The organism is Actinoplanes sp. NPDC026619 (assembly GCF_040638295.1).
GTDB lineage: Bacteria > Actinomycetota > Actinomycetes > Mycobacteriales > Micromonosporaceae > Actinoplanes.
This window is the reverse complement of sequence record NZ_JBEZYA010000005.1, coordinates 1-429,585: the sequence shown is the minus strand read 5'-3', so window position 1 is coordinate 429,585 and position 429,585 is coordinate 1. Positions and strand designations below refer to the sequence as shown.

Here is a 429,585-nt window from a genome sequence, read left to right as displayed (position 1 = left end):
GTAAGGCTCCCAGCCAGACGACTGGGTTGATAGGCCGGAGATGTAAGCCAGGTAACTGGTTCAGTCGACCGGTACTAATAGGCCGAGGGCTTAACCACCCTAAACATTGTGCTCGACGCGTCCACTGTGTGATTCACAGCAAACGAACAACCACCCCCAGAAATTATGGGGTTGCTGGTTAGTTCCGCTGATGGTTGTTTCGGTGGTCATAGCGGAGGGGAAACGCCCGGTCTCATTCCGAACCCGGAAGCTAAGCCCTCCAGCGCCGATGGTACTGCACTCGGGAGGGTGTGGGAGAGTAGGACGCCGCCGGACTCAACGTGACAGAAAGGCCCACCCGCGAGGGTGGGCCTTTCTGCATTTCCGAAGCATTCAGGCCGGCAGCAGAATGCGAATGGTGGTGCCGCCACCGGGGGTGTCGCCGATGCTGATCGCGCCGTTGTGCCGGTCGATGATGCGGTGACAGGTGGACAGCCCGATGCCGTGGCCCTTGCGGGAGGCCGGGTCGACCTGGGCGAACATCTCGAACACCCGCTCCCGCTGGTCGGGTGGGATGCCGATGCCGTTGTCGGCGACCAGGATCGTCCAGCCGAAGTCGTTGTTCTCGGCGGAGAGCGCGATCCGGCAGGCGCGGTCAGGCGAACGGTATTTCATCGCGTTGTCGATCAGGTTCTGCAGGAGCTGGCGGATGAGGGTGCGGTCGCCCTGCACGGTCGGCAGCTCGCCGTTCACCGTCACCTCGGCGCCGCTCGACTCGGCGATCGTGGTCAGGTCGGCCCGGACGGCGTCGAACACCTCGCCCAGTGCCACCGGTTCCGGTGAGAACGGGGCGTGACCAGCCCGGGCGTACGTCAGCAGCGCCTGAACCAGCTCCTGCATGCGCTCGACCGCACGGATCGCCCCGTCCAGCCACTTGGTGGCCCGCGGGTCGAGGTCCTCGGCGTACCCGCTGGTCATCATCTCGAGATAGCCGTGCGCCGCGGCCATCGGCCGCACCAGGTCGTGGCTGACCGCGCCGGCGAATTGTTCGAGTTCGTCGTTCGACCGGCTCAGTTCGGTGACCGCGGCCGCCAGTTGCTCGCCGCGGTCGATCAGCTCCCGGTGCGCGGCTTCGAGGGCGCGCCGCTGGGCCCGGTCGGCGGTGACGTTGTTCATGGCCACGACGGCGCCGAGTGGCGTGCCGTCGTCGTCGGCGAGCCGGCGGGCCGTGCAGATGAGATCGACGTCGGCGGCGTCCAGCCGTTTGATCATCATCTCGGCCTCGTGGACCTCGCCCTCGCGCAGTGCCCGGATCAGCGGAATCTCCTCGGGCACGAGCCGGTGGGTGCCGGTCGCGTCGAACAGGCCGTAGTAGTCGGAGAGGTCCTCCGGCGGCAGTCCCTCGCCGGCGTGAACCCCATGCCATTCGCGGGCGGCCCGGTTGAAGACGGTCAACTCGCCGGCCGGATCGCAGGCGGCGATGCCGACGTCGATGGTCTCCAGGACGGTCTCGATGAACCTCTTGGCCCGTTCCCGGTCCCGGGCGAGCGCCGCGTTGAGCCGGGACTGGCGGCGGCGTTCGAACAGGGCCACCACGATGTCGGCCAGGTCGAGCAGCCGGCTGATCTGTTCCGGGCGCAGCGTCTTGACCTGTTCGTCGAAGACGCAGAGCGTGCCCAGGGCGTACCCGTCGGGCGTGATGAGCGGGGCGGAGGCGTAGAACCGTACGTCAGCCAGTTGGCCGTTGACCCAGAGGTTGTCGGAGTAGAGCGGGTTCCGGGTGGCGTCGGGCACGTGCACGAACTGGCCGGCGCGGAACTCGATGTCGCACATCGACTCGCTGCGCGGGGTGTCGCCGCCCTCGAAGCCGACCGTGGTCAGCTGGCACTGGCGTTTGTCGTCGAGCAGGTTGAGCGTGGCCTTGGGCACCTCGGCGACCATGGCGGCGACCCGGACGACCGCCTCGAGCTCGTCGTCGGCGGGGGCATCGAGCAGCTCGTACTCGTGCAGGGCCGCGAGCCGGGCGCCCTCGTTCCGGTTACGCTGGAGAACACTGGTAGGCATGGTCAGCTCTCAGCCGAAGTTGGCCATCACGGTCAGGATCGCCGGCCCCAGCACCACCACGAAGATCACCGGGAACAGGCAGAAGAGCACGGGGAACAGCAGTTTGATGGCGACCTTCTGGGCACTCTCCTCGGCCCGCTGGCGGCGGCGCAGGCGCTGGTCGGCGGCGTGTTCGCGGAGGATGCCGGCCACCGAGATGCCCATCTCGCCGGCCTGCACCAGCGCCGTGATCATGCGTTTCAGATCGAGCGAAGTGGTGCGGGCGGAGAGCGCCCGCAGCGCGTCGGTGCGGGAGACGCCGAGCTGCATCTCCTGCAGCAGGCGACGCACCTCGTCCGGCATCGGCCCCTGTTGCATCTGCGCGACCTGGGCCAGCGCCGCGTCCAGGCCGAGGCCGGCCTCGACGCCGATGACCAGGGCGTCGAGCACGTCGGGCAGGGAACGGGCGAGCGCCTGCTGCCTCTTCTGGCCGAGGTTGCGCACCAGCAGCTCGGGCAGCACCAGGCCGATGACGATGCCGGCCAGGCCGGAGAGGGCGGCGTGCTTCGGGTAGATCACGTAGCCGACCACGGCGAAGAAGATCACTCCGAACATCCGGGCCTGGACCACCCGGTCCACCGGCCACGCGGGCGGGTTGCCGGCGTAGTCGAGCTGCCGGGCCAGCCGCAGCTTCATTGCGGGCGGGGTGATCAGGTCGCCGGTGTGCTGGAAGAACCAGAGCAGGCCCGGCCGGACCCGGTTGTACAGGGTGGGCTTGGGCGGGCGGGTGTCAGTGATCCGGTTCTCGCCGAACTCGGACAGGATCTTCAGCATGCGCTCGCGCTGGGTGGGCGGGATGCCCACCGCGGTGGCGGCGAGGGAGACGGCCAGGGCGGCGCAGACGGCGGCGATGGCCAGGAGCAGGGGCGCGGACATCGGGCTACACGTCGATCTTCACGGCGGCGCGCAGCCAGACGAAGCCGATCGTCATCAGCAGGGCGGCGCCGGCCAGCATCACCATGCCGAGCGGCTCGGTGTAGAGCGGGCGGATGTAGCCGGGCCGGGAGACGGTCAGCGCGATGCCGGTGAAGAACGGCAGGGCCATCAGCACGTACGCCGACATCCGCCCCTCGGCCGACAGGGTCTGCACCTGGCGGCGCAGGTAGGCGCGGTCGCGCATGGTGTCGGCGGTGGTCTGCATGACGTCGGCCAGGCTGCCGCCGACCTCCCGTTGCAGGCGCAGCGCCATCACCAGCCAGTTCATCTCGCCGGACTGGGTGCGCTCGCCGACCCGTTGCAGGGCGTCCTCGAACTCGCCGGAGATCCGGGACTCGGACAGCGCCCGGCTCAACTCCTCGGCGACCGGGCCCTCGTCGTCGCGGACGGCGGCCTCGACCGACTGCTGCAGGGTGAAGCCGGAGCGCAGCGAGCTGAGGACCAGTTGCAGCATGTTGGGCAGTTCGTCGGCGAACCGCTTGCGGCGCCGCCGGATCCGGGAACGCAGGACGATCGGCGGCAGGTGGAAGCCGAGGACGAAGCCGACCAGGACCGCGAACCAGGCCGGCAGCACCAGCACGAACAGCAGGAACGTGCCGATCGAGGAGAGGAACCGCAGCGACAGCCACTCGTGCGGTTTGGGCGCCCCGGTGAGCTGGTCGAGCAGGGGCTCGCTGCGGGCCGCGAACCGGGCCAGCGCGGGTGACTCCTCGACGAACAGGCCGAGGGCGGCCAGGATCTGGCGGCCGATCGGATCGGTGGAGTTGCGTTCGACGTGCGTGAAGACCTTGAGCGAGGCGATCCGCCGCTGTTCCGGGGTGCGCCCGAAGATCACGTCCAGGATGACGTAGACGATCAGGAAGGTGGCCGCGGCGCCGCTGACGGCCGCGGCCCAGCCCCAGCCGCTCATATCCGGCCGCCGAGGAACATGTTGGGCGGCAGGGTCACCCCGTACATGGCCAGGGTGTCGACGAAGCGCGGCCGGACGCCGGTGGGCTTCAGCGAGGCCATGTGCATCGGGGTGTCGGCGTTGACCTCGAACACGAACAGGTCCTGCATGGTGATGACGTCACCCTCCATGCCGACCACCTCGGTGATGTGGGTGACCTTGCGGCTGCCGTCCTTGAACCGCTGGACCTGGATGATCAGTTCGACGGCCGCGGCGATCTGGTCGCGGATGGCCCGGCTCGGCAGGTCCATGCCGGCCATCAGCACCATGGTCTCCAGGCGGGACAGCGCGTCGCGGGGCGTGTTGGCGTGCAGGGTGGTCAGCGACCCGTCGTGGCCGGTGTTCATGGCCTGCAGCATGTCGAGGGCGGCGGCGTCGCGGACCTCACCGACGACGATCCGGTCGGGGCGCATCCGCAGCGCGTTGCGCACCAGGTCCCGGCTGGTCACGGTGCCGCGTCCCTCCGAGTTGGACGGGCGCGATTCCAGCCGTACGACATGGTCCTGAACGAGTTGCAGTTCGGCGGCGTCCTCGATGGTGACGATGCGCTCGTCGTGCGGGACGAAGCTGGACAGCACGTTGAGGATGGTCGTCTTGCCGGAGCCGGTGCCGCCGCTGACCACGACGTTGCGCCGGCCGCGCACGCAGGCCTCGAGAAACTCGGCGGCCTGGCGGTTGAGGGTGGCGTAGGAGATGAGGTCGCCGACGGTCAGCGGGACGGCGGCGAACTTGCGGATCGTCAGCGACGCCCCGTCCAGGGCGATCGGCGGGACGATCGCGTTGACCCGGCTGCCGTCGGGCAGGCGGGCGTCGACCATCGGGCTCGCCTCGTCGACCCGGCGGCCCACCCGGGCGCAGATCCGGTCGATGATGCGGCGCAGGTGCCCCTCGTCGTCGAACTCGACCTCGGTGCGCTCGAGCCGCCCGTACCGCTCGGCGTAGATGCTCTTCGGGCCGTTGCACATCACCTCGGTGATGGACGGGTCGCGCAGCAGCGGCTCGATCGGGCCGTGGCCGAGGACCTCGTCGATCACCTCCTTGGTGATCCGGGCGCGGTCGGCGCCGGAAAGCGGCGTCTCCTCGCGGGCGAGCAGGTCGTTGAGCACCTCCCGGACCCGGGCGGTGAGGTCCTCCTCGTGGGCGCGGTTGGTGTAGAGGGTGGGGCCGAGCTCGTCGGCGAGGCGGCGCTGGATGCGCAGGCGCACCTCGTAGACCGGGTCGGCCGATTGCCGGCCGGCGGCGCGGTAGCGGTGGGCGGCGGCCGTTGCGGCGGGTTCCGCGTGCTCGGCCGCCGCCGGCTGCTGCTGCATCGGGTCGTAGCCGAGGCGGGCGGAGAGACTCATCGGGCGGCCTTCCCGGCCCGGGAGAACAGCCGCCGTTTCTGGGCGACCTCGGGGGTGATGCCCGAGCACAGCTCGGCGAGGCGGGCGATCGCCCGGCTGAACGGGTGCACCGGGTTGGTCATGTAGAGCGGTTCGGCCCGGTTGACCGAGATCGTCACCTCCCGGCTGGAGGGCACGTGCACGGCGAACGGCATGCCGATCGCCTCCGAGATGTCCTCCGGCGTCAGGCCCACCTCGGAGTTCGACCGGTTGAAGACCAGCAGGCGGCGGTCCTTGGCGTAGTCGAGCATGTCGAACATCTCCACGGTCAGCCGGACGCTCTTGAGGGTGGGCAGGTCGGGGGTGACGATCGGGATCAGCCAGTCGGAGATGTCCAGGGCGGCGAGCACCTGGTCGGTGACCAGCGCCGGGGTGTCCACCACGATGAAGTCGTAGTTGGGCCGGGCCAGGTCGAGGATCTCCACCACCAGTTCCCGGCGTACGTGCTCGCCCTGGGCCGGCGACGACGGCGCGAGCAGCACGTCGATGCCGTTCTTGTAGCCGGTGATGATCGAGCGCAGGCCCGGCTCGTCGAGTCGGCCGGCCATCGCGATCCCGCCGGCGATGTTGCGGTCCGGGGGCAGCTTCAACATGATCGCGATGTCGCCGAACTGCAGGTCGAGGTCGACCAGCAGGACCCGGCGGACGCCACCGGCGGAGAGCGCGGCGGCGAGGTTCACCGCGACCACCGAGCGGCCGCAGCCGCCCTTGCCGGCGAAGACGGTGATGACCCTGCCGTACGGGGCTTGTTCGCTGTTGGTGCGCAGGGTGGTGCTGAGCGCCTTGGAGAGATCGACCGAGCGGGAGCAGGCGTTGCGGATGCCGTCCCAGTCCGCTTCCTCGACGACCTCGCGCACGCCGGAGCGCAGGCAGCGCAGCACGTCGTTCGGTTCCACGGTCCGTCGCACGAGCACCACACCGATCAACGGCCGCTGCAACCGCTGGTACGCGGTGAACATGAGCACCTCGTCGAGCGGCACGGTGGCGCCGACGATCACCAGCAGCGTCTCCGGGTAGCGCGGGAGGTGCGCCTCCAGGTCGGCGATGCTGTGCACGATGGCGCAGCCGATCGACTGGAACTGGGGGCCGACCTGGGCGAGGCGGTCCCGGTCGGGCTCGAGATAGACGTAGAGGCTCACGACTCGTCACCCGGGGTGGGCGAGGTGGTGGGCGTGGCGAGCAGGCCGAGGTGCAGCTCGCCGACGTTGTAGCCGTTGACCAGTTTCTCGGCCTCGGCCTGGGTGACCGCGACGGTGACGACCCACCGGTCCAGCCCGGTGTCGGCGGTGGTGTTCGTGGTGGGCGACGCGCTCGCCGAGGCCGACCCGGTCGGCGTGGGCGCCGGGCTGGTGGGCTGGGCGCGTTCGCCGACGCCGATCACGGTGGTCTTCGGCACCACGACGGTGGTCTGCTGGTCGCGGGAGTCGGCGCTGACCGCCTGGGTGAGGAAGATCGTCACCTGCGAGCCGGTGTCGACGTTGCCGGCCACCTGCCGCGCGATGGTCAGGTCGACGCTGATCGCGATCTTGCCGGAGGGCAGCACGAAGGTCGGTGACGGGCTGGCGGTGGCGGGAGCCGGGTGCTCGAACTGCCCCTGCATCAGCATCTGGTCCGGCTGCAGCTCGGCATTCAGCGTGAGCTGGTCGAACGCGGCGTCGAGCTTGCCGATCGCGCCGGACGGGACGGACCGGGCCGGCATCTGGACCTGGCGGACCAGCTTGCGGCTGCGGATGTCCGCGCCGGTGGTGTCCGCGGGGATGTTGGCGGTCGCCAGCAGCACCCAGGTCCCCTGGGCGCCGTTGAGGGCGCGCTCGTCGGCGCCGTTGCCGTAGGCGATGACCGCTGTGGCACTGAAGCCGGCCAGGACGATGGCGACCAGTAGGAGCACGATCCGTCGGCGCATTCCGCTTCCCCCTTTCGCGTGGCTTACTACCGATTCTGGTAGCTAAGCGCGCCTACGGGGGCGAATCCGACGATGTGCTTAACCCAGGCATGCCATGACGCCCGTCGCGGAGAGGGTGATGGCGCTGGGTGCGGTGCTCGTGAACAGTTTGAGCACGGCGTAGAGAGGGGTGATCGGGTCGAACGCCCGCGACACCGTGACGGTCGCGTCGTTCGCGGTGGTGGCACTTGCAGGGCAGGGCGTGGTCGTGGGGTAGGTGAGGACTATCCCGCTACCGACCGTGCTGGAGACTTGAGTCTGCATGTCCGAGACGGTGCCGTTCAGCGCGCCCACCCGAGCGCCTTCCCGCACCGCCTCGGTCAGCTGGATCTGCTGCTGCATCACCCGGCCGAAGTCGACGAGGCCGAAGATCAGCAGAAGGAGAATCGGTAGCACCAGCGCCAGCTCCACCGCGGCCGCACCCTCGTCAGCCCGGCGCGGCGTTGAGCCGGGGCGAATGAGGTGTCGGCGCGAGCGCATCGGCGCGGCTACCGCCCTTCCGTCAGAACTTCTTGGTGAGGTTCGTGAAGACGTCGCTCAGGTGGGTGCCGAACGCGCTGACGCCAACGATGATCACGATGGCGATGAACGTCACGAGCAGGCCGTACTCAACGGCCGTCGCGCCTTCCTCGTTGTTGAGGCGGCTGCGGAGGTAAGCGGCGATCACGTTGATGTTCGGCATTCGGAGCTCCCCTGGTGTCTCGGTCACCGCTTTTCGGTGACCGCCTGCGACATTAGGTATCGGGCTCCTGAAGCCGGGCTTGAGGCTCATTCGCTTGAATATGGTTGCTAACGGACTGCTATCAGGGCGCTGGAGCGTTGCTGTGCCGGGCCAGCACGGAGCGCAGCGTTCCGGCGAGCACATCGGTGGTGAACGGTTTCGATATGAAGGGCGATCCTGCCTTGATCAGACCCTTCTTGATCGCGATGTCCTGCGGGATCCCGGAGATGTAGATGATCTCCATCGCCGGCCGGATCGCGGCCGCCGAGCGAGCCAGCTCGCCGCCGGAGACGCCCGGCAGGCCCAGGTCGGTCAGCAGCACGTCGATGGCGCCGTCGTAGACCCGGCAGGTGGTGATCGCGGTGACCGCGTCGTTGGCGACCAGGGCGGTGAACCCGCGCATCTCCAGCATCTGCGTGGTCATCTCGCGCAGGTCGTCATCATCCTCGACGAGCAGGACCACCGGCCCCGTTCGTGTCGTCGACGTGTTCCACATGGCCCCTCCTCGCCCGAGGTCCACGGCCGTGGGCGCGCCCCTCCTATGGGGCCACACGCTGGCGTGGTCTCGAGACCTCACGCTATCGAGCGGAGGGGAGCCCTCGTCGGCATTCGCCGAAACACCCCTAGTTGGCCTCGGCGCGGCCCAGCCGCCAGTAGCCCATGAAGGCGACCGAGCCGCGGTCGACGCCGCACTCGGCGACCAGGTGGCGGCGCAGCGTCTTGATCACGGCGGCCTCGCCGGCCAGCCACGCGTAGAACTTGCTCACGTCGGTGACCGGCTCCGGCACCTCCCAGAGCATGTCCTCGTCGACGTTGACGTCTTCAAGATCGGCCGGCGAGGCCGCCGCGGCAGCGACGTCGCCCAGCAGCCGGCGCACCGAGGCGCGCAGGGCCGGCACCAGCTTCTCGCCGTGCGCGGCGCCGTCGCGGGGCAGCCAGGTGACCCGCACCCCGGCCGGGGCCGCCAGGTCGGGGGTGTCCGCCGAGGTGGGCACCTCGAGCAGCGCCTCGCCGGTGGCGTCGGCCGGCAGGCAGGCCAGGATCGAGGAGATTGCCGGCACCGCGGTCTCGTCGCCGCCCAGCAGCAGGCACTCGGTGTGCGCGGGCGGGCGGAAGTCGATGCCGCCATGCACGCCGTCGTGCTCGGCGTTCGGGCCCATGATGCACATGACCGAGCCGGGGCCGGCCTCGTCGGCCCAGCGGGAGGCGGGACCGTGCACGCCGTGCAGCACCATGTCGACGTCGACCTCGCGCGCCTCGGGGCGCACGGCGCGGACCGTGTAGGTGCGGATCGGGTTGCGGTGCTCGTCCGGCAGGTCGCGCCACTGCGCGTACCAGTCCTCGCCGGTGGGCAGGTGGTCGTGGCCGTGGCCGGCCAGCGGTGGGATCAGTTTGATCCGCTGGTCGAAGCCGTTGTCGGCGAACTTGTCCAGGTCGTCACCGGTGAAGGTGACCCGGACGAAGTTGGGGCTGAGCCGCTGGACGGCCCGCACCTCGGTCGTGAAGAAGCGCCACGGCAGCACGAACGATACCTCCCCTTTAGGTATGGCTAACCTAACATGAGGCTCGCATCGGCTGATCAAGCGATGCCGCTGCCGCTGCCGGCCGTCCATTCTGGACGGGTGCGATGGCTGCGGTTCCTCCCTGTTCTGTTGCTCGTCGGATGCGCCGCAGCCGCCCCCGAGCCGCCACCGGGCCCGATCGATTCCATCTCCGTGGACAAGAACCATTTCGTCGACAAATCGGGCACCCTCATCCGGCTCAGGGGCTTTAACCTGGCCGGCGCCGAATACGCCTGCATCGAGGGCGCGGGCATCTTCGACACCCCCGACGGCCAGGCGCCGAGCGACCGGGTCATCGCGGCGATGCGCGAGTGGGGTCAGGCCGACGCGGTCCGGGTGCCGCTGAACGAGCAGTGCTGGCTCGGCCTGCCGGCGGCGCCGGCGGCCTTCGCCGGGGAGAAATACCGGGGCGCGGTGCGTGATTTTGTCCGGCGGCTCAACGCGTACGGCTTCGTGGCCGTTCTCGATCTTCATCGCAGCGCTCCCGGCGACGGCGTCCCGAAGGAACAGGAGCAGATGCCCGACCGCGACCACAGCCTTGATTTCTGGCGGTCGGTGGCCACCGGGATCCGCACCGGCGCGGTGATGTTCGACCTGTTCAACGAGCCTTTCCCGTACGCCGAGACCAACACCGGCCGGGCCTGGGACTGCTGGCGCAACGGGTGCACCCTCACCTCGGTCAACACCGGCAACCCCTACGCCGCGGCCGGCCTGAACGAGCTGGTCGCGGCCGTCCGCGGCACCGGCTCGACGACGGTGGTGCTGGCCGGCGGCATCCACTGGGCCGAATCGATGACCCAATGGCTCAAATACCGTCCCGACGACCCGGCCGGCCAGCTCGCCGCGTCCGCGCACGCCTACTCGTTCAACGAGTACTGCGGGACCACCGAGTGCTTCGACCGGGACTTCAAGCCGATCCTGGCGCAGGTGCCGCTGTTCGCCGGCGAGGTCGGCCCCACCCTGAAGGGGGTGTCGGCCGACTTCGACGACGACTGCCCGCCGGGCGTGGTGCGCCGCGGCGGCTGGGCCGGCGACACCCTCGACTGGCTCGACGACCACGACGTGAGCTGGACGGCGTGGAGCTGGAACCCCTGGGGCGACTGCTGGTCACTGGTCCAGGACTGGGGCGGCGAGCCGACGCCCGTGTGGGGTAAGGAGCTGAGACGTCGACTCGCCGCCGCTTAGGGCTTGCCTGGTGGATCGCGCGGCGCCGGCACGGTCGAGCCGTTCGCGCGCGCCTTCACCGGCCCGGCCGGCGGGGACGTCGCGGACTGATAGATGGTCGAGGCCGTGGCGGGTGAGATCGGGGCGGCCGAGCTGGGGGCGGGCGACGTCGGGGTCATCGACTTCGGCACCGCTGCCGAGCCGACCACCGGGATGCCGCTGCGGTCGGTCAGCGAGTCCAGCAGCGAGAGGCCGTGGGCCACGATCGGCCCGGACTCCGGCTCCACCTCCGGGGCCGGGGCCGGTGGCCGGGCGGCCACCGCGTCGCGCGGGCGCGGCACCAGGCCGCCCGCGCTCTTGACCGCGTTGACCAGCACCGCGCTGACGTTGCCGTCGACGACCTCGGCCAGCTCGGCCAGGGCGCGGGCCACGCCGGCCCGGGTGCTGCGCCGGAAGTCGCCGACCAGCAGCACGTGGTCGGCCACGGCCGCGAGCCCGATCGCGTCGGACACGCTGAGGATCGCTGGCGAGTCGATCACCACGACGTCGCAGAGCCGGCCCAGATCCTTGAGCACCTGCGCCAGGCGCGGGCCTTCGAGCAGGTCGATGGCCCGGTCGGCGCCCGGCCCGCTGGTGATCAGCTGCAGCCGCGGCACCGGACCCTGCTGGAGGGCGTCCTCGAGCCGGATGTCGCCGGCGAGCAGGTCGGTCAGGCCCCGCTCGTCCGGCAGGTCGAAGATCCGGTGCTGCTGTGGGCGCGGCAGGTCGGCGTCGACCAGGATCACCGACCGGCCGGCCAGGGCAAGAGCGGTGGCCAGGTTGGCGGCTGTGGTGCTGCGGCCCTCGCCGTCGTAGGCGCTGGCCACCAGCACCGACGTGGCGCCGTCGCGGGCCAGCAGCGGCTGCAGCCGGGAGCGCAGGTAGCGGTACGACTCGGCGGCCGGCGACTGGGGCGAGCGCAGCAGCACCGGCAGCGCCGCGCCCGGCCCGCGCGGGCGGGCGGTGCGCGGCACCGTGGCGAGAACGGTGCGGCCGCTGATCTTCTCGAAGTCGCGCAGGCTGCGGATCCGGTCGCTCATCCGGTCGCGGACCACCGCGGTGCCGACGCCGAGCAGCAGGCCCAGGATCAGGCCGATGCCGAGGTCGACGAGGATCGGGCGGGCCACCGGCTCGCCCGGCAGGTAGGCCGGGGTGACCAGGGTGGCGTGCGCGTTCGCGGTGGCGCTCTTGGCCTTCTCGCCCTCGTTGCGGAAGTCGACGTAGGCCTCGGCGAGTGCCTGCGCCCGCAGTTGCGCGGTCGCCGGGCTGTCCGCCTGGTAGATGAACGTGAGCACGTTCGCGTCCGGCGCCACCGTGATCGAGAACCCGTCCTGCAGGTTCCCCGGGTCGACGCCCAGCGACGCCGCGGCCGGCCGCACCACCAGGCCGGACTTGGCGAGTTCCTTCTCGGTGCCCATCTCCGGCGGGACCGGGGTGGTGTTGGCCCGCACCAGCGCCTCGACCACGACGATCGCCGCGGAGCGGTACGCGGTGGGCGCCAGCATGCTCACCCCGAACCCCGCGGCCATCACCACCACGGTCACCAGGGCGATCCACAGCCCGTACACGCGAATCAACCGCGCCGGGCCCCCGTTCGTGTTCATGCCGCCGTGCCTCCTGCCGCCGTCAACTTTTCCTGGGCGAGTCGCGCGATCACCCCGAGGTACGGGACCTGCTGCCGGTCCCAGGACAGTCGCTGACGGACCGCCCGTTCCCCGGCCGCGCCCAGCTCGGCCCGTCTATCGGGGTTACGCAGCAGAGAGTCGATCCGTTCAGCGAACGCGACCACGTCGCCGCGCGGAACCAGCTCGGCCGCGCCCGCGCCGATGATCCGGGTCTCGGCCACATCGAATGCGACGAATGGGAGCCCGAACGCCATGTACTCCATTGCCTTCACCGGGGTCACGAACTCCTCGAGGTTGGGTTCGAGCCCGACGTCGGCGGTGCTCAGCATGTCGTACACCTGATCGCGGGTGACCCAGCCGGGAAAGGTCACCCAATCACCGAGGCTGCGTTCCGCGACGAACGACTCGGCGATGGGCACATAGTCGCCGATGCCGGCAAACGTGAACGCGGTGTCGGTGCGCCCGATCTGGTGGACGAGGTGGTCGATCGCGGCCAGGGCCAGGTCGATGCCGTCCTGCGGGCCCATCATGCCGGTGAGCACGCACAGGTGCGGGAAGCCGCGGGTCAGCTCCGGGCGGGCCGCTCGAGCGCCCAGGTCGGCCAGCCACGGCCCGTTGCCGACCACGGTGACCCGGTCGGCGCCGAGCCCGCCGCGATCGAGGGCCACCGACCGCACCGACGCGTTGACCGCCACCACGTGGTCGGCGGTGCGCAGGCTGGCCCGTTCGAAGCGGCGCAGCAGCCGGTACATGATCCCGTCGGCGCGCCCGTAGCGGGCCTCATAGATCTCCGGGGACAGGTCCTTGAAGTCGAAGATCACCCGGCGCCGGAACAGCTTGAGCGGCGCGGCCAGGACGAAGTAGATGTCCGGGGTGCTGGACATCTGCACCACGTCCAGCCCGCCGGCCAGCATCGCGCGCAGGATCATCACGGCGGCGGCGGACAGCGACCAGGCGTACTCCCGGATGAAGCCGAGCTTGCTCACCCCGTCGCTGGCCGGATAGTCGAACACCCGGACCTGCGGGTTCTCCCGGTTGGCCGGGTCCTTGCGGCAGATGACGGTGACCTGCATCCCCGCCGCGACCAGCGCCGCCGCGTGCTTGCGCAGCCGGTGGTCGCGCCCGAGCGGCACGTTCTCCACTATCAGCAGGACTCGGATAGGTCTGCTCATGGTTTGTCCTTAACGCCGAGGTTGCGCAGGATGGCCAGCAGCACGAGCAGGCAGTCGGCCGCGCCGCGATAGGTCAGGTGCGGGTCGAAGAGCATCAGCAGCGCGTTGGCGGCCACGTAGGCGGCGACCGCGAGACCCACCGCGGCCACGATGCCGGTCGCCCGGCGTGCCGCGGCGATGCCTCGCCGCATGCAGATGACGACCCAGCAGAGGTACGCCGTGAGCAGCGGGATACCGCCACCCCAGAGCAGCCAGATGTAGCCGCTCTCGATCCACACCCAGCCGAACTCCTCGTGCGAGGCCGGCACCCGGGACGACGGGCGCACCCCGAGGATCCAGTTGTGGCCGGCGCTCAGGTCGGGCAGGAAGTAGGTGTTGAGGTTGCGCAGCCGCACGATCCAGCTGTCCGGAAGCCCGGAGGCGCTCTGGAAACCGAGCAGCCGCGTCTCGATCACCGGCCACATCACGACGCCGCCGAGCAGCAGCAGCGGCACCGCGTAGCCCACCAGTTTGTAAGCCCGGGAGACCAGCACCACCACGCCGACCGCGAGCAGCAGGCCGAGGACGGTGGAGAACTCGCCGGCGCCGAGCGCGCCGAACACGCAGATCGGCACGGCCGCGGCCAGCCACGCCCGGTGCCGGGTGGTGTGGAGCAGCAGGCCGATGGCCAGGGCGAGGTTGATGATGCACAGGTCGGCGACGGCGGCGGCGAGGGCGAGGGTGGAGCTGCCACGGCCGATCGACAGGACCCGCTCGGCGCCGAACGGCGCATAAAGAAGACCGAGCAGCTTCGGTACGCCGAACAGGCCGAGCGACTGCAGGACCCCGATGATCGCGACCAGGCAGGCGGACGCGATCGACAGGTACGCCGCGTGCAGCGCCTGTTTCCGGGTGGTGATGCTGAACCGGATGATGAAGTAGACGGCCAGGTACTTCCACAGCACGATCGCGTATTGCAGGTCGTCGGCGATGATCTCGCGGCCGCGGGCGGCCATCATGGCGAGCGGCACGATCGAGGTGAAGACGGCCAGCCCGATCAGCGACCAGTCGATGGCGTCGAGCTTGGGCAGCCGGAACGTGCCGACCCGCAGTGTGCCCAGCCAGCGGGCGGCCAGCGCGACGCCGACCAGGGCGGCGAGGCCCTCGTTCGGCCGCAGCACCGGGATCAGGGTGCCGCGGTCGATGCCGGCGGTCAGCGGCGTCAGGAAGACCAGCAGGAACGCGGCGGTGGCGGGCCACACGTACACACAGCCGCCGATGCCGATCGCGGCGAGCAGGGCGGCCGCGTAGACCGGATCGAAGCCGGCCAGCCCGCCGATCGCGGCCGCCGCGAACAGCAGCGCGAGGTTGGTGAGCAGGCCGGCATTGCGGCGCGGTGGGCGCCGCCGGACGGGCAGCTTCTTGCGGACGGAGGTCAGGATCCAGTCGAGTTCCGGTGCGCCGAGCCGGGCCTGCACACCGACGTACACTGCCACGCCCAGTGACGACGCCGCTACCACCGCGAGGACCCCTCCGCCGCCCCCGGGGACCACTGTGGATATCAGCCGTCCGGTCAGGTAGGCGGGGGCGGCCATCAGCGCGGCCACCCCGATGATGCGCAGCACCGGGCGGGCGAGCGGCTCGGTGCCGGGGCCGAGCCCGCGCAGCAGCGACCGCACCAGGACGGCCGCGCCGACCAGGGTGCCGGCCGACATCGACAGACCCAGCACCAGGAGTACGGCCGGGCCGGTCATCGCCGGGGCCACGCACGCCCCGGCCAGGCAGACGGCGAGCTGGGCCACCATGGCGTACATCGGCGTGCGGGTGTCCTCGCGGGCGTAACAGGCGTACGTCGCGACCAGGAACGCGGTCTCGCCGAGCACGCCGAGCGCGAGCGCGCCCAGGGCGGTGGCGATCAACGTCGTACCGGCATCGGTCCCGAATCCGCCGTAGGCGATGGATCTGGCGATCGGCTCCCGGAGCGCGAGGTAGCCGGCGGCCGCGGGCACCGCGACGAACAGCGCGAAGATCAGCCCGTTGACCAGGGTGTCGCGGAACGCCACCCGGTTGCCGGCCGCGTGCAGCCGGGAGAGGCGCGGCGCGAGCGACAGCGCGACCGGGGTGGCGCCGAGCGCGATCGGCAGGAAGTAGAAGTTCATGGCGAGCTGGAACGCGACCACGCCACCGGCGACGCGGTTCGCGAAGATCAGCAGGATCAGCAGTTGCAGGGCGGACAGGCCGGCCTGGGCGAGCGACGGAAGCGCTCTCTTGAGGACCACGCGGACCTCGGGGTCGCGCCACCCCTTGCGTGGCCGCAGCCGCACGCCGGCCCGGCGCGCGCCGTACCACTGGGCCGCCGCGTGCAGCGCGACCGACCCGGTCGTGCCCAGGCCGAGCAGCAACAACGCCCCGGTCGACGTCTTGTCGCCCGGATAGAGCAGAGCTATCGAGGCGAGGACCGCGACGGTGCCGACATTCTCCAGCGCGGGCGCGGCCGCGGCGAGCGCGAAGCGGCCGTGCGAGTTCATCGCGGCGCCGGCCGTGGCGACCAGGCCGTAGAGCGGGATCTGCGGCAACAGCATGATCACCAGCAGTGTCGCGGCCCGGCCCTGCTCGCCGCGCAGGGCGAACGGGGCCACCACGATGGCGACCGGGGTCAGGACGGCGGCGCCCAGGGCGACGATGCCGAGGAAACCGCCGGCCACCCGTTCCGCGCCCGCCCGGTCGGCGCCGTCGACGTGCCGGACCAGCGCGGGGATGAGCAGCGAGGACAGCATCGAGCCGCCCAGGAAGCCGTAGAAGACCAGGTTGGGCAGTGAGTTGGTGAACTGGTAGGTGTTCGCGAACAGGGTGGCGCCGAGGACCGCGGCGATCACCACCCCGCGGATCACGCCGGTGCCCCGGCTGATGGCGGTCCAGACGGCCACGGTCATGGAGTCGCCGACGGCATCCGCCGGCGACTCCGATTCCGCCGGCCGTTCGAGCGTTACGGTCATGCCGCGCCGCGACGCATCTGGGCCGGCAGCGTTCGGGCGAGAATGGACAGGTCGAGCCACAGGCTTTGCCGGCGGACGTACTCGACGTCGAGAGCCAGCGCCTGAGGCATGGTCAGCAGGTTCCGTCCGCTCACCTGCCACAGGCCGGTCAGCCCGGGGCGGGTGTCGAAGCGGGCCATCGCCTCCGGCTTGAACAGCTCCGCCTCCCAGTCGAGCACCGGGCGCGGGCCGACCAGCGACATCTCGCCCTTGACGATGTTGAACAGTTGCGGCAGCTCGTCGAGGCTGGTCTTGCGCAGCCAGGCCCCGAGCCGGGTGACCCGCGGATCACCGTCCAATTTATACAGTCCGTTGACCCGCTCGGTGTCGCTGCCGTCGGAGGTGAGCATCTTCGACACGTACGCCCGGTGGGCCTCGTCGCTGTTGCCGGTGGTCATCGAGCGGAACTTGTACATGGTGAAGGGCGTGCGGCGCAGCCCCAGCCGCTCCTGCTTGAAGACCGCCGGGCCGGGCGAGGTGAACCGCACGGCCAGCCAGATCGCGGCCAGGAACGGCGAGATGAGCAGCAGGGCCACGCCGGCGATGACGAGGTCGAGGGTGCGCTTCATGACTGGCCCCTCAGCGCGGCCACTCGTCCCTCGATGCCCGGGAGTTCGCTCACCTTGCGGTGGGGGACGGCCGGGTTGCCGTACGCAACAAAACCGGGAGGGACGTCCCGGGTGACCACCGACCCGGATCCGATGATCGCGCCCGCGCCGATCCGGACGAACGGCAGGATCGTGACGTTGACCCCGATCTGCGCGCCGGCCTCGATGTGCGGGCCGCTCATCAGCTTCGCCGAGCGCTCGTCGCCCGGGTAGAGATCGTTGGCGATGGTCACGCCGGGCGCCAGGAACACGTCGTCCTCGAGCACGGTGAACTGCGCGATGTAGCAATTCGCGTGGATCTTGACGCGGTCGCCGATCCGGCAGCCGTAGTCGACGACGGTGTTGCTCCAGACGCTGACGTCCGCGCCGATCTCGTTCTCCTCACGGATCACCACCCCGTGACCCGTCTGCAGACCCGGCCCGATCCGGCTGCCGTCGTAGAGGACGGTGCCGCTGCGCAGCCGCGCCCCTTCGCCGAGCACCAGCTCGTGGGACCCGGCGCGGCTCACCGGATAGCCGACGATCACCCCGTGGTCCGCGTTCACCGCGGAGTCACCCCGTCCAGGACCTCGCAGACCCGATCCACCTGGGCCCGGCTCATGTGCGGGAACAGCGGCAGCGAGAACTGCTCGGTGGCGGCCCGCTCGCAGACCGGCAGCGGCGCCGACGCGTACTTTCGCAGCGGGGGCTGAAGGTGGCAGGGCACCGGGTAGTGCACGCCGGTCTGAATCCCGGCCTTCTTCAGCGTGGCCTGCACACTCTCCCGGTCGGCGACCCGCACCACCATGAGGTGATAGACGTGCCGGGCCAGTGGATCGACCTCGGTGAGGCGGACGCCGGAGCCGGCCAGCTCCTTGCGGTAACGGTCGGCCAGACCGATGCGCGCCTCGGTCCAGTCCTCGTTGCGGGCCAGTTTGGCGTCGAGGACGATGGCCTGCAGCGCGTCGAGGCGGCTGTTGGTCCCGACGTACATGTGCTCGTAGTGGTTGGCGCCGCCGTCCCGGCCGTGATTGGCGAGGCTGCGCACCCGCTCGGCGAGGTTTTCATCCGAGGTGACCACCGCGCCGGCGTCGCCGAACGCGCCCAGATTCTTTCCGGGATAGAAGCTGAAGCAGCCGGCCGCGCCGAAGGATCCGGCCCGGCGGTCGCGCCACTCGGCCCCGTGCGCCTGGGCGGCGTCCTCGACCAGCGCGATGCCGGCCTTCGCCGCGACGGCGGCCAGGCCGTCCATGTCGGGCATGTTGCCGTAGAGGTGGACGGCGATGACCGCGCTGGTGCGCGGGGTGATCGCCGCGGCCAGGATCGCCGGGGTGATCAGCAGGGTGTCGGCGTCGACGTCGGTGAAGACCGGGGTCGCCCCGGCCCGCACCACCGCGGCGGCGGTGGCGATGAACGTGTTGCTCGGCACGATCACCTCGTCGCCCGGGCCGATGCCCAGGGCCTGGAGGGTCAGCTGCAGGGCGTCGGTCCCGTTGGCGACACCGACCGCATGAGTGGTGTCGCAGTAGCGGGCGAAGTTCTCCTCGAACCGGGCGACGGCGGGTCCGCCGACGTACCGGGCGGCGAGCAGCGCCTCGGTGTAGGTGGTTTCTATGTCGGGCCAGACCTCCCGCGCCATGGCGGACAGGTCGGTGAACGGCACTTCGATGGCAGGAAGCATCAACAATCCTCGCTTTGTGTCCACGCCGGACCTCGCTTTTTGATCGCGCCGGATCGAGCGCTTGGAGTCAGGCGCTCACGGGGGCGCGCTGCGCCGGGACCGGGATCAGGCCGGTGTGCGTCTCCGGCAGGCCGGAGACCTCGCTGAGCAGCACCTTGCGGTCCTGGGCCAGGGAGAGCTGAGCAGCCTCGATGACCTGGACGACGGCGAGACCGCTGGCCCCGTCGCTGCGCGGCACCGCGCCGGTGGTCATGCAGTCGACGAAGTGCCGGGCCTGCACGGCCAGCGGCTCGTCGAAGCGGATGACCGGCGAGCTGATCGCGCCGTGGTGGTACTGCACTCGTCCGTCGCTGCGGTAGACCGACTTGTCGTGGATGCGGATGCGTTCCTCGGTGTTGGTGTCGTCGTACACCGCCATCTTCTTCGAGCCGACCGCCGTGACCAGCCGGACCTTGCGCGGGTCGAGCCAGCTGACGTGGATGTGCGCCTGCACGCCGATGTGGTCGTAACCGAGTTCGAGGTGTGCGACGTCCTCGAAGACCGGGTCGACGTGCCTGCGCCCCCAGGCCCGCACCGAGGCGGGCGCCGCGCCGAGCACGTGGTTGGCGATGGAGATGTCGTGCGGCGCCAGGTCGGAGATGACGTTGACGTCGCTCTGGTAGAGGCCCATGTTGAGCCGGGAGCTGTCCAGGTAGTACAGATCGCCGAGCTCCTGGCTCTGCACGAGCTCGCGCAGCATCCAGACGGCGCCGTTGTACTCGAACGTATGCCCGACCATGAGCGTGACCCCGGCGTCCTTGGCCGCCTGGATCAGCTCCTGGGCCCCGGCGGCGCTCGTCGCCAGCGGCTTCTCGATGAGAACGTGTTTGCCTGCGCGAATGGCCGCCAGCCCGAGCGGCACGTGCGAGGCCGGCGGGGTCGCGATGACCACCGCGTCGATGTGTGGCAGAGCCGCTTCGAGCGAGGTGAACCCCTCGCCGGTGGCCAGCAGGTGCGCCATCCCGGAGAGCAGTGGCAGGCGTGCGTCGATGGCGACGACCCGGCCGACCCCCGGTGTGGCTCGCATGACCCGAAGCTGCTTGGAGCCCCAGTAGCCGACGCCCAGCACGCCGACGTTGATCTGTTGGACGGGCGGTACCCCACCACCGCCCCGACGATCGTCGCTGGTGTCCGAACTGGACGCTTCAGCTGATCCCATTATTTTTTCCGTCCCCTCGGAAAATCGGCGTCCACTGGCGGGTGGGCGCCCGGGCTGAGTATTTCGGCGTCCCGGACCGGGGGAGAAGGGTCCGTACGACGGAGTGACGTTGGCCCATTCGGCCGATCTCAAAATGGTCTGACCGAAGTGGACCATGGAAAGAGGCACGTCAATGACACTTCTTTCGTTTTGGCAATGTGCCGCTTCTCCGAAATGATCACGAAATCGACCTGAAACATTGATTCACGTACTGTCTGTCCACTTTCGACCCCCTGTCGGATATCTGCTATCCCGTTTTCCGGGACTGGTCGTGCACCCTGGCAGGGTCCGCAACGCAAGTCACAGCCGAGGAGCCGTGACCATGAAAAAAGCGGTAAAATACCTGTTCGCGACGGTGTTGGCGGGCGCCGCCATCCTGATCGTTCCCGGTGCGGCGCGGGCCTCGATCACCAATCCGCTCGCCGTGAGCTTCACCTTCGACGATGGCGTCGCCGATCAACTGACCGCGCAGAGTCTCTTGCAAGATCACGCAATGGTCGGCACCTTCTACATCAACTCCGCGCTGATCGGCATGCCGTCATACATGACCCGTTCACAATTGGACGACCTGGCCGCGAACGGTCACGAAATCGGCGGCCACACCGCAACTCATCAAGATCTGCTGACGCTCGTTCCGGACGAGCAGAACCGGCAGATCTGCACCGACCGCAACACGCTTTTGTCCTGGGGATTCGACGTGACGTCGTTCGCCTACCCGTTCGCCAACCTCGACCCCGGCATCGAGGCGACCGCCCAGCACTGCGGCTACAACAGCGCCCGGGCGGTCGGCGATCTCTACGACGCCACCGACTGCGACGACTGCCCACCGGCCGAGACGGTGCCGCCGGCCGACGCGTACGCCGTCCGCACCCCCGACGACGTCGAGGTGACCACCACCCTGGCCGAGCTGCAGGACCTGGTCACCCGGGCCGAGGTCACCGGCGGCTGGCTGCCGTTCAACCTGCACCACCTCTGCGACACCGGGTGCCCGGCCGAATCGATCTCATCGGCCACCTTGGACGCGTTCCTCGACTGGCTCGCGCCGCGCACCGCGGTCGGCACCACGGTCAAGCGGGTCGACCAGGTGGTCGGCGGCGCCGTCCACGCGGCGGTCCCGGCGACCGCTCCGCCGGCACCCGGCGATCCCGGCGTCAACACCGTGCGCAACCCGTCGCTCGAGGACGTCAGCGCGTTCGACCCGAACCTGCCCGACTGCTGGCAGTCCGCGGGCTACGGCGACAACACCGCCGTGCAGACCCGGGTGACCGACGCGCACACCGGCGGCTTCGCCTCGCAGATCCAGGTCACCGCGCTGACCGACGGCGACGCCAAGGTGATCCCGCGGTTCGACCTGGGCGCCTGCTCGTCGCAGGTGGCGCCGGGCCGCACCTACCAGGCGAGCGCCTGGTACAAGTCGGATGTCCCGGTGTTCTTCACGCTCTACCAGCGCAATGCGCTCGGCCAGTGGAGCTACTGGACCCAGAGCCCGCGCATCGCGCCGTCGGCCACCTGGCAGCACGCGGTGTGGAACACGCCGGCGCCCCCGGCCACCGCCGTGGCGGCCAGTTCCGGGCTCACCATCGACAGCGTCGGCACGCTCGTGGTCGACGACCTCGGGTTCGCCGACAATCCGCTGTCACCGGCGCCGGACGGGGTCAACGCCCTGGTCAACCCATCCCTGGAAACACCCGGCGCGGATGGTTACCCGGCATGCTGGACCGGTGCGGGCTACGGTTCGAACACACCGGTGTGGACCCGGGTGACCGACGCGGCGGACGGCGCCTACGCCCAGAAGCTCGAACTCACCGACCGGGACGACGGCGACGCCAAGCTGATTCCCGGGTGGGACAGCGGCAACTGCGCGCCGCTCGTCACGCCCGGCAAGACTCTCAGCCTGTCCGTTTCCTATCACGGCACGCAGCCGACGTACTTCACCCTCTACCGGCAGGACACCAGCGGTAACTGGTCGTGGTGGACACAGAGCCCACCGTTCGCGGCGGCCGCGTCCTACACGACGGCGTCTTGGGTCACGCCTGTGGTGCCTTCTGGCACCCGAGCGGTCAGCTTTGGCCTCACCCTCGACGCGGTGGGCGAGGTGACTACCGACAATTACAGCTTGGTCAGTCACTGAGCTGGGCGGTGTGCTCACGGGGTGCGGGGGTGGGGTGGGCGGTGTGCTCACGGGGTGCGAGGGTGGGGTGGGCGGTGTGCTCATGGGGTGCGGGGCTGGGGTGGGTGCACACGGCTGCTGAGCTGAATGGCTTCGCTGCGCTCAGCGGGCGATTGCCCCTGGGAGGTTGATGAGGAGGCAGCCGATTTTCTGGCACCGCACACCCCGCGGCGACAGAAAATCGACTGCCTCCTCATCAACGGGGCAATCGCAGGTAGTTCCGTGAGTCGGGGCCTCTGGAAAACGTAGACACCAGGGCGGCCCAAGATCTGGGGGCGGTTCCGTGCGTTGGGGCCTCTGGAAGACGTGGACGCCAGGGCGGCCCAAGATCTGGGGGGGTTCCGTGCGTTGGGGTGTGCCATCAGCGTTGCAGTATGTAGGGATGGCGATCTTCTACGGTGGTGACTACAACCCGGAGCAGTGGCCCGAAGAGGTGTGGCCGGAGGATGTCGAGCTGATGCGGCGGGCCGGTGTCAACCTGGCCACGGTGGGGGTCTTCTCCTGGGCCCGGATCCAGCCGGAAGAGGGAGTTTTCGACTTCGACTGGCTGGACCGGGTTCTCGACCTGCTGCACGCCGGGGGAGTGGCGGTCGATTTGGCCACTGCGACCGCGTCCACCCCGCCGTGGGCTACCTACAAATATCCGGACATCCTCACCACCACCCGGGAGGGCGCGATCCGGTGGCCGGGAAGCCGGCAGCACTACGCGCCGACCTCGCCGGACTATCGGCGGCTCGCCTCTGAGCTGGTCTCCGCGCTCGTCGACCGTTATAAGGACCACCCCGCGGTCGTGATGTGGCACATCAACAATGAGCTGGGCTGTCACACCACGTACGACTACTCGGACCAGGCGGCCGTCGCCTTCCGTTCCTGGCTCGTCCGTCGTTACGGCGACATCGGCTCGTTGAACGCCGCCTGGGGCACCACGTTCTGGTCGCAGCGCTACACCGGCTTCGAGCAGATCGTGCCGCCCCGGCTGACGCCGGCCGCGGTCAACCCGACCCAGCAGCTCGACTTCCGCCGGTTCAGCTCCGACATGCTCCTCGAACTGCTGCGCATGGAGAAGCGGATCATCCGGGATGCCGGCGCCACCCAGCCGATCACCACCAACATGATGGGCGCGTTCCCGAACGCCGACTACTGGTCCTGGGCCGACGAGCTCGACGTCATCTCCGACGACAGCTACCCCGACCCGCGCGACCCGCACTCCTTCCGCACGGCGGCGTTCGGCCGGGACCTGATGCGCTCACTCAAGCCCGGCACCCCGTGGATCCTCATGGAACAGGCCCCCAACCAGGTAAATTGGCGCCCCAACAACGCGGTCAAGGCGCCCGGGCAGATGGCCGCGATGAGCATGCAGGCGGTGGGCCGCGGCGCCGACGGCGTGCTGTTCTTCCAGTGGCGGCAGGCCGCCCGCGGTTCCGAGAAGTTCCACTCCGCGATGCTGCCGCACGCCGGCCCGTCCACCCGCACCTACCGCGAGGTCGCCGAACTGGGCGCCGCGCTGCGCACGCTGGGCGACCTGCCCGCACCCGGCCGCGACGCGTCGGTCGCCATCGTCCTCGACTGGAACTGCCACTGGGCCCTCGACCAGCCCAACCACCCGGCCCGCTTCAACTACCTGGCCCAGGTGCAGGGCTGGCACGCCGCCTTCCACGAGCTGAACATCCAGGTCGACATCGTCAGATCAACCGGACCATTCGACGGGTACGACGTGGTGGTAGCGCCCAGCCTCTACCTCATGAGCGACGCTTCCCCGCTGGTCCAGTTCGTAGCATCCGGCGGCTGCCTGTTCACCACCGCCTACACCGACGTGGCCGACGAGAACGACGGCTTCCTGCCGGGCGGCTTCACCCAGCGCCTGGGCGAGGCCCTGGGCCTGACCGTGACCGATTTTGCCGGCGTCCAGGGCACCGAGGCGTCATACGCGACCAACCTCCGCGGCGAGATCCTCCGCGAGGAGATCGTCCTCTCCGGCGCCGAAGTCCTGGAAACCTTCACCGACGGCACCCCCGCCCTGACCCGCCACCCGTTCGGCCAGGGCGAGGCCTGGCACCTGGCCACGATGGCCACCGAGGCCGACCGCGTGTCACTGGCCGCCCGCCTGGCCACCCACCGCGGCATCACCCCGGTGATGGCCGACCTCCCACCGAACGTCGAGGCCTGCGCACGCAGCGGCCTGATCACCCTGATCAACCACAACCCCACCCCGGTAAAGCTCGGCGACGACGAGCTGGGCCCGTACGAGTACCGACTGTCCCGAGCGAATGTCAGCCCGCCGCAGGCTTGACCAACGGAGGACACAAACGAGACGCCCACCATGCGCAGCCGCACCGCCGCCAGGCGTTGCGGCCGGGCGCCACGACCGTGGCTGCCCCCGCTGACTCTCTCGATCGCGTGCCGTAGGTCATTGTGCTCAGGGCGCGCGGCAGCCGTTGGGGACGAGATCCGGTACGCCGCGCTTCGAGTTCATCGCCGCCACCAACCCAACGGATCCGCGCCCTACGAAGCAGGCCCTAGGTTTGGACTGCGCCGATGCTGCAAAAAACGTCCGCGCGTTCTTAACGGTGTCCAGAGAACGGGTACGTAGTTGCGCCGGAGGTCTGCAAGAAGGTAATTTGTTCTCCGCGGCGCCGGCGGTGGTCGCGCATTTTGCCGATTGATATTCCGGCTGGCAGAATGGCACTTCCGGGCGACTTTCCTGTTTGATGTGGGGAGATTAGGCATAGCCAGTGGTGCGTTTCCGACTCGCACCGTGACGCGCCGACGGCAACGGACGACCGACCGTCGCGTATCGGGTTGCGCCGCAATCGCGGCTTCACGTGCGCGGCTTATGGCTGCTGATTTAGAGGAGGGCCGCGAGCGGTGGACGGCCGCGTGGCGGCCCCAGCCAGTCGCCGCCGTCCCGCTTCGCACTGCATATCCACGGCGGCCGCCCGACTCGAGCCGATGTGTTGACTCAGCATGGGCGGCCGCTCCCGCCAAGACCGCGGCTCGCTCCTGGCCCGCCGCCGACGCCCGGTCTCTCGCTTGCATTTGACCGGCCACGGGCGTTCGCTCGGCTGGGTGCGCCCGGTCGGTCGCTTTCGTCTGGTGGATCGCTTGCGTGTGGCTGGCTGCGAGTGTCCGCCCAGCTGGTTGTGTCTGGGCGGTTGCTTGAGTTTGACCGGCGGCGTGCGAGTGCTCGATCGCTCGAGCGGGGCGGGCTGCCGGCGCCTGACCGGTGACTTCTGACTGGCCGGTAAATCCGGCCTGGACTGACCGGTCGGGCCGGCGGGCAACCGCTGGCGCATCGGCGAGGCCCGCATGACCGGCCTGTTGCCCACTGCGCGGCGGCACATCCCGCAAGACTCGGGCCTCGACGCCCGGCGCGCGCTGCGGTGGTCGCCTTACGGTGGTCTCGTCGTCCCAGATCAGCGGCGGAATCTGTTCGCAGTACTCATGCAGGCCCACCGCCCCGCACTCGGCCGAGCAGCCCTGCGACCGGCACAGTTTCCGGGCATGGCGCCTTGCAAGGCCCCACCGCCGGTGACGCGCATGCTCGCGGCGAAATTCGTCCGCCTCCACCGAATAATTGCGAGCCTTCGTTAGGTCACGCATAGCGGCGAGTTCGGAGTTGTTGAATAACTGGAGCTGCCGCTGTCGCATGAATACATTCTTCCGCACCGCAGAGAGCCGCCGCCAATGATTGACCATGCCAATCCCGCAAAGGCTGCCATGAGAATTGCTTGACGAATCGAACAGCGATCGGCCCGGCCGCTCGCATAGGGCTTTCTGGCGGCGGGTGAGAGGATTCAAAATCAGTTATCGCGGGATAATTGACGCCATTTGCCGGGCGCTCTTGGCTGGCTCGGTGGTTCGGAAGGTGGTGCGGTAGGACTGTGGGGGACGCCTACGAAGCGGCGTGAAGCCGCTTGCTCGGGCGACGGTGTCGATCGGCAGGGTGGTCGTCGCGAGGATCTGCTGGGCGCGCAGTACTCGCTGGTGCAGGAGCCACTGCAGTGGGGAGCAGCCGGCGGTTGCGCGGTAGCGGCGGTCGAAGCCGCGGTGGCTGGCCAGTCCACGTCTAGGGAGGGATCGTCGAGGTGTTCCAGGGCCTGGCGCATGGCGGTGGTGATCGGGCCCGCGGTGTCGTCGCCCTATCTGGCGATCAGGTCGGCTATCCGTTCCGGGAGGCCGGGGGTGAAGAAGGTGTGGCCCATGCCGGGGATCAGCTCGAGGCGGGCGTGCGGGATCGCCTTGGTCAGGGCCTCAGCGTGGGGGAGCGGGAAGATCGGGTCCTGGTCGCCGTGCACGATGGTGGTCGGTGCGGTGATGGTGGACAGCGGGGCCGACAGGGTGGGGTCGTCCGCGTAGGCAGCCCGGCTGTGGTTGGCCGCGGCGGCCGGGTCGGCGGCTCGTGACCACGCCCGCTCGGACATGGCGCGGGCGGCCTGCTCGTCGAACGGGAGGCTCTCGCCGTTCATGACCCGGAACAGGGCGACGTCGGCTTCGGGGCCCGGTTCGTGCGGGCGGGCGACGTGATCGCGGAAGCGCTGGGTGACCGGGGCGATGTCAGCCGGGTCGGCGGCCAGCATCGGGGTGGTGGTCAGCAGGGTCAGGGTGCGCACCCGGGCCGGCGCGTGGACGGCCAGCCACTGGGCGATGACGCCGCCGAGGGAGGCGCCGGCGACGTGCGCGTCGGGCCGGTCGTAGGCGTCGAGGATCGCCAGGCAGTCCCGGGACATGTCGGCAATGACGTACGGATGCTGATCGAAGTTGACCGTGCTCGAGAGACCGGTGTCGCGGTGGTCGAAGCGGATGGTCTGGAAACCGCGCTCGACCAGGCGGTCGACCAGGGCGTCGGGGCAGTGGACGGCCTGCGCGGCCTGGCCCATGATCAGCAGGACGGCGGGGTGGGCCGGGTTGCCGCTCTGCTCGGTCCACAGGGTCAGCGGGCCGGACCGGACGAGCTTCTCCATCACGCGCGCTCCACCGTCGCCCCGGCCCGGATCGCCCGGGGGATCTCGGCCACCTCGTCGACCCGGTCGAGCAGCCTCGTCAGCTCTTCCGGCGGCGCCGGCGTGTCGACCGCCACGGCGTAGACGATGCCGGTCGACGACCACGTGGACTCGTCGAAGTCGCCGGAGGCACGCACCTCGACGCCGTCGACGCGGATGCCCAGGGCGTCCGCCTCGCGGTAGATGTCGTTGAGGACACAGCCGGCGGCGGCCAGGTGCAGCAGGTGGGCGCCGGTGAAGTCGGCCTCGACCGTGACGCCCTCCGGGGTCCACCGGTGCGGGAACGGGACCGCGTCGTCCTTCGCCGATCTGCGCGTGCCGGCCCCGACCACCACCGAGAACTTGTCCACGCCGCCATTCTGCGCTCGATCCAGCGGTGCGGGCCAAGGGTTTTCGCGTTCCGGAACCAGGGACCATTGACTGGCCTCGATCGAGCCGGGAGGATTTCCGGGCCGTTACTTCAAGCCCTGATAAATGCGTCGAGGTGACATGTTCCGTACCCGTCAAGCCGTCGTTCTCGCTCTGGTCCTTGCTGCCGCCGGCCTCAGCGTTCCTGCCTACGCCGCCCCTGCCGCCACCGTGCAGGTCTACCTCAGCTCCGAGTCGCGCACCGCCGGCTACGAGCCCAAGAACGGCAATTGGTACACCAACCCGGCCACCGGGCTGGCCGGCACGCCCTACCAGCTGAGCCGCCAGGCCGACCTGGCCACCGCGGCCGCCGGCGGCGCCGCGACCATCACCGTCGACACGACGCAGCAGTATCAGACCGTGCTCGGCGTCGGCTCCTCGCTCGAGGAGTCCACGATCTACAACCTGTCCCGGATGAGCGCGGCCGGGCGGGACGCCGCGCTGCGGGCGCTGGTCGACCCGGTCAGTGGGGCCGGCTTCAACGTCGTCCGGATCACCCTGGGCACCAGTGACTTCACCTCGCACGACTTCTACACCTACGACGACGGGGCGGCCGACCCGTCGTTGTCCCGCTTCTCCATCCAGCGCGACATCGATTACCACATCGTCTCGACGCTGCAGCAGGCTCTCGCGATCAACCCGAACCTGAAGATCTTCGCGAGCGCGTGGAGCGCCCCGCCGTGGATGAAGACCAGCAACAACATCATCGGCGGTTCGCTGCTCAGCCAGTACATCCCGCATCTGGCCTCTTACTACGGCAAGGCGGTCCGGGCGTACGCGGCGCTGGGTGTCCCGATTTTTGCCCTGACCCTGCAGAACGAGCCGTTGTTCTCGCCGGCCGACTACCCGGGCATGCTCGTCTCCGCCGATCAGGAACGCCAGCTGGCCAAGGCGGTCCGCGCCGAGCTGCCGGCGACGAAGATCTGGGCGTTCGACCACAACTTCTCCGAGGGCGCCTCGTACGCCGCCGGGGTGCTCACCGCCGACGCCCGCTCCTCGGTCGACGGGGTCGCGTTCCACGACTACGCCGGTGATCCCTCAGTGATGGCGACGGTCAAGGCGACCTACCCCGACAAGGACGTGCTGATGACCGAGCGGTCGGTGTGGGGGACCGCCGGCGCTGACCGGATCGTGCAGTACTTCCGCAACCAGGCCACGCTCTACGAGGGCTGGGTGTCGATGCTCGACCAGAACCGCTCGCCCGAGCGCTGGTCCGGTTCGCCCGATCCGACCATGCTGGTGCAGAGCGCGTCGAGCCCGGACACGTTCTGGAAGCTGCCGGACTACAACATGGTCGCCCAGTTCTCGAAGTTCGTGCAGGCCGGCGCGAAGCGGGTGAGCAGCGGTTACGGCTCGACCGGCACGGTCACGAACGTCGCCTTCGTCAACCCGGACAACTCCCTGGTGACGGTGGCGGTAAACCAAACTGCGGCAAGCCAGACCTTCACCGTACGGGCGGGAACACGCCAGTTCACCGCGACCCTGCCGGCCAAGACCACCGGCACGTACGTGTGGGCGGGCGCCGGCGACGCGGGCGCGGGTCCGTCGCGCACCGGCCAGGTCGTCGGTTACGGCGGCAAGTGCGTCGACGTCGCCGGCGCGAGCTCGGCCGACGGCGCCGCGGTCCAGCTCTACACCTGCAACGGCACCACCGCCCAGTCCTGGACGGTCGGCGCGGACGGCACCGTCCGCGCCCTCGGCAAGTGCCTCGACGTGACCTCGGCCTCGTCGGCCAACGGCACGAAGATTCAGTTGTACGACTGCAACGGCAGTGCCGCCCAGCAGTGGTCGGCCGGCTCCGACGGCACCCTGAGGTCGCTCGGCAAGTGCCTGGACGCCACCGGGCCGAGCTCGGCCGACGGCACCCGCCTGCAGATCTGGGACTGCACGGCCGCCGCCAACCAGAAGTGGACCCTCCCGGCCTGATCGCCTCACGTTCGGTACAGCGCGAAAGGGGCGTCCGGGTGCAAGCCGGGGCGCCCCTCGACAAGGCCCTCGCGCCGGATGCGGCCGGCCGGTCGCATGCCGAGCCGTTCCATGACCGCCCGCGACGCGTGGTTGTGCACCTCGGTGAACGCCACGATCGGCAGCTCCGGGTGGTGCGTGCCGGCCCAGGTGAGCGCGGCCCGGCCGAGCTCGGTCGCGTAGCCGCGGCCGGTGCGGGCGTCGCGCACCACCCAGCCGAGTTCCAGCACCGCCTCGCCGTCGAGGTCGATGCGGGTGAAGCCGCCGCGCCCGACGAGCGACCCGTCCGCCCGGTCGCGGGCCATCCACTTGCCGACTCCGTCGGACGCCCATCGGGCTGTCATGGCCGCGGTCCAGGCCGCCACCGTCCTGCCGGTCCAGGGGCCGGTCCAGTAGGCGACCTCCGGATCGGCGTACAGGAGCGTCAGGTCGTGGATGTCGTCGGCCCCGATCGGGGTCAGGACGAGTCGCGCGGTCCGGACCGGGTCGGTCGGTGCCGGCATCGGTCCTCCCCTTAAATGAGAGATCACTCTCTTTAATTAGTTGATGATGGCCATCAGCGCCGCGGTGAAGGGGGCTGGGTCGAGGTCGCCGCGGATCGCCAGCTGCTGGCTGTAGCTGGCGCTGAGGGCCACGAACGCCTCGGCGATCGGCGCGGCGTCCGGGCGCCGATGCTCGGGCACCAGCTCGGCGACCGCCGCGCGCATGGCCGCCAGCTGCTGGCGCACCACGGCCGCGAGCGGCGGTGACACAGCCGCCTCGGCGTAGATCTGGGCGACCAGGCGGGCGTGGTCGGTGTCCCGCGCCAGCCTGCGCACATGCTCGAGGAAGCCGGCGACGGCCTCCGCGGTGAGCGCCTTCGGCAGGGCCTCCGTCCCCTGCTCGCAGACGGCGATGACGATCTCGTCCTTGCTCGTGAAGTACCGGTAGATCGCGCCGTTGGAGAGCCCGGACTCGGCCACGATGTCGGCCATCGACGTGCGCGCGAAGCCGTGACTGGCGAACCGGGCGCGGGCGGCATCGACGATCTGCTGGCGGCGTGCATCGAGATGCGCCTGACTGACCCTCGGCATAAAGAGTGACCCCTCGGTTTATTTGCTACCGTGGCGAGCCTACCCCTTCAGGAGACGCCATGCGCTATCAGACCTTTGGCCGCCGGACCGGACTGCGCGTGTCGGAGTTCGCGCTCGGGACCGCGAACTTCAGCACCGCCGCCGGCGACGGGGCCGGCCCCGAGGCGTCGCGGGAGATCTTCTCGGCCTTCGTCGCCGCCGGCGGCACCACGTTCGACACGTCCAACCTCTACCGGGACGGGCAGGCCGAGACCATGCTCGGCGAGCTGCTCGGGCGGGAGCGCGACGACTTCGTGGTGATCACCAAGTACAGCGGGACGCGGCAGACCCACCCCCGGCCGGGCACGACCGGGAACAGCCGCAAGACGATGGTGCGCTCGCTGGAGGAGAGCCTGCGCCGGCTGAAAACCGACTACGTCGACGTCTTCATGCCGCACTTCCCGGACGGGATCACCCCGATCGAGGAGATCCTAGCCGGCCTCGACGACCTGGTCCGGTCGGGCAAGATCCGGCACGGCGGACTCTCCAACTTCCCGGCCTGGCGAATCGCCGGCGCCGCGATCCGGGCGGACCTGCGCGGGCTGGCCCCGCTGTCCGGTATCCAGACCGAGTACAGCCTGGCCGAACGCTCCGCCGAGCGGGAGCTGCTGCCGATGGCGGAGGCCCACGGCCTGGGCGTGGTGCTGTACTCACCGCTGGCGGGCGGGCTGCTCACCGGCAAGTACCGGCACGGCGAGCAAGGCCGGCTCAGCGCCCGCGGCGCCGGCATCGAGGGCACCACCCAGCGCTCCGCCGTCGTCGACGCCGTGCTGGCGACCGCCGGCGAACTCGGCGCCGGCCCGGTCCAGGTCGCCCTGGCCTGGCTGCGCCACCGGGCGGCCCTGGCCCCGACGGCTCTGATCCCGATCGTCGGCCCGCGCACCCCGGCCCAGCTGGCGGAATACCTGAAGGCCCTGGACCTGCAACTCGGCGACGAGCACTACCGGCGCCTGGCCGAGGTCAGCGCGGTCCGCCTGGGCACCCCGCACGAGGACGTCGCCGCCGCCCTGACCCACGGCGCCGACGGCGACCGCACCCTGCTCGAGGCCCCACCGGTGCCCGTCGTCTAGTGGACTGTCGTTCAAGGACGCGGAGTTCCCCGATCCCGCCCTCGCCGTCGTGGATCTGCACCCGGTTGTGTGCTGTGCCCTGTGCGCCGTCACCTGTGTTGCGTGCTGAGCATGCGATGTATGTCAGGGAATCGAACCCCGCGCCCTGGAAGCGTGCGCTGCCGGTGATGCGAGAACGGAGCTGTTCAGTGCGACGCGACGCATCCGCGCGCAGCGCGAGAGCCTCGGCAAGTTTTGATGGGAGCAGTATGCCCATCCAAGATCGACGCCGCCTGCGATTTTGCACCGGCGGACATCGATTCGACGATTGGCTATGGCGTGGCAAGGGTTCGCGGCTTCACGGCATCGGACATCATCAAGGCGTGGGCGACCTTCTGATCAATCTGCTGGCGAGCGTCATCGCCGGTACGGCCGTCTGGCTTGCGGGGTTCCTGCTGCGCCGGCGCAAGCTGAGCCGGGAACGTGCTTTCTTCGGCCTCAGCGCCGGGTCGAGCTGTTTGCTGGTGGTGTCGCGGCACGCGTCGTCGCCGCGGGAGTCCAGCGTGCACCGCCGCGACGTCGCCGCGCTGGTGGAGTTGGCGACCATCGCCCGGGAGTGTGGCGCGCACGCCGACCGGGTCGGCGAGGACCAGCCGACCGGCGAGATCGGCCGGCTGACCGAGTTCTGCGTCGGGGGCCCGGGCGGGGCCAGCCCACGCAGCGCTACGCATGTGCGCGCGATTCTGCGGGGCGTGAAGTACGAGGTCTTCGACGACCAGGAGCGCCGGATGTCATTCACGGTCGGCGGCACCGCGTACGTCCTCAGCCCGGAGACCAGCTACGTCCTGCTTGCCCGGTTCTGGGGGCCGGCCGGTGGCCGCCCGGTGTTCTTCATCGGTGGTCTGAGCGCGGGCACCAACCTTGCCGCCGCCCGCTACCTGGCCGCGCATCACCCCGAGCTCGGCCGCACCTTCGGCGCCGACCGGCCGTTCGCCGTTGTCTTGCGCGTCGTCGAGCCGGCCGCCTACGGCACCGATCTCACCGAGCTGGTCGCCGACGTGACCGACGTCGCGTTCCAGCCGACTCCGCAGCCGGCGGAGTGACGGTGATCGAGATCTTGGATGACCTCGGTGTGCTGGCCCGGGCCGACCTGGACCCGGCGACGTTGAGCCTCGCCGGTGTGCCGTTCGGGGCGGACGCCGCCGGCACTCTGCCGCGAGGCCGGATCATTGAGGCAGGCTCCTCGATCGTCCACCGTTCGATCGTCGGCACCGACCGGATTCCCGAGTACTTCGCGGCGGACGGCCGGAGGCTGACCCTCGACGACGTGATCGACAGCGCCTTCGTGGATGGCGGCATGCTGTATTTCGCCGGCCACTTCAGCTGCCAGATCGTGGGTTCGCTGGTCGCCGGATTCGCGCTCTACGGCGCGGAGCGCGGCCATCTGGCCCACTTCGGGTACCTGCGGTCCTACGAGGAGTTCCGCCGCACGTTCGGGCCGGCGGACCGGACCGAGGAGTCGCGGGTCTACGGCGATCTGCTCGGGTACCACGACTACTACTGGCGCTCGCGGAAACACGTCTACTGGAGTGCCGACGACGAGGACGGCACCGGTTGTCTGTCCTCGATCAGCATCGGCGACTATCCCGGCAACGCCGGCCCCGAATAGCCGCGCCCGAGTCAGGCCGCTGGTCGCAGGCCGGTGGTGTCGAAGGCGACCAGGGAATCGACGACCAAGCCGTTGCGCAGGCGCATGCGGTCGATGCCGTCCCAGGTGATCGGCGTTCCGGCGGCGGTTGCGGTGCCGTTCCAGCTCACGAAGCACAAATCATCCACCCTGGCGTACGCGGTGACGGCAAGCCGGACGTCCGGGAAGCGCCCGACGATGGTGGCTACCCGGTCTCGCCACCTCCAGTCCGCGCAGCGCCTCGGGCAACCCGGGATAGCGCGGGCCTGCTGCAGCAGGCATTCAAGCGGCTGCGGGAGGCGGGCGAGGTGACCGCGGGCGACGACGCCCTGCGCACCCGGCTGGTGATCGGCGCGCTTTGTGAGGCGGCCGCCACGATGGCCGATTCGTCGACGCCTGAGCAGGCCCTCACGATGGCCCGAACCGACGTCGGCCGCTTTTTGAAAGGCCTGCGCGCCCACTGATCCGGGGGATCGGCAGCCGCCGCGAGTCATGACCCGGAACGCGCGGCGGCTCGCCGGCCGGGAGTTCGCCCTACTCCTCTCCGGAGAATCGTTCCCACGCGGACTGCCGGGCGATTCCCAGGGCCGTGCCGATGCGCGCCCAGGTCACTCGCCGTTCCCGCAGGAGGGTGACCAGGCGCTGGAGGCTTGCCTCGGTCTGCGCCCCGGCCGCCGCGACGCGGGGAAGCTGATCGAGGATCTGCTCGTCGGTCATCCCGTCCTCCCAGGCTGACAGCCGTGCTTCCGAGCCGGCGGAGTCCTCCTGGTCGGGCCGGAGGATGTCGTTGCATAGATCGACGCACTCGTTGCAGATGTAGACACCGGGGCCGGCGATCACCTTCTCGACGGCCGAGCTCGGCTTGGCGCAGAAGGAGCAGGACAACTGGAGTGTTTCGCTGGTCATCGTTTCCTCCGGCGATAGCAGTCTGTCAGGCTGCCCCTGACAGCTGTCAGGTTACACCTGACAACGCCGCGCGGAGCTTGCGCCGGAAAGGTTGGCATGCGGCCTACCAGCCGGTGATCGTGCGGGCCAGGCGGAAGCCGACGTCGTCCAGGGTCAGGCTGGGGTGGCTGCGGCGGCGGACCGAGGCGCGGCAGCTCCAGTGCTCGTCGAACCAGCCGCCGCCGCGCAGGGAGCGGTAGGTGCCGTAGACCTCGGGGTCGTAGAGGTCCCAGCACCAGTCCCAGACATTGCCCAGCATGTCGTGCAGGCCCCACGCGTTCGGCTGCTTGCCGGCCACGTCGTGGAGGTGCTCGCCGGCATTGGCGCGGTACCACGCGATCTCGTCCAGCGGGCCGTAGCGCGGGCCGGACGTGCCGGCGCGGCAGGCATATTCCCACTCGGCCTCGGTCGGCAGGCGGTAGCCGGCGGCGGCCGGGTTCCACTCGATCGTGTCGCCGGCCAGGCGGTAGGTGGGTTCCAGGTCGTCCTGCTCGGACCGGGCGTTGCAGAAACGCACCGCGTCCCACCACGACACGCTCTCGACCGGCCGGTTCTCGCCCGCGGCGGCGCTCGGGCGCTCGCCGGTGACCTCGGCGTACTCGCGTTGGGTGACCGGGGCCCTGGCGAGCAGGTAGGGCTGCAGGTCGACGGTCCACACGCGCTGCGACCGGCGGTCCGACAATGTCACCCGGCCGGGCGGCAGGGCGATCAGATCGGTCATGACCGGCCGATCGTAGCGAGGATCTCGGGGAACGTGCCGACCGCGGCGGTGACGTGGCGCGGGTCGAACTCGTCTCGGCGACGGACGCCGCTCTGCAGGCAGGCGATGAACGCGATGCCCGCGCCGGCGGCCGCTGCCGCGTCGCCCGGGGAGTCGCCCACGTAGACGCACTGGCCGGGACCGAAGCCGGTCTCGGCCAGCAGCTCGTCGAAGACTCTCGGGTCCGGCTTGCGGAAGCGGGTGTTGCCCTGGTGGTAGGCGCCGGTGATGCGGGTGGCCAGGACGTGGTCGGGGGCGAGGAGGTGGCGGACCTCCGGCTCGGTGCGGGAGGTGAGCAGCAGGACGGTACGGCCGTCGGCCACCAGGTGGTCGAGGGTGCGCAAGTTCTCCGGTGGGATCACGTCCAGCCGGCCGTCCGCGAGGTACTGCTGGTGCAGGACCGGGAACAGGGCGGCGAACCGGGTCAGGTCCACGCCGGGGGAGCGCTGCGGCATCGCGTCCAGCAGCGGCTCGCCCCAGGTGGCCAGGTGGATCTCGCGGGGCATCGGCGGGCGGGCCATCGCCGCGAGCACGTCGTTCTCCAGGTCGAACGATGCCGCCTCGGTCAGGCACAGGGTGTCGTCGACGTCGACGATCACCGCTTTCCATCCGCTCACGCGATGGCCGCGTCGCGGCCGTGCGGCCGTCGCCGGTCGCGGGCGGCAGCCGCCGGAGGCGGGGTTGGCGGTGCTGCGGTGGTGGGCGGGATCAGGGCGTACTCCTGCTCAGGTCTTCGTCGGTTATGTCGCGGACCACGCGGCAAGGGACGCCGAGCGCGACCGTCATCGGCGGGATGTCGCGGCTGACCACGCTGCCGGCGCCGATGACCGAGCCGTAGCCGATCCGGACGCCGGGGAGCACGACGACGTTGCTGCCGATCCAGACCTTGTCCTCGATGACGATCGGCTTGGAGAAACGCCGGAAGTCCTCGCGCAGGCCGGGGTGGATCGGGTGTCCGGTGGTGGTCAGCGTGGTGCTCGGCGCGATCATGACGCCGTTGCCGATGTGGATCTCGACGTCGTCGACGAACGTGAGGTTGACGTTGCCGAAGAAATCGTCGCCGATGTGCACGTTGCTGCCGAAACCGGCGTGGAACGGGGGGAGCAGCACGGTGCGGGCGCCGACCGAGCCGAGGATCCGCTCCAGGAACTCGCGGCGCTTCGCCTCCTCGCCCGGTGGGGTCCGGTTGTACTCGAAGACCAGGTCGGCGCGGCGCTGCGGGTTCTGGAAGGACGCCTCGGACTCGGTGTAGAGGTGGCCCTGCCGGATCCGCTCCAGGACTTCGTCACGATCTCGCATGATCCCCATCTTTCCCGATCCGGAAGCCCCGGACCGATGCGCGGTACGGTTCGGGATACCGCGACGCTGAGGGGCAAAATTCATGACCGACCGCGTACGTGTCGAATTGCGCCGTTCCGGTGGTTTCGCCGGGCTGTCGGTGCATAAAGTGCTGGACTCCGCGCAGATGCCGCCGGCCGAGGCAGCGTCCCTGGTCCGGATCGTTGGCGCCCTTGACTTCGGAGCGCTCCGATCGACCGGCCCGGTCCACGGCGCCGACCTGATGCACTACGCCCTGACGATCGAGCGCGGCGAGGCCCGCTGGCAGGGCGCGGTCTCCGACCCGTCGATCCCGGCCGCGCTGCAGCCGCTGCTGGACTTCTTGAACGGCCATTCCTTCAGATAACCGGTGGCTCGGGGAGCTCCGCCAGCCAATGGGCGGCGGCCGTGCGGAAGTCCTCGTCCACCGGCATGGCGGTGTCGCGTAGCGCTCGCTGCCAGGCCAGGGAGCGGGACACCCGGGTGACCCGGCAGGCCAGTGACGCCGACTGCCGCAGGGTGGTGGCCGGGGCCAGGTCGGTCCACGGTTCGAGGTAGGCGTCGCGCAGGCGGAGCAGGGCCGGGTCGCCCGGACCCAGATCCAGGACGTGGCCGGCGAAGCCGAGCGCGACCAGCAGTGAGCCGAACGGGTGGGCCACGCTCGCGTCGCCCCAGTCGAAGAATCGGAAGCCGGCCGGGCCGGCCGGGAAGACGTTGGCGTCGGTCAGGTCGTCGTGCTGGATGGTGGCGGGCAGGCCGTCGGCGGCCAGTTCGGCGCACCAGTCGGCGAACGGGACCGCCACCTCGGCGCCGGCGCCCACCTCCGGGTCGTCGACCAGGGCCTTGAGGTGGCCGGGCAGCAGCGGGGGCCGCAGGTCGGGGACGCCGAGGGCGACCATCTCGTCGGCGTGGGTGGCGGTGGCGCGTTGCAGCACCGCGTACGCCTGGAGCATGTCTGACCAGGTCTCCAGCAGCGGCCACCGGGCCGGGTCGGCCGCGATCTTGTCGCGCAGCGTGGGGCCGGCGTCGGCGGACAGCAGCCAGCCGCGAGCGTCGACCGCCAGCGGCTGCAGGACGGCGTCCGGGAGCCAGCCGGCCAGGGCCGACGCGAGCGGCGATTCGTAGGCGCACGGCGGGGTGTTGGCCTTGAACCAGCGGTCGCCGGCCGCCGTGGGCACACGGTGGGTCACCGACCAGGGGCGGACCCGGATCTCCTCGATCCAGCCGGTCGGCTCGGCGTCCAGGTGGGCCTCGATCCAGTCGTGGGCGGTCGCCACCCACGCCGGGTCGTGCCAGTCGTTGGCCTTCATTGACCGTCCACCTTAGGCGCTCAGGCGACGGCGTTCACCCGAATTTCCTGCGGGGGCAGGTGGACGATCAAGCGCTGGCCGTCATCGGCGGGGAGATCCAATGTCTCGTACGCCATCCGCAGCTCACCCGCCGCCGGAAGCACCCAGCGCAGCACCCCGCTGGCCGCCGGCAGGCCGGGCACCCGATGGGTCCGTTCCTCGAAGGCCGCGCCCGCCAGCACGGTCAGCTCGTCGGCGAGAGCGGCCAGATGCTGATCGGCGCGCGCCCAGCACCGGCGCCGACGGATGACGGTCGCGGCCCTGTTCCAGGCGGGTCACGTACTCCACGCTCACGCCGGCCAGCACCGCCACCTCGGAACGGCGCAGCCCCGGGGTGCGGCGTCGCGGGCCCGCCTCGGCCGGGGTGATCATCTCGCGCCGGCTGCGCAGGAACATGCCGAGCTCGTTGTCCGCCACGCTCCCGACGGTAACAACCGGCCCCGGCCCGAAGCGTATCCCTCGCACTACCACCCTCGGCGCGGCCTCCCTGCGAGTCGTCCGAAAGGCGATCTTCAAACCGACAAGATTGCGGAGGTACGGCATGACGAAAGTGATCGTGGTCGGCGGCGGCTACGGCGGCATCACGGTGGCCAAGGCGCTGGACGACGCGGCCGAGGTGGTCCTGGTCGAGCCACGGGAGACGTTCGTGCACAACGTGGCGGCCCTGCGCGCGGCGGTCGACCCGGAGTGGGCTCGACGAGACCCGCCGGGGTCTGGCGAAGGCCGAGCACGTGCTGCTGGTGGGGGCGGGACCGGTCGGGCTCGAGTTCGCCGGCGAGATCAAGACGGCCTGGCCGGAGAAGCGGGTCACGCTGGTGGATCGCAACAACGACCTGATGCCGGGCTCCTACCCGGACGAGTTCCGCACCTTGCTGCGCAAGCAGCTGGACGAGCTGGGCATCGTGATCACCGACCGGCCGGTCGACGCCGACCTGCGGTTCGACTGTTTCGGCGCGACCCCGGTGACCGGCTTCGTCGATCTGCCGGCGCGACGGCCGGACGGCCGCATCGCGGTCAACCCCGACCTGGTCTCCTACCAGCCGGAACCGGACGCCATCGTGCTGCCGCCCGGCCCGCACGGCGGCGTCAGCTACGGCCCGGAGGCGGGTGTGCTCGGTCCCGGGCAGACCGCCGCGATCAAGGCCGGCTTCTACCTCGACCAGTACCGGGAGCTACTGGGCCAGTCGTGAGGCGAGGTCGCTCTCGAAGACCCGGACCTGGCCGTCGGTGGTGCCGGTGTTCGCGGAGACGGCAAGGCCGACCATCAGGTTGCTGACCCGGAACACGGTCAGGCCGCCGTTGGTGTAGCCCTCGTCACCGAGTCCGGATACCTCGCGGAACTCGCCGGCCGCCCGCGTGCGCAGCTGATTGCTGACCTTGCCGGGGGTGTCACCGACGTACCAGGTGATCGCCATCATCGTGGTCTGCGTGCCCGGCAGCAGCACGCTGCACGTCCCGCCGTCGCCGGCCTTGGTCGTGTAGCCGGTCCCGAGCAGGTGCAGGCTCGGGTCGGCCACCGAGCAGGCCGGCTTCGCGGCGAACTTGCCCTTCTCGTCGAACACCCCGGCGAAGTACGCGATCGCAGCCCCGGCGGCGAGCAGGACAAAAACGGCGAGTGCGATGATCGGAGCACGGCGGGACGGCATGCGGTGGATCTTAGTGCTGGGGTGCTTCCGGGTGAGGCCGCCGTGACGCGGCCGCGGCGACGGTTGCCAGGTCTGTGCTCGAGAAGCCGGCTCGGCTCAGCACCGCCAGGGATTTGTTCGTCGCGAGCGCGCACAGCGCCAGCTCGGCCGCCTCCGGCTCGCCGGCCCCCGCCGCCCGGAACGCCTGCTCCAGCATCGCCCGTAAGCCGTCGATCATGGCGCTTACCAGCGCCTGGCCTTCCGTGTCGAGGGCCGGGAACTGGGCCGCCGACATCGTGAGCAGGCAGCCGTCCGGGACCGCCGGGTCGGCGATGCGGTTCAGGGTGACCTGCAGGTAGGCGGCCGCCACGGCGCTCGGGTCCGGGTGCGGGCCGGACAGTGCCTGGTGGTACTGCGGGTGGTAGGTCTCCGCGTACCGCTGGAGGCTTTTCCGGAAGAGGGTGCTCTTGTCGCCGAAGGTGCCGTAGAGCGAGCCCCGGCCCAGGCCGGTGCCCTCGGTCAGCCGATCGATCGAGGCCTCCGAATAACCCCAGCGCCAGAAGACAAGCATCGCGCGCCTCAGCGCCTCGTCCACGTCGAATTGCTTGCGGCCCGCCATGGTCGTCAGCATACACATCTTGTAACGATCGTTCCAAGATGTGTATGGTCGCCGGCATGACAACTTTGAGTTCGCTGCGGCTGCCCGACGGTTTCACCGATGTCTTCACCAGCCGGCTCGTGGAGGTGAACGGGCTGCGGCTGCACGCCGTCACCGGCGGGGACGGCCCGCCGCTGCTGCTGGTCGGTGGGTGGCCGCAGACCTGGTATGCCTGGCGGGAAGTGATGCCCGCGCTCGCCCGCACGCACACCGTCGTCGCCGTCGACTCGCGTGGGGCCGGGCTCTCCGACAAGCCCGACGACGGTTACGACGCCGGCACGCTGGCCGCCGACCTGGTCGCGCTGATGGCCGCGCTCGGGCACGACCGGTTCGACGTGGTCGGCCACGACGTCGGCATGTGGACCGGTTACGCCCTCGCCGCCGATCACCCCGAGCGGGTGGGCCGGCTCGCCGTCGTCGACGCGATCATCCCCGGTCTCACGCCGTCGCCGCCGGTCTTCAGCCCGGCCGCGGCCAGCCAGCGGTTCTGGCACTTCGGCTTCAACCGGCTCCCCGACCTCAACGAGGAGCTGGTCCGGGGGCGGGAGCGGCTCTTCTTCGGTTATCAGTTCGCCAAGAAGGCCGCCACCCCGGAGGCGATCCCCGCTTACGCCGTCGACGTCTACGTCGATGCGATCGTCGCGGACCCGCGCGGGCTGCGGGCGAGCTTCGCCTACTACCGGGCGCTGGACGACACCATCGCGCAGAACGAGCGGCGCAGCAAGACCCGGCTGACGCTGCCGGTGCTGGCCATCGGCGGCGCGCTCTACAGCGGCGCGGCGGTCGCCGGGACGATGCGGCTGGCGGCCGACGACGTCACCGGGGTGGTCATCGACGACTGCGGCCATTACGCGGCCGAGGAGCAGCCGGCGCGGTTCACCGAGATCCTGGAGGACTTTCTCTCCAGATGATCGCGGTCGATGTTACCGGGTGATTTCCAGGAGACTGTGGACAGGTCTTAGGTGGACATCTATCGTGGGCGATACCACCGAATCGAAGCGCTTCGACGATCTGCCAATACAGCTACTGAGCTGGCGATTTGTCGTGTCTGAAATACTAGGAGAATCGCCCATGCGTCGGCGTTTCCTGCCGCTGCTGGCCGCCGCATTACTGGTCGTACCGACCATTCCCGGCGCTGCCCATGCGGACCCGTCCTACCCCTTCCGTGATCCACATCTGCCGCTCCAGGCGCGCGTCGACGACCTCGTCGGGCGGCTCACGCTGGACGAGAAGATCTCGCTCCTGCACCAGTACCAGCCGGCCATTCCGCGGCTGGGCATCAACCTTTTCAAGGCCGGCACCGAGGCCCTGCACGGTGTCGCCTGGTCCAACGACATCGACAACAACAGCGCGGTGGTCACCGCGGACGGCACCTCGTTCGCCCAGCCGGTCGGCCTGGCCAGCACCTGGGACACCGGCCTGATCAACCGGGTCGGCTCCGCGGTCGGCGACGAGGCCCGCGGGTTCAACGCCAAGAACCCGCGGGTGTTCGGCCTCAACCTGTGGGCGCCGGTGGTCAACCTGCTGCGCGACCCGCGCTGGGGCCGCAACGAGGAGGGCTACTCGGAGGACCCGCTGCTCACCGGGGCGATCTCCACCGCCTACGGCGACGGCCTGCAGGGCGGCGACCCCGATCACCTCAAGACGGCGCCGACGCTCAAGCACTACCTGGCCTACAACAACGAGGCCGGGCGCGACGTGACCTCGTCGAACGTGCCGCCGCGGGTGCTCAACGAGTACGACCGGGCCGCGTTCGAGCAGGCGCTGCGGGCCAACGCCGCCACCGGCGTGATGGCCTCCTACAACCTGGTCAACGGCCGCCCCGCCACCGTCGACCCGGACCTCGCGACGATCGAGCGCAGCTGGTCGGACTATCCGCTGTTCAACGTGACCGACGCGGTCGCGCCGAACAACCTGACCGGTTCGCAGAAGTACTTCGCCACCCAGGCCGAGGCGGACGCCGCGGTCATCAAGGCCGGCCTCAACAGCTTCACGGTGGACGACGCCAACGGCGCACCCACGGTCACCGCGATCAAGGCCGCCCTGGACCAGGGCCTGCTCTCCGTGCACGACATCGACGTGGCCGCCGGTCAGGCGCTCAGCATCCGGTTCCGGCTCGGCGAGTTCGACCCGGACGGCGGGCCCTACGCCAAGATCGGGCCGGAGGTCATCAACAGCGCCGCCAACCAGAAGCTGGCCCGGGAGACCGCGGACAAGGCGATGGTGCTGCTGAAGAACGAGAACAACGCGCTGCCGCTCAAACCGGGCGGGAAGGTCGCGGTGGTCGGCCCACTGGCTGACACCCTTTACAGCGACTGGTACGGCGGGAAGCTCCCGTACCAGGTGACGGCGGTCGACGGGATCAGGGAGCGGGCCGGCTCGGTGACCACGAGCACCGGTTCCGACCGGATCGCGCTGCGTTCCGTGGCGACCGGCAAATACCTGACCGCCACCGACGCGAATGCGGTGTCGGTCACCTCTCTCGATAAAGATGCGGCCGCTCAGTTCGACGCCGACGACTGGGGCCAGGACGTGCTGACCCTGAAGAACGTCGCGAACGGCAAATACCTCGGCTACAACTGGGGGCCGTTCGTCACCCGGGACGACCAGCCCAACGGCTGGTTCGTGCAGCAGCAGTTCAAGCTGGAGCCGCAGGCCGACGGCACCGTCGCGATCCGCTACGCCGGTTACGAGACGACCGAGAGCTGGTTCGGGCCGAACCGGTACCTGACGATCGACGCGAACGGACAGCTCGCGCTGGGCTCGCCGGACGTCGCGGGCGCCGCCCGGTTCAGCAAGGAGGTGCTGCGCAGCGGCATCGACGAGGCGGTGGCCGCGGCCAGGTCGGCCGACACCGCGGTGCTCGTCGTCGGCAGCCAGCCGTTCATCAACGGCCGGGAGGCGCACGACCGCACCACGACCGCGCTCGGCGCCGGGCAGGAAGCCCTGGTCAAGGCGGTGCGGGCGGCCAACCCCCGCACCGTCGTCGTGCTGCAGACCAGCTACCCGGACTCGATCACCTGGGAACAGCAGCACGTGCCGGGCATCGTCTGGACCACCCACGCGGGGGCCGAGACCGGGCACGCGATCGCCGACGTCCTCTACGGTTCCTACAACCCGGCCGGGCGGCTCACCCAGACCTGGTACGCCGGCGACTCGTCTCTGCGGCCGGACCTGAACGACTACGACATCATCAAGTCGCAGCAGACCTATCTCTACATCCGGCAGGCGCCGCTCTATCCGTTCGGCTACGGGCTGTCCTACACCAGCTTCACATACGGCAAGCCCAGCGTCGGCCACGGCAAGGTCACCCTCAGCGTGACCAACACCGGGCGGCGTGACGGCGACGAGGTCGTCCAGCTCTACACCCACCAGCGCACCTCGCGGGACGCGACCGCGGTCAAGCAGTTGCGCGCTTTCCAGCGCGTACACCTCAAAGCCGGCCAGACCAAGACCGTGAGCCTCGCGCTCAGCCCGGCCGACCTGAAGCGCTGGGATCAGACCCGGTCGAAGTGGATCGTCGAGTCCTCGGTCTACGACGTCCTGATCGGCTCGTCCTCGAGCGACATCCGGCAGCGCACCTCCCTGAAGGTGAGCGGCGAGACGATCCCGGCCCGCGACCTGACCAGGGCGACCCGGGCGGAGACGTTCGACGACTACTCGCCGGCGATGAAGCTGGTCGACGAGAGCAAGGCCCGCGGCACCTCAGTGGGCTCCTCGGCGACCGGTGACTGGATTGCTTTCAAGGATGCCGACCTGCGTCACGCCAGCACCTTTACCGCGCAGGTCGCGTCGGCCGGGCCCACGACGATCCAGGTACGCCTGGGGTCGCCGACCGGCAGGTTGATCGGCACCGTTCCGGTCGCCGCGACGGGCGATGTCTACAAGTACGCCACGGCCACCGCGAGTCTGGCCCGGGTGAACGGGCGCCAGGACGTCTACCTGGTGTTCGGCGGTGCGCTGCGCGTGTCCACATTCTCCATTCGGTGAGAGGGGAACCCGCCCGCCGGCCTGGTCAGCCGGCGGGCGGGTCACACCGATCTTTCAGGAAGGTCCGCATGAAGATCGTCCGTGTCCTGCTCGCGCTCGTCCTGGTGACTGTCGGCTTCGCCGGCCCGGCGCATGCCGCTGCGCCGAAACACACCGTCACCTACGACAAGTACTCGCTGATGGTCGACGGGCAGCGGGTGTTGCTGCAGGCGGCCGAGTTCCACTATTTCCGGTTGCCCAGCCCCGATCTGTGGCGGGACATCCTGGAGAAGGAGAAGGCGGCCGGATTCAACGCGGTCAGTGTCTATTTCTCCTGGGCGTTCCATTCCCCGGCGCCCGGGCAGTACGACTTCACCGGCGTCCGCGACGTCGACCGGCTGCTCCGGACGGCCGAAGAAGTGGGCCTCTACGTCATCGCGCGGCCCGGTCCGTACATCAATGCCGAGACCACCGGCGGCGGCCTTCCGGCCTGGCTCAAGACCGTGCCCGGCCGGGCACGCAGCAGCGAGGCCGGCTACACCGCCGCCTATCACGACTGGCTCGCGCACCTCAATCCGATCCTGGCGCGACACCAGGTCACCCGGGGCGGATCGGTGCTGCTCTACAACGTCGAGAACGAGTACGCGGTGAACACCGACGCCGTCTACATGCAGGATCTGCAGGACACCGCGCGAGCCGCCGGCATCGACGTGCCGATCACCACGAACAACTGCTGCGACGCCGGCTCCTGGTCGTCGACCTGGGGGAGCGGGCCGGGCGCGGTCCAGATCCCGGGGGTCGACGACTATCCGCAGTCCTTCGACTGCGGCAACGCCGCGACCGTGTGGGGTCCGTGGGGCGCGGGCGTGACCGAGAAGGTCCGCGAGGACGCGCCGGTCTTCGCCGCCGAATACCAGGCCGGCGCGATCGATCTGAACAACGCGGGCTACGACGCGTGCCGTGAGCTGACCGGCGTGCAGTACACCAAGTACTTCCAGAAAGGGAACATGATCCTTTCCGGAGCGACCGCGTTCAACTACTACATGGGCTTCGGCGGCACCAACTGGGGCTGGCTCGCGCAACCCAACGACGTCTATACGTCCTACGACTACGGCGCGGCGATCGACGAGTCCCGGCAGCTAACCGACAAATACTCCGAGTACAAGCGGCAGGGCTATTTCCTGCAGGCCGCCCCGCAGCTCACCAAGACCGATGCGGTGGCCGCGCCGGCCGCGGCCGGCCTGGAGACCGCGGCCCGCGCCAACCCGGACAGTGGCACCCGGTTCGTGCTCGTCCGTAACGCCGGGACCTCGGCGGTCACGTCGAGTATCGATCTCGGCGGCTACTCGCTGCCCCTGCAGCTGCCCGGCCATGACGCCAAGATTCTCCTGTCCGGCTTCGGCTTCGGCGGGCAGAGTCTCGTGGCGTCCAGCTCGGAGCTGCTCACCCAGGCGACGATCGCCGGGCGGGACGTCGGGATCTTCTACGGCTCCGGCGGCACCCCCGGCACGACGGTCCTGAGCTACTCGGCCAAGCCGTCGGTCCGGGTCCTGGCCGGCCAGGTCAGCTCCACCTTCGCGGACGGCCGGCTGCGGCTCGACTACGTCCACACCGGCCTGGCCCGGGTGCTGATCAGCGGGGGCGGACACCGGCCGCTGCTGCTCCTGCTCGGCACCGACGACACCGCCGCGTCGTTCTGGCGCTACGACACCGCGGCCGGCCCGGTCCTGGTGCGCGGCACGGAGCTGCTGCGGTCGGCCGCGCTGGCACACGGCACGGCGGCGCTGCGGGCGGACACCTCGGCGGCCGGGGACTTCGAGGTGTTCGCGGCCGCGCGTGAGGTGACGGTCGACGGCGTGCGCGTTTCCACCCGTACCTCATCAAGCGGCTCACTCGAAGGCAGGCTGCCCGGCCCCCGCGGGGTTGCCCTGCCGTCCCTGGACGGCTGGAAGCAACAGGCCGAAGCGCCCGAGGCGAAGCCGGGCTTCGACGACTCGCGGTGGACGGTCGCCGACAAGAGGAGCAGCCTCAGCCCGTTCCCGCCGATCACGCAGCCGGTGCTGTACAGCGACGAATACGGCTTCCACACCGGAAGCGTCTGGTACCGCGGGCATTTCACCGCGACCGGCGCCGAGACGACTGTCGACCTCAACGCGATCACCGGCAAGCGCGGCAACTACCTGGTCTGGCTGAACAGCCGCTACCTGGGCGCGGCCGACGGCGGCGTGGAAGCCGACTCCGAGGCGCCGGTCAACCCGTCGCCCGGCCATGGAGCGTTCCCGGTGCCGGCCGGGCTGCTTACGGCCGGCTCCAAAGCCGTGCTGTCCGTGCTCGTGCAGAACATGGGCCACAACGACGACTGGACCGCCGACGACAACCGCTTCCGTCAGCCACGTGGCCTGGTCGGCGCGCGGGTGACCGGAGTCGACCAGATCGACTGGAAGATCCAGGGCACCGGATGGATCGATCCGGCCCGGGGCGGTCTCAACAACGGCGGCCTCTACGGCGAGCGGGCCGGCTGGTCGCTGCCGGGCTACGCCGACGCCGCCTGGCCGCAGGCGTCCAGGCAGGTGGGCGCCGGGGTGACCTGGCTGCGCGACGACTTCCGGCTCGGCCTGCCCGCCGGGCAGGACACCTCGGTGGCGCTGCGATTCGCCGGCCCGATCCCCGCCGGCTATCGGGCGATTCTGTACCTGAACGGCTGGAACCTGGGCCAATACGGCGGGGCGATCGGCCCGCAGACCGACTTCGTGCTCCCGGCCGGCGTGCTGCACCAGAACGGGTCCAACACCCTGGCCGTGGCGGTCATCGCCGCCGGGCCGGCCACGGTCACGACGCCGCAGCTGGTCATCAAGGGCAGTCAACGGGGCGGGGTGCCGGTACGGGACGTTCCCGCACCGGCCCGGTTCCCTGCACACAGGTAGTTAGGATCTGGCGAGGCACATCATGGAACGCGAAACAGTCACGTGGGGAGGGCGGATGCCGACGATCAACGACGTCGCCCGGGCAGCCGGGGTGTCGCCGAGCACGGTGTCGTACGTGCTGAGCGGCCGTCGTCCGATCTCGGCGCAGACCCGCGCCCGGGTGCAGGCCGCCATCGCCGAGCTCGGCTTCCACCCGCACGCCGGCGCCCGCGCGCTGGCCAGCAGCAAGACCAACGTGCTGGCCCTCGTCGTGCCGCTGCGGGTGGACGTCAACGTCGCCGTCATCATGCAGTTCGCGACGGCGGTGGTCACCGCGGCCCGCACCCACAACCACGACGTGCTGCTGCTGACCAAGGACGAGGGCACCAGCGGGCTCGAACGCGTCGCGCACAGCACCATGGTCGACGCGCTCATCGTGATGGACGTGGAGAAGGACGACGTGCGCATCCCGGCGCTGCAACGGCTCAAGCAGCCGACCGTGCTGATCGGGCTGCCCGGCGACCCGGCCGGCATCGCCTGCGTCGACCTCGACTTCGCGGCCGCGGCGGCCGAGACCCTGCGGCACCTGGCCTGGCACGGACACCGCAAGGTCGCCCTGGTCGGGCCGTCCCCCGCGGTCTACCGCCGTGGCACCTCGTACGCCGAACGCTTCCTGGCCGGCTTCACCGCGGCGGCGGCCGAGCTCGGCCTGGAGTCGATGACCCACCCGTGCGAGCCGGGCCAGACCGGCGTGCAGGAGTGCCTCGCCGACATCGACGCCGCGCTGCCCGGCGTCACCGCGCTGGTGGTTCACAACGAGGAGGCCCTGCGCCCCCTGCTCGACCAGCTGCGCGCGACCGGCCGCCGGGTTCCCGAGGACATCTCGGTGGTGGCGGTCTGTCCGCGCGATGTCGCGCTGGGCATGCCGATCCCGCTGACCTCGGTCGACATCCCCTCCCACGACGTCGGCGGCCTGGCCGTCGAGACCGTGATGAAGCTGCTCGACGGCCGCCACACCGAGCCGGTCCGACTCCTGCCGCCGACGCTGGTGGAGCGCGACACCTGCACCGCGCCCCGCGCCTGAGTTCGTCCGGCGCGGCACGGCCCCGTCCGATTTGCCGGTGAGCGCCGTCACTGTCCGGACCGTCTGGGAGCGGTTCCAGACCTAGGGCCGATCGTTGCGAAATGTATTCGTCATGCCGTTGACATGTGAGCGCGACGAAGCCTAACGTCCCCTCAAAGTCCCGCGTCGAAGCGCTTCGACAATCTATCGTCGAAGCGCTTCGACGACCCCCACCCGGAGGACGGCATGTTCAAATCACGAGCCGGCGTCGCTGCCGGTGCGATGTTGCTAGCTACGTCGCTGGCTTTGACCGCATGCAGCGGTTCCGGCTCAGACGACAAGGAGGGGAGCGACGCCAAGACGCTCACCCTCTGGCACTACGAGGGTCCGACCAGCGCGATGGGCATCGCCTGGAACAAGGCGATCGAGCTGTTCAAGGCGTCCCACCCGGGCGTCGAGGTGAAGTTCGAGGAGAAGTCCTTCGAGCAGATCCAGCAGAACGCCCAGATGATCCTCAACTCCGACAGCGCACCCGACATTCTCGAATACAACAAGGGCAACGCCACCGCCGGTCTGCTCTCCAAGCAGGGCCTGCTGACCGACCTCTCGGACGAGGCGTCGAAGCGCGGCTGGGACAAGAAGCTCAGCTCCAGCCTGGCGACCACGGCGAAGTACGACGAAGACGGCATCATGGGTTCGGGCAAGACCTACGGCATCCCGAACTACGGCGAGTTCGTCGAGGTCTACTACAACCAGGACATGTTCGCGAAGTACGGCCTGCAGGTCCCGACCACGCTGGACGACTTCACCAAGGTGATGGACGCCTTCAAGGCCAAGGGCATCACCCCGCTCTCGGTCGGCGGCGCGGAATACCCCGCCCAGCAGATCTTCTACGAGTTGGCTCTCTCCAAGGCCGACCGCGCGTGGGTGGACGACTACCAGCTCTACAAGAACAAGGTGGACTTCCACGACCCGCAGCTGACCTACGGCGCGACCACGTTCGCCGACTGGGTGAGCAAGGGCTACATCGCCAAGAACTCGGCCGGCATCAAGGCCGAGGACATGGGCGTCGCCTGGGAGCAGGGCAAGTTCCCGATCATGATCTCCGGTAGCTGGTGGTACGGCCGGTTCGCCAGCGAGGTCAAGAACTTCAAGTGGGGCACCTTCCTGTTCCCCGGCAACAAGCTGCACCCCGGCTCGAGCGGCAACCTCTGGGTCGTGCCGGAGAAGAGCAAGGCCAAGAGCCTGGCGTACGACTTCATCGACATCACCATGCAGCCCGAGGTGCAGAACCTGCTCGGCAACAGTGGTGGTCTTCCGATCGCGGCCGACCCCGCGGCGATCACCGACGCCAAGAACAAGGAACTGATCCAGACGTTCAACCAGGTGTCGTCCTCCGACGGTCTCGCCTTCTACCCGGACTGGCCGGCGCCCGGCTACTACGACGTGATGGTTTCCGGTGTGCAGGGCCTGATCAACGGGTCGAAGACGCCCACCGCGTTCCTCGACGAAGTGGCCAAGCCGTACAACGAGAACCTGGCCGACATCGGTAAGTGACGTCCCTCCGCGGGTGGCGCCCGGTGCGCCGCCCGCGGAACTCCCCCCGCACGAAGGGACGTGACATGGCCGGCAAGAAAGGCTATGCGGTCTACCTCATTCCGGGCGTGATCCTGTCGGTGGCCATCATCGTGGTGCCGCTGATCATGACCGTCTACACCAGCTTCACGAAATGGAACGGCGTCGGCGACCAGAAGTGGATCGGGTTCGACAACTACACCCGGCTCTTCGAGGACTCGCTGTTCTGGTCGTCGTTCGGGCACATCATCCTGCTGATCGTGGCCATGGCAGTCGTCCCGACGCTGCTCGGCCTGGTGCTGGCGGCGGTGCTGTTCGACTACGTCGCCAAGCACTTCGGCAACCGCTGGGCCTCCCTGTTCCGCTCCGGGTTCTACCTCCCGCAGGTCATCCCGGTCGCGGTCACCGGCATCATCTGGGGCTGGATCCTGCACCCGGACTACGGCGCGCTTAACAAGATCCTCGACACGATCGGGCTGAGCGGTCTCGCCAACAACTGGCTGGGCGATCCGAAGTACGCGCTCTACAGCGTCATGGCCATCATGATCTGGTTCCAGCTCGGCTATCCGATCGTCATGTTCATGTCCGGCCTGCAGCGCGTCGACCCGTCGCTGTACGAAGCCGCCGACCTTGACGGCGCGACCTGGTGGCAGCGCTTCCGCAAGATCACGATCTACATGATCCGGCCGGAGTTCTACGTGGTCCTGGTGACCACCACGATCGCCGCGCTGAAGACCTTCGGGCAGATCTTCGTGCTGACCCGGGGCGGCCCGAGCAACTCGACGCTGGTGCCGTCGTACTTCGCGTACAAGAACTTCTTCGAGAAAGCCCAGGTCGGGTACGGCTCGGCGATCTCCACCGTGCTCACCGTGATCATCATCGTGCTGGCGATCGTGTTCCTGCGGCTGCAGAACCGAGCCGAGAAGGCCGGAGCCTGACATGACCGTGACTGCTTTTGACAAGAAGGCCGCGTCCTCGGATGAAACGCCGCCGAAGGCCGCGAAGCACCGCAACCCGCTGCGCTACGGCATCCTGATCGCCCTGCTCGTCCTGCTGCTGCTGGTGGTGGCGCCGCTGCTCGTGGTGGCGATCAACGCGGTCAAGAGCCCGGCCGACTACGCGAGCCACGGCCCGCTGTCGCTGCCCGGTCATCTCTACTGGGACGGCATCGTCAACTTCTGGAACCGGGTCAACTTCGGCCAGAAGCTCTGGAACAGCTTCATCACCAGCTTCGCCGTGGCCGTCCTGGGTGTGCTCGTGAGCATTCTCAACGCGTACGCGCTCGGCATCGGCAAGGTGAAGGGCCGGATCTGGTTCCTGGTGTTCTTCCTGGTCGCCAACCTGCTGCCGCAGGAGGTGCTGGTCTACCCGCTGTACTTCCTGTCCAAGCAGGTCGGCCTCTACGACAACCTGATCTCGGTCGTCATCATCTTCACGGTCATTCAAAGTGCCTTCGGCACCTACCTGCTGACCAGCGTGTACGCCGAGTTCCCGACCGAATTGCTGGACGCCGCCTCCGTCGATGGCGCCGGAAAGTGGCGAACCCTGTGGCGCATCGTGGTGCCGGTCAGCCGGCCCACCCTCGGCGTCCTGTTCACCTTCTTCTTCATCTGGACGTGGAACGAGTTCTTCCTTCCGCTGGTCTTCCTGATCTCGAACGACAACCAGACCGTGCCGGTCGCCCTCGGCGTCCTGCAGGGCGACCGCCTGATGGACGCCACCACGACCAGCGCCTCGGCTCTGATCGGCATCCTCCCGGCGATGTTGTTCTTCGTGATCTTCCAGCGCACTCTCACCCGCGGCATCACTGCCGGCGCCATCAAGTAAAGGACTCTCATGAAGTTCACGGACGGCTTCTGGCTCAAGCGCCCCGGCCTGACGGTGCTGCACCCGGCGCAGCTGCACGACACCTCGGCGGACGGTTCGACGCTGATCGCGTACGCCGCCGCCAAGAAGGTGAAGACCCGGAGCGACACCCTGGACGCCCCGATCATCACGATCAAGGTCGAGGCGCCGGCGCCGGACGTCATCCGGGTGTCCCTCGGGCACTTCCTCGGCGGTGTCCCCAAAGGGCCAAATTTCGCGCTAAATAGCGAAGAGCACGAGGTCACGGTCTCCTCGAATTCGCTGACCTCGGGAGCGCTTACCGCGTCTTTCCGGGCGGGCGAAGAATGGGGTCTCGACTTCCTCGCCGATGGCAAACGGCTCACCGGCAGTGGCTGGAAGGGCATGGGGATCGTCGACACCCCCGAGGGCGCTCATTTCGTGCACGAGCAATTGGATCTCGGGGTTGGCGAGGCTGTCTACGGTCTCGGGGAGCGGTTCGGGCCGTTCGTGAAGAACGGCCAGAGCATCGACATCTGGAACGAGGACGGGGGGACGAGTAGCGAACAGGCCTACAAGAACGTCCCGTTCTACTTCACCAACAAGGGGTACGGCGTCCTCGTCGACCACCCCGGCAAGGTCTCGTTCGAGGTCGCGAGCGAGATGGTGTCCCGCACCCAGTTCAGCGTTTCCGGTCAGACGCTGTCCTACATGGTGATCTACGGTCCGACGCCGGCCGACATCCTGCGCAAGTACACCGCGCTGACCGGCCGCGCCGCGCTGCCGCCCGCCTGGTCGTTCGGGCTGTGGCTGACCACGTCGTTCACCACGCCGTACGACGAGGAGACGGTCACCGAGTTCGTCGACGGGATGGCGTCGCGGGACCTGCCGCTGAGCGTGTTCCACTTCGACACGTTCTGGATGCGCGAGTTCCACTGGTGCGACTTCGAGTGGGACCCGCGGATCTTCCCGGACCCGCCGGGCATGCTGAAGCGCCTGCACGACCGCGGGCTGCGGACGTGTCTGTGGATCAACCCGTACATCGCGCAGCGGTCGGCGATGTTCGAGGAGGGCCGGGCGAACGGCTACCTGGTGACGTACGCGAACGGCGACGTCTGGCAGTGGGACCGCTGGCAGGCCGGCATGGGCCTGGTCGACTTCACCAACCCGGCCGCGCGGGAGTGGTACGCGGGGAAGCTGCGCGCGCTGGTGGACATGGGCGTCGACGCGTTCAAGTCGGACTTCGGCGAGCGCATCCCGGTCGACGTGGTGTGGCACGACGGATCCGACCCGGAGCGGATGCACAACTACTACACCCAGCTCTACAACCAGGTCGTCTTCGACGTGCTGAAGGAGGCCCGCGGCGAGGGCGAGGCGGTGCTGTTCGCCCGCTCGGCCACCGTCGGCGGTCAGCAGTTCCCGGTGCACTGGGGCGGCGACAACTCGGCCACCTACGAGTCGATGGCCGAATCGCTGCGCGGTGGGCTGTCGCTGATGTCGTCCGGGTTCGGTTTCTGGAGCCACGACATCGGCGGTTTCGAGGGCCGCCCCGACCCGGCCGTGTTCAAGCGGTGGATCGCGTTCGGCCTGCTCTCCTCGCACAGCCGGCTGCACGGCAACCACTCCTACCGGGTGCCGTGGCTGTTCGACGAGGAGGCGGTCGAGGTGCTGCGCAAGTTCACGCACCTCAAGTACCGCCTGATGCCTTATCTTCTGGGCGCCGCCCGCGAGGCGCACCTCGAGGGCCTGCCGGTGATGCGGCCGATGATCGTAGCGTTCCCCGACGACCCGTCCGCCACCTACTTGGACCGGCAATACCTGCTGGGTGGAAACCTCCTGGTCGCGCCGGTGCTGTCGGAGTCCGGCGAGGTCAGCTACTACCTCCCGGCCGGCCGCTGGACCCGCTTCGAGAACGGCGAGGTCCTCGAAGGCCCGAGGTGGGTGACCGAGACGCACGGCTTCGACACCGCGCCGCTGTTCGTGCGCCCCGGCGCCGTCCTGCCGATCGGCAACCGCACCGACCGCCCGGACTACGACCACGCCGACGGCGTCACGCTGCGCCTCTACGACCCGGCCGAGGGCACGACGACGGCGCACGTCGGCGCCAGCACGTTCACCGTCACCCGCGACGGCCCCGCCATCCGGGTCGAGCTGTCCGGCCCGCCACTGCCCTGGCGCGTCGAGGTGGTCGGCGGCCCGTCCGGCGATCTGGGCGCCGGCGAAACGGTCTGGGTGACCGACTAAGCCTGCTTCGGCGTCCGGCCGCGCAGGCCGGGCGCCGGACGGGCGCGAAAGCCTCTGGGGAGAGGGAGCGCGGCGACGCGGGACGGCCTGTCCGTCCCGCGTCCCGCCGCATCTACTGTGTACTCGTGATGCCGCCGGGATGGACGCCGCTGCGACCCGGCGAGCCGTTCGCGGCGCAACTGCTCGCGGCCTCCCGGGCCGGGCAGGGCCTGGACTGCGGGGGAGCGCCGGTGGCGGCCGGTGAGCTCCGCGCGGCCGGCCTGACCGGCGGCCGGGCGGCCGACCCGTTCGGCCTGCTGGTCGGCCGGGCGACCATCACCGGGTCGCTCGATCTGCAGGGCTGCGAGGTGCCCGCGCCGTTGCGCTTCACCGGCTGCTCCTTCACCGATCCGGTCGACGTGCGCGGCGCCCGCCTGGGCGAGCTGGTCTTCGACGGCGACGCGCGGGCGAGCCGGCCGTCCGTGCTGCCCGGGCTGCTCGCCGCCGGGTCCCGGATCGCCCGCGACCTGGTCCTGTCCGGGATGGTCGTCACCGGGGAACTCCCGGCGCCCCGGACCGAGAACCGCACCACCGCGAGCATCTGGCTCACCGAGGCCGACATCGGCGGCAGCCTCGTCATGGCCGGAACGCAGATCCTCCCGGCCTCCGGGCGCGCGCTCCGTGCCGACCGGATCCGGGTGGGCGGCAACATCCGGCTGCTCGACGGCTTCCGGGCGACCGGCGAGGTGCGCCTGCTGGCCATGCGGCTGACCGGCACCCTCGACATCGCCGGCGCGGAGTTCGCCCCGGCGGACGGACGGGCGATCGACATCTCCGAGTCGGCGATCGGCGGCAGCCTTTTTCTGCTCAGCTCGCCGAACACCGGCCGGCGCTGCCGGGTGCGCGGCCGGATCGAGATGGGCCACTCGACGATCCAGGGCGAGCTCTTCATCCGGGACGCGGACCTGACCGCGCCGGCCGCGGGCGACGGCGCGCATTTCTACAACGTCGCCCCGCGGGCCGCCCGCACCTTTCTGCTGGCGCCGCGGCTCACCGTGCACGGCGCGCTGCTGATCGAGGGCGACACGGTCGTTCGCGGCGGCCTCGTTCTCCCCGGGGCGCAGCTCGAAGGCGGCCTGAAGCTCGAGGGCGCCCTCTGGAATCCGGGGGACACCGCCCTCGACCTCGAGCAGGCCATCCTGGGCAGCGGCATCGAGGCGCCCCGGGTGTCGATCGAGGGCCGGGTCGACCTCAACAACGCCAAGATCGAAGGGCCGATCAATCTGGAGGGTACGGTCCTGGCCGCGCCCCCGGAACGACGATGCCTGACCGTCGTCAACGCGCGCGTCGCCGGTGACGTACGGCTGCGGGGGTTGACCGCTCTTGGTGGCAGCCTCAACTTCCGTGGGGCATCGATCGGTGGCGTCTTCAGCGCCGAGGACGCCTTCATCAGCAACCCCGGGGACAAGACGATCGGCCTGCACATGGCGCATGTCGCCGGCACCGTGCGGTTGTGCGGCCGGTTCCGGTCGGTCGGGGTGGTCGTGCTCAACCGGATGGTGGTCGACGGGCGCCTCCGGGCCGACGGCGCGACCCTGGCCTGGCGTCCGGCGCCCGCCCCGCTGCACCCGCCGGGCGAGACCAACGCGCGTGGCTGCGCCCTCGAGGCGATCTCCGCCGAGATCCGTGGTGGGATCGGGCTCGGCTGGCAGATCCTCGAGGGCACCGTCGACCTGACCGGCACGACCGCCCCCTTCCTCGCCGACCGGCCGGAAGACTGGCCGGCCGGCTCCTACATCGGTGGCCTGGCCTATGAGCGGTTCGAGCCGGTCGAGGCGCGCGGGGCCGCCGTCTGGGACGCGGGCGCCCGGATCGCCTGGCTGGACCGGATGGAGCCGTTCGACCCGCGGGCCTGGGAACGGCTGGCGGCGGTGCTGCGGGCGGCCGGCGACCGGGACGGCGCGGACACCGTGCTGGTTGCCCAGCGCCGGCGGGCCCGGCGTGCCCGGGCGCTTCCGGGCCGGATCTTCGACATACTCCAGGACGTCACGGTCCGCTACGGCTTCCGCCCACAGCGTGCGCTCTACCTTCTCCTGGCCCTGCTCGCGGCGGTGACGGTCGCGCTGAGCCTGCCGGCCGTGCAGGAGCAGATGCGCGCCACCGACCAGAACGCCCTGGTCTTCAGCCCTTCCGGAGTGCGGCCGGGGCAGGACGAGGGCGCGGACGGGCGGTGCGGCGACGGCAAGGTGCGCTGCCTCAACCCGTTCTTCTACGCCGTCGACACCGTGGTCCCGCTGATCGACCTGCACCAGCGCGCCACCTGGTACCCGGATTCCGAACGTCACGGCGCTCTGCTCGAGTGGCTGCTCAACCTGTGCACCATCCTCGGCTGGGTCGCCTCGACCGTGTTCGCGCTGTCGTTCACCCGTCTGGTCCGGTCTTCGTGATCGGACTCATGCCTGATCAGCCGATTCCGCGGTGCGGGTAGGAATTACGATCACGGGATGGACCTCTTCGTCCCGGGAGTCGTCTATCTCGACATCGTCTTCACCGGCCTGCGGGAAGTGCCCCGGCCGGGCACCGAGGTGTGGGCTACCGGCATGGGCTCCTGTCCCGGCGGGGTGGCCAACCTCGCGGTCGCCGCGGCCCGGCTCGGGCTGCGCACCGGGCTGGGCACGGCGCTGGCCACCGACACGTACGGGGATTTCTGCGCCTCGATCCTCTGCACCCAGGAGAACGTGGATCTCAGCTTCTCGCGCCGGGTCGAGGGGCATTCGCCGGTGACGGTGTCGCTCGCCTACGACCGGGACCGCAGCATGATCACGCACGATCATCCGCCGCCGCTCACCGCCGACGGGCTGGTCGGCGAGTTGCCGGCGGCCCGCGGCGCGTCGGTGAGCCTCACCAAGGACGACCTGCCCTGGGTGCGCAAGGCCCGCGAGGCCGGCACCCTCGTCTTCGCCGACGTGGGCTGGGACGCGAGCGCCGAGTGGCCGCCGGAGGCGCTGGGCATGCTCTCCGACTGCTACGCCTTCCTGCCGAACTCGGTCGAGGCGATGCGCTACACCCGGGCCTCGTCGCCGGAGGAGGCCGCCCGGCGGCTCGCCGGTCTCGTCCCGGTCGTGGTGGTGACCTGCGGCTCGGATGGGGCGATCGCGGTCGACTCGGCCACCGGCGAGCTGGTGCACGCGCCGGCGGTGCCGGTCGAGGCGCTCGACCCGACCGGTGCCGGGGACGTCTTCATGGCCGGCTTCATTCTCGGCACGCTCAACGAGTGGCCCCTGGTGCAGCGGCTGGCCTTCGCGAACCTGATCGCCTCGATGTCGGTGCAGCACTTCGGCGGCTCACTGTCCGCGCCCGGCTGGGGCGACATCGCCGACTGGTGGCGCACCGCCCGCCTCGACCCGGCGCTGGCCGCCCGCTTCGCCTTCCTGAACGACGTCATCCCCGGCGGCGAACAGCGCCGCGTGCGCCGCGCCGGGGCCACCATCGCGACACTTTCGGACGCCCATGCCCACGACTGACGGCCGCAAGCTCACCATCCTCGGCGGCGGCGGCTTCCGCGTGCCACTGGTCTACGGCGCCCTGCTCGGCGGCGATTCCCCGATCAGCACGGTCGTGCTGCACGACGTCGACCGCGGCCGGCTGGCCGCCATCCAGCGCGTCCTGGCCGCGCAGGCCGCCGCAGCCGAGGCCGCGCACGCCGCCGCGGCCAGGTCCGCGCGGGGTGCCGGGTCCGGGTCCGCGCGGGGTGCCGGGTCCGGGTCCGGACGGGGTGCCGGGTCCGGGTCCGGACGGGGTGCCGCGGCAGGGCCCGCGGGGGGTGCCACGGCTGATTTCGCGCAGGGCGGGTTGGCTGAGTCCGTGCAGGGCGGGTCGGCCGGGTCCGGGCCGGCCGGCTCGGCGTGGTCCGCGCCGGTCGTGGAGGCGACCACCGACCTGACCGCCGCGCTGACCGGGGCCGATTTCGTGTTCAGCGCCATCCGGGTGGAGGGTCTGGCCGGGCGGGTCATCGATGAGCGGGTCGCGCTCGGCGAGGGGGTGCTCGGCCAGGAGACGGTCGGCGCCGGCGGCATCGCCTTCGGCCTGCGCACCGTCCCGGTCGCCACCGCGATCGCCGAGCGGATCGCGCGGGTCGCGCCGTCGGCCTGGGTCATCAATTTCACCAACCCGGCCGGCCTGGTCACCGAGGCGCTCGCGGCCCATCTCGGCGACCGAGTCATCGGGATCTGCGACTCACCGTCAGCCCTGGCCCGGCGGGTGACGCGAGCCCTCGGCGTCGCGACGGGCCCCGGTCCGTCCGCGACGGGCCCCGGTCCGTCCGGGACGGGCCTTGGTCCGTCCGCGACCGGTTCTGGTCCGTCCGCGATCGGCCCCGGTTCGTCCCCGGCCGGGCGGGGGCCGCTCTCCGTCGCTGCCGGCCGGGCGACCGTGCGCGTCGAGTACGCCGGCTTGAATCACCTCGGGTGGCTCACCGGCGTACACCTTGGGTCGGAAAACCTGCTGCCGCGCCTGCTGGAGGATGACGACGGCCTGGCGTCCTTCGAAGAAGGGCGGCTCTTCGGGGCCTCGCGGCTGCGGAAGCTCGGTGCGGTGCCGAACGAGTATCTGCATTACTACTACGACACCGCGGAGATGGTGCGGGCGGAGCTGGGTGCTGCGGAGACCCGCGGGGAGTTCCTGCTGCGGCAGCAGGAGGAGTGTTATCGGGAGCTGGCGTCGGACGATCCGCTCGGTGCGTGGCAGAAGGCGTTGCGGCAGCGGGACGCCACCTACATGGCGCTCGAAGGGCTGGGGGAGCGCGACGACGCCGAGGGTGGCGGCTACGAGCGGATCGCGCTCGCGCTGATGATGGCCATCGCCCGCGACGAGCCGGCCGACCTGATTCTCAACGTGCGCAACCGGGGAACCATCGCGGCGCTCGACGACGACGCGGTGGTCGAGGTGCCGTGCCGGGTCGACGGTTCCGGCGCGCATCCCTATCCGGGTGCGGTCGTGCCGGCGCACGGCATCGAGCTGGTCCGGCGGATCAAGGCGACCGAGCGGGCGGTGCTGGCGGCGGCCTCGGAGCAGTCCCGCGCCGTCGCGGTCCGGGCAATGGCGTCGCACCCGCTGATCGACTCGGTGCCGATCGCCCGCCGCCTGGTCGACGGCTACATCTCCCGGCTGCCGTCGCTTTCCTACCTGCGCTGACGATCTTCCGCGGCCAAAATCACGCCGTTCTCCTTGGAACTGGCCCTCGGAGAGCCGTGCCCTCGTTTTCCCGCCACGCCGGCGCGGGCTCGGACCGCCCCGGTTTTCAGGAAGTTGGGGTCTCGGCGGTCGCTGAGACGCCGGCGTGAAGGATTTCGGGACGGGCTAGGTGGATTTGCCGCGGCGGCGGAAGGCGGCGGCTCGGGCTCGGTTCTGGCAGGTCAGGCAGCAGAAGCGGCGGCGGCCGGCGGGGGAGTTGTCGACGTAGACGTCGGCGCACTGGTCGTCGGCGCAGACGCCGATGCGGCCCGGGTGCTCGGCCAGGTGGTGGCGCAGGGCCAGGGCTGCAGCGGCGCGGCCGGCGTTTGCCGGGTCGTCGACCGTCCACTCCTGCGTGAGCGTGCCGTCGGGGGTGGTGGCCAGGGCCGGGCGCACCCTCGTGCGGTCGAGCAGGGCGGTGATCAAGCGGGCCCGCTCGGCGCCGTCGGCGGTGTCGAAGATCGGGTGGAACTCGTCGGCCAGGGCCGTGCGGGCCGGATCGGTGCCGGTTTTGGTCGGGTCGAGGGTGCGCGGGAGCGTGCCCCAGTCGTTCACGAGCTCGACCAGTTCCGGCATCGGCATGACCGTGATCGTTGTCGCCACCCGCCGATCGTAACGCATTGAGCCGCTCCTTCGCGTTGCGCGATGCGACCGGGATCCGTAACGTCATGGACGGATTCATTGCGTGACGTAGATCGGAGACTGAGATGACCGCGAACGCACGGAGGTGGGCCGGGCTCGCCGTCCTGGCGCTGCCCTGCCTGCTGGTGTCGCTCGACGCCGAGGTGCTCTACCTCGCGACGCCACAGCTCACCGCGGATCTGCGGCCCAGCAGTGTCCAACTTCTCTGGATCATGGACAGCTACGTCTTCGTCGTCGCGGGGGCGCTGATCGCGATGGGCGTGCTCGGCGACCGCATCGGCCGTCGCCGGCTGCTGCTGACCGGGGCCGCCGCGTTCGGGGCCGCGTCGCTTCTTGCCGCGTTCGCCACCACGCCGGGGCAGCTCATCACCGCCCGGGTGCTGATGGGCCTGGCCGGGGCCTCGCTGATGCCGTCCACCCTGGCGCTGATCCGGGTGATGTTCCCCGAGCCGCGCGAGCGCACCGTCGCGGTCGGCGTGTGGGGCGCCAGCTTCTCGCTCGGCGGGATCGTGGCGCCGCTGGTCGGCGGGGTGCTGCTCACGCACTTCTGGTGGGGCTCGGTCTTCGTGCTCGCCGTCCCGGCGGTGCTGCTGCTCCTCGCGCTCGGGCCGGCCCTGCTGCCCGAATCGCGCGACCGCGCGGCCACCGGCTTCGACGCTGCCGGCGCGCTGCAGAGCATGGCCGCGGTTCTGCTTTTCGTGTACGGGATAAAGCGGCTCGCCGCCGCCGGATGGCAACTCACCCCGGTCCTGACGATCGTCGCCGGAGGTGCTCTGGCCACGCTGTTCCTGCGCCGGCAACGACGGATCCGGCAGCCGCTGCTCGACCTCACGATCTTCCGCGATCGGCGTACGTCGGTGGCCCTGGCGAGCAATGCCCTGTCGTTCTTCGTGCACTACGGCACCCAGATCGCGGTCGCGCAGTATCTGCAGCTCGCCCTCGGCCTGTCGCCGCTGCAAGCGGGGCTGTGGACGCTGCCCTCGGTGCTCGCCTATCTCGCCGCGTCGTTCCTCGGCCCGGCCCTGACCCGGTGGTTCCCGGCCGGCTACCTGATCGCGGGCGGGCTGGCCGGGATCGCCGCCGGGCTCGCGATCATGGCCACCGGCGGGCTGGCTGCGGTGATCACCGGGGCGGTCGTGTTCTCGGTGGGGCTGGCCCCGGCGTACATCCTGACCACCGATCTGATCGTCTCGACCGCGCCGCCGGCTCGGGCCGGGATGGCGGCGGCCCTGGCCGAGACCGGGTGTGAGCTGGGCGGGGCGATGGGGATCGCGGTGCTCGGCTCGGTGCTGGTGGCCAGCTACCGGCACGCCGCCGGGCCGGCTCTCGCCGACTTCGGACTGTCGACGCAGGCCACGTTCGGCGAGGCGGTCGCCACCGCCGGCACCCTGCCGCCGCGCGCGGCCCAGGTGCTTCTGGAGCACGCTGTCCCGGCGTACACCAGCGCCTTTGCCTTGATGCTGTTGATCGCCGCCGTTCTGACCGCGGTGACCGCCACGGTGGCAGCGATCGTGCTCCGCCCGGCTCGGCCCGTGCCGGGTGGTGCCGACGTGGCTGGCGAGCCTCTGCAGCGCAACAGCGCCTGAACCGCGCGACGCCACGGTCGAGCGACTTGGTGAGGAGCCGCCGACCGTCGCGGGCCGGTCCCGGAGGTAGCTTGCGTCCCGCCTGTTGAGACAAGCGCAAAGGCGCGGCCTGCATCGTCCCGAACTGTGGGAACAGGAACGTCGACGGTCCGGTTCGGGCTGCCGACGGTGCGGTGAGACGTGCGTCTCTCCCGTTGGATTTGGTGACGAGTGGCACCATCGAGCACTGTGGAAGAGGTGATCAGTGTCGCTGGTGGAGTCGGTGCGCTATGCTCATCATTCCTATAGGTAAGGTAGGCGTTGCGAATGAGGAGGGCACGATGACGACAACCGTGCACCGGCATGTGCCGTCCGCCCGGAGGCCGGCCGACGCCGACGCGCTGCGCCGCCAGTTCGACCGCGACGCCATCTGGGACCGCATGGTCAAACCCGGTCAGCGGCTGCCCTCGCAGGTGCTGCTCGAGGCCGACCTGGGCGCCATCCACCTCGACCGGCTGCGGCTGACCGGCCCGATCGTGCTGGTCTTCTTCCGGTACGCGTCGTCCGAGCCCTGCAACGCCGCGCTCGCCGGCTACCAGCGTCAGCTCGTCCCGGCGCTGGCCGACACCGACTCCCACCTGGTCGCGGTGAGCCCGCAGGTCCCGCAGCGCCTCGCCGAGATCAAACGCCGCCACGACCTGACCTACTTCGTGGCCTCCGACGCCCGCAACACCCTGATCGACGCGTTCAACCTGGGCTTTCACGAGCCCGGCGCCGACGCGGTGCTCGGCACCCGCCGTTCGGTGCTGCCGTTCCCGGCCGTGGTGATCGCCGACCGGGCCGGCACGGTCCGCTTCGCCGACGTGCGAGCCGACGGCGCGCCCCACCCCGACCCGGCCACGATCCTGATGGCGGTCCGTTCCCTAAGCTGACCCGGATGCGGATCAGGGACGCGAACGATCAGGACGTCGACGCGATCGTGGCGGTCGGGCAGCAGACCTGGCCGGCCACCTACGCGTTCGCCGGCGACGACTACGTGCGCAACGGCCTCGCCACCTGGTGGTCGGCGGCGGCGATCGTGCGCAGCCTGCGCGACACGACGGTGCTGGTGGCGGAGGACGAGACCGGGGTGGCCGGGGTCGGCAACATCGACCTGCGCCCGGACGTGCCGATCATCTGGAAGCTGTACGTGTTGCCCGGCACCCAGGGCACCGGCGCCGGGTCGGCGCTGATGGCCGCCCTGCTGCAACGGGCGCCGGGGCAGGCGGTGCGCCTCGAGTACGTCGACGGCAACTCCCGCGCGGCCGGCTTCTACGCCGCGCGCGGCTTCACCGAGCTACGGCGCGAACCGGGCGAGCAGCCGGATTGGCCGGACACCGTGTGGCTGGAACGCCGGCCCTAACCGATCAGCCAGGCGCGCAGGACGGCGACGAAGTCGAGGGTGGCGTTGGCCTCCAGGGCCAGGCAGGCGATCACCGCGGCGGCCGGCAGGGCCAGCTGCCAGCGGGCCGTTGTCGGTGCCGGGCGGTGCAGGGCCTTGACCCGGCGGACGATCACGCCGCCGTGCACGCCCAGGGCCGGGGCCGGCTGCTTGGTGGCCAGCGCGGCCCGGGCGACCGCCCGCGCGACCAGGTCGCGGTTGCCGAGGCTGGTGGCGGCTTCCTCGTCGGCCCAGCGTTCGACCAGATAGGTCACGGCGTCGCGTGCGGGGCGCAGCAGCGGGTTCACCGCGGCCGCCCCGCCGGCCAGCAGCACGGCGACGTGGTGCCGGTGGGTGAGGTGGGCGCGCTCGTGGGCCAGCACGGCGCGGCGCTCGTCGGCGTCCAGGACCTTCAGCATGCCGGTGGTCAGCAGCACCTGGCCGGGGCGGCCGGGGACGGCCACGGCGAGGGGCTCGGCCCAGTCGGCGACGACCACGCCGTCGGCGTCCGGGCCCGCGTCGCGCAGCCGCCGGACGGTGCTGCGGCGCAGGTGGACGTCGCGTGCCAGGTTGATCAGGCAGGCGGCCAGGACCACCGACGCGGTGGTCGCCACCCAGTCCGGGACCGGCTCGGGCAGGTGCATGCCGGAGCGGCTGTTCAGCGCCTCCATCGCGGGCAGGTCGTCGAACAGGGTCAGGACGAGCAGGAGCAGAGACCAGACCGACGTGGCGGCGGTCAGGACCGAGGCGGTGACCAGGCCGAGCACCGCGGCGCGGGGGCGGGCCCGCTCGGCCAGCCGGCGGGCGGCCAGCGCGACCAGCGCCGGCAACAGCAGCGGCAGATAGACCGTCCAGGTCATGCGTCACGCTCCGCGAGCAGGGACCGCAACGTCTCCACGTCGTCGGCCTCGAGGCCGGCCGCGAACTGCTGCAGGACCGCCTGGCGGTCCGGGCGCTCGTCGAGCGCGGCACGCATGCGGGCGGCGGTCAGCGTGGCGGCGTCCTGGGCCGGCCAGTACGCGTGACCTCGGCTGCCCCGGCCGGCCGGTCCGCGCCGCACCAGGTCCTTTTCCAGCAGCCGGATCAGGATGGTCTGCACGGTGTTGTAGGCCAGGCCGGCGCTCAGCGCGGACTGCACCCCGGCCGGAGTCAGCGGCTCGCCGGCCGCCCACAGGGCCGCCATCACCTCGGACTCGAGTGCGCCCCGGGCGCGCCGCGGCCCGGCCTCCTCGTCGCTCATACGCCAGAGGTTACCGGCCCGTCCGTTACTATCGCGGGGTGCGCCGATCCTGCATCTCCCCGCCGAGCTCCTGAGCGGGACGGGACCTTCCGCGCCGGCGAGCCGACCAGGCCGCGGCGCGCGATGACGCACATCTGAGCCCGGCCCGCTTCTGCGACCCCATCGGATCTCGCTGAAGCAGGAGCACCGCACGTGACCACTCTGATCCTCGAAAAAAGCCGGAAAACCGGCACCGGAATCTGGTTCCTCGTCCTCGCCGGCAGCCTGTGGGGCGCCGGCGGACTCACCGGCAGCCTGCTCGCCCGGCACACCGGACTGACCTCGCCGGCCATCGCCGCGTACCGCCTCGCCGTCGGTGGCTTTCTCCTTGTCGCGTTTGTCCTATGCACCGGGCGGAGGCTCCCGCGCGGCCGGGCGCAGATCACCCGGGTCGTGACACTCGGGTTGCTCGCCGCCCAGTTCCAGGCCTGCTACTTCGCCGCGGTGTCGAGGGTGTCGGTCAGCCTCGCCACCCTGATCACGATCGGCGCGTCGCCGGTGCTGGTGCTGGCGGCGGAAAGCGCGCTGGGCCGCCGCCGGGCCGACCGTCGGGCGCTGGTGACGGTCGCCCTCGCGGTCGTCGGCCTGACGCTGCTCATCGGCGTACCGGCAAATGGGCTGGACCTGACAACCTTGCTGGCCGGCGCCGGGTTTGCGCTGCTCGCCGCAGGCGGATTCGCCGTGCTGACGGTGATCGCCAGCCGGCCGGTGCCGGGCCTCGACGAGATGGCGTCGACGGGATTCGCGTTCACCCTCGGCGCCGTCGTTCTCATTCCGGTCGCGGCCGGCGGAGGTGGGCTCGGGTTCGCCCCGGACCTGAGAGCGCTGGGCTTGCTGCTGCTGTTCGGGGCCGGCCCGACGGCGATCGCCTGGGCGGCGTACTTCCGGGGTCTGCGCACCGCCCAGGCCGGCACCGCCGCCCTGATGTCCCTGCTCGAACCGCTGGTCGGCACCGTGCTGTCGGTGCTGATCCTGGGTGACCGGCTCGGCCCGGCGGGTCTGGCCGGCGCCGGGCTGCTGCTGACCGCGCTGGTGCTGGAAGGCCTGCGAGGTTAGGCGGCGGTCTGGAACTGGTCGACGATCTCCTGCAGCTCGCGGGACATCGCCTCGAGGTTCTCGGCGGTCTGCTGGGCCTCGGCCACGCCCTCGGTGGTGATCTGCGCCGAGCTCGCCACCCCGGACACGCCTTCGGCGATCTCGCCGGCTCCGGTGGCGGCCTCGGTGATGTTGCGGCCCATCTCGGCGGTCGTCGCGGTCTGCTCCTCCACGGCCGCGGCGATCGTCGTCGAGTGCTCGTTGACCTGCCCGATGATGCCGGTGATCCGGTCGATGGCGCCGATCGCCGCGGTGGTGTCGTGCTGGATCGCCTCGACCCGGCGGGAGATGTCCTCGGTGGCCTTGGCCGTCTCCTGGGCCAGGTCCTTGACCTCGGAGGCGACCACGGCGAAGCCCTTGCCCTGCTCACCGGCGCGGGCCGCCTCGATGGTCGCGTTCAGGGCGAGCAGGTTGGTCTGCTCGGCGATCGAGGTGATCAGCTTGATCACCTCGCCGATCTCGGCGCTGGAGCGGCCCAGCTGGCTGATCGTCTCGCCGGCCTCGCGGGCGCTGTCGACGCCGGTCGCGGCGACCGAGGCGGCCAGGCCGGCGCTGTCGGCGATCTCCCGGATGGCGGCGTTCATCTCCTCGGTGCCGGCCGCGACGGTCTGCACACTGCGGGAGACCTCCTCGGCGGCCGAGGCGACCCGGTCGGACTGGCCGGAGGCGTGGCCGGCCGCCTCAGCGATCCGGCCGGACGCCATGGTCAGCTCGTGCGAGGCGCCGGCGAGCGTACGGCTGTGGTCGCCGATCCGGTTGAACGCGTCGAGCAGCACGTCGAGGGTGGTGTTGACGGCCCGGCCCATGGTGCCGAGCTCGTCGCGGCCCTCGGACGGCGCGTGGACGGTGAGGTCCTTGGCGGCGACCGCGCGCAGCGTGGCCACGGTCCGGCCGAGCGGCTGGGTGATGCTGCGGGTGACCAGGGCGGCGAGCAGCGCGGCCAGGCCGAGGCTCAGCGCCCCGGCGATCAGCATGAGCCGTCGCGAGGTGGCGGCCGACGAGTTCGCGTCGTTCATGGCGCCGGTGGCCGCGGCGGCGGTGAGGTCGCCGAGCTTGTCGATGTGGGTCGCGATGGTGGTCATGTAGTCGTTGGAGTTGCCGGTGACCAGGCCGCCCGCCTTGGCGAGCCCGGCCGCGGTGCCGGTGCGGAATGCGGCGATGATCTCGTCGTCGACGGCCATGTATTTGGTGAAGGTGCCGGACGCGTCGGTGAGGGCGGTCTGCTCGTCGGCGGTGAGGCTCTCGGTGGCGAGGGCCTTGAGCTCGTCGGAGAACGTGGCGGTCGAGGCCAGGAAGCTCTTGCGCGAGCCGGCGGTGTCCTCGGTGGCGTTTTCGAGGCCGCGTTGCACGTCGTAGGCGTACGCGTTCTGCCAGCCGTTGAAATCCGCGGCCTGGAACTTCGCGTCGAGCGCTGCCTTGCGCAGCGACGTGGCGGTGCCGAGCCGGGCGGTCGCGGCCTTGGACTCGTTCTGGCCCCAGTAGGCGACGCCGAGCGCGACGACCATGCAGACGCAGACGCCGGTGAACGCACCGGCCAGCCGCATCCCGATCTTGATGTTCCCGAACAGGCGCATCGACGGTCCCTCGACTCTAGACGCGGAAGCGGGCGACGACTCCGCGCAGTTCGTCGGCGACCTGGCTCAGCTCGCTCACCGACTGGTCGGCCTCGTGCAGCGCGCCGGTCTGCGCCTGCACGGCCTCGGCGACGACGTTGATGTTGCCGGCGATGTTGGAGCTGCCGTGGGCGGCGTCGCCGATGCTGCGGCTCATCTCGTTGGTGGTGGCGGTCTGCTCCTCGACCGCGGAGGCGATCGTGACCTGGTAGTCGTTGATCTCCGAGATGATCCGGGAGATCTCGGCGATGGCCGAGACGGCGCTGCTGGTGTCGGCCTGGATCGCCTCGACCCGCCGGGAGATGTCCTCGGTGGCCTTCGCGGTCTCCTGGGCCAGGTCCTTGACCTCGGTGGCGACGACGGCGAAGCCCTTGCCGGCCTCGCCCGCGCGGGCGGCCTCGATGGTGGCGTTGAGGGCGAGCAGGTTGGTCTGCTCGGCGATCTGGGTGATCACCTTGACCACGTTGCCGATCTCCTCGGACGAGGTGCCGAGCTTGGCGACGGTGTCGTTGGTGCTCTGCGCGACGCCGACCGCGCTCGACGCGACCTGGGCGGCGTTGTTGGCGTTCTCGGCGATCTCCCGGATCGACGCGCCCATCTGGTCGCTGCCGGCCGCGGCCGACTGCACGCTCGAGGAGACGTCACCGGCGCCGTTGGCGACCACCGCGGCCTGGTCGGCGGCCTCCCGGGCCTGCTCGGCGAGGCGGTTGGTGATGCCGGTCAGCCGCTGGGTGCCGGAGCCGAGGGTGTCGGCGCCGTGGGTCAGCGCGAGAACCGAGGTGCGCAAGCCCTCCCGGGCCCGGTTCACCGCGGCGGCCATGGCGCCGAGCTCGTCGCGGGAACGGACCTCGGCGGCGATGGTGAGGTCGCCGCCCGCCACCGCCTCCAGGGCGCTGGAGACGGTGGTCAGCTGGTTGCGGATCAGGCGGATGACCAGCACGCAGATGACGGCGGCGAGGAAGAAGCCGGCGAGCAGGGCGATCAGCGTGATCATCCGGGCCCGGTTGTAGGCGGCGGTGCCCTTGGCCAGCATCTCGTTCGACAGGGTGTCCTCGACCTGCTGCATCGTGGTCACGGCCTCGCCCATTGAGCCCTCGGCCTTGTTGAACTCGGGCAGGATCTGGGCGGCCGCCGGCATCGTGTACCCGGCCGCCAACGGTTCGCCGAACAGCACCGTGTCGCGCAGGGCCCGGTAGTACTTCATCGATTCGACGAACTTGGCCAGACTGTCCTGCCGCTCGGTGGAGCCCTCGGTGAGCTGGTCGTACCGGGTGAGCGCCGCGTCCAGGGCGGTGTCGGCGCCGGAGATGATGGCGCGACCCGACTTCTGGCCGGCGGCCTTCTCCGCCGCGGTGCCGCTGGCGACGTAGTAGATCAGCATGCCGCGGTACATGATGCCCAGCTCGCCGCGCACGTTGGCGACCTGCTGCAGGGTGTCGACGTGGTCGGTCTTCATGTCCCGCAGGTTGGCGTTGAGCGTCGACATCCGGTTGATCGACAGGATCGCCACCAGCAGCGCCACCACCGCGACGCAGGCCGCCGCGATAACGGTCTTGATCGTGAGGCTGCGGTCGCCGAGAAGGGACTCGAAGACGTTGCGCTGCACGGTGATGGGTGAATCACCCTGGTTGGGCATGGCGTCCCCCTGAGCTCCGAGCCGAACGCGATTCACTTTAGGTCCGGATCATCATCCAAAGGACAAATCGAAAAAATCATTACTTGGTACGGCGGGCATGAGTAGCATCCGGCGCGAGCGAGTGTCGAAGCGCTTCGACGGGGTATCACCGGCAGCGTGCACGAGCGGTGGAACCTGGCCCGGTACTCGGTGCTCGCCACCTCGGCGCGGCTGGCCGACGAGGGCGCCCGCGCCGGCCTGATCCTGCTCGCCATCGAGACGGCCGGCAGCCCTGGCTACGGTGGCCTGCTGGTGGCCGCGCTGATGATCCCGCACGTGGTCGCCGCGCCGGTGGTCGGCGCCCTCGCCGACACCGTCACCCACCGCAAGGCCTTCGGCAGCCTCATGTTGGTGCTGTACGCGGTAGCGCTGGCGCTGGCCGCGCTGACCGCGGGCCGCCTGCCCGCCGTGGTCGCGGTGCTGGCCGCCCTCACCGCGGGATGCGCCGGCCCGTTCCTCGCCGGCGGCCTGACCGGCATGCTCGCCGATCTGGCCCCGACCCGGCTGCGCAGCGCCTACGGGCTCGACTCCACTCTGTACGGCGTAGCCGGCATCCTCGGGCCGGCCCTCACCGCGGTCCTGACCGGCGTCTTCACCGCCCGGGTCGCGGTCCTCTGCCTTGCCGGGGCGGCGGCGTCGGCATCGCTGCTGGTCTGGTCGCTCCCGCTCGGACGCCGAGCCGCCGCCACCTCGAAGATCGCCCTGGGCGGCGTCGTGCAGGTCTTTGTGCGGAGCCCGGCGCTCGGCTCGGCCACCGTCGCCAGCAGCCTCGGGTTCCTCGGCATGAGCGCGCTCCCGATCGCTGCCGCACTGCTCGCCGGCGAGGCCATGACCGGCATCGTCCTGTCCGTCTCGGCGGCCGGTCTGCTCGCCGGCTCACTGCTCTACGTCCGGGTCCCGCTGCCCCGGTGGGCGCCGGAGAACGCCGTACTGCTGCTGGTGTCGTCCATCGCCGTACCGTTCGCCGTCGCCGCTCTCTTCCCGCACGTGCCGGCGGTGAATCTGCCGGCCTTCGCCCTCGCCGGGGTGTGCAACGGACTGCTGCTCTGCTCCCTGCTGGTAGTCCGCGACCGGGCGGCGCCGCCCGCGCTGCACACCCAGGTCTTCACCGTCGGCGCCGGCGTGAAGAGCGCCGCGGGCGCGGCCGGCGCGGCCCTCGCCGGAGCGTGCGCCGGCCTCGGCGCCCCGGCCGTCCTCGCCGGGATCGCTTTCTGCCATGTGCTGGCCGCGGCCTTGGGCGCGGTGGTGCTCAAGCCGTCAGTGGCGGAAGCCGCGGACTAGCGCATTGAGATCGCGGCCAGGTCGGACAGTTCGCCGGCCGCGGTCTGGGTGGTCCGGGCGGTCTGCCATCTGCTCGGCCCCGGCCGCGATCGACTGCACTCCGGTGCTGACCTCCTCGGAGGTGGTGGAGGCCGCGGCCGCCTGCTGGGCGACCTCGGTGGCCTCAGCTTCCATCTGCGCGCTGACCTGGGACAGCTGGCCGGCCCGATCGGCCGCGAAACCACCGGACCCGGCACGCAGGTCGATGGTCTCCTTCAGCTCCGCGAACTTCGACTCGATCAGCGGCGCCAGCTCGTCCAGCCGCGCCTGCTGGGCCGCGTTGTCCGCGGTCAGCGTGCGCAGCGTCTGCTGAGCGGTGGCCACGTTGGTCTGGGCCGCCGTGTACGGCGCCAGATAACTGTCCTCGCCCGTGATCAGAAAGCCGCGCTGCCCGGTTTCGGCATCCTTGAGCGCGACGCTGACGTCGGCGATCCGGCACAGCACCAGATAGGTGTGCTCCACGTGCCTATCCGTCGGCCCCCGCCGTCGACAATCCGGCTTATCGGCCTATTCGGCAGGCGCTCAGATCGGCTGAGCGGTCAGAGTTAACCTCGTCGCATGGTCTTCGACGTACGGCCCGGGGACGCCACCTCGCCGGTGATCCTGCACGTCCCGCACGCCTCCCGCGCGGTCACCCCCGAGGCCCGCGACGGCCTGCTGATCACCGACGACGAGCTGACCGACGAGCTGGACAACCTCACCGACGCCTACACCGACGTGCTCGCGTCGCGGGCCGCGCTGTCCGCTGCTCGCCGGCCGTGGATCTTCGAGAACCGCTGGTCACGCCTGGTGGTCGACCCGGAACGCTTCCTCGGCGACGCCGAGGAGATGCTTCAGGCCGGGATGGGCGCCGTCTATACGCACGGCTTCGCGGGCCGAAAGCTGCGTGACGACGATGGCGTACGCGCGGAAGCCGCACTCCAGGCGCACTACCATCCGTACGCGACCGCACTGTCCACCCTGGTCGCCGACCGCATCGACGCCACCGGCCGGGCGGTGATCGTCGATGTGCACTCCTATCCGACCGTGGCCCTCCCGTACGAGCTGCACGGCACCGACCCGCGCCCACCGGTCTGCCTGGGCACCGACGACTTCCACACCCCGCCGTCCCTGCTGGCCGCCGCCACCGCGGCCTTCGGCGAGGTCGCGGCCTTCGGCGAGGTCGCTCTGAACACGCCGTTCGCGGGTTGCTACGTCCCGGCCGACCGCTGGCACGCCGACCCGCGCGTCACATCCCTGATGGTGGAGATCCGCCGGGACGGCTACATGACCGAACCCGGCGGACCCTTCCACGACGGCCTCGACCGCCTGGCCGCCGCCCTGACCACCCTGATCGACGCCGACCCGGTCAGCTGACCTCGATCACCAGCCGGTCGGTCCCGGGAATCGTGTGCGTGCCCGGCGCGAACGCGTCGGGCAGGGCCGCGACGGCCTCGGCCGGCAGGCTGATCTCCAGCACGGCGCCGCCGTCCGGCCGGGCCGCGTAAGCCGCGCCGGGCCGCAGCACGACCCGCGTCCCGTCGCCGTCGAGGTGCCGATCGTGCCCAGCTCCGGGTCGTCGATCGCGTCCCAGCCGGGCGCGTCGGAGGTCATGCCGGAGATCCAAACACGCCCGCCGTGACCGGGCCGACCCGGAGGACGCCGTCGTCCAGCGGAGTGCAGCGGATGCCGCCCTTTCCGCGCAGGGCCTTCCAGGCGCCGGGGCCGACCGTCACGTCCATCCAGGCGCACGGATGCGCGCGCCGGTTCACCTGAAGCCGGATCGGGCCGTCGCCGGAGTCGAGGGTCAGAACCTCGCCGACCAGATCGTCGACCGGGATGCCGGACACCAGAATGTTGCGGCGGACCGCCACCAGACCGACTCCCGGCGGCAGGGATTCGCGGGCGATCACCGTCACGCTCGCGTCCCGGTGGGCCGGTTCGCCGAAGTATCGGTCGCCGACTATGCCCAGGCCGGCCCGTATCCGCACGGCGGAAACCAGCTCGCTCGCCGGCGCCGGCGCCGGGCCCTCCGATGGGCGTCCCTCGAAGCGGTGAATCGGCGACGCGAGCAGTTCGGCGATCTCCGGCACCGGGCGATCCTAGCGGCCAAAAATCGCGGCGCTATGACCGGTTCGGACGATAGGCGTCATTCGTCCGGGTGCTGGTGAACGACGCGCGGATCGCAGGTGAAGGGGGTCATACCGCGGGGTGGCGCGGGTCTGCGAAGATCGCAGGCCGGTCACCGATTCCGATCGACAGCGCGGACGGTGGGCGAGGGCACCACACGATGTCTGCGAATCACGCGGCCGTGACCGGGGGGAGACGCGGGATGAGCCTGCTGCAGGAGCGAGCGCCCGAGGTCGTCAAGCTGGCCAAAGCCGAGCGGCGGCGGGCCGAGGCCAAGCGGGCGGCGCGGGAGATCCTGCTGGTCCTGGTGCTGTTCATGGCGTACAAGGTGGGCCGGATCGCTGCCTCCGGTCATGTCGGTGAGGCGCTCGCCAACGCGAATCAGGTGTGGAGTCTCGAGCGGCTTCTGCATCTGCCCAGCGAGTACGGTTTCCAGCACGCTCTGCTCGGCCAGCAATGGCTGATCAAAACCATGAACTGCTATTACGCGTACGTCCATTTCCCGGCCACCGCAGCCTGCCTGATCTATCTCTACATCTGGCGCCGCGACCGCTACAAGCCCACCCGCCGGCTGCTCGCCTGGCTGACCGCCACCGCCCTGGTCGTGCACCTGCTGATGCCGCTCGCCCCGCCGCGCATGCTGTCCGCGATCGGTATGGTCGACACCGGCCGCCTGCTCGGCCCGGCCGTCTACGGCTCGCCGTCCACCGACAGCCTCACCAACCAGTACGCCGCGATGCCGTCCCTGCACTTCGGCTGGGCCCTGGCGATCGCGATCGCGATGATCGGCGCGACCCGGGGCCGCTGGCGCTGGCTCTGGCTGATCCACCCCACGATCACCCTGCTGGTGGTCGTCGTGACCGGCAACCACTACTGGCTGGACGCCGTCGTCGCCGCCGCCCTGCTCGGCCTGGTCGGCGCCCTGCTGAACTTCCGCACGACGGCCCCCGCCCCGGCCATCCCCCAACCCCGCGTCAGCGAAGGCTAGACGCAGACGCCCAGGCCTTCGAGCACCCCTTTGCGGTACGCGGCGATGCGGTCGAAGGCCGATGCGGCGCCGGCGCTGTCGCCCTGGCGGCCGAAGGCCAGCAGGGCCGTCACCGCCTCGTCCAGGTCGCCGGGGGAGAGGCGGACGCCCTTGTTGCTCGATTCCGAGTCGCGGGTCAGCATGTCGTTGGTCCAGGCGCCGGCCAGGCAGTCGACGGTCAGCTGGCCGGCCTTGTCGGCGGTCGAGGCGCCGCGGCGGTCCTGGGCGGCGCGGGCGAACAGGTCGCCGAGCAGCATGCCGACCGCGAAGTCGCCGATCTGGCGGTAGAGGCGCGGCCCGAGGTCGGTGTTGTCGAAGGCGGCGAAGTCGCCGGCCGGGCAGTAGAACGCGGCGCCACCGGCCTGCTTGTCGGGGTCGTCGCAGTCCGGCGGGGAGCCGTCCGCGAACGCCTGCACCGGCAGTTGCTGCCACGCGCCGCCGCCGGGCAGCTCGCGGAAGGTGCGGGTCCAGAAGTCCTGGGCGTCCTCGGCGAGCAGGTTGACCGCCTGGTCGTAGGGCAGGTCGCCGCCGGTGGCAGCCTCCTCCTCGGTGCTGAACGGCACCTCGGTGACCTGCAGATTGCCCTCGGAGTAGCCGGCGCACTTGGCCGGGCCTTGCTGCACGCCCTCCTGCAGCGCCCGCACCCGGTCGAACGCGTTGCCGTGCGCCCCCTCGGCCAGGGCCGGGGTGCCGGGCTGGTCGCGCAGCATCAGGATGCCGGCGACGGTGTTGTCGACCTGGGCGGCGTCCGGCTTCTTGAACGCCGTCGAGTGGCCGGCCTGCACGTCGGCGAGCCACGCCCCGGCGAAGCAGTCGGCCTGCTGTTCGAGCACCACGGTCGGCTGGTCGGTGTCGCCGATCCGGGTCTGGATGGCATGCCCGTACTCATGCGCCATCACCACCCCGACCAGCAACGGCCCGAAAGCCTCCTGCAGTTGCGGGATGAGCTGCTGGGCGTCCCAGGCGATGAAATCGCCGTCGGGGCAGTAGAACGCGTTGGGCTGATATTCGAACGGCTGCCCGCCGCAGTCGGGCGGCGCGACGGTCTCGGTGTACGGGTGGAAGCCGCCCTTGATCGCCTGGAACGCCTTCCCACCGGCGACCTGGGGGAACGCGTCCTTCCAGAACCGCTCGACGTCCGTGAGCGATGTGGTCACCACGTCGGACGCTCCACTTTGAGTGGGTTCGTCATTCTCTGGAGCACGGGACGGGGACAGCCCGCACCCGGCCGTCACCAACGCCGCCACGACCAGCCCGATCCGGAGAGCCCGCATGTCTCAGGAGTACCCAATCGGCGCAACCGGCACCACCCCTGTCAGTCCAACGGTTGCCGGGCGATCATCCCGGGCTCGCGGCCGGCCAGCAGCCAGCCGCCGGCGTAGGCGACGACTGGCAGCCCGGCCAGGATCGCGATCAGCTCGAACACCGGTGGGTGGGCCAGCCAGTGCGCCTCCCGCCAGAACCAGGCCAGCAGCGCCAGGTACGCGCAGGCGGTGCCGATGATCGCCCCGCCCAGGGCGAGGGCCCCGGCGGTGGCGGCGGTGAGCCCGCGGCGGGTGCGCCGCCGGGCCCCGGCCGCGGCCAGGGTGCGCAGGTCGCGGGCGGTCTCGCTGCGGATCAGGCCGACGGTCATCGCGAGCACGCCGAGGGCGACCGCGATGCCGGCCGCGGTCAGCTGGGCGGCGAGCCGGGCCTGGTCCGCCCCGGTCGGCCGGGATTCGACGGCGAACCCGGCGGCCGCCGCGGCCTGCTGCGCCCGGTCCACCTGCGCCTGGGTGAGGGCGCCCGGCGCCTGGACGAGCCAGCCGACCGGCATGGCAGTGAGTCCCAGGCGGGCCATGCCCTCCGTGCTGAGCAGCACGTTCGGCGCGGACGTGTAGTCCGGCAGCGATACGTGTTGCAGGGTGGGCTGCCAGGCGCCGCGGCGGCGGATCAGGTCATATCCGTCGATGCTCGCGCGTGGCGTGAGAAGGTCGGCGGTGGTGGCCGCGATGCCGTAGTGGGCGAGCAGTTCGGGCGTGGCGACGTACACCGGGATCGATTCGTCGTCACGGTAGGCGGTCATGCCCGGCCGGCCGGGTGCGGCGGTCGGCTTGCCCAGCGCGACCACCGGGCGGCCGCCGTGGTCGAGCGGCGTGTCGGCCGAGGCGGCGCCGGTCAGCGTCAGCACCGACGTGGCGTGCAGTTCGCCGGCGATAGCGCCGGCCCGGGCGCGCCGGTCGGCCAGCTGGTCCGCGGACAGGACCGGGATCGTCCCGTTCATCCGCTCAGCGTCCAGCCAGATGATGATCTGGTCGGCGGGCACGTTGCCGCCGCTGGGCGCGGTCACCTTGGCCACCGTGACGGCGGCGCTCAGGGACACCACGGCGGCGATGCCGATGGCCAGCCCGATGGCGGCCAGGGCCGCGCCCGATCGGGAGCGGTAGCGGGCCAGGTCGCGCAACGCCAGCCGGGCCGCCAGCGGCAGACGGGCCGCCACCCGGCCGAGGGCGGCGACGGCAACCGGGGCGAGCAGCATCAGCGCGGCCGCGGTGCCGAGGATGCCGCCCAGGATGAGGAACTTGTTCGTGTGCTCGGACAGGTAGAGGCAGGTCAGGCCGGCGATCAGGAGGACGGCGCCGAGCGCTGCGAACCGGTGGGCCGGGTGCGGTGGCGCCGGCCGCGCGGAAAGGGCGGCGACCACCGGGGTGCGGGCGGCGGCGCGGGCCGGCCACCAGGCGGCGGCGACGGCGGTCACGGTGGCCAGCACGACGGCGGTGACCAGGGCGGTCCAGGGCAATTGGTATCGGTCGACGCGATGGGCGAGCGATTCCTCGAGCCGGGGGCTGAACGCGATCCAGCCGGCCACGCCCACGGCCGCGCCGGCGGCCGCGCCGACACTGCCGACGATCAGGCCGTCGGCCAGCAGCACCAGGCGGACGTGCCGATGGCTCGCGCCGATCGCGCCCAGCATGCCGATCGCGCGCAGCCGGCGCCGGCCCAGCACGGTGAAGCCGGCCGCGGCCATCAGACCGGCGAACACCAGGCCGACCGTCGCGAACATCAGGACCAGCACGCTGGCGGTGTTGCCGTCGCCGAAGCGCTCCTGGACCGAGACGCCGGCCGGTCGGCCCGCCCCGAGGACCTCGTCGGCGGACGCCCGCACGAGCACGTCGGCATGGTCCGGGGCGGCGATCTGACCGGGCGCGACGAGGGCGAACTCGTCGTGCAGGTCGAGCGGGTTCTCGACCAGGGCGGTCACGGCGCGTCGCCGGCCGTCCAGGTCCCAGCCGCCGCCGACACCCAGACCGAGGGCGGCGGCCACCCGGTCGGTGACGGCGATCTCGTCCGGGCCCTGCGGCCATCGGCCCTGGTCCAGCCGCAGCATCGGCCGTCCGTACGGCCCGGCCGGGTCCTGGTCGCGCAGGTCGAAGCCGGTCGCCGAGCCGGGGAAGGGGATCTTGGGCCCGTGCCGGATCACGTCGGTGGTGCCGAACGAGCTGCGCAGCGCGTCGAGAGTGCCGCCGAGCCGGTCGCCGGTGGCGGCGCCCGTGGCAGGCCCGCCCGTAGGAGGACCGGCGGAAGAGACGGTGAGCACATAGTTGGCGGTGCCGAAGACGGAAGCGTCGGACGGGGCGTTGGCGCCGATGCCCAGACCGAGGGTGGTGGCGGCCACCGTGAGCAGCAGCAGGGCCAGCACGATCGACTGCTGGCGCCACTCGCGCCGGAACATCCGCCAGGCCCAGCGCAGCACGGCGCGCCGGGCCGGCATCCCGCCGTGGCCGCCGGCGCCGAGCACCGGCGGCCGTTCGTGGACCGTGACGCTCATCGGGTCGCCGGGCCGGGCAGCAGGGATTCCGGGCCGGGCCGCGGGGCGGTGTGGTCGATCAGGCGGCCGTCGCGGATGAACACGACCCGGTCGGCCCAGGACGCGAGCTGGGCGTCGTGGGTCACCACGACCGCGCCGACCCCGCTCTTGCAGGCGGCCAGGATCAGGCGCATCACCGCCTCGCCGCTCGCCGAGTCGAGGGCGCCGGTGGGCTCGTCGGCCAGCAGCAGCCGGCGGTCCCCGACGACGGCCCGGGCGATCGCCACCCGCTGCCGTTCGCCGCCGGAGAGCTGGTCGGGGAAGCGGGACGCGCGGTCGGTCAGGCCGAGCTCGGCCAGCGCGCGCAGACCGGCAGCGCGCGCCTTGCCGGCGGGCTGGCCGTCCAACTCGAGGGGCAGCGCCACGTTTTCCGCGGCGGTGAGCCCGGGCAGCAGGTTGAAGTCCTGGAAGACGTAGCCGATGGCGCGCCGCCGCAGCCGGGCCCGGTCGTCGCGGGACATCGCCGTGAGCGGCTGCCCGGCGACCCGCACCCCGCCCGTGGTCGGGGTCTCGAGGGCGCCGGCGATGGTGAGCAGGGTGCTCTTGCCCGAGCCGCTCGGGCCCATCACGGCCACCATCCGGCCCGGCTCGACGGTCAGGTCGACCTCGCGCAGCGCGTGCACCTCGTCGGCGCCGTCCAGATAGGTCTTGGACACGCCGGTCAACTCCAGCACGGGGGTCATCGGCGTGCTCCGGCCCGGCGGCGGATCTGCGGGGCGGCCTCGCGGGCGGGGGCCGGTGGCTCGGCCGCGGCCCGTTTGAGCCGGCCGTCGGCGGTGTCCAGCCAGCGCACGACCGAGTCCAGCCGGTAGAGCTCGGCGTCGACGACCAGGGCCAGGCCGAGGTCGAGGTCGCCCTCCTCGTCCTTGAGCCGGGTCCACTGCTGCATCAGCTCGACGAGGTGGCGCCGGTGGGTCTGGATGATCTCGTGGACGTCGGCGCCGGGAAGGCGTACGGCGACAAGGATCTTGATGATCAGTTCGTCGCGTGGTGGCGACGCCAGGTCGGGTGGCGTGTGCAGCCAGCCGGCCAGCTCCTCGGCGCCGCCGGCGGTGATCCGGAAGCTCTTCTGCGGGCCGGGGTCGGCCTCGTCGTCGGACTCGACCAGGTGGTCGCGCTCCAGCCGCTGGAGGGTGGTGTAGACCTGGCCGACGTTGAGCGGCCACACCTCGCCGGTGCGTGCCTCGAACTCCTCGCGCAGCTGAAGGCCGTATTTCGGGCCCTCGCTCAGCAGCGCCAGCATCGCGTGCCGGATGCTCATGCCGTCCCCCTACCCGTTGGAATGCTCGGTAGCATACCGGGTATACAGGCGGACGTCCATGACGGCCGGAGCGCCGCCCGACCGGCGGCGATCCGGCCGGCGTCACCCCTTGACGGCGCCCGACGTCATGCCGGCGACGATCTGCCGGTTGAAGAACAGGAACATGATCAGCGGCGGGATGGTGATCAGCAGGATGTTCATGAACAGCAGGTTGTTCTGGGTGGAGTACTGACTGGAGAAGTTGAACAGGGTCAGCTGCACGGTGGCGTTCTGGTCGCCGGGCAGGAAATAGAGCGGGTTGGTGAAGTCGTTGAAGACGGCCACCGACTGGACCACCACCGACGTCACGATGACCGGCTTGAGCAGGGGCAGGATGACCCGGAAGAACAACCGGGCCGGGCCGGCGCCGTCGATCACCGCGGCCTCGTCGAGTTCGCGCGGGATGGTGCCGATGAACGCCCGGAACAGCAGGATGACGAAGGCCAGGCCGAAGGCGATCTCGACCAGGATCAGGCCGGGCATGGTGCGGAACAGGCCGATCTTCTGCAGCACCCAGATGGTCGGCACGACCGCCGGCGGGATGATCAGGCCGGCCAGCACGAACGTGTTGATCAGGCCGTTCCAGCGGCTGCGCTTGCGTTGCAGCACGAACGCGACCATCGCGCCGAACACCACCATCAGGGTCACGCTGGCGACGGTGAGGATGGTGCTGTTGATGAACGCGATGATCAGCATGTAGTCGCGGGCCTGGACCACGTCGATGAAGTTCTGCACGAAGCGGAACTGGGTGGGCCAGCTGAAGTCGAGCAGCGACGCCTCCTGCCGCGTCTTCATGGCGGTGAGCACGATGAACGCGAACGGCACCACGAACACCACGATGGCGACCACGATCGCCGCGGTACTCAAAAAGACGTTCTTGCGCGGCATCAGAGCTCGACCTCCTTGCGGTTGAGGAACCGCGACAAAGGCAGGACGATCGCCGTGACCACGACGAACAGCACCACGTTCCCGGCGGTGGACAGCCCGTAGAAGCCGGCCTGATATTGCTTGTAGATCACCGACGCGATGACGTCGGAGGTGAAGCCGGGACCGCCGCGGGTCATCGCCCAGATCAGGTCGAACGACCGCAGGCCGCCGATCAGCGACAGGATGATCACCGTGACGGTGGCCGGGCGGGCCAGCGGCATCACGATGTGCCGGAAGTTGTCCCAGGCCCCGGCGCCGTCGACGCGGGCGGCCTCGAAGTACTCGGTCGGGATGGAGACGATCCCGGCGATGTAGATCAGGGTGGCGAGGCCCACGCCCTTCCAGACGTCGACGAGGGCGACCGAGATCAGGGCGAGGGACGGATCGGTCAGCCAGCCCGGCCCGCTGATGCCGATCAGGCCGAGGGACTGGTTGATCAGGCCGCGCTCGGGGTTCATCAGGATCGTGAAGGTGAGCCCGACCCCGATCGTCGACACCAGCACCGGGAAGAACACGACCGAGCGCAGGAAACCCCGGCCGACGATCTGCGAGGTCAGCAGGACGGCCAGCCCGAGGCCGAGGACGACCTTCAGGCCGGACGTCAGCACCGCGTAGATCAGCGTGTGCCACAGGCTGCTGACCAGGCCGGGCTCCTGGAAGAACGTCTTGTAGTTGTCGAAGCCGATGAATTTCGAGTCGAAGATGCTCCACCGGGTGAGGCTGAAGTAGAAGGCGATCAGCGTCGGCACGATGAAGAGCACGCCGTAGATCACGGCGGCCGGGAGATAGAACCAGCTGGAGTACGGGCTGTGGGCCCGGACCCGGCCCGCCTCGCCGTCGCCTGCGAGGCGAGGACGGGCGGACCGGCTTACGGTCGTGAGGGCCACGATTACCAGCCCGACAGTCCGAGTTGCTGGGCCTGCTTCTTCACGTCCTCGTCGTAGAGCTTGGCGCCGGCGTCGGCCTTGCGGATGCCGGAGCCGACCTCGACGCAGATCTGCTCGAGCGCCGGGCCCTTGACCGGGGAGAGGAACTCGAGGGCAAGGCTGGAGTTCCCGCCGTCGATGTAGGCCTGCATGTCCTTGACCGCCTGCGGCACGCTGTCGCCGACCGTGCAGCCCTTCACCGCGTACGGGCCGGTGGGGGTGGAGGCGGCGGTCTGTGAGGCGCAGCCGTCGGGGCTGGCGATGTAGGCGAGGAACTTCTTGGCCGCGTCGAGCTTGGCGCCGGTGGCGGTGTTCGCGAGGTAGACGCCGTTGGGACTCCACACGGTCAGCTTGTTCTGCGCCGCGTCGGTTCCGGGGATCGCGAACAGTCCGACCTTGTTCTCGCTGCCCGGGTTGTCGGCGATCATCTGGCTGACCATGGCCGACAGGATCGGGTACTGCGCACCCTTGCCCTGGGCCAGGTAGCGCAGGCCGTCGGCGAGCTTGGCCGAGGCGAAGTCCTTGTTCTGGTACCCGGCGTCGTGCACCTGCTGCAGGTGCTGGAAGCCGGCCTGCGCGGCCGGGGTGGTCGCGTACTTCGCCTGGTTCTTCGTGTACTTGTCGGCCCACTGCGGGTCGGCGCTGTTCACGTTGGCGTAGTCGCCGAGGATGAACAGCTGCGAGGTCCAGGTCTCGCCGTACGTCTGGATGACCGGATCCACCCCGCCGGCCTTGATCTTCGCGTTGTTGGCCATGAAGTCGTCCCAGGTCTTGGGGATCTGCAGCCCGAGCTTGGTGTACACGTCCTTGTTGTAGAGGATCGCGCCACCCATGAAGCCGCCCCAAGGTACGCCGTAGATCTTGCTGTTCGCGGTGACCGTCGTGGTGAAGTTCTTGTCCAGGTTCCCGATGTTCTCCGTGTCGCCCAGCGCCACCAGGTTCTTCTCCGGCGCGATCGCCTGGAACAGCGAGCCCGAGTTGTACATGAACACGTCGCTCATGTCCCCGGTCGAGAGCCGCGTCTTGATCAGGTTGTCGCCGTCCGTACCCTGCGGCCGGGTCTCGATCTTGATCGTGATGTTCGGGTTCTTGGCCGTGAAGTCCTTGACCAGCTGAGTGCCGATCTTCACGGTCTCCGACCCGTTGTCGACCAGGAAGGACAGGCTGACCTTGCCGTCGCCGCCCTTGTCGTCGCTGCTGCCGAGGCTTCCCGCGCTGCACGCGGTGAGAGCCATCGGGACGGTGGCGAGCAGGGCCAGGGCTATGTGCCGTGTTCTCATCGTTTCCTCCGAGGGGAGAGAGGGATTATGCGTTTTCCAGGAGCGTGCGGAAGCGGTCGGCGCCCGGGACGAATCCCTCGCCGGTCGCGGCGTCGACGAGCTGCGTCGCCGGCGCGTCGAGATAAGGCTTGAGCCGGTCGGCCAGCGCGGCCTCGCCGGCCGCTACGCCCGCCTCGGTCGCGGCCGAGACGATGCGATCCCAGCTGGGCTGGTGGTCCATCAACTGCCGGATGCTCGGCTCGGCGGGCGCTTGCGCGATTTGCGCGTACGGGTCGGGAACGGTCCACTGGTGCTGTCCATGGCGTACCTCGATCGGCTGATCTTCACCGGGCAGGGTGACCAGCGCGGTCGCTCCCACCGGCACCGTGACGTCGAGCCGGAGGTCGCCGCCGTCGCGTGCCCAGGCCACCGAGGCCCCGCCGTAGGGGGTCAGGTGGCGGGCCGAGGCCCGGGTCAGCTCCCGGCCGGGCAGTGGCCGCACCTCGAGCACCCGGTAACCGGGCGTGCCGGGGGCGAGGCCGGCCACCCGGCGGTGCAGCCAGTCGGCGACCGCGCCGAGCGCGTAGTGGTTGAACGAGGTCATCTCGCCCGGGTTGATGCTGCCGTCCGGGAGCATGCTGTCCCAGCGTTCCCAGACCGTGGTGGCGCCCATCGTCACCGGGTAGAGCCAGGACGGGCAGCCGGTCTGCAGGAGCAGCCGGAAGGCCAGGTCGGGGTGGCCGGCGTCGGTCAGCGCGTCGGTCATCAGCGGGGTGCCGACGAAGCCGGTGCTGATCCGGAACCCGGCCCCGCGGACCAGGTCGGCCAGCCGGTCGCCGGCCTGCCTGCGCTGCCGCTCATCCGGCAGAAGAGCCCACTGCAGGGCGAGCGCGTACGTGGTGGCGGCGTCGCTGAGCACCCGCCCGCCGGCCGTCACGTACTCGCGGGCGAACGCGTCCCGCACCCGCGTGCTCAGGGTCGCGTAGGTCTCGGCGGTCTCCGTGTCGCCGACGACCGCCGCGGCCAGCGCGACCACCTCGGCCGAGCGGGCCAGATGCGCGGTGGCGATGACATCGGGGTCGGCCTTGGCCCGGAACGGGTCCTCGGGCGGCGCGGTCGGGTCGAGCCAGTCGCCGAACTGGAAGCCGCCCGACCAGAGGTTGTTGTCACCGGCCAGGGCGGCCATTTTGTCGACCCAGCCGCGCATGCTCGGCAGTTGCCGTTCCAGCACCTCCCGGTCGCCGGTGCGCTGGTAGATCACCCACGGCACGATGGTGGCCGCGTCACCCCAGGCCGCGGTGGCCGGGCCGGGCCGGCGGATCACGTCCGGGATGACGTACGGCACGGAGCCGTCCTTCTGCTGCTCGGCGGCCAGATCGGCGAGCCAGTTGCGCAGGAAGCCGGCCGCGTCGAACAGGAAGCTGGCGGTGGGGGAGAAGACCTGGATGTCGCCGGTCCAGCCGAGCCGCTCGTCGCGCTGCGGGCAGTCGGTCGGCACGTCGACGAAGTTGCCGCGCATGCCCCAGACGACGTTGTCGTGGAACTTGTTGAGCAGCTCGTGGTCACTGTCGAACCAGCCGGTGCGCTCGAGGTCGGAGCCGACGACGACCGCCTCGATGTCTTGTGGTTCTACGTCCAGGCCGGTGACCTCCGCGTAGCGGAAGCCGTGGAACGTCAGCTCCGGTTCCAGGGTTTTCGCCTCGCCGTTCAGCACGTAGACGTCGGTGGCCTTGGCGGTGCGCAACGGGCGTACACCTAGCTCGCCGTCCTCCAGGACCTCGGCGTGCCGGATGGTCACCTGACCGGTTGCGGCTTTTGCGTGGAGCCGCACCCAGCCGACCAGGTTCTGCCCGAAGTCGACGAGGGTCTTGCCGCTCGCCGAGGTGGTCACGCTGACCGCCGGGAGCACCTCGGTGATCCGCACCGGTGGGCCGTCGGGGGCGACCAGAATCGACAGATCGGCATCAAGAATGTCTACCGCCGATTTGTCGCTTTCGCGGCGGTTCAGGTCGGTGAGCTGGCCGTCGTAGATCTGGTCGGCGAGGATCGTGCTCTCCCGGGCGGTCCACCCGCCGCCGGTGCCGAGCACGTGCGTGCTGCCGTCGGTCAGGGTGACCTCCAGCTGCGCCAGGGCGGCCAGGCGGTCGCCGTAGATGGCCTGCCGGTCCTGGAAGCCGAGCCGGCCGCGGAACCAGCCGTTGCCGAGCAGCAGCTCCACGTCGTTGGCCCCCGCCCGGAGCAGCGCGGTCACGTCGTGCGTCTGGTAGCGCAGCCGGTGGTCGTAGGCGGTCCAGCCCGGGGCGAGCTGCTCGTCGCCGACCCGCGCGCCGTTGATCCGGGCCACGTAGAGGCCGTGCGCGGTGGCGTAGAGGCGGGCCTTGACGACCTCGCCGGGCAGGTCGATCGAGCTCGCGACGATCGGGGCGGGCGCGCCGATACCACCGATCTCGCGGGGGCTGACGAAGCGGGCGGACCAGTCGGCCGGGCCGAGCAGGCCCGCTTCGACCTGCGCCGGGGCGCTCCACTCGCTCCAGGTGGCGGCGTCACCGACCCGGACGCGTACGGTCGCGGATTCGCGCGCCGCCAGCGGCTCGACCGGCCAGGCCACCAGGATCTGCTCGCCGGAGTCGGCGGCGTGGGTCTCGGTCCGGTCGCCGCGGGAGATCTCGAGCTCGTAGCGCGCCTGGTCGTAGTCGTCCGGCGCGGCGGTGACCTGCCAGGACAGGCGCGGGGTGGCGGTGCCGATGCCCAGCGCCGGGCGGCCTGCGGGGAGGTGTTCGAAGCGGAGGGCGGACGGGGCGGCAAGGTCAGGCATGGCACTCCATCGAGGTGAAACGATTCAACGACTGCGGCGACAAGAGGGGTCACAATGTTTCGGCTTGATGGCGAGAGCGTTTCGCCTGCACCCGATCCTGCGGTGTGTCCCACGCCACTAAATAGCCCGAGATTCACCGGCACTAGCACAAAATTCACCTGCGGCTTAGGTTGGGGCATGGACGACTTCCCCGTCGAGAACCGCCTCACCCTCGTTCACATCATCGACGGGACGCTGGCGTTCGCGGGGCACTACCTGCACGAAGACGTCCACCCGATCCACACGCACAGCTTCGTGGAGATCGCGGTCGTGATGGGCGGGGAGGGCGCGCAGCGCAGTCTGGCCGGGCGTCAGCAACTGCGGATCGGCGACGTGCTCCTGCTGCGCCCCGGCGTCTGGCACGGCTACGAGGACTGCCGCGGGCTCGATCTCTACAACTGCGGCTTCTCGCCCGAGCTGCTGCGCCGCGAGCTGGCCTGGACCCGGGAGGATCCGCAGCTGGGCCACCTGCTTTGGACGGGGCCGTACGCCGAGCAGCGCCGCGGCATCCTCACCGGCCACCTCGGCGACGAGGCGCTCGCCGCCTGCGTCACCCACCTGGACGCGCTGCACGACCTGCGCGGCGCGCCGACCGACACGCATCGCGGCGACGTCGTCGGCCGGCTGATGCTGTTCCTCTCCACCCTGGCCCGGTCCGTTACCGGCAGCTCCGAGGTGCAGAGCGCCACCCACCAGGCCGTGCTCGACGCGATGCGGATGATGGAGGAGCGGCCCGCCTACCACTGGACGCTCACCGAGCTGGCGGCGGCGCTGCATCTGGCGCCCGGTTACCTGGTCCGGCTGTTCAAGGGGGCGACCGGGCTGCCGCCGATGGCGTACCTGTCGCGTCACCGCGTCGAGCTGGCCGCGACCCGGCTGCTGCACACCGACCAGCCGATCAACCGGATCGGCGAGGCGGTGGGCTGGCCCGACCAGAACTACTTCGCCCGCCGCTTCAAGTCGCACTACGGTCTGAGCGCGTCGACCTACCGGGCCCGGTTCGCCCACTCGCTGAAGACGACTTGACGGTGGTATCGGCATAGGTCGATATTCGTGTGATGGCCGTCACTACGGTTCATCGTCGTCGCGCCGTGGTCGCCAGCACGGTGGGCACCACCATCGAGTGGTACGACTTCTTCCTGTACAACACGGCCGCGTCGCTGATCTTTCCGGCGCTGTTCTTCCCCCACCAGGCGGCCTACACCGGCATCCTGCTGTCGTTCGGCACGCAGTTCGTCGGTTTCGCCGCGCGGCCGGTCGGGGCGGCCATCTTCGGTCACTACGGCGACCGGATCGGCCGCAAGGCCACCCTGATCGCCACCCTGCTGCTGATGGGCGTGGCGACGGCGCTGATCGGCTTCCTGCCCACGTACGGCTCGATCGGTTACGCGGCGCCCCTGCTGCTGGTGTTGCTGCGGATCTGCCAGGGCATCGGGGTCGGCGGCGAATGGGGCGGTTCGGTGCTGCTCTCGATGGAGTGGGGAGCGCGCGACCGCCGTGGCCTGATGGCGAGCTGGCCGCAGCTCGGCGTGCCACTGGGACTGGTCGCCTCCACCGGCGTGGTGCGCTTGGTGAGCAACTGGACGGGCGACTCCTTCGAATCGTGGGGCTGGCGCATCCCGTTCCTGCTCAGCGTCGTACTCATCGGCGTCGGTCTTTATGTCCGGTTGCGGGTGCTGGAAAGCCCGGAGTTCACCGCGGCGGCCTCGGCCGGCCAGATGGTGCGCCGCCCGCTGGTCGAGGTGATCCGCGCCGAGTGGCCGACCATCATCAGCTCGGCCTTCGTGCGCCTCGGCGAGCAGGCGCCGTTCTACCTGTTCACCAGCTTCGTGCTGACCTACGGCACCAAGCAGCTCGGCCTGACCCGCGACGGCCTGCTCGACGACATCCTGATCGCCGCGACCATCGGCCTGATCAGCGTGCCGCTCTTCGGCCATCTCTCCGACCGGTTCGGGCGCCGCCGCGTCTACGGCACCGGGATCGTGCTCACCGGCCTGTTCGCGTTCCCGTACTTCGGCCTGCTCAACACCAAGCAGTCCGGCCTGATCCTGCTCGCCGTCGTGGTGTCGCTGATCTTCCACGACATCCAGTACGGCCCGCAGGCCGCGCTCATCGCCGAGGGCTTCGGCGCGAACCTGCGCTACTCCGGCGCCGGCCTCGGCTACCAACTGGCGTCGGTCATCGCCGGCGGTCCCGCCCCGCTGATCGCCACGAAAATCCTTCAAGAGACCGGCTCCAGTACGGGAATCAGCTGGTACATCGTGATCTGCTGCGTCCTGGCCCTGGCCGCCCTGGTGCTGATGCCCCGCCGCACAATCAGGGAATGACCTTCCCGTCCCCGACGCTTCCCGCCGCCGACCCGGCCGCGGTCTTCCTGGGTTACCTCGATTACTTCCGGTCGATGGTCCTGACCAGGGTCGCCGCCCTGCCGCCGGACGCGCAGAGCACCAGCCGGCTCCCCTCCGGCTGGACCCCGCTCGAACTGCTCAAGCACCTGCGGTACGTCGAGCTGCGCTGGATCGAGTGGGGTTTCGAAGGCGCGCCGATCGCCGAGCCGTGGGGCGACCAGCGCGACGACCGCTGGCACGTGGCGCCCGGCGAAACGCTCGACTCGCTGTCGGCGGAGCTGCGCGATCAGGGCGCCCACACGACGGCCGTGGTTCGTGGCACGGACCTGGCCGTGGTCGGCGCGCCGGGCCCGCGCTGGGCCGGCGATCCACCCGCGACCCTGTCCCGGATCCTCTTCCACCTGGTGCAGGAGTACGCCCGGCACACCGGTCACCTCGACATCGTCGCCGAACTGGCCGGCGGCCCGGTCGGCGAATAGAGCGCGGCCATCTCCCGAATGCTGTCGATCATGTGGGTGACCAGTTCGGCCGGGGCGACGGCCTGCCCGTCCGCGCCCAGCTTCCGCAGGTATCCGGCGGTGTGCGGGACGCTCTCCATCGGAATCGTCGCCTGCCGCCAGCCATCCGCGTCGGCCGGGCCCAGAGTGCGCCGCACGGCGCGGGCGGCCCTCGGCCCGAGCACGTCCGGCAGCGCGCTGACCCCGCCCGGGCTCAGCCGGACGACCGCCGAGGCGTCCAGGTCGGCCTCTTCGTACCGCTCGACGTGCTCCCGCCAGAATGCGGCCAGATCGAAGCCGTCGGGCCGGCTGCATCGGTCTTCTTCCCTTCGGACCTCCACAATGGACGAGACCCGGTAGATGCGCGGCCGCCCACGGCTGGTGGCGATGAGGTACCAGACTCCCGCCTTGAGGACGAGCCCCAGCGGGTGCACCCGGCGCCTGACCTCGCCCGGCTCGGGCGACCACCGCCGGTACCGCATCTCGATGACGTGGTCCTGCCACAGCGCCTCGGCCACGGCGAGCAGGTGCGGCACGGCGTCGGGCTCCCTGTACCACCCCGGCGGGTCGAGGTGGAAGCGCTGCCGGATGCGGGTCGAGGCATCCCGGTACGAAGTTGGCAGCGCCGCCGTCAGTTTGAGCTCGGCCGCGGCCAGGTGCGCGCCGAGACCGAGCTCGGCGGCCGGCTCCGGCAGCGCGGTCAGGAACAGCGACTCGGCCTCGGGCGCGGTCAGCCCGGTCAGCCGGGTGCGGTAACCCTCCATCAGCTCGTAACCGCCGGTCGGCCCCGGCTCGGCGTAGATCGGCACTCCCGCGGCGGCGAGCGCGGTCACGTCCCGGTAGATCGTCCGCGCGGTGACCCCCAGCTCGGCGGCCAGCTGGGCGGCGCTGAGCCGGCCTCGGTTCTGCAGCAGCAACAGCAGGGACAGCAGGCGGCTCGCACGCATGGCCGAAGTGTGCCAGCAACCACTGACAAAAGGTGTCAGTGGTGCGCCCGCATGATCGTCGACGTGAACCCGCGCATGACAGACCTGGCCGCAGTCGGCAACGTGGTCGACGAGTCCTACCGCCACGTGACCAAGGTGGCCGCACCGGGCCCACCGCTGACCCTCCCCGACGTCTACCTGAAGTGGTACCGGTTGCACCGCGAGGACCAGGTCATCTCGGTGGACGCCCACGCCTTCCTGGCCACCGAGATCACGGCCGGCCGGCTGCCGCTGGCCGGGGACCTGGGCTTCGTGGTCCACCACCTGAGCGGTGATCATGTGCATCTGCTGCTGGTCTGCACGTGGCGCGGCAACAACGAGATGTGGGAAACGGTGTACGCCCGAGACCTCCGCACGGACGCCGACTTCCACCTGATGCCCCAGACCACCCACCGAGGCGTGATGTGCGTCTGGGAGTTCGCCCCGATAGCCCACGAACACCAGGCCTGGACCCGATACCTGCGCTCCCCCCGAGACACCGAGGCCAAGACGGCGTACGCCGAAACCCAGTTCTCCGGTTTTGTCTAGGTAACCCGCGGCAGGGCGTCGAGGCGGGCGGAGAAGCTGGCAACGGCGGTCGGTCGCCTGTGCCCACTCGGCACCCTCCCAAGATCGCGGCTTGACCGTGAGGCGCAGGACCCGCCCCTCCCGATCTTGGGCAGTTGGTGCGCTGTCCGAGCGCCAAGTTTCCAAGATCGCGCGTTGAATGCTGGGCGGAGGTGCGGTCTCCCGATCTTGGTGAGTTGGTGCACGTTCCGGACAGCAGTTCTCCAAGATCGCGCTGGTCGCGGGGCGGGGGGAGAGGGGGAGGGGCTTGCCGAGGCAACCGTGCGCGGCCACGCAAACGAGTCAGCGCTGAGGGATTCCCAAGGCTATGTGTTGCTGGTCGATCCCGCCTACAAAGCCGCACTGGAACTGCCGGACGGGTTGGCCGAGGCCAACGAGCTCGGTCACACCGCCCTCAACCGTCCAAGCGCGAGAGAGCCGACCCACCAACCCGCAACCATGACGAAAGGTGGATGACTAGTCTCGCCCCATGACGGTGACGGACTGGCTGCTCGACGGGGATCCGGCCATACGGTGGCAGGTGATGCGCGACCTGGTGGGCGCCCCGGCCGACGAGGTGACGGCCGAACGGGCGCGGGTGAACCGAGAGGGCTGGGGCGCCCGGCTGCTGGGTCTGCAGGAGGCGGACGGGCAGTGGGCGGGTGGGGCGTTCTTCCCGCGGGAGGGCTGGAACCGCGAAGCCGGCGAAGGCCAGCCGTGGACCGCGACCGAGCCGGTGCTCACCCTGCTGCGCACCCTGGGCGCGACGCTGCCCGCCGACCGGGTCCAGCAGGTCGCGGACAACTGCCGCTGGGAGAACGACAATCAGCCGTTCTTCGCCGGCGAGACCGAGCCGTGCATCAACGGCCGCGTGGTGGCGCTGGGCGTCTACTTCGAACAGGACGTCGAGGCGGTCGTCGAGCGGCTGCTCAGTGAGCAGCTCACGGACGGCGGGTGGAACTGCGAGGCCGGGTTCACCTCGACGCGCTCCTCGTTCGACACGACGATCAACGTCCTCGAAGGGCTGAAGGCGTACGAGGAGGCCGGCGGCGCGGAGGTGACCGAGGCCCGGCTGCGCGGGGAGGAGTATCTGCTCGACCGGCAGCTCTTCCGCCGATTGTCGACCGGCGACGTGATCAAGCCGGACTACCTGCTGCTCGCGTTTCCCGGCCGGTGGCACTACGACGTGCTGCGGGCCCTCGACTACTTCCGCGGTTCCGGCGATCCACGGCTGGCCGAGGCCCGGCAGCTGGTGTGGGACAAACAGCAGCCGGACGGCACCTGGGTGCTCGAACACACCTACCCGGGGCGGGTCCACTTCGTCATGGAGCAGGACGGCAAGCCCAGCCGCTGGAACACGTTGCGTGCCTTGCGCGCCCTCCAGCCAGAATCCACTACCTCTTTCGAGCGACCCGCGTCTGGTGGACCCGCGTCCTAATAGTGTCCCGGTGGTACTAGCGTCGGTGACGTCTTCGTAGACGGGATGGATAGGCGATCATCATGGAAAACGAGTGGAAGAAGAGCAGTCGGTCGGTTTCCAACAGTGCCTGCGTGGAGGTTGCCGCGACGGGCGAGGGCGACATCCGTATGAGGGATTCCAAAGACCCTTCCGGCGGCGTGCTGTCGTACAGCCGCGAGGCTTGGGCGTTGTTCCTGGCGGACGTCAAGGCTGACCGGATCTAGCGCACCTGCCTGCGCAGACGCCACCAGCAAAGCACTGCGACCGTCGCCGCAGCGGCAGCGGCAATATCCCGGTGCCGCAAGATGGGCCGAGGTGCGGTCGGTGGGCTGGCCCGCGGTGTCGGAGCTGCATTCGATTTCGCCGCATCCATCTCCCGCGTGATGATGGATATGAAATGGGCGCGATCCGGCCCACCATTCGGGAGTTACCTCGCTCTGGAACATCATCTCGGCCATGCCGGCGAGTTCCTCTTCGTCGACCTCGCTTAGCTGCCAGATCGCGAGCCAGTACATCATCGTTAGATTGGCGTAGAGGCGCTGCCGGGCGTGCGGTGACTCGGCTGTCCGCCGGTCGAGCACTTCGATGAGTTCCGGGTTCTCGATGGCGAGCCGCAACAGCTCAATGTGCTGTTGCCGGTCGATGTTTGCCAGTTCCTGGCGGAGCTGTCGCTGTTGGAAGACCAGCGATGCGCCGATCCCGCAGAGCGCCGCCGCAGACAGCAGCGCCGACGCGCCGCCGTAGGCGTCGCCCACATCGGCGAGCCGGTCCCAGGGCAGGGCGGAATCGGAGATCCCGGCCATCAGGAGAGGTGAGCCCAGTACCAGGGCCACCGCCCCGAAGCCGGCCACGATGAGCAGGCGGCGGCTTCTACGTGAGTGGGTGACACGTCGTGGGGGTGCTGATCTGATCAACGAACCGCTCCCGATGCGACTTCGGCGCCGTTGGCCTCAGCATGGCGAGTCGATGCAATTCGATGAGTGAATGCCTCGGCGGGCGCTGGTCAGGCGGACAGCGCGCCGTTCGAGCCCAAGGCCAGGATCACCATTTCGCCGTGGTGGTCGGTTGCGGTCAGGCGGTGGTCGTCGAGGCGGGTCAGGGCGGCTATGCCGAAGCCGAACTCGCCGAGCAGGCGGGGGCCGGCCGGCATGCCGAACCAGTCCAGGGTCCAGGAGAATAGGCGGAAGTCGTGGGAGGCCGCCACCACCACCGGGGCCTCCGGTGAGCCCAGGACCGCCACCGCCTTCACCGGCTCGGGGGACTGCAGCGTGATGCCGCGCTCCACGACCAGGTCGTGGTCGGACAGGAGCATTACCCGGACGGCGCGGTGGGCGGCTGAGACGATCACGCGGTCGCCGACCGCGGCCACGGCGGCTACTCGGGTTTCGTGCTCCCAGAGCGGGTGGCGTTCGCCTGCCGGGCCGGCGGTCACGATGCGGCCGGTGGCGGCGACCACGCCACCGCGGAAGGGCGCGGCCGGGTCGGCGGGGGGCTGGGTGCCGGTCGCGCTGCCCAGTGGCTGGCCGGTTGCCTGTACGAGCAGGTGTGGGCGGCCGCCGAAGGTCGAGGACACCACGGTGCCGCCGGCCGCGGCGACCGAGCGGGGCCACAGCCGTACGTCGGTCTGGCGCCACTGGGGCCGGCCGATCGCGTCCAGCGCGACCAGGGCGGGGTCGTAGGTGCCGGCGATCAGGCTGGCGCCGTCGGTCGACCAGGTGATGGCGCGCAGCGGGGTGTCGCCGATGCGGGCCGAGCGGATCGGTGTCAGGTTCGTGTCGAGCAGTTCGAGGGTGCCGTCGGCGCAGGCGAGAGCCAAGGTGGTGCCGTCGGGGGACCAGGCGCAGTCCTCGACGGCGGCGGACGGCAGGTAGGTGATGCGGCCCGGGTCGCGCCACAGGTCACGCACGGCCACCAAGCGGTCGCTACCGACCGTGGCCACCAGGCCATGGGGGGAGACCGCCAGGCGTACGCAATCGGCCAGCTCGCCCAGGTACGTCTCGCCGAACGCGTTCCACACCGCCGCCCGGGACTCGTCGATCTGGCAGATCAGGTGCTGGCCGTCCGGCATCCAGGCGACCGAGGTGACCGCGCCGGGGTGCCCGGACAGGACCTTCATGAGCGACGGCGGCCGGTCGTCGACGACGCGCCAGACCGCGGCCGTGCCGTCGGCGGCGCCGGTGGCCAGCAGGTCGGCGGCGGCCGGGTTCCAGGCGACCGACAGCACCGCGGCGTGGTTGCCGAACTCGGCCACCATCGCCGGCCGGTGCGGATCGGTGGTGTCCCAGACGATCACGCTGCGGTCGTGCGAGCCACTTGCCAGGCGCCCGCCGTCGGCCCGGAAGGCGACACAGCTGACCGGGGCGGCGTGCGCCGGACCCCCTGTTCCGACCGTCACCCGGACAATGCTGGACATCAACTCAGCGTGAGTCAATACAGTCGACATGAATGATCACTGAGTAAAGTCCGACAGAGAGATCAAGAGACCGGCAGCAGCTTCAGAAGGTCGGGCTTGTGGTGCGCGGCACGGGTCGGCAGCTCGACGGCGGCGACGGCTTTCTCGATGGCCGCGCGCAGCCGGGCCTCCTCCTCGGCCCGGTCGCGGTACCAGGCGGTGCCCCACACCCGGTAGAGGTTCCAGCCGAGCCCGCCCAGGACCGCGGCGCGCAACCGGTCCCGGTCCCGGGCCACCGGCGAGGAGTGGTACATCGCGCCGTCGCACTCGATGCCGATCGCAAAAACGGGGCGTCCAGGTTGCAGCACGCCGAGGTCGAGCCGGTAGCCGCCGGATCCGATCCGCGCCTGCACTCCAAATCCCCACGATTCGATGGTCGAGCGAACCGAGCTCGCCAGGGAGTCGGATGCGCCATCGGCGGCGGCGGCGAAAACACCGCCTCGTTCGGCGAAGTCGAGGTACGCGGCCAGGTGCCGGACGCTCTCGTTGGCGCCGGCCGGGATGTCCCGGGACCGGATCGACGAGACGATCTCGACCCGCTGCCGGGCCCGGGTGATCGCCACGTTGAGCCGCCGCCACCCGTTGGGCCGGCTGAGCGCGCCGAAGTTGGTGCTGATCCGGCCCTGCTCGTCGTGGCCGTAGCCGATCGAGAAGATCATCACGTCGCGCTCGTCGCCCTGCACCGATTCGAGGCTCTTGACGAAGAATCCGTTGAGCCGGTCGCCGTCGAGCAGCCGGAGCAGCCCGGGGTGCTCGGTGACCGCCTGTTCGAGGGCGGCCTCGATCGCCTCGGCCTGCGCCACCGAGAACGTGACGACGCCGAGCGACAGGTCGGGCCGGCTGGTCAGCGACGCGATGACCCGTTCGGCGACGACCGCGGCCTCGACCGGGTTGTCGCGGGTGGTGCCGCGCCGGTAGACGCCGTCGGCCGGGACGAAGTGCACGCCGGTGTCGGCGCCGTCCGGGTCGGCGGCCGGGAAGGTGACCAGGCGGCCCTGGTAGAACGCGTGGTTGGCGAACGCGATGAGCGCCTCGTGCCGGCTGCGGTAATGCCAGGCCAGGCCCAGGGCCGGGAACGCGCCGCACGCCTTGGCCAGCTCCAGGATGGACTGGAAGTCGTCGACCTCGGTGCCCCGGTTGACCGCCTCGAAGAACGAGGTCGGCGGCAGCTGCTTGTCGTCGCCGGCCGCGACCAGCGCCGCGCCCCGGTAGATGCAGTTGATCGCGTCGGCCGGCGTCACCTGCGACGCCTCGTCGAAGATCACCACATCGAACGCGATGTCCGGCGGCAGATATTGGCTCACCGCAAGCGGTGACATCAGAAAACAAGGCTTCATGGCGAGTACGGCGGTGCGGGCCCGACCGATCAGATCCCGTACGGCGAGGTGCCGTGTCTCCTTCATCCCTTCCCGGCGCAGCAGGGCCGTCTCCTCGGCGGGCAGGCCCGTGCGCCGGGCGCCCAGCACCGCGGCGATCCGGGCCGGCGCCGACGCGATCAGGTCGAGGTCGAGGCGGCGGAACTCGTCGACGAGGTGGCTGCGTTCCTCGGCGCGCACCGGGTGCAGCCGCTTGTCGCGGTGCAGCACGTCGTCGGCCCAGGCGCGCAGCACGGCCCGCTCGAGAACCGGCCGCAGCTGCGCCGGCGGCAGTTTCAGATCCGCGCAGAACGCGACCGCCGCGTCCAGGCCGAACCCGGACAGCACCTCCCGCGCGGCGACGTGGCTGAACCACTCCTCCTGGCCGCTGGAGTCCTCCCGCAGTTCCCGCAGCAGCGCCGGCCCGCGGTCGTAGTCCTCGAGCGACTCGACCAGCGCGGCCCGGCGAGGGGCGCCGAACGCGGCGACGAGCGCGTCGCGGGCCTGCACCCAGGCGGTCGCCTTGGCGGCGAGCCCGTCGGCCGGCCGGCTGCCGGCAAGGGCAGCGACCTGCACCGCGGTGAGCGGCTTGTCGCCGGAGCCCGCGAGTTGCCGGGCCTTCGCGGCCCAGTCGATGGCGGCGCTCTCGGCGGCCTCGTCGATGTCGGTGCTCTCGTCGGTGGCCGGCCGGGCGTCGACGACGGCCTGGCGCAGGGCGGCCAGGCGCTCGGCGCCGGTCAGGTCGAGGGTGCGGCCGGTGGCCTCGTCGTAGGCCGTGACCAAGCGGGCGGCCGCGTTGAGCGGGGCCGCGTTGGCGCGCAGCCAGGCGACCGCCTCACGGACGGCGCCGTGTGCGAGGTCGGGCCGGGCGGCTGGCTCCGGGGCCGGGCGCAGGGTGGACTGCCAGCGGGCGATCGCGGCGGACACGCCGGCCGCGGCGCTGAGCAACCCGTCGTCCGGGGCGGGCGCGCAGACGTGGTCGACGACGGCCGGCATGGCCTGCGGCGGGGTCCAGCGCAGCAGGTCGGCGGCGACCTGCAGGGCCTCGCCGAGCGCGGTGAAGTCGGTGGTCGCGCCGCGCCAGAACCGGCCGAGAACGGTGGCGTGGTCGCGTTCGAGGTTGGCCAGCTCGCGGCGGGCGGCCCGCCAGGCGACCGCGGTGCCGAGGTGCGCGACCGCGTCCGAGGCGCTCATCGTCGGCAGCGCGAACGCGGCCACCGCCTCGTAGTCGCGCCGGTACGCGCCGAACAGCTTGCGGAACAACCCCCGGTGCCCGCGGGTCAGCCGGTCGGACAGCTCCTCGACCGGCTGGTCGAGGATCGACTCGTGGAAATAGCGGCGGGCCTGCCCCTCGGCAGCGGTCAGCGCCTCCACGCCCCGGCGCAGCGCGGCGGTGGCGGTGGTCGCCTTGGCCAGGACCCCGGCGCCGAACCAGTAGGCCTCCGGGCGGTTGGCCTTGCCGCCCAGCTCGCAGATCGCGATGGTGCGGGCGACGTCGTTGAAGGTGGCGGCGGCCGGCAGGGTCAGCGCGGAGGTGATCCGGGCGACGTCGCGCATCCGCTCCTCGAGCAGGGTGGCGTCGTCGTCGAAGCGGCGGGCCAGCCCGGCGGCCGCCTCGGCGGTGAGCGGGCCGGGGTCGACCGCGGCCGGCCGGGTCTTGGCCCGTTCCACCGGGGGCAGCTCCGCGGGCAGGTCGTCCCACTCGACGCCGGCGGCGGCGCGGACGGCGTCGCGGGCCTGCCGCACCCCGGCGAGGCGGCGTCCGCGTTCGGTGGCGGCCCGGCGCACCGGCTTGAGGCCGGCGATCGTGAGCCATTCGTCGTCGACCCCGGCCGGGCGGGCGGCGGCGTGCCCGGCCAGGGCGGCGAGGGCGGCCGCGGCGGCCGGCCGGGCCAGGCCGAACGCGCCGGCCAGGGCGGTGTGGCGGGCGGCCGCGCCGGACAGCTCGCGCAGTGCGTGCTCGGCCCGCTGGAGCCGGCCGTCGAGCGGATCGTGCTCGGTGACCTCGCGCCAGGCGAAGGCGTCCCCGAGGGCGGCCGGGCGCCAGGAGCGGGCCAGCCGGTCGGCGGCGTCGCGGACCTGCCGCAGGGTCTCCGGGGTCAGCGTGCTCGGCTCCGGTGCGGGCGCGGCGGGGGCGTCGGCGAGCTCGGCGCAGCGGCCGAGGATGTCGTGCAGGCTCGAGCCGAGCGGTTCGCGTACCTCGTTCATCGCCTCGGCGTACGCGGAAAGCCCCTCGCGGGAAGCCTGCGCCGCGCTCACCTCGCCTGTCGCCGGCGGGGCCGGCGTCTCGTCCAGCGCTCCGGCCAGCCCGCGCGCCACCTCCTTGCGGGTGGCCTTGTGGCTGTGCAGTTCCAGCAGGTAGCCGTCGAGACCCGCGTCGGCGAGCCGGTTGCGCACCACCTCGAGCGCGGCCGCCTTCTCGGAGACGAACAGCACCCGCTTCCCGGCGTGCAGCAGGCAGCCGATCATGTTGGCGATGGTCTGCGACTTGCCGGTGCCGGGCGGGCCGTCGAGCACGAAGCTGTGCCCGGCGGTGGCGGCGGCGACGCAGGCCCGCTGGGACGCGTCCGCGTCCAGGACCAGCGGAACCTCCTCGGGCGGGGCCAGCCGGTCGACGTCGCCGGGCGCGACCGGCTCGAAACCGGGGGCGCCGTCGAGCGAGGCCAGGCTCTGGATCACCGGGTGGGCGAGGATGCGCTCCTCGTTGTCGGAAAGGTCCCGGTACATCGCCTCCTTGTGGAAGCTGAACGTGGACAGCAGCACGGTCTCGCGCACCTGCCAGCCGTCCCGCCCGGCCGTCGCCGCCCGCACCCGGGTCAGGAATTCGGCCAGGTCCAGGTCGGCCAGCGACTCGACGGCCGGGAGCTCGACGCCGAGCAGCCGCATCCGCAGCACCACCGCCGGGTTCACCACCGGGTCGTCGTCGCGGCCGCGCAGCCGGGGGAGATCGGCCGGGCCGTCGGCGGTCAGCTCAACCGGCAAGAGCAGGAGCGGGCTTTCGTACGCCGTACCTTCCTCGTCGCTCCAGTGCAGCATGCCGATCGCCAGGTGCAGCGCGTCGACGCCCCGGTCCAGGAAGTCCTGCCGGGCCTTGCGCATCAGCCGGCGCAGCACGGTGCCGAGCGCGGACGCGTTCAGGCCGGTGCGGAAGAACTCGCCCTCGCCGGCGAAGCCGTGCTCGCCGCCCGAGCGCAGCGCGCCCACGATCACCGCCGGCGGCGGGCCGGCGATCTCCACCGTGCCCGTCTCGGTGCGCCGGAAGTTGATCAGCCGGTTGCCGGCGTCGAGGTTCACCAGGCCGTCGCGCCACGACCGCAGCGCGGCCCGGACCTGCGAATTTTCGGGCGTCATATCCCAATTTCAGCAAGGTGAAGGGTGATTCCGCTGGCGATTCGCGGGAAAGGGGGAAGCCATGAGCACACAACGCTGGGTCACCTACGCCGCCACGGCCGCCGCCGTGACCGCCACCGCGGCCGCCGGATCCGCCGTGGTGAACACCGGCACCCGGTGGTACCGCACGCTGGACAAGCCGTCCTGGCAGCCGCCGTCGTGGGCGTTCGGGGCGGTCTGGACGCCGCTGTACGCGAGCATCGCGTGGGCCGGCGGCCATGCCGTGCTGCGCACCCGGGGCGCGGCCCGGCGGGAGGTGCTCACCGCGTTCGGCACGAACCTGGCCGCCAACGCCGCCTGGAACTGGCTGTTCTTCGGGCGGCGCAGCGTGCTCGGCGGGCTGGCCGGCACGCTCGCCCTGGACGCGAGCAACGCCGACCTGATCCGCCGGACTGCCAAGCACGACACGGTGGCGGCGAAGGCGCTCGTCCCGTACGCGGCGTGGTGCCTGTTCGCCACCGCCCTGAACGCCTCGATCGCCCGGCGCAACCGGTAGGCCCGTCCGGTCCCGCGGCTCGCTGAGCCGGACGAGGGCGGGGCTCAGAAATAGACGTCCTCGTCGGCCTTGCGGTAGGGGCGGATCTCGTCCCAGCGGCCGGCGGCGGCGAGCCTGGCCCAGCCCGGGTTGCCCAGCAGCACCCGGCCCAGTGCGATCATGTCGGCGTCCTGCGTGTCGAGCTCCGCGAGCCGGCCCCGGTCGAGACCGATGGAGCCGACCGTGATCGTCGGCAGGCCGGTCAGCCGCTTCGCCCAGCCGGCCAGGTTGGCCGGGTCGCGGTCGAACGCCGGCTCCCAGAAGCGGCGCTGCGAGGCGTGCAGCACGTCCGCGCCGGCCTCGGCGAACGCGCCGAGGATCTCGCCCAGCTCGGCCGGGGTGTCGGCGATGCGGGCGGCGTGGTCGCGCTCCTTGAACTGGGAGAAGCGCACGATCAGCGGCAGGTCGGCGGGGATGTTGTCGCGGACCGCGCGGATCACCTCGGCCGGGAACGCGGCCCGGGCGCGTGCCGAGCCGCCGAAGCGGTCGGTGCGGTGGTTGGTGCGCGGCCAGAGGAACTCGTCGAGCAGGTAGCCGTGGGCGGCGTGGATCTCCACGGCGTCGAAGCCGGCGCGGACGGCGGTGCGCGCGCTCTCGGCGTACGACATCAGTAGTTGATCGAAGCCGTTGCCGTTGATCTTGTCGGGGGTCCAGGCGGTCTCGATCGGGAGGCGCTCGCCGCCGAGGTGCCAGATCTGCGCGGCGATGCGGCCGCCGGCCTCGTGGACCTCGTCCGTGACCAGGCGCCACCCGGCCTCGGCGGGGCCCGGCGTCAGGCGCGGGACGTCGTCCTCGTGGCTCGCGCTGGGGTGGCCGATCAGGGCGCCCTCGGTGATGATCAGGCCGATGCCGCCCTCGGCGCGGCGGCGGTAATAGGCGGCGTTCCCGGCCGTCGGCACGCCACCGGGCGACCGCTTGCGGGTCATCGGGGCCATGACGAAGCGGCTGCTCAGGGCCAGTTTTCCGAGGGTGGTGGGTGCCGCGAAAGTGTTCATGCCGGTACGGTAGAACTTCACATGGATGTGAGGTTCAAGGGTTCTGTGGCGCAGGAGACATCGATGCGGATCGGGGATCTGTCGGCGGCGACCGGGGCCAGCGCCCGCTCGCTGCGCTATTACGAGGAGCAGGGGCTGCTCGCGTCTGCCCGGACCGGCGGTGGGCAGCGGGTCTACCCGGCCGACGCGGTCGAGCGGGTGACGCTGATCCAGTCGCTGCTGGCGGCCGGGCTGAACAGCGTGACCATCGCCGACGTGCTGCCGTGCATCAGCGATTCCTCATTGCGTACGCCGTGGCTCAGCTCGCGGCTGACCGCCGAGCTGACCCGCGTCGAGTCACAGATCGAGAGTCTGAACCGGACGCGGGACATCCTCGCGGGCCTGGTGGAGGAATACCGCGTTACGCCCGCGGCGTCAGTTTGATCACCGGGATGTCCCGGTCGGTCTTGGTCTGGTAACCGGCGAACTGCGCCGCCTCGGTGGTGATCCGCTGCCAGGCGGCCTCATGCTCCGCGCCGTGCAGCTGCTCGGCGGTCACCGCGACCTTCTGGTCGCCGAGTTCGACCCAGGCCTGGTCGGGGTTGGCCTTGAGGTTGTAGTACCAGGCCGGGTTCTGGGCGCCGCCGCCGGCCGAAGCCACGATCAGCCAGCCCTCGGCGTTGGTGTCGCCGGCCGGGAACCAGCGCAGCGGGCTTTGCCGCTCCTGGCCGGACTTGCGGCCGATCGTGGTCAGGATCAGCAGGGCGCCTGCCTTGCGCCGGATCCGGCCCATGGTCAGCTTGTTCGCGATCTTTATCAGCGGGCCACCCGGTTGCCGGGCGCCGCGAGTGCCGTTGCGGCCGTCGAAGGTCATGTCGCGACTCTGGTCTCTACCGGTCTGGGCGGCAAGTCCGATTTGGAGAAACCTGGCGGAAATACGCTGCTGTTCGCGGCGAAAACCTTTCCCACTAATTAGATGGACAAAGTCAAGAGTCGATCTATGCGGAGGTCGGGTCGGTGGGTTGGGCACGCTTGCTTACGGTTCTTGTCCTGTTGGTTCCGTCGCCGGCTCGTGCTGCTCAGTCTGATCCGACGTGTGCGTGGGGTGGGCAGGTCAGCACCGATGCGGTGAACGCGCTCTTTCCGGAGAATCACGCCGCGTACTGGTCGTTCAACTACACGGTGCGGGCGGGGCTGCACATCCGGATCGACGGGGAGTTCCCGGACAGCCGGTTCATGTCGCTGTCGGTGTACAAGGGGGAGGGTGGGGCGTTCTCGGTCAACGGGGTGGAGTCGACGCTTACCGACTTCGAGATCCGGCCGGACGCCGGAACGGCCAATCCATGGCGTACGCGTGGGGCTGCACCGGGGGCGTACACCGTCGATCTTGTCTCTTTGCCGTCGGCGGGGGATTCGAATGTGCTGCCTGTTGCGCCTCTCGATACGCCGGAAGGGGCGTTGGGGCGGCTGATCTTCCGGGTCTATCTGCCGGCGAGTGGCGATTGGTCGTCCGTGGTCCTGCCCACGGTGACGATCACGGACGCCTCTTCGTCGCCGCTGCCGGATTGCTCCGATGCTGTTCTGCCCGCTGAGGCTCTTGCGGCGGCCGCCGGGTTGACCGGAGCGGCGGAAATCTCGGCTGATGTCCTGTTTGTCAGGCCGCCGGCTGACCTTGGGCTGCTGCCGAACACCGACACCGGATATCTTGCCGTCACGACGACCCCGCCCGCGGGGGACCAGGTGCTGGTCATCCGCGGGCACGGGGCCACCTCGGCGGACGGGGTGCATCCGCAGGTGTGGCCCCGGCGCGGCGTCGACCTGCGTTACTGGTCGCTGTGCACCAACCTCGACAACGCCCAGCGGTCGCTGGTGGCCAATCCGCTGCCGGACGGCACGGTCGACTACGGCTGCCGCAACGACGACGAGACGACGCTTGACCGGCACGGCTTTTATACGTACGTCGTGGGCACCGAGACTCAGCGCGCCCGGATCGAGGCCATCGCGGGGGTGACGTTCGTGCCGTGGTCGGCGGCGCGCCCGGCCGCCCCGCACGTGCTCTTCCTGCGCGACATGCTCGCCGATTCCGGTTTCCGCGAGGCGATCCAGAACGTCACCGCGATCAACGACGCCGACGGCGCCCGCAAGGTGATGCGCGAGTACTACCCCGAGACCGCCATTACCGAGCTGGCCGGGTTGGAGGCCGGCCATTCGTGCTTCACCACGGGATAGGGCCCTGGTCGTCGAAGAAGCCGCCGGTCGGGCCGTCGTCCGGCAGGGTGGCGAGGCGGATCGCGATTGCCGCGCCCTGGGCCGGGGTGCGGACGCCGCGGAAGCCGTTGAGGTCGGTGGCGACGAACCCCGGGCAGCCCATATTGATCTTGATGTTGGTGTCCGCCAGCTCCTTCACGTACTGGATGGTCACCGCGTTGAGAAACGTCTTCGACGCCGCGTAGGCCGCCGAGATCGGCCCGGTGTCACCCCCGCCGGCCTGGTGGCTCAGCGAGCCGACGGTGCTGGACATGTTGACGATCCGCGGCGACCGCGACCGGCGCAGCAGCGGCAGCATCGCGTTGGTGACCCGGATGACCCCGATCACGTTCGTCTCGACCACGGTCCGCATGGTGGCCGCCGGAACCAGGGTCGGCGCCTGCGGCATGCCACCGGTCACCGCGGCGTTGTTGACCAGCACGTCGAGGCGGCCGGCCCGCTCCTCGACCAGCCGGGCCGCCTGCGCCGCGCCGGCGTCGTCGGTCACGTCGAGCGGCACCCCGAACGCGTCCACCCCGGCCGCCCGCAGTTTCGCCACGGCGGTCTCCCGCCGCTCCTGGTCACGGGCGCCGACCCCGACGGCCCAGCCGAGACCGCCGAGGCCGGCCGCGATCTCGTACCCGATGCCCTTGTTCGCGCCGGTGACCAGCGCGATCGTTTGTTCGCTCATGACTCGATTCTCAGCCGCCGCGGGCCGCGCTCCAACACCGATAGGGTGGCCGGCAATACCCCACGAGTATCGAAAGGGAGCGTAGTTTGGCGGACATGGAGACGCGGGAGTTGCGCTACTTCGTCGCCGTCGCGGAGGAGCTGCACTTCGGGCGAGCCGCCCGCCGGCTCGGGATCGCGCAGCCGCCACTGTCGCGAGCGATCCAGCAGGTCGAACGGCGCATCGGGGCTGAGCTGCTGACCCGCACCAGCCGCAGCGTAACCCTGACCGAGGCGGGCGCGGTGCTGCTGGTCGAGGCCCGCGCCGCCCTCGACGCGGTCGACGCCGCCGAACGGCGCACCCGCCGGGCCGCGACCGGCCACCCGGGCCTGGTGCTGGCGGCGAAGGCAGGCGCGTCGACCGAGCTGCTGGCCAAACTCCTGGATGCGTACGCGGTGGAGCCCGGCGCCGTGACCGTGGACGTCTACCTGTGCGGCGTCGCCGAGCAGGAACGGACCCTGCGCGACGGCCGCGCCGACGTGGCCCTGTTGCACCGCCCGTTCGACTCGACCGCCGGCCTCGACACCGAGGACCTGTCGGTCGAGGGCCAGGTGGCGCTGCTGCCGGCCGGCCACCCGCTGACCACCAGGCCGGCACTGCACATGTCCGACCTCAGCGCCCTGCCCGGCTTGCCGTTGCCCCGCTGGCCCGCCCGCGACGGCACTTATCCGCCCGGCCCCGGCCCCGCGGTCCGCGACCACGCCCAGCTTCTGCAGCTGATAGCCCTGGGCCGAGCGGCCGCCGTGGTGCCGGAGTCGGCCCGCTCCCACGTGAGCGGCGACATCGCCACCGTCCCGGTCCTGGACGCCCCGCAGGTGACCACAGTGATCGCCTGGCCCCCACACAGCCGCTCCCGGGCCTTGGCCGGCCTGGTCCGAGCCGCCACCCGTCTTTAGGCCGCACGATCCGGTCCGATCTCGAGGCCTGCGTTGCGATTGCTGGTCAGGGCTTGGTCGGCGTCGTTATTCGGCGAGGCTGGGTGCCTGGCGAGACCAACGGTGCGCGTCTAGTTCGTCGACGATGAAGCCTGCGACGTCGGTGCGGGTGATGCGCCATCCGCCCTGGGGAGTGCTGTTGTCGGTGGCGCGGTAGCTGCCGGTGGGTTCGCGGTCCTGCAGATAGGTGGGTCGCACGAAGGTCCAGTCGAGGTCACTGTCGCGCACGATGTGCTCCATGCGGGCCATGTCGGCGTACAGGTCCGCGCCGATGGGGCGGATCAGGGCGCGGTACCACCAGGCGTGGTGGGGGTCGTCGTGCCGGACGCCGACGGAGGTGATGGCCAGCAGCCGCTTCACCCCGGTGGCTTGCATCGCCGACACGGTGGCGCGGGCGCCGTCGGAGTAGAGGTTGCCGGCCTTGCGGCCGGTGGCGCCGATGGCGGAGACGACAGCGTCGTGACCTCGGATGACGGCGCGCAGGCTGCCCGGGTCGCGGACGTCGGCACGTTCCACGCGCAGGCCTGGGGCCGCCGGGACGCTTGCGGGGTTGCGGACGGCGGCGGTGACCTGGTGTCCGCTGCGCAGGGCCGCCGCGACGATCAGGCGTCCGGTGCGGCCGGCGGCTCCGAGAACTACGACGTTGATGCTCATGCTGCTGTGTTCCTTTCGGTGGTGGGCAGGGCGAGGACGACGACGGCGCAGAGCACGCACGTGGCGGCCACGATGAGCGCGCCGGTGACCAGGGCGTGGGCGGGGGCGGTGCCGGCGAGGAAGACGGTGCCCAGGACGGCGACGCCGAGGGCGGTGGCGATCTGCTGGACGGCATTGATGGTTCCGGAGGCGCTGCCCACCTCGCCGGGGGTGGCGACGGCGAGGGTGCTCTGGATCAGCGGGCCGAAGAGCAGCCCCAGTCCGAGACCGCTCACCAGCCCGGCGGCGGCGAATGCCAGGTCCGTCGGGCCGGCGGCCGCCACAACGGCGAATCCGAGCACGCCGAGTAGTTCCACGCCGAGTCCGAGATGAAGCACGCGGCGGCCGAGGCGCGGGAACAGCGCTGGGACGAGCGGCGATGAGGTCGCGATGCCCAAGGCCACGGGGGCGAGTGCCAGGCCCGTGTGCAGCGCCGAGTAGTGCAGGCCCAGCTGCAGGAACAGCGACAGGATGAGCATCAGCCCGCCGGTTCCGGCGAACAGCAGCACGGCCACGGAAAGGCCGGCGACGAAGGGTCGCTTACGCAGCAAGGTCGGAGCGAGGATCGGAGAAGGACTGGTCGTCTGGCGTCGTGCGAGGGCGGCGAACGCGAGCACCGCAGTGGCCAGCACGGCGAAGGTCCACCAGGGCGCAGTGACTGACAGCACTGCCCGGGTCCGAGACACCCCGCGTACACGCCCTGCCAAAGCGCCACTGAGCCGCAAGGCCGTCGTCGCAGCCGCACTGCAGCTGGTCGACGAGGTCGGCTGCACCGCGGTGACCATGCGCCGCGTCGCCCAGGCCCTGGACACCGGCCCGGCGTCGCTCTACGTCTACGTGGCCGACCGGGACGAGTTGATGGCCGAGGTCTACGACCTTGCGCTGGCCGGTGTCCACCTGCCCGGCCCGGCCGACGGTGACTGGCGGGCCCGGCTGGAACTGCTCATCAGCCGGGCCATCACCACCCTCGCCGGCCACGACGACATCGCCCTGGTCGCGATCACCCGAGTGCCGACCGGGCCGCAGGCCCTGCGCATCCTCGAAGCGACGATGACCCTGCTACGCGCCGGCGGCATCGACGACAACCTTTGTCCGTGGGCGGCCGACCTGCTCGACCAGTACGTGACCTCATCGGCTCTGGAACTCGCCGCCCGGCTGCGCGACCAGCGCGCCTTGACCGCAGCCCAGGGTGCGGCCGAGGCCACCGAGGAAGCCATGTCCGAAGCCGCCGGATCCGAACTCGACGCCGTCTACGGCGACCTGCCGGCGGACACCTACCCGACCATCCACACCCTGCGCCCGGCCATGACCACCGCCGGCCGCAACAGCCACGCCTACGCCAACTGGAAACTCAGCGTCATCATCGACGGACTGCTGAGCCATCGCGGACCGTCGTAAAGATTGGCCCACCCGTCGCCCGAGGGCCGGGGTGTCCGAGCGGCGTTACGCGCGGAGCAGGCGGACGAAGACTTCGGCCAGGGCCGTTGCGGTGGCCTCGGGGGTGGCGCGGGGCAGCATGATGTGGCTCACCGTCAGGCGGATCGCGGCGTCGATCGCCAAGGTGACCAGGTCCGGCGGGGCGTCGGGCAAGTGGCAGGCGGCCCACTCGCGCAGCACCCCGCCGGCCTCGATCAGGACTATCTCGGAGCGGGTCGTCAGGTAGGGCAGCAGCTCGTCGGCGCCACCGCGGGTGCTGGTCAGGATGGCCCGGACCAGTGGGTTGCGGGCGGCCTCGTGCAATGTCAGCACGATCGCGGCGTAGCCGGCCGCGCGGACGTCGGGGCCGTGCTCGAAGAGTTCGCCTCGCACCCGCTGGGCGAACAGGCGGACCTCGCTCACCGCCAGGGCCTCGGCCAGGCCCGCCCGGCCGTCGAACTCGTTGTAGACGGTCTGGCGGCTCACCCCGACGGCCTTGGCCACGTCGACCATGCGCACGCCCTCCCAGCCGTGCTGGACGGTCAGGTCGCGTGCGGCCCGGATCAGCGCCTGCCGGAGGCGGGCGCGATTGGACTCGCGATAGGACGACGTGGCTGCCATGGGCCTGAAAGGTTACACATCCCGTGCACAGATTACCGTCGCACCGACTCCCAGCGTGACGAATGCCCAGGCCACGGCCACCCCGAGGCCGGCCAGCGGTTGGATCGGAAGTGTTGCCAGGTCCACCGTGGACAGCACGGTCAGGCCGGCCGTCCCGGGCATCACTTTGAACACGTTGCGCTTCCAGTCGGGGTCGATGAGGAAGTCGATGATCATGGGCGTCAGGTAGAGCAGGCCGAGGACCACGCCGGTCGAGGCGACGGCGCTGCGGAGCAGGGCGGCCACCCCGAGGCCGAGCAGGGCGATCGCCATCAGGTAGAGCACCGCGCCGCCGGCCGCGCGCAGGACCGGGCCGTCGGTCAGCGCCGGGTAGTCGTCGATCAGGGCCCGGCCGGCCAGCACCGACGCCGTCACCGACACCAGCGCCGTGCCGAGGACGCCGGACAGCAGCAGCGCGGCCTTGGCCGCCACGACCAGCAGGCGGCGGGGGAGCGCGATGAACGTGGCGCGGATCAGTCCGGTGCCGAACTCGTCGGCCAGCAACTGCACCGCCCACGCCGCCACGACCGCCTGGCCGATCTCGACGCCGAGCAGGCTGACGTGCACCGGGTCGGCGCCGCCGAAGGACGACGCCGTCACCGACACCCCCACCGTCACCACGATCGTGAGCAGCGGAAAGACCAGCCAGGACCGGAGCGTCCGGATCTTGGTCCATTCAGCGCGGAGAACTTCGGCGCGGAGAATTTCAGGGCGGAGAATCACGCGTCGGCCCGCCGGGTGCGGAGCACGGCGAGTAGGAGCAGCCCGCCGGCCCAGGCGGCCAGGACCAGCAGCCCGGCCCATGCCGGGAGCGGGTAGTAGCCGCCGGACGGCGAGTAGGGCTTGGCCACCTGCGGATACGAGGGCAGGGCCTGCTGCACGGCGAACGCGGCCGCGGGAGTCAGCCGCAGCAGCCAGACGGCGGGGCCGGTGGGCAGCAGCGATGTCGTGGCGAGCAGGTAGGGGACCAGCACGGCCAGGACGGCGAGGGCCACGGCGGGCACGCCGCGGCGAAGAAGAGCGCCGATCGCGTACGCCAGGACGGCCGTCAGCGACAGCAGTGCCGCGCAGCCCACGACGATGCGGATGCTGGTGCCGGTGGTGGACGGAACGAGGAAGTTCCCGCGGGCCCGGATCAGGTGGGCCGCCACCGGGAGGGTGACGGCGGTCGCGGCGAGGCCGGCCACGAAGACCACGCCGGCGATCACCGCGGCCTTGGCGGTCAGCAGGCGGCGGCGGTGGGGCATGGCCGTCAGGGTGGTACGCAGCAGGCCGTGCCGGTATTCGGCGGTCATGAACAGGACCGCGACGATGATCACCACGAGCAGCGCGACGAACACGCCGGCGAGGGCGAACGTGATGCTCGGCCCGGCTTCCTGGCCGGCCGGGGCGATGTCGCCGGAGCCGGAGACGGTCAGCCGGCCGCCGTCGGTGGTGTAACCCGCGGCCTGGTGGTACTTCTCCCAGTCGGTCTGGACCCCGTCGTCGCCGACGTTGTCGAACTTCCAGGCGCCGGCCGTGGAGACCTGGTCGAAGACGGCCTTGGCCTGGGTGAAGCGGGCCTGCACGATGCTCCCGCCGTGGGCGCCGGCCGTGGCGGTGACGTCCGACGGCGAGGCGACGAACAGGCCGATCTGGACGGTCGCCGGCAGCCCGGGGATCGTGACCGCGCGGATTTCGGACCATTGGGCGCCGTCCACCGAGGCGTACCCCCGAATGGTGTTGCCGGAGCGGGAGATGCGCAGGAAGCGTGCGTCGGCCGGGCCGGCGTGGTCCTCGGTGAAGTTGTCTTGCATGCGGGTGCCGTGCGCGCCGGTGAGCAGGACCGACGCGTACGCCGCGCCGGGTTTGGTGCCGTCCTTGATCATGAGGCCGGCCTTGGCCCAGGGGACCAGGCCCTCGACGAGCTCGTCGTGGTTGGGCGGGGGATAGGTGATGATGCCGGTGAAGTTCGCGACGTGCGCGGTGAGCGTGCCGTCGCCGGCGAGCGGCTGGTGCACGAAGGAGAAGTGGTCGTCGACGACCATGCCGTCGGGGCCGGTGGGCGGGGCCGGGCAGACCGCGGTCATGCAGGACGTGGTGATGCCGGTGGCGGCCAGCAGGCCGAGCCCGACGATCACCACGGCGGCGCCGACGAGGCCGCCGAGCCAGCCCGTGACGGTGCGCAGCTTGAGCCACTCGGCCCGGAGCATCGCGATCATCGCAGGGCTCCTTCGCCGCGGGTGAGCTCGAGGTAGGCCGCTTCGAGGGAGCCGTAGCGGGTGGTCAGCTCGTCCTTCGACGCGGCCGTGAGGACCCGGCCCTGGCCGACGAACACGACATGCCCGGCGATGTCCTGCAACTCGGCCATCAGGTGGCTGGAGACCAGCACCGTGCGGCCCTCGGCGGCGAGGTCGCGCAGCAGCGTGCGCATCCAGACGATGCCTTCCGGGTCGAGGCCGTTGAACGGCTCGTCGAGCATCAGCGCGGGCGGGTCGCCGAGCAGGGACTGAGAGATGCCCAGACGCTGCCGCATGCCGAGCGAGTAGCCACCCGCGCGCCGCCGGCCGGCCGCTGCCATCCCGGTCATCTCGAGGACCTCGTCGACCCGGGCGGTGTCGAGGCCCTGGGAGACCGCGAGCCAGCGCAGGTGGTTGCGGCCGGACCGGCCGGGGTGCAGGGCGTTCGCGTCGATGAGCGCGCCGAGGTGGGTGAGCGGGCGGGCCAGATCAGGATATTTCTGTCCGCCGACCAGGGCGGAGCCGGATTCGGCGCGGTCCAGGCCGAGGATCACCCGCATCGTGGTCGACTTGCCGGCGCCGTTCGGCCCGACGAACCCGGTCACCGTGCCCGCCGGCGCCGTGAACGTCATGCCGTCCAGGGCGACCGCCGCGCCGTACCGCTTGTGCAATCCGTTGACTTCGATGGTTGCTGTCATGGCGCCGATTTCTACGGGCCGGCGGGTAACCGGGGCGCGACGACGGCCGTCATTTCGCTGTTAGGCCCGACCGGGCATGCTGGTCGGCATGGGCGTCCGGCTGCGTTTCACCCTCCTGTACGGGGGCTTGTTCCTGCTCTCCGGCATCGGTCTGCTCGCCATCGTCGCGGCGTTCAGCGTCGGCAACACGGTCTCGGTGCATCAGGGTGGCCAGGAGTCGCCGGCCGAGCAGATCGCGCGGCTGCAACAGCAGCTCGCCGACGCCGACGCCGCCAACACCCGGCGAGTGATCGCCGGGGTCGTGACCGCGCTGGTCGTCATGTTCCTGATCGCGCTGGTCCTGGGTCGGGTGGCGGCGGGCCGGGTGCTGCGCCCGCTGCGCCGGCTCACCTCGGCCACCCGCCGGATCTCGGCCGACAACCTGCACGAACGTCTCGCCGTCGGCGGCCCGGCCGACGAGGTGAAGGCGCTCGCCGACACGATCGACGAGCTGCTCGGCCGCCTCGAGGAGTCGTTCGCGGCCCAGCGCCGGTTCGTCGCCGACGCCTCGCACGAGCTGCGCACACCGCTGGCCACGATCCGCGCGTCACTCGACGTGGCGGTGGCCAAGCCCGCCCCGATCGCGGAGTCGACCGTCCAGCTGGCCACCCGGGTCCGCGCGCAGCTCGACGACGCCGACACCCTCCTCGAAGGGCTCCTCGTGCTGGCCCGGGCTCAACACGGAGCGTTGGACGATCGCTCAGCGGTGTCACTCACGGTGCTGACCCAACAAGCCCTGCGGGCTTCGCCAACTTCCCTGCAGGTGTACGCCGAACTCGAGGCCGACGTGGTGACCAGGGGAAACCCGGTGCTGCTCGCCCGGCTGGCCGGGAACCTGATCGACAACGCCGTCCGGCACAACGTTCCCGGCGGCTGGCTGCGCGCCCGGGTCTGGGCCGACGGGGGCCAGGCCCGGCTGACCGTCGAGTCGAGCGGCCCGGTCCTCGACCCGGCGCAGGTCAGCCGGCTCGGCCGGCCGTTCCAGCGGATCGGCGCCGACCGCACCGGCGCCGGCACCGGGCTCGGCCTGTCGATCGTCGCCGCGGTGACCGCCGCGCACGGCGGCTCGCTGGCACTGGCCGCCCGCGACGAGGGCGGCCTGCGGGTCGACGTGGGGCTGCCGGCATGAGGGTCCTGGTGGTGGAGGACGCCCGTGCGCTCGCCGAGGTGGTCGCGGAGGGCCTGCGCGACCAGGGCATGGCGGTCGACCTCGCGCATGACGGCCTCAGCGCCGCGGCGAAGATCGATCTCAACGCGTACGACGTCGTCGTCCTTGATCGTGATCTGCCCGGTCTGCACGGCGACACGATCTGTCAGATGATCACCGACCGGGACGGTGACCGGGCGATGGTCCTCATGCTCACCGCGGCGGGCTCGGCCGACGACCGGGTGCGTGGCCTCACCCTGGGCGCCGACGACTACCTCGCCAAACCGTTCCACTTCCCGGAGCTGGTGCTGCGCATCCAGGCCCTGGCCCGCCGCCGGCCGTCCGCCCGGGGCCGCACCCTGCGCGCCGCCGGCCTCGAACTCGACCCGATCACCCGCAGCGCCTCCCGCTCCGGCGTGCCGCTGCACCTGTCGGTCAAGGAGTTCGCCGTGCTCGAGGCCCTGATGCGGGCCGCGCCGGCGTTCCTGAGCAGCGAAGATCTCCTCGAGCAGGTGTGGGACGAGAACGCCGACCCGTTCACCAACACGGTCACCGTCACCATCGGCCGGCTGCGCCGCAAGCTCGGCGAACCGGCGGTCATCACCACCACGCCGGGCGTCGGTTACCGGATCGCGCCGGCCGGCTGACCGGCGGTCCGCACCCGGTTGCGGCCGGCCCGCTTCGCCGCGTAGAGCTGGGCGTCGGCCCGGGCCAGCAGCGTCGACTGGTTGCTGTCCGCGACCACCGCCGCCGCCCCGATGCTGACCGTGACCGGCAGATCGCCGACCGCCTGCCGCCATGGGTGATCGGCCACCCGCCGGCGCAGCTTCTCCAGCACCGACAGCGCCTCGGCGTGCCCGTGCCCGCTCAGGACCAGCAGGAACTCCTCGCCGCCGAGCCGGGCCGCGAACGCCGCCTGCTCGCCGAGGCCGGCCACCGCGTCGGACAGCAGCGCCGCCACCATGACCAGGACCTGGTCGCCGATCTCGTGCGAGCAGCGGTCGTTGATCTGCTTGAAGTGGTCGAGGTCGAGCACCGCCGCCCACATCGGCGCCCCGCCGCCCTGCGCCTGCCCGATCAGGACCGGCAGGTGCTCGTCGACGTAACGGCGGTTGCGCAGCCCGGTCAGCGGGTCACGGCGGGCCTGCTCGCGGAACCGCTCCGTCTCCTGCCGGGCCTCGTTGACCTCGAACAACGCCTGCCGGGTGCGGGCCTGCGCCTCCCGCTGCTCGTCGAGCACCTTCTTCTCGGCGGCGTGGAAAAGCTTGTACTCCTCGTACGCCTTCTGGAAGTCGCCGGCCGCCGCGTACAGCTCGGCCTGCTCCTCGAAGACCCGGGCCAGGATCTCGCCGTGCCCGTGCGTCTCGCAGAGCGTGCGGCACTCGGCCAGGGTGTCGCGGGCCGCGGCCGCGTCGCCCCGCAGGCGCCGGGTCTCCGCCAGCGTCAGCAGGAACTCCGGAAGCGAGTCGGCCTCCTGGTGACCTTCCGGGTACGCGGCGATCGCGTCGAGAATCGTCTGCTCCGCCTCGGCGTACCGGCCCAGGGCGATCTGGACGCTGGCCACGGTGTCGAGGTCGTTCGGGTCGAGGCGGTGCTCCCGCGCGGCGGCGGCCGCGCGCATCCGCTCGATCAGCTCCCAGGCGCGCTCCGGCTCACCGGACAGATATTCGGCGTACGCGTGGTTGTTGAGGACCAGGATCTCGTCGCGCACGTCCGTGCTGTGCCGCGCCAGCTCGGCTGCCTGCCGGTAACGTTCGCGGGCCTCGGCGATCGAGCCGGTCTCGGTGAGCGCGTCCGCGTACTTCACCACGTACGGCAGGCGGCGGCGCGGCGGCACCGAGTCGTCCAGGTGCTCGACGGCGGCGACCGCATGCTCGAGCAGCGCCGCCACGTCACCCATGTTGCGGTAGGTGCGGCCGAGCATCAGGTGACTGCGGGCGATCAGGTAACGGTGCTGATGGCGGTGCGCCCACTCGTTGACCTGCCACATCACGGCCACGGCGGTCTTCAGCTCGCCGCTGCGCTCGGCGACGTCGGCCTGGATCAGCCGGGCGCGCATCTCGGCACGATCGTCACCGGCGGTGGCCGCGGCGAGCTCCAGCTCGGCAGCACGAGCCGCCCGGCCGCGGGAATCGAGGCCGGTCCAGTCCTCGAGTCGGTCGAGCTCTGCGGAACGGGCCGCGCTATCGGACACGCAAGTCCATCGGCTTCGTACGGCCCGGCCGAAGGATTTTCGTCACCGGATTTCTCCTTCTCGCTACCAGGTGGTAATGGTTGCGCTCCCACCGGGCGATGGCAATGCTCGCCGCACTGCCAACCGCTGTTCGGGATCCTTTGCTGTCCGTCCGGCGGATGTGGGCTCGCTCCAGTTTGGAAAAGCTTCATGAGTGTCTGATTCCGGTTTCGTTTCCGATCCCGGCACCGGACTTCCCGAACTCATCTCCACCGTCCGCGCCGAGGCCATCGCGCTCGGCCGCGACGACCTCGCTGCCCAGTTGCCCGGCCCGATCGGCGCCGGCATCACGATGCGCCGGCTCCGCGTCGTGGTCGCCGGGGAACCCGGCGCCGGCAAATCCAGCCTGATCAACAGCCTGCTCGGCCGGCCGGGCCTCAGCCCGCCGGCGACCGGCTGCTGGATCGAGTTCCGGTACGGCGCGGCCGACTCCGCCACCATCCTGCTCGCCGATCCCGCCGACGCCGGCACCCCGCGACGGCTGCCCGCCGACCTGGGCGAGCTGTCCGCGCACGTGGCGCTCGGCGAGATCACCGCGCCGGTCGTCGGCGCCGAGGTGCGGCTCGACGTGCCGGTGCTGCGCGAGCTCGTCCTGGTCGACACGCCCGGCGCGCCCACCCCGACCACCCTCGCCGCGCTGCGACAGGCCGATGCGTTGCTGTACGTCTGCGACGCCACCCGGCCGATCCCGCTCTCCGCGGTGGAGCTCCTCGTCGAGGCCGTCCGCCGGGTGCAGACCGTGGCGGTCGCGATGAACAAGAGCGAGACACCCGCCCACGGCCGGGCCGTCGCCGAGACCCGCCGCCGCCTCGGCGACCGGCCCGAACTGGCCCGCGCGGCCGTGCACACCGTGTCGGCGCACCTGGCCGAGCGGGCCGAACGACCTGGCACGCCGCACAGCGCGGCGATCCGGCTCACCGAGTCGGCCGGCGTACGCCAGCTCATGGACCGCCTCCTCTACGACGCCGGCGCCGGGGCCGCCCGGCTGCGCACCGCCAACCAGGCCCGGACCGCCGCGGCCGTCGCCCGATCCCTGCTCACCCACCTCGACCAGGTCACCGGGCCGGCCGCGCGGATCGACGCCGACCTCGCCGTGCTCGGCACGCTGCTCGACGCCGGCGGTGTGCTCGGCGCCCGCTTCGACCAGGCCCGGCAGTCGGCGACGTCGCGCTACGCGGCGGCGGCCGGCGAACTCAGCGCCGCCCTTCCGCCCGCCCACGTCATCGCGGCGCTGACCGCCGCCGGGGTGGACGCGCTCGACGACTGCCAGGCACGCATCCTGGACGCGCTGCGCGACGGCCTGCGCGACGGCGTGCTGCTGCCGTCCGCACCGGACACCGAGTTGCGGCTGCGCGCCCCCGACGCCTCCCGACCCCGCGCGCTCGACCTGCTGCCCACCGTCACCGGCCTGGTCACCGGCTCGGCGCTGGTGGTGTCGGTGCTGACCGGGTCGCCGGCGGTGTCGACCGCGATCGCGGTGAGCGCCTGCGCCGGTTGGTGGCGCACCGCCGAGGAGAACCGGTCTACTTGGCTGGAGGCGGCGACCACTCAGGCCAAGGCCGCCTTCGAGAGTGAGCTGCGGCGGCGGGCCGGGGCGGCGCGGCAGTACGTGGCGGAGACCGTGCCCTTCCTGCTCGAAGCCCGGCGCGATCGGCTCGCCCTCCTTGATGCCCCCTCGCTTCCCGGAGAAGCCGAAGGTTCCCGGGCGCTGCTGAATCAGGCCCTCGCCGACCTGTCCCGGTATCACCGCAGTAACGCCTGAATGCCGGGGCGGGCAGCGCCCGGCCGGGTCGCGGCGGATAATCGGCGGGCATGAGACGCAGACTCCTGTTCACCGGCGGCGCCGGCGTTCTCGGCATCGCGGTGCTCGACAGCTGTTCCTCGTCCGTCCCCTCCGCGCCCCCGGAAACTCCCGTTCCGGCGGCCAGCGGCGCGGTCGCCGGTGACTGGCGGCGGGTCAGCATGTCGGTCGTGGCGGCCTATCTTCTCGTCCGTGGCGGCGAGGTGGCCATCGTGGATCTAGGCATGCCCGGCTCGGCGGCGGCCATCGAGGCCGGTCTTGAAGGAGCCGGGGCCGGCTGGGGCGCGGTCAAGCACGTGATCCTCACCCACCTGCACCAGGACCACGTCGGCGGCCTGACCGAGATCGCCCCCAAGGTGACCGGCGCCGCCATCTACGCCGGGGCCGGCGATCTCGCGTCGATCATCTCGGAGAAACCGCTGAAGCCGCTGGTCGAGGGCGACGAGGTCTTCGGCATGCGGATCGTCGAGACCCCCGGCCACACGCTCGGGCACATCTCGGTCTTCGAGCCGACGACCGGCATCCTGGTGGCCGGCGACGCGCTGCGCACCAGCGGCGGCCTGCAGGGCTCCGACCCCGAGTTCACCGCCGACGTGGACAAGGCGGCCGCCTCGGTCCGCAAGCTGGCCGGCCTCGATATCAAGGCCATCCTGCCCGGGCACGGCGAGCCGCTGACCGCCGGCGCCGCCCGGGAGTTGAAGGCGCTGGCCGCTACCATGCCGTCTTGATGATCTCCATACTGCTCGCCCAGGTTCCGGTCTCGTGGGACGTCGACGCCAACCTTCGTACCGTGGCCGGCGTCCTTGCCGAGGCGCAGCCGTCCGATGTGGTCGTCCTGCCCGAGGGAATGCTGTCCGGCTACGACGAGGACCTGACGCCGCTGGCCGCGATCGACCGGGCGGCGCTCGCCAAGGCCGTCGACGAGGTCGGCGCCCTGGCCGTGCGCCACCAGGCCCACGTGTTCTGCGGGTCGCTGTTCCCGGCCGGCGACGGCTGGTGCAACGCCGGGCTCTACCTGTCGCCCGCCGGCGACCGGCAGGTCTACCGCAAGATCAACCTGGCGATGAACGAGCGCGGTCCCCTGCTGGCCGGCGACGAACTGCCGGTCCTCGACGCCGGCGGCCTCGCCGTCGGCGTCCAGCTGTGCCGGGAGATCCGCTTCCCGGAACAGTGGCAGTCGCTGGCCGACCGCGGGGCCCAACTGTTCGCCTACCTCACCAACGCGGCCAACACCCGCGAACCGGCGGGCGTCTGGCGCAGCCACCTGATCAGCCGGGCGGCGGAGAATCAGCGCTTCCTGGCGGCCGCCAACATCGCCCACCCCGACCAGCACTGCCCGACGATGCTCGTCTCTCCGCGCGGCGAGGTCCTGGCCGAACTCCCACCCGGCCGCCCCGGCGTGCTCCGCCACCGCATCGACCCGTCCGAGACCTCCGGTTGGTACCTCGGACAGCGCCGCCGGGACGTGATCGCCGCGCAGTACCAGGGACGCCCGTGACCCGGGGAGCGATCTTCTTCGACGTCGACGGGACGCTGGTCCCGCACACCAGCAGCGGCCGGCACCTGGCTGGCTTCCTCGGCCACGCCGACGTGGTCCAGCGGGCCGAGGACGGCTACGGCGCCGGCACCCTGACCAGCGCGGAGGCCGCCGTGCTCGACGCCCGCGGCTGGGCTTCATGGACCCCCGCCGACGTGCACGGGTTCCTCACGTCGCTGCCGCTGATCGACGGCATCGCCGAAACCCTGCGGTGGTGCCACGCCCATGACCTGACACCGGTGCTGGCCACGCTCGCCTGGGACATCGTCGGCGCGGACCTGTGCCGCCGCTTCGGCTTCGACCGGGCGAGCGGTCCGCGCCTCGAGGTGATCGACGGCCGATTCAGCGGCAAGGTCGCCGAGCAGTTCGACGAGGGCGGCAAACGCGACTTCGCCCGGGCCGTGGCCGACGAGCTGGGCGTCGATGTGGCGCACTGCGCGGCGGTCGGCGACGGCCGTTCCGATGTGCCGCTGTTCGGCGCGGTCGGATACGCCATCGCCCTCAACGCGACACCCGCCGCCCGCGCGGCGGCCCACACGTCGATCGACGCCACCGACCTGCGGGCGATCCTGCCCCTGCTCGACGCATGGTTGCGGGCCGTCTCTCCACCTCGGCACGCATAGGCCGAGTGGAACTTGATGCGCCGCTGAACAGCTCGCCGTAAAGGCATCGGCACCGCTCAGCTGGATCATCGGCACTGCTTGGCCGGATCGTCGTAGTCGCCGCCGCTGCCCGCCCGGCCGCCGCCGCTGCCCGCCCGGCCGCCGCTGCTGCCCGGTTGCCGCTGCCCGGCCGGTCCGCCCGGCTCCGAACCGATCACGGATCGGTGCTCTTGATCATTCGCGGATATTGCAGCGAATCGCGATCCCGGCACAGATGTTGCGGGCGGGTGTGACTATCGCTCGATGGAACGGCTGAGCAGTCGCATCGTCTACCGGAATCCGTGGATGACCGTACGGGAGGACGAGATCCGGCGTCCGGACGGCAGCCCCGGAATCTTCGGCGTGGTGGAGAAGCCGGACTTCGCGCTGGTCCTGCCCCGATGGACGGACGGCTTCTGGATGGTGGAGCAGTTCCGCTACCCGGTGGGGCGCCGCGCCTGGGAGTTCCCGCAGGGAAGCTGGGGGAGCGGCGCGGCCGGCGACCAGGTCGCCCTCGCCCGGCAGGAACTGGCCGAGGAGACCGGCCTGCGAGCCGAGTCGATGACCCACCTCGGGCACCTTTACGAGGCATACGGCTTCTCGACGCAGGGCTTCGACGTCTACCTGGCCGACGAGCTGACGGAAGGCCCACCCGAACGCGAGGCCGGCGAACAGGACATGATCCACCGCCGTGTCTCCGACCGGGAGATCACCGCGATGATCCGCTCGGGCAGCATCGTGGACGCTCCGTCGCTGGCCGCCCTGACCCTTTACCGGCTGGGGGCTGCACACACAGCTGCCTAACAGCTAGGGTCCTCCGTCATGACCGGGGACAAGATCAGCAAAGCCGGCGGCGACCCGTCCACCCCGCAGGCGACCTCCACGGCCCCCGCTCCCACTCCGGAGCCCGACACCGCCGCGGAACCAGCCACCCCGAAGTCGGCCGCAGCAGCTCCCAGCAAGGCAAAACCAGAAGCGGCAGAGCCGATCGCACCGGAGCCCGGCGAGCCGGAGCCGCCCGCAGGACTGCCCGACGCCGCAGAGCCCAGCGCGGCGGAGCCCAGCGCGGCGGAGCCGATCGCGGCGGAATCTGACGTGGCAGAGCGGGACGCAAGGCTGTCCGAGGTCGCGGAGTCCAGCGCGGTGGAGCCGAACGTGGCGGAGCCGATCGCGGCGGAATCTGACGTGGCGGAGCGGGACGAAGGACTGCCCGACGTCGCAGAGTCCGGCGCGGTGGAGCCGAACGTGGCGGAGCCGATCGCGGCGGAATCTGACGTGGCGGAGCGGGACGAAGGACTGCCCGACGTCGCAGAGTCCGGCGCGGTGGAGCCGAACGTGGCGGAGCCGATCGCGGCGGAATCGGACGCCGCGGAGCGAGACGGAGAACTGCGCGACGTCGCAGAGCCGGGCGCGGTGGATTCGGGCGTGGCCAGGCAGGGCGCGATGGGTTCGGTCTTGGCGGAGCCGATCGTGTCGGGGTCCGAAGCGGCGGAGCCGAGCACAGTGGTGTCGGGCGTGGCGGAGCCGGGCGTAGCGGCGGTGGACGCAGGACAACCCGACGCGGCGGAGCGGGGCGTGGCCGAATCCGATGTGGCGGGGCCGGGCGTGGCGCAGCCGAGCGCGGTGGGATCTGCGGCTGCGGAATCGGACGTGGTGGAGTCGGACGCAGGTGAGCCTGACGTGGCGCCGAGTGCGTTGGAGACAGGCGTTGCGGAGCCGGGCCTGGCGGGTTCGGGGCGGCTCGAAGCAGTGGAACTCGGTTCGGTAGAGGCGGATGCTGCGGCGCCGGTCGCGTCTGAGGAGGAAGGCCACAGCGCGGTTGCGGTTGATCTTGACGGGATCGGGGCGACGGGCGTTGAGGCCGGCGGGAGCTCGGCGACCGTGGTTGCCGACGGCGGCGAGTCGGACGGGGTCGTCGTTGTCGAGGAGCGTGACGAGCTGCTCGAGCGCAGCGCCGACTTTGCGCATGCCCCGACCGGCCGTGGCGTTGACCTTGGTGAGTTTGCCAAGGGTGAGGACTATCCGCTTGCCGGTGATTACCCGGATGTGCCCGAGGCCGAGGAGCTCGATGAGGCCGATTTCGATGACGAACCGGTCATCGAAGGGTTCGATCGGCGGCAGGACTTCTGGTGGTGGTTGCTCACGCCGGTCTTCACGATCCTGGTCGGGCCGCCGGCCACCGGGATACTCACGTTCCTGGTGGCGGAGTCCGGTGACGGGTCGCCGGGCATCTGCCGGGCCGTCCTCGCCGACAACGGGTGCGAGGAGGCGGTGCTGCGGATGGCGGCCCAGCACACCGTCGTGTTCTTCGTGTTGTGGCTGGCCTTGTGGGCGATGCCGTGGTGGCGCGGCCTGCGGAAATACCGGATCGCGGTGGCACTGCTCGCGACGGCGGTGCTCCTGGTGGCCGCACTCCGGCTGATCAGCTACTGAGCGGTCACCCAAGCCCGCGAGAGGAATGGCCGCGGAGAGCTTCCAGGACCATGATCGACTCAGTTTCCTGGAAGTCGGGCGTTCCATCGCGGGTTGTGAGGGCCCTGTTTTCTTGTGTTCTTGTAGTTGGGGCCGCCCCTGCAGCTGGGGGCGTCAGAACAGGGCCAGCTGGCCGGGGGTGGGGTCTCGGCGGGCGGTCATGCCGCCTCGGAAGACCCAGGGACGAAGTTCCGGCATTTCGTCGGGGGGCGGTTCGCCGGCGGCGGCCGGGGGTGGGGGAGCGCCGCCCACCAGCGCCCACAACGACGGGCCGAGGTTGATGCCCCGGGCTCGCAGGGCCTGCCGCATCGTCAGGTAGTGGAGGGGGAGCCGGGCGCCGGCCAGTGAGGGCAGCTCCAGGTCGTGCCGCATGCTCATCAGATCGCGGTTGCGGGCGACCGTCTCGCGGGCCGCGTCGGCGGTGAAGTGGGTAGCGGCCTGGTCGCCCACCGCCGCGCGCAGGTCCTCGGCCGAGGCGTCCCAGGCGGCCTCGACCGTGCCGAACGCGGTCAGCAGTTTTTTTGCGGTGGTGGCGCCGAAACGGCGTACACCCGGAAGGTTGTCGGATGGGTCGCCGCGCAGCGCGGCGAAATCGCGGTATTGCCGGGGGACGACGCCGTAGAGCGCGGGCAGGCCGGCCTCGTCGATCAGGACCGCTTCGTCGAAGCCGCCGTTGCGGATGCGCAGGACCGACGTGGTCGCGTCGATCAGGGCGAACGCGTCGCGGTCGCTGGTCATCAGCACCGACTCCCAGCCGGCCGCGCGGGCCAGGGCGGCCCCGCTGGCCAGCACGTCGTCGGCCTCGTAGGCGGGTGGCACCACCGTGCACACCCCGGCGTCGGTCAGCAGGGTGGGTGCGGCCTGCAGCTGGGCGGTCAGGTCGGCCGGCTTGTCGGGGCGGTGCGCCTTGTAAGCGGGGAACCGGGTGCGGCGGGCCGACGACTCCGGACAGTCGAAGCCGACGATCACCGCGTCCGGCTGCACGTGGGCGGCGGCTCGGGCGAGGTAACCGACGAGGCCGCGCAGCGCCCAGATCGGTGAGCCGTCGGGCGCGGTCATGCCCTCGAAGGCGCCGGCATGGTACGCACGATGCAACAGGCTGTTCCCGTCGAGAACCAGAAGCATCGGCACCCGACGAAGATTACGCCCAGAACCCGCCGGGACCATCACTCCCCTGATGGCCCCGGCGGGCGTCTCTGTGCGGTCCGGCGCCGGCCGCCTCGCGCCGGCCGCTGTGGACCGTCGGCGTGGCGTCGGGTGCCGGCTGCCGGACCGGCGACGAACGAGTGCCGAACCGTGAAATCCCCAGGGGGAAGGATGTTCACGTTCACAAACGGTGAAGTTGCCCGGCGGTTTCAAACTCGTTTCCGGCAATGTTAACGATCACAAGGGCAGTGTCAAGACGAGGACACTACGAACTTTCTTATCCGATAATTTCGGCACAATGCATCGAGCATGATCAATGCGAAGCGGCGAAGTCAGGCCGCGGGTGGCGCCACGCTGGCTCGCTCCACCAGCGCCGGGGCGATGGTGCGGCGGGCGCCGAGCTCCGACGTGCCGGACTCGATCTGGTTCATGAGCAGCTCGAGGGTGGCGGTGGCCACCGCGGCGAAGTCGGGACGCACGGTGGTCAGCGGCGGCGTGAAATAGGCCGCCTCGGGCACGTCGTCGAAGCCGACGATGCTCACGTCGCCGGGGACCCGGCGGCCGTGCTCGTTGAGCGCGCGCAGCAGGCCCAGCGCGATGTGGTCGTTGGCCGTGAAGACCGCCGTCACGTCGGGCAGGCGGGCCAGCAGCTGGCCGTTGCGGTAGCCGGAGCCCGCGCTCCAGTCGCCGGTCAGCAGCGGCGGGATCTCGACCCCGGCCTCCTGCAATGCGGCTTCCCAGCCGCGGATCCGGCCGGCCGCGTCGAACCAGTCGCTCGGGCCGGAGATGTGCCAGACCGTCTCGTGGCCGGCTTCCAGCAGGTGCCGGGTGGCGGCCCGGGCGCCGGCCACCTGGTCGACCGTGACCAGGGTGCTCGAGCGCTCGGGGTCGCCGTCGATCGTGACGAGCGGGACGTCGGCGTGCAGGTGCTGCAGCGCGGCGCCGGCCGAGGCGACCGGCGCGATCACCACCAGGCCCGCCACCCGCTGGTCCAGGTGCCGTTCCACCGCCTCGGTGATCGAGCGCTCGTCCAGGCTGCGGACACTGCCCACGTTCACCGCGAAGCCGGTCGCCTGCGCGGCCTCCTCGAAAGCGGTCAGCATCGACGCCGGCCCGTAGAGCGAGCTGTTCTGCGTGACCACGCCGATGACCTGCGAGGTGCCGGTGACCAGGGCACGTGCCGCCCGGTCGGGCCGGTAGCCCAGCTCCGCAATCGCCGCCCGCACCTTGAGCCGGGTCTGCTCGCTCACGTTCTTGTGCTCGTTGAGCACCCGCGAGACGGTCTGATGTGACACCCCCGCCAGCCGGGCGACGTCCATCATCCCCGGCGGCCGTCCCCGCTTCACACTCACCGACACCCCGCATCCGCCTTTTGCGGGCAGGATATCTCCTCACCGAAGTCCGCCCGCCAGCAGCTGATACGCGGCGTTCCACTTCAGCTCGCGGCGAACTTCGCGCGGGGTGCTCGATTCATCGATCAAAATCAATTCCGTGCGGGTCAGGTCGGCGAACTGGTCGACGGTCTCGGCATCCAGGGCGGTCGACAGCACGGTGTGGTGCGGACCGCCCGCCATCAGCCAGCATTCGGCGCTGGTGGCCAGATCGGGCTGCGGCTCCCAGACGGCACAGGCCACCGGCAGGGCGGTCAGCTCGGCGTCCGGCTCGACCACTTCGATGACGTTTCCGACCAGTCGGAAACGGTCACCCATGTCACAGATTCCGACGACGACCCCCGGGCCCGGCGCGGCGGAGAATTTCAGCCGTACGGGGTCCTCGCGGCCGCCGATGCCGAGCGGGTGGATCTCCAGCCGCGGCTTCTGGCCGGCGATCGACGGGCAGACCTCGAGCATGTGCGCGCCGAGGATGCGCTGCGGACCGGGGCCCAGGTGGTAGGTGTAGTCCTCCATGAAACTGGTGCCGCCGGGCAGCCCCTGCGCCGCCGCCTTGAGCGTGGCGAGCAGCATCGACGTCTTCCAGTCGCCCTCGCCGCCGAAGCCGTAACCGTCGGCCATCAGCCGCTGGACGGCGAGCCCGGGCAGCTGGCGCAGGCCGCCGAGATCCTCGAAGTTGGTGGTGAAGGCGCCGAATCCGCCGTCGGTCAGGAACTGCCGCAGCCCGGCCTCGATGCGCGCGCCGTACCTCAGCGAGTCCCGTCGTTCGTCCTTCAGGACGTCGGCGACGTCGTAGCTGTCGTAATACTCCTCGACGAGATCATCGATGGCCTTCTCGGAGACGGCATCAACGACGGCAACAAGATCATTGACGCCGTACGTGTTGACGGACGTCCCGAAATGCCGCTCGGCCTCGACCTTGTCGCCCTCGGTGACGGCCACGTCCCGCATGTTGTCGCCGAAGCGGGCCAGCCGCAGGTTGCGCATGGTCGCCACGGCGATCGCCGCCCGCGCCCACGACCCCACCCGTTCTGCCGTCCGCGGCTCGGAGGCGTGCCCGGCCACGGTCGTGCGCACCACCCCGAGCCGGGTCTGCACGTAACCGAACTCGCGGTCGCCGTGCGCGGCCTGGTTCAGGTTCATGAAGTCCATGTCGATGGTGCCCCACGGCAGCTCCCGGTGCGCCTGGGTGTGCAGGTGCAGCAACGGCTTGCGCAGCGCCTCCAGCCCGCTGATCCACATCTTGGCGGGGGAGAACGTGTGCATCCACGCGATCACCCCGATGCAGCGGTCGTCGGCGTTGGCGGCGATCATCACGGCCTTGATCCCGGCGGCGTCGGTCAGCACGGGACGCCACGCGATCGGCACCGGGATCGCCGGGGAGCCGTCGAGCTGCGCGACCACCTGCTGCGACTGGGCGGCCACCTGAGCGAGGGTGTCCTCGCCGTACAGGCCCTGGCTTCCGGTGAGGAACCAGATCTCGCGGCCGTCGAATGGGTTCATGCTCATCCTGCTTCCGAGAAGTTGCCGTAGTAGCTGTCGGGACCGTGCTTGCGCGTGTAGTGCCGGCGGATCAGATGCTCGGGCGGCTCGGCGGCCGGGTTGAGCGCCAGCGTGTGGATCGCCATCCGGGCGACCTCTTCGCAGACGATCGCGGTCTCCAGGGACTTGGTGGCGGTCGCGCCCCAGGTGAACGGTCCGTGGCTGGCGGCGAGCACCGCGGGCACCGAGGAGGCGTCGCCGTCGAGCGCGTCGAGGATGGCCAGGCCGGTGTTGCGCTCGTAGTCCCGCTCGCACTCGGCCGGCGTCAGATCGCGGGTGACCGGGATCGGGCCGTCGAAGTTGTCGGCGTGCGTGGTGCCGAGGACCGGGATGTTCCGCCGGGCCTGGGCGAACGCGACCGCGTGCGTGGAGTGCGTGTGGGTGATCCCGCCGATGCCCGGGAAGGCTTGGTAGAGCAGGCGGTGGGTCTCGCTGTCCACCGAGGGCTTCAGGCGGCCGCCGACCACCTGGCCCGACTCGATCTCCACGGTGACCAGGTCTTCCTCGGTCAGCCGGTCGTAGGCGACGCCGGACGGCTTGATCACGTAGACCCCGGCGCCGCGGTCGACGCCGCTGACGTTGCCCCAGGTGAGCGTGGCCAGGCCGGCCGAGGCGATGCGCTTGTTGGCCTCCAGGACCTCGAGCAGGAGATCTCTCATCGCAGTGCCTCCCGGCGGATCTTGCGCAAGCGGCGCATCACGTCGTTGCCGTGGCGTCCGAAGTAGTCGACCAGGGTTCGGTATTCGGCGTAGAGAGCGTCGTAGCGGTCTGAATTAGACGAAATGGGCGTCCAGGCGCCGTGCACCACCCGGCCCATCGCCGCCGCCGCGGCTCGGATGTCGGGATAAGCGCCCGCGGCCACCGCGGCGTGCAGCGCCGAGCCCAGCGCCGGCCCCTGGTCGGAGTCGAGCAGGCTGATCGGCATCCGGGTCACGTCGGCGTAGATCTGCATGACGAGCGGGTTCTTCTGCAGCCCGCCGGTCACGATGAGCTCGTTGACCTCGACGCCGGACTCCCGGAACGTCTCGATGATCAGCCGCGTGCCGTAGGCGGTCGCCTCGATCAGCGCCCGGTACTGATCCTCGGGCTGCGTCGCCAGGGTCTGCCCGACGATCACCCCGGACAGCTCGTGGTCGACGAGCGGGGAGCGGTTGCCGGAGTGCCAGTCGAGGGCGATCAGGCCGTGCGCGCCCACCGGCTGCCGCGCGGCCCGCTCGCTGAGCTCCTCGTGCCCGAGCGTGGAGTTCTCCACGAACCAGCCGAAGATGTCGCCGACCCCGGACTGCCCGGCCTCGTAACCCCAGAGGCCCGGGACGATGCCGCCCTCGACCACCCCGCACATGCCGGGCACCTCGCGCAGCACGTCGGAGCTCATCACGTGACAGGTCGACGTTCCCATGATCGCGACGAGCTGTCCGGGTGCGACGGCCTGAGCGGCGGGCGCCGACACGTGCGCGTCGACGTTGCCGACCGCGACGACCACCCCGGTGGGCAGGCCCATCCACTCGGCGGCCTCGGCGGTCAGGGTCCCGGCCGACTGGCCGAGCTGCCCGATCGGCGCGTCGAGCCGGGTCGCCGGGAAGTCCGCGAACGCCGGGTTCAGCTCGGCCAGGTAGGACTCGGACGGATAGGAGCCGTCCACGAACTGTCCCTTGTAACCGGCCGTGCAGGCGTTGCGCAGGTAGGTGCCGGTCATCCGCCAGACGATCCAGTCGGCCGCCTCCACCCAGTAGCGCGTGGCCGCCCAGACCTCCGGGTCCTCCTCGAGCACCTGCAACGCCTTGGCGAACTCCCACTCCGAGCTGATCAGACCGCCGTACCGCCGCAGCCAGCCCTCGCCGCGCTTCGCGGCGACCTCGGTGATCCGGTCCGCCTGCGGCTGGGCCGCGTGGTGCTTCCAGAGCTTGATGTACGCGTGCGGCCGGTCTTTGAAGGTTTCAAGCTCGCACAGCGGCGTGCCGTCCTCGAGCGTCGGCAGCACGGTGCAGGCGGTGAAGTCGGTGGCGAGCCCGATGACGTCGGCCGGATCGGCGCCGGCCGCCCGCAGCGCCTCCGGCACCGCGTGGCGCAGCACGTCGAGGTAATCCTGCGGCACCTGCAGTGCCCAATCCGGCGGCAACAGCTGATCGGTCCGGCCCGGCAGGTGCCGGTCGACAACCCCATGTGTGTACGCGTGGACCGCCGACCCGAGCTCAGCGCCGTCACTCACCCGGACCACGACGGCACGCCCCGACAGCGTCCCGAAGTCGACCCCGATAACGAGAGTCATGCTGCTTGTTCCTTCCGTTCCGGCGAAGCGACGGTGTCGCGGGGAATGAGTTCCGGCTCGACCAGGGCGGACTCGGCGGAGCGGACGCCGGTGGCGAGCTGGTCGAGGAGCAGCCGCAGCGCCTGGCGGCCGATGTCGCCGAACTCCTGCCGGATCGTGGTGAGCGCCGGGTGGAAGTAACCGGCCTCGGGCACGTCGTCGAAGCCGATGATGCTGACGTCGTCCGGGATCCGGCGGCCCTGTTCGGCGAGGGCCCGCATGATGCCCAGCGCCACGTGGTCGTTCGCCGCGAAGACGGCGGTGCAGTCCGGTATCCGGGCCAGCATCCGCCCGCACTGATAACCGGAGGCCGCCGACCAGCCGGCCCGGGCCATCGGCGGGGCGGCCGCGCCCGCCTCGGCCAGGGCGGCCCGCCAGCCGTCCTCGCGGGCCCGGCTGCCGTGCCACTGCTCCGGCCCGGCCACGTGCCAGACCGTGCGGTGGCCGGCGGCCAGCAGGTGCCGGGTGGCGAGCAGGCCACCGGTGTACTGGTCGACCGACACGTTCGCGGTCTGCCACTCGGGCAGGCCGTCCACGGTGACGATCGGCAGACCGTCGGGGACCAGGCGCATGGCCTCGGCAGCGGCGTCGACCGGAGCGATGAAGACGAGACCGGCCGCGCCCTGCTGGACCAGCCGTTCCACGATGCGGCGGGAGGCGGCGGTGGCGTCGTAGCCGGCCACGTGCCCGACGGTCAGCGAGAGATCGGCGCCGAGGGCGGCCTCGCCGATCGCCTGGACCATGCTGGACGGTCCGTAGAGCGTGGTGTTCTGGGCGACCACCCCGATCACGTTGGACCGGCCGGTGGCCAGCACCCGGGCCGACAGGTTGCGCCGGTAGCCGAGCTCGGCGATAGCCGCGAGCACCCGCGTGCGCGTGGTTGCCGACACGTGCGGGTGCCCGTTGAGCACCCGCGAGACGGTCTGGTGCGAGACACCGGCCCGGGCGGCGACGTCCGACATCACCGGTCCGCGGTGCGGTGGCGGGAAACCGGCGCTCATGTGCGGGCCCGGCCGGCGCGCCCCGGCTCGTCTCGTCGTACCCGGCGCGGACGGGCCTTCATGGGCGGTCCCTTTCGACATAAGGCCGCGTCATGAGCGAGCGTCATGATCGCGCGAAGGTTCCTGGGGCTTTGGCAAGAATTGTGAACGCAAACATGCTTGTCGTGTCCTTCCGCTGTCAAGGCCTCGTCCCGGCCCCGTTATCTGTTCGTGACATTCACGGGCGCTCGTGCTGACGTGCGAAAACCTCGTTCGTGGCCGGTTTGGTCCACTTGGCGGCGATGTCAGGCATGTATCACCAGGGTTTCCTGCCGATGATCTTGGCGCTTCAGTCACGGTCAACTCTGTTAACGATCTCAAGAGGTTGACGGATGTCGATCTGTGGAGTAGGCACTGCTCCGGACCTGGGCGGAAGCGATCGATCAACCTCATCCGTCCGTATCGGATCGGCAACGGATCGCATGCGGCACTTATCGATCTTCGGCGATGCGGCCTACGGTGACCGTTGACCGGCTCACCGAGCGAAGTGGCTGGTCCAGGCTGTGAGCGCGAACAGTTCATCGATGGAAGAGGCGGACGGATCGGACAGTGCCTGCTCGCAGGCATTGATGCAATCTTCCGGTAACAAAGAGCGATCACCTCTTGACTCGCCTGTTGAGAACGGTAACACTCGCGAAACGAAGTACCGGTGGTGTCGTGGAGCCCCGGGTTGCTCATGGTGGTGGAGGACGGATCTCCACCACGGCAGTTCCCCTATTTGAAGCTGACGCTCGCGCGGGTCACCTCTCCCTGTTAACGTTCACAACCCGCGCGGCGGCTGTAGGTCGCCTGAAGGAGGAAGTAGTGCTCAAGAGACTGTCAGTCGCGATGGTCGGTGTCGTGCTGCTCGGTTCGGCTCTGGCCGGTTGTGGCAGCAAGGACGACTCCAGTGGTTCGGGGTCGGGCGACAAGAAGATCGTTCTCGGCTTCTCGCAGGTCGGCGCGGAAAGCGGATGGCGCACCGCCAACACCAAGTCCATCCAGGACTCGGCGAAGGCGGCGGGCATCGAGCTGAAGTTCGCCGACGCCCAGGGCAAGCAGGAGAACCAGATCACCGCGATCCGGTCCTTCATCACCCAGAAGGTCGACGTGATCGCGTTCTCCCCGGTGGTCACCTCCGGCTGGGACGCGGTGCTCAAGGAGGCCAAGGACGCCGGCATCCCGGTGATCCTGACCGACCGCGCCGTCGACTCGCAGGACACCTCGCTCTACGTGACCTTCCTCGGCTCGGACTTCATCGAGGAAGGCAAGAAGGCCGGCCAGTGGCTGGTCGACCAGTACAAGGGCAAGACCGGCCCGGTCAACATCGTCGAGCTGCAGGGCACGACGGGCGCGGCCCCGGCCATCGACCGGCAGAAGGGCTTCGCCGACACGATCGTCGCGGACCCGAACCTGAAGGTGATCAAGTCCCAGACCGGTGACTTCACGCGCGCTCAGGGCAAGACTGTGATGGAGACCTTCCTTCAGTCGACGCCGAAGATCGACGTGCTCTACGCGCACAACGACGACATGGGTCTCGGCGCCATCGAGGCGATCGAGGCGGCCGGCAAGAAGCCCGGCACCGACATCAAGATCATCACGGTCGACGCCGTCAAGGACGGCATGACCGCCCTGTCCGAGGGCAAGATCAACTACATCGTGGAGTGCAGCCCGCTCCTCGGCCCGCAGCTGATGGACGTCGTCAAGCAGGTCAAGTCCGGCGGCAGCCCGGAGAAGCGGATCCTCACCAAGGAGACGACCTTCACCCAGGAGCAGGCCAAGACCGAGCTCCCGAACCGCCAGTACTGATCTTTACCTGAACAGGCCGGTCCCGGGTTGCTGCCCGGGACCGGCCTGCGGGCACGAAACGGAGCACGTATGGGCGAGCCCTCCCCGGTTCTCGAGATGACCGGGATCCGTAAAGTCTTTCCCGGCGTCGTCGCGCTCGACGGCGTCGACTTCCGGCTCTTCCCGGGCGAGGTCCACGCTCTGATGGGCGAGAACGGCGCCGGGAAGTCCACCTTGATCAAGGTGCTCACCGGTGTGTATGCCATCGACGGCGGCGAGATCCGGCTCGGCGGTTCACCGGTGCAGTTCACCGGCCCGCTGCAGTCGCAGAAGGCCGGTGTCAGCACCGTCTACCAAGAGGTCAACCTCTGCACCAACCTGACGGTCGCGGAGAACATCTTCATCGGCCGCGAGCCGCGCAAGTTCGGGCGCATCCAGTGGGGCCTGATGCGCAAGCGCGCGGCCGAGCTGCTCACCCGGCTCGACCTGAACATCGACGTGTCGGCCACGCTCGACTCGTACTCCCTGGCGATCCAGCAGATGGTGGCGATCGCGCGCGCGGTGGACGTCTCCGCACGCGTGCTCATCCTGGACGAGCCGACCTCCAGCCTGGACGCCTCCGAGGTGGAGCAGCTGTTCAAGATCGTGCGCCGGCTCCGGGACGAGGGCGTGGCGATCCTGTTCGTCTCGCACTTCCTCGACCAGGTCTACGAGATCTCCGACCGGCTGACCGTGCTGCGCAACGGCAAGCTGATCGGCGAATACAAGACGGCCGAGCTGCCGCAGGTCCAGCTGGTCGAGAAGATGATCGGCAAGGAGCTGGCCGTCCTCGATGACCTCGAGGAGAAGGCACAGCGCACGCGCACCCGGACCGCCGAGGCCGCGCCGATCCTGCAGGCGACCGGGCTCGGCCGGGTCGGGGCCATCGCGCCCTTCGACCTCACCATCAACGCCGGCGAGGTGGTCGGGCTGGCCGGGCTGCTGGGCTCCGGGCGTACCGAATTGGCTCGGTTGTTGTTCGGCGCGGACCGCGCCGACAGCGGTGAGCTGAAGATCGACGGCAAGGCCGTGACGCTGCGCAGCCCGCAGGCCGCCATGAAGCACGGCATCGCGTTCTCCTCGGAGAACCGCCGCACCGAGGGCATCCTCGGCGAGCTCACCGTGCGGGAGAACATCATCCTCGCGCTGCAGGCCTCGCGCGGCTGGACCAGGCCGATCCCGCGCCGCAAGCAGGACGAGCTGGTCGACAAATACATCAAGGCGCTGCAGATCCGGCCGGCCGACCCGGAACGCCAGGTGCGCAACCTCTCCGGCGGCAACCAGCAGAAGGTGCTGCTCGCCCGCTGGCTGATCACCGAGCCGCGGCTGCTGATCATCGACGAGCCGACCCGGGGCATCGACGTCGGCGCCAAGGCGGAGATCCAGAAACTGGTCGCCGAGCTGTCCGACGGCGGGGTGGCGGTGCTGTTCGTCAGCGCCGAGCTCGAGGAGGTCCTCCGGCTCAGCCACAAGATCGAGGTGCTCCGGGACCGCCGGCTGGTCGAGGAGCTGGAGAACACCGAGGGCGTCGACGCCGACCGCATCATGCAGACCATCGCCAGCGGAGCGAACCCATGACCATCCTGAAGAACCGCCTGTTCTGGCCCGCCCTCATCCTGGTGGCCCTGCTGGTCGTCAACATGTTCACGGCCAACCAGTTCATCACCGTCCGCGACGGCCACCTGTTCGGCGTGCTGCCCGACATCCTCCGCGGCAGCGCCCCGTTGCTGCTCGTCGCGCTCGGCATGACGCTGGTCATCGCGACCGGCGGCATCGACCTGTCGGTCGGCGCGGTGATGGCCATCTCCGGCGCCGTGGCCTGCCTGCTGATCAGCAAGCTCGACAACCAGGGCAGCCTCGGATCGGTGCTGCTGATCATCGCCGTCGCGATCGTGGCATCGCTCGCCCTCGGCCTCTGGAACGGCACGCTGGTCGCGGCGGTCGGCATCCAACCGATCATCGCGACGCTGATCCTGATGGTGGCCGGGCGCGGTGTGGCCCAGCTGGTCACCGACGGCCAGATCATCAACGTGCAGTCCAGCCCGTACGCGGCGATGGCCACCGGCCACTTCCTGGCGGTGCCGATCGCGTTTCTGATCGCCACCGCCGCGGTGGTGCTGACCGTGCTGCTCACCCGGCGTACCGCCCTGGGCCTGCTGCTCGAGTCGGTCGGCGGAAGCCCGACCGCCAGCCGGCTGGCCGGCATCCGGGCCAAACGGATCACCGTCATGGTGTACGTCGTGTCCGGCGGCTTCGCCGGTCTCGCCGGCCTGATCTACAGCGCCAACATCAAGAGCGCGGACAGCATCTCGGCCGGCAACCTGATCGAGCTGGACGCCATCCTCGCGGTGGTGATCGGCGGGACCGCTCTGATCGGCGGCCGGTTCTCCATCGCCGGCACCGTCATCGGCGCGATCCTGATCCAGACCCTGCAGGTCACGGTCGTCGCGGTCGGCGTGCCGAGCAAGGCGACCCTGCTGTTCAAGGCGGTCATCGTGGTGGCGCTGTGCCTGTCCCAGTCCGCGACGTTCCGGCAGAAGGTCTTCGGGCGCTTCAAGCCTTCTCGTCCCGCCGTTGTAGCGGAGGTGGCGGCATGACCGCCTGCACCGAGCGGCACTCCCGCAACCTGCCCGCCCAGGCCGCAGGCGAGGGCCAGAAGGGCATGCCAAAGGAGGGCTCAGCATGACCACCGTCGACATGACTCCGGCGACGAACAAGAGCAACTCGCCGGCCAACCCCAGGCGGCGGGTCTACCGGCCGAACACGAAGTACATCCCGATCCTGGCGACGCTCACGCTGCTGCTGATCATGTACTTCACCGGGGTGGCGAACTACGAGAACTTCGGCCAGCCCAGCGTCGTGGTCAACCTGTTCCGTGACAACGCCGTGCTGCTGGTCGTCGCGGTCGGCATGACCTTCGTGATCATCACCGGCGGCATCGACCTCTCGGTCGGCGCGGTCATCTCGATGACCACCACCCTGACCGCCACGTTGCTGCAGGCCGGCTGGCCCCCGCTCGTGGTGCTCCCGCTGGTGCTGCTGCTCGGCTCGCTGCTCGGCGCCGGCATGGGTGCGGTGATCCACTTCTTCAAGGTGGAACCCTTCATCGCCACCCTGGCCGGGCTGTTCCTCGCCCGCGGCATAGCGCTGTTCATCAACCAGAACTCCATCCCGATCCGGGACAAGCTCTGGAAGTCGCTGTCGGAGTACCGCATCGTCCTAGCCGACGGCGTGGTCACCAAGGTCACCTCGGTCACCGCGGTCGTCGTCGTGCTGATCGCCGCCGCGGTGCTGGCCTGGACCCGGTTCGGCCGCAACGTCTACGCCGTCGGCGGCAACGCCGACTCGGCACTGCTGATGGGCCTGCCGGTCGGCCGCACGAAGATCGCGGTCTACACCCTCAGCGGCTTCTGCGCGGCGCTGGGCGGTGTGCTGTTCAGCATCAACTCCACCTCCGGCTGGGCCTTGCAGGGCCAGGGCCTGGAGCTGGACGCGATCGCCGCGTGCGTCATCGGCGGCGTACTGCTGACCGGCGGTTCGGGTTATGTCTTCGGGTCGCTGCTGGGTGTCCTCGTCTACGGCCTGATCCAGACGATCATCACCTTCCAGGGCGACCTGAACGCCGCCTGGACCCGCATCATCATCGGCCTGCTGCTGTTCGGCTTCATCGTCCTGCAACGAGTGGTCACCCGAAGAGCGAGATGACCCAGCCGCCGGCCACCACCCGCTGGTGGCCGGCGCTCATCTCTCGGACGTGGATCGGGGGAACGCTCCGAGGAAGGTGGCGACGTCCTCGGTCCGCTGCTCCGCGATGACCCGCAGATCGTGGAACACCGAAAGCCGCGAGTCGGGTGACAGGGCGTCGGCGATCACGGACCCGAGCGTCTCGGGCGCATCGCTCTGTCCGGCGATTGCCTTCACCACCGCCAGCAGGGCCTCGCCCGCCTCTCGACGGGTTCGGCCGTTCATCAGTACCTGCGCCCACATTCGCCCGAATATCTCGATGCGTGCCGATCGGACGAGAGGATCATCGGCGGCGCCGCCGATGAGAAGGGCGGCTAGTGCCGTGCACGCCGGGTCGCGCAGATCATCGGTGAGCGAAAGCATTCCTAGCTCGCGGACGGCGTCGGCGTAGAAGCGCTCGCCCAGGTCGGCGCCGAGCACGAGGGCCGCCGTCCGACGCTGATCGACGGTCCCCTCTCGCACCCACCGGATGACCATTTCCATCGCGGGCACCGCCAGCGCGTAGTCGATACTCATCAAGCGCAGGGCTTCCACCACGACTGCCTGCTCGGGTGCGCCCTGCTCACCGGCCGAGCACGGCTCCAGGAACGACTCCCTGACCTCGGTGAAGTCCAGCGAGGCGAGGAGAGCGAGTCCCTGCGGCAGCCCGGCGAGATCCGGATGCCCGGCCACGCCGCGGAGCCACCGCCAGACGGTCTGCCAGAACCCGCGGTCGAACCGGGCCCACAACTCGGCGAGGGCAAGCCGCCGATGGCCCGGCAGTTTGAATGACACGGTGCCCCGCTCGACGCGGATCAGCTCCCGCTCATCGCTGCGGACACGTTCCTGGGGAATGCCGGTCGCCGGTTTCGGCCGGATGGCGGCCGGAAACTCCTCGGACATGAACTGTTCCAGCCCCGCCTCGAGGGTCTCGAAGCCGCGGACACCGGCGCCCTCGACGAAGGCGAGCGCGGTGACCTCGAGCAGCTCCCGCGGTGCGGGAGGGCGATCGAACCAGGCCCGGACCTCCATGGCGATGACCTCGTCGACCTGCTTCACCGCCTGCTCAGGGTCGGCACCGGCGGCGATCCGGCGGGCCAGTTCGACGACGCTCCGCAGCGAGCACTCGTGGGGCAGGACGGGAGCGATCGCGTCGAGCTGATCCGGGTATTCGTGGCCGGTTGCGGCCAGGCGGGCCCGCAGCACCCGCATCACATCAGGCCGGTGCCACTCCACCGCGGCAACCGCATTCACCCCGGCGCTCGTCGTGACGACCAGGTGAGCACCCGCCTCGCGGACACGACTACCTATGACATCCCAGTGGATGCCGTCATCCGCTCCCACCCGGTCGGCCAGCACGTAGCCGTGACCGGGCAGATATGACCGCTCGGCGAGTTGCTGAAGTGTGTAGACCGGCGACAGGAGGACCAGGGGCCCATCGGTGGCCTCGAGGAGCAGGTTGATCGCACCGGTCCGCTTGCCGATTCCCTGAGGCCCGGACAGGATCAGGAAACTGCGGCTGGTCAGTGCCTGGATCGCCTGCTCGTGCGAAGACGGCCGCACATAACAGGAACGGATCTCCGCGAGCTCGGCGATGGACAGCTTCCCGGCGAAAGTGGAGCGGCGGGCGGCGGTTTCCTCGGAGTCGTCGTCCGCGCTCGGACGGATGACGACGGTGACCTCCCCGTCGCGGAGCAGAACCTCCGGAGACGGGGCGTTCTCGCGGCGGCAGTCCGCCATCGCGGACGGGATGCCACTGCCCTCACACTCGACGAGCCAGATCCACGTCAGGACGTGCGCGAGCCAGAAATTGCGGTGCCGGGATTCGCCTTCCAACCTGGCCAGGTCGCATCGGACCTCCTCAGTGACACTCTGGCCGTGCCACGACCCCGGACTGGAGACCTCGAGCCGGTCGTCGAACAGCCGGACCGAGACGCACGCGTCGGTCCGTTCGTAGTCCCGGTGGGCAACCGCGTTCGCGATGACCTCGCGGACGGCGATCATCGGATAGGCATATCGAGGGGTGGCCTGGGCCTGTTCGCTGGAAGGCGCCTCGCCCCGCCGGACCCGGTCGGCGACGAACTGGCGCGCGTCGACGATCTGCCGCGGCACGGTGCCGGCGATCGGCAGGACGTCGTGGGTGGCCGACCGGTCGCGGCCGCGGTAGTGGGCGCACTGGATCATCGCCGACGGCAGGACGTCGGCCGGGGCCGAACCCACCAGGAGCATCCCGGTGCCGGTCAGGAACTTTCCCTTCAGCAAGCCGGTCCGGCTGAGGAATTCCCACGGAGCGAGGCTGCCGGGGAAGCGGGCCAGAGCCTCGGGCCGGAGCTCGGCGCGGAAGCGGGCGAGCGCGTCGATGTCGAAGCTGACCATCTCGGTCGGCCGATCCAGGAACTGCCCGGCGGCGGGTTCGGCTGCGGACGGCGCGGCGGGTGGCGGGGGACAGTGCTTCGAAATCGCGGCAATCAGGTCGCGGCAGGCCTGTTCCGGGTCGTCGCAGTAGCGGGCCACCTGGGTGTGCAGGCTGAGCTGACCGACGAAGGCTTCGGCGTCCATTTGCACCACGAAAACGCGCGGAACCGTCATTGCGTGGGCGGCGTTCACCAGTTGGTGCGCCCACCGGCTGCCGATCGCCTTGAGGGTCGCGTACAACACCACCGGAGAGCCGCTGTGCAGCGCCTTCGTGGCTTCGCCGACATGCGATTCGCCCACCGCGACCGTGCCGTTGTGGGCGACCATGAAACCGGCCGCACGAAGCGGCACGGCCAGTAGCTCGGCGAGTCTCTCTTCGCCGCCGGCGGTCACGATGTAGACGGGACGGCTCATGCGCTCACATCATCCCGGGCAACGATGATCCCTTCAACCGCCCAGAGATGTACGGCCCGGCTCGTCACCCACCTCAGCCGACGGTGGCGGAATCATCCTCCGGCCAGTCCGGACACCGCTGCGTAGAGCAGGAAGCCGACCACGACCAGGCCGAACACCTGGACCGGGACGATGCGTTCGTCGGGTCGTCGATCGGTCGCCGTACGCGTGCTCTCCGGGTGGGAGGGAGGTGGCCTGTCCTCGTGGGTGGCTGCCGGCACCGTGGGCCTCGTCTCGCCGGCTGTCCCGGCGAACCAGGCCAGGCCCAGGATTCCGGCGACCCCGGCCGCGGCGCCGGCGAGCGCACTGATCGTGTCCGTGCGGTCCGGTAGTTCGCCGCCGGTCAGCGCCGGGGCGACGGTGGCCAGGGCGCACAGGGCCAGGAACAACGGAACGGCGACGAGGAGCAGTCGCGCGGGACGCCAGCGGGGGCGGGTGACGGGTGGAGCCGGTTCTGGGTGGTCGGCTGGCGGGCTCATCTGACGGCTCCGGAGGCGAGTAGGGCGGTGGTGGGCAGGGCCAGGCGGCCGTCGGGGGTGCGGTAGGGGGCGGTCTGCTGGTCGTAGTGGGCTCGGACCCGGGTGATGGTGGCCTGGTCCTGGCGCTGCAGGAGGTAGCCGGTGGTGCTCAGGCCGTTGGCCGGGCCGTGCCACCAGGACTCGGGGTCGGTGCGGTGGGTCCAGGCGATGGCCTCGGTGGTGACGTCGGTCAGGCCCGTCTGGCGCAGGAGGGTGGACAGGCCGTCGCAGGTTCGGGGGAAATCTTGGCCCGGGGCGACCCTCGGCAGGTCGGTCGGGCGGTCGATGCCGGCGGCGTCGAAGATCGTGGACCAGAGCTGCTGGGCGGGTGGGGACGGGTTCGGCCAGATCGTCACCGCGAGGTGTCCGCCGGGGCGGACGACCCGCAGCAGCTCACGGACGGCGGCGGCCGGGTCGCCTACGTGGTTGATGACGAAGTTGGCCACGGCGGCGTCGAAGGCGGCGTCGGCGAACGGGAGCTCGGGCAGTACGGCCTGGTGGATCTCGGCGGCCGGCAACCGGCGGCGGGTCAGGTCCACCATGGTCGGCTCGGCGTCCACGGCCGTGACGTGGGCGCTGCGGGCGAGCGCCAGGGCGGCGACGGTGCCGGTTCCGGTGCCGGCGTCCAGCAGGCGGTCGCCGGGTCCTACCCGCGCGGCGTCCAGCAGGGCGGCGGCGGGGTGGGCGCACAGCGCGGCGAAACTGTCCTGGTAGGCCGTGGCCCGGCCGGCCCACTGAGAACGCTCGTGCTCGTCGAAGGCGGTCGTCGTCACTGGATCCGGTGCCCTTTCGCCGATTCTTGAACGCGAAAGTAGCCGATGACGCCCACCGGGCCGACGAGGCCCACCGGCCCGGCAGCCGGTCGCCGGGCCGGTGTCGCAGAGAGCGTGGCGCGAGTGGCACGGGACGCGGCCGCGCGGTTGGGGTGGCGGCCGTTCCCGTATCCATCAAAGGGTTAAGGGGCAGGTGTTGCGGTAGTCGGAGATGTCCGTGCCGGTGGGGCCGGGGCAGATGAACTGGTCGTAGCGGGTGTCGTTGTCGACGAAGCGCTTCAGCCAGGCCACCGACATCCGGCCGGTGACCGTGTTGACCGACAGTGGGAAGAGGTGGCTGGCGCCGCGCAGTTCCGTGTAGGCCTTTTCCGTTGCGGCCGGGATGGAGTTGTAGAACGGGATCGCGTGGCTGGCGACGGGGGCGATCGAGTCGTTCTGGGCGCCGATGATCAGCGTCGGCACCTTGATGTCGGTCCAGGACTTGGTCGAGTCCCACGGGGCCAGCGGCACCGCGGCTTGCAGCGACGGGCGGTCCCGGGAGGCCTCGAGCGAGCCGCCGCCGCCCATCGAGTGGCCGGCCACCGCCAGGCGGGAGGCATCCACCCGGGAGCGGGCGTCGCTCTGCGTGGTCAGGTAATTGAGGGCGGCCAGGAGCTCGTCGCCGCGCTGGTCCGGCTGATCGAGGGTGGTGAGGGTGTCGATGCCGATCACCACGAAGCCGTGCGAGGCGATGCGCGGGCCCAGCCAGCTGATCTGCGACCAGTACTCGGTGAACCCGGGGGCGATGGCCACCCCGCCGAAGGTGCCGTCGGCGGTCGAGGTGGGGTAATAGACGGTGCCGCCGCCGAAGCCGCTCGCTCCGGTGACCCTGGACTGGGAGACGGCGTAGGGGCCCTGCGACGCGTCCAGGGCGGCGGTCGTGGGGGCGGGGCCGCGCTGGTAGGGGTTGTCCGCCGCGATTGCTGCCTGGGCCGGGGCGACGGCCAGGACTACGGCGGCCAGGGTGGCAAGTGCTTTCAGTCGGTTCACCAGGGACGCTCCCGATCGTTGGGGATTTATGACGATCAGTGTTCGTTCGGGGTGTTGGTCGGCGCATCGGCGAAATCACCGGCCTGGTAACGGCACGGAAATATTCGGCAGGTGAAACGTCCCTTTCGGTCGGTCTGGTGGGTGGGCGAGACTCGGGACATGCTTGATGCACTGTCGGTGCAAGAACTGGTCGTCTATCTCGGTGCGCCCGGGGCGGGGCGGAGTTCGGTTCTGCGGGCTGCGGTCGGCATAGCGGGTGCGCGGACCGTTCTGGCCGCTCCCGGCCTCTGTGACGAATCGGAAATGTCGTATTCGGGGCTGCAGCGGCTTCTCGCGCCGGTGCTGGGGGAGCTGCCCGGACTCGGGCATGACGGATTTATCCGGGCGATGGACGGCAGGTCGCCGGGAGACTGCCGGCTGCGGATCGGGATGTCGGTCGTCACGCTGCTGCGGGCGGTGGCGGCGCGGCGCGGGCCGGTCCTCTGCGTGGTCGACGACGCCGACCTGATGGATTTTCCGTCCTGGCAGCTGATCAAGCTGGCGGCCCGGCGGGCTCCGATCGGGCTTCTCGCCAGCGCGGTCGACTCGCCTGCGGGCCGGGAGGTCGCTTCGGGGCTTTCCGTCCGCCTGGTGGCGGCGCTCGATCCGCCGGCCGGGCATGCGCTGCTGCGGCAGGTGGCGCCGGACATCGCGGACGACGTGGCCACCGCGATCGTCGAACTCGCGGGCGGAAATCCGGGGGCCTTGGTCGAGCTGGGCGAAGGGCTCACGGCGGAGCAGCGGCGGGGATTCGCGCCGCTGCCGTCGAGTTTGCCGTCGTCGAGTGCGCTCGGGCATCGGCTGCGGGCGCTGGTGGCGGCCTTGCCGCCGCGGACCCGGGAACTGCTGCTGCTGGCTGCCGCGCCGCCGCACGCCGGGGTGGGTGAGCTGGCCGTCGCGTCCCGGCACATCGGGGTGGCGGGGCTGGGCGCGCGGCGTCGGCCGTCGCCGGCGGCCGGGTTGGTGGGGCCTGAGTTGCCGGGGGCCGTGCTGCCGGGAGCCGAGTCCGGGGACGGTGGGCTGCGTGACCTTGAGCCGGCTGAGCGGGCCGGTCTCGTTGAGGTGGTCGGGGCCGAGGTGCGGTTCCGGCCGGCGGTGCTGCGGGCGATCGTGTACCAGGATGCTCCGATCGGCCGCCGGCGCGACGCTCACCTTGCGCTCGCCCGGACTCTTGCGGCCCGCGGCCGGCGCCGGCCGGCTCTGCTGCATCGCGCCGCGGTGACCGGTTCGCCCGACGAGGCACTGGCCCGCGAGCTCAGCGAGGCTTCCGCCGGTGCGGCGCCTGCGGAGGCGGCGATTGCTTTGCGGTACGCGGCGGAACTCACCGACAACCCGGCCCCGGCCCTGCTCGGCGCGGCCCGGGCGGCCTGGATGGCGGGCCGGCCCCAGGACGCGGTTCCGCTGCTGCGCCGGATCGCGATGGTCGGCGCGCCCGCCGAGGTGCGGTCGCGCGCTCGCGGGCTGATCGCCGAGGTGCGGTTGCGGGGCACGCCGCTCGCCGCCCGGGACTCGCTCCTGGATGTGGCGGTGTCGCTGCTGCCCGCCGACCTTCCCGGGGCGCTCGAAGCGTTGCTGCTGGCCGGGGAGGCCTGCTGCCGGGCCGGCGACCCGGGCCGCTTCACGGCGGTGGCCCGGGAGGCTTGCCGCCGAGCCGCCGACGCGGGCTGGTCCGGTTCGGGGTCGTCCGGCTCCGCCCTGGCCGGTGATGCCGGCACCGCGTTGGCGTTGCGGCAGATTGCCGGTCTCGCCGACCTGATGGCGGGCGCGGACGACAGCGCGTTCGGCCACTTCCGCGCCGTCCTGCACCTGGCGGCCGGGGTCGACGACCCGAACCTGCTGATCCCCGCGGCCATGGCCGGCGTCCTGATCGGACAGGACCGCCGCGGCGCCGAGATCGCCGGCCGGGCCGCCGCGCTGGCCCGCGCGGCCGGCATGCACGCCCTGGTTCCGGCGGCGCTCGAGGCCGCCGCGTACGCCGAGATGGCCGCCGGCCGTTACGACGCCGCGACGAACGCCGCCCTCGACGGCGCCGCGTCCGCCCGCCGCGCCGCCCGCCTGGACCTGGCCGACACCCACGTGGCCCTGCTGGCGGTGCTGGCCGCCCTGGTCGGCGACCGCCCCGCGACCGAGCGCCGGGCCGCCGAGGCAACCGCCCGCCATGACGAGACCCGCGACCTGTGCGACTGGGCCGACGCCCTGCTCGACCTGGTCGAGGGCCGCCCCGCCGACGCCGCCACCCGGCTGGCCGCGATCGTCGCCGCGCCACCCGGTCGCAGCTCGGCGGTCCTGCGCGTGGCCGTCATCCCGCACCTGATCGAGGCGGCCGGCCCGGCCGCCCCGCCGATGGGCGCGTTCGACCGCTGGGCCGGCCGCACCGGCGCCGAACCGTGGCTGGCCCTGCGCGCCCGCTGCCGAGCCCTGCAGACCACCGACGGCGACGCCGCCGACGACCACTTCCGCGAGGCGCTGCGCCGCCACGACCAGGGCTTCGCCCGGGCCCACACCGAGCTGCTGTACGGCAGCCACCTGCGCCGTCGCCGCCGCCACCGGGAGGCCCGCGACCATTTGCGCCAGTCAGCCGAGACGTTCCACCGCTTGGACGCCGGCCCGTGGGCTGAGCAGGCCGCCCGCGAACTGCGCGCGGCCGGCGACAAGGTCGCGGGCGCTGCCCCGGCGCCGGGCCTGCCGCTGACCGCCCAGCAGGAACGCATCGCCGGCCTGGTGGCCGACGGCGCGACGAACCGCGAGGTGGCCCAGCAGCTGCACTTGAGCCCCCGCACGGTGGATCACCACCTGCGCAACGTGTTCGCCCGGCTGGGCGTCCGCTCCCGCACGGAGCTGGCCCGCTTCCTGGCGGCGAGCTGATCGGCGTGAGCGTCTCGACGCACTCCCGTTCCCGGAGGAGCGGCTGTCGGTCCTCATCGCCGAGGCGCAGCTCGCGTTCGCCCTCAAGGCGCCGTCTTCCAGGAGCTCGGCGCGGCCTTCCCGGAGGAGATCTCCTCGGCGGCCTGATCCCGGAGGTCCGATGACCGGCGACTTCCCCGCGGACCTGCGGCCGGCGGCGAGCACGCCGGCCGTCACCTTCGCCAGCGGCGGCGAGCTGCTGCCGGGCGTGCTGCATCTGCCGGCCGGCCCCGGCCCGTTCCCGGTGGTGGTGCTGCTGCACGGCTTCCCCGGCAACGAGCGCAACTTCGACCTGGCCCAGGCGCTGCGCCGGGCCGGGTACGCCGCGCTGGTCTTCCACTACCGCGGCTCGTGGGGCGCCGGCGGCACCTGGTCGTGGGCGCACGTCCTCGAGGACGCGGCCACCGTGGTGACGCAGGTCCGCGCGGACGCCCGGCTGGATCCGTCGCGGGTCGCGGTGGCCGGGCACAGCGCCGGTGGTTTCGCCGCGCTGCGCACGGCGGCCGCCGATCCGGCGGTCGGCGCGGTCGCCTCCCTGGCCGGCTTCGACCTGGCCGAGCTTGCTGCCGCCACGCACGCCGATCCAGGTGTACGCGCGGACTGGGTGACCGCTTTCGACCAGGAACTCCTGCCGTTACGGGGCACCAGCGGTGAGGCGCTCGTCGCCGAGGCCGAGACCGCCGGCGACGCGTGGCGGCTGACCGGCCTGGCGCCGTCGCTCGCCGGCCGCCCGGTGCTCCTGATCGGCGCCGGCCGCGACCCGCTGTCGGTCCCGGCCGTCCACCACGATCCGCTCGTCGCGGCGTACGCCTCCGCCCGCCTCGAACACCACGTCTTCCCGACCGACCACGCCCTGTCCGACCACCGTCTCGCGGCGGCCGCGACGCTGATCGCGTTCCTCGACCGTCACCTTGTGGCTTCGGGCAGCACGCGCTGACCGAATGGGCAAAGTTCGGGTGGTGAGCGGGCTCCCCGGCGGACGGCGCCGGGAAGCCCGCGGTCTCTAGGCCTTCTCGACCTCGACCGGGGTGAGCAGCACCCGGTTGCGGCCGGTCTCGCGGATCTCGCCGGTCAGCGTGACCGTGCCGCGGCACGGCAGGTCGGCGGCCGACGAGCCGACCAGGATCTCCAGGTCACCGGGCTCGACGATGCGCCGCAGGTCGCGGCCGGTGAAGGCGGTGCGGTCGGTGTGCACCCGGAACCGGACGTCCTTGGCCTCGCCCGGCTCGAGCGGCACCCGGGCGAACCCGGTCAGCTGCTTGACCGGCCGGGTGACCTGGGCGAGCACGTCGCGCAGGTAGAGCTGTACGACCTCGTCGCCGGCCCGTTCGCCGGTGTTGCGCACCCGCACGGTCACCCCGAACTCGCCGTCGGTCGGCACCTCGGTGTCGCTGATCCGCAGGTCATCGACCTCGAAGGTGGTGTAGGAGCGGCCGTGCCCGAAGGGGAACAGCGGCGTCGGGTCGAGGTTGCTGACCCCGCTGTTCTCGGCGCCGAGCACCGGCTGGAGGTAGGTGCCGGGCTGCCCGCCGGGGGTCTTCGGGATCTGCACCGGTAGTTTCGCGCCCGGCTGCACCCTTCCGGTCAGCACGCCCGCGATGGCCGATCCGCCCTCTTCGCCGGGCATGAACGCCTGGACCAGCCCGGCGGCCCGCCCGGCGACGTCGCCCAGCGCGTACGGCCGGCCGGAGACCACGACCACCACGACCGGAGTGCCGGTGTTCAGAAGTTCCTGCAGCAACTCGCCCTGCAGGCCCGGAAGGCGTAGCTCGTCGGCGTCACAGCCCTCGCCCGACGTGCCGTGACCGAAGAGCCCGGCCAGGTCGCCGACCATGGCGACGCAGACGTCGGCGTCGCGGGCGGCGGCGACCGCGGCCGCGAAGCCGGACCGGTCGTCGCCGGTGACCGAGCAGCCCGGCTCGTGCACCACGGTGGCGGCCAGTTCCTGACGCAGCGCGTCGACGGCGGTCGGCACCTGGATGCCGAGCCCGGCCTCCGGGTAACGGGGCAGGACGTGGTTGGGGAAGGCGTAGCAGCCCATGAACGTCCGCGGGTCGGCCGCGCAGGGGCCGACCACCGCGACCGTGCGCAGCTCCGGGTCGAGCGGCAACGCCGAGCCGGGATCGAGCAGGATGATCGACTTCTCGGCCATCTCGCGGGCCAGGGCCCGATTGGCGGGGGAGTCCAGGTCGACCTGGCCGGCGTTCTCGACCGAGCCCTCCGGCGTCCAGCCGGCGTCGAGCAGGCCGAGCTCGATCTTCTGGGTGAGTAGCCGGCCGGCCGCCCGGTCGATCAGCTCCTCGGGCACCTGACCGATCAGATTCGGACCGAAGCCGAGCGTGTCGGGCAGCTCCACGTCGATGCCGGCCGCGAGCGCCTGCGCGCCGGCGTCGGCCGTGTCGGCGGCGACCCGGTGCATGGTGGCCAGGAACGGCACCGCCCAGTAGTCGGAGACGACCGTGCCGGTGAAGCCCCACTGGTCGCGCAGGACCTCGGTGAGCAGCCACGGGTCGGCGCCGGCCGGCACGCCGTCGACGTCGGAGTAGGAGTTCATCACCGAGCCGACGCCGGCCTCGCGGACCGCCGTCTCGAAGGTGGGCAGGATGACGTCGAGCAGCTCGCGCCGGCCCATCGAGACCGGACCGTGGTTGCGGGCGCCGCGGGAGGCGGAATAGCCCGCGAAGTGCTTGAGGGTTGCGATCACGCCGGCGCTCTGCAGCCCGCGCACATAACCGGCGCCGAGCAGCGCCACCAGGTACGGGTCCTCGCCGATGGTCTCCTCGACCCGGCCCCACCGGTAGTCGCGCACCACGTCGAGCACGGGGGACAGGCCCTGGTGGATGCCGAGCGCCGCCATGTCCCGGCCGATCGACGCGGCCATCCGCTCGACCAGCTCCGGTTCGAACGTGGCGCCCCAGGCGATCGCGGCCGGGTAGACGGTGGCGCCGAACGCGGTGAAACCGGTCAGGCACTCCTCGTGCACGAGCGCCGGGATGCCGAGCCGGGAGTTGCCGACCACCACCCGCTGCTGCCGGACGACCTCGGCCGCCCCCTGCTCGACGGTCAACGGGACGCTTCCATAGACGCGCGTCAAGTGCCCCAACCCGTACCGGCTGGCCTCCGACAGCGGTACGGTGCCGGAAGCGGCGAAAACGTCCTGCATCGGGGCGACGTTCAACGTCTCCTCAGGGTCGGTGCTGGGCGCCTCGTCGCTCGACTCCTGCATGTCGTTCCCGACCCACCGGCTGCCGAGCTGCGCGACCTTCTCCTCGGTGGTCATCGCGGCCAGTAGGAGCCGGACGCGTTCCGGAACCGGTAACGCCGGATCCTGCCATGGCTGGGGGGCCTGTTCTTCGGTCACGGCGTCACTCCTCAACACGTGCCTCATAAGTACCGAAACTTTCAGTAGTTTCACAGCATGCTTTATCGGTGGTCGAGGGCTTGACTCGGGGGCGCTCGCTCGCGTCCACTCTCTCCGTGGGAGCGCTACCAGAGCAAGACCCTTGACATGATCAAGCCGAAACCCTACGTTAACGAAACCTCACGTTAACTTGCGGCTGTCGTTCGAAAGTTGCAGGCTTTGTGACGGCGGCTACCCCACCCCCCACGACGATCCACTCGCCGCGGCAGGGCGCGGCACTCGAGTACGGAGATCAGCGTGTTCAATAGCAATTTTTCCCGGCGGAACTTTCTGGGTCTGACCGCGGGGGCCGCCGGTGCTGCGGCCCTTGCGGCATGTGGCAGCTCGGGCCCGAGCAGCAAGACCGGCAGCGGCGGCGGCAGCGGTTCGGCGGCCTACTGGTCGCTGTCCGGTGAGCCCGGCCAGCCGATCCGGCAGGCGGCCATCGACCGCTTCAACAAGGCCAACCCGGACACCAAGATCACCCCGACGTTCTTCCAGAACGACGCGTACAAGCAGAAGATCAAGACCGCGATCGGCGCCGGCCAGGCTCCGACGATGATCTGGGGCTGGGGCGGTGGCGGCCTCAAGTCGTACGTCGACGCTTCGGCCGTGGTCGACCTGACCGACTGGCTCGGCCAGAACGCCGCGGTCAAGGACAAGATCCTGCCCTCGTCGTTCGGCGCCGGCACGGTCAACGGCAAGGTGTACGCCCTGCCGATCGAGACCGTGCAGCCGATCGTTCTCTTCTACAACAAGAAGGTCTTCGACAAGGTCGGCGTGCAGCCGCCCAAGTCGTACGGGGACATCCTCGACCTGATCCCGAAGTTCAACGCCAAGGGCATCGCGCCGTTCTCGCTAGCCGGTCAGTCCCGGTGGACGAACATGATGTGGCTCGAGTTCATGCTCGACCGCCAGGCCGGCTCCGAGGTGTTCGACAACGTGTTCGCCGCCAAGGCGGGCTCGTGGTCCGACCCGCAGGTGCTCGAGATGCTGAACAAGGTCCAGGCACTGGTCAAGGGCAAGGCGTTCATCAACGGTTTCTCGTCGATCACCGCCGACTCCAACGCCGACCAGGCCCTGCTCTACACCGGCAAGGCCGCGATGATGGTGCACGGCTCCTGGTCGTACGGCATCCAGAAGTCCGACGGCGGCGATTTCGTCAAGTCGGGCGGCCTGGGCTGGATGAACTTCCCGCCGATCGACGGCGGCAAGGGCGACCCGACCAACACCGTCGGCAACCCCGGCCAGTACCTGTCGATCTCCGCCAAGGCCAGCGCCGCGGACCAGGAGACGGCCAAGAAGTTCTTCTCGACCACCCTGGTGGACGACGACGAGAAGGCCGGCTGGGTCAAGTCCGGTGGCGTCCCGGTCCTCAAGGACGCGGACAGCCTCTACACCGGCGACGACGCCCAGTACCTCAAGGACATGGCCGCGATCGCGTCCGGCGCGAAGACCTTCGCGCAGTCCTGGGACCAGGCTCTCTCGCCGACCGCGGCGGAGACCCTGCTCGACAACATCGCGAAGCTGTTCCAGCTCCAGGTCACCCCGCAGCAGTGGGTCGACAACATGAACGCGGTAATCGGCAAATGACGACGCTCGCTCCGCCCGCCGTTCGCGTGCAGGAGCCAACGACCGCCAAAGGCGGGCGGAGCGGCTCCGTCGTGTGGATGGCCATCCCGGCGCTGTTGATGTTCCTGGCGTTCGGGGTCATCCCGCTGCTCGGGGTGATCGGGCTCAGCTTCACCACCTGGGACGGCATCGGTGACATCAAGCCGACCGGCCTGACCAGCTGGTCGGCGACGCTCAAGGATCCCGAGCTGCCGCACGCCGTCTGGGTGACGTTCGAGATCATGATCATCTCGTGGCTGGTGCAGACGCCGCTCTCCATCGCGATCGGCGTCTTCCTGGCCGCGTCCAAGAAGTACCGCGGCTTCCTGGCGGTGCTGTACTTCATCCCGTTGCTGCTGAGTTCGGCGGCCATCTCGATCACCTACAAGGCGCTGCTCGACCCGAACTTCGGGCTTGGCGCCGGCTTCGGGATCGACCTGCTCAAACAGGACTGGCTGGGCGACTCCAAGCTCGCCGTCGGGGTGCTCATCTTCGTGGTCTCGTGGCAATACATCCCGTTCCACTCCTTGATCTATCAAGGCGCGGTGCGGCAGATCCCGACGTCGATGTACGAGGCGTCGATGATCGACGGGGCCGGCCGGGTGCGGCAGTTCTTCTCCATCACTCTGCCGCAGATCAAATACACGATCATCACGTCCTCGACGCTGATGGTCGTCGGTTCGCTGACCTTCTTCGACCTGATCTACGTGCTTACCGGTGGTGGTCCTGGCAATGCCACCCGGGCGCTGGCGCTGCAGATGTACCAGAAGGGTTTCATGGCCAACCTGATGGGACCCGCGTCGTGTATCGCGGTGATCCTGGTGCTGGCCGGTCTGGTCCTCGCTCAGTTGCTGCGCCGCCTCGGCGGCCGTGGCGACGAGAGCATGCAGGAAGGGGTCTGAGATGGTGTCGGTAACGGGTACCGCTCCCGCGCATCACGAGCAGCAGCGGCGCAACAAGCGCCGGGTGAACCGGCTGCTGAAATTGAACTGGTTCGGTGGTGCGCTCGGCTGGGTCTGGCTGTTCATCGTGATGATCCCGATCTACTGGATCGTCATCACCAGCTTCAAGACCAAGGCAAGCTACTTCATCACCAACACGTTCGCCCCGCCGTCCGATCCGACGTTCGCCAACTACAAAGAAGTTGTCGACAACGAGATCGTCAGGTATTTCCTGAACAGTGTGATCGTCACCGCCGGGGCGATCGTGCCGGCCGTGCTGATCTCGTTCATGGCCGCCTACGCGATCATCCGGGGCATCGGCAACCGGTTCCTGCGGCTGACGAACTCGATGTTCCTGCTGGGCCTGGCCATCCCGCTGCAAGCGGTGATCATCCCGGTCTACCTGATCATCATCCGGCTCAAGCTCTACGACACCCTGCTCGCCATCGTCCTGCCCTCGATCGCGTTCGCCATCCCGCTGTCCGTCCTGGTCCTGTCCAACTTCATCCGGGACGTGCCACGGGAGCTGTTCGAGTCGATGCGCATGGACGGCGCCACCGAATGGGGCACGCTCTGGCGACTGGCGTTCCCGCTCACCCGCCCCGCGCTGGTCACCGTGACCATCTACAACGCGTTGGGCATCTGGAACGGCTTCCTGCTCCCACTGGTGCTGACCCAGAGCCCCGACAAGCGCACGATCCCCTTGGCGCTGGTCAACTTCCAGGGTCAGTTCGGCGTGAACACGCCGGCGATCGCCGCCTCGGTCACGCTGACCACGATCCCGATCGTGCTGCTTTACGCGATCGGCCGGCGCCAGCTACTTAGCGGTCTTACCGCCGGTTTCGGCAAATAGGGCAGTGCTTTCCCGGATCACCAGCTCGGTAGCGAGCTCGACCCGGGGAGTCTCGATGGGCTCGCCGCGCGACAACCGCAGGACGGTTCGCGCGGCGAGCCCACCCATGTCGGCGAGCGGCTGGCGCACGGTCGTCAGCGGGGGCGCCGACCAGCGCGCCTCCGGCAGGTCGTCGAAACCGATCACGCTCAGGTCGTCGGGGATCCGGATGCCGCGCAGCCGGGCCGCCTCGTAGAGCCCGAGCGCCATCTGATCGCTGGACGCGAAGATCGCGGTCGGCGGGTCCTCCCGGTCGAGCAGCCGCTGACCGGCCTGGAAGCCGGATTCGTGGCCGAAGTCGCCGGGCTCGATCAGCCGGCGGTCGAGGCGCAGGCCGGCCTCCTCGAGGGCGGCGCGGTAACCGTCCAGCCGTGCACGTGAACACAGCAACGCCTTCGGACCCTCGACCAGGCCGATCTTGGTGTGGCCCAGCGAGATCAGGTGCTCGGTGGCGCTGCGGCCGCCGGACCAGTTGGTGGCGCCGATCGTCGGCACGTCCGCGGCGACGCCGCCGGCCGGATCGATTATCACCATCGGCACGTTGAGGCGGTGCAGCTCGGTGCTGATCGGCCCGGCCCCGTCGGAGATCACCAGGATCACGCCGTCGGACTGCCGGGCGCGAAGATTCTGCAGCCAGGCCCGGGTGGAGGCGGTGCGCCGGTGCACGGCCGAGACGACGGTGCCGACGCCGGCCGCGTGCGTCACTTCCTCGACGCCGCGGATCAGCTCGACCGCCCACGGGCTGTCCAGGTCCTGGAACACGAGGTCGATCAAGCCGGCGCGCAGCGGTTGCCGAGAGTTACGGGGCCGATAATCGTGCTCCCGGAGAAGATGCTCGATCCGGTCCCGCGTCTCGGGCGACACGTCGGTGCGCCCGTTGAGCACCCGCGACACCGTAGGAACCGACACTCCGGCCGCCTCCGCGATGGTCGCGATAGTCACCCGTCGTCCGCCCACGGCCATCCGACTCTCCTCGCCCGCCGCGGGGGCCCTTCTTCGAAACTTTCGACCGCGGTGCGGGAAGTATTGCACATAGATGACATACCAGCGATAAGCCAAACGGCAGAATGTCTGGTCAGCGACACCGGGCGTTCTCTAGTGCGGATATGCGCGCGGCACCCGGGTCGTCGGGATCTCCTTGCGGAACGCCTCGATGCGGCCGATCACCTGCCGCCGGCCGACGGTCGGCTCGATGCGGTCCAGGCACAGGCAGCGGGCCGCCAGCGGTTTCGTCCGTGGCGGTGATGGTTGCCGTGGCGTCGGCCGGCGTGATGCCGTCCGCCCAGCTCACGGTCGTGTTCAGCCAGCGTCGGCGGCCCACCGTGCCGAGTTTGCGGTCGATCGCCGCGGTGACCTGGCCGGGCTCGAACTCGGGGCTGCTCAGCACCTGGTCGGCCGAGGCCGGTCGGCGCCCGGCGGGGCTACGGTGAGCGCGTGAGCGCCATCGAGCTTGGCGACGTCACGGCTGGCCCAGCGCAGGCGCCCGAGCCGCCGATGTATTCGCGCGGCCTGGTTCGGGCGGTGCTGGCGCTGCTCACGGTGCTCGGCCTCGCGGCCACCAGCGCTTCCGCCCGGCCCGGGCCCTCGCGTCTGCTGCGGCCGATGTGGAGCATCGCCACCACCGACCTCAGCCAGTTCTCGGTCACCGGCGACACCGTCTTCGTGCTCAACGGCGGCTGGGACCTCACCGCGTACGCGCTGGCCGACGGCCGGGTGCGGTGGTCGGAACGGCTGTCCGAGCGGCAGACCGGTGCGACCGCCGAGGATCTGGCGTCGCTGCTGCTGCCGTCCGGATACACGCAGATCAGCCGGGAGGACGCCGGCGGCCTGGCGGCCTTCGACAGCGTCACCGCGGCGACCGTCGCGCTGGACCCCGCCACCGGCGCCGAGCGCTGGCGTCTCCCGGGCGGCGTCGGTTACCGCGACGCGGCCGTGGCGCTGCTGGTCGAGGCCGATCCGCACGGGGGCCGGCCGAAGGCGTTCCGGGAGGTCCGGATCGCGGACGGCGTGGTGCTGTGGACCCGCGCGGCGGATCGCCCGGACTTCTGGATCGCCGGCGCCGGACATCTGCTCACGGTCGGGGCGCAGGGCCGGACCGAGGTGGTCGGGCTGGCCGACGGGGCCGGGGCCGTCGGCCGGCTGCCGGTGCGCCCCGGCGAGCCGGTGGCGGAGCTGGACGCCACTGCTCTCTACCTGCAGAGCCACGATGATGGGCGGCTCCTCGTCGCGGCGTTCGACCTGGCGACCCTGCGCCCGCGATGGACCGTCGACGGCGGGGCCACCGCCCGCGAGGCACACCTGTGCGGCGGCGTCCTCTGCATCGGCGACGGAACCGCCACCAGCGGTTATGACCTGGCCACGGGGCTTCTTCGATGGCGGGCCGCGGGATGGGTCAGCGCCGCCACGGTCACCGGCGGGCAACTGCTGGCCGAAAGCACCGCGAACGCCGGCCACGGCCTGCTCGACACCGGGACCGGCGCCTTCGTGGCCGACTTCGGCGGCGGTTACCCGGTCTGGGACACGACGGCCGGCACGCCGGCCTTCCTGCTGCGCGACACGGTGGACCCGCCCGGCCGGACCGCGGTCTTCCGGCTGGACAGTCACAGCGGCGACCATCGGCTGCGCGGCTCGATCGACAGCCTGCCGGGCCGGACGTGTGTGGCCGTGCCGGACCGGCTGATCTGCCATACGACCAACGGGCAGCTGACGGTCCTGGCGGTGGCCTGACGATGTTCGCCGAGCGATCCGAAGGCTTCGGCGAGGCCGACCGGCAGACGCGCGGTGCTGACCTCCGGTCGGGCGTACGGCGTACACCCGGCCGGAGGTCTTTCACTCAGCTCGCGGTGACCTCGCAGCTGGCGCCGTTCAGCGCCGCGGCGGTCGGCGGGGCGTTACTGGTGCGCCAGCTGCCCAGCAGGCCGACCGTGGCGCTGCCGCCGGCCGGGATCTTCCGGTTCCAGCCGGCCGCGGTCAGCGTCACCGTGCGGCCGCTCTGGCTGAAGGCGGCGTTCCAGGCGTTGGTGACGCGCTGGTCGCCGCCCAGGGTCAGGGTCGCCGACCAGCCGTCCACCGCGGTCGTGCTGGCGACGGTGACGTCGGCGACGAAGCCGCTCGACCACTGTGAGCTGTTGTGCCAGGTGACCGTGCAGGCCGGCGCCGGTGGCGGGGTGGTCGTCGTCGGCGGGGGCGCGTTGGCGGTGTTCGACACGGCCGACAGGTTGCCGGCGGCGTCCTTGGCCCGCACGTACCAGCTGCCGATCGCCGCGGTCGGCAGCGGCGCGGTGAGCGTGGTGCCGGTCGTGGTGCCGACCAGGGTGGAGACGTAGAGGCCGTCGAAGCGGTAGACGTTGTAGCCGGTCACGCCGACGTCGTCGGTGGACCCCGTCCAGGTCAGCTGGGCGCTGCTGCCGGTGACCCCGGCGACCTGCAGGTTGCCGGGCGCGGTCGGCGGCGTCCGGTCGGCGGCCGTGTCGGAGGCGGGGGTGACCACGACGACCGTGTTGGAGCTGGCCCCGGTGTGGCCGAGGTCGTCGCGGGCGATGACCCGGAACGAGTACTGACCGGTGGGCCGGATGCCGTCGGTGATCGTCGCGGTGGTGACGTTGCCGATCTGCTGCGACCAGTAGATGTCGTTGAAGGCCTGGTTGTAGTTGATGTTGTAACCGGCGATCGAGACCGTGGTCGGGGTGGCCGCCGTCCAGGCGAGCGTGACCGAGCTGCTGGTGACCGCGGTGACGTGCAGGTCGGTGGGCGCGGTCGGCGGCGACGGCGACGTGCCGAGGGTCGGTGCGGTTCCGCTCGGCCACGGAGTCAGGTCGCCGGTGGGCAGGGTGAGGGTGGGCGTCGGCGTGGGGGCGGCCGCCGCGCTGGTGGAGAGCGCCACCAGGGCGGCCAGGCCCGCGGTGGCGAGGAGCGTCGCAACCGTGAGCGTGCGGGGACGGTAAGGCGTCATGCCCCCGACGCTCCGGCAGGGCTTAGATGTATGTCAATGCGTATAACGGAACGACGCGAACACCACGTCGTGGCTGGGCTCGAACCCGAGCCGTTCGTAAAGGCGCAGCGCCCGGTCGTTGTCGGCGGCCGCGTGCAGGAACGGCAGCTCCCCGCGGTCGAGGATGCCGGCCGCGACCGCCAGGGTGAGCCGGGCGCCGAACCCGCGGCCCTGGAAGTCGGGGTCGGTGCAGACGGCGCTCACCTCGGTCCAGCCGGGCAGCCGGAACCGCTCGCCGGCCATCGCCACGAGCCGGCCGTCGACGCGGATGCCCAGATAACCGCCGAGCGCGATGGTGCGCTTGCGGAACGGGCCGGGCTTGGCCCGCTCGACCAGGTCGAGGACCTCGGGCACGTCGTTCTCGGTCAGCTCGACCGTCTCCGGGTCGCGCACCCCGGTCATCGCGCGGCCCACCATCTGGACCCCGGGAACGTACGTCTCGTTCTGCCAGCCCGGACCGGCGCTCAGCGCCGGACCGGTCAGCAGCGCCTCGTGGGTGAGGTTGGCAAGATCGTGCCAGCCGGCCGGATTACCCGGATCGGCGAGCGCCGCGAACGGCGAGATGTCGGAGGAATAGCAGGCGGCGTCACCGGACACCTCGGCAAAGCAGGCCTGCGGTCCGGAGAGCGCGGCCCACACGGGATTCTCGAGCACGACTCGACACTGCCCCGCTCGGCGTCCGGCCGCTAGTGAATATCCGTCAAAAGTACTCAGACGAGCTGCGGGACGGTCTGGGCCAGGACGACGATCTCGTCCGGCCAGACCGGCTTGGCGAACAGGTAGCCCTGGCCGTACGGGCAGCCCATCTCCGACAGCGCGGCCCGCTGGCCGGTCTCCTCGATGCCCTCGGCGATCACCTTGAGGTCGAGGTTGCGGGCCAGCGCCACGATCGAGTCCACCATCGTGTGCTGCTGGTCGCTGGTCAGGATGTCGTCGATGAAGGACTTGTCGAGCTTGAGCACGTCGACCGGCATCTGCCGCAGGTAGCTCAGCGAGGAGTAACCGGTGCCGAAGTCGTCGATCGCGATGCGTACGCCCATCGCCCGCAGCGTGCGCAGATCCGACCAGACCTGTTCGGCGTCGCGCAGCACCAGGCTCTCGGTGATCTCCAGGACCAGCCACTCGGGTCGGGCGCCGGCCTGGTCGAGGGCGTCGCGCACCCGGTCGACGAAGCCGGGGGTGCGGAACTGCCGGGCCGAGACGTTGACGCTGATGTACTGCAGCGACAGGTCCGGGTCGTCGGCCCGCCAGCGGGCGAACTGGCGCAGCGCCTCGCGCAGCACCCAGTCGCCGATCGCGACGATCGCGCCGCTCTCCTCGGCCACCTCGATGAAGTGGTACGGGCTGAGCAGTCCCCGGGTGGGGTGCTGCCAGCGCACCAGCGACTCGACGCCGGCGATCAGGCCGGTGTTCAGGTCGACGATCGGCTGGTAGAGGTTGCGGAACTGCTGCTCGTCGATGGCCTCGTGCAGCGCGGCGCGCACCTCGAGGCGCTGCGTCATCGCCGTGTGCAGCTCCGGCTGGTAACGCTGCCAGGTGCCCTTGGCGTCGCCCTTGGCCTGGTAGAGGGCCAGGTCGGCATGGCGCAGCAGTTCGGTGGCGCTGGTCGCGTCGGTGCTGGCGGCCACGCCGACGCTGGCGGCGCCGCTGACGATGTGGGAGCCGCCGAGGCCGTCGGAGACCTCGAACGGCACGCCGAGGGCCGCCACGATGGCCGCCGCGACCTCTTCGGCCTCGGCCTCGTCGGCGCAGGCCTCGATCAGCACGGCGAACTCGTCGCCGCCCATCCGGGCGGACGTGGCCGCGCCGTCGACGACCGAGGTGATCCGCTGGCCGACCGTGACCAGGAGTTCGTCGCCGACCGCGTGCCCGAGGGTGTCGTTGACCTCCTTGAAGTCGTCGAGGTCGACGAAGAGCACGCTCAGCACGGTGCCGCTGCGCTCGGCCGCGGCGAACGCCCGCTCGAGCCGGTTGCGGAACTTGACCCGGTTGGCCAGCCCGGTGAGGCCGTCGTGGAACGCCAGGTGGGACAGGTCGTCCTCGAGCCGCCGGCGCTCGGTGACGTCGCCGATGGTCAGCACGAGGCCGCCCACGGTCGGGTCGTCGCGCAGGTCGCGGCCGTCGACCTCGACCTGGATGATCCGGCCGTCGGCGCAGAGCACCGCCAGGTCGGGGGTGCCGTCGGTGCCCCGGCCGTCGCGGATCGCGGCGAGGATGTTCTGCATGGTGCGGTGGTGGCTGACCGCGACGAGTGCGGAGAGCGGCGTGCCGGCCAGGTCGGCGTGGCCGAGGACGGTGCCGGCCGACGGGCTGGCGTAGCGGATGTGGTCGTCGTCGGTGACGATCAGGATCACGTCGGAGGCGTTCTGGATCAGCGTGCGGAACCAGGCCTCGCTGTCGCGGCGGCTGACCTCGCCGGTCAGCGCGATCCGCTCGAGGACGACCTCGACCTGCGCGGTGAGTGCGGCGAAGGTGTCCGCCATGTCGCGCAGCAGGCCGCCGTTGGCGGCGATGACGCCGACCAGCTGCCGGGTGGGCGTGCCGGGCAGCCGCAGGCTGCCGACCAGGTAGGCGTCGTAGCCGTCGTCGGTGCGCACGGCGGCCGGCACCTGGTCGGCGCCGACGACCCGGACGCCGGTGTTCCGCGGCGAGTCGGTCTCCTCGATGAGCTGATAAAGCTCGTACGGGGTGTCGCGGGGCATCAGGTTCTCGATGGCGTCCGCGGTGGCCTGCAGCGCGTCGTCGACGGTGGCCGCCGCGAACAGCTTGTCGCCGGCCTTGCGCAGCGCCCGCTCCCGGGCCCGGGCCCGCAACTGGTCCAGGGCCAGGCCGTTGACCCGGAAGATGACCAGCACGAACATCAGCGCCGCGGCGCCGGCGATGACCGGCGCGTCGATGACGCCGTCGCGGGCGTTCTCGATGTCCCGGCCGTGGATCCACTCGAGGTAGAGCACGGCCGGGGCGATCAGGGCGGCCGAGGCCATCCAGATGATCCGGTTCGGGGACGTGCCGGCGGACGCGGCGGCCGGTTCGGTGAGGTTGCGCATCGACGGCATCAGGGCGACGAAGCCCATCGCCGCGTAGAAGACGATCCAGCCGAGGTCGACGGGGCCGCCGAGGCTCCAGTTGCTGCCGAGCTGCGACTGGCCGTAGAGCACGTCCGAGATCAGCAGGCCGACCATCGCGAGGCTGACGACGGAGAGCACCTTCGGCCGCTTGCCCGGGGTGGTGAGCATGCGCAGCGTCATGGCCAGGACCAGCACGTCGCCGAGCGGGTAGCCGACCGAGACCAGCTTCTCCAGCAGCGACAGGTCCTGCGCCCGGGTGTACGGCGCGATCCAGTAGACCCAGGACAGCAGGCCGAGCCCGACCGTCGGCACCAGCGCGTCGAGCAGCGCGGCCCGGTTGCTGCCCCCGCCGCCGCGCAGCCGCACGAACATGATGAAACCGGCGGTGAGCAGCGGATAGACGGCCAGGTAGAGCCAGTCGGCGATGCCCGGGAAGGCGGGCACGCGACCGAGCAGAATAATCAGGTTGTACGCGTTGTCGCCGGTGTTGAAGACGATCAGCGCCGCCGCGACGAGATACCACGGCAACTTCCGGGAGGGCTTGTTCAGGCGTACGCCGAGCAGGATCATCGCCGCGCTGGAGTAGCCGATCGCCGCCCACGTGTAGAGGTGGCTGCCGGGGAAGGTGTAGTAGACGGCGGAGAGCACCACGATCCACGCGGCAAAGCACGCCTGTGCGGCTCGCGTCGTCATCCGCCCTCCGATCCGGTCCGGACAGCGAATTGCTGTCAGGCGTTTCATCGGGTGCTCCGCCGCCGGCTTGAGCGCTTTGCGGGATCACCGTCGTAGGATTCGCCGGAACTTTTCGCCCACGGGCCGCGACTGTTGTATCCGGGGCAGGCATCTCCGTCAGTAAAGGTGGTAACAGAGTGCGGTTCGGTTCTCGGGTGGTCACGGTGGGTGCCGTTGCCGGGTTCGCGGTGCTGGGAGTGGCCGGCCCGGCCCTCGCGCACGTCGAGGTGAGCGCGGACAAGACGACCGCCGGTGCGGAAAACGTTACGCTGACCTTCAACGGCGAGGCGGAGAACGACAAGGCCGGCATCGCCTCGGAGCGGGTGGTCCTGCCGGCCGGCCTCGCCCCGGCCAGCGTTACCCTGGTCAAGGCCCCAGCGGGCTGGACCTTCACCGCCAACGCGGACGGCTTCACGGTCGGCGGCAAGGCGCTCAAGGTCGGCGTCGACGCGGTCTGGAAGGTCAAGATCGCGAAACTGCCGGACGGCGAGACCCGCCTTTCCTTCAAGACCCTCGAGACGTACGGCGACGGCGAGGTCGTTCGCTGGATCGAGATCCAGGAGGCCGGCCAGGACGAGCCGGACCACCCGGCCCCGCTCGTCACCCTCAAGCCCGGCCCGTCGACGGCGCCTTCCTCGGCCGCCCCCTCCTCGGCAGCTCCTTCGGTCGAGCCCTCGTCGGCCGCGCCCGTCGTCACCGCGTCAACCCTGCCGTCGAAGACCACCGACCACAGCAGCAGCACCTGGTGGATCTGGGTGCTCGCCGTCGTCGTGGTCGCCGCCGTGCTCGGGTTCGTGCTGCTCAGGCGGCGTAAGGCTGATTCCGAACAATCGACAGACGTTAATTCTTAATCTGTCGTAAACCCACTGTCCGGGCCGCCCCCGGCTGCTGATCCCGGACGCCGAGTCGCCTGCAGCCCTCTGGAGCTAAGAGCTGGACAGCCCGCGGTGGGCGAACTCGATCAGCCAGGCGAAACTCTCCTCGGCGTCGGCGTCCCATTGGAAGCCGTTGGAGGCCTGCAGGGTCGCGAACCCGTGCAGCAGGCTGCGCAACGTGCGCAGCGCGTGATCCATCTCGGCCGTCGGGATCCGGTAACCGCGCAGCACCGCAGCCATCGACCCGATCAACCGGTCGCCGGCCACGGCGAGCGGGTCCTCCGGCCCGGTGACCGGCTCGCCGGTGGTGGACGCGTACCGGCCGGGGTGTTTCAGCACGTAGTCGCGCATCGCGCGGGCGAGCGCGTCGAGGGCCTCGCGGCCGGCCAGCCCGCCGATCGCCTCGCGCACCTCGTCGGCCGCCTCGGTGGCGGCCAGGGCGGCGACCCGGTGGGTGAGATCGGCCAGGCTGTCGACGTGCTTGTAGAGGGACGGCGTGCGGACGCCGAGCCGCTCCGCGACCAGGCCCATCGTGACGCCGGCGAGGCCGGCCTCGTCGGCGAGCGCGGCCGCGGCCGCCACCACGGTCGCGGTGTCCAGGCCGGCCCTAGGCACGCGCGGCCGTCCGGGCCAGGAACGGCAGGAGCAGCGCGATCGTCTCGTCCGGGAACTGGGTGTGCGGGTAGTGCCCGGCGCCGTCGATGACCGCGACCGTCCCGATCCCGTCCGGCATGGCGGCGACGATGGCCTCGCCCTCGGCGCGCGGGTCGGCCCAGTCCGGGTCGAGCGTGCCCTCGACGATCAGCGCCGGGCAGCGCACGCCGCCCAGGTGCTCGCCGGCGTCGGACGGCGCCGACATGGCCATCTTCTGCATCGCCTTCATCCGGCCCGGCTCGCTCATGTTGCCCCGGATCCGCTCCACCTGCTCGGCCCAGTCGGCCGGCTTGGGCCCGGGGAACGCCACGTCGAGATAGCTGAGCCACATCTTCACACTGCCCAGCATGCCGGTGCCGAGCAGTCGCGTCATGCCCGCCCGGTACCGCTTGACCTTCAGGTCGCCCAGCCTGACCGACTGCGCCCGGGTGAACGGCGCCAGCTCGACGACGCCGCTGACCAGCTCGGGCGCCTGCGCCGCGGCGATCGTGGCGGCGCCACCGGAGATCGAGTGCCCGACCAGCACGGCCGGCCCGCCGAGGTGCCGGATCAGCGCGATCAGGTCGCCGGCGATGTCGGTGCGGCTGAACGAGGCCCACTCGGTGCTGGACTCGCCGCTGCCCCGCAGGTCGGCCGCGGCCACCCGGTAACCGGCGGCGACCAGCCGCGGAATCACGAAGCGGTACGCCGCGCGGCTGTCGCCCATCCCGTGCGCCAGCACGACCAGCGGGCCCTCGCCGGTCACCTCGTAGGCGATCCGGCCCGTACCGATGCTCAGGTATTCGGTCATGACGTCCTCCAGTTGGCTAATCCCGTTAGCTAAAAGCTAATCGCATTAGCCAACTAGGTCAAGTGTGGTCTGGCGCACGTCGGTTTCGGTGCGCCGGTGATCGCCAGACGTACGAGCTGGGCCTGGTTGACTGAGCGCATGCCGTTCGTCTCCACCGGGGAATTGCCCTCGCCCCAGCTGGTCCAGCAGGCCGTCGACGAGGCCCACGAGCGGTACCGGGGCGAGGACGGCGGTCGCCCCTCGGCCCAGTACCCGGCCCTCGAGCGGGTGCCGGCGCACCTGTTCGGGCTGGCCGCGGCGGGGGTGAGCGGGTTCCGGCACGCGGCCGGCGACGCCGATCACGGGTTCGCGATGATGAGCGTGGCCAAGCCGTTCGTGTTCGCGCTGATCTGCGAGGCGCTCGGCCCGGCCGCCATCCGCGACCGGCTCGGTGTGAACGCCACCGGCCTGCCGTTCAACTCCCTCGAGGCGATCGAGCGCGGCCCGGCCGGCCGCACCAACCCGATGGTCAACGCGGGCGCGATCGCCGCCGCCAGCCTCGCCCCGGGTGTCGGGGCCGAGCAGAAGTGGGCGTTCATCAGCGCCGGCCTGTCGAAGTTCGCCGGCCGGGAGCTGCCGCTCGACGAGGAGATCCACCCGTCCGTCGCGAAGACCAACTTCCGCACCCGGGCGCTGGCCAACCTTCTCCAGACGTACGGAAATCTCGGCAGTGACCCGGACGACGCGGTGGATCTCTACACCAGGCAGAGCTGCCTGCGGGTGACCGCCACCGACCTGGCCGCGATGGGCTCGGTCCTCGCCAACGGCGGCGTCCACCCGCGCACGGGGGAGCCCATCGTCGCGCCCGAGACCTGCCACTACGCGCTCGCCGTGATGGCGACGGCCGGCCTCTACGAGACCAGCGGGGATTGGCTGTACGAGGTGGGCGTCCCCGGCAAGAGCGGCATCGGCGGCGGCATCGTGGTGGTGTCCCCGGGCAAGGGCGCCTTCGCCGCGTTCTCCCCGCCGCTGGACGATGTCGGCAACAGTGTCCGCGGCCGGCTCGCGGCCGGCTACCTCTCCCGGCGGCTGGGCCTGAGCCTGTTCGTGTCGGAGCCGGCCGATCCGTCAGCCGGCCAGCGCGTCGATCAACCGCCGGGCTGACCCGGCCAGGTTCCACCGCTCGGCCAGCACCAGCAGCGCGTCCGGATGCTTCGGCGCCCGCGGCAGCGCCGGATCGAAGGCCGGCAGCTTGACGTCGAGCGCGACCTTGCAGACCGGCAGCGCCTTGTCCAGATAGTCACGAGCGGCCGCCAGCTTGGTCCGCACGCCCGGCGCGAACCCGGCCTCCGGATCGTCGAGGGCGGCCATGATCTCCGGGATGCCGCCGTAGCGGGTGACCAGCCGCGCCGCCGTCTTCTCGCCGACGCCCGCCACGCCCGGCAGCCCGTCGCTCGGGTCGCCGCGCATGGCGGCGAAGTCCGCGTACCACCGGGCCGGCACCCCGTACTTCTGCTCGACCAGCGCGTTGCCGGCGTCCTCGAGTTTCGCCACGCCGCGCCCGCAGTAGAGCAGGCGGGTGCCGCGCTCGTCGTCGACCAGCTGGAACAGGTCACGGTCGCCGGAGACGACCTCGACCGGCCCCGGCTGGGTGGCGGCGAGGGTGCCGAGAACGTCATCCGCCTCGTACCCGTCGACGCCGAAAGCCGGAATCCCGATCGCCGCCAGCGTCTCGAGCAGAATGGGCACCTGCTTCTCGAGCGAAGCCGGCACCACCTCGACGTCGCCGTGGGCGACGCGGTGTTTCTTGTACGACGGGACCAGCGCCACCCGCCACTCGGGCCGCCAGCTTGCGTCGAGCGCGCACACCACCCGGTCGGGCCGGCGGGTGCGGATCAGCTGGGCGAGCATGTCGAGGAACCCGCGGATCGCGTTGACCGGCTCCCCGGCGGGCGTCTGCGCCGCCTTCTCCGGGATGCCGTGGAAGGCGCGGAAGTAGAGGCTGGGCGCGTCGACGGCGAGCAGCGGCGGTGAGGTCACGAAGGACAGATTAGCCTGCGATGATGCGCGCCGTTGTTCTTGATTCCCCCGGCCCACCGGAGGCCCTCCGGATCCGTGAGCTGCCTGTTCCCGTACCGGAGCCGGGTTGGGTGTTGGTCGAGGTGAAGGCGTTCGGGCTGAACCGGTCCGAGTTGCACACCCGATGGGGTCTGGCCGAGGGTGTCGTCTTCCCGCGGGTGCCCGGCATCGAGGCCACCGGCGTGGTGGCCGCCGCGCCCGGCGGCGAGTTCGAGGCCGGGCAGCAGGTCATGACGATGATGGGCGGGATGGGCCGGGTCTTCGACGGCGGCTACGCGGAGTACACGTGTGTGCCGGCCGGTCAGGTCATCCCGTTCCGGTCCGACCTGGACTGGGCGGTGCTGGGCGCGGTGCCGGAGATGCTCCAGACCGCGTACGGGTCACTCACCGTGGCCCTCGACAGCCAGCCGGGGGAGACCCTGCTGATCCGCGGCGGCACCTCGTCGGTCGGCATGGCCGCCGCCGTCCTGGCCCGCCGCCAGGGCATGACCGTGCTGTCGACGACGAGATCGCCGAGGCGCACGCCGACATGGAGGCGAACCGGGCCACCGGAAAGTTGGTGGTGTCGATGCAACCCCAAAACCCAAACGATCGTTAAGATTGGTGGGTGACCGTTGACCGGATCCTGCCCACCGAGGAGGCGCACGACCTCCTCGATCTGACCCGTGAGCTGGCCACCCGCGAGCTGGCCGGCAAGGCCGACGACTACGAGCGCCGTGGTGAGTTCCCCCGCGACATCCTGCGCACGCTGGGCCGTTCCGGCCTGCTGGGCCTGCCCTACCCGGAGGCCGACGGCGGCGCCGGCCAGCCGTACGAGGTTTATCTGCAGGTCCTGGAGACCCTCGCCGGCCACTGGCTGGCGATCGCCGAGGCGGTCAGCGTGCACACCCTCGCGTGCTACCCGGTGTTCGCGCACGGCACCGAGCGCCAGCGCAAGATGCTGCCCGACCTGCTCGGTGGCGAGCTCCTCGGGGCGTACTGCCTGTCCGAGCCGCAGGGCGGCTCCGACGCCGCCTCGCTGACCACCCGCGCCACTCGCGACGGTTGCGGCTGGTCGGTCAGCGGCACCAAAGCCTGGATCACCCACGCCGGCCAGGCGGATTTCTACAACATCTTCTGCCGTACGGGTGGGGACGGCGCCCGTGGCATCTCGTGCCTGCTGGCCGAGGCCGGCACCCCCGGGCTGCACCCGCAGAAACCGGAACGCACGATGGGCCTGCGCTCGTCGCCGCCCGCCCAGGTCGTCCTCGACAACATGCACGTCGACGCCGACCACCTGGTGGGGGAGGAGAACGGCGGCTTCCGCATCGCGATGGAGGCACTCGACGCCGGCCGGCTCGGCATCGCCGCGTGCGCGGTCGGCCTGGCCCAGGCCGCGGTGGACTACGCCGCGGCGTACGCATCGGAACGCACCCAGTTCGGCAAGCCGATCGCCAGTTTCCAGGGCCTCGGTTTCCTGCTCGCCGACATGTCCACCCAGGTCTCGGCCGCCCGCGCCCTGCTGCTGTCGGCGGCCCGTCTCAAGGACGCCGGCCGCCCGTTCACGATCGAGGCGGCCAAGGCGAAACTGTTCGCCACCGACGTGGCCATGAAGGTCACCACCGACGCGGTGCAGGTGCTCGGCGGTTACGGCTTCGTCAGCGACCACCCGGCCGAGCGCTGGTTCCGCGAGGCCAAGGTCCTGCAGATCGTCGAGGGCACCAACCAGATCCAGCGCCTCGTCATCAGCCGGTCGCTGACGCGCTGACCGTCCGGCCGGGCGAAATGGGGTTGTCCGGCCAAGTAGGGTTTGCGCCGTGGAAGAGATCGACCGGGCGATCGTGGGCGCCCTCACCGCGGACGGCCGCTTGTCGTACACGGACCTGGCCGAGAAGGTCGGGCTCAGCGTCTCGGCGGTGCACCAGCGGGTGCGCCGCCTCGAGCAGCGCGGGGTGATCGCGGGCTACACCGCGAAGGTCTCCTACGAGGCGCTCGAGCTGCCGCTGACCGCGTTCGTGGCGATCCGCCCGTTCGATCCGTCCCAGCCCGACGACGCGCCCGAGCGGCTGGCCCACCTGGCCGAGATCGACTCGTGCTACTCGGTGGCCGGCGAAGACTTCTACCTGCTCCTGGTGCGGGTGGCGAGCCCGGCCGACCTGGAGCGCCTGCTGCAGGAGATCCGCACCGCGGCCAACGTCACCACCCGCACCACGGTGGTCCTCTCCACGCCGTATGAGAACCGGCCGCCCCGCATGCCGCCCGCCCCGGACCCGACTGAACTAGCATCCTAGGACGCGCCAGGCGGCGTGCCGCCCTACTCATCACCACCGAGCACGGCGGCCTTGCGCAACAACACCGCCCGCTCCTGCGTGTTAGCGCATAGGCGGGCCGCCAATTCCAGCTCCGCGCGGGCCTCGGCGGTCCGGCCCAGCCGTGACAGCAGCTCGCCCCGCACCGTCGGCAGCAGGTGCGAGCCGGCCAGGCGGCCGCTGACCACCAGGTCGTCCACGAGATCGAGGGCGGCCTGCGGGCCCTGGCTCATCGCCACCGCGACGGCCCGGTTCAGCTCCACGACGGGCGAGGGCGCGAGCCGACCCAGCGCCTCGTAGAGCACCACGATCCGCTCCCAGTCGGTCTCCGCGACCGAGGGCGCGGCGGCGTGGCAGGCGGCGATCGCGGCCTGCAGTCCATAGGGGCCGAGCCCACGCCCGGCCGCCTGGGCCCGGCCGAGCGCGGCCAGTCCACGCCGGATCGCCGACCGGTCCCACCGCCGCCGGTCCTGGTCCTCCAGCAGCACCGCCTCGCCGTTCGGGCCGGTGCGCGCCGGGAACCGGGCGGCGGTGAGCTCGAACAGCGCGAGCAACCCGTGCACCTCCGGCTCGCCGGGCAGCAGCGCACTCAGCATCCGGGCCAGCCGGGCCGCCTCGCCGGCCAGGGCGGCCCGCAGCAGCGAGTCCCCGGACGTCGCGGTCGAGCCCTCGGTGAAGATCACGTAGAGCACGCTCAGCACGCCGCCGAGGCGGTCGCGCCGCTCGTGCGCCGGTGGCAGCTCGAACGGCACGCCCGCCGCCGCGATCGTCTTCTTCGCCCGGGTGATCCGCGCCTGCACGGTCGCCACCGGCACCAGGAACGCCCGCGCGATCTCCTCGCTGGTCAGGCCGCCGACCACCCGCAGCGTCAGCGCGACGCGTGCCTCCGGCGCCAGCACCGGGTGGCAGGCGACGAACATCAGCGCGAGGATGTCGTCGTCGATCCGGTCCGGGTCCCACGGCAGGTCACCGGCCTGGCCGGCCGGTGGCGCGCCCGAGGAGATCTCGCCCTCGGTGAGCGGCCGCGCCAGCAGCGCGTACCGCTCGTCGCGGGCCGACCGGCGCCGGAAGCTGTCGATGGCTCGCCGCCGGCCGGTCGCCAGCAGCCAGCCCACCGGGTTGGCCGGCGCGCCGTCGCGGGCCCAGCCGGTCAGCGCCTCGGCGAGCGCCTCCTGGGCGACGTCCTCGGCCAGCTCGAAGTCGCCGCTCCAGCGGGCCAGCGCGGCGACGATCCGGGCGGACTCGATCCGCCACACCGCCTCGACGGCCCGGCGGGCCGTCTCGGCAGCGGCGTCGTCGCTGTTGTCGCTCAGAGCTGGCCCGTCCGTTCGCGCCAGGCCCGCTCCCGCACGACCCACTCGTTGTCCTGCGGGAACTCCTCGATCCCTGGCACCCGCCGGATCTCGGTCTTCGAACCGCCGAACGCCGGCATCCGCTTCGCCCACTCCACGGCCTCTTCCTTCGATGCCACGTCGATCAGGTAGAAGCCGCCGAACAGCTCCTTCGTCTCCCCGTACGGCCCGTCGGTCACCATCGGGGTCTCGGCGCTGTAGTCGACCACGACGCCCTTGCTCGGATCGTCCAGCCCTTCGGCGGCCAGCAGCACGCCGGCCTGGATCAGCTCGTCGTTGAAGCGCCCCACCGTCTCGAGCATCTCCTCGAACGGCGTCGACATCATCTTCGCGACGGACTCGTCGGTGCCCCGCATGATCAGCATGTACTTCGCCATCTCGGCGTCACTTCCCCTCGTCATCAGGCCAGCTTCCCGACCTTCTCTACCCCAGGTCGAACGGCCCCGCCGCGGATCGACACGCCCGCCGAATTTCTTTCCGCGAGCCCGCCCGCCCTCGGCCGGCCGCTCGGGACGGCTATTCCGGCGGCGTCCACCGGTAGTGCGTCGACGTGGTGATCTCGTGGAAACCGCACCGGCGCAAGATGGGTGCGCTGTCCGGGGACGCGTCGACGTGCAGCAGCCGGAATCCGCGGGCGGCGGCTTCCCGGGCCCGCGCGGAGATCATGGCGCGATAGAGCCCGCGTCCCCGCCATTGCGGCAGGGTCGTGCCGCCGAGCAGGGCGACGAACTCGGTGCCCGGGTTGTACACGGTGAAGGCCGTGCAGACGAGCCGGTCACCGGCCTCGGCGACCAGGATGGTGATCTGGCCCGGATCGGCCGCCACCCGGGCGGTGAGGTCGCCGGCGACCCACGAGCAGTCGTACCCCCAGACCTCGGTCTGGTGGTCGGCGATGCGGCGCAGGTCCTCGGCCTCGCTGACCTGCCGCAGGACGACGCCGTCGGGCAGGACCGGCTCGGCCGCCGCTTCCGCGGCGAAACCGAGCAGCACCGTCGACGGCTCCTCCGGCACGAAACCGGCCGATTCGAGCCGCTCGGGAAGATCGGCGGGCCGGTCATGGGCCCGGACCTTCCACTCGACGCCCTGGCCGCGGGCCTGGAAGAAGTCACGTTGGCGGGCGATCAGGCGGTCGAGTCCGGCGCCGGTGACGCCGAGGTCGCGCGGCGGCCGTATTCGTCCCACATGCGCGCCGACGATCCGCAGGAGCGGGCCGTCGTACTCGTAGGACATGCCGGCCGGGACCTCGCCGGTCGGCATGCGCATCTGTGCGTCGTAGGCGGCCAGGAGCGCGGTGGTATCGACCATGCTCACATGGTGCCCGGATCACGGCCGCAGGACGACCTTCCCGAGGTTGGCGCGGGACTCGATGATCTGGTGCCCGGCGGCGGCCTGCTCGAGCGGGAGTTCGGCGTGGACGGCCGGGCGCAGCTTGCCGGTGCGGGCCAGCTCCCACAGCTGCTCGCCGTGCTGCCGGTAAAGCGCCGGTTGGGTGGCGGCGAACCGGGCCGGCGCGAAGCCGGTGATCGTCTTCGCGCCGCCCAGCAGGTCATAGGCCGGCACGGTGCCGCCGCCCGCGTTGAAGAAGATCAGCCGGCCGCCGGGGCGCACGGCGGCGAGGGCACGGGGCAGCAGGTCGCCGCCGACCGCGTCGAGGACGACGTCGACCGGCTCGTCCCAGCGCCCCAGCTGATCGATCTGCTGACCCGGATCGTCGCCGCCCCCGAGGCGCCGAGAGATCAGGTCGGCAGGTCGGCTCGGGCGCAGTCGGCGATGTAGGGGAGGGCGAACTCGGTTCGGCCGACCAGCTGGGGGTGGGTGGAGGCCAGGCGGCGGACCTCGTTGAGGACGGCCGCCCGTTCGTCCGGTCGCATCAGGATGATCTGGCTGCGGGAGGCGACCATGTCGATCAGCCGGTCCGGGCCCAAGGTCTCGACCCACTCGAAGCTCGCCTCCCCGAGCGGCCCGAACGGCGGCCCGATCGCGGTGCGGGGCCCGCTCGCCTCGTTGCCGATCACCTCGCCGAGGCGGCGGACCCAGTCGGTGCGTTCGTCGCGCAGGTTCCAGACCAGGCCGAGGCGGCCGCCGGGGGAGAGGACCCGGGCGATCTCCGGCGCCGCCCGCGCGGGGTCGACCCAGTGCCACGCCTGCGCCATCAGCACCACGTCGGCGGCGCCGTCGGGCAGCGGGATGTCCTCGGCCGAGCCGCGCAGCGCCGGCACGCCGGGAACGGCCCGCTTCAGCTCGTCGAGCATGCCCGGCGACGGATCGATCGCGGTGACGTCGAGGCCGCGGGCGCGGATCTGCCGGGTGAGTTTCCCGGTGCCGGCGCCGAGGTCGACGACGCGGGGCCGCCCGGCGGGAAGCAGCCAGTCGAGGGCGGTCTCGGGATAACCGGGCCGGCCGCGTTCGTAACTGGCGGCAACGGGGCCGAACGAGTTCGCGTGCGCGGCATTGTCATCCATATAGAAGATCCTAATATCGCGGTATCCTAGGATGATCTACGCGTGGTGCGCCGGGTCACACTGTTTCAAGACGGCGCCCCGAGGGCACAAACCTTCCAGGCACAACCATGGAGGGTTGAAGAATGAGCTTCACTGACAAGGTCAAGAACGAGGCCGACGAGCTGTCCGGCAAGGCGAAGCAGGCCGTCGGCCGCGCCACCGACAACGAGTCCCTGGTGGCCAAGGGTGAGGCCCAGGAGGCCGGCGCGGAGGCCCGCAAGGCTGCCGAGCACGTCAAGGACGCCGGCAAGGACGTCAAGGACGCCTTCAGCTAAGCCCCACCAGGTAGCGGTTAACGGCAGAAGGGCCCCGGGTCACCCCGGGGCCCTTCTGCACCCCCAGGGAACTAGTCTTCGGCCGCCTGCTTGCGCCACCACGCCTGGCCGCTGTCCGGCAGCGTGTCGATCGGGTCGTAGTAGGCGTACGTCTTGGAAAGGGCTTCGTCGTCGTTCTGCTCGATCGACGTGCGGTAGTTCTTGGTCCAGTACGAGATGCCGTTCTCGCGGTCGTAATCGGTGAGCATGTGCACCCAGCGTTTGCCGACGAACGGCACGTCGCAGACGATCCGCGGGGTCGCGTAACCCGGCAGGTAGCCCATCATGTCGTGCTGCAGCTGCTGGGCGTGCCAGACCGGCACCCGCCAGTGCTCGGCGTTGGGGATCATGTCGCACATGTAGAAGTAGTACGGCAGGATGCCGGCCTCGCCCTGCAGCCCGAAGCACAGGTCGAGCAGGTCCTCGGTGGTGGCGTTGACGCCGCGCATGAGCACGCCCTGGTTGCGGACGTCGCGCACGCCGATCTCCAGCATGGTGCGGACCGCCTTGGCGACCAGCGGGGTCAGCGAGTTCACGTGGTTGACGTGGGTGTGCACGGCGAGGTTGACGCCGCGCCGCTGGGCGGTGATGGCGACCCGCTGCATGCCTTCGACGACGTCGTCCTGCAGCCAGTGCTGGGGCAGGCCCATGAGGGCCTTGGTCGCGAGGCGGATGTCACGCACGGTCGGCACCGACAAAAGACCCATGAGGTACGTCTCGAGCTGCTTCCACGGCACGTTCGCGACGTCGCCGCCGGAGACGACCACGTCGCGTACGCCCGGGTGGGCCTTGAGGTAGGCGAGGTGGGCGTCGTACCGGTCGACGGGTTTGAGGGAAAGCCGCAGCTTGTCGACCGTGGGGGTGCTGTTGCCGACGAGGTCCATGCGGGTGCAGTGCCCGCAGTACTGCGGGCAGGTGGACAGCAGCTCGGCGAGGACCTTGGTGGGGTAGCGGTGGGTGAGGCCCTCGGCGACCCACATGTCGTGCTCGTGCAGGGAGTCGCGGGTGGCCTGCGGGTGTGACGGCCACTCGAGGTGGCGGTCGGTGGCGACCGGGATCATGTAGCGGCGGACCGGGTCGTTGTAGAACGACTCCGTGTCGGGCACCCGGTCGGGCACCATGGTGTTGAGCATCTGCGGCGGGATCAGCATCGACATGGTGGCCAGGCGCTGCTGGTCGGTTTCCAGGTCGGTGTAGAACCGCTCGTCGAGCAGGTCGCCCATGAGTGCGCGCAGTTGTTTGACGTTCTTGACGCAGTTGACCCGCTGCCACTGGGAGGACTCCCACTGGGCGGCGGTGACGTCCTTCCAGCCGGGGAAGCGGGTCCAGTCCGGTTCGACCAGGGGTCGCCGCTGGTAGTCGTAGGGCTGGCCGTTCATCGCTGCCTCCTGGACGCCGTCGTCGAACCCGAGCTCCAACCTACTGGATTATTTTTCGTCTAGAAACCTCGTGTCCGTAGGATTTACGGTAGGACCGCATCTCGAGCTTCTTGATTTCTTGTTAAGGATGGGTTTCATGAGTGCATCTGTTGGTCTGCGCCGGGTCCTCGAGCCGGCCGGGGTGCTGCCGCAGGCGGCGTGGCGGCTGGATGCGAGCCCGGAGATCGCGGCCGACGAGGTGCGCATCGCGGTCGAGCGGCTCAACCTGGATGCGGCGAGTTTCCGGCAGTTGTCCGAGAAGCACGGCGGCGACGGCGCGAAGGTCCGCGCCGAGGTCCTGGAGATCATCGAGACGCGCGGCAAGATGCACAATCCGGTCACCGGCTCGGGCGGCATGCTGATCGGCGTCGTCGAGGAGGTCGGCTCGGAGTCGCCGCTGGGCCTGAAGCCGGGCGACCGGGTGGCCACCCTGGTGTCGCTGACGCTGACCCCGCTGCGGATCACCGAAACGGACTGGGACGGAAAATCCGAACAAATCCCAGCGAGGGGTACGGCGATCCTTTTCGGTCGCTCGGTGGTCGGGGTTCTGCCGGACGACCTCGATCCGTCGCTCGCGCTGGCCGTGTACGACGTCTGCGGCGCCCCGGCGCTGACCGACCGGGTGGTGCGCGAATACGACGCCCCGGTCACGGTGACGGTGCTCGGCGGGGCCGGCAAGAGCGGTTCGCTGTCGCTGGCCGCCGCGCGGCTGGCCGGGGCGCGCACTCTCGCCGTCGTCCGGGATTCGGATGAAGAAAAAGCGGTGCGGGAGGCCGGTCTGGCCGACGCGGTCGCGATCGCGGACGCCCGCGACCCGGTCGCAGTGGCGCAGGCGGTGGGGGAGCCGGCCACGATCACCGTGGTCTGCGTCGACGTTCCCGGCTGCGAGCACGGCGCGATCCTGGCCACCGCGGCCGGCGGCACGGTCATCTTCTTCTCGATGGCGACCAGCTTCCCGGCCGCCGCGCTCGGCGCCGAGGGCCTGGCCGCGGACGTGACGATGCTCATCGGCAACGGTTACGTGCCTGGCCACGCCGAGTTCGCGGTCGATCTGGTGCGCCGTGTCCCGGCGGTCCGCCGCCTGTTCGACTCGCGGATCGCGGGACACTGACGGGCATGACTTCGGTTCTCTTCACCCACGGCCGCTTCTATTCCGCCGCCGACCCGCGGGCCACCGCCATGCTGGTCCGCGAGGGACGCATCGCCTGGCTCGGCGACGCGGGCGACGCCCCGGCCGCCGACCGGCGGATCGATCTCGAGAACGCGCTGGTGACACCGGCGTTCGTGGACGCGCACCTGCACGCCACTGACACCGGCCTGGCGTTCGACGGCCTCGACCTGTCCGGCGTCCGGTCCCGCGAGGAGTTGCTGGCGCGGGTGTCGGAGTTCGCCGCGACCCGGCCCGCGGACGGTGTGGTGCACGGTCACGGCTGGGACGAGTCGACCTGGGCCGACCAGAGGGTGCCGACGGCGGAGCAGCTGGAGAGCGCGTCCGGCGGCCGCCGGACGTACCTGTCGCAGGCCAGCGTGCACTCGGCCCTGGTCTCGACGTCCCTGCTGGGCGCGGTCGAGGACAGCGACGGTTCCGGCTGGGTGCGGGAGCAGGCCCACCATGCCGTACGCGCGGTGGCTCTCGGGTCGCTGACGCCGGCGCAGCGCACGGCTGCCCAGCGCACCGCCCTGGCCCGGGCGGCGTCGATGGGGATCGCCGCGGTGCACGAGTGCGCCGGTCCGGGCACGTCCAGCGAGGACGATCTGCGGTCGGTGCTGGCGCTGAGCGGGCAGGGACTGCCGAAGGTGTTCGGTTACTGGGGTGAGCTGGGCGGCGCGGAGCGGGCCCGGGACCTGGGCGCGGTCGGCGCGGCCGGCGATCTGTACGCGGACGGCGCGCTGGGTTCGCGGACGGCGTCGCTGCGGCACCCGTACCACGACGGCGAGAACGGTCTGGGCGAGGCGTTCGTGACCGCCGAGCAGGCCGCCGAGCACCTGCTCGACTGCATGCGGCTGGGTGTGCAGGGCGGCTTCCACGCGATCGGCGACGCCGCGATCGAGACGATCCTGGACGGTTTCGTGATCGCCGCCAAGACCGCGGGCGTCGACGAGGTCCGGGCGGCCGGGCACCGCATCGAGCACGTCGAGCTGATCGACAAGCCGATGATCGCGCGGATGGTGGAGTTCGGCGTGACCGCGTCGGTGCAGCCGGTCTTCGACGCCCTGTGGGGCGGCCCGAGCCGGATGTACGCGCAGCGCCTGGGCGTGGAGCGGGCCCTGGCCAGCAACCCGATCGGGGCGATGCACGCCACCGGGGTGACCCTGGCGTTCGGCTCGGACTCGCCGGTGACGGCGCTGGACCCGTGGTCGGTGGTGGCGGCTGCGGCGGCCCCGCGCAACCCGGTCTACCGGATGACGGTGCGGGCCGCGTTCGCGGCGTCGACCCGCGGCGGCTGGCGGGCGGCCCGCGTCGACGGCGTCGGGGTGCTGGCGCCGGGCGCGCAGGCCACGTTCGCGGTGTGGGAGACCCCCGGCGGCATGCAGGGTGGCCTGCCGGACCTGCTGGCCGGCATCGAGGGCGTGGTGCCGGCGCGGCCGGTGTGCCGCCGCACGGTCCTGGCCGGCGAAACGATCTTCGAAGCGTAAGCGAACAGAGGGAGCGGCAGGGTGGCCGGGAAGCTGAATCTGGATGCGCGGGTCGTCGCGAAGGCACGGCGGCTCGCAGTGCGGGCGGGTCAGCCCGTCGTCGACCTCGCCCGGTCACACACGACGGTGTCGGTGGAACGGGCCGTGCTGCGGCTGGCCGGCGTGCACGGCGCCGACTCCGACGGGATTCCCTGGGTGAACCGCCTGGTGGACGCGGTGCGCGCGGATGTCGGGCTGGGCCACGGGGTGGCGCTGCCGGTGTTCCACGCGATGCGGGCGACCGGGGTCGACGACATCACGGTCCTGGCTCAGAAGGCAGCGGCGGGAGCGGTGCGGTTCGACGTACCCCTCAAGCAGGCGGAAGCAACAGCGGCCCGGCGGGCCGCGAGAAGGGCGACCGGCGACGGCCTGAAGATCGTCGATCGGCGCCGGGCCGAGCGGGACCGGCTGATCAAGCGGTACGGCGATCCGCAGCAGCGTCCGTGGATCTATCTGATCGTGGCGACCGGCGACATCTACGAGGACATCCCGCAGGCGCAGGCGGCCGCGCGGGCCGGCGCCGACATCATCGCGGTGATCCGCTCGACCGGCCAGTCGCTGCTGGACTACGTGCCGGAGGGCGCGACCCGGGAGGGTTTCGCCGGCACCTACGCCACCCAGGAGAACTTCCGGCTGATGCGGGCGGCGCTCGACGAGACGTCCAAGGAGCTGGGGCGTTATGTCCGGCTGACGAACTACGCGTCCGGGCTGTGCATGCCGGAGATCGCCGCGCTGGCCGGCATGGAACGCCTGGACATGATGCTCAACGACTCGATGTACGGCATCCTGTTCCGCGACATCAACCCGATCCGCACCTTCGTCGACCAGCGCTTCTCCCGCCAGGTCCACGCCCGTGCCGGCATCATCATCAACACCGGCGAGGACAACTACCTGACCACCGCGGACGCGGTCGAGGCCGCCCACACGGTGACGGTGTCGCAGCTGCTCAACGAGTTCTTCGCGCACGAGGCCGGGCTGGCCGACTGGCAGCTGGGCCTGGGCCACGCCTTCGAGATCAACCCGGACCTGCCGGACTCGTTCCGCCTGGAGCTGGCGCACGCCCTGCTGGCCCGCGAGCTGTTCCCGGACGCCCCGCTGAAGTGGATGCCGCCGACCAAGCACATGACCGGCGACGTGTTCCGCGGCAACCTGCTCGACGGCTTCTTCAACCTGGTCGGCGCGCTGACCGGCCAGGGCATCCTGCTGGTCGGCATGATGACCGAGGCGGTGGTGACGCCGTGGCTGTCGGATCGCGACGTGGCCCTGCAGAACGTCCGCTACGTGCTGAACGGCGCCGGCAACCTGCACGAGGACTTCGTCCCGGCGCGGGGCGGCTTCATCCAGCAGCGGGCGAAGCAGGTCCTGTCCGAGGCGGTCGACCTGCTCGACAAGATCGTCGACGACACCCTGCTCAATGCCATCGCCGACGGCACTTTCGGCATCATGAAACGCCCGGCGAACCGCGGCAAGGGCCTGGACGGTGTCGCCGCCCACGAAGACGGCTACTACAACCCGGTGACCGAGGCCCTGGAGTCCCGTTGAGGACAGACAGAAGGCAGATCTTGCGGTTTACTTGCACGGAATACCGTGTAAACCGTCTGGAGTCTGCCAGTGTTACGTAGTTTCCGCGTCGCGAACCACCGGTCGCTGCGCGATGAGCAGGAATTGCTCCTGATGCCGGTATACGACGCCCAGGGGCCGGTGGTTTCGGTGGTCGCCGTGTTCGGCGCCAACGCCTCCGGCAAGTCCAACCTGCTCGACGCGATCGCCTGGATGCGCACGGCCGTGCTCGACTCGTTCCGGGTCTGGGAGGCCGGTTCCGGTATCCCCCGCACCCGCTACCGCCTCGACGCCGACGAGACCAAACCTTCCGAGTTCGTTGCCGACCTGATCCTCGACGGAGTCCAGTGGGTGTACGGATTCTCGGCGACCAGCGAGGCTGTTCAAGAGGAGTGGCTGCACAGCTACCCGCAGGGCCGGAAGCGGGTCATCTTCGAGCGCGAGAGCCAGAAGATCGAGCTGGGATCGACCATTCCGGAACGTCGCAGCCGCGGCGAGATACTTCGCAGCCTCCTGCGCGAGAACGCTCTGCTGCTGAGCACTGCCGTGCAGCTCAATTTGAAGGAGGCCGAACCGGTCTATCACTGGTTCCGTCGGCAGTTGCTTCTGCCGAACGTTCTGGAACCGCTGATGCACCGGCGGATCCGTCTGCCGTTCCTGATCGCGTCCGCGTTGGCCCATCATCCGGAGTTGGTCGATCTGATCAAGGCGGCGGACATGGGCATCTCTGGTCTGACCGTCGACGAGCCAACACCCGGGTCGGGCCGGACGGCGCCGGAGGTGAAGTTCCTTCACGGTCCTGACTCGGTGCCGTTGGACCTGTCCGACGAGTCCGAAGGCACCCTTGCCTGGACCGAGCTGCTGACCGTGGCGCTCGACGCGCTCGGCGGCGGGGCGGTCCTCGTCGTGGACGAGATCGACGCCAGCCTCCATCCGCAGCTGACGGCTCGGCTCGTCGAGCTGTTCCGCAGCCCCGAGACCAATTCCTCCGGTGCGCAACTGCTGTTCACCACCCACGACGCCACGTTGCTCGGCACCAATCTCAATGCCGACGTGCTCCGCCGCGACGAGATCTGGTTCGTGGAGAAGAAGCCCGACGGCGCCTCCACCCTTTTTCCGCTTTCGGACTTCCGCCCTCGAAAGGGAGAGAACTGGGAACGCCGTTACCTGGTCGGGAGCTATGGCGCGGTGCCGGAGGTCTACGAAAGCACCCTCGTCAATCGGGTCCGGAATTTCCGCGAAGAAGGCCACCATGACGCGGTGTGACGCAACTCGGAGTCGTCGTGCCCTTGGCCGTGCGGAGCGACGTAGCTTTCTCGTCGTGATCGGTGCGGAACGCACCGAGACCGATTACCTCGACGGAATGCGCGGGCATCTTGCCACCGTTCGGATGAGGCTCGTCGAAAAGCCCGCCGCCCCGGATCAGCTCGTGGAGTACACCCGCGACAACTTCGTCCTCAGCGACTTCGACGAGGTCTGGTGCGTGACCGACGTCGACAGCTACGAGCGGGAGGGTGGAAAGGTCACGGCTGCGCTCGCCCTTGCCAAGAAGGCCGGCATCAACGTGGCCGTCTCTGATCCGTGCTTCGAGGTCTGGCTGCTCCTGCATCACGAGGACTGTTCGGCGCACTGTGCCAACTGCGGCGCCGTCGAACGGAAACTCCGCAAACGCGTGCTCGCCTACGACAAGGCGCGTCTCAACTTCCGGCACTTCGCCGGCGGCCTTGATCAGGCCGTCGAGCGGGCTCGGAAGCTCGAACCCGGCCGCAATCCGTCCACCGGTGTGTGGCGGCTGGTCAACGCTGTACTGGAGAGAGAATGACGATCATCCGGCCCTACGGGGACACCACCGGGGACGGGATGGTGCAGCTGTCTTTCACGCTGCCGATCCCGCACGACAAACGCGCCGAAGGGGCCGCGCTTCAGCTTGCCGGGAAGATGGGCATGGACCCGGCGATGCTGGTGCACGCCAAGCAGATGGGCGACGGGTTCACTTTCTTCGTCGTCTACGGGAAGGTCAACCATCTCGTCGACACCGAGAAGGTGGTTGTCGTCGAGCGGGACTTTCCGCTGCTCAGCGCGAAAGAGGTCAACGCCGTGATCAAGCGGCGGCTGCGGCGGCGGCTCAACGTCGTCGGGGCGTGCATCGGCACCGACGCGCACACCGTCGGGATCGACGCCATCCTCAACCTCAAGGGCATTGCGGGGGAGAAGGGCCTGGAATATTACCGGGAGCTGTCGGTCACCAACATGGGCGCCCAGGTCTCGGTGCCGGACCTGGTGGAGACCGCCCGGGAGCAGAAGGCCGACGCCGTCCTGGTGTCGCAGGTCGTCACCCAGCGCGACGCGCACCTGCAGAACACCCGCGCCATGTCGGCCGCCTTCCGCGAGGCGCTGCCCGCGGGCAAACGGCCGCTGCTGATCGTCGGCGGTCCGCGGTTCGATGAGCTGATGGCCGGTGAGCTCGGCGTCGACCGGATCTTCACGCGCGGAACCACCCCGCGCGAGGTCGCCTCCTATCTAGTCCATGCCATCGTCGGCCCGTCCGACCACCCCGCCGCCACCCTTGACTCGACTGAAGGCCATCTCTGATGATCACCGTCACGCACCGTCGCTACGTTCCGTACTCGCACGCCCACTACGCCGGCAACCTCGTCGACGGCGCCTACTCGCTCGGCCTGTTCGGCGACGTCGCCACCGAGGTGTGCATCCAGCTCGACGGCGACGAGGGCCTGTTCGCCTCGTACGACGACGTGCAGTTCAAGGCCCCGGTGCAGGCCGGCGACGTCCTGGAGATCACGGCGACCGTGGTCAAGATGGGCACCCGCTCGCGGAAGATCGCGTTCGAGTCGAGGGTGGTCTGCCGAGGCACCGGCGGTTCGGCGGCCCAGGTGCTCGACGAGCCGATCGTGGCGGTCACCGCCACTGGCACGGTCGTCGTGCCAGCGAAGGCATGACCGCCTGCACCGAGCGGCACTCAGCCGCACCGCGGAACGGCGTCGCGGGCGAGGGCCAGAAGGGCATGCCGAAGATGAGCACAGTGTGACCGCCTGCACCGAGCGGCACTCAGCCGCACCGCGGAACGGCGTCGCGGGCGAGGGCCAGAAGGGCATGCCGAAGATGAGCACAGCATGACGGCCGCCGTTTGCGTCGACGTCGGGTCCACGTACACCAAAGCCGCCCGGATCGATCTCGCCTCGGGTGAGCTGACCGGCCGGGCCGAGGTGCCGACGACCTCCGCGACCGACGTCCTGGCCGGGCTGGATGCGGCCGTCGCCGCCGTCGGCGGCTCCGCCGATCAGCTGTACGTCTGCAGCAGTGCCGGCGGAGGTCTGCGGCTCGCCGTCGTCGGCTACGAGTCGCTGGTCACCGCGGAGGCCGGGCACCGGGTCGGCCTGTCCGCGGGCGCGCAGGTCGTGCACGTGGCCGCCGGGCCGCTCACCGGCGCCGCCGTCGCGTCGCTGCGCGCGGCCCGCCCGGACGTGATCCTGCTCGTCGGCGGCACCGACGGCGGCGATTCCTCGGTGCTGCTGCACAACGCCGGTCGCCTTGCCACCTCCCGGCTGCGGGTCCCGGTGGTGGTGGCCGGCAACGCTTCGGCCCGGTCGGATGCGGCCGATCTGCTCACCGGCCGGGGCATTGCGGTGACCGTGACCGCCAACGTCCTGCCGAAGATCGGCGTCCTCGACCCCGGCCCGGCCCGCGCGGCGATCCGCGCCGTCTTCCTCACCCACGTGATCGGCGGCAAGAAGCTCTCCCGCGGCCGCCGCTTCGCCTCCCTGGTGCGGGCGGCCACCCCGGACGCCGTGCTCGCCGGGGTCGAGCTGCTCGCCGACCTCACCGGCGCCGGCGTCCTGGTCGTCGACGTCGGCGGGGCCACCACCGACGTCTACTCGGCGCTGCTGCCCGACGCGGAGGCCGAGAACGGGCCGCAGCGCGACGTCGCCGGAACCCTCTGGAGATCCAGAACTGTGGAGGGTGACCTGGGCGTAGCTGTCGGTGCCGGCGGCACTGTGGCTGCCGCCACAGTCGAGAAATTGGCACTTTCAACCATCGAAAACGGCCCGTCGGCGGAGCGTGACCGGGATCTCGCCGCCGCCGCGGCCACCATCGCCTTGCGCCGGCACGCCCGCGGTCACTCTCCGGGACCGGGCCGGCCGCGCACCGGCGGCCGCGATCTGCGCGACGTGCGGCTCGTCGTCGGCTCCGGCGGGGTGCTTCGACACGGTGGCGGCGGATATGTCCTGAACGCTGTGCTCGGCGACACCGCCGGCGGCTGGGCGGCGCCGGCCACCGCCCGTGTCGTGATCGACGAGCGGTACGTGCTCGCCGCCGCCGGCCTGCTGGCCTCCGATCATCCGCAGGCCGCTTCCGCTCTGTTGAACACGCTGTAACCCGAACGGGTACGGGACATGACACGCCGGGGTACGCGACACGCCCAAGGGCGGAAGTGGTGGTTGACAGGCGGGCGGGTGCCGGACGTACCTTCTTCAGGTCCTGAGCACGGCAAGCGATCGATGTCTTCTTTCTCCCTCCGCCCACTGGCCGCAGTCCTCGCAGGGGTCGCGCGTTCAGCCAGGTCCAGGGGGTGGGGGTCGGCGGGGCGGCAGCGGACCGATCGCAGCGTCGGTGGGGCAGGGGGTCGTACCGGCACCAGTAGACAACGGCTCGGCGGGGGCATCCAGTCCGCGGCGCGCCGGTCCGAAGGCGTACGTGACCACTCGCTGACCCACCGGCCGTGCCCGGGAGCGCACGGAGCACCCGGGGGCGCGGCCGTCTTTCGGTCGCGCCTTCCCCGTTCCCGCAGTTCCGCGGGCCTTTGTTGCCCGGTAGCCTTCCGCGGGTGGAAATGACGCTGCAGCCCCCGGTCGCGCCCCAGGTCAGCGCACCGGCCCCCGGCCCGGCCCCGCTGCGGCTCACGTACGCCCTGCCGCTCGCTCTGCTGGCCGGCGCGGCGTTGCTGGTCGCCCTCCCGCCGTACAACCTGTGGTGGCTCTCCCCGGTCGGGGTGGCCCTGCTCGCCGTGGCCACCCACCGGCGCCGCCTGCGGGCCGGCCTCGGCCTCGGCTTCCTGGCCGGCGTCGTGCTGTTCTTCCCGCTGCTCAACTGGACCAGCTTCGCCGCCGGCTGGCTGCCCTGGGCGCTGCTGGCCACGGCCGAGGCCGCCTACGTCGGGCTGACCGGCCTGGCCACCGCCTGGCTGTCGCCGCTGCTGGACCGGCGCCGGGCGCTGTGGCCGCTGGTCCTCGGCCTGCTGTGGGTGACTCAGGAGGCGGCGCGCGACCGTTTCCCGTTCGGCGGCTTCCCGTGGGGCCGGCTCGCGTTCAGCCAGGGTGACGCACCGGCCCTGCGCCTCGCCGCGTACGGCGGCGCCCCGCTCGTCACGTTCGCCGTGGCCGCCGCCGGTGGCTGTCTGGCCGCCCTGGTATGGCAACGGCCGTCCCGAAGCGCTCTCGGCTATCTGGCGGCCCTCGCCGCCGTCGTCGTGGCACCGGCCGCCCTGCCCGTCGGGGACAGCTCCGGCCCGACCAAGGTCGTCGCCATCGTCCAGGGCAACGTGCCCCGCCTCGGCCTCGACTTCAACTCCCAGCGCCGGGCCGTGCTCGACAACCACGTCAACGCCACCCTGCGGCTCGCCACCGAGGTCAAGTCCGGCGCCCAGAAGCAGCCCGACCTGGTCATCTGGCCGGAGAACTCGAGCGACATCGACCCGCTGCAGAACCAGGACGCGGCCCAGGAGATCGCCTACGCCGCCGACACCATCGGCGCGCCCATCCTGGTCGGCGCGGTGCTGCGCACCGACAACCCGGCCGACATCAAGAACGCCGGCATCCTCTGGAACCCGGTCACCGGCCCCGACCTCACCCAGACGTACGTCAAGCAGCACCCGGTCCCGTTCGCCGAGTACATGCCGCTGCGCTCGATCGCGAAACTCGTCTCCGACAAGGTCGACCTGGTCAAGAACATGCTCGCCGGCGACCACACCGGCGTGATCAGGACGGCCGGGCTCACCCTCGGCGACGTGATCTGCTTCGAGGTCGCCTACGACGGCATCGTCCGCGACACCGTCACCGGTGGCGCTCAGATCCTCACCGTGCAGACCAACAACGCCACCTTCAACGCCGCCGAGGCCGAGCAACAGCTGGCCATGGTGCGGCTGCGCGCCGTCGAACACGGCCGGGCGGCCTTGATGGCCTCCACCGTTGGGGTGTCGGGATTTGTCGGAACCGCCGGAGACGTGCATGACGAAAGCGGATTCAATGAGGCATCGGTGATGGTGCGCGCAATGCCCCTGGGCGGATCGCGTACGCTGGCCACTCGCTTGGGCGTGTGGCCCGAGATGGCGGCGGTCGCGCTGACGGTTGCCGCCCTGGCCGGAGCGCTCGTGCTACGGCGTAAACGGCGGACCAGTAGGAGCAACGGGGACGTGAAGGCGGAGACACGGTGAGCGAGGCGGAAGGCTACCCGGGAGTGGGACGGGTCCTCGTGATCATCCCGACGTACAACGAGGCGGAGAACATCCGCAAGATCACCAGCCGGGTCCGCACCGCCGTCCCGGACGTCGACATTCTCGTCGCCGACGACAACTCACCCGACGGCACCGGCGGCATCGCCGACGAGCTCTCCACCGCCGACGATCACATCTTCGTGCTGCACCGCACCGGCAAGGAAGGCCTCGGCGCCGCCTACAAGGCCGGCTTCGCCTGGGCCAAGAACAAGGGGTACGACGCGGTCGTCGAGATGGACGCGGACGGCTCGCACGCCCCCGAGGAGCTGCCGAAGCTGCTCGACGCGCTGCGCGACACCGACGCCGTGCTCGGCACCCGCTACATCCCCGGCGGCAGCGTGCACAACTGGCCGCTGCACCGGCTGCTGCTCTCCCGCGGCGGCAACATCTACATCCGGATGGCGCTGGGCATGCCGTTCCGCGACGCCACCGGCGGCTACCGCGCCTACCGGATGCCGGTGCTGGACGCGATCAACGTCGACACCGTCGCCTCCACCGGCTATTCGTTCCAGGTCGAGCTGGCCTGGCGCAGCTACAAGAGCGGGTTCCGGATGGCTGAGGTGCCCATCACGTTCACTGAGCGCGAACACGGCGTGAGCAAGATGAGCGGCAACATTTTCAAGGAACAGCTGGTCAGAGTCACTGTGTGGGGGTTGGCCGCCCGCCGCGACGCATTGATGAGCCGCCTCGGCCGCCGGCCGCGCCAGAGTTCCACCTGGCCGTGACCGGGCACCGGAGTGTCATGCTTGCTGAAGTCGGCGTGACACCCGGGAGGTCCGCATGCAACGTCGAGGAATAGCCCTGGTGCCAGTGGGTCTGGCCGTGCTCGCGGTGGCCGAGGTCATCGTGTTCCTGAGCGTGGCCCACGCGATCGGCGGCGGCTGGGCGCTGCTGCTGCTCGCTGCCTTCGAGATCACCGGCATGCTCCTGCTGCGCCGCGAGGGCATCAAGGGCTGGCGTGCCTTCCGCGCGGCCGCCGCCGAGGGCCGCCCGCCCGGCGCCCAGGTCGCGAACTCGCTGGCCGGCCTGGCCGGCGCCCTGCTGCTGGCGATCCCCGGCTTCATCACCTCCGCGGCCGGCCTGATCCTGCTGATCGGCCGTCCGGTCGCCCGCCGGGCGATCGAGCGCTTCACCGAACGCCACGTCGGCGGCGCGGTGGCCGACGACCTGTTCGGCCCCCGCCGCGTCCGGGTCCGTCGGGGCGAGCCGGTGGTCGTCGCCGAACACGACGACACCCCACCCGTGCACACCCCGGCCGCCGCTATCGAGGGAGAGGTCATCGAGGGCGAAGTCCTTCGCTGACGCCTCCCGTAGAGACAACTTCCGCAGACACGACGAAGGCCGACCCGGGCGGGTCGGCCTTCGTTTTTGTTCGGTGCGGTTCGGTCAACGGCCCCGGCGGGTTCGCACCTCTTGGAGGCGCTCGTTGAGGATGTCCTCGAGTTCCGAGATCGACCGCCGCTCCAGGAGCATGTCCCAGTGGGTACGCGGCGGCTTTGCCTTCTTCTGCTCCGGCTCGTTGCCGTCCACCAGACGGGCGACGCTGCCGTCGAACTTGCACTCCCAGGTGGTGGGCACCTCGGCGTCGACGGCGAACGGCACCTCGAACTGGTGACCCTTGACGCACAGGTACTCTCGGGTCTGCCGGGGCGCCAGCTCGGTGTTGCGGTCGGACTCGTAGCTGACTGCGCCAAGACGGCTGCCGCGCAGCATGCGTTCGCCCATGATCGGCTTTCCCCTCGCTCGTGGTGCTGCTCTCGTTGGTGTAACGAAAGGGGCGGCCGCGGGATTCCGACGGTCGCCAAAAGCTCTGTCCCACCGTTGTGACGGCGGTGTTAACTCTACGAGCGTAACCGGCGACGGCCCTTACCGGTCGCCGCCCGCCCCCGTCGAAGTGGACCTTGGTCCACTTTACGGTGTTATGCGTGTTCTGCAGGTACTGCGATGTCGGTCACTCGTCCGGTTACCCGGCACATCTCGACCTCGTTTCGCTGCTCGCCCGGAAGTATTCGTCCGGTGGTCGCCGAAACTGAGAACAGTTCAGCCAGGCTTCACCTGCCGCCCGCACCATCCTCCACCAGCGGGGTGCGAAAGCGCCGCCGGGATCCGACAGCCTCGATCCGGCCCGGCCGCGCCCGCCCGCTGCGGGGCAGCAGTGACAATTCGCACTCCGCGCCGCCCGGATCGCGCTGGCAGCCGGCGGCGTCGTGTTCGGCGGCCTCGCGAACGCCTGCGGCCCGCCGCGCGGACCCGCCGCTGCCCGCTACCGGCCCGTGCCACGATGGACCCGCCGCTGGGCGTACGCGGCCGTCGCGCTGCCGGTGATCGGCTGGGCCGTGCCGCACGGGCTCTGGGTGCTCGGCGTTCCGGTAGGCATCTGCGCCGCGGAGCTCGACGACATCCACCGAAGCTTCTCGACGCCGACCGGGCTGGCGATCACTCTCGTCCCGCCGCTCGCCGGCCTGCTCGTGCTCGGGCCGGCGCAGCGGTGGGGAGAGCAGTTCCCGCGGTGGGCGCCTCTGCTGCACGGCCGGCCGGTTCCCCGGCTGCTGGCGGTGGCCCCGGCCGGCCTCGTGGCGATCGCGCTGATCACCTACGGAGCGCTGAGCGTCGCGGTCTTCGCGAAGCAGCTGCTCGCCGGCGACCAGAACTGGTCCGACGGATCCGGACACTCCCGCAGTGGGTGCGCGAGCGCGGGCGATCCACCAGCGGGCCACCAGTCGCAGGCCGCGCCCGCTGACCCTCGTGATACCAGCCAAACAGTTCCACGCCGCCGGCGCCGTAGCGCTTCGCGCGGATCGTCCTCAGCCGGCGGCGGGGGCTGTCTCCGGGGTGGTGGCGCGGGTGGGTTGGGCTGGTGTTGGTTGGGGGCGGGTGCCCAGGGAGGCGAGGGCCGACGCGAGGTCGCTGACCTGGGTGGACAGCTGGGCGGCGCGGGTCTGGGCGGCCTCGGCCTCGGCGCGGGCGGTGGCGAGGCGGCGTTCCAGGTCGGCCACGTCCTGGGTGGCGCGGTCGGCGGTGCGCTTCAGGTCGTCGCGGGCCCGGACGGCGGCATCGCGGTCGGCGGTGGCCGCCGCCAGGTCCTGACGGACCGCGGCGATCTCGGTTTCGGCGTTGCTGCGTGCGGTTGCGGCCTCCTTGCGTACGCCGGAAAGCTCCTCCGTCAGCTCCCGCTGCGCCGCCTTGAGATCGTCGCCGGCCTGGCGGAGTTCCTCGGCTCGGGTGGTGGCGTTCTGTGCCTCGGTGACCGAGGCGGCCAGGTCCCGTTCGATTCCGTCGCGTTCGCGGCGGACCTCCCGCAGTTCGCCGCTGACCGTGGCCAGCTCGTCGCGGGCCGACTCGCGGAAGGCGGTCAGTTCGTCGCGGGCGGCGTCGCGTTCGGACTCGGCGCGTTCGCGCAGGGCGGCCGCGGCGGTGGCCTCGCGGCGGGCGTCGTCGCGCTGGGCGGTGGCTTCCTCGGCGTTCTGGACGGCGGCGCCGGCCTTGCGGTCGGACTCCTCGGCCTGCTGGCGGGCCTCGTCGCGCTCGGCCACCGCGGCCGCGGTCAGTTGCTGGGCGGTCGCTACGGCCGAGTCGGCGCGTTCGGAGTCGCGGCGGGCGTCGTCGCGTTCGGTGTGTGCGGCGGCGATCTGCCCGGACGTCTCGGCGCGGAGCTCGGCCAGCTGGCGTTCCACGCCAGCCGGGGAGAGTTCCGAGTGCAGGGCGTCGGTGAGGGTCTCGACGAGCTGGTCGAGCCGGTCGACCACCTCCCAGGTGCGGGCCACCTGCCCGGCGAGGCCGGGGGAGGACCGGTGCCGCATCCGGCTGGCTCGGGAGGCCCGCTGGCACTCACTGTCGTTGTCGCGGCAGTACCGGAACGGCCGCCCGGCCGAGGACCGCTGCGGGACGGGGCGTCCACAGTGGCCACAGGGACGGGTCTCCAGGGTGGCGTCGTTGTCGCTCATCGCCTGATCACCCTAGGCGCGCAGCCGTCGGGAGCCACGCCACCACACCGGCGCGATTTTCCCCGGACTTCATCATCCTAGGACGCTCTAGGCGGCGTGCGCGCCATCACGCGCCCGCGCTCCAAACCGAAGATCAAACCAAAAAGGAATCAACGACCAGCCACCTTTGACTTTGGGCGAGTTGGTCGGCCGGCGAGCCCTCATCAGGGGTGCGATGACGAGGACGATCGCGGCCCGAGGGGTGACGCCGGATCCCTTGAGAGCGCGGACCACGACTTTAAGGATGTCGGGCAGGCTGCCCGTAGAAGCCCACGGACCTGGACGCCGAAGAATCAGCAGCGACGGTGGGGTGAGGGATCGGGGCCTGGCCGGAACGGCCGGGGCCTGGTGGGTCAGGTGGGGAGGACCTCGTCGGCCCAGCGGGTTATGGCCGTCAGTACCGGGGCTCGGCCGGCGAACATGGCTTCCAGGTCGCGCTTGTCGTAGGCGGCTTTGCTGGGGTTGGGCTGGGCGGCGTACATCAGCATGCGGGGTGCCAGCCAGAAGTATTTGGCAGCGCCGGTGGTGCGGACGGCTCGCCGGACCAGAGTGGGGTCGACGGTGGCCATTCCCTTGGCGTAGGCGTCCGTGACGGTGGTCAGGACCTCGTCGAGGTGGGTGATGTCGATGAGGCCGTCGAGGAAGGTGTCGAGGGCGAGGTTGGCGGCGTCCTCGCCGATGGCGCCGGGGCCGGTGTAGGCCCAGTCGATCAGGGCGGGGCCGTGGTCGGTGACGATCAGGTTCATCGGCCAGACGTCGTGGTGGCAGAGGGTGCGGGGGAGTTCGTCGGCGAGGGCGAGCAGGGTGTGCCGGTTGTCCCAGAGGCGGTGTAGTGCGTCGCGTAGTGGGGCGGGCCAGGTGGCGAGGGCGACGGGGTGGTTCCAGTCGAGGTCGTCGGTGACGGGCTGGGCCAGGGTGTAGTCGCGTAGCCAGTCGCGGGCGAGCCAGTCGTAGGTGGGTGGCTGGTCGAGCCAGGTGGCCTGGGCGGCGCCGAGGCGGTGGGCGAGGTCGGCGAGGTCGGCGGGGGTGCTGGCCTGGCCGGGGGTGCCGGCTACGTCCTCGATCCATAGGGCCGCGATGTCGCCGCGATCGTCGATGGAAAGCAGGCGTGGGGCGGTGACGTGGGGGAATGCGGTCGTGGGGAGCTCGGCGGCGTACGCGTCAAGCTCTCTTCTCCAGTAGTTGAAGTGGCCGGGGTCGGTGCTTGCGGCGAGGTGGGGTGCGGCGCCGTCGCGGCCGGAGGTGGCGACTTTGAGGATGGCGGTGCCGGTGTCGCGGTGGACGCGCCAGACGCCGCCGGTGACTTCGTTGGCGGTGCTGTGGGTGAGTTCTTCGGCGGTCCAGCCGGGGCGCAGGAATCTCGTCACTGCGGCAGCTTAGCCGACCATGATTCTGCCCTAGACAACTTTTGTTTTCGGTGAAAGCATCGGCGCATGCACGACGTCGCAGTGATCGAGGACCCGGCCGCCGCCGAGGTCAGCCTCGACCCCATCCGCAGCCGGCTGCTCGCCGAGCTGGCCGAGCCGGGGTCCGCCACCATGCTGGCCGGCCGCATCGGCCTGGCCCGGCAGAAGGTCAATTACCATCTGCGAACTCTCGAGCAGCACGGCCTGATCGAGCTGGTGGAGGAGCGCCGCAAGGGCAATGTGACCGAGCGGATGCTGCAGGCCACCGCGGCCTCCTATGTGATCTCGCCGGCCGCGATGGCGGCGGTGGCGCCCGATCCGGGGCGTGCGCCCGACCGGCTGTCGGCGCGGTGGCTGCTGGCCCTGGCGGCGCGGCTGGTGAGTGACGTCGGTTCGCTGCTGACCGGGGCGGCGCGGGCCAAGCAGCGGGTGGCGACGTTCGCGCTGGACGGGGAGGTCCGGTTCGCGTCGCCGGCCGACCGGGCGGCGTTCGCGGAGGAGTTGACCGCGTCGGTCTCCGGGCTGGTGTCGAAATATCACAGCGAGACCGGGCGCAAGCATCGCCTGGTCGTGGCCGTGCACCCGGCCTTGGACTCGCTGGGGGACGACCGCAATGGGTAAGGAATTCGAGACGCAGCATGAGGCGGTGGTCGACGCGACGCCGGAGCAGGTGTGGGCGGCGATCGCGACCGGGCCGGGCATCTCGTCGTGGTTCGTCGGCCGCACCCAGATCGACGACGGTGTGGTGTCGACGAATTTCGGCGACGGCTGGATCCCGGCGGGGGCGGTGACGGTGCGGGAGGAGCCGCGGCGGTTCGCGTACGGCAGTGAGCCGGCGCCGGACGGCCGGTTCGTGGCGTCGGAGTATCTGATCGAGGGCCGGGACCGGTCGGCGACCGTGCTGCGTGCCGTGACCAGTGGTTTCCTGCCGGGCGACGACTGGGCCGGTGAGTTCGAGGCGATGCAGCTGGGCAACGCGATGTTCTTCGCGACCCTGGTGGAATACCTGCGGCACTTTCCGGCGCAGGTGGCCACGCCGGTGACCGCTTTCGGTCCGCCGGTGACGGATTGGCCGGCGGCGTGGGCGGCGCTGCACGCCAATCTCGGCCTTGGCGCGTCTCCGCGGGCCGGTGACCCGGTGCCGGGTGGCGGCGAGGTGTTCTTCGTCAACGAGCACACGCTCGGCTTGCGCACGCCGACCGGGTTGTACCGCTATCTGCGTGGCTTCCACGGCGCCATGGTGGTCATTCACGAGTTGTTCGGCGGCGACGCCGAGTTCCCGACCGAGATCGGCTGAGAGGACCAGCATGCCTACCGTGACTTCTGCCGACGGCACCGTGATCGCGTTCGAGACGGTCGGGTCGGGCCCGCCGCTGATCTTCGTCGACGGCGCCATGTGTTACCGCGATTCCGGGCCGGGCCGTGGCATCGCCGCTGCGCTGGCCGCTGACTTCACCGTGTATCTGTACGACCGGCGGGGCCGCGGCGAGTCCGGTGACACGCTGCCGTGGTCGGTGGAGAAGGAGATCGAGGACCTGGCCGCCGTGCTCGCGGCGGCGGGTGGGCAGGCGGCGCTGCTCGGGACGTCCTCCGGTGCGGTGCTGGCGGCCGATGCGGCGAGCCGGCTGCCCGGGGTGACGCGGGTGGCGCTCTACGAGCCGCCGTTCATCGTCGACGACGCCCGGGAGCCGCGGCCGGCGACGTTCACCGAGGACACCGAGGCGCTGATCGCCCGGGGTGACCGGTCGGGTGCGGTGAAGAAGTTCATGATGCACGTCGGGGTGCCCGGGTTCGTCTTGTGGATCATGCCGTTGATGCCGCCGTGGAAGAGGATGACGGGGGTCGCGCACACCCTGCCGTACGACTTGAAGGTTTTGGGTGGGACCGGGCGTGGGGTGCCGCTGGATGCGGCCCGCTGGGCCGGGATGACGGCGCCGGCGCTGGTGATGGACGGTGGGAAGAGCCCGCGGTATATGCGTAACGGCGCGAAGGCGTTCAGTGAGGCGCTTTCGAAGGCCGATTACCGCACCCTGCCGGGCCAGACCCACATCGTGAAGCCGGCCGCGCTCGCCCCGGCGGTGCGAGACTTCCTGGCATGACGTCTCCGTCGGCGCACGCCGTCCGCCAGTACGCGAGTTCCACCGGCAGGCTGACCGCGCGGATGGCGATACATGCGTACGGGACGAATCCGCAGGACTGGTTCTCCTGGCTGGGTGAGCGGCTGCCGTTGGCCGGCCGGGTCCTCGAAGTGGGCGCCGGCACCGGTGAGCTGTGGCGGCGTGTCCGGCACGACGGTCTCGAGCTGACCCTGACGGATTTCTCGGCGGCGATGTGCGCGCGGTTGGCGTCGGTGCCGGGGGCGCGGGTGCGGCGGTGTGTGGCGGGTGCGTTGCCGTTCGTGGACGGCAGTTTCGACACGGTCGTCGCCAATCACATGCTCTATCACGTCGACGACCCGGCGGCGGCGCTGCGGGAACTGGCCCGGGTGCTGCGGCCGGGCGGCCGCATCGCGGTCGCGACCAACGGACTGGCGCACATGACGGAGTTGCGGGAATTGGGCACGCGGATCGGCCGGCCCGACCTCATCGCGTGGCGCGGTTTCACCGCGGGGAACGGCCCGGGCCTGATAGCGGCGGCTTTTTCGGGTGTACGGGTGGAGGAGTACCCGGCTGATCTGGCCGTTCCCTCGGTGGCGCCGATCCTGGCCTACCTGGGCAGCATGGCCGACGAGCCGCTCACCGAAGCGCAGGTGGCGGCCGTCGAGGGGATCGTGGCCGAGCGGATCGCCGCCGACGGCGTGTTCCGGGTGCGTAAGCACACAGTGCTGATGACGGCGACCCGCTGATCTTTAGAGGGCAGGCACGGCTTCGCGGGCCGGTTCCCGCACCGGGCGGGTGGCGAGGGCGGCGAAGCCGAGGCCCAGCGCCGACCACATGACCGCCTGGGTGCCGAGCGAGGCGATCCGGAAGTTCCACAGCAGTGACGCCGGGAACGTGCCGGGCACCTCGTTGATCGCCGGCAGCAGGAGGTAGCCGATCGCGACGACGACCAGGAACCCGGCGGCCGCGGCGAGGGCCTGACGCCACTCGACCGGCTGGGTGCGGGCGGCGATCACCCCGGCCCACACGGCGACCAGGCCGATCGCCACGATCGCCAGGTAGCTGATGGTGCGCTGGTTGATTGTGTCGGGGTTGCCGACGGCCGGTGGGTTCGGCGGGTATTTCAGGTACGGCACGAGGACGACGCCGAGCAGGGCGGCCCCGGCGAGGCCGAGGGCGGCGCGGCTGTCGCTGCGGGTGCGCAGGCGGCGGCGCAGCACGGTGTACGCGGTGGCGAGCAGGCCGCCCATGGCCGCCCCGTACAGCCCGGTGGCCAGGAACAGGCCGCCTTTCTGCCCGTCGCGGCTGACCAGCTCGTCGTCGTGGTGGCCGTCGTCGCCGGCGGCGTGCGCGCTCGCTTCCTCGATGGCGATGGCCGCGTCGACCTTGGGTTCACCCACGGTGTACGCGAACACACCGGCCAGCAGTCCGGCGATGAGGCCCGCGAGCAGGCCCCGGATCAGCAGGTCGCCGTAGCCTTTCGGGGGGCCGCTCAGTGGCACGGGACACCGAGCAGGTGCCGGCCGTCGTGCATGAGCTCGTGCAGGTACATCCCGCTGCGCGACACCGCACCCTGGTCGAAGGCGACCAGGTAGGTGATCAGCAGCATCAGGGCGACCACGGCGAGCGCGGTGAGCAGCAGTCGCCGCGAGACGACCGGGGTGGTCAGCTGGCCGGCAGTGTGAGCCTTGGGCATGGCGCGAGAACCTCCTTGCGGGATGACGCGTCCCGTTGTGCAGGCTGCGACGCGTGAGCGTCCTGACTCACGGGAGGGTGCTCCCGTTCACAGTGGCGCGACCGCACCGGACTTTCACCGGTTTCCCTCACGACGCCGCAGGTTGGATGCCCACAACCTAACTGGGGGCGGTCGCCGCGCACAACCGGGACGGCGCTGTGTCGCACCCCGTCGGTACCATCCACCCGGATCGTTGAACGGGGGAGTGACACCGATGATCAGGCGAGCTCTGGCGGCCGCGGCGGCGACGGTCGTGCTTCTGGTGCTGCCCGCCCCGGCGGCGTGGGCCGCGAACGTGTGCGACTCGCTGCCGAAGAAGCTGGATGTGTTCAAGGGCGTCCCGATCGAGGACCAGGTTTACGCCCCGAAGACCCTCGCTCAGTATGCGAGTGGCCGGGGCATCCGGGTCGCGGTCATCGACTCCGGTGTGGACGCCGGGCACCCGCAGCTCAAGGGCCAGGTCGACGACGGCAAGGACTTCCTGCACAAGGACCCGGACGGCAAACAGGACTGCAACGGCCACGGTACGGCGGTGGCGAGCATCATCGCCGCGAAGCCGGCGGGTGAGACCGGTTTCCAGGGGCTGGCGCCCGACGCGACGATCGTGCCGGTGCGCATCAGCGAGCAGGAGGAGGTCGACGGCAAGGCGGTCGGCGACTTCGGCACTCCGGCCCAGTTCGCGCAGGCGATCGACTGGGCGGTCGACAACGGCAACGTCCAGGTGATCAATCTCTCGCTGGTGATGACCGACGACAACAAGCTGGTCGCCGCGGCGGTCAAGCGGGCGCACGACAAGGGTGTGGTGGTGGTCGCCGCGGTCGGCAACCACGCCAAGGAGGGCAACCCGACTCCTTATCCGGCGGATTACGACGGTGTCATCGGGGTCGGCGCGGTCAATTCGGCCGGGGTGCGGGCCGATTTCTCGCAGCACGGCGACTACGTCGATCTGGCCGCTTTCGGTCAGCCGGTGACGGCGGCCGGCCGCGGCTCCGGCCACGACAGTGTGCAGGGCACCAGTTTCTCCGCGCCGTTCGTGTCGGCCACCGCCGCCCTGATTCTGCAGCGGTTCCCGGAGCTGAACCCGGACCAGGTGCTGCGGCGCATGCAGGCCACCGCCGACCCGGCGCCGGGCGGGGCGAGCAGCGACGATTACGGCGCCGGCCTGCTCAACCCCTACCGCGCCCTGACCGAGACCCTCGGCCCCGGCGAGCGCCCGGCCGCCGCTCCGGTGGTCATGCGCCCGAACGACCCGGCCGCCGAGGCCCGGGCTGCCCGCCGCGCCGACGCGAAACAGTCGTCACTGCTGTTCGCCGCGATCGGCGGCGGCGCCGTCCTGCTGATCGGGCTGGCTGCCCTGGTCATCCGGCAGGGCCGCCGCCGCGGCTGGAAACCGGCCGGCCCCGAGCAGCTCTGACGCCTGGTCCGGTCAGGCCGGGCGGATCTCCACGAAGGCGATCCCGGGATTCGGCAGGTCGAGCGTTATCGGCTCGCCCGGGGCTAGCCGGCGGGGTGGTTCGGCCTCAGGCAGCACGTCGGCCTCCTGCAGGGCCGCCCACTGCTCGGCGGTCGGCCATTCGCCCTGCCAGCGGGCGGTGATGTTGCCGTGGGTGGCGTCGACGCGCCACTGGCGCAGCGTGTGCGGGCCGGCCACACCGGGGTTGAGGCGGACGCGGCGGGCCAGGTCGGGGGCGCCGCCGGCCCGGCTCTGGTCGAGGGTGCTGTTCCACAGCAGAACGCCGACGCCGCCGTCGGGGTAACGCGACGCCCACGCCCGCACCAGGCTCGACGCGCCGTCGCCGGACAGGGTGACCGGCAGTTCCTCGTCGCCCAGCCGCTGGGCCAGCCACAGCGCCCAAAACTTGGGCTTGGCCAGGTTGCCGATCGTGAGCAGGCCGAACCCGCCGTGCAGCAGCCGCTGCGGGCGGCCCAGCTCCTCGAAATGGTCGGACGCCACCCACGGGGCGAGGGCGTCGACCCGGCCGGCGGCCGAGTGCATGCCGGTGAGCAGGAACGTGGCCGCGAACACCGAGTCGTTGACCGGGTGGCCGTGGGTGGCGGTCACCCCCCATTCGGTCCAGAGGATCGGGCGGCCCTCGGCCCACGGGCGCAGGTCCAGCGGCACCGTCCCGTAGACGTGGGTGGACAGGAAGTCGACGGGGGCGCCGAGGCGCATCTGGTCGTCGATCCAGCCGACCGCGGCCGTTGCTGGGCCGCCCACCTGCAGGAACGGGTCCACCTGCTTGATCGCGCGGGCGGCTTCCTGGTAGAGCCGCCAGTAGTCGGCGGGGGTGCCGGACCAGAACACCGACAGGTTCGCCTCGTTCCATACCTCGAACCGCCACCGCTCGCGTAGCTGCTCCAGGCCGTAGCGGGCGGCCAGGTGGGTGACGAACGCGTGGATCAGGTCGGCCCAGCGGGACCAGTCGTGCGGCGGGGAGATGATCCCCTGGTAGGCGAAGACCGTGCGGGACGGGTCGGCGGCCAGGTCGCGGGGCATGTAGCCGAGTTCGACGACCGGCACCAGGCCCAGTTCGAGCACGGTGTCGTAGACCTCGGTGACCCGGTCGAAGTCGTACACCGGGCGGCCGTCGACCTCCCGGTAGACCTCCAGGTCGTCGCCGAGGATGTGATGGGCCCGCACGGTGCGCACGCCGAGGTCGTCGTGCACGCGGCGCAACGCCTCACGCAGTTCCGCGCCGATCGGGCGGCCGCCGGTGGTGTCCTTCGCGAGCAGGTGGCTCAGGTGCTCGGAGCCGACCATCTCCTGCCAGATCCGGTGCAGCGGCTCCCCGTGCTCACCGACCGTCACCGTCACGACCGGGTCGGGCTCACCGCCGGCGACCGGCGGAGCGGCGCGTGGCCCACTGGGCGCATGAGCGGCCGGCTCGGCTGAGCTGGAAGCCGGCGTGGCGGGCGGCCGGCTCGACAGGGCCTCAACGGTGCGGGTGCCGAGGGCGGTGCCCTCGACGTCCTCGGCCGGGTAGGACGTGACCGGGACCGGGGGTGACAGGGGGCCGATCGCGTTGACGGTCTGCAGGGCCGCGACGGCATACCAGCCGCCGCGGCCGTCGGTGGTGTCCGCATACGGGCCGTGCGGGACGGCCAGGACGTCGCCGCCGCCGTGGTCGACGACCGTGAACGGGCCGGCCGGGCTGTCGGCGCGGTGCACGGCGTATCCGATGGCGCCGGGCACCGGATTCCAGCGGACGGTGACCTGGCCGCGGCCCTGCGCCGCGCCGACACCGGTGGGCGCCGGCAGGTCGGCGGCGACCGGGGCGCCGGCGGAGCGGTCCTGCGCCCCGCCGCCACCCATCAGCTGCGCCCAGCGGACGCGGGCCTGCTCCTCGATCGTCATCGGTGGCCGCCGGTCAGCTGGGGCAGGCGCTGGTGGGCGGGGACGTTGAAGGTCTCCTGGGCCAGCAGGGGGCGCACCGCTCGTTCGAACTGCGGGGTCACGAAGGCGCGGCGCAGCACGTCGTGGGCGAGGACGTTGCCGAGCGCACCCATGATCATTGACTGGTCGAGGGACAGGTACCGCTTGGCTACCGTGCCGGAGCGGACCGCTATCGCGTCGTAGAAGCCGCCCGGCCCGTACGCGTCGAAGTCTCGTTTGATGTTGGCAAGGTTGGCGGTTGCGGGGCCGCGGGCGTAGGGCAGGGCCAGGAACGCGGCGTGCGGGGTGATGACGCCGTCGCCGTAGACGGCGGGGGGACCGGCGGCGCGGCAGGCGCCGAACCCGGCGTCGTACTTGCCGCCCTGCACGTCGGACGGGTAGCCGTCGGTGTCCATGCCCATCGCGTCGACACCCCACGCGGTGTAGCCGCCGAACGGGTCGGAGGCGGGGGAGAAGCCCCAGTAGCCGTAGCCGGCGTCGCCCAGGCCGTGTTCGATCTGGGCGGCCACCGTGGCCGGGTGGTTGCGGCCCCAGCTGTTCGGGCCCCATGTCTCCTCCGGCACGAACAGGTCGGGCATGAGGGCTTCGAACATGTCGCCGCCCCAGCTCGGCACGAACGTGATGCCCCGGTAGCGGTAGGAACCCTCGTACAGCTGACGGCCCTGCAGTGTGACGGTGAAGCCCTGGGGTTGCATCTCCTGCCAGGCGTAGTCGCAGGAGTCGGGCAGGGTGCGCATCGTGTCGAAGTAGGCGGCCGGCGGGATCTGGCCGGCGCCGATGCCCAGGTAGGTGGCGATCCGTGGTTCGGTCACCGTGATGTCGTAGTGGTTGCAGGTGAACCAGACGCCGTTCTGCGGGACCGAGCAGCCCGGTGGCTGGGTGTCCCAGAAGCCGCCGCGGATCAGGCCGCGGGCGCCGATCGGGCTGGTGGCGGCCGGGTCGAAGAAGAACCCGAAGTTCATGGCGGCCAGGATCCGGTCGGCCCGGGGCCGCAGTGACGGGATGGCGCCGGCGACGACCCGCAGGGCGGCGGCGAGCCAGCCGTTGTCGACCGAGGACAGGAACGGGGTGACCGCCGAGCCGTCCTCGGGCCAGGTGGTGAGGACGGCGCCGGTCGCCGGGTCGTACCAGTTGTAGAACATGCCCGATTTGTCGTGGTGCCTCAATGAGCTCAGGGTGTCGAGCGTCCGGGCGACACGGCGTTCGGCCTCCCGCGGCGAGATGATCTTCAGCTCTCGCGCGACGACGGCCGACCACAGGTAACCGCCGATGTTCGTCGGCGACGTATAGGCCGATGTGACGGACAGGTCGCCGGAGAGGTTGTCCGCGGGCAGGCCGGCCGCAGAGGTCATCGCGACCAGGGAACGCCACGTGTCACGGGCATAACCCCGCAGCGGGTCGGCGCCGTACGCGGCCGTGGACGATCCGGCCACCAGGACGAACGAGCACACAAGGACGAGCAGACGTCTCATCGGAAAACCGCCTCACTTCAGTCCGGTGGTCGCGATGCCGCGCAGGAAATGCCGCTGCAGGGCGAGGAACACGATCAGCACCGGCAGGACGACGACGACCGCCCCGGCCAGCAGCAGGCCGTAGTAGATGCGGTTCTGCCCGATGCTGTAGAGGGCGAGCGCGACCGGCAGCGTGTATTTGTCGTCGGTCGTGGCCACCACCAGGGGCCACAGGAAGTTGTTCCACGAGGCCAGGAACGTCAGGATGCCGAGCGTGGCCAGGGCCGGTTTGCACAACGGCAGCACGATCCGCCAGAAGATCCGCCATTCGCCGGCGCCGTCGACGCGGGCCGCCTCGATCAGGTCGTCGGGAATGGCGAGCAGGAACTGCCGCATCAGGAACACCCCGAACGGCCCGGCGAGAAACGGCAACACCAGGCCGGCGTACGAGTTGGCCAGCCCCATGTTGCTGATCAGCACGAACTGCGGCACGAACGTCACCATGCCCGGCACCATGAGCATGCCTAGAACCGTGAGGAACAGGGCTTTGCGGCCGGGGAAGTCGAGTTTCGCCAGGGCGTAGCCGATCAGCGAGCAGAACAGCAGATTGCCCGCGGTGACCAGGATCGCGACGATCGCCGAGTTCGCGAAGTACTGCGGGAAGTCCAGGCGGGAGAACAGGTCGTGGTAATTGGTGAGGGTCCAGTGCGACGGCCACCAGGTCGGCGGCGCCGCCCGGATCTCCCCTTCGGTCTTGAACGACGACAGCAGCATCCACAGGAACGGCCCGACCACGACGACCAGGCCGGCACTCAGAATGGCGTACAGAACAATTTTGGCCGTCAGGTCGCGTCTAGTCATCGCGGGCTCCCAGGAGGCGGAACTGCAGGACCGACAGGGCCACGATCGCCACGAACAGGACGTAGGAGGCGGCCGCCGCATATCCGTAGTTGCCGAAACCGAACTGGTTGTAGATGTGGTAGGAGACCGACAGGGTCGACGACAGCGGGCCGCCCTGTGTCATGACGAGCGGTTCCTCGAACAACTGCAGATAACCGATGCCGGTGATGACCGCCCCGAACAGCAGCGCCGGGCGCATCAGCGGCAGGGTGATCCGCTGGAACTGCTGCCGCCAGCCCGCCCCGTCGAGCGTCGCCGCCTCGTACAGGTCGGTCGGAATGCCTTGCAGAGCGGCCAGGAAAATCACCATGAGCGACCCGAAGTTGCGCCACGCCGCCATCACGATGATCGACGGCAGGGACGTGCGGGTGTCCTGCAGCCAGCTCGGCCCGTCGATGCCCACCGACGCGAGGAGGCTGTTGACGATGCCGGCCTCCGGGTCGAGCAGGAATCGCCACACCACCGCGATCGCCACGATGCTGGTCACCACCGGCAGGTAGAAACCGACCCGGAACAGCCCGCGCAGCCGGATCAGGCCCGAGTTGAGGATGTTCGCCGCCCCCAGCGCCAGCACCATGGTCAGCGGCACCCCGATCACCACGAAGACCAGGGTGTTGATCGCTCCGCGGCGGAACTGCGCGTCTTCGAAGAGCCGGGTGTAGTTGTCGAGGCCGACGAAGTTCACCGCGAGGGGATGCCGCAGGTCGGTGGCGCGCAGGTCGGTCAGGCTCATCACCAGTGACGCCACCACCGGCAGCAGCGCGAACACCAGGAACAGCAGGGTGAACGGGGCGGCGAACGACCAGCCGGCCACCGCCCGCCGGGTGCGGGTGGACGCGGTCACCTCACGCTCCGGTCCCGATGCTGTCGGCCTGCTGCTGGATGTTCTTCAGCGCGGCCGCCGGGTCCTCGCCGCCGACGCAGACCTTCTCCACCTCGGTGTCGACGACCGCGGACACCTGCTCCCACGTCGGGTAGGCCGGGGGCGCCTTCGCCGATTTCAGCTGGGCGCCGAACACCTGCAGGATCTTGTCGCCGGACAGCGCCGGGTCGTCCCACGCCTTCTGCACCGCAGGCAGGTCGGTGGCGGTCTGGTACCACTTCACCTGCACTTCCGGCTTCGCCAGCCAGGCCAGGAACTTCCAGGCGGCGTCGCGGTTCTTCGCGTCCTTGAACACCGCGATGTTGCTGCCGCCGATGAACGACGTCGACGACTTCCCGGCCGGCATGCCAACCACCGAGTATTTGCTGGCGAAATCCTTGCCGCCGGCGTCGTTGAGGATGCCGACGTGCCACGGGCCCGACATGAAGGCGCCGATCTCACCGCGGACGAAAGCGGGTTCCAGAGCGCCCTGCGGCAGATTGCTGGGCGCAACTTTGGCGGTGAAGAACGACTGGTAGTACTGCAGCGCCTGGACCATTTCCGGGGTGTCGAACGTGTATTTGCCGTCCGCGGCGATCTGAGCGCCGTTCGACCAGCCGAACGGCAGCACCGACTGCCAGCTGCCGGTCTTTCCGGGCTGAATGTTCAGGCCCCATTTCGCGCCCGCTTTGGACTGCATGGCCTTGGCCATCGCGGTCAGGTCGTCCCACGTCTTCGGCCCGTCCGGGAAACCCGCTTTGGCGGCCAGATCGGTGCGGTAGTAGATGCCGCGGGTCTCCACGTACCAGGGCACGCCGAACGATTTTCCGTCGACGACGGTGGTGTCCCACGCGCCCGGGAAGAACGCGTCCTTCGTGAACAGATCGGCCGGTGTCGGGTCCAGGGCGCCGCTCTTCGCGAATTCGCCCTGCATCGTCGTGCCGATCATCGACACGTCCGGGGTCTGCTTCGCCGCGATCGCGCTGGCGATCTTCTGATGCGCGGCGTCCCACGGCACCGCCGTCACGTTCACCTTCGCGTCCGGGTTCTCCGCCGTGAACGCTTTCGCGAACTCGGCGAGTTTCTCCCCCTCCGTGCCCATCGCCCAGACCGTGATGTCGCCGCCGGCCTTGCCGGCGCTGACCGCCTTGGCGGTCTCGTCGTCTCCGCTCGAACCGCGGCCGCAGCCGCTCAGCGCCAGCACCGCACACGCGGCGGCGGCGGTCATCCTTCGGTGCCTCATCGGTGAACCTCCGGGGAGTGGATGCCGCAGCTGCGCCGGACGACCAGCTGCGTGGGAAGCACCCGCCGCCGGGCGGCGACGGGCCGGTCGGTGGTGATGCGCCGGTTCAGCCAGCGGGCGGCGGTCGCGCCGAGCTCCCGCATCGGCTGCCGCACCGTGGTCAGGCCGGCGAACCGGGCCGCGAGCAGGTCGTCCCAGCCGGTCACGGCCAGGTCCTGCGGCACTCTGAGGCCGGCCGCCTCCGCGGCGAGCAGCACCCCGAGCGCGATCTCGTCGTTCGCGCACACGACGGCCTGGCCTTTATGAAATGTGGCCTGCCGGCCGGCTTCCAGATCAAAACCATTGAGGGGTACGAGGTCGGCAGGCTCGGCGCCGGCCCTTTTCAGAGCCTTGCGTACGCCGTCGAAGCGTCCCTTGAAGTCCGGCGCCACCTGCGGATCGCCGAGGAACGTGAACCGCCGGTGGCCATGGCCGAGGAGGTGCTCGACCAGGGTCTGCGCGGTCCGCTCGTTCTGCGCCCGGACCGTGTCCACCCCGGGCACCGGATCCCGGGCCAGCAGCACCACCGGCGTGGTCAGCCCCCGGATGACGTCGTCACCGACGGTCTGGCCCATCACGGTCAGGCCGTCCACCCGGGCGGCCAGGTCACGCACCGCGGCGCTCGCGTCCGGGCGGCCCTTCGTGCCCAGGATCAGCACGCTCGAACCGAACCCGGCGGCGGCCGCCTCGTACCCGAGAACCACCTCGGCGTAGTACGGGCCGACCAGCTCCGGGAAGACGATCCCGTTGGCGGCATGCCGGCCCTCGGCCAACGACCGGCCCAGCCGGCTCGGCGTGAACCGCAGCTCCTGCGCGGCGGCCCGGACCCGCTCCCGGGTCTGCTCGGTGACCAGGTCGGAGCCCCGCAACGCCCGGGACACGGTGGCGATGGAGACGCCCGCCAACTGCGCGACCTGGTAGATCGTCGCCTTTGAAAGCGCTTTCATCGCCATCGCCGGAACGTAACCCGGCGGCAACAAACCCGAAACTCGGGCCATTCGCGGATTCACCATCAGCGATTTGAGCCAAACTGCTTCGGCTCGGCTGCGCCGGAAACATCCGCGGGGCAAGCTGATCTCCGTGGAGATTCTGCTGCTGGTCCCCGGGGGCGAGAGCGGACTCGAGCCGCCACTGCCGGCGATCGAGCTGCTCGGCCTCCTCGGCCACGACGTGCGCCGCGGCGCGGAAGGCACCCCGGCCGACGCCGTGCTGGTCGACGCCCGCCCGCACCCGGCGCACGCGCGGTCGGCCTGCCGGCGGATGCGCGCCGCCCGCCTCGTGGTCCCGCTGATCGCCGTCGTCACCGAGGCCGGCCTCGGGTCGGTCACCAGCGACTGGGGTCTCGACGACCTCGTCCTCGCCGAAGCCGGGCCGGCCGAGCTGCAGGCGCGCCTCGCTCTGGCCGGCGCCCGCGCGGCCGCCCCGCGGCCCATCGTCGCCGGCCGGATCCGGATCGACCCGCACACCTTCGTCGCCACCGTCGGCGGGCGCCGGCTCGACCTGTCGTACAAGGAGTTCGAGCTGCTGCGGTTCCTCGCCCTGCACCCGGGGCAGGCGTTCACCCGGGAACGGCTGCTGCGCGAGGTGTGGGGCTTCGACTTCATCGGCGGCTTCCGCACGGTCGACATGCACGTGCGGCGGCTGCGCGCCAAGCTCGGCCCGGGGGACGAGGAGCTGATCTCCACGATCCGGCAGGTCGGCTACCGCCTCGCCGCCTAGCCCCTAGTACTCGGATCTATAAAGATAGTACTTGCGATCTTTATAGATCCGCGCTATCAATGGGGGCATGGCAACCGTGACTATCACCTTCAACCCTGACCTCGAGGGGGACATCGAGGAAGCTCGCTCAATTCTGGACCGGCTGAGCGAAAACCACACCGACAACTCGACCGAACCCGAGGTCCTGCGCGAGAAGATCATCGCGCTGCTGCGGGGTTACGGCGAGAAGCGCACGGAGTACATCCGGCAGGTCGCACAGGCCGCGCCGGGCAAGGCCCCGTTCGCCGACCTCACCGCGGTCATCGGCTCGGCCAAGGCCATCGGCGGCACCCACTCGGCCATCGAGCGGGCCTGGCGGGCCAAAGGCATGAGCACCACGTTCATCTACACCGACGCCAACGGCGACGCCGGCATGGACCCGGCGCTGGCCGAGATCGTGCTGACCGTCCTGCACGACCGCGTCGACGAGCCCGACCCGCTCCCCAGCGCCCGGTTCTAGACCGGGCACACACCGGCGCCGCTCTCCCTCGGAGAACGGCGCCGGTCGTCGTCCTCTCAGGCGCCGGCTTCCTCGGCGAGCGCCCCGCAGCACGTCTCGATGATCATGCCGGCGACCAGGTACGGGTCCATGTTGGCGTTCGGACGACGGTCCTCCAGCCAGCCCTTCTTCGCCTTCTCGACGGCCCACGGGATACGCACCGAGGCGCCCCGGTCGGACGCGCCCCAGCTGAAGCTGTCCCAAGCCGCCGTCTCGTGCGCGCCGGTCAGCCGGTCCTTGATCCCGGCGCCGTAGTTCTCCACGTGCGCGAGAGCGTTACGCCCCAGCGCCTCACACGCCGTCACGATCGCGTCGTAACCCTGCATCGTGGCCTTGGTGGAGAAGTTCGTGTGCGCGCCCGCACCGTTCCAGTCACCCGGCATCGGCTTCGCGTCGAACGACACGACCACCCCGAAGTCCTCGGCGATGCGGTGCAGCAGCCAGCGCGCCACCCACATCTGGTCGCCGATCATCGGGGCCGGCAGCACACCGATCTGGAACTCCCACTGCCCCATCATGACCTCGGCGTTGGTGCCCTCGATCGACAGCCCCGCCTTCAGGCAAGCGATCGTGTGCGCCTCGATGATCTCCCGGCCGACCATCTTCTCGCCGCCGACACCGCAGTAGTACGGGCCCTGCGGCGCCGGGAAGCCGGTCTCCGGCCAGCCCAGCGGGCGGCCGTGCTGGAAGAACGTGTACTCCTGCTCGATGCCGAACATCGGCTCCTGGTCGGCGTACTTCTCCGCCGCCGCCACACACGCGGCGCGGGTGTTGGTCGGGTGCGGCGTGAAGTCGGTCAGCTCGACATCACACAGGACGAGAATGTTGTCCCCGCCGCGCAGCGGGTCCGGGCAGGTGTAGACCGGACGCAGCACACAGTCCGAGTTGGCTCCCGGCGCCTGGTTGGTGCTCGATCCGTCGAAACCCCAGATCTCCGGTTCCTTGCCGTCCGCCACGATGCGGGTCTTGTTCCTCAGCAGCGGCGACGGCTTGGTGCCATCGATCCAGATGTATTCGGCTTGATATGGCATTCCACATCTCCTTCGCCGGGCGCGGATCTAAGCGCGCGGTTCGTTCCCCGATGGCGAGGCAAACGCTTCAGGATTCGTGGTCACCTGGCGTTGCGCACACATGACGGACCGGTAAACGGACGGTCGTCCCCGGGGCATCTGTCCCGCTCTTGTCCGAATCGCGGCGGATCCTGCCCAGCGCCGCCTCGGCCTGCTCCACCAGCTCACCCACCAGCGCGGCGGCCGGCGGCACGCCGGTGATCAGGTCGACGCCCTCGCCCGCCCACACCGGCAACGGCGGGATCCGGCCGCCCGCCACATCGTCCTGATAGTCCTGCCGGGCCCGGTCGTCGACCTCGTCCTCGCGGCCACGCCACCGCTGAAGGTACGGATGGCCCAGCGTGCGGGCCGCGTAGCGGGCCGGCCAGCTCGAGCCGCGCACCACATCCAGGGTCCGGTTACGTTCGGTCTGCTCGGCCCGCCCGGCCAGGATCGCCGCCGTGATCGCCGGATCGACCAGCGCCTCCGCGGTCGCCTGGAACCGGGTGCCGATCAACGCTCCCGCCGCCCCCAGCGCCAGCGCCGCCGCCAGCCCCCGCCCGTCGGCGATCCCGCCCGCCGCCAGGACCGGCACGTCCCCGGCCAGATCGACCACCACCGGCACGAACGGCAACGTGGACCGCCCCTTCGACGCGCCGTGCCCACCGGCCTCGGTCCCCTGCGCGACCAGCACATCGGCGCCCGCATCGAGCGCCCGGCGCGCCTCGTCCAGGTCCGTGACCTGCACGATCAGCTTCGCCCCGGCATCGCGGACAACGGCGGCGAACGGCGCCGGATCGCCGAACGACACCATGACCGTACGGGCGCCGCGCTCCAGCACCCACGCGACCGCGGCCACGTCGATCGCCCAGGTCAGAAACCCCACGCCCCAGCCGCCCCCGCACCCGGCGACCAGCGGCAGCTCCCGCTCGAGCCACGCCCGGTCGCCGTCGGCCGCTCCGAGAAGCCCCAGTCCACCCCCGCTCGCGACGGCGGCCGCGAGCGCCCCACCGGCCGACCCGCCCATCGGCGCCAGCGCCACCGGATGCGCGATCCCGAACATGGCCGTGAACCCCGTCGACAGCCCCATGCCCGCATCCTCGCGCACCTTGGCCGCCGCCGATGCCCCGGCTTTCGGCGGCCTTTCCCTGGCCGGGCAGCTCACGTGGCCGGGGCCGGTGCCGATGATGCGGGCAGCACCATCGGGAGGAGCCAGTTTGCGAACGCGCCTTGTATCCGGGGCGGCGGTCGTCGTGATGACGGCCGTCCTGAACAGCGCGCCCGCATCGGCCACGTCCCGGCCGGACACGGGGCCCGTCGACTGTGCGACCGAAGCCGCCCGCTCCGGGCAGTACACCCTGTGCGTCGACGCCTACCGGGTCGTGGTGCGGTCGCGAGTGAAGATGTTCTGACAGACCCCGGATTCCGCTTGGTGAACCGGGACCGGACCGGCCGGCCGGGGTTGTTCTTGCCGACGGGCCCGCCCGGCAGTGGCGCGAGGAGCCTTCGTTGCACTCCGCGGATACTGAGTGCCGGGGACTTGTCCACGCTCGTATCGCTGAATGAGCCGCCGGTCGAACGCCTGGCTTCAGCCTCTCGGTCTTCGCCGTCCGGCGCGGCGCAACTCGCCGCCGGCGTTCGTCACGGCAGCAGGCGCATCGCTTCGGCCGTGGACTCCTTCGAGGCGGGGAGCAGCGGGAGGCGGACCGCGGGGGTGGGGATGCGGTTGCGGGCGTGCAGGACGGCCTTGATCACCGTCGGGTTGGGTTCGGCGAACAACGCGGCCGACAGGCGGGCCAGGCGGTGGCCCAGCATGCGGGCCCGGATGGCATCGCCCTCCTGCCAGGCCCTGATCAGGGTGGCGAAATCGGACGTTGCCAGATGCGCCGAGGCCAGGATGGCGCCGTGCGCGCCCAGCGCCAGCAGCGGGGAGATGACCACGTCGTCGCCGCCCAGGACGGCGAAATCGGGCGGGGGCGCCGCCATCAGGGTGATCACGTCGGGGTCGATGCTGCCGGTCGCCAGCTTGATGCCGGCCACCCCGTCGATGGCGGCGATCCGGGTCAGGGCCTGGACCGACAGCGGCTGAGCGGTGCGGTACGGCACGTGGTAGACGATCAGCGGGACCGGCGACGCGGCCGCCAGCGCGGTCAGGTGGGCGATCACGCCCGCCTCGCCGGGGCGCAGGAACGGCGGGACCAGGCTCAACGCGGCCGCCACGGCTGGGCGGTCGGCCAGGATGCGCAGGTCGCCGACCGTGTTCGCGCCCACCGTCAGCGGGGCGCCGTGCTCGCGGCAGACGGCGGCCAGCAGGTCCAGGACGTCGCGGCGTTCGCCGTCGGTCAGCGCCGACGGCTCGGCGGTGGTGCCCAGCGCCACCAGGCCCGTCGCGCCCTCGGCCAGCACGTCGCGGGCCAGCGACTCCAAAGCGGACCACGCCACGGCGCCGGACTCGTCGAACGGGGTGATCATCGGGACGTGCAGGCCGGTCATGAGCATGCCCATCACCCTGCTGGGTTCAACCGGTTAGGTCCAGTTAGTTCTGCTGTCGGATGGTTAAGCCGTACTTAAGCGTGGGTTAGGTGAGCCATCCGCTGAGTACGGTGGACGGTGACCCCGGCCCGCCGATCCGCGGAGGACCACAGTGGCTCACGACGTGGCACGGCTGCTGCTCTCCCCGCCGCACAGCGCCGCCCTGCGGGAACTGGCAAGCCGCGCCGTGGCCGAAACCACCGGCGACCGGCTGCACCGCCTCGCCCTGCTCGGCCAGGAACTACCGATCGGGTTACGCCGCGCCCTCGTCGACTTCCGGCTCACCGGCGGCGCCGGCCTGGTCATCGGCGGCCTCCCGCTGCACGACGCCGACCTGGGCGCCAGCCCGCCGGTCGCCACCGAGACGCCACGCCACGACGAACTGGCCCGCGCCGACGCGATGCTGCTGCTGGTCGCGTCGTTCCTCGGATACCCGGTCTCGCAGGCCGGCGTCGACGGCGGCCGGCTCGTGCGCGACATCAGCCCGGCGCCCGGCCACGAGGCCACCCAGCTCGGCTCCAGTTCGTCCGCCGAACTGATGTGGCACACCGAGGACGCCTTCCACCCGCTGCGCCCCGACTGGGTGTGCCTGCTCTGCCTGCGCAACCCCGACCGCACCGCCACCAGCCTCGCCCCGATCGACGACGTGCCGCTCGACGACCGCACCCGGGCGGTGCTGTTCGAACCCCGATTCCTGATCAGACCGGACTCGTCCAACTCGGCCGACTGGCAGCCACACCCCGTCCCGGTGCTCACCGGCGACCGGCAACGGCCGTTCGTGCGCATCGACCCGGCGTTCATGACCGGCAACCCCGCCGACCCGGAAGCGGCCGCCGCCCTGGCCACCCTGGTCGAGGCGGTCGGCGGCCGGCTGCGGGACGTGCCGCTGGCCCCGGGCGAGATCCTGCTCATCGACAACTTCCGCAGCGTCCACGGCCGGCGGCCGTTCACCGCCCGCTACGACGGGCGCGACCGCTGGCTGCGGACCGTCTGCGCGACCGCCGACCTACGCCGCTCCGAGGGACTCCGGACCGGCCGCGCCATCGGCGTTCTTCCATAACTCGGTGAACCGCTCCACCCGATGCCGGGCCGTGTCGTCGTCGAGCACCAGCCGGGTCGTCAGCCGCCGCGGCGCGCCCGGCGCCTCCCGCCGGGTCACCTGGGTCGTGTCGTAACAGATCTGCTCGTCGAAGATCACGTAATCGGACAGGCCGCCGTCCTGCGCCGCCTCCCGATCGGTGCTCACCCGCACCTTGATCCCCGCGCCCCGCTGCATCGCCAGGACCCGGGCGAGCTCCGGCCGGGCCGCCAGCGCCGGCGACTCGACCACGAAGATGCGCCGGATCTCCACCCCGCGCCGCACCGCCGACCGCTGCAGATCCAGATAACGGGCGCCGAGATCGCTGAGCCAGAAACCGGCCTCGAACCCGACATCGTCCTCATGCGTGGTCGCCCAGCTCGCCGCGAACAGCGACCCCGTGACCCCGCGGGTCAGCGCCAGCAGGAACTCCCGGTCCTCCCCGTCGTAGAACAACTCCTGCCCGGCGGAGAGTGCCCGCAACGTGTCGGCCAGCCGCTCCGTCTCACTGCCGGCCAGGAACCGCACCAGCGGCGACGCGCCCGGCGTCACCCGCGCCGACCGGCGGACCACCTCCTTGAGCAGGTCGTGCCGCACTGCGGACTGCTCGATCCCGGACATCAGCTCGGTCGCCTCGCTGACACTCCGGAACCCACGCGCGATCAGCCGGTGCAGGGTGTCGGCCGACTCGCTGTGCCGGCGTTCCGATTCGTTCAGGCGGCGCTCGACATCCGCCCAGTACTGCACCATCAAGGTCACCCCGCCCATCAGGACGGTGACGACCAACTGGTCGGCGAGACTGACGTCGAACGCCTTGTCCAGCAGGCCGGTGATGGTGAAGCTGAGAAACCCGGCCAGCGCCGTCCAGGCGATCTTCCGCGGGAGGTTGGTGCCCTGGGTCATCAGGTGGCCCCCTCTCGCCCCGATGGTAACGGCGGAGCGTCATCGGATGAGTACCGTGAAGAGATGACCGTCGCTACGCAATGGGGAGTGGACGCGGCCGAACGGTCGGCCGCGTACGGGTGCGATGCGCTGAGCCCGGCGCCCGCCGAGCAATGGTTCCGCGGCGTCAGCGTGCGCGCGCCCCGCGACGTCGTGTTCCGCTGGCTGTGCCAGTTGCGCGTCGCACCGTACAGCTACGACTGGGTCGACAACGGCGGCCGCCGCAGCCCACGCACCCTGACCCCCGGCGTCGAGCAACTCGAGATCGGCCAGCGCTGGATGACCATCTTCACCCTCGCCGCCTTCGAACCCGGCGAGTCGCTGACCTTCCGGATGACGGCGCCGGCCGCGATCAAGGCCTTCGGCCCACTGACTTTGACGTACGCGTTGAGCGGCGACACCCGGCTGATCGTCAAGATGAACCTGGGCGTCCACGGCGACAGCCCCGCCCACTGGACCCGGCGTCGCCTGCTCGCCTGGCCCGACCTGGTGATGATGCACCGCCAGCTGACCAACCTGCGCGACCTCGCCGAACACTCCGTCTCAGGGCCGCAGCGCACGTAGGAACGCGACCGCCATCGTGCGCCGGGCCGGAACCACGCGGCCGCTCATGTAAGCGTCGAGCCGCTCGCGTTCCGCACCCGTCAAGGCCAGAGCAATCATTTCGCCGTACGTCGGGACCAGCGGGTTCGGCGCGACCTGCTGGAGCGCCGCCCAGTCGTCGACCGGCTCGGCCGGCACCTCGACCTGCGCCCGGTAGTCCAGCTCCACCGCCGCGAAACCGGCCGTGACCGCCCAGTCCAGCAGGTCGCGCTCGTCGAACTCCATCATCGGCCGCTGCACCTGCTCGGCGGAATTCCGGAACGCGGCGAGAACCTTGGCGAGCAGATCGTCCACCGGCGTGCCCCGCACACCGAACAGCGCCGCGCCGCGCAGCTTGGCGAACCGGTTGATCGGCTCGAACAGCGACAGCCGACCGCCCGGCCGCAGCACCCGGAAGAACTCGGCGAACGCGGCCGCCTTACGGTCCGAATAGATCAGCACCGACCGCATGGTGACGACGTCCACCGAACAGTCAGCGACACCGGCGAGATCCTCGGCCGCACCCGGCACGAAACTGCACCGCTCGTCACCGCCCGCAGTGCGCCGGCACTCGTCGAGCAGATCGTCCGAGACGTCACTGAAGACGACCCGGCCGCGCGGGCCGAGCCGCTCGAGCGCCCCGAACCCGATCAGTCCGGTCCCGCAGCCCACGTCCAGCACCACGTCGTCCGGCTGCAGGTCGGCCCGGCCGAGAACGCCTTCCCGGAAACCCGCCAGGTCGGTGGCGACGCGAGCACGCAGACTCGCACTGTCACCGTCGCGCCGCACCAGCAACCACTGCGCCCACTTGTCGACAGACATCGTGTCACCGTACGGGCCGGCCGTAGCCCAGCAGACCCATGGCGGCGACGTTGGCATCACGCGAGCGGTGCGTCCTGACCAGATGCACCTGCCCGTCGGCGCGCATGGCGGCCAGGGGAGCGGGCCGCTCGCAGGCGCCGACGAGATCCCGGCCGAGGCGTTCAGCAACGCCGTCGACGTCATAGATCACCGAGGTCCGGGCCGCGTAGATCCGATGACGAACGATCCGGAGAAACGTGTTCCCCGACCGCGGGTAGGACGCCACCCAGACGAGCATCCCGCGACCGTAGACGCCGACAATTACTGGATTGCTATTACCGGTAATCCAACAATCCAAGAACGGACATTCGAGGCGGTACATCATAATGACAGTTATGCGCGGCCTGCCGGCATGGCAGAGTCCTGGACGGCCGGGGCCAGGGTGATCCACCCCCTGGCTCGTGGCGCTCAGCGTGAGTCGCGGAGATTGGCGATCAGGCGGCCCGCCAGGGGTGTCGCGGTACGCCGATCAAGCGCGGTCGGCCTTGCCGGGCTTAAGTCGAGTTATGTAGAGTTTCGCTCATGCCACGGATTCCGCACACGTCCCCGCAGACGTTGTTGCTGTTCAGCGCTCTGCTGGACGAGCCGCAGCGCTGGCGGTACGGGTATGACCTGAGCAAAGAGACTGCGCTCGCCTCCGGCACGCTCTACCCGATCCTGATGCGGCTCGCCGAGCAGAAACTGCTCAAGACCGCCTGGGAACCGTCGGACGAGCCGGGCCGCCCGCCGCGCCACCTGTACCGGCTGACCGCCGACGGGGCCGCGCTCGCCGGGCAGCGTCTCGAGGCCAAAGCCGCCAAACCCCGGACCATCGGTCCGGCGATCCAGGCGCGCACCGCATGAACGTCGAGCAGGCCGTCCGAGACAGCGCCGTGCGCCGCATCGCGTACAGCATTCTGGCCGGCGCCGTCCGTGGCCGCCGGGAGCGTGGGGGCGACTGGGGTGAGGCCGTCCTGGCCGAGTTCGCCGAGACGACCGGGGACGCGGAGGCTGTCCGCTGGGCCGCCGGAGGTCTTCGCACGGTGTGGCGCGAGCGCCGGGCTCGCCGCCGGGAGCTGCCGCGGATCGTCCGGATCCGGCGCCGCGCCGTGCTCGTCGTGCTGATCGGCCTGCTGGCCGGGCTGGTCGTCAACCGCTTCGTGCTGACCGTCGGGCGCGTGTGGAGCGGCAGCATGGAGACGAGCTACCTGATCGGCGACCGGTACGTCGTCGATCTTGCGGCCTTCCGGCTCACCGGCGTCCACCGGGGCGACGTCGTCGAGTTCACTATGCCGGGCACCGACCGGCTGGTCATCAAACGCGTCATCGGCCTGCCCGGCGACACCGTCGAGTGCCGCGACGGCCGGGTCCGGCTCAACGGTGCGCCGCTCGACGAGGCGTACCTGTCGCCCGATCCGGACCTCTCGCACACCGCCGACTGCGCCGCGACCACCGTGCCACCGCACCGGCTCTACCTGCTCGGCGACCATCGGATCGTCTCCGAGGACTCTCGGACGTACGGCCCGGTGGACGAGCACGCCCTGCGCGGCCGGATCCTTCTCCGTTTTTAGCCTGCCGGCGTGGGTGGGTCGGACAACTCCCGTGGGCAATCTGTCGAAGTAGCCGCCTGAGGCGGCCGGGGCGGGCTTTCATGGGGAGAAAGGGGGGTTTCTCGTGCCGATCGAACACACCGGGATTGCTGCGCCGGTGCCTGTGGGGCCGACCGTCGTCGAGCTGTCGCGGCGGGCTCGGCTGGCTGTCACGGACGCTTCGATGCTGATCGAGGCGGCGGTCGACGCCGGCTGGGAGAACCCGGACGGCTTCGCCGCCGGGGACCCGCATGCCGCCGTGGACGCGGCGCTCTGGCTGTGGACGCTGAACACCTCGGCGCTGCCGGGTGTCGCCGTGCTGTCCGACGGTGGCGAGGCCGGCTTCGCGCAGCCGGAGGCCCAGGCGGAGGCCCAGGTGGAGGCGGGGGCCTAGGTGGGCCGGAGCGCTGCCCCGGCCCACCCGCCGCGGAGTCAGCGCACCAGGCCGTGCGGGTCGAGCACGTATTTCTTCGCCGCGCCCGAGTCGAAGTCCTGGTAGCCCTGCGGGGCCTGGTCCAGGGGGATCGCCGTGGCGTTGACGTTCTTCGCGATCTGCACCCGGTCGTGCAGGATCGCCATCATCAGGTTGCGGTTGTACTTCATCACCGGGCACTGGCCGGTCACGAAGGAGTGCGACTTCGCCCAGCCCAGGCCCAGCCGCAGCGACAGTGAGCCGACCTTGGCCGCCTCGTCGACGCCGCCGGGGTCGCCGGTGACGTACAGGCCGGGGATGCCGATCGCGCCGCCGGCGCGGGTGACGGTCATCAGGGAGTTGAGCACGGTGGCCGGCATCTCGGTCTGGGCGTCGTCGCCGTGCCCGCGGGCCTCGAAGCCGACCGCGTCCACCGCGGCGTCGACCAGCGGCTCGCCGATCGCCGGGGCGTCGTGGCCGAGGATCTGGTGGATCTGTTCGGCCGGGTCGCCCTCGGCGACGTTCACGGTCTCGCAGCCGAAGCTGCGGGCCTGGGCCAGGCGTTCGGAGTTGAGGTCGCCGACGATCACGACCGCCGCGCCGAGCAGCCAGGCCGAGGTGGCCGCGGCCAGGCCGACCGGGCCGGCGCCGGCGATGTAGACGGTGGAACCGGTGGTGACGCCGGCGCTGACGCAGCCGTGGTAGCCGGTCGGGAAGATGTCCGACAGCATGGTCAGGTCGAGGATCTTCTCCATGGCCTGGTCCCGGTCCGGGAACTTCAGCAGATTCCAGTCGGCGTAGGGGACCAGCACGTACTCCGCCTGCCCGCCGACCCAGCCGCCCATGTCGACGTAGCCGTACGCTGAACCGGGTCGGTCGGGGTTGACGTTGAGGCAGATGCCGGTCTTGCCTTCCTTGCAGTTGCGGCACCGGCCGCAGGCGATGTTGAACGGCACCGAGCAGATGTCGCCCGGTTTGATGAACTCGACGCCCGGCCCGACGTCGATGACTTCGCCGGTGATCTCGTGGCCCAGCACGAGACCTTCCGGAGCGGTGGTGCGGCCGCGGACCATGTGCTGGTCGCTGCCGCAGATGTTGCTGGTCACGGTCCGCAGGATCGCCCCGTGCGGGGTGCGGCGGCCGATGTTGGCCTTGTTGACCCCGGGACCGTCCTTCACCTCGTACGTCGGATAGGCGGTGTCCTGGATTTCGACTTTGCCCGGGCCCTGGTAGACCACTGCGCGATTGGCGGGCATCGTTGCCTCCCATCGTCGTGATGGCGACGGAATGTAACGCCGCCATTACGGGCCACTCTTCGCCGGTGGCCGGGGAAACAGAACCGGCAATACTGCCAAGCCTCGCCCATTGCGACATCAAGGGCTGTCACATCGATCGGGGCCGGCTCGTCCTGGGGAAGTCGACCTTCGAGGAGGGCCTGTGTTCGCCGCCTATATCACCGTCACCGTCCTGGCCGCCTTGTTCACGGGCAGCGCGGCCGTCACCTATCTGATCGGCCACGAGTACCCGAAGACACAGGCCGACATGAAGCGCATACCGCGCTCGTGGGTGCCGGTGCTCGGGTCGTTGCTGGCCGCGGGCACGCTGGGGCTGGTCGCCGGGTTCGCCGTACCGTGGCTGGGGATTGTTGCCTCGGCCGGTCTGGTCCTGTATTTCGTCGGCGCGCTCGTCGCGCACCTGCGGGTGGGCTCGCGCAACCTGGTCGGCTGGGCGGTGTTCTTCACCACCGAGGTCGCCGCCCTGGTCGTGACGCTCCTCTACCGCTGACGCCTCTTCTTTCCCGGCCGAGGGTTGTGTACGTTCGTACGTATCTTGCTCGGCCCTCGGAAGGACCCCCTCGTGGATCGCGCCACGTCTCGCCGCCGGCTCGCCCTGTTCGCGCTGTTCCTGATTCCCGGGCTGGCGCTGTCGTCGTGGGTGACCCGCACGCCGGACATCCGTGACCTGCTCGGGGCGTCCACCGCGGAGATGGGTTTCGTGCTGTTCGGGCTGTCGGCCGGGTCGATGATCGGGATCCTGTCCTCCGGGAAACTGGTCACCCGGTTCGGCACCCGGCCGGTCAGCGGCGCCGCCAGTCTGACCATCGTGGCGTGCACGCCGATCGTCGGGCTCGGCGCGGCGCTGTCGCAGAGCCTCCTGGTGGCGGCCGGGTTGTTCCTGCTCGGGCTGGGGTTCGGGTGCGGCGAGGTGGCGATGAACGTGGACGGCGCCGACGTGGAGCGGATCATCGGCCGGCCGGTGCTGCCGATGATGCACGGCAGCTTCAGCCTCGGCACCGTCATCGGCGCGGTCCTCGGCGTGGTGCTGACCGCGGTGAAGTTCCCGGTGGTGTGGCATCTGGCCGGGATGGCCGTGGTGACGCTGCCGCTGGCGCTGATCGCGCTGCGGTTCGTGCCGTCCGGCACCGGCCGGGAGGAGCGCACCACCGGGAAGGCGCCCGGGCTGGCGGTGTGGCGTGACCGGCGGCTGCTGCTGATCGGCGTGGTCGTGCTGGGCATGGCGCTGACCGAGGGCGCGGCCAACGACTGGCTTCCGCTGATCATGGTGGACGGGCACGGCCTCGACCCGGCGCTCAGCTCCGGCGTCTACGTCGGATTCGTGGCGGCCATGACGGTCGGCCGGTTCACCGGCACGTTCTTCCTGCGACGGTTCGGCCGGGCGGTGGTGATCTGCGCCAGCGCGGTGCTCGGCGCGGCCGGCCTGCTCGTGGTGATCGCCGTCGACTCGCAGGTCGCGGCGGCGGTGGCCGTGCTGCTGTGGGGGCTCGGCTGCGCGCTGGGCTTCCCGGTCGCGTTGTCCGCGGCCGGTGACTCCGGCGCGAGCCCGACCGCCCGGGTGTCGCTGGTCGCCACCGTCGGCTACCTCGCGTTCCTGGTCGGCCCGCCGTCGCTGGGGCTGCTCGGCCAGCACGTCGGGCTGCGTGGCGCGATGCTCGTGGTCCTGGCGTTCCTGGTGTTCGCCGCCCTCGCCGCGCCGGCGCTCGGCGGCCGCCAGCAGCACAGCACCCAAGCGGCCGAAGTTAGGATCTGAGCCCATGCGGCTTCACGTGGGATGCGCGATGTGGTCACACCAGGCCTGGACATCAACCAACCTGCGGACGTACGCCGGGTGGTGCACCGCGGTCGAGGGGAACACCACCTTCTACGCCACCCCGTCCCCGGCGAGCGTGGCGTCCTGGGCCGAGCAGACCCCGCCCGGGTTCCGTTTCGTGTTGAAGCTGCCGAAGGCCGTCACCCACGAGCGGCGGCTGGTCGGCGCGGAGCCGGAGATCCGCCGCTTCATGCAGGTCATGGCCCGGCTGGGCGAGCGCATCGAGGCGTACTGGATCCAGCTGCCGGGTTCGTTCGGCCCGGCCGGCCTGCCGGTTCTGGCCCGCTTCCTGCGGGAGCTGCCGGAGGAGCACCGGTACGCGATCGAGGTCCGTGACCCCGGGTTCTTCCACGAGCCCGGACCGCTGGAGGAGGTCCTGCGGGAGCGGGACGTCGAGTGGGTGCCGTTCGACACGACCGTCTTCTTCGCGAAGGCGCCGACCAGCGACGCCGAACGCGACGCGTGGACGAAGAAGCCCCGCATGCCGCGCCGGGACACCGCGCTGACCGGCCGGCCGATCATCCGTTACCTCGGCCGCGACGACCCGGCCGAGACGGTCGCCGGCTGGCAGCCCTGGGTGCGCACCGCCGCGGCGTGGCTGCGCGAGGGCCGCACCCCCACGGTCTTCCTGCACACCCCGGACAACACGGACGCGCCGGTGCTGGCCCGACGCTTCCACAGTGAGGTCCGGGCCCTGGTGCCGGAGCTGGATCCGCTGCCCGACCCCGAGCCGGTCGAGCAGCCCCTGACCCTGTTCTGACCGCCCGTCAGTTTTTGATCAGCCGCTCGTACGTCGTGCCCTCCGGCGTGTAGATCAGGTCGAAGTCGTCGCCGGCCCCGACCGCGACCCGGAGCAGCCGGGCCAGGACCTCGGTCTCGGCCGGAAGATCAAGGCCCAGAGCCGCAGCCGTACGATCCCGCTGAGCTACCAGGTCGCACCTTAACCGCGGTCAGCGGGTGACCTTCACGGTGGTCTGGGCGGTGGCGCCGGTCTCGTAGCGGGTGCGGACGGTCAGGGTGTGCTTTCCGGTGCGGAGCTTCACGGCGCGGCTGCGGGTGGCGGCGCTGACCGTCACCCAGGCGCCGCTGTCGAGGCGGATGTCGTAGCCGGTCACGGCCGGGTCGCCGGATTTCGCGGCCGGGGCGGTCCACTTCAGGGTGGCCGCGGAGGCGACCTTGGCGTTGTTCGCCGGGGCGGTGATCTTCCCGGCGGTCGCGGTCCAGGTGCGGGTCACGGTGATCGTGCCGGTGGTCGGGTTCGAGGCGGTGCCGGTCGCGTCGTAGGAGCGGACCGCGACGGTGTGGGTGCCGCGGGACAGGGTCAGGGCCAGCTTCGTGGCGGTGACGGTCTTGGTGGCGCCGTCGACGGTGACCGTGTATTTCGACGCGCCGGTGACGGCCTGCCAGCGCAGCATCGTCGTGGTGCCGGGCTGGGCCGGGAAGGTGACCTGCGGGCCGCCCGCCGTCGTGGAGCCGGCGGTGAAGGTCCTCGACCGGGTGGCGCTGACGCCGCCCTGGGTGCCGATCGTGGCGATGGTGGCCGTGTGGCTGCCGGCCGTCAGCGTCAGCGGCCAGCTCGTCCGGCCGGGCGCCACCACGTACCGCTGGTTGTCGACGATGAGCAGGTACCCGCCGATGGCGGCGGCGTCGATCGCCGGGGCGGTCCAGGTGGTCGCGCTGGTCAGGGTGGGGGCGGTGACCGTGTCGGTGCTGGCGGCGCGCAGGTGCACCACGGCGCCGGTCGCGCTGATCGAGTCGGTGAGCACGTCGTAGCCGGTGCCGGGCAGGGCCATCGCGTGGCCGGCGGGCAGCGACGCCGGGCCCAGGTCGGTGTCGTCGGTGTAGTGCAGGACGGCCAGCAGCGTGGACAGGCCGGTGCTGTCGTCGGACTGGCGGACCTGCACGCCCGGTGACGGGTCGCCGGCCTCGCCCGCTCCGGTGGTGGCCGGCCGGTATTCGACGTAGTAGGTGTTGCCGCCGCCGGTGACCTTCACGGCGCGGACACCGGAACGGGTGAGGCGGGGCGCGAGGGTGACGCGTACGCCGGTGGCCGGGGTGACCGAGTCGAGCAGGCCGAGTTCGTCGGCTTTGGCGGCGTTCAGGCCGTTGCCGTCGCCGTAGCGGGCGTACCCCATCACGTCGTAGTCGCCGTACTCGACGTCCTCGCAGGTGGCGCCGGTCAGCGCGTACGTGCAGGTCTGGTCGCCGGAGTGGTTGAGGCCGAGGTTGTGGCCGAACTCGTGCTCGAGCGCGTCGGCGTACGTGTAGCCGTTGACCCAGATGATGTTGCCGGGGGTGTAGGCCAGGCCGGTCCAGGAGCAGGTGCTGGCGCCCTTGGCCATGTAGACGACCAGGTGGTCGCGGCCGTCGAAGCTGTCCTCGGTGCGCCCGAGCGCGGTGAGGGCGGCGTTCTTCCACGCGTCGATGTCGCACTTGCCGGTGTTGATCGGCGCGGTGACCCAGTCGTGCACGCTGATGCTCGTGTCGGGGACGGTGAGCGCGCCGGAGCTCTGCGCGGACCAGAAGTCGCCGAGCTGACGGGCCTCCTGCCGCAGCGCGGTGACGGTGGTGCCGTCGCTCACTGCGGCGCTGACCGGCACGATCGTCACCGAGTGCGCGCCGGTCAGGGATGAGGGCATCGCGGCTGCGGTCGCGGTCGCGGCGGTGACCGCGGCGCTGCCGTCCTGCACAGCGTCTGCGACTGCGGTGGCGGTGCCGGTCGCGCCGCGCACGGTGGCGGTGACCTGCTGCCCGGGGGTGAGGCCGCGGCTGACCGCCGCACCGACCGGCACCGTCTGCCCGCCCATCACCAGGACCGGCTGAGCGGTGGCGTCGGCCAGCACGGTGTACGTCGCGGGCACGTGCGCCACCGGTTCCGCGTGGGCGGGAGCGGCGGCGGTGAGGCCGGCGAGCAGGGCTGCGGCGCCGGCGGCGGCAGTACGAGCGATCATGGGTGCACCTCCGACCGCGAGAGATCGGCGGCGCCCGGGGCGGCCTGAGCATTCCCCCGGGTGCCGACCGGTATCGTCGGGGACTCGGCGGTAGGACGGAGCGGCATGGACGACCAGCGGTGGATGGGCCACGCCGTGGCGCTTGCGCACCGGTCGCCGCGGTCGGCGAGCGCGTTCGCGGTCGGCGCGGTGATCGTCGACGACACCGGCGTGACGATCGCCGAGGGCTGGTCGCGCGACACCGACCCGCTCGTGCACGCGGAGGAGTCGGCGCTTCTGAGAGCGGCCGGCGACGCGCGGCTGCGGTCGGCGACGCTGTACAGCACGCTCGAGCCCTGCTCGAAGCGGGCGCACCGGCCGGATGCCACCTGCACGGCGCTGATCCTGGCGGCGCGGATCCCGCGGGTGGTGATCGCGTGGCGGGAGCCGGACGTGTTCGTCACCTGCGAGGGCGTGGCGTTGCTGATCGCCGCGGGGGTCGAGGTGCTGGAGGCGCCGCAGTTCGCGGCGGCGGCCCGGGCGGTGAACGCGCACCTGCCGGGTATCTGATTTCCGGCCGGAAATCCGGTTGTGGGAGACTCGCCGCCGTGGGTGACACCGAAGGGCTGCTGAGTGCCCGCGATCTCGTGCCCGCCGCGGGCGGCGAGTGGCACGGGTTGCTGTTCGACAATTCCGCCGTGGGTCTGCCGCCGGCGCTGACCTGGACGTTCCGGGTGCCGTTCGAGCCGGTCGCCGGCCGGGCCGCCGGGCTGACCGTGGAGTGGCTGCCGTTGCCGGCGAAGAGCTGGCGGGACCTGTCCGGGTTGTCGGCCGGGAGCGAATCGTTCGCCGAGCCGGCCGAGGCGAGCATCCACCACGCGGGCCACTACCGCTACGACCGGGTCGAGTTGCGGGTGACCGAGCAGGACGGCCCGCGCATCCGGGTCGCGGTGACACTGGGCGGCGACATCGACGGCCTCGGCCCGGCTGAGATCGCCGCCGAGGCGTGGGTGACATTCGCGGGCATCGACGTGCAGCTCGGTGGCGCCGATTCGGCGGCCGGCGCGCTGGGGCGGCTGGCCGAGTTCACCGACACCGACGGCCTGGCCGAGGTGCCGGACCCGCGCGGGATCGCCTTCCGGTACGCCCCTGGTTGAGAGCCGTCCCCCGTGAGCGTCCGGAATGGACGATCATCGCAGGGAATGTCGTATGGTCGCGGGATGGCTGCCGATGTCGTCGTTCTCCCGGGTCGCATGGCCGGCACGTGGTCGCCGCTGCCGCTGTACACCAGCAAGGTGGCCGAGGAGCGCGGCGCCACGGTGCACCGGCACGAGTGGACCTGCGCCCCGCCGGCCGAGCCCGAGCGGCTCGGCTGGGTGCGGGGCGAGGTGGGGCCGCTGCTCGACAAGATCGGCGGCCGGCCGCTGGTGATCGCGAAGTCGCTCGGCACCAACGCGGCGGCGGTGGCGGCGGAGCGGGATCTGCCGGCGATCTGGCTGACCCCGCTGCTGCATCTGCCGCACGTGGTGACCGCCCTGGGCCGGGCGACCGCCCCATTCCTGCTGGTCGGCGGCGACGCCGACACCGCCTGGGACGCTGACGTGGCGCGCCGGCTCACCCCGCACGTGTTCGAGGTGCCCGGCGCCGACCACGGCCTGTACGTTCCGGGCCCGGTGTCCGCGTCGATCGCCGTGCTGAGCCGGGTGGTGGAGGCGACCGAGGAGTTCTTCGACGAGATCGGCTGGCCCAAGAACCCTTAGAACAGCAGGTGCCAGTCGAGGCCGTGCCAGTGCTGCACCGGGGCGCCGGTGACGGTCGGCGCCCCGTCGGCGGGCCAGTCGCCGGTGACGGCGAGCCCGGCGATGCCGGCGCTGCGGCCCGGGCCGGGTTCGGCGCCGGTCAGCGCGGCGACGACGCCGGCCGGGGTGAGCACGGTGGCCGGGCCGAGCCGGGCGCCGGGCCGGCCGGTGAGGGCGGCGGCGGTGTCGGTGGCCTCGTCGAAGTCGCGGCGGGCGGCCAGGTCGACCGGCGACGCCAGCATCCGGGCCAGCGAGCGGGCCAGGTGCCGGTCGGCGGGCAGCAGCCCGGCCAGCCCCGGCGCGGCCGGGCGCCCGCCGGTGTCGTCGAACGTGGCCGTCCACTCCAGGCCGCTGGTGCGGGTGCCGGCCGGGGAGGTGGTGGCGGCCCACACCGCGGCGCGGAAGATCCCGTTGGCGAGGCGCCCGTCCGGGTCGTCGATGAGTTGTTCGAGGGCGTGCGCGGCGATCAGGCCGAGGTCCCGTTCGATCTCGACGCTGCCGGCACCGCGTTCGACCCGGTACTCCAGTTTCCCGTCGTCCGCGACGACCAGCAGGAACGCGTCGAGGTAGAGGTCGTTGCGGATCTCGCCGTACAGGCAGGCGCGGGGTGCGGCGGGGTCGTCGCCGATGATGCCGCAGACGATGTCGTCGCGCAGCCGGCGGTGCTGGTCGTCGACCACGGCACTGGTGCGCGGCTGCGGCGGTCGGTAGGTGGCGTATTCACGGAAGCGCATGGCCGCATGCTGGCACCGGCGGTCGGCGGGAAGTCGCACCAGCAGTCCGCCGGGTATTTCGGTGTCGCGGAACGCCGGCCGCGGCGATACTGGCGCGCGGCAGGCGAACGAGGCGAAGAGGGTGGGAAACAGATGAGCCGGACGATCCGTGTCACCGTGCGGGGCGTGTTCGACGGGCTCAGCGAGTCGCAGCTCGCCGAGCTGGTCGCCGAGCAGGCCGACCACGACTTCCTGCACACCGCGTACACCGCGGACGGCTATCTGGCGTACGACCTGCCGGCCCGCCCGTTCTTCACGTTCCGGTTCGCCGACCACGTCGACGAGGAGAACCAGATCCCGCAGGCGGCCGCCCGCGCTGAGGCCAAGGCGGCGGCGTGGATGGCCGGCCGCGGTTACCCGGTGAAGGATCTGACCTCGCAGACCGTCGACATGTCGGTCGTGCCGCTGGGCAAGCGGGGCCGCCGCGAGGCCGACAAATCGCTTGCCCGCCCACCGAAGCTCTGATGAGCTGACACAGCAACCACCGCCGAGAGCGAAAGGAAACCGAGATGCGCGCTGCGTTCATGTCCGACCTGGAAGGAATCCGGCTCACCGTGAGGGACATGACGCTTGCACACGCTCAATCTCGGGATCCTGGCGCACGTCGACGCCGGTAAGACCAGTCTCACCGAGCGGCTGCTGTTCGCCGCCGGTGTCATCGACGAACTCGGCAGTGTCGACGGCGGCAGCACCCGCACCGACACTCTCGAGCTGGAACGCCGCCGCGGCATCACGATCAAATCCGCGGTGGTGTCGTTCCGGCTGCGCGACACCACGGTCAATCTGATCGACACGCCCGGCCACCCGGACTTCATCGCCGAGGTGGAACGGGTCCTCGGCGTGCTCGACGGCGCCGTGCTGGTGATCTCCGCGGTCGAGGGGGTGCAGGCCCAGACCCGGGTTCTCGCCCGCACGCTGCACCGGCTGCGGATCCCCACCCTGATCTTCGTCAACAAGATCGACCGGGGCGGCGCGCGCCACGGTGGCGTCCTGGACGAGATCGCCGCCCGGATCAGCCCGTCGATCGTCCCGATGAGCACGGTCGAGGCGATCGGCACGAAACGGGCGGCCGTGGTGGCCGAGACCGACTGGCTGCGGCTGGCCGATCACGACGACGCCGTCCTGGCCGCCCTGATCGAGGACCGCCCGCCGCCGCCGCCGCGCGCCCGGGACAAGATCCACCCGGTTTATTTCGGGTCGGCGATCACCGGCGCGGGCATCGACAACCTGATCGACGGCATCACCACGCTGCCCACCGGGCCCGGCGGGGACACCGGCGCCAGCGGCACCGTGTTCAAGGTCGAGCGGGGCCCGGCCGGGGAGAAGGTCGCCTACCTGCGGATGTTCGCCGGCACGTTGCGGCTGCGCGACACGGTCGGCGTGGACCGGGTGACCGGCATCCAGGTGTTCGCCGACGGCGTGGCCCGGCCGGCCGACCAGATCCGGGCGGGTCAGATCGGCACGGTCCGCGGGCTGACGAAAATCAAGATCGGGGACCCGGTCGGCGTACGGCATCAAGCAGCGCGGCAGGCGCATTTCGCCCCGCCCAGCCTGGAGACCGCGGTGCTCGCGTCCCGCCGTGCCGATCTGCACGCTGCCCTGGCCGATCTGGCGGAACAGGATCCGCTGATCAACCTGCGGCAGGACGACGAACGGCGCGAGGTGTACGCGTCGCTCTACGGCGAGGTGCAGAAGGAGGTCATCCAGGCGACGCTGGCCGAGCAGTACGGCATCGAGGTGACGTTCCGGGAGACCACCACCCTGCACATCGAGCGCCCGGCGGGCACGGGGGAGGCGGTCGAGTTCAACAAGGTCGACCCGAATCCGTTCCTGGCCACGGTCGGCCTGCGGGTCGGGCCGGCGGACCAGCCGGGGGTCACGTTCGGGCTGGAGGTGGAGCCGGGGTCGATGCCGGCGGCGTTCTTCGTCGCGGTCGAGCAGAGCGTGCGGGAGACGCTGCGGCAGGGCCTGCACGGCTGGCCGGTCCCCGACTGCCGGGTGGTGATGACCCGCTCGGGGTATTCGGCGCGGCAGAGTCACGCGCACGGGGTGTTCGACAAGAGCATGTCGTCGACGGCCGGCGACTTCCGCAACGTGACACCGCTGGTGCTGATGGCGGCGCTGCGCCGGGCGGGCACGGTGGTGCACGAGCCGATCCACGCGTTCCGCGCCGAGGTGCCGCCGGACACGGTCCCGGCGGTGCTGCCCCTGCTGGCCCGGTTGCGGGCCATCCCGCTGGAGACCGGCCCGGCCGGGATCGACGGGTTGGTCCCGGCGGCGATGGTGCACGAACTGCAGCGGCGGCTGCCCGCCCTGACCCGCGGCGAAGGTGTGCTGGACAGCGCCTTCGACCACTGGGCGCCGGTGCGTGGCCCGGCCCCGTGCCGGGAACGGACCGGCCCGGATCCCCTCGACCGCAAGGAGTACCTGTTGCGCGTGGTGCGCCGCGCCGGAGCCCGGGAGGCGTCATGACGTTGCGCGAGGGGGAGCTGGACGTCTCCGAGGCCATGGTCCGCGCCCTGGTCGCCGCGCAGTTCCCGGCGTGGGCCGGGCGCACGCTGCGGCCGGTCCGGGCGGGCGGCACCGACAACTACATGTTCCGGCTGGGTGACGACCTGGTGGTGCGGCTGCCCCGGATGCCTTACGGCGGCGACACGGTCCGCATGGAGCACCGCTGGCTGCCGTACCTGGCCCCGCACCTGCCGCTGGCCATCCCGGAGCCGGTGGGTCTGGGCCGGCCCGGCGCGGGTTATCCGCTGCCGTGGTCGGTCTACCGGTGGCGGCCCGGCGACCACCGGATCGGTGACCTGGCCGCGGCGGCGCGGGCCCTGGGCGGTTTCGTGGCGGCCCTGCAGCGGGTGCCGGTTCCGGCCGAAGCCCCGCCGGCCTACCGGGGCGGCTCCTATGCCGGCGCGGATCCGGGCATGCGGGAGGCGCTGCGCGACCTCGACGCCCCGGGCGCGGAGAAACGGTGGGACGCGGCCCTGGAACTGCCCGGCTGGGACGGGCCGCCGGTGTGGCTGCACAGCGACCTGCTGCCGACGAACATCCTGTTCCGCGGCGGCGCCGTCGACGCGGTGATCGACTTCGGGTGTGCCGGGGTCGGGGATCCGGCGTGCGACCTGATGGTGGCCTGGTCGATGTTCAACCCGGCATCGCGGCGGGTCCTGCGCGAGCAGTTGGCGGTCGACGACGTGACCTGGGAGCGGGGCCGCGGCTGGGCGCTGGTCTTCGGGCTGGGCGCGTGGCACTACTACCGCGACCGTAAGCCGGCGTTCGCCGCGCTGGGCCGGCGCACCGTCGAGCAGACATCGATGACCCCCTGACGGATGTCATGGTCAGGAGATGACGCGCGGCCCCCGGTCCGGCAACCGGGGGCCGCCAGGATGATTGCCATGACCCTCACCGCTACCCCCGGTACTGCCCAGCCGGGCACCGCCGACCTGGCCGTCGACCTCGACGGCGTGGTCAAACGTTTCGGCGCCGTGACCGCCGTCGACGGCATCAACCTGCGCATCCGCCCCGGCGAGATCGTTGCGCTGCTCGGCCCGAACGGGGCCGGCAAGACCACCACGGTCGACATGCTGCTGGGGCTGGCCCAGCCCACCGAGGGCACCGTGCGGGTGTACGGGCGCAAGCCGCACGACGCGGTCGCGCTCGGCCTGGTCTCGGCGGTCATGCAGACCGGCGGGCTGCTGAAGGACTACACGGTCGAGGAGACCGTGAGGCTGACCGCGGTGCTGTTCGGCAAGCCGCCGTCGGTCGTCGGTGAGGCCCTGGAGCGGGCCGGGATCGCCGACATCGGCAAACGCCTGGTGGGCAAGTGCTCGGGTGGGCAGCAGCAGCGGCTGCGGTTCGCGATGGCCCTGCTGCCCGACCCGGAGCTGCTGATCCTCGACGAGCCGACGACCGGCATGGACGTGGGTGGGCGGCACGACTTCTGGCAGGCGATCCGCCGGGACGCCCAGGGCGGCCGCACCGTCATCTTCGCCACCCATTACCTGGAGGAGGCCGACGCGTACGCCGACCGGGTGGTGTTCGTGCGCCGCGGCCAGATCGTCGCCGACGGCACCGCGTCGGAGGTCAAGGCCCTGGCGTCCGGCCGTACCGTGCGGGCGACCCTGCCCGGCGCGGTCGCCTCGCAGCTCGAGTCCATCGCGGGGGTGGACACGGCCGAGGTCCGCGGCGACACCGTCTATCTGCACGGGCGTGACACCGACCCGATCGCCCGCTACCTGCTGACCGAGACACCCGCGCGGGACCTGGAGATCACCTCGCGCAACCTGGAAGAAGCGTTCCTGACCCTGACCGCCGACTCCCCGGAGGCCTCGAAATGACCACTGCCGCGCTTTTGGAAAAGAGAAGCCTGCCCCGCTTCGGTGGCTTCACCGTCGGCATGATCGGCCTGGAGCTGCGGCGGATGATGCGCAACAAGCGCACCGTCATCTTCACCCTCGTCATGCCTGCGGTGCTCTTCCTGCTGTTCGGCACCAACGCGAGCAACCGCACCGAACGGGTCGGCGGCGGCAACGTCACCGGCTACATCCTGGTCAGCATGGCGGCCTACGGGGCGATGCTGGCCACCACCAGCGGCGGGGCGATGGTCAGCATCGAACGCGCCGCCGGGTGGAGCCGGCAGCTTCGTCTGACCCCGCTCAAACCCGTCGCGTACATCGCGGTGAAGCTTGTCATTGCGATGATCATCGGCCTGGTGTCGGTGGTGGCGGCGTTCGCGGTGGGGTCGGTATCGGGGGCGGAGCTGCCGGCTCACGCCTGGATCCTGTGCGGCCTGCTGGCCTGGGTGTGCTCCCTGGTGTTCGCGGCGTTCGGCCTGTTCATGGGTTACCTGCTGCCCAGTGAGAACGTGATGCAGATCCTCGGCCCGGTGCTCGGTGTGCTGTCGTTCGCCGGTGGCCTGTTCGCCCCGGTCGACACGTTCGGCCACACGTTCGCCACGATCGCCAAGTTCACCCCGGTGTACGGCGTCGGCGAGATCGCCCGCTACCCGCTGGTGCACGACGGCACCCTGTGGGCGGCGGTCCTGAACGTGGTCGTCTGGACCACGTTGTTCTCCCTCGGCGCGATGTGGCGGTTCCGCCGCGACACCGCCCGCGTCTGAGACTGGGATACCTTCATGGCCATGGCTCCCTACTCGGGGCGGCGCTACGGGTGGGTGTTCGCCGGGATCTGGTTGTTCTATCTCGGCGACAACGTCGGCGCGCTGCTGAAGCAGCCGAACCTGATGTGGCGCTCGACCGGCCTGGTCGCGGTGGCGGCGTTCGCCGCCAGCTACCTGTTCATGGTGCGCTCGGCCAGCCGGGTGCCGGCCGCCGCGATGCCCCCGCCCCGCACCTTCCGTCTCCGGGCGGGGCTGGGCATCGCGGTCATGCTGGCCCTGTTCGGCCTGCAGGTCCCCGGCGCCGGGGCGCACGCGCTGACCTGCCTGGTCTACATCGCCGCCTTCGGGATGATCAGCCTGCCGCTCGCGGTCGCCATCCCGTTCGCGGTGGTGCTGACCGGGGTCGCGGAGGCGCTGCCGGCCACCGTGCCGGGCTGGGACGACAACGGCTACGGGCTGGCGGTCCTGCTCGGCTCCGCCGCCACCCTGGGGTTCCGGCTGGCCGCCGTCCGGCAGGGCCGGCTCACCGACGCCCAGCAGGAGATCGCCGACCTGGCCGTGCAGAACGAGCGGGCCCGCATCGCCGCCGACCTGCACGACATCCTCGGCCACTCGCTGACCGTGGTCACCGTGAAGGCCGAACTGGCCCAGCGGCTGCTCGACGTCGACCTGGACCGGGCCCGCCGCGAGCTGGCCGACCTGGAGTCGCTGGCCCGCGACGCGCTCGCCGACGTGCGCTCGACCGCGATGGGGGTGCGCGGCATCTCCCTGCCGGGGGAGATCGCCGCCGCCCGCGAGGCACTGGCCGCTGCGAACGTCGAGGCGGTCCTGCCGGGCGCGGCCGACGAGATCCCCAGCCGCAACCGGGAGCTGTTCGCCTGGACGATCCGCGAAGCTGTCACCAACATCGTCCGGCACAGCCGGGCCCGGCACGTCTCGGTCGATCTGAGCGCGTCGGCGGTGGAGATCCTCGACGACGGCGACGGCACGCCGGTGGCGTCCTCCGACGGCCAGGGACTGGCCGGACTGCGCCGGCGGGCGGATGCGCTGGGCGCGAAACTCACTGTCGGTCGCCGCGAAGACCAACCAGGCTTCCGGGTACGCGTGGAGGTCCCGTCATGATCAAACTGTTGCTGGCCGACGACCAGGCCCTGGTCCGCGGCGCGATGGCGGCGCTGCTCGACATGGAGGCCGACCTCAAGGTCGTCGCCGAGGTCGGCCGCGGCGACGAGGTGCTGACCGCCGCCCGCGACCACGACATCGACGTCGCCCTGCTGGACGTCGAGATGCCCGGCATCGACGGCGTCGCCGCCGCCCGTGAGCTGCACAAACACCTGCCGAAGGTGCGGGTGCTGATGGTCACCACCTTCGGCCGGGCCGGCTACCTGCGCCAGGCGATGGCGGCCGGGGCCAGTGGCTTCATCGTCAAGGACACTCCCGCCCGGCAACTCGCCGAGGCCGTCCGGCGCGTACACGAAGGCCTGCGGGTGGTTGATCCGGAACTTGCGGCTCAATCCCTGGCGCAGGGCGAGTCGCCGCTGACGGAGCGGGAAAGTGACGTCCTGCGGGCCGCCCGGGACGGCGGAACTGTCGCCGACATCGCCCGTGACCTGCGGCTTTCCGAGGGAACCGTGCGCAACCACCTGTCCAGCGCGATCGGCAAGACCGGCGCCCGCACCCGCGCCGAGGCGGTCCGGCTGGCGCTGGACAACGGCTGGCTGCTTTCTTGAGAATTATTTTCGGCCGCTACCGGTTCGCAACCGACAGTGACCGTTAGCTGCACCCTGCGCAACGAAAAGTTCACCCCGCAGCCAACAACGGGGGGAACCAATCATGACCGCAGGTATGAAGACCGTCACCCGCGAGCAGGAAACGTTGATCCGCGAGAACATGGCCCTGGTCGGCCACATGGTCCGCGAGATGCTGTTCAAGGTTCCGCCGCACGTGCACCGCGACGACCTCGCCTCGGCCGGCTACACCGCTCTGGTGACCGCCGCTCAGGGCTTCGACGCGAGCCGCGGCATCCCGTTCGGCAAGTTCGCCGCCATGCGCGTGCGCGGCGCCCTGCTCGACGAGCTGCGCAGCATGGACTGGGCCACCCGCTCGGTGCGGGCCCGCGCCCGCCGCGCCGACGTGGCCCGCCAGGAGCTGACCACCCAGCTCGGCCGCACCCCCACCCCGAACGAGCTGGCCGAGCTGCTCGGCGTCGCCGTCAGTGAGCTCGCCAACGTCGTCGACGACGTGCAGCGCGCCTCCGTGCTGTCCCTGCAGGGCTTCGCCACCGGCAGCGACGACATGGTCACCGAGACCTCGCTGAACCCGGAGGAGATGCTGCTGCACCGCGAGCGCATCGGCTACCTGCACGACGCCGTCGCCGTCCTGCCCGAGCGGCTGCGCTTCGTCGTCGAGGCCTCCTTCCTGCAGGAGCGCCCGCTGTCCGAGGTCGCCGCCGAGCTGAGTGTCACCGAGTCGCGGGTCTCGCAGCTGCGTACCGAGGCCCTCGCCCTGCTCAAGGACGGCCTCGGCACCCACATGGAGCAGAAGGAGACCGTCACGGCCAAGGACGGCTGTGTGTCGCGCCGCCGTGCCGTCTACGCCGCGCAGATCGCCGCCCGCACCTCCGTCGCGTCCCGCCTGTCCGCCACCACCGCCCACGGCGAGCTCATCGCCGCGTGATCTGAGCAGGGCCGCGGTTCCCGCGGCCCTCAGGCGCCCGGCGAGACCAGTCCCGTCTCGTACGCCACCACCACCGCCTGCGCGCGGTCCCGGAGGTTGAGCTTCATGAAGATGCGGGCCACGTGGGTCTTCACCGTGGCTTCGCTGAGGGTGAGTTCCTGGGCGAGTTCCGCGTTCGACAGGCCGTGGCCCATCCGGGTGAGGACCTCCCGTTCGCGGGGCGTCAGCGCGGAGAGCTCCGGGTGCGCCGCCGGCGAAACGGGGGCGGCGAAACGTTCGACCAGCCGCCGGGTGATCGACGGCGCCAGCAGGGCATCACCGGTGTTGACCAGGCGTACGGCGGCGGCGAGGTGTTCCGGCGTGACGTCCTTGAGCAGGAAACCACTCGCGCCCAGGCGCAGCGCCGCGTAGACGTACCGGTCGAGGTCGAAGGTCGTCAGCATGATGACGCGGCAGCCGGGAACGTGCTCGAGCGTCAGCCGTGCCGCCTCCAGCCCGTCCATGGCCGGCATCCGGATGTCCATCAGGACCACGTCGGGTTTCAGACGCCGCGCCGCCTCCACCGCCTGCGCGCCGTCGCCGGCCTCACCGGCCACCTCGATGCCACGCACGGTCAGGATCAGCCGGAAACCCGCCCGGACCAGTGCCTGGTCGTCGGCGATCAGCACGCGCGGCGCCGGTGCGGTCACGGCGCTTGCAGGGGGATGCGGGCGCGGACCCGGTAGCCCCCGCCGAGGCGCCGGCGGGCATCCAGGTCACCGCCGTAGACGGCGACCCGTTCGCGTAGCCCGAGCAGGCCCCGGCCAGCGCCGTCACCCGGCCCGGTGACCGGTGGCGGACAGTCGCCGGAGAGCACACTCGGGCCGCCGTTGAGCACCTCCACCCGCAGCGAGCGCTCCGCGTACCGGATGGAGATCTCGGCCTTGTCGCGGTTGCCGTGCTTGAGCGCGTTGGTGAGGGCCTCCTGCACGATGCGGTACGCGGTGGCGTCGATGCCGGGCGGCAACGGGCGTTGCTCACCGGAGATCCGCACCTCGACCGGCAGGCCGGCGAAGGAGATCCGGTCGATCAGCGTGCTGAGCCTGCTCAGGCCGGGCTGCGGAGCGAGCTCGTCGTCGCCGTCCGCCGACGGGGCGAGCAGGCCGAGCAGGTGCCGCAGCTCGGTCATCGTGTCCCGGCCCGCGTTCTCGATGGCCAGCAGCGCCTTGGCGGCCTCGTCGGGCATCGTGGCGAGCACGTCGCGGGCCGCGCCGGCCTGCACCACCATCAGGCTGACGGTGTGGCTGACGATGTCGTGCAGCTCGTGCGCGATGCGCGCCCGTTCCGCGTGAACGGCGCCGCGGGCCGCGCTCTGCCGCTCCCGTTCGAGCAGCCAGCTGCGTTCCTCGATGGCCGCGCGGTGCAGCCGCCGCGACCGGGACAGCGCCACGCCGAACCAGCCGGCGGCGGCGCACGCGACGGCCAGGCTCAGCCCCAGCCACGCGGTACCGGACATCCACATCGTGTCAGCTTCGCAGAACTGCGTGCGGCGAGCGTCATCCCGCAGGTCCAGCGACATACATCCACAGTCCGATGTGTGGCGGCCGCGGCCACTACAGACTCTCCGGCATGACCGAGGACCAGAATGTCGTACGCCTTTCCGCCGTGCGCAAGGACTACGGCGACACGGCCGCACTGGACGGTGTGGACCTGGAGATTCGCGCCGGGGAGGCGGTGGCGGTGATGGGCCCGTCCGGATGCGGGAAGTCGACCCTGCTCAACATGGTCGCCGCGCTGGACCGCCCGACCAGCGGAACCGTCGTCGTGCAGGGCGAGGACCTGGGACAGCTGAACGAGACGCGGCGCGCGTTGTTTCGCCGGCACCGCATCGGCATGGTGTTCCAGTTCTTCAACCTGCTCGACGACCTGCCCGCCCTCGACAACGTCGCGCTCTCCGCGCAGCTGGTCGGCACCCCCGCCCGGCAGGCCCGCGCCCGGGCGCTCGAACTGCTCGACGAACTCGGCGTGGCCGATCGCCGCAACATCTATCCGGCCGCGCTCAGCGGCGGTGAACGGCAGCGGGTCGCAGTGGCCCGCGCGCTGATGAACCGGCCGGCCCTACTGCTCGCCGACGAGCCGACCGGCGCCCTCGACAGCCGCTCCGGTGAACAGGTCATGGACCTGCTGCTCGACCTCAACCAGATCGGTCAGACGCTGCTGATCGTGACGCATGACCAGCGCCTCGCGGACCGCTGCGCCAGCCGCGTCGTGGAGCTCGCCGACGGCCGGGTCACCCACGAACGCACCCTGGAGCGCACGGCGTGAGCGCGGTGTGGCGGGCCGCCCGCGCGGCAGTGCGGCGCCGCCGGTTGCAGACCGCCGTCATCGGCATCGTCGTCGGCCTCTCCAGCGTGCTGATCGTGGTGGGGCTCGCGCTGATGGCCGCCTCCTCCGGCCCGTTCGACCAGGCGTACACCAAGCAGCAGGGCGCCCACCTGATTGCCACCTTCGACCGTGACAAGGCCACCGGCGCCGCGCTCGCCGACACGACCCACCGGCCCGGTGTGTCGGCCGCCGCCGGCCCATTCGACCAGGCCGTGGTCGACGTGACGATGGCGCCCGAGCTTCCCCCGCTGCAAATGACCGTCGTGGGCCGCGACCGACCCGACACCGCAGTGGACAAGCTGTACGTCTGGCAGGGCCGCTGGGTCACCGGTCCGGGCGAGATCGTCATCGACGCGGAGCCCACCGCCGACCTGCACACCAAGGTCGGCGACACGGTGACGATCGGCGACGGCCGCACGGTGACGGTCGCCGGTTTCGCCCACTCGGTGAGCGACTCCGCGCAGGCCTGGGTCGCACCCGAGGAGATGGCGGCCCTGCACCCGGCCACCGAACAGATGCTCTACCGGTTCACCGCGGCCACCACCGACGCGCAGATCAGCGCGGGCCAGGCGGCCGTGACGGCCGGGATGCCGGCCGGCGCCCTGCTCGGCGCCCAGTCGTACCTCACGCTCCGGGCCAACGCGGACATCACTGCGGGAGTCTTCGTCCCGTTCCTGATGGTCTTCGGCTGTTTCGGTCTCGTCGTTGCCGTGCTCGTCGTCGCCAACGTGATCAGCGGCGCGGTCGTGGCCGGGCTGCGGCACATCGGCGTGCTGAAAGCCCTCGGTTTCACCCCGAACCAGGTGATGGCCGTCTACCTGACCATGGTGCTGCTGCCGACGGTCGCCGCCGCCGTCCTCGGCACGATCCTCGGCAACATCCTGGCCATCACCGTGCTGTCCAGCGCCTTCTTCGAAAGCTACGGCGCCGGCGCGTTCGCGGTGCCGCCCTGGGTCACCATCACGGCACTGGCCGGGGTGCCGGTCCTCGTCGGCCTGACCGCTCTGCTGTCCAGCGTCCGCGCGCGGCGCCTGTCGGCGGTCGAGGCGATCAGCGCGGGAAGCGCACCGCGGCACGGCCGGGGCCTGCACGCCCAGCGCCGGCTCAGCGGGACCCGGCTGCCCCGGGCGGTCAGCCTCGGCATCGGCCTGCCGCTGGCCCGGCCGGCACGCAGCGCGCTCACCGCGGCCGCCGTCCTGCTCGGCGTGGCCGGAGTGACCGTCGCGATCGGGCTGTCCAGCTCGGTGACCGCCTACGTGGACGCGGACTCCCGCGCCGACGCCGTGCAGGTCGAGGCGCGACCGGCGAAGGACGGCCCGACATTGAGCGACCAGGCCGACGAATCGATGCTCCGCGCCCTGCCCGGAGCCGAGCGGGTGGTGGCGAGCACCGAGCTGACCATGCGGCAGATCGGCGCCGCGGAACCGACCCGGGTGCGGTTCTACCGCGACGCCGACGCCGGCTTCGAGATGCTCGCCGGGCGCTGGCCGGCCGCCGCGGGCGAGGTGGCGGTCTCCACCCGCTTCCGCACGCAGAACAGCCTCGCCCTCGGCGACACCTTCACGCTCGACGGTGACGGCGGGCGGCTGGCCGTACGCATCGTCGGCGAGGTCCTGATGGGCGATGCCGAACCGGTGCTGTCCAACTGGGCCACCCTGGCCCGCACCGCGCCCGGCCGCCGCGCCGACCGCTACGAGGTGAAGCTGGCCCCCGGCACCGACGACGCCACCTACGCGGCCGCCGTGAACGCCGCCGACCCCGGTCTCCGCGCCAAGCCGACCCGTGCACCGGGCTCGATCACCGTCGCCGTGCACTCCACCATCACCCTGCTCGCCCTGCTCCTGGGTGCGGTCGCCGCCCTCGGCGTCCTCAACACGGTCGTCCTCAACGCCCGGGAACGCCGACGGGACCTGGGCACCCTGAAGTCGATCGGCATGACACCACGCCAGGTCGTCCTCATGATGGTCACCTCGATGGCCGCGGTGGGCCTGGCCGGTGGCCTCGCCGGCGTCCCGGTCGGCGTCGTCTTCCAGCGCTACGCCATGCACGCCATCGCCCACGCCGCCCGGATCGTCATCCCCGACCACATGCTCGACGTCTACTCCGCGCCGATGGTGCTCCTGCTCATCCTGGCGGGCGCCGCGATCGCGGCCGTGGGCGCATTCCTTCCGTCGCGGGCGGCGGCCCGCCTCACCATCGCGGATGCCCTCCGCACCGAGTAATCGGCTTAAGATCGTTCACCGTGACCGAAACGACCGTGGTGAGCCTGCAGGACATCCGTGACGCCGCCGAGCGGATCGCGGGAGCGACCCACCGGACCCCGGTGATCCGCTCCCGCACCCTCGACCAGCTCGTCGGCGCCCAGGTGTTCCTGAAAGCGGAGAACCTGCAACGCATCGGGGCGTTCAAGTTCCGCGGCGCCTACAACGCCATCGCCCGGCTTTCCCCGGAGCAGCTTTCCCGGGGCATCGCCGCGTACTCGTCCGGCAACCACGCCCAGGCCGTCGCCCTCGCCTCGACCGAGTTGGGCAGCCACGCCGTCATCATCATGCCCGCCGACACCCCGGCCGCGAAGCTCGACGCCGTCGCCGGCTACGGCGCCGAGATCATCACCTACGACCGGTACACCGAGAACCGCGAAGAGATCGGCGCCCGGCTCGCCGCCGACCGCGGCATGACCCTGATCCCGCCGTACGAACACCCCGACGTCATGGCCGGGCAAGGCACCGCCGCGCTCGAACTGCTGGAGGACGCCGGCGACCTCGACGCCCTTGTCGTCCCGGTCGGCGGGGGCGGCCTCATCGCCGGCAGTTCCACCGCCGCCAAGGGCCTGCAACCCGGCATCCGGGTCATCGGCGTCGAGCCGGAAGCCGGCGACGACACCAAACGATCCCTGGAAGCGGGGGAGCGGGTCACGATCCCGGTGCCCCGCACCATCGCCGACGGGCAGGCCGCCTCCGTGCCCGGCGAACTCACCTTCTCCGTCAACCGGCGCCTCGTCGACGAGATCGTCCTGGTCACCGACGACGAGATCCGCGACGCCCTGCGCTTCGGCGTCGACCGCCTCAAACTCGTCATGGAACCCAGCGGCGCCTCCGGCCTGGCCGCCCTGCTCGCCGGCCGCCTCCACCCGGCCCCGGCCCGCATCGGCGTGATCATCTCCGGCGGCAACGTCGGCGCCGCCCGCCTCGCCCAGCTACTCGCCTAACACCTTGCGCTCGATCGCCGGATCCAGGCCCACCGGCGACCGGTCGGCCCGCAACGGCACATCCCCCCGCAACGACCGCATCCACCGCCACGTGTCGGTCACCGTGTCCCGCGCCGGCCGGCACCGCAACCCCGCCCCGAACGCCTTCGTCACGTCCGCCTGATGCAGGAACTCATGGTCCGGGCCCGGCGGAAACCAGATCGGCAACTGCGTCCACGGCTCGATCCCGGCCGCCTCGATCACCGACGGATCGGTCCACCGCAGCAACGCCCGGTTGCCGGTCACCTCGTTGCACAACCCGAGCAACTCACCCATCGTCGTATGCCCGGCGCCGCTGACCAGGTTGTACGCCCCCGGCAGCTGAGCCCCGCCCGCATTCAGGATGAAGATCGCTAGATCCCGGGCGTCGATGTACTGCAACGGCAGCTCCCGCGGCCCCGGCGCCAGCGTCGGCCCGCCCCGCTCTACCCGGCTCAGCCACCACGGCAACCGGCCCACATCCTCGTACGGCCCCAGGATCAGTCCCGCCCGGGCAAGCAGCACCGGCCCGTCGAACGCCTCCGCCGCGTTCTCCCCGCGCAACTTGTCACCGGCATAACCGGGCTCCCGCGGATCGGCCAGCGGCGTCAACTCGGTCAGCGGCAGCGTCGCGCCCCACTGATAGACCGACCGGCTCGACACGTACGTGTAATGCGCGGCCCGCCCGGACAACAACCGCGCCGTGCGCCCCACCGGCCCCGACCCCGCCGACCAGGTGTCCACCACCGCATCCCAGCTCTGGTCGACATTCAGAGCGGCCAGACCGTCCGGCGCCAGCCGATCGCCGCGTAACACCCGCACACCGGGCGGCACACCACGTTGCCCACGATTGAACACGGTCACGTCGTCACCACGCGCGACCGCTTCCTCCGCGATCGCCCGACCGACGAACCCGGACCCACCCAGAATCAGCAGCCTCATGGGCATCGACCCTGCCCGATGCACTAATCGCGCGGAATGGCCCGTAAAGCTTTAATTACCAGCGCATGATCGTCTGCCTGGGGGAGACCCGACACGGTCACCACACCCACCACCCCGACATCACGCACCCGGATCGGGAACGCCCCACCGTGCGCCGCATAGTCGGCCGGATCGACCCCCATGCCCGCATCCAGCTGCTGGCCCTTGGCCGCCAGCCGCCGCCCCACCAGGAACGACGACGCCCCGTAGCGCTCCACCACCCGCACCTTCCGGGCGATCCACGCGTCGTTGTCCGCGGTGCTGCCTTCCAGACCGGCGTGAAACAGCTGCTGCGTGCCCCGCCGGATGTCGATCGCCACCGGCAGCTCACCGGCCAGCTCCACCAGCAGACACCCAAGCCGCCACGCATCCGCGTTCGTGAAGCGGCCGAACACCAGCTCCCGCTCCTGCTGCTCCAGCTCCTCCAGCTCGCTCATCGCCGCCTCACCTTCTGCAGCCACATTCCCAGCAGAGCCACCGCGATGAAGACCAACATCGAACAGCAGAGCAACTTGGTGAACAACTCCGCCTCCCGGTTCGTTAGGGTCGGTACTCGTGCGACTGGCCACCTTCAACCTGCTCCACGGAAGGTCCCTGTCCGACGGCACGGTACACGCCGACCGCGTCCACGCCGCCATCACCGAACTCGACGCCGACATCCTCGGCCTGCAGGAGGTCGACCGCGCCCAGCCCCGCAGCGGCCTGCTCGACCTCACCGCCATCGCCGCCGACGCCCTCGGCGCACCCACCCACCGCTTCGCCGCCGCCGTCGTCGGCACCCCGGGGGAGACCTGGCAACCCTGGCGCAGCGACGACGACAACGCCCACCCGCTCTACGGCATCGCCCTGGTCAGCCGTTACCCCGTGCTCCGCTGGCAGATCACCACCCTGCCCGGCGCGCCGATCCGCTCACCCGTCTACACCGGCGACGGCGTCCGCCTGCTCAAGGACGAACCCCGCGTGCTGCTCGCCGCCGTCCTCGACACTCCTTTTGGCGCCGTGACCGTCGCCACCACCCACCTGAGCTTCGTGCCCGGCTGGAACCTGCGGCAACTACGCCACGCCGTACGCTCGCTGCGGTCCCTGCCCGGCCCCCGCCTGCTGCTCGGCGACCTCAACATGCCGGCCGCCCCGGTCCGCGCCGTCACCGGCTGGCGCCCCCTCGCCAAGGCCCCGACCTTCCCCAGCCCCGCCCCGCGCGCCCAGCTCGACCACATCCTCGCCGACCCGCGCGGCTTCAACCTCGGCCGCGTCGTCCAGGTCAGCACCCCACGCCCGAACGTGTCGGATCACCTGCCACTCATCGTGCAGCTGGACGCATGAAGACGTCCTCCAGGCCGTCCTCCGGATCCCACTGCTCGCCCACCTTGCGGAACCCGAACCCGGCGATCGTCGCCCGCGACCCCACATTGTCCGGCCGGATGCTCGCCCGCACCGCCGTCACCGCCGGGTCCGCGTCGGCCCGCTCGAGCAGCGACCGCAGCATCGCCCGGGCATAACCGCGCCGCCGAAACGCCGGATCCACCGAATAGGCGACCTCGACGACACCGCTCTCATCCGGCGGCCCGTGGAACCCGCCGTGCCCGACCACCTGCCCGCCCGCCACCGCGGCCCGCGCGACCCAGTCAGCACTGGCCGGGTCCTGCCCGATCTGCTCCAGGCGAATCCGCCACAACCACTGCTCCTCCACCAGGTACGGCGACAACACGGCCCCGGCGTGGCCGTTGGCGGCGGCGAGGTCCCCATCGATCAGCGCACGCAGCGTAGCGGGGGAGAGCTTCACCCACGTGATGTCCGGCACGCCAGGCATGATCACACAGAGTGGTGATCAAAGCCACATTGGTTGTACACAATTCAATTGCGCACTACCGTTGCCGACATGGAGACCGGCCTAGAGCAAATGATCTGCTTCGAGCTCTACGCCGCCAGCCGCGCCATGACCGCCCTATACCGCCCCGCCCTCGACGACGCCGGCCTCACCTACCCCCAATACCTGGCCATGCGCGTCCTCTGGCACCAGGGCCCGGTCACCGTCCGCGACCTCGGCCGCATCCTCCACCTCGACAGCGGCACCCTCTCACCCCTGCTCAAACGACTCGAAACGGTCGGCTACCTGCGCCGCGAACGAGGCACCACCGACGAACGCACCGTCGTCATCCACCTCACCGACGCCGGCGTCCAGCTCGAACAAAAAGTCGCGGAGGTCCCGCAGCAGATCATCTGCGCCCTCGACCTCAACCTCGACGAATACCGCCAGCTGCACCACCTCCTCGGGCGCATCCGCGCCGCCACCCCCGGTCTCAGTGTCGGAAAGGACCCCTCATGACCGCCGTTTACACCGCAAGCTCCACCGCCACCGGCGACGCCCGCAACGGCCACGTCCGCTCCACCGACGGCGTCCTCGACTTCGACCTCGCCGTCCCCAAGGAGATGGGCGGCCCCGGCGGCGCCCTCACCAACCCCGAGCAGCTCTTCTCCGCCGGCTACGCCGCCTGCTTCCACAGCGCCCTCAAGGCCGTAGCCCGCGCCCAGAAGATCACCCTCGAAGACACCGCCGTCACCGTCGACGTCGGCATCGGCCCCAACGGCAACGGCGGCTTCCAGCTCAACGTCGCCATCGAAGCCGAGATCCCCGGCGTCGACCAGGCCACCGCCGAAGCCCTCATCGAGGCCGCCCACCAGGTCTGCCCCTACTCCAACGCCACCCGCGGCAACGTCGAGGTAGCCCTCACCATCGCCTGAGCAGCTTCTTAAAGCCCACGCAGCGCGCGGTTGGTGCGGTTCGCCCGCACCGCCGCGCGCTGCTGTTCCGCCGTCACCTCGATATACCCCTGCGACGTAGTCAGCGACGCATGCCCCAGCAGCCGCATGATCTCCGAAGCGTTTGCCCCGTCCTCCGCCAGCCGGGTAGCGAACGTATGCCGCAACGCATGCAGTTGAGCCCCCCGAGGCACCCGATCGGCCACCCCGGCCCGCCGAAAACACGACTCCACCAGATACTGCAGCCCACCACGCTGCAACGCGCCCCCACGCCGATCAACAAGCAGAGGCGCCTTGGAATCGGCCCGCCCGAACCGCACCCGCCGACTGTCCAGGTACCGATCGATCAGCCCATCCAGCTCCGGCTCAATGGGAACGGTCCGCGGCCGCCCACCCTTGCCGGCAACGTCGACGCGCCGCTCACCAGCGCGCCCACTGACGTCGCCGACGCGCAACGCCAGCAACTCGGACAACCGAAGCCCCGCACACAGCGCCAGCGCCAGCACCACGACATCCCGCTCCGGCCACGGATCCCGCTGCCGCTCGTCACTCTGACTGACTGCGGAGAGCAACTGCTCCGGAGTGTCCTCACCACGCAGCGGCTTAGGGGAGTGGGCGGGCAACTTCGGCTTGTCGACAGCCGACATGGGATTACCAGGCAAAACCTGCTCGGTGACAAGAAACGTGAAGAACGCGTTCCACGACGACCAGGCCCGAGCGACCGAGGCAGGCGCTCGTTCCGCCGCAAACCGGGCAAAGGCCCCGCGAAGCAAGCGAGGGGAGAGGTCACCCAGAGTGACGTCATCGCCTCCGAGCAACCCCAGAATCAACCCCAGATCCCGCCGGTACGCCGACAACGTGTGCACCGATGGTTTCCGAGCCCCCCGAGCAGCCAGAAAGTCCTCAACGAGCTCCGCCACCGACGACCGATATTCATGCTGCATAAGTCATATTATGCAGCACTTCGAGCCGTTTGTCCCGTTCCGAGGAGAGGCAAAGTAGACGTTTCCCCGCCCGCCTGCGGACCGGCATGTGCCGAACACACGCCGTCCGTCGCCCCAACAGCCGCCCGGCCTCAGTAGGCGACCCGATCGCCGCGAACGGGGATCGACCCGCATCGCCGCCGTGATCTTGTGGTTCCACCGGGGCGTCCGTCACGCCGTTTTCCTTGAAACGGGCCCTCGAAGAGCCGTTCAGGTCCCTGTTTCCGTGTAATCGGTGTATCGGAAGTCGGCGGAGGCCACGTGGCGGTGGAAATCTCAGGAGACTGCTCTGGCAGCGCTCAAATTCGCTTCTACTTTACATAATGTCGATTATCGACCTGGAACATGATCGATCCCTGACCCCGGGAAACAGGCCTAACCCCGGAGCCACTCGAAGATCTCGCGAGAAGTATCGGGACCGGGCACGTGCCCGCCGCCATACTGATATCCCTGCGCTCCGGGGATGTGCCCGAGCAACCACCGCGCATGCTCGCTACCAACATTCTCATCGTGAGTGCCGAACCAGACCCCGACCGGGATCGCGCCGTCCGGCATGGTGAAACCCCAAGGCGAGGCAAGCGCGATCTTGTCGTCGACCCATCCGTCATAACTGTCGACGAAGGTCGCCCGCAACCGCGCCATCGCCTCCGGATCATCGCGCGCCGGCACCGCTGACAGCATCCCTGGCATCTCCGGACCGCCGGCAGCAACCTTCCCCATGATGTCGCGGCTGATCTGCTCGAGCTCGGGCCGCAGGGTTTGCTCGTCCGGCGGCTCCCCCTTCTCGGCCGGCTTTATCCCGGAAAGCACGGCGCAGCGAATCACCCGTTCGGACAGCAGCGCAGCGCAGGCCAGCGCATGCGGCCCACCACCCGAGCCACCGAACACAGCAAACCGGTCCCAGCCCTGGACGTCGGCGAGCACGCGAACGTCCTCAGCCACATCGGCCACGCTGCGCCCGGGCCGGCGGGTGGAGCCTCCATATCCGGGCCGGTCGAGCATGAGCACCCTGACGCCGCTGTCGTGCATCACCGCGATCTGATCCGGCCTCCGCCGGCGGGTGCTCGGTGTTCCGTTGTGTGCGACGACCGGAAACCCGTCAACGGGCCCGTAGAGGCAGTACCGCAGAACTCGTCCGTCGATCTCCATCGACTGATCAGCGACCATGAAGTCACCCAACTTCAAGTGCCTTGCTGAACATCGCGCGGTAGCTGTCATGAGCCAGGGGCAGTTCTCCCAGCGCGTCCTCGGTGAACCACGCGATCACATCGTGTTCCTCCGGCGCGGCGTTGGCCGGAGAACCCACCCACGCGTCGACCAGCCAGATCTGCATGTCGAACGTGGCACCCCGAACCAAATGCACGGGCGGCCCCGCCGGCGCCTCGATGTCGATGCCGAGTTCCTCGCGAAGCTCCCGAGCAAGCGCCGCGCCCGGCAGTTCCCCGGGCTCCACGTGCCCACCGGGCAGGTCCCAGACGTCGGGATATACAAGGCGCCGGGGAGATCGGTGACAGAGCAGCACCCGATCACCGTCCCGCAGCAAGGCGGTGACGATGCGAGCTTTAGGAGTGCCTTCCGCGGAAATCGTCACGGGCGCATCCTGCCACTCGTCCGCTCCCCTGCCCTCGGCACCGATCCCGAGCAGCGACCAGCCGGAGCGGGGTCTCCCCCAGCTTCTCCGGACAGCCAGCCGCCGAGAGCCGACGGTGGCTGCGGTTCGGTGTCAGCCGTGCCGGGGCGGTAGTCCTTTTCGGGCTGGTGTCAGTGGGGTGCGGCGGGCCATGCGGCGTAGTACGGGTGGGGCGATGAGGAGGCCGGCCAGGGCCCAGGCGCTGAGGGCGGCCACGGTTTCGAGGTGTCGCCAGGAGTTGCCGATCTCGGTGGTGGCGGCGGAGGCGGGCAGGAGTGCGGCTCGCATGCCGAGGCCTAGCCAGTAGATCGGGAAGGTTTGGGCGAGGCCTTGGAGCCAGCCGGGTAGGGCGGTGATCGGGTAGAAGATGCCGGAGACGGCGATGACGGCGAGCACCGGCAGGGTGAGTACGCCTTGGCTGCGGGCGCTGGTGAAGATCGCTCCGAGGATGGCGCCGGCGGGCAGGGTGGCGGCGAGGCCGAGTAACAACATCGTGGCCAGCAGGAGCCAGGCGGCGGGGCGGTGAAGGGCGAGTCCGTGGATGAGCAGCAGGGCCGGGAGCAGGAAGAGGGCCAGGTCGAGGAGCAGGCCGCCGGTGACGGAGATGAGTTTGCCGGTGAGGTAGCCGAGCATGCCGTGTGGGGTGGCTTTGGCGCGGAGCAGGGTGCCGTCCTCGTGGTCGGCGGTGAGGTGCTGGCTCATGCTGATCATGGCCATGGCGGTGTTCATGCCGAGGATGCTGGGCAGCAGTGCGGTGCCGAATTGGTGGTCGCGCAGGAACCAGAGTGCGATGAGCATCAGGGCCGGCCAGAGCAGGTGGTTGAACAGGTCGCCGCCGTTGGTGACGGACTGGCGTAGTTCGATCAGGCCGCGGGAGCGGCCGGCGCGCAGGGCGGCGTTCATCGGATGAGGGCCAGGTAGGTGTCTTCGAGCGACGTACGGCGTACCTCAATGTGGTGAAGGTTTTCGCCGTGTTCTTGGTAGAGGTCGTGGACGAGGCGCGCGGGGTGGTCGGTGGCGTGGGTGTGCGGGGTGCCGTCGAGTGTCCAGCGGACTTCGGTGTGGCGGATGAGGTCGCGGTCGGTGGCGATGATGCGGCCGGCGTTGAGAACGAGGATGCCGGTGGCGAGGTGTTCGGCTTCGTCGAGGTCGTGGGTGGTGAGCAGGATCGTGGTGTGGTGTTCGGTGGCGAGGGTGCGCAGGAGCTGGTGGAAGTCGTGGCGGGCGGCGGGGTCGAAGCCGGTGGTGGTTTCGTCGAGGAAGAGGATGTCGGGCCGGCCGGTGATGCCGATGGCGACGTCGAGGCGGCGGCGCTGGCCGCCGGAGAGGGTGCGGATCTTCTGGTCGGCCTGGGCGGTGAGGCCGACGGCGGCGAGCAGGTCGTCGGGGTTCCAGGGGGTGGTGTAGGGGGTGTAGTAGGCGCTGATCTGGGTGAGGAGTTCGCGGGGGCGCCATTTGCCGTGGTCGCGCCAGGTTTGCAGGACGACGCCGATGCGGGCTCGCCAGTGTTCGTCGGCGTGGGCGGGGTCGGTGCCGAGGACGTGGACGTGGCCGGCGGTGCGGGTGCGGAAGCCTTCGAGGATTTCGATGGTGGTGGTTTTGCCGGCGCCGTTGGGGCCGAGGAGGGCGAGGATGTCGCCGGGGTGGGCTTGGAAGGTGATGTCGTGCAGGACGTCAGTGGTGCCGTAGCGCATGCGTAGTCCGGCTACGTCGATGGTCATGGGTTGGTCTCCCGCCGTACGGCTGCGGTGAGGGTGTCGCGGTTGATGCCGGCGAGGTGGAGTGCTCGGGGGACGGTGCCGGCGGGGGTTTGCAGGATGCCGAGGAGCAGGTGGGCGGGTGTGGTGTCGCGGATGTGGTGGGCGGCGGTGACGGCGCGTTCGATGGCGGCTTTGGCGGTGGCGCCGAGGTGCGGTGTGGTGTCGGTGGGGGTGGCTGGTGGGAGGTCGTTGGTGAGGTGGACGCCGGCGGCGGCGAGGCTGTGCGTGAATTCGCGGTCGAGGGCGGCGCGGATGGTGGCGTGGTCGAGGCCGGCGGCTGCGCCGTCGTGGGCGAGGGCGAGGAGCAGGTGGTGGGCTTCGATGGTGGTCGAGCCGTCGGTGCGGGCCTGCTCGGCGGCTTCGGCGAGGATCTGGGAGAGGAAACTGCTCATCCTGTACGCCTCCGGAGGCTGACGCCGGCGGCGATGAGCCGCTGGGCGTGTTTCTTGTAGACGGCTTGGCGGGTGACGGCGAGGGCTTCGGCGACTTGTGGCCAGGTCCAGCCGGTGCGCATGGCTTCTTCGACGGTGGTGTCTTCGAGGCGGTCGGCGAGTCGTCGTAGTGCGCCGACGGCGGCGAGCCGGTCGGCGACGTCGCCGGTGATTTCCACGGACATGTAAGCAACCGTAGTTGCTTATCGTCGAGATAGTCAACCAAAGTTGCTTAAGGTAGATTCTCGGCATGCGCGTGCTGTGGGTTACCGGATTCCTGGACTCCCCGAGCCGGGAGGCGGAGCCGTTCTGGCTGGCCGTCACCGGGACGACGTTGTCCGGGCGGCGCGGCGGCGGTGCGTTCGCGACCCTGCTGCCGGCGGACGGGGACGCGTGTCTTCGCGTACAGGTGATCGGGGCGTCGGAGAAGCCGAAGGCGCACGTGGATCTGCATGTGGCCGATGTGCCGGCGGCCGCCGGCGAGGCTCGGGCGCTCGGTGCGGCGGAGGTCTTCGCGGAGGAGGGCCTGGTGGTGCTGCGCTCCCCCGCCGGCGTGCTGTTCTGCCTGGTGGCGTGGGGCGGACAGAGCGAGCGGCCGGAGCCGGTGCGGTGGCCCGGCGGGCAGGCCAGCGTGGTGGATCAGCTGAGCCTGGACATTCCGGCCCGCGACTACGACGCGGAGATGGCGTTCTGGGCGGAGTTGACCGGGTGGGAGCGCCGGGCGTCGGATCTGCCGGGGTTCGCGTTCCTGCAGGGGGACGCGTCGCTACCGATGCGGTTTCTGCTGCAGCGGATTGGGTCGGGCGCCGCCGGCGTACACCTGGATCTTGCCTGTGATGGGGTTGATGCCGAGGTGGAGCGGCATGTCGGGCTGGGTGCCTCGGTGGTGCGGCGGGTGCCCGGGGACTGGACGACGTTGCGGGACCCGCTCGGGCGGGAGTATTGCGTTACCGGTCGGGCGCCCCGTGGGCGTGGATGACGGCGCCGTGAGTGGTGACGCCGGCGGTGAGTCGCCAGCCGGGTAGGGACTCCAGCTCGGCGGGCTGCCAGAACCGCTTGATCACCTGGAAGGTGCGGCCGTCGTTGAGCACCCGCTCCTGCAGGTCGCCCTCGATGCGCTCGGGGCGGTAGGAGTCGAGCAGGAAGACGCGGCCGCCGGGGCGCAGAGCGGTGGCGACCTGCTGCCAGAACCCGTCGAGGCGGTCGGCGGGCACGTGCGACAACCAGTAGCTGAAGAAGACGGTGTCGAACGCGGCGGGCGGTGGCGACCAGTCGAAGATGTCGGCCTGCACGTAGGTGACCTTGCCGGTGCCGCCGGTGCGGGCGCGGTTGAGCTCGAGCGTCTCGGTGTGGGCGTCGACCGCGGTCACCCGGGTGGCGTGCCTGGTCAGCCGCTCGGTCCACCAGCCGGTGCCGGCCGCGAACTCGAGCACGTCACCCTCGGGGCGGAACCGGTCGAGGGTCTGGGCGGCCTCGTCGATGTCGGCGAACCAGTGCTCGCGGGCCTGCTCGTCGAGCGCGTAACGGCCCTGGCGTTGCCACCACTGGTCGTACTCCCCCGCGCGGTGCCGGTAATACTCCCGCTGCTCGGTCAACTGGTCCATGTCGATGACGTTAGTGACCGGGGCAACCGGATTTTCCTGGCATGATCGCGAGGCGTACGCGGAAAGTGTCGGTGCCCCCTGCTAAAACTGTTGGCACAAACGTTCGAAGGATCGGAGATGGGCGTGGCCCGGGGTTTGAGCACCGAGGAGTTGACGACCATCCGCGACGGGGTGAGCGCCGGGCGCAAGCCCCGGGTGCAGTTCACCGAGTCGGCGGGGCAGATCGCCGGCCAGATCGGGCAGGTCGTGTCGCTGGGCGATCCGGCGGAGTCCGACGAGTTCGTGATGGTGCGGTTCGGGCGCGACGAGCTGCCCTTCTCCCCCGCCGACCTGCAGGTCGCGCCCAAGGGAGCGACCGCCCGCAAGGCCGCGCCGCCGCCGGCGCCCGCGCAGGCTGCTCCGCCGGGGCCGGAGTTCCTGCTCGACAAGCCGAAACCCAGCTTGCCGAAACCCAGCGTGGCGGCGCCCGCCGTGCCGCAGCCCAAGGACGAGGATGGTCCGGTGCAGAAAGACGACGTAATCGCTCCGGCTCCGCGTAAGGCAACCCCGCCCCGGGCGGCCAAGGCGAAACCGGCGCCGGCCCTGACGGTCACTTTGGCGTACGGCGAGGGCGAGTGGACGGTCGCCGCCGCCCAGGGCAGCAAGGTCCTCGCGAAGCCCTATGTGATCCGGCCCGCCGAGGCGCTGCGCATGGTGTCGCTGGTCGATGTGCCGGGCGTGCAGGAGGCCGTCGAGCAGATCCTGTCAGCCGAGCGGGCCGAGGCCGAGCGTGAGGCGCAGCGGTTACGGGCGGAGCTGGCCGAGGTCGAGGCGCGGCTGGCCGAGCTGGGCGAGGCAGGCGGTTCAGCCGTCTAGGGCGGGCGGCAGCGGCAGGTCGAGGGCGCTGACAAAACGGGCCGTCTTGATCTCAACGAACACCTCGGCGTCGTCCAGGTCGTCGACGTCCGCGTCGTCACCGTCGTCGAGGTCGTCGTCCTCCGGGTCGACGTCCTGGGCGAGGAAGGTGACGAGCTGCTCCTGCTTGGCGAGCACCTCGCCGCCGCCGGGGTGCAGCGTGGCCCACCAGGCGGCGAGACCGGCCGACTCGCGGATGACGTCGGTCGGGGCCGACGCCGAGTCGTCCTCGAAGTAGGTGCGCGGGGTGACACCGAGGTAGGCGATGCCGGTCCCGGCGCCCGGCGGGGCGTAGGTGACGATGGTGAAATCGCTGTCGTGGATGTCGAGCAGCATCCACGGGTGGTCGCCGGCCGGGCGGCTGTCCGGTTCGGCGTCGTGCCATTGCTCTCCGTCGTACAGGTAGGTGCCGAAGAACCCCATGTCAGGCGGGCCTTCCTTCCTTGGCGGCGGGTGCCTGCGGGAGCGCCCGGCCCGGCCGTGGCCGGACCCGGGTGTAGTCGTCAGCGCGGGTCTCGTCGACGACGTGCGGGAGTTCCATCTCGTCCGCGCGCAGCTCGGCGAGGGTGCCGTCGATGCCCTCCATGATCAGGCGGGTGGCCTTCATGGCCCGGGCGCCCGGAGTGCCGGTCACCGACGACAGGTCGACCGGGGTGCTGCCGATCCGCACATGCACCACCGGGCGGTGCCGCATCGCCTTCAGGATCGACCGGACCAGGTGTTTCGGGGTGTTGTAGGGCAGCACGGCGTGCGCGCCCCACTGCGCGACCGGCAGCACCGAGGCACCGGACGCCTCGGCCATCCGGGCGACGCCGGTCTTGCCCCGTTCCGGCCACATCCACGGGTCCAGGCCGATCCGGCCCTCCGGGTAGACCAGCACCATCGCCCCGCCGGCCAGTGCCTCCGCCGCGGTGGGCAGCGCGTCGGCGACGTTGGTCTTGCCCCGGTCGACCCGGATGTGCCCGGCCGCACGCATCGCGGCCCCGGCGATCGGAGCGTCGAAGAGCCCGCCGGTCGCCATGATCCGCGGGCCGATGCCGAGCTGGTGACAGGCGGCGGTCATCACGATCGGGTCGAACGGGCTGACATGGTTGGCGGCCAGGATCAGCGGGCGGCCACGCAGCTCGGCCGGCACGTCACCGGACACCCGCAGCCGGCACAACGGCCACACCACGATCCGCCCGATCACCATCATCGCGCGCCACGCCCATGGCACCTGCCAGGTAGAACTCTCCATAAGGCCGCCAATGATCGCACGCCGGGGGCCGCCGCGAAATCGGGTGGACCACACCTCCCCCTGTCCGCGATCGTGCTCACATGAACGCCGAGGAACGCATCTGGTCCCGCCTGCCCGACGGCATCCGGGAGGCATTGGCCGGCCTGTCCGGCAGCGAACTGCAGTCGGTGTTGCTGGCGGTCGGCCGCGACCGCGCCGCCCGGCAACGCCCGGCCGACGTGCTGCGCCGCTGGCGCGAGGACCGTTTCGTGCGCCCGGCCGGCGACCCACGCCCGGTGGCCGCCATCGAGAACCGCCTCTGGCAGATGCTGCCACCCGAGTTCGACGCGGTCGAGTTGTCCCCGGTGGTTCCGCTGGGCACCTGCACGGCGGTGGCGCCGCTGAGCCAGAACCGCGTCGTCACCACGATGCGGCATTCGGAGGTCGTCAGCGACAGCACCAACGCGCTGGCGGTGGAGGCCGCCGACCGCCGCTCCCGGCAACCGGCCGCCGGCGAGGTGCACCTGGCGGCCTGCCACCGGCTGCTGCGCGCGCAACGCTTCCCGGACGGGTGGAGCGCCCACTTCCGGCTGTTCGCCCTGGTCTCCAGTGCCCGCGACACCGGCTCGGCCCGCACCGAGACCCGCCTGCTGCAACTGCACACCGACTTCTGGCAGCGGGTCATGACCGCACTGATTCCGCACGCCGGCCCGGCGGTCCTCTACACCACCTTCGCCGGCCCGCCATTGCTGCAGCCGGGCCCGCTGCTGCACGAGGAACCGTCCCGGGAGCGTGGTCGCGGCTATTACACGAGCACCGCCCTGCGCCTGACCGCCGGCGACGACATCGAGCTCGGCGACGGCGGGCTGACCACGTGGACCGCTCAGCTGCTCGGCGACGCCAAGGAACGCTGCCTGGTCTCCTGCATCGCCACCGAACGCCTCACCGAACTGGCCGACTGACCGCTTCCCGGGCGTCGATCAGCTCCGCCCAGTGCTCCTGGGCCCAGGCACAGGCGGCGGCCATCGGCTCGATCAGGCTGCGGCCCAGCGGGGTCAGCGCGTAATCCACCCGGCGCACCGGCCCCGGGTGGCTGGCGCGGTGGACCAGCCCGTCGCGCTCCAGCGTCCGCAGCGACTTGGTGAGCGCCTTCGCGGTGACCCCGCGCATCGGGACCCGCAGCTCGGAGAACCGTCTAGGCCCGTGCTCCAGGCACCGGACGATCATGCCGGCCCACTTGTCGCCGACCCGGATCGGCGACAGATCGGACGGGCAGACCGGGTCGAACATCTCGGGATCCAGGGGCGTCGTCACGGCCCCACCGTAGTCGGTATCCGATCGGTAACCAGGCGCCCGGATACGGTCGGCGGCGAACACGAGGAGGCGGTATCGGAATGGCAAAAATTGTGATCTTCGGAGCCGGCGGCCGTGCGGGCCGGGCGGCTGTCGGCGAGGCACTCCGGCGCGGCCACCACGTCACCGCCGTGGTCCGTGATCCGGGCAGGCACGGCGACCTCGCCGCCGATGGCGTGCACTTGGTGGCCGGCGACGTCACCGACGGCGACAGCGTCGCCCGGGTGGCTGCCGGGCACGACGGCGCGATCAGCTCCGTCTACGACCCCGCGGCGCAGCCCGACATCCTGTACACCGCCGCCGCCCATGCCCTGCTCACCGGCCTGGCAAGCGCCCGGGTGGGACGGCTGCTGGTGGCCGGCCTCGCCTCGGTGCTGCCGGACGGCAACGGGGTGGCGCTGATGGACCTGCCCGGCTACCCGCAGGAGTACCGCTCGTTCTACCTCGGCCACGCCGCCGGCACGCAGGTGCTGCGGGCGGCGACGACCGACGTGGACTGGCTCGTCGTCAGCCCCGCCGGCGACTTCGACCACGCCGGGCGCGGCAATGGGCGCTACCGCACGGCGAGCGCCGACGCGGCCAGTCGCATCTCGTACGCCGACTTCGCCGTCGCCCTGATCGACGAGATCGACACCGCGGCCCACCACCGGGTCCACCTCGGCGTCGAGGCCGCCTGATGGCCGAGGAGATCACCGACAGCCCGGCCCCGTGGGTCGCCGACCACATCCGCCGGTTCGTCGAGACCGGCGGCAACCCCCGGCCCGGCACGAACGACCTGTTGCTGACCACCCGCGGCCGCCGATCCGGAAAGCTGCGCCGCACCGCGCTGGTCTACGCCACCGACGCCGACCGGTACGTCGTTGCCGCCTCCAACGCGGGCGCCGACCGAAACCCCGCCTGGTATCTCAACCTCGTCGCCGACCCTGACGTCACCGTGCAGGTCGGCGCACTCAGCCGGCCGGCCCGGGCATACCCGGCGCCGGCCGCCGAGCGGTCGCGTCTCTGGCAGCTGATGATCACGACGATGCCGTCCTACCAGGACTACCAAAACACCACCACCAGGGAAATCCCGCTGGTGATCATCGAACCTTCGGGAGCTCACGCCCGCCGCCGGGACAGACCGATGACGTCGGGGCGCCGCTGAGGGCGACCGGGCCAGCAGCGCGGGGACAGGGCGCGGGCTCGGTGGCTTTGACTCAGCGGCGTGCGTCAGCGGCGTGGGTCAGCGGCGTGGGTCAGCGCGGCCGGCCGGCAGCCGTCCAGGTCCGGTGTCGGCCGGTCGGAGATGATCTCCGCGGTCACCAGCCGGCCGACGGCCGGCGCGAGGCACACCCCGGAGTGCATGACGGCCACATAGATGTCCGGCGTCAGCCAGCCGATCACCGGCCCGCCTACCGGCATCGGCCGCACCCCGACCCGCCAGCCGCGCAGCAGGTGATCACCGCCGGTGAAGGTGTCCTGCAATTGGCGCAGCGCCCGGTGAGCCGAGTCCCGCAGGTCGGCCCACGACCACTCCGGCGGGAGCGCGGCCGCGACCAGCAGCTCCCGGTCCCGCACTTCCCGAATCTCGAGCCCCGGCGAGGCCACGATCCCGCGGACCAGCCCCGCCCGATCAGCCCGGATCCGGATCAGCAGCGCCGGCGAGACGCCCCCGATCCGCCCGCCTGCCCCCAAGCCGGCAACCCCGACCGCGCTCGGAGCGGCCGCCGTCCCCGGGCCAGGGCCGGCTCCGCGTGCCGACACCTGCCCGAGCACCGCGGCTCCCTCTCCGGCGATGGTCGCCCGCCGTGCCAGCGCGGCCGTTCCCGCACCGGCTGCCAGCACCACCGCGGACGCCGGAAGAAACCCCACCGTCGAGTCGACGCCATCCGCCCGAATCCCGATCACGGTCGCCCCGGACACCAGCCGCGCGCCGAACCGGCCGGCCGCCGCGAGAAGCGCACGAGCCGCCCGCACCGGATCCACCCCGCCATCACCCGCGGTATAGATCGCCCCTTCCGGGAATATCCGCAGATGAGGCTCGAGCATCGCAATCTCATCCGCCCCGACCAGAACCGGACCGACCCCATCGGCCTTTCCCGGCCCGGAGCCGTTCCCGGCCACCGCCTGCCGGAGAGAACCGGGCCCGGAGCCGTTGCCGGCCACCGCCTGCCCGAAAGATCCGGGCCCGGAGCCGCTACCGGCCACCGCCTGCCGGAGAGAACCGGCCCCGGGGCCGATCTCGGCCGCCACCTGCCGCGGAGAACCCGGCCAAGAGTCGCTCCCGGCCGCCGACCGCTCGGCTACCGCCCGAGGAGCACCGGCCTCCGGCGGCCACCTCAGCGACCCGCACCAGCGCACCCCGACCTCGGGAACCTCCCGCTCGACCCGCCGCCAGTCAGCCGACACGAACCGGGCCAGACCCGCCGCCCCGCCCGGCCAGTCGCCGCTCTGGTCGCCGCCGATCCACGCGAACGACGCCGCCGTCACCCCGGCGTCGCGGCCGATCACGACGACCGGCGCACCGGCCCGGGCCAGGTGGTAGGCGATCGACGCGCCGACGATGCCGGCGCCGACCACCACGATCGGCCTCACCGGTCGGCCATGCCCTCTTCGGCGACGGTCAGCCACTTCTCGACGGTGGCCGCGTCATGGTGGCGGATCGACCAGTCGACCTGCCGCAGACTCATGTGCGCCCAGTAGGCCCGCCGGCGGCGCGCCGGGATCAGGGCGAGGCGTTCGTCGACGGGGCCGGTCAGCGCCGGGGCCATCCCGCCCAGGTAGAACCGTAGCGTGACCAGGTCGAGGTGCCGGTCGCCGCGGACCGCGCCGTCCCAGTCGACCACCCCGGTCAGCCGGCCGTCGTCGACCAGGACGTTGCCGGCGTGGAAGTCCATGTGGACCAGGTCGTCGCCGATCATCTGCGAACCGGACGCCGCGCCGGTCGCCCGGACCCGCTCGAGCAGGCGGGCGGACCGGTCGCTGTATTGCCGCAGCGGCTCGTGCAGGCAGAACCCGGGCCCGTCGGCGGTCAGGTGCAGCGGGGCGGGCTGCGGCGCCGGCTCGCCGGCCAGCACTCCGGCCAGCCGGTCGTTGACCTGCAGCATCTGCCGCACCAGCGCCGTGTCGAGGGTCACCGGCGGCACCCCCGGCAGTCGTTGCTGAACGATCACCCGCACCCCGTCGACCCGGGCGGTCAGCTCGTGCCGGGCGGTCGGCACCCCGGCCTGGCGGGCCCGGTCGGCGAGCGGGCCACACTGGGTGCGCGCCGAGGTCAGCACCGAGCGGCGCCCGTCGGGCCAGCTCACGTACGCCGCGCCGATCTCGCCGCCCGGGCACGGTCCTTCCAGGACGAGCCGCACTCCGGTGATGTCGAAGATGCGGTCGAGGACGCGGGGCGCGTCGAGGCGCGCCGACTGCGGCCACGCGTGCGTGGTCACGGGCGCTGCCCGGCATTGGTCACGACGACCCCCGACTCGTGACGGCGAACAAAATCCTCCGGCCTGACCGTAGTCCGCCGGGCCGCACCGCGGTGTCGGCCAAACGACCCTAGTCGATCCGGGATATTGACGCAGCCGATCATTCTGGAAGTGTGGTGGTGCTGAGCCGGGTCGAATCCGGCCAATGGGTCAAGTGGCGGGTCGGCCGCCGCCGACTGGCGTGGCGTCCCGGCGCCGGTGCGCCCGGGACGTTCTCGATCCCGTCGGACGATCTGGGACTCGTGATCGGCGTGGTCGTGCTGAGCGTCGTGCTGCTGGTCTGGTCGGCCGCGCTGCTGGCCACCGCGGTGGTCTGGCCGGCCCGCGTCATCACCGGCCGTTGGCTGGTGGTGGCCTACGTCGTGGACCGCCACGACGACGATCCCCCGCCGCAGCGCCGGCAGGTCAGGGGCCGCGCGGCGGCAGACGTGCTCGCCCGTCAGTGGGCCGCCGACATCAAGCGGACCGGCCGCCCGCAGTCCTAGTTGGGGCCGCGCTGCCGCAGGTAGGCGAGGACCGCCTCGCGGGTGGTGCGCACCCCGAACAGGGCCCGCGCCTCCGCGATCCGCCGGTTCGCGGTGCGCAGCGACAGGAACTCCGCCGCCGCGGCCGCCGCGATCGTGTCGCCGGCCGCGAGCCGGTCGAGCAGCGCCCGCTGCTCCGGCACCAGGTCAGCGACCGCGTTGCCGGCGCCGTCGGATTCCGGGGCTGCGCCCTGCCGCACCTGCCCCAGCCGGGAAAGGTCGTCCACCAGGGCCCGGCCCAGGTTCGACTCGGAGTCGCAGATCGCGACGACGCCGGCGCCGCGCGCCGCCGCCAGGACCGCCAGCTGCAACGTCTCCGGGTCGGTGATCCGGCCGTGCAGCACCAGGCGGTTGCCGGTCACGTCCCACGCCGGATCGGGCAGGGCGAACCCTTCGCGGGCGACCCAGCCGTCTCGGATCAGACGGCGCAGCACGGTGTCGGCGTCACCTGGGGTGGAGACGACGTGGCGAGGAGCGTCGGCTTGTCTGGTCACCGGCCATCCTTGTGTATCTCTGGGGAACTCGGGAAGGTGGCGAAGGCGAGGGCGGCGGCTTCCGTTCGTGTTCTGGCGCCGAGCTTGCGCATACCGGCGCGGATGTGGGTGTCGACCGTCTCGGCGGAGATGCCGAGCTGCCCGGCGATGCGCCGGGTCGGTTCCCCCGCAGCAACCAGCCGCAACACGTCGGTCTCCCGGCGCGTCAGCTGATCTCCGGAGCGGGGGCTCCGGGTGTCGCGGTGCACATGATGCCGGCGCAGACCACGCCGGGCACGCCCGGCGAGAACGGTCAGCCCGGCCGCGTCGGCGAGCCGCTCGGCCTCGAGCAGCGCGTCGACGGCCCGGCCCGGATCGGCATCGGTCAAACCGGCCGCGAGCAGGCACCGCACCTGCTCCCGCAAAGCGACGGGCCGCCACCCGTCGGCGGCTGCCGCAAATCCGGTACCGGTAGCCCACGCGGTCAAAGTGCGCCGTGCGGGAGTCGGTAAACCTGACGGAATGGGCGGAGCACCCATCGCGCCAAGATCGTAAGCGGCCCAACGGGCCGTGATCGCATGCAACCCGGCGATGAGGCCATGGCCCTCACCAGGCGTTTCCCGGACAGCCCGGTCGGGTTGCCCGTCAAGCCAGGCCGTCTCGCGTGTCACCCATCCGACAGCGTCATGATCCGGCCCGGCATCCAGCCGAGCCCGCGCCGCTCCAAGCAACCCGGTGTCGGCTTCGATCAACGCACTCGCCGCGGTCGCATAACCCCGGGCCTCGTCCGGAATGGCACGATCCGCCAGGTTCCCGCTACGCCGCAAAACCTCATCCGGCGCGGTCCGAGCGGTCAGGTCCCGCTCTTCATCGAGTACGCGGTCGGGTCGTCCCCCAGCACCAGCACCCGAACCAGCCGCCTCGCCGGCCTGAGCGAAACCAGCGCTCCCCGCGCCGCCACCGGCCCCACCCGGCCCCGCCCGCCCCGCATCGCCCGACAACCCCGGCCCCGGCACCGCCACGCCCGGCCAGAGCAGCCCGGCACGACCGCTGCCCGCGCCGGTCGGGCCGGCGCCTGAGGTCGGCACGGGCGCGGGATCGTCCGGCCGGGAGGCTTGGTCCGTCCCAGCTGTGGCGCCCGCCGCGGAAGAAATCACGCCGGCCGTAGGCGCGGCGCCGGCGGCGGCCGGCTGGGCAGTTCCGGTCACCGTGGCGTCTCCACCGCCGGTCGTCGCCGCGTCACCCGCTGCCGGCGGCGCGGATACCCCGGGTCCGGCGGTGTCCGAGAGCGCTCCCGCCCCGGGCACGGGGGAAAGGCCGGCGCCGTGCAGGGCCACCGCCCAGTCGCCGGCCGCCTCGAAGCGGGTCTGCCAGCCGTAGGACAGGTCCGCCGCGCACTCCCGCGCCGCCCGGGCCGCGGCGACCGCCGCCTCGGTCAGCCGGCCGTCGGCGATCAGGTGCTCCACCAGCAGCCACGCACTGAAGCGGATGATCTGCGGGTCACCCGGGAGGGCGACCACCGCGGACAGCGCCTCGGCCCAGCCGGGACTGCGGTTGGCGGCCGCCACGGCGGCCAGGGCCGCGGCCACACCCTGCGGCGGGCGCGGATAACGGGCGCTGACCTTCTCGGCGAGGTCCTGGGCGGCGACCGGGTCGGTGGCCAGCTCGGCCAGCAGCAGAACCCGGTCGCGGGCCGCCAGCACCGGCGCCGGCGACGCATCGGAAACGCCGGCGACCGACGCCCGGGCGGCCGCGGGCGAGCCGGCCTGCAGCAACGCCTCGCCGCGCAGCACGTCGGCCTCGACACCGAGGGCGCCGAGCGCGGTCGGCACGCCGGCTTCGGGACCAAGAACACCAAAAGCGGTCGGCAGGGCGCCGAACGTGAGTACCTTCGCCGCGGCCGCGGCACGGCCGGCCGACAGGGCCGCGTCGGCGGCGGCCAGGCGCACCCGGGTGTCGATCGGGGTGTCCAGGTCGCAGGCGAACAGCAATAGCGCCGCCCGTTCGCCGCCGACCGCTTGATCGGCAGCCTGCAGGGCCTTGCGGTGGGCGCCGGCCAGGTCACCGGCGGCGGCCAGGTGCCGGGCGGCCTCGGCCGGCGGGGTCAGCTCGGCCAGGCGGGAGTGCAGCTCGACCCGGCCGGCCGCGTCGAGCAGGCCGGCCGCGGTCTCCGCCACATACGTCGACACCGGAACCAGCGTCCCGTCCGGGCCGGCCGTGATCAGTCCGGCCGCGTGCAGGTCGGCGGCCCCGGTGCCGAGCAGCGCCGCCGGAGCGGGCCGGCCGAGCAGGCCGAGCGCGGCCAGAGCCGTACGGGCGGGGCGGGGCAGATCGGCGAGGGCGGTCGCTATGGCGTACGCAATCTGGTCGATGCCGGCATTGCCGGGCGCCCGTCCCGCCGCAGCCTGCCGGGCCAGAGCGGAGATCGCGAGAGGGTTTCCGCCGGCCCGGTCGACGATCGCGGCCAGCGACGGCTCACTCAGGCCGCCCGCGGTGTGGCGGGCCAGGCCGAGGGCGGCTTCCCGGTCGAGCGGGGGCACGGTGAGCCAGGCCGCCGCGGTCGTCTGCAACGCCTCGACGCAGGAAGCGGGAAGGCGGTGCGGGGTGCGCAGGGCGACCAGGACCCGGCAGTGGGCGGCCAGCAGCGGCAGGGCGGCCAGGGTGGCGGGATCGGCGTACTGGATGTCGTCCAGCACCAGCAGGCCGCCGCGCACGCGAGAACGGACGGCCTCCGCGAGCAGATGCACGTCGTGGGCCGGCAGCCGGGCGCGGACCGCCCGCGACAGGGCGAGGGCCGGGGTGGAGCGCAGCATGGCCAGACCGCCGCCGGTGTGGGCGGGGCCGGGCACCGCGGCGGCGATGCGGCGCAGCATCGTGGTGCGGCCGCTGCCCGGCGGGCCGGTGATCACGACCAGGGCGGGACGGTGCAGCAGGGCAGCGGCGGAGGCCAGCGGGTCAAGATCTTCCGCCACCTGCGCCCCTTCCCTTCTGTTACGTCCGACGGCTCTGGCACGAACACGGGATCCCGTGCCGCAGCCCGATCCGTAGGCTGTGCCGTGGCGGGCACCGGGCCCGCCCGGTGTGCCGGGGAGGGTCCAGGTGACGGCCGTGGTCTTGCCATTGTCGCCGACAGTGTGCACGGCTGACGAGTCGTGGTGAGCGGCCCCCTCAGCGCCAGCGTGGCCACTCTCTGTGACCAGATCGCCGCGCGGGCCGGCCAAGAGGCCGGTGGCCAGCTCATTCAGATCCGTGACCGCCTCGCCGAGCCGTTACGCGTCGCTATCGCGGGCCGTTTGAAAGCCGGAAAGTCGACACTCGTCAACGCCCTGATCGGGCGCCGGGTAGCGCCCACAGCGGTGGGTGAATGCACTCGGGTGGTCACCCGCTTCCGCTACGGGCCCGCTGACCGGGTCGATGTGGTGCTGCGCGACGGGCAGCGGCGCAGCCTCCCGCTCGACGACGACGGCATGATCCCGCAGCGGCTCGGCGTGCCCGCCGCCAAGGTCGCGTTCGTCGACGTGACCCTCACCAGCGAGAAACTGCGTGACCTGACCGTGGTCGACACGCCCGGCCTGGCCTCCACCGACACGATGGTCTCCGAGCGGGCGCAGGAGGCGGTCGGGGTGTCCACCGCGCCGTTCGACGCCGACATCGACGCCGACTCGGCCCACGAGGTCGCCGCCGCCGAAGCGGTCGTCTACGTGTTCACCCAGGCGGTGCGGGCCGACGACGTCCGCGCGCTGGACGCGTTCCGGGATTCCTCGGCGCGACTGTCGTCCAGTCCGATCAACGCGCTCGGCGTGTTCGGCAAGGTCGACACCCTCGCCGGTGGGCCCGGTGACCCGTGGCCGATCGCCGGCCCCTTGGCCGAGCAGCAGGCCGGCCTTCTCGCCCGTACCGTCTCCGATGTGGTCCCGGTGGTGGCCCTGCTGGCCGAGACCGCCGAGGCCGGCCGGTTGACCGCCGCCGACGCCGCCGCCCTACGTGACCTGGCGAAACTGCCGATGGAGCAGCTGCGGGTGCTGCTCGCCTCGGTCGACCTGTTCCGGTCGCGGCCGGCCCCGCTGGACGCGTCGCGCCGGGAGCGGTTGCTGGCCCTGCTCGACCTGTACGGCATCGGCTTCGCCCTGGCGCAGTACGCGGCCGACCCGCACCTGAGCACCGGCGAGCTGGTCCGCCGGCTGATCGCCGCGTCCGGGTTCCCGCGGCTGCGGCAGACCCTGCAGGAGTCGTTCCGGTGGCGGGCCGACGCGATCAAGGCCGGCTGGGCGCTCGGCCGGCTCGAGCGCCTCGCCGGGCACACCCGCGACCCGAAGGACCGGGAGATCCTGCGCGACGCCGTCGAGCAACTGCTGCGCGACCCGGCCTACCACCGGTTGCGGCTGCTCGACGCCGCCCAGCGGGTCGCCACCGGCTCGGTGGCGCTGCCCGCCGACTGGGAGGCCGAGCTGACCCGCCTGGCCACCTCCGAGGACCCGCGGTGGATCCTGCGGCTGCCCGACGCCGGCGCCGATGAACTCGCCGCCGCCGCCCGGCAGGCCGCCAACCGGTGGCGGGTCTACGCGGTGGCCGGCGCCGGCCCGGCCCAGTCGCGGGTCGCGCAGGTCGCCCACCGCGGCTTCCACCTGCTCGCCCAGCAGGTGACCCGATGACCCCCGACCTGACGAAGACCCTCGACAGCGCCGTCCGCGACACCCTGGCCTACGTGCGCGCGCAGGACCCGGACGCCGGCGCCGACCTGGCCGTGCTGCGCCGCCAGGAGGTGACCCGCCCGTCGCTCGTGGTCGTCGGCGAGACCAAACGCGGCAAGAGCTCCCTGATCAACGCGCTGCTCGGCGTGCCCGGTCTGTCCCCGGTGGATGCGGCCGTCGCCACCGCCACCTACCTGCAGTTCGTGCCCGGCCCGTTCCAGGCGCGGGCGTGGCTGCCCGGCAGCCACGAACCGGTCGACGTCGACGACCTCGGCCGGTGGGCGACCGGCGAGCAGAAGGCCCGCCGCATCGAGGTGCAGCACCCGGCGCCGCTGCTGCAATACCTGAGCCTGCTCGACACCCCCGGCGTCGGCGGCCTCGACCCCGCCCACGCCACCGTGGCCCTCGCCGCGGTCGACAAGGCCACCGCCCTGCTGTTCGTCGCCGACGCGGCCGCGCCGCTGTCCGAACCGGAGCTGAAGTTCCTGGTCGCCGCCAGCGAACGGGTCGACGCGGTCGTCTTCGCCCTCACCAAGATCGACGCGTACCCGGGGTGGCGCCGCATCGCCGAGGACAACCAGGCCCTGCTGCGCGCCCACGCCCCGCGCTTCGCCGAGGCGCCCTGGTTCCCGGTCTCCTCCTCCCTCGCCGAGCTGGCGCTGACGTCACCGGCGGGCGAACAGGCCGCCCTGATCGACGCGTCGAAGATCGCCGAACTGCAGCACGCCCTGGTCGGCCTGGCCGGCCGCGGCCACCAGCTGCAACTGGCCAACGTCCTGCGCGCCGCCCGCGGTGATCTGGCCCGCCTGGTCACCTCGGCCATCGCGACGGTGCAGGCCGCCGAGGCCGACCCGGCCCGCAACGCCGCCGTCCGCGCCGAACGCGCCGCCCTGGCCGCCCGCAAACGCACCGAGTCCCGCCAGTGGACGCTGCTGCTGAGCACCGAGACCCAGCGCGCCCGCATCGAGACGGTCGGAAGGCTGCGCAGCACCATCGCCGGCCTGCAACAAGACTTCTCGGCCCGGATCGACACCGGCCGCGGCGAAGCGCTGACGAAACTGCCCGACGCCGTCGACGCGTCGCTGCAAGCGCTGGCCGCCGACCTGTCGACCGGCCTGGAGGAGACGTTCCACCAGGTCGCCGAAAAGGTGCTGGCCGAGGTGTTCGACGCGGCCGAACGGGCGAGCATGCTGGGCCGGCTCAACGCCACCCTGCGCCACGCCCTGGCCGCGTCGCCGCCGCGCGACGGCTCCGGCGAGAACATGCTGATCGCCCTGTCCGCCGGCGGCATCGCGTTCATGGCCGGCCGCGGCGCCATCCTCGGCGCCTCCGCCCTGGCCGTCGGCGGCCTGCTGGTGCCGGTCGCCGGCATCGGGCTGGGCCTGGCCGCCGGCGGCTACGTGCTGTGGCGCCGGCGCGTGCAGACCGACCGGCAACAGGCCCGGATCTGGCTGCGCGACGTGCTCGGCGAGGCCCGCGCCGCACTGGCCGACGAGATCGCCAACCGGTTCACCGACCTGCAGTACGCCCTCTCGGTGGCCGTCGACGACGCGGTGGAACGGCGGCTGCGCGACCTGGACGCGCACATCGCCGAGATCGACGCCGCCGCCGCGGAGGACGCGGCCGGGCGGACCAAGCGCCGGCAGGCGGCGCAACAGGAGCTCGATGGCGTACGCGCGAAGCTGCGCCACCTCGACGACGTGCTGATCCGGGCGCGGGCCCTGACACCCGCCCCGCAAGACGAGGAGAACCGATGACGGATCACCACGACTTCGCCGACCACCATTTCGGCGACGACGACCACCACGACCCGTTGCCGTTCGACGACCAGCACCACGACGACACGGCGCCGCCCGACGACCACCTCTCCTGGGAACCGGACGTTCCCGACGACCACCACGTCGAGGTGGCCGCGCACGACGCCGACGACCACGCCGCCGCCGCCGAGGACACCCCGGTCCACGCGGACACCCACGAGCCGCTGCCCGAGGCCGACCTCAGCGACAACGTGTTCCCGCCCGCCGTCGACGTCGGCGAGCTGCCCGAACCGGTCGACGGCTTCCCCTGGATCGACTCCGGCAGCCTCGGCCTCGCCGACATCCAGGCCGCCCTGCACGACGCCGGCCCAGCCGACCCGGTGCAGCCGTCCGAGCTCGCCGAATACGCCGCCACCGACCTGCCGCCGGGCGCCGACCCGTGGGCGGCGCTGGCCGAATCCGACGACCCCGCCACCGCCGCTCTGGCCAAGTGGTGGTCGCAGCAGAACTGAGTACGCGGCACCTCCCGCCGCCCGGTCGCGGCATGGCACTATGACCCGCGCCACGCAACGACGACCGGGAGAAAACCCCATGGCCGCTACCACCGGCACCCCCACCGACCGACCCGCGGCCGGACGCCGGGAACGAACCGGGTGGTACTTCTACGACTGGGCCAACTCGGCTTTCTCGACCACGGTCCTGACGGTCTTCCTCGGACCGTTCCTGACCAGCGTCACGAAGATCGCCGCGGGCTGCGAGCTCGGCGCCGACGACTGCACCGGCCGGGTCCATCCCCTGGGCATCTCGGTCGCGGCGGGCTCCTTCTTCCCGTACGTCGTGTCCCTCTCGGTCTTCCTCACCGTTTTTGTCCTCCCGGTGATGGGGGCGGTCGCCGACCGCAGCCCCCGCAAGAAGGTGCTCCTGGCGGTCACCGCGTTCACGGCGTCCGCGGCCACCATGTGCTTCGCGTTCGTCACCGGCGACAACTACCTTCTCGGCGGCGTGCTGTTCCTGATCGCCAACATCTCCGGCGGCGCGTCGATCGTGGTCTACAACTCGTTCCTGCCGCAGCTGGCCGGCCCCGACGACCGCGACAAGGTGTCCAGCCGCGGGTGGGCGCTGGGTTACCTCGGCGGCGGCCTGCTGCTCGCGTTCAACCTGGTGGCGGTCACGATCCTGTCGATCGACGGCAACGACCAGCGCACCCTCGACATCGCCCGCTGGTGCATCGTGTCGGCCGGCGTGTGGTGGGCCGTGTTCACCCTGATCCCGCTCGCGTGGCTCAGGGAACACCCCGGGCTTTCCTCGACGGGACAACGTGGCAACGTGCTCATCGACGGGTTCCGGCAGCTCGGTGGCACGATCCGTAACATCCGCGCGTACCCGCTGACGTTGTTCTTCCTGCTGTCGTATTTGATCTACAACGACGGCATCCAGACCGTCATCGCCCTGGCCAGCCAGTACGGCACCGAGGAACTCGACCTGGAGCAGTCCACCCTGATCATCACGATCCTGCTGGTGCAGTTCCTCGCGTTCGGCGGCGCCCTGCTGCTCGGCGCGATGGCCGCGAAGGTCGGCGCCCGCAAGACCGTCCTGTTCAGCCTCGCGTTGTGGCTGGGCGTGGTGGTCGCCGCCTACTGGCTGCCGGCCGGCAAACCGCTGCCGTTCATGCTGCTCGGCGTCGCGATCGGCCTGGTTCTGGGCGGTTCGCAGGCGCTGTCGCGGTCGTTGTACTCGCAGTTCATCCCCGCGGGCCGCGAAGGCGAGTACTACGGCTTCTACGAGATCAGCGACAAGGGCACCAGCTGGCTCGGGCCGCTGCTGTTCGGCGTGGTGTTCCAGCTGAGCAACAGCTACCGCTCCGGCATCATCTCGCTGGTGGTGTTCTTCCTCGTCGGCGGCGTCCTGCTCGCCCTGGTGCCGATGCGCCGTGGCATCATCGCCGCCGGCAACACACCCCCCAAACTGCTCTGATGGACATCACGATCGACCCGGACTCGGCGACGCCGCCCTACGACCAGGTGCGGCGCCGCATCGCCGAGCTGGCCGCCGACGGCACCCTGGCGGCCGGGACCAAACTTCCGCCGGTACGCGCGCTGGCCACCGACCTCGGGTTGGCCGCGAACACAGTGGCCCGCGCCTACCGGGAGCTGGAGACGGCCGGGCTGGTGGAGACCCGCGGCCGGGCCGGCACGGTGATCACCGCCCGCGCGACCGGCACCAGCGTGCAGGCACAGCGGGCCGCGCAGACCTATGTCGAGCGGACCCGCGCCCTGGGCATCCCGCCGGAGACGGCCCTGGCACTGGTCAAGGCCGCCCTCGACGGCTAGGCCGGCTTGCTGATGGTCACCGGCTCGCCGTACCCGCTGAAGGTCGTGGTCTGTTTCATCGTCCCGTCCGTGAACTTGACGATGACGGTGATCGACGTGAGGTGACCCTGCGCGTCGGTCTTCGCGGTGAAGTCCGGCATGGCGCCCCCGGGGAAGAAGATGCCCGGCGCCCCCAGCGGGAGGATCGTGAGGTTCTTGCCGATGTAGAAGCTGCCGCGAAGCGCGTGCGGGCCGGTGCGCAGCGTCGTGGTGACGGCCGTCGCGAAACGGCTCAGACCGCCGGGATCCGCGGCATCGGCCTTGGTATCCGCCTTCCACTTGCCGGAGCCCTCGGCCCGGTAGCGCGCGGCGCCGATGACAAGGTGCCTGGTGCTCCACGCGTCCCCGCCGCTGGTGACCTTGACGGTCCAGGTGGCCTTGCGCGCCTTCGGGTCCCGGCTGCCGGTCGCCCGGATCTTCTCCTTCGGCTGGTAATCGCCGGTCACGGTGTACTTGTAGGTGGTCGTCGTGAGCAGGGCCAGCGCCGCTTGCAACTCGTCGCGCGCGGACTGCTCGCTCGGTGACGGGCCGGGTGTCGCCGACGGGGTGGTCGCGGCCACCGCCGTCGGGGCCGCCTCGCCCCCGGATCCGGCGCAGCCGGCGAGAAGCGCGCCCGCCAGGGCGACGGCGAGCAGAGCGGTCGGGCGCGGTGTCATCGGCACTCCGTGATCGTCCATTGTCCAGAACGCCGACAGGATAGACGGCCGACGATCCGGTCCGTGCTACGGCCAGTACATGAAGAGTGAGCCGAGCATGGCCACCGCGGCCGTGGTGCCGACGAACAGGACCGGCACGCCGGCCCACATCCACCGGCGGGGAATCCGGACCGTCGCGAGCAGCAGCGGCAGGCCGGGCGGCTCACGCACCGGCTTGCCGGCGCGGCACCGGCCAGCCGGGGTCGGGGCGGAAACCGGTGTGAGAGTCGTCGAAGGGGAACATTCCGGCCTCGATCAGGGCGATGATCCGTTCCCCTTCGGAGCGGATCGCCGCGGCCGCCGGCGCGTCGAAGTACAGCGGGTGGCCGATGCGGCTGTCGAACTCGGCGGCGTCCTTCCACTCCCACTGCCGCTGCGCGGTGACGACGATGTCGAGGACGTGATCGGTGGTCTGCACGCCGTCGGGCTGCCGGACGCAGGGGTCTTCCAGGTTGACGTACCAGCCGTCGAACACGCCCTCGTCGAAGAACCACCACACGGAGTACGCGGCCCCGGGCGGCATGAGCATCAGCAGGTCACCCTGCCAGGCGCGGGCGGTCAGTTGCGGCTCGCGCATCCGGTCCGGAGTGATCTCGTGCGCGGTCCGGCCGTCCGCGCCGACCAGGACGGCGAGGTCGCCGCCGTCCGGCTGCCACAGCAGCAGCCCGTGCTCGTCGTCGGTGACCACCCGCATGACCTGCTCCCAGGTGCGCCAGCGTCCACGCACGTACCGGCGGGTGATGACCTGCCCGGGCTCGAACCGCATCGCGGCAGCTTAGCCGCGATGGTCGTCGATCAGGTGGGCCACCAGCGGGCGCAGCGCGGCCGACCGGGCGCGGCGCCAGACCGAAATGTCGGGCATGACGGTGTCCGGGATCGTTGCGGCGCGGATGCTCCACATCCCGGCCAGGCCGACGACGAACCGCGACGCCTCCGGCGGCAGGGTCCGCAGCAGACGGTGGGCCCGGTCCGTCGCCGCCTGCGGACCGAGGACGTGTCCGGTGGCGACGACGTCCGCCGCCAGCTGGGCGAGGTCGATCCACGGGGCGCCGGCCGCGGCATACGCCCAGTCGAGCAGCACCGCCCGCGCGCCGACCGCGGTGTTGTCGAGGCGGATGTCCCGGTGCACCAGGGCGTCGCCGGCCGTCCAGCGTTCCCAGCCGGCCACCACCTCGGCCGCCGCCCCCGCGTGGGTTGTCTCCCATTCGTCGCCCGTCCCGAGCGCGATCAGGCGGGTCCAGCCGTTGAAGTCGAAGATGCGCTCGGCCACCGGCGGCAGCACGCCCGGAGCCCGGTGCGCGTTCGCCGCCCGGCAGGCCTGCGCGACGGCCGCGATCGAGGCGTCGGTCCACCGGTCGGCCGTCGCGCCGGGCGCCCAGGTGGTGGCCAGGGCGATCCACGGCCCGTGCTCGACGGTGGCCAGGCGCCGCGGCGCCGGCACCGTCGGCGGCAGGATGTCGAGGATGCCGGCTTCCTGCCGGATCATCGCGTGGTTGTGCACCCGCACCTCGGCGGAGACTGCCTTGACGAAGACCTGCCTGCCGTCGGCCAGCCGCAACCCGACGGCTGGGCCGGGCGACATGCCGCCGTGCAGATCGGTGTGGCCGTCGATCGCGGCGCCGAGCGCCCCGGCAACGGCCGCCCGCACCGGTTCCGGGGTGTCGGCCCACGCGGCCCGGGGTGTGAACGTCACGCCGCATCTTATGGCGGGCGCGTCACGACCGTCCCGAAAGGAGGTCGGTCAGGAGCGGGCGGATGTCAGGTGGGTGCAGGTTCAGCGGGCCGAACCGGTCGGCGGTGGACCAGGCGAGCTCGAAGCTGTTGTCCGGGCTGTTCTCGGCGGCATCGGGGCCGGACAGCACCGGGACGCCGGTGACGGCGGTCATCAGGAAGTAGTGAGCGGGGCGGCCGTTGTGCTTTCCCGTCCACAGGTGCCGGTCGATCCGGGCCCGTAGCCCGGTCTCCTCGGCCAGCTCCCGCACCGCCGCCGCCTCGGCGGTCTCGCCGTCTTCGACGTGGCCGCCGGGAAGAACCGCGTAGCGGTGCCCGGGACAGCCGGGGCCGGAGATGCCGCTGTCATCGCACATCACGCAGACGGCGGCCGAGTCCTGCCGCAGGTACCGCTTGATCAGCAGGACTCGGCGGTCGTCGGCCACCACCGCGACCGCCCGGGGGATCCTCACCGGCGCTCGCGGGCTCGCAGGGTGGCCGCGCGGGGGTGCGGGGGCCACAGGCGGCGGGGTGGGTGGTGGGCTGGGGTGACGATGCGGGGCAGCTGGACGGTGAAGGTGGCGCCGCGGCCGGGGTGGCCGACGGCGGTGATGGTGCCGCCGTGGCCGGTCACTACCTCCTTGAGCAGGGCCAGGCCCAGGCCGAAGCGCCGGTCGCCGGCGGCGGGGCCGCGGTGGAAGCGGTCGAACAGGCGGTTGGCGTCGGCCGGGTCGAAGCCGGCGCCGGTGTCGGCCACCACCACCTCGGCGGTTTCCCGGACCGCCCGCACCGTCACGGTGATCTGGCCGCCGGCCGGGGTGTGGGTCAGGGCGTTGGACAGCAGTTCGGCCAGGACGCGGTGCAATGCCGAGGCAATGCCGGCGACCGGCAGTGGGGCGCCGGGGGTGGACAGGTTCACCGTCACCTGGCGTTCGGCGGCGCGGGCGGCCTCGCCGGCGACCGCGTCGGTGGCCAGGGTGGTCAGGTCGACCGGTTCGCGGGCCGGGCCGGCGTCGGGGGCGGCGGCCAGGCGGGCGGACAGCAGCAACTCGTCGACGATCTCGCCGAGGCGGCGGGTGGTGCCGACGAGGCGTTCCAGATCGCGGCGTTCGGCCGGGGCCGAGGTGGAGCGGCGGGCGAGCATCTGGGCGCGGGTGTGCACCTGGGCGATCGGGGTGCGCAGTTCGTGGCTGGCGTCGGCGACGAAGCGGCGCTGGCGGGCCAGGGCCTCGGCGAGCGGGGCGACCGACCGGTGGCCGACGATCCAGCCGGTGATCGACGCGGCCAGCAGGCCGAACGCGGCGGCGAGGGCGAATGCCCACAGCAGGTGCTGGCGGTCGGCGATCTGGTAGCGGGCGTCGAACACGACCTGCACGGCGCCGGTCGCGGTGGCTTCGGTGCGCAGGTGGAAGACGGTGCCGGGGGCGTGCACGGTGGTGATCTCGGTGGGATAGCCGGACGAGACCCGGTCGAGAGCCTCGCGTTGCGGGAAGCCGGGCGGCGGCGGGACCGGGCCGGAACGGATGACGCCGTTGTCGAGGCGGATGATCCAGCTGCAGCCGACCGGGCCGGAGATGCTGCCGTGTTCGGCGCCCCAGGCGAGTTCCCGCTGGATCTGCCGTTCCTGGCTGGTGACCAGGGTGGCGTACGCGATGCCGCCGACCAGGGTGAGCAGCGCCCCGACCGCGAGCCCGACGAACAGGCCCATCCGCAGCTGGGCGCGGCGCACGATGGCGCGTTCGGTGTCACTCAAAGCGAGCTCACAGGGCGCCGAGCCGGTAGCCCAGGCCGTGGACGGTGCGCACGACGTCGCGGCCGAGTTTGCGGCGCAGGTAGTAGACGTACGTGTCGACCAGGGATGCGGCGGCGGCCTCGTCGAAGACCCGGGTGCGCAGCTGGGCGCGGGAGTGGACCTGGTGGGGGCGGGCGGCCAGCACGCGCAGCAGTTCGAACTCGCGGGCGGACAGCGCGACCCGGCCGCCGCCGGGCAGCACGACGTCGCGGACGGCCAGGTCGAGCAGGCCCCGGCCGACGCGCAGCGCGCCGGCCGTGTCGGGCGCCCGCCGGCACAGGGCGCGCAGGCGGGCGCTGAGCTCGTCGAGGTCGAAGGGTTTGGCGAGGTAGTCGTCGGCGCCGGCGTCGAGGCCGGCGATCCGGTCGGCGACCGTGCCGAGGGCGGTGAGCATCAGCGCCCGGGCCGGGACCGCCCGGGATCGGAGCCGGGCGAGCAGGTCGAGGCCGTCGAGGGCGGGCAGCAGACGGTCGATGACCATGACGTCGTAGGGGCGGGTCAACCCGAGGTGCAGGCCGCGCTGGCCGTCGGAGGCCGCGTCGACGGTGTATCCCTCGTCGCTCAGGGTCTCGGTGAGCATCTCGGACAGTTCCGGATCATCCTCCACCAGCAGGAGCCGCATGGCATCGATACTGGTGGATAAACGGACGTTTGCATACCCAAAAGTTGCCCTCACAACAATTTAACCTACGAGTACCGGCTCGGCGATCGGGGCTGGTCGGCGGCGTTCGATGAGGCTCAGCAGTGGTGTTGTCATCAGCGTGGTGACCAGCGCGACCAGCACCAGCACGGTGAACAGCGACGAGTTGACGATGCCGGCTTCCAGGCCGACGTTCAGGGCGATCAGTTGCATGAGGCCGCGGGCGTTCATCAGCGCGCCGACGCGCAGCGCTGTGTCCTGGGTTTCGCCGCGTACCCGGGCGGCGGCCCAGCAGGCGCCGAACTTCCCGGCGACGGCGAGGGCGATGCAGACGACCGCGAACAGCAACACGGCCGGGTCGCCGAGCAGCGCGAACTCCGTACGCAGGCCGGAGAAGGTGAAGAACAGCGGCAGGAACAGTGCGGACGCGACCGGGGTGAGGATGTCGATGATCCGGTCGGCGGCCTCGTTGTGCGGCATGACGGCGCCGACGACGAACGCGCCGAACACCGCGTACAGGCCGATCTCGTCGGTGTACCAGGCGGTCAGGAACAGCAGGCCGACCACGGCGATCATCCGGACCGGTTCGGCCAGGCGCAGCAGCGCGCCGGTGACGCGGGCGCCGAACAGCCAGGCGGCCAGGCCGAACAGGATCGCCCCGCCCGCGGTGACCACGGCCGGCAGCACGGCGCCGGAGGCGAACGCGAGGACGACGGCGAGCAGGATCCACGCGACGAGGTCGTCGATGGCGCCGCTGGCCAGGGCGAGGGAGCCGTGCCGGGTGCCGGCCTGGCCGCGTTCGGTGATGATGCGGGCGAGCATCGGGAAGGCGGTGATGGCCAGGGCGACGCCGACGAACGCGGCCGACACGCCGAGGGCGACGCCGGTGGGGCGGATGTCGACCCGGTCGCCGGCGACGACGACCAGCACGACGCCGAGCACCAGCGGCACGGTGACACCGGCCAGCGAGACGGCGCCGGCGGTGCCGGCCAGCCGGGGCACGCGGTGCCCGGCGAACGCGTAGCCGGCCTGGAACATGAACAGCACCAGCCCGACCTGGCCGACGACGTAGAGGACCGGGATCAGCGCGGGCGGGAACAGGGCGGCCTGCACGTCCGGCAGCAGCAGGCCGAGCAGGGACGGTCCGAGCAGGACGCCGGCGAGCATCTCGGAGACGACCGGCGGCTGGCCGGCCTGGCCGAGGAGCCAGGCGACGATCTTGCAGAAGATCAGGATGACGGCGACCGCGATGAAGAAACGCGGGGCCAGTTCGGTGGGGGTCACTGCCGTACCTCCTGGAAGTAGGTGGCGCACAGGCGTTGCCGGCGGGCGTCGGCGACCATCCAGGTGCCGTAGACGAGCTGCTTGATCGACCGGCCGAGGTCGGCCCACCGGTCGCGGATACGCATCGACGCGAGCCGGGCGCGGCCGGGTCCGGGCAGTCCGGCCGGGGTGAGGTAGGCGGGACCGCGGCTGGGCAGCGACCGGGTGTGGGTGGCCGACGAGGCGATCGCGTAGTGGCGCAGGACCTCAGCGGTGGCGGCGCGCAGCATCACCGGGGCGACGCCGCGGGCGGGGCAGGCCCGGTTGGCGGTCACGCCGTACGGGATGAAGTGGGCCTCTTTGCGGTTGATCGTTTGCCATCGATGCGCATCGAAGGTGTCGTCGGGGGCGGGGCCGGTGCGCTGGAAGGCGAGGTAGTTGAACAGCAGCACGGACCCGGCGGGCAAAGTGACGTCGTCGTCGATGCGTATCGACGCGGAGGTGATGCGGTGGGCGATGCCGAACAGCGGGTGCACGCGCAGGGTCTCGTCGATGTGGTCGTCGAGCCGGTCGAGGTCGGGGGGATGCTCGGCGGCGCAGAGCAGGATGTGGGCCATCGCCTCGGACATCTGCACGACGGCGGTGTTGAAGAACGCGCCCTGCAGGTACCAGGCGGTTTCCTCGGTGGTGAACTCGGCGGGCAGAACCACCGGGCAGGTGCCGGCGTCGAGGCGCCCGCGCAGGTAGCGGGTGAGGCGGTCGCGGCGGTCCATGTGCCGCAGGCCGGTGCCTTTGAGCGCGGTGACGACGTCGTCAGCGTTGGCGACGATCAGGTCCCGGACATCCCGGGGGCAGGATTCGCCGAAGACGACCTCGAAGTAGACCTCGGCCCAGATCGGCATCATCAGATCCCGCAACCGCACGTGGCTGGTCCGGTCCGGCGGCAGCGAGGCGAGGATGCGGCGAGTCGCGGTGGTGGCGAGCTCGTCGCTGCGCCGGTGGTTGATCGCGAGGACCTGCCGGGTGGTGCGCGCGACGGCCCGGTACCGCTCCCCCGGCTCGAGATGTTCCTGGTGCATCTGCGGTCCGGGCGCGAGCCAGTACCAGAACAGGTCGGACAGCCCGGCGCCACGGCTGCGCCCATCGGCCGCCGGATCGGCATAGACACGCTCGAAATGCTCGGCGCCGACCAGAGGCCCCGGGATCGGGATGCCCTCGCTCCCGTTGACCCGCCGGAAAATCCACTCACGGAGCCGGACCACCGCTGTGGTGATCATGAGATCTGGTCCGGGCTCAGGTCGGCCGGTCGCTGCGCTCCGGCCAGAGCGAGGGCATGGTCAAGCTGGGCGCGCAGGTTTTCGATCTTTTCCCGTACGCCGTCGGGGCCCCCGGCGAGACCCCGAATACCCACTCGTCCCACCAGGGTCGCGGCCGCCCCGAGGGCGAGCGCGACGAGAATGTCGGTGCCCCGGCGGATCCCCCCGTCGACCAGCACGGGAATGCGCCCGCCGACGGCCTGGAGCACCGCCGGCAGGGCGTCGAGGGTGGCGATGGCGCCGTCGAGCTGCCGCCCGCCGTGGTTGGAGACGATCACCGCGTCGGCGCCGTGCGTGACGGCCAGGCCGGCGTCGGCGGGGTGCAGGATCCCTTTGAGCACCAGCGGCAGGCCGGTCGCCGCGCGCAGCCGGTCGATGTGCTCCCAGCTCAGGGTGTCGTCCATGGCGATGTCCCGGCCGTCCATGTTGGCGCAGGTCAGCCCGGCCGGCAGGTCGGTGAAGCCGTTGGCCAGGTCGCGGGTGCGGTGCCCGAAGACGGGTGAGTCGACGGTGACGACGATCGCTTTCACGCCGGCTTTGGTGACGCGCCGCAGCAGCCGGTCCTGGAAGTCGAGGTCGGGTTGCGGGTAGAGCTGGAACCACAGGGTGGCGCCGGTGTCGGCGATCTGCTCGATCGGCTGGGTGGCGGCCATGCTGACGACCATCGCGATGCCGGCGGCCGCGGCGGCGCCGGCGGCGCCGGTTTCCCCGGTCGGGTGGGCGAGCAGGTGGAACGCGGTGGGGGCGAGCAGCAGCGGCATGGACAGGTCGGTGCCGAGCAGGGTGGTGCGCAGGTCGCGGGGGCCGGTGCCGCGCAGGACCCGCGGGATGATGCGGCGCCGCTCGAACGCGTCGACGTTGGCGCGCAGGGTGCGTTCCTCGCCGGCGCCGCCTTCGAAGAAGTCCTGGTAGACCGTCATGGCAGGGTGCGGGCCAGGAACGCGGTCAGCGGGGCGACGTGCACGTCGGGGCGGTCCCACCGGTTCTCCAGGTTCTCGGCGAGGTGGTGGGTGCCGGCCAGCTCGCCGTCGCGGTAGTGCCGAACGACCGGGTGTAGGTAGGCGGCGTCGTGGGCCTGGCCGGGCGTGTCCTGGGCGATGCGGCTGACGGTGATGTCGAACGGGTCGACCTGGTCGTGGTCGGGCCCGTATTCGAGGGTGACCACCAGGCCGTCGCGGTGCTGGTCGTGGAACATCGCGACCGGCATTTCTTCCAGGTAGGAGCCGTCGGGCAGGATCACGTCGGCGAGGAACCCGAACTGTTGCCACAGGGCGGAGGACCGGTTGACGCGGGTGATGATGGCGTCGCTGATTTTCTCCGGCGTCGCGACGATGCTCGTTGCCGGCCACGGTTTGTTCCCGTACCTCTGATGGAGGGTTTTGTGCAGGGCGCGCACCGCGTACCGGAAGCCGTGGATGAAACCGCTGGTCGATTTTTTGAAATCGCGTTGCTGGGTGATGGTTCCGGCGAAGTAGAGGCCGGGCACGCTGACCGATTCCCACGCCGGGCTCTGTTCGGGGAAACGGTCGTCGATGGCCAGCGCCGGCCGGCACGATTCGTCGAAAATGGAAGCGTCGAACGCGAAGCCGGTGCAGGCCAGCACCCGGTCGTAGCGCAGTTGTTTGATGACCTCGTCGACCCGGCTGAACGCGAACGTGACGACGAATTCGTCGCCGTCGCGGACGATGCTGCGCACGGTCCCGTCGAGGATCGCGTTGGCGGATTTCAGCTGGTAGGTGTCGAGGAAGTTGTTGTTGACCGCCCGCAGGTGGCCGACGAAGTGGGTGCGCCAGGCCAGTTTCAGCTCGTGCGGCCCGGCGACGTGGATGAGCGTGGTGGTCTCGATCAGCGCGTCGGCGGTCTCGAACGCCGAATTGCCCTTGCCGAGGATCAGCACCCGCTGGTCGGTGAAGTCGTCGGGGTCGGTGCTCATCGTGTCGTAGCGTTCGGCGAGTTCGATTCCGGAGATGTCAGGGATGCTCATCCGGGACACGCCGGTGGCCATGACGACCCGGCGGGCCCGCAATTCGTCGGCGCCGGCGGTGACGACGAATTCGTCGCCGTCCTTGCGGATGTGGGTGACGCGGGCGTTGTGCCGGATCCGGACCCCGGTTTTCGCGGCGAAGTCGGCCAGGTAGCGCACCATCACGTCGGCGTCCGGGAAATAGCGGTTCGTGTAGCCGGTGAACAGCGGGCCTTGGTCGCTCAGCAGCGAATTCCAGTCCAGGCGCAGGTTCAGTTCCGGGTCGGTGGTTCCGGTGTGCGGCTTGTTGATGGAGATCAGTTGCCGGTGCCGCGGGAACGTGCGGAAGAACGCCCCGGGCGCGTCGGCCGCTTCCAGGATGAGGTAGTCGCTGTCGCCGTCGGCTTCCAGCAGGGCGCCGAGCTGCAGTCCGGCCGGCCCGGCCCCGATGATCAGGTAATCGAGCGTCACGGTCGTTGACGGTAGGAACCGGAAATCAGAGAAATATCAGTATCGGTCGCAGCAGATCGTCGTGGCCGTGCGTACGTCCTGCTCCAGGGGCCGGTCGGGGTCGATCGGCGGGATTGTTTCCAGCTCTTCCAGGAGCGTGGCGGTGCCGGCGGCGGTGGGGCGCCGCGCTCCGACGTGGACCGCTTGGCGCAGGCCCAGGGCGAGGGAGCCGCAGATCAGTTGCAGGAGGGCGGCCTGGTCGAGGGCGCGCAGGGCGGCCTGGGTGCCGAACGGGACGACGTCCTGGTTGTGCAGGTTGGTGGGCAGGCTCTGCATGCCGGCGGGCATGGCGTCGCGGCGGATCTCGGCGATCAGCGCGGTCGACGCGAGCTGGACGCCTTGCAGGCCGTGCTGCTGGCCGGGGCCGGCGGCGAGCATCGGGGGCAGGCCGCCGTTGCGGTGCGGGTCGACGAGCAGGTCGAGTTGCCGTTCGGCCAGGTTGCCCAGCTGGGCTTCGACTCCTGTGAGCAGGTCGGCGGCGAACGCGGCGGGCTGGCCGAAGAAGTTGCCGCCGTGCACGACGGTGTCGTCGCCGGGGAAGAACAGCGGGTTGTCGCTGACCCCTTCGAGGTCGGCGGCGATGACCTGGTCGATGTAGCGCAGGGCGTCCTCGGCGGCGCCGAGCAGCTGCGGGGAGCAGCGGATGCTGTACGGCTCCTGCAGCGGCCTGGTTCCGCTGGGGACGGCGCCGGTCAGGGTGGTGCGCATGGTTTCGGCGACGGTGATCGCGCCGGGGTGGGCGTAGCGGCGGATCAGGCGGTCGTCGAGGAACTGGGGGTCGCAGCCGAGCAGGTCGGCCAGCAGGCAGGTCAGGTCCTGCAGGGCCCGGTGGGCGGCCCGGGTGCGGGCGGCGGCCAGGGTCAGCGCCGCGGTGGTCAGGGAGGTGCCGTTGACCAGGGCCAGGGCGTCGCGGCCGTCCAGTGGCAGCTTCTCCAGACCCGCTTTCGCGAGGGCTTCGGCGGCCGGCATGCGGTGTCCTTCGACGTACGCGTGTCCGCGCCCCCGCAGAGCCTGGGCCGCCGCGCCGAGCGGGATGAGGTCGCCGCTCGCGCCGACCGACCCGAACCGTGGCACGGCCGGGGCGAACGTGGTGGCGAGCATCGCGACCAGCGCGTCGACGACGTGCGGGGACACCCCGGACGCCCCCTGCGCCAAGGACCGGGCCCGGACCAGCATGGTCGCGCGGACCAGGGCCGGGTCGAGGTCGGGGCCCTGACCGGCGCCGAGGTGGGCGAGGGTGTTGTCGGCCTGGTCGCGCAGGTCGGCACGGCCGGCGTAGCCGACCAGGGCGCCGAAGCCGGTGGTGCTGCCGTAGACGGCCCGGTCGTCGCCGAGGACCTCGGTGAGGAACTCGCGGCCCCGTTCCAGCACGCCGCGCTGCTGTTCGCCGAGCGTGACAGTGATCGGGTGGGCGGCGGCGGCCAGGTCGGCGGGGCGCAGCGGAGCGGCGAGGTTCATGGTTGCGGACGTTAGGGACGGAATCTCAGAACCCTCTGAAATCGCCCGGATACGGTGCCGCGCATGACGCACGACTACCTGATCATCGGGGCGGGTCCGGCCGGGTTGCAGCTGGCGTCCCTGCTGGAGCGCGACGGTCACGACTATCTCGTGCTCGAAGCCGGGGCGGGCGCGGGCACGTTCTTCCGCACGTATCCACGGCACCGGCAGCTCATCTCGATCAACAAGGTGTGGACCGGGTCGGACGATCCTGAGTTCAATCTGCGGTCGGACTGGAACTCGCTGCTGGACGCCCCGTTGTTCCGGGACTACAGCAGCGAGTACTTCCCGGCCGCCGACGATCTCGTGCGTTATCTCGGTGACGTGGCGTCGGGGTTGCGGATCCGCTTCGACACGCGGGTCACGTCGGTGTCCCGCCGTTCTGACCTCTTCGAGGTGGCCGCCGGTTCCTTTGTGTGCACCGCCCGGCGGGTGATCGTGGCGACCGGCGTGTCCCGTCTACACATTCCCAACATCCCCGGTATCGCCCTTGTGGAGTCCTACGACACGGTCAGCACCGACCCGGCCGACTTCGTCAACCAGCGGGTGCTGATCATCGGCAAGGGCAACTCGGCGTTCGAGACCGCCGACGCGCTCATCCCCACCGCGGCGGTGATCCACGTGGCCGGCCCGCACTCGATCAAACTGTCCTGGCAGACCCACTACGTCGGGCATCTGCGGGCGGTCAACAACAACTTCCTCGACACCTACCAGCTGAAATCGCAGAACGCCGTCCTCGACGGCACCATCCTGGACATCGCCGAACGCGACGGCGGCGGCTTCCGGGTGCGGTTCCAATATGCCCGTACGGCCGAGAAGATCAGGGAGCTCGAGTACGACCGGATCATCGCGTGCACGGGTTTCGCGTTCGACGCCGCCATCTTCGACGCATCGTGCCGCCCGGCGCTGGCGATCAACGACCGGTTCCCCGAGCAGACCCCGGCGTTCGAGTCCGTGAACGTGCCCGGCCTGTACTTCGCCGGCACGATCACCCAGCAGCGCGACTTCAAGAAGTCGACCAACGGCTTCATTCACGGCTTCCGGTACGGCGCCCGCGCGCTGCACCGCATCCTCGGCGCCCGCCACGCGGGCCGGCCCTGGCCGTCGACGCCGCTCGAAGCGACCCCGGAGGCGATCACCGACGCGGTGATCGCCCGCATCAACCGCACGTCCGCGCTGTGGCAGCAGTTCGCCGTCCTCGCCGACGTGGTCCGGGTGGACGGCGCCGCGGCCGCCTACCTGCAGGAGGTGCCGGTGGCGTACTTCCGCGACGAGCACCGCGCCGGCCTGGCGTTCGCCGTGACCCTCGAATACGGCCCGCACCACGACGAGGTCGACCCGTTCGACATCACCGTCCCGCGCGTCGCCGAGAACGACCCCGAGGCCGCCGCCGGCGCCAGCTACCTGCACCCGGTGGTCCGCGCCTACCGCGACGGCGAGCTGGTGGCCACCCACCACCTGGCCGAGAACCTGGAAAACGAGTGGAACCTGCCCCCGGTCCACCAGCAGCCGCTGGCCGCCTTCATCAAATCCGTCCTGGCCGACGCTGGCTGACCGTCGACATGAGAACAGACCCCGAGGTGTGGCCGCAGGCCGTAGTGGACCTGCTCGAGACGGCCGGGGACCGCACCGTGTTCGAGCACGGCGCCCGCGCGGTGTCGGGCACGCAGATGTCGTCGCTGATCCGCCGCATCGCGGCCGGCCTGCGAGCCGACGGCGTGCGCCCGGGTGACGGGCTGCTGCCTGCGCTCGGCGTCGACCCGGAGGCGTTCGCCGCGGTGATCGCCGCGTTCGCGGTCGGCGCCCGGGTGGTGGCCTGCCGCACCGACCAGTTCCCCGACGTCCTGGCCGAGGCGGACGCCACCGTCCTCGACCAGCACCGCCTCACCGCCCTGCTGCGCTCCCCCGACGACGGCGCCGGCCTGCGCGCCGCCGGCCGCCCGGCCGACCCGGCCCGGGTGATCTACACCAGCGGCAGCACCGGCCACCCGAAGGGCTGCGTGCAGACGTACGCCGCGATGTCCGCCGCCTGGGCCGCCCACCCCGACCGCTGGCCCCCGGCGATCCGCGACCTGGCCGGCCGCCTCGGCCGCTACCTGGTGTTCGGCTCACTGACCAGCCAGGTGATGCTCGAGTACGGCGTGCTGTCCCTGGCTGCCGGCGGCACCCTGGTCACGGCGAGCCCGCCCGGCTACCCGGCCGCGATCACCCGCCACCGGGCCACCGCCGGTGTGATCACCGTGGGGCGCCTGCACCAGCTGGTCCGCGACCAGCAGACCAGCCCGTCCGACCTGAGCACCCTGCAGGCCCTGATGGTGTCCGGCTCCCCACTGGACCCGGGCCGCCTGCAAACCGCCCTGGACGTGCTGGGCCCGGTCATCTTCCACGGCTACGGCCAGACCGAAACCGGCATGATCGCCATGCTCACCCCGTCCGACATGGTGGTCGCGGACGGGCTCCGGACGGTGGGCCGGCCGCCGTCCGCGGTGGAGCTGTCGCTGCGCGACGGCGAGTTGTACGCCCGGACCCCGGCGCAGGCGTCGTCCTACTGGAAGGACCCGGCCGAGACGGCAACGGTGTTCGCCGACGGCTGGATCCGCACCCGTGACCTGGCCGAGTTCGACGAGCAGGGCCGCCTGCGCCTGGTGGGCCGCGCCCGCGACGTCATCTTCGTCCACGCCGAACTCGTCTACGCCGGCGCCGTGGAACGCGCACTGGCCACCCACCCGGAGGTAGCCGAGGCCTACGTGGTGGGCGCCCCGGACGATGACACCGGCGAGGCGGTGCACGCCTTCGTGGTGCCGGTCCCCGGCACACACCCCGACCCGGAGACGCTGCGGGCGCTGGTCCACGGCTCCGCCACACCCAAAACGCTCACCCTGATCGACCAGGTCCCACTGACCGCCGCCGGCAAGCCCGACAAACCGGCACTGCTCACCCCGACGGGCCGGCCGGCCTGATCCGGCGACCGCCGAGCCGTCAGGCGTTGGTGGTGCCGCGGGGCGCGTACATGATGACGGCGACGCCGATCAGGCAGATGGCGGCGCCGATGATGTCCCAGCGGTCGGGGCGGAACTTGTCGACGACCATGCCCCAGGCCAGGGAGCCGGCGACGAAGATGCCACCGTAGGCGGCGAGGATGCGCCCGAAGTCGGGGCTGGGCTGCAGGCAGGCGACGAACCCGTAGGCGCCGAGGGCGATCACGCCGGCGGCGATCCACCACAGGCCGCGATGCTCCCGCCAGCCCTGCCAGATCAGCCACGCGCCGCCGATCTCGGCGAGCGCGGCCAGGACGAACAGCAGCAGCGAGCGGGCGATGATCACAGCCGGCACGGTATCCGCAGGAGGCCGGCGCCGAGGTTCACGGGGTGCTGCAGGCGCAGTCGCCACCCGCGCAACCGGCACCTGCACGTCAAGATTCAGCCGATCGCCGTCCGCTGCGAAGGTGAACGTGAAGAACGAGCAGCACGAACTCTCCCGGGCGGCCAGATCCCGGGCCGTGGTCCCGGCCGCGGGGTCGAGCCGCCACCGCAACGAGGCCCCGCCGGGCGGATCATTCCGGGCCCGCGGGTGGCCGGCGGTGGGAGTTGCGCGGGCGGCCGTTCGGGGCGGGCGGCGCCGGGAACTGCTCGGTGGCCTCCTCGCCGCCGCTGCGGTGCCGTGGCTGATCCCAGGGCATCCCGGCTCGGCCGGTAGCTCCCGGCCCCGGCGGCGACGCATTCGGCGCGGAACCCCACGCCGTGTTTCCCACCGCGCCCCGGCCCGCGCCTGGATTCATACCCACACCCCGGCCGGCACCGGGCCGCCGGTCACGCATGGTCGAGAGGGGACCGCGCACCACCGGCACACCCTCCGGCGTCCTGATCCCACGCCCGCTCGGGCCGCTCGAGACTGCGCCACCGGTACGGACGCCGGCACCGAAGGGGCCGCCGGCCAGGACTGCGCCGGACGGGTCCCGGGCGAACGCGCCGCCGGCGGTGGCGCCGACCAGCTCGGCGGTGTCGGCCATCGCGGGCGCCGGCATCGCCGCGGGTGACACCGGCGGCGTGGCCGGGCGGGTGGCGGCGGCCGGGCTGGGCCAGGGCAGGAAGCGGGGCTTGCGGCGGGCGGCGATGTCCTCCACCCAGCCGAAGATCAGCACCGCGTTGCACAGCAGGCCCAGGGCGATCAGCACGTAGCCGACCTCGAAGTACTTGCCGAGGCGCCACACCTCCAGGGCGTCGCCGACCGGGTAGCACAGGGCGATGGCGACGTTGTTCCACAGGTAGATCGTCACGGCGCGGGCGTTGATCAGCGACACCCACTTGGTGAGGCCGGGGCGGCGGCCCAGCCAGTTCATGGAGGGGCTCCAGCGCAGCAGGGCGAGCACGAACCCGATGTTGTAGATCGCGTAGGCGACCGGGATGTACTTCAGCCCGCCGGCGTCGGGGTGGGTGTGCGACCAGTACACGCTGCCGGCCACGCACGCGGCGGCGAGGGGGACGACGACCATCGCGGGGATGCGGCGCAGGGTGCCGTCGCGGTGGGCGAAGCCGATGATCCAGCAGGCGGCGAAGACGAGCACGTCGGTGACGACTTCCTCGATGGCGTCGGCCGGCCAGATCGGCCACACGGTCAGCGCGGCCATCGCGGCGATCGGCAGCAGGACGGTGGCGAGCCGGGCCCGCTTGTACAGCCACAGCAGCACCGGGGAGAGCATGACCAGCCACAGGTAGGTCACCAGGTACCACAAGACCTCGGCGGCCTGCAGACCCCAGGTGCTCGACGGCGGGTCGGCGAACGGGACCAGCCAGCTGATCAGGTGCCAGAGCGGCGGCTTCTGCTCCCAGCCGACCAGGAACATCGCCGGCACCACCACGGCGCCCAGCACCCACAGGGCCGGCAGCAGGCGCCGCACCCGCCCGCGGATCACCTTCAGCGGGTTGGGCTGCCTGGCCAGCGAGTTGGCCATCAGGGAGCCGGCCAGGGCGAACATGACGCCCATCGAGGGGAACGCCAGTTCCAGGATGACGAACGGGAACATGTGGAAGACCGACACGCGCAGGATCGCCAGGACTCTGAGCACGTCGAAATATCGGTCCCGGGTGGGTGGAACCACAGGTTGAGCCACAGCGCCCTCCCGGGCACGAGCAGGGTCGGGGATCAGCCAGCACGACCCCGGCGGCCGGGAAGAGCCGCGGCGTCACGCTATGACCCCTTTTTTGGCATTCGCTGTGGCCGGGCTGTCAGCCGACACAGCAGATAACCTGACGGGCATGCCCGCCTCCCCCTACGTGACCGACCTGCGCGCGCACGTCGGCCACGACCTTCTCCTGCTGCCGGGCGCCGGCGCGGTGGTGCGCGACGACCAGGGCCGCATCCTGCTGATGCGCAGCGGTGACGACGGCCGGTGGGCGCTGCCCGCGGGCATGATCGAGCCGGGTGAGCAGCCGGCCGACGCGGCCCTGCGGGAGATCTTCGAGGAGACCGGCGTGGTCGCGGAGATCGAGCGGCTCGCCGGCGTCGGCATGCACGAGTCGGTGTACCCGAACGGCGACCACTGCCAATATCTGACCGTGTGGTTCCGGTGCCGGGCGGTCGGCGGCGAGGCCCGCCCCGACGGTGTCGAATCCCTGGAGGTCGGCTGGTTCGCCCCGGACACTCTGCCGGAGGGCCTGGGCGAGCGCACCCTGCTGCGCATCGAGACCACGGCCGACCCGATCGCCCCGGTCTGGTTCCCGCCACCAACGACCTAGAGGGCATCCGGCCTGGTCAGCGCCGGATGCGGAGCCGCCCCGGCCGGATGGAACCAGCCCGGCCCGGCCGACAGCCGCAACAGCCCCCACTCATCCAGCGGCGGCAGCGCATCCAGCGCGAACCAGCCCACTTCGAGGGACTCGTCGCCGTCGGCACGCAACACACCCCCGACGGCCCGGCACCGGAACCACACGTTCATGTACTCGCAGCGATCCCCGTTCGGATACACCACCGGATGCGTCGCGACCCCACCGACCGCCTCGATCTCGGCGACGATCCCGGTCTCCTCGAACAACTCCCGCAGGGCCGCATCCGACGGCTGCTCCCCCGGATCGACCATCCCGGACGGCAGCGACCACTGCCCGTTGTCACCACGGCGGATCAACAGCACCCGCCCGCCGTCGTCGAAGACGACGGCGGTGGCGCCGGGCAACAGGATCAGTTCCGGTCCGAGGTGGTTACGCAGCTTGCTGACGTACGCGGGAACAGCCACGAACCAACCCTATTCGATCAGTACGAGGCCCAGACCCAGTCGATCCCGTCCTCGCCGGCAGTGTCCAGATGCTCCGCCCGCGACAGCCCCGCCCGCGCCGCCACCCGAGCCGACGCCACGTTGCCCGGCCGCACCCGGGCAATCACCGGATAGGGCTGCCCGGCAACAGACCCCACCACCGCCACCGCAGCCTCACCGGCCAGCCCGAACCCCCACGCGGCCGGCTCGAGCCGGTAGAACAGGTTCAGCACGGTGAGGCCGTGACCGGGCAGCCGCATCAGCTTCACCCCGCAGAAGCCGATCACGTGCTCGGAGTCCCGCCGCCGCAGCACCCGATAGCCGAAACTGTGCCGCTCCCAGTGCGCGATCCAGGCCCGGCAGCGCACGACCGCCTCCGTACGGGAAAAGATCATGTCGCCGGGGTTGTGCTCGCAGGCGAGCCGGTCGGAGTGGATGCGCAGCACCGCGTCCGCATCCGACAGCAGCGGCCGGCGCAGCGACATCCGCTCGGTCAGCACGCCGGCCGGCCCAGCAGAACCAGGATGTGCCACAGATATTTGATGAGCTGCAGCCGGGAAGCAGGCCCGCGGGCGGCCCGTCCGATCACCTCGGCGTCGAGCTCCGCCACCCCGTAGGTCTCGGCGATCTCCGCAGCCAGCGGCGGCACCTCGTCGCCCCGCAGCCCGGCCGGGAACGCGCCCGGCGCCAGACGAAACCCCGGCGACCACCGCAACTCCGGCGCGAGGGAACGCAGCAGCGGCTCGTACGCCGTACCCCGGAAGGAAGGATCGGCAACGACCGCCGCGACATCCGCGCTCAGAGTGACCCCGCCGTGGATCTGCGCCTCCACGTAGTCGTCGAGCGCCCGGCCCGCCGCCGTCCGAGGCGCGTCCAGCGCCGCCACCCAGGCCTCCGGCGTGACGGCCGGCAGATTCAGCGCCTGCCCCCGCTCCGTCACCTCGGCCAGCAACGCCGCCCACACCGCACCGAACGCATCCGCCGTCCCCACCACCGCCGGTGACGTCACACTGTCGCCGTGACTGAACGTCGCCCGCCCCGACACCTCCGGCCGCAGCATCAGATGACAGCTGCCGAACCGTGGCGACGCCCCGTCCGGATACCCCGCCAGGTTGAGACCCCCGTAGACCGGCCGCCCTACCGAACCGGCGTAGACCCCCGGGAACATCCGCTCCTCCCAGGCCGGCCGATCCCCGCCGAGCCCGCCGTTGGAGATCCCGGTCTCGAACTGCGTCCGATACACACCCTCGGCCGCCAGCCGCGCCGCCACCGTCGACCCGTCCGCCAGCAGCCGATCCGGGTGGAAACTCACCGTGATCGGCGCACGGCCGAACGGGCCCGGCGCGGGGAACAACCCCCGCACATGAGCAAGAGCCCGGTCGGCCGGCGAGGTCACTTCGCCGCGATCGCGCCGGTCGCGAGCAACACCATCAGCAGCGAACCCAGCACCACCCGGTAGGCGATGAAAATGCTGTACGAATGCTTCGAGATGAACTTCAGCAGCCACGACACCGCCGCGTAACCCACGATGAACGACACCACCGTCGCGGTGATCGTGTTGACCCAGCCGACACCCGCGGAAATGTTGCCGGCCTCGTCGTGGACCTGCAGGATCGTCGCCCCGAACAGCGCCGGGATCGACAGGAAGAACGACAACTTCGTCACCGTCACCCGGTCGAAGTCACGCAGCAGACCCGCCGACATCGTTGCCCCCGACCGCGACACACCCGGAATCAGCGCCAGGCACTGCGCCGTACCGATGATCAGGGTGTCCTTCCAGGTCGTGTCACCCTCGTGCCGCACCTGGGTGGCCGCATGATCGGCGAACGCCATCACCCCCGACCACAGGATCAGCGCCGCCGCCACGAACCACAGACTCCGCAGCGTCGTCTCGATCTGATCCTGGAACGTCAACCCGACGATCCCGATCGGAATCGTCCCGATGATCACCGCCCAGCCGAACCGCCAGTCCGGATTCTCCCGCGCCGCCTTGCTGAACAGCCCCTTCACCCACACCGGAACGATCCGGACGATGTCCTTCCACAGGAAGATCAGCGTCGCGAACACCGCACCCGACTGGATGATCGCGGTGAACGCCGTGATGTCCGGCGAATCGATCTCATAGCCGAGCAGCTTCTCCACGATCGTCAGGTGACCGGTGCTGGAGATCGGGAGGAACTCGGTGAAACCCTCCACCGCCCCCAGCAGCACTGCTTCGACAATGTTCACCACTGACCGCCTTCGCCCCGAAACCCTGACCGCGCGAAAGCATAGGGGGACGCGTCACCCCTCACGGCGGCGGGCGCGCGCCGCCGCCAGCGTGTAAGCCGGATCACGATCAAGGTTGTGCCGGTCCCGGTCGTACCGCCGGGTCGTGCGCGGATCCGCATGACCCATCGCATCCTGCACATCCTCCAGCGCCACGCCCTCGGCCCGCGCCGCCGTCGCGAACGCATGCCGCAACGAGTGCGGCGACAACTGGTCCGCCGCCGGGATCCCCGCCTCCCGCGCCAGCCGCCGGATCAACCGGAACACCGCATGCCGATCGATCCGCCCACCCGACGCCGTGGTGAACAACGGACCGTCACCATTACCCCGCGACGCCAGGTAGTCGTCCAGCGCCGCCGCCGCATCCTCGGTGAGCACCCGCCGCCGCGGACGGCCACCCTTGCCCACGAACCGCACCGTCCGGTGCCCGCGCTCCACACCCACATCGGCCCGGTCCAGGCCCACCAGCTCGCCCACCCGCAAACCCAGATCCGCCAGCAGCGTCACCACCGCCCGATGCCGCGGCCCCGCCTCCCGGGCCACCGCCAGCAGCGCATCGACCTCCTCCGGCGCCAGGCCCACGGTCGCCGAATGATCCCGATCCACATACGGCCGGTCCGCGCCACCCACCGGATTACGGTCCACCGCCGACAACTTCAGCAGGAAGTCGTACCAACTCGACAGGCCCGACAACTTCCGCGCCACCGTGGCCGCCGCGAGCTTCCGCGCCTCCAGACCACGCGCGTACGCGTTCACCTCCAGGAACGACGCCCGCAACGGATCCAGCCCACGCTCGGCACACCACGCCAGCCACCCGGCCACATCCCGCCGGTACGCCGCCCGGGTGTGCTCCGACAACCGCCGGTTCGCCAGCCACGCCTCGGTGACCTGCTCGGCCGCACCCAGCCCGGCAACCGCACCGCCACCCTGCCTCGGCACCACCTGCATGCCGACCATGCTCTCAGCTTTCCCGCACCCGGCCGTCCGCGACATGCCAGCGACGCCCATAACCCACCGCATCGGCGAAATACCGGTCATGCGTCACCGTGATCACCGTCCCCCGGAACCGCCGCAACGCCTCCTCCACCACATCCAGGGCGTCGAAATCCAGGAAATTCGTCGGCTCATCCAAGATCAAAACCCGGGCAGGCGAATTGACGAGTACGGCGAGAACGAGCCGCCGCAACTCCCCCGCCGACAAACTCCGCGTCCGCGAGTCCCACTGATCCGGACCGAACTGATGCCCCAGCAGCAACTTCTCCGCATCGTCCACATACACCGGAACCCGCTGCCGGAAGAACTCCATCACCGTCGCGTCCGTCCGCAACCCGTCACCGGTCTGCGGCAACACCCCGACCACCTCGCCCCCACGCTCGGCCAGAGCCCGCATCAGCGTCGTCTTGCCCGCCCCGTTGCGCCCGGTCACCAGAATCCGGTCACCGCGCCGCACATCCAGGTCGACGCCATCCAGCAGCACTCTCGATCCAAAGGCCACCCGCACGTCGCGCACCTTCACCACGACCTCGCCGGCCTCCGCCACATCGACCGGGAAACTCAGCGTCAACGGCGGCCGCGACGCCGGCCGGGCGATCCACCGCACCGACTCCATCTGCCGGCGCAACCGCCGCTCCCGCACCTTCGCCTTACGCGCCACCAGCTTCGCCACCCGCCTCAGGTGCGGCGCCGCCGCCCCCAGACCCCGCGCCGTCTCGACCCCGCGCGCCTGCTCCTTCGTGCGCTCGATGTCCGCCTCCCACCGCCGGCGGTCCTTCTCCTGGGCCTCGAAATCCAACAACAGCTTCTCCCACCGCCGCTGCTTCTCCGCCCGGTACGCCGTGTAACCCCCACCCGGATAGTCCTGCGGCTCGTCATGAATGCCGTCCAGCTCCACGACCCGCGACACCGTCGCATCCAGGAAAGCCCGATCGTGACTGACCACCAGCACCCCACCCGGGAACGCCTGCAGCCAGCCCTGCAACCAGGCCGCCCCGTCGGCATCCAGATGATTCGTCGGCTCATCCAGCAGCAGCAGATCCGGCTCGTCCAGCAACGCCCGCGCCAGCAACAACCGCGCCTGCTCCCCACCACTGACCGCCGACAACGGCAGATCGTCCGGAAGCTCCGCGATGTCGAGCCGCTGCCGGATCTCCACCAACCGTGACTCCGCCGACCAGCCCTCCAGCGCCGTCCACCGCTCCTGCACCGCCCCGAACTCGGCAAGCACGTCGTCGCCGGCCGCCAGCCGCGCCTCCAGAGCACGCAACGCCACCGTCACCTCGGCCAGCTCACCCAGACCACCGGCCAGGAACTCCCCGACCGTGCCGGCCGGATCCGGCATCTGCTGCGGCACATAACCGGCCCGCGTGCCCGGCCCGTACGTGACGCTCCCACTCATCGGCAGAAGCTCACCGGCCAGCAACCGCAACAGCGTCGTCTTGCCGGCGCCGTTGGGCCCGACCACCCCGACCCGGTCGCCGTCACCCAGCACCAGATCGAAACCCGAGAACAGCAGATCACCGTCGTAGGCGAAAGAAAGCGAAACAGCCTTGAGCAAGGACCAACTCCCAGAGCAGACACCGACAGGGGTACGCCTCAGGCCTGCACGTCGGTCAGACCGGTGACGCCACGAAACGCGGAGTCGCTATCACATGGAGAATGCCGCTCCCAGGCTCGACAACAGTTCCGACGACAACCCTGCCCGCCCCCGGCGCCGCCCGCAACCCGAATTACCGCCCACTCCCACGACCGGTCAGCGCCACCTCGGGCCGGCCCGGATCCGCCAGGTTCGGATCCTGCGCCACCAGAATCTCCTCCAGCGCCGCCCAGCCGTCCCGGCGGATCACCTCGGCCTCCCCGCCGGAGATCGGCACCAGCCAGGCCAGCACCACCGGCGCCGACTCCCCGCCCCGGCAGACGGCGAAACCCTCCGGCAGATAGACCGGGCTGGTCGCGACCATCGCGGTCAGCCGGCTGCCCGGGAACAGCGGCCCCCGCGGCCCGATCAACTGCGCCGGCCGCAACGCCGACCCGCGGCGCACCATCTCCCCGGCCAACTGGAACAGCAACCCGGCCGCCTGCGCCGGATAGTCGCCGTTCGGCACATGCATCATCAGCTCCTGGTGCACCGACCCACCGCCCGGCAGGCCGAGATGGCGCCGCGACAAACCGACCGTCACCAGCGTCGTCACCCCGGTGAACGGCGAATTGGGGAACCAGGCGACCTGCACTCCCGGTGGCGTGCTGTCGTCACCCCGGCTGGCGCCCGACATGGTTCCGAGGAACGACTCAAGGTGCTCGATCAGATCCGCCACCCATTGATCATGCCCGGACACCCGTCACTCCGAAGAATGACAACCCCGATTTCGCGCCGGCCCGGGGTCGAAGCTGTGGCCGGCCCTCCTCCGTCATACGCGGTGACTGCCCTCCCTGCGCACCGTGGCTGCCTGCCCGGCTAGGCGTACCGGCTCTGAGCTGGGCCTGGGCAAAGCCTGGTGGATGTCGTTGATTCCTTTTTGTTCCTGGTTCTTAAGTTTTGGGTGCGGCGTGAGACGACGCACCACCTGTAAGGCGTCCTAGGATGGAGATTTGGTTACTGCGTTCTCGCTCACGTGGCGGGGGCTGCCGGGCGTCGGTGCGGATCGGGCAGTTGCACAATGGGCGGCGTGCCGCGACCTTTGTCCAGTTCCCCGCCCATCCGGCACACCGCCGATCCGGCCCAGGCCCGTGCAGACCTCGCCGAGCTGAGGCCGGACCTGCTGGAACGCTACGACGCCGCACTACCGGGGGCGCGGGCCGCAGTGCTGGGGCGGCTGCTCGGGGCGCTCGGCCGGGAAGCGCTGCCGGGGATGATCACCCGCGAGGGCGGCCAGGTGACGTTCCCCGGGGTGACGGTCCGATACGCACCCGAGTCCGCTGCGGCGTTCGCGGTGGCCCAGGCGGGACTGGCCGCCACGATGCGCGCCGGGAACGGGCTGCGGGCCGGCGGGCCGATCGCCGACCGGCCGGCCGGAGACCGGCGGCGCAGCCGGGCATCCGCACGTGGCGCCCGGCCGGTCCCGCACCGGCGAGGCGAAAACGTTGCCGGCGAGACGCGCGGCGTCGGCGCGCATGCCTGGGAGGACGCGGATCTCCCGGTCGACGACGCCGACGAGCCCGGCGCGATCATCATGGATCCGGCGACCCTGGTGCGGCTGCTCTGGCCGGGCAGCGACCTCGCCGCCGAGATCGACAACAGCGTCGCGAACATGGCCCTCGCCCGGGCGGCACGGCCGGTCCAGCAGCTTCCGCTGCCGGGCGACCCGGACGGCCTCGCCCGCGCGGAGCAGTCCATCACCGACGGACATCCGCTGCACCCGTGCGCGCGGACCCGTGGCGGGATGAGCGTCGCCGACGTTCTCGCCTACGCGCCGGAACACTCCCCCGTCATCCGGCTGCGGCGGCTGCGGGTGCCGGCCGACCGCTGGTACGGCAGCGCGGAACCGGTCCTGCTCGCCCACCCGTGGCAGGCCGATCACCTGCGCGACCGCTACCCGTGGCTGGCCGACGACGGCGAGACCCCGCCGGTGCGGCCGCTCATGTCGCTGCGCACGGTCGCCCCGGTCGGCGGGGGCGCGCACATCAAGACCGCCGTCGACGTGCAGATGACCTCGGCCGTGCGCACCGTGTCGCCGGCCGCCGTGCACAACGGGCCGATCCTGTCCAAGCTGCTGCGATACCTGATGGCCGACCTGCCGATCGACGTGCTCGCCGAGACCGGCGCCGGGGCCGTGCTGGTCGACGGCGAACCGCAGCGCCACCTGGCCTACCTCACCCGGGAGGCGCCGAACCTGGCCGACGGCGAGACGGTCGTGCCGCTCGCGCTCTACGGGGCGTCGCCGCTGCTGCTGTCGACGGTGCAGAACCCGTACGAATTCATCGCTCTGATCGGCAGTTTGCTGTTCGCGCCGCTGCTCAGCGTGCTCGAACGCGGGGTCGCGCTGGAAGCGCACGGGCAGAACACGCTGGTCGTGCTGCGCGACCACCGGCCCACCCGGATTCTCTACCGCGACCTGGGCGGGGTGCGGGTCAGCGCCCGCCGGCTCGCCGAGGCCGGGCTCGACGTGCCGCCGCTGCTCGGCGACCTGCCCAGCGACGACCCGCAGGTGCTGCGCACCAAGCTGTCCGCGGCCGCTCTCGGCACCGTCGCCGCCGAGCTCGTCGCCGCCCTGACCCGTCACCACGGCGCGGACCCGGCCCGGCTGTGGGGCATCGTCGCGGCTGCCCTGCGCGACACCGGCACCGCCGACGCGCCGCACCTGCTGCGCGACCCGCTGCCGATCAAGGCGACCACGGCCATGCGGCTGGCCGCCGACCCGCTCGACGACATCTGGGCCTACCTCGACAACCCCATGGCGGCACACGCATGACGCGCAGCATGTCCCCGGAACGCCTCGCCCACACCGAGGCCGCCCTGGCCGTCCACGCCCCGGCGCTGATCGACGGATTCCTCGCCGCCCTGCCGGTGGCCGCCGACGTGGTCGGGCGGCGGCTGCGCGGCGCGCTGGTTCGCGAGGGCATCCGGGACATGGGCCCCGGCGCGATGCACGCGTTCAACCGGGTCGAATACCCGACCGCGGGCGTCGCCGACCCGGTCGACCTGCTCGACGGCATCGACGCCCCCGGCTTCGCCGCCGAGCTGCGCAACGCCGTGATCAACCTGGCGATCGCGATGGCCCGGCCGCCCGCGAAGATCGGCGACGGGCCGGACTGGCACGCCATCGGGTGGGAACGCCTCGCCGTGGCCGGGCACAACCTGCACCCCTGCGGGCGCACCCGGCTCGGCTGGGACACCGGCGACGTCCTCGCCTACGACCTGGAGGCGCCGTCGACCTCGGTCGGGTTCGTGGCCGTCCGCGACGAGCTGCACCTGGGCGACGACGTGTGGCCGGAGGTGCCGGCGCCCGCCGGGTACACGGTGCAGCCGGTCCACCTCTGGCAGCGCGACATCGTCCTGCCCGCCCGTTACGCGGCCATGCTGCACGACCAGTCCCTGATCATCCTGGACGACGAGCTGCCGGCGGTGCCGACGGCCGCGCTGCGCACGCTGCTGCTGCCGGACACCGGCGAATACCTGAAGGTCTCGCTCGACATCCAGGTCACCTCCACCCGGCGCAGCATCAGCGTGGCCAGCACCCGCAACGGGCCGGCCGTGTCGCAGCTGCTGCACCGGCTCGTCGCCGACATCCCCGGCGGCGACCGGCTGCTGCTGATGGCCGAGACCGCGGGCGCGGCGGTCCCGGTCGGCTCGGGGCGGGACCTGTCGGCGATCCGCCGCGACGGCCTGGCCGGCCGGCTGGGCCCGGACGAGCGGGCCATCCCCGGCGGGGCACTGCCGTTCCTGCTCGACGAACTGGTCGACGGCGACCCGGCGGGCTGGCTGCGGGAGTACGCGGAACTGGTCCTCCCGCCGCTGATGCGCCTGGCCGCCCGCGGCGTCGGCCTCGAGGCGCACCTGCAGAACTGCCTGCCCACGTTCGTCGACGGCCGGCCGCACCGGCTCGCCCTGCGTGACTTCGCCGGCCTGCGCCTGCACCTGCCCCGCCTGGCCGAGGCCGGCCACCGCATCAACCTGTGGCCCGGCTCGGTGGTCGGCACCGACGACGTCGACGTCATGCGCGCCAAGATCGGCTACACGCTGTTCCAGGCGCACCTCGGCGAGATCGTGCTGCGCCTGGACCTGGACGAGACGCACGCCTGGCGGATCATCCGCGAGGTCCTCGACTCCTGCTGCACCGGCGACGACCACGCCGCCTTCACCGCCCCGAAGGTGCCGCACAAGGCCCTGGTCCGGATGCGCCTGGCCGGTGAGGGCGACATCTACCTCCCGGTCCCGAACCCGTTGCATGCGCGCTGACCTGCTGCGCGACCTGCCGTCGCCGGTGTGCGCCTACGTCTACGACACCGCGGCGCTGCGCGCCCGGGCGGCCGAGGTGCGGGCCTCGCTGCCGGCGTCCGCTTCGCTGCTCTACGCGGTGAAGGCCAACGGCCACCCGGCGGTCGTCGCGACGATGGCCGCGGCGTGTGACGGGCTCGAGGTGGCCTCCGGCGGCGAGCTGGCCCTGGCGAAGCAGGCGGGCGCACGGCGGATCGTGTTCGGCGGGCCGGGCAAGATCGACGCCGAGCTGGCCGCTGCCATCGACGCCGGTGCGCTGATCAACGCGGAGAGCCTGCACGAGCTGCGACGGCTCGCCGCGACCGGCGCGAACCCCGAGGTGTGCCTGCGGGTCAACCGGCCCGGCGGCGGCCTGCGCGGCAGCCACACCATGACCGGCACGCCCACCCCGTTCGGCATCGACGAGGCGCAGCTCGCCGACGCGGTGCGGATCCCCGGCGTACACGTGATCGGGTTTCATCTGCATGCCGTCTCGAACAACATGGACGGGGCCGCGCACGCCGCTTTCGTCGCCGACGCCGTGGACTGGTCGCTGAGCACGGCCGGCGAGTTGGGTGTCGACCTTCGGGTCGTGAACGTCGGCGGCGGCTTCGGCGTCGACTACCTGTCCACACAGCGGATGGACCTCAGCCCGCTGTCCGCGATAGTCGTCCCGGACGGCCTCGACCTGATCTTCGAACCCGGCCGCTACCTCGCCGCCGACGCCGGCTGGTACGCCGCCGAGGTCCTCGACCTGAAAACCACCCACGGCCGCACCTTCGCGGTCCTGCGCGGCGGCACCCACCACTTCCGGCTGCCGGCCGCGTGGGGCTACAGCCATCCGTTCACGATCGTCCCGGTCGACGACTGGCCGCACCCCTACCCGCGCCCATCGGTCCACGACACGAAGGTCGACGCGGTCGGCGAACTGTGCACCCCGCGCGACGTGCTGACCCGCGGTCGGCACGTCGACACCCTGCGGGCCGGCGACATCCTGGTCTTCGGCCGGACCGGCGCCTACGGCTGGGACATCTCCCACCACGAGTTCCTGCGCCACGACCCACCCGAGTTCGTCATCGTCTGACTCCACCGATCGGTGGAGGCCCTCCACCGGGTGAGTGAGCGGCCGGTTCCACCGGCCGCCCGGGAGATCAGGCGATCCGCCCGGGGCCCCTCCACAGCGACGCTGATTCCCGTCAGCAACGCACACGGAGGGAGTCCAAAAATGGTCATCGAGGTGACGAACCTCCACAAGAGCTACGGGCGCACCGTAGCCGTCGACGACGTGTCGTTCACCGTGGAGCAGGGCGAGATCTTCGGGATCCTCGGCCGTAACGGCGCCGGCAAGACCACCACCGTCGAATGCCTGGTCGGGCTGCGGGCGCCGGACCGTGGGCAGATCCGGGTGCTGGGCCGGGACCCGCGCCGCGACCACGCCGAACTGACCCGGCGGGTCGGCGTGCAACTGCAGGACAGCCGGCTGCCCGACCGGCTGCGGGTGGGCGAGGCGATGCGGCTGTACGCGTCGTTCTACCCCGAGCCGGCCGACCCCCGGGACCTGCTGGCTCAGCTCGGCCTGCGGGACAAGGAGAAAACCCCGTACGGCAAATTGTCCGGGGGTCAGAAACAGCGGCTGTCGGTCGCGCTCGCCCTGGTCGGGCGGCCCCGCATCGCCGTGCTCGACGAGCTGACCACCGGCCTGGACCCGCACGCCCGCCGCGACACCTGGGACCTGATCGCCGGCATCAAGACCACGATCGTGCTGGTCACCCACTTCATGCCGGAGGCCGAACGGCTCTGCGACCGGATCGCGGTGATCGACGCCGGCCGGGTCCTGGTCACCGGCACCCCGGCCGAGATCGTCAGCCGGGCCGGCCACACCGACCTCGAGGACGCCTTCGTAGCACTCACCAGGAGAGAGCCGTGACCCTCATCGAACTGAAACTGTTCCTGCGGGAGAAGTCGGGGCCGGCGTTCGGCGTCGGGCTGCCCCTGATCCTGCTGATCGTCTTCGGGAACCTGCCGTTCTACCGGGAGCACCGCGACGACCTCGGCGGACGGACCCTGCTGGATGTCTACGTACCCATCCTGGTGGTCTTCGTCCTGGCCATGCTCGCCACCAACGTGCTGCCGCCGGTGCTGGCCGGCTACCGCGAGAAGGGCGTGCTGCGGCGGCTGCGCACCACCCCGGTCGGCCCGGTCCGGGTGCTGGCCGCCCAGCTGGTCATCACCCTGCTGACCGCCGTGGTGTCGGTGACCGCGCTGCTGCTGGTAGCCCGGTTCGCGTTCGGCGTCCTGCTGCCCCGGCAACTCGCCGGTTTCCTGCTCACCACCCTGCTGGCCGCCCTCGCACTGATCGCGATCGGTCTGCTGGTCAGCGCGGCCGCCCCGACCGGCCGGGCGGCGAGCGCGATCGGCGCCGCCGTGTTCTACCCGCTGGTCTTCCTCGGCGGCCTGTTCCTGCCGGTGCAAACCATGCCGGCCACGCTGCGGCACGTCAGCCGGGCCACCCCGATGGGCGCCGCCGTCACCGCCATGCAGGACGCCACCAACGGCCACTGGCCGCACTGGCTCGCGTTGCTCACCCTGCTGGCCTGGGCAGGCGGCGCGGGGCTGCTGGCCACTAGATTGTTCCGCTGGGAGTAGGTGACGAAAATGCAGAGTCGGCAGATGGCCGAGTGGGAGGACCGCTCCCGGCCGCTGGTCACCGTGGTGCCGTACGTGATCCTCGCCCTGCTGGCCGTCGCCGTCCGGCACGACCGGCTCGGCCTGGTCCTCTGCGCGGCCGCCGCGGTCTGGAACCTGGCCCTGTTCACCGTCCACCCGCCGTGGCGGCAGCGGCGCGCCGTGATGGAGGTGTTCCTGGCCGGCCTGATCGTCTTCGGCCTGGTCATGGCGTTCCGCACCCCGTGGTTCGGCCTGTACTCCCCGGCGCTGTACTTCTTCGCCTACCGCATCATCGGCTGGCCCCGCGAACTGCCCTTCATCGCCGGCGCCGCCCTGGTCGCCGGCACCGCCCAGGCCACCGGCCTGGACTACGACACCTGGGCCGGGCGTGTCGCCTGGCTCGGGGTGGTGGCCGCGAACATCGTGCCGATGTGCCTGCTGGCCTGGGTCGGCGAGCTCGGCCTGCGGTACCACTCCCGGATGACCGCCGCCCTCACCGAGAACGCCGCGCTCGCCCACCGGGCCGGTGTCCTCGACGAGCGGGCCCGGATGGCCCGGGAGATCCACGACACCCTCGCCCAGGGCCTGACCGGCATCGTCACCCAGCTGCAGGCGGCCGAACACGTCGCCGACGACCCGGCCGCCTGGCGCCGCCACCACGCCGCCGCCACCGCCCTGGCCCGGGAGAGCCTCACCGAGGCCCGCCGCTCGGTCGACGAACTACGCCCCGAACCGCTGGAGACCGGCCGGCTCGCCGACGCCATCACCGAGGTCGCCGCCAGATGGTCCGGCCGGCACCGCATCCCGGCGCAGGTCACGGTCACCGGCGACACCCGCACGATGCCGCCCGCGGCCGAGGTCGCCCTGCTCCGCACCGCGCAGGAAGCCCTCGCCAACGTCGCCAAACACGCACCCACCGCCAGCCGGGTCGGCCTCACCCTCTCCTACCTGGACCACCAGACCGCGCTCGACGTCCGCGACGACGGCGACGGGTTCGACGCCGTCGAGGGAAACGGCTTCGGGCTCGAAGCGATGCGCCAGCGCATCGAGGCACTCGACGGCACCCTGCAGATCGAATCAGAGCGAGGCGGGGGCACCGGCATCTCGGCCAGCCTGCCCACGGAGGCAACCACGTGACCGACCCGATCAAGCTGCTCATCGTCGACGACCACCCCGTCGTCCGCGACGGCCTGAGCAGCATGTTCGCCCGCGACCCCGAATTCACCGTGGTGGGCGAGGCCGGCGACGGCGCCGAAGCGGTCCGCGCCGCCGAGGCCCTCGCCCCCGACGTCATCCTGATGGACCTGCGGATGGCCGGCATGGACGGCGTCACCGCCATCGGCGAACTCACCCGTCGCGGCATCCCGGCCCGCGTCCTCGTCCTGACCACCTACGACACCGACAGCCACGTGCTGCCCGCGATCGAGGCCGGCGCCACCGGCTACCTGCTGAAGGACGCACCCCGCGACGAACTGCTGCGCGCCGTCCGCTCCGCCGCCCGCGGCGAGGTCACCCTCGCCCCCGCGGTCGCCGCCCGCCTGATGAGCCGGCTGCGCACCCCCGCGCCGACCACCGGCCCGCTCAGCCCCCGCGAACTGGAAGTGCTGCGCCTCGTCGCAGCCGGCAACAACAACCGCGAAGCCGCCGCGAAACTGTTCATCACCGAGGCCACCGTCAAGACCCACCTGATCAACGTCTACGCCAAACTCGACGTCAACGACCGGGCCGCCGCGGTTGCCGAGGGCTACAACCGCGGCCTGCTCGGGCGCCAATAATCGGGCCGTCAGTTACCGACCCCGAGCGCCGACATGAACGCCGACGGGTAGCGGTCCCCCCGCGCCGCGCCCTTCGGCACCGCCGTCTCGATCTCTGCGAGATCATCGCCGGACAACTTCACCTCCAGCGCCGGCAACGCCTCATCAAGCCGCTTGCGGGACCGCGCACCGACCAGCGGGACGATGTCATCGCCCTGCGCCGCCACCCACGCGATCGCCAGCTGCGCCACCGAGCAGCCCTTCGACGCCGCGACCCGCCGCAACGCCTCCACCAGGGCCAGGTTGTGCCCGGCGTTGTCGCCGGAGAACCGCGGGCTGTGATTACGCGGATCCCCCGCCCGCCCCGGCGCCCAGTCACCGGACAGCAGACCCCGGCTCAGCACCCCGTAGGCGGTCAGGCCGATCCCCAGCTCCCGCAACGTCGGCAGCACCTCGGCCTCGACAGCGCGCGACAACAGCGAATATTCAATCTGAAGATCAGCAACCGGGTGTACGGCGTGAGCCCGCCGAATCGTCTCCGCGCCGACCTCGGACAACCCGAGATACCGCACGTACCCGGCGTCGATCATCTCCTTGATCGCCCCGACCGTGTCCTCGATCGGCACCGACGGGTCCAGCCGCGCCGGCCGGTAGACATCCACGTACTCCACGCCCAGCCGGGTCAGCGAGTACGACAGGAAGTTCTTCACCGAATCCGGCCGGCTGTCCTGCCCCGCGAACCGCATCCCCGGCGCCACCTGCTGCCCGAACTTCACACTCAGCAGATAGCTGTCCCGGTCCCGGCCCCGCAACGCCTCCCCCAGCAGCATCTCGTTGTGCCCCATGCCGTAGAAATCGCCGGTGTCGATCAGCGTGATCCCCGCATCCAGCGCGGCATGCACGGTGGCGACGCTCTCCCCACGATCAGCCGGCCCGTACGCCCCCGACATGCTCATCGCGCCCAGCCCGACCGCGGAAACCGTGGGACCGGCGTTACCCAAGGTGCGTGTCTGCATCACGTACTCCCTCGTCGTCCTTCGTCTTTCCACCACCCTGCGCCGAATCCGGGCCGCCCGGGAGCGGAGCGCTCATCGTGGGAGCGCCACTCCCTGGATGCGCGACCGGCCCGCGAGGCAGCATGGAGACATGCAGCGTGAGCAGCTCGCCGACTTCCTGCGCCGACGCCGCGAGGCCATCCGCCCCGCCGAGGTCGGCATCGCCGACGGCCCCCGCCGCCGCACCACCGGCCTGCGCCGCGAAGAGGTCGCCATGCTCGCCGGCATGTCCGTCGACTACGTCGTCCGCCTCGAACAGGGCCGCAGCAGCCAGCCCTCCACCCAGTTGCTCGGCGCCCTGGCCCGCGCCCTGCGCCTGACCGACGACGAACGCACCCACCTGTTCCACCTCGCCGGCCACCAGCCCCCACCCGCCGCCGGCGTCGCCCGCCTCGCCCGCGCCGGCCTCGTGCGCATGCTCGACCTGCTCGTCGACACCCCCGCCATGGTCCTGTCCGACCTCGGCGAAGTCCTCGCCCAGAACCGCATGTCGATCCTGCTCACCGGCGACCACAGCAACCTGGCCGGCGACCGCCGCTACGTCGCCTACCGCTGGTTCACCGACCCCCGCGCCCGCGAGATCCACCCACCCGACGAATGGGAACGCCACGCGAGGCAACAGGTCGCCGACCTGCGCGCCGTCACCGGCCGCCGCCCCGGCGACCCGATCGTCACCGGCCTCGTCGACCGCCTCCAGGCCGCCAGCGACGACTTCCGCCGCCTCTGGTCCGAACACCAGGTCGCGGTCCGCCGCGCCGACCGCAAAACCATCGTCCACCCGCGCGTCGGCCACCTCCTGATGGACTGCGAAACCCTGGTCACCCCCGACCTCGGCCAGGAACTGGTGGTGCTCACCCCCGCCGACGACGAAACCCGGGAAAAGCTCCAGCTGGTACGCGTACTCGGGGTCGAAGAGTTCCCGGCCGCCGTTTAGCCTCCCTGCCTTATGAAACTGCTAGTTCGGGGCGGCCCGCAAAGCCACCTGCGAACAGGTCGTCCGCGACCGGTTCGGCGACCGCGCCCTGATCGCCCGCCCCGGCCTGATCGTCGGCCCGCACGACCAGACCGAACGCTTCCCCTACTGGCCGCGCCGCTTCCAACGCCCCGGCCCGGTCCTGGCCCCCGGCGCCCCCACCGACCCGATGCAGTACATCGACGTCCGCGACCTGGCCGCCTGGCTGGTCCGCACCAACACCACCGGCACGTTCAACGCGGTCACCCCGACCATGCCGATGTCCGCCCTGATGGACGCGTGCGCCGCCGCCACCGAGCCCCGCGAACTGATCTGGGTCCCGACGGCCGAGCTGCTGGCCGCCGGCGTGGACCACTGGATGGGCGTCCCACTATGGATCGGCGACCCGGAGTGGAGCGCCGCCAACCTGATCGACGCCAGCGCAGCCCACACGGCCGGCCTGACCATCCGCCCCTTGATCGACACCGTGCGCGACGTGACAGCGTGGGACACCGAGCGCGGCGGCCCCACCGACGGCCAGGAACCCCTGTCCCCCGACGACGAACATCTGCTGCTCACGAAAACCGGCCAACTGCCGCTCTGAAGCGCGGAGCCCTCCGCTCGTGTCCGGCGAGGAGGCCGTCACCCAGCGTGCGGCCTCCTAACTCAGGTCGATCCGGAGGTTGTCAACCCAGCACCAGGCCAGCGCCCTGGAGCTCACTTTCCACCCGGATCCGCTCGATGTCACGGTCCATGCCTTCGAGCGGCCGGAGGTGCTCGGTGATGCCCAAACAGTGGCAGGCGAGGACGAGCCGGTCGTCGTACGCCCGCTCGACAGCAGCCAGCCACGCCTCAGACTCATGAGCTGACCCCCGGCGCTGCCGGGTGAGCCGCCGCAGTTGGTGGGCGATCTCCTCGATCGAGGGCGGCGGGCGGTCATCGGACGCCGCGAGGAGCTCGTCGAGCGCGGCCAGACCGGACTTCCGTGACTCTGAACTCGAGCGCGCGCGGCGGAGAATAACTCTCCGGGTCGCCCAGGCCACCCTCGACAACACAAAAAGCGCCATCGCCAGGCCGACAAGAAGGCCACCACTCCCGATCACCTCGACGACCAAGGTGCCGGAATCCCAGGACGTCCCGGCTCCGGCCGCGGCGAACCCACCCGACCTGCTACGCATGAAGGGCAACAGGATCGACCCGAACACGGCAGCCGCGGTCAATAGAGCGCCGCCCTGTCCGCGCAGGATGGCACGCAGCTTCTTCAGCCCTCGGTCACGATGCGCGGACACCGCACCGGTCGCCACCGCCATCTCCGCGGCCGCCGTTGCCCGGGAGACGTCGCCCAACTCGATCAGCACCACCGCCCGGCGCTGCTGAGGAGTCAGACGCCGCAGCGCCGCATGGAGGTCCTCCGCCATGATCCGTTCAAGGGCAGCCTCGTCCGCCGGCCGGGACGACCGGGATGCGACCGGACCACGGACGTCTTCGAGCTCATCATGATCCGGTCGCTCCCCGGTGAACCGTTGTCCCTCGTAGACGGCACGTAACACGTAACGGCGAGCAACGGTGAACATGTACTGGCGGGGATTGTTGATCTCGTTCCATCGCTCGAGCACTTCAGCGACGGTGTACTGCACGACATCGTCGGCGTCCATCCGGCCGGACGGGACGTCGTATCGCTTGAGCCGCGATCGCGCGAAGCAGTGCAACTCACTCAGAGATGCCTGCACGAAATCGTGCGCCGAGACGCCAGAATCAATGACGGTCACGGCCGCCCTCCCCACCCGGCCAGGTGTACCCGCACGAGCTGGCCCGCGCCATCGGACAGCAGCCGTGGCAGGCAGCCACGGCAACCCGCTCATCAGCCTTCCGGCGACACCAGGCCCCGGCGGCCGCTACCGCCAAGCTTCCCAGCCGCAGCACCCAATCCGCTACGTTCGACCATTGCTGCCCGTCCACGTCCACCCCCAACAGGTGACCGCGCCGGGCATCGAGCGCGCCGGCGTCCTCACCTTCTACGGGCATCGAGACACCGAATTCCGTTACACCCGAGCAGGAACGTTCAAATCAGTTCGGTCGGGTGAAGGTCGCACGCCAGCGGAGCAGCAGCGGGTCGGCCGGTGCCGGGACCTCCTCGACCGAGACCGGGACCACGCCGCCGGCGGCGAACGCGTCCACCTCGGCGCGGGTCAGTGGCCACGGCGGGCCGTCGCCCTCCTCGGTGGAGGCGGCCGCGGCCAGGACGAGCAGGGCGCCGCCGGGGGCGACGAACCCCGCGATCGTCGCGGTCACGCCCGCGCGCAGCGAGCGCGGCAGGGCCTGCACGGTGTTGCTCTCCACCACCAGGTCGAACGCGGCCGCCCACTCCGGCGGCGGGGTCAGCAGGTCGGCGGTGCGGTAGTCGACGGTGGTGTCGGGGTGGCGCTCCCGGGCCGTACGGATGGCGGTCTCGGAAATGTCGAAAGCGGTCGTCGCCCAGCCCAGCCCGGCCACGAACTCGGCGTCGCGCCCCGGGCCGCAACCCACCACCAGCGCCCGCCGCCCCGCACCGGCCGCCAGGCCGGCCGAAACCAGGTTCGGCGTCGCCGCCGGTTGATCCCACGGCACCTCCGCGCGGCCCTCCTCGGCCTCCGCGTAGAGCCGCTCGAACCAGCCGGTCGCGTCCCCCGCGGCCGGCGACGCCGCTGACAGGCGCTTGGTGTCCTCGCTCATCGGTGAAGTATCGCCCGGTCAGCGCGGGCGCCGCCCGGTCGAGGGCGACGCCCGCGGGTTCCCTCGCACGGAGCAACGATCCCCGGAACAGACGTTAGGCGCGCTGCCGGTCGCGCGCCTCGGCCGAGGGACGGACCCGGAACGGGGTCGGCGGTCCGGCCGAAAACGGCAGGCAGTCGTTGATTCCTTTCTGGTTTTGGTCGTCGTGCCGTGACCGGGCGCACGCCGCGTAGAGCGTCCTAGGATGAATGCTTCGGTGGGGGCCGAACTGCCGGTGGGACATGATCGGGGCATGGACGGAGCGGAAGACCTTGCCGCGTGGGCCGGGCTGCTCGCCGACCGGACCCGGGCGTCGTTCTGCCTCGCGCTGCTCGACGGGCGGGCCTGGACCGTCGGTGAGCTGGCCCGGCACGCGGGGGTGGCGATCTCCACCGCCAGTGAGCACGCCGATCGGCTGGTCGGGGGCGGGCTGCTGGCGCAGGTCCGGCAGGGGCGGCACCGCTATCTGCGGCTGGCCGGCCCCTCGGTGGCCGCGCTGATCGAGACGGTGGCGGCTTTACCCCGCAGCGCCGGTACGCCGGTCAGCACGCTCGCCGCCGCGCACAAACAGCGGAACCTGGCCTTCGCCCGTACGTGTTACGACCACCTCGCTGGTCGTCTCGGGGTGGCGATCGCCGACGCGATGGCCGGGAACGGGTTTGTCACCCGTACACACGGATTGGCCTTGACCTCGCGCGGTGTCGCCTGGCTCGGGTCGCTCGGGATCTTCTTCGACAAGCCGGGGCGCCGGCCGGTGCTGCGCGACTGCCTCGACTGGACCGAGCGGCGCGAGCACCTCGCGGGGGTGGCGGGCGCGGAGATCTGCCGGCACGCGTTCGACGCCGGGTGGATCGTGCGGATCGGCAGTGGGCGGGCGGTCAAGCTGACCGGGCCGGGCGCTGCCGCGCTCGAGGAACAGCTCGGGCTGGTTATCGGCGCTGCGGGGGCGGACTCACCCGGCGCAGCTCCCGCAGTGCCTGCCGGCGCACGTCACCGGTGAGGGTGTCGATGTAGAGCGTGCCCGCCAGGTGGTCGGTCTCGTGCTGCAGCGCGCGGGCCAGGAAGCCGGTGCCCTCGATGACCAGCGGCTCGCCGTGCTGGTCGAAGCCGCGCGCGGTGACCGCCATCGCCCGTTTCGTCGGGAAGCCGAGGCCGGGCAGGGAGAGGCAGGCCTCGTCGTCGTCCTGCTCGCCGGCGAAGTCGGACAGCACCGGGTTGACCATATGGCCGACCTGGCCGGCCACGTTGTAGGAGAACACGCGCAGGCTGACGCCGATCTGCGGGGCGGCGACGCCGGCCCGGCCGGGCTCGCGGACGGTGTCTTCCAGGTCGGTGACGAGGGCGCGCAGCTCGGCGTCGAACGCCGTGACCGGGTCGGCCTCGGTGCGCAGAACAGGGTCGCCGAAGATGCGAATCGGCCGTACGGTCATGGGCCTAAGGCTATCGGCTCGTTACTCAGCCGGCGAAGAGGGCCAGTTGCTCGGCGGCCAGCAGTTCGCGCAACTTGGTCAGGGAGCGGCGGGTCTGGCTCTTCACCACGCTGATCGGCAGCTCGAGGACGTCGGCGACCTGCTCGACGCTGTAGTCCTCGAAGTAGCGCAGGATCACGATCGCCCGGTCCCGGGCCGGCAGCCGGCCCAGCGCGTCGAGCATGGTCAGGCGCAGCTCCGGATTTTCCCGGTAGGCCGGCTCGTGCAGCACACCCGGGGTCGACTCGGTCGAGGACCGGCGCCGGCGGTGGTCCAGCCAGGCACGGAGCAAAATCTTCTGCGCGTACGCCACCAGGTTGTCGGCCTGCACGGCCCGGCGCCAGCTCAGGAACAGTTTGGTCAGCGCGGTCTGGGTCAGGTCCTGGGCGAGGTGCCAGTCGTGGCACAGCATGAAGGCGGTGTTGCGCAGGCGCTCGGCATGAGCGTTCGCGAACTCGGCGAACTCGTCGTCGTCGGTCATTCGGCCAGCACCGGCACGCTCGGGAACCGTTTGGATGCCGCGCTGACCAGTTGCGCGTCCATCGTGACGCCCCAGCGCGGGTCGGTGGCGACCCGGACCGCCTCGTCGGGAGTCAGCGCCGGCCGGGAGCGTTTCGCCGCGGCCTCGGCCGCCAGGCAGGTGGGCACGTCGACCTCGACCAGCGTGCCGTCCGGCCACTCGGCGTCGACCGTGGTGCCGGCCTGGCAATCGCCCGGATTGTTGCTGATCATCACGGTGGCGGTGCCGCCCCGGGACAACTGGTCGCCGAACGGGGCGTTCTTGGCGACCGCCACCCGGATCATCGCCGGGCCCCGGCCGTCGTCGAAGTACAACTGCACTCGGAGATCATCGTCCGGCGTGACGCCGAAATGACTCGTCCGTCCGGGTGGTAATAGCTGTGTCAGAAGGTGAAGCATGGCCGCAGATGTCGCTTTCGTACGCGTTCCATCGGCACGCTCTGTGCCACTGTGGACCGTTAAAGTACGCGCCTCACGGGCCGGCATCGGGCTGGCCGGGGCGGCTGGCACGCTTTGGGGAGACAGCGCGTCGGGCCGGGTGAGATCGTGATCACCGAGCACGACGCCGCCCCCGGCGAGCAGGGCGATCACGGCCGCGAGCGACCCGAACAACTGCAGTCGCCGCCGTCGCCGCCGCAGGCGCTGACCGTCGCGGATCGCGGCGCCGACGATGTCACCCAGCGGCGGCGGGCGCTCGGCGTGCAGGTCGGCACGCAGCAGCGCCCGCAGATCCTCGGTCAACCGTCCTTCACCCGCCCTTCACACGCATGGACGCAGTGATCGGGCCCTCAGGTGACAGCCGAGACCAAAAATTTGTCATACCGGGGTGGCAGGGTGAATTTCGTGCCGAAGACGCAGTACTACACCGCTACGACGATCGACGGCTACATCGCCGATCCCGACAATTCGCTCGAGTGGCTGTTCGCGGTCGACGAGGGGCGCGAGGACGAGTCCGGCGCCAACCCGTTCGCCACCTTCTTCGCCGGCGTCGGCGCGTTCGTCATGGGCGCCACCACCTACGAGTGGATCCTCGATCACGACTCGCTGCTGACCGAGCCGCAGAAGTGGCAGGGCTACTACGGCGACGTGCCCGCCTGGGTGTTCACCCACCGCGACCTGCCGCCGATCCCGGGCGCCGACATCACGTTCGTGCGGGGCGACGTGCGGCCGGTGCACGAGGCGATGACCGAGGCGGCCGCCGGGAAGAACGTCTGGGTGACCGGCGGCGGCGAGCTGGCCGGCGCCTTCGCCGACGCGGGCCTGCTCGACGAGCTGATCCTGGGCGTGGCCCCGGCCACCCTCGGCGCGGGCGCGCCACTGCTCCCCCGCCGCCTCATGCCGTCCCGCCTGTCCCTGACGTCGGTCGAGCAACGAGGCCAGTTCGCCTACCTGACATACACCCTGGCACCCCCGACCACCTGACGTCAGGGGCCGGCCAAGGCTGCTCGGATCGGGGCGGCCTTGGCTGCTGCCTCCTCCACTTCCGCGGTGGGGTCGCTGTCCCAGGTGATGCCGCCGCCCGCCCAGGCGTGGACGTGGGTGCCGTCGACCGCGACCGTGCGGATGCTCAGGCCCAGGTCGAGGTGGTCCGGGCCGATCCAGCCGACGGCGCCCATGCTGACGCCGCGGCCGACCGGCTCCAGCGCCGCGATCTCGGCCAGGGCCGCCAGCTTGGGCGCGCCGGTCACCGAGCCGCCCGGGCAGACCGCGCGCAGCAGGTCGGCCAGGTCCAGCGGCGACTCGATCGGGGCCGAGACCACCGACTCCGCCTGCCACAGGTCGACCCAGCGGCGTACCGCGAACAGCTCGTCGACCGTGACCGGGCCGAGTTCGGGCAGCCGGGCGAGGTCATTGCGCTCCAGGTCGACGATCATCACGTGCTCGGCCCGCTCCTTCGCCGAGGCGAGCAACTCCCGGCGGCCCGGACCGGTGGCCGGGCGGGTGCCCTTGATCGGCCGGGTGATCACCCGGCCGTCGCGGACCTCGACCAGGGTCTCCAGCGACGCGGTGGCCAGCGCCCAGCCGTTTCCGGCCAGGACGCCGCCGTAGCGGGCGCCGGGCAGCTCTGCCACCCGGCGCAGGGCGGGCGCCGGATCGCCCCGGTACGGCGCGCTGGCGTGGCCCACGACGTTGACCTGATAGACGTCACCGCGGCCGATCGCCTCCCGCACCGCGTCGACCGCGGCGGCATGCTCCGTCGGCGTCCAGCTCGGCGTCCACTGACCCAGGTGCCAGCCGGAAACGTCGCGTTCATCAGCGGATTGCGCAGAGGGCTCACCATCGAGGCAACACACCTCGTCGAAGGAGCAGGCAGATGGCGATCCCGGGCTCTCCGCGCGGTCCGTGGCCGGCGCCGCGGCCGCGGCTCCCCCCGCTGCGCCGGCCCGACCGGCATTCGCCGCGTCCGGCGACCTGATCGCCGCCGGGTCGGCCGGCTCTCCCGCCCCAGCGGAAGGCCCCGGCTCGTCGGCGGTGTGGACGTAGACGACGGCGTAGACGTCCGGGATCCCGGGAACGGGGGTCGATGGTCCGGGTGGGCCGCCGGCCATTACGGAACCGGCGGCGGCGGATACGTAGAGTGCCGCTCCGCAGAGCGTGCCAGCGCCGGTCGGGTGAACTTGGATGGCCGTTCGGCCAATGTTTCGCACTGGCAGTCCGTTGTCGGCGAGGAACGCGGCGACAAGCTTCGCAGGGTCACCATCGTCACAGCAGAACCATTCGAACGCTGTTAACGCACGGTGACGGCCCTGGCAGGACGCCGGAGCGCCCGGCGGCGGACACATTGGAGGTGTCGGGAAGTGGTCGCGATACCCGCTTCCGTGGACCATTTGAACCGAGGATTCTTTCAATGTGACGCCGTCACCCGCCCAATCCGCCGTCGTTCGGATTGAGGTAACGTCCGTCACCGTCGTTGTGAATCGTCACACACAGCCCCCTGACCGGAGACCCCCGATGTGCCAGCACCAGACGCAATGTCCCAGCTCCGAAGCAATGGACCGCGAAGCGGCCCGCATCCTCGCCGCCTTTCCCGAGCAGGGCTGGAGCCTGCTCTGCAACGGCGTGATCATTTTCGAGGACACCGGTGAGATCCTGCCCGACGGCACGATCCTCGAACCGCACCGCGGCCCCGCCCGCCACGCCCTCGCGGCCTGAGCGGGCCGCACCGGCCGAGACGGCAGAGCTGCCGCCTGGCATGAGCCCTCCGCCGCTACGCACAGTAGCCGCGTGACTCTACGAGCTCAACGCCGAGCATCACTCACCGTTCCTTCCACGACCCCGCGAACAACGACGACACGCGGCGGGCGCCGATTCCCACGGCCAAAAACAGCCCGCCGCAACCGCCAACTGCATATTTTGCCGCCTCGCCGCAGCTCGCTCCGCGACAGCTCGCGTCGACGCCGACCGGTGGGAGAGGGCGGCAAACGAGAACGGGAGCCCGGCGACACTGCCGAGGCTCCCGTTCACGCCTTCCAGGGGTCAAACGATCTTTCACGGGCCGGAAGTGACGCCGGTTCCCTTGAAATCGGGCTCTCAGACGTCCGTCGAGGGCTCACTTTCCTTGAAATCGGGCCCTCGACGGCGGCAAGGCCCGGCGAAGCCCCGGTCCCTTGAAGTTGGGCTCTCGAACGGCCGTGGAGGCACCGGTCTCCTTGAAATCGGGCTCTCACCAGCCTCGGCGGCCGTTCTTCGGGACTCTGGGGCCGGCTTGGCGGGGGTCAGATCTGGTAGGTGGCTACCGTGGCCTGCAGCTCGGCTGCGGTGCGGGCGAGGTCGGCCGCGGTCTGCTGGGTCTCGGTGGCGCCCTCGGTCACCTGGCGGGCCGCGTCGGCGACGCCGGTGATCGTCTCGGCGATGTTCGCCGTGCCCTCGGCGGCGTGGCCGACGCTGCGGGAGATCTCGGCGGTGGTGGCGGTCTGCTCCTCGACCGCGGCGGCGATCGTGGTCGTGTAGTCGCTGATCGTGGTGATCACGCTGCCGATCTGCTGGATCGCGCCGACCGCGTTGCCGCTCTCCGCCTGGATCGCGCTCACCTGGGCGGTGATCTCCTGGGTGGCCCGGGCGGTCTCCATGGCCAGGTCCTTGACCTCGGAGGCGACCACCGCGAAGCCCTTGCCGGCCTCACCGGCGCGGGCGGCCTCGATGGTGGCGTTGAGCGCGAGCAGGTTGGTCTGCTCGGCGATCGACGTGATCATGGCGACGACGGTGCCGATCTGGGCGGAGGCGTTGCCGAGGCGGGCGACGCTGGCGTTGGTGCTCTCCGCGGTGCGGGCGGCCTGCGCGGCCACCCCGGCGGCCTCGTTGGCGTTGTTGGCGATCTCCCGGATCGAGACGCCCATCTCGTCGGCGCCGGCCGCGACCGTCTGCACGTTGTGCGAGACCCGCCCGGCTGCCTCGGAGACGGTGCCGACCTGCACCGCGGTCTCCTCGGCCGACGCGGAGAGCTGCAGGGACACCGCCGACAGCTCCTCGGAGGCGGACGCGAGCATGGTGGAGCTGCTCTGGATGCGGCCGACCATGCCGGCCACCGCGCCGGCGGTCTCGTTGAGCGCGACCGACATGCGGCCCACCTCGTCGGCCGAGGTCACCTCGACCCGGGCGGTCAGGTCGCCCTTGCCGATGCGCTCGAGGGCGTCGACACAGCGGGACAGCGGCTTGACGATCAGGCGGGCGGTGAAGGCGGCCAGGCCGACCGCGAGCAGGGTGCTGACGATGACGATCATGAGCACCCAGTGCTTGGTGGACTGGTAACGGTCCTCGGCGGTGGTCATCTGGGCGGCGCCGGCCTGGACGGTCAGGTCGGCGAGGGTGGTCAGGTTGCTGCGGATGGCCTTCATCGCGGTGGCCAGGTCGCCGCTGCGGAGCTTGGCGACGGCGGTGGTGTCGCCGGCGGCGGCGAGCGGCAGCAGCTTGGCGTCGACCAGCGTGTCGTACGTCTTCCAGGCGCTCTGGAATCCGTCGACCGCGGTCTTCTGCGGGGCGCCGATCGGGTACGCCTCGTACTCGGCCGAGTAGCTCACGACCTGGCTGTCGGCCAGGTCGATGGCGGACTTGGCGGTGGCCCGCTCGGCCGCGGTGGCGGCGAGCTGGTAGGCGTCGAGGCCGAGCCAGTCCCGGTTGACCGCGGCCCGCAGGTTGCCGATCGAGTTCAGCTCCTGGTTGTGGCCGTAGACGGCTTTCACCTGGTCGTTGGTGCTGCCGAGGCTGTCGAGCGCGTACGCGCCGTCGATCATGCCGAAGGCGGCGACCACGCCGACCGCGATCATGATCTTGGTGCCGACCTTCCGGTCGGTCAGTATGCGCAGCTTCGGCACCCTCAGCACCCCATCAGTCGGTTGGTTCGTCCGACTGTTTCTCTCGGCACTCCCCCCGTCTGATGGTAGGGAGTGCCGGGGTGCGATTCGGTGATAAACCGCAGGTCAGTCCTCGAAGGCTTCGGGCGCGGGGCAGGAACAGACCAGATTGCGGTCGCCGTAGGCGCCGTCGATGCGGCGCACCGGCGGCCAGTACTTCGCGGTCCGGTCGACGCCCTTCGGGAATCCGGCGATCGAGCGCGGGTACGGGTGGTTCCACTCGTCCGCGGTGACCGCGGCCGCCGTGTGCGGCGCGTTCGCGAGGGGGTTGTCGCCGGCCGGCCAGACGCCCGCGGCGACCTGGTCGATCTCTTCCTTGATCGCGATCATCGCGGCGCAGAACCGGTCGAGCTCGGCCAGGTCCTCGCTCTCGGTCGGCTCGACCATGAGCGTGCCGGCCACCGGGAACGACATGGTGGGCGCGTGGAAGCCGTAGTCGATCAGCCGCTTGGCGACGTCGTCGACCGAGACGCCGGTGGCCTTGGTGATCGGCCGCAGGTCGAGGATGCATTCGTGCGCCACGAGACCGTTGCCGCCCGCGTACAGCACCGGGTAGTGGTCACGCAGCCGCGACGCCACGTAGTTGGCGGTGAGCACCGCGGCGCCGGTGGCGGCCGCGAGGCCGTCCGGGCCCATCATCCGCACGTAGGCCCAGGAGATCGGCAGGATGCCGGCCGAGCCGTGCGCGGCGGCCGAGACGGCGTGGTGGTCGCCGGGCTCGAGCGGGTTGCCGGGCAGGAAGTCGGCGAGGTGGGCGCGGACCGCGACCGGGCCCACGCCGGGACCGCCGCCGCCGTGCGGGATGCAGAACGTCTTGTGCAGGTTCAGGTGCGACACGTCGGCGCCGAACTTGCCGGGCTTGGCGTACCCGACCAGGGCGTTGAGGTTGGCGCCGTCGACGTAGACCTGGCCGCCGGCGTCGTGCACCTTGCCGCACAGCTCGGCGATCGAGGCCTCGTACACGCCGTGCGTCGAGGGATAGGTCACCATGATCGCGGCCAGCGTGTCGGCGTGCTTGGTGATCTTCGCGTCCAGATCGGCGATGTCGACGTTGCCGAGGGAGTCGCACGCGACGACGACCACGCGCATGCCGGCCATGACCGCGCTGGCCGCGTTGGTGCCGTGCGCGCTCGACGGGATCAGGCACACGTCCCGGTGCAGATCACCGCGGGAGCGGTGATAACCCCGGATGGCCAGCAGACCGGCGAGCTCACCCTGACTGCCGGCATTCGGCTGTACGGAGACCGCGTCGTACCCGGTGATCTCGGCCAGCCACGCCTCGAGCTGCGCCACCAGGTGCTCGTAGCCCTGGGTCTGCGAGGCCGGGGCGTACGGGTGGATGTTCGCGAACTCGGGCCAGCTCACCGGCTCCATCTCGGTGGTGGCGTTGAGCTTCATCGTGCAGGAGCCGAGCGGGATCATCCCGCGGTCCAGCGCGTAGTCGCGGTCCGAGAGTTTGCGCAGGTAGCGCAGCATGCTGGTCTCGGAGTGGTGGGTGCGGAACACCGGGTGGGCGAGGAAGTCGGTGGTCCGCCCCAGCGGCTTGGCCCCGCACTCGGCGGCGGCCGCGACCGGCACCCCGAAGGCGGCGAGCACGGTGGCCACGTGCGCGTCGGTGGTCGTCTCGTCGGTGGAGATCGACACCCGGTCGTCGCCGACGAGCCGCAGGTCGACGCCGTGGTCCGCGGCGGCGGAAACGATCGAGGCCGCCCGGCCGGGAACGACCGCGGTCACGGTGTCGAAGAAGGCGTCGTGCGCCACCGCGACGCCGCCGGCCGCCAGCGAACCGGCGATGGTCAGCGCGTGGTCGTGGGTGCGCTTGGCGATCCGGCGCAGCCCGTCCGGCCCGTGGTAGACCGCGTACATGCTGGCCATCACGGCCAGCAGGACCTGCGCGGTGCAGATGTTGCTGGTCGCCTTCTCCCGGCGGATGTGCTGCTCACGGGTCTGCAGGGCGAGGCGGTAGGCGGGCGCGCCGTCCGCGTCCTTGGAGACGCCGACCAGCCGGCCGGGCAGCGAGCGCTCGAGGCCGGCGCGCACCGCGAGGTAGCCGGCGTGCGGGCCGCCGAAGCCGAGCGGCACCCCGAACCGCTGGGTGGTGCCGGCCGCGATGTCCGCGCCGATCTCGCCCGGCGCACGCAGCAGGGTCAGCGCGAGCAGGTCGGCCGCGACCGTGACCAGCGCGCCCTTGTCGTGGGCGGCCGCGACCAGGGCGGCGTGGTCACGGACCGCGCCGGACGCGCCCGGGTAATTCAGGTGCAGGCCGAAGAAGTCGTCGGGGAGCGGTCCGTCCGGGTCCACCAGCGCGAGCTGGATGCCCAGCGGCTCGGCCCGGGTGCGCAGCACCGCGAGCGTCTGCGGGAAGGTGTCGCGGTCCACCGCGTACACCGCAGATTTGGATTTTGAAGCTCGGCGCGCCAGCGTCATCGCTTCCGCGACCGCCGTGCCCTCGTCGAGCATCGAGGCGTTGGCGGTGGTCAGGCCGGTGAGGTCGGTCACCATGGTCTGGAAGTTGAGCAGCGCCTCGAGGCGGCCCTGGCTGATCTCCGGCTGGTACGGCGTGTAGGCCGTGTACCAGGACGGGTTCTCCAGGACGTTGCGCCTGATCACGGCCGGGGTGTGTGTGCCGTAGTAACCGAGGCCGATCATCGGGGTGGCGACCGTGTTGCGCGACGCGATCTCGCGCAGTTCGGCGATCGCCTCTTCCTCGGAAGCGGCGGCGGGCAGGTCGAGCCCCTCGTGCCAGCGGATGACCTCGGGGACCGCCGCGTCCATCAGGGTGTCGAGCGACGGATACCCGATCGCCTTGAGCATATGTGTCTGCTCGTCCTGATCGGGCCCTATGTGGCGATGTGCGAACGTCATGGCGGCTCCTAGCGGAGGGAGAGGTCGACAAGGCGGCCTCCCCCTCTGTCATACCCACCCGCGCAGCAGGTATTTCAGAGTCGCGCAGCCCACACGGTCCGTTTGCCTGAGAGGTTCCGGGGAGGATTTGCCCCTTCGGCGCCATTTGTGATCATGGACTCTCCCGCATGGCTGGCAACCAAACTACCAGTGATCTCTATGGTGGGGTTGTGACGTTCACCCCCGCACAGGACCGCTATGACTCGATGACCTACCGGCGAGCCGGGCGCAGCGGACTGAAACTGCCCGCGATCTCGCTCGGCCTCTGGCACAACTTCGGCCACACCCGGCCGCTCGAGAAGCAGCGCGACATCGTGCGCCGCGCCTTCGACCTCGGCGTGACCCACTTCGACCTGGCCAACAACTACGGGCCGCCGCCGGGTAGCGCCGAGTCGAACTTCGGCCGGCTGCTCGCCACCGACCTGAAGGCGTACCGGGACGAGATCGTGGTGTCGACCAAGGCCGGCTACCACATGTGGGAGGGCCCGTACGGCGAGTGGGGTTCGCGGAAATACCTGGTCAGCTCGCTGGATCAGTCGCTGAAGCGGCTCGGCCTCGACTACGTCGACGTCTTCTACCACCACCGGCCCGACCCGGACACCCCGCTCGAGGAGACAATGGGCGCCCTCGACGCGGTGGTGCGGTCCGGCAAGGCGCTCTACGTCGGCATCAGCAACTACACCGCTTCGCAGACGGCGCAGGCCGCAGCGATCCTGAAGGATCTGGGCACGCCGCTGCTGATCCACCAGCCGTCGTACTCGATGCTCAACCGCTGGATCGAGCGCGACGGCCTGCTCGACACGCTGGCCGACGCGGGGGCGGGCTGCATCGCGTTCAGCCCGCTGCAGCAGGGGCTGCTCACCGACCGCTACCTCGGTGGCATTCCCGAGGACTCGCGGGTGCGCACCAGCGTCTTCCTCAACGAGGACGCCCTCGACAACAAGACGATGGGCCGGATCCACGCCCTCAACGACATCGCCAAGCGGCGCGGCCAGTCCCTCGCCCAGATGGCCCTGGCCTGGGCGCTGCGCGACGACCGGATGACCAGCCTGATCATCGGCGCGAGCAGCGTCGACCAGCTGGAGAACAACGTCGCCGCGCTGAACAACCTGGGGCTGTCGGCCGAGGAGCTGGACGAGATCGACGGTACGGTCCTGGACCTTTAAATCGGTCCCGTCCGGGGCGGTGCGGCCGGTACCGTCCCGGACGTGAACCGGATCCTCGGCGTCGTGGTCGGCTCCCGGGCCTACGGACTCGACGGGCCCGGCTCCGACCACGACCGCCGGGGCGTGTTCGCCGCCCCGACCCGCAGCTTCTGGGGGCTGGCGAAACCGCCGACGCACCTCGACGGCCCGCGGGCGGAAGAGTTCTCCTGGGAGATCGAACGGTTCTGCGTGCTCGCCCTGCAGGCCAATCCCACGGTGCTCGAGGTGCTCTGGTCGCCGCTCGTCGAGCAGATCACCGCCGACGGCGAGGCGCTGCGGTCGGTGCGGCAGGCGTTCCTGTCCCGCCAGGCGGCGAACAGCTACGGCGCTTACGCCCGGGACCAGTTCACCCGGGTGAACGCCCGCCGCGAACGCACCGGCGAGACCAACCACAAGCAGGCGATGCACATGTTGCGGCTGCTGATGGCGGGCGCGCACGTGCTGCGGACCGGCGAGGTCCTGCTCGACGTCCGGCCGTGGCGCGACCGGCTCCTCGCGGTCAAGCACGGCGCACTCCCCTGGCACGAGGTCATGCTCTGGGCCGAAGCGCTGCAGGACGACCTCGCCACGGCGGCGACGGAGACCACGCTGCCGGCGGCGCCGGCGACCGACGCGATAGATCAACTGCTTCATGGCGTACGGGAACGGGGGTTGAAATGATCTTGCGGTCCGCCACGGCCGGTGATCTCGTCGACGTGCTGGCCCTGGCCGTCGACTTCTACGCCGAGGACGGATTCGCGACGCCGGTGCCCCGGTTGGAGCAACATCTGCGGCACCTGCTGGACAGCGACGCCGCGCACGTCGCGGTGATCGACTCGGGCGGGCGGATCGCCGGGTTCGGGATCAGCACCTCCAGCTACGGCCTGGAGAACGGGCTGATCGCCGAGCTCGAGGATCTCTACGTGGCGCCGGCGTTCCGGCGGCGCGGGCTCGCCGAGCAGCTCATCGAGGACAGCGCGCGCTGGGCCGCGTCCATCGGGGCCGCCCAGCTCGAGATCGTGGTCGCCCCGAACGGCCAGGACGTGTCGCATCTGTTCCGCTACTACCGGGCCCGCGGATTCATCGACGAGGGCCGGCGGCTGCTGGCCCGGCCCCTCGGCTAGCCGGTCGCGGGCCTCGCTATCTTGACGGCGTGCCAGTTGACGAGAAGACGCCGATGCCCGGCCGGACAGTGGCCGGCCACGTTGATGCCGCGGGCGTCACCTGGCTCGGCGGCGAGGCGGACGACGAGGGCCCGACCGCCGAGACGCTGGTCGACATCGCCGGCGCCGGGAAGTGGATCGTGGCGGCGTGCGTCGCGATCCTCATGCGACAGGGTGATCTGGACCCCAACCTGCCGGTCCGGACGCTGCTGCCCGAGCTGCCGGCCTGGGCCGCGCCCGTCCGCCTCCACCACCTGATCCATCACACCAGCGGGCTGCCCGACGGAGACGTGTCCACCGCCCCCGGCCCCCGGGCCGAGCCCGGAACGGCGTTCTCCTACAGCGACACCGACTATGCCTGCCTGGCGACGCTGGCCGAGCTGGCCGGCGGCCGGCCGCTCGCCGAAATCGCCCAGAAACACCTGTTCGCGCCGCTGGGCATGGCCTCGACCCAGTTCCGGGCCGGCGTGGACGCGCCCGGCATCTGGTCGACCGCGCGCGACATGCTGCGCTGGGCCGAGGCGATGCACATCGGCGCCCTCGGCCCCCGTCTCACCGCCCTGCTCCGGCAGCCGGGAAGGCTGCGGGACGGCGCCCTCGTGCCGTACGCCTGGGGCTCGTTCATCCTGCCCGGCGACACCGGCCCGGCCTACGCCCACACCGGCCGCCGCCCCGGCTGCGTCACCTACGTGATCGCCTCACCGGCCACCGCCACCTCCGCCGTCGTCGTGTCGTTCACCGACGACCCGAACCCGGCCGAGGTCCTGGGCCGGAAGTTGGCCCAGTTCTAGCTGGTTGGACGGCGCGACCGGCATGCTGGTAGATTTCATGTCGCCGTGACACTGCTTCAGGAGGTGAGACCCGTGAACGTTCGTATCGAGCGGGTGCTCCCTCTCACCGTCACGACCGGCCACTGACCTGAGTGTCAGCGGGAGCGCCCCCACCAAGGCGACCCCGAAAGGCACCAAAGTATGAACCCAGTGGATTTCAGTCACGACGTGCTGGTCGAGCGCGTCGCGACCGGTCGGTGGCACGCTCTGGAGGACGACCTGGTCGTCGGCCGGGGCGAGGTGGCCCGGCGGCCCGACGAGCGGATGTTCGTCAGCATCGACGCCTGGCACGACGTGGCCTTCGACCGGCTGGCCGCGGCCATGCTGACCGCCCTGCCGAGACCGCTGCACACGGTGGTCGACGAGGCCGACCTCGACCTGACGGCCCAGTGGCAGCGGGCCGGCTTCGTGATCCGGCGCCGGGAGTGGGAGTACGCCGTGCCCACCGCCCCCGACTCCGAGCTTCCGCCGGCGGGCGTGTCGATCACGGCGTTCGGCCGCGCGCAGGAGGCACCGTTACGCGCGCTCGACCGCACCGTCCGCGAGGAGGTCGCGGACGGCCTGGGCTGGGCGGACATGCCGGCCGAGATCCTCGTCCGGCCGGAGTTCGACCCGGCGAAATACGCGGTGGCGGCACAGGGCGGCGACTACGTCGGCCTGCTGCGGGTCACCATGGTGACCCGGCTGCCACGGATCGGGCTGATCGCCGTGCGGGCCGACAGCCGGCGCCGCGGCATCGCCCGGGCGCTGCTGGCCCACGCGCTCGGCGCACTGCACCACATCGGTAAGAAAACGGCCTCGGCCGAGGTGAGCGAATCCAACCTGGCTGCCACGGCGTTGTTCGAGAGCATCGGCGCTCGGCGCAACGGCAGCAACCTCGAACTGGTCATCCGCTAGCCACCAACGACACAGGAGCGCTGACCATGCCAAGAACATCAAAGGGCATCGAACTCGAGGGCACCGTCCTCGAATGCCTGCGCAATGCGAACTTCACGGTGGAGCTGCAGAACGGCCACAAGGTGCTGGCCCACATCAGCGGAAAGATCCGCAAGAACTACATCAAGATCCTGCCGTTCGACCGGGTCCTCGTCGAGCTGAGCCCGTATGACCTGACCCGCGGCCGGATCATATTCCGCTACCGCTAGAACGGCCGTCGTGGCGCTGGGCCTCACCCTTCGGCGAGGCCCAGCAACGGCAGGAAGCCGTCGACGAGCATGATCCGGATCCGGTGCCGAGGACCGCTTGACCTTCACCTTGGGGAAAGCCGCACGGTGGGTCTTGCCGGTCACCCGACCGGCAAGGGGAGGATGACACCGGTGGAGCTGCTGACGATCGGCGCGTTCGCCCGCGCCGCGAAGCTGACCCCGCGGGCCCTGCGCCTGTACGACGAGACGGGGCTGCTGCCGCCGGCGGCGGTCGACCCCGACTCCGGTTACCGGTTCTACGAGCCCGGTCAGGTCCGGCAGGCCCGGCTCATCGCGGATCTGCGCCGCATCGGCATGCCGCTGTCCGACATCTCAGCGGTCGCCGGCCAGGCCCCGGCCGAGGTGGCGGCCGCGGTCGAGGCCTACTGGCGTCGGGAGACCGCGCAGACCACGGCCCGGGCTCGCCAGGTCACCCTCCTCCTCGAAGATCTGTCCAGGAGGAACCCGATCATGTCCGAGATCACCATCCGCTCTGCCGCCCGCTGCGAGACCGGCGAGGTCCGGGAGAGCAACCAGGACGCCGCGTACGCCGACGATCGCCTCCTCGCGGTCGCCGACGGCGGTGGCGGGCCGGCCGGGGCGCAGGCCAGCGCCGCCGCCATCGACGCGCTGAAACGGCTGGACCTGGCCGGCGACACCGCGGCCGGGCTGCTCACGGCGCTGGCGTCGACGGTCGGCGAGCTCGACCAGGAGCTGCGCGGCACGGCCATCACCACGCTGACCGCGATCCTGCGGCGCGGCAGCCAGCTGGCGCTGGTGCACATCGGCGACACCCGCGTCTACCTGCTGCGCGGTGGCGAGCTGTCCCAGCTCACCCACGACCACACGTGGGTGCAGGGCCAGGTGGACCACGGCAAGCTCGACCCGGCCGCGGCGATCACCCATCCGCAGCGGGCCCTGCTCGTGCGGGCCCTCGGCGGCCCCAACCCGGTCGAGGCCGACCTGGCGCTGCGCACCGCCCTGCCCGGCGACCGTTACCTGCTGTGCTCCGACGGCCTGTCCGCGGTCGTCGACCGGGCGGCCCTGCAGGCGGCGCTGACCGGGCCCGGCGCCCCCGGCGAGACGGTGCAGCGCCTGGTGGATCTGGCCGTCGAGGCCGGCGCGCCGGACAACATCGCCTGCGTCGTCGCCGACATCGCCAACTGACCCCGTGCCGGCCGCCGCGGGGTCGCGGCGGCCGGCGCCGTCCCAATATCATCGCCGGATGCCTGACGAGCGGCTCGCACTCCTGATTCCCGGGCACGGCTACACGGCCGAGCGGCCGCTGCTGCACTTCGCCGGGGCGGTGTTCGAGAAGCACGGCTGGGACACCCGCGAGGTCCGCTGGCCCGAGCCGCCGCCACCGCGCGACGACCAGGACCGGGCCGCCTGGTTCGCCCGGCTCACGTCCTTCGTGCAGGCCCACGTCGGCCCGATCCTCGACCGCGAGACGGCGCCGCGGATCGCCCTGGTCGGCAAGTCGATGGGCTGCTTTGCGGCGAGTTTCGCCGCGGACCGGGGCCTGCCCGGCGTCTGGCTGACCCCGGTGCTGCGCGAGTCGCCCCTGCCGGCCGACCTGCGCCGAGCCACCGCCCCGTTCCTGCTGGTCGGGAGCGCGGCCGACCGCTCCTGGGAGCCCGAGGTGGCCCGCAGTCTCGGGCAGCCGTTCTACGAGACCGAGCACGCCGACCACGGCCTGGAGACCCCCGACGACCCGGTGAACTCGGCCGAGATCCTCCGCCAGGTGACCCTCGCGATGGACTCCTTCGTCCGCACGCTGTGAGCTAGCGCAGGCCGACGCAGTCGTGGTCCCAGAACGTGTGCGAGTAGACCAGGGTGCCGGTCATCCAGGGCTCGTAAGCGGACAGCTGCATGACCTGGAACGCCTGGTCGGGGATCCGCAGTGAGGGTTTGCGGAAGTCGTGGTCGCCGCCCGGGGTGAAGCCGGCGCGGGAGTAGTAACGCGGGTCGCCCTCCAGGAACACCAGCGGGACACCCCGCTCGTCCAGATGCTCCAGGCCGGCGCGGATGAGCGCGGAGCCGATGCCGCGGCGCTGCCAGGACGGCGCGACCGCGAGCGGGCTCAGCGTCTGCACCGGCAGCAACTGCCGCGGGGCGTCGAGAAGCGTGCGGGTGAACATGATGTGCCCGACGACCTCGCCGGCCTCCTCCGCCACCAGCGAGAGCGCGCCGGGATCGTCACGGCGCAGGGCGTCGACGAGCCGGGCCACCACGACACCGTGTCCGCCGTCCTCGGCGCCGAAGGCGTCGCGGACCACGGCGCCCACGGCGTCGTGGTCGCGTGTCTGTTCGATCCGAATGGCCATGCTGCGCAAGGTAGCGACCCGCGCGACGCGCTCCAACCGATTTCCAGCGCGGGACTTTCGTCCCTGGTGGGGCCGCCGCGAGTCCCGCATTGTTCTCCACGAGCCAGGGAGGGCAAAGATGGTTGACGTCGGCATCCCCGAGATCATCCAGGGCGGCATGGGCGTCGGTGTCTCCAGCTGGCGGCTGGCCCGCGCGGTCGCCGCCACCGGGCAGCTCGGCGTGGTGTCCGGGGTCGCGCTCGACGTGATGCTGGCCCGCCGGCTGCAGCAGGGCGACCCGGAGGGGCACGTCCGGCGGGCCCTGGCCCACTTCCCGGTGCCGGCGGTGGCGCGGTCGGTCCTGCAACGCTATTTCGTCGCCGGCGGGCTGCCGGCCGGGCGCCCGTTCCGGCCGGTGCCGCGGCTCGGGCTCACACCGCGCCGCGACGGTCAGCAGTTGATCGTGGTGGCCAACTTCGCCGAGGTGTTCCTGGCCAAGGAGGGGCACGACGGCCCGGTCGGGGTGAACTATCTCGAGAAGATCCAGATGGCCACCCCGGCGGCGGTCTACGGCGCGATGCTCGCCGGCGTCGACTACGTGCTGATGGGCGCCGGTCTGCCCACCGAGATCCCGGGCCTGCTCGACGCGCTCGCGGCCCACCGGCCGGCCCGCCTGTCGGTGACGGTGCAGGGCGCCCGCCCCGGCGAGGAGCATCACGTCGCGCTCGATCCGCCCGCCCTGCTGGGCGAGCTGCCCGGCCCGCTGCGCCGGCCGCGGCTGCTGGCGATCGTCTCCTCCGCCACCCTGGCGCTCTACCTGGCCCGCGACCAGAGCACCCGGCCGGACGGCTTCGTGCTGGAGACCGCGGTCGCCGGCGGGCACAGCGCCCGGCCCCGCGGAAAGCTGACGCTCGACGACGCCGGCGAGCCGGTCTACGGGCCGCGCGACGAGGTGGACGTGCCGAAGGTGGCCGCTCTCGGCCTGCCGTTCTGGCTGGCCGGCGGGCAGACCGGCCCACATCGGCTGGCGGCGGCGCGGGCCGCGGGGGCGGCCGGCATCCAGGTCGGCACCGCGTTCGCCCTGTGCCGCGAGTCCGGCATCGAACCGCGGCTGCGCCTTCAACTGTTGCGGCAGGCCGGCCGCGGTGAGCTGGTGGTGCGCAACGACGTGCGAGCGTCGCCGACCGGTTTCCCGTTCAAGGTCGCCGCCATGGCGGGCACGACCGCCGACGACCAGGTCTATGCCGAGCGGCCCCGGATGTGCGATCTGAGCTACCTGCGCACCCCGTTCCGCCGGCCGGACGGCGCGGTCGGTTACCGCTGCCCGGCCGAGCCGGTCGACGAGTTCGTCCGCAAGGGCGGGCTTGCCGAGGAGACCGCGGGCAGCCGGTGCCTCTGCAACGGCCTGGTCGCCACGATCGGGCTGGGCCAGCAGCGGGCCGGCGGCCAGGCCGAGCCACCGCTGGTGACGCTCGGGCAGGATGTCGCCTTCCTGGCGCACCTGACCCGCGACGGCGACGACTACCCGGCCGCCGACGTCGTCGCCTACCTGCTCGGCGAGGCTCCGATCAGGAGAAACGGCTGATCCAGTCCTGAAGGAGGGCGGTCATGTGGCCGGCGTTGAGCGTGTAGACCCGCTCGCGCCCCTGCAGGCCGACGCTGATCAGGCCGGCCTCCTCCAGGATCCGCAGGTGCCGGCTGGTGGTCTGCCAGCTGTGCTCCATCCGCCCGGCGATCGCGCCGGAGGTCTGCGGCCCGCCGTGGGCCATCAGCCGCACGAGGATCGCGCGGCGGGTGCGGTGCGACAGCGCCCCGAAGACCGCGTCGAGCCGATCCAGATCAGCCACGCCCGGGATCTGATCAGCCATTCACGACCACCGGGACGAACCCGTCGAACACCAGCCCCCGGTTGACGGCCGCTGGGGCGCCCGGCTCGACCAGCGCGGTGAGCCTGGTCCAGATCGGGATGACGTCGGGGTGCTCGTGCGCCGGGTCCATGCCGCCGTCGACCCAGCGGGTCAGCTCGACGTAACGGACCGGCCCACGCACCGACCGGAACAGGTGGGGCGTGACGTCCTCGATGAAGCCGAGACGGCGCAGGGTCGCCCAGCTCTCCGGCAGGAGCTTCTCGAACTCCGCCTCCGCGCCGGCGCGGACGTAGTAGGTGCCGAACGTGACTTCCGCAGGATTCTCAGCCATGTCGCTTACATTAAGCCGAATGGCTGAGAATGGGAAGGGCGGTCCGCGGCGACGGTGATCGCCGCGTCCGGCACTCTGGCGGCCGGGGTTCTCGATCTGTACTGGGCGGCGGGTGGCCCGACGGCCTGCGAGTCCGTCCCGCAAAGCCCCGGAGAGCGGAAAGGGGCGCCTTCGCGGTCGGCGAAGGCGCCCCGAGATCCTTGCTAGCCGGCGCACAACATCAGAGACATCCGGTGGAACAACCGACAAGGCGGTTCTGCCAGACAGCATTGTCCGTGCCGATCACGAGCAGATCGAGCTCGTACTGTTGTGCGGTCCTGGCCGTCCCCGCAGCGGCGATCCCCCGGACCGGGTTGGCGGCGACCTGGCTGTAGCCGGAGTAGGTCCGGCCGTAGTTCGTGGAGCTCTTGACCCAAACGGCGTCGTCCGTGCCGATAACGAACAGGTCGACGAGGCCGGAGGAAACGCCCGGGTACGTCGGAGCGACCGCTGCAACAGCTTTCACCTGGTTGTCTCCCAGCTGTGAGTAGCCGGACCATGCGCCGTTGACCGACGACTTGGTCCAGACGGCATCATCGGTGCCGATCACGAACAGATCGATACGTCCGGCAGTCGATGAAGTGGCGGCCACTCCCTTCACCCGGCCGCTCCCGACCTGCGAATAGCCAGACCACGTGCCGTTGACCAACGATTTGGTCCAGACAGCGTTATCGGTACCGATCACAAACAGATCGACACGCCCGGGAGCAGACGACGTAGCAGCCACGCCCGCCACCTGACCACTCCCGAGCTGCGAATAACCGGACCATATGCCGTTGAACAGCGACTTGGTCCGCACCATGCCACCGGTGTCGATGACGAACAGATCGATACGGCCCGCAGCCGATGACGTGGCAGCCACACCCTTCACCTGATTGCTTTCGAGCTGCGAGTAACCCGACCACACCCCGTTCACCGACGACTTGGTCCACACCGCATCATCGGTACCGACCACGAACAGATCGACACGCCCGGCAGCGGAGGACGTAGCAGCCACACCCTTCACCTGATTGCTGCCGACCTGTGAATAGCCGGACCATGTCTCGGCCGCAGCGGCCGCTCCCGCTCCCGGAACGACGGCGGTCACCGCGATCGCGCAGATCGCCAGCAGGCGGGCGATGTGGGCGACCGGCGCCGGCCTGGGGAAATCGATGATCATAGTTCCACTCCTCCTGGTAGCACGTTCTGCCGGAGATGTCGGCGCAAACGGTGCTACCGGTTCTGGGGCGCGGAGCCTGCAGCGCAGTTGTTCGCATCGCGCTGGAAGACGGCGCGCGGAGAACCGGTTTCGGCGGCCTACCTGGGGTGACTGGAATTCCGCGATCGGGCCAGTACGGCCACGAGTCCGGCCGCGGCGAGCGCGGCCCAGGCTGTGCGCCCGGCCGCCCAGTGCGGACCGGGTTCGGCGGTCAGCCACGGCCCGAACGGCAGGGCTCCGTCGAACAACAACAGCAGGGCCACGACGGCGCTGCCGGTCACCCCCGGGTCGGCGTGGCCGATGCACCACATCCCGGTCGCGCAGGCCACGACGCACATCCCGGCTGTCTCCAGCGCCAGACCGGCCCAGGGCACGCCCGGCACCCGCCTCGCCTGCGCGGCGGCGAACGCCGCCCACCACAGCGCCGCCGCAAGCAGGGCGCAGCCGGCCGGGGCAAGTCGGCGCCGCCGGCGCGAGTACGGAGTGGCGTCGAGGACGGCCGCCGCCGGGTCGCGCAGCGGCGCCGCCGCCGTGGCGGCCACGACGAGGTTGATCCAGTGCCCGGTGAACAATGTGCCGGTCACGTCGTCGGCCCAGCCCAGGACCAGCGCGGTCACCGCGACGGCGAGTGCGGTGGCCGCGGCGCCGGCAAGCCAGCCGGGGCGGGCCAGGCGCCACCGGTACGTGTACATCAGCCGAGCTGTAACCAGGCCGCGGCGGCCGTCACGGCTACGACGGCTCCCGCGGTGACGAACAGCGCCCGGCGCGGGCCACCGGCGCGCAGCAGAGCCGCAAACCCGGCCAGCGTGCCGAGTCCGAGCAGGTAGGACAGGTGCCACATCTCCTGGCCGAGCGGTTGCCGGGGCAGCATGCCCTGGTCGGACGCGTACCAGACCGGCCACAGCGACAACCACGTCCGCGCGTGCACCACCTCGGGCCCGCCGGACTGGGACACCGCGGTGAACGGGAAGTACGTGGCCATGGTGCCGAACCACAGCACGAGCGTGGTCAGCGGGAGCATTCCCGGCCAGGGCAGCCAGCGGGCGACGGCAATACCGAGCAGGCCCGCGCCGAGCACGATCGCCGGCACCTGCAGATACTCCAGGACGGTGCGCTGGTACACCCGGTCGCCGGCCACGGGGGTGAGCGCGGTGACGAACCTGCCCAGCACCAGGAGCAGCGCCGCGCCGGCGAGCCCCACGACGACCGGGCCGCGCATCAAGCCGACGATGGCGCCGAGCGTGCGCTGCCGGACATCGACCGGGACACTGTCCAAGACCTCGCGGACCCGGGACCGGTGGGTGGCGGCGGCGACCCGGTTCGTCACCACGAATGTCACCGGCGCATAGACGAGCAGCAGACTCGAGGACACGACCATGTAGGCGCCGTTTGCGGGCGTGCCACCCTGGTGGTTCACCAGCAGGGTGCCGGCCCACGTGAGGATGTAGAGCATCGCGATGGGATAGGCCGGATGACGCAGCATCCGGTGGGCTTCGAACGCGCCGAGCCGCCGTACGGCCGGAGTCCAGGTCGGTGCGCTCATCGGTTCGTCACCTCCGCGGACGGTTCGGCTGCGTCGACGAGCAGCAGATAACCGTCCTCGAGCAGCGGTTGCACCAGTCGGGCGCCCGGCGGTGGCGTGCCGACCTGGCGCAGCGGGCCGTCGCCCGTGCGCCAGGCGAGTCGGGCGCCCGGATCGCGCCGGTCGGCGATCCACACCCGTCCGGTCGCCGCGTCGGCGAGCTGCCGCGGGGCGCCGTCGAAGCGCACCTGGCCCTCGTGCAGCACCACGACCCGCGGGCAGAACGCGGCGACGTCCTCGGTCTGGTGGGTGGACACGACCACGCACCGGTCCTCGGCCAGCGCGGAGATCGTGTCGCGGAAACGGAGCCGCTGCTCCGGGTCCAGGCTCACGGTCGGCTCGTCGAGGACGAGCAGCCGGGGATTGCCGAGCAGCGCCTGCGCGATCACCAGCCGCCGCTTCATGCCGCCGGACAGCCGACGGATCCGCCGGCGCGCGACCTGGCTCAGGCCCATCACGGCCAGGACGCGCCGCACCTCGTCGTGCCGGGTGCGGCGGTCGGTCATCTCCTTGAGGATCGCCACGTAGTCGACGTACTCGAAGGCGGTGAAGCCACTCGGGAAGCCGGTCTCCTGAGGCACGTAGCCGAGGCCGCGACGGATGTCGACGCGGGGCAGCGGATCGGCGGCGTCCTGGCCGAGCAGGTGAACACCGCCGGAGTCGGCCTCGGCCACCGTGGCGAGTATCCGCAGCAGGGTGGTCTTGCCGGCGCCGTTGGGACCCAGCAGTCCGAGGAGGCCGGCGCCGGCCTCGAGCGAGATCGCGTTCAGCACACGGCGCCGCCCGTAGCTCTTGCTCACGGCGGTGAGCCTGATGTCGGTCACAGCAGCCTCCTTGTCCGGCCGGCACCGATGACCGCGGCGGTCACCGCGACGATGACGATCACGAGGGACAGCACCTGCACGGCCGGGGAGAAGGCGCTCAGCACCGATCCGGTGGAGACCCGCGCCGCCGTCACAGCGGAGATCCAGAGCCCGGCGAGGCCGATGATCGACGTCCGCGCGCCGACGAACCGCTCGACGGCCAGCCCGAGAACCGCCAAGGCGAGACCGGGCAGCAACCACAACGCCGCCTGCGCCGTTCCCGGCAGGACCACGCCTCCCACCACCAGCAGCAACGCGGTCATCGGCAACACCGGCAGGCAACGCAGCAGGACGAGCCGGATCCGCGGGTACGGTGCGGCCGCCACGACGTCGTACATGGGAAAGGCACCCGGCCCGTACGCCAGCGCGACCCCGGTCAGCGGCACCAGCGGCGCCACGGTCAGGAACCAGATCGTGGCCCGGCCGTCGGTGTAGCGCGCGACGATCGCGAAGGCGGCCACCAGCATGCAGCCGGCCACCCACGCACGGCGGGCCGCCGAGGCGCCGGTGGCCAGCCGCGCCGCGTGCGTGGACAACCCGAGCGCGATGAGCACCCGCTCGAAGGCCGACTGCCGCGGCCGGTCCAGCACATCCACCACATCGACCCACGCCCGGGCGAGCAGCGCCGGGTCGGCGTGCGAGGCGATGCCGCCGCGGCAGAGTGCGCACCCGGCCAGGTGCTGCTCGACCGACGCGGCTCTGGCCCGGTCGAGCCGGCCCTGCGCGTACGCGCTCAGCAGCGCGTCATCGGCGTGCCAATCGGTCATGACAGCGCCTCCCTCAGCAACGTGCGGGCGCGAGCCATCCTGGTCTTGACCGTGCCCTGCGGGATGTGCAGGAGCCGGCCGGCCTCCCGTGTGGTCAATCCGTCCAGCACGGTCGCCTGCACCACCGCGTGCAACTCGGGCGAGAGGCGGTTCAGGGCCGTGGACAGCTCGGCGTACTCGACCCCGAGCAACAACTCGTCCTCGGCGGACGCCACGACCGGATCGGGGACGTTCGCCAGCGGGCGGTGCGCCGGCCGCTTGGCGATCAGATCGACCAGGCGCCGGACCGCGATCCCCCACAGCCACGCCGCGACATCGCCGTCGCCACGCCACCGGCCCGCACCCCGCCACGCGGCCACGAACGTTTCCTGCAGCGCCTCGGCGATCACGTCGTCATCGCCGCAACGCCGGCGTAATCGGACCTGCAACCAGGGCGCATGCCGCTCGTAGAGTTCCGCGAGCGCGTTCTGATCGCCACGCGCGGTCAACCTGATGAGGGCGGCGTCGTCCACGATGACCCCCTGTCGGACCGTCCTGAACAGTCTGTCCAGGAAACGGCTCGATCGGTTCATGAACATCGCAGCGATTACATGATTACACGCTTACAGGCTCTAGGATGGACGGATGACGAACCCTCCCAGCCTGTACGAGTGGGCCGGCGGCGCCGAGGCCTTCGAGCGACTCACCGACCGGTTCTACGAGAAGGTGGTGGCCGACGACGTGGTCGGCCCGCTCTTCGCGCACATGGACCCGGCCCATCCGCGCTACGTCGCGATGTGGCTGGCCGAGGTGTTCGGCGGCCCCGAGCGCTACACCAAGGAACGCGGCGGCTACGCCCACATGCTCGGCCATCACCTCGGCAAGGCGATCACCGAGCCGCAGCGCCGCCGCTGGGTCAACCTGCTGGCCGACGCCGCCGACGACGTGGGGCTGCCCGCCGATCCCGAGTTCCGGGCCGCGTTCATGGGCTACCTCGAGTGGGGCACCCGGCTGGCCCTCGCCAATTCGCAGCCGGGCGCGACCCCACCCCCGCAGGCCCCGGTGCCGCACTGGGGCTGGGGCGTGGCGCCGCCCTACCTGGGCTGAAGCCCGAGGGCCTCGAAGGAATGGCTTCGCCAGATCACATACGAGGCCATCTCCGGGTACGCGGTGACCGCGCCGTCGACGTCGAAGATCTGGGTCAGTCGCTCCGACGGGGTGTAGGCGGGCCAGCCCGGATCGCCGTGGGTGGCGAAGGCGGTCCAGGCGGCCCGCATCCGGGCGGACAGTTCGACCGCCTCCGGGCCGGGCGGTGAGCCGATGAGCATGGCGGGCTGCCCGCTGGTGAGGTTGCCGAACACCAGCGGCACGTCGAGGCCGTGGCAGGCGCCGAGGGCGCCGCCCAGGCCCGGGGCGGGCCAGGTCAGCTCGTAGAAGTAGGCCCGGCCGCCGCCGGCGACGTGCGCGTCGGCCAGGTGCACGGTCGGCATCCGGAACAGCCAGTCGGAGTGGACCAGCTCGTAGATCTGGTCGGGCCCGGCATCCGGATAGGAACTGGCGTAGGGGCCGGGGGCGAGCATCTCGAGCGCGGTCTCCACCGGGCCGGGCGGGCCGCCGAACGCGGTGAACAGCCGCTGCTCGTCGCGGGTGTGCCCGGCCAGCAGGGTGACGTCGCGGGCGGCGCCGGCGGCCAGGGCCTGCCACGGTGTGGCCGGCAGGACGTCGCCGTCGACGACCGGCGCGAACACGATCGACCGGTAGGCGGGCGCGCCCCACCGGTCCACGTGCGTGTCCGCGACGGCGGTGACGGCGTCACCGGCGGCGGCGAGCCGGAGCGGGTCCACCTCGGCGAGGTCCGCGGCGGTCGGCTTGCGCCCCAGCTCGGCCGCGCAGGCCCCGGCGATGTCGGCGGCGAGCGCGGGCGCGAAGAACGGGCCGGGCATGCTCTGCACGACGGCGGCCCGGAACAGCCCGGCGGCGCGGGGCATGGCCAGCAGGGCGGCGACCGACCCGCCACCGGCAGACTCGCCGAAGATCGTCACCCGGGCCGGGTCGCCGCCGAAGGCCGCGATGTTGTCGCGCACCCATTCCAGCGCCGCGACCTGGTCGAGCAGCCCCCGGTTGGCCGGCGCGCCCTCGATCGCGGCGAAGCCCTCCATCTGGAGGCGGTAATTGAAGGTCACCAGGACGACGCCGTCCCGGGCGAGGTGACCGCCGTCGTACTCGGCCCGGCTCGACGACCCGATCGTGTAGGCCCCGCCGTAGATCCACACCAGCACCGGGAGCTTCGCCGACGGCGCGGGCTCGGGTGACCACACGTTGACCGTCAGCCAGTCGTCGCCCGACGGACCGCCGCCCCCGCCGAACACGTAGCTCTGCGGCGGTGGTGCCCCGAACGACTCGGCCGGCCGCTCGCCGTCCCAGCTCTCGGGCGGGCGCGGCGCGGCGAACCGGTCCGGCCCGACCGGCGGCGCCGCGTAGGGGATCCCGCGGAACACCGCGACCCCCGATTCCCAGCGGCCGCGCAGCGTTCCACCGGTGACCCGGACAGCAATCGACATGGCCGGATCCTGACGCAGAACCGGCCGGCGGGCCACCGATTTACCCGGCACGGCTTGGCCGGATATTTCCGGATCTCGATCTCCAATTGTTTCCCTCCGATTGCGAGAGTGTGGCCGCCGTCTTACGTTCGGGCTCAAACCGGTTTAGAAGATTCGGGGAGGTGCCATGACCAGGCCGGACCGGCCCACGATCCGCGACGTCGCGCGCGTCGCCGGCGTCTCCAAGGGCACCGTGTCGTTCGTCCTGAACGGACGGCCCGGCGTCGCCGAGGCGACCCGGTTGCGCATTCTCGACGCCGCGAGCGAGCTCGGCTGGACGCCGAGTCACCGGGCCCGCGCGCTGTCGGTCTCCCGCTCGTTCGCGGTCGGCCTGGTCCTCGCGCGACCGCCCGAGGTCCTCGGCGCCGACCCGTTCTTCCCGGCGTTCATCGCCGGCGTCGAGCGGACCCTCTCCGACCGCGGCCAGGTCCTGGTCCTGCAGGTGGTGCCGGAGGACGAGGAGGAGGCGGGCTACCGCCGGCTGCACGCCGACGGCCGGGTCGACGGGGTGTTCCTGCTCGATCTGCGCGTCGCCGACCCGCGCATCGCCCTGCTGCGGGATTTGGGGATGCCGGCCGTCACCATCGCCCGCCCGGACGTGCCCAGCGACTTCCCGGCGCTGCTGGTCGACGACCGGCCGGGCATCGCCGCCGCGGTGCGGCACCTGATCGGCCTCGGGCACCGCGACATCGCCCACGTGGCCGGTCCCGCCCACTTCCTGCACGGACGCGTCCGGCGGCAGGCGTGGGCGGAAACGCTGGGCACGCAAGGACGGGTCGTCGAGGCCGACTTCTCGGCGGCCGGCGGCGCGGCGGCCACCCGGGCGCTGCTGGACACGGCCGACCGGCCGACCGCGATCGTCTACGCCAACGACCTGATGGCCATCGCCGGGCTGTCGGTCGCGCAGGAGCTCGGCATCGCCGTGCCCGCGCAACTGTCCATCACCGGTTTCGACAACACCGATCTGGCGGCGTACGTGAATCCGCCGCTCACCACGGTCCGGACCGATCCGTTCGTCTGGGGACGGTCGGCCGCGGGCGCCCTGCTCGACCTCATCGAGGACGGCATCACCGACGACGTGCCGGTGCCCGACACGCACCTGGTCGTCCGCGCCTCCACCACCTCCCCGCAACGAAGCTAGGAGCCACGATGAAACGCACCCTCCCGGCCGTACTCCTCTCCATGACCCTTGTTGTTGCCGCCGGCTGTGACGGCAGCGGCGGCGGCGACGCCAAGACGGCGAACGCCGCGTCCGGTCCGATCACCGTCTGGCTGTCCAACAACCAGGAAGAACTGGCCTGGGGCAAGGCCATGGTCGACGCCTGGAACACCGCGCACGCCGACCAGAAGATCACCGCGCAGGAGATTCCGGCCGGCAAGAGCTCCGAAGAGGTCATCGGCGCCGCGATCACCGCCGGCAACGCGCCGTGCCTGATCTTCAACACTTCGCCGGCCGCGGTGCCGCAGTTCCAGAAGCAGGGCGGCCTGGTCGCGCTGGACACGTTCGACGGCGCCGCGGCCTACATCGCCGACCGGACCGGCGAGACCGCTGATCAATACAAGTCACCGGACGGCAAGTTCTACCAGATGCCGTGGAAGTCCAACCCGGTCATGATCTTCTACAACAAGGACGTCTTCGCGAAGGCCGGTCTCGACCCGGAAAAGCCGGCCCTGAGCACGTACGACGATTTCCTCGCCGCCGCCCGCAAGATCAAGGCGTCGGGGGCCGCGCCGTTCGCCATCTACCCGGCGCCGACCAGCGAGTTCTACCAGTCCTGGTTCGACTTCTACCCGCTGTACGCCGCGGAGACCGGCGGCAAGCAACTGGTCGAGGACAACAAGGCCACCTTCAACTCGCCCGAAGGGCAGAAGGTCGCCAACTTCTGGAAGACGCTGTACGACGAGGGCCTGGCCCCCAAGGAGGCGTACAACGGCGACGCGTTCGCCGACAAGAAGTCGGCCATGGCGATCGTCGGCCCGTGGGCGATCGCGGTCTACGGCAGCAAGGTGAAGTGGGGCGCGGTGCCGGTGCCGACCTCCACCGGCAAGCCGGCCGATCAGATCAAGACATTCAGCGACGCGAAGAACGTGGCGATGTACAGCGCCTGCCAGAACCGGGCCACCGCCTGGGAGGTCATCAAGTTCGCCACCAGCAAGGAGCAGGACGGGGCGCTGCTGACCACGACCGGTCAGATGCCGCTGCGCAAGGACCTGGCCGCCGCCTACCCCGACTACTTCAGCCAGAAGCCGGAGTACAAGCAGTTCGCCGACTTCGCGGCCCGCACGGTCGAGGTGCCGAACGTGCCCAACTCGGTGGCGATCTGGCAGGCCTTCCGGGACGCGTACTCCCAGTCGGTGATCTTCGGTAAGCAGCCGATCGCGGACTCCTTCGGAACAGCCGCGCAGAAGGTCGACCAGCTGGCGAGCGGGTCCTGATGACGGCCGCCCTCGGTGGCGGCGCGAAGCGGAGCCGGGCGGCGGCCATTCTCGGCCGCCACCCGGTCGGGATGATCCTGTCCGCGCCGTACGCCGTCTACATCGCCGTGATCTTCGCGTATCCGTTCGGGTTCGCGGTGTGGATGAGCTTCCACGACTACTTCTTCGCCGCGCCCGGGGCCATCGTCGACCACCCGTTCGTCGGCCTCGACAACTACCGGGCGGTGCTGAGCGATCCGGGCGTGCGGCAGGCGTTCGGCAACATCGTGGTCTTCCTGGTGATCAACGTGCCGCTGACCACCGCGCTGGCGATCGTGCTGGCGGTGGCGCTGAACAGCGTGGTGCACGCCCGGACGTTCCTGCGGGTCGCGTTCTACGTCCCGTACGTGACGGCCAGCGTGGCCGTGGTCGGCGTGTGGATGTTCCTGTTCAACTCGGGCGGCCTGGTCAACTCCGCCCTGGGTCCCCTGGCCCCGGATCCGTCCTGGCTGGTCAACGACCACCTGGCCATGCCGGTCATCGCGATCTTCGTGACCTGGAAGCAGCTCGGCTTCTTCATCCTGCTCTACCTGGCCGCGCTGCAGAACGTGCCGAAGGAGCTGTACGAGTCGGCCTCGGTCGACGGCGCGAACGCGTGGAACCGGTTCTGGTCGGTGACCGTGCCGGCGGTCCGACCGGCCACCGCGCTGGTGGTGATCCTGGCGCTGATCACCGGCGCGAACCTGTTCACCGAGCCCTACCTGCTGACCGGGGGCGGCGGCCCGAACGGCGCGTCCGCCTCGCCGGTCCTGGTCATGTACCAGCGGGGCCTGCAGCAGGGCGAACCCGACTTCGCGGCCGCCCTCGGGGTGCTGCTGGTCATCGGGGTGCTGGTCGTCGCGTACATCAATCGTCGTTTCATCGAAAGGGACTGAGAGATGACTCGATGGTTGCGCTACGTCGTGCTGTTCGCCGGCGCGCTCGCGTTCCTGTTCCCCTTCTACTACATGCTGATCGGCTCGCTGCAGTCCGCGCCGGACACCTCGGTGCGCGGCGCGTTCCCGACCCACGGGCTGACGCTGGACAACTACGCCGACATCAACTCCCGCGTCGACCTGCTGCGCTCGCTGATCAACTCGGGGATCTTCACCGGCGGGGTGCTGCTGGGCACCGTCGTGTTCGGTGTCCTCGCCGGTTACGCCCTGGCCCGCCTGCACTTCCGCGGCCGCGGCACCCTGTTCGTGGTGGTCCTGCTCGTGCAGGTCATCCCGTTCCAGCTGATGCTCATCCCGCTGTACGTGCTGATCGTGCGCGGCTACGGCCTGGCCGACTCGTACCTCGGGATGATCCTGCCGTTCGCGATCAACACCACGGCGGTGTTCGTCTTCCGGCAGTTCTTCCTGCAGTTGCCGGACGAGCTGTTCGCCGCCGCCCGCCTCGACGGCGCCGGTGAGCTGCGGATCCTCTGGTCGGTGGCGTTGCCGCTGGTGCGGCCGGCGCTGCTGACCGCGGTGCTGCTGACGTTCATCGGCCCGTGGAACGAGTTCCTGTGGCCGTTCCTGGTCACCAAACAGGCCGACATGCAACCCCTCGCGGTCTCGCTGGCCAACTACATCAGCAACGTGGCCTCGCGGGCCTCCAACCCGTTCGGCGCGATCCTGGCCGGCGCGTGCGTGCTCGCCGCGCCCGCGGTCGCCCTGTTCATCGCGTTCCAGCGCCACTTCGTGTCCACCGACCTCGGATCCGGGGTGAAGGGATGAAAGACGCTTTCCCGTACGCGATGACCAGGCTCGGCGTCGTGATGGAACCGGACCCGTCCTCGCCGCTGGAGGCGTTCGGCGTCCTCAACCCGGCCAGCGGCCGCACCCCCGACGGGCGGCTGCACCTGCTGCCCCGGATGGTCGCGGCCGGCAACGTCTCCCGGGTCGGCCTCGCCGAGGTCGAGCTGCGCGACGGGGTGCCGGTCGGGGTCCGGCGCGAGGGCGTCATCCTGGCGCCGGACGAGGGCTGGGAACGCGGCCTGTCCAACGCCGGGGTGGAGGACCCGCGGACCACGTGGGTGCCCCGGTTGGGGCGGCACCTCATGACGTACGTCGCCTTCGGACCGCTCGGCCCCCGCCTCGCCCTCGCCGTCTCCGACGATCTGCGCAGCTGGCGGCGGCTCGGCCCGGTGCAGTTCAACTACCAGCCCGGCCTGGACACCGACCTCAACCTGTTCCCCAACAAGGACGCCGTCTTCTTCCCCGAGCCGGTTCCGGGGCCGGACGGCCGCGACTGCTACGCGATGCTGCACCGGCCGATGTGGGACCTCGGCTGGCTGCGCGCCGGCGAAGGAGTGCACCTGCCCGCCGGGATCACCGACGAGCGGGCCGGCATCTGGATCTCCTACGTGCCGGCCGACGAGGTCGAGGCCGACATCACCACGCTGGTCCGGCTGCGCGACCACCGCTGTGTGGCGCTGCCCGAATTCGCCTACGAGGAGCTCAAGATCGGGGCGGGGCCGCCGCCGCTGCGGGTGCCCGAGGGCTGGCTGGTCCTCCATCACGGCGTCACCGGCTACATCCCGCCCGGCTGGGACCCGACCGGCCAGGACGTCACCTACGCCGCCGGGGCGATGCTGCTCGACCCGGCCGACCCGGGCCGCGTCCTGGCCCGTACCGCCGAACCGATCTTCGTGCCGGAAACCGCCGAGGAACGGCACGGCGTCGTGCCCAAGGTCGTCTTCCCGACCGCGATCGAGCAGGTCGACGGCGTCCACTACGTCTTCTACGGCATGGCCGACACCAAGATCGGCGTCGCCCGCCTGGACCGAATTGAAGGAGTGCGCGATGAAACGCCGTTCCGTTCTGATGAGCAGTGGACTGGCACTGACCGCTCCGCTGCTGGGTTCCACGCCGGCTGAAGCTCGTCCGGCGGCCCGCCTCACCAATCTCGCCCACCTCGACTTCCTGCGCGATCGGGTCAGCCCGCCCGTGCAGGCCGGCCACACCACCTATCGGAACGGGCCGATCGGCGTGCTGTGGACCTACGCCGAACCCAACCCCGACGGCACCTACCGGCGGATCGGCGGCGGAACCTACGACGCCGCCACCGGCACCTACGGACAGGGCGCCTACAACTCCGACGACATCGCCCGCGCCGCCGTGGTCTACCTGCGACATTGGCGGCAGACCGGCTCCGTGAGCAGCCGGGATGCCTCCTACCAGCTGCTCCGCGGCCTCACCTACCTGCAGACCGCGACCGGCCCGAACGCCGGCAACGTGATCCTGTGGATGCAGCCCGACGGCACCCTGCACCCGAGCGCCGACCCACCGGAGCAGCCGTCGCCCTCCGACAGCGGCCCGTCGTACTGGCTGGCCCGCACGGTGTGGGCGCTCGGCGAGGGCTACGCCGCCTGGCGCACCGCCGACCCGGGCTTCGCCACGTTCCTGCGGCAACGCCTCGACCTGGCGATCACCGCGCTCGACCGTCAGGTGCTGACCCGCTACGGCACCTGGCAGACCGTCGACGGCCGGCGCACCCCCGCCTGGCTGATCGTCGACGGCGCCGACGCCACCGCCGAGGCAGTGCTGGGCCTCGCCGCCTACTGTTCCGCAGGTGGGCCGGCACGGCGGGCGTTGCGGCAGTTCGCCGAGGGGATTGCGGCGCTGGCCGACGGAGGGGTGCGGACGTGGCCGTTCGGCGCCGTACTCCCGTGGGCTCTGTCTCTGTCGGACTGGCATGCGTGGGCGTCGCAGATGCCCGCCGCTCTCGCCCGGGCCGGCGCCGTCCTCGGCGACGGCAGCCTGATCCGCCCGGCCGTGACCGACGCCGCGACCTTCACCCCGTGGCTGCTCACCTCCGGCGGCCCGGACAACGGCCGCCTGCCCACCCGAACAGACAAGAGCCAGATTGCGTACGGCGTGGACTCCCGCCTCCAGTCCCTCCTCGCCGTCGCCGCCGCGACCGGCCGCACCGGTTTCCGCCGGCTGGCCGGGATCCTGGCCGCCTGGTACTTCGGCGCCAACGCGTCCGGCGCACCCGCCTACGACCCGGCGACCGGCCGCACGGTCGACGGCATCGCCGGCGACGGCACGGTCAACCACAACGCCGGCGCCGAATCCACCATCCACGGCCTGCTCAGCATGCTGGCCCTCGACGCCCATCCGGACGTGGCCGCCGCCGCCCGCCAGGGGCACATCGCCGACCGGGTGGGTTCCACGACGGTCGAGGCCGAGGCGGGCGCGCTCGCCGACGGCGCCACCGTGGTCACCCCGCCGTCGGCGTGGACCGGCGAATCCCAGTTCAGCGGCAGTTACGTCCAGATGCCGCCGGGCGCCTCGGTCCGCTGGCAGTTGCCACCGCACACCCAGGACCGCCTGGTCCTGCCGGTGATCAACCGCCAACCCGGCAGCACGACGGTGACCCGCTGGTCCGCGGCCGGCCGCGACCTCGGAACTCTCCGCCACCAGATCGGCGCGCAGGGCGTCTCCCCCGCGCCCGGCGCCCTGCTTCCGGTGACGCTCGCCGGCTCACTGCCGGCCGGCCGGGACAGCCTGACCGCCATCGCCACCGGCGGCGACGCGGTGGTCGACGCGATCATGCTCGAACCGCTGGTCTCCCGCTACGTGATCACCGGCGGGGGCCACACGACCACCCTGCTGCGCAGCGTCACCCGCACCACCGCCACCGTCGCCGGCCCGGCCGAGGCCGACGTCTACGACGCGGCCGGCATCCAGCAATCCCACGTGACCGGCCACGGCCCCACCCTGCGAGCCCCGGTCGTGCCCGGCGGCTTCACCGTAGTCACGGCCTGATGTAGGCGGCGCCCGCCGCTCAGCCCGGCGGGCGCAGGGCGGTGATGCCGGTCAGGATGAGGTCGACGCCGGCGAGGAACTGAGCTCGGTCGTCGTGGTCGCGGAACTGGGCGGCGATGTCGTGCAGGAACGGGAATTCGGCCGGGTCCAGGCTTCGCCAGGCGGACGCCTCGGTCGCCAGGAACGTGGTGCGGTCGAGGCCGGGCTGCGTGGTGCGGGCGATGGCGGCGTTCGCCGCGTTCACGGCGTTCTGGCGTGCGGCGCCGACGATGTAGCTCATCAGGGCGGACGCCGACGTGAACTGGGCCTCGAACGGAACTCCGAGCGCCTGGACCTGCTGCCCGATCCGCTCGAAGATCCCCAGCGTCACCGACCGGAACGGGCCGCGGGAGAGCTGCGCCGCCAGCCACGGGTGCTCGTCGATCGCGTCGAACAGCCCGAGCGCGACGGCCCGGATCGCTTCCTCCGGTGAGGCGCCCTCGGCGACGACGGCCGGGCCGGCGAGGACGGCGTCGGTGGCCGCGGCGAGCAGCTCGTCCTTGTTCGCCACGTGCCAGTAGATCGCGCCCGGGCCGGTCTTGAACCGCTCGGTCAGCGCCCGGAACGTCAGCCCGCCCTCGCCCGCCGCGTCGAGCAGCTCGACGGCGGCGCCGACGATGCGCTCCCTGGACAGGGCGTCCGCGGTGTTACGTGCCATACCCCCATCTTGACATGCCTGGAACGGCGTTCCAAACTAACCACTGGAACGCCGTTCCAGACGTACCCGAGAAAGGGGTTGAAAATGAGCACTGAAGTGCTGGAGGTGCGCGCCACCTCGCTGCGGGCGGTCTGGCCCGCGATCCTTGGGCTGTCGGTGGTCTTCCTGGTGGAGATGCTCGACAACTCGGTGCTGAACGTGGCCCTGCCGACCATCGCCCGCGACCTCGACGCCTCCGCGTCGGACCTGCAGTGGATCACTTCCGGCTATTCGCTGCTCTTCGGCGGCCTGATGATCGCGTTCGGCGCGATCGCCGACCGATTCGGCACCCGCCGGGTCATGCTGGTCGGCCTCGGCCTGTTCGCGCTGGCCAGCCTGGCCGTCCTGGCCGTGCGCACGCCCGGCGAGCTGGTCGGCGTGCGGGCCGCGGTCGGCATCACCGCGGCGATGACCGCCCCCGGCACCATGGCCCTGGGCTTCCGCCTGTTCGACCAGGACAACCTGATCATGCGGGCGACCGCCTTCATCTCCACGGTCGGCCTGGTCGGCCTGGCCGCCGGCCCGACCCTCGGCGGCCTGGTGCTGTCGGTGCTGCCCTGGCAGACGCTGCTGGTGATGAACGTGCCGATCGCCCTGCTGGCGATCGTCTGCATCCGTTACGGCATTCCCGCCGACAAGCCGGAGCACCGCAACCCGGCCCCGCTCGACCTGCCCGGCGCGCTTCTCGGCACGGCCACGATCATCCTCGCCCTCTGGACCGCCACCCTCGCCGTCGAGGACGGCTGGAAACACCCCACTCCCTGGCTGTCCGCCGCCGGCGCCGTGGTCTGCGCCGTCGTCTTCGTCGCGCACGAACGGCGTACCGCTCACCCGATCTTCGATTTTGCTCTGATCCGGCGCCCGAAGGTCTCGGCCAGCCTCGCCTACCAGGCCGGACTCGGCCTCGGTCTGGCCGCCCTGAGCTACAGCGTCACTCTCCAGTTGCAGCTGGTCTGGGGCTGGAGCCCGGCCGAGGCGGCGCTCGGCAACCTCCCGCAGATCGTCACCATGATCGCGATCGGCCCGTTCGTGGAGAAGCTCGTCGACAAGCTCGGCACCCACCGGGCCGGCCCGCTCGGCGCCACCGCGGTGATCGCCGGCCTGCTCGTCTACGCCCTGCTCGGCCGCTACCACTACGCCTGGATCGCGGTGGCCCTCGTGCTCGCCTCGGCCGGCATGCGCGTCGTCATGATCATCGCAGCGGTCGGCGTCATGCGCGGCCTGCCCGAGGACCAGACGTCGATGGGCGCCGCCCTGACCGACACCAGCCAGGAGGTGGCCACCAGCGTCGGCATGGCCGTGACCGGCACCATCGTCGCCGCCTCGCTGACCGGCGCCCTGACCGACATCGGCCACAGCGCAACCATCACCGGATCGTTCGAGAACGCCGTCACGGTGGCCACCCTGAGCCTGACCGCGGTCTGCGCCGCGCTGGCGATCTGGGCCGCCCGCCGCAGTAGCCTCCCCGAGTGACGATCGAGCTGGTGCCCCGCTTCCCCGTCGACGACCGCGAGCTGAGCGCCCTGCACGCCCGGGCGTTCGGCGCCGACCCCGGCACGGTCCAGCCGTGGGCGGCCCGCCTCGACCGGCACGCGCTGACCTGGATCGGCGCTTTCGAGGCCGGCCGGCTGACCGGTTTCGTCCAGGTCTGCTGGGACGGCGGCAACCACGCCTTCCTCCTCGACACCGCGGTGGACCCCGAAAATCAACACCAGGGCATCGGTGTACGCCTGGTCCAAGCCGCCGCCGAGCAGGCCCGAGCCGCCGGCTGCGAATGGCTGCACGTCGACTTCGAACCCCACCTCCAGCACTTCTACCTGGACAGTTGCGGCTTCCGCCCCACTCAGGCCGGCCTGCTCCGCCTGACGCACGGCGCAGCATGACGGGCGGAGCAGCGACGAGGGAAGCCGGATCATCGAAAGCATCTGATGATCTGCCCGGCTACGCAGGCACCCCATCACCCGTGATCCGAAACAGCGCCCAGGCAGCTGCGCTGCCTCCATCGTCGAAGCTGGCGAAGTCGTCGGCGCGAGCGCACGCGGTTTCGATCTAGGGAATTTGGCGTTCGGATTTCGCGGGAAATCACCAAGATCGAGGGCCTGAACGGCGAAATGTCAGGCTTGACCAATTCTCGGGAGGTGCCTGGTCCGCATCGTGGGCGGTTCGGCCACGGTCCGGGACGGCGGTCCATTGACCGGGATGGGTGACCGCCATGTGGTCGGCGCACCCAGAAGGTGGTCAGCCGGGCTGTCTGCCCGGCGACGGTTCGCCACGGAGCGGCCGATGACCAGATCGAGCCCGCCGATCCGGCGCGGGCGGCTCGCCGTCTGGGACCACCGGACGCCGGCTGGTCCTTCAGCCATCGCGCAAGGCGCCTATGACCAGCGCGACAGGGAAGCCAGTCGAGGCACCAGCTTCGCGGCGACCGGCGGGCCGCGAATCCGCTAGGAGTCTCCGCCGAGGAAGTCGTAGGCGACGAAGTCGGTGAGCGGGACGAAGCCGAGTGGCTCGTAGAGGGCGGTGCTCGTCGGATTCCCCGGGTCGGCGAACAGGACGACGTCGGTGGCGCCGGCGGCCAGGGCTGCACTGCTCACCGCCACCGTCACGGCGCCCGCGTAGCCGCGGCCCCGCAGGTGCGCCGGGGTGTAGACCGGATCCACCCGGACCATCCTCGCGACCATCGATGTCGTGCCCGCCATCGAGGCCGGCGTGCCGTCCGGCGTCTCCCAGAACGTGAAGTGCTTGGCGGCGAAGGCCGACTCGGCCCAGGAACTGGGCGGCGCGTCGCCGACCGCGGTGGCGAACTCGCCGCACCAGCGGATGACCTCGTCGAGGTCCCGCTCCCCCACCCGGCCGGCCGCGGCGGGCGCCGGCGGAGTGAGCGTGCGGAGCCGGTAGAGACGAACCCGGGTGCCGGCCACCGGCGTCGCGCCGGTGCGCCGCTGCCAGGCCGCGGCGAACGCGGCGGCGGTCGGCTCGTCCGCGGTGACGCCGGGCAGCGACGGGCCGAGGGAAGCCAGCCGATCCGCGAGCGCGTCCGCCTGCTCCGCCGACAACGGCGTGGGCATCAGGCGACGGGACGGCCGCCGGTAGAAGGCCGCGCCACCTGCAGGGTGGCCAGCTCCCGCCCATGCCGCTCGACGACCTGCGCCACGAACGCCGCCCAGGCCGCCACCTCACCGCCGGCGTCCCGGTAGCAGAGCACCAGGTCCCACCCGAGCCCGGTGCCGGCGAGCGCCGCGACCTGCGCGAGCGCGGCCGCGGTGGAATCCGCGCCCGACCACAACACGTACCTCCGCGGAAGCAGCGCCGGCCCGTCCCCCTGCAGCTCCTGGAACGCCCGCTCGATCGCCGCGAAGTCGTCCGGCGGGCCGGACGCGACCCCGTCCGGCCGCCCGCCGGCCAGGCCGAGCGGAAAGACTCCGAAAACCAGCGGCGCAGTCATCACCCGAGCGTAAAAGCCGCTGTCACGACAGGGCATCGCGCAAGGATGCACGCGACGAGACGCCCAGCTTCGGGAAAACCCGGTAGAGGTGGGCGCCGACCGTGCGCGGCGACAGGAACATCTTCGCGCCGATCTCCTTGTTGCTCAGGCCGCTCGCGGCCAGCTCGGCGATCTCCCGCTCCTGCGCGGTCAGCGCCGGCGCCGCGCCCGACGCGGCTGCGGAACCGGCTGCGCGCAGCTCGGCCCGGGCCCGGGCGGCCCACGGTGCGGCGCCGAGCCGGTCGAACGCGTCGGCCGCCTCGGTCAGCACGACGCGGGCGGCGGCGCGGTCCCGCTGGCGGCGCAGCGACATGCCGTGGGCGAGACGCACCCGGGCCAGCTCGAACGGGAACTCTGCGGCCGCCGGGTGCGCCACCGCGGCCGCGAAGTCGCCACCCTGCTCGTCGGTCATCGCCTGGGCCGCGGCAACCAGGAAGGACAGCCGGCCGGAGACCGCGGGCAGGCCGAGATCGCGGGCGGCGACGGCATGCGCATGGGCCTGCGGCAACCGTCCGGTGTGCACGGCCGCTTCGATCAGATCAAGAAACGTCCGGACCGACTGCTGGGAGTACGCCGTGAAGGTCCCCGGCGATGTCAGGCCGCTCGCATAGGCGTACGCCGCCTCGTAGTCGCCCGACGTCAGACCCGCCGCCGCGCCGATCGCCTCGGCCAGCTCGGTGAGATAGCCGACGCCGCGCGGCCGCGCCCAGCGGTCGAGCCGATCGGCGGCCCGCCGGGCCGCCGCGAGATCCCCGCGCCACGCGTGCACCAGCCCGGCGTAGCCGTAGAACTGATGCTCGAACAGGGCGTACTCGTGCTCGATCGTCAACTCCAGACCGCGCCGCCCGGTCTCCAGGGCCTCGTCCCACTCCCCCGCGGTGATCTGGTCGAGCATCACCAACTGGAGCAGCGTCATCGCGTTGGTCACCGCCCCGCCGTGCTCCTCCCGCGCCGCCACCCGCCGCACCAGGTTGCGGTGCTCGGCGAGGCAGTCGGTGAAGAAGGCCGCGACCCCGAGCCGCATCACGTCCCACGGCTGGCCGTCGCCGAGCCGGCCGAACTCGTCGCGCACCCGCGCGGCCACGCCCGGCCCGGTTCGCGCCACGTCGCCCCACGCGTCGCGGTAGAGCAGGCTGATGCCGTCGGTGTCCCGCACGAAGCTCTCGGCGACCGTCCACAGCGCCTCGTTCTGCGAGAACATGCTGATCGCCTGCAACAGGTTGAGCAGCCGGGCCCGGGTGTCCGGGTCGAGGTCGCCGGCCAGCGCCGTCGCCAGCAGCCGGTGCGCCGACCGCACGTCACCGTCGCGGTAGAGCGCCGCATAAGCCAGGGTCAGCGCCGCGGCCGGGCGGCCGGCAGTCTCCTGCAGCTGCTGCGCCTGGTCGAGCAGCGCCGCCTGAGCGGCCACGAACGCCGCCTCGCCCAGCCGCTGCGACCGGCCCGCCGCGGTCTCGCTCAGCTCCGCCGCCCGGGTCAGCATCGCCACCGCCGACGCCGCGCCGCCACGGCCGCTGGCCGAGTGGGCCGCCTCTTCCAGCGCCTCCGCCACCGCGTCATCCGGGTCCACGGTGGCCGCCGCCAGGTGCGTGGCGTACCGCTCGGCGTCGTGTTCGTGCAGGTGGGCCAGGTCGCGGTGGGCGGCGCGACGCTCGTTGGGGGTGGCCGCGCGCAGCAGCGCCGACCGCACCAGCGGATGCCGGAACGCCACGTCGCCGGTGGCCGGATCGATCGTGAGCAGACCGCAGTCGATCGCCTGCTCGACCCCGGACGGCTGATAGCGGGTCCGGCCGGCCACCGCGAGGCCGTCCAGGGCCGCGCGCAGCAGCGAGGCCCGGACCGCCGGGCTCAGCGCCGCGATCCGCGCGCCGAACAGCCGGCTCGGCAACGGCGCCTCACCCCCGCCGGCGGTGGCCGCCCGCGGCAGCTCGACCAGGGCGAGCGGATTGCCCTGGGCCTCGCGCAGGATCTCCCCGCGGGCGGCGTCGGTGAGGCCGGGCGCGGTCACCGCGAGGAGCTCCGCCGCCGGCACGGCGGCGAGCGGCGAAATCGGCAGCGACGGCAGACCGGCGGCATCCCAGCCGGAGGCGACCTCGGAACGAACGGCAGCCAGCAGGTGTACGGCGTGCCCGGCCAGCCGCCGCGCGATGAAGGTGCACACCTCCGCCGACTGCGGGTCGAGCCAGTGCGCGTCGTCGATGACCAGCAGCAGCGGCGTCGTGCCGGCGGCCAGCGCGAGCAGATCGAGGACCGCCACGCCGAGCGCCAGCACCGACGGCGGCTCGGCGTCGCCGCGCCCGAAGATCGTGTCGAAGGTGGTGCGGGTCTCCGGGTCGAGGCTGCTCGCGTGCGGGAGCAGCGGATAGAGCAGTTGGTGCAGGCCCGCGTAGGCGAGCCCGGACTCGGCCTCGGTGCCGACCGCCCGCAGCACCCGGTGCCCGCTTCCGCCGGCGGCCGCGGCGAGCAGCACGCTCTTGCCGACCCCGGCGTCGCCGCGGACGACGAGCGCTCCCCCGCCCGGACGGGTGAGAACACCGGCCAGCGAAGCGAGCTCGTCGGCTCGCCCCAAGATCTCCATGTGCACGGAGGTTAGCGGAAGGCACACCCCGTACAGCATCCTAGGATTCTAGGTTTTATGGTTCGGGTGGGTTGTCGGTTTACGCTGATCGCATGCCTGCCACCACGATGGCCGTTCCCCTAGCCCGGCCGCACCGGCCGGTCCTGGTTCCGGGCACCCTCGGCGAGCTGACCGGCCCCACCCGCGGCCTGGTCGAGCTGCCGCTGCGACTGTGGTGGAACCCGACCCGCGCGTTCGATCTCGACCAGCCGACGATGCTGGCCTGGATGTATGAGAACGTGCTGCGCGAGGCGATCCGGGTCGACGAGTTGCGGGCGTTCGTGCACGGCCCCACCCTCGTACGGCTGTGGCCGCAGTTGAATCTGCCCCGCGCCGTGCGTGCCGCGTGGGAAGCCCGGCACCCGCGCCTGCGCCACGCGTGAGCTTCGAGACCTTCTACCGCGACGTCGCGCGGGTGGCCCTCGCGGTCGCCGACAAGCACGGCTTCGTGCTCGGCGGCGGCGTCGCATGGCTGGTCAACGGCCTGGTGTCGCGCCCGACCGAGGATGTCGACCTGTTCACCGACACCGCCGGCGGGGTGGCCGCGGCCGCCGTCGAGGTCGCGTCGGCCCTCGAGGAGCAGGGCTACCGGGTCCTGCGCGAGGAGGGCGACGAGCTGTTCGCCGGCATGGACGAGGACATCCAGGAATTCGTCGTCAGCAAGGACGGCCGGGCGCTGCGGCTGACGCTGTGCCGCCTCGACCGGCACCGGGCCCCGGTGGTGATGGAGCTCGGCCCGGTCATGCACCTCGACGACCTGGTCGCGACGAAGGTGGCGGCGCTGGTCAACCGGCGCGAGGTCCGCGACTACATCGACGTGGCCGCGGCCCTCGAGCGCTACCCCCTGGAACAGATCCTGGCGCTCGCCCACCGGGTCGATCCGGCCCTGGATCCGGCGGACATCGCCGACGCCGGCCGCTACCTCGACCGGCTCGACGACGTCCGCTTCACCCTCTATGGCCTGGACGCGCCGCAGATAGCCAAATTGCGGGCCAGCCTGGCCGCCTGGCCCCGCAGCGTATGAGACTGCGGTTCGCGCCGCGCCGCTCGGACTCGCCGTGGGTAAGCACGGTGTGGACCTGCACGAGCGATGGGGTCACCGAGATGACGTCGGTCGCGGCGGCCCGTTGGGCCTGGTGTTCTGGGAACAGGCCGGCCAGGCGCACGCGGCCGTCACCGGTCCCGAGACCCGCACCGGCACGGCGCCGGTGCCGGACGGCGCGACGTTCACCGGCATCGAGTTCGCCGTGGGCACCATGTTGCGGGCCGTACCCACCGCGGCGCTGGTCGACGGCGGCATCGGACTGCCGGACACCACCCCCCAGACGTTCCGGCTGGACGGCGCACGCTGGGAGACGCCCGGCCCGGACGACGCCGAGGCCCTGGTCGCACGGCTGGTCCGGGCCGGGACCGTTGGCGGCCGGCGAGGTGGTCGCCAAGCTCGGCTACTTCGACCAGCCGCACCTGGCCCGGGCCTTGCGCGCCTACGTCGGACGCACCGCCGGGCAGCTGCGCGAGGGTGCCGGCGGCGCGATCGCACTGGACCTGGGTCAGCGCTCGACGTCGTAGATCAGCTTCAGGATCCCGTTCGAGTAACTCGCCGACTCCCGCAGCTTCAGCATGTGCTTGTCCCGGTCGGCCGGCCGAACAGACTCTTTCCGGCGCCGAGCAGCACCGGGAAGACCAGCAGGTGGCCGAACATCAGCGCGGTCGTGCCGGCGAGCTCCTCCGCCTTCAGCGACCAGGCCTCCGGGACGAACTCGAGGTCCTTGACCACCCAACCGCCGCTGCGATGTTCCTCCGGCCCACCACCGGGCGAGTCCACCACGCCGTCGAGCGATATGAAACCGGTGTAGACCAACTCCCGCATGCTGCGTCTCCTCCAGATCGGCCGAGCTGCCGGGACCACGCTAGAACGCGGCACCGGCGGCCGTCTTGGACGAAAACGACAGTCCATGCAACCTTCCGGGCCGCCGCGGAGTAGATGGGGTGGTCGAGGAAATGGGGGCGTGGTGGTTCGAGCCGACTGGGAAGACCAGTTCGTCGAATACTTCCGGGTACGCGCGCAGTCGCTGCGCCGGCTTGCGTACTCGCTGTGCGGTGACTGGCACACCGCCGAGGATCTGGTGCAGCTCACCTTCGTGCGGCTGTACCGCCGCTGGGCCGGCATCCGGCACGAGTCGGTCGACGCGTACGCGCGGCAGATCCTGGTCAACGCGTTCCTGACGCACCGCCGGGCCCGCCGCCGCGAGTCGCTGATGGCCGATCCGCCCGACCGGGAGGCGGGCGGCGCCGACCCGGCCGAGAAGCTCGCGGTCCGCCGCGCGCTGGCCCAGCTGGCGCCGCGGCAACGGGCCGCGGTGGTGCTGCGGTACCTCGAGGACCTGCCGGTGGCCGAGGTGGCCGCCCTGCTCGGGATCACCGAGGGCACGGTCAAGAGCCAGACGGCGCGAGCCATCCAGTCCATGCGGGCGTCGCTCGACGGCCCCGCGCTCACCAGGGAGTAGGAGATGCAGGAAGCGGAAGTGCGCACCGCGCTGACGGCGTACGCGACCGACGGCGAGCCGCCGATGGGCCTGACCGCCGACGGTGTCCTGACCGCCGGGCGACGCTCACGCCGGGCCCGCCGGCTGGCCGCGTTCGCGGGCGCCGGAGTCGCGGCGGCGCTGGTGGGCGTGGCCGCGGTGGTGGTCTACGGCGGCGGTGCCGGCGGCGAGGACTTCGTGGCTGCAGACCCGTGCCCGGTCCGGCCCGGCGCCCGCCCGGCCGGCGAGATCTCGGCGGACCAGGCCCTGTCGCCCAATCTCGTCGCGTGGGCGACGACCAGCCTGACCTGCCGCCTCAACGACGAGGTGCCGCGGCTGCTGCCGCATGCGCGTTACGCCCCGGCGCCGGGCGTCCAGGCCGGCCCGCTGATCGGGTTCACCATCGGCGGCGAACCGCCGTGGGGCAACCGGGTCGACTCGATCTCCCTGATCCGCGACGATCAGGGGACCGGCGATCTCACCGTCACGGTCGGGGTGGTGAAACGGTCGGCGGGCGCCGAGGCGAAGGCGGGCTGTCTCCAGGAGACGGTCTCGCAGTGCAGCGTCGAGAAGGGCCCGCACGGCGAGATCGTGCTGTTCGACACCGAGCTCGCCGACCCGTCGCCGGACAATCCGCGCAACAACATCGTCTATGTCTATCGCGGCCAGACCGAGGTGATGGTGCAGGCCTCGAACACCGACCGGCGGGCCGCCGACGGGGCGCCGGCCGCGACCCGGCCGCAGCCGGTCCTGAGCAAGGAGCAGGTCATCGAGCTGGCCCTCTCCCCCGAGCTGTACCTCTTCCCGTGATCCCCCGGGCGGCGGCGACGGGGGCCGCCGCCCGGACGAGGATCAGGCGAGCGGCACGACGTCGGGGGCGCCGAGCCGGGCGGCGTCGGCGGTCTCGTCGTCGGGCTGTTCCTGCGAGCGGCGCTCCGCCTCGACCCGCAGCTGGTAGCGCTCGATCTCGCGGGCGGTCTGCTCGTCGGTCCAGCCGAGCACGCCGGCCACCAGGTGGGCGGCCACCGGCGCGGCGGCCACGCCCCGGTCGAACGTCTCGATCGAGATGCGGGTACGCCGGGTGAGCAGGTCCTCCAGGTGCCGGGCACCCTCGTGGCTGGCCGCGTAGACCAGCTCGGCGCGCAGGTAGTCCTCGGCGCCCTCCAGTGGGCCGCCCAGCGACGGGTCGGCCCGGATCAGGTCGAGCACCTCGGTGACAAGCGTGCCGTACCGGCCGAGAAGGTGTTCGATCCGGGCCACGTGCAGGCCGGACTCGGCCGCGAGCACCCGCCGCCGGTTCCACAGCGCGGTGTAGCCGTCCGCGCCGAGCAGCGGCACCACCTGGGTGCAGGACGGCGGGACCGACCGGCCCAGCCCGTGCACGCAGGCGTCGACCGCGTCGCGGGCCATCACCCGGTACGTCGTGTACTTGCCGCCGGCCACCACGACCAGCCCCGGCTGCGGGCTGGCGACGGTGTGCTCGCGGGACAGCTTCGAGGTCGACTCCGACTCGCCGGACAGCAGCGGCCGCAGCCCGGCGTAGACCCCCTGCACGTCGGCCCGGGACAGCGGCCGGGACAGCACCGAGTTGACGTGTTCGAGCAGGTAGTCGATGTCGGTCGAGGACGCGGCCGGGTGCGCCTTGTCGAGCTCCCAGTCGGTGTCGGTGGTGCCGACGATCCAGTGCCGGCCCCACGGGATCACGAAGAGCACGCTCTTCTCGGTGCGCAGGATGATGCCGGTGTCGGACTGGATGCGGTCGCGCGGGACGACCAGGTGGATGCCCTTGGAGGCGCGCACGTGGAACTGCCCGCGCTCGCCGACCAGGGCCTGGGTGTCGTCGGTCCACACACCCGTCGCGTTGATGACCTGCTGGGCGCGTACCTCGAAGGTCTTGTCGTGTTCGAGGTCGTGCACCCGCACGCCGGTGACCCGCTCCCCCTCGCGGAGGAAGCCGACCACCTCGGTCCGCGACGCGACGTGGGCGCCGTAGGCGGCCGCGGTGCGCGCCAGGAACATCGTGTGCCGGGCGTCGTCGACCTGCGCGTCGTAATACTGCAGGGCGCCGACCAGGGCGTCCTTCTTCAGCGCCGGGCATTCGCGCAGCGCGCCCCGGCGGGTGAGGTTGCGGTGGTGCGGCAGGCCGCCGCCGAGCGCCATCGTGTCGTAGAGCGTGACCCCGCTCCCGGCGTAGAGCCGCTCCCAGCCCTTGTGCTGCAACGGATAGAGGAAGCGCACCGGCCGGACCAGGTGCGGCGCGAGCCGGGTCAGCAGCAGCCCGCGCTCCCGCAGCGCCTCCCGGACCAGCGCGAAGTCGAGCATCTCGAGGTAGCGCAGACCCCCGTGGATCAGCTTGCTGGATCGGCTGGACGTGCCCGACGCGAAGTCGCGCGCCTCGACCAGGCCGACGGACAGGCCGCGGGTGGTGGCGTCGAGCGCGCAGCCCGCGCCGACCACGCCACCGCCCACGACGAGGACGTCGAGCTCGGCGCCGGCCAGCGCGGCCAGCGCCGAGTCCCGATACTCCGGTGACAGAGAAGTCATATTCAGTCCACGTCCACCCAGTCGAGAGTGCGCTGCACCGCCTTCTTCCACCGGGCATACCCCTCGTTGCGCTGTTCATCCGTCCACGCGGGCTGCCAGCGCTGCGACTCGTTCCAGTTCTCCCGCAGCTCGTCAGTGTTCTTCCAGAAGCCGACAGCGAGACCGGCCGCGTACGCCGCGCCCAGCGCCGTCGTCTCGGCCACCACCGGGCGACTGACCGGAACCCCGAGGATGTCGGCCTGAAGCTGCATGCAGAGCGCATTCGCCGTGATGCCGCCGTCGACCTTGAGCACGTCGAGGGTGACGCCGGAGTCGGTCGCCATCGCGTCGACGACGTCGCGGCTCTGGTAGCAGATCGATTCGAGGGTGGCCCGGGCGATGTGCGCGTCGGTGTTGAAGCGGGACAGCCCGACGATCGCGCCGCGGGCATCGGAGCGCCAGTAGGGTGCGAACAGGCCGGAGAACGCGGGCACGAAGTAGACGCCGCCGCTGTCCGGCACCGACGCCGCGAGGGTTTCGCTGTCGGACGCCGTCTTGATCACGTGGAGCTGGTCGCGCAGCCACTGCACGGCCGAGCCGGTGACCGCGATCGAGCCCTCCAGGGCGTAGACCGGGGCGGCGTTGCCGAACTGGTAGCAGACGGTCGTCAACAGACCGTTCTCCGAGCGGACCAGCTCGGTCCCGGTGTTGAGCAGCATGAAGTTGCCGGTGCCGTAGGTGTTCTTGGCCTCGCCGGGAGCGAAGCACACCTGACCGAACATCGCCGCCTGCTGGTCGCCGAGGTCGCCGGTGAGCGGCACCTCGCCGCCGAGCGGGCCGGGCCAGCGGGCCACGCCGTAGGTGTTCGGGTCGGACGACGGCCGGATCTCCGGCAGCATCGACCGCGGGATGTCGAAGAAGCTCAGCAACTCGTCGTCCCACTGCAGAGATTCAAGATCCATCAGCATGGTACGGCTGGCGTTGGTCACGTCGGTGACGTGATTGCCGCCGTCGACCCCGCCGGTCATGTTCCACAGCAGCCAGCTGTCGGTGTTGCCGAAGATCGCGTCGCCGCGCTCGGCCGCCGCCCGGACCCCGTCGACGTTCTCCAGGATCCACTGGATCTTGCCGCCGGAGAAATAGGTGGCCGGGGGCAGGCCGGCCTTGCGGCGGATCACGTCACCCCGGCCGTCCCGGTCAAGAGCGGAGGCGATCCGGTCGGTACGGGTGTCCTGCCAGACGATCGCGTTGTAGTACGGCCGGCCGGTGGTGCGGTCCCACACCACGGCGGTCTCCCGCTGGTTCGTGATGCCGAGCGCGGCCAGGTCGCTGGCCTGCAGGTTCGCCTTCTGCATGGCGGTGCGCACGACCGTGGTGGTCCGCTCCAGGATCTCGACCGGGTTGTGCTCGACCCAGCCGGCCTGGGGCAGGATCTGCTCGTGCTCCAACTGGTGGCGGGCCACCTCGTTGCCGCCGTGATCGAAGATCATGAAGCGGGTGCTGGTGGTGCCCTGGTCGACGGCGCCGACGAAGTCAGCCACGGGTTGCCTCCAAAGTGTCTCGGGGCGCGGGGATCTCGCCCGGCTCCTGCGGGGCCTCGGACGGCAGGAACCGCCCGATCAGCACCTGGTAAAGCCCGGCGCCGACGAGGCCGCCGATGATCGGTGCGACGATCGGAATCCAGAAGTAGAGATAGCCTGTCTGATCTCGCATCGCCCCGCCATAACCGGTGAAGAAGCTGGCGAGTCGCGGCCCGAAGTCGCGGGCCGGGTTGATCGCATAACCGGCGTCGGTCCCCCACGCCATGCCGATCGCGACGACCAGCAGGCCGATGACCACGGGCGCGAGGTTGGCCAGCGGCGCCGTGTTGGCCGAGTCGGTGATGGCCAGGATCAGGAACAGCAGGATCGCGGTGCCGATGATCTGGTCGCGGAACGCGCCCCACTCCCCGACCGGGAGGGTGCCGTTGCCCGGCAGCGTGGAGAACACGCCCTGGGTCTTGATGGTCAGATTGGGGTCGGCCGCGTGCAGCACCTCGGTGTAGTTCCACCGCACCAGCAGGGCGGCGACGAACGCGCCGAGGAACTGCGCCAGGGCGTACGGGGCGACCTTGCGCCACTCGAAGCCCTTGAAGACCGCCAGCGCGATGGTGACGGCCGGATTGAGGTGCGCGCCGCTGATCCGGGCCGCGACGTAGACGCCGAGCGTCACGCCGAGGCCCCAGGACCAGGCGATACTGTCGTGATCGCCGATGCCCGCGCCGGCTACCTGCGCGACGACACCGACTCCGAAGAGGATGAGGATCATGGTCCCGGCGAACTCGGCGGCCATCTCGCCGAGCAGTCCCGGGATCTTCAGTCGTTCTGCCATGTGCCCTCCTTGCTCGATTGGCCGAACGCTAGGTAGCGCCCAGGTCACCGGCAATGCGGGCCGTTCGGCATTGCCGAACATCGACCACGGTCAGCGTTCGCGCGGTGGCATAGAGTCGTAACGTGCCCGCAACAGTGCAGTCGATCGAACGGGCCGCCGCGGTCCTGCGACTGCTCGCCGCCGGACCGGGGCACCTGGCGCTGGGCGAGATCGCCCACTCGCTCGACCTGGCCAAGGGCACCACCCACGGCATCCTGCGCACCCTCCAGCACGTCGGCTTCGTCGAACAGGACCGGGTCTCCGGCCACTACCGCCTCGGCGCCGCCATGCACGGGCTCAGTCACAGCTCCCTCGACGTCAACGAACTGCGCTCCCGCTCGATCAACTGGGCCGACCCGCTCGCCGCCCGCACCGGCGAGGCCGTCCGCATCGGCACCGTCCAGGCCGGACAGGTCCTGGTCGTGCACCATGTCTTCCGCCCCGACGACACGTTCCAGACCCTCGACGTCGGCTCCCGCCTCCCGATGCACGCCTCCGCGCTCGGCAAGGTGCTGATCGCCTACCGCGCGGCCGGCGCGTCACCGGCCGCCGAGCTCGGCCGGTTCACCCGCCGCACGATCCGCGACCCACAACTGCTGCAGGCCGAGCTCCGGCACGTGCGCGAGGCCGGCTGGAGCTCCGAGATCGAGGAGATGACCCCCGGCATCGCGTCGGTGGCCGCGCCGATCCGCGGTCACGGCGGCCTCGTGGTCGGCGCCATCGGCATCAACGGCCTGGTCGAACGCATCTGCGACAGCCATTACCACCCGCACCAGCACCTCGTCGCCCACGTCCGGGACACGGCCCGCGCCATCTCCCGGGAACTCGGGGCCGCCCACCGCTAGATCATCAGGGGGCCAGACATGACCGAGAGCTACGTCGTCGCCATCGACCAGGGCACCACCTCGACCCGGTGCATCGTCTTCGACCGTCGCGGCCGGCTCGCCGCCCTCACCCAGCAGGAACACAAGCAGTATTTTCCCAAGCCCGGGTGGGTGGAGCACGACGCCGCGGAGATCTGGCGCAACGTCGAGCGGCTCGCCCCCGAGGCCCTGCAGCAGGCCGGCATCACCACCTCGCAGGTGGCCGCGATCGGCATCGCCAACCAGCGCGAGACCACGGTGCTGTGGGACCGCACGACCGGCAAGCCGGTGAGTCACGCCATCGTCTGGCAGGACACCCGAACGGATGATCTTGTCCGGCAGCTCAGCGCGCAGGAAGGCGCGAAAGCCGTCGAGCACGATTCGGCGCTGCCGATGGCCACCTACTTCTCCGGGCCGCGCCTGCGCTGGATGCTCGACCACCAGCCCGAGCTGCGCGAACGCGCCGAACGCGGGGAGATCCTCTTCGGCACGATGGAGACCTGGCTGATCTGGAACCTGACCGGCGGCCTGCACGTCACCGACGTCACCAACGCCAGCCGCACGATGCTCCTCGACGTGCACACCCTCGACTGGTCGCCGGCCGCGCTCGCCTTCTTCGACATCCCCCGCGCCATGCTGCCCGAGGTCCGGCCCTCGATCGGCGGCTTCGAAACAGCCGTGGCGGCGTTTCCGGGGGTCCGGATCGGGGCGGCACTCGGCGACCAGCAGGCCGCCCTCTTCGGTCAGACCTGCTTCTCCCCCGGCGAGGCCAAGTGCACCTACGGCACCGGCAGCTTCCTGCTGCTCAACACCGGCGGCGAGCTGGTGCGCTCGACCCACGGGCTGCTCAGCACGGTCGCCTACCAGATCGCGGGCGGGCCGGCCGCGTACGCCCTGGAAGGCTCGATCGCCATCACCGGCTCGCTGGTGCAGTGGTTCCGCGACCAGCTGGAGCTCATCGCCAGCGCCCCGGAGATCGAGACCCTCGCGCGCACGGTCGCCGACAACGGCGGCTGCTACATCGTCCCGGCGTTCTCGGGGCTCTACGCCCCGTACTGGCGCAGCGAGGCGCGCGGCGTGATCGTCGGCCTGACCTCGTACATCACCAAGGGTCATCTGGCCCGGGCGGTGCTGGAGGCAACCGCCTGGCAGACCCGCGAGGTGGTCGACGCGATGAACGCCGACTCCGGCCTCGACCTCACCACCCTGCGCGTGGACGGCGGGATGACCGCCGACAACCTGCTCATGCAGTTCCTCGCCGACGTCCTCGACGTGCCGGTGGTGCGCCCGCTGGCCGCCGAGACGGTGTCGCTGGGCGCGGCGTACGCGGCCGGGCTCGCCGTCGGCTACTGGCCCGACCTGGAAGGGTTGCGCCAGAACTGGCACCGGGCCGCCCAGTGGCTGCCGACCATGGACCCGTCGGCCCGTGCCTCCGAGTACCTGAACTGGCAAAAGGCGGTCGAACGCACGTTCGACTGGACCCGGCGGTCATAATTGACCGATCATGACTCTCACAGATCGCCTTCCGGGCAACGCCGAACCCGACGCGGTCTTCGACGCCTTCCAGAAATGGGCCACCGAGCAGGGCCTCGCCCTCTACACCCACCAGGAAGAGGCCCTGATCGAGCTGGCCACCGGGGCCAACGTCATCCTCAACACCCCGACCGGCTCGGGCAAGAGCCTGGTCGCCGCGGGCGCGCACTTCATCGCCCTGGCCAGCGGCCGCACCACCTTCTACACCGCGCCGATCAAGGCCCTGGTCAGCGAGAAGTTCTTCGCCCTGTGCGCGATGTTCGGGGCGCACAACGTCGGCATGCTCACCGGCGACGCGTCGGTCAACGCCGACGCCCCGATCATCTGCTGCACCGCCGAGATCCTCGCCAACCTGGCCCTGCGCGAGGGTAAGAACGCCGACGTCGGCCAGGTCGTGATGGACGAGTTCCACTTCTACGCCGAGCCCGACCGCGGCTGGGCCTGGCAGGTGCCGATCGTCGAGCTGCCGCAGGCCCAGTTCCTGCTCATGTCGGCCACGCTCGGCGACACCACCCGCTTCGTCGACGACCTCAGCCGGCGCACCGGCCGGCCCACGGCCGTCGTGGCCAGCGCCGAGCGGCCGGTTCCGCTGGTCTTCTCGTACGTCACGACCCCGCTGCACGAGACGATCGAAGAGCTGCTGTCGACCCACCAGGCGCCGGTCTACATCGTGCACTTCACCCAGGTCGCCGCGCTGGAACGGGCGCAGTCGCTGACCAGCGTCAACATGTGCACCCGCGAGGAGAAGGACCGGATCGCCGCGGCGATCGGCAACTTCCGGTTCACCGCCGGCTTCGGCAAGACCCTGTCCCGCCTGGTGCGCCACGGCATCGGCGTGCACCACGCCGGCATGCTGCCGAAATACCGCCGCCTGGTGGAGACCCTGGCCCAGGCCGGCCTGCTCAAGGTGATCTGCGGGACCGACACCCTCGGCGTCGGCATCAACGTGCCGATCCGCACCGTCCTCTTTACCGGTTTGTCGAAGTACGACGGGATCAAGACCCGCCTGCTCAAGGCGCGCGAGTTCCACCAGATCGCCGGCCGCGCCGGTCGGGCCGGCTTCGACACCCTCGGCACCGTCATGGTGCAGGCCCCCGAGCACGTCATCGACAACGAGCGGGCCCTGGCCAAGGCCGGCGACGACCCGAAGAAGCGCCGCCGGGTGGTCCGCAAGAAGCCGCCCGAAGGCACCATCGGCTGGGGCCAGCCCACCTTCGACCGGCTCGTCGCCGCCGACCCCGAGCCACTGACCAGCTCGTTCCAGGTCTCCCACGCGATGCTGCTCAACGTGATCGCCCGCGGCGGCGACCCGTTCGCGGCCATGCGGCACCTGCTCACCGACAACCACGAGGAGCCGGCCGCCCAGCGCCGGCACATCCGGCGGGCCATCGCCATCGCGCGGGCGCTCGTTGCCGGGGGCGTCATCGAACGTACCGACGAAGGGGTCTATCGCCTGGTCGAAGACCTCCAACTGGACTTCGCTCTCAACCAGGCGCTCTCCCCCTTCGCCCTGGCCTGCCTGGAGCTGCTCGACCGGGAGGCGCCGGACTACCCGCTCGACGTCGTCTCGGTGATCGAGTCGACCCTCGAGGACCCCCGCCAGGTGATCTACGCGCAGCGCACCAAGGCCCGCGGCGAAGCGGTCAACGCCATGAAATCCGAGGGCATCGAGTACGAGCAGCGAATGCTCCTGCTGGAAGAGGTCACCCACCCCCGCCCGCTGCTCGAGCTGCTCGAGGGCGCCTACGAGACCTACCGGCGCGGTCACCCCTGGGTCAGCGACTACGAGATCAAACCCAAGTCGGTCGTACGGGACATGTACGAGCGGGCGATGACCTTCACCGAGTACGTGTCGTTCTACGGCCTGTCCCGCTCCGAAGGTCTCGTGCTGCGCTACCTCGCCGACGCGTTCCGGGCGCTGCGCCAGACCGTGCCCGAGGACGCCCGCACCGAGGAGCTCACCGACCTCATCGAGTGGCTCGGCGAACTGGTCCGCCAGGTCGATTCCAGCCTCCTCGACGAATGGGAGCGGCTGCGCAACCCGGGCGCCGTCATCGAAGAGGTCCGCCTCGACGACAAGCCGCCCGCCGTCACCCGCAACGTGCGCGCGTTCCGCGTGCTGGTCCGCAACGCGCTGTTCCGCCGGGTCGAGCTGGCCGCCCTGCGCCGCTGGTACGACCTGGGCGAACTCGACGGCGAGGACGGCTGGACCGCCGATCGCTGGTCCGCCACTCTCGCGGACTACTTCGACGAGTACGACGAGATCGGCACCGGCCCGTCCGCCCGCGGCCCGGCCCTGCTGCACATCTCGGTGCAGGACGGCTTCTGGGCCGTCCGGCAGGTGTTCGAGGACCCGAACGGCGACCACGACTGGGGCATCGACGCCACCGTCGACCTGGCCGCCTCCGACGAAGCCGGCGCCGCCGCGGTCGTCATCACCGCGGTCGGCCCCCACGACTGATGAACCCGCCGCTGTCCCGGCGGCGGCGGATCGCCGGCTTCGTGCTCGCCGCCGGCGGCCTGCCGCTGCTCACGGCGGTCACCGGGGAGATCTCGCTCTACCTCGCGGCCGTCGTCGGCGTCGCGCTGGTCGGCGGCCTCTGGCCCGCGCTGCCGGCCGCGGTCGGCGCCTTTCTGCTGCTCAACTACTTCTACGTCGCCCCGCTGCACACCCTGGCCGTCGCCACCGGCGGCGGCCTGCTGTCTCTGGCCGCCTTCGTGGTGGTGGCCGCGGCCGTCTCGTGGGTCGTCGACCTCGCGGCCCGGCGAACCGCCCAGGCCGACACCCTGGCCGAGGTCGCCGGCGGGGTGCTGCGCGGCGGCGCCGACCCGCTGTCCGCGCTGCTCCGCCAACTGCGCGACACGTTCGCCCTCGACTCGGTCACTCTCCTGGAACGCGTACCCGCCGGCGCGGCCGCGCGTGAGCTGCTCGGGGGCGTACCGGATGGGTGGTCGTCTGTTGCGACCGTGGGTGAACCGATCGCCGTGACCCCCGCGGATGGCGACGCCTGCGTCGCTGACGAATACCTCGTCCTGGTCCTGCGGGGCAGGCCCCTTTCCGCCTCCGACCGGCGTCTGGTCGATGCCTTCGCGGCGCAGGCGGCGGTGGCGCTCCGGCAGCAAAGGCTGGCCGTGGCCGCCGAGGGCGACAAGATGCGCACCGCTCTGCTCGCCGCGGTCAGCCACGACCTGCGTGGCCCGCTGGCCTCGGCGAAAGCGTCGGTGGCGGGCCTGCGCAGCGACGATGTGTCCTTCTCCCCGGACGACCGCGCCGAGCTGCTGGCCACCGCCGACGAATCCCTGGACCGGCTCGCCGTGCTGGTCGCGAACCTGCTCGACATGAGCCGCCTGCAGGCCGGCGCGCTCGGCGTGACCCTGGCCGACGTCGGCCTGGAAGACGTGGTCCCGGCCGCCCTGGACGAGCTGGGGCCGCCCGCCCGCTCGATCACCGTCCAGCTGCCCGACGACCTGCCGGCCGTCCGGGTCGATCCCGGCCTGCTCGACCGGGTGCTGGTCAACATCATCGGCAACGCCCTGCGCTTCAGCCCGCCGACGATCACCGGCACGGCCCGCGGCGACACCGTCGAACTGCACGTGATCGACCACGGCCCCGGCATCCCACCGTCCCAATGGGACGCCGTCTTCCAGCCGTTCCAGCGGCTCGGCGACCGCGACAACCACACCGGTGTCGGCCTCGGACTGGCCCTCTCCCGCGGCCTCGCCGAGGCGATGGGCGGCACCCTGCGCCCGGCCGAGACCCCCGGCGGCGGCCTCACCATGATCCTGACCCTGCCCGCCTCGGGAAGCCACACATGACCCGCACCCTGCCCGCCTCCGGGAGCCGCGCATGACCCGCATCCTGGTCGTCGACGATGATCCGCAGATTCTGCGGGCGTTGCGGATCAACCTCCGGGCCCGCGAGTACGACGTGGACGTCGCCGCCGACGGCGCCGGTGCCCTGCAGGCGGCCGCCGCCCACCCGCCCGACCTGGTCGTCCTCGACCTGGGCCTGCCCGACATGGACGGCGACGAGGTCATCCGCGGCCTGCGCGGCTGGACCACCGTGCCGATCATCGTGCTGTCCGGCCGCGCCGAGGGCACCGACAAGGTGGCCGCTCTGGACGCCGGCGCCGACGACTACGTCACGAAGCCCTTCGGCCTGGACGAACTGCTGGCCCGCATCCGCGCCGTCACCCGCCGCGTCCAACCACCGGAGTCGGCCGCCCCCGTGATCACCCTGGGCCGGCACACGATCGACCTCGCCGGCCACACCATCACCCCCGAGCAGCGCCTGACCCCCACCGAGTGGCAGTTGCTCGAACAGCTGCTGCGCAACCCCGGCAAGCTGATCACCCAGCGGCAGTTGCTGCAGGAGGTCTGGGGCCCGCAGTACGGCACCGAGTCCAATTACCTGCGTCAATACATGGCCCGGCTGCGCCGCAAGCTCGAGGACGACCCGACCCGCCCCCGCCATCTACTCACCGAGCCCGGCATGGGTTACCGCTACCAACCCTGATGCGGCGATACTTGGCGCAGCCGGCGAACGGGGAGCGGCCAGAGTGTCATCACACGGACCCACCGATGCGGACGTCACCACCACCGACGGGCGCACCCTGCGTTACCAGGAGGCCGGCGACCTCCACGGCCACCCGGTCTTCCTCCTGCACGGCATGCCCGGCAGCCGCATCGGCCCCCGGCCCCGCCCCGGCCTGCTGTCCCGCCTGGGCATTCGCCTGATCAGCTACGACCGCCCCGGCTACGGCGGCTCCGAACGCCACGCCCGCCGCACCGTCGCCGACTGCGCCACCGACGTCACCCGCATCGCCGACCACCTGGGCCTGGACGGCTTCGCCGTGGCCGGCCGCTCCGGCGGCGGCCCGCACGCCCTGGCCTGCGCCGCCCTGCTCCCCGACCGGGTGAACCGGGCCGCGGTACTGGTGAGCTTCGCCCCCGACGAGGCCGGCCTCGATTGGTACGCCGGCATGAACGCCGCCAACGCCCGCGACTTCAGCCTCGCCCAGGCCGACGAGGAACAGCTGGTGGAGACCCTGCGCCAGCAGGCCGACCGGGTCCGCCGCCGTCCGATGAGCCTGCTGGAGTCCCTGCGCGACCAGGTGAGCGTCCACGACCAGCGGGTCGTCGCCGATGCCACGATCGAACGGCTCCTGCTGGAGTCCTACGCGGAGGCCACCCGCCCCGGCCCGTACGGCTGGATCGACGACGCCCTCGCCCTGCGCCGCCCCTGGGGTTTCGACCTCACCGCCATCAGCCAGCGGGTCCTGCTGTGGCACGGCGCCGAGGACAACGTGGTGCCGGCCAGCCACGCCCGCTGGCTGGCCCAGCGCATCCCCTCCGCCGAGCTGACCGTCCAGTCCGGCTCCGCCCACTTCGGCGCCATGGAGATCCTCCCGTCCATCCTCTCCTGGCTGACCCAGGACCCGGAGGCCCGCGCCGCGGGTTAGGAGTGTTCGCTGCCGGCTCACGACCAGGCGGGATCACGGCCGGTCAGGCCGAGGATGCGGTCCAAGGTGGGTGCGTCGGCCGGCATCGCGACCTCCGGTCCGTACATTCCCATCTCCCGCCCCTGCTCCACGCCGGCGAACATCGTGTCGTGCAGATGCGCCAGCAGATCGGTGGGTAGTTCCAGCCGCTGCCCGGTCGCGACCGCCAGGTCCCAGCCGTGCACGGCCAGCTCGCCGACGATCATCTCGCCCATGACGGGGGCGGGCAGCATCTGCGGCGTGCCCATGCTCGTCTCGCCCTCCCAGGCGCTCGGCGGCGCCCACGACGACGTGATGTCGTCCAGCAGGGCGAGCAGGTGACCGCGCCAGTCGCCGGCGGCCAGGTCGACATCGGTCTCGGCGGCCGCCGGCTGCGGAACGGACTCCTTGCGGCCGGCGCCGGCCAGCGACGGCCCCCAGAACAGGAGATGGTTGACCAGTGCCCGCACGTCGTACTCCGTGCACGGAGTCTTGTTGGCGAGCTGATCGTCGGTGATGGTGCGGGCGACGGCGGCCATGGCCTCGGCCGCGTGGGAAAGGTGTGACATGGCGGCAACGCTAAGCGGCGCGGTCCGGAGGGGTATTGAACAAAGGCGACATAAACTCTGCGGTGTGGGGCGGGACGTTCGTGAGCTGCGGAGTGCGTGGACCAGATATCAGCGCCACGCGTTCCACCGCCCGTCGCCGGCGCTCGAGCCATGGGTGGAGCAGTACTGGGAGGCTCGCTGGGACTACGCCGAGCCGTACCGGCAGAAGATCGTGCCGCGCCCGAACGTGCACCTGTCGCTCGGCGGCGGCCGCGCGGACCTCAGCGGCGTGTGCAGCGGCTACCAGATCAAGGTCCTCGAGGGCCGTGACCAGGTCTTCGGCGTCACGTTCCGGCCGGGCTGCTTCCGCCCGTTCCTCGGCGCCTCCCTCTCGACGATCACCGACCGCGTCGTCCCCGCGACCGAGGTGTTCGGCCCGGACCTGCCCACGACGCTCGACGTGCCGACCGTGGAGGCCTTCCTGCTGAAACACCTGCCGGACGACGACCCCCGAGTGCGCCAGGCGGTGGCCGCGGTCGAGCTGATCGCCGAGGACAAGGCCGTGACCAGGGTCGAACACCTCGCCGGCGAGCTCGGGCTGAGCGTGCGGGGCTTGCAACGGCTGTTCGCGGAGTACGTCGGCATCGGGCCCAAGTGGGTGATCCGCCGTTACCGGCTGCACGAGGTGACCGCACGCATGGCCGCCGGCGGGGCGATCGGCTGGGCCGCGCTGGCCGCGGACCTCGGCTACGCCGACCAGGGCCACTTCATCCGCGACTTCAAGAGAATGTTCGGCGAGCCACCGACCTGGTACGCGCAGCGGTATTAGCCTCCTGCCGGTCCTTGCGGAGCAGGACGAGCACCAGGATCGCGCCGGCCAGGGCAGTTCCGGAGGCGATCAGCAGGGTCGCGTTCAGTCCGTCGGCGAACCCGGCCGGAGACCCGTGCCGGTCGGTGAAGACGGTCCCGAAGACCGCGACGCCGAACGCGAGCCCGAGCTGGCGGAACGTGTTGAGCGCCCCGCCGGCCATCCCGCTGCGCTCGCGCGGCACCTCGGCCAGCACCGCCGAGGCGTTCGTGGGCAGCACGCAGCCGACGCCGAGACCGGCCACGATCAGTCCGGGGATCAGGATCGCGCCGGTGCTGTCCGGGCCGGTCCGGGCCTGCAGCAGGTCGCCGGCGGCGATCAGGAGCAGGCCGAGGCCGACGGTCCAGCGCGGGGCGATCCGCTGCAGGAGCCGGCCGGTGGACGCGCCGACGATCAGGGCGGCGGCGGCGGCCATCGGAAGGCGGAACAGGGTCAGGTCGAGCATCGGGTGGTCCGAGCGGGCTTCGGCCAAGAGGAACAGGACCAGGGCGACCAGGCCGGTGGCGAACGCGGCCAGGGTCACGCCGTCGGTCCAGCCGGCATCACCGGCGCGGATCATGCCGTACGTCAGCGCAGCCGCCGCCCCGGTGAAGCTGATCGTGCCGGGCAGGTCGAAGCGGCCGCCCCTGGGCGCCCGGGACTCGCTCACCCCGCGCACCGTGAACCAGATCGCGACCAGGCAGACCGGCAGGTTGATCAGGAACACCCAGCGCCAGCCGAAGTGCTCGGTGAGCAGGCCGCCGGCGAGTGGCCCGGCCGCGGCGGCAACGCCGCTGACCGCGCCCCAGACGCCGAACGCGACACCCCGGTCGCGGCCCTGGTAGGTGAAGTTGAGCAGGGTGGCGGTGCACGCGAACATGGCCGCACCGCCGAGGCCCTGGAGGATCCGGGCGGCGATCAGGGCCTGCTCGTTCGGGGCAACCGCGCAGAGCAGCGAGGAGATCGTGAAGATGCCGATGCCGATCAGGTAGATCCGGCGGCGGCCGAACCGATCGGCGAGCGAGCCGGCGCCGAGCACCAGGGCGGCCAGGGACAGGGCGTACCCGTCGATGACCCACTGCAGGTCGGCGTAGTCCGCCCGGAAGTCGTCGGAGATCGCCGGCAGGGCGACGACGACGATGAGCACGTCCACCAGCAGCAGGAAGGTGCCGAGAGAGACGGCGATCAGTGGAGACCATTTGCGCATGCACTGCAGGCTGCCGGTGGCCGCATAGTTTTCCCCAGCCGCATTCGGCATTTCTGCGGATCAGCGCGGCTGGACGACATTCCAAGTCGATGAACACGCCCTCATCTCGCGCTCCTGAGCAGACTGCGGGGCCTTACGCTCTGCAGCAACAAAGACGACTGATCTCTGACGTCGGCCGTTTGAACACTCTTGTATCTCTACCCCACGAGCCGATTAGTTGTTCCTGGCGGTAGGACGTTGCTGTTCAAGCGCGTGTGCCGCGGTCAACCCCTTCACGACAGGCATGTCTATGCAAGATGTATGGACCGTCTCCTCGGGCGACGGAACAGGCAAGGCGAGGCTGAGGTTGCGCTCCGGGCCGCCACGCCCACTGGTGGCGACTCTCACGGAGGCGGAACTGGCACGTGTGGCGACCCTGTTGCCGGAGGTCGCCGAGGTGGTGCGGCGGGGCGAGTTCAGCCGGATCCAGTTGGGCACGGCGTTTCAGGACGCGATCGGCCGAGATCCGTTCCGGCAGGAGAAAACGCTGGTCAGCCGCGACCGGTCCAGTTGGTCGTGGTGGAAGAATCTCGGGGCCGTCATCATAGGGCAGTGGTCGCTGCCGTCCGGGATGGTCGATCCGGGGCTCACCAGCACCCTATCCGCGGCATGACAGTGAACCCCGCACTCGACCGTCTTCGCCTGACCGCTTCTCCGCTCGGCCGGTGCGGAATCACGGCGTCAAGGGCGGGCCTTGGTCCCGGCTTTAAGTAGCTCCACCATCTCCGCGATGCGTTCAACGCGCTGTTCAGGCCGGCGTTTTGTTGCATCGATCCAGCGTAGGTAAGCCCGACGATAGAACTGCGCCAGCGAGTCGAAAAACGCCCCGGCATCTGGCTCGGCCGCCAAGGCCGCGGCGACATCGTCGGCGAGATCCGCACGTTGCGGCCCTTCCGGTGCGATATCCACCGTGACCTCGGTACCGACGGCCAATTCACCAGCGCCCGGTGATTTCGGGCCGAGGGTGAACCCGAAGCCGTCGCCAGCCGTTCCCACGACTGCCCGCACCCGGGCGCCGTTGACGGTGCCGGCAACGTGGTGGCGCGGTTTGGCGCCCCAGACCGAGTCGGGGTTGAACGGGACCGGCACCAGTAGTTTGCCGCCTGCCCCGGCGGCAACCCTGGCGACGAAGTGTTCGGACTTCATGGCAACCGATCCTGCCAGCATTCTTGGTCGCGAGGGAGAGCAGGTGCGGCGCCGTTGCCGGACCCGACGCGCCGGTACACGGATCGCGGCAGGTGAGTGAACTGATCTTGCTGACTCCGCATCAAGGCCGTACTTCTTCGGCACCGGACAGGATTGCCGCAAGCCGCTAGCCTGATTTCGTGACCGGTCGCGATCCGCTGATGCCAGGTGAGGACGTCAATCAGCCCAGGGTATCTACCGCCCTCGAGGAGCATTTGATCTGGGTCGGTCTCGCGTTGCTGAGCGGGTTCATCGGCAACCTCGGGTACGACCTCATCAAGTCGCCTTTGCAGGAACTGATCCGCCGCAAGCGCACATGGAGCAGAGAAGAACTGCACCAGCAGGTAATCTCCGGCAACCTGGACGCCGAAACACTTAACCGGCTGCTGGAACTTCTTGCCGGAACAGCTATCGTCAATGAGCGACGCCGGCGCGGCCTCTCCGTCCCCGTGCTGCAGGATCTGAAATACGGACCTTGGACTTCAAGTGCGGGGTCAACGAATGCCCCCATAGTGATCCAAATGACTACTATCAAGCTCGGAGGAATCGGCCCCAGCCCGTCCAATCACGAATCTGGCGGACCGAGCAGCTTCGGGCTTCCGTCGGGATCGCATCTCGGCGTGAGCGCCGGTGCACCGGCACCAAAGGGACCGATATTTGTGGGAGCAATAGCGAGTTGCCGCGTCGGGCAACATTTCGACGCTCACGTTTCCGTCCGATTTGGTCGGCGAAAGTGGTTCGATGAGGAGTGTGGCATCGAAATCACCATGATAGACGTAACGGCCGAGGATTAGATTTCGCCCGTTCGACAGCGCCGATCGACCTGGCCTTTGGGCGCATATCGACTGTGCGCTCATCGGCAAGAGCGTGAGTGAGGGCTCAGGGGCAGTGGTTGTGCTGCGCGACTGAACGCGACCGCCGGCGCCCGCGTTCCGCCGGCCGAGCTGCAGCTGGGACCGGCCGACGCTGATACCGCGAATGCACTCGGCGCGAGGCGATGGCGCACGAGTCACGGTTGGCGGACCCACCGCCATGCGCTCAGCCGAGGCCTGTTTCCAGGCCGGCTTCTAGCCGTGGAGCCGGTCGAGGATGCCCCGGTCGCCCTCGGTACGCAGCGACTCCGACTGAATCCGGCCGTAGAAGAACAAGACCAGCTCGTTGGCGGTGGCCCAGACGGCTACGTCGGCCTTCTCCGGGCCTTCACCGGCGGTAGCGCCGTCGGGGAGCCGGGCGGTACGCGTGCGGCCGTCGGAGACCCAGAGCCGCCATGAGCGGCCCTCGGCGACGTGGTAGTCGACGACCACCGGCTCGTGCGGCCAGGGTTCCGTTCCTGCGCAGCGGGTGGTCAGGAACTCGTCGACCCCGTCGACGGCCAGTTCGCTGGGCAGTGGCTGCGGGGCGCCCACCGTGACCTGGGCGTCGTAGGTATGCACGGCGAGCTGCTGGAGCTGGTCGCGAGCGACGGCACCGCTGGTCTGCGGCGACTGCGAATCACCCCACCACGTCCAGCAGCCACGGTCCGGTCCGGCCTCCCGCAGCGCGTCCAGCTGCTCCTGCACCGCGGTGGCAAAACAGTTCAGCAAGGCCTCGCGTTCACGCGGCGCCACCGGAGCGGACACGATTGCAGCAGCGTCGGCAGGCCCCGCGGCGACGATGGCGGTCCACTTGCGGCGCCCCTCCACCAGGTGTTGCACGAGGTCGAGCAATGTCCACTCGGGGCAGGTCGGCACCTGCACGTCGAGGCTGGGTGCCGCGGCGACCGCCGCCTGGAAAGCGATCGATCGCTCCTGCATCAGCCGCATCAGGTCAGCGAGTTCCAAAGTGTTCCCCACCGCGGCTTTGTACCACCCTGCTCCGCCAACCGACACCGATTTCCTTGCCTCCGGCGGCGAAGCGACGCGGCACAACCGGTGTCCAGCGCCCGCAAGGTTGACCCCGCTGACAGTGACGCGATTTTGGTTGCCCTGTTTGAACGAAAGCGCCCACCTCGCGCGACCGACCGCGCCCAGCTAGGAGAGATCGCTGCCGCGCTCGAGGACTGAGCGCGCCGGATCAATGCGAGCCCGACCGCCGGCTCGGCGGCGTACGTTTGCCTCATGATGACCTTGCCCGAGGGACTGCTTGTCCTCCTGCGCCGGCCGAGCCCGTGCTTCGTCGCCACCGTCGATCCGGACGGCTCGCCGCAGTTGACCGAGACATGGGTCGACACGGACGGTGAGCACATCGTGATCAACACGGTGGAGGGCTTTCGGAAGGTCCGAAACGTCGAGCGGGACCCGCGTGTCTCGGTCATCGTGACCGACCCGGACGACGTGACCGACTACTACTCCGTGAAGGGCCACGTCGTCGATGTGACCACGAAGAATGGCGCCGAACACATCGACAAGCTGGCACACAAGTACCTCGGCCGACCGTATCCATGGTTCGGAGGTCGCGACCAGGTGCGCCTCATCATGACCATCGCAGCCGACAAGATCGTCCATGCGCCACGCGGCTGACCTCGCCCGACAGCCACGTTCAGATCAAGTATCGATCTGTGGGCGACGCCTGTGCGGACTCAGCGGAACTTCATCTCCGCTTGGAAGGGGCGTTTCGACCGGAGGTACCTTTCCAGAGCGCCGACGCGGCTGACCGGATCCTGGACGAGTCGCCAGGCCTTCTCCGGGTCTTTCTCGTATTTCGCCACCAGGCTGGGATCCCCGTAGACGTCCGGTGGAAGCCCTCCGGAATAGCCTTTCTCCTCGGCCTCCTCGCGGATCTCGTCCTTCCAGTTGTGCCACTGCTTCAGGAAGTCCGCCATGCCCGCCTCGATCTTCGCCTTCATCTCTTTGCGGATCGGCTCGGACTGGTTGTAGGGCGTATTGAACAGCTTCCCCCACAGGACTTGGCGCTGCTGGTCGGCGTCGGTGGTCCGCGTGGCCCGGCAGTCAGCGATAGCAGCGTCGATGCTGGCGCCGGATGACTGCACCATCAGGTCGCGCGACTTCGTCAGCATCTCGCTGGCGATTTCCTTGCCGGACGGAGGCTGTTCCGGATTCTGCGCCAGCGCGCCGGACCCGACCGCTGCCCCGGCGAACGACATGAGCCGAATGATCAGCAGTGCTTCGGGCGCGACCAGGCTTGAAGCCGCCCAGAGCAGGTTGCCGGCTAAAGCCACCCAGAAGTTGGCCGTCGACTCCTCGTCCTTCGCCTCGGGCGCACCCTCGAGCGCGGCCAGCGCGGCGGCCAGCCACAGGTTGAGGAAGATGTCGCGATCACGCAGGAAGTCGGAGCGGAGTGCGACCGCATCGACCGCCTCCGCCGTCGCGGTCTCGGCCGGCGCGCGATGCAGGCCAGGCGACTGCTGCGCCACGTGCACCAACTCGTGCGCGAGGAGCTCGCGGCCGGCGCCGGAGTCAGGCTGGTACTCGCCGTCCCGGAAGTACACATCATTGCCAGTGGTGAAGGCGCGGGCATCCAGTTGACGGCTCAACTGATCGGCCTCGGCCCCAGTGTGGACGGTCACAGCGCTGAGATCGGTCCCGAGGCGAGGCTCAAAATAGTCGCGCACGCCGGACGGCAGTTGCGCGGCGCCGACGCCGCCCCGCGCCGGGCGCCGCTGAGCCGACATTTCGCCTTCGGGCATCGCGACCACCTGACGGGCGATGAGTTCGGCCTCCTGCTCGGATCGGTCGTGCGGCGAGCTCACCTCCAGCGCGCCGAGCGCCGCAGCGGGCATGGGCTGCACCAGGCGTTGGATGGCCGAATTGCCGGCGGCTGGCGCGAGTAATCGGGCAAGGCCGGGGTGGGCGAGGTCCCCGCCCGCGATGACGCTCCGCAGGGCGGTGTTGCTGAGCGCGGCTCGGTGCAGGTCGGGAAACTGCTCCTCCGACGACTGGTCGGCCTGCTGGTCGCGATGGGTGCGCAGAGCCTGCCGAACGCTTGCCACTGTGGCCTCCTGGTTATTCGGCTGCCTCAGCGTAGGACCGCCACACGGGCTACAACATGCCATTCTCCGTGGAGGTCGGCAGCGCGCTGCGACGGCACATCGAGCGGAGCGACATCGCCGCCCGGGGTCGCCCTGACCGGCTGGACCGTCTGACTAGTGGCGCGGGATCGGGCCGGCGACTGCTCCGTAGCCGGTTGCCTCGGCCGGGGTGGGGCGGGGGCCGGGCTGCGGGCGCCAGTCGGAGACCGAGACGATGCCTGGCTCCAGCAGGTCGAGGCCTTCGAAGAAACGGGCGACCTCGGCGTACGGGCGGGGGCTGAAAAGGGGTTTGATGTCCTTGTTCACCGCGTTCATGGCGGCGATCGTGTCGGCGTCCAGCGGGTCGAACGTCGCGTGTGACAGGACCAGGTAGCTGCCGGGCGGGAGGGCGGCGACCAGCTGCCGGACGATGTCGTGCGGGTTCTCGTGGTCCTCGACGAAGTGCAGCAGGGCCACCAGCAGCAGCGCGATCGGCTGGGAGAAGTCCAGCGTGGTCCGCAGCGCCGGGTTGGCGAGGATCTCTTCCGGCTTTCGGGCGTCGGCGTCGATGTAGGCGGTGGCGCCCTCGGCCGAGCTGGTCAGCAGGGCCCGGGCGTGCACCAGCACGAGCGGATCGTTGTCCACATAGACGATGCGCGACTCGGGGGCGATGCGCTGCGCGACGTCGTGCACGTTGCGGGCGGTGGGCAGGCCGGTGCCGATGTCGAGGAACTGGCGGACGCCGGCCTCGGCGGCCAGGTGGCCGACCGCACGCTGCATGAACGCGCGGTTCTCCCGGGCGGCGGTGCGGATGTGCGGGAAGACCGCGGCGATCGCCTCGGCGGCGTCCCGGTCGGCCTGGAAGTTGTCCTTGCCGCCTAGCCAGTAGTCGTACCGCCGCGCCGGATGCGGGCGGGTCATGTCGATCGGCGTCGAGACTTCCGAGCTGTCGTTCGTCAACACGATCCCCCTGTCATCCGTGACGTGCCGCGAGATCCACCGGTCTGCATCGTAGCGGTCGCCGAGAACCAGCCGATCCGCCGTGGACATCGGCAGGCGTGCGTGATCACCTGTGCGGGTGGCACACATCCCGCTCCCGCCGCTTCCCGGCATCGCCGGTCTGCTGGCCGCCTATCCGCAGACCGCGGGCCCGCTCAACAGCCTCGCCGAAGCGCTGCTGCGCGGTCCTTCACCGCTCACCCCGGGGCAGCGGGAAAGCATTGCCGCGTACGTGTCCCGCGGCAACGAGTGCACGTTCTGCGCCCGGACACACGGCGCGGTAGCCGACCAGCTGGGCGGCGGGTCCGGCCCGGAACCCATGATGGACGCGTTGCTGGCCATCGCCGAGAAGGTCCGGGTGGACGGCCGCTCGGTGACCGCCGGGGACATCGCGCGGGCCCGCGCGGCCGGGGCCGACGACCGGGCCGTTCACGACACCGTGCTGATCGCGGCGGCGTTCAGCATGTTCAACCGGTACGTCGACGGGCTCGACACCTTCACCCCGGACGACCCGGACGCATATGCGAGGCATGCTCGCGCCCTGGCCGAGAACGGTTACCTGCAGCCGCCGGCCTGAACGTCAGACCGGGAAGACCCGGCGGACGACCAGCCCCAGGCCCACCAGCAGCAACGCGGCCTCGAGGGCGGCCGACGCGCCGGCCCGCGACGCACCGGTCACGTCCAGGTACGAGGTGACCTCGAGGTCGAAGACGGCGGAGTCCTGGGCATCGAACCACCGTTGCGTACCACCGAAGTCCAACGGGTCGAGGGGAAAAGGCGGATCCGACATCCAGGTGCTCCACGTCGGGGTTCCGCGTTCGGCGCACACGGTGTCCATGGTTCTCAGAATGGTCTTCGCGACGGAGACGGTCAGCCTGGTCCCGCCCGGCGTTCCGAGGAACCGCACCACGGCCGCGCGCAGACGGTAGCCGCCCGCCTGCCCGGCGAACGCTCGCATGTCGTCGACCAGTCCCGCGGGGTCGCCCGCCGCGGTGAACTGCCGGAGGACCTGATCCATCTCCGGCTCCGAACGCGCCGGGGCCGTGACCACCTCCGCCCCGTCGGGCAGGGCGCACGGCGTGCGGACCGCAACGCAAACCAGGACGGTCGGTCGCGCGCCCGGCCACGGCACGCCCGCAGCCGTACCGAGCAGGCCGGCCGAGACCGCGAAGGCCGGCAGCAGCGCGATCCCGGCCCGGCGCAGTCGCGGGCGTGAGCCCGCCTGGATCGCGCCGGCGACCGCGACCGGCAGCAGCACGGCGGCCAGCACGGCCGGCATGATCGCCGCCGCGCCCGCGTCCGGGCCGAAGCCGGCCGGCCACCCGTAGCCACCGTTGCCGTGGTCGACCACCGCGGCGGCGGCCATGATCGCGGCCAGCCCACCCAGCCCGGCCAGCTGCGGCGCGCCCGGACCAGGAACCGGGCTCCACGGGCGGTCGCCCCACGAGGCGGCGTGGCCGAGCAACGCGGCGACGGCGAGTGTCCCGGCGTACGGCAGAACCTGGCGGTGCAACAGCAGCTGTCCGACCTGGACCAGTGTCAACACCAGGAACGGCCACAGCCCCACCAGCAGGTGCCGTCTGACCGTTCGTCGTACCACCGTCCCAGGAAACCCTTCGGACGACGGCCGGCGCAGGCGATTCGCGCCCACCCGCGCGGTAATGTCTGGCCAGTTCAGCGGGCTTTGACCGGAGGAGTCGATGCGGGGATGACGGTGCCCACCCAGGATGAGGTGCTCGGATACTTCAGCACGCTGTCGAACTGGGGACGCTGGGGCGGCGACGACGAGCGCGGGACGCTGAACCACATCACCGACGACGTCCGGCTGGCGGCGGCGCGGGCCGTGCGCCACGGCCGGAGCGTGTCGTGCGCCTGGGAGATGGCCGCGCCGGAGGACATGGAGCGGTCGACCACGGCGTGCCCGTGCTCCGCCGACATGCCGGGCGCGGAGAACATCCCGGTGCCCGCCTTCCACGCCGACCGGCGCTGGGGGTTCTCGTCCGAGCGGCTCGGCCTCTCCTTCCACGGCAACACCGTCACCCACCTCGACTCGCCGTGCCACCTGTTCTGGGACGGCGAGATGTATAACGGGCGGCCGCACTCGCTGGTCGACCCCGAAACGGGTTCGGCGTGGGCGGCCGTCACGGCGGCGGCGGACGGGATCGTCACGCGCGGTGTCCTGCTCGACGTCGCGGCGGTCCGGGACGTCGACTGGCTGGAACCGGGGCAGGGCGTGTTTCCCGCCGATCTCGAGGAGGCCGAGCGCCGCCAGGGCGTACGGGTGCGATCCGGCGACGCGGTGCTGCTGCGAACCGGCTTCGGCCGCGCCCGGCACGAGAACGGCGCGGCCATCGGTTTCACCCAGGCCGGCTGGCACGCGTCCTGCCTGCCGTGGCTGCACGAACGCGAGGTCGCCCTGATCGGCGCGGACACGCCCCAGGACGTTCAGCCGTCGGGTTATCACGACGTGCTGATGCCGGTGCACGCCGTGAGCCTGGTCGCGATGGGCCTGTGGCTGCTCGACAACTGCGACCTGGAGGCGTGCGCGGCGACGGCCGCCGAGCTCGGCCGGTGGGACTTCCAGCTCGCCGTCGCGCCGGTCCGCCTCGCCGGCACGTCCGGCAGCCCGGTCAACCCGATCGCCACGTTCTGACCCACGGCATCGTCGGCGCACACGTGCACCGAACTCACCGATCGAAGATCGGATATCTCCCGGCGGGCATGAGGCCGGCGTGGAAGACGGCTGCTTCTGATCCCAGCGGTTCGTCGTCGTCGGGCTCGCCGGCCCAGGCCGGCACCCATTCGCTGCGGAACGTCTGCGCCAGCCGCCGGGCGACCGCGTCGGCGACCCCCGCGACGTCGGCCAGGGCGATCGTCTCGCACCGCAACGCCAGCTGCGCATGCAACTCGCACGCGACCAGGTTCCGCAGCGCCGCAGGCGCCTCGAAGTCGTCGTGGGTCTGCCCGGGTGGCACGGCCATCCCTCCACGCTTTGCCGTTCCGCCGGTCCCGTCAATCCGCCGTTACCTTTCCCACAGACGTCTTGGCCGGATGCCGGTCGCTGCCGATAAGAACAGCTGCCACCCGCGCCAGAAAGTTCGAGTATTGACAGTTAGAGCTCTAACATTTAAAGTTCTAAACATGGACGCACCGAAGCTCACCACCAACCTCGACCTGATGCGCTGGATCGGCTGGGCCCAGCGCAAGGCCGGCGAGGACTGGATCCGGGAGCGCGGGCTCAGTCACGAGCAGAGCTTCGTGCTGGGTTACCTGGCGCAGAACCCGGGTGCGATCCAGCGCGACATCGCGGAGGTCAGCCGCACCAGCGCGGCCAGCGTCTCGAGCCTGCTGCAGGGCCTCGAGCGCCGCGGCCTCGTCGAGCGCCGCACCGAGAGCGGCAACGAGCGCAGCAAGCGGGTCTTCGCGACGCCGGCCGGCACCGAGCTCATCGCCGGGTTCGACACCGCGATGGCCGGCGTCGAGGAGGCCATCCTCGCCCCGCTCGACCAGGCCGAGCGAGACGCCCTGCAGACCCTGCTGACGAAGATCACGGCGGAGTTGCCGCACCCGACGCGGTAACCGCCCGCACACCCCCGAACGACGCGTCCGAGGACGCGCGATGACCCCTGCCCGGAAGAAGGCGCAGTCATGACCACCACCACCCTCGAAAGCCCGGTGAACACCGACGCCGTCGGCACCAACCGCTGGTACCTGTCCGCCGCGCCGATCGCCCGGGCCCTCGTGCACCTCTGCGTGCCGATGGCCGCCGCGATGATCGTCAGCGCGGTCTACAACGTCATCAACGGCGGCTTCGTCGGCTCGCTGCACGACAGCGCGCTGCTCGCCGCGATCACCTTCGGCACCCCGCTGCTCGGCCTGGTCATGGCGGTCGGCGGCGTGTTCGGCGTCGGCGGCGGCGCGCTCATGTCGCGGCTGCTCGGCGCGGTGTCGGTGAGCTGTTGCAAGCCGGCTTCCTGATCGTCACCTCGCTGGTGCTCAACAACCTCGCGGCCGGCTACGGCGACGGCCCGCTCGCCGCGATGGGTGTTGCGGTCCGGATCGCGCAGGTGCCGGAGTTCCTGGTGATGGGCGTGACGCTGGGTGTGCTGCCGCTGCTGGCCTACGCCTACGGCAAGGGCGACCGGCAGCGGCTGACGGCGGCGCTGCGGGCGTCGGCGATCACCGTGGGCGGCATCGCGCTGATCTTCTCGGTGACCGTCTACCTCTTCCGCGAGCAGGTGTTCACCGCGTTCGTGTCCGACCGCTCGGTCCTCGCGATCGGCGTCACCATCATCACCGCGCAGCTCACCGCGATGATCGCGAACGGGTTCACCGGGCTGATCACCTCGCTGTTCCAGGCCACCGGGCGGGCGCTGCCGGCCACCGTCATGTCGCTGACGCAGGGCATCCTGTTCATCCCGATCGTGCTGCTCGGCAAGCTCTGGTTCGGCCTGTCCGGCATCATCTGGGCGCTGACCGTCACCGAGTGCATCGTCTTCGGGGTCGGCCTGGTGATGTGGCTGGCCTCCCGCCGGGCGATCGACCGCGGCCTCGCCGCGGGCAGCCCGGAGCGCGCCGAGGAAATGCTCGAGGCCTGATCGTCAAGGTAGCGATGACGCGGCCGCCACCGGCTGCCGCATTTCGCCGTGCACAGCGGGGCGAGCTCCGCGCCGGGTCGCGCCGATGCCGGCGGTGACCACCAGGCCGACGCCGGCGACGCCGAGCACGCCGGGGGTCTGGTGCAGCCCGACCGCGCCGATCAGCAGGCCGAACGCCGGCTCCAGGGCCATCAGCGTGCCGAAGGCGGCCGTCGTCAGCCGGCGCAGGGCGAGCATCTCCATGCCGAACGCGACCAGCATCATCGCGCCGAGCACCAGGCCACGCAGGACCTGGCCGCCGGTCAGCGCCGCGATCGCCGACGGGTGCACGGTGAGCGTCGCGACCAGGGCCGCCACCGGCATCGACACCGCGAGGCCCTTGAGGCCGTCGACCCGGTCGCCGACCTTCTGGGTCAGGACGATGTAGGCGCCCCAGCAGACCGCCGCGCCCAGCGCGAACGCGACCCCGGCCAGGTCGACGCCACCCTCCCAGGGGCGGGTCAGCAGCAGGACCCCGGCCGCGGCCAGGACCGGCCACGTCATGTTGCGGCGGTTCTGGGCGACGGCCACGCCGAGCGGCCCGAGGAACTCGATCGCGCTGGCGGTGCCGAGCGGCAGCCGCCCGACCGCGGCCATGAACAGGATCGTGGCGCCGGCGGTGGCCACCCCGAGCAGGGCGGTGGCGCCCAGATCACGCCGGCTGAAATCGCGCGGCCGCGGCCGGATCAGCACGAGCAGCAGCAGGCCGGCCCAGGACAGGCGCAGCCAGGCGGCGCCCTCGGCGCCGATCTCCCCGATCAGACCCACGCTCGCCGCGATGCTCGCCTGAACGGTCAGCATCGCGGCCACGGCCAGTGCGGTTCCCCTTGTCATGCCTTCGTTGTACGGCCGATCGATTGTTCGTGTCCACGTGCCGATCCTGGACATACCGTTCGATGTTTGCGAACAATGGCCGGATGGAGACGCGCAGGCTGCGGTTACTCGTCGAACTGGCCCGGCTCGGCTCGATGCGGGAGGTCGCCGAGGAGATGGGCCTCACCACCTCGACCGTGTCCCAGCAGCTCGCCATCCTCGCCCGCGACGCCGGGGCGGCGCTCGTCGAACCGGACGGCCGCCGGGTGCGGCTCACCCCGGCCGGCCGGCGGCTGGCCGCGCACGGCGTGACGATCCTGGCCGCCGTCGAGGCGGCCCGGCTCGACCTCGACCCGGATGCCTCGCCGGCCGGGGAGGTGCGGGTCGCCGGTTTCGCCACCGCGATCCGGCGGTCGCTGCTGCCGGTGCAGGCGCTGCTGGCCCGCGACCATCCGCGGGTGCGGCTGCAGATCCACGAGCACGAGCCGGCCGAGGCGTTCGCGCTGCTCGACGCGGACGAGATGGATCTCGCGCTCACCTACGAGTACAACCTGGCGCCGGTGTCGTTCCCCGACCGCTACGACACGCGGGCGCTGTGGACCGTGCCGTGGGGGCTCGCGGTGCCGGCCGGGATGCCGATCGGCGAGGCGTGGGCGCAGGACTGGATCGTCAACTCGCGCAACACCGCCGACGAGCTGGTCGCCCGCACCCTCGCGTCGCTGCACGGGTTCTCGCCGCGGATCGCGCACCGCTGCGACAGCCTCGACCTGGTGCAGGATCTGATCATCGCCGGGGTCGGGGTGGGGTTGCTGCCCGCCGACCGGCCGGTTCTTCACGGCGTCGAGGTGCTCCCTTTGCAGAGCCCGGAGGTCGTGCTCCGCGCGTACGCCATCAGTCGCCGCGGCCGGACCGCCTGGCCGCCGCTCGCCCTGATTCTCCGGCTGCTTGTCTCATGATCAGCCGGACCGGGCCGATCTCCCGGCCATGCGTCTCCTCCTGGCCGCTCTTCTGCTGGCCACCCCCGTCGCGGTCCCCGCCACGACCAGCAGCACCACCATGACCTACACCGGGACGGACGCGGTCGTCGCGAACCCCGGGCGCGGCTTCTTCACGTACACCGAAGCGCATCTCGCGGCCGGCGTCGCCTATGTCCCGCTGGACGCCGCCGAGCTGGCGCAGGAGCGCACCAACGAGGCGCACACCGTCGTCTACCGCACCTTCTACCTGGAGAAATACCGCAGCGTCGACACCATCTCGGCGGCCGATCTCGCCCTGATCAAGGCCGATTTCGCGGCGGCGCGCACGGCCGGCGTCAAGCTGGTCGTCCGGTTCGCCTACACGTCGACCGATGCCCAGGACGCGCCGCTCGCCCGGGTGCTCAAGCACATCGCCCAGCTCAAGCCGATCCTCACCGGCAACGCCGACCTGCTGGTCGCGGTGCAGGCGGGCTTCATCGGCACCTGGGGCGAGTGGTACTACTCGCAGAACTTCCCGCTCACCGCCACCGCCGCCCGCAAGCAGGTGGTCTCCGCGCTGCTGGCGGCCACTCCGGCGCCCATCCAGCTGCGCACGCCCGGCTACAAACGCGCCTACGCGCCGGCGGTGGCCCGGGTCGGCGTGCACGACGATTGCTTCCTGGCCGGCGACGACGACTACGGCACCTACACCGCCGCCGACGACCGGACCTGGCTGGCGTCCCAGTCGTTCCTGGTCGGCGGCGAGACGTGCGACCCGTCGGCCCGCTCCGGCTGGGCGAACGCCTCGGCCGAGATGGCGGCCTACCACTGGACCTACCTGAACCCGTCGTTCAACGCCGACGTCCTCGACTCGTGGGGCGCCGCCCGGCTCGCCGAGGCAAGCCGACGGCTCGGCTACCGCCTCCGCCTGACCGATGCGGTGCTGCCCACCAGCGCCAAGGCCGGCACGTCACTCTCCGCGAAGATCACTCTGACCAACGAGGGGTACGCGGCGCCGGTCCAGACTCGTCCGATCCAACTCAGGGTGGGCACCACGACCGTCACCGTCCCGGCCGACCTGCGCACGTTCGCGCCCGGAAGATCGGTCACGCTGACCGTGTCGTTCAAGGCGCCCGCCCGCACCGGGAGCTACGCGTTGTCGCTGGCTCTGCCCGACCCGTCCGCCCGGCTGGCCACCGACCCCGCGTATGCGATCCAGCTGGCCAACCCGGGCGGAAACAGTCTCGGCGTCAGTTTGCGGGTTTCTTAGCCTCCGCGTCAGTTTGCGGGTTTCTTGGCCTCCGCCAGTGCGGCCCGCACCTTCTCGGCGCTGGCCGGGGTGCCGGCCGGGTCCTCGAAACTGCCGTAGGGCGGCCCGTAGGCGGGCTGCCCCGGCTCGAACCGCCAGCTCTCGCTGAGCGGCCCGGCATCGACCGCGTCGTAGCCGATCGCGTCGAGGAACTCGGTCGCGACCAGCTTCGCCGCGGCGTCGTCGCCGGCGATCGTCAGCGAGGTGCGCTCGGCATCGCCCTGCGGCCGGGCCAGGTTGCCCAGGTGCTTGAAGAAGATGTTGTTGAAGACCTTGACCAGCTTGGCGCCGGTCAGGAAGCGCTGCTCGACCTCGGCGCTGGTGGCCAGGCCCTCGTCGAGCTCGGGCACGTTCCCGTCGCGCTGCGGGTAGTAGTTGTTCGTGTCGAGCACGACCTTGCCGGCCAGCTCCTCGGCGGGCAGCTTCGGGAACACGTGGAACGGCACGCTCACCACCACGATGTCGCCGGCCGCGGCCGCCTCGGCCGCGGTGGCCGCCGTCGCCTTCGGCCCGAGCTCGCCGACCAGGCCGGCCAGCGTCTCCGGCCCGCGCGAGTTGCTGAGCACCACGTCATAGCCGCCCTGGACGGCGAGCCGGGCCACGGTCCCGCCGATGTTCCCACTGCCGATGAATCCCACAGTCGTCATGCCGTGAGCCAACACGATTGCGGCCCGGCTCATTTCCGCTTTTGATCAGGCAGCGGCCAACAGTGACCCGTCACTCAGATCCACGAACAGCGGGGCGTAGTTGTAGCAGCCCACGGCCAGGATGTCGTCGGCGGCCGACATGGCGGCCGGCTCCGGGCTCAGCTGCCGCTGCCACAGCGTGGCGCCGGCCGGGTCGAAGGCGGTCAGGGACCGCGTGGTGCGCTCGGCCACCACCAGGGCGGCGTCGTCGTGCCAGGCCAGGATCAGCGGCGCCGTCGTGGCGACCTGGCCGGTCCAGCGGACGTACAGGTCCTCGTCGTGGATCTCGAAGAAGCCGCCGGGATGCGCCACCGCCAGGGTGCGGCCGCTCGACGACCAGGCAGCCGCGGTGATCGGCGAGAACTGCTGCGACCGCGGCCGGCCCGGCTGCAACAGTGGGCTCGTCCGGCGGATGGTGCCGTCCTCGTAGGCGGCGTGCAGCACGTCGTTCCGGTCGGCGTGCAGAGCCACACACGCCGACGGGCGGCCCAGGATCTGGGCATGACGAACACCGGTGTCGATGCTCCACACGCTGACCACACCGTCAGCGGGCGCACAGGCCAGGAAACGACCGTCGGACAGCCAGGCCAGCGCGGCCGGGCCGGCCGCCGGTGATCGCACGGACAGCAGTTCCTCGGGCGCGGACGAGCCACGCAGCCGCCAGACCGTGATGCGGCCGGCGATCGACAGTGTTGCCAGGACGTCGGCGGCGACCGGGTTCCAGGCCACCGCGACCACCCGGTGGCGGTCACGAAGACGAGTGAGCAGTCGCGGGCGTCTCGGGGAGGGGACGGTCCACAATTTCAGGTCGCCGTTGGGGGCGGTCGTTGCGAGCAGGCGGCCATCGCCGCTGAAGGACGTGACAGTATCCAGTTGGGCGCTGATTTTTCCGTTCCTCAGATCACGAGCCGCCGCCACGGCAAATAGCCCCGAACGAGGTGCTAAGCCATATTCGGGGATGGATACGTCGCAAGCAAGAGGCGGGGCCCAGAAATTGTGCGCGAATGCTTACGCTGCGCCTATGCCGATAGCCGCCGGGTGGGCCGTACTGGCTCTGCTCGCCTGTCTGGGCCTGCTCGCCGACTCGTCCGTCGCCAGTGGACCGCACACCCCGCTGGTCGCGTTCGCGCTGGTCCTGGCCTGTTCGGCACCCGCGCTGGTCGGCGGCGCGTTCGGCGTGGCGGAGGGCCGCACCGACGGCCGCCCCGACTCGGCGCAGGTAGCCTCCCTGCTGCGGTGGGTCGGCAACGGAATCCGCGCGGGCGTGCTTCTGGCCACGGCGCTGGCCATCGGCGTGTACCTCTCCGGGGTGACCCACGACCCACCGGGTGGCTCGGTGCGCACCCCTTCGGGCGGTTACGCGCTCAAGCTGCGAGACGACTCACTCGTTCCGGTCACCAACGCGCAGTGGCGAGCCAACAGCCGCGCCGAGCGCCGCGAACTCCTCGCCGGCGCCATCCTGGTCAACGCCTGGGGCGGCGCCCTCTGCTGGGCCGTGAAACTGCGCGACGACGAGGAGGACCCGGTCTAGGGGGTGGCGAGCCGGTAGACCTTGGAATCGCGGAGCTCGAAGCCCAGGCGCTCGTACAGCCGGTTGGCCGCCGCCCGGGACGGCCGCGAGGTCAGGTCGACGGTGCGGGCGCCGGCCTCCCGCGCCAGCCGCACCGCCTCCCGGGTCAGGGCCGCGCCGACGCCCATCCCCCGGGCCGCCTCGTCGACGACGACGTCCTCGATCCAGGCCCGCAGGCCGGTCGGGATCGGGAACAGCACCAGGGTCAGCGCGCCCACGATCTCGCCGTCGGCGCGGGCGACGAGCTGCCGGTTGCCCGGCCACGTGACCAGCGCCGTCAGCGCCGCGGCGTCCAGCGCCCCGGCCGACCGCGACAGCTGCGGAAGCAGCCGCCCGAACGCCTTGACCAGCTCGTCGGTCGCCGCACGCACCACCTCGACGTCAACACTCATAGCCGGGACCTTAACCATCCGGCGAACGCCGTTGCCGGCGCAGCACCGAGTCGTCGTCGATCGCCTCTGGGGGTACAGCTTTTGCTGAATACAGCGCTCGCTGTATTGTCGGGACATGGAGACGGTGACGCACGGCCAGGTTCTTGCGCGCTTCGGCCATGCTCTGTCGGATGCCACCCGCGCCCGGCTGCTGCTTGCGCTGCGTGAGGCGCCCGGCTACCCGGCCGAGCTGGCCGATCTGCTCGGGGTCAGCCGGCAGAACCTGTCCAACCACCTCGCCTGCCTTCGCGGCTGCGGGCTGGTCGTCGCGGTTCCTGAGGGCCGGCGCACGCGTTACGAGCTGGCCGACGTCCGGATCCGGCATGCCCTCGACGATCTGCTCGGGCTCGTGCTGGCCGTCGACCCGGCCGCCTGCCCCGACGCGGCCGACAAGGGCTGCTGCTGATGAACCTGCCGATGGTCCCGCTCACCCCGGTCGGTCCGGCCGCGCAGCGGAAAGCAGCGCTCGGCCGGCGGGTCCGGCTGCTGGTCGCCGCCACCATCAGCTACAACGTGGTCGAGGCGGTCGTCGCGATCAGTGCCGGCGCCGCGGTGGACTCCACCGCGCTGATCGGGTTCGGGCTCGACTCGGTCATCGAGGTGTCCTCGGCCGCGGCGGTTGCCTGGCAGTTCGCCGGCCGTGACCCCGAGGCCCGGGAGAGGACCGCGCTGCGGATCATCGCGGTTTCGTTCTTCGCGCTCGCCGCCTACGTCAGCGTCGAGTCGCTGCGGGCGCTGGCCGGCGGTGGCGAAGCGGGGCACTCCGCCGTCGGGCTGGTCCTCGCCGCGGTCTCGCTCGCGGTCATGCCCGGCCTGTCCTGGGCCCAGCGGCGCGCCGGCCGTGAGCTCGGCTCCCGCACTGCGGTCGCCGACTCCAAGCAGACCCTGCTCTGCACCTACCTGTCCGCGGTCCTGCTCGTCGGCCTGGGCGTCAACAGCCTGTTCGGCTGGAGCTGGGCCGACCCGGTCGCCGCCCTGGTCATTGCCGCGGTCGCCGTCAAGGAGGGCCGCGACGCGTGGCGCGGCGACGCCTGCTGCGCACCGGCGAACCCACGGGCGGCAACGGCGGAAGGCGGTGACTGTCCATGCGCGACTGGCTGATCGGCCTGGGGATCGCGGCCGGGTGCATGGTCGTGAGCTGGCTTATGCTGATCGTGCTTGCCCGGCGGCTGCCGCCCGGCATTCTGCGTGACCTCGCCGCGTTCATCCCGGACTGCGTGACCACCGTTCGCCGGCTGCGCAAGGACCCCCGGGTTCCGCGTCGCGCCAAAGTCGCGATCATCATCGCCGGGCTGTGGGTCGCCAGCCCGATCGACCTGATCCCGGAGTTCATCCCCGTCATCGGGCCGCTCGACGACATCGTGGTGGTGGCCCTCGCGCTGCGCTACGCCGCCCGGCATGTCCCCCGCGACGTCATCCTGGCCGCCTGGCCCGGCGAGACCCGGCTCATCCAGCGGCTCCTCGGGCCTCCCGAGGACGGCACGCGAGCGAGCTGAGGGCCGGCCGGCCCCGCGCTCCAGCCGGTGGCCGCGGCACCGGGGGTGACCGGTGGCGGTGCCGGGCTAAGTGGCGGGGACCGGGCGGGCCCTCGTACGGCTAAGGGGTCTTGAACTTCTCGAAGAAGACGACCTCGTCCAGGGGGCGGCGTTTCGGCTGCGCCCAGCGGCCCTTTGCCGGGTAGCCGAGCGGGATCAGCGCCATCGTGAGGGCGTCGTCCGGGAGGCCCAGCAGGGTGCGGACCTCGGGCTCGTGGGCCATGTAGAGGGTGGTCAGCGTGCTGCCGATGCCGTGTGCGCGGGCGGCCAGCATCAACTGCTGGACGGCGCCGTAGATGGACGAGCCGAGGCGTGGGTTCTGTGACTTCGCGGCGCCGAGGAGGACCGGGAAGATCCAGACGGGGGCCTCGGCCAGGTGGTTGGCGAGGTGGTCGGCGGCGTTGAAGCTGGCCGCGCTCATGCCTTCGGGGTCGGCGAGGATCTTCTCGCGGTTCACCCCGTAGGCCTTGTCCCAGCCTTCCAGGTAGAACTCGGCGATCTTCGCCTTGACCTCGGGGTCGCGGACCACGATCCAGGCCCAGCGCTGGGTGTTTCCGCCGCTCGGGCCGCGCACGGCGGCGTCGAGGATGTCGCGGACGATCTCGTCGGGGATGGGGGCGTCCGACAGGTAACGGCGGGCGGGGGTGCTGTGCAGGGCTTCCAGCACGTCGAGCGGTTCCGGCATGGGTTCACGATAATGGTCGTCGTGGCCACCTATGTGAAGAGCCTGACGTTCGACTGCGCCGACGCCCTCGTGGTGGCCCGGTTCTGGGCCGCCGCGCTGGGTGGTGAGCTGGACGTCGACGCCACCGCGGACAAGGCGTTCGTGGAGGCGCCGGGGTGGGGCGCGCCTAACCTGTGGTTCCAGCGGGTGCCGGAAGGGCGGACCGCCAAGCTGCGCCTGCATTTCGACCTGCGCGCGCCTGGCGGTGTCCCGGAGGAGGTGAAGCGCCTCGAAGGTCTCGGCGCCACCGTGTTCGCTGTCCACGGCGACCTCGTCGTCATGCAGGACCCGGAAGGCAACGAGTTCTGCGTGGAGTCCTGAGCTACTTCTTCTTCTTGCCGCTGGGCAGCGCGGCCTTCGGGTACTTCTCGTTGAACTCCTTGATCAGCGGCAGGCCGACGTGCACCATGTCGCGCGACCGCTTCTTCACGTCCTCCGGGGTCAGGTGGTGCTTGACCGGCGGGAGCTGGGACGCGATCGTGCCGCTGAAGCTGAGCAGGTCGTTGACCGAGCCGGGGAAGGTCCGGGCCATGTCGACGGCCGCCTGCAGCTGCGACTGCGGGACGGCGGCGACGTGCTCGCGCATGCCGGCCGACCAGGCGCCGGGGTGGACCAGGTAGCCGGCCGGCAGGTTGCCGGGGCCGCCGATGACGTCGAGGGCCTTGCGGCGGTCGACCGGTTCCGGGCGGGCGCTCTGCACCATGTACAGGGCGCCGGCGCCGAACAGGGCCAGCGGGATCATGATGGCCGCGGCGGTGGCGACACCGGCGATCAGCAGGATCACGAACAGGATCACGAGGATCAGCGCGCCCGCCATGTACTCGCGGACGCCGTCACGGGCCGCGCCCGCCTCGGCGTCGGCGGCACACCGGCGGATGAGGGTCTCCATGACCGGGTCGGTGGGCCGCCAGGTATCGGCCCGGACCGGCATCTCGCGCGTGGCCTGCGTCATCAGCTGGTCCTATCCAAGTCTCGCTTGCGGGCGGGGTGTCGCCTGCGGTATTCGGTCGGCGGCCGGGCCTGGTTGAGGATTACGACGCCAGCGCCGCGTACCGGCCGCCCGCGCCGACCAGCATCTCGTGCGTGCCGGACTCCAGGACGCGGCCGTGGTCGACGACGACGATCTGGTCGGCGTCGCGAATGGTGGAGAGTCGGTGCGCGATGGTGACCGTGGTGCGGCCCCGGGCGAGCTCGTCGAAGGCGCGCTGCACGGCCCGCTCGGTCTCGTTGTCGAGGGCGCTGGTGGCCTCGTCGAGCACCAGGATGCGGGGGTCACGCAGCAGGGTGCGGGCGATCGCGATGCGCTGCTTCTCGCCGCCGGAGAACCGGTGCCCGCGCGAGCCGACCATGGTGTCGTAGCCGTCCGGCAGCGCCGCGATCCGGTCGTGGATCTGGGCGGCCTTGGCGGCGGCGACGATCTGCTCGTCGGTGGCGTCGGGGCGGGCGTAGCGCAGGTTCTCCCGCACGGTGGTGTGCAGCAGGTAGGTCTCCTGGCTGACCACGCCGACGATCGACGTCAGGTCGGCCAGGGTGAGGTCGCGCAGGTCGACGCCGTCGATGGTGATCCGGCCGGCGGTCGGGTCGTAGAGGCGGGCGATCAGGGCGGCGAGGGTGCTCTTGCCGGAGCCGGTCTCGCCGACCAGGGCCAGGGAGGTCCCGGCGGGCACGTCGAGGCTCACTCCCGCCACCGCGGCCTCCTCGCTGCCGGGATAGGCGAACGTGACGCCCTCGAAGCGCAGGTGGCCTTTCGCGACAATTCGGACAGGCCTTTCCGGCTCCTGGATATCCACTGACAGGTCCAGATATTCAAAGATCCGCGCAAAAAGGGCGAGCGACGCGGTCAGCTGCACCCCGACGTTGAGCAGGCCCATCAGCGGGCGGAACAGGTTGGTCTGCAGCGCCGTGAACGCGACCAGGGTGCCGATGCTCATCGTGCCTCTGGTCAGCGGGAGTCCGGCCGCGAGGTAGATCACGGCGGGAATGCCGGCGAACACGATCGACATGGCCGCCATCCGCCACCGGCCGGCCAGCTCGGAGCGCAGCTCCAAATCGATGAGCCGGGTCGACGAAGCGGTGAAGCGGCTGATCAGCGCGGGCCCGGTGCCCATCGTCTTGGCCAGCTGGACGCCGCTGATCGACAGCCCTTCCTCGATCGTCACGTTCAGGTCGGCGAGCTCGCGCTGGCGCTGGGCGGTGATCTCCCGGCGCATCCGGGCGACCCGCCTCGACAGGTAGATCGCGGGCGGCAGCACGACCAGCGACACCAGGGACAGCCGCCAGGACAGCGCGGCCATCGCGACGACCGTGGCAACCACGGTGGTCAGGTTCGATGCGATGGACGTGGCGGTCGAGGTGACCACCGCCTCCATGCCGCCGATGTCGTTGGTGATGCGCGACTGCACCTCGCCGGTGCGGGTGCGGGTGAAGAACCCGATCGACTGGCGCTGCAGGTGGGTGAAGACGTCGACGCGCAGCCGGTGCATGACCTTCTGGCCGACGGCGGTCGAGATCCAGGTCTGGACGACGCCGAGGGCGCTGGTCACGGCGGCGACGGCGACCATGCCGATCACCAGCCAGACGAGCAGGCGCACGTCGGCCTGTGGCAGCGCGTCGTCGATGACCGCGCGCAGCAGGAACGGTGACGCCATCGCCAGGATCGACGAGACGACGATGATGAGCACGACGGTGGTCAGCGGCCAGCGGTGCTCGGTGAACAGGGCGCCGATGCGACGCAGGGAGACCTCGCGGGCCTGCTTCTTCTCGGCTTCGGTGGGTTTCTTGCCTCGGGGCCTATCCAAGTGCTTCTCCTGTCATCAGTAAATACTGAGGTTACCTCATCTTGAGGCTACAACAGGAGTTGGTGCTAGCGTATTCCGCGTGGACGAGGAGAGCCTGTCGGAGGAGTTCTGGACGGTGGCCCGGCGGCTTCGCCACCGCACCCGCTCGGCCCTGGAGCAGTGGGACCTCAACCCCTCCCTGGCTCGCGCTCTGAGCGTTCTCTCCCGCCATCCAGGTGTACGGCTGAGCACCCTCGCCGACCACCTGCGGATCGCCCCGCGGTCGGCGACCGAGGTGGCCGACTCGCTGACCGAGCTCGGTCTCGCGCTCCGGGAGCCCGACCCCGCCGATCGCCGGGCCACGCTGCTGTCGCTGACACCGCGCGGCATCGCGACTTCCGACGCGATCCGGGCCGCCCGGCAGGCCTCCGGCGAGGAGTTCTTCGAGAAGCTGACGGCCGACGACCGGTCCGCTCTGTCGGCCATCCTGCGGAAACTGCGCGAAGACTAAGCCTTTCGCCGGGCCAGCAGGATCACGCAGGCGGCCGAGCCGGCCGCGCACAGCAGGGCCAGGGTCAGCGTCCACGGCGCGGCGAACGAGGTCATCCGGTCGAGGAGGCCCAGCACCATCAGCGCGACCAGGCAGACCGCGAAGACAACCGTGGACAGGTGGGCCAGCACGCCGGTGGCCGGGGCCGGGGCGGCGCCGATGCCGCCGGCCGGGATGCGCAGCGACTCGGCGAACTCGTCGGTGACCCGGATCAGCGACTCGGCGTCGACGATCTTCTGCTCGGCGGCGGTGATCCGGCGCAGCTCCCCTTCGGCCCGGGCGTGCGCCGGCTCGAGCGTGAGCGCCCGGCCGTGCGCCTCCCGGGCGCTGAGCGGCCGCCCGGCGGCGAACAGCGCCACCCCGAGGGCGACGTGCAGGTCGGCGTCGTAGTGGGCGAACTCGGCGCCGGCGATCAGCACCCGCTCGGCCTCGCTCACCCGGCCGGCCGCGAGCAGCGCCCGGCCGTGCCGCTCGATGAGGCGGGGGTTGCCCGGGTCCTCGGCGCACCCGGCGACCGCGGCGGTCACCGCCATCTCGTGCCGGCCGGACGCGGTGTAGGCGGCGCTGACCCAGTAGAGCGCCTCGATGCCGTTCGGCTCGAGCTGCAGGGCGTGCCGGGCCGCGTCCAGCGCGGCGGCGGGCTGCCGCAGCTCGAGGTGGGCGCGGGCGAGCAGCAGCCACGCTTCGGTGTTGCCGGGCTCCTCCCCCACGACGGGGGCGAGCAGGGTCGCGGCTTGGCCGGCGCGGCCACCGTTCAGCAGGTCGCCGGCCTGGTCGAGGAGGAGTTCGGTATGCACGCCCGAGCAGATCGGCCTGGCACCGGGCGACCTGCGAAGGCTTCGGGTGCCCTCTGGTTGTCACTTCGGAGTGGCCCAGTTCACTCCGGCGACCCTCAACCGGTGGGTGCGGGCGACCGATGCAAGCGGGTGCAACTCAGGAGCGAAAGGAATCGCGATGAGCATTCGGATCGGTAGCAGCGCCAACGCCCAGTGGGGCTCCCACATCGCCCAGATCCACCTGACCACCGACTGGCGGCGGCTGACCGCCGACGTCGAGGCCGGCTCGGACCACCGGATCATCGCGGCCGACAAGGCCGCGATCGTGGAGAGCCGGCAGGCGTACGCCCAGGCCCGCGGCAACAACCGGTTCGACGTCACGGTCTGAGGCGGCCCACCTCTACCCATTTCTCCTATCGGCTCGATAGAGTCACGGTCATGGATGAGGCGGAGTACGACGAACGCCGGCTCCGGCAGTGGATCGCCGGCCGGGCCCGCGGGTTCTCCCGGCGCGACTTCCTCAAGCTGAGCGCGGCGGCGGGCGGGATCGCAGTGCTGCCCGCGGCAGCGGCCGGCCCGATCCTCAAGCCGCTGCCGCCCGAGCTGTTCACGGTGTTCGGCACGAACGCGGAGATGCGCTGGTCGGCCATGCGCGATCAGGGCTTCCACGTGCCGATCGACCGGTTCTTCGTACGCAACCACACCAGCACGCCGATCATCGACGCAGCCGCCTGGCGGCTCGAGATCTTCGGCGCCGGCCTGCGCGGCGCCCCGGTGACCTTCTCGCTGGCCGACCTGAAACGCTTCCCCGCCGAAACCCGGTCGGTCGCGGTCGAGTGCGCCGGCAACGGCCGCAGCTACTACAGCACCCAGCAGGGCCAGACCGTCAGCGGTACGGCGTGGGGGCTGGGCGCGGTCGGGGTGGCGCGCTGGCGGGGCGTACGCCTCGGGTCGGTCCTGCGCCGGGCCGGCCTCGCGCCGCATGCCGTCGACGTGCAGGCCGAAGGCCTGGATCCGCACTATGTCACCGGCGGCGTCGACCTCGGCCCGGTGCGCCGCCCGATGCCGATCGGCAAGGCGCTCGACGACGTGCTGCTCGCCTACGAGATGAACGGCGAGCCGCTGCCGGCCGACCACGGCCACCCGGTGCGCCTGGTTGTGCCGCACTGGATCGGCATCTCCTCGATCAAGTGGGTGGGCCGCATCGAGGTCTCCGCCGAGCCGCTCTTCTCGCCGTGGAACACGACCTTCTACCGGCTGTTCGGCCCGGACTACCCGGCCGAGGGCACGCCGTTCGACCGTCAGGTGATCAAGAGCGCGTTCGAGCTGGACCCGGGCGCCACCTTCCCGGCCGGCGTGCGCACGGCGCTGCGCGGCCGCTCCTGGTCGGCGAACGGGCCGATCCGGCACGTCGAGGTCAGCACCGACGGCGGCACACACTGGCGTCGCGCCCGGCCGGTCGGCCCGGCCGGCGGCGCGTGGCAGCGCTGGGAGATCGACTGGCGGCCCCCGGCCGGCCCGCACGAGCTGCTCGCCCGCGCCACCGACGTGCGCGGCCACACCCAGCCGGACGTGGCCCGCTACAACACGCTCGGCTACCTCTTCGACGCCGTGGTGCGGGTGCCGGTCACGGCCGGCTGATCCAGCCCGGCGAGGATCGCGTCGATCGCGGCCAGCATCTCCGCGATGCGCGGCCGCAGCTGCGACAGCGGCTCGACGGCGGCGTCCAGATCGCCGTCGCGGGCCGCCCGCTCCAGCCGCTCGCACACGTCGGCCAGGTCGCGCACGCCCAGGTTGGCGGCGACGCCCTTGAGCTGGTGCGCCTCCTCCCGCAGCCGGTCGGCGTCGTCGGTCGCGACCGCCTGGGTGATGTCCTCCACGTGGCCGGGCGCGTGCGCGCTGAGCCGCCGCAGCAGGCCGGCCAGCTCGGCCGGGCCGAGCGCCGCCCCGGCCCCGCGCAGCAGATCGAGGCGCTGCTCGATCTGCTGCCGCACCCCGGGCCGCGCCCACTTCTCCAGAGCGCGGGACAGGTCGGCCGGCATCAGCGGCTTGGCGAGGTGGTCGTCCATCCCGGCGGTCAGGCAGCGCTCCCGGTCCTCGGCCAGCGCGCCCGCGGTCATCGCGATGATCGGCACCCGGCGGCCGCCCCGCCGCTCGGCGTCCCGGATCGCGGTGGTGGCCTCGTATCCGTCCATCTCCGGCATCAGGCAGTCCATGAAGACCGCCTGGTATTCGCGGGCGGCCGCCATCTCTACCGCCCGCCGCCCGTCGGCGGCCACGTCGGCGGTGTAGCCGAGGTTGGCCAGGATGCCCAGCGCCACCGTCTGGTTGATGTCGTTGTCCTCGACCAGCAGCACGTGGCCGCGGCCGGCCGGTTGCTCGTCGGTGCGCTCCTCGGCCGGCTCGTCGAACCGGCCGGCCAGCGCGTCGTACAGCTGCGACTGCCGGTCCGGCCGGGCCAGCACGGTCTTGGCATGGACCGGCGCCGAGACGTCGTCCAGGATCGCGACGTCCACCTCCTTCGCCGGGTCCCGCACCACCACGCCGTCCGGCAGCCACGACGCCACCTGCTCGGTGCCGTCACCGTCCGGCACCAGGACGCGCAGCCCGTCGAAGGCCGGCTTCGCCTGGCGCCGGGCCGGCCACAGCGGCACGGTGAACCAGAACGTGCTGCCCCGGCCCGCCTCGCTGAGCAGCCCGATCTCGCCGCCCAGCACCCCGACCAGCTCCCGGCTGATCGCCAGGCCCAGCCCGGTGCCGCCGAAGCGCCGGGTGGTGCTCGCGTCGGCCTGGATGAACGGCTCGAACAGCCCGGCCTGTTGGTCGGCGTCGATGCCGATGCCGGTGTCGGACACCTCGAACCGCACCGGCACACACCCCTCCGGGAAATCCCCCCGGGCCGGCGTCGCGGTGACCCGAACCCGGCCGCCGGCGGTGAACTTGACCGCGTTGCCGGCCAGGTTGAGCAGCACCTGCCGCAGCTTGCCCGGATCGCCGCTCACCGGCGCGGCCAGCAGCGGATCGCAACGCGACGTCACCACCAGCGACTTCGCCCCGGTCACGTCGGCGACCAGGCCGACCACCTCGTCGAGCAGCCGCCAGATCTCGAAGTCGGCCCGCTCCACCACGACCTTGCCCGCCTCCAGCTTGGAGAAGTCGAGCACGTCGTTGATAACTGACAGCAGGGCCACGCCGGCGTTGTTGATGCCCTGCGTGTAACGGCGCTGCGTCTCGTTCATCGGGGTGCTGAGCAGCAGCCCGCTGAGCCCGATCACACCGTTCATCGGGGTGCGGATCTCGTGGCTCATCGACGCCAGGAACTGCGACTTCAGCCGCGCGGTCTCGACCGCCTGGTCGCGGGCCTGGGCCAGGGCCTGCTCGGTCTGCCGGCGGGCGGTGATGTCGCGGGCGAACGCGTGGAAGGTGGACCGGTCGTCCCGGCGGACCCGCCACATGGTCAGCTCGATCGGCAGTTCGGTGCCGTCGGCCCGCACCGCGGCCATCTCGGTCGGCCGGTCCAGCAGCCAGTCCCACCGTCCCTCGAGAATCCGGTCGAGGGCGGCGGCATACTGGCCGGGCAGGATCGTGTCGACCACGTGCTTGCCGAGCACCTGCTCCCGGGTCCAGCCGAACACCTGCTCCGACTGCCGGTTCCACTCGGTGATCAGACCGCGGTAATCCATGCTGATGAACGGGTCACTGGCCGCCGTCATGATCATCTGGAACTGCTCACGCTCGAACCGCAGCCGCTGCTCCGCCTCCACCTCGGCGGTGATGTCGTGCGAGATCGTCGACGCCCCCACGATCACACCACCCGGGTCACGGATCGGCGCCATGCTCAGCGACACGTAGATGGTGGTGCCGTCCTGCCGCACCCGGCGCGTGTCGTGGTGCTTGATCAGCTCACCGCCGCGCACCCGGGCCAGCAGGCGGGCCTCCTCGTCGGGCCGGTCCGGCGGCAGGATCACCGTGACGTCGCGGCCGACCATCTCCTCGGCGGTGTATCCGTACAGCCGCGCCGCCCCGGGGTTCCACGTCAGGATCGTGCCGTCCAGGGTCTTCGAGACGATCGCGTCGCTGGAGGCGGCCACGATGCCGGCCAACTGCGCGTCCGACTGGGCCTGGGCGAGCCGGTCGGTGACGTCCTGCACGGTGGCGAACACGACCGTGCCGCCCTCACCGTCCACCGCCGCCAGGCTGATCTCCACCGGACACTCGGTGCCGTCGCCGCACAGCGCGGTCAGGCGCAGCCGCTCCCCCGTCTTGCGCGGCTCGATCGTGGCCAGATAATCGCGGCACCGCTGCCGGTGCTCCGGGGGGATCAGCGCCTCCACCGGCATGCCGATCAGCTGGTCACGCCGGTAGCGGAACACCTGCGCGGCCCGGGCGTTCGCCAGCCCGATCACACTCTCCGCGTCGATGCAGATCATCGCCTCCGGCGAGGCATCCAGCAGGGCCTTGAACTTGCTCTCGGCGAAACGCAGCCGGGTGATCTCGCTGGTCACCCCGCAGACGGCGTACGCGATACCGTCGTCGTCGCGGAGCGCGAACCCGGTCGTCACGAACGTGCGGTTGCCCCGCTCGTTCTCGAACACCTGCGGCTCGCCGGTGGCCACGATCAGCTTGTCGCGGCGCTCGATCTCGGCTTGCGTCTCCGCGGTGTGGAGTTCCCGGTCGAGGCGGCCGGCGGCGGTGCCCGGCTCGATCGCGAAGAGCTCCTCGAACGCGGCGCTGGCCATCCGGTAGCGGCCGTCGATGCCTTTGATGAAGAACGCGGTCGGCGTGTGCCGCATGATCGTCTCCATCTGGGCCTGCCTGCTCCGATCACCTGTTTCCGTTGGTGCGCCTAACGTTCGTGCGCCTAACGTTTGCTCACCTAACGTTGGTGGCCCTAACGTTCGTGCGCCTAACGTTCGTGCGCCTAACGTTCGTGCGCCTAACGTTTCCGGCCCTAACGTTTCGGCCGCCTGCGGCTTCGTCGAGTCCGGAGCCGACACACCGGCCGCGGCCGCGATCACCGCGACGGCGGCGCCGAGCGCCACCGGGCCGCCCCCCGGAACGGCCGGCGCCTGAACCAGCAGTCCACCGATCGCGACCGCGATGGCAAGCACCGACAGCAGGCCCCCGGCCCGGCGACGCGGCCCGGTGATCCGCGCCTGGCCGATCGTCCCGGCCGCGAGCAGCAGGAGACAGACCGCGACGCAGGCAAACCCGCCCACCCGGCCGAGAGCTGCGAAGATCAGAATGCTGACACCGAGGAGGCCGGTGACGGCACCCATCGACTGCGAAAAGATCGTCGAGGGCCGGGACGCCGCCCGCTCGGCAACTTCCGGCGAAGACGACATATATCCGGAATATCACCTTCATCGGTTGTTTGTGGCGGTAATTTCCCAGGTGAGGCGTAGTCGTTTCCTTGGGAGGGGATGCCGTGGCGACCGTGCTTGTCGTGGACGATGTGGCCGCCAACCGGGAACTCATGACCATGCTGCTCGGCTATCGCGGGCACGAAGTGATCGAGGCGTGTGACGGGGCCGACGCGCTCGCCCTGGCCCAGAGCCACCACCCCGACGTGGTCGTCTCGGACGTTCTCATGCCCGGCATCGACGGCCTCGAGATGGTCCACCGGCTGCGCAACGCCCCGGATGAGCAGGCCGCGCACGCGCCGGTCATCTTCTACACCGCCAACTACCTCGAGCCGGAGACCCGGCCGATCGCCGAGGCGTGCGGTGTCTCCCAGGTGGTGCTGCGCAGCGCCGACCCGCGTGAGCTGCTCGACGCGGTCGACGTGGCGCTGCGCAACGGGCCGGTCGAGATCACCCCGCGGCCGGCCGACGAGTTCGCCACCGTGCATGCCCGCGCGATCAACGCCAAGCTGGTCGAGAAGGTCCGCGCGCTGAAACACACCGAGGGGCGCTTCGCGGCGATGGCCGCCTCCTCCCCCGTCGGCATCGCGCTGCTCGACGCCGACGGCGACGCCACCTATGTGAACCCGCGCCTGTCCGAGATCGTCGGCGAGCCGGCCGACCGGCTGCTCGAGCGGGGCTGGATGGACTGCCTCGACCCGGAGACGCACGACGAGGCCCTGGCCGTGGTGCACGCGGGCGCGGCCGAGGCGGTCGAGCACCGCTACCGCAACCGCATCGAGCGCCCGGACGGCGAGGTGCGCTGGCTGCGCGTACACCTGCGGCCGATCCGCGACGCCGAGGCCGAGTTGTCCGGCGCGGTCGTGATGGTCGACGACATCACCGACGTGGTCGCGGCCGAGGAGCGGGCCGGCTGGGAGGTGCGGCAGCGGCAGTCCGAGGCTCGCCGCCGCGACGCCGAGCGTCTCGACAGCCTGCGCCGGATGGCCGGCGGCATGGCCCACGACTTCAACAACCTGCTCGGCGCGATGCTCGGCTTCCTCACCCTGGCGGTCGAGCAGATCACCGACGAGATGGAGGCGGGCCGGATCGCCGCCGCCATCGGCGAGGCGCTGCTCGACGACCTCGGCCAGGTCACCAAGGGCGGCGAGCGGGCCACCAAGCTCACCGAGCAGCTCCTGGCGTTCGGCCGCCGGGAGATCAGCCAGCCGGAGCTGGTCGACCTCGACGCGTTCCTGGGCGACGCGGCGAGCACGCTGGCCGAGGCGGCCGGGACCGGGATCAAGCTGGATCTGCGGCCGGGCGACTCGCCGCCGGTCCGCATCGACCCCCGCCTGCTCGATCGCCTGATGCACATCGTGATCAGCAACTCCCGCAACGCCATGCCCGACGGCGGCACCATCACGATCACCACCGGTCGTTCCCCGCACGGCCAGGCGACGCTCGGCATCGCCGACAACGGCCGGGGCATGGCCCCCGACGTGCTGGCCCGCGCCTTCGAGCCGTTCTTCTCGACCAAGGCCGGCAGCCGTACGGCCGGGCTCGGGCTGGCCACCGCACAGGGTGTGGTCAGTCAGGCGGGTGGCGACATCACGCTCGACTCCGAGGTCGGGCGCGGGACGACCGTACTCATCCGGTTGCCCGCCGCCGAATCCCCGGCCCCGCGCCCGGCGTCCACCGTTCCCGCCGCGGCCGTTCCGGTCTCCGCCGCTCCGGTGATCAACGGTGATCTGACCGTGCTGCTGGTCGATGACGAGAAGGACCTGCGCGAGGTGACCGCCCGGTTCATCGCCAAGGCCGGTTACCGGGTGCTGACCGCGGGCGGCGGCGCCGAGGCGCTGCAGGTCGCCGAGCAGCACACCGGCCCGATCCATTGCCTGGTCACCGACGTGGTGATGCCCGGCATGGACGGCCGCCAGCTCGCCCACCGCTTCCAGACCGAGCGCCCGGACACCAAAATCATCTTCATCTCCGGGTACGCCGAGGCCCTCATCGACAACGAGGGCCGTTCCCTGGAACCGGGCCGGACGATCCTGGCGAAGCCGTTCAGCAGCGCTCAGCTGTTCGGGGCGCTGAAGGCGGCCCTGGCGGGATGATCGCCGCGAGCAGCGCCGCGACGGTGTTGACGTAGGCGGCGTTGTCGAGCGTCTCGTCCCAGCTGGTCTGCACGAGGAGTCCCTGGTAGACGGCGATCAGCACGCGGGCCAGCGCATCCGGGTCGAGGCCCGGCGCCAGCTCCTGGGCGCGCAGAATCTCGGCCACGGCCGCGCGCGGGTCGTCGACGTTGCGGCGGGACAGCTCGCGGACCCGGGGGTTGCGCACCGCCTCGGCCCAGATCTGCACGCCCAGCCGCAGCCGGGCCGCCGACGACGGCTCCCCCACCGAACGCAGATAATCCAGGTACGCGGCGGCCCGCTCGTCGACGGTGCCGGTCGCGAACATCTGCCGCTGGTCGTGCCACTCGGTGACGATCGCGGCGATCACCTCGTCCTTGCCCGCGAAATAGCGGTAGACCAGGCCGGCGCTGATCCCCGACTCGCGCACGATGTCCTGCATGGACGTGCGGTGGAAGCCGTCGCGCGCAAAGCAGGCCGCCGCCGCGTCCAGGATCTGCCGCCGCCGCGCCGCCAGGTGCGCCTCGCTGACCTTGGGCATTACTGGATCTCCGCCTCGGCAACCCGGTAGAACGTGGCCGCCTGCTCGCGGCGGCCGAGCGGCCGAAGGTAACGGTCGGCGGCGTCGTGGGTGGACATGTCCAGCCCGAGCCGCAGGCCCCGCTCGGCCAGATAACCCGGCAGCCGGGCCGGATCGAACCCGAACGTCCACGGCTCACCGGCCCTCCGCACCGCCTCCGGCCACGGCCCGGCGTCGATCTCACCGTCCAGGACACGGCGGTCCACGTACGTGAAGGCCAGCGTGCTCCCGGTCGCGGTCAGGTCGGCGAGCCGCCGCAGCGTGGCGTCGACGGCCGCCTCGGTCAGGTAGTTGGTGACGCCCTCCCAGACCACCACTGTCGGCTCGAGCGCCGCGAACCCGTTGCGCAGCAACGCCTCCCCCAGGTCTTCGGCGAGCAGGTCGACCGGCACGAACCGCACGTGCCGGCGCCGCTCGGGCCGGACCGCCCCGCGGATCAGCCGCCGTTTCACCGCCTGGGTGGCCGGGTGGTCGGCCTCGAAGACGCGCACCCGCTCGATGCCGGGCAGCCGGTAGGCACGGCTGTCGTAACCGGCCCCGAGCAGCAGAACCTGCCGCGCGCCCCGGCCGAGGGCGGCCAGCACGAGGTCGTCGATCAGCCGGGTGCGGGCGACCGCCGACGGCCGCGGCCCGGGCCAGCGGGTGTCGATGAGCCGCGACAGGCGCAGCCCGACCGGCCGCAGCCGCGCCGCCCGGGCCAGCAGCCGATAGCCACCGCTGAGAAACCGCACCGCCAGGGGATCGTCGAACACCCGGTCATGGCCGCGCGCCGTCTCCAGCGCGCGGAAGAGAGCCACCTGCTGCGCGGTCCGGCTGGCCTTGTTCTGCACGCGCCCAGAATAATGAACGAGCATCCATTTTCTAGAGCCCGGGTAAATCCGATGACGCCGGCCGTCCCGCTCGCGACAATGTCCGGTGTGGAGCAGGTCGAGGTCGTCATCGCCCATCACGAGCGCGCGACTCTGCGCGTCGGCGACGTGTTCCTGAAGATCGACGCCGATCAGACCAACACCGACGTCGAGGTCGAAGCGATGGCCCTGGCGCCGATCCCGACCCCGCCCGTGCTCTGGCGCAAGCCGCCCGTGCTCGCCCTGGCCGCCGTCCCCGGCACCCCGATCGGCCGCATCGGCAAGCCGTCGACCGCGTCACCGGCGGCGTGGGCCGCGGCCGGCGCCGCCGTCCGAAGGCTGCACGACGCGCCGCTGCCACCATGGTGCGGCTGGACCGTCGACGAGATCGCCGCCGAGCTCGACGCCGAGTGCGCGTGGCTGGTCGCGAACGAGGTCCTCCCCGCCGACCTGGTGGCCCGCAACCGCCGGGTGGCCGAGGCCGTGCTCCGGCCGTGGACACCGGTGTTCACCCACGGCGACCTGCACGCCTCCCATGTGTTCGCCACCGGCGACGAGATCACCGGCGTGATCGACTGGTCCGAGGCGAGCCGCGGCGACGCCCTGTTCGACCTCGCCTCCCTGACGATCGGGCACCAGGAACACCTCGGCGACGTCATCGCCGGCTACGGCGCCGACGTCGATGTCGACGTGATCCGCGCGTGGTGGTCGGTGCGCAGCCTGCGCGCGATCCGCTGGCTGGTCGAACACGGCTTCGACCCGCTCGCACCCGGTTGCGAGGCCGACGTGCTGCGCCGCGCCGCCGCGCTCTGATGCCGCCCCGCCTGCTGCTCATCCGGCACGCCATGCCCGAGATCGAGCCGGCCGTGCCGGCCGAGCGCTGGCATCTTTCCGAGGCGGGCCGCGCCGCCGCCCGCGAACTCGCCCCGCGGATGCCGGCGCCGGCCTACTACGTCGCCAGCTCCGAGCCCAAGGCCCGGGAAACACTGCGGGAGATCGCCCCCACCGAGGCGATCGCCGCCGACGCCCGCTTCGCGGAGGTCCGCCGCCCGCCCGACTGGACCGACGGCGACACGTACCGCGCCGCCGCGCGCGCCTACGTCCGGGGCGAACGCCACGCCGCCTGGGAGCCGCACGACGAGGTCATCGAACGATTCGGCGCGGCCGTCGCCGACCACGCCGCCCGGACGCACCGGACCCTCGTCATCGGCACGCACGGACTCGCCCTCACCGTCTGGCTGGCGAGCCGGGTCACGCTCGACCCGGGCCCGGAGCAGTTCTGGTCGAGGCTGCGCCTGCCCGACCTCATCGACGCGTCAGGCCTTCTGCTCCAGCATCGTTCCGCCGTCAAGGTCCGTTTCCCCTCCCCATGCGCGCCGCGCGCCGCCTGGTCCACCCATGTGAGGTCCCGTTGCCCGAAAGGCGCGGCGCGTGCTCGTGTTGCACGCCGGTCGCGTGGTGCCGGCGGTCGGGCGAGGGCGCGGTTGTGGACATCGCCGCCCGTACCGGAAAAGGCTTTGATTGTCGCGACCCTGACGAGGGCGAACCGGTAGTAGACCGAAACCGTGCTCCGCCCAGTGGCCGTCCCACGCGTCGAACAGATCGGCGGCCTCGGCCCGGCTCGTCATGCGGGCCTCGGGCGCGTGCTCGTACGTCCGCGGGTCGGCATGGATCCGGAAGACGTCGCCGATGTCGGTGGTCGCCGGGCGGGTCAGAGTGAGGCCCGGCGTGCGCAGCCAACCGGTTTCGGCAGAGGCCATGCCCGCACCGTATCGGCCCACTCGCCTGGGATCAGTACGTCGCCGCCGCGCTGAGCAGAGCGATGCCCGCCACGATGATCAGCACGGTCAGCGCCGTCCAGAACGCGCAGGTGGCGGCGAACGCGATCCAGTACTTGCCCGGCAGGCCCAGCGCCGCGGCGGTCCGGGCGCGGCCGGCGGCGGAGATCGCCCCGAAGAGCCCGAACAGCGAGGTCCACAGGATGACCGGCCAGATGGCGGGCCCCGGGCCGGCGGGCGCGGCGAAGTTGTTGGAGCGGCCGTTGGTGCGCGCGGTCCAGTTGGGCTGGGCGTAACCCGGGTGGGGCGGCTGATACTGGGGCTGCGGGGCCGGCCGCGCCTGGTACTGCGGCTGCTGCGTGGTCTGCCAGATGTCCTGGACCTGCCGTTCTGCGTTCATGATGATCCGTCCCCGTGCGGAAGTGGTGTCGCCGACGGGCGATAGTTCGGTCGGAGGGCCCCGGACCTGAGCCCACCTCGTCAGCCGCGCACGCGGATTGGAACTCAGGCGACGCCGGCCGGGACGTCGCCGCGCAGGGTGATGCGGTGCATGACGCGGCGCTCGGTGCCGTAGTCGCGGTTGGCGTAGTGCAGCGTGCTGCGGTTGTCCCACATCGCCACGTCGCCCGGGCGCCAGCGGTGCCGGACGATGTGCTCGGGCTTGGTCAGGTGGGCGTAGAGCAGGTCCAGGATGTGCCGGCTCTCGAACTCCGACACCCCGACGATGTGCGAGGTGAAGCCGGGGTTGACGAACAGGCCCGGTCGGCCGCTCTCCGGGTGCACCCGCACCACCGGATGCTCGACCGGCACGAGCTGGGTGACCACCTCGCCGTCCCACTCGTTGCCCTGGCCGCCGCGGCGCTGGGCCAGGTAGTAGCCGAACTCGCGGTTGCCGTCGTGCACGGCGGTCAGCGAGTCGGCCAGCCGGCGCACCGGCGCGGACAGCGACGCGTACGCCGCCTGCGCGTCCGCCCACTGGGTGTCGCCGCCGGTCGGGGGCAGCACCACCGCGCGCAGGATCGAGCCGAGCGGCGGGCGCTTCATGAACGTCACGTCGGTGTGCCACACGTCGGCGAAGCCGTTGTCGGCGCTGTCCAGGGCGTACACCTCGGGGTGTTCGGCGTCGACGCCGCCGACCACCGGATGGGAGGCGGTGAGCTCGCCGATCCGGCGGCCGAGCGCGATCTGGCCGTCGTCGTCGAGCACCTGATCGCGGAAGAACAGCACCTTGCGATCGACCAGCGCTGCTCGGATCTCGGCTATGTCGGTGTCGGACACCGACGCGAGGTCGACCCCGTGGACGACGGCCCCCAGGGCAGGACCGAGAACCTCGAGCTCCTTCATGCGAAAACCTCCGGATGACGGACCGCGGCGCCCACCTGGGTGCGTGCCGCGGCGAAGGCGGGCAGGCCGCGCAGCTCCTCCGGGTCGATCCCGGAGCGCGGCAGGTCGATGGGCAGGTCGAGGGCGATTCGGCCGGGCCGGGGCGTCAGCACGACGACCCGGCTGCCGAGGAAGACCGCCTCGTCGACGCTGTGCGTGACGAAGATGCAGGTGCGGCCGGTTTCCGCGCTCACCCGGCGCAGGTCCTCCTGGAGGCGTTCACGGGTGAGCGCGTCGAGCGCCGCGAACGGCTCGTCGAGCAGCAGCAGCGGGTTGTCGACGGCGAGGGCGCGGGCGATGGCGACGCGCTGCTGCTGGCCGCCGGAGATCTGCCAGGTGCGGCGGTGGGCGACGTCGTCGAGGCCCACGCTGGACAGGAGGGACACGATGCGGTCACGCGACGGAACAATTCCCGCATAGCGCAGCGCCAGCGCGATGTTCCCGCCGACGGTCCGCCACGGGAACAGCCGCGGCTGCTGGAAGATCAGCCCGGCCCCGCGCCCCGGCGCCGGGGGCACCCCGGCCGCCTCCACCGAACCGGCCGTGGGCTGCTCGAACCCGGCGATCAGGCGCAGCAGCGTGCTCTTGCCGCACCCGGAGGCGCCGACGAGGACGAGGAACTCCCCCGCCGGCACCGTGAGGGAAACGGGGCCGACCGCGGTCACGTCGCCATAGGTGTGCGTGACCGCGGACAGGACGACCGCCTCAGCTGAGGACATTCGGCAAGCCCTTCACGTAGATGGCCTTCTGCACGTCGGCCAGCGCCGGCACCGAGTCGATCTTCTGCTGGCCCTTGAGGAACTCGGCCGCGCTGACCAGGTTGTCGGCGAGCTTGCCGACGCTGCTCTCGGTGCCGAGCCACTCCGGCGCGGAGATGTCGGCGGGCTTGAGGAACACGCCCTGCGACAGCTGGTCCTGCGCCTCGGCCGGCGACAGGTTGAGCTCGGCGCCGATCGACTTGGAGGCGCCGGCCGGGTCGGCGGCGATCAGGTCGAGCGCCTGGGCCTCGGCCTTGCGCCACGCGTCGACCGCGTCCGGGTGGGCGGTGGCGAACGCGGTGGACACCACGCCGAGGTCGAGGGTGGGCTTGCCCGCGGTGGCCAGCTGCTTGCTGCTGATCAGCACCTTGCCGGTCTTCTTGATCTCGGCGAGCGAAGGCAGCCAGGTGTACGCCGCATCCAGGTCACCGCGGGTCCAGGCGGCCTGGATGTCCTGCGGCTCGAGGTCGACGATGTTGACCTCGGACTCCTTGACCCCGGCCTGGTTCAGGGCGGCGAGCAGGCTGTAGTGGGCCGTCGACGCGAACGGCGTGCCCACCTTCTTGCCCTTCAACGACGCCACGTCGGTGACGCCGCTGCCGTTGCGGGCGACCAGCGCCTCGTTGTCCCCGGCCACATCAAGAACGAAGGCGACCTGGTACGGGATGTTGAGCGGCGCCGACAGTCCACGGGCGACCGGTGACGACCCGATCGCCGCGATGTCCAGGCTCTTCGCGACGAACGCCGTGTTGATCGACGCTCCCGAGTCGAACTTGGTCCAGGTGATCTTGTAGTCCGGCAGCGCCTTCTCCAGCAGCCCCTGGTTCTTCACGACGAGGTCGCCGCTCGGGAACGCCTGGTAGGCGATCCGGATGGTCTTGTCGGAGCTGCCCGACGAGCCGCCACTGGCCGCACCGTTGCCACAGCCGGCGAGGACAGCCACGGCGGCGAGCGATGCCAAGATCTTCTTCACGAAAAACCCCTATCTATGCGCGTCCCCGCCACGGGATCAGCCGTTTCTCGGCGATCTGCAGCAGGGCGTCGATGAGCAGGCCGGAGAGGCCGATGGCGAACAGTCCGAGCACGACGACGTCGGTCTGCGAATAGCGCTGGGCGTCGCGGACCATGCCGCCGATGCCGGGAACGCCGTTGATGGTCTCGGCGGCGACGACCGAGGAGTAGGCGACGCCGACCGCGATCCGCACGCCGGTGAAGATCTCCGGCAGCGCGTGCGGCAGCACCACGTCGCGCACCACCGCCCACTTCCCGGCGCCCAGGGCCCGGGCCGCCTCGACCAGACCGGTCGGCGCGCCGAGCACGGCCGAGGCGGTGGCGACGGCGACCGGCGGGAACGCGGCGATCGAGAGCAACCACAGTTTCGGCGTCTCGTCGATGCCGAACCAGATGATGAACAGGCTGAAGTACGCCAGCGGCGGCAGCGCCCGGACGAACGTCACGACCGGCTCGGTGACCACCCGGATCCAGGTGACGGTGCCCATGACCAGGCCGATCACGAGGCCGCCGGCCACGCCGATGACCGATCCGATGAGGATGCGCCGCAGCGAGACGCCGAGGTGCTCGATCAGCAGGTGACCGCTGTAACCCCGTACACCATCGTGGGTGGTCGAGGTGACGATCAGCTGATGCCAGACCGCGCCGGGTGAGGGAATGAAGGTCGGGTTGCGCGCCGTGCGCGCCGTGATTTCCCACAACAGGTAAAGGACGACCAGCGCGATCAGCCGCAGAGCGATGCGGCGCCGGCGCCGCGGAACGACGGGCGTCGCGCCGGGTGCGACGGCGACGGGCCGGACTTCCAGCGAGGTGGACAAAAAACACTCCAGGGGTACGGCGTACGAGCGCGCCGGTTGTCCGAGAAGTGCGAGCGGCAGCGCGTGAATAAAGGACTGCCCGGCCCATCGATGGCAGCCGGACGCCTAATTCCTACATTGCCTATCGGTTTTAGGCAACCAGTTGTCCCGGCTGCTGGACTTCGAGGACCGAGCGGATCTCCGCGGCGACCGCGATCGCCACCCCCGGATCGGCCCCGTTGCGTGCCCGCAGCAGCAGCTCGGCCGCCTCGACCGGCGGCAGGTCCCGGCGCGCCTCGACGCCGTCCGGGGTGGACGCGGTCGCCGCCATCAGCGCCACCCCCAGCCCGGAGCGCACCGCGTCGAGGACGCCGGCCGCATAACCGCTGTCGCACACGACGTAGGGATCCAGGCCCCGCGCATGCAGGGCGGCCAGCGCCAGGCGGCGCAGCACGCACGGCTCCTCGATCGCCACCACCGGCCACCCGCGGCCGGCCGGCGGCTGCCAGCCGGGCGCCGCGTACCACAGCAGGGGCAGGGAGCCGACCGGCTCGCCGGTCGCGTTGGACGCCTCGGCCAGGTGCACGGCCAGGTCGAGCACGCCGCGGTCGACCGCCTCGTCGAGCCGCCGGGTGCGGTCGATGCGGAACCGCACCTGATGCCCGGGCAGCGCCGCGGTCACCGCGGGCAGGATCAGGTCGGCCGCGTGCTCGGTGGTGCCGACGGTCACGGTCGGCCGGTCGGCGCCGACGAGCCGGCGCAGCGCGTCGTCGTGGGCCCCGAGGATCCGCCGTGCCTCGGCGAGCAGCGCCTGCCCGTCCGGCGTGAAGGTGGCGCCGCGACCGTGCCGCTCGACGATCGGCCGCCCGATGACCTTCTCCAATCGGCGGACGTGCTGACTGACCGCCGACTGGCTGACCAGCAACGTGGTCGCGGCCCGGTGGAAGCCACCGCAGTCGGCGACCGCGACGAGGCTGCGCAGCGCGACGATGTCCAGCACGTGTCCCATGCCGGGGACGCTAGCAGCGAATTGATAAGAAGTTCTATTCAATCCCGATGGGAATTCGGTATTGGACATCACCGGCGGCGCGCCTGCATGCTGACGGTCATGACGACTGCGTACGACGAACCCAGCGGCATCGCCGCCCGCGGCACCCTGCTGGTCGCCGCCGGCCGTGGCGAGACGGAAGCGGCCTACGAGCGATTCGGCCGCCGGATCTCCGCCGACGGATACCGCGTCCGGGTTCTGCCGGACGTCACCGCCGATCTCGCGGCGAGCTTCACTTCTGCCGAGAAACTCCTGGTCGACGACTCGTCGCCGGGGCCCAAGGTGGTGGTCGGTCCGGACACCGGCGCGCTGTTCGCGCTCGCCCTCGCGGCCCGGCACGCCCCGGGCCTGGACGCCCTGATCCTGGCCGGCCTGCCTTTGGTGGGCGGCGCCGTGAACCTGCTCGGCTGGGAGGCAGAGGTCGAGGCCCGCACGGCCTGCCCCAACCACCAGCGCGTGCTGGGCGGCGGCGCGGCCACTCCAGGGGCTCTCTTTTCATCACCAATTCCTACTGAACTGATCGGCGCTAGAGGAGACCTTGCTCTCCCCACGCTCGGCCTGCACGGCGACGCCGACACGGTCAGCCCGCTGGCCGAGGCCCGCGCGCACTACCCCGGCGCCGTCGTCGCGATCGCCGGCGGCCGGCACGACGTGCTCAACGACGTCACCCACCGCACCGTGGCCGCCACCATCGTGCTGTTCCTCGAGCGGCTGCGCCTCGGCGCCGGCCTGCCCACCATCGCCCAGGTGCTGCGATGAGCCGCTACATCGTGATCGGGGCGGGCGCGGTCGGCGCGTCGCTCGCCGCCGAGCTGCACCGGGCCGGCGTGGAGACGCTGCTGGTCGCGCGGGGCGCGCATCTCGCGGCACTGCGCGACGGCGGCCTGCGATACGTCCGCCCGGACGGCGAGCACACGCTGCGCCTGCCGGTCGCGGCCGGCCCGGCCGAGGTCGAGCTGGCCGAGGGCGACGTGCTGCTGCTCGCCACCAAGACCCAGGACACCGCGGCCGCGATCGTCGCCTGGGCGTGGCAGCCGGTCAAGCGCGCCGACGGCAGCGCCGGCACGGCCGCCGCCGACCTGCCGATCGTCACCCTGCAGAACGGCCTGGAGAACGAGCGGATCGCGCTGCGCTCGTTCGAGCACGTGATCGGCGGCGTCGTCTGGATCCCGGCCCTGCACCTGGAGCCCGGCGTCGTGGTCAACCGGGGCACCCCGGAACCGGCCGTGCTGTGGCTGGGCCGCTACCCCGAGGGCGCCGACCGGGTGGCCGCCACCATCGCCGACGACCTGCGCCGCGGCAGCCTGACCGTGCACGTGGTGCCGGACGTCGCCGCGCACAAGGCCGCCAAGCTGCTCGGCAACCTGGTCAACGGCCTCGACGCGCTCTACCCGCCGAGTGAGCTGCGGGCCGCGGCGGTCGCCGCGCTGCGCGACGAGGCCCGGGCGGTCTACGCCGCGGCCGGCATCACCCCCGCCACCCCGGACCCGGGCGGCTTCGGCGCCGCCGAGATCCCCGGCCGCGAGCGCGGCGGCAACTCGACCTGGCAGAGCCTCGCCCGCCAGGCACCGCCCGAGATCGACTACCTGAGCGGCGAGATCGTGCTGCTCGGCCGCCTGCACGGCGTCGCGACCCCGCACAACGAGGCGATCCGGCGGCGGATCCACCGGGCCGTCGCGGAGGCCACCCCGGCCGGCTCCCTGGGCGACGCCGACCTGGCTCGCACGTTGCCCGGCCTGCTCGTGGAGAAGCAGCGCCCGCCGGTGCTGGTCTCCGCCCCCGACCTCTACCGCCGGGTGGCCGAGCCCGAGCCGCCGGTGCTGCTCGACGTGCGCTGGGCGCTGGGTGACCCGCACGGCCACGACCACTACCGCGAGGGCCACATCCCCGGCGCGCTCTTCGTCGACCTGGAAACCGACCTGGCCGGGCCGCACGCGCCCGGGGCCGGGCGGCACCCGCTGCCGTCGACCGAGAAGTTGCAGGCCGCGGCCCGCCGCTGGGGCATCACCCGGGAGCGGGGCGTGGTCGTCTACGACAACACCGGCGGGCTCGCCGCCGCCCGCGCCTGGTGGCTGCTGCGCTGGGCCGGTGTGCCGGACGTGCGCATCCTCGACGGCGGCCTGGCCGCCTGGCGGGCCGAGGGATACGGCGCCGGGCAGGGCGAGGCCCGGCCGCAACCGGCCAGCGACATCGTGCTCGACGGCGGCCACCTGCCCACCCTCACCGCCGACGAGGCGGCCGCGCTGCCGTCCTCCGGAACCCTGCTGGATGCCCGGGCCGGCGAGCGCTACCGCGGCGAGGTGGAGCCGGTCGACCCGCAGGCCGGGCACATCCCCGGCGCGATCAGCGCACCCACCACCGGCAACCTGCGCGACGGGGTGCCGCTCTTCAAGACCGCCGACGAGCTGCGGCAACGCTTCGCCGGCCTGGAGAATGTGGGCGTCTACTGCGGATCCGGCGTCACCGCCGCCCACGAGATCGCCGCCCTCGCCGTCGCCGGCATCGACGCGGCCCTCTACCCCGGCTCCTGGTCGGCGTGGTCGGCCGACCCGGACCGGCCGGTCGCCACCGGCGAAACACCATGAGTCTGGCGGCGCTCACCGCCACGCTGGCCTCGACCGCCGCCGAGTACGACCGGAGCGGCGCGTTCCCGCACGCCGGGTTGCAGGCCGTGCACGAGGCCGGCCTGCTCACCGCCACGGTCGGCACGGCGCACGGCGGTCCCGGCCAGCGCGTCGCCGAGCTCACCCGCATCCTGCTCGCCCTGGGCCGGGGCGACCCCTCGGTCGCCCTGATCGCGTCGATGACCCAGCTCCCGCACCTGTTCCAGGCGTTGCGGCCGACCTGGCCGGCCGACGTCTACGCCGAGGTGCTCGCCAAGTCGGCGGTGCAGCCGACCCTGCTCAACACCTGCCGGGTCGAACCCGAGCTGGGCTCGCCGTCCCGCGGCGGCCGGCCCGCCACGATCGCCCGGCGCACCGCCGCCGGCTGGTCGCTGACCGGCCGGAAACGGTTCGTCACCGGGGCCGCCGGCCTGAGCTACTTCCTGGTCTGGGCCGGCACCGACGAACCGGCGCCGCGGGTCGGCACGTTCGTGGTGCCGGCCGACACCCTCGGCATCGAGGTCGTGCCGGCCTGGAACCAGCTGGGCCTGCGCGCCAGCGGCAGCCACGACGTCGTCTTCACCGACGTGCCGATCCCCCGGCGCCCGCCGGCGACGACGGCGCCCTGCACCTGCCGCTCGCCGCCATCTACGTCGGCGTGGCCCGCGCCGCCCAGGACTGGTTCCACCGCTTCGCCCACGACCGGGTGCCGGCCAACCTGGGCCGGCAGATCGCCACCACCGAGAGGTTCAAGGCGGCGGCCGGCGAGATCGAGGCCCTGCTGTCCACGGCCGAACGTCTCCTGCTCGACGCCACCGCCCGCTTCGACGCCGGCACACCGCCGCCCGACGCCCTCGCCGCCCGGGTGATCGCCGGTCGCCACGCGGTAGCGGCCGTCACCCTGGCCACCCGCCTGCTGGGCAACCCCGCCCTGAGCCGCGACAACCCGCTGGAGCGCCACTTCCGCGACGTCCAGTCCGCCCTGGTCCACGCCCCGCAGGAGGACGTCGCCCTGCAGGCCCTGGGCACCGCGGCGCTGGCCGCCGCCGCCCCGATCCGGTCGCATTGACCGGTGCGGGTGGTCCCGTTACGGTTCCGGCGTGATCGATGAAGGTGGCGTCGACGTGCGGCGTTCCCGCCCGGCGTACCGTGCGGGTGTCTGGATGTTCCGGCTCATGTTGCTGGTGCTCGCGGGTTACGTGGTCGCCATGGCGACCGGGGCCGTGCCGGTCTTCGGAGGCGGTTCCCTGCTCCTGTTCGTCGTGCTCTACGTGATCCCGATGATCATCGGTTATGTGCTGTTCGCCCGGGCCGGCGTCAAGATCGCCGGGCTGCCGCAGAACAGCGACCAGAGCTTCGGGATGTCCGACGAGGTCAAGGCCAACCGCAAGCTCGTCTGGCGCGACGTCTTCGGGCGCGGCTCCCACTAGCCGGTCGCGGCGACTGCCCACCAGTCACGATCGGGCAACCGCACCCACCGGTCGGGCTCGGTGAACGGGCGGGCGTCGGCGGGGCGCACTCCGGCGTAGGCACAGCAGTACTCGATGGCATGGTGCTGGTAGAGGAAGAGGCGCAGGACCTCGGCCGCGGGCGCGTCGGCCTCGGCCCATCCGCCGCCGGGATGCAGGTCCCAGCCGGTGATGACGCCGTCGTGCACCGAGGCGCCCTGGTTGCCGCTCTTGGGATTGGCGTACATCCCATAGCACGCGGTGCCGGCCGAGAGCCGCAACGCGACCTGCGGCATCGATGCGCCGAACGCCCACGGCTGACTGACGACGCAGCCGCCGGGCACGTCGGTGACACCGAGCGTCCGCATCGACTCGTCGTCGGTGGCGTCCCACATGTCCTCGGCGGAGATCTCGTCCTCGACCGCCGTGGCGTCCAGGCGCCGGACCGCCTCGGCCGCGTCGATGCCGCCCACGCAGCACAGGCTCATGCCGTCGCCGTCGATCCCGGCCAGCGCGTCGATCAGCCGGCGAGCCTCCGCGACGGCGGCGGCCTCGCCCCCGGTCAGCGTCGCGCTCGTGCCGAACAGGCCGGGCGTCGCCCCGGCCAGGCTCAGCCGCGCCGGTGACCAGCCGGCCATCATCGGCCGCTCCGGGTCCGCGCCGGCGGCCACCAGCGCGCGGACGATTTCGGGCCGGCCGGACTGAACCGCGAGCCAGAGGGCGGTGCGCCCGTCGTCGATCGCGTCCACGTCGTCGACGAGCCGGGCCAGCTCCGCCACCACCTCGGCCGAGCCTGCCCGCGCGGCGTGGTGCAGCGGCCGCCCGCGCCCGCGAACGAGGGTGTTCGGGTCGGCGCCCGCCGCGAGCCGGGCCCGCACCGCGTCGAGGTCCGACCACGACAATCTCGACCAGTCGGCGTCCGTCACACGCCCTCGCCGGGGTCACGCAGGGAACGAATCATGCGCTGCAGTATGGCGTACGCGGCCGATTGCTCCGCCCCGGTCATCCCGCTCAGCATCCTGATCCTCCGGTGATGGGGATCAGTTCTCGGTGACGCCGCCGTCGGCGACCAGCTCGAAACCGGTGGTGTAGCTGCTCTGGTCGGAGGCCAGGTGGTAGACGGCGCCGGCCATCTCCTCCGGCCGCCCGGGCCCTTGACGTTCATGCCGGACGAGACGAGCACGATGCTGCCGCCGTCGACGAACAGGGGCAGGGCCTTCTGGACGGTGAAGTAGGTCCCGCGGGCGTTGGTGTCGAATGTCTTGTCGAAGTGTTCGGGGTCGGCGAGCGCGGTCGGGCGCAGCTCTACGGTGCCGGCGTCGGCGACCAGGATGCCGAGGCGCCCCTTCTCCTGCCCGATGGTGGCGTAGAGCCGGTCGAGGTCGTCCAGGTTCGCGATATCGCCGGTCACCGCGCGGACGTTGCGGCCGATCTCGGCGACCGCCCTGTCCAGCTCGGCCTCGCGGCGGCCGGTACCAGCCTCGACGACATCTCCGCCGCCACCGGCGTGGGTCGCGGCAGCCTCTACGCGTCGTTCGGCGACAAGCACACGGTCTTCATCAAGGCCCTGCAGGAGTACGTGCGACAGGCGCTGATCCAGACGCACGAGGAACTCGACGGGCCGGCCGGGACCGCCATCGACCGCCTGCGCGCCTGGATCCTGGCCGGCGCCGGATTCGTGCTGCGCGACGGCGAGCACTTCGGCTGCATGGCCGGCAAGCTCGCCCTCGAGGTCGGCGACCAGGACACCGAGGCCCGTGACGTCATCCTCGGCGTCTTCGCCGAGCAGCAACGCGTCCTGTCCGACTGCGTCGCCGCCGCTCAGCGCCACGGCGACCTCGCCCCCGAGGCCGACGGCTGCTCGATCGCCTGCATGATCCTTGCCCTCAACCGCGGCATGGACGTGATGGCCAAGGGCGGCATCAGCCAGGCCACCCTGGACGCCGCCGCCGAACAGGCATTCCGTGGCCTGCCCCTCATCGAGGCCTACAGCCGGCGGCAGGCCGGATGAAGGACCGGCCGGCCGGGGTGAGCGACGCCGACGTGCGGGCCGCGCTCGCCGCCGGGTGGGGCGTTACGCCGCGACGCCGGCCTCGACTTCGTGGTCGCCCCGATCGACGGCTCGCAGGTGTTGTGGCCGCTGAGCGAGAGCCACGCCTTGTCGGTCTACCCCTTGATCAACGGCACGGCGGGCGACTTCGGCCCCCACGACGACTCGCGAGAAGGCGTGCTCGGCCTGATCGCCACCCTGCACCTGGTGGAGCCGATCGAAGCGGCCCAGCGAACCGGCCTCGAGATCCCCGGGCGGGCGAATCTGCTCACCGCCATCGACGGACCGTGGGCCGGCGGACCGTATGCGGCCAACGCCCAGGCGTTGCTCGCCGCTCACGACCGGCAGATCCGGTCCCGACTGGACGACCATGAACGGATGGCGGCCGAGCTGCGCGCCACCACCGCGGACTGGGTGATCACGCACGGCGAGCCCCACCCCGGCAACGTCCTGCACACCGTAGCGGGCCTGCTGCTGATCGACTGGGACACCGTCCGTATCGCGCCACCCGAGCGTGACCTGTGGCTCCGCACGCGGGATCCGTTCACGCCGGCGGCATCGGACCTGGCCCGCTACCAGGAGGCGACCGGCCGCGCGCCGTCGCAGGCCGGCCTCGACTTCTATCGGCTGTCCTGGATCCTCGCCGACATCGCCGCCTACACCGACGGCCTGCGCCGCCCGCACGGCGAGGGCGGCGACGCCGAGGACGCCCTCGCCTATCTGGAGGCCAACCTCAGGATGCCGTGAACCGGACCCCGGTCAGCTCCTCCGACACCGACCACAGGCGCTCGCCGGACGCGGGATCGGCGGCCTCCGGGGAGGGTTTCAAGGAGGCCGGGGCGCCGCGCATCTCGCCGAGGCCGCCCGGCCCGATCAGGGCGCCGCCCTGGGCGTCGGGTGCGGTGGCCGCGTAGAGCAGCGGCAGCGCGCCGGTGGCCGCCGGCACGGCGATCAGCGGGTTGCCGAGTTTGGTGAGCAGGAAGCGGTAGAAGCCGGGCGGCACCGAGGCCTGCAGGTTGGTGACCGCGTAGCCGGGGTGCGCGGCGATGCTGCGGACCGGGCTCCCGGCGGCGGTCAGGCGGCGGTGCAGCTCGAGCGCGAAGACCAGGTTGGCGAGCTTCGACCGGTTGTAGGCGGCGTTCGCCTTGTAGGCGCCGTCGGCGCGCAGGGTGTCCAGGTCGAGGTGGCCCTTGCGGTGCAGCACCGACGTGACCGTGACGATGCGGCCCTCGATCAGGTCGAGCAGCGCCGCGGTCAGGGCGAAATGCCCGAGATGGTTGACGGCGAACTGCAGCCGGCGTCGTTGATGAGCAGATCAAGGCGGCCATGGCCGCTGCGCACGGCCGCGGCGAACTCTCGCACGGAGTCCAGATCGGCCAGATCCAGCGGGTACGCCTCCTGGCCGGCACCCACCGCCGCGGCCTTGCGCGGGTCCCGGGCCCCGACGACGACCCGGGCGCCGGCGCGGGCCAGCTCGCGCGCCACGATCAGACCGAGCCCGCTCGTCGCCCCCGTAATCACGACGACCCGGCCGGTCTGGTCGGGGATGTCACCCACCGTCCACTTAGCAGCCATGCGACACATCATGCCGCCGGTGGCACTGAGTGTCAACAACGGCCTGCCGTATCATCGCCGCATGGATTTGCCGACTCCCAGCCTCGCGCAGCGCAAACGGCAGCTGGTGGTCGACGAGCTGACCGAGGCCGCGCTGCAGACGATGGCGGTCAAAGGCTTCGAGACCACCACCGTCGACGAGATCGTCGCGGTGGCCGGGGTGTCGCGCCGCACGTTCTTCCGCTACTTCGCGTCCAAGGAGGACGTGCTCGTCCAGCTCCTGTCCTACCTGGGCGAGGTGATGCAGGCGGTGGTGCGGTCCCGCCCGCCCGAGGAGCCGGCGGCGGTGGCCCTGCGCCACGCCTTGGCGGCCGCGATCGAGGACTGCCGCGACTCCCGCGACAAGGCCCTGCGGGTGGTCCGCCTGGTGCTGGTCACGCCGTCGCTGCTGGCCCGTTACCTGGAGCGCCAGGCCCAGTGGCAGCCGGCGCTGGCCGCCACCCTGATCGCCCGCGGCGTCGAGCCGTTCCACGCCGAGCTGGCCGCCGGCACCGCGCTGGCCGCGTTCGTCGCCGTCCTGCGCCGCTGGGCCGAGGCCGACCACCCGGAGGACCCGATCGCCCTGCTCGACCTCGCCTTCGAACAGATCGCGCCGGCCCTGTGACGGCCGGCCCGGCGGGGATCCGGCAGTTCCGCTGGGCGGACTACGACGCCGTCGTGGCGGTGTGGGCGACCGCCGGCCGGGAGGTCGTCCCGCGCTCCGAGCTGGAAGCGAAACTGACCCGCGACCCGGAGCTGTTCCTGGTCGCCGAGGACGGCGCCGACGTGACGGGCGTGGTCATGGGCACCTACGACGGCCGCCGCGGGTGGATCCTGCGCCTCGCGGTCGACCCGGCCCGGCGGCGGCAGGGCATCGGTCGCACGCTGGTCGCCGAGCTGGAGAGCCGCTTCCGGAAACTGGCGTGCCCGCGCATCAACCTGCTGGTCCTGCCGGACAACGAAGCCGCCCTGCGGTTCTGGCAGGAGCTCGGCTACCTGCCGATGCCGGACGTGCTCTGCACCAAGCCTCTCGACGAAGGGACGCGTCAGGCGTCCGGACAGTCGTAGATGCCGACCGAAGCGGGCTGCCAGGCGCCATGGTCCTCGCGTGAACTCAACCGGTCCGCCTCGCGGGCAGCGCGGACCAACTGTTCGGAGGTCCGGGGAACGGCGGCCAGGAAGACCGCCCCGACGTGGTGACAGAACGTCGGCCTGTGCTCCAGAGCCCGCACCGGCTCGCCCGCGAGGACGGCCAGGTCCCCCGGCCGCCAGCCCAGCGGACCGGCGACTTCCTGCAGTTGCGACAGTTGGTGCCATGCTCCGCCCAGCATGCCCGCGATGGTGCTCCTGGACAGCCCGACGAAGGGGAACTCCAGCACCCCGAACCCGCGATTGCTCATCAGCCCGCGCAGGACTCCCGGGAACGGATCCACCCCCGCGAGGTCGCGTGCCGGGCGCGCCTCGGCCGGCGGGCGTTCGTCCGGCATACCGTCCAGGAACGCGCACAGGGCTGCCAGCTGCGGATGATCACAGTACGTCACCCGGTAGGTGAACTCCCGCAGGACCTTCTTTTCCCGGTCCGGAGGCAGCAGCTGGCCAGGCACCGGGTGACCCCCGACCACCAGCACGTCCGCCACCGGCAGGCCGAGCACACGGGCGAGCTCCGCCAGCCGCGGCGCGTCATGGTCTCGGCCGTTGTCCAGCAGATCGCGCAGAATCCCGGCCCGCGTCATGGAGACCACCGTACGACATGACGATTTCATCCCGATCGATCGACCAGCGGATCGGGGCGGGCCGGGCGCCACTCGTGTTTGACCAGCCACTCAGCGCAGGTCAAGCAGACGATGTGGCGGCGCTGGCCGCCGATCGAGTCAGGCGGATGGCCGGGGCCGGGCGTAGCGGACGTGGGCGAACGGGATCGCCTTGTAGGCCAGGGTGACGCCGGCCGCGGCCAGGGCCGGGCCCAGCAGCCAGGCCCACGGCGGGTTCGCGACGCCGTCGACGGCGGGGACGATCACGGCCTGGACGGCGGTGAGCAGGGCGAGCACGGCCGCGATCGGGTAGACGTGTGGTGGGTAGCGGCGAACCGCCGGGCGGCGGGACACCGTGTAGACGCCAGGGTTGCGGTCGATCCACTGCGCGGCGAGCGCGGCCGGGACGCCCGGCAGGAACAAATCGCCGCCGCGGATCGGGGTGGGCAGGGCCGGCGCGGCGCCGCTGGTGTCCGGAATTGACAGGCGAGCCACCACCTCGGCCGGGACCAGCAGGTTTACCCGTTCCGCCGTCGTCATTCGGCCGCCTCCCCGAGATATTCGGCGAGCGGAATTTACTGCATTCGATCAGCGGTCGTAAACAGCTGTCCCGCATCGACTCCGCGGCGGTTCAGCACCCCGAGGCGGTCGGCCGCGCAACTGACCATCCAATGCGGACTCAACCGGTACATCCGGACGTCCTCGCCGATGAAAAGGCCGTTCCCTGCCCCGGGTCCGGCCCGGCGGCAAGGAACGGCATCGGCCGGCTGCGGCCTGTTCGATTCGCACGGGACTCGTCCGAATCCCGTATCCCTATGGGTTTCAGCGGGGCAGTGCCCAGTCGCGGACCTCGGGCATGTCCTCCAGGTTTTCGACCACGTAGGCCTCGTGCTTGGCCAGCTGGCTCTCGCACCAGGCCTTCAGGTCGGCGGCGCCGCGCGGCAGGCGCTTGGCGTTGTTGATGGCGTCCATGACCAGGTGGTAGCGCGACGTCTTGTTACGGACCGTCATGTCGAACGGGGTGGTCGTGGTGCCCTGCTCGATGAAGCCGCGCACCCGGAACCGGTCGGCGTCGGGCCGGCCGTGAACGACCTGGTGGATGGCGCCGGGGTAGCCGTGGAAGGCGAAGACCACGTCGACGGTGTCGGTGAACAGCTCGGTGAACTGCACCTCCGACATGCCGTGCGGGTGGTCCTTGGGGCGGGGCAGGCTCATCAGGTTGACCACGTTGACCACCCGCGTCTTGAACCCGGGCAGCTTCTCCTTGAGGATCTGCGCCGCCGCCACCGTCTCCATCGTGACCACGTCGCCGGCGCAGGCCAGGACGATGTCGGGGTCGGTGACGCCGTCGTCGGTGCCGGCCCAGTCCCAGATGCCCGCGCCCCGCGCGCAGTGCGCGATCGCCTCGTCCATCGTGAGATATTGCAGCTGAGGCTGCTTGTCGATGACGATCAGATTGACGTAGGAGCGCGACCGGAAGCAGTGGTCGGCCACCGACAGCAGGCAGTTCGCGTCCGGCGGGAGGTAGACCCGGGCCACGTTGCCGCGCTGGTTGAGCACGACCTGGAGCAGGCCGGGGCCCTGGTGGCTGAAGCCGTTGTGGTCGTTACGCCACGCCGTCGAGGTGAGCAGGATGTTGAGCGACGGCACCTTGGCCCGCCAGGGCAGGTGCGCGGCCTCCTGCAGCCACTTGCCGTGCTGCACCGTCTGCGACGCGCTGACCATGGCGAACGCCTCGTAGGTGGCGAACAGGCCGTGCCGGCCGGTCAGGTTGTATCCCTCGAGCCAGCCGTGGCAGTTGTGCTCGCTGAGCACCTCCATCACGCGGCCGTCGGCGCTGAGTTTCACGTCGCCGGGGATGGTGCGCTCCATGAACGCCCGGTCGGAGACCTCGAAGACGGCGCCGAGCCGGTTGGAGTTGGTCTCGTCGGGGCAGAACAGCCGGAACCGGTCGGGGCTCGACGTGTAGATGTCTCGCATCATCTCGCCGAGCTTGCGGGTCGACTCGGCGTGCTCGGTGCCGGGCTTCTGGACGTCGATCGCATATTTGCGGAAGTCGGGCATGTCGAGGTCGCGGGTGAGCACCCCGCCGTTGGCGTGCGGGCTGGCGCTCATCCGCAGGTTGCCCTCGGGCGACGCCTCGCGCACCAGCCGGGCCGGTGCGCCGGTGGCGTCGAACAGCTCCTCCGGACGGTACGACTTGAGCCACTTCTCCAGGAGCTTGAGGTGCTCCGGGTTCTCCCGGACGCCGGACAGTGGCACCTGGTGGGAGCGCCACGTGCCCTCGACCTGAACGCCGTCGACCTCGTGCGGGCCGGTCCAGCCCTTCGGCGAGCGCAGGATGATCACCGGCCAGCGGACATCCTTGTTGCCGTTCTTCTTGGCCTGGATCGCGTCGTACGCGTCGGCGAGAGCCTTCGCGAACCGCAGGTGCATCCCCGGCTGGTCCTCGCCCGAGACCTCGATGATCTGGTAGCCGTGGCCACGCAGCAGCGAGCGGACGTCTTCCGGGTCCTTGCGGCCGAGCACGGTCGGGCCGGAGATCTTGCCGTCGTTGAGGTGCAGGATCGGCAGCACGGCGCCGTCCCGCTCCGGGTTGATGAAGGAGACGCCCTTCCACGAGCCCTCGAGCGGGCCGGTCTCGGCCTCGCCGTCGCCGACCACCGCGATGGCCAGCAGGTCGGGGTTGTCCATCACCGCGCCGAACGCGTGGACCAGGACATAACCGAGCTCACCACCCTCGTGGATGGAGCCGGGCGTGGTCACCGACACGTGACTGGGGATGCCGCCGGGGCTGGAGAACTGGCGGAACATCCGCAGCAGCCCGCCCTCGTCCTGGGTGATGCTGGGGAAGTGCTCGGTGTAGGTGCCTTCGAGGTAGCCCGCCGCCACCAGCGCGGGGCCGCCGTGCCCGGGGCCGGCCAGGTAGATGGCCTCCTGCCCGGTCAGCTTGATCAGGCGGGACACGTGCGCGTAGATGAAGGAGAGGCCGGGGCTGGTGCCCCAGTGGCCGAGCAGGCGCGGTTTGATGTGGTCCGCACTCAGGGGCTCACGCAGCAGCGGGTTGGCCTTCAGGTAGATCTGACCGATCGTCAGATAGTTGTTGGCCCGCCACCAGGCGTCCAGCCTGTCGAGGTCTTCCTGGCTGGGCTCGCCCAAGGTACGGACAAGATCGGCACTGACCGTGGTCACGGTGGATTCCTTTCGCGGATCTTCGTCTGGCTCCGACGCTACGGGGTCACGGAACCGCTTTCGTAGGGTCTTTTGGCCTTGCGGTGACTTTTAAGTGACGGTGAACCGCTGCTGGCGCTGATCCGTTCCACCTGGAGTGCAGCCCGATGCCCCACTCCCCACACAGTCCCGGATTCACCGCTTCTTCGCCCTGTTTTCCCGCCCGGCGGTCAACCGAACATTGACCGTTCTGGCGGGTTTGCTGCTCTTTGCGGCCTTGGTCTTCCCGAACATCCTGTCCAGGCTGTCCCCGCCAGGTTTCCTCCGCATTCCGGTCGAGGGCGCTTTTCTGATCGCCCTGCTGCTCGTCCCGGCCCGCGCCCGCCGCGTCGTCGGGATCGTCACCGGCGTGCTGCTGGGGTGGCTGGTGATCGAGAAGTGCCTGGACATGGGCTTCTTCTCCGAGCTGAACCGGCCGTTCGACCCGGTCCTGGACTGGGTGCTGTTCGACGACGCGTACAGCTTCGTGGTCGACTCCTACGGCAGGGCGGCCGCGATCGGCGCCGTCGCCGCCATCCTGCTTCTGGTCGGCGGGATCATGGCGCTCACCACCTGGGCGGTTCTGCGGGTCGGCAAGCTGGTCGGCAACCATCACCGCCGGGCGATGTACGCGGCCGGTGGCATCGCGGTGGCCTGGGCCGCCACGTTCGCCCTCGGCGCGTCGTTCACCGGCGCCGTGCCGATCGCCGCGCGCAGCACCGCGACGTACGCCTGGGACCGCGCCCACCAGGCACGGGCCGGCTTCGCCGACGCCTCCCAGTTCGAGAAGGAAGTGAAGAGCGACGCGTTCGCGAACGTCGCCCCGGACAAGATGCTCACCGCGCTCAAGGGCAAGGACGTGATCTTCACGTTCGTCGAGAGCTACGGCCGCAGCGCCGTCGAGCACCCGGCCCTCGCCCCGATGGTGGACCCGGTCCTGGACGCCGGCACCCAGCAGCTGGCCGCGGCCGGCTTCAGCTCCGAGTCCGGCTGGCTCACCTCGCCCACCTTCGGCGGCGGCAGCTGGCTGGCCCATTCCACCTTCGAGTCCGGGCTGTGGATCAACAACGAGCAACGCTACCGGAACCTCGTCTCCAGCAACCGGCTCACCCTGACCCGGGCGTTCAAGAACGCCGGCGCCCGCACGGTCAGCGTCATGCCGGGCGCCACCCGGGCCTGGCCGGAGGGCGCGTTCTACGGGTACGACGCGGTCTGGGACTCCCGCAATCTCGGTTACCAGGGCCCGAAGTTCTCCTGGGCTCCGATGCCCGACCAGTACACCCTCAAGCAGCTCAACACCATCGAGTACCAGAAGCCGAACCGGGCTCCGCTGATGATCGAGATGCCGCTGGTGTCCAGCCACACGCCGTGGGCGCCGATCCCGAGCTACCTCGACGACTGGGACTCGATCGGCGACGGCTCGGTCTACGCCTCGATGGCCGCCGACGGCAAGAAGCCGAAGGCGCTCTGGGCCAACCCCCGCGACGTGCGGCCCGAGTACGGCAAGTCGATCGTCTATTCGGTGACGTCCCTGGTGAACTGGGTGACGAAGTATGGTGACGACAACCTCGTGCTCGTCTTCCTCGGCGACCACCAGCCCTCGCCGATCGCGTCCGGGGCCGGGGCCAGCCACGACGTGCCGATCTCGATCGTCACCAAGGACAAGACTGTGCTGTCACGGATCACCGACTGGAAGTGGGCGCAGGGTTTGCGGCCGGCCGGCGACACCCCGGTGTGGCCGATGAACGCGTTCCGGGACCGGTTCTTCACCGCGTTCGGCCCGAAGGTGGCGGCATCCTGAAGCTCTACCTCGACTGCGACACCGGCGTCGACGACGCGCTGGCGATCGCCTTCCTGCTGTCGTGTCCCGATGTCCAGATCGTCGGCATCGGGACGACGAACGGGAATACCTCGGCCGTCCAGGCCGCCCGGAACACGCTGGGCATCCTGGCGCTTTCCGGCATTTCCGGAATTCCCCTCGCGATAGGTACTGGCGCCTTTCGCGAGGGGGCCGCCGAGGTGCACGGCGGCAACGGGGTCGGCGGGGTGACGCTGCCCATGGGTGACGCCCCCGACAAAAGGGCCCCCGAAGAGCTGCTCATCGACCTCGCCCGGGACAATCCCGGCCAACTGCATATTCTGGTGACCGGCCCCTGCACCAACCTGGCCGCGGCGCTGACGGCCGCGCCCGGCCTGCCGTCGCTGATCGCGTCGGTGACGGTCATGGGCGGGGCGGTCCGCGTCCCCGGCAACCGCCCCGGGGGCGCCGAGGCCAACATCCACGACGATCCGGCCGCGGCCGCCGCCGTACTGGCCGCGGATTGGCCGTTGACCCTGGTTCCGCTCGACGTCACCATGCAGCATCGCTGGACCGTCGCCGACCAGGCGGCACTGCGAGCCGGCGGCACCCCGCTGCACGAGGCGCTGGCCGACATGCTCTCCGCCTATTTCGACTTCTACGCGCCGAAACTGGGCGTCCGCGAGATCCCGCTGCACGATCCGCTCGCGGCGGCGATCGCGGTGGGCGCGGTAACGCCGGACGCCCCGCAGCTGCCGCTGCGGATCGACGACTCGGGAGCGGTGCGAGAGGACGCGACAGCTGATTCAGGTGTACGGGTGGTGCTCGCACTCGCCGAGCCCGCCGCTCCCCTGATCCTCGCCAAGATCCTCGGATTCCGTAGCTGACCCCTCCCATGGCGCGCTGTTCGTTGGTAGCGTCGCGCCATGCCGACGGATTCCGGAGTTGATCGCGCTCGTCTCGCCTCGCTGTCCCACCGCGAGCGGGGTGTCTACGCCGACCGTCACCCACGCTCGGCGGCCGCCTACGCGAGCGCCGACCACCTGTTCGGGCGCGTCCCGATGACGTGGATGAACAAGAACGCCGCCGGCTTCCCCGTCTACGTCGGCACCGCCCGCGGCGCCCGCCTGACGGATATCGACGGCCACGAGTATGTCGACTTCTGCCTCGGCGACACCGGCGCGATGGCCGGCCACTCCCCCGCCCCCGTGGTCGCCGCCGTCACCCACCGGCTGGCCGAGCTGGGCGGCGCGACCACGATGCTGCCCACCGAGGACGCCGCGTTCGTCGGCGCCGAGCTGGCCCGGCGCTTCGGCCTGCCGTACTGGAGCTTCGCCCTGACCGCGACCGACGCGAACCGCTGGGCCGTCCGCCTGCTGCGCGCCGTCTCCGGCCGGCCGAAGATCCTGGTGAACAGCTACTGCTACCACGGCTCGGTCGACGAGTCCCTGATCGTCGTCGGCCCCGACGGCCACGGTGAGTCCCGCGAGGGCAACGTGGGCGCCCCGACCGACGTGACGAATACGTCGCGGGTGGCCGAGTTCAACGACCTGGCCGGCCTGGAACGCGAGCTGGCGCACGGCGACGTGGCCGCCGTCCTGATGGAGCCGGCGCTGACCAACATCGGCATCGTGCTCCCCGAGCCCGGCTACCTGACCGGCGTCCGCGAGCTGACCCGCCGCTACGGCACCTACCTGATCAACGACGAGACCCACACGTTCTCGGCCGGCCCCGGCGGCGCCACCGCGGCCTGGGGCCTCGAACCGGACGTTCTGACCATCGGCAAGGCCATCGCCGGCGGCATCCCGATCGGCGCGTACGGGCTGTCAGCCGCTCTCGCCGACGCCCTGATCGGCCGGGCCGACCTGGACCTGGTCGACATGGGCGGCGTCGGCGGCACCCTGGCCGGCAACCCGGTCTCGATGGCCGCCGCCCGAGCCACCCTGACCGAGGTCCTGACCGAGGAAGCGTTCGCCGGCATGATCGAGACGGCGGCCGCCTTCGCCGACGGCGTCCAGAAGCTGATCGACGACCACCAGCTGCCCTGGTCGGTGGCCCAGCTGGGCGCCCGGGTCGAATACCGCTTCGCCAACCCCGCGCCCCGCAACGGCACCGAGTCGGCCGCGACGGCGGACGCCGAGCTCGAGGACTTCCTGCACGTCTACCTGGCCAACCGGGGGATCCTGCTGACCCCGTTCCACAACATGGCCCTGATGTCCCCCGCCACCACCCGCGCCGACGTGGACCGCCACCACGAGGTCTTCGCCGCCGCCCTGGCCGAGCTCACCTGACGCCGCAACCCTCATGCGGCCGGCGCCTCGACCGATCATGGCGTCGCTCGGTCCTGATGTTCTCCTTCCTGCATGAGGTGATGCATGTCCCCCACCTTCCGGCCCGCCGGTCTGGTGGTCACCGCCGCGCTCGCCGGTGGCCTGTTCGGCATTCCGAGTTCGGCGTAGCTGGACATGCCGGGCGCGGTGAAGACCGCCGTCACCCGTGGCGTGGCCGACGCACGGACGGCCGCGCACGGCGGGACGGTAAAGGTGTCCTCACTGCGCAAGCTGGTGCGCCGGGACTCGGCGGCGGTCAACGCCCGCGAAGGCGCCGCGATCGTCAAGGTCACGACCATCAGCCAGGGCGTCCAGGTTTCCGCAACAAACCCCTGGACCAAGAAGACGATCTCGTACGTGGTCAAGGCCTCCGGCCGGAAGATCATCGTCAAGAAGAGCTGATCACGCCGTGGTGCGGATCCAGCTGACGCAGGCCTTGTCGACCGTGGTGAACGGCTGGTGGAAGGCTCGGCGGGACGCGTCGTCGTACTCGAATCCGTTCTGCATGCGGTAGCGGACGAAGTCGAAGAGGGCGCGCTCGCCGTACTTGCTCGCCAGGCAGCTCATCGCGAAGTGGCTGAGGCCGTAGAAGGCGTCCATCTGCGACCCGGAGGCGCCGTCGGCCGGTGCGGGCAGCGCGATCGACGACGGGCGGTGGGCGCCGTGCACGGCCGCGTGCACGGAGGGGCGGCGCCAGCTCGCGGTGGCGGCGGCCGGCTGCCAGCCGATGTACTCGGCGATCCCCTCGGTCAGCCACATGTCACGCCGGCCACGCCCGTTGACGCCGCTGTGCGTGACCACGTGGCCCATCTCGTGCTGAATCGTCGTGACCAGCACCTTCCGGTCACCGGTCAACCGCGGCATGTTGAGCACCACGTCGGCGCCGGCGGTGTTCAGGTTGATCGAGTAACCGATGACCCACTTGTCCTTCTCGCCCTGGTACCAGGTGCGCCACGCCTTGGCGTCGGCCAGGTAGATGCGGTAACGCTTCTGCGGGTTCTCGACGTACCCGGCGATGCGGTCGTTGAGCTTCGCGGCCGCCTCGGCGATGGCGAGCACGTCATCCAGCTTCGCCGCCTCGCTCGCCGGAGCGGCCACAGTCACCCGAGCACCCTGCCGGAACGTCAGCGTGGTGTTCTCCCACGGGGCCGGCTGCAGCGCACCGGTCTCCTTCGGCACCGCGAGCGCGGTGATCAGCAGCTGGCCGCCGACGTTCTTGACGGTCAGGATCTGGCGCACCTTGGGCGCCTCGACGTCGTAACTGAACGCCGGGCACAGACCCAGGCTGAAGCAGTACGACACGTCGGAGTCGATCTTCATGACCGGGTTGCCGGGGTCGGACAGCAGATGCGGCGTGTAGAGGAACTGGCTGATGTCGAGGGCGCGCAGCGTGGCGAACATGCTGCGGTAGCGGGCCTGCAGGGCCGACTGTCCCGGGTCGACGGCGGCCAGCCAGCCGGCCTCGTCGCCGGCCAGCAGCGCGCCGCCCTGCTTGCGGAGCAGGGTGATCGCCGCTTCGAACGGGCTGACCGGGATGTCGTCGACGACGGGCGCCGAGGACGCGGCCGGCGCCGGCGTGGCGTCAGCCGGCGAGGTGCAGGCTGCGAGCGAGCCGAGGAGAAGGAGAAGGAGTGCGGCCAGGATCCGCCCGTGATTCACGAGCGCGAATCAAACCACGACCGATCGGCGGCCGTCGACCCCGTTTCAGGCCTGCAGGGCCAGCTCGGTCTTGGTGCGCTGCAGGTCGGCCGGCTCGACGCCGTAGGCGCGCAGCGCGGTCGACACCCGGCCGGCCACCTTGGCGGCCTCGTCGACCGGGCACTTGGTGGACAGTTCGAGCAGGTCCGAGCCGTCCGGGTAGCGCCACCGCTCGGCGGTCAGGCCGCGGTTGAGGCCACGCAGCTTGACGTTGGCGCAGCGCACGTCGATCGGCCCGAACACGGTCAGGTCGCCGAGGCGGATGCCGGCCGGGGCGTATTTCCCGAGCAGCCGGCGCTGCCGGGCGGACAGCAGCTTGGCCAGCGGTCGCCCGGCGGCCAGCGCCCGCGACACGTCCTTGCGGCCGAGCCGTTCCTTGAGCGCGCCGGAGCACACCGCGTGGCCGGGCAGCGCGTCGATCTCCATCCGGAACCGGTTGGCGTCGCGCAGCCACCCGGGCACCCGGCCGGGCACGACCGGCCGCAGTTTGACCACCGCGTCGTCCCTGCGACGGGCGTGATCGCGGAACCGGATGATCACGCCGTGCCGGTAGAGGTCGAGGTCAGGGGTGTCGAGGAAGTAGACCCGGCGGGCCGGCCCGCGGTTGGGGTCGATGCCGAGCTTGCGCCCGCGGTGCTGCGGCACCACGATCTTCAGCTCGACCTGTGGCACCTGCCCGGCCAGGGTCCGCAGCGGGGCGGCCTGCCAGAAGCCAGTGGTTGCCACAGTCGCGTACACCTTCCGTTAACCTTGCGGACACCCCAAGGCTAACCGACGCCGCAAGTCACCCCACGACCACGGCCATTGCGGTGACGTTAAACGCGTTGCACGGGTTGTGCTCCGCGGGTCAGACGGCGCGACCCGAGCGTGAAGGCGACCCCGCCCAGCGCCGCCGCCACCCCGCAGAGCACCAGCGTCACCCGGTAGCCGAAGTGCTCGATCGCCAGCCCGGACAGCACCCCGGAGACCAACAGCCCGGCGGTGGACGCATTGGCGAACAGGGTGGTCGCGCGCCCGGTCGCCGGGGCGAGCAGGTCCTGGAAGTAGCGGATGCCGGCCGCCCCGACGATCGCGATCCCCACGCCGCGCAGGACCTGCCCCGCCACCAGCATCGCCAGGCCCGACGACACCACGGTCAGGACGTAGTACGCGACGAACGCGACGAAGCCACCGAGAATGAGGAACCGCTGGCTGACCCGGTCCGGCAGGGCGGCCAGCCCCAGCGTCGCCACCACCTCCACCGCGGCGCAGACACTGAACAGCACCCCGACCGACGCCGCCCCCTGATCCAGCTCCCGCGTCACGAACAGCGGCAGCGCCAGGCCACCGGCGAACATCGCGGTGAAGAACAGCGTGACGCTCACGGTCAGCAGCACCGGGGTGCCACCCGGCGTCCGGTCGGCCACCGCGACCGGCCCGGGCCGCGGGACCACGAGAACGGTCAGCGCGGCCACGAGAAACACCCCCGCGGACGTCCACAACAGCCAGGTGTAGCCGCTCCTGGACAGGACGAACGCGCCGAGCAACGGCCCGACCGCCCAGGCGAGGGACCAGGCCGACCGCAGCAGCGGCGCGGACCGCTGCCCGGCGGCGCCCTCGCCGAGCACGGCCCGGGCCAGCGAGAACAGTTGCGGAAATGCGGCCCCCATCGCCCCGAGCACGGTCACCGCCATCAGCAGCAGCACCACGAAGTTCGACACCCGGGGCAACAGCAGATAGCCCACCGAGCTGAGCAGGATCACGACGATCGCGTACGCCCGGGCGGGCCGCCGGTCGAACAGCCGCCCCAGCCACCAACTGATCGTGATCCCGGCCAGCGCGAACACCGAGAACCACACACCGACCTGAACCGGCGTCAGCCCGACCACATCGGCCCCGAACAGCACGAGGTAGGTGCTGACCATCGAATCGGCGATCCCGAGCAGCAGCACGGCCGCGAACAACGCAAGAAAGGGCACGCGATCTTCGTACCCGCCGAACCTCCCCGGCGACACCGAATAAACCCGGCTTACTCCGGCGCCGGCTCCGCGGTGGTGAGCGGCGTCGGGCCGACCGGAGCGGGCTCGGTGGCGCGGGCGTCGGCCAGGACGTCGGCCGGGACGTGGGCCTCGAGGAAGCGCCGCGCCAGACGGGTCGAAGGGTGCACCGCGATGGTCGCGACCACGACGATGCCGGCGATCACCAGCCAGCCGGTGGCGCCCCAGTTCATCGCGAGGAACGTGTACGCCGCGGGCGCCCACACCTTGCCGAGGGTGCTGCTCAGCTTGGCCGCCCCCTGATAGGCGCCGCGCTGGCGCGGATCCATCAGCTCAGCCTCGAACGTCCAGTTGGCGGCCGAGAGGTAGAGTTCGGCCCCGGTCACCGTGACGTGCCCCAGCCAGACCAGGGCGATCGTGACCCAGCCGACGGTGTCGTGGGTGGCCAGCGTGATCAGGCAGGAGATCACGAAGAAGGCCGACGACACCCGGATCGCCCGCAGGGCGGTGGAGATGCCCACAACGCCGCGTGCCGCCACCATCGGCAGGAAGATGCACATCACGGTGTTGGTGCCGAACAGGAAGGCGAGCAGCACCCGCGGCGCGTCGGTCTCCTCGACCAGCCACAGTGGGATCACGACGTTGAGAAGCACCTGGTTGGTCCAGAACACACCCTCGAAGAAGCAGGTGAGGAGCCAGCCGGGGTTGCGCAGCGGTCCCGGCCCGGGCACCTTCACCTTGCGGTCGGCCGGGGTGCGGTTGTCGTGCGGGGCCTTCGGCAGCCGGCTGATGGCGGTGCCGTTGACCAGGAAGGCCGCGGCGGTGAACCAGGGCAGCGCGTGCAGGACGTCGTTGGAGTGGAAGGCCAGCGCGATGCCGCCGGACAGGGCGCCGAGGGTGAAGCCGAGGTTGAGCGCGGAGTACATGTAGGCCCGGGACTTCACCCGCTCGCCGGGCGGCAGGACGTCGATCGTGTACGCGCCGTACGCCACCTCGCCGAGAGCGCCGATCACCTCCATGCCGACGGCCATGGCGAGGTAGCCGTGGAAGCCGGTGATGAAGGGCCACACCGCGAACATCGCCGCCTGCCCGGCCGCGCTGACCGCCCACATCTTCCGGGGCCCGAAGCGGTCGACCAGCTTGCCCATCGGCAGCGCCGCCAGGAACGCGGCGATCCCGGCAACGGTCAGGCCGAGACCGACCTGGGCGGCGGACAGCCCGACGATCTGGGTGAAGAAGACCGCCGAGCCGGTCATGAAGGCGCCTTCGCCGAGGGCGAAGAGCAGCGACTGGGCGGAGAGCCGGCCGGCCAGAGGTGACGGCGGACGCACCTGGCGGAGAACGACGTCGACGATCACCCGGAGATTCTCCGGTTGATGCCGGCGAATGTCGCGCTATTTTCCGCCGGGCGGTTCCACTGTGCTCACCGAGACGGCCGTGCCCGAGCGGACCGTCGTGCCCGGCGGCACGCCCTGGCGGGTCACCAGCGACGAATCCGGGGCGTCCTCCGGGACCAGCAGGGTGACGTTGTTCTGGCTGGCCGTCTCGCGGGCCTCGCCCAGCGTCTGGTTGCGCAGCTCCGGGACCGTCTGCTGGTTCTGCCGCTCGGCGTCCTCCAGCAGCTCGCGCACCCGGATGCTGGTCCACAGGTAGTACAGCAGGAAGCCGGCCAGCACACCGACGATCAGCACCGACAGGCCGATGGCGCCGGAGTACGCCTTGCCGCCGAGCGGGGCGTGCAGGGCGTGCGCCAGGGACCGCAGCGCCGGGATGACCTTGCCCAGGTTGACCAGGCCGAGGCCGATGACGATGGTCGTCAGCCAGTCGGAGACCTTGATCAGGTTGGAGTTGGTCAAATAAAAGGTGCTGGTCGACGTCGACTCGTCGGCCAGCCGGGCGCGCGGCAGTCCGAACAGGAAGCCGAGCGCGGCACCGATCGTGGCCGCGGCCACGAACAGCGCGAACGCGGCGATCCCGGCCCCGCCGTCATCGACCGAAAGAGACAGCAGAATCGCCGTCACCAGCATCGCGAGCAGCATGCTGATCGCGACGAGCAGCACCCGCGCTGAATCTTGTCGCCGACCTTGCGGTCGCGGCCGGAGGAGAACAGATCACGCAGACCCATGCGCGGCAGGGTACCGACTCACGTCGATCGATGATCGAGCAGGACCGGGCGGAGGCGGTCGAGGACGGCCGGGTCCTCGATGGTGGACGGCACCGGCTCGTCGGCGCCGTCGGCGATGCCGCGCATGGTGCGGCGCAGGATCTTGCCGGAGCGGGTCTTCGGCAGGGCCGTCACCACGTCGACGCGGCGCAGCGACGCGACCGGGCCGATCTGGGCGCGGACCAGCGCGACCAGTTCCTCCTCGAGGCCGATCGGGTCGGCGTCCACGCCGGATTTCAGCACCACGAAGCCGCGCGGCAGCTGCCCCTTGAGCGGGTCGGCCACGCCGATCACCGCGCATTCGGCGACCGCCGGGTGGGAGGCGAGCACCTCCTCCATCGCGCCGGTGGACAGCCGGTGGCCGGCCACGTTGATGACGTCGTCGGTGCGGCCCATGACGTACAGGTAGCCGTCGTCGTCGAAGCGCCCGCCGTCGCCGGTCAGATAATTCCCCGGGTACGCCGACAGATAGGACCGCACATACCGATCGTCGTCGCCCCACAGGGTGGTCAGGCAGCCCGGTGGCAGGGGCAGCTCGATCAGGACGGGACCGTCCTCCCCCGGCGCGGGCGAGACCACCTTGACCCGGTAACCGGGCATCGGCAGGGACGGCGAGCCGGGCTTGGTCGGCAGCACCTCGATTCCTCGCGGACTGGCGGCGATCGGCCAGCCGGTCTCGGTCTGCCACCAGTTGTCGATCACCGGCACGCCGAGCAGGTCGCCGGCCCATTCGTACGTCTGCGGGTCGAGCCTTTCGCCGGCGAGAAAGAGCTGCCGGAGGCTGCTCAGATTCTTCCCGCGCACCAGCAGCCCGGACGGATCCTCCTTCTTGATCGCCCGGATGGCGGTGGGCGCGGTGAACATCGTGGTCACCCGATGCTGCGCCACGACCCGCCAGAACGCCCCGGCGTCCGGCGTGCCGACCGGCTTCCCCTCGTAGAGGATCGTGGTCGCCCCGGTGAGCAGCGGCGCGTACACGATGTAGGAATGACCCACCACCCAGCCGACGTCGGAGGCCGCCCAGAAGACGTCGCCGGGCCCGGTCGCGAAGATCGCCGCCATCGAATAGCGCAACGCCACCGCATGCCCGCCGTTGTCGCGCACCACGCCCTTCGGCTTCCCGGTGGTGCCGGAGGTGTAGAGGATGTAGAGCGGATCGGTCGCCGCCACCGGCACGCACTCCGCCGGCTCGGCCCCGTCGACCGCCTCCGCCCAGCTGACGTCGCGCCCCGCATGCAGCGAGCCGGGATGCTGCGGCCGCTGGAAGATCACGCAGCGGCCCGGCCGGTGGGTGGCCAGCTCCAGGGCCGCGTTGAGCATCGGCAGATAGGGCACCACCCGCCCGGCCTCCACCCCGCAGGACGCCGCGACCACCACGACCGGCCGCGCGTCGTCGATCCGGGCCGCCAGCTCCTTGGCGCCGAAACCGCCGAACACCACCGAGTGCACCGCGCCGAGACGGGCGCACGCCAGCATCGCCACCACCGTCTCCGGGATCATCGCCATGTAGATCACCACCCGGTCACCCCGGGCGACTCCCAGCCGGCGCAGCGCACCGGCGAAAACAGCGACTTCGTCGCGCAGACCCCGATAGGTGTACGTCGTGAGCACGCCCGTCACCGGACTGTCGTGCACCAGGGCGGGCTGTTCCCCGCGACCGGCGTCGACATGCCGGTCGAGCGCGTTGTGGCAGGTGTTCAGCTCGGCGCCGGGGAACCACCGGTACAGCGGGGCGGCGCTGTCGTCGAGGATGCGCCCGGGCGGCGTCACCCAGTCGATCATGGTGGCCGCGTCCCGCCAGAACCCCTCGGGATCGGACCCGCTCCGCTCGTACGCCCGCTGGTAGTCGCCCATGCGGCCAGTCAAACACCTGGCCGGGGCGCCGGCGGAGGGCTCAGCGCCGAACGGTACGCGGCCTGCGCCGAAGCGATCCGCCGAACCTGGCTATTACGGGGAAAACCGGTAAATCACTACGTAGCCTGACTTCATGGGTCTGTTCGGAAGAAGGCCGGTCGATCAGCCCGTGGCGCAGCGGCGTAACCCGCGCGACATCGAGGCTCTCGAGGAGTTCGTGGCGAATCTTGAAACCGCCACCGACGAACCGAGCACGTGGCGCATCTTCGCGTCCACGTACGTCGAGTTCTACGACATGGAGTACGGCGCGGCCTGGGTCGTCGAGAACGGCGTGCCCCGCGTCGTGTACGAACTCGGTCGCATCGCGAGCTCACTGGCCGGCACCGCCGACCGGGCCAGCCTGGTGCAGCAGGCCATCCGCAACCGGGAGGCGGTCTACTCCGACACCCCGGGCACCGACCCGCGCCTGGCCGCCGCCCATCGGGCCGGCGCCACCGCCGCCGTGGCCATGCCGATCGTCCAGCGCGGCGCCGTCACCGCCGTCCTCGAGATGTACGGCCGCACCCCCGAAGCCGTGGACAGCGCCCTGATCAGCAAGTGGGGCGCCATCATGCGAGTGGCCGAGCAGGCCCGGCAGGCCTCCCTCGCCGCGTTCCTGACCCGCCAGATCGCCGACGACCGCCTCGCGGTCACCAACGTGGTCAGCGCTCTCGGGCACACCAACGACTCGTCCCGGGCGCTGAAGTCCGCCCTCGACGCGGTCCGCACCGCGTTCGGCTGGGCCTACGGCTCCTACTGGGAGATCGACGACTCCGAGAACGTCCTCAAGTTCCGGGTCGAGTCCGGCTCGGCCGGCGACGAGTTCCGCAAGGTCACCCTGGCGGCGACGTTCGCCGAGGGCGTCGGCCTCTCCGGGCGGGCCTGGCGGGCCAAGGACCTGGTCTTCGTCCGCAACATCGGCGACCTCACCGACTGCGTGCGGGCCCCCGCCGCCACCCGCGCCGGGGTCCGCTCCGGCGTCTGCTTCCCGATCGTCAGCATGGACCGGATCGTCGGCACGATGGACTTCTTCACCACCGAGTTCATCGACCTCAGCGACTCCCGGGCCGACGCGCTGCGCAACGTGCAGCAGTTGGTCTCCCAGCGCCTCGACATCGTGCGCAGCAACGAGGTCGCGGCCACCAACGCCCGCGCCCTGCTCGACACGGTCGGCCGGCTGCGCGAGGCCACCAACGACGCGACCCGGGTCGCCGACCAGGCGGTCAGCCGTGCCTCCGACATGACCGGCGACGTGGCCGCCCTCGGCGACGCCTCGAACTCGATCGGCGACGTCATCAAGGTGATCACCTCGATCGCCGACCAGACCAACCTGCTCGCCCTCAACGCCACCATCGAGGCGGCCCGGGCCGGCGAGATCGGCAAGGGCTTCGCGGTCGTCGCCGGCGAGGTCAAGGAGCTGGCCCGGGAGACCGCCGAGGCGACCAAGCGGGTCTCCGAGCAGATCGCCGCGCTGCAATCCAGCGCCGAGTCGGTTGCCGCCGGGATCCGCACCACCAGCGACACCATCGGTCAGCTGGACGCGGTGCAGGCCCGGATCGGCGAAGTGCTCGAGGAGCAGGCCACCATGGCCCACCAGTTCGAGCGCTGATCCCCGTTCCGGGCCTGCGCTTTTCGAACTCTCAGTAACGGAACCGCGAAACCAGCGTCTGCAGCTGGTTCGCGGTGACGGCCAGCTCGCTCGCCGCGCTGCGGGTCTCGCCGACCGCGCCCGAGGTGCGCCGGGTCGCATCCGAGACCGTCCCGATCGTCTGGGCGATGCTGCCGGCGCCGACCGCCGCCTCGTTCAGCGTGCGGTTCATCTCCTGCGTGGTCGCCGTCTGCTCCTCCACCGCCGAGGCGATGGCCAGCTGGATGCCGTTGATCCGCTCGATGATCGCCGAGATCTCACCGATCGCGGCGACCGCGCCGTCGGTGTCGCTCTGGATCGTCGAGACCCGCCGGGAGATGTCCTCGGTGGCCTTCGCCGTCTCCTGCGCCAGGTCCTTGACCTCGCCGGCGACGACCGCGAAGCCCTTACCGGACTCGCCGGCCCGGGCCGCCTCGATCGTCGCGTTCAGGGCCAGCAGGTTGGTCTGCTCGGCGATCGCGGTGATCGTCTTGACCACCGAGGCGATCTCCGCGGACGACTCGCCGAGCCGGCCGACGATCCGGTTGGTCTGCGCGGCCACCTCGACGGCCTGCACCGCCACCTCGGACGCCTCGGTGGTGGAGACGCTGATGTCCCGGATCGCCGAGCCCATCTCCTCCGAGCCGGCCGACACGACCTGCAGGTTGTTGGAGACCACATCGGCGGCCGCGGCCACCGAACCGGCCTGCGTCGACGCCTCGGTGGCGGCCGCGTCGACCTCACCGGACACGGTGGTCAACTGCGCGGCCGCCGAGTTCAGCGTGCCGGCATTGCCGGCCAGCTGCACCAGGTCCTCCCGCAGGCGCGAGATCCCCCGGTCCAGCGCGGCGGCCATCCGGCCGACCTCGTCATGGCTGGTCACCCCGGACGTACGGGTCAGGTCGCCCTCGGCGAGCCCTTCGGCAAGGAGCGAGACGCCCTGCACGGCGCTGCGGATGCGGCTGACGACCCGAAAGCCGATCAGAAGACTCAGGAGTACGCCTACCGCCAGCAGCAGGGCCACGACCCAGGTCGCCCAGTCGGTGTCGCCCTCGGCGGTGGAGATGCCTGCTTCGGACAGGGCCTGAGCGCGCTCCTGAAGGGTGGTCTCGTCGGCGACCACGGCGCCGTACAGGACGTTGTAGTCGGTCACCGCCTGCTGCAGCTGCGCCGGGGTGTCCTTGCTGTGATCCGTGTCGGAGAACTTCAGATACGCCGCCCAGTCGGTCTTGGCCTTCGTCACCGCGGCCAGGCCGGCGCTGTCGCCGACCAGGTTCGTCTCCAGGCTGGAGAGCGCGTCGCCGATCGCCTTCTCGTTGGCGGCCAGCGACTGCTTCAGACCGTCGGCCAGGCTCGGGTAGAGCTTGATCGCCGACTGGTTTCCCGAATACGACTCGATGTTCTTGGCGAACGAAGCGGCCGCGGACTCGACCGCGATGGTCCTTCGCTGCGCGGAGGCAGCGTCGGTGTTCTGCCCCCTGAGCGTCACGATCGCTACGCCGCCGACGATCACACCCGCGGCGGTCGCCGTCAGAACGGCGGTGCCGATCTTGCCCCGCAGCGAGCGGTCGTCGAACCAACTGAGCAGTCCCATGGCACGCCTCTCCTGGTCGCACTTCGCACTAGAGAGATCGGCACGGTCGTCCCCCGCGATGAGGAACAACGGCAAAATCGCTGATTCGACCTTCACCTACGGACGTGGTGTTCTCGTCCCGGATGAACGAATAGTCCAGCTCACACACTCGCTGGGGCATCCTAGGAGGCTAGGTCCGATTGTGGCCGGAACGGCCACTCCGGGCGTATCACCGCCCACCGGACGGACCGCCCGGTACGGTCGCGATCATGGCCGCGGTCACCGAATCCGTCCCCCACCGGCTCCGGCCCGGCGGCGACCGGCCTCCCCGGCACAAAGCCGACGGCACGCCGGTCGGCACCCCGCCCGACCTGACCGCCACCGAGCTGGAATCCCTGCTGCGCGACGGCACCCCCGCCGACGTGGCCGACGTCCTGCTCACCCTTCCCGAGGCCGCCCGCCGCACCCTGTCCCCCACCGTCTTCTTCTCCGCCGGCCCAGCCTCCGCCGGCCCAGCCTCCGCCGGCCCAGCCTCCGCCGGGCTCACGGAAGGCGCGGAGGCCGCGCTGCTCGTCGCCGGTGCCGCCTGCCTGCCGCGGACCGACGCCATCGTGTCCTGGCTGCGTTCCCGCCGCTTCCGCCACGTGCCGTCCGCCGAGACGCTGGCCGAGCTGATCCGCGTCCTTGGCGCGCCGGGCCGGCCCAGCCTGGCATCGATCGCCGCCGCCCTCACCGACCGGATGCGCTCACGACCGGCCTGGCCCGGCGAATGGCCGGTGATCGCAGCCATCCTGCTCGCCGCCGGCACGCCGCCGCCCACGTCCGACCCCGTGCTGCGGGCGTGGATCCGCGACCATGCCGGCAACCCGGTAACTCTCGCCGACCGCCTGGCCGCCGACCCGTGGCTGGACCACCTGCTCCCCTACCTGTTCGACAGCGCCGGCCTCGACCGCCACTGGCCGCCCGCCCTGGTCCAGCTGACCACAACCGGCCGCCTCGACCGCAACCACCTGATCGGCCTGACCCTGCACCGCCTGCGCGATGGCGGCACCACCGCCGCCCTCCGCCCAGCCATCGCCACCCACGACCTGCTGGCGCCCACTCCGCAGGAGATCACCAAGCACCGCAAGAACTACGCGGCTCTGCTGGACGGCCCGCAGGCAGCGTTCGCCCGCCGCACCCTCGAGCCCTCGGCCCAGCAATCCCCGCCCGCCGGCAGAGCGCATTCCGAACAACCGGCCGTCGGCACGCCGAAGGAGCAGACCACCCCGGCAAAGGCCTCGGGCAGCACCCGAACGAAGCCGGCCACACCCGCCGACCAGCGATCACCCCAACCCCGTCGCGGCAACAAGCGCGCGGCCACGACCCACCCGTCGACAAAATCGCCTGCCCGTGCGCCGAAAGCCACACCTGCAACCGACGACGAGCGGCCACCGCAGTCCGGACCCGAACGCACCCGAAACCCAAAGCCCTCTGCCTGCCCGGCGACGCAGACACCGGCCGGCACGCCCGCGACCGGCAGCGCGCGGTCGCCACAATCCCGGCCCGGAGAAACATCAGATCCGAAGCCCTCGGCCCGCCCGGCGACGCAGACACCGGCCGGCACGCCCGCGACCGGCGGCGCGCGGTCACTGCAATCCCGGCCCGGAGAAACATCAGATCCGAGGCCCTCGGCCCGCCCGGCGACGCAGACACCGGCCGGCACGCCCGCGACCGGCGGCGCGCGGTTGCTGCAATCCCGGGCCGGAGAAACGCGAGACCCGAAGCCCTCGGCACGTCCGTCGACGCAGGCGCCGGCCAACGCACGACAGGACTCGGCCGCGGCGGGCAGCCGGCCGGCGGTCGGGCTGCCGTCAGCCCGACCGCTGTCGTTCGCAACCCCGCGTGCGTCGCAATCGTCCGAGGAGCCGCATCGGCATGTCGGCGGCTCGGTCACTGCGGCGGGGCGTCGGCCGTCTGTCGCGCCGCAGTTCCCGCCTGCGCCGGTGCCGCTTCCGGCGGAGGCGATGCCACCGCCGTTCGCCTCCGTGAGCGAGCTGGCCGCTGATCTCGCCGCTCGCCTCCTGCAGCCGCTGGAGCCGGTCAGTCTGGAGCGGATCCTCGCCGGCCTGGTCGCCTTCGCCCAGTCCGATCGGCCCGGCCTGGTTGCCGCCCTCGCGACGCTCGCGAGCGCGGACTCGCCGTTCGACGTGCTGCTGCGGCCCGGGCCGCTCCCCGCCCGCAAGCCCGCGCCGCCACCGGCCGCCGTCGTGGCCGCCCGGATCCGGGAGCTGGCCGGGCAACTGGCCACCAGCACGCCACCGGCGCTGCTCGCCACCCCGGCCACTACCGACGGACTGGTCAGCCCGGTGCGAGTGCTGTTCCGGCTGATCGCCGCCGAGCGGGACGGCTGGCAGCCCGGTCCCGCAGACCTGGCGCAGGCCCTGCTGCGCCTGCCCGCCACCGTGGACCCGGCCGTGGCCACGGCGGCCGATCGGCTGACTTCCCCGGCGGGGCTCCAGTTCGCGGCGTGGCTGCGTTCGGGCGGACTGCCGGCGGTCACGATAACGGTCACGGGCGGTCCGCGTCGCCGGGCGACATTCGTCTCTCCGCCGGCGCCGACGCTGCCGCACGACGCCGGTCCCGAGCCGGCCCCCGCGGGTGTCCCGCCTCTCCTGCACGACCCCGTTCCGGCCGCCACCGTCGACAGCCTCATCCGCGATCTGCTGACCCCACCGGCGCCCGAGATCAACGACCTCACCGACACCATGCGGTGCTGGCCGATGGTGCTGCCTCGCCACCGCGAGCTCATCGCGGCCACCTGCGTCCCGTTCTTCGCGGCCGAACCCGCCGGGAACGACCTGCGAGCGGAAACTCTCCAAGATCTGGTCCGGTCCGCCGGGACGTTCGGCCCCGCGATGGCACTCGTCCTGGCCAACGGCCTGCTCGCGCCCGAGGACCACCTCCGGCGCGGAGCGGTCGCCGCCGTCCTGCACCTCGCCGGCGCCGGCGGCCTCGACGCCGGACTGCTCGGCCGCGAGATACGCGCCCGGCTGACCGCCGACCCCGGCTCGATCGGCCGCGCCGCCGGCAGTCTCCGCCAGATCGGTGCGGGACGGGGGCAGCACATCACGTGGGCCGTCGCCTACGCCGTCATCCCGGCGCTCCTGCGCCGGCAGCCTTCGGCCGACGGCCTGCCCACCCTGCTCGATGTCGCCGCCGACGCGGCGGCGGCCACCGGCGCACGCGCCGACCTCCCGGGCGTGGCCGACGCGGCCACCAGCGCACGCGCCAACCTCCCGGGCGCGGCCGACGCGGCCACCAGCGCACGCGCCAACCTCCCGGGCGCGGCCGACGCGGCCACCAGCGCACGCGCCGACCTCCCGGGCGCGGCCGACGCGGCCTCCGGTGGCACGGCCGAGTTGGCCGCCGCGGCGGCACGTCTCGCCCTCGTAATCGGATGAAACCCCCGCCTGCGGCGTCACCGGGCTTGGGGAACTCTCGTTAGGGAAGCCGAGATCCCGTCGGCCATGAGGAGTCCGAGATCCACTTCTACCCGGAAGCTCCGGATGATCTGCGCACGGACCCTCCGCCGATGAACGACCGGGGCGGCGAACAGCCCCGCTGAACAAGCAGGCGACCACAAGGGAAACCCGTGCCGGGGGTGATCGCGGCGGCCAGATACATTACGTCCCGGATATGACGGGTGCGTTGACCCGGGGGCGTTTCCTTTTCATTCTTGGCGACATGGAAAGGAGGGCGGAAATGAGCGACAAAACTCAGGTCGGCGACGAGAGCAGGCTGGCCGTTATGGAAGCGGACCTGCCCGAGCCGCCCGATCACGACGACGAGGTCGCGGAATCGAATCAGCCGGAGCCCGAGGAGGTGCCCGATGCGGTTCTCCATCAGTGACTACTCGATCAGCGCGAAGGCCAAGGGCTGGGGGAACGGCTGGCCGGAGGACCGGTCGCGGGACATGGTGCGGATCAAGGCGGACACCACCGGCACCAAGGTCAACGTGCACAAGCGGATCGCGGCGCTCGCCGACATCCTGCTCGACGAGACCGAGAAGCGCGGCTACCGGCTCAATCCGAAGACCTGCGGCGGGTACGTCAACCGGCCCATCAAGAATACGAAAAAGCCCAGCAACCATTCCTGGGGATTGGCCCTCGACCTCAACTGGGACAAGAACCCGGAAAGCCGCGACGGCAAGAACCACACCAATTTGCCGGCGTGGGTGGCGCAGCTGTGGGGTCGTTACGGATTCGCCTGGGGCGGCAATTACCACGGCCATCACAAGGACCCGATGCATTTCGAGTTCATGGGCTCGCCGGACGACGCCGACGACATGCTGTCGAAGGCCCGCCGCGACCTCGGCCACCAGAAGATCGACATCCCGGAGAAGTACACGGTCAAGGCGGGCGACACCCTGGCGCTGATCGCCAAGCGGCTGAACATCCCGGGTGGCTGGCAGGCGCTCTACCAGCTCAACAAGGGCGTCATCGGCCCCGACCCGGACGTCATCCGCCGGGACATGGTGCTCCGGCTTCCCTGAGAAGACCGCACGCCGGCGGGCGTGGCACCCCAAGCCACGCCCGTCGCCGCGACTCAGACCTGGCGGAACTCGCCCAGCGACCCGGACATCCGGGCGGCGGTCACGGTGAGCAACGGCCGTTCCAGCATCCCGAGGGCGCGCATCTTCTCGGTCATCGGGTGCTCCCCCAGCCGTACGGCATAGGCGCCGCGACCCACCCGGATGCCGGACAGATTCATCGGAAGGCGGCCGCGCAGCAGGCGCTCCGCCTGCGCGCCGTGCCGCAGGTAGGCCCACGACGGCACCTGAAGCCTCGTGCCGAACGGCAGCCGCACCCGCCCGGTGCGCACGGAAGCGTGCATGACCTCGGCGCCCTCATCACGCACCGTCACCGAGGTGGAGTCACGCCCGAAGGTCAGGTCGGCCTGCATCAGCCACTTCGGCAGCGCCCAGAAGTCCTGCCCGGCCTCCCGGGTGAACGCCCCGGTGACCGGCAGATCGACGATGTGCAGCCCCGGTAGACCGCGCGGGCCCCGGACGAGCAGCCCGACCCCGACCTCGTCGTACGTCTTGAGCGCCCACTCGCCGTAATGGATGAACATCAGCAGCGTGATCGCCCGCCCGGCGACCGTCAGCGGTTTCAGCGGCACCCCGTCGAGCAGGCGGCGCGCGCCGGCGGCCGGCGCGGTGAAGATCGCCGCGGTGATCCGCGCATCGGTGATCGTCACCGGCAGCGTGATCGTCTCACCCTGGATCAACCAGGTCCCGGCACCGATGCGCTCCGCCACGCGCCGACCCTACCGCTCATTCAGCCCCGCGGGGAGAAGCGATCCGGGCCCGCCGGGAGAAGCGATCCGGGCCCGCCGGGAGAAGCGATCCGGGCCCGCCGGGCGACCACGACGGGTAGAGGCGGGTGGCCTCTTGACGTTCGGAGGGCCAGCATCGACGTTGGACGGTGCCAGGGCGACGATGGGATGGTCGATGACGACGGTCGGGGTGCTGCGGGAGACGGCGGGGCGGGAGCGGCGGGTGGCGCTCACGCCGGACGGCGCCGGTCGGCTGCGCAAGCAGGACGTCACGGTGCTCGTCGAGGCGGGCGCGGGCGCCCACGCCTGGTTCGAGGACATCGCCTATGACGGCGCCGGCGCCGTCGTGGTCACCCGGGAGCAGGTGTACGCGGAGGCCGACGTGCTCCTGTGCCTGCATCCGCCGGAGGACGCGGCCGCCACGAGACCGGGCCAGCTGCTGGTCGGCCTGCTGAACCCGCTGGGCAACCTGGAGCTGGCCCAGCGGCTGGCGACCGCCGGGGTGACCGCGATCAGCCTGGACCTGCTGCCCCGCACGCTGAGCCGGGCGCAGGCGATGGACGCGCTCACCTCACAGGCCAACGTGGCCGGTTACAAGGCCGCACTGCTGGCCGCCGAGGCGTACCCGGGGTTCTTCCCGATGCTGATGACCGCGGCCGGCACCACCCGCCCGGCCCAGGTCCTGGTGCTCGGCGCCGGGGTGGCCGGGCTGCAGGCGATCGCCACCGCCCGCCGGCTGGGCGCGCTGGTCACCGGCTACGACGTGCGCGAGGCGGCCCGTGCCGACATCGCGTCGACCGGCGCCGCGGTCCTGGACACCGAAACGGGAAGCGCGGAGGGCACCGGCGGTTACGCCCGTAGCCTGAGCGGCGACGAGCAGAGTGCCCAGCAGTCAGCTCTCGAGGAGGCGATCCCCCGCTTCGACGTGGTGATCACGACCGCGCAGGTGCCGGGCGGCGCGCCACCCCTGCTGGTGTCCGAAAACGCCCTCTCGAAGATGCGGCCCGGCTCGGTGCTGATCGACCTGGCGTCGACCGCGGCCGGAGGCAACGTCGAGGGATCAATTCCGGACACCCGGCGGGTCACCGACGGCGGCATCACGATCATCGGGGCGAACAATCTCGCGTCGACCGTGCCGAGTGCGGCTTCCACGGCGTACGCAAGAAATGTGCTTGCCCTGCTCACCCACCTGATGCCGGGCGGAGAGGTCGTTCTCGACCTCGACGACGAGGTGCAGGCCGCCGTCGTGGTGAGCCACGGCGGCCGGCTGGTCAACGCGCGGATCCGCGCGGCCGGTCAAGACCGGAAGGAGACAAGCGAATGAGTCCGCTGCTGCTGGCCGACATCACCGTGTTCACCCTGGCCCTGCTGGTCGGCTTCGAGGTGATCAGCAAGGTGCCGGCCACCCTGCACACGCCGCTGATGTCCGGCGCCAACGCGATCCACGGCGTGGTGGTCGTCGGCGTGATGCTCCTGGCGGCGAGCGTCACCAGCACCGGAGGGTATGTGCTGCTGGCGGTGGCCGCGTTCTGCGCGGCGATGAACGTGGCCGGCGGTTACCTGGTCACCGACCGGATGCTCGCGATGTTCCGGAGCCGGCGATGAACACCACGATCCACCTGGTCTATCTGGCCTGCGCGGTGAGCTTCGTGATCGGCCTGCACCTGATGAACGCGCCGGCCACCGCGCGGCGGGGCAACCAGATCTCCGCGGCCGGCATGGCGGTCGCGATCCTCACCACCGCGGTCGTGCTGATCCGCGACCACACGATCACCGTCGGCGCGGTGGTCGCCCTGGTCATCGGTCTCGCCGCCGGCGGGCTCGCCGGGCTGCTCACCGCCCGCAAGGTGCAGATGACCGAGATGCCGCAGCTGGTCAGCCTGTTCAACGCGGTCGGCGGCGGCGCGGCGGCCCTGATCGCGCTGATCGACCGGACCGCCACCGTGTCGAGCGTGCTCGACGTCGCGATCGGCGGCGTCACCTTCACCGGCTCGCTGGTCGCCGCGGGCAAGCTGGCCGGGCGCGTCCCCGGGCGGCCGATCGTGGTGCCGTTCGGCCGGCCGATCTCGGCGGCGCTCGCGGCCGTCGCCGTGGCGCTGAGCGTCTGGTTCGTCGCCGCCGACGGCAGCCCGTGGCTGCTCGCCGGGGTGACGGTCGCGGCGCTCGCGGCCGGCGTGCTGCTCACGCTGCCGATCGGCGGCGCCGACATGCCGGTGGTGATCTCGCTGCTCAACGCGTGCACCGGCACCGCCGTCGCGATGGCCGGGTTCGTGCTCGACAGCACCCCGCTGATCATCGCGGGCGGGCTGGTCGGTGCGGCCGGTGCGATCCTCACCAAGCTCATGGCCGACGCCATGAACCGGCCGATCAGCGCGATCATGGCGGGTGGGTTCGGCACCGGCGACGCGGTCACGGTCACCGGCGGTACCGGAGCGGCTTCGGTACGCGAGATCACCGCGGACGATGCGGCGATCCAACTGGCGTACGCCGCGAAGGTCGTGATCGTTCCCGGCTACGGCCTGGCCGCCGCGCAGGCGCAGCACGAGTGCGTCGCCCTCGCCGAGGCGCTGACCGAGCGGGGCGTGGAGGTCTCCTACGCCATCCACCCGGTCGCCGGGCGCATGCCGGGCCACATGAACGTGCTGCTCGCCGAGGCCAACGCCCCGTACCCCCAGCTCAAGGACCTGGAGGAGAGCAACCCCGAATTCGCCCGTACGGACGTGGCCCTGATCATCGGCGCGAACGACGTCACCAACCCGGCCGCGCGCCGGCCCGGCAACCCGGTCTCCGGCATGCCGATCCTCGACGTCGACAAGGCGCGCAGTGTGATCGTGCTCAAACGGTCACTCGGCCATGGCTATGCGGGCATCGACAACGAGCTCTACGGCGATCCGAAGACCGCGATGCTGTTCGCGGACGCCAAGGCCGGGCTCACCGCGCTGCTGAGCGGGCTGCACGCGTACGCGGATTGAGCGCCGCACTCATCGATTTCAGTCACTTGACACCCGGTGATCAACTTGGAACGCTCGGTGTTGAGAACGTTCACGGGGCTGGAATCGTGGGAGCCGAGCCTTGCAGAGTCCTCGCATCACCCGTCTTCTGTCCACTGTGAACAACCGGTCCGCGGAGGAGTTCTGGGCGGCGGCCGCGACCCCGCTGATCGAGCCGCTGGCCGACGGCCGGCTGCTCGTCACGTTCCTGTGGCGCGGCTCGGCGGAGCGCACCCGGGCCTGGTGGGGGCTCGACATCCCGCTCGGCCGGGTGCCCGGCACCGATCTGTGGCACGGCTCCGCCGCGATGCCGCCGCAGGTGCGCACCACGTACTGCCTCGCCCACGACGGCGCCGACGACGCGCCCGGCGACGAGACGGGCGACGGCGCCACCCACATCGACCTCGCCAACCCGCACCGCCTGCACTTCCCGGCCGACCCCGCCGACCCGGACGACCGCGACTGCTGGGTCTCCCTGCTCGAACTGCCGCAAGCCCCGCCCGAACCGTGGACCGCCCCGCGGCCCGGGGTGCCGGCCGGTGATCTCACCGATGTCGTCCTGCCCAGCGCCGCCCTCGGCGGCGATCGCCCGGTCACGGTCTACCGGCCGGCCGGCACACCCGCGGCCGGGCTGCCGATCCTGGTCGTCTTCGACGGCTTCGCCGCCCGGCACGTGCTGCGCATCCCGACGATCCTCGACAACCTGATCGCGGCCCGCTGCATCCCGCCGATGGTGGCGCTGTTCGTCAGCAGCTTCGCCAAGAGCCGCGAGCGCGAGCTGGAGCCCACCCGGCCGATCCACGTCTTCGTCGAGCACGAGCTGGTGCCCTGGGCCCGTACGCAATTGGGCGCCGGCATGGCCGCCAAGCGCAACGTCATCGCCGGGGTTTCCCGCGGCGGCCTCGCCGCGGCCTACGTCGGGATGTGCGCGCACGAGATGTTCGGGGCGGTGCTGGCCCAGTCGGGCAGCTTCTGGTGGCCGCAGCCGGCCGACGGCGAACCGGGCTGGCTGATCCGGCAGATCACCCGTTACCCCCGGGTCGACCTGCGCTTCTACCTCGACGTCGGGGTGCGCGAGACGTTACCCGGGCCGGGCGGCGCGCCGAACCAGCTGAGCGTCGTCCGGCAGATGCGCGACACCCTGACCGGCCACGGCTACCCGGTCACATACACCGAATACGCGGGCGGTCATGACTACGTCAACTGGCGCCGCACTTTCGCCGACGGACTGGTGGCATTGCACCGATAGAGTGCGCTCCGATGATCGAGACCCTTGACTTGACGAAGACGTACGGTCGCGTCCGCGCGGTCGACAGTCTCTCCTTCACGGCCGCGCCCGGCCGCGTCACCGGCTTCCTCGGGCTGAACGGCTCCGGCAAGACCACGACGCTGCGCATGCTGCTCGGCCTGACCCGGCCCACCAGCGGCGCGGCGCTGATCGGCGGCAGTCCGTTCAGCGAGCTGAAAAGTCCGCTGCGGCAGGTCGGCGCCGTCCTCGAGCAGGGCATCGTGCACCCCGGGCAGAGCGGCCGCGCGCACCTGGTCACCCAGGCGATGCTGGCCGGTGTCGGCCGCGACCGGGTGGACGAGCTGCTCGAGCAGGTCGGGCTCGCCGACTCGGCCGGCCTGCGCGCCGGCGACTACTCGCTCGGCATGCGGCAGCGTCTCGCGGTGGCGACCGCGTTGCTCGGCTCGCCCGAGATCCTGATCTTCGACGAGCCGGCCAACGGCCTCGACCCGTCCGGCATCGCCTGGCTGCGCGGCCTGCTGCGCGATCACGCCGACGCGGGCGGCACCGTGCTGATCTCCAGCCACCTGCTCGCCGAGCTGGCCCAGCTGATCGACGACGCGGTGATCATCGCGAAGGGACAGTTGCGCTACTCCGGGCCGCTGCTCGATCTGTACGGCTCGGCCACCGGGCGGCTGCGGATCCGCGGCCGTGACCCGGTGACGCTGTGGCGCGCCTTCGAGGAGGCCGGCGCCAAGGTCACCACCGACGACGAGGTCCTCGAGGTGGACGGCCTGGCCGCCGAGGAGGCGGGCGAGATCGCGTTCGCCGCCGGCGTGCCGCTCTACGAGCTCTCCACCGACATCCCGAACCTCGAGCAGATCTTCCTCGAACTGGCGGCCGCCTGATGATCACCCTGGTCCGTAGCGAGCTCTACCGGATGGCGACGATCCGCTCCAGCTGGCTGTCGCTCGCCCTGTTCGGCATCATGGCGGCCGCGTTCGGGATCCCCGAGTCGTACTTCTGGGCGGTGTTCGTCGGGCTCGGCGCATTCGGCATCGCCGCGCTGACCGTCGCCCAGAGCCACCAGCACCACACGATCGCGCTGCTCTACCTCGCCCGGCCGCGCCGGGTCACCGTGCTGTTCGCGCAGGTCATCACGACCGTACTGGTGGCCGTGGTCTTCGCTGGTCTGAGCGGCCTCACGGTGCTGGTCAAGGAGGACGGCAGCAAGATCTACTTCGCCACGCTGTACGTGGTGCCGCTGATGGCGGTGTTCGGGGCGGCCGTGGCGTCGGTGGTGCGGCGGGCGTCCTGGCTGCTGTTCGGTTTCGGGGTCTGGTTCGTGGTGGTCGAGGGCCTGCTCGGCAGGCTGCGCTGGAACCTGCCGATCTCGGCGTACCTCGCCGCGGTCGGCGCCGACACCGAAACGTTCGGCCTGCTGGTCTTCATCATGTGGACGGCGGCCGCCCTGGGCGTCGCGATGCTCGCCCTGCCGCGGGACCTCAGCGGGGACTGAAGCTCTTGACGTAGCCGAGGGCCGCGTTCATCGACGCCCGCAGCGGGCCGGTGTCGCGCAGGGTGCGGCTGAGCAGGGTGCCGCCCTCCAGCGCGGCCAGCAGCGCGAGGGACAACTCGTCCAGATCGGCGTCGGCGCGCAGCTCGCCGCGGTCCCGGATCGCGGCCAGGCTGTCGTGCAGCAGCCCCTGCCAGCGCAGGAATCCGCGGCTCAGGTCCGCGCGCGACTGCTCGTCGGCGGTGCCGAGCTCGGCGGCCAGCGAGCCGAGCGTGCACTCGCCGTCGCCACCGGTGCGCTCCTGGTTCTCGATGGCCGCATCGGCCCAGGCGCGCAGGGCATCAAAACAATCAAGGGCGCCCATCATCGGTACGCCGGGGACCGCGGGCGCCTCGGCCTGCCGGGTGATCACCGCCCGGATCAGCGCCTGCTTGCTGTCGAAGTAGTGGTAGAGCTGCGAGCCGCTCACCCCGGCCGCCTTGCGCACGTCCTCGGTGCCGGTGCCGACGACGCCGTTGCGGGCGATGAGCTCAGTGGCCGCCTGCAGGATGCGCTCCCGGGTCGCCTCGCCCTTGGGAGTCAGCCGTTGCGTCATGGACATCAGCTTACGGAATGGGTTGCGCAACCCAAAAACCGTGCTAGAAATTGGGGAGACCAACCCAGAAAGAGGTTTCCCATGTCTGATCTGACCGGCCGCACCGCCCTCGTCACCGGCGCCACCGCCGGCATCGGCCGCGCCGTCGCACTGCAGCTCGGGGCCCGCGGCGCCGACGTCATCGTGCACGGCCGCGACCCGGGGCGCGGCGCCGAGGTGGTCGGCGAGATCGCCCGGCGGGGCGGCACGGCGCGCTTCGTGGCCGCCGACCTGACCGACGCCGGCGAGGTCGCGCAGCTGGCCGCCGACGCCGGCGAGGTGGACATCCTGGTGAACAACGCCGGCATCTACGACTTCACCAGCACCCCCGGCACCAGCGCGGAGAGCTTCGACCGGCACGTCGCGATCAACACCAGGGCGCCGTTCCTGCTGGTCGGCGCGCTGGCGCCGGGCATGGCGAAGCGCGGCCGGGGCGCCATCGTCAACGTCACCTCGACCGCGGCCACGTCGGCGGCGCCGATCGGAGCGGCCTACGGCGCGTCGAAGGCGGCGGTCGAGCTGCTGACCCGCTCCTGGGCGACCGAGTTCGGCGCGGACGGCGTTCGGGTCAACGGCGTCTCCCCCGGCCCGGTGCGCACGGCCGGCACCGCGCACGTGGCCGACCTGCTCGGCCAGGCCAACATCCGCGGCCAGGTGGGCGAGCCGGAGGAGATCGCCGAGGTCGTCCTGTTCCTGGTCGACGACCGCAGCAGCTACATCAACGGCACGGTCGTGCTCGCCAACGGCGGCGAGAGAAGTGCGCTGCCGGGCTGACCGGCGGGTCCACAGCGCCGCTTCGCTCGTGACAGCATTTCCGGATGCGTGAGTCCGTAGCGGTCGTGCATGACCTGGTGTCCCGGTTCGTACCGGCCGACGAACTCGGCGCCGAGCATCGCGCGTCGGCGCTGGCCTGGCTGGCGGGCACGGACGACGTGTTCCGCCGGGTCAAGCCGGCGTCCCCGCCGCAGCACCTGGTGTCCTACGTGGTGCCGGTCGCCGCGGACGGGCGGATCCTGCTCGCCGACCACATCAACGCCGGGCTGTGGCTCCCGCCGGGCGGTCACGTCGAGGTCGACGAGGACCCCGCGCTGACCGCGCGGCGGGAGATCCAGGAAGAGCTCGGCCTGGGCGATACGGGCCTGTCGCGGTCGCCGATCTTCCTGACCATCACGCGTACGGTCGGGCCGGACCACGGCCACACGGACGTCAGCCTCTGGTACGTCCTGGCCTGCACCGGCGACGAGCAACTGCGCCCGGACGCCGGCGAGTTCCACGCCGTCCGCTGGTGGACCCGCGCCGAACTGGTAGCGGCCGACCCGGGCCGCTTCGACCCGCACTTCCTCCGCTTCCTGACGGCCCTGGATGGGGGCCGCTTCGGCCCGGTCGCGGCCTCCTGGGCAGACTGACCGGCCCTGATTCGGCAGGCCCGAAAGTGCCACCCATGCGGCCTATCGGGCCGTCAGGGCGTCGGCCGGCAGGCGGCCGGTGCGGGTCTGCGGCGCCAGCCGGCCGGACGCGAAGCTGCTGCGCGTCGCCGACATCGATCTGGGCGAGGCCCTATCGACCCCGATGTAACCAGTCCAGCAGCGGCGGCGCGGCCAGCTCCGCGGTGCGCTCGTGGTAACGGGCCAGCTCGCCGGCGCCGAGCAGGTCCCGCCCGCTGCCCGACCGGCCCCGCCGGAAGAACGCCTGCTCGTCCTTCAGCACCCCGCCCGCGTCCGGCACCAGCGCCCGGGCCTGCCGGCGCATCGCGGCGAACCCGGCCGCCTCCACCAGCCCCGGCCATCGCTCCGGCGGCACCGCGATGCCCAGCCAGGCGGCGATCCGCTGCATCTGACCGGCCAGGTCGGCCAGCAGGTCGTCGTAGTGCACCAGCATCACGTTGGGCTGCTCCCGGCGCGACCAGGCATCGTCCAGGTGCGACAGCACGCCGGGCAGCGAGTCCATCTCCTGGCGCGGGTCGGAGTCGCGCTCGACCCAGCGCAACAGCCACTCGTGCAGCGGCGCTCGCGCCTTCGGCGGACCGGCCGGCGGCGGCGCCCCGGTCAGCTGGGCGAGCCGCTGCCGGTCGATGTTGTCGCCCTGGTGATACATCGACACCGCCATGTCCAGGGGGTGCCGGGCCACCACGAGGTACGACACGTGCGGCTCGATCGGGATCCCGTCCAGCGGGGTGTGCGTCTTGACGAACCGCCGATGCTGCTGGGCGGCGAGCAGGTCGTACATCTCCTGCTGCGGAATGGTCAGCCAGTCCAGCCAGGGCGACAGCCGCGCCAGTGGCGCCGGCAGCTCCGCGGTCTGGAAGATCAGCAGCGCGCAGATCATCTGCATCCAGGTGGTGCCGCTCTTGGAGCGGGTGCTGATGACGACGTCTCCCGGCCGGGACCGGAAGCCGAGCCACCGCCCGCTGTCCTCCTCATCGGAGCGGTACCGCACGGGTGTCTGCATTCAGGGACCCTAGCGCGCGTGATCCTGGATGTGCGCGATCACGATGTCCAGAGCGGCTTCGAGCGCCTCGGTGCCGCGCTGCGCCTGGGCCAGGACGAGCCCGCCCTGCAGGGCCGCGAGCAGGGCGAGGGCCAGCCGGCCGGCGTCGGTGCCCGGCCGCAGCGTGCCGTTGCCGGCCATGGCGTCGAGGCCGGCCCGGATCGCGTCGGACCAGGCCGTGAAGCCGGCGGCCAGGGCGTCGCGGGCCCAGGCGTTCTCGTCGGACAGCTCGCTGGAGAGGCTGCCGAGCGGGCAGCCGCCGGCGCCGCCCTGCTGCCGGGCGGCCTCGACGACCACGTCCCGCCAGGACCGGAGCGCGGCGAAGCTGTCCAGCCGGGCCAGCAACGGCGCCTGCCGCGCCAGGATCTCCCCCGACTGGTACGCGATGACCGCTCGCGTCAGGTCGTCCTTGTCGGCGAAGTAGTGGTAGATCTGCGACGAACTGACGCCGGCCGCGTCCCGCACCGCCGGGGTGCTCGTGCCGGCCACCCCGTGCCTGTACATCAAATCGGCCGCGGCCACCACGATCCGGTCCCGGGTCGCCTGGCCCTTCGGTGTGCTCGGCACCACCGCCACCTCCGCAGATTGGACTTGACTATCCAATCCTAGCGACCTAAGAATGGATAGATCAATCCAATGCCTGAGGGAGTACGTCATGATTCTGGTGACCGGCGCGACCGGCAAGGTCGGCTCCGCAGCAGTCCGGCTACTCACCGCACAGCAGCAACCGGCGCGCGCGCTGGTTCGCGATCCGTCCCGCGCCCCGGCCGGCGCCGACATCGTCACCGGCGACTTCGACGACCCCGGCACGCTCGACGCGGCCCTGCGCGGCGTCGGCACCGTGCTCCTGGTCAGCCCGGCCGTGCCGGCCCAGGAGATCGCGGTGATCGACAGCGCCGTCCGCCAGGGCGTCACCCACATCGTCAAGGTCACCAGCAAGGCGTCGGCCGATTCACCGGTCGACCGGCGGCGCGGCCAGGCCGAGATCGAGGCGCACCTGCTGGCCAGCGGCCTGCAATTCACGCTGCTGCGGGCAAACGCCTACATGCAGAACCTGCTGACGCTGGCTCCGATGATCAAACAGACCGAGGGCTTCCTGAGAGGGCGGTCCGGGAGGTTATGTCCGTTCCGGGTTGAGGGTGAATAGGCCGGGTTGGCTCTCGGTCAGGATCTGTCGGTTGACCAGGCGTTTCA

The 429,585-nt window shown here is 71.2% G+C and carries 424 protein-coding genes, 1 rRNA gene, 7 pseudogenes and 2 riboswitches; of the genes and pseudogenes, 213 read left to right on the top strand and 219 right to left on the bottom strand.

The annotated features are described in order from the left end of the window. The first annotated feature begins 198 nt into the window (after window positions 1-198). Window positions 199-315 (top strand): 5S ribosomal RNA (gene rrf / locus AB0E90_RS14985). Between the two features lie 57 nt (window positions 316-372). On the opposite strand, the gene AB0E90_RS14980 is transcribed toward rrf, so the two are convergent. The 10 genes from AB0E90_RS14980 to AB0E90_RS14935 all read right to left on the bottom strand — a co-directional run bounded on the left by AB0E90_RS14980 (window position 373) and on the right by AB0E90_RS14935 (window position 9,535). Next, window positions 373-2,043 carry an ATP-binding protein gene (locus tag AB0E90_RS14980; protein WP_360404360.1) on the bottom strand — a complete coding sequence of 557 codons (1,671 nt, stop codon included), beginning with the start codon at window positions 2,041-2,043 and terminating at the stop codon, window positions 373-375. Window positions 2,044-2,052: 9 nt separating this feature from the next. Then, window positions 2,053-2,958 carry a type II secretion system F family protein gene (locus AB0E90_RS14975; protein ID WP_360404357.1) on the bottom strand — a complete coding sequence of 302 codons (906 nt, stop codon included), beginning with the start codon at window positions 2,956-2,958 and terminating at the stop codon, window positions 2,053-2,055. Between the two features lie 4 nt (window positions 2,959-2,962). Continuing rightward, window positions 2,963-3,928 (bottom strand): type II secretion system F family protein, encoded by a 966-nt coding sequence (locus AB0E90_RS14970; RefSeq protein WP_360404354.1) that lies wholly within the window; start codon window positions 3,926-3,928, stop codon window positions 2,963-2,965. Further along, window positions 3,925-5,310: a CpaF family protein gene (locus AB0E90_RS14965; protein WP_360404351.1), complete on the bottom strand. Its 1,386-nt coding sequence runs from the start codon at window positions 5,308-5,310 to the stop codon at window positions 3,925-3,927. Before AB0E90_RS14965 ends, AB0E90_RS14970 begins: the two co-directional genes overlap by 4 nt. Next, complete coding sequence (locus tag AB0E90_RS14960) at window positions 5,307-6,488, bottom strand: AAA family ATPase (RefSeq protein WP_360404348.1); 1,182 nt, start codon at window positions 6,486-6,488, stop codon at window positions 5,307-5,309. The genes AB0E90_RS14965 and AB0E90_RS14960 overlap by 4 nt, the downstream gene beginning before the upstream one ends. Then, window positions 6,485-7,252, bottom strand: a complete 768-nt coding sequence (locus AB0E90_RS14955; RefSeq protein WP_360404345.1) for an RcpC/CpaB family pilus assembly protein — start codon at window positions 7,250-7,252, stop codon at window positions 6,485-6,487. Before AB0E90_RS14955 ends, AB0E90_RS14960 begins: the two co-directional genes overlap by 4 nt. Window positions 7,253-7,330: 78 nt before the next feature. Further along, a complete protein-coding gene (locus tag AB0E90_RS14950) occupies window positions 7,331-7,702 on the bottom strand; it encodes a TadE/TadG family type IV pilus assembly protein (RefSeq protein ID WP_360404342.1) in 372 nt (123 codons plus the stop codon). Window positions 7,703-7,793: 91 nt separating this feature from the next. Beyond that, on the bottom strand, window positions 7,794-7,973 hold the full coding sequence (locus AB0E90_RS14945) for a Flp family type IVb pilin (protein ID WP_360404339.1): 180 nt from the start codon (window positions 7,971-7,973) through the stop codon (window positions 7,794-7,796). Window positions 7,974-8,094: 121 nt separating this feature from the next. After that, a complete protein-coding gene (locus tag AB0E90_RS14940; RefSeq protein WP_360404336.1) occupies window positions 8,095-8,508 on the bottom strand; it encodes a response regulator in 414 nt (137 codons plus the stop codon). A 127-nt stretch (window positions 8,509-8,635) separates the two neighbouring features. Further along, complete coding sequence (locus tag AB0E90_RS14935) at window positions 8,636-9,535, bottom strand: siderophore-interacting protein (RefSeq protein WP_360404333.1); 900 nt, start codon at window positions 9,533-9,535, stop codon at window positions 8,636-8,638. Between the two features lie 192 nt (window positions 9,536-9,727). Between AB0E90_RS14935 and AB0E90_RS14930 the strand changes: the two genes are divergently transcribed. Then, the gene (locus AB0E90_RS14930; RefSeq protein WP_360404330.1) at window positions 9,728-10,759 is read left to right on the top strand and encodes a cellulase family glycosylhydrolase; all 1,032 of its coding nucleotides are present in this window, start codon (window positions 9,728-9,730) and stop codon (window positions 10,757-10,759) included. On the opposite strand, the gene AB0E90_RS14925 is transcribed toward AB0E90_RS14930, so the two are convergent. The 7 genes from AB0E90_RS14925 to AB0E90_RS14895 form a co-directional block, all read right to left on the bottom strand. Further along, window positions 10,756-12,381, bottom strand: a complete 1,626-nt coding sequence (locus AB0E90_RS14925) for an AAA family ATPase (RefSeq protein WP_360404327.1) — start codon at window positions 12,379-12,381, stop codon at window positions 10,756-10,758. The genes AB0E90_RS14930 and AB0E90_RS14925 overlap by 4 nt on opposite strands. Further along, complete coding sequence (locus AB0E90_RS14920; RefSeq protein ID WP_360404325.1) at window positions 12,378-13,574, bottom strand: glycosyltransferase family 4 protein; 1,197 nt, start codon at window positions 13,572-13,574, stop codon at window positions 12,378-12,380. The genes AB0E90_RS14925 and AB0E90_RS14920 overlap by 4 nt, the downstream gene beginning before the upstream one ends. Next, complete coding sequence (locus AB0E90_RS14915; protein ID WP_360404322.1) at window positions 13,571-16,549, bottom strand: lipid II flippase MurJ; 2,979 nt, start codon at window positions 16,547-16,549, stop codon at window positions 13,571-13,573. Before AB0E90_RS14915 ends, AB0E90_RS14920 begins: the two co-directional genes overlap by 4 nt. Then, complete coding sequence (locus AB0E90_RS14910) at window positions 16,546-17,157, bottom strand: sugar transferase (protein WP_360404319.1); 612 nt, start codon at window positions 17,155-17,157, stop codon at window positions 16,546-16,548. The genes AB0E90_RS14915 and AB0E90_RS14910 overlap by 4 nt, the downstream gene beginning before the upstream one ends. Further along, window positions 17,154-17,741 carry an acyltransferase gene (locus tag AB0E90_RS14905; protein WP_360404316.1) on the bottom strand — a complete coding sequence of 196 codons (588 nt, stop codon included), beginning with the start codon at window positions 17,739-17,741 and terminating at the stop codon, window positions 17,154-17,156. Before AB0E90_RS14905 ends, AB0E90_RS14910 begins: the two co-directional genes overlap by 4 nt. Further along, window positions 17,738-18,856, bottom strand: a complete 1,119-nt coding sequence (locus tag AB0E90_RS14900; protein WP_360404313.1) for a DegT/DnrJ/EryC1/StrS family aminotransferase — start codon at window positions 18,854-18,856, stop codon at window positions 17,738-17,740. Before AB0E90_RS14900 ends, AB0E90_RS14905 begins: the two co-directional genes overlap by 4 nt. Before the next feature lie 67 nt (window positions 18,857-18,923). Beyond that, window positions 18,924-19,964 carry a Gfo/Idh/MocA family oxidoreductase gene (locus AB0E90_RS14895; protein ID WP_360404414.1) on the bottom strand — a complete coding sequence of 347 codons (1,041 nt, stop codon included), beginning with the start codon at window positions 19,962-19,964 and terminating at the stop codon, window positions 18,924-18,926. A gap of 451 nt (window positions 19,965-20,415) precedes the next feature. On the opposite strand from AB0E90_RS14895, the gene AB0E90_RS14890 reads away from it, so the two are divergent. Then, window positions 20,416-22,224, top strand: a complete 1,809-nt coding sequence (locus tag AB0E90_RS14890; protein WP_360404310.1) for a polysaccharide deacetylase family protein — start codon at window positions 20,416-20,418, stop codon at window positions 22,222-22,224. A gap of 421 nt (window positions 22,225-22,645) precedes the next feature. Beyond that, the gene (locus AB0E90_RS14885) at window positions 22,646-24,553 is read left to right on the top strand and encodes a beta-galactosidase (RefSeq protein WP_360404308.1); all 1,908 of its coding nucleotides are present in this window, start codon (window positions 22,646-22,648) and stop codon (window positions 24,551-24,553) included. 1,514 nt (window positions 24,554-26,067) lie between these two features. On the opposite strand, the gene AB0E90_RS14880 is transcribed toward AB0E90_RS14885, so the two are convergent. The 3 genes from AB0E90_RS14880 to AB0E90_RS14870 form a co-directional block, all read right to left on the bottom strand. Then, on the bottom strand, window positions 26,068-26,322 hold the full coding sequence (locus tag AB0E90_RS14880; protein ID WP_360404411.1) for a helix-turn-helix domain-containing protein: 255 nt from the start codon (window positions 26,320-26,322) through the stop codon (window positions 26,068-26,070). Between the two features lie 80 nt (window positions 26,323-26,402). Beyond that, window positions 26,403-27,224: an alpha/beta hydrolase gene (locus tag AB0E90_RS14875; protein WP_360404305.1), complete on the bottom strand. Its 822-nt coding sequence runs from the start codon at window positions 27,222-27,224 to the stop codon at window positions 26,403-26,405. Then, the gene (locus tag AB0E90_RS14870) at window positions 27,224-27,613 is read right to left on the bottom strand and encodes an OsmC family protein (protein ID WP_360404302.1); all 390 of its coding nucleotides are present in this window, start codon (window positions 27,611-27,613) and stop codon (window positions 27,224-27,226) included. The genes AB0E90_RS14875 and AB0E90_RS14870 overlap by 1 nt, the downstream gene beginning before the upstream one ends. A gap of 139 nt (window positions 27,614-27,752) precedes the next feature. Here AB0E90_RS14870 and AB0E90_RS14865 point away from each other — a divergent pair, with 139 nt between their 5' ends. Continuing rightward, entirely contained in the window at window positions 27,753-29,597 is a 1,845-nt protein-coding gene (locus tag AB0E90_RS14865; RefSeq protein WP_360404299.1) for a ricin-type beta-trefoil lectin domain protein, read from the top strand. Between the two features lie 5 nt (window positions 29,598-29,602). Here the strand turns inward: AB0E90_RS14865 and AB0E90_RS14860 are convergent, their stop codons facing one another. After that, window positions 29,603-30,139, bottom strand: a complete 537-nt coding sequence (locus tag AB0E90_RS14860; protein ID WP_360404296.1) for a GNAT family N-acetyltransferase — start codon at window positions 30,137-30,139, stop codon at window positions 29,603-29,605. A 36-nt stretch (window positions 30,140-30,175) separates the two neighbouring features. Beyond that, window positions 30,176-30,709, bottom strand: coding sequence for a TetR/AcrR family transcriptional regulator (locus tag AB0E90_RS14855; RefSeq protein WP_360404293.1), 534 nt, complete (start codon window positions 30,707-30,709; stop codon window positions 30,176-30,178). Window positions 30,710-30,768: 59 nt separating this feature from the next. Here AB0E90_RS14855 and AB0E90_RS14850 point away from each other — a divergent pair, with 59 nt between their 5' ends. The 3 genes from AB0E90_RS14850 to AB0E90_RS14840 all read left to right on the top strand — a co-directional run bounded on the left by AB0E90_RS14850 (window position 30,769) and on the right by AB0E90_RS14840 (window position 33,466). After that, window positions 30,769-31,818 (top strand): aldo/keto reductase, encoded by a 1,050-nt coding sequence (locus tag AB0E90_RS14850; RefSeq protein WP_360404290.1) that lies wholly within the window; start codon window positions 30,769-30,771, stop codon window positions 31,816-31,818. A 362-nt stretch (window positions 31,819-32,180) separates the two neighbouring features. Next, window positions 32,181-32,900 carry a hypothetical protein gene (locus AB0E90_RS14845; RefSeq protein ID WP_360404287.1) on the top strand — a complete coding sequence of 240 codons (720 nt, stop codon included), beginning with the start codon at window positions 32,181-32,183 and terminating at the stop codon, window positions 32,898-32,900. A gap of 2 nt (window positions 32,901-32,902) precedes the next feature. Then, the gene (locus tag AB0E90_RS14840) at window positions 32,903-33,466 is read left to right on the top strand and encodes a hypothetical protein (RefSeq protein WP_360404284.1); all 564 of its coding nucleotides are present in this window, start codon (window positions 32,903-32,905) and stop codon (window positions 33,464-33,466) included. Window positions 33,467-33,477: 11 nt separating this feature from the next. On the opposite strand, the gene AB0E90_RS14835 is transcribed toward AB0E90_RS14840, so the two are convergent. After that, window positions 33,478-33,741 (bottom strand): nuclear transport factor 2 family protein, encoded by a 264-nt coding sequence (locus tag AB0E90_RS14835; RefSeq protein ID WP_360404408.1) that lies wholly within the window; start codon window positions 33,739-33,741, stop codon window positions 33,478-33,480. Between AB0E90_RS14835 and AB0E90_RS14830 the strand changes: the two genes are divergently transcribed. After that, entirely contained in the window at window positions 33,625-33,948 is a 324-nt protein-coding gene (locus tag AB0E90_RS14830) for a hypothetical protein (protein ID WP_360404405.1), read from the top strand. The two genes, AB0E90_RS14835 and AB0E90_RS14830, sit on opposite strands and share 117 nt — an antisense overlap. Before the next feature lie 313 nt (window positions 33,949-34,261). Here AB0E90_RS14830 and AB0E90_RS14825 read toward each other — a convergent pair. The 4 genes and pseudogenes from AB0E90_RS14825 to AB0E90_RS14810 all read right to left on the bottom strand — a co-directional run. Then, a pseudogene (locus tag AB0E90_RS14825) lies at window positions 34,262-34,390 on the bottom strand (ClpX C4-type zinc finger protein); the annotation flags it as partial. Window positions 34,391-34,493: 103 nt separating this feature from the next. Next, window positions 34,494-35,150 (bottom strand): formylglycine-generating enzyme family protein, encoded by a 657-nt coding sequence (locus AB0E90_RS14820; RefSeq protein ID WP_360404281.1) that lies wholly within the window; start codon window positions 35,148-35,150, stop codon window positions 34,494-34,496. After that, entirely contained in the window at window positions 35,147-35,806 is a 660-nt protein-coding gene (locus tag AB0E90_RS14815; RefSeq protein ID WP_360404279.1) for an HAD-IA family hydrolase, read from the bottom strand. The genes AB0E90_RS14820 and AB0E90_RS14815 overlap by 4 nt, the downstream gene beginning before the upstream one ends. A 91-nt stretch (window positions 35,807-35,897) precedes the next feature. After that, a complete protein-coding gene (locus AB0E90_RS14810; protein ID WP_360404276.1) occupies window positions 35,898-36,488 on the bottom strand; it encodes a sugar O-acetyltransferase in 591 nt (196 codons plus the stop codon). A gap of 82 nt (window positions 36,489-36,570) precedes the next feature. On the opposite strand from AB0E90_RS14810, the gene AB0E90_RS14805 reads away from it, so the two are divergent. Further along, window positions 36,571-36,873, top strand: a complete 303-nt coding sequence (locus AB0E90_RS14805; protein ID WP_360404273.1) for a protealysin inhibitor emfourin — start codon at window positions 36,571-36,573, stop codon at window positions 36,871-36,873. On the opposite strand, the gene AB0E90_RS14800 is transcribed toward AB0E90_RS14805, so the two are convergent. The 3 genes and pseudogenes from AB0E90_RS14800 to AB0E90_RS14790 all read right to left on the bottom strand — a co-directional run. Then, entirely contained in the window at window positions 36,866-37,816 is a 951-nt protein-coding gene (locus AB0E90_RS14800) for a hypothetical protein (RefSeq protein WP_360404270.1), read from the bottom strand. The two genes, AB0E90_RS14805 and AB0E90_RS14800, sit on opposite strands and share 8 nt — an antisense overlap. Before the next feature lie 20 nt (window positions 37,817-37,836). Then, window positions 37,837-38,064 carry a hypothetical protein gene (locus tag AB0E90_RS14795; protein WP_360404402.1) on the bottom strand — a complete coding sequence of 76 codons (228 nt, stop codon included), beginning with the start codon at window positions 38,062-38,064 and terminating at the stop codon, window positions 37,837-37,839. A 19-nt stretch (window positions 38,065-38,083) separates the two neighbouring features. Continuing rightward, a pseudogene (locus AB0E90_RS14790) lies at window positions 38,084-38,251 on the bottom strand (helix-turn-helix transcriptional regulator); the annotation flags it as partial. Between the two features lie 335 nt (window positions 38,252-38,586). Here AB0E90_RS14790 and AB0E90_RS14785 point away from each other — a divergent pair. Beyond that, complete coding sequence (locus AB0E90_RS14785; RefSeq protein ID WP_360404267.1) at window positions 38,587-39,045, top strand: FAD-dependent oxidoreductase; 459 nt, start codon at window positions 38,587-38,589, stop codon at window positions 39,043-39,045. Here AB0E90_RS14785 and AB0E90_RS14780 read toward each other — a convergent pair. Both AB0E90_RS14780 and AB0E90_RS14775 read right to left on the bottom strand, forming a co-directional pair. Then, window positions 39,028-39,501: a hypothetical protein gene (locus AB0E90_RS14780; RefSeq protein WP_360404264.1), complete on the bottom strand. Its 474-nt coding sequence runs from the start codon at window positions 39,499-39,501 to the stop codon at window positions 39,028-39,030. The two genes, AB0E90_RS14785 and AB0E90_RS14780, sit on opposite strands and share 18 nt — an antisense overlap. A 10-nt stretch (window positions 39,502-39,511) precedes the next feature. Next, a complete protein-coding gene (locus AB0E90_RS14775) occupies window positions 39,512-40,099 on the bottom strand; it encodes a TetR/AcrR family transcriptional regulator (RefSeq protein ID WP_360404261.1) in 588 nt (195 codons plus the stop codon). Window positions 40,100-40,155: 56 nt separating this feature from the next. Between AB0E90_RS14775 and AB0E90_RS14770 the strand changes: the two genes are divergently transcribed. From AB0E90_RS14770 to AB0E90_RS14720, 11 genes are all read left to right on the top strand, one after another. Next, the gene (locus AB0E90_RS14770) at window positions 40,156-41,049 is read left to right on the top strand and encodes an alpha/beta hydrolase (protein WP_360404258.1); all 894 of its coding nucleotides are present in this window, start codon (window positions 40,156-40,158) and stop codon (window positions 41,047-41,049) included. Between the two features lie 160 nt (window positions 41,050-41,209). Beyond that, on the top strand, window positions 41,210-44,128 hold the full coding sequence (locus tag AB0E90_RS14765) for a glycoside hydrolase family 3 C-terminal domain-containing protein (RefSeq protein WP_360404255.1): 2,919 nt from the start codon (window positions 41,210-41,212) through the stop codon (window positions 44,126-44,128). Between the two features lie 68 nt (window positions 44,129-44,196). Then, entirely contained in the window at window positions 44,197-47,031 is a 2,835-nt protein-coding gene (locus AB0E90_RS14760) for a beta-galactosidase (RefSeq protein WP_360404252.1), read from the top strand. Window positions 47,032-47,086: 55 nt separating this feature from the next. Continuing rightward, on the top strand, window positions 47,087-48,094 hold the full coding sequence (locus tag AB0E90_RS14755; protein ID WP_360404249.1) for a LacI family DNA-binding transcriptional regulator: 1,008 nt from the start codon (window positions 47,087-47,089) through the stop codon (window positions 48,092-48,094). A gap of 225 nt (window positions 48,095-48,319) precedes the next feature. Further along, on the top strand, window positions 48,320-49,630 hold the full coding sequence (locus tag AB0E90_RS14750; RefSeq protein ID WP_360404246.1) for an extracellular solute-binding protein: 1,311 nt from the start codon (window positions 48,320-48,322) through the stop codon (window positions 49,628-49,630). A gap of 65 nt (window positions 49,631-49,695) precedes the next feature. Continuing rightward, entirely contained in the window at window positions 49,696-50,586 is an 891-nt protein-coding gene (locus tag AB0E90_RS14745; protein WP_360404243.1) for a sugar ABC transporter permease, read from the top strand. Window position 50,587: 1 nt separating this feature from the next. Continuing rightward, entirely contained in the window at window positions 50,588-51,475 is an 888-nt protein-coding gene (locus AB0E90_RS14740) for a carbohydrate ABC transporter permease (protein ID WP_360404240.1), read from the top strand. Between the two features lie 9 nt (window positions 51,476-51,484). Next, window positions 51,485-53,716, top strand: coding sequence for an alpha-xylosidase (gene yicI / locus AB0E90_RS14735; protein WP_360404237.1), 2,232 nt, complete (start codon window positions 51,485-51,487; stop codon window positions 53,714-53,716). Window positions 53,717-53,841: 125 nt separating this feature from the next. Further along, entirely contained in the window at window positions 53,842-56,142 is a 2,301-nt protein-coding gene (locus tag AB0E90_RS14730; RefSeq protein ID WP_360404234.1) for a hypothetical protein, read from the top strand. Window positions 56,143-56,199: 57 nt separating this feature from the next. Further along, entirely contained in the window at window positions 56,200-57,219 is a 1,020-nt protein-coding gene (locus tag AB0E90_RS14725) for a PfkB family carbohydrate kinase (RefSeq protein WP_360404231.1), read from the top strand. Further along, on the top strand, window positions 57,206-58,888 hold the full coding sequence (locus tag AB0E90_RS14720; protein ID WP_360404228.1) for a hypothetical protein: 1,683 nt from the start codon (window positions 57,206-57,208) through the stop codon (window positions 58,886-58,888). Before AB0E90_RS14725 ends, AB0E90_RS14720 begins: the two co-directional genes overlap by 14 nt. Window positions 58,889-59,053: 165 nt before the next feature. Here AB0E90_RS14720 and AB0E90_RS14715 read toward each other — a convergent pair whose 3' ends face one another. Continuing rightward, on the bottom strand, window positions 59,054-59,548 hold the full coding sequence (locus tag AB0E90_RS14715; protein WP_360404225.1) for a CGNR zinc finger domain-containing protein: 495 nt from the start codon (window positions 59,546-59,548) through the stop codon (window positions 59,054-59,056). Window positions 59,549-59,634: 86 nt separating this feature from the next. On the opposite strand from AB0E90_RS14715, the gene AB0E90_RS14710 reads away from it, so the two are divergent. The 3 genes from AB0E90_RS14710 to AB0E90_RS14700 all read left to right on the top strand — a co-directional run bounded on the left by AB0E90_RS14710 (window position 59,635) and on the right by AB0E90_RS14700 (window position 62,536). After that, window positions 59,635-61,155 (top strand): MFS transporter, encoded by a 1,521-nt coding sequence (locus AB0E90_RS14710; RefSeq protein WP_360404222.1) that lies wholly within the window; start codon window positions 59,635-59,637, stop codon window positions 61,153-61,155. 320 nt (window positions 61,156-61,475) lie between these two features. Further along, window positions 61,476-62,066: a redoxin domain-containing protein gene (locus AB0E90_RS14705; RefSeq protein ID WP_360404219.1), complete on the top strand. Its 591-nt coding sequence runs from the start codon at window positions 61,476-61,478 to the stop codon at window positions 62,064-62,066. A gap of 5 nt (window positions 62,067-62,071) precedes the next feature. Further along, window positions 62,072-62,536 carry a GNAT family N-acetyltransferase gene (locus AB0E90_RS14700; RefSeq protein WP_360404216.1) on the top strand — a complete coding sequence of 155 codons (465 nt, stop codon included), beginning with the start codon at window positions 62,072-62,074 and terminating at the stop codon, window positions 62,534-62,536. Here the strand turns inward: AB0E90_RS14700 and AB0E90_RS14695 are convergent. Together AB0E90_RS14695 and AB0E90_RS14690 are read right to left on the bottom strand one after the other, a co-directional pair. Beyond that, window positions 62,533-63,414, bottom strand: a complete 882-nt coding sequence (locus AB0E90_RS14695; RefSeq protein WP_360404213.1) for a M56 family metallopeptidase — start codon at window positions 63,412-63,414, stop codon at window positions 62,533-62,535. The two genes, AB0E90_RS14700 and AB0E90_RS14695, sit on opposite strands and share 4 nt — an antisense overlap. Beyond that, the gene (locus AB0E90_RS14690) at window positions 63,411-63,794 is read right to left on the bottom strand and encodes a BlaI/MecI/CopY family transcriptional regulator (protein WP_360404210.1); all 384 of its coding nucleotides are present in this window, start codon (window positions 63,792-63,794) and stop codon (window positions 63,411-63,413) included. Before AB0E90_RS14690 ends, AB0E90_RS14695 begins: the two co-directional genes overlap by 4 nt. 192 nt (window positions 63,795-63,986) lie before the next feature. Between AB0E90_RS14690 and AB0E90_RS14685 the strand changes: the two genes are divergently transcribed. Continuing rightward, window positions 63,987-64,889, top strand: coding sequence for a DMT family transporter (locus tag AB0E90_RS14685; protein WP_360404207.1), 903 nt, complete (start codon window positions 63,987-63,989; stop codon window positions 64,887-64,889). Here the strand turns inward: AB0E90_RS14685 and AB0E90_RS14680 are convergent. After that, window positions 64,886-66,502, bottom strand: a complete 1,617-nt coding sequence (locus AB0E90_RS14680; protein ID WP_360404204.1) for a methyl-accepting chemotaxis protein — start codon at window positions 66,500-66,502, stop codon at window positions 64,886-64,888. The two genes, AB0E90_RS14685 and AB0E90_RS14680, sit on opposite strands and share 4 nt — an antisense overlap. Before the next feature lie 16 nt (window positions 66,503-66,518). Next, a complete protein-coding gene (locus tag AB0E90_RS14675) occupies window positions 66,519-68,177 on the bottom strand; it encodes a methyl-accepting chemotaxis protein (protein WP_360404201.1) in 1,659 nt (552 codons plus the stop codon). 156 nt (window positions 68,178-68,333) lie between these two features. Here AB0E90_RS14675 and AB0E90_RS14670 point away from each other — a divergent pair, with 156 nt between their 5' ends. Continuing rightward, window positions 68,334-69,497: an MFS transporter gene (locus AB0E90_RS14670; protein ID WP_360404198.1), complete on the top strand. Its 1,164-nt coding sequence runs from the start codon at window positions 68,334-68,336 to the stop codon at window positions 69,495-69,497. On the opposite strand, the gene AB0E90_RS14665 is transcribed toward AB0E90_RS14670, so the two are convergent. Continuing rightward, complete coding sequence (locus tag AB0E90_RS14665; RefSeq protein ID WP_360404195.1) at window positions 69,474-69,998, bottom strand: CHASE3 domain-containing protein; 525 nt, start codon at window positions 69,996-69,998, stop codon at window positions 69,474-69,476. The two genes, AB0E90_RS14670 and AB0E90_RS14665, sit on opposite strands and share 24 nt — an antisense overlap. Window positions 69,999-70,094: 96 nt before the next feature. On the opposite strand from AB0E90_RS14665, the gene AB0E90_RS14660 reads away from it, so the two are divergent. Continuing rightward, entirely contained in the window at window positions 70,095-70,892 is a 798-nt protein-coding gene (locus AB0E90_RS14660) for an N-formylglutamate amidohydrolase (RefSeq protein ID WP_360404192.1), read from the top strand. On the opposite strand, the gene AB0E90_RS14655 is transcribed toward AB0E90_RS14660, so the two are convergent. Next, window positions 70,885-71,043 (bottom strand): hypothetical protein, encoded by a 159-nt coding sequence (locus AB0E90_RS14655; protein ID WP_360404189.1) that lies wholly within the window; start codon window positions 71,041-71,043, stop codon window positions 70,885-70,887. The two genes, AB0E90_RS14660 and AB0E90_RS14655, sit on opposite strands and share 8 nt — an antisense overlap. Before the next feature lie 82 nt (window positions 71,044-71,125). After that, window positions 71,126-71,608 (bottom strand): molybdenum cofactor biosysynthesis protein, encoded by a 483-nt coding sequence (locus AB0E90_RS14650; protein WP_360404186.1) that lies wholly within the window; start codon window positions 71,606-71,608, stop codon window positions 71,126-71,128. Window positions 71,609-71,847: 239 nt separating this feature from the next. On the opposite strand from AB0E90_RS14650, the gene AB0E90_RS14645 reads away from it, so the two are divergent. Next, window positions 71,848-72,633: a phosphatase PAP2 family protein gene (locus AB0E90_RS14645; RefSeq protein WP_360404183.1), complete on the top strand. Its 786-nt coding sequence runs from the start codon at window positions 71,848-71,850 to the stop codon at window positions 72,631-72,633. Here the strand turns inward: AB0E90_RS14645 and AB0E90_RS14640 are convergent. The 8 genes from AB0E90_RS14640 to AB0E90_RS14605 all read right to left on the bottom strand — a co-directional run bounded on the left by AB0E90_RS14640 (window position 72,630) and on the right by AB0E90_RS14605 (window position 83,746). Further along, complete coding sequence (locus AB0E90_RS14640) at window positions 72,630-73,946, bottom strand: neutral zinc metallopeptidase (protein ID WP_360404180.1); 1,317 nt, start codon at window positions 73,944-73,946, stop codon at window positions 72,630-72,632. The genes AB0E90_RS14645 and AB0E90_RS14640 overlap by 4 nt on opposite strands. A 41-nt stretch (window positions 73,947-73,987) precedes the next feature. Further along, the gene (locus AB0E90_RS14635; RefSeq protein WP_360404177.1) at window positions 73,988-76,480 is read right to left on the bottom strand and encodes an FtsX-like permease family protein; all 2,493 of its coding nucleotides are present in this window, start codon (window positions 76,478-76,480) and stop codon (window positions 73,988-73,990) included. Then, the gene (locus AB0E90_RS14630; RefSeq protein WP_360404174.1) at window positions 76,477-77,202 is read right to left on the bottom strand and encodes an ABC transporter ATP-binding protein; all 726 of its coding nucleotides are present in this window, start codon (window positions 77,200-77,202) and stop codon (window positions 76,477-76,479) included. Before AB0E90_RS14630 ends, AB0E90_RS14635 begins: the two co-directional genes overlap by 4 nt. Next, entirely contained in the window at window positions 77,199-77,780 is a 582-nt protein-coding gene (locus AB0E90_RS14625; RefSeq protein ID WP_360404171.1) for a PadR family transcriptional regulator, read from the bottom strand. Before AB0E90_RS14625 ends, AB0E90_RS14630 begins: the two co-directional genes overlap by 4 nt. Before the next feature lie 102 nt (window positions 77,781-77,882). Continuing rightward, window positions 77,883-78,707, bottom strand: a complete 825-nt coding sequence (locus AB0E90_RS14620) for a carbohydrate ABC transporter permease (protein WP_360404168.1) — start codon at window positions 78,705-78,707, stop codon at window positions 77,883-77,885. Continuing rightward, on the bottom strand, window positions 78,707-79,633 hold the full coding sequence (locus tag AB0E90_RS14615; protein WP_360404165.1) for a sugar ABC transporter permease: 927 nt from the start codon (window positions 79,631-79,633) through the stop codon (window positions 78,707-78,709). Before AB0E90_RS14615 ends, AB0E90_RS14620 begins: the two co-directional genes overlap by 1 nt. Window positions 79,634-79,635: 2 nt before the next feature. After that, window positions 79,636-80,952 (bottom strand): extracellular solute-binding protein, encoded by a 1,317-nt coding sequence (locus tag AB0E90_RS14610; protein ID WP_360404162.1) that lies wholly within the window; start codon window positions 80,950-80,952, stop codon window positions 79,636-79,638. Window positions 80,953-80,977: 25 nt separating this feature from the next. Continuing rightward, on the bottom strand, window positions 80,978-83,746 hold the full coding sequence (locus AB0E90_RS14605) for a family 78 glycoside hydrolase catalytic domain (RefSeq protein ID WP_360404159.1): 2,769 nt from the start codon (window positions 83,744-83,746) through the stop codon (window positions 80,978-80,980). Window positions 83,747-83,923: 177 nt separating this feature from the next. Between AB0E90_RS14605 and AB0E90_RS14600 the strand changes: the two genes are divergently transcribed. The 3 genes from AB0E90_RS14600 to AB0E90_RS14590 are packed head-to-tail and all read left to right on the top strand — an operon-like array spanning window position 83,924 to window position 86,612. Beyond that, window positions 83,924-84,811: an AraC family transcriptional regulator gene (locus tag AB0E90_RS14600; RefSeq protein ID WP_360404156.1), complete on the top strand. Its 888-nt coding sequence runs from the start codon at window positions 83,924-83,926 to the stop codon at window positions 84,809-84,811. 32 nt (window positions 84,812-84,843) lie between these two features. Beyond that, window positions 84,844-86,112, top strand: a complete 1,269-nt coding sequence (locus tag AB0E90_RS14595; RefSeq protein ID WP_360404153.1) for an MFS transporter — start codon at window positions 84,844-84,846, stop codon at window positions 86,110-86,112. After that, complete coding sequence (locus tag AB0E90_RS14590) at window positions 86,109-86,612, top strand: DUF664 domain-containing protein (protein WP_360404150.1); 504 nt, start codon at window positions 86,109-86,111, stop codon at window positions 86,610-86,612. The genes AB0E90_RS14595 and AB0E90_RS14590 overlap by 4 nt, the downstream gene beginning before the upstream one ends. On the opposite strand, the gene AB0E90_RS14585 is transcribed toward AB0E90_RS14590, so the two are convergent. Next, on the bottom strand, window positions 86,564-87,577 hold the full coding sequence (locus AB0E90_RS14585; protein WP_360404147.1) for a WYL domain-containing protein: 1,014 nt from the start codon (window positions 87,575-87,577) through the stop codon (window positions 86,564-86,566). The two genes, AB0E90_RS14590 and AB0E90_RS14585, sit on opposite strands and share 49 nt — an antisense overlap. Window positions 87,578-87,628: 51 nt before the next feature. Here AB0E90_RS14585 and AB0E90_RS14580 point away from each other — a divergent pair, with 51 nt between their 5' ends. The 3 genes from AB0E90_RS14580 to AB0E90_RS14570 all read left to right on the top strand — a co-directional run bounded on the left by AB0E90_RS14580 (window position 87,629) and on the right by AB0E90_RS14570 (window position 89,845). Further along, window positions 87,629-88,144, top strand: a complete 516-nt coding sequence (locus AB0E90_RS14580; RefSeq protein ID WP_360404144.1) for a hypothetical protein — start codon at window positions 87,629-87,631, stop codon at window positions 88,142-88,144. Between the two features lie 508 nt (window positions 88,145-88,652). Then, entirely contained in the window at window positions 88,653-89,600 is a 948-nt protein-coding gene (locus AB0E90_RS14575; protein ID WP_360404141.1) for a hypothetical protein, read from the top strand. 62 nt (window positions 89,601-89,662) lie between these two features. After that, window positions 89,663-89,845 (top strand): DUF397 domain-containing protein, encoded by a 183-nt coding sequence (locus tag AB0E90_RS14570; RefSeq protein ID WP_360404399.1) that lies wholly within the window; start codon window positions 89,663-89,665, stop codon window positions 89,843-89,845. 180 nt (window positions 89,846-90,025) lie between these two features. Here AB0E90_RS14570 and AB0E90_RS14565 read toward each other — a convergent pair. The 3 genes and pseudogenes from AB0E90_RS14565 to AB0E90_RS14555 all read right to left on the bottom strand — a co-directional run. Then, window positions 90,026-90,424: pseudogene (locus AB0E90_RS14565) on the bottom strand (DUF6082 family protein); the annotation flags it as partial. A 200-nt stretch (window positions 90,425-90,624) separates the two neighbouring features. Continuing rightward, window positions 90,625-92,034 carry a hypothetical protein gene (locus AB0E90_RS14560; RefSeq protein WP_360404138.1) on the bottom strand — a complete coding sequence of 470 codons (1,410 nt, stop codon included), beginning with the start codon at window positions 92,032-92,034 and terminating at the stop codon, window positions 90,625-90,627. A gap of 62 nt (window positions 92,035-92,096) precedes the next feature. After that, window positions 92,097-96,779, bottom strand: a complete 4,683-nt coding sequence (locus tag AB0E90_RS14555) for a DUF4011 domain-containing protein (protein ID WP_360404135.1) — start codon at window positions 96,777-96,779, stop codon at window positions 92,097-92,099. Between the two features lie 61 nt (window positions 96,780-96,840). On the opposite strand from AB0E90_RS14555, the gene AB0E90_RS14550 reads away from it, so the two are divergent. Continuing rightward, window positions 96,841-97,314 (top strand): TspO/MBR family protein, encoded by a 474-nt coding sequence (locus AB0E90_RS14550; protein ID WP_360404132.1) that lies wholly within the window; start codon window positions 96,841-96,843, stop codon window positions 97,312-97,314. 44 nt (window positions 97,315-97,358) lie between these two features. On the opposite strand, the gene AB0E90_RS14545 is transcribed toward AB0E90_RS14550, so the two are convergent. Continuing rightward, window positions 97,359-98,348, bottom strand: a complete 990-nt coding sequence (locus AB0E90_RS14545) for a 12-oxophytodienoate reductase (protein WP_360404129.1) — start codon at window positions 98,346-98,348, stop codon at window positions 97,359-97,361. A 63-nt stretch (window positions 98,349-98,411) separates the two neighbouring features. Here AB0E90_RS14545 and AB0E90_RS14540 point away from each other — a divergent pair, with 63 nt between their 5' ends. Beyond that, window positions 98,412-98,771, top strand: coding sequence for a MerR family transcriptional regulator (locus tag AB0E90_RS14540; protein WP_360404126.1), 360 nt, complete (start codon window positions 98,412-98,414; stop codon window positions 98,769-98,771). On the opposite strand, the gene AB0E90_RS14535 is transcribed toward AB0E90_RS14540, so the two are convergent. After that, window positions 98,749-99,201, bottom strand: coding sequence for a nitroreductase/quinone reductase family protein (locus tag AB0E90_RS14535; RefSeq protein ID WP_360404123.1), 453 nt, complete (start codon window positions 99,199-99,201; stop codon window positions 98,749-98,751). The genes AB0E90_RS14540 and AB0E90_RS14535 overlap by 23 nt on opposite strands. Window positions 99,202-99,455: 254 nt before the next feature. Here AB0E90_RS14535 and AB0E90_RS14530 point away from each other — a divergent pair, with 254 nt between their 5' ends. Beyond that, on the top strand, window positions 99,456-100,556 hold the full coding sequence (locus AB0E90_RS14530) for a hypothetical protein (RefSeq protein WP_360404120.1): 1,101 nt from the start codon (window positions 99,456-99,458) through the stop codon (window positions 100,554-100,556). On the opposite strand, the gene AB0E90_RS14525 is transcribed toward AB0E90_RS14530, so the two are convergent. Further along, window positions 100,543-101,265: an SDR family oxidoreductase gene (locus tag AB0E90_RS14525; RefSeq protein WP_360404117.1), complete on the bottom strand. Its 723-nt coding sequence runs from the start codon at window positions 101,263-101,265 to the stop codon at window positions 100,543-100,545. The genes AB0E90_RS14530 and AB0E90_RS14525 overlap by 14 nt on opposite strands. A 95-nt stretch (window positions 101,266-101,360) precedes the next feature. Here AB0E90_RS14525 and AB0E90_RS14520 point away from each other — a divergent pair, with 95 nt between their 5' ends. Further along, window positions 101,361-102,200: a LysR family transcriptional regulator gene (locus tag AB0E90_RS14520; protein ID WP_360404114.1), complete on the top strand. Its 840-nt coding sequence runs from the start codon at window positions 101,361-101,363 to the stop codon at window positions 102,198-102,200. 66 nt (window positions 102,201-102,266) lie between these two features. Here AB0E90_RS14520 and AB0E90_RS14515 read toward each other — a convergent pair whose 3' ends face one another. Further along, window positions 102,267-102,893 carry an SDR family oxidoreductase gene (locus tag AB0E90_RS14515; protein ID WP_360404111.1) on the bottom strand — a complete coding sequence of 209 codons (627 nt, stop codon included), beginning with the start codon at window positions 102,891-102,893 and terminating at the stop codon, window positions 102,267-102,269. Further along, a complete protein-coding gene (locus AB0E90_RS14510) occupies window positions 102,890-103,618 on the bottom strand; it encodes an MFS transporter (RefSeq protein WP_360404108.1) in 729 nt (242 codons plus the stop codon). The genes AB0E90_RS14515 and AB0E90_RS14510 overlap by 4 nt, the downstream gene beginning before the upstream one ends. Here AB0E90_RS14510 and AB0E90_RS14505 point away from each other — a divergent pair. Beyond that, the gene (locus tag AB0E90_RS14505; RefSeq protein ID WP_360404105.1) at window positions 103,587-104,330 is read left to right on the top strand and encodes a TetR/AcrR family transcriptional regulator; all 744 of its coding nucleotides are present in this window, start codon (window positions 103,587-103,589) and stop codon (window positions 104,328-104,330) included. The two genes, AB0E90_RS14510 and AB0E90_RS14505, sit on opposite strands and share 32 nt — an antisense overlap. A 45-nt stretch (window positions 104,331-104,375) precedes the next feature. On the opposite strand, the gene AB0E90_RS14500 is transcribed toward AB0E90_RS14505, so the two are convergent. From AB0E90_RS14500 to AB0E90_RS14485, 4 genes are read right to left on the bottom strand one after another with little or no spacing between them, the layout of a single operon-like run. After that, on the bottom strand, window positions 104,376-104,969 hold the full coding sequence (locus tag AB0E90_RS14500) for a TetR family transcriptional regulator (RefSeq protein ID WP_360404102.1): 594 nt from the start codon (window positions 104,967-104,969) through the stop codon (window positions 104,376-104,378). A gap of 12 nt (window positions 104,970-104,981) precedes the next feature. Next, complete coding sequence (locus tag AB0E90_RS14495; RefSeq protein ID WP_360404099.1) at window positions 104,982-105,731, bottom strand: ABC transporter permease; 750 nt, start codon at window positions 105,729-105,731, stop codon at window positions 104,982-104,984. Next, window positions 105,728-107,209 carry a hypothetical protein gene (locus tag AB0E90_RS14490; protein ID WP_360404096.1) on the bottom strand — a complete coding sequence of 494 codons (1,482 nt, stop codon included), beginning with the start codon at window positions 107,207-107,209 and terminating at the stop codon, window positions 105,728-105,730. Before AB0E90_RS14490 ends, AB0E90_RS14495 begins: the two co-directional genes overlap by 4 nt. Continuing rightward, a complete protein-coding gene (locus tag AB0E90_RS14485) occupies window positions 107,206-107,925 on the bottom strand; it encodes an ATP-binding cassette domain-containing protein (protein ID WP_360404093.1) in 720 nt (239 codons plus the stop codon). Before AB0E90_RS14485 ends, AB0E90_RS14490 begins: the two co-directional genes overlap by 4 nt. An 88-nt stretch (window positions 107,926-108,013) precedes the next feature. Between AB0E90_RS14485 and AB0E90_RS14480 the strand changes: the two genes are divergently transcribed. Together AB0E90_RS14480 and AB0E90_RS14475 are read left to right on the top strand one after the other, a co-directional pair. Then, on the top strand, window positions 108,014-109,093 hold the full coding sequence (locus tag AB0E90_RS14480; RefSeq protein ID WP_360404090.1) for an ATP-binding protein: 1,080 nt from the start codon (window positions 108,014-108,016) through the stop codon (window positions 109,091-109,093). Next, on the top strand, window positions 109,090-109,758 hold the full coding sequence (locus AB0E90_RS14475; protein ID WP_360404087.1) for a response regulator transcription factor: 669 nt from the start codon (window positions 109,090-109,092) through the stop codon (window positions 109,756-109,758). The genes AB0E90_RS14480 and AB0E90_RS14475 overlap by 4 nt, the downstream gene beginning before the upstream one ends. Here the strand turns inward: AB0E90_RS14475 and AB0E90_RS14470 are convergent. Then, on the bottom strand, window positions 109,734-111,305 hold the full coding sequence (locus AB0E90_RS14470) for a diguanylate cyclase (protein ID WP_360404084.1): 1,572 nt from the start codon (window positions 111,303-111,305) through the stop codon (window positions 109,734-109,736). The genes AB0E90_RS14475 and AB0E90_RS14470 overlap by 25 nt on opposite strands. 193 nt (window positions 111,306-111,498) lie before the next feature. On the opposite strand from AB0E90_RS14470, the gene AB0E90_RS14465 reads away from it, so the two are divergent. Genes AB0E90_RS14465 through AB0E90_RS14450 form a run of 4 tightly spaced genes read left to right on the top strand, consistent with a single transcriptional unit; the run spans window position 111,499 to window position 115,305 of the window. Continuing rightward, window positions 111,499-113,106 carry a dynamin family protein gene (locus tag AB0E90_RS14465; RefSeq protein WP_360404081.1) on the top strand — a complete coding sequence of 536 codons (1,608 nt, stop codon included), beginning with the start codon at window positions 111,499-111,501 and terminating at the stop codon, window positions 113,104-113,106. Between the two features lie 50 nt (window positions 113,107-113,156). Then, window positions 113,157-113,873: an MBL fold metallo-hydrolase gene (locus tag AB0E90_RS14460; protein ID WP_360404078.1), complete on the top strand. Its 717-nt coding sequence runs from the start codon at window positions 113,157-113,159 to the stop codon at window positions 113,871-113,873. Next, a complete protein-coding gene (locus AB0E90_RS14455; protein WP_360404396.1) occupies window positions 113,873-114,643 on the top strand; it encodes a carbon-nitrogen hydrolase family protein in 771 nt (256 codons plus the stop codon). Before AB0E90_RS14460 ends, AB0E90_RS14455 begins: the two co-directional genes overlap by 1 nt. Further along, window positions 114,640-115,305, top strand: coding sequence for an HAD-IB family phosphatase (locus AB0E90_RS14450; RefSeq protein WP_360404075.1), 666 nt, complete (start codon window positions 114,640-114,642; stop codon window positions 115,303-115,305). Before AB0E90_RS14455 ends, AB0E90_RS14450 begins: the two co-directional genes overlap by 4 nt. A gap of 65 nt (window positions 115,306-115,370) precedes the next feature. Here AB0E90_RS14450 and AB0E90_RS14445 read toward each other — a convergent pair whose 3' ends face one another. Next, entirely contained in the window at window positions 115,371-115,502 is a 132-nt protein-coding gene (locus tag AB0E90_RS14445; RefSeq protein WP_360404072.1) for a hypothetical protein, read from the bottom strand. 85 nt (window positions 115,503-115,587) lie between these two features. On the opposite strand from AB0E90_RS14445, the gene AB0E90_RS14440 reads away from it, so the two are divergent. Then, window positions 115,588-116,127 (top strand): NUDIX hydrolase, encoded by a 540-nt coding sequence (locus AB0E90_RS14440; RefSeq protein ID WP_360404069.1) that lies wholly within the window; start codon window positions 115,588-115,590, stop codon window positions 116,125-116,127. A gap of 18 nt (window positions 116,128-116,145) precedes the next feature. Continuing rightward, a complete protein-coding gene (locus tag AB0E90_RS14435) occupies window positions 116,146-117,756 on the top strand; it encodes a hypothetical protein (RefSeq protein WP_360404066.1) in 1,611 nt (536 codons plus the stop codon). Between the two features lie 153 nt (window positions 117,757-117,909). Here the strand turns inward: AB0E90_RS14435 and AB0E90_RS14430 are convergent, their stop codons facing one another. The 6 genes from AB0E90_RS14430 to AB0E90_RS14405 form a co-directional block, all read right to left on the bottom strand. Beyond that, window positions 117,910-118,920 (bottom strand): 5'-3' exonuclease H3TH domain-containing protein, encoded by a 1,011-nt coding sequence (locus AB0E90_RS14430; protein ID WP_360404393.1) that lies wholly within the window; start codon window positions 118,918-118,920, stop codon window positions 117,910-117,912. Between the two features lie 353 nt (window positions 118,921-119,273). After that, window positions 119,274-120,263, bottom strand: coding sequence for a LacI family DNA-binding transcriptional regulator (locus AB0E90_RS14425; RefSeq protein ID WP_360404390.1), 990 nt, complete (start codon window positions 120,261-120,263; stop codon window positions 119,274-119,276). A gap of 69 nt (window positions 120,264-120,332) precedes the next feature. Continuing rightward, complete coding sequence (gene araA, locus AB0E90_RS14420; RefSeq protein WP_360404063.1) at window positions 120,333-121,841, bottom strand: L-arabinose isomerase; 1,509 nt, start codon at window positions 121,839-121,841, stop codon at window positions 120,333-120,335. Next, the gene (araD, locus tag AB0E90_RS14415) at window positions 121,838-122,533 is read right to left on the bottom strand and encodes an L-ribulose-5-phosphate 4-epimerase AraD (RefSeq protein WP_360404060.1); all 696 of its coding nucleotides are present in this window, start codon (window positions 122,531-122,533) and stop codon (window positions 121,838-121,840) included. Before araD ends, araA begins: the two co-directional genes overlap by 4 nt. After that, entirely contained in the window at window positions 122,530-124,143 is a 1,614-nt protein-coding gene (gene araB / locus AB0E90_RS14410; RefSeq protein ID WP_360404057.1) for a ribulokinase, read from the bottom strand. Before araB ends, araD begins: the two co-directional genes overlap by 4 nt. Beyond that, window positions 124,140-125,144 (bottom strand): LacI family DNA-binding transcriptional regulator, encoded by a 1,005-nt coding sequence (locus tag AB0E90_RS14405; RefSeq protein WP_360404054.1) that lies wholly within the window; start codon window positions 125,142-125,144, stop codon window positions 124,140-124,142. The genes araB and AB0E90_RS14405 overlap by 4 nt, the downstream gene beginning before the upstream one ends. A gap of 906 nt (window positions 125,145-126,050) precedes the next feature. Between AB0E90_RS14405 and AB0E90_RS14400 the strand changes: the two genes are divergently transcribed. The 4 genes from AB0E90_RS14400 to yjfF all read left to right on the top strand — a co-directional run bounded on the left by AB0E90_RS14400 (window position 126,051) and on the right by yjfF (window position 130,733). Next, the gene (locus tag AB0E90_RS14400) at window positions 126,051-127,010 is read left to right on the top strand and encodes an ABC transporter substrate-binding protein (RefSeq protein WP_360404387.1); all 960 of its coding nucleotides are present in this window, start codon (window positions 126,051-126,053) and stop codon (window positions 127,008-127,010) included. A 69-nt stretch (window positions 127,011-127,079) separates the two neighbouring features. Next, window positions 127,080-128,606, top strand: a complete 1,527-nt coding sequence (locus AB0E90_RS14395; RefSeq protein ID WP_360404051.1) for a sugar ABC transporter ATP-binding protein — start codon at window positions 127,080-127,082, stop codon at window positions 128,604-128,606. Next, on the top strand, window positions 128,603-129,625 hold the full coding sequence (locus AB0E90_RS14390; protein ID WP_360404048.1) for an ABC transporter permease: 1,023 nt from the start codon (window positions 128,603-128,605) through the stop codon (window positions 129,623-129,625). Before AB0E90_RS14395 ends, AB0E90_RS14390 begins: the two co-directional genes overlap by 4 nt. An 85-nt stretch (window positions 129,626-129,710) precedes the next feature. Continuing rightward, the gene (yjfF, locus tag AB0E90_RS14385; RefSeq protein WP_360404045.1) at window positions 129,711-130,733 is read left to right on the top strand and encodes a galactofuranose ABC transporter, permease protein YjfF; all 1,023 of its coding nucleotides are present in this window, start codon (window positions 129,711-129,713) and stop codon (window positions 130,731-130,733) included. Between the two features lie 36 nt (window positions 130,734-130,769). Here yjfF and AB0E90_RS14380 read toward each other — a convergent pair whose 3' ends face one another. From AB0E90_RS14380 to AB0E90_RS14365, 4 genes are all read right to left on the bottom strand, one after another. Then, window positions 130,770-133,580, bottom strand: coding sequence for an ATP-binding protein (locus AB0E90_RS14380; protein ID WP_360404042.1), 2,811 nt, complete (start codon window positions 133,578-133,580; stop codon window positions 130,770-130,772). A 92-nt stretch (window positions 133,581-133,672) separates the two neighbouring features. Next, window positions 133,673-134,098, bottom strand: a complete 426-nt coding sequence (locus AB0E90_RS14375; RefSeq protein ID WP_360404039.1) for a hypothetical protein — start codon at window positions 134,096-134,098, stop codon at window positions 133,673-133,675. Beyond that, a complete protein-coding gene (locus tag AB0E90_RS14370) occupies window positions 134,095-134,910 on the bottom strand; it encodes a methyltransferase domain-containing protein (RefSeq protein WP_360404036.1) in 816 nt (271 codons plus the stop codon). Before AB0E90_RS14370 ends, AB0E90_RS14375 begins: the two co-directional genes overlap by 4 nt. A gap of 174 nt (window positions 134,911-135,084) precedes the next feature. Continuing rightward, window positions 135,085-135,939 (bottom strand): dienelactone hydrolase family protein, encoded by an 855-nt coding sequence (locus AB0E90_RS14365; protein ID WP_360404034.1) that lies wholly within the window; start codon window positions 135,937-135,939, stop codon window positions 135,085-135,087. Window positions 135,940-136,098: 159 nt separating this feature from the next. Here AB0E90_RS14365 and AB0E90_RS14360 point away from each other — a divergent pair, with 159 nt between their 5' ends. Next, window positions 136,099-138,843, top strand: coding sequence for a helix-turn-helix transcriptional regulator (locus tag AB0E90_RS14360; protein ID WP_360404031.1), 2,745 nt, complete (start codon window positions 136,099-136,101; stop codon window positions 138,841-138,843). A 160-nt stretch (window positions 138,844-139,003) separates the two neighbouring features. Further along, window positions 139,004-139,819, top strand: a complete 816-nt coding sequence (locus AB0E90_RS14355) for an alpha/beta fold hydrolase (protein WP_360404028.1) — start codon at window positions 139,004-139,006, stop codon at window positions 139,817-139,819. Between the two features lie 66 nt (window positions 139,820-139,885). Here AB0E90_RS14355 and AB0E90_RS14350 read toward each other — a convergent pair whose 3' ends face one another. Next, window positions 139,886-142,243, bottom strand: coding sequence for a glycoside hydrolase family 3 N-terminal domain-containing protein (locus tag AB0E90_RS14350; protein ID WP_360404025.1), 2,358 nt, complete (start codon window positions 142,241-142,243; stop codon window positions 139,886-139,888). Window positions 142,244-142,540: 297 nt separating this feature from the next. On the opposite strand from AB0E90_RS14350, the gene AB0E90_RS14345 reads away from it, so the two are divergent. Genes AB0E90_RS14345 through AB0E90_RS14335 form a run of 3 tightly spaced genes read left to right on the top strand, consistent with a single transcriptional unit; the run spans window position 142,541 to window position 145,687 of the window. Further along, window positions 142,541-143,875 carry an extracellular solute-binding protein gene (locus tag AB0E90_RS14345; RefSeq protein WP_360404022.1) on the top strand — a complete coding sequence of 445 codons (1,335 nt, stop codon included), beginning with the start codon at window positions 142,541-142,543 and terminating at the stop codon, window positions 143,873-143,875. Next, window positions 143,872-144,795, top strand: a complete 924-nt coding sequence (locus AB0E90_RS14340; RefSeq protein WP_360404019.1) for a sugar ABC transporter permease — start codon at window positions 143,872-143,874, stop codon at window positions 144,793-144,795. Before AB0E90_RS14345 ends, AB0E90_RS14340 begins: the two co-directional genes overlap by 4 nt. A gap of 1 nt (window position 144,796) precedes the next feature. Then, on the top strand, window positions 144,797-145,687 hold the full coding sequence (locus tag AB0E90_RS14335) for a carbohydrate ABC transporter permease (RefSeq protein WP_360404016.1): 891 nt from the start codon (window positions 144,797-144,799) through the stop codon (window positions 145,685-145,687). On the opposite strand, the gene AB0E90_RS14330 is transcribed toward AB0E90_RS14335, so the two are convergent. Then, window positions 145,652-146,689 (bottom strand): LacI family DNA-binding transcriptional regulator, encoded by a 1,038-nt coding sequence (locus AB0E90_RS14330; RefSeq protein ID WP_360404013.1) that lies wholly within the window; start codon window positions 146,687-146,689, stop codon window positions 145,652-145,654. The genes AB0E90_RS14335 and AB0E90_RS14330 overlap by 36 nt on opposite strands. 272 nt (window positions 146,690-146,961) lie before the next feature. Between AB0E90_RS14330 and AB0E90_RS14325 the strand changes: the two genes are divergently transcribed. After that, complete coding sequence (locus AB0E90_RS14325) at window positions 146,962-147,156, top strand: hypothetical protein (protein ID WP_360404010.1); 195 nt, start codon at window positions 146,962-146,964, stop codon at window positions 147,154-147,156. 4 nt (window positions 147,157-147,160) lie between these two features. Continuing rightward, entirely contained in the window at window positions 147,161-148,453 is a 1,293-nt protein-coding gene (locus tag AB0E90_RS14320; protein ID WP_360404007.1) for a hypothetical protein, read from the top strand. Between the two features lie 106 nt (window positions 148,454-148,559). Here AB0E90_RS14320 and AB0E90_RS14315 read toward each other — a convergent pair whose 3' ends face one another. The 3 genes from AB0E90_RS14315 to AB0E90_RS14305 are packed head-to-tail and all read right to left on the bottom strand — an operon-like array spanning window position 148,560 to window position 153,478. Beyond that, on the bottom strand, window positions 148,560-149,678 hold the full coding sequence (locus AB0E90_RS14315) for a cellulose binding domain-containing protein (protein ID WP_360404004.1): 1,119 nt from the start codon (window positions 149,676-149,678) through the stop codon (window positions 148,560-148,562). 33 nt (window positions 149,679-149,711) lie between these two features. Beyond that, a complete protein-coding gene (locus tag AB0E90_RS14310; protein ID WP_360404001.1) occupies window positions 149,712-150,371 on the bottom strand; it encodes a GNAT family N-acetyltransferase in 660 nt (219 codons plus the stop codon). Between the two features lie 56 nt (window positions 150,372-150,427). Then, the gene (locus AB0E90_RS14305; protein WP_360403998.1) at window positions 150,428-153,478 is read right to left on the bottom strand and encodes an EAL domain-containing protein; all 3,051 of its coding nucleotides are present in this window, start codon (window positions 153,476-153,478) and stop codon (window positions 150,428-150,430) included. A 176-nt stretch (window positions 153,479-153,654) separates the two neighbouring features. On the opposite strand from AB0E90_RS14305, the gene AB0E90_RS14300 reads away from it, so the two are divergent. Beyond that, window positions 153,655-154,368, top strand: coding sequence for a DUF1775 domain-containing protein (locus tag AB0E90_RS14300; protein WP_360403995.1), 714 nt, complete (start codon window positions 153,655-153,657; stop codon window positions 154,366-154,368). 75 nt (window positions 154,369-154,443) lie between these two features. On the opposite strand, the gene AB0E90_RS14295 is transcribed toward AB0E90_RS14300, so the two are convergent. Both AB0E90_RS14295 and AB0E90_RS14290 read right to left on the bottom strand, forming a co-directional pair. Then, the gene (locus AB0E90_RS14295) at window positions 154,444-155,007 is read right to left on the bottom strand and encodes a TetR-like C-terminal domain-containing protein (RefSeq protein WP_360403992.1); all 564 of its coding nucleotides are present in this window, start codon (window positions 155,005-155,007) and stop codon (window positions 154,444-154,446) included. After that, the gene (locus tag AB0E90_RS14290; RefSeq protein ID WP_360403989.1) at window positions 155,000-155,836 is read right to left on the bottom strand and encodes an alpha/beta hydrolase; all 837 of its coding nucleotides are present in this window, start codon (window positions 155,834-155,836) and stop codon (window positions 155,000-155,002) included. The genes AB0E90_RS14295 and AB0E90_RS14290 overlap by 8 nt, the downstream gene beginning before the upstream one ends. Window positions 155,837-155,962: 126 nt before the next feature. Between AB0E90_RS14290 and glsA the strand changes: the two genes are divergently transcribed. After that, window positions 155,963-156,979 carry a glutaminase A gene (gene glsA / locus AB0E90_RS14285; protein WP_360403986.1) on the top strand — a complete coding sequence of 339 codons (1,017 nt, stop codon included), beginning with the start codon at window positions 155,963-155,965 and terminating at the stop codon, window positions 156,977-156,979. On the opposite strand, the gene AB0E90_RS14280 is transcribed toward glsA, so the two are convergent. Next, the gene (locus AB0E90_RS14280; RefSeq protein WP_360403983.1) at window positions 156,944-157,855 is read right to left on the bottom strand and encodes a 5'-3' exonuclease; all 912 of its coding nucleotides are present in this window, start codon (window positions 157,853-157,855) and stop codon (window positions 156,944-156,946) included. The two genes, glsA and AB0E90_RS14280, sit on opposite strands and share 36 nt — an antisense overlap. Window positions 157,856-157,965: 110 nt before the next feature. On the opposite strand from AB0E90_RS14280, the gene AB0E90_RS14275 reads away from it, so the two are divergent. From AB0E90_RS14275 to AB0E90_RS14265, 3 genes are read left to right on the top strand one after another with little or no spacing between them, the layout of a single operon-like run. Then, the gene (locus tag AB0E90_RS14275) at window positions 157,966-158,505 is read left to right on the top strand and encodes a hypothetical protein (RefSeq protein ID WP_360403980.1); all 540 of its coding nucleotides are present in this window, start codon (window positions 157,966-157,968) and stop codon (window positions 158,503-158,505) included. Continuing rightward, window positions 158,502-159,641: an acyl-CoA dehydrogenase family protein gene (locus tag AB0E90_RS14270; RefSeq protein ID WP_360403977.1), complete on the top strand. Its 1,140-nt coding sequence runs from the start codon at window positions 158,502-158,504 to the stop codon at window positions 159,639-159,641. Before AB0E90_RS14275 ends, AB0E90_RS14270 begins: the two co-directional genes overlap by 4 nt. 49 nt (window positions 159,642-159,690) lie before the next feature. Then, complete coding sequence (locus AB0E90_RS14265) at window positions 159,691-160,164, top strand: Lrp/AsnC family transcriptional regulator (RefSeq protein WP_360403974.1); 474 nt, start codon at window positions 159,691-159,693, stop codon at window positions 160,162-160,164. Between the two features lie 23 nt (window positions 160,165-160,187). Here AB0E90_RS14265 and AB0E90_RS14260 read toward each other — a convergent pair whose 3' ends face one another. The 5 genes from AB0E90_RS14260 to AB0E90_RS14240 all read right to left on the bottom strand — a co-directional run bounded on the left by AB0E90_RS14260 (window position 160,188) and on the right by AB0E90_RS14240 (window position 163,996). Continuing rightward, window positions 160,188-161,495 (bottom strand): DUF6596 domain-containing protein, encoded by a 1,308-nt coding sequence (locus tag AB0E90_RS14260; RefSeq protein ID WP_360404384.1) that lies wholly within the window; start codon window positions 161,493-161,495, stop codon window positions 160,188-160,190. Then, window positions 161,492-161,935: a YciI family protein gene (locus AB0E90_RS14255; RefSeq protein WP_360403971.1), complete on the bottom strand. Its 444-nt coding sequence runs from the start codon at window positions 161,933-161,935 to the stop codon at window positions 161,492-161,494. Before AB0E90_RS14255 ends, AB0E90_RS14260 begins: the two co-directional genes overlap by 4 nt. A 115-nt stretch (window positions 161,936-162,050) precedes the next feature. Continuing rightward, on the bottom strand, window positions 162,051-162,839 hold the full coding sequence (locus AB0E90_RS14250) for a GNAT family N-acetyltransferase (protein ID WP_360403968.1): 789 nt from the start codon (window positions 162,837-162,839) through the stop codon (window positions 162,051-162,053). Window positions 162,840-162,857: 18 nt separating this feature from the next. Beyond that, window positions 162,858-163,220, bottom strand: a complete 363-nt coding sequence (locus tag AB0E90_RS14245) for a zinc-binding dehydrogenase (RefSeq protein ID WP_360404381.1) — start codon at window positions 163,218-163,220, stop codon at window positions 162,858-162,860. 50 nt (window positions 163,221-163,270) lie between these two features. Further along, window positions 163,271-163,996 (bottom strand): class I SAM-dependent methyltransferase, encoded by a 726-nt coding sequence (locus AB0E90_RS14240; protein WP_360403965.1) that lies wholly within the window; start codon window positions 163,994-163,996, stop codon window positions 163,271-163,273. A 122-nt stretch (window positions 163,997-164,118) separates the two neighbouring features. Between AB0E90_RS14240 and AB0E90_RS14235 the strand changes: the two genes are divergently transcribed. Next, a complete protein-coding gene (locus tag AB0E90_RS14235) occupies window positions 164,119-164,310 on the top strand; it encodes a CsbD family protein (protein ID WP_360403962.1) in 192 nt (63 codons plus the stop codon). 71 nt (window positions 164,311-164,381) lie between these two features. Here AB0E90_RS14235 and AB0E90_RS14230 read toward each other — a convergent pair whose 3' ends face one another. Further along, window positions 164,382-165,728, bottom strand: a complete 1,347-nt coding sequence (locus tag AB0E90_RS14230) for a lysine 2,3-aminomutase (protein ID WP_360404378.1) — start codon at window positions 165,726-165,728, stop codon at window positions 164,382-164,384. 136 nt (window positions 165,729-165,864) lie between these two features. Between AB0E90_RS14230 and AB0E90_RS14225 the strand changes: the two genes are divergently transcribed. The 11 genes from AB0E90_RS14225 to AB0E90_RS14175 all read left to right on the top strand — a co-directional run bounded on the left by AB0E90_RS14225 (window position 165,865) and on the right by AB0E90_RS14175 (window position 177,813). Then, window positions 165,865-166,878 carry an L-erythro-3,5-diaminohexanoate dehydrogenase gene (locus tag AB0E90_RS14225; protein WP_360403959.1) on the top strand — a complete coding sequence of 338 codons (1,014 nt, stop codon included), beginning with the start codon at window positions 165,865-165,867 and terminating at the stop codon, window positions 166,876-166,878. A gap of 5 nt (window positions 166,879-166,883) precedes the next feature. After that, complete coding sequence (locus tag AB0E90_RS14220) at window positions 166,884-168,404, top strand: amidohydrolase family protein (RefSeq protein WP_360403956.1); 1,521 nt, start codon at window positions 166,884-166,886, stop codon at window positions 168,402-168,404. A 21-nt stretch (window positions 168,405-168,425) separates the two neighbouring features. Then, on the top strand, window positions 168,426-169,985 hold the full coding sequence (locus AB0E90_RS14215; protein ID WP_360403953.1) for a lysine 5,6-aminomutase subunit alpha: 1,560 nt from the start codon (window positions 168,426-168,428) through the stop codon (window positions 169,983-169,985). A 132-nt stretch (window positions 169,986-170,117) separates the two neighbouring features. Next, window positions 170,118-171,269, top strand: coding sequence for an ATP-binding protein (locus tag AB0E90_RS14210; RefSeq protein ID WP_360403950.1), 1,152 nt, complete (start codon window positions 170,118-170,120; stop codon window positions 171,267-171,269). Window positions 171,270-171,324: 55 nt separating this feature from the next. After that, the gene (locus tag AB0E90_RS14205; RefSeq protein ID WP_360403947.1) at window positions 171,325-171,825 is read left to right on the top strand and encodes an RloB family protein; all 501 of its coding nucleotides are present in this window, start codon (window positions 171,325-171,327) and stop codon (window positions 171,823-171,825) included. Then, window positions 171,822-172,595, top strand: coding sequence for an OAM dimerization domain-containing protein (locus AB0E90_RS14200; RefSeq protein WP_360403944.1), 774 nt, complete (start codon window positions 171,822-171,824; stop codon window positions 172,593-172,595). Before AB0E90_RS14205 ends, AB0E90_RS14200 begins: the two co-directional genes overlap by 4 nt. Continuing rightward, window positions 172,595-172,960 (top strand): hotdog domain-containing protein, encoded by a 366-nt coding sequence (locus tag AB0E90_RS14195; protein WP_360403941.1) that lies wholly within the window; start codon window positions 172,595-172,597, stop codon window positions 172,958-172,960. Before AB0E90_RS14200 ends, AB0E90_RS14195 begins: the two co-directional genes overlap by 1 nt. 174 nt (window positions 172,961-173,134) lie before the next feature. Continuing rightward, on the top strand, window positions 173,135-174,397 hold the full coding sequence (locus tag AB0E90_RS14190; RefSeq protein ID WP_360403938.1) for a glutamate mutase L: 1,263 nt from the start codon (window positions 173,135-173,137) through the stop codon (window positions 174,395-174,397). 455 nt (window positions 174,398-174,852) lie between these two features. Beyond that, a complete protein-coding gene (gene lnt, locus AB0E90_RS14185) occupies window positions 174,853-176,451 on the top strand; it encodes an apolipoprotein N-acyltransferase (RefSeq protein ID WP_360404375.1) in 1,599 nt (532 codons plus the stop codon). Then, window positions 176,448-177,236, top strand: coding sequence for a polyprenol monophosphomannose synthase (locus tag AB0E90_RS14180; RefSeq protein ID WP_360403935.1), 789 nt, complete (start codon window positions 176,448-176,450; stop codon window positions 177,234-177,236). Before lnt ends, AB0E90_RS14180 begins: the two co-directional genes overlap by 4 nt. Window positions 177,237-177,291: 55 nt before the next feature. Then, on the top strand, window positions 177,292-177,813 hold the full coding sequence (locus tag AB0E90_RS14175) for an FxsA family protein (RefSeq protein ID WP_360403932.1): 522 nt from the start codon (window positions 177,292-177,294) through the stop codon (window positions 177,811-177,813). An 84-nt stretch (window positions 177,814-177,897) separates the two neighbouring features. Here AB0E90_RS14175 and AB0E90_RS14170 read toward each other — a convergent pair whose 3' ends face one another. The 3 genes from AB0E90_RS14170 to AB0E90_RS14160 form a co-directional block, all read right to left on the bottom strand. Continuing rightward, window positions 177,898-178,236 (bottom strand): RNA polymerase-binding protein RbpA, encoded by a 339-nt coding sequence (locus AB0E90_RS14170; RefSeq protein ID WP_133877974.1) that lies wholly within the window; start codon window positions 178,234-178,236, stop codon window positions 177,898-177,900. Between the two features lie 1,079 nt (window positions 178,237-179,315). Then, window positions 179,316-180,455 (bottom strand): serine/threonine protein kinase, encoded by a 1,140-nt coding sequence (locus AB0E90_RS14165; RefSeq protein ID WP_360403928.1) that lies wholly within the window; start codon window positions 180,453-180,455, stop codon window positions 179,316-179,318. A 392-nt stretch (window positions 180,456-180,847) separates the two neighbouring features. Beyond that, window positions 180,848-181,861, bottom strand: a complete 1,014-nt coding sequence (locus AB0E90_RS14160) for a phosphotransferase (protein ID WP_360403925.1) — start codon at window positions 181,859-181,861, stop codon at window positions 180,848-180,850. Window positions 181,862-181,927: 66 nt separating this feature from the next. Between AB0E90_RS14160 and AB0E90_RS14155 the strand changes: the two genes are divergently transcribed. The 4 genes from AB0E90_RS14155 to AB0E90_RS14140 are packed head-to-tail and all read left to right on the top strand — an operon-like array spanning window position 181,928 to window position 184,745. Further along, window positions 181,928-182,521, top strand: a complete 594-nt coding sequence (locus tag AB0E90_RS14155; protein WP_360403922.1) for a helix-turn-helix domain-containing protein — start codon at window positions 181,928-181,930, stop codon at window positions 182,519-182,521. Beyond that, a complete protein-coding gene (locus AB0E90_RS14150) occupies window positions 182,514-183,197 on the top strand; it encodes an SRPBCC domain-containing protein (protein WP_360403919.1) in 684 nt (227 codons plus the stop codon). Before AB0E90_RS14155 ends, AB0E90_RS14150 begins: the two co-directional genes overlap by 8 nt. Before the next feature lie 10 nt (window positions 183,198-183,207). Beyond that, window positions 183,208-183,999 carry an alpha/beta fold hydrolase gene (locus AB0E90_RS14145; protein ID WP_360403916.1) on the top strand — a complete coding sequence of 264 codons (792 nt, stop codon included), beginning with the start codon at window positions 183,208-183,210 and terminating at the stop codon, window positions 183,997-183,999. Continuing rightward, complete coding sequence (locus AB0E90_RS14140; protein ID WP_360403913.1) at window positions 183,996-184,745, top strand: methyltransferase domain-containing protein; 750 nt, start codon at window positions 183,996-183,998, stop codon at window positions 184,743-184,745. Before AB0E90_RS14145 ends, AB0E90_RS14140 begins: the two co-directional genes overlap by 4 nt. A gap of 3 nt (window positions 184,746-184,748) precedes the next feature. On the opposite strand, the gene AB0E90_RS14135 is transcribed toward AB0E90_RS14140, so the two are convergent. Continuing rightward, entirely contained in the window at window positions 184,749-185,501 is a 753-nt protein-coding gene (locus tag AB0E90_RS14135; RefSeq protein WP_360403910.1) for a CbtA family protein, read from the bottom strand. Then, a complete protein-coding gene (locus AB0E90_RS14130) occupies window positions 185,492-185,695 on the bottom strand; it encodes a CbtB domain-containing protein (RefSeq protein WP_360403907.1) in 204 nt (67 codons plus the stop codon). Before AB0E90_RS14130 ends, AB0E90_RS14135 begins: the two co-directional genes overlap by 10 nt. Before the next feature lie 38 nt (window positions 185,696-185,733). After that, window positions 185,734-185,864, bottom strand: a riboswitch (cobalamin riboswitch). 84 nt (window positions 185,865-185,948) lie between these two features. Between AB0E90_RS14130 and mycP the strand changes: the two genes are divergently transcribed. Then, window positions 185,949-187,148: a type VII secretion-associated serine protease mycosin gene (mycP, locus tag AB0E90_RS14125; RefSeq protein WP_360403904.1), complete on the top strand. Its 1,200-nt coding sequence runs from the start codon at window positions 185,949-185,951 to the stop codon at window positions 187,146-187,148. A gap of 12 nt (window positions 187,149-187,160) precedes the next feature. Here mycP and AB0E90_RS14120 read toward each other — a convergent pair whose 3' ends face one another. Genes AB0E90_RS14120 through AB0E90_RS14095 form a run of 6 tightly spaced genes read right to left on the bottom strand, consistent with a single transcriptional unit; the run spans window position 187,161 to window position 194,576 of the window. Continuing rightward, window positions 187,161-189,089 carry a xylan 1,4-beta-xylosidase gene (locus AB0E90_RS14120; RefSeq protein ID WP_360403901.1) on the bottom strand — a complete coding sequence of 643 codons (1,929 nt, stop codon included), beginning with the start codon at window positions 189,087-189,089 and terminating at the stop codon, window positions 187,161-187,163. Beyond that, a complete protein-coding gene (locus AB0E90_RS14115; protein WP_360403898.1) occupies window positions 189,086-190,600 on the bottom strand; it encodes a glucoamylase family protein in 1,515 nt (504 codons plus the stop codon). Before AB0E90_RS14115 ends, AB0E90_RS14120 begins: the two co-directional genes overlap by 4 nt. Before the next feature lie 12 nt (window positions 190,601-190,612). Further along, window positions 190,613-191,440 (bottom strand): carbohydrate ABC transporter permease, encoded by an 828-nt coding sequence (locus AB0E90_RS14110; RefSeq protein WP_360403895.1) that lies wholly within the window; start codon window positions 191,438-191,440, stop codon window positions 190,613-190,615. After that, a complete protein-coding gene (locus AB0E90_RS14105) occupies window positions 191,433-192,323 on the bottom strand; it encodes a sugar ABC transporter permease (protein WP_360403892.1) in 891 nt (296 codons plus the stop codon). The genes AB0E90_RS14110 and AB0E90_RS14105 overlap by 8 nt, the downstream gene beginning before the upstream one ends. A 1-nt stretch (window position 192,324) precedes the next feature. Then, window positions 192,325-193,584, bottom strand: a complete 1,260-nt coding sequence (locus AB0E90_RS14100) for a sugar ABC transporter substrate-binding protein (RefSeq protein ID WP_360403889.1) — start codon at window positions 193,582-193,584, stop codon at window positions 192,325-192,327. Then, the gene (locus tag AB0E90_RS14095) at window positions 193,581-194,576 is read right to left on the bottom strand and encodes a LacI family DNA-binding transcriptional regulator (RefSeq protein ID WP_360403886.1); all 996 of its coding nucleotides are present in this window, start codon (window positions 194,574-194,576) and stop codon (window positions 193,581-193,583) included. The genes AB0E90_RS14100 and AB0E90_RS14095 overlap by 4 nt, the downstream gene beginning before the upstream one ends. Before the next feature lie 127 nt (window positions 194,577-194,703). Between AB0E90_RS14095 and AB0E90_RS14090 the strand changes: the two genes are divergently transcribed. Both AB0E90_RS14090 and AB0E90_RS14085 read left to right on the top strand, forming a co-directional pair. Continuing rightward, window positions 194,704-195,342, top strand: coding sequence for a response regulator transcription factor (locus AB0E90_RS14090; protein WP_360403883.1), 639 nt, complete (start codon window positions 194,704-194,706; stop codon window positions 195,340-195,342). A gap of 67 nt (window positions 195,343-195,409) precedes the next feature. Beyond that, entirely contained in the window at window positions 195,410-195,841 is a 432-nt protein-coding gene (locus AB0E90_RS14085) for a hypothetical protein (protein ID WP_360403880.1), read from the top strand. 56 nt (window positions 195,842-195,897) lie between these two features. Here the strand turns inward: AB0E90_RS14085 and glnII are convergent, their stop codons facing one another. Together glnII and AB0E90_RS14075 are read right to left on the bottom strand one after the other, a co-directional pair. Then, a complete protein-coding gene (gene glnII / locus AB0E90_RS14080) occupies window positions 195,898-196,911 on the bottom strand; it encodes a glutamine synthetase GlnII (RefSeq protein ID WP_360403877.1) in 1,014 nt (337 codons plus the stop codon). Between the two features lie 67 nt (window positions 196,912-196,978). After that, window positions 196,979-198,019: a nitronate monooxygenase gene (locus AB0E90_RS14075; protein WP_360403874.1), complete on the bottom strand. Its 1,041-nt coding sequence runs from the start codon at window positions 198,017-198,019 to the stop codon at window positions 196,979-196,981. A 127-nt stretch (window positions 198,020-198,146) separates the two neighbouring features. Between AB0E90_RS14075 and AB0E90_RS14070 the strand changes: the two genes are divergently transcribed. Further along, window positions 198,147-198,341 (top strand): hypothetical protein, encoded by a 195-nt coding sequence (locus AB0E90_RS14070; RefSeq protein ID WP_360403871.1) that lies wholly within the window; start codon window positions 198,147-198,149, stop codon window positions 198,339-198,341. 229 nt (window positions 198,342-198,570) lie between these two features. Here AB0E90_RS14070 and AB0E90_RS14065 read toward each other — a convergent pair whose 3' ends face one another. Continuing rightward, entirely contained in the window at window positions 198,571-199,428 is an 858-nt protein-coding gene (locus AB0E90_RS14065) for a dihydrodipicolinate synthase family protein (protein ID WP_360403868.1), read from the bottom strand. Window positions 199,429-199,573: 145 nt separating this feature from the next. Between AB0E90_RS14065 and AB0E90_RS14060 the strand changes: the two genes are divergently transcribed. Beyond that, entirely contained in the window at window positions 199,574-200,521 is a 948-nt protein-coding gene (locus tag AB0E90_RS14060) for a TauD/TfdA family dioxygenase (RefSeq protein WP_360403865.1), read from the top strand. On the opposite strand, the gene AB0E90_RS14055 is transcribed toward AB0E90_RS14060, so the two are convergent. After that, complete coding sequence (locus AB0E90_RS14055; protein WP_360403862.1) at window positions 200,468-201,442, bottom strand: DUF6879 family protein; 975 nt, start codon at window positions 201,440-201,442, stop codon at window positions 200,468-200,470. The two genes, AB0E90_RS14060 and AB0E90_RS14055, sit on opposite strands and share 54 nt — an antisense overlap. 63 nt (window positions 201,443-201,505) lie before the next feature. Here AB0E90_RS14055 and AB0E90_RS14050 point away from each other — a divergent pair, with 63 nt between their 5' ends. Beyond that, the gene (locus AB0E90_RS14050; protein ID WP_360403859.1) at window positions 201,506-202,045 is read left to right on the top strand and encodes a hypothetical protein; all 540 of its coding nucleotides are present in this window, start codon (window positions 201,506-201,508) and stop codon (window positions 202,043-202,045) included. Here the strand turns inward: AB0E90_RS14050 and AB0E90_RS14045 are convergent. Together AB0E90_RS14045 and AB0E90_RS14040 are read right to left on the bottom strand one after the other, a co-directional pair. After that, on the bottom strand, window positions 202,025-202,885 hold the full coding sequence (locus AB0E90_RS14045) for a class I SAM-dependent methyltransferase (RefSeq protein ID WP_360403856.1): 861 nt from the start codon (window positions 202,883-202,885) through the stop codon (window positions 202,025-202,027). The two genes, AB0E90_RS14050 and AB0E90_RS14045, sit on opposite strands and share 21 nt — an antisense overlap. A 4-nt stretch (window positions 202,886-202,889) precedes the next feature. Next, window positions 202,890-203,162, bottom strand: coding sequence for a hypothetical protein (locus AB0E90_RS14040; RefSeq protein WP_360403853.1), 273 nt, complete (start codon window positions 203,160-203,162; stop codon window positions 202,890-202,892). Window positions 203,163-203,446: 284 nt separating this feature from the next. On the opposite strand from AB0E90_RS14040, the gene AB0E90_RS14035 reads away from it, so the two are divergent. The 3 genes from AB0E90_RS14035 to AB0E90_RS14025 all read left to right on the top strand — a co-directional run bounded on the left by AB0E90_RS14035 (window position 203,447) and on the right by AB0E90_RS14025 (window position 204,886). Next, window positions 203,447-203,767: a PadR family transcriptional regulator gene (locus tag AB0E90_RS14035; RefSeq protein ID WP_360403850.1), complete on the top strand. Its 321-nt coding sequence runs from the start codon at window positions 203,447-203,449 to the stop codon at window positions 203,765-203,767. Continuing rightward, on the top strand, window positions 203,764-204,474 hold the full coding sequence (gene lepB / locus AB0E90_RS14030; RefSeq protein ID WP_360403847.1) for a signal peptidase I: 711 nt from the start codon (window positions 203,764-203,766) through the stop codon (window positions 204,472-204,474). Before AB0E90_RS14035 ends, lepB begins: the two co-directional genes overlap by 4 nt. A gap of 103 nt (window positions 204,475-204,577) precedes the next feature. Then, window positions 204,578-204,886 carry a hypothetical protein gene (locus AB0E90_RS14025; protein WP_360403844.1) on the top strand — a complete coding sequence of 103 codons (309 nt, stop codon included), beginning with the start codon at window positions 204,578-204,580 and terminating at the stop codon, window positions 204,884-204,886. 38 nt (window positions 204,887-204,924) lie between these two features. Here AB0E90_RS14025 and fdhA read toward each other — a convergent pair whose 3' ends face one another. After that, window positions 204,925-206,160 carry a formaldehyde dehydrogenase, glutathione-independent gene (gene fdhA / locus AB0E90_RS14020; protein WP_360403841.1) on the bottom strand — a complete coding sequence of 412 codons (1,236 nt, stop codon included), beginning with the start codon at window positions 206,158-206,160 and terminating at the stop codon, window positions 204,925-204,927. A gap of 181 nt (window positions 206,161-206,341) precedes the next feature. Here fdhA and AB0E90_RS14015 point away from each other — a divergent pair, with 181 nt between their 5' ends. The 3 genes from AB0E90_RS14015 (at window position 206,342) to AB0E90_RS14005 (ending at window position 208,772) form a co-directional block, all read left to right on the top strand. Then, window positions 206,342-206,689 (top strand): DoxX family protein, encoded by a 348-nt coding sequence (locus tag AB0E90_RS14015; protein WP_360403838.1) that lies wholly within the window; start codon window positions 206,342-206,344, stop codon window positions 206,687-206,689. Window positions 206,690-206,761: 72 nt separating this feature from the next. Beyond that, window positions 206,762-207,952 (top strand): MFS transporter, encoded by a 1,191-nt coding sequence (locus AB0E90_RS14010; protein WP_360403835.1) that lies wholly within the window; start codon window positions 206,762-206,764, stop codon window positions 207,950-207,952. Window positions 207,953-207,956: 4 nt separating this feature from the next. Continuing rightward, on the top strand, window positions 207,957-208,772 hold the full coding sequence (locus AB0E90_RS14005) for a DUF72 domain-containing protein (protein ID WP_360403832.1): 816 nt from the start codon (window positions 207,957-207,959) through the stop codon (window positions 208,770-208,772). 190 nt (window positions 208,773-208,962) lie between these two features. Here AB0E90_RS14005 and AB0E90_RS14000 read toward each other — a convergent pair whose 3' ends face one another. Further along, window positions 208,963-210,963, bottom strand: coding sequence for a M66 family metalloprotease (locus tag AB0E90_RS14000; RefSeq protein WP_360403830.1), 2,001 nt, complete (start codon window positions 210,961-210,963; stop codon window positions 208,963-208,965). A gap of 105 nt (window positions 210,964-211,068) precedes the next feature. On the opposite strand from AB0E90_RS14000, the gene AB0E90_RS13995 reads away from it, so the two are divergent. The 3 genes from AB0E90_RS13995 to AB0E90_RS13985 all read left to right on the top strand — a co-directional run bounded on the left by AB0E90_RS13995 (window position 211,069) and on the right by AB0E90_RS13985 (window position 212,702). After that, window positions 211,069-211,512: a deaminase gene (locus tag AB0E90_RS13995; protein ID WP_360403827.1), complete on the top strand. Its 444-nt coding sequence runs from the start codon at window positions 211,069-211,071 to the stop codon at window positions 211,510-211,512. 38 nt (window positions 211,513-211,550) lie between these two features. Next, on the top strand, window positions 211,551-212,099 hold the full coding sequence (locus AB0E90_RS13990) for a hypothetical protein (protein WP_360403824.1): 549 nt from the start codon (window positions 211,551-211,553) through the stop codon (window positions 212,097-212,099). 63 nt (window positions 212,100-212,162) lie between these two features. Continuing rightward, window positions 212,163-212,702, top strand: a complete 540-nt coding sequence (locus AB0E90_RS13985) for an alpha/beta hydrolase (RefSeq protein ID WP_360403821.1) — start codon at window positions 212,163-212,165, stop codon at window positions 212,700-212,702. Here the strand turns inward: AB0E90_RS13985 and AB0E90_RS13980 are convergent. After that, window positions 212,699-213,475, bottom strand: coding sequence for a hypothetical protein (locus tag AB0E90_RS13980; RefSeq protein ID WP_360403818.1), 777 nt, complete (start codon window positions 213,473-213,475; stop codon window positions 212,699-212,701). The genes AB0E90_RS13985 and AB0E90_RS13980 overlap by 4 nt on opposite strands. Before the next feature lie 132 nt (window positions 213,476-213,607). Here AB0E90_RS13980 and AB0E90_RS13975 point away from each other — a divergent pair, with 132 nt between their 5' ends. The 8 genes from AB0E90_RS13975 to AB0E90_RS13940 all read left to right on the top strand — a co-directional run bounded on the left by AB0E90_RS13975 (window position 213,608) and on the right by AB0E90_RS13940 (window position 221,309). Next, window positions 213,608-213,979 (top strand): DUF6204 family protein, encoded by a 372-nt coding sequence (locus tag AB0E90_RS13975; RefSeq protein WP_360403815.1) that lies wholly within the window; start codon window positions 213,608-213,610, stop codon window positions 213,977-213,979. 105 nt (window positions 213,980-214,084) lie between these two features. Then, window positions 214,085-215,986: a translation factor GTPase family protein gene (locus AB0E90_RS13970; RefSeq protein WP_360403812.1), complete on the top strand. Its 1,902-nt coding sequence runs from the start codon at window positions 214,085-214,087 to the stop codon at window positions 215,984-215,986. Then, window positions 215,983-216,840 (top strand): aminoglycoside phosphotransferase family protein, encoded by an 858-nt coding sequence (locus tag AB0E90_RS13965; RefSeq protein WP_360403810.1) that lies wholly within the window; start codon window positions 215,983-215,985, stop codon window positions 216,838-216,840. The genes AB0E90_RS13970 and AB0E90_RS13965 overlap by 4 nt, the downstream gene beginning before the upstream one ends. 69 nt (window positions 216,841-216,909) lie before the next feature. Next, window positions 216,910-217,851, top strand: a complete 942-nt coding sequence (locus tag AB0E90_RS13960; RefSeq protein ID WP_360403807.1) for an ABC transporter ATP-binding protein — start codon at window positions 216,910-216,912, stop codon at window positions 217,849-217,851. After that, entirely contained in the window at window positions 217,848-218,633 is a 786-nt protein-coding gene (locus tag AB0E90_RS13955) for an ABC transporter permease (protein WP_360403804.1), read from the top strand. The genes AB0E90_RS13960 and AB0E90_RS13955 overlap by 4 nt, the downstream gene beginning before the upstream one ends. Before the next feature lie 21 nt (window positions 218,634-218,654). Continuing rightward, window positions 218,655-219,755, top strand: coding sequence for a histidine kinase (locus AB0E90_RS13950; protein ID WP_360403801.1), 1,101 nt, complete (start codon window positions 218,655-218,657; stop codon window positions 219,753-219,755). Continuing rightward, window positions 219,752-220,363 carry a response regulator transcription factor gene (locus AB0E90_RS13945; protein ID WP_360403798.1) on the top strand — a complete coding sequence of 204 codons (612 nt, stop codon included), beginning with the start codon at window positions 219,752-219,754 and terminating at the stop codon, window positions 220,361-220,363. The genes AB0E90_RS13950 and AB0E90_RS13945 overlap by 4 nt, the downstream gene beginning before the upstream one ends. 103 nt (window positions 220,364-220,466) lie before the next feature. After that, entirely contained in the window at window positions 220,467-221,309 is an 843-nt protein-coding gene (locus AB0E90_RS13940) for a sigma-70 family RNA polymerase sigma factor (protein WP_360403795.1), read from the top strand. A 29-nt stretch (window positions 221,310-221,338) separates the two neighbouring features. Here the strand turns inward: AB0E90_RS13940 and AB0E90_RS13935 are convergent, their stop codons facing one another. Then, window positions 221,339-221,998 carry a response regulator transcription factor gene (locus AB0E90_RS13935; protein WP_360403792.1) on the bottom strand — a complete coding sequence of 220 codons (660 nt, stop codon included), beginning with the start codon at window positions 221,996-221,998 and terminating at the stop codon, window positions 221,339-221,341. After that, complete coding sequence (locus AB0E90_RS13930) at window positions 221,995-222,804, bottom strand: histidine kinase (protein WP_360404372.1); 810 nt, start codon at window positions 222,802-222,804, stop codon at window positions 221,995-221,997. The genes AB0E90_RS13935 and AB0E90_RS13930 overlap by 4 nt, the downstream gene beginning before the upstream one ends. A gap of 113 nt (window positions 222,805-222,917) precedes the next feature. Here AB0E90_RS13930 and AB0E90_RS13925 point away from each other — a divergent pair, with 113 nt between their 5' ends. From AB0E90_RS13925 to AB0E90_RS13915, 3 genes are read left to right on the top strand one after another with little or no spacing between them, the layout of a single operon-like run. Further along, entirely contained in the window at window positions 222,918-223,613 is a 696-nt protein-coding gene (locus AB0E90_RS13925) for an ABC transporter ATP-binding protein (RefSeq protein WP_360403789.1), read from the top strand. Next, window positions 223,610-225,895, top strand: a complete 2,286-nt coding sequence (locus AB0E90_RS13920) for an FtsX-like permease family protein (protein ID WP_360403787.1) — start codon at window positions 223,610-223,612, stop codon at window positions 225,893-225,895. Before AB0E90_RS13925 ends, AB0E90_RS13920 begins: the two co-directional genes overlap by 4 nt. A 20-nt stretch (window positions 225,896-225,915) precedes the next feature. Further along, window positions 225,916-226,881 (top strand): pyridoxal-phosphate dependent enzyme, encoded by a 966-nt coding sequence (locus AB0E90_RS13915; RefSeq protein WP_360403785.1) that lies wholly within the window; start codon window positions 225,916-225,918, stop codon window positions 226,879-226,881. On the opposite strand, the gene AB0E90_RS13910 is transcribed toward AB0E90_RS13915, so the two are convergent. Together AB0E90_RS13910 and AB0E90_RS13905 are read right to left on the bottom strand one after the other, a co-directional pair. Next, window positions 226,870-227,841 (bottom strand): NAD-dependent epimerase/dehydratase family protein, encoded by a 972-nt coding sequence (locus AB0E90_RS13910; RefSeq protein WP_360403783.1) that lies wholly within the window; start codon window positions 227,839-227,841, stop codon window positions 226,870-226,872. The two genes, AB0E90_RS13915 and AB0E90_RS13910, sit on opposite strands and share 12 nt — an antisense overlap. 23 nt (window positions 227,842-227,864) lie before the next feature. Further along, window positions 227,865-228,317 carry a heme-degrading domain-containing protein gene (locus AB0E90_RS13905; protein ID WP_360403781.1) on the bottom strand — a complete coding sequence of 151 codons (453 nt, stop codon included), beginning with the start codon at window positions 228,315-228,317 and terminating at the stop codon, window positions 227,865-227,867. Window positions 228,318-228,435: 118 nt separating this feature from the next. On the opposite strand from AB0E90_RS13905, the gene AB0E90_RS13900 reads away from it, so the two are divergent. Further along, complete coding sequence (locus AB0E90_RS13900) at window positions 228,436-229,203, top strand: endonuclease/exonuclease/phosphatase family protein (RefSeq protein ID WP_360403779.1); 768 nt, start codon at window positions 228,436-228,438, stop codon at window positions 229,201-229,203. Here the strand turns inward: AB0E90_RS13900 and AB0E90_RS13895 are convergent. Next, the gene (locus AB0E90_RS13895) at window positions 229,181-229,690 is read right to left on the bottom strand and encodes a GNAT family N-acetyltransferase (RefSeq protein ID WP_360403777.1); all 510 of its coding nucleotides are present in this window, start codon (window positions 229,688-229,690) and stop codon (window positions 229,181-229,183) included. The two genes, AB0E90_RS13900 and AB0E90_RS13895, sit on opposite strands and share 23 nt — an antisense overlap. A gap of 69 nt (window positions 229,691-229,759) precedes the next feature. On the opposite strand from AB0E90_RS13895, the gene AB0E90_RS13890 reads away from it, so the two are divergent. Together AB0E90_RS13890 and AB0E90_RS13885 are read left to right on the top strand one after the other, a co-directional pair. Beyond that, window positions 229,760-230,206, top strand: a complete 447-nt coding sequence (locus AB0E90_RS13890; protein WP_360403775.1) for a MarR family transcriptional regulator — start codon at window positions 229,760-229,762, stop codon at window positions 230,204-230,206. Continuing rightward, the gene (locus tag AB0E90_RS13885) at window positions 230,203-230,622 is read left to right on the top strand and encodes an organic hydroperoxide resistance protein (protein WP_360403773.1); all 420 of its coding nucleotides are present in this window, start codon (window positions 230,203-230,205) and stop codon (window positions 230,620-230,622) included. Before AB0E90_RS13890 ends, AB0E90_RS13885 begins: the two co-directional genes overlap by 4 nt. Window positions 230,623-230,630: 8 nt before the next feature. Here AB0E90_RS13885 and AB0E90_RS13880 read toward each other — a convergent pair whose 3' ends face one another. The 7 genes from AB0E90_RS13880 to AB0E90_RS13850 all read right to left on the bottom strand — a co-directional run bounded on the left by AB0E90_RS13880 (window position 230,631) and on the right by AB0E90_RS13850 (window position 235,629). Further along, on the bottom strand, window positions 230,631-231,584 hold the full coding sequence (locus tag AB0E90_RS13880) for a tyrosine-type recombinase/integrase (RefSeq protein ID WP_360403771.1): 954 nt from the start codon (window positions 231,582-231,584) through the stop codon (window positions 230,631-230,633). Between the two features lie 414 nt (window positions 231,585-231,998). Further along, window positions 231,999-232,790: an alpha/beta hydrolase gene (locus AB0E90_RS13875; RefSeq protein WP_360403769.1), complete on the bottom strand. Its 792-nt coding sequence runs from the start codon at window positions 232,788-232,790 to the stop codon at window positions 231,999-232,001. Between the two features lie 4 nt (window positions 232,791-232,794). Further along, the gene (locus AB0E90_RS13870; protein ID WP_360403767.1) at window positions 232,795-233,214 is read right to left on the bottom strand and encodes an NUDIX hydrolase; all 420 of its coding nucleotides are present in this window, start codon (window positions 233,212-233,214) and stop codon (window positions 232,795-232,797) included. A gap of 132 nt (window positions 233,215-233,346) precedes the next feature. Next, window positions 233,347-234,156, bottom strand: coding sequence for an ABC transporter permease (locus AB0E90_RS13865; RefSeq protein WP_360403765.1), 810 nt, complete (start codon window positions 234,154-234,156; stop codon window positions 233,347-233,349). Continuing rightward, the gene (locus AB0E90_RS13860) at window positions 234,153-234,974 is read right to left on the bottom strand and encodes an ABC transporter ATP-binding protein (RefSeq protein ID WP_360403763.1); all 822 of its coding nucleotides are present in this window, start codon (window positions 234,972-234,974) and stop codon (window positions 234,153-234,155) included. The genes AB0E90_RS13865 and AB0E90_RS13860 overlap by 4 nt, the downstream gene beginning before the upstream one ends. Further along, on the bottom strand, window positions 234,971-235,405 hold the full coding sequence (locus tag AB0E90_RS13855; protein ID WP_360403761.1) for a Clp protease N-terminal domain-containing protein: 435 nt from the start codon (window positions 235,403-235,405) through the stop codon (window positions 234,971-234,973). Before AB0E90_RS13855 ends, AB0E90_RS13860 begins: the two co-directional genes overlap by 4 nt. Continuing rightward, window positions 235,402-235,629, bottom strand: a complete 228-nt coding sequence (locus tag AB0E90_RS13850; protein WP_360403759.1) for a hypothetical protein — start codon at window positions 235,627-235,629, stop codon at window positions 235,402-235,404. The genes AB0E90_RS13855 and AB0E90_RS13850 overlap by 4 nt, the downstream gene beginning before the upstream one ends. A gap of 65 nt (window positions 235,630-235,694) precedes the next feature. Here AB0E90_RS13850 and AB0E90_RS13845 point away from each other — a divergent pair, with 65 nt between their 5' ends. Then, entirely contained in the window at window positions 235,695-236,423 is a 729-nt protein-coding gene (locus tag AB0E90_RS13845; RefSeq protein ID WP_360403757.1) for a VOC family protein, read from the top strand. Here AB0E90_RS13845 and AB0E90_RS13840 read toward each other — a convergent pair. Then, window positions 236,392-237,048, bottom strand: coding sequence for a class I SAM-dependent methyltransferase (locus tag AB0E90_RS13840; RefSeq protein WP_360403755.1), 657 nt, complete (start codon window positions 237,046-237,048; stop codon window positions 236,392-236,394). The two genes, AB0E90_RS13845 and AB0E90_RS13840, sit on opposite strands and share 32 nt — an antisense overlap. Window positions 237,049-237,165: 117 nt before the next feature. Between AB0E90_RS13840 and AB0E90_RS13835 the strand changes: the two genes are divergently transcribed. Next, a complete protein-coding gene (locus AB0E90_RS13835; RefSeq protein ID WP_360403753.1) occupies window positions 237,166-237,903 on the top strand; it encodes a hypothetical protein in 738 nt (245 codons plus the stop codon). Here the strand turns inward: AB0E90_RS13835 and AB0E90_RS13830 are convergent. Further along, on the bottom strand, window positions 237,892-238,365 hold the full coding sequence (locus AB0E90_RS13830) for a hypothetical protein (RefSeq protein WP_360403751.1): 474 nt from the start codon (window positions 238,363-238,365) through the stop codon (window positions 237,892-237,894). The two genes, AB0E90_RS13835 and AB0E90_RS13830, sit on opposite strands and share 12 nt — an antisense overlap. 1 nt (window position 238,366) lies before the next feature. Continuing rightward, window positions 238,367-239,179, bottom strand: a complete 813-nt coding sequence (locus tag AB0E90_RS13825; RefSeq protein WP_360403749.1) for a lysophospholipid acyltransferase family protein — start codon at window positions 239,177-239,179, stop codon at window positions 238,367-238,369. An 80-nt stretch (window positions 239,180-239,259) separates the two neighbouring features. Here AB0E90_RS13825 and AB0E90_RS13820 point away from each other — a divergent pair, with 80 nt between their 5' ends. Next, complete coding sequence (locus tag AB0E90_RS13820) at window positions 239,260-240,120, top strand: hypothetical protein (RefSeq protein ID WP_360403747.1); 861 nt, start codon at window positions 239,260-239,262, stop codon at window positions 240,118-240,120. Here AB0E90_RS13820 and AB0E90_RS13815 read toward each other — a convergent pair. Further along, window positions 240,101-240,472, bottom strand: a complete 372-nt coding sequence (locus tag AB0E90_RS13815) for a helix-turn-helix domain-containing protein (protein WP_360403745.1) — start codon at window positions 240,470-240,472, stop codon at window positions 240,101-240,103. The two genes, AB0E90_RS13820 and AB0E90_RS13815, sit on opposite strands and share 20 nt — an antisense overlap. 80 nt (window positions 240,473-240,552) lie before the next feature. On the opposite strand from AB0E90_RS13815, the gene AB0E90_RS13810 reads away from it, so the two are divergent. Together AB0E90_RS13810 and AB0E90_RS13805 are read left to right on the top strand one after the other, a co-directional pair. Further along, window positions 240,553-241,188: an NAD(P)H-binding protein gene (locus AB0E90_RS13810; protein WP_360403743.1), complete on the top strand. Its 636-nt coding sequence runs from the start codon at window positions 240,553-240,555 to the stop codon at window positions 241,186-241,188. Then, the gene (locus AB0E90_RS13805) at window positions 241,188-241,655 is read left to right on the top strand and encodes a nitroreductase/quinone reductase family protein (protein WP_360403741.1); all 468 of its coding nucleotides are present in this window, start codon (window positions 241,188-241,190) and stop codon (window positions 241,653-241,655) included. Before AB0E90_RS13810 ends, AB0E90_RS13805 begins: the two co-directional genes overlap by 1 nt. A gap of 65 nt (window positions 241,656-241,720) precedes the next feature. On the opposite strand, the gene AB0E90_RS13800 is transcribed toward AB0E90_RS13805, so the two are convergent. Together AB0E90_RS13800 and AB0E90_RS13795 are read right to left on the bottom strand one after the other, a co-directional pair. After that, the gene (locus tag AB0E90_RS13800; RefSeq protein WP_360403739.1) at window positions 241,721-243,085 is read right to left on the bottom strand and encodes an FAD-dependent oxidoreductase; all 1,365 of its coding nucleotides are present in this window, start codon (window positions 243,083-243,085) and stop codon (window positions 241,721-241,723) included. After that, entirely contained in the window at window positions 243,082-243,930 is an 849-nt protein-coding gene (locus AB0E90_RS13795; RefSeq protein WP_360403737.1) for a phosphotransferase, read from the bottom strand. Before AB0E90_RS13795 ends, AB0E90_RS13800 begins: the two co-directional genes overlap by 4 nt. 152 nt (window positions 243,931-244,082) lie before the next feature. Between AB0E90_RS13795 and AB0E90_RS13790 the strand changes: the two genes are divergently transcribed. Continuing rightward, window positions 244,083-244,454 (top strand): hypothetical protein, encoded by a 372-nt coding sequence (locus AB0E90_RS13790; protein WP_360403735.1) that lies wholly within the window; start codon window positions 244,083-244,085, stop codon window positions 244,452-244,454. On the opposite strand, the gene AB0E90_RS13785 is transcribed toward AB0E90_RS13790, so the two are convergent. Beyond that, a complete protein-coding gene (locus AB0E90_RS13785) occupies window positions 244,451-244,987 on the bottom strand; it encodes a LuxR family transcriptional regulator (RefSeq protein WP_360403733.1) in 537 nt (178 codons plus the stop codon). The two genes, AB0E90_RS13790 and AB0E90_RS13785, sit on opposite strands and share 4 nt — an antisense overlap. Next, a complete protein-coding gene (locus AB0E90_RS13780; protein ID WP_360403731.1) occupies window positions 244,984-247,938 on the bottom strand; it encodes a LuxR C-terminal-related transcriptional regulator in 2,955 nt (984 codons plus the stop codon). Before AB0E90_RS13780 ends, AB0E90_RS13785 begins: the two co-directional genes overlap by 4 nt. A 183-nt stretch (window positions 247,939-248,121) precedes the next feature. Here AB0E90_RS13780 and AB0E90_RS13775 point away from each other — a divergent pair, with 183 nt between their 5' ends. The 5 genes from AB0E90_RS13775 (at window position 248,122) to AB0E90_RS13755 (ending at window position 253,744) form a co-directional block, all read left to right on the top strand. Continuing rightward, a complete protein-coding gene (locus tag AB0E90_RS13775; RefSeq protein WP_360403729.1) occupies window positions 248,122-249,618 on the top strand; it encodes a dynamin family protein in 1,497 nt (498 codons plus the stop codon). Then, entirely contained in the window at window positions 249,615-251,414 is a 1,800-nt protein-coding gene (locus AB0E90_RS13770) for a dynamin family protein (RefSeq protein ID WP_360403727.1), read from the top strand. Before AB0E90_RS13775 ends, AB0E90_RS13770 begins: the two co-directional genes overlap by 4 nt. Further along, complete coding sequence (locus tag AB0E90_RS13765) at window positions 251,411-251,926, top strand: hypothetical protein (protein WP_360403725.1); 516 nt, start codon at window positions 251,411-251,413, stop codon at window positions 251,924-251,926. The genes AB0E90_RS13770 and AB0E90_RS13765 overlap by 4 nt, the downstream gene beginning before the upstream one ends. Window positions 251,927-252,005: 79 nt before the next feature. After that, window positions 252,006-253,388, top strand: coding sequence for an MFS transporter (locus AB0E90_RS13760; RefSeq protein ID WP_360403723.1), 1,383 nt, complete (start codon window positions 252,006-252,008; stop codon window positions 253,386-253,388). Next, window positions 253,388-253,744: a GntR family transcriptional regulator gene (locus AB0E90_RS13755; RefSeq protein WP_360403721.1), complete on the top strand. Its 357-nt coding sequence runs from the start codon at window positions 253,388-253,390 to the stop codon at window positions 253,742-253,744. Before AB0E90_RS13760 ends, AB0E90_RS13755 begins: the two co-directional genes overlap by 1 nt. Here the strand turns inward: AB0E90_RS13755 and AB0E90_RS13750 are convergent. The 12 genes from AB0E90_RS13750 to AB0E90_RS13695 form a co-directional block, all read right to left on the bottom strand. Continuing rightward, window positions 253,741-254,439 carry a hypothetical protein gene (locus tag AB0E90_RS13750; protein WP_360403719.1) on the bottom strand — a complete coding sequence of 233 codons (699 nt, stop codon included), beginning with the start codon at window positions 254,437-254,439 and terminating at the stop codon, window positions 253,741-253,743. The genes AB0E90_RS13755 and AB0E90_RS13750 overlap by 4 nt on opposite strands. Window positions 254,440-254,505: 66 nt before the next feature. Then, on the bottom strand, window positions 254,506-254,649 hold the full coding sequence (locus AB0E90_RS13745) for a hypothetical protein (RefSeq protein ID WP_360403717.1): 144 nt from the start codon (window positions 254,647-254,649) through the stop codon (window positions 254,506-254,508). Beyond that, complete coding sequence (locus tag AB0E90_RS13740) at window positions 254,642-255,244, bottom strand: DUF402 domain-containing protein (protein ID WP_360403715.1); 603 nt, start codon at window positions 255,242-255,244, stop codon at window positions 254,642-254,644. Before AB0E90_RS13740 ends, AB0E90_RS13745 begins: the two co-directional genes overlap by 8 nt. 9 nt (window positions 255,245-255,253) lie before the next feature. Then, on the bottom strand, window positions 255,254-256,171 hold the full coding sequence (locus AB0E90_RS13735) for a hypothetical protein (protein ID WP_360403713.1): 918 nt from the start codon (window positions 256,169-256,171) through the stop codon (window positions 255,254-255,256). A gap of 22 nt (window positions 256,172-256,193) precedes the next feature. Next, window positions 256,194-256,661: an NUDIX domain-containing protein gene (locus AB0E90_RS13730; RefSeq protein ID WP_360403711.1), complete on the bottom strand. Its 468-nt coding sequence runs from the start codon at window positions 256,659-256,661 to the stop codon at window positions 256,194-256,196. Continuing rightward, on the bottom strand, window positions 256,658-257,941 hold the full coding sequence (locus tag AB0E90_RS13725) for a HAMP domain-containing sensor histidine kinase (RefSeq protein ID WP_360403709.1): 1,284 nt from the start codon (window positions 257,939-257,941) through the stop codon (window positions 256,658-256,660). The genes AB0E90_RS13730 and AB0E90_RS13725 overlap by 4 nt, the downstream gene beginning before the upstream one ends. Before the next feature lie 7 nt (window positions 257,942-257,948). Continuing rightward, window positions 257,949-258,602 (bottom strand): response regulator transcription factor, encoded by a 654-nt coding sequence (locus tag AB0E90_RS13720; RefSeq protein WP_360403707.1) that lies wholly within the window; start codon window positions 258,600-258,602, stop codon window positions 257,949-257,951. Window positions 258,603-258,662: 60 nt separating this feature from the next. Next, on the bottom strand, window positions 258,663-259,904 hold the full coding sequence (locus AB0E90_RS13715; RefSeq protein ID WP_360403705.1) for a cation:proton antiporter: 1,242 nt from the start codon (window positions 259,902-259,904) through the stop codon (window positions 258,663-258,665). Continuing rightward, complete coding sequence (locus tag AB0E90_RS13710; protein WP_360403702.1) at window positions 259,901-261,160, bottom strand: cytochrome P450; 1,260 nt, start codon at window positions 261,158-261,160, stop codon at window positions 259,901-259,903. Before AB0E90_RS13710 ends, AB0E90_RS13715 begins: the two co-directional genes overlap by 4 nt. Beyond that, window positions 261,157-262,119, bottom strand: coding sequence for an alpha-hydroxy acid oxidase (locus AB0E90_RS13705; protein ID WP_360403700.1), 963 nt, complete (start codon window positions 262,117-262,119; stop codon window positions 261,157-261,159). The genes AB0E90_RS13710 and AB0E90_RS13705 overlap by 4 nt, the downstream gene beginning before the upstream one ends. After that, window positions 262,116-263,633, bottom strand: coding sequence for an FAD-dependent oxidoreductase (locus AB0E90_RS13700; protein ID WP_360403698.1), 1,518 nt, complete (start codon window positions 263,631-263,633; stop codon window positions 262,116-262,118). The genes AB0E90_RS13705 and AB0E90_RS13700 overlap by 4 nt, the downstream gene beginning before the upstream one ends. 36 nt (window positions 263,634-263,669) lie before the next feature. Next, on the bottom strand, window positions 263,670-265,130 hold the full coding sequence (locus AB0E90_RS13695) for an aromatic amino acid ammonia-lyase (RefSeq protein WP_360403696.1): 1,461 nt from the start codon (window positions 265,128-265,130) through the stop codon (window positions 263,670-263,672). Between the two features lie 63 nt (window positions 265,131-265,193). Between AB0E90_RS13695 and AB0E90_RS13690 the strand changes: the two genes are divergently transcribed. Beyond that, window positions 265,194-266,723 (top strand): NAD(P)-binding domain-containing protein, encoded by a 1,530-nt coding sequence (locus AB0E90_RS13690; protein WP_360403694.1) that lies wholly within the window; start codon window positions 265,194-265,196, stop codon window positions 266,721-266,723. Window positions 266,724-266,731: 8 nt separating this feature from the next. Continuing rightward, a complete protein-coding gene (locus AB0E90_RS13685; protein ID WP_360403692.1) occupies window positions 266,732-268,129 on the top strand; it encodes a fatty acid--CoA ligase family protein in 1,398 nt (465 codons plus the stop codon). A gap of 19 nt (window positions 268,130-268,148) precedes the next feature. Here AB0E90_RS13685 and AB0E90_RS13680 read toward each other — a convergent pair whose 3' ends face one another. Next, window positions 268,149-268,493: a YnfA family protein gene (locus AB0E90_RS13680; protein WP_360403690.1), complete on the bottom strand. Its 345-nt coding sequence runs from the start codon at window positions 268,491-268,493 to the stop codon at window positions 268,149-268,151. Window positions 268,494-268,722: 229 nt separating this feature from the next. Further along, window positions 268,723-270,234, bottom strand: a complete 1,512-nt coding sequence (locus AB0E90_RS13675; protein ID WP_360403688.1) for an acyltransferase family protein — start codon at window positions 270,232-270,234, stop codon at window positions 268,723-268,725. 190 nt (window positions 270,235-270,424) lie between these two features. On the opposite strand from AB0E90_RS13675, the gene AB0E90_RS13670 reads away from it, so the two are divergent. Further along, window positions 270,425-270,904, top strand: coding sequence for an NUDIX domain-containing protein (locus tag AB0E90_RS13670; RefSeq protein ID WP_360403686.1), 480 nt, complete (start codon window positions 270,425-270,427; stop codon window positions 270,902-270,904). Here AB0E90_RS13670 and AB0E90_RS13665 read toward each other — a convergent pair. The 7 genes from AB0E90_RS13665 to AB0E90_RS13635 form a co-directional block, all read right to left on the bottom strand. Next, on the bottom strand, window positions 270,901-271,398 hold the full coding sequence (locus tag AB0E90_RS13665) for an NUDIX domain-containing protein (protein WP_360403684.1): 498 nt from the start codon (window positions 271,396-271,398) through the stop codon (window positions 270,901-270,903). The genes AB0E90_RS13670 and AB0E90_RS13665 overlap by 4 nt on opposite strands. Before the next feature lie 17 nt (window positions 271,399-271,415). Next, window positions 271,416-271,949 carry a GNAT family N-acetyltransferase gene (locus tag AB0E90_RS13660; RefSeq protein ID WP_360403682.1) on the bottom strand — a complete coding sequence of 178 codons (534 nt, stop codon included), beginning with the start codon at window positions 271,947-271,949 and terminating at the stop codon, window positions 271,416-271,418. After that, complete coding sequence (locus AB0E90_RS13655) at window positions 271,910-272,812, bottom strand: DUF3626 domain-containing protein (RefSeq protein ID WP_360403680.1); 903 nt, start codon at window positions 272,810-272,812, stop codon at window positions 271,910-271,912. Before AB0E90_RS13655 ends, AB0E90_RS13660 begins: the two co-directional genes overlap by 40 nt. After that, complete coding sequence (locus AB0E90_RS13650; RefSeq protein ID WP_360403678.1) at window positions 272,809-273,645, bottom strand: undecaprenyl-diphosphate phosphatase; 837 nt, start codon at window positions 273,643-273,645, stop codon at window positions 272,809-272,811. The genes AB0E90_RS13655 and AB0E90_RS13650 overlap by 4 nt, the downstream gene beginning before the upstream one ends. A gap of 54 nt (window positions 273,646-273,699) precedes the next feature. Continuing rightward, complete coding sequence (locus AB0E90_RS13645; protein ID WP_360403676.1) at window positions 273,700-274,641, bottom strand: tyrosine-type recombinase/integrase; 942 nt, start codon at window positions 274,639-274,641, stop codon at window positions 273,700-273,702. Window positions 274,642-274,645: 4 nt separating this feature from the next. Further along, a complete protein-coding gene (locus AB0E90_RS13640) occupies window positions 274,646-276,238 on the bottom strand; it encodes an ABC-F family ATP-binding cassette domain-containing protein (protein WP_360403674.1) in 1,593 nt (530 codons plus the stop codon). 172 nt (window positions 276,239-276,410) lie between these two features. Beyond that, complete coding sequence (locus tag AB0E90_RS13635; RefSeq protein ID WP_360403672.1) at window positions 276,411-276,995, bottom strand: suppressor of fused domain protein; 585 nt, start codon at window positions 276,993-276,995, stop codon at window positions 276,411-276,413. Between the two features lie 351 nt (window positions 276,996-277,346). Between AB0E90_RS13635 and AB0E90_RS13630 the strand changes: the two genes are divergently transcribed. The 7 genes from AB0E90_RS13630 (at window position 277,347) to AB0E90_RS13600 (ending at window position 285,036) form a co-directional block, all read left to right on the top strand. Beyond that, a complete protein-coding gene (locus AB0E90_RS13630; protein WP_360403670.1) occupies window positions 277,347-279,089 on the top strand; it encodes an IucA/IucC family protein in 1,743 nt (580 codons plus the stop codon). Further along, window positions 279,086-280,576 carry an IucA/IucC family protein gene (locus tag AB0E90_RS13625; protein WP_360403668.1) on the top strand — a complete coding sequence of 497 codons (1,491 nt, stop codon included), beginning with the start codon at window positions 279,086-279,088 and terminating at the stop codon, window positions 280,574-280,576. Before AB0E90_RS13630 ends, AB0E90_RS13625 begins: the two co-directional genes overlap by 4 nt. Continuing rightward, window positions 280,566-281,678, top strand: a complete 1,113-nt coding sequence (locus tag AB0E90_RS13620) for an alanine racemase (protein ID WP_360403666.1) — start codon at window positions 280,566-280,568, stop codon at window positions 281,676-281,678. The genes AB0E90_RS13625 and AB0E90_RS13620 overlap by 11 nt, the downstream gene beginning before the upstream one ends. A gap of 141 nt (window positions 281,679-281,819) precedes the next feature. Beyond that, entirely contained in the window at window positions 281,820-282,521 is a 702-nt protein-coding gene (locus tag AB0E90_RS13615) for an ABC transporter ATP-binding protein (RefSeq protein WP_360403664.1), read from the top strand. Further along, entirely contained in the window at window positions 282,518-283,240 is a 723-nt protein-coding gene (locus AB0E90_RS13610) for an ABC transporter permease (protein WP_360403662.1), read from the top strand. Before AB0E90_RS13615 ends, AB0E90_RS13610 begins: the two co-directional genes overlap by 4 nt. A 9-nt stretch (window positions 283,241-283,249) precedes the next feature. Further along, window positions 283,250-284,398 carry a sensor histidine kinase gene (locus tag AB0E90_RS13605; RefSeq protein ID WP_360403660.1) on the top strand — a complete coding sequence of 383 codons (1,149 nt, stop codon included), beginning with the start codon at window positions 283,250-283,252 and terminating at the stop codon, window positions 284,396-284,398. Beyond that, complete coding sequence (locus tag AB0E90_RS13600) at window positions 284,395-285,036, top strand: response regulator transcription factor (protein ID WP_360403658.1); 642 nt, start codon at window positions 284,395-284,397, stop codon at window positions 285,034-285,036. The genes AB0E90_RS13605 and AB0E90_RS13600 overlap by 4 nt, the downstream gene beginning before the upstream one ends. A gap of 8 nt (window positions 285,037-285,044) precedes the next feature. Here AB0E90_RS13600 and AB0E90_RS13595 read toward each other — a convergent pair whose 3' ends face one another. Continuing rightward, window positions 285,045-286,031 (bottom strand): aldo/keto reductase, encoded by a 987-nt coding sequence (locus tag AB0E90_RS13595; protein ID WP_360403656.1) that lies wholly within the window; start codon window positions 286,029-286,031, stop codon window positions 285,045-285,047. Window positions 286,032-286,161: 130 nt separating this feature from the next. Between AB0E90_RS13595 and AB0E90_RS13590 the strand changes: the two genes are divergently transcribed. Beyond that, complete coding sequence (locus AB0E90_RS13590) at window positions 286,162-287,004, top strand: helix-turn-helix transcriptional regulator (protein ID WP_360403654.1); 843 nt, start codon at window positions 286,162-286,164, stop codon at window positions 287,002-287,004. Between the two features lie 208 nt (window positions 287,005-287,212). Beyond that, window positions 287,213-287,626 carry a hypothetical protein gene (locus AB0E90_RS13585; RefSeq protein ID WP_360403652.1) on the top strand — a complete coding sequence of 138 codons (414 nt, stop codon included), beginning with the start codon at window positions 287,213-287,215 and terminating at the stop codon, window positions 287,624-287,626. An 82-nt stretch (window positions 287,627-287,708) separates the two neighbouring features. Here AB0E90_RS13585 and AB0E90_RS13580 read toward each other — a convergent pair whose 3' ends face one another. Both AB0E90_RS13580 and AB0E90_RS13575 read right to left on the bottom strand, forming a co-directional pair. After that, window positions 287,709-288,884 carry a sigma-70 family RNA polymerase sigma factor gene (locus AB0E90_RS13580; protein ID WP_360403650.1) on the bottom strand — a complete coding sequence of 392 codons (1,176 nt, stop codon included), beginning with the start codon at window positions 288,882-288,884 and terminating at the stop codon, window positions 287,709-287,711. Between the two features lie 205 nt (window positions 288,885-289,089). Continuing rightward, a complete protein-coding gene (locus tag AB0E90_RS13575) occupies window positions 289,090-289,734 on the bottom strand; it encodes a class I SAM-dependent methyltransferase (protein WP_360403648.1) in 645 nt (214 codons plus the stop codon). A 292-nt stretch (window positions 289,735-290,026) separates the two neighbouring features. Here AB0E90_RS13575 and AB0E90_RS13570 point away from each other — a divergent pair, with 292 nt between their 5' ends. Beyond that, on the top strand, window positions 290,027-290,773 hold the full coding sequence (locus tag AB0E90_RS13570; protein WP_360403646.1) for a winged helix-turn-helix domain-containing protein: 747 nt from the start codon (window positions 290,027-290,029) through the stop codon (window positions 290,771-290,773). On the opposite strand, the gene AB0E90_RS13565 is transcribed toward AB0E90_RS13570, so the two are convergent. Genes AB0E90_RS13565 through AB0E90_RS13555 form a run of 3 tightly spaced genes read right to left on the bottom strand, consistent with a single transcriptional unit; the run spans window position 290,703 to window position 292,082 of the window. Then, complete coding sequence (locus tag AB0E90_RS13565; protein WP_360403644.1) at window positions 290,703-291,203, bottom strand: peptide deformylase; 501 nt, start codon at window positions 291,201-291,203, stop codon at window positions 290,703-290,705. The genes AB0E90_RS13570 and AB0E90_RS13565 overlap by 71 nt on opposite strands. A 25-nt stretch (window positions 291,204-291,228) precedes the next feature. Beyond that, window positions 291,229-291,723 carry a SigE family RNA polymerase sigma factor gene (locus AB0E90_RS13560; RefSeq protein ID WP_360403642.1) on the bottom strand — a complete coding sequence of 165 codons (495 nt, stop codon included), beginning with the start codon at window positions 291,721-291,723 and terminating at the stop codon, window positions 291,229-291,231. Further along, window positions 291,720-292,082 carry a hypothetical protein gene (locus tag AB0E90_RS13555; RefSeq protein WP_360403640.1) on the bottom strand — a complete coding sequence of 121 codons (363 nt, stop codon included), beginning with the start codon at window positions 292,080-292,082 and terminating at the stop codon, window positions 291,720-291,722. Before AB0E90_RS13555 ends, AB0E90_RS13560 begins: the two co-directional genes overlap by 4 nt. Window positions 292,083-292,307: 225 nt before the next feature. Here AB0E90_RS13555 and AB0E90_RS13550 point away from each other — a divergent pair, with 225 nt between their 5' ends. Next, window positions 292,308-292,541 (top strand): hypothetical protein, encoded by a 234-nt coding sequence (locus AB0E90_RS13550; RefSeq protein ID WP_360403638.1) that lies wholly within the window; start codon window positions 292,308-292,310, stop codon window positions 292,539-292,541. A 63-nt stretch (window positions 292,542-292,604) separates the two neighbouring features. Then, complete coding sequence (locus AB0E90_RS13545) at window positions 292,605-293,183, top strand: dihydrofolate reductase family protein (RefSeq protein WP_360403636.1); 579 nt, start codon at window positions 292,605-292,607, stop codon at window positions 293,181-293,183. A gap of 2 nt (window positions 293,184-293,185) precedes the next feature. Here the strand turns inward: AB0E90_RS13545 and AB0E90_RS13540 are convergent, their stop codons facing one another. After that, complete coding sequence (locus tag AB0E90_RS13540; protein ID WP_360403634.1) at window positions 293,186-294,310, bottom strand: chorismate-binding protein; 1,125 nt, start codon at window positions 294,308-294,310, stop codon at window positions 293,186-293,188. Window positions 294,311-294,713: 403 nt separating this feature from the next. Here AB0E90_RS13540 and AB0E90_RS13535 point away from each other — a divergent pair, with 403 nt between their 5' ends. Further along, entirely contained in the window at window positions 294,714-294,914 is a 201-nt protein-coding gene (locus AB0E90_RS13535) for a DUF5999 family protein (protein ID WP_360403632.1), read from the top strand. A gap of 563 nt (window positions 294,915-295,477) precedes the next feature. On the opposite strand, the gene AB0E90_RS13530 is transcribed toward AB0E90_RS13535, so the two are convergent. Together AB0E90_RS13530 and gcvP are read right to left on the bottom strand one after the other, a co-directional pair. Then, on the bottom strand, window positions 295,478-297,073 hold the full coding sequence (locus tag AB0E90_RS13530) for a methyl-accepting chemotaxis protein (protein ID WP_360403630.1): 1,596 nt from the start codon (window positions 297,071-297,073) through the stop codon (window positions 295,478-295,480). 105 nt (window positions 297,074-297,178) lie between these two features. After that, on the bottom strand, window positions 297,179-299,977 hold the full coding sequence (gene gcvP / locus AB0E90_RS13525) for an aminomethyl-transferring glycine dehydrogenase (RefSeq protein WP_360403628.1): 2,799 nt from the start codon (window positions 299,975-299,977) through the stop codon (window positions 297,179-297,181). A gap of 84 nt (window positions 299,978-300,061) precedes the next feature. Then, a riboswitch (glycine riboswitch) is annotated at window positions 300,062-300,153 on the bottom strand. 33 nt (window positions 300,154-300,186) lie between these two features. On the opposite strand from gcvP, the gene mgrA reads away from it, so the two are divergent. From mgrA to AB0E90_RS13485, 8 genes are all read left to right on the top strand, one after another. Next, window positions 300,187-301,182 carry an L-glyceraldehyde 3-phosphate reductase gene (gene mgrA, locus AB0E90_RS13520; protein WP_360403626.1) on the top strand — a complete coding sequence of 332 codons (996 nt, stop codon included), beginning with the start codon at window positions 300,187-300,189 and terminating at the stop codon, window positions 301,180-301,182. 42 nt (window positions 301,183-301,224) lie between these two features. Continuing rightward, a complete protein-coding gene (locus tag AB0E90_RS13515; RefSeq protein ID WP_360403624.1) occupies window positions 301,225-301,881 on the top strand; it encodes a nucleotidyltransferase domain-containing protein in 657 nt (218 codons plus the stop codon). Further along, window positions 301,878-302,324 carry a GNAT family N-acetyltransferase gene (locus AB0E90_RS13510; protein ID WP_360403622.1) on the top strand — a complete coding sequence of 149 codons (447 nt, stop codon included), beginning with the start codon at window positions 301,878-301,880 and terminating at the stop codon, window positions 302,322-302,324. Before AB0E90_RS13515 ends, AB0E90_RS13510 begins: the two co-directional genes overlap by 4 nt. Before the next feature lie 29 nt (window positions 302,325-302,353). After that, a complete protein-coding gene (locus tag AB0E90_RS13505; RefSeq protein WP_360403620.1) occupies window positions 302,354-303,154 on the top strand; it encodes a serine hydrolase domain-containing protein in 801 nt (266 codons plus the stop codon). Window positions 303,155-303,334: 180 nt separating this feature from the next. Next, the gene (locus AB0E90_RS13500; RefSeq protein WP_360403618.1) at window positions 303,335-304,090 is read left to right on the top strand and encodes a GNAT family N-acetyltransferase; all 756 of its coding nucleotides are present in this window, start codon (window positions 303,335-303,337) and stop codon (window positions 304,088-304,090) included. Between the two features lie 26 nt (window positions 304,091-304,116). Beyond that, the gene (gene infA, locus AB0E90_RS13495; RefSeq protein ID WP_360403616.1) at window positions 304,117-304,338 is read left to right on the top strand and encodes a translation initiation factor IF-1; all 222 of its coding nucleotides are present in this window, start codon (window positions 304,117-304,119) and stop codon (window positions 304,336-304,338) included. Window positions 304,339-304,509: 171 nt separating this feature from the next. Next, window positions 304,510-305,544, top strand: a complete 1,035-nt coding sequence (locus AB0E90_RS13490) for a MerR family transcriptional regulator (RefSeq protein ID WP_360403614.1) — start codon at window positions 304,510-304,512, stop codon at window positions 305,542-305,544. Window positions 305,545-305,602: 58 nt separating this feature from the next. Further along, a complete protein-coding gene (locus AB0E90_RS13485; RefSeq protein ID WP_360403612.1) occupies window positions 305,603-306,160 on the top strand; it encodes an alpha/beta hydrolase in 558 nt (185 codons plus the stop codon). 1 nt (window position 306,161) lies between these two features. On the opposite strand, the gene AB0E90_RS13480 is transcribed toward AB0E90_RS13485, so the two are convergent. Then, the gene (locus tag AB0E90_RS13480; protein WP_360403610.1) at window positions 306,162-306,704 is read right to left on the bottom strand and encodes an N-acetyltransferase; all 543 of its coding nucleotides are present in this window, start codon (window positions 306,702-306,704) and stop codon (window positions 306,162-306,164) included. Between the two features lie 118 nt (window positions 306,705-306,822). Between AB0E90_RS13480 and AB0E90_RS13475 the strand changes: the two genes are divergently transcribed. Next, the gene (locus tag AB0E90_RS13475; RefSeq protein WP_360403608.1) at window positions 306,823-308,268 is read left to right on the top strand and encodes a nitronate monooxygenase; all 1,446 of its coding nucleotides are present in this window, start codon (window positions 306,823-306,825) and stop codon (window positions 308,266-308,268) included. On the opposite strand, the gene AB0E90_RS13470 is transcribed toward AB0E90_RS13475, so the two are convergent. From AB0E90_RS13470 to AB0E90_RS13435, 8 genes are all read right to left on the bottom strand, one after another. Further along, window positions 308,252-308,551 (bottom strand): metalloregulator ArsR/SmtB family transcription factor, encoded by a 300-nt coding sequence (locus tag AB0E90_RS13470; protein ID WP_360403606.1) that lies wholly within the window; start codon window positions 308,549-308,551, stop codon window positions 308,252-308,254. The genes AB0E90_RS13475 and AB0E90_RS13470 overlap by 17 nt on opposite strands. Beyond that, window positions 308,544-308,882 (bottom strand): hypothetical protein, encoded by a 339-nt coding sequence (locus tag AB0E90_RS13465; protein WP_360403604.1) that lies wholly within the window; start codon window positions 308,880-308,882, stop codon window positions 308,544-308,546. The genes AB0E90_RS13470 and AB0E90_RS13465 overlap by 8 nt, the downstream gene beginning before the upstream one ends. Before the next feature lie 220 nt (window positions 308,883-309,102). Further along, window positions 309,103-310,080, bottom strand: coding sequence for a hypothetical protein (locus AB0E90_RS13460; protein ID WP_360403602.1), 978 nt, complete (start codon window positions 310,078-310,080; stop codon window positions 309,103-309,105). Between the two features lie 137 nt (window positions 310,081-310,217). Further along, window positions 310,218-310,811: a hypothetical protein gene (locus AB0E90_RS13455; protein ID WP_360403600.1), complete on the bottom strand. Its 594-nt coding sequence runs from the start codon at window positions 310,809-310,811 to the stop codon at window positions 310,218-310,220. Beyond that, window positions 310,811-311,662 carry a hypothetical protein gene (locus tag AB0E90_RS13450; protein WP_360403598.1) on the bottom strand — a complete coding sequence of 284 codons (852 nt, stop codon included), beginning with the start codon at window positions 311,660-311,662 and terminating at the stop codon, window positions 310,811-310,813. The genes AB0E90_RS13455 and AB0E90_RS13450 overlap by 1 nt, the downstream gene beginning before the upstream one ends. Further along, window positions 311,659-312,525: an ATP-binding cassette domain-containing protein gene (locus AB0E90_RS13445; protein ID WP_360403596.1), complete on the bottom strand. Its 867-nt coding sequence runs from the start codon at window positions 312,523-312,525 to the stop codon at window positions 311,659-311,661. The genes AB0E90_RS13450 and AB0E90_RS13445 overlap by 4 nt, the downstream gene beginning before the upstream one ends. After that, the gene (locus tag AB0E90_RS13440) at window positions 312,522-313,331 is read right to left on the bottom strand and encodes a zf-HC2 domain-containing protein (RefSeq protein ID WP_360403594.1); all 810 of its coding nucleotides are present in this window, start codon (window positions 313,329-313,331) and stop codon (window positions 312,522-312,524) included. Before AB0E90_RS13440 ends, AB0E90_RS13445 begins: the two co-directional genes overlap by 4 nt. Next, window positions 313,328-313,843 (bottom strand): RNA polymerase sigma factor, encoded by a 516-nt coding sequence (locus AB0E90_RS13435; RefSeq protein WP_360403592.1) that lies wholly within the window; start codon window positions 313,841-313,843, stop codon window positions 313,328-313,330. Before AB0E90_RS13435 ends, AB0E90_RS13440 begins: the two co-directional genes overlap by 4 nt. A 112-nt stretch (window positions 313,844-313,955) precedes the next feature. Between AB0E90_RS13435 and AB0E90_RS13430 the strand changes: the two genes are divergently transcribed. Next, entirely contained in the window at window positions 313,956-314,417 is a 462-nt protein-coding gene (locus tag AB0E90_RS13430; protein WP_360403590.1) for a group II truncated hemoglobin, read from the top strand. Here the strand turns inward: AB0E90_RS13430 and AB0E90_RS13425 are convergent. Next, window positions 314,405-315,871, bottom strand: a complete 1,467-nt coding sequence (locus tag AB0E90_RS13425) for a carboxylesterase family protein (protein ID WP_360403588.1) — start codon at window positions 315,869-315,871, stop codon at window positions 314,405-314,407. The genes AB0E90_RS13430 and AB0E90_RS13425 overlap by 13 nt on opposite strands. A gap of 166 nt (window positions 315,872-316,037) precedes the next feature. Between AB0E90_RS13425 and AB0E90_RS13420 the strand changes: the two genes are divergently transcribed. Genes AB0E90_RS13420 through AB0E90_RS13395 form a run of 6 tightly spaced genes read left to right on the top strand, consistent with a single transcriptional unit; the run spans window position 316,038 to window position 323,121 of the window. After that, on the top strand, window positions 316,038-317,051 hold the full coding sequence (locus tag AB0E90_RS13420) for a LacI family DNA-binding transcriptional regulator (RefSeq protein ID WP_360403586.1): 1,014 nt from the start codon (window positions 316,038-316,040) through the stop codon (window positions 317,049-317,051). Between the two features lie 8 nt (window positions 317,052-317,059). Beyond that, window positions 317,060-318,346 (top strand): sugar ABC transporter substrate-binding protein, encoded by a 1,287-nt coding sequence (locus AB0E90_RS13415; RefSeq protein ID WP_360403584.1) that lies wholly within the window; start codon window positions 317,060-317,062, stop codon window positions 318,344-318,346. After that, entirely contained in the window at window positions 318,346-319,260 is a 915-nt protein-coding gene (locus AB0E90_RS13410) for a sugar ABC transporter permease (RefSeq protein ID WP_360403582.1), read from the top strand. Before AB0E90_RS13415 ends, AB0E90_RS13410 begins: the two co-directional genes overlap by 1 nt. A gap of 3 nt (window positions 319,261-319,263) precedes the next feature. Further along, window positions 319,264-320,085, top strand: coding sequence for a carbohydrate ABC transporter permease (locus tag AB0E90_RS13405; RefSeq protein WP_360403580.1), 822 nt, complete (start codon window positions 319,264-319,266; stop codon window positions 320,083-320,085). Continuing rightward, window positions 320,082-321,227 (top strand): hypothetical protein, encoded by a 1,146-nt coding sequence (locus AB0E90_RS13400; protein WP_360403578.1) that lies wholly within the window; start codon window positions 320,082-320,084, stop codon window positions 321,225-321,227. The genes AB0E90_RS13405 and AB0E90_RS13400 overlap by 4 nt, the downstream gene beginning before the upstream one ends. Then, a complete protein-coding gene (locus AB0E90_RS13395) occupies window positions 321,154-323,121 on the top strand; it encodes a hypothetical protein (protein ID WP_360403576.1) in 1,968 nt (655 codons plus the stop codon). The genes AB0E90_RS13400 and AB0E90_RS13395 overlap by 74 nt, the downstream gene beginning before the upstream one ends. 19 nt (window positions 323,122-323,140) lie before the next feature. On the opposite strand, the gene AB0E90_RS13390 is transcribed toward AB0E90_RS13395, so the two are convergent. Then, window positions 323,141-323,818, bottom strand: a complete 678-nt coding sequence (locus tag AB0E90_RS13390; RefSeq protein ID WP_360403574.1) for a TetR family transcriptional regulator — start codon at window positions 323,816-323,818, stop codon at window positions 323,141-323,143. 84 nt (window positions 323,819-323,902) lie between these two features. On the opposite strand from AB0E90_RS13390, the gene AB0E90_RS13385 reads away from it, so the two are divergent. Then, window positions 323,903-325,330 carry an MFS transporter gene (locus AB0E90_RS13385; RefSeq protein ID WP_360403572.1) on the top strand — a complete coding sequence of 476 codons (1,428 nt, stop codon included), beginning with the start codon at window positions 323,903-323,905 and terminating at the stop codon, window positions 325,328-325,330. Beyond that, window positions 325,327-325,740 carry a GNAT family N-acetyltransferase gene (locus AB0E90_RS13380; RefSeq protein ID WP_360403570.1) on the top strand — a complete coding sequence of 138 codons (414 nt, stop codon included), beginning with the start codon at window positions 325,327-325,329 and terminating at the stop codon, window positions 325,738-325,740. The genes AB0E90_RS13385 and AB0E90_RS13380 overlap by 4 nt, the downstream gene beginning before the upstream one ends. 561 nt (window positions 325,741-326,301) lie before the next feature. Here the strand turns inward: AB0E90_RS13380 and AB0E90_RS13375 are convergent. From AB0E90_RS13375 to AB0E90_RS13365, 3 genes are read right to left on the bottom strand one after another with little or no spacing between them, the layout of a single operon-like run. Beyond that, window positions 326,302-326,925 carry a GNAT family N-acetyltransferase gene (locus tag AB0E90_RS13375; RefSeq protein ID WP_360403568.1) on the bottom strand — a complete coding sequence of 208 codons (624 nt, stop codon included), beginning with the start codon at window positions 326,923-326,925 and terminating at the stop codon, window positions 326,302-326,304. After that, on the bottom strand, window positions 326,925-327,302 hold the full coding sequence (locus tag AB0E90_RS13370) for a hypothetical protein (RefSeq protein ID WP_360403566.1): 378 nt from the start codon (window positions 327,300-327,302) through the stop codon (window positions 326,925-326,927). The genes AB0E90_RS13375 and AB0E90_RS13370 overlap by 1 nt, the downstream gene beginning before the upstream one ends. Before the next feature lie 22 nt (window positions 327,303-327,324). Continuing rightward, window positions 327,325-329,916 carry an AAA family ATPase gene (locus AB0E90_RS13365; RefSeq protein ID WP_360403564.1) on the bottom strand — a complete coding sequence of 864 codons (2,592 nt, stop codon included), beginning with the start codon at window positions 329,914-329,916 and terminating at the stop codon, window positions 327,325-327,327. 92 nt (window positions 329,917-330,008) lie between these two features. Between AB0E90_RS13365 and AB0E90_RS13360 the strand changes: the two genes are divergently transcribed. The 3 genes and pseudogenes from AB0E90_RS13360 (at window position 330,009) to AB0E90_RS13350 (ending at window position 331,524) form a co-directional block, all read left to right on the top strand. Then, on the top strand, window positions 330,009-330,338 hold the full coding sequence (locus AB0E90_RS13360) for a hypothetical protein (RefSeq protein WP_360403562.1): 330 nt from the start codon (window positions 330,009-330,011) through the stop codon (window positions 330,336-330,338). Beyond that, the gene (locus AB0E90_RS13355; protein WP_360403560.1) at window positions 330,335-330,979 is read left to right on the top strand and encodes a nucleotidyl transferase AbiEii/AbiGii toxin family protein; all 645 of its coding nucleotides are present in this window, start codon (window positions 330,335-330,337) and stop codon (window positions 330,977-330,979) included. Before AB0E90_RS13360 ends, AB0E90_RS13355 begins: the two co-directional genes overlap by 4 nt. Next, window positions 330,976-331,524 (top strand): annotated as a pseudogene (locus tag AB0E90_RS13350) (AraC family transcriptional regulator). Before AB0E90_RS13355 ends, AB0E90_RS13350 begins: the two are co-directional and overlap by 4 nt. Here AB0E90_RS13350 and AB0E90_RS13345 read toward each other — a convergent pair. Beyond that, window positions 331,506-331,825 (bottom strand): annotated as a pseudogene (locus AB0E90_RS13345) (hypothetical protein). The pseudogenes AB0E90_RS13350 and AB0E90_RS13345 sit on opposite strands and share 19 nt — an antisense overlap. Window positions 331,826-331,964: 139 nt before the next feature. Here AB0E90_RS13345 and AB0E90_RS13340 point away from each other — a divergent pair. Then, on the top strand, window positions 331,965-332,462 hold the full coding sequence (locus AB0E90_RS13340) for a SigE family RNA polymerase sigma factor (RefSeq protein WP_360403558.1): 498 nt from the start codon (window positions 331,965-331,967) through the stop codon (window positions 332,460-332,462). A 3-nt stretch (window positions 332,463-332,465) separates the two neighbouring features. After that, window positions 332,466-333,290 (top strand): hypothetical protein, encoded by an 825-nt coding sequence (locus AB0E90_RS13335; RefSeq protein WP_360403556.1) that lies wholly within the window; start codon window positions 332,466-332,468, stop codon window positions 333,288-333,290. A 42-nt stretch (window positions 333,291-333,332) separates the two neighbouring features. On the opposite strand, the gene AB0E90_RS13330 is transcribed toward AB0E90_RS13335, so the two are convergent. The 3 genes from AB0E90_RS13330 to AB0E90_RS13320 are packed head-to-tail and all read right to left on the bottom strand — an operon-like array spanning window position 333,333 to window position 337,373. Then, window positions 333,333-335,030, bottom strand: coding sequence for a glycerol-3-phosphate dehydrogenase/oxidase (locus tag AB0E90_RS13330; protein WP_360404369.1), 1,698 nt, complete (start codon window positions 335,028-335,030; stop codon window positions 333,333-333,335). After that, window positions 335,027-336,544, bottom strand: coding sequence for a glycerol kinase GlpK (gene glpK, locus AB0E90_RS13325; protein WP_360403554.1), 1,518 nt, complete (start codon window positions 336,542-336,544; stop codon window positions 335,027-335,029). Before glpK (AB0E90_RS13325) ends, AB0E90_RS13330 begins: the two co-directional genes overlap by 4 nt. Further along, window positions 336,537-337,373, bottom strand: a complete 837-nt coding sequence (locus AB0E90_RS13320) for an MIP/aquaporin family protein (RefSeq protein WP_360403552.1) — start codon at window positions 337,371-337,373, stop codon at window positions 336,537-336,539. The genes glpK (AB0E90_RS13325) and AB0E90_RS13320 overlap by 8 nt, the downstream gene beginning before the upstream one ends. 122 nt (window positions 337,374-337,495) lie before the next feature. Between AB0E90_RS13320 and AB0E90_RS13315 the strand changes: the two genes are divergently transcribed. From AB0E90_RS13315 to AB0E90_RS13290, 6 genes are read left to right on the top strand one after another with little or no spacing between them, the layout of a single operon-like run. After that, window positions 337,496-338,257, top strand: coding sequence for an IclR family transcriptional regulator (locus tag AB0E90_RS13315; RefSeq protein ID WP_360403550.1), 762 nt, complete (start codon window positions 337,496-337,498; stop codon window positions 338,255-338,257). 18 nt (window positions 338,258-338,275) lie between these two features. Then, a complete protein-coding gene (glpK, locus tag AB0E90_RS13310) occupies window positions 338,276-339,769 on the top strand; it encodes a glycerol kinase GlpK (RefSeq protein ID WP_360403548.1) in 1,494 nt (497 codons plus the stop codon). 10 nt (window positions 339,770-339,779) lie between these two features. After that, on the top strand, window positions 339,780-342,269 hold the full coding sequence (locus AB0E90_RS13305; RefSeq protein WP_360403546.1) for a DUF3516 domain-containing protein: 2,490 nt from the start codon (window positions 339,780-339,782) through the stop codon (window positions 342,267-342,269). Beyond that, complete coding sequence (locus AB0E90_RS13300) at window positions 342,269-343,624, top strand: ATP-binding protein (RefSeq protein ID WP_360403544.1); 1,356 nt, start codon at window positions 342,269-342,271, stop codon at window positions 343,622-343,624. Before AB0E90_RS13305 ends, AB0E90_RS13300 begins: the two co-directional genes overlap by 1 nt. A gap of 31 nt (window positions 343,625-343,655) precedes the next feature. Then, on the top strand, window positions 343,656-344,324 hold the full coding sequence (locus AB0E90_RS13295) for a response regulator (RefSeq protein WP_360403542.1): 669 nt from the start codon (window positions 343,656-343,658) through the stop codon (window positions 344,322-344,324). A 43-nt stretch (window positions 344,325-344,367) separates the two neighbouring features. Further along, entirely contained in the window at window positions 344,368-345,270 is a 903-nt protein-coding gene (locus AB0E90_RS13290) for an alpha/beta hydrolase (RefSeq protein WP_360403540.1), read from the top strand. Between the two features lie 17 nt (window positions 345,271-345,287). Here the strand turns inward: AB0E90_RS13290 and AB0E90_RS13285 are convergent, their stop codons facing one another. Beyond that, window positions 345,288-345,857, bottom strand: coding sequence for a TIGR03086 family metal-binding protein (locus tag AB0E90_RS13285; RefSeq protein WP_360403538.1), 570 nt, complete (start codon window positions 345,855-345,857; stop codon window positions 345,288-345,290). Window positions 345,858-345,921: 64 nt separating this feature from the next. Here AB0E90_RS13285 and AB0E90_RS13280 point away from each other — a divergent pair, with 64 nt between their 5' ends. After that, on the top strand, window positions 345,922-346,665 hold the full coding sequence (locus AB0E90_RS13280; protein WP_360403536.1) for a helix-turn-helix domain-containing protein: 744 nt from the start codon (window positions 345,922-345,924) through the stop codon (window positions 346,663-346,665). On the opposite strand, the gene AB0E90_RS13275 is transcribed toward AB0E90_RS13280, so the two are convergent. After that, a complete protein-coding gene (locus tag AB0E90_RS13275) occupies window positions 346,616-347,890 on the bottom strand; it encodes an MFS transporter (RefSeq protein ID WP_360403534.1) in 1,275 nt (424 codons plus the stop codon). The genes AB0E90_RS13280 and AB0E90_RS13275 overlap by 50 nt on opposite strands. A 418-nt stretch (window positions 347,891-348,308) precedes the next feature. Here AB0E90_RS13275 and AB0E90_RS13270 point away from each other — a divergent pair, with 418 nt between their 5' ends. Further along, window positions 348,309-348,542, top strand: a complete 234-nt coding sequence (locus AB0E90_RS13270) for a hypothetical protein (protein WP_360403532.1) — start codon at window positions 348,309-348,311, stop codon at window positions 348,540-348,542. 68 nt (window positions 348,543-348,610) lie between these two features. On the opposite strand, the gene AB0E90_RS13265 is transcribed toward AB0E90_RS13270, so the two are convergent. Beyond that, window positions 348,611-349,075, bottom strand: coding sequence for a YdeI/OmpD-associated family protein (locus AB0E90_RS13265; protein WP_360403530.1), 465 nt, complete (start codon window positions 349,073-349,075; stop codon window positions 348,611-348,613). Window positions 349,076-349,254: 179 nt separating this feature from the next. Here AB0E90_RS13265 and AB0E90_RS13260 point away from each other — a divergent pair, with 179 nt between their 5' ends. Beyond that, on the top strand, window positions 349,255-349,908 hold the full coding sequence (locus AB0E90_RS13260; protein ID WP_360403528.1) for a hypothetical protein: 654 nt from the start codon (window positions 349,255-349,257) through the stop codon (window positions 349,906-349,908). A gap of 273 nt (window positions 349,909-350,181) precedes the next feature. On the opposite strand, the gene AB0E90_RS13255 is transcribed toward AB0E90_RS13260, so the two are convergent. After that, window positions 350,182-350,946 (bottom strand): maleylpyruvate isomerase family mycothiol-dependent enzyme, encoded by a 765-nt coding sequence (locus AB0E90_RS13255; RefSeq protein WP_360403526.1) that lies wholly within the window; start codon window positions 350,944-350,946, stop codon window positions 350,182-350,184. A gap of 264 nt (window positions 350,947-351,210) precedes the next feature. Between AB0E90_RS13255 and AB0E90_RS13250 the strand changes: the two genes are divergently transcribed. After that, window positions 351,211-351,612, top strand: a complete 402-nt coding sequence (locus AB0E90_RS13250; protein ID WP_360403524.1) for a TIGR03618 family F420-dependent PPOX class oxidoreductase — start codon at window positions 351,211-351,213, stop codon at window positions 351,610-351,612. Window positions 351,613-351,671: 59 nt separating this feature from the next. Here the strand turns inward: AB0E90_RS13250 and AB0E90_RS13245 are convergent, their stop codons facing one another. Together AB0E90_RS13245 and AB0E90_RS13240 are read right to left on the bottom strand one after the other, a co-directional pair. Next, the gene (locus AB0E90_RS13245; RefSeq protein ID WP_360403522.1) at window positions 351,672-353,042 is read right to left on the bottom strand and encodes a DUF4157 domain-containing protein; all 1,371 of its coding nucleotides are present in this window, start codon (window positions 353,040-353,042) and stop codon (window positions 351,672-351,674) included. 153 nt (window positions 353,043-353,195) lie between these two features. Next, the gene (locus tag AB0E90_RS13240; RefSeq protein ID WP_360404366.1) at window positions 353,196-354,020 is read right to left on the bottom strand and encodes an SAM-dependent methyltransferase; all 825 of its coding nucleotides are present in this window, start codon (window positions 354,018-354,020) and stop codon (window positions 353,196-353,198) included. A 118-nt stretch (window positions 354,021-354,138) separates the two neighbouring features. Here AB0E90_RS13240 and AB0E90_RS13235 point away from each other — a divergent pair, with 118 nt between their 5' ends. Further along, window positions 354,139-354,636, top strand: a complete 498-nt coding sequence (locus tag AB0E90_RS13235) for a carboxymuconolactone decarboxylase (RefSeq protein ID WP_360403520.1) — start codon at window positions 354,139-354,141, stop codon at window positions 354,634-354,636. Between the two features lie 3 nt (window positions 354,637-354,639). Here the strand turns inward: AB0E90_RS13235 and AB0E90_RS13230 are convergent, their stop codons facing one another. Then, window positions 354,640-355,659 carry a hypothetical protein gene (locus AB0E90_RS13230; RefSeq protein ID WP_360403518.1) on the bottom strand — a complete coding sequence of 340 codons (1,020 nt, stop codon included), beginning with the start codon at window positions 355,657-355,659 and terminating at the stop codon, window positions 354,640-354,642. A gap of 108 nt (window positions 355,660-355,767) precedes the next feature. On the opposite strand from AB0E90_RS13230, the gene AB0E90_RS13225 reads away from it, so the two are divergent. Further along, window positions 355,768-356,712: a cyclase family protein gene (locus AB0E90_RS13225; RefSeq protein ID WP_360403516.1), complete on the top strand. Its 945-nt coding sequence runs from the start codon at window positions 355,768-355,770 to the stop codon at window positions 356,710-356,712. A gap of 34 nt (window positions 356,713-356,746) precedes the next feature. On the opposite strand, the gene AB0E90_RS13220 is transcribed toward AB0E90_RS13225, so the two are convergent. Further along, window positions 356,747-357,040 carry a hypothetical protein gene (locus AB0E90_RS13220; RefSeq protein WP_360403514.1) on the bottom strand — a complete coding sequence of 98 codons (294 nt, stop codon included), beginning with the start codon at window positions 357,038-357,040 and terminating at the stop codon, window positions 356,747-356,749. A gap of 160 nt (window positions 357,041-357,200) precedes the next feature. Between AB0E90_RS13220 and AB0E90_RS13215 the strand changes: the two genes are divergently transcribed. The 3 genes from AB0E90_RS13215 (at window position 357,201) to AB0E90_RS13205 (ending at window position 358,657) form a co-directional block, all read left to right on the top strand. Continuing rightward, a complete protein-coding gene (locus tag AB0E90_RS13215; RefSeq protein WP_360403512.1) occupies window positions 357,201-357,638 on the top strand; it encodes a MarR family transcriptional regulator in 438 nt (145 codons plus the stop codon). Between the two features lie 69 nt (window positions 357,639-357,707). Next, window positions 357,708-358,037, top strand: a complete 330-nt coding sequence (locus AB0E90_RS13210) for a hypothetical protein (RefSeq protein ID WP_360403510.1) — start codon at window positions 357,708-357,710, stop codon at window positions 358,035-358,037. Then, window positions 358,019-358,657: an MATE family efflux transporter gene (locus AB0E90_RS13205; protein WP_360403508.1), complete on the top strand. Its 639-nt coding sequence runs from the start codon at window positions 358,019-358,021 to the stop codon at window positions 358,655-358,657. Before AB0E90_RS13210 ends, AB0E90_RS13205 begins: the two co-directional genes overlap by 19 nt. A gap of 3 nt (window positions 358,658-358,660) precedes the next feature. Here the strand turns inward: AB0E90_RS13205 and AB0E90_RS13200 are convergent, their stop codons facing one another. Further along, complete coding sequence (locus AB0E90_RS13200) at window positions 358,661-359,530, bottom strand: EamA family transporter (protein ID WP_360403506.1); 870 nt, start codon at window positions 359,528-359,530, stop codon at window positions 358,661-358,663. An 83-nt stretch (window positions 359,531-359,613) separates the two neighbouring features. Between AB0E90_RS13200 and AB0E90_RS13195 the strand changes: the two genes are divergently transcribed. Together AB0E90_RS13195 and AB0E90_RS13190 are read left to right on the top strand one after the other, a co-directional pair. Continuing rightward, on the top strand, window positions 359,614-360,465 hold the full coding sequence (locus AB0E90_RS13195; RefSeq protein ID WP_360403504.1) for a LysR family transcriptional regulator: 852 nt from the start codon (window positions 359,614-359,616) through the stop codon (window positions 360,463-360,465). A 28-nt stretch (window positions 360,466-360,493) separates the two neighbouring features. After that, the gene (locus AB0E90_RS13190) at window positions 360,494-361,735 is read left to right on the top strand and encodes a DUF4832 domain-containing protein (protein WP_360403502.1); all 1,242 of its coding nucleotides are present in this window, start codon (window positions 360,494-360,496) and stop codon (window positions 361,733-361,735) included. 8 nt (window positions 361,736-361,743) lie between these two features. Here the strand turns inward: AB0E90_RS13190 and AB0E90_RS13185 are convergent, their stop codons facing one another. Beyond that, window positions 361,744-362,421 (bottom strand): NAD(P)-binding domain-containing protein, encoded by a 678-nt coding sequence (locus AB0E90_RS13185; RefSeq protein ID WP_360403500.1) that lies wholly within the window; start codon window positions 362,419-362,421, stop codon window positions 361,744-361,746. Window positions 362,422-362,466: 45 nt separating this feature from the next. Then, entirely contained in the window at window positions 362,467-363,189 is a 723-nt protein-coding gene (locus AB0E90_RS13180) for a hypothetical protein (protein WP_360403498.1), read from the bottom strand. 292 nt (window positions 363,190-363,481) lie between these two features. Here AB0E90_RS13180 and AB0E90_RS13175 point away from each other — a divergent pair, with 292 nt between their 5' ends. Continuing rightward, a complete protein-coding gene (locus tag AB0E90_RS13175; RefSeq protein ID WP_360403496.1) occupies window positions 363,482-363,991 on the top strand; it encodes a hypothetical protein in 510 nt (169 codons plus the stop codon). Here the strand turns inward: AB0E90_RS13175 and AB0E90_RS13170 are convergent. Next, a complete protein-coding gene (locus tag AB0E90_RS13170; RefSeq protein ID WP_360403494.1) occupies window positions 363,988-364,440 on the bottom strand; it encodes a GNAT family N-acetyltransferase in 453 nt (150 codons plus the stop codon). The genes AB0E90_RS13175 and AB0E90_RS13170 overlap by 4 nt on opposite strands. Window positions 364,441-364,537: 97 nt before the next feature. On the opposite strand from AB0E90_RS13170, the gene AB0E90_RS13165 reads away from it, so the two are divergent. The 3 genes from AB0E90_RS13165 to AB0E90_RS13155 are packed head-to-tail and all read left to right on the top strand — an operon-like array spanning window position 364,538 to window position 365,957. Next, window positions 364,538-364,867: a metalloregulator ArsR/SmtB family transcription factor gene (locus AB0E90_RS13165; protein ID WP_360403492.1), complete on the top strand. Its 330-nt coding sequence runs from the start codon at window positions 364,538-364,540 to the stop codon at window positions 364,865-364,867. Next, the gene (locus AB0E90_RS13160; protein WP_360403490.1) at window positions 364,867-365,562 is read left to right on the top strand and encodes a cation transporter; all 696 of its coding nucleotides are present in this window, start codon (window positions 364,867-364,869) and stop codon (window positions 365,560-365,562) included. The genes AB0E90_RS13165 and AB0E90_RS13160 overlap by 1 nt, the downstream gene beginning before the upstream one ends. Beyond that, window positions 365,547-365,957, top strand: coding sequence for a DUF1232 domain-containing protein (locus AB0E90_RS13155; protein ID WP_360403489.1), 411 nt, complete (start codon window positions 365,547-365,549; stop codon window positions 365,955-365,957). The genes AB0E90_RS13160 and AB0E90_RS13155 overlap by 16 nt, the downstream gene beginning before the upstream one ends. Window positions 365,958-366,057: 100 nt before the next feature. Here AB0E90_RS13155 and AB0E90_RS13150 read toward each other — a convergent pair whose 3' ends face one another. Further along, a complete protein-coding gene (locus AB0E90_RS13150) occupies window positions 366,058-366,681 on the bottom strand; it encodes a nitroreductase family protein (RefSeq protein ID WP_360403485.1) in 624 nt (207 codons plus the stop codon). A gap of 21 nt (window positions 366,682-366,702) precedes the next feature. Here AB0E90_RS13150 and AB0E90_RS13145 point away from each other — a divergent pair, with 21 nt between their 5' ends. Then, window positions 366,703-367,041, top strand: coding sequence for a VOC family protein (locus AB0E90_RS13145; protein ID WP_360403483.1), 339 nt, complete (start codon window positions 366,703-366,705; stop codon window positions 367,039-367,041). A 1-nt stretch (window position 367,042) separates the two neighbouring features. On the opposite strand, the gene AB0E90_RS13140 is transcribed toward AB0E90_RS13145, so the two are convergent. Together AB0E90_RS13140 and AB0E90_RS13135 are read right to left on the bottom strand one after the other, a co-directional pair. Then, complete coding sequence (locus AB0E90_RS13140; protein ID WP_360403481.1) at window positions 367,043-367,672, bottom strand: hypothetical protein; 630 nt, start codon at window positions 367,670-367,672, stop codon at window positions 367,043-367,045. Between the two features lie 79 nt (window positions 367,673-367,751). Then, window positions 367,752-369,518 carry an ABC transporter ATP-binding protein gene (locus AB0E90_RS13135; protein ID WP_360403479.1) on the bottom strand — a complete coding sequence of 589 codons (1,767 nt, stop codon included), beginning with the start codon at window positions 369,516-369,518 and terminating at the stop codon, window positions 367,752-367,754. A 79-nt stretch (window positions 369,519-369,597) separates the two neighbouring features. On the opposite strand from AB0E90_RS13135, the gene AB0E90_RS13130 reads away from it, so the two are divergent. Continuing rightward, on the top strand, window positions 369,598-370,008 hold the full coding sequence (locus AB0E90_RS13130) for a MarR family transcriptional regulator (protein WP_360403477.1): 411 nt from the start codon (window positions 369,598-369,600) through the stop codon (window positions 370,006-370,008). Here the strand turns inward: AB0E90_RS13130 and AB0E90_RS13125 are convergent. After that, complete coding sequence (locus AB0E90_RS13125; protein ID WP_360403475.1) at window positions 370,005-370,844, bottom strand: tetratricopeptide repeat protein; 840 nt, start codon at window positions 370,842-370,844, stop codon at window positions 370,005-370,007. The two genes, AB0E90_RS13130 and AB0E90_RS13125, sit on opposite strands and share 4 nt — an antisense overlap. A gap of 157 nt (window positions 370,845-371,001) precedes the next feature. Between AB0E90_RS13125 and AB0E90_RS13120 the strand changes: the two genes are divergently transcribed. Then, entirely contained in the window at window positions 371,002-371,211 is a 210-nt protein-coding gene (locus AB0E90_RS13120) for a hypothetical protein (protein WP_360403473.1), read from the top strand. A gap of 50 nt (window positions 371,212-371,261) precedes the next feature. Next, window positions 371,262-372,464, top strand: coding sequence for a molybdopterin-dependent oxidoreductase (locus AB0E90_RS13115; RefSeq protein ID WP_360403471.1), 1,203 nt, complete (start codon window positions 371,262-371,264; stop codon window positions 372,462-372,464). Here the strand turns inward: AB0E90_RS13115 and AB0E90_RS13110 are convergent. After that, a complete protein-coding gene (locus tag AB0E90_RS13110) occupies window positions 372,419-375,628 on the bottom strand; it encodes a PAS domain S-box protein (protein WP_360403469.1) in 3,210 nt (1,069 codons plus the stop codon). The two genes, AB0E90_RS13115 and AB0E90_RS13110, sit on opposite strands and share 46 nt — an antisense overlap. 623 nt (window positions 375,629-376,251) lie before the next feature. On the opposite strand from AB0E90_RS13110, the gene AB0E90_RS13105 reads away from it, so the two are divergent. Beyond that, the gene (locus AB0E90_RS13105) at window positions 376,252-378,282 is read left to right on the top strand and encodes a response regulator (protein ID WP_360403467.1); all 2,031 of its coding nucleotides are present in this window, start codon (window positions 376,252-376,254) and stop codon (window positions 378,280-378,282) included. Here AB0E90_RS13105 and AB0E90_RS13100 read toward each other — a convergent pair. After that, a complete protein-coding gene (locus AB0E90_RS13100) occupies window positions 378,233-378,841 on the bottom strand; it encodes a TetR/AcrR family transcriptional regulator (protein WP_360403465.1) in 609 nt (202 codons plus the stop codon). The two genes, AB0E90_RS13105 and AB0E90_RS13100, sit on opposite strands and share 50 nt — an antisense overlap. Beyond that, the gene (locus AB0E90_RS13095; protein ID WP_360403463.1) at window positions 378,841-379,710 is read right to left on the bottom strand and encodes a class I SAM-dependent methyltransferase; all 870 of its coding nucleotides are present in this window, start codon (window positions 379,708-379,710) and stop codon (window positions 378,841-378,843) included. The genes AB0E90_RS13100 and AB0E90_RS13095 overlap by 1 nt, the downstream gene beginning before the upstream one ends. Before the next feature lie 51 nt (window positions 379,711-379,761). On the opposite strand from AB0E90_RS13095, the gene AB0E90_RS13090 reads away from it, so the two are divergent. Together AB0E90_RS13090 and AB0E90_RS13085 are read left to right on the top strand one after the other, a co-directional pair. Then, window positions 379,762-380,541, top strand: a complete 780-nt coding sequence (locus AB0E90_RS13090) for a phosphotransferase (protein WP_360403461.1) — start codon at window positions 379,762-379,764, stop codon at window positions 380,539-380,541. Beyond that, a complete protein-coding gene (locus AB0E90_RS13085) occupies window positions 380,541-381,281 on the top strand; it encodes a histidine phosphatase family protein (RefSeq protein ID WP_360403459.1) in 741 nt (246 codons plus the stop codon). The genes AB0E90_RS13090 and AB0E90_RS13085 overlap by 1 nt, the downstream gene beginning before the upstream one ends. Before the next feature lie 238 nt (window positions 381,282-381,519). On the opposite strand, the gene AB0E90_RS13080 is transcribed toward AB0E90_RS13085, so the two are convergent. From AB0E90_RS13080 to AB0E90_RS13055, 6 genes are all read right to left on the bottom strand, one after another. Next, complete coding sequence (locus AB0E90_RS13080) at window positions 381,520-381,906, bottom strand: hypothetical protein (protein ID WP_360403457.1); 387 nt, start codon at window positions 381,904-381,906, stop codon at window positions 381,520-381,522. Between the two features lie 104 nt (window positions 381,907-382,010). Then, the gene (locus AB0E90_RS13075; protein ID WP_360403455.1) at window positions 382,011-382,850 is read right to left on the bottom strand and encodes a TauD/TfdA family dioxygenase; all 840 of its coding nucleotides are present in this window, start codon (window positions 382,848-382,850) and stop codon (window positions 382,011-382,013) included. Next, complete coding sequence (locus tag AB0E90_RS13070; protein WP_360403453.1) at window positions 382,847-383,608, bottom strand: ABC transporter ATP-binding protein; 762 nt, start codon at window positions 383,606-383,608, stop codon at window positions 382,847-382,849. The genes AB0E90_RS13075 and AB0E90_RS13070 overlap by 4 nt, the downstream gene beginning before the upstream one ends. Continuing rightward, on the bottom strand, window positions 383,595-384,620 hold the full coding sequence (locus tag AB0E90_RS13065; RefSeq protein WP_360403451.1) for an ABC transporter substrate-binding protein: 1,026 nt from the start codon (window positions 384,618-384,620) through the stop codon (window positions 383,595-383,597). Before AB0E90_RS13065 ends, AB0E90_RS13070 begins: the two co-directional genes overlap by 14 nt. 13 nt (window positions 384,621-384,633) lie before the next feature. Next, the gene (locus AB0E90_RS13060) at window positions 384,634-385,476 is read right to left on the bottom strand and encodes an ABC transporter permease (RefSeq protein WP_360403449.1); all 843 of its coding nucleotides are present in this window, start codon (window positions 385,474-385,476) and stop codon (window positions 384,634-384,636) included. Window positions 385,477-385,606: 130 nt separating this feature from the next. Beyond that, entirely contained in the window at window positions 385,607-386,464 is an 858-nt protein-coding gene (locus AB0E90_RS13055) for a LysR family transcriptional regulator (protein ID WP_360403447.1), read from the bottom strand. A gap of 99 nt (window positions 386,465-386,563) precedes the next feature. Between AB0E90_RS13055 and AB0E90_RS13050 the strand changes: the two genes are divergently transcribed. The 5 genes and pseudogenes from AB0E90_RS13050 (at window position 386,564) to AB0E90_RS13030 (ending at window position 390,536) form a co-directional block, all read left to right on the top strand. Then, window positions 386,564-387,262: a hypothetical protein gene (locus AB0E90_RS13050; protein WP_360403445.1), complete on the top strand. Its 699-nt coding sequence runs from the start codon at window positions 386,564-386,566 to the stop codon at window positions 387,260-387,262. Continuing rightward, window positions 387,259-389,088: a rhodanese-like domain-containing protein gene (locus AB0E90_RS13045; protein WP_360403443.1), complete on the top strand. Its 1,830-nt coding sequence runs from the start codon at window positions 387,259-387,261 to the stop codon at window positions 389,086-389,088. Before AB0E90_RS13050 ends, AB0E90_RS13045 begins: the two co-directional genes overlap by 4 nt. Beyond that, window positions 389,085-389,636, top strand: a pseudogene (locus AB0E90_RS13040) (acyl-CoA dehydrogenase family protein); the annotation flags it as partial. The gene AB0E90_RS13045 and the pseudogene AB0E90_RS13040, both read left to right, overlap by 4 nt. Window positions 389,637-389,764: 128 nt before the next feature. Next, a complete protein-coding gene (locus AB0E90_RS13035; protein WP_360403441.1) occupies window positions 389,765-390,175 on the top strand; it encodes an acyl-CoA dehydrogenase family protein in 411 nt (136 codons plus the stop codon). A 31-nt stretch (window positions 390,176-390,206) separates the two neighbouring features. Further along, window positions 390,207-390,536: a hypothetical protein gene (locus AB0E90_RS13030; protein ID WP_360403439.1), complete on the top strand. Its 330-nt coding sequence runs from the start codon at window positions 390,207-390,209 to the stop codon at window positions 390,534-390,536. On the opposite strand, the gene AB0E90_RS13025 is transcribed toward AB0E90_RS13030, so the two are convergent. From AB0E90_RS13025 to AB0E90_RS13015, 3 genes and pseudogenes are all read right to left on the bottom strand, one after another. Continuing rightward, window positions 390,533-391,480 carry an ankyrin repeat domain-containing protein gene (locus AB0E90_RS13025; protein ID WP_360403437.1) on the bottom strand — a complete coding sequence of 316 codons (948 nt, stop codon included), beginning with the start codon at window positions 391,478-391,480 and terminating at the stop codon, window positions 390,533-390,535. The genes AB0E90_RS13030 and AB0E90_RS13025 overlap by 4 nt on opposite strands. Before the next feature lie 114 nt (window positions 391,481-391,594). Further along, window positions 391,595-391,687: a hypothetical protein gene (locus AB0E90_RS13020; protein ID WP_360403435.1), complete on the bottom strand. Its 93-nt coding sequence runs from the start codon at window positions 391,685-391,687 to the stop codon at window positions 391,595-391,597. A gap of 35 nt (window positions 391,688-391,722) precedes the next feature. After that, window positions 391,723-392,103, bottom strand: a pseudogene (locus tag AB0E90_RS13015) (SDR family NAD(P)-dependent oxidoreductase); the annotation flags it as partial. Between AB0E90_RS13015 and AB0E90_RS13010 the strand changes: the two are divergent. Then, the gene (locus AB0E90_RS13010) at window positions 392,062-392,565 is read left to right on the top strand and encodes a TetR family transcriptional regulator C-terminal domain-containing protein (RefSeq protein ID WP_360404363.1); all 504 of its coding nucleotides are present in this window, start codon (window positions 392,062-392,064) and stop codon (window positions 392,563-392,565) included. The pseudogene AB0E90_RS13015 and the gene AB0E90_RS13010 overlap by 42 nt on opposite strands. A 90-nt stretch (window positions 392,566-392,655) precedes the next feature. Continuing rightward, window positions 392,656-393,351, top strand: coding sequence for a phosphotransferase (locus AB0E90_RS13005; RefSeq protein WP_360403433.1), 696 nt, complete (start codon window positions 392,656-392,658; stop codon window positions 393,349-393,351). On the opposite strand, the gene AB0E90_RS13000 is transcribed toward AB0E90_RS13005, so the two are convergent. Beyond that, entirely contained in the window at window positions 393,338-393,808 is a 471-nt protein-coding gene (locus tag AB0E90_RS13000; protein ID WP_360403431.1) for a hypothetical protein, read from the bottom strand. The genes AB0E90_RS13005 and AB0E90_RS13000 overlap by 14 nt on opposite strands. Before the next feature lie 50 nt (window positions 393,809-393,858). After that, window positions 393,859-394,179 (bottom strand): SDR family NAD(P)-dependent oxidoreductase, encoded by a 321-nt coding sequence (locus AB0E90_RS12995; RefSeq protein WP_360403429.1) that lies wholly within the window; start codon window positions 394,177-394,179, stop codon window positions 393,859-393,861. Window positions 394,180-394,240: 61 nt separating this feature from the next. Here AB0E90_RS12995 and AB0E90_RS12990 point away from each other — a divergent pair, with 61 nt between their 5' ends. Beyond that, entirely contained in the window at window positions 394,241-394,822 is a 582-nt protein-coding gene (locus AB0E90_RS12990) for a TetR family transcriptional regulator (protein WP_360403427.1), read from the top strand. Further along, window positions 394,819-395,265, top strand: coding sequence for a GNAT family acetyltransferase (locus tag AB0E90_RS12985; protein ID WP_360403425.1), 447 nt, complete (start codon window positions 394,819-394,821; stop codon window positions 395,263-395,265). Before AB0E90_RS12990 ends, AB0E90_RS12985 begins: the two co-directional genes overlap by 4 nt. Here the strand turns inward: AB0E90_RS12985 and AB0E90_RS12980 are convergent. The 3 genes from AB0E90_RS12980 to AB0E90_RS12970 form a co-directional block, all read right to left on the bottom strand. Further along, window positions 395,244-395,930: a hypothetical protein gene (locus AB0E90_RS12980; protein ID WP_360403423.1), complete on the bottom strand. Its 687-nt coding sequence runs from the start codon at window positions 395,928-395,930 to the stop codon at window positions 395,244-395,246. The genes AB0E90_RS12985 and AB0E90_RS12980 overlap by 22 nt on opposite strands. Before the next feature lie 138 nt (window positions 395,931-396,068). Next, window positions 396,069-396,488, bottom strand: coding sequence for a hypothetical protein (locus AB0E90_RS12975; protein ID WP_360403421.1), 420 nt, complete (start codon window positions 396,486-396,488; stop codon window positions 396,069-396,071). Between the two features lie 282 nt (window positions 396,489-396,770). Continuing rightward, complete coding sequence (locus AB0E90_RS12970; protein ID WP_360403419.1) at window positions 396,771-399,140, bottom strand: phosphoketolase family protein; 2,370 nt, start codon at window positions 399,138-399,140, stop codon at window positions 396,771-396,773. A gap of 238 nt (window positions 399,141-399,378) precedes the next feature. Between AB0E90_RS12970 and AB0E90_RS12965 the strand changes: the two genes are divergently transcribed. From AB0E90_RS12965 to AB0E90_RS12950, 4 genes are all read left to right on the top strand, one after another. Beyond that, window positions 399,379-400,959, top strand: a complete 1,581-nt coding sequence (locus tag AB0E90_RS12965) for a sulfatase (RefSeq protein ID WP_360403417.1) — start codon at window positions 399,379-399,381, stop codon at window positions 400,957-400,959. After that, window positions 400,893-401,843, top strand: a complete 951-nt coding sequence (locus AB0E90_RS12960; protein ID WP_360403415.1) for a nucleoside hydrolase — start codon at window positions 400,893-400,895, stop codon at window positions 401,841-401,843. The genes AB0E90_RS12965 and AB0E90_RS12960 overlap by 67 nt, the downstream gene beginning before the upstream one ends. A gap of 39 nt (window positions 401,844-401,882) precedes the next feature. Continuing rightward, complete coding sequence (locus tag AB0E90_RS12955) at window positions 401,883-403,247, top strand: transaminase (RefSeq protein ID WP_360403413.1); 1,365 nt, start codon at window positions 401,883-401,885, stop codon at window positions 403,245-403,247. A gap of 174 nt (window positions 403,248-403,421) precedes the next feature. Then, window positions 403,422-403,688, top strand: coding sequence for a hypothetical protein (locus tag AB0E90_RS12950; RefSeq protein ID WP_360403411.1), 267 nt, complete (start codon window positions 403,422-403,424; stop codon window positions 403,686-403,688). On the opposite strand, the gene AB0E90_RS12945 is transcribed toward AB0E90_RS12950, so the two are convergent. The 6 genes from AB0E90_RS12945 to AB0E90_RS12920 all read right to left on the bottom strand — a co-directional run bounded on the left by AB0E90_RS12945 (window position 403,689) and on the right by AB0E90_RS12920 (window position 410,978). Then, the gene (locus tag AB0E90_RS12945) at window positions 403,689-404,945 is read right to left on the bottom strand and encodes a hypothetical protein (protein ID WP_360403410.1); all 1,257 of its coding nucleotides are present in this window, start codon (window positions 404,943-404,945) and stop codon (window positions 403,689-403,691) included. A 45-nt stretch (window positions 404,946-404,990) separates the two neighbouring features. Beyond that, window positions 404,991-405,710, bottom strand: coding sequence for a hypothetical protein (locus tag AB0E90_RS12940; protein WP_360403409.1), 720 nt, complete (start codon window positions 405,708-405,710; stop codon window positions 404,991-404,993). An 89-nt stretch (window positions 405,711-405,799) separates the two neighbouring features. Beyond that, on the bottom strand, window positions 405,800-406,978 hold the full coding sequence (locus AB0E90_RS12935; RefSeq protein WP_360403407.1) for a sugar efflux transporter: 1,179 nt from the start codon (window positions 406,976-406,978) through the stop codon (window positions 405,800-405,802). Window positions 406,979-406,992: 14 nt separating this feature from the next. After that, window positions 406,993-408,318, bottom strand: coding sequence for an MFS transporter (locus tag AB0E90_RS12930; protein ID WP_360403405.1), 1,326 nt, complete (start codon window positions 408,316-408,318; stop codon window positions 406,993-406,995). A gap of 36 nt (window positions 408,319-408,354) precedes the next feature. Further along, window positions 408,355-409,020, bottom strand: a complete 666-nt coding sequence (locus AB0E90_RS12925) for a PASTA domain-containing protein (protein WP_360403403.1) — start codon at window positions 409,018-409,020, stop codon at window positions 408,355-408,357. Window positions 409,021-409,103: 83 nt separating this feature from the next. Then, the gene (locus AB0E90_RS12920; RefSeq protein ID WP_360403401.1) at window positions 409,104-410,978 is read right to left on the bottom strand and encodes an AMP-binding protein; all 1,875 of its coding nucleotides are present in this window, start codon (window positions 410,976-410,978) and stop codon (window positions 409,104-409,106) included. A 133-nt stretch (window positions 410,979-411,111) separates the two neighbouring features. On the opposite strand from AB0E90_RS12920, the gene AB0E90_RS12915 reads away from it, so the two are divergent. Further along, on the top strand, window positions 411,112-412,626 hold the full coding sequence (locus AB0E90_RS12915; RefSeq protein ID WP_360403399.1) for a methyl-accepting chemotaxis protein: 1,515 nt from the start codon (window positions 411,112-411,114) through the stop codon (window positions 412,624-412,626). A gap of 31 nt (window positions 412,627-412,657) precedes the next feature. Here AB0E90_RS12915 and AB0E90_RS12910 read toward each other — a convergent pair whose 3' ends face one another. After that, window positions 412,658-414,238, bottom strand: a complete 1,581-nt coding sequence (locus AB0E90_RS12910) for a methyl-accepting chemotaxis protein (protein WP_360403397.1) — start codon at window positions 414,236-414,238, stop codon at window positions 412,658-412,660. 248 nt (window positions 414,239-414,486) lie between these two features. Between AB0E90_RS12910 and AB0E90_RS12905 the strand changes: the two genes are divergently transcribed. The 3 genes from AB0E90_RS12905 (at window position 414,487) to AB0E90_RS12895 (ending at window position 418,751) form a co-directional block, all read left to right on the top strand. Beyond that, entirely contained in the window at window positions 414,487-417,660 is a 3,174-nt protein-coding gene (locus AB0E90_RS12905) for a hypothetical protein (protein ID WP_360403395.1), read from the top strand. Between the two features lie 235 nt (window positions 417,661-417,895). Further along, entirely contained in the window at window positions 417,896-418,108 is a 213-nt protein-coding gene (locus tag AB0E90_RS12900) for a hypothetical protein (RefSeq protein WP_360403393.1), read from the top strand. After that, on the top strand, window positions 418,089-418,751 hold the full coding sequence (locus AB0E90_RS12895) for a M15 family metallopeptidase (RefSeq protein WP_360403391.1): 663 nt from the start codon (window positions 418,089-418,091) through the stop codon (window positions 418,749-418,751). Before AB0E90_RS12900 ends, AB0E90_RS12895 begins: the two co-directional genes overlap by 20 nt. Before the next feature lie 53 nt (window positions 418,752-418,804). Here the strand turns inward: AB0E90_RS12895 and AB0E90_RS12890 are convergent, their stop codons facing one another. Further along, entirely contained in the window at window positions 418,805-419,518 is a 714-nt protein-coding gene (locus AB0E90_RS12890; RefSeq protein ID WP_360403389.1) for an acetoacetate decarboxylase family protein, read from the bottom strand. A gap of 193 nt (window positions 419,519-419,711) precedes the next feature. On the opposite strand from AB0E90_RS12890, the gene AB0E90_RS12885 reads away from it, so the two are divergent. From AB0E90_RS12885 to AB0E90_RS12860, 6 genes are all read left to right on the top strand, one after another. Then, entirely contained in the window at window positions 419,712-420,860 is a 1,149-nt protein-coding gene (locus AB0E90_RS12885; protein WP_360403387.1) for an NAD(P) transhydrogenase subunit alpha, read from the top strand. Continuing rightward, window positions 420,857-421,141 carry an NAD(P) transhydrogenase subunit alpha gene (locus tag AB0E90_RS12880; protein WP_360403385.1) on the top strand — a complete coding sequence of 95 codons (285 nt, stop codon included), beginning with the start codon at window positions 420,857-420,859 and terminating at the stop codon, window positions 421,139-421,141. The genes AB0E90_RS12885 and AB0E90_RS12880 overlap by 4 nt, the downstream gene beginning before the upstream one ends. Next, window positions 421,138-422,508, top strand: a complete 1,371-nt coding sequence (locus AB0E90_RS12875) for an NAD(P)(+) transhydrogenase (Re/Si-specific) subunit beta (RefSeq protein WP_360403383.1) — start codon at window positions 421,138-421,140, stop codon at window positions 422,506-422,508. The genes AB0E90_RS12880 and AB0E90_RS12875 overlap by 4 nt, the downstream gene beginning before the upstream one ends. Window positions 422,509-422,644: 136 nt before the next feature. Continuing rightward, window positions 422,645-423,775, top strand: a complete 1,131-nt coding sequence (locus AB0E90_RS12870; RefSeq protein ID WP_360403381.1) for an alpha/beta hydrolase-fold protein — start codon at window positions 422,645-422,647, stop codon at window positions 423,773-423,775. Window positions 423,776-423,786: 11 nt separating this feature from the next. Continuing rightward, on the top strand, window positions 423,787-424,662 hold the full coding sequence (locus AB0E90_RS12865; RefSeq protein WP_360403379.1) for an ATP-binding cassette domain-containing protein: 876 nt from the start codon (window positions 423,787-423,789) through the stop codon (window positions 424,660-424,662). Next, on the top strand, window positions 424,662-425,273 hold the full coding sequence (locus tag AB0E90_RS12860) for a hypothetical protein (RefSeq protein WP_360403377.1): 612 nt from the start codon (window positions 424,662-424,664) through the stop codon (window positions 425,271-425,273). The genes AB0E90_RS12865 and AB0E90_RS12860 overlap by 1 nt, the downstream gene beginning before the upstream one ends. Here AB0E90_RS12860 and AB0E90_RS12855 read toward each other — a convergent pair. Further along, complete coding sequence (locus AB0E90_RS12855) at window positions 425,260-425,865, bottom strand: TetR/AcrR family transcriptional regulator (RefSeq protein WP_360403375.1); 606 nt, start codon at window positions 425,863-425,865, stop codon at window positions 425,260-425,262. The genes AB0E90_RS12860 and AB0E90_RS12855 overlap by 14 nt on opposite strands. Window positions 425,866-425,946: 81 nt before the next feature. On the opposite strand from AB0E90_RS12855, the gene AB0E90_RS12850 reads away from it, so the two are divergent. Together AB0E90_RS12850 and AB0E90_RS12845 are read left to right on the top strand one after the other, a co-directional pair. Beyond that, window positions 425,947-426,678, top strand: coding sequence for an SDR family oxidoreductase (locus tag AB0E90_RS12850; RefSeq protein WP_360403373.1), 732 nt, complete (start codon window positions 425,947-425,949; stop codon window positions 426,676-426,678). 44 nt (window positions 426,679-426,722) lie between these two features. Continuing rightward, window positions 426,723-427,310, top strand: a complete 588-nt coding sequence (locus tag AB0E90_RS12845; RefSeq protein ID WP_360403371.1) for an NUDIX hydrolase — start codon at window positions 426,723-426,725, stop codon at window positions 427,308-427,310. Between the two features lie 151 nt (window positions 427,311-427,461). On the opposite strand, the gene AB0E90_RS12840 is transcribed toward AB0E90_RS12845, so the two are convergent. Together AB0E90_RS12840 and AB0E90_RS12835 are read right to left on the bottom strand one after the other, a co-directional pair. Next, on the bottom strand, window positions 427,462-428,352 hold the full coding sequence (locus AB0E90_RS12840) for a sulfotransferase domain-containing protein (RefSeq protein ID WP_360403369.1): 891 nt from the start codon (window positions 428,350-428,352) through the stop codon (window positions 427,462-427,464). A gap of 9 nt (window positions 428,353-428,361) precedes the next feature. Then, on the bottom strand, window positions 428,362-428,958 hold the full coding sequence (locus AB0E90_RS12835) for a TetR/AcrR family transcriptional regulator (protein ID WP_360403367.1): 597 nt from the start codon (window positions 428,956-428,958) through the stop codon (window positions 428,362-428,364). An 88-nt stretch (window positions 428,959-429,046) separates the two neighbouring features. On the opposite strand from AB0E90_RS12835, the gene AB0E90_RS12830 reads away from it, so the two are divergent. Next, entirely contained in the window at window positions 429,047-429,538 is a 492-nt protein-coding gene (locus tag AB0E90_RS12830; RefSeq protein WP_360403365.1) for an NmrA family NAD(P)-binding protein, read from the top strand. Window positions 429,539-429,585: the final 47 nt, after the last annotated feature.

Excerpts from the sequence above, each read along its gene's own strand:
- AB0E90_RS12920 (WP_360403401.1), bottom strand. The coding sequence starts at position 410,978 with ATGGGCGACTACCAGCGGGCGTACGAGCGGAGCGGGTCCGATCCCGAG.
- AB0E90_RS14425 (WP_360404390.1), bottom strand. The coding sequence starts at position 120,263 with ATGATGGACGTCGCCCGGCTGGCGGGGGTGTCACATCAGACCGTCTCG.
- araD (WP_360404060.1), bottom strand. The coding sequence starts at position 122,533 with ATGAGAGATCTCCTGCTCGAGGTCCTGGAGGCCAACAAGCGCATCGCC.
- AB0E90_RS12980 (WP_360403423.1), bottom strand. The coding sequence starts at position 395,930 with ATGACGCGGGCCGGGATTCTGCGCGATCTGCTGGACAACGGCCGAGAC.
- AB0E90_RS14485 (WP_360404093.1), bottom strand. The coding sequence starts at position 107,925 with ATGACAGCAACCATCGAAGTCAACGGATTGCACAAGCGGTACGGCGCG.
- glpK (WP_360403548.1), top strand. The coding sequence starts at position 338,276 with ATGACCGAGAGCTACGTCGTCGCCATCGACCAGGGCACCACCTCGACC.
- AB0E90_RS14440 (WP_360404069.1), top strand. The coding sequence starts at position 115,588 with ATGGAACGGCTGAGCAGTCGCATCGTCTACCGGAATCCGTGGATGACC.
- AB0E90_RS13810 (WP_360403743.1), top strand. The coding sequence starts at position 240,553 with ATGGCAAAAATTGTGATCTTCGGAGCCGGCGGCCGTGCGGGCCGGGCG.
- AB0E90_RS13740 (WP_360403715.1), bottom strand. The coding sequence starts at position 255,244 with ATGCGGTTCGAGCCCGGGCAGGTCATCACCCGCCGGTACGTGCGTGGA.
- AB0E90_RS13410 (WP_360403582.1), top strand. The coding sequence starts at position 318,346 with ATGACGGCCGCCCTCGGTGGCGGCGCGAAGCGGAGCCGGGCGGCGGCC.
- AB0E90_RS14910 (WP_360404319.1), bottom strand. The coding sequence starts at position 17,157 with ATGAAGCGCACCCTCGACCTCGTCATCGCCGGCGTGGCCCTGCTGCTC.
- AB0E90_RS13265 (WP_360403530.1), bottom strand. The coding sequence starts at position 349,075 with ATGAAGTCCGAACACTTCGTCGCCAGGGTTGCCGCCGGGGCAGGCGGC.
- AB0E90_RS12950 (WP_360403411.1), top strand. The coding sequence starts at position 403,422 with ATGCCGGGCGCGGTGAAGACCGCCGTCACCCGTGGCGTGGCCGACGCA.
- lnt (WP_360404375.1), top strand. The coding sequence starts at position 174,853 with ATGACGCTGCAGCCCCCGGTCGCGCCCCAGGTCAGCGCACCGGCCCCC.
- AB0E90_RS13085 (WP_360403459.1), top strand. The coding sequence starts at position 380,541 with ATGCCGCCCCGCCTGCTGCTCATCCGGCACGCCATGCCCGAGATCGAG.
- AB0E90_RS14225 (WP_360403959.1), top strand. The coding sequence starts at position 165,865 with ATGAGTGCATCTGTTGGTCTGCGCCGGGTCCTCGAGCCGGCCGGGGTG.
- AB0E90_RS14330 (WP_360404013.1), bottom strand. The coding sequence starts at position 146,689 with ATGGCCGTGGGCGGACGACGGGTGACTATCGCGACCATCGCGGAGGCG.
- AB0E90_RS13200 (WP_360403506.1), bottom strand. The coding sequence starts at position 359,530 with ATGACAAGGGGAACCGCACTGGCCGTGGCCGCGATGCTGACCGTTCAG.
- AB0E90_RS14400 (WP_360404387.1), top strand. The coding sequence starts at position 126,051 with ATGGTCGGTGTCGTGCTGCTCGGTTCGGCTCTGGCCGGTTGTGGCAGC.
- AB0E90_RS14760 (WP_360404252.1), top strand. The coding sequence starts at position 44,197 with ATGAAGATCGTCCGTGTCCTGCTCGCGCTCGTCCTGGTGACTGTCGGC.
- AB0E90_RS14640 (WP_360404180.1), bottom strand. The coding sequence starts at position 73,946 with ATGCGGGCTCTCCGGATCGGGCTGGTCGTGGCGGCGTTGGTGACGGCC.
- AB0E90_RS14585 (WP_360404147.1), bottom strand. The coding sequence starts at position 87,577 with ATGCGTGCGAGCCGCCTGCTGTCCCTGCTGTTGCTGCTGCAGAACCGA.
- AB0E90_RS14605 (WP_360404159.1), bottom strand. The coding sequence starts at position 83,746 with ATGCCTGACCTTGCCGCCCCGTCCGCCCTCCGCTTCGAACACCTCCCC.
- AB0E90_RS13615 (WP_360403664.1), top strand. The coding sequence starts at position 281,820 with ATGGTCATCGAGGTGACGAACCTCCACAAGAGCTACGGGCGCACCGTA.
- AB0E90_RS13975 (WP_360403815.1), top strand. The coding sequence starts at position 213,608 with ATGAGCCGGACGATCCGTGTCACCGTGCGGGGCGTGTTCGACGGGCTC.
- AB0E90_RS13860 (WP_360403763.1), bottom strand. The coding sequence starts at position 234,974 with ATGACCATCGACGTAGCCGGACTACGCATGCGCTACGGCACCACTGAC.
- AB0E90_RS14405 (WP_360404054.1), bottom strand. The coding sequence starts at position 125,144 with ATGTCGGACGTCGCCGCCCGGGCCGGTGTCTCGCACCAGACCGTCTCG.
- AB0E90_RS13115 (WP_360403471.1), top strand. The coding sequence starts at position 371,262 with ATGGATGAGGCGGAGTACGACGAACGCCGGCTCCGGCAGTGGATCGCC.
- AB0E90_RS14230 (WP_360404378.1), bottom strand. The coding sequence starts at position 165,728 with ATGAACGGCCAGCCCTACGACTACCAGCGGCGACCCCTGGTCGAACCG.
- AB0E90_RS13750 (WP_360403719.1), bottom strand. The coding sequence starts at position 254,439 with ATGACACCGCGCCCGACCGCTCTGCTCGCCGTCGCCCTGGCGGGCGCG.
- AB0E90_RS14600 (WP_360404156.1), top strand. The coding sequence starts at position 83,924 with ATGGACGACTTCCCCGTCGAGAACCGCCTCACCCTCGTTCACATCATC.
- AB0E90_RS14055 (WP_360403862.1), bottom strand. The coding sequence starts at position 201,442 with ATGACCCAGGGCACCAACCTCCCGCGGAAGATCGCCTGGACGGCGCTG.
- AB0E90_RS14150 (WP_360403919.1), top strand. The coding sequence starts at position 182,514 with ATGGGTAAGGAATTCGAGACGCAGCATGAGGCGGTGGTCGACGCGACG.
- AB0E90_RS13440 (WP_360403594.1), bottom strand. The coding sequence starts at position 313,331 with ATGACCGATTGGCACGCCGATGACGCGCTGCTGAGCGCGTACGCGCAG.
- AB0E90_RS13805 (WP_360403741.1), top strand. The coding sequence starts at position 241,188 with ATGGCCGAGGAGATCACCGACAGCCCGGCCCCGTGGGTCGCCGACCAC.
- AB0E90_RS14555 (WP_360404135.1), bottom strand. The coding sequence starts at position 96,779 with ATGACGCCCGAAAATTCGCAGGTCCGGGCCGCGCTGCGGTCGTGGCGC.
- AB0E90_RS12990 (WP_360403427.1), top strand. The coding sequence starts at position 394,241 with ATGGATTTGCCGACTCCCAGCCTCGCGCAGCGCAAACGGCAGCTGGTG.
- glnII (WP_360403877.1), bottom strand. The coding sequence starts at position 196,911 with ATGCCATATCAAGCCGAATACATCTGGATCGATGGCACCAAGCCGTCG.
- AB0E90_RS14860 (WP_360404296.1), bottom strand. The coding sequence starts at position 30,139 with ATGCCGGCACCGACCGACCCGGTCCGGACCGCGCGACTCGTCCTGACC.
- AB0E90_RS14945 (WP_360404339.1), bottom strand. The coding sequence starts at position 7,973 with ATGCCGAACATCAACGTGATCGCCGCTTACCTCCGCAGCCGCCTCAAC.
- AB0E90_RS13955 (WP_360403804.1), top strand. The coding sequence starts at position 217,848 with ATGACCACTGCCGCGCTTTTGGAAAAGAGAAGCCTGCCCCGCTTCGGT.
- AB0E90_RS14490 (WP_360404096.1), bottom strand. The coding sequence starts at position 107,209 with ATGATCGCGATGCTCCGGGCCGAGTGGCTCAAGCTGCGCACCGTCACG.
- AB0E90_RS13390 (WP_360403574.1), bottom strand. The coding sequence starts at position 323,818 with ATGGCACGTAACACCGCGGACGCCCTGTCCAGGGAGCGCATCGTCGGC.
- AB0E90_RS14780 (WP_360404264.1), bottom strand. The coding sequence starts at position 39,501 with ATGCCGTCCCGCCGTGCTCCGATCATCGCACTCGCCGTTTTTGTCCTG.
- AB0E90_RS14610 (WP_360404162.1), bottom strand. The coding sequence starts at position 80,952 with ATGAGAACACGGCACATAGCCCTGGCCCTGCTCGCCACCGTCCCGATG.
- AB0E90_RS14005 (WP_360403832.1), top strand. The coding sequence starts at position 207,957 with ATGCGGCTTCACGTGGGATGCGCGATGTGGTCACACCAGGCCTGGACA.
- AB0E90_RS13595 (WP_360403656.1), bottom strand. The coding sequence starts at position 286,031 with ATGCAGACACGCACCTTGGGTAACGCCGGTCCCACGGTTTCCGCGGTC.
- gcvP (WP_360403628.1), bottom strand. The coding sequence starts at position 299,977 with ATGACGTTCGCACATCGCCACATAGGGCCCGATCAGGACGAGCAGACA.
- AB0E90_RS14395 (WP_360404051.1), top strand. The coding sequence starts at position 127,080 with ATGGGCGAGCCCTCCCCGGTTCTCGAGATGACCGGGATCCGTAAAGTC.
- AB0E90_RS14720 (WP_360404228.1), top strand. The coding sequence starts at position 57,206 with ATGCCCACGACTGACGGCCGCAAGCTCACCATCCTCGGCGGCGGCGGC.
- AB0E90_RS13910 (WP_360403783.1), bottom strand. The coding sequence starts at position 227,841 with ATGAGGCTGCTGATTCTGGGTGGGTCCGGGTTCGTCGGTCGGGCGATC.
- AB0E90_RS14540 (WP_360404126.1), top strand. The coding sequence starts at position 98,412 with ATGCGGATCGGGGATCTGTCGGCGGCGACCGGGGCCAGCGCCCGCTCG.
- AB0E90_RS13845 (WP_360403757.1), top strand. The coding sequence starts at position 235,695 with ATGCGCGTGCTGTGGGTTACCGGATTCCTGGACTCCCCGAGCCGGGAG.
- AB0E90_RS14980 (WP_360404360.1), bottom strand. The coding sequence starts at position 2,043 with ATGCCTACCAGTGTTCTCCAGCGTAACCGGAACGAGGGCGCCCGGCTC.
- AB0E90_RS14740 (WP_360404240.1), top strand. The coding sequence starts at position 50,588 with ATGACCGTGACTGCTTTTGACAAGAAGGCCGCGTCCTCGGATGAAACG.
- AB0E90_RS13055 (WP_360403447.1), bottom strand. The coding sequence starts at position 386,464 with ATGGGACACGTGCTGGACATCGTCGCGCTGCGCAGCCTCGTCGCGGTC.
- AB0E90_RS14925 (WP_360404327.1), bottom strand. The coding sequence starts at position 12,381 with ATGAACACGAACGGGGGCCCGGCGCGGTTGATTCGCGTGTACGGGCTG.
- AB0E90_RS13275 (WP_360403534.1), bottom strand. The coding sequence starts at position 347,890 with ATGCGCAAATGGTCTCCACTGATCGCCGTCTCTCTCGGCACCTTCCTG.
- AB0E90_RS14865 (WP_360404299.1), top strand. The coding sequence starts at position 27,753 with ATGTTCCGTACCCGTCAAGCCGTCGTTCTCGCTCTGGTCCTTGCTGCC.
- AB0E90_RS13155 (WP_360403489.1), top strand. The coding sequence starts at position 365,547 with ATGCGCGACTGGCTGATCGGCCTGGGGATCGCGGCCGGGTGCATGGTC.
- AB0E90_RS13575 (WP_360403648.1), bottom strand. The coding sequence starts at position 289,734 with ATGAGCGAGGACACCAAGCGCCTGTCAGCGGCGTCGCCGGCCGCGGGG.
- AB0E90_RS13710 (WP_360403702.1), bottom strand. The coding sequence starts at position 261,160 with ATGATCACCACAGCGGTGGTCCGGCTCCGTGAGTGGATTTTCCGGCGG.
- AB0E90_RS14380 (WP_360404042.1), bottom strand. The coding sequence starts at position 133,580 with ATGAGCCGTCCCGTCTACATCGTGACCGCCGGCGGCGAAGAGAGACTC.
- AB0E90_RS13090 (WP_360403461.1), top strand. The coding sequence starts at position 379,762 with ATGACGCCGGCCGTCCCGCTCGCGACAATGTCCGGTGTGGAGCAGGTC.
- AB0E90_RS13830 (WP_360403751.1), bottom strand. The coding sequence starts at position 238,365 with ATGGGGTTCTTCGGCACCTACCTGTACGACGGAGAGCAATGGCACGAC.
- yjfF (WP_360404045.1), top strand. The coding sequence starts at position 129,711 with ATGACCACCGTCGACATGACTCCGGCGACGAACAAGAGCAACTCGCCG.
- AB0E90_RS13470 (WP_360403606.1), bottom strand. The coding sequence starts at position 308,551 with ATGGCTGATCAGATCCCGGGCGTGGCTGATCTGGATCGGCTCGACGCG.
- AB0E90_RS14360 (WP_360404031.1), top strand. The coding sequence starts at position 136,099 with ATGCTTGATGCACTGTCGGTGCAAGAACTGGTCGTCTATCTCGGTGCG.
- AB0E90_RS14525 (WP_360404117.1), bottom strand. The coding sequence starts at position 101,265 with ATGAGCGAACAAACGATCGCGCTGGTCACCGGCGCGAACAAGGGCATC.
- AB0E90_RS14165 (WP_360403928.1), bottom strand. The coding sequence starts at position 180,455 with ATGAGCGACAACGACGCCACCCTGGAGACCCGTCCCTGTGGCCACTGT.
- AB0E90_RS13905 (WP_360403781.1), bottom strand. The coding sequence starts at position 228,317 with ATGAGCGAGCTGGAGGAGCTGGAGCAGCAGGAGCGGGAGCTGGTGTTC.
- AB0E90_RS13760 (WP_360403723.1), top strand. The coding sequence starts at position 252,006 with ATGGCCGCTACCACCGGCACCCCCACCGACCGACCCGCGGCCGGACGC.
- AB0E90_RS13985 (WP_360403821.1), top strand. The coding sequence starts at position 212,163 with ATGGCTGCCGATGTCGTCGTTCTCCCGGGTCGCATGGCCGGCACGTGG.
- AB0E90_RS13020 (WP_360403435.1), bottom strand. The coding sequence starts at position 391,687 with ATGGCCGGCGCCGTCTACCACCTGGCCTCCGACCAGAGCAGCTACACC.
- AB0E90_RS13185 (WP_360403500.1), bottom strand. The coding sequence starts at position 362,421 with ATGACGACTGTGGGATTCATCGGCAGTGGGAACATCGGCGGGACCGTG.
- AB0E90_RS14535 (WP_360404123.1), bottom strand. The coding sequence starts at position 99,201 with ATGACCTTCGACGGCCGCAACGGCACTCGCGGCGCCCGGCAACCGGGT.
- AB0E90_RS13755 (WP_360403721.1), top strand. The coding sequence starts at position 253,388 with ATGGACATCACGATCGACCCGGACTCGGCGACGCCGCCCTACGACCAG.
- AB0E90_RS13405 (WP_360403580.1), top strand. The coding sequence starts at position 319,264 with ATGACTCGATGGTTGCGCTACGTCGTGCTGTTCGCCGGCGCGCTCGCG.
- AB0E90_RS13705 (WP_360403700.1), bottom strand. The coding sequence starts at position 262,119 with ATGACGGTCTACCAGGACTTCTTCGAAGGCGGCGCCGGCGAGGAACGC.
- AB0E90_RS13670 (WP_360403686.1), top strand. The coding sequence starts at position 270,425 with ATGCCCGCCTCCCCCTACGTGACCGACCTGCGCGCGCACGTCGGCCAC.
- AB0E90_RS14800 (WP_360404270.1), bottom strand. The coding sequence starts at position 37,816 with ATGAAGGCCAACGACTGGCACGACCCGGCGTGGGTGGCGACCGCCCAC.
- AB0E90_RS14475 (WP_360404087.1), top strand. The coding sequence starts at position 109,090 with ATGAGGGTCCTGGTGGTGGAGGACGCCCGTGCGCTCGCCGAGGTGGTC.
- AB0E90_RS13840 (WP_360403755.1), bottom strand. The coding sequence starts at position 237,048 with ATGGACCAGTTGACCGAGCAGCGGGAGTATTACCGGCACCGCGCGGGG.
- AB0E90_RS13285 (WP_360403538.1), bottom strand. The coding sequence starts at position 345,857 with ATGTCACACCTTTCCCACGCGGCCGAGGCCATGGCCGCCGTCGCCCGC.
- AB0E90_RS14955 (WP_360404345.1), bottom strand. The coding sequence starts at position 7,252 with ATGCGCCGACGGATCGTGCTCCTACTGGTCGCCATCGTCCTGGCCGGC.
- AB0E90_RS14115 (WP_360403898.1), bottom strand. The coding sequence starts at position 190,600 with ATGAGACGTCTGCTCGTCCTTGTGTGCTCGTTCGTCCTGGTGGCCGGA.
- AB0E90_RS14595 (WP_360404153.1), top strand. The coding sequence starts at position 84,844 with ATGGCCGTCACTACGGTTCATCGTCGTCGCGCCGTGGTCGCCAGCACG.
- AB0E90_RS14755 (WP_360404249.1), top strand. The coding sequence starts at position 47,087 with ATGCCGACGATCAACGACGTCGCCCGGGCAGCCGGGGTGTCGCCGAGC.
- AB0E90_RS13605 (WP_360403660.1), top strand. The coding sequence starts at position 283,250 with ATGCAGAGTCGGCAGATGGCCGAGTGGGAGGACCGCTCCCGGCCGCTG.
- AB0E90_RS14695 (WP_360404213.1), bottom strand. The coding sequence starts at position 63,414 with ATGACCTGGACGGTCTATCTGCCGCTGCTGTTGCCGGCGCTGGTCGCG.
- AB0E90_RS13835 (WP_360403753.1), top strand. The coding sequence starts at position 237,166 with ATGGGCGTGGCCCGGGGTTTGAGCACCGAGGAGTTGACGACCATCCGC.
- AB0E90_RS14520 (WP_360404114.1), top strand. The coding sequence starts at position 101,361 with ATGGAGACGCGGGAGTTGCGCTACTTCGTCGCCGTCGCGGAGGAGCTG.
- AB0E90_RS14375 (WP_360404039.1), bottom strand. The coding sequence starts at position 134,098 with ATGAGCCCGCCAGCCGACCACCCAGAACCGGCTCCACCCGTCACCCGC.
- AB0E90_RS14855 (WP_360404293.1), bottom strand. The coding sequence starts at position 30,709 with ATGCCGAGGGTCAGTCAGGCGCATCTCGATGCACGCCGCCAGCAGATC.
- AB0E90_RS14045 (WP_360403856.1), bottom strand. The coding sequence starts at position 202,885 with ATGTCTGTCGACAAGTGGGCGCAGTGGTTGCTGGTGCGGCGCGACGGT.
- AB0E90_RS14715 (WP_360404225.1), bottom strand. The coding sequence starts at position 59,548 with ATGCGTTACGATCGGCGGGTGGCGACAACGATCACGGTCATGCCGATG.
- AB0E90_RS13980 (WP_360403818.1), bottom strand. The coding sequence starts at position 213,475 with ATGCGCTTCCGTGAATACGCCACCTACCGACCGCCGCAGCCGCGCACC.
- AB0E90_RS14210 (WP_360403950.1), top strand. The coding sequence starts at position 170,118 with ATGCCGGTATACGACGCCCAGGGGCCGGTGGTTTCGGTGGTCGCCGTG.
- AB0E90_RS14745 (WP_360404243.1), top strand. The coding sequence starts at position 49,696 with ATGGCCGGCAAGAAAGGCTATGCGGTCTACCTCATTCCGGGCGTGATC.
- AB0E90_RS14545 (WP_360404129.1), bottom strand. The coding sequence starts at position 98,348 with ATGAACACTTTCGCGGCACCCACCACCCTCGGAAAACTGGCCCTGAGC.
- AB0E90_RS13195 (WP_360403504.1), top strand. The coding sequence starts at position 359,614 with ATGGAGACGCGCAGGCTGCGGTTACTCGTCGAACTGGCCCGGCTCGGC.
- AB0E90_RS14645 (WP_360404183.1), top strand. The coding sequence starts at position 71,848 with ATGAGCCTGCTGCAGGAGCGAGCGCCCGAGGTCGTCAAGCTGGCCAAA.
- AB0E90_RS14625 (WP_360404171.1), bottom strand. The coding sequence starts at position 77,780 with ATGAGCATCCGGCACGCGATGCTGGCGCTGCTGAGCGAGGGCCCGAAA.
- AB0E90_RS13645 (WP_360403676.1), bottom strand. The coding sequence starts at position 274,641 with ATGGTCGGCATGCAGGTGGTGCCGAGGCAGGGTGGCGGTGCGGTTGCC.
- AB0E90_RS13850 (WP_360403759.1), bottom strand. The coding sequence starts at position 235,629 with ATGTCCGTGGAAATCACCGGCGACGTCGCCGACCGGCTCGCCGCCGTC.
- AB0E90_RS14175 (WP_360403932.1), top strand. The coding sequence starts at position 177,292 with ATGCAACGTCGAGGAATAGCCCTGGTGCCAGTGGGTCTGGCCGTGCTC.
- AB0E90_RS14340 (WP_360404019.1), top strand. The coding sequence starts at position 143,872 with ATGACGACGCTCGCTCCGCCCGCCGTTCGCGTGCAGGAGCCAACGACC.
- AB0E90_RS14965 (WP_360404351.1), bottom strand. The coding sequence starts at position 5,310 with ATGAGTCTCTCCGCCCGCCTCGGCTACGACCCGATGCAGCAGCAGCCG.
- AB0E90_RS13825 (WP_360403749.1), bottom strand. The coding sequence starts at position 239,179 with ATGGAGAGTTCTACCTGGCAGGTGCCATGGGCGTGGCGCGCGATGATG.
- AB0E90_RS14335 (WP_360404016.1), top strand. The coding sequence starts at position 144,797 with ATGGTGTCGGTAACGGGTACCGCTCCCGCGCATCACGAGCAGCAGCGG.
- AB0E90_RS14920 (WP_360404325.1), bottom strand. The coding sequence starts at position 13,574 with ATGAGCAGACCTATCCGAGTCCTGCTGATAGTGGAGAACGTGCCGCTC.
- AB0E90_RS13450 (WP_360403598.1), bottom strand. The coding sequence starts at position 311,662 with ATGAGCGCACCGACCTGGACTCCGGCCGTACGGCGGCTCGGCGCGTTC.
- AB0E90_RS14430 (WP_360404393.1), bottom strand. The coding sequence starts at position 118,920 with ATGCTTCTGGTTCTCGACGGGAACAGCCTGTTGCATCGTGCGTACCAT.
- AB0E90_RS13190 (WP_360403502.1), top strand. The coding sequence starts at position 360,494 with ATGCGTCTCCTCCTGGCCGCTCTTCTGCTGGCCACCCCCGTCGCGGTC.
- AB0E90_RS13510 (WP_360403622.1), top strand. The coding sequence starts at position 301,878 with ATGATCTTGCGGTCCGCCACGGCCGGTGATCTCGTCGACGTGCTGGCC.
- AB0E90_RS14765 (WP_360404255.1), top strand. The coding sequence starts at position 41,210 with ATGCGTCGGCGTTTCCTGCCGCTGCTGGCCGCCGCATTACTGGTCGTA.
- AB0E90_RS14775 (WP_360404261.1), bottom strand. The coding sequence starts at position 40,099 with ATGGCGGGCCGCAAGCAATTCGACGTGGACGAGGCGCTGAGGCGCGCG.
- AB0E90_RS14500 (WP_360404102.1), bottom strand. The coding sequence starts at position 104,969 with ATGGCAGCCACGTCGTCCTATCGCGAGTCCAATCGCGCCCGCCTCCGG.
- AB0E90_RS13535 (WP_360403632.1), top strand. The coding sequence starts at position 294,714 with ATGTGCCAGCACCAGACGCAATGTCCCAGCTCCGAAGCAATGGACCGC.
- AB0E90_RS13360 (WP_360403562.1), top strand. The coding sequence starts at position 330,009 with ATGCCTGCCACCACGATGGCCGTTCCCCTAGCCCGGCCGCACCGGCCG.
- AB0E90_RS14900 (WP_360404313.1), bottom strand. The coding sequence starts at position 18,856 with ATGCTTCCTGCCATCGAAGTGCCGTTCACCGACCTGTCCGCCATGGCG.
- AB0E90_RS13175 (WP_360403496.1), top strand. The coding sequence starts at position 363,482 with ATGCCGATAGCCGCCGGGTGGGCCGTACTGGCTCTGCTCGCCTGTCTG.
- AB0E90_RS14575 (WP_360404141.1), top strand. The coding sequence starts at position 88,653 with ATGACGGTGACGGACTGGCTGCTCGACGGGGATCCGGCCATACGGTGG.
- AB0E90_RS13080 (WP_360403457.1), bottom strand. The coding sequence starts at position 381,906 with ATGAACGCAGAACGGCAGGTCCAGGACATCTGGCAGACCACGCAGCAG.
- AB0E90_RS13865 (WP_360403765.1), bottom strand. The coding sequence starts at position 234,156 with ATGAACGCCGCCCTGCGCGCCGGCCGCTCCCGCGGCCTGATCGAACTA.
- AB0E90_RS12900 (WP_360403393.1), top strand. The coding sequence starts at position 417,896 with ATGACGGGTGCGTTGACCCGGGGGCGTTTCCTTTTCATTCTTGGCGAC.
- AB0E90_RS13855 (WP_360403761.1), bottom strand. The coding sequence starts at position 235,405 with ATGAGCAGTTTCCTCTCCCAGATCCTCGCCGAAGCCGCCGAGCAGGCC.
- AB0E90_RS13170 (WP_360403494.1), bottom strand. The coding sequence starts at position 364,440 with ATGGTTAAGGTCCCGGCTATGAGTGTTGACGTCGAGGTGGTGCGTGCG.
- AB0E90_RS13995 (WP_360403827.1), top strand. The coding sequence starts at position 211,069 with ATGGACGACCAGCGGTGGATGGGCCACGCCGTGGCGCTTGCGCACCGG.
- AB0E90_RS12955 (WP_360403413.1), top strand. The coding sequence starts at position 401,883 with ATGCCGACGGATTCCGGAGTTGATCGCGCTCGTCTCGCCTCGCTGTCC.
- AB0E90_RS14075 (WP_360403874.1), bottom strand. The coding sequence starts at position 198,019 with ATGGGGCTGTCGACGGGGTTCACGGCCATGTTCGGGATCGCGCATCCG.
- AB0E90_RS13770 (WP_360403727.1), top strand. The coding sequence starts at position 249,615 with ATGACCCCCGACCTGACGAAGACCCTCGACAGCGCCGTCCGCGACACC.
- AB0E90_RS14915 (WP_360404322.1), bottom strand. The coding sequence starts at position 16,549 with ATGACCGTAACGCTCGAACGGCCGGCGGAATCGGAGTCGCCGGCGGAT.
- AB0E90_RS12865 (WP_360403379.1), top strand. The coding sequence starts at position 423,787 with ATGATCGAGACCCTTGACTTGACGAAGACGTACGGTCGCGTCCGCGCG.
- AB0E90_RS13110 (WP_360403469.1), bottom strand. The coding sequence starts at position 375,628 with ATGGAGACGATCATGCGGCACACGCCGACCGCGTTCTTCATCAAAGGC.
- AB0E90_RS14975 (WP_360404357.1), bottom strand. The coding sequence starts at position 2,958 with ATGTCCGCGCCCCTGCTCCTGGCCATCGCCGCCGTCTGCGCCGCCCTG.
- AB0E90_RS12880 (WP_360403385.1), top strand. The coding sequence starts at position 420,857 with ATGAGTCCGCTGCTGCTGGCCGACATCACCGTGTTCACCCTGGCCCTG.
- AB0E90_RS14100 (WP_360403889.1), bottom strand. The coding sequence starts at position 193,584 with ATGAGGCACCGAAGGATGACCGCCGCCGCCGCGTGTGCGGTGCTGGCG.
- AB0E90_RS13300 (WP_360403544.1), top strand. The coding sequence starts at position 342,269 with ATGAACCCGCCGCTGTCCCGGCGGCGGCGGATCGCCGGCTTCGTGCTC.
- AB0E90_RS14390 (WP_360404048.1), top strand. The coding sequence starts at position 128,603 with ATGACCATCCTGAAGAACCGCCTGTTCTGGCCCGCCCTCATCCTGGTG.
- AB0E90_RS13580 (WP_360403650.1), bottom strand. The coding sequence starts at position 288,884 with ATGAGCGGGTTGCCGTGGCTGCCTGCCACGGCTGCTGTCCGATGGCGC.
- AB0E90_RS12885 (WP_360403387.1), top strand. The coding sequence starts at position 419,712 with ATGACGACGGTCGGGGTGCTGCGGGAGACGGCGGGGCGGGAGCGGCGG.
- AB0E90_RS14240 (WP_360403965.1), bottom strand. The coding sequence starts at position 163,996 with ATGGATGACAATGCCGCGCACGCGAACTCGTTCGGCCCCGTTGCCGCC.
- AB0E90_RS13965 (WP_360403810.1), top strand. The coding sequence starts at position 215,983 with ATGACGTTGCGCGAGGGGGAGCTGGACGTCTCCGAGGCCATGGTCCGC.
- AB0E90_RS13500 (WP_360403618.1), top strand. The coding sequence starts at position 303,335 with ATGAACCCAGTGGATTTCAGTCACGACGTGCTGGTCGAGCGCGTCGCG.
- AB0E90_RS13590 (WP_360403654.1), top strand. The coding sequence starts at position 286,162 with ATGCAGCGTGAGCAGCTCGCCGACTTCCTGCGCCGACGCCGCGAGGCC.
- AB0E90_RS13570 (WP_360403646.1), top strand. The coding sequence starts at position 290,027 with ATGGACGGAGCGGAAGACCTTGCCGCGTGGGCCGGGCTGCTCGCCGAC.
- AB0E90_RS14110 (WP_360403895.1), bottom strand. The coding sequence starts at position 191,440 with ATGACTAGACGCGACCTGACGGCCAAAATTGTTCTGTACGCCATTCTG.
- AB0E90_RS13685 (WP_360403692.1), top strand. The coding sequence starts at position 266,732 with ATGAGAACAGACCCCGAGGTGTGGCCGCAGGCCGTAGTGGACCTGCTC.
- AB0E90_RS14620 (WP_360404168.1), bottom strand. The coding sequence starts at position 78,707 with ATGCCGCGCAAGAACGTCTTTTTGAGTACCGCGGCGATCGTGGTCGCC.
- AB0E90_RS12915 (WP_360403399.1), top strand. The coding sequence starts at position 411,112 with ATGGGTCTGTTCGGAAGAAGGCCGGTCGATCAGCCCGTGGCGCAGCGG.
- AB0E90_RS13395 (WP_360403576.1), top strand. The coding sequence starts at position 321,154 with ATGAAACGCCGTTCCGTTCTGATGAGCAGTGGACTGGCACTGACCGCT.
- AB0E90_RS14155 (WP_360403922.1), top strand. The coding sequence starts at position 181,928 with ATGCACGACGTCGCAGTGATCGAGGACCCGGCCGCCGCCGAGGTCAGC.
- AB0E90_RS14820 (WP_360404281.1), bottom strand. The coding sequence starts at position 35,150 with ATGACCGATCTGATCGCCCTGCCGCCCGGCCGGGTGACATTGTCGGAC.
- AB0E90_RS13385 (WP_360403572.1), top strand. The coding sequence starts at position 323,903 with ATGAGCACTGAAGTGCTGGAGGTGCGCGCCACCTCGCTGCGGGCGGTC.
- AB0E90_RS13895 (WP_360403777.1), bottom strand. The coding sequence starts at position 229,690 with ATGCCTGGCGTGCCGGACATCACGTGGGTGAAGCTCTCCCCCGCTACG.
- AB0E90_RS13885 (WP_360403773.1), top strand. The coding sequence starts at position 230,203 with ATGACCGCCGTTTACACCGCAAGCTCCACCGCCACCGGCGACGCCCGC.
- AB0E90_RS14120 (WP_360403901.1), bottom strand. The coding sequence starts at position 189,089 with ATGACGATCGAGGAGCAGGCCCGCGTCCGCTGGGCGCAGCTGATGGGT.
- AB0E90_RS13295 (WP_360403542.1), top strand. The coding sequence starts at position 343,656 with ATGACCCGCATCCTGGTCGTCGACGATGATCCGCAGATTCTGCGGGCG.
- AB0E90_RS14305 (WP_360403998.1), bottom strand. The coding sequence starts at position 153,478 with ATGACGACGCGAGCCGCACAGGCGTGCTTTGCCGCGTGGATCGTGGTG.
- AB0E90_RS13875 (WP_360403769.1), bottom strand. The coding sequence starts at position 232,790 with ATGGTCGCTGATCAGTCGATGGAGATCGACGGACGAGTTCTGCGGTAC.
- yicI (WP_360404237.1), top strand. The coding sequence starts at position 51,485 with ATGAAGTTCACGGACGGCTTCTGGCTCAAGCGCCCCGGCCTGACGGTG.
- AB0E90_RS13765 (WP_360403725.1), top strand. The coding sequence starts at position 251,411 with ATGACGGATCACCACGACTTCGCCGACCACCATTTCGGCGACGACGAC.
- AB0E90_RS14145 (WP_360403916.1), top strand. The coding sequence starts at position 183,208 with ATGCCTACCGTGACTTCTGCCGACGGCACCGTGATCGCGTTCGAGACG.
- AB0E90_RS14675 (WP_360404201.1), bottom strand. The coding sequence starts at position 68,177 with ATGCCCAACCAGGGTGATTCACCCATCACCGTGCAGCGCAACGTCTTC.
- AB0E90_RS14455 (WP_360404396.1), top strand. The coding sequence starts at position 113,873 with ATGATCTCCATACTGCTCGCCCAGGTTCCGGTCTCGTGGGACGTCGAC.
- AB0E90_RS14805 (WP_360404273.1), top strand. The coding sequence starts at position 36,571 with ATGACCGACCGCGTACGTGTCGAATTGCGCCGTTCCGGTGGTTTCGCC.
- AB0E90_RS13890 (WP_360403775.1), top strand. The coding sequence starts at position 229,760 with ATGGAGACCGGCCTAGAGCAAATGATCTGCTTCGAGCTCTACGCCGCC.
- AB0E90_RS14355 (WP_360404028.1), top strand. The coding sequence starts at position 139,004 with ATGACCGGCGACTTCCCCGCGGACCTGCGGCCGGCGGCGAGCACGCCG.
- AB0E90_RS13480 (WP_360403610.1), bottom strand. The coding sequence starts at position 306,704 with ATGGCCATTCGGATCGAACAGACACGCGACCACGACGCCGTGGGCGCC.
- AB0E90_RS13075 (WP_360403455.1), bottom strand. The coding sequence starts at position 382,850 with ATGAAGGAGCTCGAGGTTCTCGGTCCTGCCCTGGGGGCCGTCGTCCAC.
- AB0E90_RS13070 (WP_360403453.1), bottom strand. The coding sequence starts at position 383,608 with ATGTCCTCAGCTGAGGCGGTCGTCCTGTCCGCGGTCACGCACACCTAT.
- AB0E90_RS13950 (WP_360403801.1), top strand. The coding sequence starts at position 218,655 with ATGGCTCCCTACTCGGGGCGGCGCTACGGGTGGGTGTTCGCCGGGATC.
- AB0E90_RS12910 (WP_360403397.1), bottom strand. The coding sequence starts at position 414,238 with ATGGGACTGCTCAGTTGGTTCGACGACCGCTCGCTGCGGGGCAAGATC.
- infA (WP_360403616.1), top strand. The coding sequence starts at position 304,117 with ATGCCAAGAACATCAAAGGGCATCGAACTCGAGGGCACCGTCCTCGAA.
- AB0E90_RS13335 (WP_360403556.1), top strand. The coding sequence starts at position 332,466 with ATGCAGGAAGCGGAAGTGCGCACCGCGCTGACGGCGTACGCGACCGAC.
- AB0E90_RS13540 (WP_360403634.1), bottom strand. The coding sequence starts at position 294,310 with ATGGCCGGCGGCCCACCCGGACCATCGACCCCCGTTCCCGGGATCCCG.
- AB0E90_RS14040 (WP_360403853.1), bottom strand. The coding sequence starts at position 203,162 with ATGCTCGTCTGGGTGGCGTCCTACCCGCGGTCGGGGAACACGTTTCTC.
- AB0E90_RS12840 (WP_360403369.1), bottom strand. The coding sequence starts at position 428,352 with ATGCAGACACCCGTGCGGTACCGCTCCGATGAGGAGGACAGCGGGCGG.
- AB0E90_RS13625 (WP_360403668.1), top strand. The coding sequence starts at position 279,086 with ATGACGCGCAGCATGTCCCCGGAACGCCTCGCCCACACCGAGGCCGCC.
- AB0E90_RS14235 (WP_360403962.1), top strand. The coding sequence starts at position 164,119 with ATGAGCTTCACTGACAAGGTCAAGAACGAGGCCGACGAGCTGTCCGGC.
- AB0E90_RS12895 (WP_360403391.1), top strand. The coding sequence starts at position 418,089 with ATGCGGTTCTCCATCAGTGACTACTCGATCAGCGCGAAGGCCAAGGGC.
- AB0E90_RS13430 (WP_360403590.1), top strand. The coding sequence starts at position 313,956 with ATGACGAACCCTCCCAGCCTGTACGAGTGGGCCGGCGGCGCCGAGGCC.
- AB0E90_RS12875 (WP_360403383.1), top strand. The coding sequence starts at position 421,138 with ATGAACACCACGATCCACCTGGTCTATCTGGCCTGCGCGGTGAGCTTC.
- AB0E90_RS13320 (WP_360403552.1), bottom strand. The coding sequence starts at position 337,373 with ATGGCAGAACGACTGAAGATCCCGGGACTGCTCGGCGAGATGGCCGCC.
- AB0E90_RS14580 (WP_360404144.1), top strand. The coding sequence starts at position 87,629 with ATGATCGTCGACGTGAACCCGCGCATGACAGACCTGGCCGCAGTCGGC.
- AB0E90_RS14130 (WP_360403907.1), bottom strand. The coding sequence starts at position 185,695 with ATGCCCAAGGCTCACACTGCCGGCCAGCTGACCACCCCGGTCGTCTCG.
- araB (WP_360404057.1), bottom strand. The coding sequence starts at position 124,143 with ATGACTCTCGTTATCGGGGTCGACTTCGGGACGCTGTCGGGGCGTGCC.
- AB0E90_RS13820 (WP_360403747.1), top strand. The coding sequence starts at position 239,260 with ATGAACGCCGAGGAACGCATCTGGTCCCGCCTGCCCGACGGCATCCGG.
- AB0E90_RS13930 (WP_360404372.1), bottom strand. The coding sequence starts at position 222,804 with ATGTCCGGTACCGCGTGGCTGGGGCTGAGCCTGGCCGTCGCGTGCGCC.
- AB0E90_RS13620 (WP_360403666.1), top strand. The coding sequence starts at position 280,566 with ATGCGCGCTGACCTGCTGCGCGACCTGCCGTCGCCGGTGTGCGCCTAC.
- AB0E90_RS13880 (WP_360403771.1), bottom strand. The coding sequence starts at position 231,584 with ATGCAGCATGAATATCGGTCGTCGGTGGCGGAGCTCGTTGAGGACTTT.
- AB0E90_RS13720 (WP_360403707.1), bottom strand. The coding sequence starts at position 258,602 with ATGCGGCTCCTGCTGGTGGAGGATGATCCGGAACTGTCCGAGATGCTC.
- AB0E90_RS12860 (WP_360403377.1), top strand. The coding sequence starts at position 424,662 with ATGATCACCCTGGTCCGTAGCGAGCTCTACCGGATGGCGACGATCCGC.
- AB0E90_RS12855 (WP_360403375.1), bottom strand. The coding sequence starts at position 425,865 with ATGACGCAACGGCTGACTCCCAAGGGCGAGGCGACCCGGGAGCGCATC.
- AB0E90_RS13695 (WP_360403696.1), bottom strand. The coding sequence starts at position 265,130 with ATGAACCTCGCCGCTCCGCTGCGCCCCGCCGACCTGGCCGCCGCCGCC.
- AB0E90_RS14810 (WP_360404276.1), bottom strand. The coding sequence starts at position 36,488 with ATGCGAGATCGTGACGAAGTCCTGGAGCGGATCCGGCAGGGCCACCTC.
- lepB (WP_360403847.1), top strand. The coding sequence starts at position 203,764 with ATGAACGTCGAGCAGGCCGTCCGAGACAGCGCCGTGCGCCGCATCGCG.
- AB0E90_RS14050 (WP_360403859.1), top strand. The coding sequence starts at position 201,506 with ATGACCGTCGCTACGCAATGGGGAGTGGACGCGGCCGAACGGTCGGCC.
- AB0E90_RS14195 (WP_360403941.1), top strand. The coding sequence starts at position 172,595 with ATGATCACCGTCACGCACCGTCGCTACGTTCCGTACTCGCACGCCCAC.
- AB0E90_RS14065 (WP_360403868.1), bottom strand. The coding sequence starts at position 199,428 with ATGCTCATGACCGGCCTGCACGTCCCGATGATCACCCCGTTCGACGAG.
- AB0E90_RS14705 (WP_360404219.1), top strand. The coding sequence starts at position 61,476 with ATGACGACAACCGTGCACCGGCATGTGCCGTCCGCCCGGAGGCCGGCC.
- AB0E90_RS14560 (WP_360404138.1), bottom strand. The coding sequence starts at position 92,034 with ATGTCCAGCATTGTCCGGGTGACGGTCGGAACAGGGGGTCCGGCGCAC.
- AB0E90_RS13050 (WP_360403445.1), top strand. The coding sequence starts at position 386,564 with ATGACGACTGCGTACGACGAACCCAGCGGCATCGCCGCCCGCGGCACC.
- AB0E90_RS13560 (WP_360403642.1), bottom strand. The coding sequence starts at position 291,723 with ATGACCGACGACGACGAGTTCGCCGAGTTCGCGAACGCTCATGCCGAG.
- AB0E90_RS13220 (WP_360403514.1), bottom strand. The coding sequence starts at position 357,040 with ATGGCCGTGCCACCCGGGCAGACCCACGACGACTTCGAGGCGCCTGCG.
- AB0E90_RS13960 (WP_360403807.1), top strand. The coding sequence starts at position 216,910 with ATGACCCTCACCGCTACCCCCGGTACTGCCCAGCCGGGCACCGCCGAC.
- AB0E90_RS13565 (WP_360403644.1), bottom strand. The coding sequence starts at position 291,203 with ATGACCGTACGGCCGATTCGCATCTTCGGCGACCCTGTTCTGCGCACC.
- AB0E90_RS13365 (WP_360403564.1), bottom strand. The coding sequence starts at position 329,916 with ATGGAGATCTTGGGGCGAGCCGACGAGCTCGCTTCGCTGGCCGGTGTT.
- AB0E90_RS13160 (WP_360403490.1), top strand. The coding sequence starts at position 364,867 with ATGAACCTGCCGATGGTCCCGCTCACCCCGGTCGGTCCGGCCGCGCAG.
- AB0E90_RS13690 (WP_360403694.1), top strand. The coding sequence starts at position 265,194 with ATGACGCACGACTACCTGATCATCGGGGCGGGTCCGGCCGGGTTGCAG.
- AB0E90_RS14095 (WP_360403886.1), bottom strand. The coding sequence starts at position 194,576 with ATGGCGATGAAAGCGCTTTCAAAGGCGACGATCTACCAGGTCGCGCAG.
- AB0E90_RS14630 (WP_360404174.1), bottom strand. The coding sequence starts at position 77,202 with ATGACCCCCGTGCTGGAGTTGACCGGCGTGTCCAAGACCTATCTGGAC.
- AB0E90_RS13215 (WP_360403512.1), top strand. The coding sequence starts at position 357,201 with ATGGACGCACCGAAGCTCACCACCAACCTCGACCTGATGCGCTGGATC.
- AB0E90_RS14315 (WP_360404004.1), bottom strand. The coding sequence starts at position 149,678 with ATGACGCCTTACCGTCCCCGCACGCTCACGGTTGCGACGCTCCTCGCC.
- AB0E90_RS13400 (WP_360403578.1), top strand. The coding sequence starts at position 320,082 with ATGAAAGACGCTTTCCCGTACGCGATGACCAGGCTCGGCGTCGTGATG.
- AB0E90_RS14940 (WP_360404336.1), bottom strand. The coding sequence starts at position 8,508 with ATGTGGAACACGTCGACGACACGAACGGGGCCGGTGGTCCTGCTCGTC.
- AB0E90_RS13370 (WP_360403566.1), bottom strand. The coding sequence starts at position 327,302 with ATGACTGCGCCGCTGGTTTTCGGAGTCTTTCCGCTCGGCCTGGCCGGC.
- AB0E90_RS14000 (WP_360403830.1), bottom strand. The coding sequence starts at position 210,963 with ATGATCGCTCGTACTGCCGCCGCCGGCGCCGCAGCCCTGCTCGCCGGC.
- AB0E90_RS14970 (WP_360404354.1), bottom strand. The coding sequence starts at position 3,928 with ATGAGCGGCTGGGGCTGGGCCGCGGCCGTCAGCGGCGCCGCGGCCACC.
- AB0E90_RS12845 (WP_360403371.1), top strand. The coding sequence starts at position 426,723 with ATGCGTGAGTCCGTAGCGGTCGTGCATGACCTGGTGTCCCGGTTCGTA.
- AB0E90_RS14200 (WP_360403944.1), top strand. The coding sequence starts at position 171,822 with ATGACGATCATCCGGCCCTACGGGGACACCACCGGGGACGGGATGGTG.
- AB0E90_RS13375 (WP_360403568.1), bottom strand. The coding sequence starts at position 326,925 with ATGCCCACGCCGTTGTCGGCGGAGCAGGCGGACGCGCTCGCGGATCGG.
- AB0E90_RS14710 (WP_360404222.1), top strand. The coding sequence starts at position 59,635 with ATGACCGCGAACGCACGGAGGTGGGCCGGGCTCGCCGTCCTGGCGCTG.
- AB0E90_RS12995 (WP_360403429.1), bottom strand. The coding sequence starts at position 394,179 with ATGGCTGCTAAGTGGACGGTGGGTGACATCCCCGACCAGACCGGCCGG.
- AB0E90_RS14885 (WP_360404308.1), top strand. The coding sequence starts at position 22,646 with ATGGCGATCTTCTACGGTGGTGACTACAACCCGGAGCAGTGGCCCGAA.
- AB0E90_RS14515 (WP_360404111.1), bottom strand. The coding sequence starts at position 102,893 with ATGAGCATCAACGTCGTAGTTCTCGGAGCCGCCGGCCGCACCGGACGC.
- AB0E90_RS14690 (WP_360404210.1), bottom strand. The coding sequence starts at position 63,794 with ATGAGCGACGAGGAGGCCGGGCCGCGGCGCGCCCGGGGCGCACTCGAG.
- AB0E90_RS14680 (WP_360404204.1), bottom strand. The coding sequence starts at position 66,502 with ATGCGCCTGTTCGGGAACATCAAGATCGGGATGCGGCTGGCCGGTGCG.
- AB0E90_RS13225 (WP_360403516.1), top strand. The coding sequence starts at position 355,768 with ATGACGGTGCCCACCCAGGATGAGGTGCTCGGATACTTCAGCACGCTG.
- AB0E90_RS14725 (WP_360404231.1), top strand. The coding sequence starts at position 56,200 with ATGGACCTCTTCGTCCCGGGAGTCGTCTATCTCGACATCGTCTTCACC.
- AB0E90_RS13120 (WP_360403473.1), top strand. The coding sequence starts at position 371,002 with ATGAGCATTCGGATCGGTAGCAGCGCCAACGCCCAGTGGGGCTCCCAC.
- AB0E90_RS13460 (WP_360403602.1), bottom strand. The coding sequence starts at position 310,080 with ATGATCATCGATTTCCCCAGGCCGGCGCCGGTCGCCCACATCGCCCGC.
- AB0E90_RS14140 (WP_360403913.1), top strand. The coding sequence starts at position 183,996 with ATGACGTCTCCGTCGGCGCACGCCGTCCGCCAGTACGCGAGTTCCACC.
- AB0E90_RS12830 (WP_360403365.1), top strand. The coding sequence starts at position 429,047 with ATGATTCTGGTGACCGGCGCGACCGGCAAGGTCGGCTCCGCAGCAGTC.
- AB0E90_RS13465 (WP_360403604.1), bottom strand. The coding sequence starts at position 308,882 with ATGGCTGAGAATCCTGCGGAAGTCACGTTCGGCACCTACTACGTCCGC.
- AB0E90_RS13940 (WP_360403795.1), top strand. The coding sequence starts at position 220,467 with ATGACCGCAGGTATGAAGACCGTCACCCGCGAGCAGGAAACGTTGATC.
- AB0E90_RS14850 (WP_360404290.1), top strand. The coding sequence starts at position 30,769 with ATGCGCTATCAGACCTTTGGCCGCCGGACCGGACTGCGCGTGTCGGAG.
- AB0E90_RS13140 (WP_360403481.1), bottom strand. The coding sequence starts at position 367,672 with ATGACGCAGGCCACGCGCGAGATGCCGGTCCGGGCCGATACCTGGCGG.
- AB0E90_RS13210 (WP_360403510.1), top strand. The coding sequence starts at position 357,708 with ATGACCACCACCACCCTCGAAAGCCCGGTGAACACCGACGCCGTCGGC.
- AB0E90_RS14170 (WP_133877974.1), bottom strand. The coding sequence starts at position 178,236 with ATGGGCGAACGCATGCTGCGCGGCAGCCGTCTTGGCGCAGTCAGCTAC.
- AB0E90_RS14290 (WP_360403989.1), bottom strand. The coding sequence starts at position 155,836 with ATGACCGAATACCTGAGCATCGGTACGGGCCGGATCGCCTACGAGGTG.
- AB0E90_RS13585 (WP_360403652.1), top strand. The coding sequence starts at position 287,213 with ATGCAGTACATCGACGTCCGCGACCTGGCCGCCTGGCTGGTCCGCACC.
- AB0E90_RS13305 (WP_360403546.1), top strand. The coding sequence starts at position 339,780 with ATGACTCTCACAGATCGCCTTCCGGGCAACGCCGAACCCGACGCGGTC.
- AB0E90_RS14085 (WP_360403880.1), top strand. The coding sequence starts at position 195,410 with ATGGCAACCGTGACTATCACCTTCAACCCTGACCTCGAGGGGGACATC.
- AB0E90_RS14035 (WP_360403850.1), top strand. The coding sequence starts at position 203,447 with ATGCCACGGATTCCGCACACGTCCCCGCAGACGTTGTTGCTGTTCAGC.
- AB0E90_RS14190 (WP_360403938.1), top strand. The coding sequence starts at position 173,135 with ATGACGGCCGCCGTTTGCGTCGACGTCGGGTCCACGTACACCAAAGCC.
- AB0E90_RS14770 (WP_360404258.1), top strand. The coding sequence starts at position 40,156 with ATGACAACTTTGAGTTCGCTGCGGCTGCCCGACGGTTTCACCGATGTC.
- AB0E90_RS12905 (WP_360403395.1), top strand. The coding sequence starts at position 414,487 with ATGGCCGCGGTCACCGAATCCGTCCCCCACCGGCTCCGGCCCGGCGGC.
- AB0E90_RS14700 (WP_360404216.1), top strand. The coding sequence starts at position 62,072 with ATGCGGATCAGGGACGCGAACGATCAGGACGTCGACGCGATCGTGGCG.
- AB0E90_RS13425 (WP_360403588.1), bottom strand. The coding sequence starts at position 315,871 with ATGTCGATTGCTGTCCGGGTCACCGGTGGAACGCTGCGCGGCCGCTGG.
- AB0E90_RS13100 (WP_360403465.1), bottom strand. The coding sequence starts at position 378,841 with ATGCCCAAGGTCAGCGAGGCGCACCTGGCGGCGCGGCGGCGGCAGATC.
- AB0E90_RS14570 (WP_360404399.1), top strand. The coding sequence starts at position 89,663 with ATGGAAAACGAGTGGAAGAAGAGCAGTCGGTCGGTTTCCAACAGTGCC.
- AB0E90_RS13165 (WP_360403492.1), top strand. The coding sequence starts at position 364,538 with ATGGAGACGGTGACGCACGGCCAGGTTCTTGCGCGCTTCGGCCATGCT.
- AB0E90_RS13415 (WP_360403584.1), top strand. The coding sequence starts at position 317,060 with ATGAAACGCACCCTCCCGGCCGTACTCCTCTCCATGACCCTTGTTGTT.
- AB0E90_RS14480 (WP_360404090.1), top strand. The coding sequence starts at position 108,014 with ATGGGCGTCCGGCTGCGTTTCACCCTCCTGTACGGGGGCTTGTTCCTG.
- AB0E90_RS14660 (WP_360404192.1), top strand. The coding sequence starts at position 70,095 with ATGGTCTTCGACGTACGGCCCGGGGACGCCACCTCGCCGGTGATCCTG.
- AB0E90_RS13485 (WP_360403612.1), top strand. The coding sequence starts at position 305,603 with ATGCCTGACGAGCGGCTCGCACTCCTGATTCCCGGGCACGGCTACACG.
- AB0E90_RS12975 (WP_360403421.1), bottom strand. The coding sequence starts at position 396,488 with ATGACGACGGCGGAACGGGTAAACCTGCTGGTCCCGGCCGAGGTGGTG.
- araA (WP_360404063.1), bottom strand. The coding sequence starts at position 121,841 with ATGAGCATGAACCCATTCGACGGCCGCGAGATCTGGTTCCTCACCGGA.
- AB0E90_RS14890 (WP_360404310.1), top strand. The coding sequence starts at position 20,416 with ATGAAAAAAGCGGTAAAATACCTGTTCGCGACGGTGTTGGCGGGCGCC.
- AB0E90_RS14435 (WP_360404066.1), top strand. The coding sequence starts at position 116,146 with ATGACCGGGGACAAGATCAGCAAAGCCGGCGGCGACCCGTCCACCCCG.
- AB0E90_RS14255 (WP_360403971.1), bottom strand. The coding sequence starts at position 161,935 with ATGACGAGGGGAAGTGACGCCGAGATGGCGAAGTACATGCTGATCATG.
- AB0E90_RS13045 (WP_360403443.1), top strand. The coding sequence starts at position 387,259 with ATGAGCCGCTACATCGTGATCGGGGCGGGCGCGGTCGGCGCGTCGCTC.
- AB0E90_RS13420 (WP_360403586.1), top strand. The coding sequence starts at position 316,038 with ATGACCAGGCCGGACCGGCCCACGATCCGCGACGTCGCGCGCGTCGCC.
- AB0E90_RS13945 (WP_360403798.1), top strand. The coding sequence starts at position 219,752 with ATGATCAAACTGTTGCTGGCCGACGACCAGGCCCTGGTCCGCGGCGCG.
- fdhA (WP_360403841.1), bottom strand. The coding sequence starts at position 206,160 with ATGCCCGCCAATCGCGCAGTGGTCTACCAGGGCCCGGGCAAAGTCGAA.
- AB0E90_RS14875 (WP_360404305.1), bottom strand. The coding sequence starts at position 27,224 with ATGGAGAAGCTCGTCCGGTCCGGCCCGCTGACCCTGTGGACCGAGCAG.
- AB0E90_RS14590 (WP_360404150.1), top strand. The coding sequence starts at position 86,109 with ATGACCTTCCCGTCCCCGACGCTTCCCGCCGCCGACCCGGCCGCGGTC.
- mycP (WP_360403904.1), top strand. The coding sequence starts at position 185,949 with ATGATCAGGCGAGCTCTGGCGGCCGCGGCGGCGACGGTCGTGCTTCTG.
- AB0E90_RS12850 (WP_360403373.1), top strand. The coding sequence starts at position 425,947 with ATGTCTGATCTGACCGGCCGCACCGCCCTCGTCACCGGCGCCACCGCC.
- AB0E90_RS14550 (WP_360404132.1), top strand. The coding sequence starts at position 96,841 with ATGAGCACACAACGCTGGGTCACCTACGCCGCCACGGCCGCCGCCGTG.
- AB0E90_RS13150 (WP_360403485.1), bottom strand. The coding sequence starts at position 366,681 with ATGCCGGAACCGCTCGACGTGCTGGAAGCCCTGCACAGCACCCCCGCC.
- AB0E90_RS13455 (WP_360403600.1), bottom strand. The coding sequence starts at position 310,811 with ATGTACACGTACCGGTGGCGCCTGGCCCGCCCCGGCTGGCTTGCCGGC.
- AB0E90_RS14750 (WP_360404246.1), top strand. The coding sequence starts at position 48,320 with ATGTTCAAATCACGAGCCGGCGTCGCTGCCGGTGCGATGTTGCTAGCT.
- AB0E90_RS13475 (WP_360403608.1), top strand. The coding sequence starts at position 306,823 with ATGGTTGACGTCGGCATCCCCGAGATCATCCAGGGCGGCATGGGCGTC.
- AB0E90_RS14460 (WP_360404078.1), top strand. The coding sequence starts at position 113,157 with ATGAGACGCAGACTCCTGTTCACCGGCGGCGCCGGCGTTCTCGGCATC.
- AB0E90_RS14250 (WP_360403968.1), bottom strand. The coding sequence starts at position 162,839 with ATGGTCGATACCACCGCGCTCCTGGCCGCCTACGACGCACAGATGCGC.
- AB0E90_RS13250 (WP_360403524.1), top strand. The coding sequence starts at position 351,211 with ATGATGACCTTGCCCGAGGGACTGCTTGTCCTCCTGCGCCGGCCGAGC.
- AB0E90_RS13925 (WP_360403789.1), top strand. The coding sequence starts at position 222,918 with ATGACCGAGGACCAGAATGTCGTACGCCTTTCCGCCGTGCGCAAGGAC.
- AB0E90_RS14220 (WP_360403956.1), top strand. The coding sequence starts at position 166,884 with ATGACTTCGGTTCTCTTCACCCACGGCCGCTTCTATTCCGCCGCCGAC.
- AB0E90_RS14635 (WP_360404177.1), bottom strand. The coding sequence starts at position 76,480 with ATGAGCGTCACGGTCCACGAACGGCCGCCGGTGCTCGGCGCCGGCGGC.